Raw genomic sequence first — 355,403 nt, 5'->3', positions numbered from 1 at the left:
CGTCGGACGGGGCGGATCCGGACGGGGCCCCTGACACCCGTCAGCGCGGGGCCGTGACGCCCGTCAGGGCCGTGACCACCGGGTCCAGGGCCTGGTTGATCTCGTCGCCGATCGAGCGGAAGAACGTGATCGGGGCGCCGTACGGGTCGTAGACCTCGTCGGCGTCGGCGTTCGGCGCCAGCAGCCAGCCGCGCAGGGCGGCCGCGGCGCGGACCAGGGCCCGCGCGCGTTCGGCCATGCCGTCGTCCAGGGGCGGCAGGGTGGCCGGATCTATGGCGCGCACCAGCCGCGTGAACTCCTTCAGCGTGAAGGTCCGCAGACCCGCCGAGTGGCCCATCGAGATGACCTGGGCGCGGTGGTCACGGGTGGCCGTCAGGACCAGGTCGGCCCGGATGACGTGCTCGTCCAGCAGCTCGCGGCCGGTGAAGCCGGAGGCGTCCGCGCCGAAGTCCGCCAGGACGGCCGCGGCGTTCGCCTCCATCGGAGCGCCCTCGTGGCCCCAGGTGCCCGCGCTCTCCACGATCAGGTCGCTGGTGGTCGCACCGCCCAGCCGGTGGCTCAGGGCATGCCGCGTCAGCCGCTCGGTGATCGGCGAGCGGCACACGTTGCCGGTGCTGACGTGGAGGATGCGGAAGGCGTCTCCCCCAGCTATGCCACGCCCCTGAGGGCTCACGGGGCCACCTCGAGGTCGGGTACGACCTCCCGCAGCTGTGCGGCGGACAGCGCTCCCTCACGCAGCAGGACCGGAACCTTGCCCGTGACGTCGACGATCGACGACGGCTGGATGCCGGGCGTCGGCCCGCCGTCCAGGTAGACGGAGACGGAGTCGCCGAGCATCTCGCGGGCCGCGTCGCAGTCCTCCGGGGCCGGCTGCCCCGTCAGGTTCGCCGAGGACACCGCCATCGGGCCGACCTCGGTCAGCAGCTCGATCGCCACGGGGTGCAGCGGCATGCGGACGGCCACCGTGCCGCCGGTGTCGCCGAGGTCCCACGCCAGCGACGGCTGGTGCTTGGCGACCAGCGTCAGCGCGCCCGGCCAGAACGCGTCGACGAGTTCCCAGGCCTGCTCGGAGAAGTCGGTGACCAGGCCGTGCAGGGTGTTCGGGGAGCCGATGAGGACCGGGGTGGGCATCCCGCGGCCGCGGCCCTTGGCGGCGAGGAGGTCGTGGACGGCCTCCGGGCTGAAGGCGTCCGCGCCGATCCCGTACAGCGTGTCCGTCGGCAGGACGACGAGCTCGCCGCGGCGCACGGCCGATGCCGCTTCACGCAGACCCGTCGTGCGGTCCGTCGCGTCGTTGCAGTCGTATCGCCGGGCCATCAGCGGTTCTCCTCGTGCAGCAGGGGGGTGGCGGGCAGGGGCGCGCGGGTCACGGCATGGCCTTGCGGGCGGTCGCGAAGCGCGGGCGGTTGTTGAGGTCCGGGTGGTCGGCCGCGTCGGCCCAGCCCCGCTCCTCCGCGAAGATCCAGGGCACCTGGCCGCCCTGGGTGTCGGCGTGCTCGATGACGACGATGCCGCCGGGCCGCAGCAGCCGGTGGGCGGTGCGCTCGATGCCGCGGATGGTGTCCAGGCCGTCCTCGCCGGAGAACAGCGCCATCTCGGGGTCGTGGTCGCGGGCCTCCGGAGCGACGTACTCCCACTCGGTGAGCGGGATGTACGGCGGGTTGGAGATGACCAGGTCGACCTGGCCGTCCAGCTCCGGCAGGGCGCTGAGCGCGTCGCCCTGGTGGACGGTGACGCGCGAGCCCTCGGCGTTCTTGCGCGTCCAGCGCAGGGCGTCCTCGGAGAGCTCCACCGCGTGCACGCGGCTGCGCGGCACCTCCTGGGCCATCGCCAGGGCGATCGCGCCGGATCCGGTGCACAGGTCCACGATCAGCGGCTCGACCACGTCCATGGCCCGTACGGCCTGTATGGCCCAGTCCACGACCGACTCGGTCTCGGGACGGGGCACGAAGACGCCGGGGCCGACCTGGAGCTCCAGGTAGCGGAAGAAGGCCCGCCCGGTGATGTGCTGGAGCGGCTCGCGGGCCTCGCGGCGGGCGACGGCCTCCCAGTAGCGGGCGTCGAAGTCCGCGTCCTTGACGTGGTGCAGTTCCCCCCGCTTGACGCCGTGCACGAAGGCCGCGAGCTCCTCCGCGTCGAAGCGCGGTGAGGGCACGCCGGCGGCGGCCAGCCGCTGGGTGGCCTGGGCCACCTCGGCAAGCAGCAAGTTCACGCTGGTCCTCCGGGCTGCTGTCGTACGGGGGTGGTGCGGGGGTCACGGCCGTACGGGATCGTACGGCCGTGCCGGGTCCTACTGGGCGGCCGCCAGCTTGGCGGCGGAGTCCGCGTCGACGCACGCCTGGATCACGGGGTCGAGCTCACCGTCGAGCACCTGGTCCAGGTTGTACGCCTTGAAGCCGACCCGGTGGTCCGAGATCCGGTTCTCCGGGAAGTTGTACGTACGGATCTTCTCGGACCGGTCCACGGTGCGCACCTGGCTGCGGCGGGCGTCGGCGGCCTCCTGCTCGGCGGCTTCCTGGGCGGCCGCGAGCAGTCGCGAACGAAGGATACGCATGGCCTGCTCCTTGTTCTGGAGCTGGCTCTTCTCGTTCTGGCAGGACGCGACCACACCGGTGGGCAGGTGAGTGATGCGGACGGCCGAGTCGGTGGTGTTGACGGACTGGCCGCCGGGGCCCGAGGAACGGTAGACGTCGATGCGCAGGTCGTTGGCGTTGATCTCGACCTCGACCTCCTCGGCCTCGGGGGTGACGAGCACGCCCGCGGCGGAGGTGTGGATGCGGCCCTGCGACTCGGTGGCCGGCACGCGCTGGACGCGGTGCACGCCGCCCTCGTACTTCAGCCGGGCCCAGACGCCCTGGCCGGGCTCGGTGGCGCCGTTGCCGCCCTTGGTGCGGACGGAGACCTGGACGTCCTTGTAGCCGCCGAGCTCGGACTCGGTGGAGTCGATGATCTCGGTCTTCCAGCCCACGCGCTCGGCGTAGCGCAGGTACATGCGCAGCAGGTCGCCGGCGAACAGGGCGGACTCGTCGCCGCCCGCGCCCGCCTTGATCTCCAGGAGCACGTCCTTGTCGTCGCTGGGGTCGCGGGGGACCAGCAGCAGGCGCAGCTTCTCGGTGAGCTCCTCGCGGTGCGCGGTGAGCTCCTTGACCTCGGCCGCGAAGTCGGGGTCGTCGGCGGCGAACTCCTTCGCCGTCTCGATGTCGTCGGCCGACTGCTTCCACGCCCGGAAGGTCGCGATGATCGGGGTCAGCTCCGCGTAGCGCTTGTTGAGCTTGCGCGCGTTGGCCTGGTCGGAGTGGACCGAAGGGTCGGCGAGCTTCTTCTCGAGGTCGGCGTGTTCGCCGACCAGTTCCTCGACCGCCTCGAACATCGGGGGCTCCTGGGGTGAAAAGTGGGTGCGGGCTTGCTGGCGTGGCTGCGGGACGACAAAGGCGCCGGTCCCGCCGCCCCCGGATGGACAGGGGGCGGCCGGTGACCGGCGCCAGGGTCGCGCTACTTCTTGGCCGCGGCCTTGCCGAAGCGGGCCTCGAAGCGGGCCACGCGGCCACCGGTGTCGAGGATCTTCTGCTTGCCCGTGTAGAACGGGTGGCACTCGGAGCAGACCTCGGCACGGATGGTGCCCTCGGTCAGGGTGCTACGGGTGGTGAACGACGCGCCACAGGTGCAGCTGACCTGGGTCTCGACGTACTCGGGGTGGATCTCGCGCTTCAAGGTGTCTCCTAGTTTCGGGAGGGCGCCGGGTCGCAGGACGCGGAATTGCTCCATGCGTGAACCGGGGCCGACGTACCAGTCTGCCAGGACCGGGCCGCCTTACAAAATTCCGGGACGCCCCTGTCAACCGGGCGGTGCCGGCATCTATTCCGCGATCTTCCGGGCGCCGACGGGGGGCCGTGGCCGGCTACTGCACCAGGCCGCCGGTGCTGCCCTTGTCACCTGCGGAGTTCTCGGTGGCGGCGGGCGGGATCGGCTGGTCCTTGAGGAGCGCGTCCCACACCAGGGCCCCCTCCTTGGCGAGGGGGGCGACGCGGTCGCGGTCGATCCGGTCGGGGCCCACCGGCAGCGTGATCATGTGCATGTTGGAGGAGTCGATGCCCTTGAGGCCCGCGGCGAAGCTCATCAGCGACTTCACGTCGCCGAGCTTGCTGTCGGTGGTGATCGCCTTGGTGGAGGTGTCGGCGAGGTCGAGCAGCCGCTTGGGGTCGTCGAAGACCCCGATGCTCTTGACCTGCTTGATCAGCGCCTTGATGAAGGCCTGCTGGACCTGTATTCGGCCCAGGTCGCTGCCGTCGCCGATGGTCTTGCGGGTGCGGACCAGGCCCAGGGACTGCTCGCCGTTCAGTGTGTGGCTGCCCGCCGGGAGGTCGAGGTGGCTGCCGTAGTCCTTGATCGGCTTGGTGGTGGTCACCCGGACGCCGCCGAGCTTGTCGATGATGCGCTTGAAGCCCGTGAAGTCGACCTCGATGTAGTGGTCCATGCGGATCCCCGACATCTTCTCGACGGTCTTGACCGCGCAGGCGGCACCGCCGATGGTGAACGACTCGTTGAACATCTGGCGCGTGCCGCCGGCGTTCGTCTTGCCGTTCGCCATGGTGCAGGCGGGGCGGGTGACGAGGGTGTCCCGGGGTATGGAGACGATGCTCGCCGCCTTGTGGCCCTCGTAGACGTGGACGACCATCGCGGTGTCGGAGCGGGCCGAGCCGCCGTCGTCCGTGCCGTACTCGGCGTTCGCGCCGTCGCGGGAGTCGGAGCCGAGGACCAGGATGTCCAGGGAACCGTTGTCGAGGTTCTGCGGGCGGTCCTTGCCGAGGGCGGCGTCGATGTCGACGCTCTTGAGGTTGCCGTTCAGCTTCACGTAGAAGTAGCCGAGGCCCGCTCCGCCCAGGACCACCACCCCCGCCGCCGTCCACGCGACCACGCGCAGCGCCCGGCGCCGGGGCGGTTTGCGGCGGTGGCCCGCGGCGCGGCGGCCACGGCCCGTGCTGTCCTCGCTCATGCTCTCCTCAATCCCCGTCCCTGGTTCCCAGCCGACGGCCCATGGCCCCCGTTCGTCTCTCAGACAGACGGCGCAACCCCGGCAAAGGTTCCGTTGTGGCTTTGTGACCTTCGCCGGCGGGCGCGGCGCGGCCGGCGCACACCCCCGTAACGCGGAGACCGCCCCCGCCGCGGCTGCGGTGGGGGCGGTCTCCGTACGACGAGCCGTACGGGCCTACGGTCGTACGGCGCCGAGGCGGACGGTCAGTCGTTGTTGACGGCCGACGGGGTCGTCTTGGCGATCTGCATCAGGAACTCGGCGTTCGACTTCGTCTGCTTCATCTTGTCGAGCAGCAGCTCGATGGCCTGCTGCGAGTCGAGCGCGTGCAGCACCCGGCGCAGCTTCCAGACGATGCTGAGCTCCTCGCTGTTGAGGAGGATCTCCTCCTTGCGGGTGCCCGACGGGTCGACGTCGACGGCCGGGAAGATGCGCTTGTCGGCGAGCTTCCGGTCGAGCTTGAGCTCCATGTTGCCGGTGCCCTTGAACTCCTCGAAGATCACCTCGTCCATGCGCGAGCCGGTCTCGACGAGCGCGGTGGCCAGGATGGTCAGCGAGCCGCCGTCCTCGATGTTGCGCGCGGCACCGAAGAAGCGCTTCGGCGGGTACAGCGCGGTCGAGTCGACACCACCGGACAGGATGCGGCCGGAGGCGGGCGCCGCGAGGTTGTACGCGCGGCCCAGACGGGTGATGGAGTCCAGCAGGACGACCACGTCGTGACCCAGCTCGACGAGGCGCTTGGCGCGCTCGATGGCCAGCTCGGCGACGGTGGTGTGGTCCTCGGCCGGGCGGTCGAAGGTCGAGGAGATGACCTCGCCCTTCACCGACCGCTGCATGTCGGTGACCTCTTCCGGACGCTCGTCGACCAGGACGACCATCAGGTGGCACTCGGGGTTGTTGGTGGTGATCGCGTTGGCGATCGCCTGCATGATCATGGTCTTGCCGGTCTTCGGCGGGGCCACGATCAGGCCTCGCTGGCCCTTGCCGATCGGCGACACGAGGTCGATGATGCGGGTGGTCAGCACGCCCGGGTCGGTCTCCAGACGGAGCCGGTCCTGCGGGTAGAGCGGGGTGAGCTTGTTGAACTCCGGGCGGCCGCGGCCCGATTCGGGCGCCATGCCGTTGACGGAGTCCAGGCGCACCAGGGCGTTGAACTTCTCGCGGCGCTCGCCGTCCTTGGGCTGGCGCACGGCACCGGTGACGTGGTCACCCTTGCGCAGGCCGCTCTTGCGGACCTGGGCGAGGGAGACGTACACGTCGTTCGGGCCGGGCAGGTAGCCGGAGGTCCGGATGAACGCGTAGTTGTCGAGGATGTCGAGGATGCCCGCGACGGGGATCAGCACGTCGTCGTCGGCGACCTGCGGCTCCGCCGGGCCGAACTCCTCGCGCCCGCGACGCCCGCGGCGGTCGCGGTAGCGGCCGCGCCGGCCGCGACGGCCGGCCTCGTCGTCGAAGTCGTCCTGCGGACCGTTGTCACGCTGCTGCTGCCCCTGGCCCTGACCGCGGCCGCCGCCCTGCTGCTGGCGGTCCTGACGGTCCTGGCGGCCCTGGCGGTCGCCGCCCTGGCCGGCCTGGCCGCCCTGGGCCTGGTCGTCGCCCTTGCGGTCGCGGCGGTCGCGCTGGCGGTCCCCGCGCTCGCCCCGCTCACCGCGGTCGCGGCGGTCGCGGCGGGTACGGCCCTCGCCGGTCTCCGCGGGGGCGGAAACGGCGGTGGCGGCCTCGGCCTTGGCCTCGGGCTGGGCCACGACGGCGGCCTCGGTCTTGGGCTCGACGACCGTGGTGGCCGCGGTGGCGGCCGACTCCGGGCTGCCGACGGGCGCGGTGGCGCGCCGGCGGCGGCGCTCGCCGGCCGGGGCCTCGTCCGCCCCGCGCTCGGCCTCGCCGGCGCGGGAGGCGCCACCGGCCGGCTGGCCGGGGATGTCGATCTGCTGCTGGGCGACGGCGGCCGGCTTCTCGGCGGCGGGCGCCTCGGCGGTCTCGCCCGTACGGGCCTTGCTGGTGGCGCGTCGCTTCGGCTTGGCCTCGGCGGTGGCGGCGGAGTCCGCGGCCTTGGGGGCGCTGCCGCCACCGGCCTGCGCCTCCTTGATGACCTCGATCAGCTGGCTCTTGCGCATCCGCGCGGTGCCCCTGATACCGAGGCCGGACGCGACCTGCTGCAGCTCGGCGAGAACCATGCCCTCGAGGCCGGTGCCGGAGCGGCGGCGCTTGGGTGCGGCGGCGCCCGCAGCGGGGGCGCTGGTGTCGACAGAGGTGTCGGCAACGCCCATCAGATCGGTGGTGTCGCTCACGAAGGGTCCTTCCCTGGAGCGGACGTCGGCCTGTCTGGCTCGGCGACCGGTTGTGCTGTCCGACCTCGGTCCTAGGTGTGGACCGTGCCGGGGCGGTGGTCCGCCGGATATGTGCAATACGGCGGAAAAATACGTGCATGGGTTCCGGCGCGAAGCCCCCAGCTCAAGAAGCGTGGGAATGTGACACGCCGATTCCGGAGCGTGCTCGAAACTGCCTGGCAGCGATCAAAGCAGTTGGGGAGGCTCCCGGAAGAAGGGTGGTCCCTGATGGGGACACTGAGCATCAAGCCCTTGCGGCTTCTGATGCGTACTTGAGGTTAACACTACCGGATCCAACAGACATTCCCCCTCTCACTCACCGGCAATCGCGCGCTTCCGCGCGGGCGGCCTGCCCGGCCGCCCGTCCCGGACGGCTCAGCCGCCCTGGGTTCCCAGCGGAAGCACGCTGGCGCCCACGGCGTCGAGTGCGAGCCGGTTGGCCGCCCATCCCTCGCCCGCGAGCTGCGCGACCTTGTCGGCCGCACCGTTGTCGACCAGCGCGAGGACCGTGGGTCCCGCGCCGGAGATGACCGCGGGCACTCCGTCCGCCCGCAGTCGGTTCACAAGCGCCACGCTCTCGGGCATCGCCGGCGAGCGGTACTCCTGGTGCAGCCGGTCCTCGGTGGCGGGCAGCAGCAGCTCCGGGCGCCTGGTCAGGGCCTCCACGAGCAGGGCCGCGCGGCCCGCGTTGACGGCCGCGTCCACGTGCGGGACCGTACGCGGCAGCAGGCCGCGCGCGGTCTCGGTGAGCACGGGCCGCGAGGGGACGAAGACCACCGGAACGATGGAATCCGCGGGCTCCATCCGGATCGCCTTGGCACTGCCGCCGTCCATCCAGGCGAGCGTGAACCCGCCGAGGAGACAGGCGGCGACGTTGTCGGGGTGTCCCTCGATCTCGGTGGCCAGCTCCAGCAGCGCGGCGTCGTCGAGCTTGGCCTCGCCGCCTATGGTCACGGCGCGGGCGGCCACGATGCCGGCGCAGATCGCGGCCGACGAGGAACCCAGGCCACGGCCGTGCGGGATCCGGTTGGCGCAGACGACCTCCAGGCCGCGCGGCTGTCCGCCCAGCAGGTCGAAGGCGGTGCGCATGGAACGTACGAGGAGGTGGCTCTCGTCGCGCGGCAGGGTGTCGGCGCCCTCGCCCGCGATGTCGATGTTCAGGCCGGAATCGGCCACCCGGACGACCACGTCGTCGTAGAGCCCCAGGGCCAGGCCCAGGGCGTCGAAGCCCGGGCCGAGGTTGGCACTGCTGGCGGGGACGCGCACCCGTACGGCGGCGGCGCGGAACGCTGGACCGGCCATCGCTCGATGACACTCCTTGTGACTGTGCGAGATCTTCGCTGCGAGATCTTTCGCTGTGAATGTACTGGAGAACGCAGGACACCCGAAGGCCCACGGGGCAGCACCGCGTCATGCTGCGCGGTGGTGGGTGTAAGTACAGCGTATCGAAGGAAGGTTCTGTCGCGACATAGGGCGCACAGGAGGCGCACGATGCGTGTCGCGGGGCCCGCACCCGCTTTTGTCGTCGTACGGGCCGAGTTGCCGGGTTCCGGAGGCGTCCGGAACCCGGCGGCGGTTACGTCGTCACACCAGGCCGAGGCGGACGGCGGCGGCCTCGGCGTCCACCGGAACGGTGACCGGCTGCGGAGCGCCGGCGATCGCCCAGTCGGGGTCCTTCAGGCCGTTGCCGGTGACGGTGCATACGATCTTCTGGCCGGGGTCGACCAGGCCGAGCTCGGCGGCCTTGAGCAGACCGGCGACGGAGGCGGCCGAGGCGGGCTCGACGAAGACGCCCTCCTGGGAGGCCAACAGGCGGTAGGCGGCCAGGATCTGACGGTCCGTCACCTCGTCGATGAAGCCGCCCGACTCGTCCCGGGCCGCGAGCGCGTAGTCCCAGGAGGCCGGGTTGCCGATCCGGATCGCGGTGGCGATGGTGTGCGGCTCCTTGACGACCTCGCCGCGCACGATGGGCGCGGAGCCGGAGGCCTGGAAACCCCAGACGCGGGGGGTGCGGGAGGCCAGGCCGTCGGCCTTGTACTCCTTGAACCCCCTCCAGTACGCGGTGATGTTGCCCGCGTTGCCGACCGGGAGCACGTGGATGTCCGGCGCGTCGCCGAGCGCGTCGACGATCTCGAACGCGGCCGTCTTCTGGCCCTCGATACGGACCGGGTTCACCGAATTGACCAGCGCCACCGGGTAGTTGTCGGAGAGCGCGCGGGCCAGGTTCAGGCAGTCGTCGAAGTTGCCGTCCACCTGGAGGATCTTGGCGCCGTGCACGAGGGCCTGGCCCATCTTGCCCAGCGCGATCTTGCCCTGCGGGACCAGCACGGCGGAGACCATGCCGGCGCGCACCGCGTAGGCGGCGGCGGAGGCGGAGGTGTTGCCGGTGGAGGCGCAGATGACCGCCTTGGCGCCCTCCTCCTTGGCCTTGGTGATCGCCATGGTCATGCCGCGGTCCTTGAAGGAACCGGTGGGGTTCGCGCCCTCGACCTTGAGGTGCACCTCGCAGCCCGTGCGCTCGGACAGGACCTGCGCCGGCACGAGCGGCGTACCGCCCTCGCGGAGCGTGACCACGGGGGTCGTGTCCGTGACCGGAAGCCGGTCCCGGTACTCCTCGATGATGCCGCGCCACTGGTGGGTGCGATTCGTGGTCATGGGTCCTTTACTCCCCTTCAACACGCATGATGCTGGCGACACCGCGGACGGTGTCGAGCTTCCGCAGGGCCTCGACGGTGCCGGAGAGGGCGGCGTCGGGGGCGCGGTGGGTGACGACGACGAGGGAGGCCTCGCCATCCTTGCCCTGCTGCCGGACGGTGTCGATGGACACCCCGTGCTCCGCGAACGTGGTCGCGACCTGGGCGAGGACACCCGGCTTGTCCGCCACATCGAGGCTGATGTGGTAGCGGGTGACGACGTCGCCCATGGGGCTGACCGGCAGCTGGGTGTACGCCGACTCGCCGGGCCCCGTTGCCTCGGCGAGCTTGTTGCGGCAGACGGCGACGAGGTCGCCGAGGACCGCGGAGGCGGTCGGCGAGCCGCCCGCGCCCGGGCCGTAGAACATGAGCCGCCCGGCGGCCTCCGCCTCGACGAAGACGGCGTTGTACGCCTCGCGGACCGATGCCAGCGGGTGGCTGAGCGGGATCATCGCGGGGTGCACGCGGGCGGTGACGGACTGGCCGTCGGCGGCCCGCTCCAGGATGGCCAGGAGCTTGATGGTGCAGCCCATGCGCTTGGCGGAGGCGAAGTCGGCGGCGCTGACCTCGGTCATGCCCTCGCGGTAGACGTCGTCGAGGCGGACCCGGGTGTGGAAGGCGATGCCGGCCAGGATCGCGGCCTTGGCGGCGGCGTCGTAGCCCTCGACGTCGGCGGTGGGGTCGGCCTCGGCGTACCCCAGGGCGGTGGCCTCGTCGAGCGCCTCCTGGTAGCCGGCGCCGGTGGAGTCCATCTTGTCGAGGATGAAGTTCGTCGTGCCGTTGACGATGCCCATCACCCGGTTGATCTTGTCGCCGGCGAGGGACTCGCGCAGCGGGCGGACCAGCGGGATGGCGCCGGCCACGGCGGCCTCGTAGTAGAGGTCCAGGCCGTGCTGCTCGGCCGCGGCGTGCAGCGCGGCGCCGTCCTGGGCGAGCAGCGCCTTGTTGGCCGAGACGACGGAGACGCCGTGTTCGAAGGCGGTGGTGATGAGGGTGCGGGCGGGCTCGATGCCGCCGATCACCTCGATGGCGACGTCGATGTCACCGCGTTTGAGCAGGGCGGTCGCGTCGGTGGTGACCAGGGCGGGGTCGATGCCCTCGCGGACCTTGGAGGGCCGCCGGACGGCGACGCCCGCCAGTTCGACGGGCGCCCCGATCCTGGCTGTGAGGTCGTCGGCGTGCGTCGTCATGATGCGCGCCACCTCTGAGCCGACCACTCCACAGCCCAGCAGCGCCACCTTCAGAGGACGCGAACGCATCATTCGACCTAAGCCTTTCGATCTTACGAATCAGCCCCGGGCCGCGGAATTGCGGTCCGGGTGTGAACCAGTCTCACTCACTGGACACCAGTTTCCACCCTCGGTCCATGGAGTGAGACAGCAATTTCATCATCCGAGGTCGAGTCGCAGGAGATCTTCCTCCGTCTCGCGCCGGACGACGACACGGGCCGCACCGTCGCGCACGGCGACGACGGGCGGGCGCAGCGCGTGGTTGTAGTTACTGGCCATGGAGCGGCAGTACGCGCCGGTGGCCGGTACGGCGATCAGGTCACCGGGAGCGATGTCCGCGGGCAGGAATGCGTCGCGTACGACAATGTCACCGCTCTCGCAGTGCTTGCCGACGACGCGGGAAAGCATCGGTTCGGCGTCGGAACGGCGCGAAACGAGCGCGACGCTGTATTCGGCGTCGTAGAGCGCGGTGCGGATGTTGTCCGACATGCCGCCGTCGACGCTGACGTACGTCCGCAGGCCCTCCAGCGGCTTGACGGTGCCGACCTCGTAGAGGGTGAAGGCGGTGGGGCCGACGATGGCGCGGCCGGGCTCGACGGAGATGCGCGGCGCCCGCAGCCCGGCGCTCTCGCACTCGCGGGCGACGATCTCGGTGAGCGCCTTGGCGATCTCGTGGGGCTCGCGGGGGTCGTCCTCGGAGGTGTAGGCGATGCCGAGGCCGCCGCCGAGGTCGATCTCGGGGAGCTCGACGCCGTGCTCGTCGCGTACGGCGGCCAGCAGCTGCACGACGCGCTTGGCGGAGACCTCGAAGCCGGCCATGTCGAAGATCTGCGAGCCGATGTGGGAGTGGATGCCGATCAGTTCGAGGCTGTCGTGGCCGAGCGCGCGGCGTACGGCCTCGGCGGCGACGCCGCCCGCGACGGCGATGCCGAACTTCTGGTCCTCGTGGGCGGTGGCGATGAACTCGTGGGTGTGGGCCTCGACGCCGACGGTGACGCGGATCTGGACGCGCTGGCGGACCCCGAGCTCGGCGGCGATGTGCGCGACGCGGACGATCTCCTCGAAGGAGTCGAGGACGATACGGCCCACGCCGGCCTCGACGGCGCGGCGGATCTCGGCGCCGGACTTGTTGTTCCCGTGGAACGCGATGCGGTCGGCGGGCATCTCGGCGGCGAGGGCCGTGGTCAGTTCCCCGCCGGAACACACGTCGAGGTTGAGTCCCTCCTCCTTCAGCCAGCGCACGACGGCCTTGGAGAGGAACGCCTTTCCGGCGTAGAAGACGTCGGCGTCCTTCCCGAAGGCGGTCGCCCAGGCCCGGCAGCGCTGCCGGAAGTCCTCTTCGTCGAGCAGATAGGCGGGGGTCCCGAATTCCTCGGCGAGCCGCGTGACCTCGATCCCGCCGACGCTGACCACGCCGTCGTCGCCGCGCCGGACGGTGCGCGCCCAGACCTTCTCGTCGAGGAGGTTGAGGTCGGCGGGCGGCGGCGAGTAGTGGCCCTCGGGGAGATCGGCGGCGTGACGGGGCCCGGCGGGGTGTGCGGAACGACTCATGACATCTCTCTAACTGGTTCAGAGGTACTCGGGTGCGCCGATACCAAGCAGGGCCAGGCCGCCGGCCAGCACCGTCCCGGCGGCTTCGGCAAGGGCCAGCCGGGCGCGGTGGGCGGCCGAGGGTTTCTCGTCGCCGAGCGGCAGCACGTGGTGCTGGAAGTCGAGGAGCGCGTCGGCGACGAGGACGAGGTGGCGGGCGAGCTGCTCGGGGGCCCGGTGGTGGGCGGCGGCCTCCAGGACGAGCGGGTACTCCCCGAGCAGCCGCAGCAGCTCGCGGGAACCCGAGGACGCGGGCACCTCCCCGCACTCGACATCGACATCGACGCCGAGCAGCGGCCCGTTCCGCAGGAGCGCACGGGCCCGGGCATGGGCGTACCGCACCCGGAAGAGATCATTGCTCTCGTCCTGGAGCAGCAGTCGCGCCGACAGGACGGGCGTCTCCCTGGCGGGCACGGTGAGCATCCCCCACCGCGCACCGTCCGCCCCGAACCGCGCGAAGACGTCCCCGTCACCCCGCGCCACGGGGGCGATGGTCAGCGGTCCGTACCCGTCCGCATCCCCCTGACCCCCCTGGGACCGCACGAGCCGCACCACGGCCTCGCGCACGACGCGCGAGCGCGGCTCGACACCCTCGTCCCACTGGAAAGGCTCCACGGGAACAGCCCCGTACCCATACCCATACCGGAGCCCTTGCTCCAGCACGTTCCGTACGAGGTCCCCGCATCCGCCGCTCACGAGCACGAAGTTGAGGAACCCGGCGCCGGTGATCTCCACGGCCCGGATCCCGGGCTCCGCGCCGAGCCGCCGGGCCAGCACCCGCGCCACGTCGGCGGGCGCGCGGTCGCCCCCCTTGGCGAGCTGGAACGCGACGGGGCTGGCGTACTCCCCCACCCCGCCGGGCCGGCTCCGCTCCACGACGACGCGCGCGGGCACCTCGGCGACCAGCTCCCCGTCCTCGACGGCGCGGCGCACGGCGCGCACGACGGTGCGGGAGAGATCGGCGGGGGTCACGGGACCAGCCTAGGGGAGAAGGTCCCCCCGAACGCGAACCGGTTTCGCCATGTGAACACCGCCCTTGCGCTCCATGAGCCGCCGGACGAGCCGGACGAGCTCGGCGGGCTCGAAGGGCTTGGCGAGGAACGCGTCGACGCCGGCCGCGATCCCGGTCTCCACCTCGTGCTGCGTACAGGCGCTGACGATGGCCACGGGCAGATGCCGGGTCCGCGGATCCGACCGCAGCCGCTCGGCGGTCCCGAACCCGTCCAGGCGCGGCATGACCACATCAAGGGTGATCACGTCGGGGTTCACGTGGTGAACGATGTCCAGGCACTCGGCACCATCGTTCGCGGTCACGACCTCGAAGCCCTCCAGCTCGAGATTGACCCTGATCAGTTGCCGGATGACCTTGTTGTCGTCGACAACAAGCACCCGGCCCGAGGCGCCTGGCACAACTCGAGAGTAGGTCCGCCGCGGCCCCCGCGTCCGGGTTTTTGCCACTTCCACCCCCTCCGGGCGACCCACTCCCTCCTTCCCCCACAAACCGGTTCCTGATCACCCCGTGGAAGCTGGTAGTGTTCAACCCGTCGCCGCACAGCGAACGACACGCCCCCGTAGCTCAGGGGATAGAGCAACGGCCTCCGGAGCCGTGTGCGCAGGTTCGAATCCTGCCGGGGGCACTTCGCAGGAAGTGCCACAAGACCCCGCCATCAGCGAGTTCGCTGAGACGGGGTCTTCGCGTTTGTGCGGCCACGAGCGGCCTGGAGCTCGCCACAACTGCCCTGCTCGGCCAGGAAAACGCGAAGGTGCAACCCCGTGGTCAGGCCGGTGGCTTCGCAATGGCCGCGTCGCTGCCGGCCCAGATGTAGATGCGCGTGACGCCGGGCCGGAACTCGTGCGCGTGGATCTTCGCGCACAGGCGGAGCGCGGCGCTTTCCGGCGTCTGCACCTCACGCGGGCAGACACTGGTGCTGCGCAGACCATCGACAAGGGTCTCGGGCTCGGGGAGGCCGAGGTGGGTGAAGCCGTCGCTGCGGTCCGCCTCCGCGGTCGTCACGGTGAAGGCGAGCAGCGCGGCGTCGTACTGCACGTTGGTGTGGAGCCCGGCACGCCGGTCGGTGGCCGTTTCCGGTACCCGCAGGCCCAACATGCCCGCCGTCCACTCGGGCGTGGCGTTCTCCTCCCAACAGCACGCCCGCCTCTCCTGTTCGGCAGGCTCCCGCAACTTGTACATGCCCCACAGGACCGCGCCGAGGGCACCGAGAACGCACAGGCCCGAGAAGACCCAGGCGCCGATGGCGAGGCGCCGCTGCCAGGGCTTCCGTCTCCCGGCACCGGCCGGAGCCGCCGGCCCGTTCATCGGTCGACATCCCCTCCGCCGTCGCGGGCATGGCGCCCCGGGTCACTGCGTTCGCCTGCGTGCCCGGGCTCGTCTGGAGCCGACAGCGCCTTGCCCTCGTCCCAGTTGTACCGGTCCCAGACGTCGACCCGGTAGTCGGGCCCGGCCACCGGCTTGCCGTCGGCGCCTGCCAAAGCCGGGGGGCCGGAGCGGAGTTAGCGCGGGACGTGGGTCAGGAACCATGACGTCGTCAGGATGGCCACCTCCGTGAGGGCGCCCGGTTCTTCGAAGAGGTGGGTGGCGCCCGGGATCACCGCCAGGTGGTTCTCGCAGCGCAGGGCCTGCTGGGCGTCGCGGTTGAGGGCGAGGACCGTCGTGTCGGCGCCGCCGACGATCAGCAGGGTCGGGGCGCGGACCGACGCGAGGTGGGGGCCCGCGAGGTCGGGGCGTCCGCCGCGGGAGACGACGGCCATGAGGTCCGCGGCGGGGGCCGCGGCGGCCTGCAGCGCCGCCGCCGCGCCCGTGCTCGCGCCGAAGTAGCCGAGGGGTGCGGAGGTGCGGGCACGCAGCCAGTCCGTGGCCCGGGTCAGGCGTTCGGCCAGGGTGTCGATGGCGAAGACGTTCGCCCGGTCCGTCTCCTCGGCCGGGGTGAGCAGGTCGAAGAGCAGGGTGCCCAGGCCCGCCTGGTTCAGGGCGGCGGCCACCGAGCGGTTGCGGGGGCTGAGGCGGCTGCTGCCGGAGCCGTGGGCGAACACCACGACCGCCGGCGGGGTCGGGGGGAGGGTGAGGGTTCCGGCCAGGTGGAGGGGGCCCGGCTCGGTCTCGATCTCGATCTCGACTTCTTCGGGGTCCGGGTCGGGGTCGGGTGGGGCTTGGGCCGCCTCGGTCAGGAGGGCGATCACCTCCTCGTCCGAGGTCTGGGAGAAGTCCTCGTAGAACTGGCCGACCGCCGAGAACGCCCGCGGGGTGTCCAGGCACACCACCTCGTCCGCCGCCGCGCCGACCCGGGCGACCGCGTCCGGCGGGGCCACGGGGGCGGCCATCACCACCCGGCTCGCGCCCTGCGCCCGTACGACGGCGCAGGCGGCCGCCGCCGTCGCGCCCGTCGCGATGCCGTCGTCGACCACGATCGCCGTGCGGCCGCGCAGCTCCCGTCGCGGCCGGCCCTCGCGGAAGCGCCGGGCCTGCCGTACGAGCTCCGCCTCCTCCTCGCGCTCGACGGCCCGCAGGTCCTCCTCCCGCAGCCGGCCGCGCCGGACGATGTCGTCGCTGATCACGCGTACGCCGCCCTCCCCGATCGCGCCGAAGGCCAGCTCACGCTGGTACGGGACCCCCAGCTTGCGCACGACGATCACGTCGAGGGGCGCGCCCAGCGCCCGCGCCACGTGGAACGCCACCGGGACCCCGCCCCGGGGCAGCCCCAGGACCACGGGGTTCTGGGACGCGTACGCCCGCAGCGCCACGGCGAGTCGCTGTCCCGCGTCGTCGCGGTCGGTGAAGAACACGGTGGCCCACCTCCCGCCCCGCCCACGTCCCCCCTTCCACCTCCGACGCAACCCCATGGGGGTGCGGCCCGCAACTCGGAGCGGACGGCGGGCGACGGCTGTGGGCGGTCCGTACGAGGCGGTGCCGGCGGCCTCGGTGTTTCGTGGGCTGGGCGCCGAGGTTGCGGGTCCCTAGGGTTGAGGCAGCCCGCGCGGCGCCGCGCCTCCTTCCGGTGCGGCCCCACGGGTCCGATCCGGATGAGCGCGACGAACACGACGAGGACGGGGCTGCGGGATGCGTGAACTGGCACGGACGGCGCGGAGCTGGATCGCCGAGGGCCGTACGGGGTTCCTGGCACGGCCGGTGACGGAGCAGGGCTTCGGGCCGCGGGACCCTTCCGGCGCGGTACTGGTGGATCCGCGCGGGGAGTGCGTCGGGGCGCTGTACCGGGGGGTGTTCGACGCCGAGCTGGCCGCCGAGGCGGCCGCGTTCCCGGCCGGGGCCACCGCGCGGGTGTGCGAGGTGTCGGTGGGCGCCGCCGAGGCCGGGCAGGCCCGGCTGACCTGCGGCGGTCAGGCCGAGGTGCTGCTGCAGCCGCTGACGTCGGTACCCGCCGAGTGGTGGGACCTGCTGGCGGACGGGGCCGGGGTGGCGCTGGTGACCCGCCTCAGCGCGGACGCCGACCAGGCGGTCAGTCACGTCGTCCGCGCCGTCGGTACCCCGGGGTCGGACGCCGAGCGGCGGGCGGCGGAGATCCTGGCGACACACCGGGTGGGGCGCGACGCGCTGTACGGCGACGCCGGGCTGGTCCTGGTCGAGGCGTACCCGTCCGCGCCGTACCTGGTGATCGGCGGTGGCGGGGAGCTGGCGCGGATCATCGCGCGGCAGGCGGAGCTGCTGGAGTGGGACGCGGTGGTGGTGGAGAGCGGGGCGGCGGCCGCGAAGCTGCTGCGGGACCGGCGCGACGCCGCCTGCCTGGTGATGCTGAGCCACGAGCCCGACTTCGACGTGCCGACCCTGCGGACCGCCCTGGCCGAGGGGGTCGCCTACGTCGGGGCGCTCGGCTCGCGCCGCACCCAGGCCCGCCGCCGCGAGGGTCTGCTGGCGGCCGGTGCGACGGAGGCCGAGCTGCGGGCGATCCACGGGCCCATCGGCCTGGACCTGGGCGCCCGGACGCCGCCGGAGACGGCCCTGGCCATCTGCGCGGAGATCCTGAGCGTCCTCGGCACCCGCGACACGGCCAAGGCGCTGCGGGACACGGACGGTCCGCTCAGCAGCTGAGGCGGATGTGGACAGCGGCTACTTAAGGAGGATGCGGGTAGTTTTGCGGTTTTTCGGGTTTTTTTCCGGTTTCGTGCATGGGGTGATCCGGTCCGGGTAGACGGCGGCCATGAACACGACCCTGAGCGATATCGCGTGGTTCGCGCTCGTCGGCATCGCCGTGGCCGGATTCCTGCTCGGCATGTTCGTCCTGGGCAGGAGGGTCCGCGACAAGGAGCCGCCGCCACCGACCGCCGAGAGCCAGCCGCACCTGCCCGCCGGCGGGGCGGTCCACGAGGTCAGCGAGGAACGCGACCCGGTCGAGATTCCCAAGGGGGGCCTGCGTCCGCACGAGATGCAGGGGTACGGCAACTTCGGTTCCACCACGTCCGCCCATCCCGAGGACGTGCGCGAGGCGCGGGATCCCGGGCACGGGTATCCCCGCAACCGCCAGCAGCAACCGTCTTCGGGCGGGACCGTACGACACGCCTGACGTCCCCGGCGGCCCGCCGCGCGGCGGGTCCGGGAGCCCACCGCTCCCCGACCTCCCCGCACGGCGGGCCGCCCCGTGCCTGCGCGCATCCGGGGCGGACGTCCGGCGTCACGCGTCCGGCGTGACGTCCGTCCGGACGCGCAGCACCTCCGGTGGCGGGTGCCGGCCGGCGGTGGCGCGCACTTCCGCCGACAGCGGCGGGTCCACCAGGTGGTACGGCACCTTGCCCCGCCCGATCGCCGTGGCCACCCCCGTGGCACCCGGCGACGGCAGGCGGGCCGCCAGGACGCGCGTCAGCGCGACCCGGGCCGGGGGCGAGAGGGGGCTGGAGACCGCCGGAGGCTCGTCCTCCGCGCCCGGCAGCACCAGCACCAGCGCCAGCGGGCGGCGCGGGGTCCCGGTGAAGCCGACGACCGCCGCGTCGCGTACGTCGGTGTGGCGCAGCTTCTGCCAGACCCGCCGGCCGGCCGGGTAGGACTGGTCCAGCCGTTTGATCACCAGCCCCTCGATGCCGCTGGTCGGCAGGGTCTCGTACCAGGTGGCCGCCAGTTCCGGGTCGGTGGTCATGGGCACCGGCTGCAGCGGCGGCCCCAGCGGCAGGAGCAGGTCGACCAGGAGCGCGCGGCGGCGTTCGTACGGGCGGGCGCGCAGGTCGAGCCCGGCGAGCTCCAGCACGTCGAAGGCGGCGTACGAGGCGGGCAGGCGCGCGGCCAGGACGGTGGCCCGGGCCGGGGTGGCCGCCGCGCGGCGCTGGACGAGGGCGAAGTCGGTACGGCCGGCGTGCCAGACCACCACCTCGCCGTCGAGCGTGGTGCCCGGCGGCAGCTGCCGGGCCGCGGCCGCGAGGTCGGGGAACGCGGCCGTGACGACGCGGCCCGACCGGGCCTGGAGGACCACGCCGGCGTCCGAGCGCACGACGACCATCCGGTGGCCGTCGAACTTGGGCTCGTACGCCAGTCCGTCCCCCACCGGCAGGGCGCGGACCGTCCGGGCGAGGGCGACGCTGATCACGGCAGCCTCCCGGCGTGTCCGGGGTCGGCCAGTGGGGCGAACAGGTCGCCGTCCCGGGCGAGCCGGGTGACGACCTCGTCGGCGAGGAAGGCCAGGTCCGCCGGGGCCCGGCAGGCCTCGACCTCCGCCCAGGCGACGGGGGCGGACACCAGGGGGCGGGCGCGGGCGCGCAGCGTGTAGGGGGCGGCGGTGGTCTTGGCGGCGGCGTTCTGGCTGTGGTCGACGAAGACCTTGCCCGGGCGCAGGGCCTTCGCCATGCGGTGCACGACCAGGTCCGGCAGCTCGCGCTCCGCCTCCTGGGCGAGCCGCTTGGCGTACGCCGACACCTCGCCGGAGGGGGTGGGTTCCAGGGGGACGGACAGGTGCAGGCCCTTGGACCCGGAGGTCTTCGCGTACGCCCGCAGCCCGTCGGCGGCCAGCCGCTCGCGCAGCCAGCGGGCGGCGGCGCAGCACTCGACGACGGTGGCGGGGGCGCCGGGGTCGAGGTCGAGGACGAGACGGTCGGCGATCGCGGGGCGGCCGGCCCGCCACTGCGGGACGTGGAACTCGACGACGAGGTTCGCCGCCCACATCAGGGCGGGCAGGTCGCCGACGACGACCTGACGGGCCCCGGGGTCCTCCGAGCGGGGCACGGGGGTGGTGCTCACCCAGGCGGGTGCGCCGGGCGGCGGATTCTTCGTGAAGAACAGCTGCCCGCCGGGGCCGTCGGGATAGCGCAGGAACGACATCGGCCGGTCGGCGATGTGCGGGAGCAGGGCGTCCGCGACGGTGGCGTAGTAGTGCAGCACCTCGCCCTTGGTGAAGCCGGTCTCCGGGTAGATGACCTTGTCCAGGTTGCTGAGCGCGATGCGACGCCCCTCCACGAGTGTGATCGGCGTCATACGATGAGACTGCCACGAATCAGGGAGATTGCCACGAATCGATCCGGGAGGACACGTGCGATCCATTTGGAACGGGGCGATCTCCTTCGGCCTGGTCAGCATCCCGATCAAGCTCGTGAACGCCACGGAGAACCACTCGATCTCCTTCCGGCAGATCCACCTGTCCGACGGCGGCCGGATCCGCTACCGGAAGGTGTGCGAGCTGGACGGCGAGGAGGTGCCGACGGCGGAGATCGGCAAGGGGTACGAGGAGGGGGACGGGGCGATCATCCCGATCACGGACGCGGACCTGGCGCAGCTGCCGCTGCCGACCGCGAAGACGATCGAGATCGTGTCGTTCGTACCGGCGGCGCAGATCGATCCGCTGCAGATGGACGCGGCGTACTACCTGGCGGCGAACGGGGTGTCCGCGGCGAAGCCGTACACGCTGCTGCGGGAGGCGCTGAAGCGGAGCGAGCGGGTGGCGATCGCGAAGTTCGCGCTGCGCGGGCGGGAACGGCTGGGCATGCTGCGGGTGGTCGGGGACGTGATCGCGATGCACGGGCTGCTGTGGCCGGACGAGATCCGCGAGCCGGAGGGGGTGGCTCCGGAGACGAAGGTGACCATCCGGGACGCCGAACTCGACCTGGCGGACGCGCTGATGGCGACGCTGGGGGAGGTGGAGGTGTCGACGCTGCACGACGACTACCGCGAGGCGGTGGAGGCGATGATCGCGGCGAAGTCGGGCGAGGCGATCGAGCCGGAGGTGCCGGAGGTGGCCGCGGGCGGGGACGCGCAGGTGATCGACCTGATGGCGGCGCTGGAGAAGAGCGTACGGGCGGCGAAGGCGTCGCGGGGCGAACCGGAGCCGTCGGCCGCCGCCGCGGAGGCGGGCTCCGAGGTGACCCCGATCCGCCGCCGCGCACCGCGCACGTCGACCCCGGCGGCGCCGAAGGCGGTGGGCGGCAAGAAGTCGACGGCGACGACCGCGAAGAAGACGGCGGCGGCATCGTCGACGAAGTCGGCGGCGAGCACGAAGAAGACGGCGTCGGCGAAGAAGGCGGCGAAGTCCACGGCCCGGTCGACGGCGAAGTCGACAGCGAAGTCCACGGCCAAATCGACGGCCAAGTCGACGGCCAAATCTACGGCGAAGCAGGCGACGCCCCGCAAACGCAGCTCGGCCTGAGCGCGCCCCTGTCCCACCGCGGCGAACGGCCCCGCTGACCGGCCCCGCCCGCGCCCGCGGCGGGGGCACCACGGCGCAGCACGCGCACGGCCGGCCGGGTGAACCTCGGCCCGCCGCGTCAGCCCGCCCGACGCGGGCGCGACACCGGCCGACGCCTGTCAGCACGGCAGGGCCGCGGGGCCACCGGGCCGACGGCCCGTCAGACCGTGGACCACGTGCGGCGGTCGCGGGCCAGGGTGTAGAGGGCTTCGACGTCCGCCGGTTTGAGGACGCCGCCCTCGCGGGCCAGGTCCGTCGCGTCGCCCGGGAGCAGGACGCGGACGTCCCGCAGGGTCGGGGCCACCTCCACGCGGGAGGCGTCGACCACCGCCAGGGCCGGGCGGACCGAGGCCGTCAGGGCGTGGGTGGCGCGTTCGGCGGCGCGGCGGGCCCAGCGGACGTCGGCACGGGGTTCGGTGCGGCCCACCGTGACCAGGAGGTCGCCGACGTGCACGCGCTGGCGGCGCCCCGGGACCGAGCGGACGCACAGGACGCCCGCGGGCCCGATCAGCAGGTGGTCGACGGGGCCCGCGCCCGGCAGCGGCACCGCGTGCAGGACGCGCCAGCCGGCGCCCTCCAGCGTGTCGAGTTCGGCGCCCATCCGCTGCTGCGCGAGGAGGTCCTGGCGTATCCGGTGGCGGGCCCGCTGGCCCGCGCCGCCGTGGTCCAGCTCGCCCAGCAGGGCCTCGCCGGGCCGGTTGGGCGCCAGGTCGTCGTCGGGGTGCAGGGCGAGCCGCCGCAGCTCGGCGGCGTTCGGCACCGGCGGCGGGCCGACCGTGTAGGAGCCGGTCAGGTACGGGCGTAACGCCGCGAGTGCCGCATCCGTGTGCCGGGCCATCAGGATGCTGACCCGGCCCGCCTCGCGGTCGTACCAGGCCACGCTGCGCCCGTCGGCCAGAGTGACGTACAGCCTCCCCCGTCCGGGCCGGCCGGTCGGAACCACCTTCATGCCCTCACCCCCGCGGTCCATGGGACCAGGCCTGCCGCCCGCGGGCAATCCCTCGGCTGTGTAACGACTCCGCCGCCACGCTGCCGGGTGTCTGTTACACAACCACGACGCCTCCGCAACCCCGGGCCCCTACGGTGGTGCCGCCCGGAGCGACCGGGCACCGACGCCCCGACCAGCCGAGGGACCTTCGTGAACACCGTCCGCCGCACTGTCGTCCGCGCCGCCGCCGTGTCCGCCTGCGCCGCGGGCGTGCTGGCACTGCCCGCCGCGGCCGCCCTCGCCGACGGGGCGCCGGCCGCCGTGGCGCGCGGTTCCGTCGAGCCCCCGCGGACGCTGGTGAAGACCCTCTCGCTCGCCGACGGCGTGTCCACGGCGCACGTGTACCGGATCGCCGAGGGCGCCTACCAGGCCGACGTCCTGTCCCGCGGCGCCAAGGTCGCCACGCTCACCAGCCGCGCCGGCGCCCCCGGCCAGGCCGGCAGCGGCACGCTGCGGATCACGCTGCGGCCCGACGGCGCCGTCTCCTCGTGGGTGGAGAACGGGGTCGCGAACCGGGACGGCGGCGGCGCCGCTGGGCAGCTGGCAGCCCAGGACGGCCACAAGACCGCCGTCCGTACCGCGGGGACCCCTGTCGCGGAGGTGCGTACCTCGGACGTCCGTACCTCGGAGGTGCGTACCTCGGAGGACCGGGACACCGCCGCCACCACCGAGGCGCTGCGCCTGAACACCCTGGCCGACGGCCCCGGCGGCGGGGTGCTGCTGCTCGCCGCGGGCGGCGGCATGGCGGCCGTCGGCGCCGCGGGCCTCGGCTTCGCCATGCTGCGGCGCGGCCGTACGGAGTCCTGAACCCCTCGTTCCGCTCCTGGCACCCCGCCCACCTGCCCGGTTCCGGGCGCCCTGCGTCGGCGGAACGTCCCTGCCCCGCTCTAAGGTGGACAGGAAGATCCGCCGCAGCCGCGCCGGACGGACACCAGGACACAGGGACGCGGGAACGCGGGGACGGAGGACGCAGGCACCGGTGAAGCCGTTCCGTACGAGCAGGACCGCCGCGCGCGCAGCCGCCCGGCCCGGGGCCGCCGCGCGCACGGCCGTCACGCGCGGGGCCGCCGCCGTCCTCCCGCTGGCCCTGCTGGCCTCCGCCTGCTCCAACACCGGCGGGCTGGACGACGCCGGTACCGTCCCGACCGCCAGTGGGCCCGTGCACCTGTGGCCGGGCCGGCAGGGCGCGACCGTGCCGCCCGCCGACCCGGGCGGTGCGCCGCCCGAGTACGTCAAGGGCATCCCGCCGGTCAAGGACGAGAACGTCCACGGCGTCGACCCGCTGGCCCTGGTCCAGGCCGAGGTCGGCAGCCAGGCGCGCGCGGACGTCGGCCCCGACGGCATGCCCCAGGAGACCGCCGAGGCGATCCGGACCTGTCACACGGGCCGCCAGAAGGCCCCGTGCCCGGTGCTGATGCCGTACTACCGGGACCTGACCGGCAACGGGAAGGACGAGCTGATCGTCGGTATCGAGCTGCCGGACCGGATGCTGTCGGTCCGTGTCTACACCGCCGACGCCGACGGCCGGCTCAACCGGATCATGGCCACGCAGGACACCCCGGTCAGCGTGGAGCTCGCCGGGCGGGACGTGATCCTGCGGGTGCCCAGCGGCAACCCGGGCTACGAACTGATCACCGCCTGGTCCTGGGACGAGAAGCAGCGCACGATGCTGCCCACGCGCGAGCAGATCGTCCGCGTCCCCCAGTCCCCGGGCCAGAACCCGTCCCCCGGCCACACCGCGTCCCCGGGTCACACCCCCTCGCCCGGCCGGAACCAGTCCCCCGGCCCGGCCCCGTCCCCCGCCCCGAGCGGCCGCCGATGAGACCCCGGCTGCCGGCCTGGACGGCATCGCTGACGTGGAAGTCGGCGTGTTTCATCGTCATCATGTGCTGCGCGCTGGCCGCCGTGCTCGGCGCCCTCGTGCACGTCGAGGTGACCCGCCAGACGGTGGCCACCGCCCGCGAGAAGGCGCTGGGCAAACTGACCGAGGCCTCCCGCGCCTACGAGGCCGGCGAGGGCCTGCCGCCCGAGACGGGCCTGGACCTGCCCGGCCTGCCGCGCGAGCTGCGCGCGCTCGCCGTCTCCGGCCACCGCGGCACGATGGTCGCCGACCTCGACGGCCGGGCCACCATGTGGGCGGCGGCCCCGGCCGACGGCCGGGCGCTGGCCACCGCCATCGACTACAGCCAGAGCGCGCGCACCATCAGCGGCCTGGACAACGCGATCATCGGCTCGTCCGTGCTGGCCATCGGCGGCACCCTGCTGCTCGGCGCGTTCGCCGTCACCCGGGTCACGCGCCGGCTGCACCAGACGGCCCTGGTGGCGCGCCGCATCAGCACGGGCGACCTGGACGCGCGCGTGGACGACCCGCGCACCAAGGACCCCTCCCGGCACCAGGACGAGGTGGCGACCGTCGCCGGCGCCCTGGACACGATGGCGGCGAGCCTGCAGGCGAAGCTGCTGAGCGAGCAGCGCTTCACTGCGGACGTGGCGCACGAGCTGCGCACCCCGCTGACCGGTCTGCAGGCGGCCTCCGAGCTCCTGCCGGAGGGCCGCCCGACGGAGCTGGTGCGCGAGCGGGTGCGCACGATGCGGCAGCTGACCGAGGACCTGCTGGAGATCTCCCGGCTCGACTCGGGAAGCGAGAAGGTGGAGGCGGACCTGCACCGGCTGGCGCCGCTGGCGGAGCGGGTGGTGCGGGCCTCGGGGACCGCCACCGAGATCGTGGTGACGCGCGATCTGTACGTCGAGACCGACCGCCGCCGCCTGGAGCGGGTGCTGGGCAACCTGGTCGCCAACGCCCACAAGCACGGCCGTCCCCCGGTGACGTTGACCGTGGACGGCCCGGTGGTGACCGTACGCGACCACGGCGACGGCTACCCCGGCTACCTCGTGGCGTACGGCCCGCAGCGCTTCCGTACGGAGTCCGGGGCGTCCGCCAAGGGCCACGGCCTGGGGCTGACGATCGCGCTGGGCCAGGCCGAGGTGATCGGGGCGCGGCTGCTGTTCCACAACGCGGCGGACGGCGGCGCGGTGGCGGTGCTGTTCCTTCCGGCACCGCCGGACCAGCCCGCCCCGGCCGACGGCGCGCGGTGACGCGCGTAGCGTGCCCAGCGCCCGGGCCCGGGCGCTGACCGCCGCGTCACCCCGTCGTCGCCGGGCCCTTCGTCCACGGCCAGCGCGGCCTCGGCTTCTGCCCCGTCGGCTGGTACGCGTACTTCCACCCCGTCTGCAGCCCCAGCCGCTTGGAGTAGCCCGCGGGGACCCGCTTGTAGAGCAGGACCGTCGGGGGGCCGCCCGCGGCGTCCGGGACCGGGATCTCGTACCACTTGGGCGGGTGGCCGGTCGGGCCGACGAGGACCGGCAGCACGCGGCCGTCCATCGGGCCGCCCTCGAAGGGGGTGTTCTCGCTTTTCACCCCACCAGTCTCACAGGCTCAGAGCAGGTGGGCCGCCTCCACGACCACCGGGGCGATCCGCCGGGCCAGGATCCCGGCCGGCCCGTCCGCGGGTTCCAGCGCCAGCGCGGCGCGCGCGACGTCCGCGGTCTGCGGGTCGGTGGCGGCGGTGACCGTCAGCAGGGCGACGAAGTGGTCGAGCAGCCAGTCGCGCAGCTCCTCGACGTCGGGCTGCTTGCCCTCGTCGATCCAGATCAGCGAGGCGGCCTCGACCGCCGTGATCCAGGTGCGGACCATCATCCGCAGCCGCGCGCCGGGTTCGGCGACCGCCAGGTGCACCAGGATCTGCTCGGCGGCGCGGCGCCGGATCCCGTCCACGATGGCGGTGGTCCGGGAGGTCTCCACCACGCTGCCGCCCTGGAGCAGCGCGCTGAATCCGGTGTCGTGCCCGTCGACGAAGGCGAGGTAGCGGTCCAGGGCGCGGGAGAGCCGCCGGGTCAGCGGTCCCTCCTGCGGTTCGGCGAAGCAGAGCGCGAGCTCGTCGGCGGCCGAGCGCAGGGCGGCCTCGTACAGCTGCTGCTTGCCGCCGGGGAAGTAGCGGTAGACCAGCGGGCGCGACACCCCGGCCGCCTCGGCGACGTCGTCGAGCGAGACGTCCTCCGGGGCCCGGTGCGCGAACAGCGACAGGGCCGCCTCCAGCAGCTGCGCGCGCCGCTCCTCGACGCTCAGCCTGCGGTACGCGCGCGCCGCCGGCGGGGCCGGCGCGGCCCTCCCGGCGGCGGCCGGGGCGTGGGCGGCTCGGGCCTGGGCTGCCGGGGCGGCCGGCGGGGTCCGGGTCATGCCCGCAGGGTAGCCCCACCGGAGGAACCTCGAGGAACCTCAGGGGAGCAGGCCGGAGCTCTTCCACAGCTTCCGTCCGACCCCGCGCAGGACACCGATGTCGTCGAGGAAGTCGGTCAGCCGCTTGGCGCCGGTCTGCATCACCTCGCGGCGGTGGCCGCTGGCGCGGACCTGGGCGAGCGCCTCGCGCCGGTCCAGGCCCACGTTGTCGTACACCGCCGGGTTGACGAAGGCGACGGAGAAGACCCGGGCGGCCTCGCCGCAGCTGATCCGGGTCAGCTCCTGTTCCCAGCGCGGGGCGGTGAGCATCTGGCGGCGCAGCTCCTCGCGTGCGTAGCGGACGTGGCGGGCCTCCTCGATGACGTGGATCCGGGTGACGCCGCGCACGAGCGGCTGGACCCGCTCGTCCGGGAAGGTCAGCCGCTGCATCCAGTCGAGGATCTCCTCGCCGAGGAGGGTGCAGGCGAAGGAGCCGGGGGTGGTGGAGATGGTCTTCAGCACCCGCGCGAGGTTGTGGTTGAGGCGGGAGACGGGGTAGGCGGGCGCGCCGCCGGTCTGGATCATGCGGGCGAACATCATCGAGTGCCGGCACTCGTCGGCGATCTCGGTGAGGGCGTAACGGACGTGATTGCTGGTCAGGGGCTTGTCGTAGATGTGCCGGACCAGCAGTTGCATGAGGATGATCTCGAACCAGATGCCGAGGGAGGCCAGCGCCGCCGCCTCGTGGCGGGCGAGCTCCATGCGCTGCTCCTCGCCCATCCGCTTCCACAGCGGGGTGTCGTAGAGCGAGACCAGCTCGGGCGGCCAGAACCACTTGCCGTCGACGGGCGGGGCCTGCCAGTCGAGTTCCTTGTCGGGGTCGAAGGAGTGCTTGGCGGAGGATTCGAGCAGCCGTTCGGCGATCTGCTCACGGTCCTTGAGCAGGCCGAGCGCGTCCCGCAGGACGGTGCGGTCGGTCACGGTCGTCATGGCGTGGGGCACCTCGTGCGCTTGACGGAAACGGGTTACCGGCGGTCACCACTTATGAGACTGCGTGTCAGCAAGGTCGTCAATCCCTTGCGCACGACTTGTTGACCCTGTGTCTACCAACGTGCTGCACTGCCAACTGTCCGGTCCCGCACGGTGCGTGCACGACAGGGAAGGCAGGCCGTCAGTGTCGACGAAGCAGCTCTACGCCCAGGACCCCGGTGACGGCGCGTGGGAGGTCCCGGCCTCCGGATCCGCCCGTTTCACCTGGGAGTACGGGGAGGGCAGGGACCGCCTCCTCGCGCTGTACCAGAAGGGCAAGGACAAGCAGTGGGACGGCGCCAAGCGCATCGACTGGGACCTGGAGGTCGATCCGTACGACCCGCTCGGGACCCCCGACGAGGTGCTGACCCTCTACGGCACCCGGCACTGGGCGAAGCTGACCGAGAAGGACAAGGGCGATCTGCGCCGGCACTACGCCGCCTGGAACTTCAGCCAGTTCCTGCACGGCGAGCAGGGCGCGATGATCTGCTCGGCACGGATCGTGGAGTCGGTCCCGGACCTGGACGCGAAGTTCTACTCCGCCACCCAGACCATGGACGAGGCCCGGCACGCCGAGATCTTCGGGCGCTTCCTGCACGAGAAGGTCGGGATGCTCTACCCGGTCAACGACAACCTCCAGGGGCTGCTCGGCGACACCCTGCGCGACTCCCGCTGGGACATGCCGTACCTGGGCATGCAGGTGCTCATCGAGGGCCTGGCGCTGGCGGCGTTCGGGATGATCCGCGACACCACCGACAAGCCGCTGCCGCAGCAGATCCTCGCGTACGTGATGCAGGACGAGGCCCGGCACGTGGCCTTCGGGCGGATGGCGCTGCGCGACTACTACAAGGAACTGACGGACGCCGAGCTGCGCGAGCGCGAGGAGTTCGTGATCGAGGGCTGCTACCTGATGCGGGACCGGCTGCGCGGCGTGGAGGTGCTGGAGAACTTCGGCATCTCCCGGCAGGAGGCGGAGCTGTACAGCGAGCAGTCGGAGTTCCTCGCGCTCTTCCGCAAGCTGCTGTTCAGCCGGATCGTGCCGTGCGTGAAGGACATCGGCCTGTGGGGCGAGCGGCTGCAGCGGGCATACCTGGACATGGGCGTCTTCGAGATGGGCGACTCGAACCTGGACCTGCTGATGACCCAGGACGAGGAGATAGCCGACCGGCTGGACCGGGCGCGCTTCGCGGCGGAGGAGGCGGAGCGGATGGCCGAGGTCGGGGCGACGATCGCCCAGGGGGCGGAGCAGGCGTAGCGGGCCACGGCTCGAAGGGAGTACGCGCGGCCGGCTCAGCGCGGCGCCAGGGCGGCCCGCAGGACCGCGCGGGCGACCGGCGCCGCCGCGCCGTTGCCGCTGATGTCGCCGCGGACGGCGGAGGCGTCCTCGACGACCACCGCGACCGCCACGGCCGGCAGCGGGGCGTCGGCCGCCCTGGCCCAGGCGATGAACCAGGCGTACGGCGTGCCCGTGTTGCCGACCCCGTGCTGCGCGGTGCCGGTCTTGCCGCCGACCACCGCGCCGGGGACGGCGGCGTTGCGCCCCGTGCCGTCCTCGACCACCTTCACCATCAGCTGCTGGAGCCGCAGCGCGGTGACCGGGTTCATGGCCCGGCCCAGCGGCGTACGGCCGGCCCGCCGGACCGGACCGCCGTCGGCCTGCGTGGTGCGCTCCACCAGGTACGGGCTCATCACCTCGCCCCCGTTGGCGACGGCGGCGGCGACCATGGCCATCTGGAGCGGCGTCGCCGTGGTGTTGAACTGCCCGATGGCCGACAGCGCCAGCTGGTCCCGGCTCATGTCGGTGTCGAAGTTGGACGTCGACACCCACGAGGGCACCCGCAGCCCGTCGCCGTTGAAGCCGAACCGCTCGGCCGCCTCGACCATCCGCCGCAGGCCGACCTGGACGCCGATCTTCGCCATCACCGTGTTGCACGACCACTGCACGGCCTCGGCCATCGAGGCGTCCTCGCAGCCGGTGGACGCGTTGGGCAGCCGGGTGCTGGTGCCGGGCAGGACGTACGGATCGGGGGTCCGCGTCGGCGCGTCCACGTCCGTGACCACGCCCGCGTCCAGCGCGGCCGCCGCGGTCACGATCTTGAAGGTGGAGCCGGGCGGGTACGTCTCGCGCAGCGCCCGGTTGAGCATGGGCCGGGCCGGATCGGCGTTCAGCCGGGCCCAGGCCCCCTTGACCGCCGCACCGGTACCGGACAGCACACCCGGGTCGTACGAGGGGCTGCTCACCAGGGCCAGGATCCGCCCCGTGGCGGGCTCGACGGCCGCGACCGCGCCCCGCTTGCCGGCCAGTCCCGCGTACGCGGCGCGCTGCACCGCCGCCCGGATGGTGGTCTCGGCCCGGCCGGCGGACGGGCGGTCGCGGGCCAGGTCGTGCCAGAACGGGAAGACCGTCAGGCCGGGGTCGGTGCCGGACAGCACCGCGTCCTCGGCGCGCTCGACGAAGCTGGTGCCGAACGTCTGCGAGGAGTAGCCGGTCACGGGGGCGTAGAGGGGGCCCTCGCGGTACGTGCGCTCGTAGCGCAGCAGCTGCCGGCTGTCCCGGGACCCGGTGACCGGGCGGCCGTCGACCAGGATGTCGCCGCGCCGCTCGGCGTACCGGGCGATGGTGCCGCGCTTGTTGGCCGGGTTCGCGTCGAGGGCGGCGGCCTCCCAGACCTGCAGGCGGGCGACGTTGACCAGCAGCGCGGCGAGCAGGAGGGCGCAGAAGTACGCGCACCAGCGGATGTAGCGGATCACGGCGGGCCCTCCGGTTCCGGTGGCGGCTGCGGACCTGTCTCCCGGGGCAGCGGCCGCCGGGCGCTGTCGCTGACCCGGACCAGCAGCGCCACGATGATCCAGTTGGTGACGACGGACGAACCGCCTTGTGCGAGGAACGGCATGGCCATGCCGGTGAGCGGGATCAGCCCGGTGACCCCGCCCGCGATGACGAACACCTGGAGCGCCACGATGGAGGCGAGCCCGGTGGCGAGCAGCCGCCCGAAGGGGTCGCGCAGCGCCAGGCCCGCCCGGAAGCCGCGGTCGACCAGCAGCCCGTAGAGCAGCAGGATGGCGCTGAGGCCGGCGAGGCCCAGTTCCTCGCCCGCGGTGGCCAGGATGAAGTCGGACTTGGCGGCGAAGCCGATGAGGAAGGACTGGCCCTCGCCGAGCCCGGTGCCGAGCAGCCCGCCGGCCCCGAAGGCGAAGAGCGACTGGGCGAGCTGGCCGGGACCGTGGCCCTCCTCGATGGAAGCGAAGGGATTCCGCCAGTCCTCGACCCGGCCGTGGACGTGCGGCTCGAACGTGCCGACGGCGTAGGCGCCGAGGCCGGAGAGCAGCAGCCCGATCGCGATCCAGCCGATCCGCCCGGTGGCGGTGAACAGCATGATCACGAAGAGCCCGAAGAAGAGCAGCGAGGTCCCCAGGTCCCGCTCCAGGACCAGCACGCCGACGCTGAGCAGCCAGATCGCCAGGATCGGCCCGAGCACCCGGCCGGGCAGCAGCCGCAGCTTCCACCAGATCCGGCGGCCGGTGAGGGCCAGGGCGGTGCGGTTGGCGGCCAGGTAGGAGGCGAAGTAGACGGCGAGCAGGATCTTGGCGAACTCGCCGGGCTGGAAGGAGAGTCCGCCGATGCGGACCCAGATGCGGGCGCCGTTGACGGCCGGGAAGAAGACCGGGACGAGCATCAGCACCAGGGCGGTGGCCACCGACAGGTACGCGTACCGCTGGAGCACCCGGTGGTCCCGCAGCAGGCTCACGACCAGGACGAACAGGGCGACCCCGAGCCCCGACCAGAGCAGCTGGCCGCCGGCGCCGGGCTGCCCGGGGGTGGTGAGGTCGAGCCGCTGGATCAGCACCAGCCCGAGCCCGTTGAGCAGGACGGCGATGGGGAGGACGAGCGGGTCGGCGTACGGGGCGAAGAGCCGTACGGCGAGGTGCGCGAGGAGGGCGGCGGCCGCGAGTCCGGCGGCGTAGCGGGAGGACTGCGCGGGGACGTGGCCGACGGTGGCGAGGCCGACGGAGAGGTGGCCGAGGACGGCGATCAGGACGGCGCCGGCGAGGAGCGTCAGTTCGACGCCGCGCTGCCGGGTGCGGGGCGCGTCGCCCGGCTGCGGCGCGGGATCCGCCGCCTTTGCCGTCAATGCGGTCATATCGGAAACGTAGCAAGCGTCCGTAGTGTTTGCCCCGTTATGTCTTACTCTGCCGAAGAGTCGTCAGAATCGATCGGGAACGGGGGTGTCGGGGACGTGGGACCGGTGGAGTTCATCGTGCTCGCCTTTCCGGAGGAGCAGCTGCGGGTGCCGGCGGTCGCGGCCGTGATGGGACTGCGCAAGACCGGCAACGTGCGGCTGATCGACGGGCTGGTGGCCACCAAGACGGCGGCGGGCGAGGTACTGGCTGCGGAGTTCGACGAGTTCGTGGAGCTCCAGGGGCTGCTCACGCACCGGGAGGCGGCCCCCCTGATCGGCCCGGAGGACGTCAAGGAGGCCTCCGACCTGCTGGAGCGCGGCTCCTGCGCGCTGCTGCTGGTGGTCGAGCACGTCTGGGCCGAGGACGCGGCGATCGCCGTGCGCGCGGCGGGCGGCCGGATCGCGGGGTCGGTGCGCATCCCGGCCGAACGGCTGGGGGCCTCCTGATGTTCATCCGCCCGGTCGGTGCGGTCGTCCAGCCGGCCCGGCGGCCGGCCGGCCGTCCGCTGCTGCGCGGCCTGCTGGCGCGGGGTGCGTACGTGTGGGACGCGGCGCAGGTGGCGGAGCCGGAGCCGCCCGAGGGGCCGGGTGGATCCGCGCCCCCCTGGGGGCCGGGGGAACCCGAGTCCCCGTACGAGGAGGTGTGGTCGGCCGGCCCCTGGGCGTCGGCCGCCCCCGCCGGACCGCAGGAGGCGCCGGAGCCGGCGCCGACGGCCGGCACCGGCACGGACGTCGGCGACGACTTCACGGCCCGCCTGACCCGGCTGGCCGCCCTGGCCCGCGAAGGCCTGCTGACCCCCGAGGAGTTCGCGGCGGCCAAGACCCGCCTGCTCCGGGGCTGATCCCGGCGCCCGCACCCCGTACGCCCGCCGGAATCACCCGGGCCCCGTACGCCGGGCGGGTGAGTGGGGTGGCGGGGCCGGGTCGGATGGACTGTTTGTCGTACCGGACATGGCACGATCCGGGCTCGGAGGTGATGACATGTCACGTCGAGCACTGCGCGCCGTCTGTGTCGCCGCCGCCCTGGCCGCGACCCTCCCCGTGCCCGCGGCGACCGCCGAGCCCGGGGCGGGCGTCCAGGACGTCGGCCGGCTGCTGGTCCAGTTGCAGGGCCTCTACCAGCGGGCCGAGGAGGCCGCCGAGGCCTACAAGGCCACCGAGATCGCCCTCACCGCCCGCACGGGCGAGGAACGGCGGCTCACCTCGGAGCTGGGCGCGGCCCGTACCGCGCTCGACCGGGAGCGGGCCGCGGCCGGCCGGCTGGCCCGCGAGCAGTACCAGGCGTCCCGCGGGCTCTCCCCCTACGCGCGGATCCTGCTGTCCGGCGACCCGCAGGCCGCGCTGGACGAGCGCCGGTTCGCCGTCCGCGAGGCCGCGCACCGGGCCGCCGTGATCGGCCGGCTGACGCGCGGCGAGCAGCGGGCCGACGCGCTCGCGGCCCGGTCCCGCCGGGAACTGGGCACCCAGCAGACCCTGGCGGCGCGGAAGAAGCAGTACCGCGACGAGGCGCGCGCCCAGCTGGGCCAGGTCGAGCGGCTGCTCGCCTCGCTCACCACCGAGCAGCTGACCGCGCTCTCGGCGAAGGAGCGGAGCGTCACCATGGGCGCGCAGCGGGCGCTGGAGGCCTCCGGGCGGCTGGGGACGGCCCGGCGCGCCCCGACCGCCGCCGGCGGCGCCGCCCTCCGCTTCGCCGTCGCGCAGCTGGGCAAGCCATACGTGTGGGGCGCCGAGGGACCGGCCGCCTTCGACTGCTCGGGGCTGACCTCACAGGCCTGGGCGGCCGCCGGCCGGGCCATCCCGCGCACCAGCCAGGAGCAGTGGGCGCAGCTGCCCAGGGTGCCGCTGGACGAGCTGCGCCCCGGGGACCTGGTCGTCTACTTCCCCAAGGCCACCCATGTGGCGATCTACGCCGGTGACGGGAAGGTCATCCAGGCGCCCCGCCCGGGGGCCGCGGTCAAGGTGTCCCCCATCGCGGCGAACCCGCTGCTGGGGGCGGTGCGCCCCGACCCGGACGGGCTGCCGCTCGCCCGCTACACCCCTGCGGTGCTGCCCGAGTCCGCCTCGGCCGGCTCCGACGACGGCTACGCGGCCGAGGAGGCCCCCGACACCTCGGCGAGGTAGTCCGCCGCGTCCTGCGGGTCGTAGAACCAGTCGTCGAAGTCGGCCGGGTTGTCGAAGCCGCCCGCGAATCGGTCCGCCACCGGCTGCAGCTGCCCGGCCGCGCCGATCAGGTCCAGCACGTGCTCCGGCGGCGGGCCCAGCATGGCGTTGGTCCACTGGGTGACGGGCTTGGCCGTCTGGAACCAGAACCGGTCGAAGGTGGCCTTCATCCACGTCTCGTCGAACGGCTTGTCGCCGTGCATGAGGATCGAGGAGAGGTACGACGCGGCGCACTTGGCCGCGGCGTTCGCGCCCTGCCCGGTGATCGGGTCGTTGGCGACGACCACGTCCCCGACCCCCAGCACCACCCCGCCGCCGGGCAGCCGCCCGACCGGCTTCCGCACGACGGGCGCGTAGCGGCCGGCCAGCGTGGCGCCGGCGTCGGTCAGTTCGGTGTCCGCGGCCCGCGCGTACTCCCAGGGCGTGAACTTCTCCATCAGCTCCAGCGTCACCGCCAGGTGCTCGGCCGGGTCCTTGATCCCCGCGAACACGTCCAGCGGACCGCCGGGGATCCCCTCCCAGAAGAGGATGTCGGCGCGGCCGGAGACGGTGAGCGCCGGCATGACGAACAGTTCGCCGATGCCGGGCACCAGGTTGCAGCGGACCGCCTCGGTGCCGGGGTGCTCCGGGCGCGGGCCGAGCCCGTGCACGTAGGAGACCGCGAGCGCGCGCTGCGGGGCGTCGTACGGGGAACGGGCCGCGTCCCGCTCGAACAGGGAGACCAGCTCGCCCTTGCCGGCGGCGACGAGGGTGAGGTCGTACGTACGGGAGAAGTAGTCCAGGTCGGAGACGGTCGCGCCGTGGACGACCACCTGTCCGCCGCGCTGCGCGAACGTGTCGAGCCAGCCGGCCATCTTCACGCGCTGGTCGACGGACTGCGCGTACCCCTTGAGCCGGCCGAGCCAGTCGACGGCACGGGAGCAGTCGGGGGCGGCGACGGAGACGCCGATGCCCTCGATCCGCGGGGCGTGGGCCGCCCAGAAGTCGATCTCCAGGTCCCGCTCGTGCTGGAGCGCCGCGTCGAACATGACCTGCGTCGACATCACCCGGCCGGCGCGGATCTCGTCCGGCGTCCGGTTCGACATGAGGGTGACGTCGTAGCCCTTGGCCTGCAGTCCGAGGGCGAGCTGGAGACCGGACTGGCCGGCCCCCACGACAAGTATCGTGCGCATGGCGGAACTCAGATCTCTATTCGGGGGTGTGGTCCAGGGCGTGGCCGACGAGGGTCAGCAGGGATTCGACGACCGTCGCCCGGCTGCGCGCGTCCATGATCACGACGGGTACGGAGTCCGGGACGGTCAGCGCCTCGCGCACGTCCTCCGGCTCGTACGAGCGGGAGCCCTCGAAGTGGTTGACGGCGACGGCGTACGGCAGGCCGCAGCTCTCGAAGTAGTCGAGGGCGGGGAAGCAGTCGGTCAGCCGGCGGGTGTCGGCCAGCACGATGCCGCCGACGGCGCCGCGCACCAGGTCGTCCCACATGAACCAGTAGCGTTCCTGGCCGGGGGTGCCGTACACGTACAGGACGAGGTCGTCGTCGAGGGTGACGCGGCCGAAGTCCATCGCGACGGTGGTGGTGTTCTTGTCCGGGGTCGCGGAGAGGTCGTCGGTGGGCACGCTCGCCGCGGTCATCAGGGCCTCGGTGCGCAGCGGGGTGATCTCGGAGACGGAGCCCACGAAGGTGGTCTTGCCGACGCCGAAGCCGCCCGCGACCAGCACCTTGACGGCGACGGGGGCGCGGGAGCGGTCGTACTGCCAGGGCTGGACGGCCTCGTCGTGCACGTCGGCCAGCAGCTGCGGATCAAAGACGGCGGAGCCCACTGAGCACCCTTTCGAGCAGCGCGCGGTCGGGGCGGCCGGTGCCGTGGCCGGTGCCGGTGCCGGCGCCGTAGACGCGCAGCCTGCCCTGGTCGGCGAGGTCGCAGACCAGGACGCGGACCACGCCGAGCGGCAGCTTCAGCAGCGCGGCGATCTCGGCGACCGTGCGCATGCGGCGGCAGACCTCGACGATGGCCCGCATCTCGGGCACACGGTCGGACTTCTTCTCCTCGGTGTCCAGGGTGGCGACGAAGGTCTCGACGAGCAGGACGCGGGGCAGGCGGGTACGGCCACCGGTGAGCGAGTACGGGCGGACGCGCGCGGGGCGGCGGTCCGCCCCGCGTATCGGCAGGCGTGCGGGAGCCGGTGTCCTCACTTGGCGTTCTCCATGGACTGACGCAGCTCACTGCGGACTTCGGGGGTCAGGACGTGGCCGGCACGGCCCACGAAGAGCGACATGTGGTAGGCGACGACGCTCATGTCGCAGTCGGGCGTGGCGTGCACGCCGAGCAGCGAGCCGTCGCTGATGACCATGACGAACACGGAGCCGTGCTCCATCGCCACCATGGTCTGCTTGACGGCCCCGCCGTCCATGAGCTGGGCGGCGCCGGTGGTGAGGCTGCCGAGCCCGGACACGATGGTGGCAAGGTCCGCGCTGGCGCCGCGGGGCCCGCGGGGCGGCTGCGCGCTCTGCTCGTCGTCACCGGCGCCCGTGACGGGGTCGGGGTCGGAGGACAGCAGCAGCAGGCCGTCCGAGGAGACGACCGCGACGGAGACGATCCCTGGCACCTCCTCGACGAGGTCGGTCAGCAGCCACTGCAGGTTGCGGGCCTGGGTGCTCAGTCCGTACGTACTGGGCGCGGTCATGTGCGTGCCTCCTGTGCCGTGTCCCCCTGGTCGGTCTGCCCCTGCCCCTCGCCGGGCGGCCGGCCGCGTTCCCCGGCCAGCTCGGCCTCGACGACGCGCCGCCCGTCGCGGGTCCCCCGGGCGAAGCCGCCGAGGCGGCGCCGCAGGTCCTCGGCGTCCACCTTGCGCGGCTCGGGGCGTACGGGCTTCTCGCGCCCGGCGGCGACGGCGCGGGGCGTCCTCTTGGGCAGTCCCTTGGCGGTGACGGTACCGGCGCGCGGGGCGTCGTCCTCGGCGGGCTCGGGGTGGCTCCCCTGCCGGGGCACCCAGCCCTCGGACTCGTCGCCGGCCTGGGCGTGCGCGGCCGGCTCCGGCTCGGGTACGGCGCGGCGGTCGGCGGCGAGCAGCGAGAGCCCCTCGTCCACGACGATCCCGGCCCCGGCCGCACGGCCCGCGGTGAACACCTCGTCGGCGGGCGGCAGCTGGCCGTCCGCGCCGCGCGTCCCGTCCGTCCTGTCTGTCTCGTTCGCCTCGTCCGCCTCGGGTCCGAGGGCGCGCGCGTGCGTCTCGGACTCCGCCGTGAACACCTGGTCGGCAGGCGGCAGCGGCCCGTCCGGCTCCGGCGCGAAGGCGGGTACGGCGGCTTCGGGCGCGAGCCGGGCCTCGGGGCCGGACGCGGCGTCGGCGGCCGGCTCGGGCTCGGCGTCGGCTCCGGCGGCGGGCTCGACGTCGTCTCCTGCGTCGACTTCGGCTTCGGCGTCGACTTCGGCTTCGGCGGCGGCTTCGGGCGTGCCCGTCGCGGCCGCCGGCGTCGCCGGGGTCGTCCCGGCCGTCGGGACCATCCGGGCCAGGAGCTCGGTCTCCGGGGTGCCGGCCAGTTCGGCGAGGTCGGCCTCGATGGCGGCGGTGGCTTCGGGGTCCGCCGTGGCCGACGGTTCGGCGGCGGGGTCCGTCCGCGGGCGCAGCCTCGGCTGGAGGGTGTTCTCGTTCGCCTCGGCCACCACGCCCGGCAGCCGGTACGCCGTGCCGCCCGGCGTCGCCAGGGTGTGCACCGGGGAGACCGGCGGGCCGTCCGGAAGGAGCCCGGCCGGGACGACCACCAGCGCCTCGGTGCCACCGTGCCGCGCCGCCCGGAGCTCCGCGGTGACGCCGTGGCGCGCGGCCAGCCGGCCCGCGACGTACAGGCCGAGGCCCAGCCCGTGCTCCGACTCGGGCTCCGCGTCGTACGCGTCGGGCGAGGACAGCCGGGCGTTGAGCGACTCCAGCCGGTCCTCGGTGACGCCGATGCCCTCGTCCACGACGGACAGCACGACATCACCGGTGTCCAGCAGCCGTCCGGTGACCTTGACCTTCGCCTCGGGCGGCGAGAAGGTCGTGGCGTTCTCCAGCAGTTCGGCGAGCACGTGCGAGAGGTCGTCCGCGGCGTGCCCGGCCACCTGCGTGTACGACGGCAGCGCCCGCAGGTCGACCCGCTCGTACCGCTCGATCTCGCTGACCGCCGCCCGGACGACGTCGACCAGCGGCACCGGGTCCGCGTGCCCGTGACCGTGCTCCTGGCCCGCCAGGACCAGCAGGTTCTCGTTGTGGCGGCGCATCACCGTGGCCAGGTGGTCCAGCCGGAACAGCGTCGCGAGCCGGTCGGGGTCCTGCTCCTTGGACTCCAGCTCCTCGATGACCGTCAGCTGGCGCTCGACCAGGCCGAGGGTGCGCAGCGAGAGCGACACCGAGGTCGTGGACATGATGCGGCGGTGCTCCTCCAGCCCCGTCCGCAGCTGCTCCAGCTCCGCCTCCAGCGCCGTACGGCCCTGGCTCAGCGCCTCGTTGCGGCCGATCAGGCGGCGCCGGTCGGCGTCCATCCCGGCGATCTTCGTGTGCAGGGCGACGGTCTGCTCGCGCACGGCGTTCAGCGAGCGGACCACGTCCGCGAACTCGTCGTTGCGGCCGGTGAAGCGCACGGGCTCGACCGAGCCCTCGGCCGTGGCCAGCCGGGCGGCGCCGCGCCGCAGCACCGACAGCGGCCGGGTCAGCGACCGCGCGACCGCCGTGGTGACGCCCACGACCACCAGGAAGAGCAGGCCCAGGCCGGCGACCAGCATCTCCAGGGCGCTCACGTCGTCGTCGCGCAGCTGGGCCAGCGCCTCGGCGCGCTCGGTGGCGAGCGTGGACTCCACCGAACGCATCCGGTCGATGCGCGCGGTCAGGGCGCTCCCGACGGCCCCCGCGTCGGCCTTGCGGTCTGCGGTGGAGAGCGTCGGCCGCTCGGTGAGGCGGCCCAGCCAGTCGTCGGCGGACTTCACCTCGGGGCCGGTCACGGTCGCGGCCAGCGTCTGGCGTACGTCGGGCCGGGCGGTCCGCGTGAAGTCGTCGAGGGCGGCCTGCTCCCGTACCCGCGTGCGCTGGGCGGCGGTGGTCAGCTCGTCCGCGGCGGCCGTGCCGGAGGGCTGCTCGGCACGGGGGACGGCCAGCGCGGCGAGCAGCAGTCCACGGGTGGCGGAGGCCTGGTCGACGGCCTGGCCCAGCGGGCCGAGCGGCCGTCCGGTGGCCAGGGCGGCGTCGGCCCGCGGCGGGGTCCGGTCGGCCAGGCGGGCGCCGGGGGCGAGCAGGTCGGCGATGACGGCGGAGTAGGCCTGGTGCGCGGCCAGGGGCGTGCCCTTGCCGTCGACGGCTTCCGCCCGTACGGCCGGGATGCGGCCGAGGGCCTGCCCGAGCTCCTCGTCGGCGTCGGCCCGTACCTCGGCGAGCTGCCGGTCGGCGCGCGCGGCGCGCTCCTGGACGGCGGCCTTGCCGGCGGCGGGGCGGCCCTTGGCGGCGTACTCGGTGACGGCGTCGCGCTCGTCGGCGAGGAGGTGGCCGAGGGTGAGGGCGTGGCGGGACCGCTCGGCGCTGGTCACCAGCGCCTGGGCGTCGTTCAGATCGGCCGTGGCCGAGACGACGGCCGGGGCGCCCGCGCCCAGTACGGCGAGGCCGGCGACGGCGACGCCGATGACCAGCCTGCGGCGCACCCGTACGGTGCGTCCTTCGGCATGCGCGGTGCCGTTCTTCCGAGACCGCTTCTTCTGCACCGGTGCTCGCCATCCTGTACGTGTGGTCGTGCCGTGAATCGTCTACTCGTGTGGCCGAGGTAACGGCCGGTCAACAAGTAAACGCTCCCTGCCCGCTCGTACCGCTTCAGACCTTCGCAGTGTGTTTGGGAGAGAGCCGCCCATCGCCCGCCCGGCCACTCGAACGAGTGAACATCACGGATGAGTTGGCGAACAACTCGGCCGGACCCCCGTCAGGGCTCCGGCGCGGGCCGACGGTTGAAAGATCCCGGGGCCCTTGGCAGTATGCCCGCGCACATCCGCGCGGACCCGTTCCCTCCGTTCCGGCGCATTGGTACGTACCTGCAGGCGCCCGCGTCCGCCCCGCCGCGGCGGAGCCCCGTCACGCCCGTCGGCACCCGGACATCCCAGGGCAGACTGTCCGTATGCGCATCGATCTCGCCTCCGCGCCCGGCAATGCGGAACACCCCAATCAGGACTGGCTGTCGGCCTCGATACCCGCGTCCGGGACCGGTGGTGTGCTGGTCGCGCTGGACGGGGTGACGCCACCGCGCGGGGACGACGGCTGCGTGCACGGCGTGCCGTGGTTCACGGCCCGGCTGGGCGGCCGATTGACCGAACTGTCCGGATCGCGGCGGGACATGCCCCTGACGGCGGTCCTGGCCGAGGCGATCCGCGCGACGGCCGACACCCACCGGGACGGGTGTGACCTTTCTCACGTCCGCACACCCCAGGCGACGGTGGTCATGGTCCGCTGGGACGACGTGTCCGTCGAACACCTCGTCCTGTCCGACTCGGTGCTGCTGCTCGAGTCGCCGGAGGGCGAGGTGACCGCGGTCCTCGACGACCGGCTCGACCGGGTCCCGCGCGAGGTGCTGCGCTCGGTGGCCGCCACGGACGCGCTGCGCAACGCGGAGGGCGGCTTCTTCACCGCCGCGGCCGACCCGGCGGTCGCCGCCCGCGCCGTGACCGGCCGGATCCCGCGCACGCGGGTGCGGGCGCTGGCCGCGCTGACGGACGGTGCGAGCCGGTGGACGGACACGTTCGGGGAGGGCGACTGGGCTCAACTGCTGGGCGTGCTGCGCAAGGAGGGCGCGCAGGGCCTGATCGACCGGGTCCGCACGATCGAGTCGGACCCCCTGCGCCCGCCGGGGCCGGGCCGCTCCAAGCGCCACGACGACGCCTCGGCGGCGTACGCGGAGCTGTAGATCCTGCCCGACGCGGGGCTACTCCGAGCCCTGGTTCAGCTGGTTGAGCAGGCGGGCCAGTTCCGCGACCTCGCCGCGGTCCCAGTCGGCCAGCTTGCGCATGTACCGCTCCCGGCGCGCGTCGCGGACCGCGAGGAAGCGGTCGCGGCCCTCGGGGGTGAGGCCGACCAGGAAGGCGCGGCCGTCCGCCGGGTCCTGGTCGCGGGCGATCAGACCGAGGTCCTCCAGGGCGCGCAGCTGGCGGCTCATCGTGGCCTTGCCGACGCCGAAGTAGGCGGCCAGTTCGGTGGCGCGCTGGCGGCCGGCCGCCTCCAGGCGGACCAGCAGGCCGTACGCCGCGGGCTCCAGCCCGGGGTGGAGCTCACGGGCCATCTCGCCCGAGGACGCCCGGGCGCGCCGGAGGAAGACGGACAGCTCCCGCTCCAGCGCGAGGAACTCCTGGTCTTCGCTCCCGTGCACGTCCTGCTCCTGTCCGTGGTGGTGCGGGCCCGGCCGGCCCGGCTCGGCCCCAGTTTCGCAGGACCCGGCCCGGGCCCCGCCGCCGCGGGTCCCGGGCCGTGTCGTGCGCACACGCCGTGCCGGTCGCATGTCGGATCGCCCGCCGTAGCCGTACGCGCCGGACCGCCCGGGCCGCGGCGGTTGCCCGCCGGGTCAGGCCGCTGCGGTGACCGCCACGCCGGCCTCGGTCAGCGCCAGCTCCAGCACCTGGCGCACGTCCGTCACCGGGTGCACCTCCAGCCGCTCCAGCACCTGGGCCGGTACGTCGTCCAGGTCGGCCTCGTTCCGCTTCGGGATGATCACGGTGGTCAGCCCGGCCCGGTGCGCGGCCAGCAGCTTCTGCTTGACCCCGCCGATCGGCAGCACCCGCCCGGTCAGCGAGACCTCGCCGGTCATGGCCACGTCGGTGCGGACCTGCCGCCCGGACAGCAGCGAGGCCAGCGCCGTGGTCATGGTGATGCCCGCGCTCGGGCCGTCCTTGGGCACCGCGCCCGCCGGGAAGTGGATGTGCACGCCCCGGTCCTTCAGGTCGGCGACCGGCAGTTCCAGCTCGGCGCCGTGCGAGCGCAGGAAGCTGAGCGCGATCTGCGCCGACTCCTTCATCACGTCGCCCAGCTGGCCGGTCAGCGTCAGTCCGGCCGCGCCCGTCTCCGGGTCCGCCAGCGAGGCCTCCACGAACAGCACGTCGCCGCCCGCGCCGGTGACCGCGAGGCCGGTGGCCACGCCCGGCACCGCCGTGCGCCGCTCGGCCGGGTCCTGCGCGGACTCCGGCACGTGGTGCGGCCGCCCGATCAGGCCGCGCAGGTCGCCCTCGCCGATGGCGAAGGGCAGCTCGCGCCCGCCCAGTTCGTGCTGGGAGGCCACCTTGCGCAGGAGCCGCGCGATGGTCCGCTCCAGGGTGCGCACGCCCGCCTCCCGGGTGTACTCCCCGGCCAGCTTGCGCAGCGCGTCCTCCTCCAGGCTCACCTCGTCGGCGCCCAGGCCCGCGCGCTCCAGCTGGCGCGGCAGCAGGTGGTCACGGGCGATGACGACCTTCTCGTCCTCCGTGTACCCGTCCAGCCGGACCAGCTCCATCCGGTCGGCCAGTGCCTCGGGGATGGCCTCCAGGACGTTGGCCGTGGCCAGGAACACCACGTCGCTGAGGTCGAGCTCGACCTCCAGGTAGTGGTCGCGGAAGGTGTGGTTCTGCGCCGGGTCCAGGACCTCCAGCAGGGCGGCCGCCGGGTCGCCCCGGTAGTCCGAGCCGACCTTGTCGATCTCGTCCAGCAGGACGACCGGGTTCATCGAGCCGGCCTCCTTGATGGCCCGCACGATCCGGCCGGGCAGGGCGCCGACGTACGTCCGCCGGTGGCCGCGGATCTCGGCCTCGTCGCGTACGCCGCCCAGCGCGACCCGGACGAACGTGCGCCCCATGGCGTGCGCCACGGACTCGCCGAGCGAGGTCTTGCCGACACCGGGCGGGCCCACCAGGGCGAGCACGGCACCGCCGCGCCGTCCGCCGACGACGCCCAGGCCGCGGTCGGCGCGCCGCTTGCGCACCGCCAGGTACTCGGTGATGCGGTCCTTGACGTCCTCCAGCCCGGCGTGCTCGGCGTCGAGCACCGCCCGCGCGCCCTGGATGTCGTAGGCGTCCTCGGTGCGCTCGTTCCAGGGCAGTTCGAGGACGGTGTCCAGCCAGGTGCGGATCCAGGAGCCCTCGGGGGACTGGTCGCTGGCGCGCTCCAGCTTCTCGACCTCCTTCAGGGCCGCCTCGCGGACCTTCTCGGGGAGGTCGGCTGCCTCGACGCGGGCCCGGTAGTCGTCGGACTCCTCGCCCTCCGCGTCGCCGTTCAGCTCGCGCAGTTCCTTGCGTACGGCGTCCAGCTGACGGCGGAGCAGGAACTCGCGCTGCTGCTTGTCCACGCCCTCCTGCACGTCCTTGGCGATGGACTCGGCGACGTCCTGCTCGGCGAGGTGCTCGCCCAGCCACTTCACGGCGAGCCGCAGGCGGGCGACGGGGTCGGCGGTCTCCAGCAGTTCGACCTTCTGGGCCACGGTGAGGAACGGGGAGTAGCCGGAGTTGTCGGCGAGGGCGGAGACGCCCTCGATGCCCTGGACCCGGTCCACGACCTGCCAGGCGCCGCGCTTCTTGAGCCAGCTGGTGGCGAGCGCCTTGTACTCCTTGACGAGCTCGGTGACCGCGCCGGGCAGCGGGTCGGGCACGTGCTCCTCGACGGTCTCGCCCTCGACCCAGAGCGCGGCGCCGGGGCCGGTGGTGCCGGCGCCGATGCGGACCCGGCCGCGCCCGCGGATGAGGGCGCCCGGGTCGCCGTCGGAGAGCCGCCCCACCTGTTCGACGGTGCCGAGCACGCCCGTCGCGGCGTACGTGCCGTCGACGCGCGGCACGAGCAGCACCCGCGGCTTGCCGGTCTTGGCCGCCGCCTGGGCGGCCTCCACGGCCGCCCGTACCTCGGCGTCGGACAGGTCCAGCGGAACCACCATTCCGGGCAGCACGACCTCGTCGTCAAGCGGCAGCACGGGCAGAGTGAGCGTTACGGACGTCGAAGCCATGATCTTCCCTCCGGCAGTGAAGTTGAGCTATGCCGACTCAATGCAGGTGCGCCTCCCAATGTTCCCCAACCCCCGTTCGCCCCCGGCGAACACGCCTCCGGCGTAGCCTGGCCGTGCAGGGACCGCCCTGCCCGAGGACAGGAGGCCCGGGGTGACCGGAACGACGGTGGCGCAGGTCAGGGCCGAGCTGGCCGCGCTGGAGGACCCGAAGACGCGCGCGGTGAACGAGCGCCACGGCGACGACCACGGGGTGAACCTCACCAAGCTGCGCGCGCTCGCCAAGCGGCTGAAGACGCAACAGGACCTGGCGCGCGAGCTGTGGGCGACGGACGACAGCGCAGCACGGCTGGTGGCGCTGCTGATCTGCCGCCCGAAGGAGTTCGGGCGCGAGGAGCTGGACGGCATGCTGCGCGGGGCCCGCACGCCCAAGGTGCACGACTGGCTCGTCAACTACGTGGTGAAGAAGAGCCCGCACGCCGAGGAGCTGCGCCTGGCCTGGACCGCCGACCCGGACCCGGTGGTCGCGAGCGCCGGCTGGGCGCTGACCACCGAGCGGGTGGCGAAGCGGCCCGCGGGGCTGGACCTCGCGGGACTGCTGGACGTGATCGAGGCGGACATGAAGGACGCCCCGGACCGTCTGCAGTGGGCGATGAACCACTGCCTGGCCCAGATCGGCATCGAGCACCCGGAGCTGCGCGCCCGCGCGATCGGCATCGGCGAGCGCCTGGAGGTGCTCAAGGACTACCCGACTCCCCCGAACTGCACCTCCCCGTACGCGCCCGCCTGGATCGCCGAGATGGTGCGCCGTCAGTCGAGCTGACGGACGGACATCAGCAGGTGCCGGTGGCCGGTGTCGCCGGTGGCGGTGTCGCCGGTGCCGGTGCCGAGCAGGACGCGCTGCCCCGGGCCCTGGAGGTCGAAGCGGACGTCCGGGCCGGTGAAGGAGGTGAGGGCGTCCAGCAGGTACGCCGGGTTGAAGGCCACGGCCATGGCGTCCGCGCCGGTCAGGGTGGCCGCGAGCGCCTGTGAGGCGACGTCGTCGGCGTACCCGGCCCGGAGCAGGACACTGCCGTCGCCGCGGAAGTCGAGCCGGACGGGGCTGTGGGGCTCCGCGACGACGGCGACCCGGCGGACGGCGTCCGCGAGCGCCGCGCGCCCGGTGACGGCGACGGCGGCGCCGTCCAGCGCGAACAGCTTGTCGTACCGCGGCAGCCGGCCCTCCAGCAGCCGCAGGGTGGCGGCCCGGCCACCGGCCTCGAAGCCGATGAGGCCGCCCTCGCAGCCGATCCGGACCGGCCCGGACTTCGCCAGGGACCGGGCGATCTCGGCGAGCCGCCGGCCCGGGACCACCACTTCCACGGCGTCGGAGCCGGGGTCCCCCGGCTGCCAGGCCAGCGTGCGCACGGCGTACCGGTACCGGTCGGAGGCGGCCAGCGTCAGCTCCGCGCCGTCCAGCCGGACCTGGATCCCCGTGAGCACCGGCAGCGCCTCGTCCCGTCCGGCGGCGACGGCCACCTGCGCGACGGCCTCCGCGAACGCGGCCGCGTCCACTTCGCCGCGGACCGCCGGGAGGGCCGGCCGCGGCGGGTACTCCTCCCGCGGCAGCGTGGAGAGCCCGAACCGGGTGCCCGCGGCGCCCTCCACCGTGAAGCGCGCCCCGTCCAGCACGCACGTCACCTCCCCCTCGGGCAGCACCTTGCAGATGTCGAGCAGCCGCCGCCCCAGCACGAGCACGCTGCCCTCCACCGCCGTGGCGGCGGGCACCTCGACCCGCGCGGACGCCTCGTAGTCGAACCCGGACACCCGCAGCCGCCCGTCGCGGGCGTCCAGCAGCAGCCCGCCCAGCACGGGCACCGGCGTCCGCGCGGGCACCGCCCGCGCCGCCCACCCCACGGCCCCTGCCAGCTCCGCCCGCCCGACCCTGAACTCCATGCGCGCCACCCCCGTCGACCCGTACCACTCGGTGGTCGCACGGTAGGCCCCGCCACTGACAACGGGCCCGCGGCGGCTAGCCGGCGGCGAGGGAGATGTCGCCCGAGGTCGTACGGAGCGTCAGGGAGGACGGGGCCGACGGGTCGGAGGGCAGGGAGACGCTGCGCTCGCCCGAGTCGCTGCGGGTGTCGACGCGGTACGGACCCCGCGGCACCCGGACGGTCACGTCGCCCGAACTGGCCGTGGCCGTCAGGGCGGACGGGGCCGCGGTGAAGTCCAGCCGGACGTCGCCCGACTCGGTGGTGACCCGCGCGGACGGGGAGGCGAGGGCGGAGCCCGTGATGGAGCCCGAGGAGGTGTCCAGGCGGACCGGGCCGGCGATGCCCTCGGCCCGGATGGAGCCCGAGTCGGAGTGCAGGTCGGCCGCGGCGACGCCGGTCACCGAGATCCGGCCGCTGTCGCTGTCCACCGTCACCTTGGCGGACGCCGGCACCGCGAGCCGGTAGTCGACGGTGCAGTCGGAGCAGTCGACCGCCAGCTTCAGGGTGCCGGCGCTGAGCCGCTCGGTGGGCCGGGGAGCGCTGCCACCCCAGTAGTGGACCGTACGGCCGATGGTGACGCCCGGTCCGGTACCCGTCGTGACCTCCACCGAGCCGGAGCGCGCGCCGGTCACCTCGACGGCGGTGACGGCCTCGGTGACCGTCGCGTCGGCCGTCATCCGCTTGCGCTCGTCGAGGAGGGAGCAGCCGGTCAGGGTCAGCGTGAGGGCGCCGGCCAGGGCCAGGGCCAGGGCGGTGGCGGGTGAGGACGCCCTGGCGGGTACGGGTGCCGTGGCGGATGCGGACGCGCGACGAGTGGTCATGCGTCCAGTGTTCCCGCGCGGCCGCCCCGCGCCGATGGGGCAGGTGCCCGGCCCCGGGGTGGGGTTAACCCCCGGTGACCACCGGCCGCGCGGACGACGGCAGGCCCCACTCGCTCCACGAGCCGTCGTACACGGCCAGCTCCCGGTAGCCGGCGAGGTCGGCGCCGAGCGCGAGCACGCACGCCGTGACGCCCGAGCCGCAGCTGAAGTACAGCGTCTCGCGGTCCCCGGCGAGCGCGGCGAAGGCGGCCCGCAGCCGGTCGGGCGGCAGCATCCGGCCGTCCTCGGTCTGCAACTCACCGAAGGGCAGGCCGGCCGACCCCGGCATGTGGCCGCCGCGCAGGCCGGGCCGGGGCTCGGGGGCGGTGCCCTCGAACCGGCCGCGGGTCCGCGCGTCCAGGACCAGGGCGGCGGGATCGGCCAGGGCCCGCGCCACGGCCGCGGCGTCCACGATCAGCCCGGGCCGGGGCCGGGCGGTGAAGTCGCCGCGCGGGCCGTCGTACGCGGCGGGCGCGTCCTCGACGGGCAGTGCGGCGGCGTCCCAGGCCGGCAGCCCGCCGTCGAGGACGGCGGCCCGGTCGAAGCCCATGGCGCGCAGCATCCACCAGGCGCGGGCGCTGGAGTAGATCCCGGCGCCGTCGTAGACGACGACGGTGGCCGTGTCGTCCACCCCGAGCGCCCGCAGCGCCTCGCCGAACTGCTGTGCGCCCGGCATGGTGTGCGGGACGGCACTGGTGTGGTCGGACAGTGCCCCGTCGAGGTCGAAGGGCCGTGCCCCGGGGATCCGCCGCCCGGCCCCCCGGTGCGCTCCGACGGAGGCGTCGAGGACGACCAGTCCGGGCCGCCCCAGCCGCTCGGCCAGCCAGTCGGTCCCCACCAGCGGCCCCGGCACCGTGTCGTCGGGCGTCGTCATCGCCCACCTCCCCCTCGTCGACCGGCCGCGTCGCCGATCCTCTGCACCATCCTCACCCGATGGCCGCTGATGATCCATAACCATCGCGGACCCCGGACCCCGGACCCGCTACGGGCAGGTTCCCGGCCGGGCGAAGAGCGCGACGCGCGCCCCCCGCACCTCGGTGACGGCGCACAGGTCGAAGTGCGTGGCCAGGGTCTGTCGTTTGACCGCCTCCCGCGGGTACGGGTCCACCGGCTGGCCCACGGGGTCCAGCAGCGCGATCACCCGGGATGCCGCCATCAGCCGGCCCCGCAGCTCCGCCGCCCCCAGCTCGGTGCCCCACAGGCTGTGCGAGGCCGTCGGGGTCCGGTCGAGCGCGAGGTCGCTCAGGCCGCCGTACACGTCCGGCGAGGACAGCAGCCACTCGCGCCGGCGCGCCGGCAGGAACAGCACCGCGTCGCCCGGCCGCGCCCGCTCCCGGACCGCGGCGGCCACCGCGTACGCGTCGTCCTTGCGGCTCTCGGGCGTCCGCAGCCACACCGACCACCAGCCCAGCGGCACCAGCAGCGCCGCCACCGCGGCCCACGCCCACGCCCGGCGCGCCCGCCCGCGCAGGTCCAGCCTGGCCGCCCGCGCCCCGGCCAGCAGGGCGGGACCGGCGAGCGCGTAGAGCACGTACCGGTCGACGTAGAGCGGGTGGACCAGGGAGACCGCCAGCAGCAGACCGGGCGGCAGCAGCGCCAGCGGCAGTGCGATCGTGACGAGCTCCCGGTCGGCGCCCCGGGCGAGCAGCAGGGAAAGGCCCGCGACCACCGCGTACGCCGCCCAGTCCGCCCACGACGGCCGCCCCAGCCAGCCCAGCTGCTGGGCCGCCTGCCCGGTGCTGACCCAGGCCAGCGGCGTCAGCAGCACCACGACGACTGCGGCGGACCACCGCCAGGCCCGCACCCGCCGGCCGGCCACGGCGTGCGCGAGCAGCGCGAGAACGGCGAACTCGTGCAGCCAGCACGCGAGGACCAGCAGCGCGGTGTACGCCACCCAGCGCCCGCGCAGCAGCAGGTAGGTGGCCCACACGACGGCGGCCGCGACCAGCGCGTACGAGCGGCCCTCCTGGGCGTACATCTGCACCGGCGGCAGCAGGGCGTACACCGCGCCCGCGCACAGCGCGGCCCGTGGCCCCGCCAGCCGGTGCCCGATCGCGGCGACCCCGGCCGCGGCGACCGCGGTGGCCAGCACGGACGGCAGCCGCAGGGCGGCGGGCCCGCCGTCCCAGAGGGCGAAGACCTCGTGCATGAGCAGGTAGTACAGGCCGTGGACGGCGTCCACCCGCCCCAGCAGCTCCGCCAGCGCGCCGACGGGCCGGTGGGCCACCTGCCAGGTGACGGACTCGTCGCGCCACATGCTGCCCCCGCGGTCCAGGCCCCACAGGCCGAGGGCGAGCGCGAGGACGAAGGGCAGGGCGAGGGCGAGGGCGAGGGCGGGTACCGGAGGCAGCGGGCGCCACAGGCGGTTCCTGCTGATGGCGGCCTCCGGGTGCTTTCCGTACGGGTGTGGGGACTCCATACTCGGGGTCCGGCTTGCTCTCTGCGGAGGTGGGGTGTGCTGAGCTCCGACACGGCCGCACGGCGCCGTCGACCGGCCACCGGGCGGCTGCTCGGTGCCGTGCTGTCCGGCGCGCTGCTGCTCGCCGGCTGCACCACGGGCGGCGCCGCGGACGACCGCCCGCCGACTCCGTCGGCGGCCACGACTCCCGCGACGGCCGTCCCGCCCCCGACCGCCGCCCCGAGCCCGACACCGACACCGACACCGCCCGCGACCGCGCCCGGGAGCCCGGCGCCGGCCCCCACCGCCACGCGGGCCGACCAGCGCCTGGTCACCGTCACCCGCAGCGGCGGCTTCGCCGGGAAGCAGAGCAGCCTCCTGGTCAAGGGGGACGGCTCATGGACCCGGCTGGACGGCCGCGCCCGTACGGTCGGCGAGGGCAGGCTGAGCGGCGCCGGGCTCGGCCGGCTGCGCACGGCCCTGCAGGACGCCGGCTTCGCCACGCTGCCCCGCACCCTGCTGGGCGACCGGCCCGTCTTCGACGGCTACACCTGGGCCTTCGTGTACGACGGCCGCGAGGTGGTGGCGGACTCCGCCGGTATCCCGGACCGGCTGCGCGCCGTCCTGGACGCGCTCCCCTCGTTCGAGACCGCTTAGGAACCACGTGCCGCGCCCCCGGTGCGGACGAGATCCCCGAGGCCGGAACAACCGGCCGCCGGCCCTCGTTGGGAAGACGAGTGACCGGCCGGTCACAGGGAGGAGCCGCCCGTGACAGTCCCCGTCCCCACCGCCGCACCCACCGCCCCACCCACACCCGTCACCCTCGACCGCCGCCAGGGCCCGCACGGCGAGGTGGTCCTGCGCCGCCGCGGCGACACGTACGAGATCATCGCCAACGGCTGTTTCCTGATGGACACCTCGGACGGCCGCTCGGAGCGGTTACTGGTCGACGTGGCCGCCGCCGAGACCGCGGCCGCGCGCCCCGCGCTCCTGATCGGCGGGCTCGGCGTCGGGTTCTCCCTCGCGCACGCCGCCGCCCGGCCGGAGCCCGGCTGGGCGCGGATCACCGTCGCCGAGCGTGAGGACGCCATCCTTGACTGGCACCGCGCCGGCCCCCTCGCCGCGCTCACGGGCAGGGCGCTGGCCGACCCCCGCGTCACCCTCCTGCATACCGATCTGGTCACTCATCTCCACGAGACCACCGACCGCTACGACGCCCTCTGTCTGGACATCGACAACGGCCCCGAGTGGACGGTCACCGAGGACAACCGGGCCCTGTACTCCCCCGCCGGACTGGCCGCCTGCCGCCGCCGGTTGAACCCCGGCGGCGTGCTCGCCGTATGGTCCGCGCAGCCGTCCGCCGCCTTCGAGGACGCCATGCGGAATGCCGGATTCAGTTCGGTACGGACGGAAGAGGTGCCCGTTGCCCGAGGTGTCCCGGACGTGATCCATCTCGGCCGGAACCCCGCATAGCCGCTGGCCGGTGCCTCCTCTACGCTGCACCCCATCACGCGGACTACCGGGGCGGGACGATGGAACAGACACACACCACGCACGTCGGCGCGGCGGCCACACCCGGCGCCCAGCGGCGGGTGCTCGTCGTCGAGGACGACCGGACGATCGCCGAGGCCATCGCCGCGCGGCTGCGCGCCGAGGGGTTCCAGGTGCAGACGGCCACCGACGGCCCGGCCGCCGTCGCGGCCGCCGAGAGCTGGCTGCCGGAGCTGCTCGTCCTCGACGTGATGCTGCCCGGGTTCGACGGGCTGGAGGTGTGCCGCCGGGTCCAGGCCCAGCGTCCGGTCCCGGTCCTCATGCTCACAGCCCGTGACGACGAGACCGACATGCTGGTCGGGCTGGGCGTCGGCGCGGACGACTACATGACCAAACCGTTCTCCATGCGCGAGCTCGCCGCCCGCGTGCACGTGCTGCTGCGCCGGGTCGAGCGGGCGACGATCGCCGCCACCGCCCCGCGCGGGTCCACGCTGCGCCTGGGCGACCTGGAGATCGACCACGCGCAGCGCCGGGTCCGGGTGCAGGCCGAGGACGTGCACCTGACGCCCACGGAGTTCGACCTGCTGGTGTGCCTGGCCGGCACCCCGCGCGCGGTGCTCTCGCGCGAGCAGCTCCTGGCCGAGGTCTGGGACTGGGCCGACGCCTCCGGCACCCGGACCGTCGACAGCCACATCAAGGCCCTGCGCCGCAAGATCGGAGCCGAGCGGATCCGCACCGTCCACGGCGTCGGGTACGCCCTGGAGACCCCGGCGCAGCCGTGAGCGGGCAGCGGCCGTCCCGTTCCGCGCAGCGGCCGTCCGGCCCCGGGCTGCGGCCGTCCGGTTCCGGGCTGCGGCCCTTCTCGCCCTTCTCGATCAAGACCAAGCTGGGCACGCTGGTCGTGGTCTCGGTCTTCATCACGACCGGGCTGCTGCTGGTCGCCCTGCGCACCGAGACCGAGCTCCGTTTCATCACGGTCTTCTCGGTGATCGCCTCGATGCTGATCACCCAGTTCGTGGCGCACAGCCTGACGGCGCCGCTGGACGACATGACCCGGGTCGCCCGCGCGATCTCGCACGGCGACTTCACCCGCCGGGTCCGGGGCGCGGGGCGCCGGGACGAGCTGGGCGACCTCGCGGCCACCATCAACCTCATGGCCGACGATCTGGAGGCCGTGGACCGGCACCGCAAGGAGCTGGTCGCCAACGTCTCCCACGAGCTGCGCACGCCGATCGCCGCGCTGCGCGCCGTACTGGAGAACGTCGTGGACGGGGTCTCGGCCGCCGATCCCGAGACGATGCGCACCGCCCTGAAGCAGACCGAGCGGCTGGGCCGGCTGGTGGAGACCCTGCTGGACCTGTCCCGGCTGGACCACGGGGTGGTGCCGCTGCGGGCGCGGCGCTTCGAGGTCTGGCCGTACCTGTCGGGCGTGCTGAAGGAGTCGGGGCTGGCGGCCGCGGGCCGGCCGGGCCTGGCCTCCGGGTCGGGCGGGCACACCCGTAACGACGTCCATCTGCACCTGGACGTCTTCCCGACCGATCTGACCGCGCACGCGGACGCGGAGCGGCTGCACCAGGTGGTGGCCAATCTGATCGACAACGCGGTCAAGCACAGCCCCCCGCACGGCCGGGTCACCGTACGGGCCCGCGGCGGCGAGGCGCCCGGCGGCCTGACGCTGGAGGTGCTCGACGAGGGCCCCGGCATCCCGCCGGACCAGTGGCACCGGGTCTTCGAGCGGTTCAACCGGGGCAGCACCGGCGGCGGCGACGGCGGCACCGGACTGGGCCTGGCGATCGCCCGCTGGGCGGTCGGGCTGCACGGCGGTGACATCCGCGTGGCCGAATCGTCACGAGGCTGCCGAATCCTTGTCACCCTTCCCGGCACCGCCCGGGCCGCTGGTTGACGTAGGGTTCGAGTCGGAAGGAGATGATCTCGGCCACACGTGCCCGGGATCCGTCAGGGGTGCGAAGCCACAGGGCCGCAACCACGATGACTCCTACCCGAACCAGGCTGGTTTCCCGCCATTCCCCCCGACGAAACCCGCCGTTCGGTGTGACCTGCGCGACGTAAGTCCCGCCCGGCCTGCATCACACCGCCCGAGAGGCGTAGCCTTTATTCCCGCTGTCCATACCTTGTGAAGCGGAAGAGGGCGGTTGCCGCCGTGTCGCCACAGTCCCCCAGTAACTCGAGCACCACGACCGAAGCAGCAGAGGGCGGGAAGAACCCTGCCTCAGGCTTCGGCGCCAATGAGTGGCTCGTCGACGAGATCTATCAGCAGTACCTCCAGGACCCGAATTCGGTCGACCGGGCCTGGTGGGACTTCTTCGCCGACTACAAGCCGGGTGGCGCAGCCGCCCCGGTGACGGCCGAGAAGTCCGCGGACGTCTCGAAGGACGGCGCCTCCGCACAGGCCGCCACCGCCGAGGCCCCGCAGGTCCCCGACGCCGCCGCCACGGGGGCGGCCGGCGCCGCGCCGACCCTTTCGCCTGTGTCAGCTCCTGCCCCTGCTCCTGCCACTCCCTCTGGTGCCCCTGCTGTGACTGTCACCTCCCAGGCCCCGGCCGCCGCACCGGCCGCTGCCGCCCCCGCTGCCCCGGCCGCCGCACCGGCCGCCGCCGCTCCCGCCGCCGCCCCCAAGGCCGCGCCCGCGACCGAGGCCCCCGCGGGCCCCGAGCTCGTGACGCTCCGCGGCCCGGCCGCCGCGGTGGCGAAGAACATGAACGCCTCCCTGGAGGTGCCGACGGCCACGTCCGTCCGCGCCGTCCCGGTGAAGCTCCTGTTCGACAACCGGATCGTCATCAACAACCACCTCAAGCGCGCCCGGGGCGGGAAGATCTCCTTCACGCACCTGATCGGCTACGCGATGGTGCAGGCGATCAAGGCCATGCCGTCGATGAACTACTCCTTCGCGGAGAAGGACGGCAAGCCGACCCTGGTCAAGCCGGAGCACGTGAACTTCGGCCTCGCGATCGACCTGGTCAAGCCCAACGGCGACCGCCAGCTCGTCGTCGCCGGCATCAAGAAGGCCGAGACCCTCAACTTCTTCGAGTTCTGGCAGGCCTACGAGGACATCGTCCGCCGCGCCCGCGTCGGCAAGCTGACGATGGACGACTTCACCGGTGTGACGGTCTCCCTCACCAACCCCGGCGGCCTGGGCACCGTGCACTCCGTGCCGCGTCTGATGCCCGGACAGTCGGTCATCATGGGCGTCGGCTCCATGGACTACCCCGCCGAGTTCCAGGGCACCTCGCAGGACACCCTGAACAAGCTGGCCGTCTCCAAGGTCATGACCCTGACGTCCACGTACGACCACCGGGTCATCCAGGGCGCGGCCTCCGGCGAGTTCCTGCGGATCGTCGCGAACCTGCTGCTCGGCGAGAACGGCTTCTACGACGACGTCTTCGAGTCGCTGCGCATCCCGTACGAGCCGGTCCGCTGGCTCCGGGACATCGACGCCAGCCACGACGACGACGTCACCAAGGCCGCCCGCGTCTTCGAGCTGATCCACTCCTACCGGGTCCGCGGCCACGTCATGGCCGACACCGACCCGCTGGAGTACAAGCAGCGCAAGCACCCCGACCTCGACATCACCGAGCACGGCCTCACCCTGTGGGACCTGGAGCGCGAGTTCGCGGTCGGCGGCTTCTCCGGCAAGTCGATGATGAAGCTGCGCGACATCCTCGGCGTGCTGCGCGACTCGTACTGCCGCACCACCGGTGTCGAGTTCATGCACATCCAGGACCCGAAGCAGCGCCGCTGGATCCAGGACCGCATCGAGCGCCCGCACACCAAGCCGGAGCGCGAGGAGCAGCTGCGGATCCTGCGCCGCCTGAACGCGGCGGAGGCCTTCGAGACCTTCCTGCAGACGAAGTACGTCGGCCAGAAGCGCTTCTCCCTGGAGGGCGGCGAGTCCGTCATCCCGCTGCTCGACGCGGTCATCGACTCCGCGGCCGAGGCGCGCCTGGAAGAGGTCGTCATCGGCATGGCCCACCGCGGCCGCCTGAACGTGCTCGCCAACATCGTCGGCAAGTCGTACGCGCAGATCTTCCGCGAGTTCGAGGGCAACCTCGACCCGAAGTCGATGCACGGCTCCGGCGACGTGAAGTACCACCTGGGCGCCGAGGGCACCTTCACCGGCCTGGACGGCGAGCAGATCAAGGTCTCGCTGGTCGCCAACCCCTCCCACCTGGAGGCGGTCGACCCGGTCCTGGAGGGTGTCGCCCGCGCCAAGCAGGACGTCATCAACAAGGGCGGCACGGACTTCACGGTCCTCCCCCTCGCGCTCCACGGTGACGCGGCCTTCGCCGGCCAGGGTGTCGTCGCCGAGACCCTGAACATGTCGCAGCTGCGCGGCTACCGCACCGGCGGCACCGTGCACGTGGTCATCAACAACCAGGTCGGCTTCACCGCCGCCCCGGAGTCCTCGCGTTCCTCGATGTACGCGACCGACGTGGCCCGCATGATCGAGGCGCCGATCTTCCACGTGAACGGCGACGACCCGGAGGCCGTGGTCCGCGTCGCGCGCCTCGCGTTCGAGTTCCGGCAGGCGTTCAACAAGGACGTCGTCATCGACCTCATCTGCTACCGCCGCCGCGGTCACAACGAGTCGGACAACCCGGCGTTCACGCAGCCGCTGATGTACGACCTGATCGACAAGAAGCGCTCGGTGCGCAAGCTGTACACCGAGTCCCTCATCGGTCGCGGCGACATCACCCTGGAAGAGGCCGAGCAGGCGCTCCAGGACTTCCAGGGCCAGCTGGAGAAGGTCTTCGCGGAGGTCCGCGAGGCGGCGGCGCAGCCCGCCGTCGGCGCCCCCGTCCCGGCCGCGCAGGCCGAGTTCCCGGTGGCCGTGAACACGGCGGTCTCCGTCGAGACCGTCAAGCGGATCGCCGAGTCCCAGGTCACCATCCCCGAGGGCGTCACCGTCCACCCGCGTCTGCTGCCGCAGCTGCAGCGCCGCGCGGCGATGATCGACGAGGGCACCATCGACTGGGGCATGGGCGAGACCCTGGCCTTCGGCTCGCTGCTGATGGAGGGCACCCCGGTCCGGCTGTCCGGCCAGGACTCCCGCCGCGGCACCTTCGGCCAGCGCCACGCGGTGCTGATCGACCGGGAGACCGGCGAGGACTACACCCCGCTGCTGTACCTGTCGGACGACCAGGCCCGCTACAACGTCTACGACTCCCTGCTGTCGGAGTACGCGGCGATGGGCTTCGAGTACGGCTACTCGCTGGCCCGTCCGGATGCGCTGGTCCTGTGGGAGGCGCAGTTCGGTGACTTCGTCAACGGCGCGCAGACCGTCGTCGACGAGTTCATCTCCTCGGCCGAGCAGAAGTGGGGCCAGACCTCCGGCGTCACCCTGCTCCTCCCGCACGGCTACGAGGGCCAGGGCCCGGACCACTCGTCCGCGCGTCCCGAGCGCTTCCTCCAGATGTGCGCGCAGGACAACATGACGGTCGCGATGCCGACCCTGCCGTCGAACTACTTCCACCTGCTGCGCTGGCAGGTCCACAACCCGCACCACAAGCCGCTCATCGTCTTCACCCCGAAGTCGATGCTGCGTCTGAAGGCGGCGTCGTCGAAGGCGGAGGAGTTCACGAGCGGTTCGTTCCGTCCGGTCATCGGTGACACCACGGTGGACCCGGCGGCCGTCCGCAAGGTCGTCTTCTGCGCCGGCAAGGTCTACTACGACCTGGAGGCCGAGCGCGAGAAGCGCGGCATCACGGACACCGCGATCGTGCGCATCGAGCGGCTGTACCCGCTGCCGGGCGCGGAGCTCCAGGCGGAGATCGCGAAGTTCCCGAACGCCGCGAAGTACATCTGGGCGCAGGAGGAGCCGGCGAACCAGGGTGCGTGGCCGTTCATCGCGCTGAACCTGATCGACCACCTCGACCTGGCGGTCGGCGCGGACGTCCCGGCGGGCGAGCGCCTGCGGCGCATCTCGCGCCCGCACGGCTCCAGCCCGGCGGTCGGCTCGGCCAAGCGCCACCAGGCCGAGCAGGCCCAGCTGCTCAACGAGGTCTTCGAGGCCTGACGCACCACCCGGAAGGCCGGCTCCCCCTCGGGGAAGCCGGCCTTCCGGCGTTCGCCACGGCTGGCCCCATCCAGCCCCGCCGGGCCCCCATTCCAGCCCCGCCGGCGATTGAGGCGCGCGCGCCGGAGGCAGCCCCGCCCCACCGGGAACCTACGGTTGCGGCTCGAAGTCCCAGTACGGCCGCACCCGCTGACGTGCCGAGATCGTGTGCACGTGCTGCGTGCCCAGGGTCCGTGCCAGCGCCTTCAGTGCCTGGTCCTCGTGCTTCGCCGCCTCCTCCAGGTGCTGGCGCGCCCGCAGGTCCGCCGCCAGCGAGATCTGCGCGCTCAGCGCCATGGGGTGGTCCGGCCCCAGCACCCGCTCGGTCGTACGCAGCGTCTCCCGGCTCAGATCCAGCGCGTCGTCCAGCCGCTCCGTGAAGTTCCGGCAGCCCGCCGCGTTCAGCGCGCACCCCAGCGTCCACGGGTGCCGCTCCCCCAGCGCGCCCCGCATCCCCACCAGCGCCTGCTCGCACAGGCTCAGCGCCGCCTCCCGCTCGCCCTGCGCCCGCAGCACCAGCCCCAGGTTGCCCACCGTCCCGATGCTGTACGGGTGGGCCAGGCCCAGCTGCGACTGGTAGGCGCGGACCACCTGTTCCGAGATCCGCCGCGCCTCCTCGATGTCGCCGTACTCGCGCAGGTACGTCGCGAAGTCCGAGGCCACCATCAGCGTCCACGGGTAGTCCGCGCCGAACACCCGCGTCGCCCGCTCCCACACCGTCCGCAGCCGGTGCCCGGCCCCGGGGATGTCCCCGGAGCGGCGCAGGCACATGCCCAGGTTGTGCTCGGCGCGCAGGGTCTGCGGATGGTTCAGGCCCAGCACCTGGGTGTTGAGCCGCAGCCCCTGCTCCTGCCGGGTCTGCGCCTCCCGGTAACGGCCCATCAGCCGCAGCCCCATCGCGCACGCGATGCCGGAGGACAGCGTCGAGATGTGGTGGGCGGCCAGCACCCGCTCGCGCCTGCGCAGCGTGTCCAGGTCCAGGTCGTACGCGTCCTGGTAGCGGCCCAGCAGCCGGTAGGTCGCCGCCAGGTTGTTCTGGGCGTTGAGCGTGGTGGGGTGGTCCTCGCCCAGCAGCTCCCGGTAGGTGGCCAGCCCCTGCTCGAACAGCAGTCTGGCCGGCTCGAACTTGGCGATGCACAGCAGGACACCGCCGTAGGCGCTGGTGGCGCGCAGGGTTTCCAGGTCCCGGTCGCCCCGTTCGGCCTGGAGCCGGTCCGCGACGGCCCGGGTGAGGGTCTCGGCGGGCCGGAACAGCCCGAGATTGCGCAGCGCCCCGCCGTAGTGGTAGCTGAGCTCGCGCACCTTGTCGTGGTCGTCGCCGAGCATGGCCCGCCAGACGTGGTCGGTCGCCTCCGCCAGCCGCAGGCAGGTGCGGTACTCCCCGGCCAGGATCAGGTAGCGCAGGCAGTTCAGCAGGAACGTCTGGATCCGCGGGTTGGAGCTGGTCAGGACGCCCGACGGTTCCAGGTGCGGGATCAGCTCGGCGAACCGCGGCCACTGCCGGGAGTCCGAGGACCGGCCCGGGTCGGCGGCGGCGAGCACCTGCCGTACGGCCCGCGCGAGCGGCGCGGACTCCTCCTCGGAGAGGTTCTCGCGGACGATGCCGTGCACCATCCGGTGCAGCTGGACGGTCTCCAGGCCGCCGCCGCCCTCCTCGACGGCGAGGTCGGAGTACTCCAGGCGGACCACGGAGAACTGCACCAGTTTGTTGAGGGCGGCGTTCCACCGGATCTGGTCGTTGATCAGCCCGGCGAGCTGTTCGGGCACGTCGTCGGCGGGGAACTCGCGCAGCAGCCGCAGCGGGACCGGGCCCGGTGCGAAGAACACGAACAGCCGCAGCAGCGCGAGCGCGTCGGGGAAGTTCTCCCGCACGTTGTTGAGGAGTATCGCGAGCGCGGTGGGGAAGGGCAGCGGGTAGTCGTCGGAGACGGTGACCGCCTCCCGCGAGTCCAGCCGGCGCTGGAGCAGCGCCAGGTAGTCGCCGACGGTCAGGGGCGAATCGGCCAGCCAGCCGGCGGTCTGGTCGAGGGCGAGGGGGTAGTCCTCCAGCGCCTCGGCGAGCTGGTCGGCCTCGTCGGCGGTCAGCCGCAGCGCGCGGCGGCGGATGAAGGTGATGGATTCGGGGCGGGCGTAGAGGGGGACCTCGACGAGGCTGGTGTGGCGGGAGGCCCATTCACGGTTGCGCGAGGTGATGATCACATCGCCCGCGCCGGCGGGGAGCAGGTCGGTGAGGTCGTCGGGGTTGTCGCAGCCGTCGAAGACCAGCAGCCACCGGTTGTACGGCGTCCCGCGCCGCAGCGCTTCGAGCACGGCCCGGATCTGCTCGCCGTAACTGCCCGCGCCGCGCGGCAGGTGCAGGGCGGCCGCGAGGTCGGCGAGCCGCTCGCGCAGGGTCGGCCGGTCCTCGGCGGGCACCCACCACACCACGTCGTACTCGGAGGCGAAGCGGTAGGCGTACTCGGTGGCGACCTGGGTCTTGCCGACGCCGGACAGGCCCAGCAGGGTCACGGTGGCGGCGCCGGGCGGGGCGTCGGTGAGGGCCGCGCGCAGCTTGCCGATGACGTCGTTGCGGCCGGTGAAGCGCGGGTTGCGGCGCGGGACGCGGCCCCAGATCTCCGGCGGGTCGTTGGGGAAGCGGGGGCCGCGGCGGCCGGTCTCGGTGCCGATCCGCTCGGTGGGCAGCTCCAGCCGGCGCAGCACCCGGTACTCCGCCTCGTACGCGTCCAGGCCCCACAGGTCGGCCTTCTCCAGGGCGGCGACGGCCGTGGGCAGCGGGGAGTCGGTCAGGCAGACGGCGGCGAACCGGTCGGGGTGCGCTTCGGTGATGTGCCGCAGGGCGGTGTTCCACTCGTCCTCGGAGTGGGTGCCGACGGAGAAGTAGCGCTCGCTGAGGACGACGAGGATCTTGCTGCCGGCCCGGGCGAGGTCGTCGAGGGCCTCGGTGAGCGAGGGGCTGCGCTGGGGGTCCCAGCGTTGCAGGGCGACCCGGTGGCCGTGCTCCTCCAGGCGGTGGGCGATCCACACGGCCCAGGGGCGGTTGAAGCCCGCGAAGCTGATGGTGAAGCGCTGGGGCGAGGGGGGTGGGGATGCGTCGCGGTCCTGCCGGCTGGTGGTCATGCGGCCGTCTCCCTGGGAATCCGGGCGGTGGACGGGGTTGAGAACTTACCGCAGCGGGGAGGGGCTCAACCCGGTGCGGACACGGCGAGTTCGGGGTGTGCCTCGTACCAGGCGCGGCGCTCCCGGGCGACGGCGCGGCGGGCGGTGAGGTACTGGTCGCCGGGCGGTGCCGGCTCGTCCATGGCCCGCTCCGCGTCCGCCATGGCCTCGATGAACTGCCGCCCCGCCCTGGTGAGTTGGGGTGTGGCGCGCAGGACGGGCAGGACGGCGGCGACCTGTGCCCGGCAGCGGGCGTGCTGGGCCCACGCGCCGCGGGCACCGTACAGGGCGGCCCGCTGCCAGTACCCGGCCAGGGCCAGGTGGGCGTACGTACCGTGCAGGAGTCCCTCCAGCGGCCGCGGGTCGGCGCGCCAGGGCGCCCAGTGGCGCGGGGTGCGGTCGGCGGTGTGCAGGGCGAGCAGGTCGCCGAGGGCGGCGAGTTTGCCGTGCTGGACCTCGTGGACGAGGGTGGCCGCCAGGGCGGGCGGGGCCTGGCCGCGGGCGAGGACGGAGCCGGGCGCGGCGGGCAGCGTGGCGCCGGTGGAGCGGGATCCGCCGGCCAGCGGCACGATGCTGCGCAGCAGCGCCGCGGCCTCCCCGGCGCGCGCGGTGTCGTAGCGCTCCAGCAGGGTGAGGGCGCCGGCCCACTGGGTGTCCCAGCGTTTGTGGCCGCGCGGGGTCAGCCGCCGGGCGGGGCGTACGGGGGCGGCGGCGGACGCCCGGTACGGGTCGAGGTCGTCGAGGGCTGCGTGCCCGCCGGGCAGGGTGTGCAGGGCGAGGACGGTGGGGTCCTCGGGGTCCCAGGAGCGCTCGGTCAGGACCTGGGGTCCGGGCCGGGCCGGGCGCAGGACGCCGAGGGTGGGCAGGGCCAGGCGCCCCTGGGCGGGCCGCAGGGTGGCCTTGAACTCCAGTCCGGCGCGCAGGGCCGCGGCCACCGCGAGCGCGCCGAGGTGGCCGAGGTCGGGTGCGGGGCCGCGGCGGGCGTGCAGCCGGCGCAGGGTCTCCTCGGCCCACACCCCGGTGGACGGGTAGTGCAGGACGTCGCGCACGGCGGCGGGGTCGCGGCGCTCGGCCTCCTCCAGCAGCGCCCAGTGTTCGGCGCTCTCGCCGCCGGGCGCGGCGTCGAGCACCCCGCGCAGCAGCACGAGCCGTTTGGACCATCGCACGTTCCGCACCAGCGCCGTCCCTTCCGGGGAGGGCTCGGTGGAGGCCAGCGCGGCGAGGAGCGGGGCGCCGACGGTGAAGCCGGGCAGGGGGTGCGCGGTCACGAGGCGGCCCTCGGGCGCTCGGTCCGGTGGTCGCCGGCGGTCCGGGGGCCGCCCGTCCGGGGGCCCGCGCCGGCCCGGTGGCCCGCGGGGCCGGCGGCGGCGTGGTGCACGGCGGCGGCGATGTGCCGGATCAGGGCCTGGAGGTCGGCGCAGTAGACGGAGGGCTGCCGGAAGCCCTCGCGGGCACGGTAGCGGTGGGGGTAGTGCCCGCCGCCGCAGATCTCGACGACCTCGCAGGCCCGGCAGGCGTCGGCCAGGGCGGCCCGGCCGAGCTGGCGGGCGGCGAGACCTGGGTGGTCCAGCAGCCGGTCGAAGGAGTGGGCGTCCACGTGCAGCCCGGTGCGGGCGGCGCCCTCGTAGGCGGACTTCAGGGAGTCGGCCTGCTCGATGCTGCCGTCGGTCTCGATCACGGCGGTGGTGGCGGGGGCCAGGCCCAGGGTCTCGGTGGCGGCGGGCAGTCCGAGCAGCAGGGCGATGATCTCCTCGAAGAGCCGGACCCGGGTGCGGCGCTCCCGGTCGTGCCACCAGCGCTCGAAGACGGCGGTCAGCCAGTGGGCGTAGGGCGTGGCGCCGGGGCGGGCCCCCGGCGGCGGTGTGCTCCAGTTGGCCAGCGGGAGCAGCAGGCCGATGCTCGGCGGGGCGAAGGCCAGCAGGGACTCGTACGTCTCCACGGGGTCCTGGGCGAGGTCGACGACGCTCAGGACACCCGCGTAGCTCTCCGGGTGCCGGGCCAGCAGCCGCAGGCCGCGCGCGGCGGCGGGGAAGCCGGGGCGGCCCGCGCGGTCGACGCGGCGGGCGTTGTGCGCGGGCAGTCCGCCGTCGAGGCTGACGCCGACGCGGATGCCGGCCGCAGCCAGGGCGTCCAGCCGGGAGCGGGTGAGCAGGGTGGCGTTGGTCTGCACGGTGGCGGTCACGCGGGTGCGCGGGGCGGTGCGGGCGAGGGCCGCCCGGACGGCCTCGACGGGCGCGGCGAGGGTGGCGGGCGGGGTGAGCAGCGGTTCGCCGCCGTGCAGGACGAGGTCGACGCGCGGCAGCTCGTGCGCGGCGGCGTGCTCGGCGATCCGCTCGGCGGTGCGGGCCACGGTCGCGGCGGCCATGACGGGCGGCTGCGCGCGCCAGCTCTGGTCGGCCATCTCGTACACGTAGCAGTAGGTGCAGGCGAGATTGCACCGGCTGTGCGTCTTGAGCACGAACTGCCGCAGCGGGTACGGGCGGTGGCCGGCGGCCCGTAACGCGGGGACGTCGAGCCGGGCGTACGGCCAGGGGGCGTGCGCGCGGTGCGGGTCGGCCGTGGACGCGGACTCGGACGTGGACCTGGATGCGGACCTGGGCGTGGGCGCGGACGTGGGCGTGGGCAGCACGGCATCGCGTGTGGTCGTGTGCCTCATCGCCTGTTCCTCCCGCAGCGGACGGTCCATCCCTGCCCTTCGGACGGGCGCGGCTAACGGCGGAAAGTGGTCAACCCGTGACCTGCGGGCGGGCGGGGGCGGCGCGTCAGTCGACCCCGGAGTCGAAGGCGTTGAGGATCTCGGCGGGATGCGTCACGCGCTCGACCATGCCCTCGATGACCTCGGCGAGGACGGGGTGGTCGATGCCCCGCAGCGCGGCGAGATCGAGGCCGGACAGGTCGGGCAGCGGGGCCGGGCACTGTGCGGCCCGCGCCCCCGGTCCTTTCTGGTACTTCGTCACCATCTGTTCCCCTGCCCCCTGTTGGGTCGCACGTGCGACGGTCCCCTCCCCTTTCCCGGCGCCCGCGGACGGGAAACGGCGGCGCCGGCTGTCGTGGCGGCCGTTCAGAGGCCCGCCTCCAGGGCCTCGATGCGGGCCCGGACCGCGTCGCGCCGGACCGGGTCGGGACCGGGCAGCCGGGCCCACAGGTCGAGGGCGGCCCGGTAGGCGTCGAGGGCCGCGCGGGGCCTGGCCAGGCGTTCGAGGACTTCGCCGCGCAGCTCCTGGACCCGCGCCGCGAGGCCCAGCGCGGTGTCCCGGCGGTCCTCGCGCTCGGCGGCCAGCGCGGCCCGCCACGCCCGCCGGTAGGAGTCCGCGGCCCGGTCCAGCCGGTCCGGTGCCCGGGTGGCGGCGTGGATCTCCTGCTGGACGTCGCCGTGCTCGCGCCAGGCGCGGGCCTGCTCCAGCGGGCAGCGGCTGTGCCGGACGGCCAGTTCCAGCAGGTACTCCGCCTCCCGCAGGTCCACCAGATCGCCCTCGTACGCGTACCGCAGCCGCAGTCCCACGGCCAGCCGCAGCAGCCGCCGGCCTGCGCGCGGGTCGGTCTGCGGGACGGCGGCCCGGCTGTCGCGCAGCACCCGCACCGCGGCCGAGGTGAAGCGCCGGCCGTCCGCCGCCCGGGCCCGGTCCAGCAGCACGTCGCCCCACTCGGGCAGCAGCTCCCCGTACGCCTCCGCGTCGCGCGGGATCAGCCGCCGGGCCCGCGCGTACGCCTCCGCCGACTCCTCCAGCGCCGCCGGGTTCCGGTCGCGGGCGTAGCGGGCCCGGTGCACGCGGGCCAGGCAGACCAGGCCGGCCAGCCGCAGTTCCGGTTCCCCGGCGGCCTCCTCCAGGGCGAGGGCCAGCTGGCCGGGGGCCTCGTCCAGCCGTTCGGGGAGGTGGCGCAGGGCGGCCGCCAGGTCCAGCCGGGCCCGGGCCCGCTCCAGCCGGTCGCTCTGGTCCCCGTCCCGGTCCGGATCCGTACTCGTACCCGTACCTGCCGGGGTCCGCGCCGGGGTGGTCCCCGGCCGGGCGCGCAGCAGCGCCGCCAGCCCCGTCTCCAGCCGGGCGGCGGCCCGTTCGGCCAGCGGCAGCCGCTGCTCGGGGCCGGCGGCCCGGTCGGTGAGGGCCAGCAGCACCCGGCCCAGGGCCAGGTGCAGGGCGGCGTCCGGTTTGCCGCCCCGCTCGCGTTCGCCCCGGTCGGTGGCCTCCAGGGCGGCCAGCGCCTCGCGCAGGGGCGCCGGGTCGTCGCGCAGCTCGCTCAGCCGGGTCAGGGTGCGGGCCCTGCGGACCGCGCAGTCCAGGCGCAGCTCGCGCTCCAGGTCCGGTACGGCGGCCACGGCCGCGAACTCCCGGTCGGCGGCGGCCAGCAGCTCCTCGACGTCCTCGGCGGCGGGGTCCCGGGCCCGCTCGTAGAGCACCCGGCCGAGCACGGCGCGGGCCCGGACCATGCCGGGCAGGTGGGCCACGGCCCGGACCGTGCGTTCGGCCTCGGCGAGGAGTTCCGGGTCGCGCTGCAGCGCCCACAGCCGCAGCAGGGTCCCGGCGAGCTCGAACTCGGCCTCGCCCGGGGTGTCGCCCGGTCCGGGCGGGGCGCCGGCCGCGCGGCGCAGCACGGCCACCGCCTCGTGCAGGGGGCGCGTGTCCCCGTCCCGGTCGTGGGCCGCGACCCGGGCCCGCGCGGTGCGCACCGCCCAGGCCCGGGAGGGGGCGGGGGGCGCAGCTCCCGTCTCCTCGGCGGCGTCCGCGGAGCCGGGCGGGCCGGGCAGGTAGCGCCGTACGACCTTGGCCGAGACCTGCGCGAACGCCTGCGGGAGCCGGGCGGCCGGCAACCGGGCGGCCGCCGGGTCCTGCTCGTCGGTCTCGGGGACGGTGGCCGCGGGCAGCGGGGCGCCGGTGAGCTGGGAGACGGCCAGCGCCGGGAAGTTGCGGACGCCGCGCCCGAAGTGCTGGAGGACGTATTCGGAGCAGTGCTTGAGGACGAGGGCGGCCTCGTCCCGCCCCAGCGGCCCCAGCAGCACGTCCTGCACCCCGGGCGCGAACGTGAACCAGTCCTCCGAGGCGCGCCGCAGCAGCCCGCTCAGCAGGACCTCCGCCAGGTCCGAGGGCTCCGAGTCGGGCAGCATCGTGCGCTGCACCAGCCGCATGACGGGCAGGGTCAGCGGGGTCGCCGACAGGTAGACCGCCAGCTGTACGGCGCGCGGCGAGGCCGAGGAGCGGAAGCGGCGCACCAGTTCGCGCGGCGGGCGTACGGCCCGCGGCGGCGGCAGCGGCGCCGCGGGATGGTCGGCGAGCACCCGGCCGACCTCGGCGGGCACCGGTCCGGTGCCCAGCCCGGCCACCAGCCGGGCCCAGGCGCCGAGCGCGGTGGCGCTGGGCGGCAGGACCGGCACGGTGAGGCCGCCGGTGGGGCGCCCGGCGCGCGGCGGCCGGTCGGGGCCGAAGCGCAGCCGTCCGCCGCCGCCCTCGACCCGGGCCAGGGTGCCGCGTTCGGTGGGCAGCCAGCTGCGCGCCCACAGCCGCTGCGGGAGCGGCTGGACGACCACGCAGGGCGTGCACTGGGCCCACCGGTACAGCAGCCGCTGGGCCGCGCCCTCGCGCCACAGCGGGCCGGCGCAGTCGCTGACGACCATGGTCAGCACCCGGCCGGTGGGGTCGCGCAGCTGGTCGCCGGAGCGCAGCCCCTGCTCCGGGCGGGGGCCGCGGCCGACCGCGGGGGTGCCGTCGGGCAGCCGGTGCAGGTGGTGCACCTGGACGTCGCGGAAGGCGCCGAGCCGCTCGCACACGCCGCGCAGTTCCTCGAACATGTCCTGCCACACGGCCATCGAGGGGGAGGCGTCCATCACCAGACGCATGGTGGCCTCGCGGCGGGTCTCGGCCCGCAGGACCGGGACGGCCAGGCCCAGGGCGCGGGCGCTGGCCTCGGCGGTGGCGTCCTCGTCGAGCACGACGCGGGCGGGCGGGGCGGGCGGGCGGTGCCGCTGGAGGGCGCGCAGGGCCCGCTGGATCTCCAGGATGCGCGGCAGCGCGGCGGCGGCCGGCACCCGTACGGGCACCGCGGTGCCGCTGGGCAGGTCGGGTTCGGGGTCGGGGTGGGTGCCGGGGCGGCCGGGCACATACAGGCTCAGCGGCTCCTCGGCGGCCGGCGGGGGCTCCGGGGCCGCGGGCCGCCGCCCGCCGGGCCGGCCGCTCTCCCGTGCGGGGGTGTCACGCCGCGGGCCGGTCCCGGGCGGGGCGGACGGCGGGCCGGCCGCGCCGCGGGCGGCGGCGGTGTGCGCGTGGCCGGCCAGCCAGAGGGCGTCGGCCAGTTCCTCGGCGGACGGGTCGAGTCCGGCCGCCCGCAGCGCGGCGGCCAGCTCACGGATGCCGGGGGCGGGGTCCGGCGGTGGGCCGGGCGCCGGGTCCGGCTCCCGGCCGGCTCCGGGGGCGGGCGTGGACACGGCCCCTCACCTCGAACGGTCGAGGCGCTGGATGAGCAGGTCGGCCAGGTCCTCCCGGGTGGGCGGCGCCGCGTAGTGGGTGAGGTAGATGGCGTTGAGCAGCTGGTCGGCGGCGACGAGTTCGGTCTGCGAGCGGGTCAGGAACTCCCGGATCAGGTCGGCGCCGAGCTGGGCCGCCTCCTCCCCCAGGTGTGCCTTGACCATCGTCGCGAGCCGCTTCTCGCCGGGCTGGCCGAGTTTGAGCTGGATGCAGCGGCGCAGCAGGGCGGCGGGGAAGTCCCGTTCGCCGTTGCTGGTGAGGATGATGAACGGGAAGGCCCGGCAGCGCACCCGGCCGTCGCGGACGGTGACCTTGGCGCCGTCGTCGGTGAGCACCTGCACCTCGGGCTCGCGGTCGGCGACCCGCTCCAGCTCGGGCAGCGCGTACTCGCCCTCCTCCAGGACGTTCAGCAGGTCGTTGGGCAGGTCTATGTCGCTCTTGTCGAGCTCGTCGATGAGCAGCACCCGGGGCCGCTCGGTGGGCAGCAGGGCCGTGCCCAGCGGCCCGAGCCGGATGTACTTCCCGATCCCGGGCGCCCCGCCCGCGGCCGCGCCGCCGCCGGCCGCGATCTGTACGTCCTGGAGGCGGGCGATGGCGTCGTAGCGGTAGAGGCCCTCCTGGAGCACCGTGCGGGAGACCACCGGCCAGCGCAGTACGCGGCCGAGCCCGAGCTCGTGGGCGACGGCGTGGGCGAGGGTGGACTTGCCCGTTCCGGGGTAGCCGGTGACCAGCAGCGGCCGCCGCAGGTACAGGGCCGCGTTGATGGCCTCCAGTTCCTCCGGCTCCGGCCGGTGCAGTTCGGCGGCGTGCCGGTGCGCGCCGAGCCGGCGGGCGGCGGCACTGTCGGGGGCGGTGGCGACCGGGCCGGGCTCCACGGGCGGTCCGCCGTCGAAGTCCCGCCAGGGCGGGGCGGGCGGCAGGGCGTCGATCCCGTCGTGGGGCTCGCCGACGCCCCGGTAGATGAGCCACTCCTCGTTCATCGGGGTCTCCCTCGTCCGGTTCGCCTTCCGGCGCGGTCTTCGGCGGGTCCGGCGTACGCGGGGCGGCGCGTCGCCCCCGTCACGGGTGGGGTGCCGGTCACAGGTCCCCCTGGAGCGGCTCGTCGTACGGCAGCGGGCGGGCGGGGTCGGACCAGACCAGCCCCAGCCCGGCCGACCAGTAGGCGTCCGGGTCGCGGCCGTGGACCCGGCCGCGCAGCGACTGCAGGCGCAGCGGCAGCAGTCCGCCCCGGCCGGCCTCGGCGAGTTCCTCGCGCAGCCCGCGGTGGAAGGCGGCGCAGGACAGCTCGCCGGGCGGCGGCCGCCGGCACAGCACCACCCCGTACCCGGCGCGCTGGGCGGCGTGCAGCGAGCCCAGCGCCGGATCGCGGTCGGCCCGCCGGCAGTGCACGGGGACGGTGTTGTCGGGCAGGCTGTCCAGCCAGGCGTACGACGGGCTGCGCGGCCGCCCGCGCGAGCAGTCCGCCCGCTCGTCCAGCAGCGGCCCGGCCATCACCCGGGCCCAGCGGTCGGCGGCCCGGTGGGCCTCGGCCTCGGTGGGCGGCGGCGCCCCGGCCGGGTGGCGGAAGACGACGGGGCGCTGCACGCCCAGCGGCACCTCGCCGCCGGCCGCCCAGGCGTCGACGTCGAGGGTGAACAGTTCGGGCTCGACGGCGACTTCGAGGAGGGCCGCCGCCTCCAGCGAGTCGCAGCGGCGGAACGCCTCGGCGAGCGGGGCCCGTAACGTCGCGGGCAGGGCGGCCCGGGTGGCCCGGACCCCGGCGTCGACCGGGGTGGCCTCTTCGGGGCGGTCGGGGCCGAGGAGGACCGAGACCCGCCAGTCGTAGACGTCCTCCCAGCCGTGCGCCCAGATCTCCAGCAGCGCGGAGGGCCCGGTGGGCAGCGCCTCGGGGGCCCGGGCCGGGCCGAGCACCACCCGGCCGGCGCCGGCCCGCCGTCGCCGGTCGCGGGCGGCCAGCCCCTTGTCGTGGCGCTCGCCCAGCTCCCGGCGCAGCGGCCGCCAGAGCCGCTCGGCGGTGGCCCGTACCCAGTCCCACAGTTCCTCGTCGGCGCCGGGCGCGGGCGGCTCGCGGTGGTCGGCGACGCTCACGTCGGTGGCGTAGCGCAGCATGGCGGCGGCCTCGCTGACCCCGCCCGGCGGGTCGTAGAGCAGGCCGAGGCCGTCGCGCCACGTCAGCGGGGCGGGGGCGGTGGTGTCGGGTTCCTCGCCGCGGGCGGCCTCGACCAGGCGGCGTACGGTCTCGGAGGAGCCGGGTGCGGGCAGCTCGGCCAGCAGCCCGCACAGGGTGGTGCGCTCGCCGGGGGTGAGCCGGCGGCGGGTGCCGTACAGCTCGCCCGCGGGCAGTTCGCCGTGGATGTCGGTCCAGGTGCGGCGGCTGTCGACGTCGCTGAGGTGCTGGTCGTAGTGGTGCAGGTCGTGGGCCTGCATGACGCGCCGGTAGAGGCCGATCTGGGTACGGGCGGCCATCGGCAGGGTGCGCAGCTGGACGACGGAGACCGCCAGGCCGCCGCCGCCCTCCTGCCGCCGTGCCTTGACCACGCCGACGACCTCGCCGCGGGCGAGGTCGACCACCGGCCCGCCGGACATGCCGGGCACGATCTCGTCGTCGGCGCCGAGCCGGATGGCGGCCCCGGCCCCGGCGGCGCCGCGCAGCCGGGTGGTGCGGCCGGTGATCTCGGGGATGCCGAGGTCCTCGGTGCAGCCGAAGTAGGCGACCTCCTCGAAGCGCGGCGCCCTGGCCCGGTCGGTGAGCCACACGCAGGCGTGCGAGACGGGGGCGAGGACCCGGATCAGGGCCAGGTCGGGCAGTTCCCACAGCCCGCGCCCGCGCCCGCCGGGCCGGCGCCGGTCCAGGCTCTCGGGCAGGACGCACTCCACGCGGCCGGCGACGGTGCCGGTGGCGCCGTCGTCCCCGGAGGAGAAGGTGATGCCGACTTCGCGGCCCGCCAAGCGCACCCCAGCACCCCCTTCACCCACCACGTGCGCACACGTGAGGACCCAGCCGGGGGCGATGAAGAAACCGCTCCCCCAGGTGCGGCCGGTCCCAGGGTCTGCATACCCGTCCGGGGGCGCGTGGACGCGTACGGTGGCCGCCAGGACGAGGGGTTCCAGGAGCTCGTAGGCGCGCGCGGCCCCGCCCGTGCGCCCGTCCGCCATCCCCCGACCCCCAACCGGCCCCTGTGCCCCACGTGTTGAGTCAGTCAAGGCTAGCGCCGGGCCCAGCGGCGGGCGAGGTCCGGGAGCCGCCCGGCTTATCCTGGCCTGGAATCACCCATGACCTACGGAGCCTGTCTTGTACTTCACCGATCGCGGCATCGAGGAGCTGGAGAAGCGGCGCGGCGAGGAGGAGATCACTTTCGAGTGGCTCGCCGAGCAGCTCCGCACCTTCGTGGACCTCAACCCGGACTTCGAGGTCCCGGTCGAGCGGCTGGCCACGTGGCTGGCGCGCCTCGACGACGAGGACGAAGACGAGGACTGACGAAGACTGACGAGGACTGACGAGGACTGACGCGGACCAGGGAGCGGGAAACACCGCACCCGGCCCGCCCAGGGCGCCTTATGGGCGCCGGGCGGACCGGGTGCGGTGCGGGACGACGGTGGCGTCAGGCCGCCTTGGTCTCCCAGAAGATGCGGTCGATCTCGGCGATGAGCTCCAGGGCCTTCTGGCCGGTCGCCGGGTCGTTCGACGCCTTGGCGGCCGAGAGGGCCTTGAGGGTGTCGTTGACCAGGGTGTGGAGCTGGGGGTACTTCTCGAAGTGCGGGGGCTTGAAGTAGTCGCTCCACAGCACCGAGACGTGGTGCTTGGCGAGCTCGGCGCGCTGCTCCTTGATGGTGATGGCGCGGGCGCGGAAGTCCGCGTCCTCGTTGGCCTGGTACTTCTCCTGGACGGCCTTGACCGACTCGGCCTCGATGCGGGCCTGGGCAGGGTCGTACACGCCGCACGGCAGGTCGCAGTGGGCACTGACCTTCGCCTTGGGGGCGAAAAGGCGGGAAAGCATTGAGCCTGTCCTCCTCGTGATCGTCTTCTCAAGGGGGAGATTACTCCGTGAGAAAGCGGATTTCGCGAGCGCCCCCATGGGCTTAGGACAAAAGTCCAGGGTCGGGTCGGGCGGCGTGCGCGAACGTACGGAACGCACGTGACGGGATCAGGAGGTGGCGGGATGCGGCTGCGCGTGCCGTTCGTGGTGGTGGAGGTGTACGGGCCGTCGATGGTCCCGACGCTGTACGAGGGCGACCGGCTGTTCGTCCGGTACGGCGCGCCCGTGCGTCCGGGTGACGTCGTCCTGCTGCGCCACCCGCTCCAGCAGGACCTGGTCGTGGTCAAGCGCGCCGCCGAGCGGCGGCCCGGCGGCTGGTGGGTGCTGGGCGACAACGGCTTCAACGCCACGGGCGACAGCGAGGACTACGGGACGGTGCCGGACGAGCTGGTCCTGGCCGTCGCCCGGCTGCGGTACCGGCCGCGCAGACCCGATCAGCGGTCCGTCAGGGCGCGCGCCTCCTGGGCGGCCTCCGCGCTGCGCGTGCTGCGGCCGGACCCCGAGGCCTCCAGCCGCTTGCGGGCCCGGTAGGCGGCGACGTTCGCCCGGGTGGCGCAGCGGTCGGAGCAGTAGCGGCGCGAGCGGTTGGTGGAGGTGTCGAGGAAGGCGTTGCGGCACGGCGGCGCCTGGCACAGGCCCAGCCGGTCGGCGCCCAGCTCGGTGAGGTGGAAGGCCAGGCCCATGGAGGCGATGGCGGCGTACCCGGCCGTGGCGTTGGAGGGGTGGTCGGCCAGGTGCATGTGCCAGTTGGGCCGGCCCTCGTCGTCGAGGTAGTCGTGGCCGGAGATCTGCGGGCTGACGGGGAACTCCATGAGCAGGGAGTTCAGCAGGTCGACCGCGAGCACGTGGTCGCCGGAGTCGGCGGCCTCGAAGACGGAACGCAGCCGGCCCCGCACGTTGCGGAAGCGGGTGACGTCGGCGTCGGTGACCCGGCGGGCCATCTGCGCGCTGGCGCCGAAGAGGGCGCGGACGGCGTCCACGGACGTGAGCGTGTCCTTGTTGCGGGCCGGCTCCTCGGTGTTGACCAGGCGCACGGCATAGTCCGAGTAATGGGCCAGTTCCACTTGTAATCCTTACAGCTGCGGGATCAGGTAACGGCTGATTCGTCTTCGAGGGTATTACGTACGGCGGGTGCGCGATGACCGGTACGGCGAACGACGCGGCGCGTGCTGGATCTGGCATGCGGTACGGGAAGTATTACGGACCACGCGCCCGAGCGGTTCCCGGATGCCACGAGTACGGGTGTCGTTCGAGAGCTCTGAGCGGTGAGCGGGCTGCCGTGCTGCGAGACAGCGATCCCCTGACGCAGGCGCGGGGCGGGTACGCCGAAGGGGCGGTACGGGATCTTCCGTACCGCCCCTTCGCACGCGTCACGCGCGGTTCACCGCACTACAGCACCTTGGACAGGAACGCCTTGGTCCGGTCGTGCTGCGGGTTGGTCAGGACGTCGCGCGGGTGGCCGGACTCGACCACGACACCGCCGTCCATGAAGACCAGGTTGTCGCCGACCTCGCGGGCGAAGCCCATCTCGTGGGTCACCACGATCATGGTCATGCCCGACTCGGCCAGGTCCCGCATGACGTCCAGGACGTCACCGACCAGCTCCGGGTCCAGCGCCGAGGTGGGCTCGTCGAAGAGCATCAGCTTCGGCTCCATGGCCAGCGCACGGGCGATCGCCACGCGCTGCTGCTGGCCGCCGGAGAGCTGGGAGGGGAAGTTCCCGCCCTTGTCGCCCAGACCGACCCGGTCCAGCAGCCGCATGGCCCGCTCGCGGGCCACCGCCTTGGACTCGCCCTTGACCATGACCGGCGCTTCCATCACGTTCTCGATGGCGGTCATGTGCGGGAAGAGGTTGAAGCGCTGGAACACCATGCCGATGTCCTTGCGCTGCGCCGCGACCTCGCTGGCCTTGAGCTCGTAGAGCTTGTCGCCCTTCTGGCGGTAGCCGACGAGGTTCCCGTCGACGTACAGCCGGCCGGCGTTGATCTGCTCCAGGTGGTTGATGCACCGCAGGAAGGTCGACTTGCCGGAGCCGGACGGGCCGACCAGGCAGAAGACCTCACGCGGGGCGACCTCCAGGTCGATCCCCTTGAGGATGTGCGCCGCGCCGTAGGACTTGTGGACGCCCTCGGCCTTCACCATGGCAGTCATCAGGCCACCGCCTTGCGGTTCGAGAAGCGGGAGAGGTTCGCCTTGATCTTCTGCAGCGGGGTGGGCGGCAGGGTACGCAGCGCGCCGCGGGCGTAGCGGCGCTCCAGGTAGTACTGGCCGACCGAGAAGACGCTGGTCAGCGCGAGGTACCAGATCGAGGCGACGAAGAACATCTCCATCACCGCGAACGAGGTCGAGGCGATGTCCTGCGCGGCGCGCAGCAGGTCGGCGTACTGGACGGCGATCACCAGCGAGGAGGTCTTGAGCATGTTGATGAACTCGTTGCCGGTCGGCGGCACGATCACGCGCATCGCCTGCGGCAGGATCACGCGGCGCATGGTCTGCGTCTGCTTCATGCCCAGCGCGTGCGCGGCCTCGGTCTGGCCCTCGTCGACGGACTGGATGCCCGCGCGGACGATCTCCGCCATGTACGCGCCCTCGTTCAGGCCCAGGCCCAGCAGGGCGGCCAGGAACGGCGTCATGACCTGGGTCATCTCGTCCTTGTAGAACCCGAGGTTCAGGATCGGGAAGATCAGGGCGAGGTTGAACCAGATGAGGAGCTGGACGTAGACCGGGGTCCCCCGGAAGAACCAGATGTAGAACCAGGCGATGGTGCTGGTCACCGGGTTCTTCGAGAGCCTCATGACGGCGAAGACCACGCCGAGCACGAGACCCAGGGCCATCGAGGCGACGCTGATCCACACCGTCTTCAGCATGCCGGTGACGATGGTGGGATCGAACAGCTTCTCCGGCACGGTCGCCCAGCGCACGTTGCCCTGGGAGAAGGCGTACACGAGCGCGGCGGCCAGGGCCACGACCACGATGCCGCTGACCCAGCGGCCCCAGTGGCGGACCGGGATGGCGCGGATGGCCTCGGGGGGGACGGCCCCGGCCGGCGGGGTGTCCGCCGGGCCCGGGACCTTGTCGAGCTTGTCAGTCACAGTGACTGCCCTTCAGTGCTGCGGTGGAACCCGGGGGTCAGGAACCGGCGTTGATCTTGGCCTCGGTCACGGCGCCGGAGCCCGCGCCCCACTTGTCCAGGGCGGCCTTGTAGGTGCCGTCCTTGATGATGGCGTCCATGGCCGCCTTGAGCGCGTCGCGCAGGTCGGTGCTCTTCTTGTCGACGGCGATGCCGAACAGGCCGGGCTCGCTCGTGGTGACGACGGCCTCGAAGTCGTTGCCGCCGCCCGCCGTCTTCGCGATGTGCGCGGCGACCGGGGCGTCGTTCAGGTCGGCGACGGCGCCGCCGGCCTTGACGCGGGTCTGGGCCTCGGCGTCGGTCGGGAAGGACTCGATGGTGAGCTCGCCCTTGCCGTCCGTCTTGCACTTCTCGGCCTGGGTCTTGGCGGACGTCTCGTAGGTGGTGCCGCGCTGGACGGCCACCTTCTTGCCGCACAGGTCGTCGAGGGTCTTGATGCCCTCCGGGTTGCCCTTCTTGACCAGGATGGCGGTGGAGGAGGAGTAGTAGTCGACGAAGTCGACACCGGCACCGGTCTTGGCGCCCTTGTCGTCCAGGCCGTCCTGACGGGCCTTGGTGTCGGTCAGGGACGACATGACCATGTCGCTCCGGCCCGTCTGCATGCTGCTGATCAGCGTGTCGAAGGTGCCCGACTCGAACTTGAACGTGACGCCGAGCTGCTTCTCCAGGGCCGCCGCGACGTCCGGGTCCACGCCGACGATCTTGCCGCCCTCGGTGAACTCCATCGGCGCGTACGTCGCGTCCGTGCCGACCTTGATCACACCGGCGTCCTGGATCTTCTTCGGGAGCTTGGAGAAGAGCGGAGCGCTGCTGTTCGCGGCACCCGAGGGGGTCGAGGAGCCCTTGTCGGTCTGGTCGCCACAACCGGTGAGGACGAGGGCGCCGGCAACCGCGATGGCGCCGACCGCGGCGATCCGGGACCGGGCGGCGGTCGTACGACGGGTGGTGCTAGCGGTCATGAGCTGGTTCCTCCGACAGGGGTGGAAAAGCGTCCGATAGTGGTCGAGCACGCACCTTCGAGTGTCACGACCTTGTGTGATTGACGCATCTTGCCATTCGGATTGCCGTATTCAGGGTGCCCGTCAGGTCAAAATCGGATAACGGGCGGTCCGGGATGCCCAACATGCCTGCGGGTGGCCCCGTTCGAGACCGAAGAAACTGCTGTGACCAGGGGCTTCGGCGCTAATTCCTCCGGTCGGCCCTCGGCGCGTCTCGCGTATTGGACAGCAAGGTTTGGACTTTTCGCCAAAACCGGGACAAGGGGCAGCCGGTCGAGTAGGAATCGACTCGTCTGGGTGAGCGTTCTTCGGGTAGAACAGATCCTTACACCCCTCATCCGGGGCTCAGGGCGCGTGTGCGGCGCGCCCGCGCGTACGAACCTCCCCTTCGCGGAGGCGGGCCAACCGCCGACGCGGAGCACGGACGCGGTGCCCGCCCACCCCTTAACCAGGAGGTGGCCACCCTCAATGAATCAAAGACTTAAGGGGTCACATCAAGTGGCAGCGGAGATCGTCAATCCTCGCAGCGACAGCGCGACGGACAACAACCCGGATGCGGCGTTCGCGCTGCACCGGGGCGGCAAGATGGCCGTGCAGGCCACCGTTCCGGTCCGGAACAAGGACGACCTGTCCCTGGCGTACACGCCGGGCGTGGCGAAGGTGTGCAGCGCCATCGCCGAGAACCCGGACCTGGTCAACGACTACACCTGGAAGTCCAACGTCGTCGCCGTCGTCACCGACGGCACGGCCGTGCTCGGACTCGGTGACATCGGCCCGGAGGCCTCCCTCCCCGTGATGGAGGGCAAGGCCATCCTCTTCAAGCAGTTCGGTGGTGTGGACGCGGTGCCGATCGCGCTCGCCACCAAGGACACGGAGGAGATCATCGAGACGGTCATCCGTCTCGCTCCGTCCTTCGGCGGGGTGAACCTGGAGGACATCTCCGCCCCGCGCTGCTTCGAGATCGAGCGGCGCCTCCAGGAGGCGCTGGACATCCCGATCTTCCACGACGACCAGCACGGCACCGCCGTCGTCACCCTGGCGGCCCTGCGCAACGCGGCGAAGCTGACCGGCCGTACCCTCGCGGACCTGCGTGCCGTGATCTCGGGCGCCGGCGCGGCGGGCATCGCCATCGCCAAGATCCTGGTGGACGCGGGCATCGGCGACGTCTGCGTCACCGACCGCAAGGGCGTCGTCTCCGCGGACCGCTCCGACCTGACGGACGTCAAGGCGGAGATCGCGGGCCTGACCAACAAGACCGGCCTGACCGGCTCCCTGGAGCAGGCCCTGGCGGGCGCCGACGTGTTCATCGGCGTCTCCGGCGGCACGGTGCCGGAGGAGGCGGTGGCCTCGATGGCGAAGGACGCCTTCGTCTTCGCCATGGCCAACCCGAACCCGGAGGTCCACCCCGACGTCGCGCACAAGTACGCGGCGGTCGTGGCCACGGGCCGCTCGGACTTCCCGAACCAGATCAACAACGTGCTCGCGTTCCCGGGCATCTTCGCGGGCGCCTTCAAGGTGCACGCCTCCCGGATCACCGAGAACATGAAGATCGCCGCCGCCGACGCCATCGCCGGCGTCGTGGGTGACGAGCTCGCCGCCGACTACGTGATCCCGTCGCCCTTCGACGAGCGCGTGGCCGAGGCGGTCACCGCGGCGGTCGCCGCCGCGGCCCGCGCGGACGGCGTGGCGCGCCGCCCGTAACACCGCTTGCCGCCAGGAGGCCCGGACGGATCCCCGTCCGGGCCTTCTCGCGTACGGAGGCGGGAGCACCGCACCAGGGCGCCGCACTGCGACGAAGAACTCACCCCTGGAGGGGCCGGAAGGTCTGGAACCGCCGCCTTACCGGGCGGTAGCGTCGCGGCATGTTCGCTGCCTATGCCGCCCGTATCGACCGTGACCAGCCGCTGAGCGGCCTTGAGCTGGGCGAGCGCCCGGCCCCCGAGGCCCGCCCCGGCTGGGTGACCGTGAACGTCAAGGCCGCCTCCCTGAACCACCACGACCTCTGGTCGCTGCGCGGGGTGGGCCTGGCCGAGGACAAGCTGCCCATGATCCTCGGCTGCGACGCCGCCGGGATCGACCAGGAGGGCAACGAGGTCGTCCTGCACTCCGTGATCGGCGCCACCGGGCACGGGGTGGGCCCGGACGAGCCCCGGTCCATCCTGACCGAGCGTTACCAGGGGACCTTCGCCGAGCAGGTGAGCGTCCCGGCGTGGAACGTGCTGCGCAAGCCGGCCGGGCTGTCCTTCGAGGACGCCGCCTGCCTGCCGACCGCGTGGCTGACGGCGTACCGGATGCTCTTCACCAACGCCGGTGTACGGCCGGGCGACTCCGTCCTGGTCCAGGGTGCCGGCGGCGGTGTCGCGACCGCCGCCATCGTGCTGGGCAAGGCGGCCGGCCTGCGGGTCTTCGCGACCTCCCGGGACGAGGCCAAGCGCAAGCGGGCGGTGGAGCTGGGCGCGGCCGAGGCGTTCGAGCCGGGGGCACGGCTGCCGCAGCGGGTGGACGCGGTGATCGAGACCGTGGGCGCCGCCACCTGGTCGCACTCGGTCAAGTCGCTGCGGCCGGGCGGCACGCTGGTGATCTCGGGCGCCACGAGCGGCGACCGGCCCGCGCACGCGGAGCTGACCCGGATCTTCTTCCTGGAGCTGAAGGTCGTCGGGTCGACGATGGGCTCGAAGGACGAGCTGGAGGACCTGCTGGCGTTCTGCGCGGCGACGGGGGTCCGGCCGGTGATCGACGAGACCCTGCCGCTGGACCGGGCGCGGGAGGGCTTCGAGAAGCTCGCGAGGGGAGACCTGTTCGGGAAGGTGGTCCTGACGGTCTGACAGCCCGCTCCCCCACTCCGCCGTCAATCAGGGTTGACACCCTTCTTTTCGTCAACCTAGATTGACAGACATGACGGAAGCAACGGATCTGGCCGAGCGGGCCGGTGACGGCGACCCGCGCGTGGGCCTGCGCGCCGTGGCGGCCCTGCGAAGGCTGCTGGAGCAGCTGGAGGCCGTACAGGTGCGCAGCGCCCGCGCGCAGGGGTGGTCCTGGCAGGAGATCGCGGCGGAGCTGGGCGTCAGCCGGCAGGCCGTGCACAAGAAGTACGGGAGGCTGTGATGTTCGAGCGGTTCTCCGCCGGCGCCCGGGACGTGGTGCACGGCGCGGTCGAGGAGGCGCGGCGGCTGGACGCGGCGTACGTCACCGAGGAGCACCTCCTGCTGGCGCTGCTCGCGCGGGGCGTGCTGGACCCGCTGGGCGTGGACCGGACCGCCGTGACCGAGGGCCTGGCCCTGGCCCGGCGCCGGGGCGGGCTGTCCAGGGCGGACGAGGAGGCGCTGGCGGGTCTGGGCATCGACGTCGGCGAGATCGTCGCGCGGGTGGAGGAGACCCACGGCGTGGGCGCGCTGGCGGCCGGCCCGGCCCGGCGCACGCTGGGCTCCTCGCTGCGCTCCGCGCTGGGCCGACCGCCGGCCGCCAGGTCCGGCGGGCACGTCCCGTTCGGCACGGGGGCCAAGCAGGTCCTGGAGCGTTCGCTGCGGATCGCGCTGGGCCGCAAGGACAACGTCATCGGCGCGCCGCACGTGCTGCTGGCCCTACTGGCCCACCCGGGCGCCCCGGCCGACGTCCTGACGGACCAGGGCGTCACGTACGCCCACGCCGAGGCCACCCTGGCCTGACGGCACCCCGCGGACGCCCTGGCGGACCAGGGCGTCAGGTACGCCGGCGCCGAGGCCACCCCGGCCTGACGCACGCCCCCGGCGGATCCGCGACGGACGGGGCCCGGGGGAAGCGAGCCACCCACGAGCCCCGCCCGGCGGGCGACAGCCGACCGCCGCTCCACCCCGGCCCCGCCGGGGACCGGTCCGGCGCGTCGACCCGGAGACCCCTTCGGCCCGCACCCACGCGAACGCCCCCACGATCACCGCAAACCCACCCGACACCCCGACCCCGCCGGGAACCGGTCCGGCGCGTCGACCCGGAGTCCCCTCGGCCCGCGCCCACGCGAACACCCCGCGATCACCCCGAGGCCGCTGGCCACCCGGCCCCGCCGGGGACCCGTTCGGCGCCTCGGCCCGGAGAGCCCCTCGGCCCGCGCCCACGGGAACGGCCCGTGGTCACCGCGAGGGCGCCGGACGGCTCGGTGCGCCGGCCGCCGGACACGCGGGGCCCGGGTCGTCCCGGACCGCCGCACGCTCACCGGGGCCCAGGGCACCGGGCCGCCGCGGCCCCGCTCAGCGCGAGGTGCCCAGGATCGCGGTCAGGTCGGCGCAGGCGGCGGCGAGGCGGTCCCGGGCCGCGTCCACCTGGGCACCCGAGACGCCGTGGTCGCGGGCCGCGTCGCGGACCTCGTCGCGGAAGCGGTCCAGCAGCCGGTCCAGGTCGCGCGCCGGACTCTCGCCGCGCGGTACGTCCGCCGCCCAGTCGGTGGCGGCGGCCGGCCGTGCCGCCGTACCGGCGCCCGCGCCCGTGGCGGCGCCCATGCCCGCGGCCCCCAGCCATGCGCCCAGCTTGTCCGTCAGGTCCGACAGGCCCGACCGGGCGAACTGGTCCTGGAGCTGCCCCGCGATCCGCTGGACTTCCTCCCGCGCCCGGTCCTGGGCCTCCTTCGCCTGCGCTCGCGCCGCCTGCGCCTCCTCGCGCGCCCGCCGGCTCTCGTCCTTCGCCCGGCGGGCCTGCTCCTTCCACTCCTGCTTGGCCCGGCGCAGTTCCTCCTTGGCGATCCGCCAGGACTCGTCCTCCACGTGCGTCTGCGAGGCGGAGGCCGCCGCCCGCATCTCGCGCCGCAGGTCACCGGCGGCGCCCCGGACGTCGTCGCGGATCTCCGCCGCGAGTTCGGAGACCGAGTCGCGGATCTCCAGCTCCAGGTCGGCGAGTTCGCCCCCGCGGTCGGCGAGCTCCGCCCGCCCCGCGTCGGTGATCGAGTAGACCTTGCGCCCGCCCTCACTGGCATGCGTGACGAGGCCCTCGGCCTCCAGCTTGGCCAGGCGCGGGTAGACGGTGCCGGCGGACGGCGCGTACAGGCCCTGGAACCGCTCCTCCAGCAGGCGGATCACCTCGTACCCGTGCCGAGGGGCCTCGTCCAGCAGCTTCAGCAGGTACAGGCGGAGGCGGCCGTGGGCGAAGACGGGCGGCATGTCAGAGCACCTTCTTGTCGAGCGAGAGGGGGGCGCCGGCGTCCCCGTCCTGCGGGCGGCGCAGCAGGGCGATGGCACCGGAGATGGTGGTGGCCCGCAGGGTGCCGGTGCCGGCGCCCAGGGTTCCGGTGATCCGCTTGGCGCCCAGCTGGCCCGAGACCCGCAGGTCCTCGAAGGAGTTGGCGATCCCGCCGGTGGCGGTGTTGGCCTCGACGCGGGCGTCGGCCGGGTGGGGCAGCCGGATCGCGACCTGCCCGGAGACGGAGTTGAGCGCGATGTCCACCGGACGCGCGGCCGCCGGGTCCAGATCGAGGTCGAGCAGCATGTCCCCGCTGACCGAGTCCGCCCGTACGCGCACGCCCGCACCGTCGACGACGGTCAGCCCGCCGGAGACGGAGTGGAAGCCGAGCTCGCCGGTGACCGCCTGGGCCTCCACGCCGCCGGACACGGTGTGCGCCCTGACCTGGCCGGACAGGCCGACCAGCGTGGTGTCGCCGGACACGCCCGCGACCTCGGTGCCGCCGGCGATGCCGGAGACGAAGGTGGTGGCGCCGACGGCGGCCACCTGGACGCGGGTGGCGGCGGGCACGGTCAGCGTGATCGCGGCGCTGCGCTCCCAGGCCTTGCGGCCGCCGCCACCGGACCACTGCTTCCAGGGCTTGGCCTCCAGCCACTTCACGAAGCCGTTGGAGCCGTTCCAGGGGAGGTCCTCGTAGGAGATGGTCAGGACGCCCTCCTCCTGCACGATGCGCAGCGGCGGCCCGTCCACCTCGGTCACCTCCAGCCGGACCGGGCCCTCCTCGGAGCCGACCACGTTGACGGTGCCGCCGACGATGCGGACGCGGAGGTCCGCCACCGGCTCCTCGAAGGTGAGGTTCTCGGGCCCGGCTAGCGACCAGGTCGACTGCTCTGCCATGGTGCTGGTCCTCCTCGTACGTCCTCGCAACATATCGCGTCTTCTGAACAACACGATATATCGCGCCTGCGGGAAGTCAAGCGAGGTCGCGATACAACGCGAAGGTCGCAGCGAGGCCCGGTGCGCGAATGGGCAGCCCGGCGAGCGGCCCGCGTGAAACCCGGCGGTCCGGGTTACGCCGCCTCCAGCAGCGGACTGCCCGTACGCCGCAGCCACGCCCGGTACGGCCCCGTCCGCAGCGCCGCTTCCCGGTACGCCGCCCTCAGGTCCGCGTACACGTCGGCGTACGCCCCCGGCAGCGTCGCCAGCAGCAGCCGTACCGCCAGCGGATCCCCGGCCAGCGGCCGGATGGCCATGTCCTCGCGCGGGCCGGACGTCGGCTGGCACGGCGCCACCGCCTCGCCCGAGACGATCAGCGACGCCGCTGTGTGGTAGTCGGCGTGCAGCAGCGGCGGATCGAGGCCCGCGCCCGCGAGGACCCGGCGCAGGCCGTCCCACTCGCCGTCGACCGAGGGGTCCACCGTCCAGCGGTCGGCGGCCAGGTCGCGCAGGGACACCACCGCCTGCCGGGCCGCCGGATGGTCGCGGGACATGGAGACGAACTGCGGCTCGCGCTCGACCAGGACGCGCACCTCCAGCCCCGCCGGGACCCGCAGCGGTGAGCCCTCCACCTCGTGCACGAACGCCACGTCCAGCTGCCCGGCGGCGACCATCCGCAGCAGTGCGTTGGCCGACACGTCGACGACGAGCGTGGTCTCGGTGTCCGGCAGGCGACGGTGCAGCCGGCGCAACCAGCCGGGCAGGGCGCGGCTGGCCGTCGACCCGATGCGCAGCCGCGGCCCGCGGGCCTGTGCCCGCGCCTCGGCCACCAGTGCGGCCATCTCGGCGACCAGGGGGCGGGCCCGGCCCAGTACGGTGCGCCCGAAGGGAGTGGGGCGGCAGCCGGTGCGCTCGCGCAGGAACAGCTCGCCGTCCAGGGCCCGTTCGATGCGGCGCAGCTGGGTCGTCAGGGAGGGCTGGCTCACGCCGAGCTGCCGCGCCGCCTTGTGCAGACTGCCGGCGTCGGCGATGGCGCACAGTGCGCGCAGGTGCCTCACCTCGAGCTCCATGACCCGAGAGTAGGGCGGCCCCGGCTGACCGCACCAGCCACTATTGACCCACCGATTCCCGCCATTTTCACCGAAGTTGACGGCCCGAAACCTTGCGATAACTTCGCGCTATCGATGGCTGACATCATCCGTCCGGCCCCGATGCTCCTCCAGACTCCGGTACCGAACCACCCACCCCCCGCACCGGATCGAGTAGGAGCCCCCCATGCGCCATCCCCGAACGACCGCGCTTGCCTCCGTCTTCGGCCTCGCCCTCACCGCCGTCCTGGCGGCGGTTCCGTCCGCGACCGCCGCACCCGCCCCCGCCGGAAACGCGGCGACCTACGCCGCGTACGAAGGCTCGCAGGAGAACGCGGACGCCAACCGCGCCTTCTTCGAGGCCGTCCAGCGCTCGGTGGCCGAGCAGCGCGCCGCCAACCCGGGCGCGCTCGCGGTGACCGTCACCTACAACACCCGCAACGCGCCCAGCTTCCGTTCCCAGATAGCCCGCTCCACCCAGATCTGGAACAGCTCCGTCTCCAACGTCAAACTCCAGGAGGTGTCCTCCGGCGGGAGCTTCGCGTACTACGAGGGCAACGACTCACGCGGTTCGTACGCCAGCACCGACGGCCACGGCCGGGGCTACATCTTCCTCGACTACCGGCAGAACCAGCAGTACAACTCCACCCGCGTGACGGCCCACGAGACCGGCCACGTGCTCGGCCTGCCGGACCACTACTCGGGTCCGTGCAGCGAGCTGATGTCGGGCGGCGGGCCGGGCACGTCCTGCCAGAACGCGCAGCCGAACGCGGCGGAGCGGGCACGCGTCAACACGCTGTGGCGCAACGGCCTGGTCGCCGCCGGCGCCCAGCACTAGCCACCCCGGCGCGGCCCGGGCGCTAGCCGCGCGAGGATTCCGCCGGCGCGAAGGCGGAGCAGTCCGGGTTCCGGCAGGGACCCGGACCCCACGCGGGGACGAACGCCCCGAGCACCTTGCGCCGCCAGACCACCGTCCCGACGGGCTGGCCGCAGACCGGGCACACCATGTTCTCGTGCCCGGCCTGCGGTGCGGCCGTCCCCCGGGGGTGGTGCTGCTCGTGTCCGGTCATAGGTCCACGGTAGGCCCGTTCCGCCCACCCGGCGCCCCGGCCGCCCCGGCAATCCGGCCGCCCCGGCGATCCGGCGATCCGGGCCGCCCGGCCGCCCCGCCGGTCAGCGCTTGCGCGCGTACGACGTGACGACCTGGCCGCCGCCGAAGCCGCGGACGCCGGTGAGTTCCAGCGGCCGGTCCCCGAAGCCCGCCCGGGACATCGGCATGCCGCTGCCCGCGAAGACCGGGTAGGTCTTGACGACGAACTCGTCGATCTCCTCGGCCAGCTGCCCGGCGAGGTCCGCGCCGCCGCACAGCCAGATGCCGAGCCCGTCGCGCCGCTTGAGCGCGCGGACCGCGGCCACCACGTCGCCGCTGATCAGCTCGACGGCCGGGTCCGGCGAGACGGTCAGGGAGCGGGTGACGACGTAGTGCTCGGAGAAGTGGGCGTAGGCGTTGGTGATGCCGTGCTTGTAGCCCACGTCGTAGGTGCCGCGGCCCTGGACGACCGCGTCGAAGCGCCGGGCCCGGGAGACGTCCACGCCCCACGCCTCGTGGAGGTGCGTGGGCAGGGTCTCGGGGTACTCGGTCTTGAGGAAGTCGATGAACTCCGGATCCACGTAGCCGTTGATGAAGTCGCCGTCGCCGTCGGGGCCGCCGATGAAGCCGTCGACGGAGGTGGCGACGAAGTACGTGAGCTTGCGCAAGCGCGAGTCCTCTTTCGGAAGGTGTGGAACGGGTCGGCACGGTCGGCCGAGTGAAGCACGACGGTCAAAGTACTACACTTGAAGTACTTCAACAACCCCTTCTCTGGATCCCTCCCGGCCCGCCCAGCCCCTCACCCCCGCGGCTTGCGCCACATGGGCCACATCAGCGGACCCTCCGGCAGCCGTACCGCCGTCCCGGTGAACTCCCAGCCCAGCCGCTCGTACAGCCGCATGCTCCGCTCGCTGCTCGCCTCCAGGTACGCCGGCACGCCGTCCCGGTCGCAGGCCTCCAGCACCGGACGCATCAGCTCCGTACCCAGCCCCTCCCCCTGCCGGCCGGGCGCGACCGCGATCATCAGCAGGTACTCGTGCTCCTCGGCGGTCGGGTGCACCTCACCCGTGAGCCGGCCCACCAGCTCGCACCGCTCGTTGTCCGGGTCGGCCGCCTCCCGCATCCGCGCCGGGACGTCGTCCTCCCCCTCCGGCTCGCCGGCCGGGATGCGCAGCCACAGGGCCGCCGCCGAGCCGTCGGCGGCGTAGTCGATCCGGCCCTCCTCCAGGGCCACGTCCACGAAGACGCCGAGGAAGGTGCCGTGGACCGCGCGCCGGTGGTCCGGGTCGGGGAAGACCCAGCTGCTCACCGGGTCGTTCTGGAAGGCCTCGTCGAGCAGGCGCGCCACCGCGTCCCGGTCGGCCCGCTCCGCCCGGCGTATCTCCAGTGCCGTGGATCCCATTGACCTCACCCGTCTCTTCATTCACGTGTCAACGACCGTGAGCGATCCTAGAGTTGGGCCGGACATGCGGAAAGGCCTGTTCCGGCACACACCGGTACCGGAACAGGCCTTGCGCACGGCGCACCGGACGCCACCGCGTGCGGCGCCACCGCACCTGACACCACCACGTGCGGCGCTACCGCGTGCGGCGTGTGACGAACTCCGCCAGCGCCAGCAGTCCGCCCGCCGCCCCGGGGTCCGGGACCGCGCGGGAGAGGTGCTGCACCGCCCGCCCCATACGGTCCGCGGCGTGGGCCTGCGCCCAGTCGCGGCCGCCGGCCCGCTCCACCGCGTCCGCCGCCCGCCGCACGTCGTCCCCGGTCATGGGCCCGGCGTACAGCTCGGCCAGTTCGTCCCCCGCCCCCGTGCCCGAGGTGAGCGCGGCCACGACCGGCAGCGACTTCTTGCGGGCGAGCAGATCGGCGCCGGCCGGCTTGCCGGTGTGCTCCGGGTCGCCCCAGATGCCGATCAGGTCGTCGATCAGCTGGAAGGCCAGCCCCGCCTCCCGGCCGAAGGCGTCCATCGCCTCGACCTCCTCGGCGCCCGCCCCGGCGTACAGGGCGCCCAGCGCGCACGAACACCCCAGCAGGGCACCGGTCTTGGCCGTCGCCATGGTCAGGCACTCGTCGAGCGGGACGTACGTGCGCTGCTCGAACGCACAGTCCGCCTGCTGCCCCGCGCACAGCTCGATCACACAGGCCGTGAGCCGGGCCGAGGCCGCCGCGGCGGCCGGGTGCGGATCCTCGGCCAGCAGCCGCAGCCCGAGGGCGAGCATGGCGTCGCCGGTGATGACCGCGTCGGGAACCCCGAACACGGTCCACGCCGTGGCCCGCCCGCGCCGCCGCGCGTCCTCGTCGATGACGTCGTCGTGGAGCAGGGTGAAGTTGTGCGCCAGCTCCACGGCGGCCGCCGCCCGTACCGCGTCCTCCCCCGTGCCGTTCAGCGCCTGCGCCGCGGCGAGCACCAGCGCGGGGCGGATGGCCTTGCCCGTCTGGCCGGCGGCCGGCGTGCCGTCGGCGTGCTCCCAGCCGAAGTGGTACATCGCCACGCGCCGCATCGGACCGGGCAGGCTCTCGACCGTGCGGCGCAGCTCCGGGTTGACCGTTTCTCTCGTGCGTTCCAGGAGGGCCGCGGCCTCCTGTCCCTCACCGGTCGTGACCGCGCTCAGCGCCAGCGGCCGATCTCGACGTTCTCCAGCACGCCGAGCGCGTCCGGCACCAGCACGGCGGCGGAGAAGTAGGCGGTGACCAGGTAGGAGATGATCGCCTGCTCGCTGATGCCCATGAAGCGGACCGACAGGCTCGGCTCGATCTCGTCCGGGATGCCGGGCTGGTGCAGACCGATCACGCCCTGGTCGCTCTCGCCCGTACGCATGCACAGGATCGAGGTGGTGCGGGCGTCGCTGACCGGGATCTTGTTGCACGGGAAGAGCGGCACCCCGCGCCAGGACGGGATGCGGTGCCCGCCGATGTCCACGGTCTCCGGGTACAGGCCCCGCTTGTTGCACTCGCGGCCGAAGGCGGCGATGGCCTTGGGGTGGGCGAGGAAGAGCTTGGAGCCGCGCCGCATGCTGAGCAGCTGGTCCATGTCGTCGGGGCTGGGCACGCCGTCGTGCGGCTGGATGCGCTGGTCGTAGTCGGCGTTGTGGAGCAGGCCGAACTCACGGTTGTTGATCATCTCGTGCTCTTGGCGCTCGCGCAGCGCCTCGACCGTGAGCCGCAACTGCTGCTCGGTCTGGTTCATCGGCTGGTTGTAGAGGTCCGCGACGCGCGTGTGCACGCGCAGGACCGTTTGTGCAATCGAGAGCTCGTACTCGCGGGGCCTGGCCTCGTAGTCCACGAAGGTGCCGGGGAGGACCGCCTCGCCGTGATGGCCGGCGGAGAGGTCGATCTCGGCCTCGCCGAACTTGTTGGTGCGCTGGGCCGGCATGGCCCGTACGTGCGCGAGGTGCTCGCGCAGGCTCTCGACCCGGTCGGCGAGCAGGAGGAAGTCCTGCCGGGAGAGCACCAGCGCGGTGCCGGAGGTGGCGGCCCGGGCGGTGTACTCCCAGATGGCCTCCTCGTCGAGCAGGCTGTCCTCGCCGAAGTACGTGCCGTCGGCGACCGTGCGCAGCACCGCGTCGTCGCCGTACGGGCCGGGGCCGACCTGGTCGATACGGCCGTGGGCGAGGAGGAAGACCTGGTCGGCCCGGCTGCCGAAGGAGGTGAGCTCCTGGCCGGCCTCGAAGTCCACCTGCCGGCACCGCTGGGCGAGCTCGGTCAGGACGTCCAGGTCCTCGTACGTGCGCAGCAGCGGCAGCTCGCCGAGCTCGGCGGGAATGACCTGGACCTGGTCACCGGTCTTGATGAACGTCACGCGCCCGTCGCCGACGGAGTAGCTCAGCCGCCGGTTCACCCGGTACGTGCCGCCCTGCACCGACACCCACGGCAGCATCTTCAGGAGCCACCGGGAGGTGATCTCCTGCATCTGCGGCGCGGACTTGGTGGTGGTTGCCAAGTTCCGCGCGGCCGAGGTCGCGAGACTGCGCTGCGGCAGAGACTGGGCCTCGGATTCGGAACCTGCCTGGACCGACATGTCTTTCCCTTTCGATCACGCCATGGAACGTCGGTCGCAGCCTGTCAGGACGTTACGTGATGGGACCATTACACAAATGAGTGGGACTACTCGGGGCGCATGTGGGCACTCTCCGGTGTTCAACCCCTTGCTCACGCGGGTCCGCGCGCCCCACCTGTTCCAGCCACGGGACGGCCGCCGCCGCGCGTTAATTTGCCTATCAGATGCAAGTTTCCCTACGGTGGGGTCATGCGCCTCACCCGATTCACCGACCTGGCCCTGCGCGTCCTGATGCGCCTGGCCGTCGAGGAGACGGACCTGCCCACCACCCGCGACGTCGCGGCGGCCATGCAGGTCCCGTACACGCACACGGCCAAGGTGGTCGCCCGGCTGCAGCACCTCGGCCTGGTCGAGGCGCGCCGCGGCCGCGGCGGCGGGCTGGCGCTCACCGCCGCCGGACGGGACGCGTCGGTCGGCGGGGTCGTCCGCGAACTGGAGGGAGCGGGCGACGTCGTGGAGTGCGAGGGCGCCACGCCGTGCCCGCTGCGCTCCGCGTGCGTCCTGCGCGGCGCCCTGCGCCGGGCGCAGGAAGCTTTCTTCGCGGCGCTGGACCCGCTGACCGTCGGCGACCTGGTCGCCGCGCCGACCGGACCGCTGCTGCTCGGCATCTCGGGCGGCACGGGCGCTGCGGCCGGCACCGCGAGACCCGCCCCCTAGACCGGACCGCCCCCTGGGCCACACCGGGCCGCACCGGGTGGCCGATACCAGGCGACCACCCCGACCACCCGGCCCCACCACGGGGGGACACCTCGAACGCAAGTCCGCATTGCGGCGGGACTCCCTCGCGCGCGTTAATACGCATCTCAGATACCACTTATCCCCACCATCCCTCACCGAGCCCCAATCCCCCCCCGCAAGGAGCACCGATGCTGTCCGAGAAGTCGACCGCTGCCGTCCGCGCCACCCTCCCCGCCGTCGGGGCCGCGATAGGCGACATCACCGACCTCTTCTACCGCAAGCTCTTCGACGCCCGCCCGGAGCTGCTGCGCGACCTCTTCAACCGCGGCAACCAGGCCGCCGGCCTGCAGAAGCAGGCGCTGGCCGGTTCCATCGCGGCCTTCGCGACGTACCTGGTCGGCCACCCGGACACCCGCCCGGACGTGATGCTGAACCGCATCGCCCACAAGCACGCCTCGCTCGGCGTCACGCGCGCGCAGTACCCCCTCGTCCACCAGCACCTCTTCGCGGCGATCGCCGAGGTCCTCGGCGAGGCGGTGACCCCCGAGGTCGCCGAGGCCTGGGACGAGGTCTACTGGCTGATGGCCAACGCCCTCATCGCCATCGAGGAGCGGCTGCACGCCGAGCGGCAGGTCGTCGCCGGCGACGTCTGGCGGGAGTGGACGGTGACCGGCCGCACCGAGGAGACCGCCGACTGCGCCACGTTCCGCCTGACCCCGGCGGACGGCGCTCCGGCGCCGGACTTCAAGCCCGGCCAGTACGTCTCCGTCCAGGTCGAACTCGCCGACGGCGCCCGCCAGATCCGCCAGTACAGCCTCTCCAGCGCACCCGGCTCCCCCGTCCGCACGATCACCGTCAAGCGGGTCGACGGCCCGGCCGCCGGCGGCCCCGACGGCGAGGTCTCCCACCACCTGCACGCCCATGTCCGCCCCGGCGACACGCTGCGGGTCTCGGCCCCCTACGGCGACCTGGCCCTCACCGACACCACCGCGCCGCTGCTGCTCGCGTCCGCCGGCATCGGCTGCACCCCGATGCTGTCGATGCTGGAGCACCTGGCGGACACCGGGCACGGCGCACCGGTCACCGTCGTCCACGCCGACCGCTCCCCCGCCCACCACGCGCTGCGCTCGGACCACCGGGCGCTGACGGCCAAGCTGGCCGACGCCCGCGCACTGTTCTGGTACGAGGCGGACGCCACCGCCGAGGACCGCGCCGGCCGGGTGGACCTGGCGTCCGTCGCACTGCCCGCCGGCACCCGGGCGTACCTGTGCGGCCCGCTCCCCTTCATGCGTGCGGTGCGTGAGCAGCTGCTCGCCAGGGGAGTGCCGGCGGCGGACATCCACTACGAGGTGTTCGGCCCGGACCTGTGGCTGGCGGCCTCCTGAACAGCTGGCCTCACTGTCCGGAATCGCTCGCTCACTGTACGAGTGCACTAGCCCGGAACGGCCGCCTCCATTACATCCAGTGACATACGAGGCGGCCGCGTGGGGCGGCCGTCGCGCACCGCAAAGGAGGCGGCCATGGCCGCACCCATGTCAGCGGAACGATTCCTCAGGGCCCTGCGGAACGAGGGGCTGAACGTCGTCGAGGTCGGCGCCTGGCGGACGCACAACCGCAACCACAAGGGACCGTGGGGGCCCGTCCACGGCGTGGTCATCCACCACACGGTCACCCGCGGCACGCCGAACACGGTCCGGCTCTGCCGCGAGGGCGACGAGCGGCTTCCGGGGCCCCTGTGCCACGGCGTGATCACCAAGGACGGCCGGGTCCACCTGGTGGGCTACGGCCGCGCCAACCACGCGGGGTCGGGCGATCGCGACGTGCTGGCGGCCGTCATCGCCGAGAAGGCGCTGCCCCCGGACGACCGGGCGGACGCGGACGGCAACCGCCACTTCTACGGGTTCGAGTGCGAGAACCTCGGCGACGGCGAGGACCCGTGGCCGGCCGTGCAGCTCGACGCGATCGCCCGTGCGTCGGCGGCCGTCTGCCGGGTCCACGGCTGGACGGCGCGCTCGGTCATCGGCCACCTGGAGTGGCAGCCGGGCAAGATCGATCCGCGGGGCTTCACGATGGCCTCGATGCGCGACCGCGTGGCCGAACGCCTGAAGTAGTCCGCCGCCTCCCCGGGGCCCCGCCCACGGCGCTGATCGGGCGGGCGGGGCTCTGACGTGCGACGGGACCGGCGGGGCGCCCCACAATGGAGGGGTGAACCGTCCCCCGAACCTTGACGCGCTCCTGCGGCCGCGCCCGCCGTCCCCGGTGCGGGAGATCTCCGACGAGCGGTTCGAGCAGTACGGCGTACGGCTGCTGCTGAAGCGGGACGACCTCGTCCACCCGGAGCTGCCGGGCAACAAGTGGCGCAAGCTCGCGCCGAACCTGCGGGCGGCGGTGGCGGCCGGGGCGCCGGCGCTGGTGACGTTCGGCGGCGCGTACTCGAACCATCTGCGGGCCACGGCGGCCGCCGGGCGGCTGCTGTCGCTGCCGACGGTCGGGGTGGTGCGGGGCGACGAGCTCGCGGACCGGCCGCTGAACCCGTCGCTGGCCCGGTGCGTGGCGGACGGCATGCGGCTGCACTTCGTCTCGCGGTCGCGCTACCGGCACAAGGCGGACCCGGACGCGCTGCCCGCCCTCCTGGCCGAGGCCGGCGCGGCCGACGCGTACGTCGTCCCCGAGGGCGGCAGCAACCCCCTCGCCCTCGCGGGCTGCGCGGAACTGGGCCGCGAGCTGCGCGGCACGGCGGACGTGGTGGCCGTCGCCTGCGGCACCGGCGGCACGCTGGCGGGCCTGGCGGCCGGCCTGGCGCCCGGTCAGCGGGCGCTGGGGGTACCGGTGGTGGGCGGGGGGTTCCTGGGGGCGGAGATACGTTCCCTCCAGGAGGCGGCGTTCAGTGGGCCGCGGGGGGACTGGGAGCTTGCGGAAGGGTACGAGTGGGGCGGGTACGGGCGGGTGCCGGAGGCGCTGGAAGCGTTCGCCGCCGACTTCGGGGGACGGCACGGGGTACCGGTCGAGCGGGTGTACGTGGCCAAGCTCCTCTGGGCCCTGACGGCCCTCACGTCCGCGGGCCGTTTCCCCCGGGGCACGACCCTGGCGGCGGTGATCACGGGCCGCCCGTAGGCCGTCTCTTCCGGATCTTGCCGGTTAAGCCCGCGTCGTCCGGTGCCGTGCATCGCAAGGCGGAGAGGCTCCCGATTACTGGACGTCCTCGGGTGCCTCGACAACGCGGCGAGGCGCGGTGCCGGGCGGCGCGGGTCAGGAAAGATCCGGAAGAGACGGCCCAGACCGTCAGGACTCCTCGCGGAACGCCGCCGCCTCTTCCAGGTCCAGGCGGCGCAGCAACGTGCGGAGCATCTCGTCGTCGATCCGCCGCCGGTCCCGCAGGGACACGAACACCTCCCGCTCCGCCGCGATCATCTCCCGCGACAGCCGCCGGTAGACGTCGTCCGCCGACTCCCCCGTCACCGGGTTGGTCTCCCCCAGCCGTTCCCACACCGCGTTGCGCCGCCGCTCCAGCACCGTCCGCAGGCGGTCCGCCAGCGGCGGCGGCAGCGCGTTGGCCGGGTCGGCCAGGAGTTCCGTCAGGCGTTCGTCCGCCGCGCGGGACGCCTCGCTCTGCGCCTGCGCCTCCGCGAGCGTCTCCGCCTGCACGTCCCGCGGCGGCAGCCGCAGCGCCCTGATCAGCGGCGGCAGCGTCAGGCCCTGGACCACCAGCGTGCCGATCACCGTCGTGAAGGTGATGAAGAGGATCAGGTTCCGGTACGGCACGTCCATCGGGATCGAGAAGGCGATGGCGAGCGAGACCACGCCGCGCATGCCCGCCCAGCCCACGATCACCGGCGCCTTCCAGGTGGTGTCCGGTTCCCGTTCCCGCACCCGTGGCGAGATCCGGGGCAGGAACGTCGCCGGGAACACCCACACGTAGCGCGAGACCACCACCGCCAGGAACACCGCGAGCGCGTACCACGCGGCGGGCAGCCCCTCGTCCACCCCGAGGCCCTGGAGGACCACCGGCAGCTGGAGCCCGATCAGCGCGAAGACCACCGACTCCAGGACGAAGGCGACCATCCGCCACACCGCCTCCTCCTGGAGCCGCGTCGCGAAGTCGACCTGCCAGTTGCGGTGGCCCAGGTACAGCGCCACCACCACGACCGCCAGCACGCCCGAGGCGTGCACCCGCTCCGCGACCGCGTACGCCACGAACGGGATCAGCAGCGACAGCGTGTTCTGCAGCAGCGGCTCCCTCAGCCGGGTCCGCAGGTGGTGGATCGGGACCATCAGCAGCAGGCCCACGCCCACCCCGCCCACCGACGCCAGCAGGAACTCCGCGATCCCGCCCGCCCAGCCGATGCCCTCGCCGACCACCGCCGCCAGCGCCACCTTGTACGCGGTGATGGCGGTCGCGTCGTTCACCAGCGACTCGCCCTGCAGGATCGTCGTGATCCGCGGCGGCAGGCGCAGGCGCCGCGCGATCGCGGTCGCCGCGACCGCGTCCGGCGGGGCGACCACGGCGCCCAGGACCAGCGCCACGGTCAGGGGCATGCCCGGCACGACCAGGTACGCCACGTACCCGACCGTGAGCGTCGCGAAGAGCACGTAGCCGACCGAGAGCAGCGCCACCGGCCGCCAGTTCTTGCGCAGGTCCAGGTACGAGGAGTCCACCGCCGCCGTGTACAGCAGCGGGGGCAGCAGCAGCGGCAGCACGATGTGCGGGTCGAGGACGTACGACGGCACCCCGGGCACGTACGAGGCGAGCAGCCCCACCGCGACCAGCAACAGCGGCGCCGGCACCGGCGTGCGGCGGGCCAGGCCCGCCACGGCGGCACTGCCCGCCACCAGCGCCACCAGCTGCAATACCTCCATCGAAGATCCATCCTCGTCCGTCGGGGGCGGCCGCACTGCGTAACCTGGCCATCATGAGCGAGTGCCCCCACGTTGCCGAACTGGCGCGCCCCGAACCGGTCCCGTCCGCCCAGACCTGTACGGAATGTCTGGCACTGGGCAGCCACCCGGTCCAGCTCCGGATGTGCCTGGAGTGCGGATTCGTCGGCTGCTGCGACTCCTCGCCGCACCGGCACGCCACCGCGCACCACCACGACAGCGGCCACCCGGTGATGCGCAGCTTCGAGCCCGGCGAGACGTGGCGCTGGTGCTACGTCGACGGTTCGATCGTCTGACGAACGCCCGGCGGGAACGCGGCGGGAACCCGGCGGGACCGCGGCCGCGAACGCGGGCGGGAAGGTACGGGAGGAACGGACGGTTCGAATGCGTGCGGCGGGGTAGGTCAACCCTCCGCCGGTTCCCCCGATTTGGGCCCGCAGACCCCTAGCCACTGTGTGTGCCCATGGGCTTACCATCGGTCACTGGCCGCCGGGGCGGGGCCACCGCGAGGGGGGCCGCGACACGATCGCCCGGATCGCGATAGCGTCACGGCGAACAGAGCTCGTACCACCTTGGAGGTGAGGGTGTCCCAGATCGCAGGCGAGCCCGGGACCCAGGACTTCGTCGAAGTCCGGCTGCCGGCCGCGGGTGCCTACCTGTCGGTGCTGCGCACGGCCACCGCCGGCCTCGCGGCACGATTGGACTTCACCCTCGACGAGATCGAGGACCTGCGCATCGCGGTGGACGAGGCGTGCGCGATCCTGCTCCAGCAGGCCGTACCCGGCTCCGTCCTCAGCTGCGTGTTCCGGCTGATCGAGGATTCACTGGAGGTGACCGTCTCGGCACCGACCACCGACGGCCGCGCCCCGGAGCGCGACACGTTCGCGTGGACCGTCCTGTCGGCGCTGGCCGGCAAGGTGGAGTCCACGGTCGAGGAGGACCGTACGGTCAGCATCAGCCTCTACAAACAGCGCGGCGCGGGACCAGGCCCGGCGTGAGCGGCGGGGAGACCCCGGTACGGGGCGGGGAGCGGCCCCGGGTACGCCACGAGGTCGACGGCGGTATTCCGGTTCAGCCCGCCCGGCCGCACCCGGCCGAGACGGATGCGGAAGACGGCTTTGCGGAAGACGGCTTTTTGGACTCGGCGGAGCGACGGGCGGGCCCTATGAGCGAGAACCAGCACGAGCGGCACGAACAGCCACAACCACCGGCGGCGCACGATCCGCGCGACCGCAGCGGCGCGCGGGCGCTCTTCCTGGAGCTGCGGGCGCTGCCCGAGGGCTCCCCGGAGCGGGCCGAGCTGCGCAACCGGCTGGTGCGGATGCACCTGCCGCTGGTCGAGCACCTGGCGCGGCGCTTCCGCAACCGCGGCGAGCCGCTGGACGACCTCACGCAGGTCGCCACGATCGGCCTGATCAAGTCGGTGGACCGGTTCGACCCGGACCGCGGGGTCGAGTTCTCGACGTACGCCACCCCGACGGTGGTCGGCGAGATCAAGCGGCACTTCCGGGACAAGGGCTGGGCGGTACGGGTGCCCCGGCGGCTCCAGGAGCTGCGGCTGGCCCTGACCACGGCCACGGCGGAGCTGTCCCAGCAGCACGGGCGCTCGCCGACCGTGCACGAGCTGGCGGAGCGGCTGGGGATCTCCGAGGAGGAGGTGCTGGAGGGGCTGGAATCGGCCAATGCCTACAGCACGCTGTCCCTGGACGTGCCGGACACGGACGACGAGTCGCCGGCGGTCGCGGACACGCTCGGCGCGGAGGACGAGGCGCTGGAGGGCGTCGAGTACCGCGAATCGCTCAAGCCGCTGCTGGAGGGCCTGCCGCCGCGGGAGAAGCGGATCCTGCTGCTGCGCTTCTTCGGCAACATGACCCAGTCCCAGATCGCGCAGGAGGTCGGCATCTCCCAGATGCACGTCTCGCGCCTGCTGGCCCGCACCCTGGCCCAGCTCCGCGAGAAGCTCCTGGTCGAGGAGTAGGGACCGAGGAGCAGGGACGTAGTGGTGGAGGGCGGTCCCTCAGGACCGGCCCTCGATCCCCAGGGCCTCGGTCGCCCCCGGGTTCACGAGGAGGGCGACGACGGCCACGGCCGCGAGGGCCAGGGCGACCGCGGCGGCGATCATCGCGCCGCCGGTCGTCCACAGGGTCCAGGCCACCGGCATCGCCAGCAGCTGGGTCATCAGCGCCGGGCCGCGGCTCCAGCGGCGGCCCAGGCGCAGCCCGCGGGCCGCGATCAGCGGCAGGGCGGCGAGGGCGAGCAGGGTGATGCCGCCGGTCTCGGCCTGCTGCGGGGAGTCCGGGTCACCGGCGATGCCCACGAAGAGCATGTAGACACCGAGGCCGGCCAGGGCGAGGCCCTCCAGGGCGGTGAGCACGGCGGCCGCGGTCAGCCGGCCGGGGAGGGCGGCGGTGACCGTGGCGGCTGCCGGAGCGGCGGGCGCGGCCGGCTTCGCGGTGCCGGGGTTCGCGGCGCGGGGCTTCGCGGTGCGGGAATTCCCGGTGCGGGGCTTGGGGGGCTGCTTCTTGCTCACTCCAGCAGGGTAGCCGCGCGGCATGGTCCCACGAGGGGACGGCCCGTATGGGAGGCGTAACACGGGGTGGGTAATGTGGCGGTCATGCGTGCACTTCTCGTGGCCAACCCAGCAGCGACGACCACCAGTGCGCGCACGCGCGACGTCCTCATCCATGCCCTGGCCAGCGAGATGAAGCTGGACGCGGTGACCACCGAGTACCGCGGGCACGCCCGGGACCTGGGCCGCAAGGCGGCGGAGAGCGACGACATCGACCTCGTGGTGGCGCTCGGCGGGGACGGCACGGTCAACGAGGTCGTGAACGGGCTGCTGCACGACGGCCCCGATCCGGAGCGCCGGCCGCGGCTGGCGGTCGTACCGGGCGGGTCGACGAACGTCTTCGCGCGCGCCCTGGGGCTGCCCAACGACGCCGTCGAGGCGACCGGCGCCCTGCTGGACGCGCTGCGCGAGCGGCGCGAGCGCACGGTCGGGCTGGGGCTCGCGGCCGGCACCCCGGGCTCGGACGACGAGGCGGTTCCGCCGCGCTGGTTCACCTTCTGCGCGGGCTTCGGCTTCGACGCGGGCGTGGTGGGCCGGGTCGAGCAGCAGCGCGAGAAGGGGAAGCGTTCGACGCACGCCCTCTACGTACGGCAGCTCGTGCGTCAGTTCCTGGAAGAGCCCAACCGGAGGCACGGCACGGTCACGCTGGAGCGCCCCGGGGCGGATCCCGTACCGGACCTCGTGCTGTCGATAGTGTGCAACACGTCACCTTGGACGTTTCTGGGGAATCGCCCGCTTTACGCCTCTCCCGAGGCGTCCTTCGACACCGCACTTGACGTGCTGGCGCTCAATCGTTTGTCAACTCCGGCCGCCGCGCGCTACGCGACACAGCTCCTGACCTCGACTCCTGAGCGCGGCCCGCACGGCAAGCACGCGGTGTCTCTGCACGATCTGACCGACTTCACCTTGCATTCGAAGGTTCCTCTTCCGTTCCAGATGGACGGAGACCACCTCGGTCTGCGCACCAGCGTTCAGTTCACAGGCGTTCGCCGTGCACTGCGTGTGATTGTGTGAGTGGAAGACCCTAAAGTCCTTTCAGTCGAACGTTTAGACGCCGGTCCACCCCCAAGAAGTACGGCTGTGACCTAGTAGACACCGACGAATCAAAAAAAACTTTCCGGAAGGGGTTGTATCCCCGTCCGAGGTTTGCGAATCTCTACATGGCGATCGGGACAGCCCGCAGGACCCGGCACCCATGACCGCCAGAACCCCCTCCACGAATCGGACTCACATCCAGGCAACTGGCTGTCGGCCCTTCCCTCGTGAGGGGATTCGTGAAAGCGTTCACATTCACAAGCAACGTGCATGTCACATCAAGAGAGGTAGCAGCCATGGACTGGCGTCACAACGCCGTTTGTCGTGAGGAAGACCCCGAGCTGTTCTTCCCCATCGGCAACACCGGTCCTGCGCTGCTGCAGATCGAGGAAGCCAAGGCCGTCTGCCGCCGCTGCCCCGTCATGGAGCAGTGCCTGCAGTGGGCGCTCGAGTCCGGCCAGGACTCCGGCGTCTGGGGCGGCCTCAGCGAGGACGAGCGCCGCGCGATGAAGCGCCGCGCCGCTCGCAATCGGGCGCGCAACGCGACCGCCTGACATCGACTTTCGAGCCTCGAGCCGCAGCGCGTAGCACCCATATAGCGCTCAGCAACGTGCTCTTGAGCCCCGGACTGGTTACCTTCGGTCCGGGGCTCAGTGCTGTGCGGGGCAGGGCGCCGCTACAGAGCGTGACGGGCCGTGCGGCCGCTACTTCTGCGGGCTCGCCGGGACGTCCAGGACGACCTTGGTGCCGCGCGACTCGCCCGCCACCATGTCGAACGTGCCGCCGAGCTCGCCCTCGACCAGGGTGCGGACGATCTGCAGCCCCAGGTTGCCGGCCCGCTGCGGATCGAAGCCCTCGGGCAGGCCGCGGCCGTCGTCGGTCACCGTGATCAGCAGCCGCGCGTCGTCGCGGCGGGTGCCGCTGCGGACCGCCGTGACCTCGACCGTGCCCCGCTCCCCCGGTGCGAAGGCGTGCTCCAGGGCGTTCTGGAGGATCTCGGTCAGGACCATCGACAGCGGAGTGGCGACCTCCGCGTCCAGGATCCCGAAGCGGCCCAGGCGCCGGCAGTCCACCTTGCCCGGGGAGATCTCCGCGACCATCGCGATGACCCGGTCGGCGATCTCGTCGAACTCGACCCGCTCGTCCAGGTTCTGGGACAGCGTCTCATGCACGATCGCGATCGAACCGACCCGGCGCACGGCCTCGTTGAGCGCTTCCCGGCCCTGGTCGGAATCCATCCGGCGGGCCTGCAGGCGCAGCAGCGCGGCCACCGTCTGGAGGTTGTTCTTCACCCGGTGGTGGATCTCCCGGATGGTCGCGTCCTTGGTGATCAACTCCCGTTCGCGACGGCGCAGTTCGGTGACGTCCCGGCACAGCACCAGGGAGCCGATGCGGGTCCCCTTGGGCTTGAGCGGGATCGCCCGCAGCTGGATGACGCCGCCGTTGCCCTCGACCTCGGTCTCGCGCGGGGCCCAGCCGCTGGCGAGCTTGACCAGCGCCTCGTCGACCGGGCCGCGCGAGGGCGCCAGCTCGGCGGTGGTGGTGCCCAGGTGCTGGCCGACCAGGTCGGCGGCCAGGCCCAGGCGGTGGTAGGCGGAGAGCGCGTTCGGCGAGGCGTACGTGACGACGCCGTCGGCGTCGAGGCGGATCAGGCCGTCCCCCACGCGCGGCGAGGCGTCCATGTCGACCTGCTGGCCGGGGTACGGGAAGGTGCCGGCGGCGATCATCTGCGCCAGGTCGGAGGCCGACTGCAGGTACGTGAGCTCCAGCCGGCTCGGGGTCCGGACGGTGAGCAGGTTGGTGTTGCGGGCGATGACGCCGAGGACCCGCCCCTCGCGGCGCACCGGGATCGACTCGACGCGGACCGGCACCTCCTCGCGCCACTCCGGGTCGCCCTCGCGCACGATCCGGCCCTCGTCCAGGGCCGCGTCCAGCAGCGGGCGGCGCCCGCGCGGCACCAGGTGGCCGACCATGTCGTCCTGGTAGGAGGTGGGCCCGGTGTTCGGGCGCATCTGCGCGACGGAGACGTACCGGGTGCCGTCGAGGGTGGGCACCCACAGCACGAGGTCCGCGAAGGACAGGTCGGAGAGCAGCTGCCACTCCGAGACCAGCAGGTGGAGCCACTCCAGGTCGGTTTCACCGAGAGCGGTGTGCTGGCGTACGAGGTCGTTCATGGAGGGCACGTGTGCGAGCGTACCCCGGGCGCGGACGATGACTTTCCCCACGGGAATACCCATCAGTACCTTTCGCCGCGTACTGTTGGAGGAAGTGACCGACTACGGACGTCCGCAATTGGATGGACAGAACAGATTGGTCTAGTCCACAATGCTGCTGTACGGACTGTCACAGACAGCCGTGGACACAGCTCCGACATGGGCTTCCGCCCTCCCCGCACAGGAGGACGGACGAGGTAAGCCGCGCGCTCTGCCCTGACCGCGCAGGCACCTCCCACCGGCCGCCGGGACCGCACACCCGCCGGCCGTAAGTACTCCGGGCTACGGTGCCGGACGGGTTGAGGGTCCCGTCCCGGCACCGTGGCCCAGAGGAAACGTGCGGGCGAACACGCCCCCTCGCCCCCTCACTTCCCTTACGTCGGCCAGGCGGCCAGGGCCAGCTCCGCCACCGCCGCCAGCTCCTCCCGGCCCGCCCCGTCCCGCGCCTGCTGGGACATCCCCTGCAGAACCGCCCCGACGTAGCGGGCCAGCGCCGCCGCGTCGGTGTCCGCCGGCAGGGTTCCGCAGGCCACGTCGGCCCGGATCCGGCTCTCGAAGGCCGCCAGGTTCGCGTTGCGCCGCCCCTTGAGTTCCTCGGCGACCTCCTCGGCCGTGCAGTTGACGGCCGCGCTGATCACCAGGCAGCCGCGCGGGTGCGCCGGGTCGGTGTAGATCCCGGCCGCCTCGCGCAGGATGCGCGCCACGGCGGCGCGGGCGGTGGGTTCCTCGGCGAGCGCCACGGCCGCGAAGCCGCCGTAGCGACCGGCGTAGGCCGTGACGACCTCGTCGAAGAGCCGGCGCTGGTCACGGGCGGCAGCCGGGGGATCGGCCGGGCCGTCGCGGAGCGGCTGGCCCGCGACGGGGCGCTGGTCGCGGTGCACTACGGGCGCAACGAGGCGGCCGCGCGGGAGACGGTCGACGCGATCACGGCGGCGGGCGGGCGGGCCTTCGCGATCGGCGCGGAGCTCGGCGTACCGGGGGACGCGGAGGCGCTGTGGGCGGCGTACGACGCGCATCCGCTCAGCACGCCGGGGGTGGACGTGCTGGTGAACAACGCGGGGGCGGCGACGTTCGCCTCGATCGCGGACACCGACGAGGAGACCTACGACCGGATGCAGGCCGTCAACGCGAAGGCGCCGTTCTTCGTCATCCAGCACGGGCTGTCCCGGCTGCGCGACGGCGGCCGGATCGTGAACGTGACCGGCACTCCGGACATCGCGCTCCCCGCCATCCTCGCCACGATCGTCGCGAAGGGCGCGGTCAACGCCCTGACGCGGTCACTGGCGGCCGAGCTGGCACCGCGCGGGATCACCGTGAACTCGGTGGGTCCGGGGATCACCGCGACCGACTTGAACGCGGCCTGGCTGGCCGATCCCGCGGCGCGCGCCCACGCCTCCTCCCGTTCGGTGTTCGGGCGGATCGGCACGGTGGAGGAGGTCGCGGACGTGGTGGCCTTCCTGGCGTCGGCGGACTCCCGCTGGGTGACCGGCCAGCATCTGGACGCGACCGGCGGGCTCCAGCTGGCGCTGCTCTGACGGGTGCCCGGCGCCCTCAGGGAGGGCGCCGGGAGGCCGGCGGCACCCGTCCGGACCACCATGGAAGACAGGTGCGCGGTCCCGCCACGGCGGGCTCCCGCTCTGCTAGATTGGTCTATACCACAACCGTGCTCCCCTCACCTCTCCAGATCGGCAGGCCCAGCGTGGAAGTTGTCATCGTCCCGGACGCCAAGGCAGGCGGCGAGCTCATCGCGGAGGCCATGGCCGCCCTGGTCCGCCGCAAGCCCGACGCCCTGCTGGGCGTGGCGACCGGCTCCACCCCGCTGCCGATCTACCAGGCCCTGGCCGCGAAGGTCCGCGCAGGCGAGGTCGACGCCTCCCGTGCGCGGGTCTGCCAGCTCGACGAGTACGTCGGCCTGCCGGCCGGGCACCCGGAGTCCTACCGGGCGGTCGTGCTGCGCGAGGTCGTCGAGCCGCTGGGCCTGTCCGAGGCCTCGTTCATGGGCCCGGACGGCTCCGCCGAGGACATCGTCGCGGCGTGCGAGGCGTACGACCGGGCGCTCGCGGAGGCGGGCGGCGTGGACCTGCAGCTGCTGGGCATAGGCACCGACGGGCACATCGGCTTCAACGAGCCGTGCTCGTCGCTGGCGTCGCGCACGCGCATCAAGACCCTGACGGAGCAGACGCGGGTGGACAACGCGCGGTTCTTCGACGGCGACCTGGACCAGGTGCCGCATCACGTGATCACGCAGGGCATCGGCACGATCCTGGACGCCCGGCACCTGGTGCTGCTGGCGACCGGCGAGGGCAAGGCGGAGGCGGTGGCGCAGACGGTGGAGGGCCCGCTGTCGGCGCTGGTGCCGGCGTCGGCGCTCCAGTTGCACGCGCATGCGACGGTGGTGGTGGACGAGGCGGCGGCGTCGAAGCTGAAGCTGTCCGACTATTTCCGCCACACGTACACCAACAAGCCGACGTGGCAGGGCCTGTAGCCCCACCGCCCCCGGGGGCCTTGCCCCCGGGACACCCGGGCACGTCAATCGCCGGCGCGGCTGGGTGGGCGGGGCTCCGCCCCGAGCCCCGTACGTGCGCTTCGCGCCCGTACGCTCAAACGCCGCGCGGGCTGGAATTGCCGCTGCGCGGCAACCCAGCCGCGCAGCGGCACCCTTCCGGCGCCACCGGGCGCCATCCCAGCCCCGCCGGCGTTTGAGGCGCGGGGGTGCGGGGGCGGAGCCCCCGAAACCGGCCCACCGGGCGCCATCCCAGCCCCGCCGGCGTGTGAGGCGCGGGGGTGCGGGGGCAGAGCCCCCGGAACCGGGCCGCCGGGTGGCGGGGCCCCGCGGGACCTTGGGTGGCTAGGCCACGCCTGCGATGGCTTCGGCCGCCGCTCGGCCGCAGACCCGGGACGCGCCGTGCGTCGCGACGTGGAAGGCGCCGGTCGGGGCCGCCCGCGGGAGGCCCATCTCGACGACCACCGTGTCCGGCCGGGCCGAGATCAGTTCCGCCACCGCGGCCGCCATCCACGCGTGCCGGTGGGCGTCGCGGACCACGGCGACGATCGTGCGGTCGCCCGCCGCGGCCAGGATGTCCGCCGCGACCGAGCCCTCCGGGTACACCGCCGCCGCCGTGTCCGGCACCAGCGCGGCCAGTTCCGCTGCCACCCCCCACGGCGTCTCGTCGCCCACCGCGATGTTCGCGACCGGCGAGAGCGTGGCCACGTACGGGCGGGAGACCGGCACCGGGGTGCCCGACACCCGCAGCGCGCGGCGGGCCGCCGTGAGGCCGATGCCGGGCGCGCTCCCCTCCTGAAGCGCGCCCGGCGCGGCGTCGACCCGGGCAGCCCGGGTCCAGTCGGCGAGGGCCCGGACCCGGGCGGCGGCGTCGGCGAGCCGCTCCTCGGGCAGGGTCCCCTCGCGTACGGCTTCGACCAGCGCGTCCCGCAGCCGCAGCACGGTGGCCTCGTCGGCCAGCCCGCCCCCGACGCAGATCGCGTCGGCGCCCGCGGCGATGGCCAGCACCGAGCCGCGCTCGATGCCGTAGGTGCCGGCGATGGCGTTCATCTCCATGCCGTCGGTGACGATCAGGCCCTCGTAGCCCAGCTCCTTGCGCAGCAGCCCGGTCAGGATCTGCGGGCTCAGGGTCGCCGGGCGGGTCGGGTCCAGGGCCGGGACCAGGATGTGCGCGCTCATCACGGCCTTGGTGCCCGCCGCGACGGCCGCCCGGAAGGGGACCAGTTCGCGGGCGTACAGGGTGTCGAGGCCCACGTCGATGCGCGGCAGCGCGTGGTGGGAGTCGACGTTGGTGTCGCCGTGGCCGGGGAAGTGCTTGGTGCAGGCGGCCACGCCCGCGGCCTGGAGTCCGCTGACGTACGCGGCGGTGTGCCGGGCCGCGAGGGCCGTGTCGGCGCCGAAGGAGCGCACCCCGATGACCGGGTTGTCGGGGTTGGAGTTGACGTCGGCCGAGGGGGCCCAGTTCAGGTTGACCCCGCAGGCGGCCAGGCGGCGGCCCAGCTCGTGGGCCACGTCCCGGGTCAGGGCGGTGTCGTCCACCGCGCCGAGCGCCAGGTTGCCGGGGAAGCTGGAGCCCTGGCGGACCTCCAGGCGGGTGACGTCGCCGCCCTCCTCGTCGATGGCCACGAGGACGTCGTCGCGCTCGGCCCGCAGCTGCGCGGTGAGCGCGGCGAGCTGCTCCGGCGAGGCGATGTTGCGGCCGAACAGGCCGACGGCGGTCAGGCCCTCGGCGACCTGGCGCAGCAGCCAGGCGGGGGCGGTGGTGCCTTCGAAGCCGGGCTGGAGGACGGCCAGGGCGTCACGTGTCAACGCGGTGGCGCGGTGCGCAAGGACAGTCATGGGTGCCGTTATCCCTTCACGGCGCCGGCGGTCATTCCGCCGACGGCCTTGCGCTGGAGGAAGACGAAGACGATCAGGACCGGGAGCGCGAAGAGCGTGGACGCGGCCATGGTGGCGCCCCAGTCGTTGCCGAAGGCGGTCTGGAACTGGGTCAGCCACAGCGGGAGCGTCTGCGCGGTCTTGTCCTTGTTGAGGATCAGGACCATCGCGAACTCGTTCCAGGCGGTGATGAACCCGAAGAGCGAGGTGGACATCAGGCCGGGGGCGAGCAGCGGGAAGATGACCTTGCGGAAGGCCTGGCCGCGGGTGCAGCCGTCGATCTGGGCGGCCTCCTCCAGCGTCACCGGGACGGCGGCGATGAAGCCGCGCAGGGTCCAGATGGTGAAGGGCAGGACCATCACGAAGTAGATCGCGGTCAGCAGCGGGAGGCTGTTCAGCGTCTCCGCGTCGCGGGCGATCATGTACATCGCGATGACCATGACCTCCCAGGGGGCCATCTGCGCCATCATCACGGCGAGCACCAGGCCCTTGCGGCCCTTGAACTTCATCCGGGCGATGGCGAAGCTCGCGGCGAGGGCGACGAACAGGGCCAGCGCGACGGCGCCGACCGTGACGATCAGGCTGTTGGTGACGTACGTCCAGAACAGGTCGACGCCGGAGGCCTTGGTGAAGTTGTCCACCGTCGGGGTGAAGACGAAGACCGGGTCCTTGGTGAGGATCTCGCCGGACGGCTTGAAGGCCGAGGAGATCATCCAGTAGACCGGGAAGACGAAGACGACGGCGAGGAGCAGCGCGCCGAGGTTCTTGGCGACGGCGGCGGGGCGCACCGGACGGCGGGTGCGCAGCCTCTGGGCGGGCACGGCCCGGTCGGTGGCGGTCGCGGCGGTGCGGGCGGTGGTGGTGCTCACTGCTCCTCCTCCTGCTTCAGGATCAGGCGGAAGTAGAAGGACATGACGACCACGAGCATCAGGATCGTCAGGACGGAGATGGCGGCCGCCAGGCCGTAGTGCTGCTGGGCCTGGCCCTCGATGTAGGCGAAGACCGGGAGGGTCTCGGAGGCGCGGTCGGGTCCGCCGTTCTTCATCGCGTAGACCTGGGTGAAGGCCTTGAAGACCCAGATCACTTCGAGGAACGTCGTGACGAGGAAGAACGGGCGCAGGTTGGGGAAGACGACCTTCCAGAAGGTCTGCCAGCCGTTGGCGCCGTCCATGCGGGCCGCCTCGTACAGCTCGGCGCCGACGGTGGTCAGGCCGGCGTACATGTTGAGGGCGACGAAGGGGATGGAGCCCCAGACGATCAGGATGGCGATGATGACCAGCGTGGACAGGCCGGTCTCGAACCAGTTGTGCTGCTCGAAGCCGGAGAAGCCGAGCGTGCGCATCACCCAGTTCATGACGCCGAACTGCTCGTCGAAGAGCCAGTGGAAGACGGTGACCGAGGCGACGATGGGCATGGCCCAGGCCATGACCAGCGCCAGGGACAGCACCAGGCGCATCCATTTGCCGAGCCGGTTGAGCAGGATGCCGATGAGGCTGCCGATCACCATGATCAACACGACGTTGGCGGCGGTGAAGGCGAAGCTGCGGACGGCGACGGTCCAGAACTGCGCGTCGCCGAGGAGCTCGGTGTAGTTCTTCAGCCCGATGAAGGGGGCCTTGCGCTGGATCAGCTCGATCTTGTTGACCTGCTGGAAGGACAGCAGGACGTTCTTGACGAGCGGGTAGAGCAGCAGGCCGGCGAGGCTGAGGACCGCGGGGGCGACCAGCGCGTACGGCAGCCAGCCGGACGGGAGCGATTTTCTGCCGCCGCGAGGAGACGGGGCGGTGGCGCCGGTCCCGGTGGGGGGCGGCGGCGTCTTGCGCAGCCCGGCGGACGTCGGTGGTGCGTCCTGTGGAGCGCTGGTCCTCGCCCCCTGGGAGTGCACGGTCATGTCGTGGATTCCTCGCGGTCGACCTGTGGAGTCACATGCGCGACCGGGGGTACGGCGGGCGGCGGGCGCCCTCCGTACCCCTGGTCGCGTTCACTGCCCGGACGCGCCGGGGGCAGCCGGTGGTGCGGGTGCTGCCGGGTTACTTGTTGATGCGGGCCGCGATTTCCTTGTCCGCGGCCTCGCCCGCCTTGGCGGCGTCCTCACCCTTCAGGACCTTGGTCATGAACTCCTTGATCGGGTTGGGCTCGGTCTCGACGTTCGCCCAGCCCGGGGTGACCGGGGTGATCTTGCCGTTGACGCCGGCCTTGGCCATCGCCTCGGCGAAGGAGCCCGCGGGGGCGGTGAAGTTCGCGCCGACCTGGTTCGGCAGCAGCGCGCCCTTGGTCTCGGCGGCGTACTTGGTCATCTGGTCCTTGCCGGCGGCCAGGGCCAGCCACTCCTTGGCGAGGTCCTTGTTCTTGGAGCGCTCGGCCACGGCGAGGTTGGAGCCGCCGAGGAAGACGGTGCCGGACTTGTCGGCGGTCTTGCCGGGGATCGGGAAGTAGCCGAAGTCGGCCTCCTTGCCCGCGTCCTTCAGGGCCTTCTCGGCACCGGAGGCCTCCCAGCCCAGGCCGATCCAGGAGGCGACGCCGCCCTTGGGGACGATGTCGGTGGACTGCTGCGGGGTGGCCTCGTCCTTGTCCTTGGGAGCGGTGGAGAAGGACTGGAGCTTCTTGTAGAAGTCCATGGCGGAGGCGGCCTGCGGGGTGCTGAGCTGGCCCTTCCACTTGCCGCCGTCCTTGACGGCGAGGTCGCCGCCCTCGTCCCAGATGAAGCCGGCGAGGACGTACCAGCTCTGGCCCGGGAGGTAGATCGGCTGGGTGGCGGCGTCGGCGGCCTTGAGCTTCTCCAGGCCGGCCACCCACTCGTCGCGGGTCGTGGGCGGGGTGACGCCGGCCTTCGCGTACGCCTTCTTGTCGTAGACCACGACGCGGTTGGCGGCGTACCACGGGGCGGAGTAGAGCTTGCCGTCGATCTCGGCGGAGGCGAGCATGCTCTTCTGCCAGGCGTCGGCGCCGAGCTTGGCCTTGTCGCCGGTCAGGTCGGCGAGGCCGCCGGTGACCGCGTAGCCGGCGGTCTGGGTGTTGCCGAGCTCGATGACGTCCGGCGGGGTGGTCTCGGAGAGGGCGGTGGTGACCTTCTCCTGGATGCCCTTCCACTGCTGGATCTCGACCTTGACCTTGGTGTTCGGGTGCTTGGCCTCGAACTCCTTGTTGACCTCGTCGATCCAGGCCTTCGGCGCGGAGCCGTCCATCACCCAGACGGTGATTTCCTTGTTGCCGTTCGCGTCGGTCTTGCCCTTGTCGTCCCCGCTGTCGCCACACGCCGCCAGGCCGATAACCATGCCCGCGACACCAACCGCCGCGATGAGCTTGCGCTTCACGCCACCCTCCTCAGGGATGCCTGCCTGCACTTCCCTTGCCCGCCGCGATGACATACGCCAAGTACTGCCCGTGGGGCCGGGATCTGATCCATATTGGTTTAGACCAGTACCGGGAGCTTGGCCTAGACCTTTAGGGGTGTCAAGGGTCTAATGAGCGGGGGTCCGGTGCCGTTATAGGACCGACACCTCGGGGAGGGGAGACGTGCGCCCTCACCACCCGTGTCACCATGTGACCGCACATATCGGAGGAGCCGGTGACGGCAGCGAAACTGGAGTCGGGAAGGCGGGCGGCGATGGCCACCGAAGGGGCGTCCGGGGAGCCGGAGGGCGGGGCAGCCACCCGTACCGCGCGTGTGCCCAAGTACTACCGACTCAAGCGGCACTTGCTCGACATGACCGAAACCCTGCCGCCCGGAACGCCGGTGCCGCCGGAGCGCACGCTGGCCGCCGAGTTCGACACCTCCCGCACCACCGTCCGCCAGGCCCTCCAGGAGCTCGTCGTCGAGGGGCGGCTGGAGCGGATCCAGGGCAAGGGGACGTTCGTCGCGAAGCCGAAGGTCTCCCAGGCCCTGCAACTGACCTCCTACACGGAGGACATGCGCGCCCAGGGCCTGGAGCCGACCTCGCAGCTCCTGGACATCGGCTACGTCACCGCCGACGACACCCTCGCCGGGCTGCTCAAGATCGCCACGGGCGGGCGGGTCCTGCGCATCGAGCGGCTGCGGCTGGCCAGCGGCGAGCCGATGGCCATCGAGACCACCCACCTTTCGGCCAAACGCTTCCCGGCGCTGCGCCGTTCGCTGGTCAAGTACACCTCGCTCTACACCGCGCTGGCGGAGGTGTACGACGTCCACCTCGCCGAGGCCGAGGAGACCATCGAGACCTCCCTGGCCACCCCGCGCGAGGCGGGCCTGCTCGGTACGGATGTCGGCCTCCCCATGCTGATGCTCTCCCGGCACTCACTGGACGCCGATGGTGAACCCGTGGAGTGGGTGCGGTCGGTGTACCGCGGAGATCGTTACAAGTTCGTCGCCCGACTCCAGCGCCCCGCCGTCTGAGATACGTAGTTGACTCTCGTACCGCATTGCGGACGGGGGCTTACGTTCACCGGGCAGGCCCCCGTAGATTCCTGCGCTCACGCAGATGATCAACGAGGGGACGAGGATCATGCCGGAACCGGGATCAACAGGCACAGAACGGAACACGGCGGGTCCGGGCGGCGGCACGCCCGGCTCGCCCTCCCCCGCTCCGGGCGCAGCCGGCCGGCTCACGCCGAAGTCGATCGCCGTCTGGTCGCTGGTGGCGCTCGTCGGGGCCGTCGGGTGGGCCGTGCTCGCCCTCTCGCGCGGCGAGGACGTCTCGGCGGCCTGGATGCTGGCCGCGGCGCTGGGCTCGTACGCCATCGCCTACCGCTTCTACTCGCGCTTCATCGCGCACCGGGTGCTCAGGGTCGACAAGACCCGGGCGACGCCGGCCGAACGCCTTGACAACGGTGTCGACTTCCACCCGACGGACCGCCGGGTGCTCTTCGGCCACCACTTCGCCGCCGTCGCGGGCGCGGGTCCGCTGGTCGGCCCGGTGCTCGCCGCCCAGATGGGCTACCTGCCGGGGACCATCTGGATCGTCGCCGGCGTGATCTTCGCGGGCGCCGTGCAGGACATGGTCACGCTCTTCTTCTCCACCCGCCGCGACGGCCGCTCGCTCGGCCAGATGGCGCGGGACGAGATCGGCCCGTTCGGCGGGGCGGCCGCGCTGATCGCGGTGTTCGCCATCATGATCATCCTGCTGGCCGTGCTCGCGCTCGTCATCGTCAACGCCCTCGCCCACTCCCCGTGGGGCGTGTTCTCCATCGGCATGACCATCCCGATCGCCCTCTTCATGGGCGTCTACCTGCGCGTGCTGCGGCCGGGCCGGGTCACCGAGGTCTCGCTCATCGGCGTGGTGCTGCTGCTCCTCGCGATCGTCGCGGGCGGCTGGGTCGCGGAGTCCTCCTGGGCGGAGTTCTTCACGCTCAAGCCGACCACCCTGGTCATCTGGATGGTCGCGTACGGCTTCCTGGCCTCCGTACTGCCGGTGTGGCTGCTGCTGGCGCCGCGCGACTACCTGTCCACCTTCATGAAGGTCGGCACGATCGCGATGATGGCCGCCGGTGTGGCCATCGCGATGCCGACGCTGAAGATGGACGCGGTCACCTCCTTCGCCAGCCGCGGCGACGGCCCGGTCTTCGCCGGGTCGATGTTCCCGTTCGTCTTCATCACCATCGCCTGCGGCGCGCTCTCCGGCTTCCACTCCCTGGTCTCCTCGGGCACCACCCCGAAGATGGTCCAGAAGGAGACCCAGATCCGGATGATCGGCTACGGGTCGATGCTGACCGAGTCCTTCGTCGCCATCATGGCGATGATCGCGGCCTGCATCATCGAGCCGGGCCTGTTCTTCGCGGTCAACTCGCCCGCCGGCATGGTCGGCACCACCGTGCAGTCCGCCTCCGAGGCGATCGCGGGCATGGGCTTCACGATCTCCCCGGAGCAGCTCGCACAGGCCGCCAAGGACGTCGAGGAGGCCAGCCTGCTCTCCCGTACGGGCGGCGCGCCGACGTTCGCACTCGGAATGTCGGAGATCTTCTCGTCCGTGTTCGGCGGGGCGTCGATGAAGGCGTTCTGGTACCACTTCGCGATCATGTTCGAGGCGCTGTTCATCCTCACCACCCTGGACGCGGGCACCCGGGTGGGCCGGTTCATGCTCCAGGACATGCTGGGCAACGTCTACAAGCCGTTCAAGCAGATCAGCTGGAAGCCCGGTGTGTGGCTCGCGAGCGCGCTGGTCGTCGGCGCGTGGGGCTACTTCCTGTGGGTCGGCGTGAAGGACCCGCTGGGCGGCATCAACCAGCTCTTCCCGCTGTTCGGGATCGCGAACCAGCTGCTGGCCGCCGTCGCGCTGGCCGTGTGCACCACCCTGCTGGTGAAGTCCGGGCGGCTGCGGTTCGCCTGGGTGACGGCGGTCCCGCTGGCCTGGGACGCGGCGGTCACGCTCAGCGCGAGCTGGATGAAGGTCTTCTCCGAGGACCCGCGCGTGGGCTTCTTCGCGCAGCGCGACAAGTACCAGGCCGGCATCGACGCCGACAAGGTGCTGCCGCCCGCCAAGACCATGGACGACATGCACACCGTCGTCACCAACTCCACGGTCGACGGCGTGCTCTCGGCGCTGTTCGCCGTGCTGATCATCATCGTGCTGGTGGACGCGGCCCGGGTCTGCTTCAAGGCCATCGCCAGCCCCGAGACGGTACGGCTCTCCGAGGTGCCGTGGACCGAGTCGAAGATCGTCGCACCGGCCGGGCTCTTCCCGACGGCGGAGGAGAAGGCGGAGCTGGCCGCGGCCGGCCTCGACGACTCCGGCGGCGGCAAGGTCAAGGAACCGGTGTCCTCGTGAGCGTGCGGGCAGCGCTCGCCCGGGTCCGGTACTTCGTCCGCGAGTTCTCGGGCGAGGCGGCGTACGACCGGTACGTCGCCCACGCCCGCGCGCACGACCCGGGGACGGAGGTCATGACCCGGCGGGCCTTCGAGCGGGCCCGCACCGACGCCCGCGAGGCGGACCCGCGGGAGGGCTTCCGCTGCTGCTGAACGGCCACGCGAAGGGCCCCGCCGGGCGTACCGGCGGGGCCCTTCGCGGTGCGGGGGGGGCGAGGGTCAGCGCACCCAGTCCTTGAGGGCCTCGGTCTGGAGGGTGATGCCGACGGGGTCAGGGAGCTCGACGTCCTGACCGAAGGCAAGGGTGCGCACATTCACGTAGCGAACACCGTTCGGCTCGCTGTAAACCCTCACCAGACAGGCGTCCCGGTCGATCAAGAGGTAAACAGGGATACCCGCCTCCGCGTAGGCGCGCGGCTTCTCCTTGCGATCACGCTCGTCGGTGTCGGAGTCGTACGAGGTGACCTCGACGACCATCAGCACCGGCGACGGGTCGGCCCACTCGCCCTGGCCCTCGAACGCCCCGTCCGGGGCGAGCGAGGCGTCCGGGCGTGCCCGCCCCCCGCGGTACCGCTCGACCTTCAGCCCCCGTTCGACGTGGAGCCACTGCTCGGGGCGGAACTGCATGCAGACGCGCGCAAGCCACACCACGATCCGGTCGTGATCCCCGTCCGGCATGGCCTTGCTCCTCAGTACCCCGTCAATGAATTCCAGCCGCGCCCCCTCTGATTCGCGCGCCGCTATCCGCGCCAAGGCTTCGAAGTCTTCGATGGGCATGTGCGGTCGGTGAGTCATCACGGTCATGCCTCGCTCGCCTTCCTGGACGGTCTGCCTCCGACGATAGCGGAGAGGTACGTCATAGGGACTCCGCGTCGCGGGCGACACAACATCTGGGGGGTCACGCATCCACCGCCCCCCACATGTATGCTCATCCTCGCTGTCGCCGCAGGGGAATCCGGTGCGAATCCGGAACTGTCCCGCAACGGTATGAAGTGCGCCTTTCGTCAGGAGGGGCACGCCGCGAGTCCGAGGACCTGCCGACGGTGCGCCCGGGTCGACCGTCCCGGGTGCCGACCACGTCCGGGCCTCGCGGTTGGGCCGGTGGACGCCATGCGGTGCCACGTGTTCCCGTCACGCCCGCATGCGCGCCCTCGTGCCCGCGTCCGCCGGTGACCGGAGCCGAGCGAGGGAGAGCTCCCCCCGTGACCATCGCGCCTTCCGCACCGCGCGCCGAGTCCGACCTGCCCGAGGCCGAAGGCCCCGGCGCCGCGCTGCTGCGCACCCTCACGGACCTCACGGCCGATCTGCCGGACACCGACCCCGGCCGGGTCGCCGCCGCCGCCCTGCGCGGCCGCAGCGCCACGTCGGACGAGGCCGAACTGCGGGGGCTGGCCACCGAGGCGGCCGCGGGGCTGATCTCCGAGGACCCGGCGTACTCCCGGCTCGCCGCCCGGCTGCTGACGCTGGCCATCGCCGACGAGGCCGCCGGCCAGGGGGCCACCTCCTTCTCCGCCTCGGTCGAGGTCGGCCACCGCGAGGGCCTGATCGCGGACCGCACCGTGGAGTTCGTCCGCGCCCACGCCGCCCGCCTGGACGCGCTGGTCGAGCACGCGCTCGCCGAGGGCGCCGACGACCGCTTCGGCTTCTTCGGCCTGCGCACCCTGCACAGCCGCTACCTGCTGCGCCACCCGCTGACCCGTCAGGTCATCGAGACCCCGCAGCACTTCATGCTGCGCGTGGCCTGCGGCCTGGCCGAGGACGACAGCGTGCGCGCGGTGGAGGAGGTCGGCTCGCTCTACGCCCTGATGAGCCGCCTGGACTACCTGCCCTCCTCCCCCACCCTCTTCAACTCCGGCACCCGGCACCCGCAGATGTCCTCCTGCTACCTGCTGGACTCCCCGCTGGACGAGCTCGACTCGATCTACGACCGCTACCACCAGGTGGCGCGTCTGTCGAAGCACGCCGGCGGCATCGGCCTGTCGTACTCGCGCATCCGGGCCCGTGGTTCGCTGATCCGCGGCACCAACGGCCACTCCAACGGCATCGTCCCGTTCCTGAAGACCCTCGACGCCTCGGTCGCCGCCGTGAACCAGGGCGGCCGGCGCAAGGGTGCCGCCGCCGTCTACCTGGAGACCTGGCACGCGGACATCGAGGAGTTCCTGGAGCTGCGCGACAACACCGGTGAGGACGCCCGGCGTACGCACAACCTGAACCTGGCGCACTGGATCCCGGACGAGTTCATGCGCCGCGTGAACTCCGACGGCCAGTGGTCGCTGTTCTCCCCGTCCGACGTGCCCGAGCTGGTCGACCTGTACGGCGCCGAGTTCGACGCCGCGTACGTCAAGGCCGAGGCGGCGGGCCTGGCCAAGAAGACCATGCCGGCCCGGGAGCTGTACGGCCGCATGATGCGTACCCTCGCGCAGACCGGCCAGGGCTGGATGACGTTCAAGGACGCCTCCAACCGCACCGCGAACCAGACCGCGCTGCCGGGCACGGTGGTCCACTCCTCCAACCTGTGCACCGAGATCATCGAGGTCACCAACGACGGCGAGACGGCCGTCTGCAACCTCGGTTCGGTCAACCTCGGCGCGTTCGTGCTCGCCGAGACGGGCGAGATGGACTGGGAGCGGCTGGACGAGACCGTCCGCACCGCCGTGACCTTCCTCGACCGCGTCGTGGACATCAACTTCTACCCGACCGAGCAGGCCGGCCGCTCCAACGCCAAGTGGCGTCCGGTGGGCCTGGGCGCGATGGGGCTCCAGGACGTCTTCTTCAAGCTGCGGCTCCCCTTCGACTCCGCCGGGGCCAAGGAGCTCTCCACGAAGATCGCCGAGCGGATCATGCTGGCGGCGTACGAGGCGTCGGCCGACCTGGCCGAGCGCAACGGCCCGCTGCCGGCCTGGGAGCAGACCCGTACCGCGCAGGGCGTGCTGCACCCCGACCACTACGGTGTGACGCACCACTGGCCCGAGCGCTGGGACGCGCTGCGCGCCCGGATCGCCACCAGCGGCATGCGCAACTCGCTGCTGCTGGCCATCGCCCCGACGGCGACCATCGCCTCGATCGCCGGTGTGTACGAGTGCATCGAGCCGCAGGTCTCCAACCTCTTCAAGCGCGAGACGCTCAGCGGTGAGTTCCTCCAGGTCAACGGCTACCTGGTCGAGGACCTCAAGAAGCTCGGCGTCTGGGACGCCCAGACCCGCGAGGCGCTGCGCGACTCCTCGGGCTCGGTCGAGGGCTTCGGCTGGATCCCGGCCGAGATCCGCGAGCTGTACCGCACGGCGTGGGAGATCCCCCAGCGCGGCCTGATCGACATGGCGGCGGCCCGTACGCCGTACCTGGACCAGAGCCAGTCGCTGAACCTGTTCATGGAGACGCCCACCATCGGCAAGCTCAGCTCGATGTACGCGTACGCCTGGAAGCAGGGCCTGAAGACCACGTACTACCTGCGCTCGCGCCCGGCGACGAAGATCGCCCGCGCCGCGTCGGGCGCGGCCGCCGTCCCCGCCGCCGCCACACCGCTGCCGCAGGCCGTCGACGCCGACGCGCTGGCCTGCTCCCTTGAGAACCCCGAGTCCTGCGAGGCCTGCCAGTAATGCCCAGCTCCGACAAGAACCTTCTCGACCCGGGCTTCGAGCTGACGCTCCGTCCGATGCGCTACCCGGACTTCTACGAGCGCTACCGGGACGCGATCAAGAACACCTGGACGGTGGAGGAGGTCGACCTCCACTCCGACGTCGCCGACCTCGCCAAGCTCACCCCGGCCGAGCAGCACATGATCGGCCGCCTGGTGGCGTTCTTCGCGACGGGTGACTCCATCGTGTCGAACAACCTGGTGCTGACGCTCTACAAGCACATCAACTCCCCCGAGGCGCGCCTGTACCTCTCGCGCCAGCTGTTCGAGGAGGCCGTGCACGTCCAGTTCTATCTGACGCTGCTCGACACCTACCTGCCCGACCCGGACGACCGCGCGGCGGCCTTCGACGCGGTCGAGGAGATCCCCTCGATCCGCGAGAAGGCGCAGTTCTGCTTCAAGTGGATGGACTCGGTCGAGAAGATCGAGCGCCTGGAGACGGCCGCCGACCGGCGCCGCTTCCTGCTGAACCTGATCTGCTTCGCGGCGTGCATCGAGGGCCTGTTCTTCTACGGCGCCTTCGCCTACGTCTACTGGTTCCGGTCGCGCGGTCTGCTGCACGGCCTGGCGACCGGCACCAACTGGGTGTTCCGCGACGAGACCATGCACATGAACTTCGCCTTCGAGGTCGTGGACACGGTCCGCAAGGAGGAGCCGGAGCTCTTCGACGACGCCCTCCAGCAGCAGGTCACGGACATGCTGAAGGAGGCGGTCGAGGCCGAGCTGCAGTTCGGCCGGGACCTGTGCGGCGACGGCCTGCCGGGCATGAACACCGAGTCGATGCGCGAGTACCTCGAGTGCGTCGCCGACCAGCGCCTGGTCCGCCTCGGTTTCCCGCCGGTCTACGGCTCGCAGAACCCGTTCGCGTTCATGGAGCTCCAGGGCGTCCAGGAGCTGACGAACTTCTTCGAGCGCCGCCCGTCGGCCTACCAGGTCGCGGTCGAGGGCACGGTCGACCTCGACGAGGACTTCTAGGTCCGACGTCCGGGCCCGGGTTCCGGGTCCGGACCGCTCTTGCTAGCGTCCCCGCCCATGGGAAGAAGTACCTGGCTGACCAGGACCTCGGGCGGGGGCGCACTGCTGTGTGCGGGGGTGGCGCTGTGGCGGGTGCTGTTCCGGGCGGGGCCGCCGTTGCCCGATCCGTGGCTCGCCGTGCTCGGGTCGGCGGCGGTGCTGTGCGCGGCCGGCTGGGTGTGGGCCGCCGTCCGGCCGGTCCGGCAGCCGCGGGCCGTTCCCGCGGAGCCGCCGCCGGGTCCGCCGGCCCGGATGCCCTGGCGGGCGGCCGGCCGGCTCCGGGTGGCGGGGCTGGTGTGCTGCGTGCTCTTCCTGCCGATGCTGCTGGTCGATCTGGGGCTGCGGCCCGACGGCGCCGAGGCGCGGCGGATCGCCGTGCTGCGGGAGGCCGGCGCGATCGTGGACGAGGCCCGGATCGAGGAGGTGCTCCGCCGGGACCCGCGGACCGACCTGACCGTACGGGTGCCCGGACTCGCGGTCAGCGGCGACGAGTCGGTGCGGGTGACGGGTGCGGTGGTGGACGGCCGCCCCGTGGTCGGCGGCCGGGTGCAGGTGCTGCACGTCCCCGGCTCGCCCGGGCTCGGCGGCTACGTGGACGAGGCGGGCGTTCTCGCCCGCTATGCCGCGGATGCCCCGACCGGCTGGGCGCCGCGCCTCTTCCCCGGCTCGGAGCTGCTGTTCTTCCTGCCGGTGATCGGGCTGCTGGGTGCCGGCGTCCTGGCCCTGGTGGTGCTCCGGCCGCCCGCCGGGGTGCGGGCGCTGCGTGCCGATGCCCGGACCCCGGGCAGGCAGGTGTGGGGGGTCCGGGCGGAGGTGCGCGTCGCCCGGCGGACCGTCCAGCCGGCCACCGGCCGCACGGGCCGGACCTGGCTGGCGTTCACCACGGCCGACGGCGTCGAGTTCAAGGCGGGCGGGGAGGTCGGGCCGGTGGACCACGACCTGGCCGCGGTGGCCGCCGAACTCACCGGCCGGCCCGGCTGGTTGTGCGGCCGGGCCCATGACGGGAAGCTCTCGGGCCCGCAGCCGGTGTGCTTCACCACCGACACGGGCGACGCGGTGTGGCTGCTGCTGGACCCGAGCACCTTCCGGCGGGTCCTGCGGGGGCGGGCGGCCAGGGTGGCGACGGAGCACCGGGGGCGGCTGCTGAGGCCGCGCGCCGAGGTCCGGCTGCGCTCCCATCTGCCCTGGCTGGCGGGGGTGTTCGCGGCCTGGGCGCTGCTGCTGCCGGTGCTGCTCACCCCGTCCGGCCACGGCCGCTCATGGCTGCTGGTCGGGCTGTCCGCGGCGGCCTTCGCCGGGGCTCTGGCGCTGCTGTTCCACGGCCGGTCGGCGGGGCGGGCCGCAGGCGCGGGCTGGGAGACCGTCCCCGCCCGGGCCCGGAAGGCGCCGCGGCCCCGTACGGAACCCCGCACTCCGGTCGAGCCGTAGGGCCCTTCGGGCGGGACCCGGTTCACTCGCAGGACGCGTGCCGCAGGGCCATCCGGTTCGCCGCCGGGCGGGGCTGCTCGCGCCGGCGCGCGGCCCGGCCGGCCGCCCCGCCCTGCCGGGCAGATGAACGGTGTCGCCCCCTTCGAGTTCGGCATCTTCTGCGAGGTGTTCGGGGATCGACCGGAGCAGCGCCGGACTGCCGGTGTACGACTTCGCCGTGTGCGCCGGCGAGGAGGGGCCGCTGACCCTGGCGGAAACCGGGCTGACGCTCACTCCCGAGCACGGGCTGAAGCGGCTGGCCGAGGCCGACCTGATCTGTCTGCCGGCCGACCGCCAGGCCCCGTACGGGACTACCCCGAGCCGCTGCTGGAGGCCCTGCGCCAGGCCGTGGACCGGGGCACCCGCGTGCTGAGCGTGTGCAGCGGGGCCTTCGTACTCGGCGCGGCCGGGCTGCTCGACGGCCGGCGCTGCACCACCCACTGGATGCACGCGCCGACCCTGATGCACCGGTACCCGCGCGCCCTGGTCGACCCCGAGGTGCTGTACGTCGACGAGGGCCGGGTCGTCACGGCGGCCGGCACCGCCTCGGGGATCGACGCCTGCCTGCACGTGGTCCGGCAGGAGCACGGCGCCGAGGTGGCCAACACCATCGCGCGCCGCATGGTGGTCCCGCCGCACCGGGACGGCGGCCAGGCCCAGTACATCCGGCGCCCGCTGCCGCGCACGGCCTGCGACACGGTCGGCGAGGTGATCGCCTGGATGGCCCGCCACCTGGCGGAGGAGATCACCGTGGAGCAGCTGGCGGAGCGGGCGCACATGTCACCGCGCACCTTCGCCCGCCGCTTCCTCGCCGAGACCGGCACCACCCCGTACCAGTGGCTGCTGCGCCAGCGGGTGCTGCTGGCACAGGAGTTGCTGGAGTCCTCCGACGAGACGGTGGACGCGATCGCGGGCCGCTGCGGCTTCGGCAACGCCGCCGCCCTGCGCCACCACTTCCTGCGCACCCTGGGCACCACCCCGAATTCCTTCCGGCGCACGTTCCGGGGGCCGCAGGCGGTGGCGTGACGTCCTGTGTGAGGGCTACTTCTTGCAGGTGACCGGGGTGTCCAGGCTCTTCGACTGGCCCTTCGACGGACCGCTGTCGATCACGATCGCCGCGGTGACGGGGCCGGGGGGAGGATTGGGAACGGCCACCGTGTGCGTCACCTGCCGGACTTCCTGGGGTGCCGCGAACGTGACCGTGCCGGAGGCCTTCTGGCCCTCCCAGTGGTACCGCACCGTGCCCGCCGCGCTGCCGGTGAGCCTGGCGGTGACCTTCAAGCCCTGGGCGCAGTCGAGTTCGCCGCCGACGACGCCTTCGGCGTTCAGCACCATGTCGGTGATCGCCACGTTCTGCGAGGTGCCCTTCCGCCGGTCCTCCTTGCCCTCCTTCTGGCCGGCCTTGCCGCCCTTCGCCTGGCCTTCCTCGAAGCCGGTCTCGTACCCCTTGGTGTATCCGGCCGTGTACCCCTTGCCCTCCAGTGCCTTGCACTCGTCCGCGGTCAGCCCCTGCCTCGACTTGGACGCGTCGTCGTAGCTCTGCTTGTACGCATCGGCGAAGCCGTCCTTCCGGCCGTCCTCCAGGCCCTTGGTACGGCCGTTCCGATAGCCCTGTGCCTCGATCGTCACGTCATCGCACGCGGAGGTCCCGGTGCCGGGCGGAACGCCGGGCGGGACGGGGTTCGCCGGGGGCACGGGCGCATCGGCCCCGTCCGTCACCGTGAGCGTGGTGGTCTTGGTGTCCTTGCCGACCCCGCCGCCGCCGGGGGTGAGGGTCACGGTGATCGTGTGCGGGCCATTGGCGGCATCCGCCTTGACCTGCAGCGCGCTGCCGTCGGTGCTCGTCGAGGCGGGGGGCGGCTTGATGATGATGCAGCTCTTGGGCTTGCCGAGGAACAGCCCCGGCGACGAGACCTCGATACAGCTGAGCTGCCCCACGGGCGCCTTGTGGTTGGCCAGAGTCGTCCGGACGACGAAGTTGAAGCCCGGTTTCGCGGTTTCCATGAACCCGCCACTGGGGTTGATCGTCTCCACATTGCTGATCGAGACGTTCTCGTCCGCCACCGCCCCGGGCGCGTACGCCAGGGCCATACCGACGGCCAGGGGCAGGGCGACCGCCCCACGGGCGATCCTTGTCCGAGCGGAATTCCTCATGACCCGCCCGGGCCGGTCCGGCGACAACGGGCGCATGACGGCCGCACGCGTGCAACGCTTCATGGCGATTCCTTCCGCGTTCCCTCCCGGCGGGCAGTTCGCGGCGTGCGTCACTTCCATGCTGGCCCGGCGGTGGAACGGTGTCCACCGCGGGGCGCAGGGCGCTTACTCGTTCGGGACGGTCTCGTAGCGCGGGGTGTTCTCCGCCATCTGGCGCAGGGCGTCCTTGCGGTCGCGCTTCGAGAGCCGGTCGATGTACAGGTAGCCGTACAGGTGGTCGGTCTCGTGCTGGAGGCAGCGCGCGAAGTAGCCGGTGCCGCGCACCTTGATCGGGTTGCCCTCGGCGTCCTGGCCGGTCACCTCGGCGTAGTCGGGGCGGGCCAGCGAGGCGTACGCCGTCGGGACCGACAGGCAGCCCTCGTTGGAGTCGTCCAGCACCCGGCTGCCGGCCGGCAGCTCGACCAGGCGCGGGTTGACCACGACACCGGTGTGCCGCACGCCGTCGTCGTCCGGGCAGTCGTACACGAAGACCTTGGCGTCCACGCCGATCTGGTTGGCGGCCAGGCCCACGCCCTCGGCGGCCTTCTGGCTGGCGAACATGTCGTCGATCAGCTGGGCCAGCTCGGCGCCGAACTCGGTGACGTCCTTGCACTCGCGGTGCAGGACCGGGTTGCCGACCACCGTGATCGGACGGGCGGTGCCCCGCTCGCGGTGGGCGAGCTCGCGCGCCTCACAGTCCTCGGTGTCCACGACGTACCCGTCGTTCACCTCGACAACCTCGTTCTCCTGCTGCGCCATGTCCGCCGATCGCCTTCCGTAAGTCACCGTGTGCCGCTACAGCCTAGTCAATGCCCAGGCGGCGGTCCGGGCGGACCGATCAGTCCCGGCCGGGGGGCGGCGGACCGCGGCTCAGCAGACCTCTTCGAGGTCCCGCCACTCACGGGTGTCCGGGCTGTCGGCGACCCAGCCGTCCAGCAGACCGCGCACCAGCCCGGCCGGCGCCGCGATCCCGCACTCGCGCTCGGGCACCCACAGGGAGCCCGACCCGGCCGTGCGGTGGCCGAGGGGGCCCGGGTGGCCCGGTTCGCTGTGGTCGTGCGGGTCGAGGTGCTCGCCGTCGCCCTCGTCGCTGGGCATCGTGGACTCCGAGCAGGTCCGGCACAGCAGCCGCACCGACGAGGACCAGTCCTCGGCGGCGAACCCGGCGTCCGAGGCCAGCTGCTCCAGGGCGTCCCGGTCGGACTCGGAGGCCGCCTCCAGCAGCACCACCCAGGTCGGCACCGGGGACGGCGCCCACAGCTCGATCTCGTCGAAGACCGGGTAAGAGGGGCCGGCGGCCGTCACGCGCTCGCCGTGCGGGACCCCGTCGTGCAGGACCACCTCGCCCCAGCGCCGCCCGGACGACGGCAGCGGGATCGACAGGACCTCCATACGCGCCGGATCCAGCCGGCGGCCCCAGACCACCTCGGCCTCGCCCTCGGGCGACAGCCGCACGGCCGCGCTGCCCAGCTCCATGCCCACCGGCTCGCCGGAGCCGGAGCTCCCGTGCGGGTCACCGGGCACCTTCAGCCCGTACGCCTGCCAGGCCCGCCGGGCCAGCGGCCAGTCCTGGAGCGCGGTGGCCGCGATGCCCACGTTCCACCAGTCCGGCGCCCCGGTCTCGCGGTCCAGCAGGGCCACCGCCCGCAGCCCGGCGGCCCGGGCCTGCTCCCAGTCATGCCGGAACTTGTGCAGCAGCGCCAGGTTGAACCAGGACTCCGACAGCCACGGCTCCAGGTCCGCGGCTCTGGTCAGCAGGGCGCCCGCGTCGTCGTACCGACCGTCGCCGATCAGCGTGAACGCGCGGTCGGTGGCCTGCCGCCACGAGGCGGAGGGCCGATGCCGTACCTTCCCGAAGATCCTCACGATTCCCGCCTGCCTGGGGGCACCTCCCAGCGGTAGCTGGGGGAGAACGGTGCAGCCTTGCGGACACTCTCACTTCGCATCCAACCATGCCCACTCGGACGGCCGCTCATTACCCATGGGTTACCCCGGTGGAACTGCTACGACTCTGGCACGTCCGCCCCGCGTCAGAACCCTGGCCAGACACTCCACCACCTCCGGCTGATAGTCGTGTCCGGTGCCCAGCCGCAGCTTCTCCAGGGCCGCCAGTGAGCCGCCCGGGTGACGGCTCCCGCCGGCCAGATCCTCGTACGCGTTGACGGCCCGGACGATCCGCGCGGCCACCGGCTGCTGCCGGTACGGATCGGCCTGCCGCTCCACCACCACCGCGACCTCGTCGGGCACCCCGGTCTGCCGGGCCACCTCGCCGCCCAGCGCCGCGATCCGGCGGGCCTCGGCGGCCGGCAGCGGCGCGGTGGCCCCCGCCGGGACCGGGTCCACCAGCGACAGCTGGCCGATGTCGTGCATGAGCGCTGCGTACTCCAGCACGGTCAGCTCCCGCTCCGACAGGCCCAGCTCCCGCCCCACCGCGCAGCTGAGCACCGCGACCCGGCGGGCGTGCCCGGGGCGGGTGTACCCGGCGATCTCGGTGGCCCGGGCCAGCGAGGTGATCGTCTGCCGGTAGGTGGTACGGACCGCGGTGATCCGGCGCAGCGACATCTGGGTCAGCAGCAGCGGCACGCTGAACACGGGCAGCGCCCACAGGCCCGCCACGGCCGCCCCGAGCGCCATCACCGCCCCGGTGGCGCAGATCGCCGAGCCGATCCCGGCGAGCGCCCGCAGCTCGTCGCGCAGCAGCGGCCCGTACGGCCGGCCGGTGCGGGCCCCGGCCAGCGCGGCGGCGAGGACCGCGTCGCACAGCGCGGTCAGACCCAGCAGGGCGAGCAGGAAGACCACCAGGAGGGGGCCCTGCCCGAACCACTGTTCCAGCCGTCCCGAGTTGTACAGCGGCTGGAAGCAGGCAGCGGCGAAGGCCACGGTGAGCACCCGGCGGGCCACGTGGTCCAGGTCAGGGCCGCCGCCCCGGGCGATGTGCGGAACGGTCCCGGCGAGGGCCGCCGCGACGACGACGGCCACGACCTGGAGCACCCCGTGCCGGGAGGGCTGCCCGGCGCACTGGCCGAGCAGCGCGTACGCGAGCGCGCCGGCCGAGCCGAGCGGCGCGCCGTGGCGGTCCTCGGCCGGTGGCGGCCCACCCGGCCCACCCGGCCCACCCGGCCCACCGGGCCCACCCGGCCCGCGCGGCCCGCGCGCGTCGCGGCGGACCAGCTCGCCCACGGCGATGAGCACCCCGAAGGCGAGCGCGATCCGGGGGTCGGCGACGCCGTTCCACAAGGTGTGCCCGAGCCCCGCCGCGGTCAGCGCCCCGGCGGCCGCGCGCACCGCCCGGGCGGGATATGTCCTCACGTCCGGCCCCCGCCGGTCCGCGCGGAGGCGTCGCCGCTCTGCGCGGGCATCCCGGGCAGGGCGCCCCGGGGATCGGCGGCCGCGGCGGCGGCGATGACCTGGAGGTCCTCGTCGGAGGTGACGACGGGGTGCCAGCCGTCCCGGCGGACCGCCGTGGCCAGCGCGCGCACCATGGCCGGTTCGAACTGGGTGCCGGCGCAGCGCTCCAGCTCGGCCAGCGCCACGGGAACCGGCCGGGCCCGGCTGTAGGAGCGGGTCGAGGTCATCGCGTCGAAGGCGTCGGCGACCGCCACCACCTTGGCCGGCACCGGGATCTGGTCGCCGGTCAGTCCGTACGGATAGCCGGATCCGTCGACGCGCTCGTGGTGGTGCAGGATCGCGGACCGGGCCTCGCCGAGGAAGCCGATGCCGCGCACCATCTCGTGGCCGTACTCGGGGTGGAGTTCGATGACCCGGCGCTCCTCGGGGGTCAGCGGCCCGTCCTTGCGCAGCAGCCGGGTCGGTACGCCGAGTTTGCCCACGTCGTGGAGGATGCCGGCGATGCGGACCACCTCCAGGCGGTCCTCGGCCATGCCCAGCTCGCGGGCGATCATCGCGGAGGCCTGGCCGACGCGTTCGCTGTGGCCGCGCGTGTAGCGGTCCTTGATGTCGACGGCGTGGACGAGGGCGCGGATGGTCGCCCGGTGGGCGGCCCGTTCGCGGTGGGCCTGCGCGAAGATCCAGCAGGAGAGGTACATGGGCAGCAGCACCAGCAGGGCGGCCGGCGGGCCGTAGGAGCTGCGCCACATCACGGCCATCATCAGCCCGGCCAGGCCGTGCACGCAGTGCGGGACGAGGGACCGGGTCAGCAGCCCGCGCCAGGCCAGGGCGGCGGGCCGGCGCTCGGCGGTGGCCAGCACGCCGCCGTCGAGGGCGGTGAGGACCAGGCAGAAGACGGTGGCGCCGGCCGCCGCGGGCAGCGCCGCGTACGGGAAGTCGGCGCCGGGCCCGCCCAGGGCCGCGTACGCCCGCCCGGCGGCCCACGCGGCGATCGCCTGCTGCGCCGCGTGCCACAGCCGGCGTACCCCGGCGGGCGGCGAGGCGACGGGGGCGGCCAGCGCCCCGGGTACCGCGGCCAGCGCCGCGGCGGCGGGCGGCAGCAGGAAGACGCCCGCCAGCACCACGGGGAAGAAGGAGCCGATGCCCTCGGGCACCCTGCGCCCGGTCACCGGGCAGCCGCGGACCACTTCGCAGGCCAGGTAGAGCCCCGCGAGGAGGACGAGCGGAACCCACGCGGTGGCGGGGCCGAGCACCGCCGGCAGCACACAGGCGACGGCGCCCGCCAGGGCGCAGAGGATATAGACGCGCGCCACCGGCGGAAGTCCCCGCATGGCGCTCTCCTCCCCTGTGGCCCGGCACGTCGTCGCAGGCTGGGTACCGAATCGAAGCGGTACCGATTGGGGAGAATAGGTGGGGCCCCGCACGCCGTGGGGCCACATTTTCGTATTGCGCCGTCCGGGTGCCCCTGGATTAGCACCTTCGGGTGAACGAAGGGGCGTTCCGGGGGCAGGTGTTCACGGACGTCCGGCCGGCGGCGGCCGGTGGTGTCAGCCGGTGGCCGGTCCCGCCGTGACGTCGTGGTCGGGGACGGCCTGGCCGGAACGGATCAGCTCGATCCGCCCCATGACCTTGGACCGCAGGTCGGTCGGCACGTCGTCCGACCCGCAGCAGCGCTTCACCAGCTTCTTCACGGCCTGCTCGAGCCCGTACTTCTCCAGGCAGGGATTGCACTCGCCGAAGTGCGTCTCGAACTTCGTGCAGTCGCTGTCCGGCATTTCGTGGTCGAGGAACTCATAAAGGTGGTCCAGGACCTCAGAGCAATCCATCTCGTGCGGCTCTCCGCAGCTCATGAGCCCGAGCCTTTCCGGTCGTTCGACTCTCCCGCGCCCGCGGGGACCAGCCCGCGCTCACGGGCGTAGTCCTCCAGCATTCCGCGGAGTTGACGGCGGCCACGGTGCAGTCGCGACATGACCGTACCGATGGGTGTACCCATGATGTCCGCGATCTCCTTGTACGCAAAGCCCTCTACGTCCGCGAGATACACGGCGATGCGGAACTCTTCCGGAATGGCCTGCAGGGCTTCCTTGACGTCCGAGTCGGGCAGGTGGTCGAGCGCCTGCGACTCGGCGGAGCGCAGCCCCGTCGACATGTGCGACTCGGCGCGCGCCAGCTGCCAGTCCTCGATCTCCTCCGCCGCGCTGCGCTGCGGTTCCCGCTGCTTCTTGCGGTAGGAGTTGATGAAGGTGTTGGTCAGGATGCGGTAGAGCCACGCCTTGAGGTTGGTCCCCTCGCGGAACTGGTGGAAGGACGCGTACGCCTTCGCGTACGTCTCCTGGACCAGGTCCTCGGCGTCGGCCGGGTTGCGCGTCATGCGCAGTGCGGCCGAGTACATCTGGTCGAGGTAGCCGAGGGCGTCCCGTTCGAAGCGCGCGTTGCGCTCCGCGGTCGTCTCCTCCGCGTGGCCTTCGTCGGTCCCAGTGACGGAACCCACCTCCTCCGACAGCGTGGCAGCTCCGAATGCGGACCCGCTCGAATCGGAGAATAGTCGACCATCCCGGCCCCCCGCCGCCCGAACCGGGGTGCGCTTCGGCGCAGGCAGCACCGTCCAGTCCAGGTCAGCGGCCTGCGGACGGTTCTGGCTGATGACCTGGGTCATGCGCATCCTCATCTTCCGGCGGTTCCTACGTTCCGACACCGGCGTCAACCAAGGACGAAGGTCCCGCATTCCCGTCCGCTGCGGGGAATCCACGTGCGGGCCGCTCACGGCCGGAGCCGGTCCAGCCAGCCGGCCGTCGTCGTGGTGATCAGTTCCAGGGCCTCCTCCTGGGTGGTGGCGGCCCGCTTGGGCACGGCGAAGCCGTGGTCGCCGTCCGGGACCTCCACCAGCTCGTAGGAGCCCTCCGGGAACTCCTCCGGGCGCCCGAAGGGGTCCCGGCCGCCCTGGAGCACCAGCGTGGGGCGCCCGGCCCCGGTCAGCTCCGCCGCCCGGGAGCTCTCCGGCCGGCCCGGCGGGTGCAGCGGGAAGGCGAGCGCCAGGACGCCGGCCGCGTCCAGCTCGACGGCGGTCCGGCAGGCCACCCGGGCCCCGGCGCTGCGGCCGCCCGCGACCACCGGCACTCCGGGCTCCGCGAGCGCCGGCCACAGCGCGCGCCAGCCCTCGTCCAGCACCTTCGGGGCGGCGGCCACCTTCTTGCCGGCCACCCGCCAGGGCTGTTCGACCAGCGCCACGGTGATCCCGCGGCCGGGCAGGGCGGCGGCCAGCGCCCGCAGGTCGCGGGCCTCGATGCCGCCGCCCGCCCCGTGGCTCACGGCCAGCACGAGGCGGGCGCCACGGGCGGGGTGCCAGGTGATGCGGGCCTCGCCGGCCGGGGTGTCCACACTCTGGGTACGCGTCGTCATGCGCCCCATCCTGCCCGGGTCAGAACAGCGTGCCGAGCTCCGGCGCGGCCAGCTCCGCCAGCAGCTCGGGCCCGTTGTTGCGGACGTTGCTGACGGCCGTGGCGACCGGGTAGGCCCGCATCAGGCCGCCGGGCGGCGGCGTGAGCAGCCCGCGCAGCCCCGCCACGTCGGTGTCGGTGGGGTCCAGCCAGGCGTCCCAGCGGTCCGGGGTGAGCATCAGCGGCATCCGGGGGTGGATCTCGGCGAGCGAGCCGGGTCCCTCGGCGGGCGCGATGCCCAGCGGGGTGGTCTCGGCCTCGGTGGTGATCACCGAGCAGGTCACCCACCAGGCCTGCGCGTGCGCGTCGGGCAGGGTGCGGTCGCGCCAGAACTCGTAGATCCCGGCCATCGCGAAGACGGAGCCGTCGGCGGGCGTGACGAAGTACGGCTGCTTGCGCGGGCGCTTCTTCCTCCCCTCGACCTCCAGCTGCCGCTCGTCGGTGCCGGTGACCCACTCGTAGTAGCCGTCGGCGGGGACGATGCAGCGCCGCTGCGCGAAGGGGCGGCGGAAGGAGGGCTTCTCGTGCAGGGTCTCGGAGCGGGCGTTGATCATCCGGGCGGCGCCGTCGGGGTTCTCGGCCCAGGAGGGGACCAGCCCCCACCGGACGGTGCGCAGCTGGCGAACCGGACGCGGGTCCCCCGCGTCTTTCAGGGGACGGTCGAGTACGACGTACACCTCCTTGGTGGGTGCCACGTTCCAGTCGGGCGCCAGGGCCTCCTCGGGCTCCCACCGCTCGATCCCGAAGACGTCCACCAGGTCCTCGGGCCTACGACTCGATGCATACCGTCCGCACATGGCTGTCACACTGCCATGTCATCCGACCACCCAGGCAAGGAGTCCGCCGTCAGATGAACAGCACCTCCGCGGCCGGCCTGTGGGACCGGCTCACCGGCACGCAGGCAGCCCCCGAGATGTGGCTGGTGATCGTGACCGGCCTGGTCGCCCTGGCCGTTGTCCTCCCGCATCCGGTCTGGCGAATATCGCGCAACGCCGTGACCATCGCTCACGAGGGCGGGCACGGGCTGGTCGCCGTCCTGACCCGCCGCCGGCTGGAGGGGATCCGGCTGCACTCGGACACCAGCGGCCTGACCGTCAGCCGCGGCAAACCGACCGGGCTGGGGATGATCCTGACCGCGGCCGCCGGCTACATCGCGCCGTCATTGCTGGGGCTGGGCGGGGCCGCGCTGCTGGCCTCGCACCGCATCACGCTGCTGCTGTGGGCGGCGACGGCGCTGCTCCTGGCGATGCTGACGATGATCCGCAACGCGTACGGCGCCCTGACCGTGATCACCTGCGGCGGCGCGTTCCTGCTGGTGTCCTGGCTGGCCCCGGCCGAGGTGCAGGCCCTTTTCGCGTACGGGGTCGTCTGGTTCCTGCTGCTCGGCGGTGTACGGCCGGTGTTCGAGCTCCAGGGCAAGCGCCGGCACGGCGGGGCCCCCGATTCGGACGCGGACCAGCTGGGACGCCTGACGCACCTGCACCCGGTGGTGTGGCTGATCATGTTCCACGTGGTCACGCTGTGCTCGCTGACGGGCGGCGGGCGGTGGCTTCTCGGCCTGTGAGCGGCGCGGCCGGGTACCGGGCACTGCCACTAAAGTGAGGGCATGACCCAGACCCCTGCGCCGCCCGCCCTCTGGCCCGCCCCGCTCGCGGACGGATCCGTCCGTGCCACCGTGACCGTGCCGGGGTCGAAGTCGGTGACCAACCGTGCCCTGGTGCTCGCGGCCCTGGCCGCCGAGCCGGGCTGGGTGCGTCGGCCGCTGCGTTCGCGCGACTCCCAGCTGATGTCCGACGCGCTGCGCGCGATGGGCGTGGGCATCGAGGAGACGGTTTCCTCCAGTTCCGCCGACACCGGTTCGGGTGAGGCCTGGCGGATCATCCCGGCCGCGCTGCACGGCCCGGCGACCGTGGACGTCGGCAACGCCGGCACCGTGATGCGCTTCCTGCCGCCGGTGGCCACGCTGGCCGCCGGTGACATCCGTTTCGACGGCGACCCCCGCTCGTACGAGCGCCCGCTCGGCCAGGTCATCGGGGCGCTGCGCGCGCTCGGTGCCCGGATCGACGACGAGGGCCGGGGCGCGCTGCCCCTGACCGTGCACGGCGGCGGGGCGCTGGAGGGCGGCACCGTCGAGATCGACGCCAGCAACTCCTCGCAGTTCGTCTCCGCGCTGCTGCTGTCGGCCCCGCGCTTCAACCAGGGCGTCGAGGTGCGGCACGTGGGCTCCAACCTGCCGTCGATGCCGCACATCCGGATGACGGTGGAGATGCTGCGCGCCGCCGGCGCCCAGGTCGACACCCCGGAGGCGGGCGGCGAGAAGAACGTCTGGCGGGTGGCGCCGGGCGCGCTGCTGGGCCGCGACATGGTCGTGGAGCCGGACCTGTCGAACGCGCAGCCCTTCATGGCCGCCGCGCTGATCACCGGCGGCACGGTCACGATCCCGGACTGGCCGCGGCGCACCACGCAGCCCGGCGACGCGCTGCGCGAGATCTTCACGCAGATGGGCGGCTCCTGCGAGCTGACCGACGCGGGGCTGGTCTTCAGCGGCACCGGCAAGATCCACGGCATCGACGTGGACCTGGGCGACGTCGGCGAGCTGACCCCGGGCATCGCGGCGGTGGCGGCGCTGGCCGACTCGCCGTCGACCCTGCGCGGCGTGGCCCACCTGCGGCTGCACGAGACGGACCGGCTGGCGGCGCTGACCAAGGAGATCAACGAGCTCGGCGGCGACGTCACCGAGACCGCCGACGGCCTGCACATCCGCCCGCGCCGCCTGCACGGCGGGGTGTTCCACACCTACGACGACCACCGGATGGCCACCGCCGGCGCGGTGATCGGCCTGGCGGTCGAGGGCGTGCAGATCGAGAACGTGGCGACGACCGCGAAGACCCTGCCGGACTTCCCCCGGATGTGGACGGACATGCTCGCGGGAACCGCTGCGGGAGCGGGAGCGTAAGGGCCAGCCATGCGCCGGTACGGCAAGAACACCGACGAGGACGACATCCGCAGCCGCCCCAACCGCAAGGGCAACCGGCCGCGGACCAGCATCCGGCCGAAGCACGAGGACGCGGCCGAGGGGTTCGTCCTCACCGTCGACCGGGGCCGGTTGACCTGCCTGGTCGAGGACCGCAAGGTCGTCGCCATGAAGGCCCGCGAACTGGGGCGCAAGGCCGCGGTGGTGGGTGACCGGGTGGGCCTGGTGGGCGACCTCTCGGGCAAGAAGGACACGCTCGCGCGGATCGTACGGATCGAGGAGCGCCGCTCGGTGCTGCGGCGCACCGCCGACGACGACGATCCGTACGAGCGCGTGGTCGTCGCGAACGCCGACCAGCTGGCGATCGTCACCGCGCTGGCGGATCCGGAGCCGCGGCCCCGCATGATCGACCGCTGTCTGGTTGCGGCGTACGACGCGGGTCTGGAGCCGCTGCTGGTGCTGACGAAGTCGGACCTGGCGCCGGCGGAGAAGCTGCTGGAGACGTACGCGACGCTCGGTGTGAACTACGTGGTGACCAACCGCGAGGAGTTGGAGACCGGGGACGCGGCGGCGCGGGTGCGCGAGCGGCTGGCGGGCCGGATCACGGCGTTCGTGGGCCATTCGGGCGTCGGCAAGACCACGCTCGTCAACTCCCTGGTGGCGGAGGACCGCAGGCGGGCCACGGGCCGTGTCAACGCGGTCACCGGGCGCGGCCGGCACACCACCACATCGGCACTGGCGCTGCCGCTGCCGGGGGTGGAGGGGTGGGTCATCGACACCCCGGGCGTGCGGTCGTTCGGTCTGCACCACGTGGATCCGTCGCGGGTGATCCTGGCCTTCCCGGACCTGGTGCCGGGGACGGAGAACTGCCCGCGGGCGTGCAGCCACGACGAGAAGGACTGCGCGCTGGACGAGTGGGTGGAGCAGGGTCACGCGGAGCCGGCCCGGCTGTATTCGCTGCGGCGGCTGCTGGCGACGCGCGAGCGCCGCGAGGGCGACTGACGTCCGCGGCCGACGTTTGCCGGGCGCCATGTCTGGTAAATGCATAATCGCACCAAGTGGCGCGAGGTCGGGGCGACGGCCGTGTCACGTGACGCGGGGAGGCATTCGACATGGCGTGGCTGCTGGTCGTGGTCGCGGGAATCCTGGAGACCGGGTTCGCGGTCTGCCTGAAGCTGTCCCACGGGTTCACCCGGCTGTGGCCGACGATCGCCTTCGCGTGCTTCGCGCTCGGCAGTTTCGGCCTGCTGACGCTGGCGCTGAAGAAGCTCGACGTGGGCCCGGCGTACGCGGTCTGGACGGGGATCGGCGCGGCCGGGACGGCGATCTACGGCATGGTCTTCCTCGGTGATCTGGTCTCCACCCTGAAGATCGTCTCGATCTCCCTGGTCATCATCGGGGTGATCGGCCTGCAGTTGTCGGGCGGCACCCACTGAGCGGGCCCGGGCGGCGGCGGGGTGCGGTCAGGGGGCGAGGAGCGTGACGAGGTCCGGGTCCGCGGGGTCCAGCGGCGGGGCGATGACGTAGGAGAGCGCCAGCCGTACCGCCAGCTCGCACTGGCGCACGCCGGCGGCCGCGGATCCGCCGGACCCGCCCGCCTCCGGCGCCGACGACAGCGCCGACGACAGCGCCGCCGTCGCCCGGTCGCGCACCGCGCGGGCCATCTCCCCGGGTCCCGGCGGCCCGGTGGCGGCTCCCGACCACGGGGTGCCCGCCGGTACGGCCGACGGCAGCCGGCTGTCCCAGCAGCCCGTCAGGATCGCCCGGACCAGGGGGTGCTCACGGGCGGCCCGCACGGTCCAGTCGGCCAGCGCCGCCAGCCGCTCCTCGGGCCGGGCGGGCGGGGCCAGCGCGCGGTCCACGCCGGCCAGGTACCAGTCGGTCTCACGGCGCACGAGGGCGCGCCCGAGCCCTTCTTTTCCGCCGAATTCGTTGTAGAGCGTCTGCCGCGACACCCCGGCCGCGGCCGCCACCTCGACCATCCGCACGGCCGTCCAGGGGCGCGCCACGAGCGCCGCTCCGGCCGCCTCCAGCAAGGCCTCCCGCGCTGCCGGCATCTTCGCCTCCCCACGCTTTCCCGCCAGAGTTGACGCGCTCTGACGCCGTGTCAAGACGGGCCGTGTGGTCCGGCCGGAACGGTGCCGATACTGTTCGGCCATGCCCGAGTATGACGATGATCTGCGCCTTGCCCACGCTCTCGCCGATGCTGCCGACCAGGTCACGACGGCCCGCTTCAAGGCTCTCGACCTCAAGGTGGAGACCAAGCCGGACATGACTCCGGTCAGCGAGGCGGACACCGAGACGGAGGCCGTGATCCGGCGCCTGATCGAGGAGGCGCGGCCGTCCGACGCGATCCTCGGCGAGGAGTACGGCCTCGTGGGCGGCGGTCCGCGGCGCTGGGTCGTCGACCCGATCGACGGCACCAAGAACTACGTCCGCGGGGTGCCGGTCTGGGCCACGCTGATCTCCCTGATGGAGGAGGACGAGAACGGCCGGTTCCGTCCGGTCGTCGGCGTGGTGTCCGCCCCGGCGCTGGGCCGCCGCTGGTGGGCCGCCGAGGGGGCGGGCGCGTTCGCGGGGGGCACCCTCGCCGAGGAGACCCGGATCGGCGTCTCGAAGGTGGCCTCGCTGAGCGACGCCTCGTTCGCGTACTCCTCGCTGGGCGGCTGGGAGGAGCAGGGCCGGCTCGCCGGGTTCCTGGACCTGACGCGGGCGTGCTGGCGCACCCGCGGCTACGGGGACTTCTGGCCGTACATGATGGTCGCCGAGGGTGCGCTGGACCTGTGCGCGGAGCCGGAGCTGAACCTGTGGGACATGGCCGCGATCGCGGTGGTCGTCCAGGAGGCCGGCGGCCGGTTCACCAGCCTCGACGGCGTGGACGGAGTGGACGGCGGCAACGCGGCGGCGTCCAACGGTCTGCTGCACGACCGGATGCTGGAGTACGTGCGTCCGCGCGACTGAACGCGCCCCCTTGTTGGCCCTGTGTGGTCGTGGGAATCTGAGAATCCTCCGCTTGTGCGCTTGTGAATGCTTTCTCTAAGCGCTCCGCCCGAGCGGGGGTTCTCACCCTAGGAGGTGGCTCTCTCCATGCTCGTCCGTGACGCCATGAGCACCCTGATCCTCACCCTCGGACCCGCACACACCCTCCGACAGGCCGCAGGCCTGATGTCCGGCCGCCGCGTCGGCGCGGCCGTCGTCCTCGACCCCGATCACAGCGGGGTCGGCATCCTGACCGAGCGCGACATCCTCAATTCGATCGGTGCGGGGCACGACCCCGACCGCGAGACCGTGGGCGCGCACACCACGAACAACGTGGTGTTCTGCACCCCCGAGGCCACCTTGCTGGATGCCGCCGAGGCGATGGCCCACGGCGGCTTCCGGCATCTGATCGTCCTGGAGCACGGCGGGCCGGTGGGGATCGTCTCGGTCCGCGACATCATCCGCTGCTGGGTTCCCGAACGCCGCGGGGTGCCGGCGTAACGACGGCGGGCCGGGACCCCCGGGAGTACCGGGGTCCCGGCCCGTCGCCTTGCCTCGGCGAGCGGTCCGGTCAGCCGCGCAGGGCCTGGACCGCGGCGTCGAGCCGCTTGCCGAAGTCGTCGTCCGCCCGGCGGAAGTTGTCGATCGCCCGCTCGGCGATGTCGTCGCGGGAGACCTTGGCGATGAAGCCGGACAGGTTCTCGATCAGACGGGCCTTCTCCTCCTGCGACATCAGCCGGTAGAGGTTGCCCGCCTGGACGAAGTCGGTGTCCTCGGCGTGCACCGCGGCGGCGTGGTGGCCGGTGCCACCGGTGACCTGGGTCGGCTGCCACAGCGGACGGCCGCTCTGGTGCGGTCCGCCGAAGCTGTTCGGCTCGTAGTTCTTCGCACCCTTGTGGCGGCCGTCGTAGAGGAAGCCGTCACGGGAGTGGGTGCGCGCCTCGGTGGCGTGCGGGCGGTTCACCGGCAGGTGGTCGGCGTTGATGCCGACGCGGTAGCGGTGGGCGTCGCCGTACGCGAAGAGCCGGCCCTGGAGCATCTTGTCGGGGGACGGGCCGATGCCGGGGACGAAGTGGGCGGGGCTGAAGATGCTCTGCTCGACCTCGGCGAAGACGTTCTCCGGGTTGCGGTTGAGCTCCAGCCTGCCGATCTCGATCGGCGGGTAGTCCTCGTGCGGCCACACCTTGGTGAGGTCGAACGGGTTGAAGCGGTACGTCGCCGCCTCGGCCTCGGGCATGATCTGGACCTGCACGGTCCAGGTGGGGAAGTCCCCGCGCTCGATGGCCTCGCGCAGGTCGCGCTGGTGGCTGTCGGGGTCCTCGCCGGCGAGCCGGTTGGCCTCGGCCTGGGTGAGGTTCCTGATGCCCTGGTCGGTCTTGAAGTGGTACTTGACCCAGAAGACCTCGCCGGCCTCGTTGTTCCACTGGAACGTGTGCGAGCCGTAGCCGTTCATGTGGCGGTAGGAAGCCGGTATGCCGCGGTCGCCGAAGAGCCAGGTCACCTGGTGGGTGGACTCGGGCGACAGGCCCCAGAAGTCCCAGACGTTGTCCGGCTCCTGCGAGCCGGTGTACGGGTCGCGCTTCTGGGTGTGGATGAAGTCCGGGAACTTGATGGCGTCCTTGATGAAGAACACCGGGGTGTTGTTCCCGACGAGGTCGTAGTTGCCCTCCTCGGTGTAGAACTTCAGCGCCCAGCCGCGCGGGTCGCGTACGGCGTCGGCCGCGCCCAGGTTGCCCGCGACGGTGGAGAAGCGCAGGAAGGTCTCGGTCTGCTTGCCGACCTCGGAGAGGAACGCCGCCCGGGTCCACCGCGAGACGTCGCGCGTCAGCGTGAAGGTGCCGTACGCGCCGGCGCCGCGGGCGTGCACCACGCGCTCCGGGATGCGCTCGCGGTTGAAGTGCGCGAGCTTCTCCAGCAGGAGCTGGTCCTGGACCAGGACCGGACCGCCGACGCCCGCCGTCTCGCTGTTCTGGTTGTCCGCGACCGGAGCCCCGGCCTCCGTGGTGAGCGGTCCGTGCGTCACGTGCGCCTCCTGCGTGTGGTTCGTTGCGGTGGGACCAGCCTACATTGGACTTTGTCTAAATCAAATAAGCATCCAATTCCGAACGGGTTCCTGAACTGCACCAGGTCCCCTCGCTGCTAGGCTGGCGTACATGAGTGACCTGCTGGAACGACTTCGCGGACGCGGCTGGCGCATGACGGCGCAGCGCCGCGTCGTGGCCGAGGTGCTCGACGGTGACCACGTCCACCTGACGGCCGACGAGGTGCACGCCCGCGCCGTGGCCAGGCTGCCGGAGATCTCCCGGGCGACCGTCTACAACACCCTGGGCGAGCTGGTGTCCCTGGGTGAGGTCCTGGAGGTGTCCACGGACCGCCGCGCCAAGCGCTACGACCCCAACGCCCACCGGCCGCACCAGCACCTGGTCTGCGCCCGCTGCGGCGCGATCCGCGACGTCCACCCGGCGGGCAACCCGCTGGCCGACCTGCCCGACTCGGAGCGCTTCGGCTTCACGGTCGAGGGCGTCGAGGTGACGTACCGCGGGATCTGCCCGAACTGCGCGGCGACGGCCTGAGAGCCGCGGCCCGAGGCCGAGGGAGAAGGGGCGGGCCGCAGAGCGGCCCGCCCCTTCTCCCTGCCTCTGCACAAACGCCGAAGGCCCGGATCCTTGAGGATCCGGGCCTTCGGCTTCAGTAGCGGGGACAGGATTTGAACCTGCGACCTCTGGGTTATGAGCCCAGCGAGCTACCGAGCTGCTCCACCCCGCGTCGGTGAACCCAACGTTACGTGACGCCCCCCGACGGATGCAAATCGCTTAACCGGCGAGCCCTCGGTGCAGCAGCGCGGTGAGGGTGTCGACGAGGTCGCCTCGCCGCGGCCGCCGGACCCGGCGGCGGCGTCCCTGTCCGCGCTGGGCGCGCTCTACCGCCACGAGGCGGTGCCGTCGGCGCTGCTCGCGGCGGCGACGCGGACGCACCGCGCGACCCTGACGCACAAGCGGCCGAGGTCGCGGTGCGGCACGACGGGCGGACGGTCCTGATCGGGGACGCGGCCCACCCCGTCGGCGCCGGGCAGGGCGCCTCGATGGCGCTCGAGGACGCGGTGACCCTGGCCCGCTGCGTGGCCACGGCCCCGTCGGTCCCCGCCGCCCTGACCGCCTACGACGCGCTGCGCCGCCCCCGCATCGCCCGGATGCTCCGCGCGGCGTCCGGCAACCGCGACGCGAAGACCCCGAGCCCGGTGCGCCGCCGCGTGCACGAGGCCGTACTCCCCCTGGCCCTGCGCTACGGCTACGAACGCTCGACACGCTGGCTCTACACCCACGAACTGACCCCCCTCCCCACCCGGCCCGCCTGACCCCCACGGCCTCCCGACCCCGGAGACCGGACGGACCAGGACGACCGCCCCCAACGCCCGGACGGCATCCGGGCCGGGGCCCGGGGCGGGGCCGGGGGGCGGGACCCCGGGGCCGGGTTAGGCCGACAGTTCTGCCGCCAGGGCTTCGCGGAGGCGGGCGGCGCGGGCCGCCACTTCGGACGGGCCCAGCTCCATGGCGCGGACGCACCACTTCTGCGCCTCCGCCAGGTCCCCGTGGCGCGCCGCCAGCAGCCCCAGCCGCAGGGCCGCGCGGCCGTGGCCCGCGACCGCGGCCCGGGTCCACCACAGGGCCGCCTCGGGCTCGCTTCCCTCGCGCGCCAGCAGCAGGCCCAGGTTGAACGCCCCGTTGCGCGAGCCCGCCTCCGCCGCCTCGCGGTACCAGCGGGCCGCCACGGCCAGGTCGCCGCGCCCGGCGGCCAGCATGCCGACCCGGACCTGCGCCCGCCGGTGGCCCTGCTCGGCCGCCCGCTCGTACCACTCCTCGCTCTCGCTGCGCGGACCCGCGACCGGCTCGCCCAGCGCGGGCGCCTCCGGCGGCGGCGCCAGCGACTCCAGCAGGGCGGCCAGGCGGAACGCCGCCTCCGCGCTGCCCCCGCCCGCCGCGCAGCGCAGGTGCCGTTCGGCGGCCTGCTCCTCGCCGTCGCGGACCAGGGCGATGCCGACCTGGAGCGCGGCGTCGGTGTGCCCGGCCGCGGCCGCGCGCTCGTACCAGCGCAGGGCCATCTCGTCCTCGTCGCGGCTGGCGAAGAGGATGCCCAGGTTGAACGCGGCGTCCACGCTGCCCGCCTCCGCCGCCTTGGAGAACCACGGCTCGGCCCCCGCCGCGTCCCCGCCCTGGAGGAGCAGGATCGCCAGCGCGTTGGCGGCCTCGCGGTGGCCTGCGTACGCGGCCCGCCGGTACCACTGCTCGGCCTGCGCCGTCCGCTCCTGCGCGGCGCACAGCAGAGCGAGGTTGTACGCCCCGTTCTGGTCGCCCGCGTCCATGGCGGCCCGGTACCAGCGCTCGGCGGTCTGGGTCTCGCCGCGGGCGGCGTGCAGCGCGCCCAGCGCGTTGGCGGCGTTGCCGTCGCCGTCCTGGGCGGCCCGGTGCCACCAGGCGGCGGCGTTGTCCTCGTCCCCGGCGTCCCGCAGCAGGAAGCCCAGGGCGCAGGCCGCGCGGGCCTCGCCCTGCTTGGCCGAGGTCAGGTACCAGCGCCCCGCCTCCTTCAGCTCGCCGCGCGCCTCCAGCAGCGCGCCCAGGTGCAGGGCGGCCCGGCGGTGGCCGCGCGCGGCGGCCTGCCGGTACCACTGCTCGGCCTCGGCCGGCTCGCGGCGGCGCAGGATCCGGGCGAGCCGGTACGCCGCCTCGCGGTGCCCCTGCTCGGCGGCGGCCCGCAGCCACCGCTCGGCGCCCTTGTCGCCGCGGTGCTCCAGCAGATCGGCCAGCCCGTACGCGCCCAGCGCATGGCCGGATTCCGCCGCCTGCCGCAGCCAGTACTCGGCGGCCGGCTCGTCGCCGCGCTCGCGGAAGTGCCGGCCCAGCGCGTGCGCGGCGGGCGCCGATCCGGCGACGGCGGCGACGCGCCACCAGCCCGCGGCCTCGTCGGGGTAGCCCCGCTGGTGCAGCAGGACGCCCAGGTTGTTCGCGGCGGCCCGGTCACCCTCGGCGGTCGCCCCGCGCAGGTACGGCTCGGCCCCCGCCAGGTCCCCGCGGCGCAGCAGCAGCGCCCCGAGCACGCTCATCGCGCCCGGGTCGCCCTTGTCGGCGGCAGCACGGTGGCGCGCCTCCAGCTCGGCGTCGGCGGCATCGCCGTCACCGAGCACCGTGTCCACGAACGCCGCATCGGTCAGTGCGTTGTCCGTGTCCACGGCCGGAGCCGCCTCGTTGGCCTCCTTGGATTCCGCCCGCACAAACCGCCCTGTCTCCAGCAGAGTTGACCTGTCCCCCATAAATCCCATCGTCGCATCACCTGCTACCCGCGTACACCTGGTATGTCGCAGCCAGTGAGGTCGTCCCTACAGCGTTTTGTCGACATGCCCACAGAGAGACAAGTCAAACACGCGGCGATCCCAACTCACCCGCCCCAGCGACGCCGTGTCCGTCCCGGTCTCGTCACAGGCACGAGACCGTCGCGCAACAGGCACGACAAAGGCCCGGATCCCAAGGATCCGGGCCTTCATCTGCAGTAGCGGGGACAGGATTTGAACCTGCGACCTCTGGGTTATGAGCCCAGCGAGCTACCGAGCTGCTCCACCCCGCGTCGGTGAAACCAAGGTATCACGACGCGGAACAAAGCCTTGCATCGGTTTCTGCCGCCGCTATCCGCCCGACTTCGGCGCCTGGGCCGGCGGCGTCAGCTTCGCCTCCGCGTCGATCGCCCGCTTCAGCGCCGCCTTCAGGTCCTCCTGCGCCTTGCCGTACGCGGCCCAGTCACCGGCCTGCCGCGCCTTGTCGGCGTCCTCGATGGCCTTCTGCGCATCGGAGAGCGCCGCCTTGACGGTCGGGTCCTGCACGACCGGCGGCTTGGCGGTGCCGTCGCCCGGCTGGGTCGTGGGCGGGGTCGGCGTGGTGGGCACCGTCGGCGCCTCGGCCCCGAAGACCACGTTCAGCGCCTTCTCCAGGGTGTCCTCGAAGGCCGTCTGGCCGCCGTAGGTCACCAGCACCTTGCGCAGCAGCGGGTACTTCAGGCCGGAGCTGCGGACGTAGACCGGCTCGACGTAGAGCATCCCGCCGTCCAGCGGTACCGAGAGCAGGTTTCCGTACTCGACCTCGGAGTCACCGCCGCGCAGCAGACGGATCGACTCGGCGATCTTGGGTTCGGAGTTGAACTTGCTCTGCACCTGCGTGGGACCGTCCACCGGCCGGCTCGTCGGCAGCTTCAGGATGCTGATCTTGCCGTAGTCGGCCGTGCCCGGATCGGCGTTGACCGCCATGAAGGCGCTCAGGTTGGGCCGCCCGTTCGGCGTGAACGTGGTGGTGAGGGAGAAGACCTGGTCCTTCTCCTTCTGGTCCGGCATCTTCATCGACAGGTAGTACGGCGGGACCGCCGTGCCGGCCTTGGTCGTCGGGTCGTCCGGGACCGCCCACGCCTCGCTGCCGCTGAGGAAGGTCTGCGGGTCGGTGACGTGGTAGCGGGTCAGCAGCTCGCGCTGGACCTTGAAGAGGTCCTGCGGGTAGCGCAGGTGGTCCTTGAGCGCCTTGGGGATCTCGTCCTTGTGCTTGACCGTGCCCGGGAACGCCTTCATCCAGGTCTTGAGGACCGGGTCCTGGGTGTCCCACTGGTAGAGGCTGACCGTGCCGTCGTACGCGTCGACGGTGGCCTTCACCGAGTTGCGGATGTAGTTGACCTGGTTCTCCTGGGCCACCACCGCCCGCTGGCTGTTGGTGAGCGAGTCCGCGGTCGACTGGCCGAGCGTGGTGCGCGAGGCGTACGGGTAGCCGTTGGACGTCGTGTACGCGTCGACGATCCACTTGACCCGGCCGTCGATGACCGCCGGGTACGGCGCGCCGTCGATGGTCAGCCACGGCGCGACGGCCTCGACGCGCTCCTTGGGCGTGCGGTTGTACAGGATCCGCGAGCCCTCGCCGATGGCGCCCGAGTACAGGATCTGGGGCTCGCTGAAGGCGAGCGCGTACGCGGCGCGGTTGACCGGGTTGTCGAGGCTGACGCCGCTCTTGCCCTCGTACCGCGTCTCCTTCTCACCCTTGTCGTCGGAGTAGTCGAGCTCCTTCTGCGGACCGCCGACGATCGAGTACTGCTTCGTCTGCTCGCCGTAGTAGATGCGCTGCTCGAAGCCCGTGCCGAACTGTCCCTTGGAGGGCAGGTCGGACTGGGTGAAGTCGGGCGAGCCGTCGGCCGCGGCCGTGGTGCCCTTGGCCGCGACCACGCCGTAACCGTGGGTGTAGCGGAAGTGGTCGTTGATCCAGTTGTTCTTCGGGATGCCGCCGATGTTCAGCTCACGCAGCCCGATGACCGTGTCCTGGCCGCTGTAGCGGTCCACGGCCAGCGTGGACGGGAAGGCGTAGTAGCCCTTGACCTGCTGGAGCTGCTGGAACGCCGGCGAGACGATGTTCGGGTCGAGCAGGCGGATGCTGGCCGTGGTGTCGGCGGCCTGCCGCAGCTTGCTCTTGTCCTCGGTCCGCGGGACGCCCGGGTAGTCCTTGACCTCGGTCCCGGCGATCCCGTACGCGTCCCGGGTCGCCTTGAGGTTCTTCTCGACGTACGGCGATTCCTTGGCCTGCTCGTTCGGCTGGACCTGGAACTTCTGCACGATCGCCGGGTAGAGCCCGCCGATCAGGATCGCCGACAGCACCATCAGGCCGAAGCCGATGACCGGCAGCTGCCAGGTGCGGCGCCACAGCGTCGCGAAGAACAGCGCGGCGCAGATCGCGGCGATGCAGAAGAGGATGGTCTTGGCCGGCAGGTAGGCGTTGGCGTCGACGTAGCGCAGGCCCGTCCAGTTGTCCGCCGCCTTGAAGTCGCTGGACTTCACGGCCAGGCCGTACCGGTCGAGCCAGTACGCCACGGCCTTGAGCGTGACGAAGAGGCCGAGCAGCACCGACAGGTGCCCGGTGGCCGCGGCGGTGGCGCGGGCGCCGGGGCTGGTCAGGCGCAGCCCGCCGTACAGGTAGTGCACGACGGCGGCGGCGATCAGCGAGAGCACGGCGGCGGCGAAGCCGAAACCGAGCAGGAAGCGGTACCAGGGCAGGTCGAACGCGTAGAACGACACGTCCAGGTTGAACTGGGGGTCCTTCGTACCGAACGGCACCCCGTTCATGTACATCAGCCAGGTCTTCCACTGGCCTGCCGCCGAGGCGCCCGCGATCAGGCCGACGAGCGCGGCGATGCCCAGCAGCAGCCACTTCTTGTACGGCGCGATGCCCATCCGGTAGCGGTCGAGGCTCTGCTGCTCCACCGACATCGCCGACAGCGGCGGCCGCAGCCGGTGGGCCAGCCAGATGTTCAGCCCGACGGCACCGGCCATCAGCAGGCCGAACACGGCGAACAGCCCGATCTTGGTCCACAGGGTGGTGGTGAAGACCGTGGAGTACTTCACCGAGCGGAACCAGAGCCAGTCGGTCCAGAAGCCCGCGAACATGATGAAGGCCATGGCCAGGACGGCGAGGACGCCCAGGGTCATGAGAAGAGTGCGGGCGCGCCGGGACGGGCGGCCGACTCTGATCCGTGGCCCGGAGGGGCCTCCGCCGCGGTCCGGCATCTGGAAAGCCAAGGTGCGCACCTCGAAAGTCGCGAGTGTCTGCTTGCGGGCCCTGATGGTACGGCCCACTCATGCAACTTACGGAGGCCTTAGTCAGTTCCCGGTATGCGGGGGAAACGAGGCAGGATGTTGTCCATGTCCAACGTTTCCCCCTCCGGCACCCCGATGGCGGCCAGCCCGCTGACCCGTGCCGTGCTCGAAATCGACGAGTACGCCTCCACCCTCGGCTGGGACCGGCCCGCCCGGCTGTTCGCCCTGGTCGACACCGCCAGGCTGCGCTCGCAGGAGCCCCGGCTCGCCCGCCAGCTCGGTCCCGACCACGACGACGCGGGCAAGGCCCACTACACCCCGATCGAGCAGGACGAGCTGCCCGCCGGGGCCGCTCTGGACAAGTTCCTGGGCACCATCGCCTGGCCCGCCTCGGTCGTGGGCTGCGCGCTCACGGTCGAGCGGCTGATGCTGCCGCCGTCCGCGGAGGCCGCCGTACCGACGGGGATGAGCGACAAGCAGCTGGCCAAGTGGGTCGCCGGGCACCCGGAGCGGCAGGAGGTCCGCCTGACGGTGGCCGTGCTGCGCGACGGCTCGCGCGAGTCGGCCGTACGGCTGCGGGAGAAGGACTCCTCGAGCGAGGTCCTGACCGGGGCCGGGCTGGTGCCGGGCCTGGCGGAGGCGCTGGCGGCGACCTTCGCCTGACGGTGCCCGGCGGACCGGTCCCCCGGCCCGGCGGATCGCCCCCGGCCCGCCGGACACCTCGGGGGGCCGGCCGCCTCGGTCACGGCCGGTACGCGCGTGCTACTTCACCGTGCACTGCGTCAGCCCGGCCGTGTCCCCCTTGCCGATCTTGTCGAGCGCCTTCATCGCGTCGTCGATCGTGCCGACCTTCACCAGGGTCAGGCCGTCCGGTACGGAGGACGCGGCCGAGGCGCAGTTCTCGGCGGGCGTGAGGAAGTACCGGGCGCCGGCCGCGCGGGCGGCGATGGTCTTCATCTGGATGCCGCCGATGGGGCCGACCTTGCCGTTGTCGTCGATGGTGCCGGTGCCCGCGATGAACTTCCCGCCGGTGAGCTCGCCCGGGGTGAGCTTGTCGACGATGCCGAGCGCGAACATCAGGCCGGCGCTGGGGCCGCCGACGTCGGTGAGCTTGATGTCCACGGTGAACGGGAAGGTGTGGTCGGTCCCGGCCCGGATGCCGACGATCGCGTGACCGTCGCCCTCGGCGGGCGCCGTGTTGATCACGATCTTCTCGCTGCCCTCGGGCTCCTTGCCGGCCTTCTCGGCGGCGGCCGCGTCCTTGGCGGGGACGACCGTGAACTCGACCGGCTCGCCCGCCTTGTGCTTGGTGACCAGCTTGGCGACGTCCTCGGGCACCTTCACGGCGGTCCCGTCGACGGCCTTGACCACGTCACCGGCGTGCAGCTTGCCCTCGGCGGGGCTGCCCTTGACGACGGAGGAGACCACCACGCGGGCGGTGACCGGGATGCCGATCTGCTTGAGGGCGGCGACCTTCGCGCTCTCCTGCGACTGGCTGAACTCCTCGGCGTTCTCCTGCGTGGATTCCTTGTCGGTCTTGCCGTTGGGGTACAGGTTCTCGTGCGGGACGACGATGTTCTCGCCCGAGACCCAGCCGTAGACCGCTTCCAGCAGGTTCATCTCGTAGTCCGCGCCGGTGACGCGCACCGTGGTCATGTTCAGATTTCCGCTGGTGGGGTACGTCTGGTGCCCCGAGATCTGCAGCACCGGCTCGCCCCGGGAGTCACCGAGCGTGTTGAACGTCGGTCCCGGGCTCATCTCGGAGTACGGGACCTTGAGGAAGACTCCGGCGCACAGCAGCGCGAACAGCATGAGCGTGGAGGCGAGCATCGTCGCGGTGCGGCGTGGCATGGCTCGACAGTACGGGACGGCTTCGGCGAGCGACCCCTGGGGCCGGTCCGTACGGGGCCCGTACGCCGGACTCTCAGGGGATTCTCACGGGACGCCTCAGACGGCGTCGGAACCGGAGTGCGCCGCGGCCCGGGAGGCCCGGCCGTTCCTGTCCATGGCTTCCCTGTCCATGGCCTCGCGGAAGCGCGCGTAGCCCGCGAGCTCGGATATGTCCCCCTGCGTGCGGTCGCGGGCCGCCCAGCTGCCCCATATCGCCGCCCCGATCGCGGCGAACAGCGGAATGAGCAACCACGCCAGTGACGCCATGGCCTGCCTCCCTACCCCAAGAGCGTGTGGTTCGTGACGTCAACGCTCCGGCCCGGGGCGCGGTTACGCAAATCGAGGGCGTGTTGCGGGGCCGTACGGGTGGCGGTGTGCCCCGTTCAGCACGCTCCGACCCATTCCTCCGTGCCGTCGGAGAACCGCTGGTGCTTCCAGATCGGCACCTCGTGCTTGAGGTCGTCGATCAGCATCCGGGACGCCTCGAAGGCCTCGCCGCGGTGCGGGCAGGACACGGCGACGACGACGGCGATGTCGCCCACCCCGAGGTCGCCGACGCGGTGGACCGCGGCCAGGGCGCGCACGGGGTACTTGGCGACGACGCGCTCGGCGACGCGGCGCATCTCGGCGAGGGCCGAGGGGTGGCAGGAGTAGCCGAGGGAGTCGACGTCGGCCCCGCCGTCGTGGTTGCGCACCGTGCCGACGAAGAGCGTGGTCCCGCCGGTCTCGTCGTCGCCGACGGCCCGGAAGACCTCGTCCAGCGAGAGCGGGGCGTCACGGATGTCCAGCAGCCGGATCGGGTCGGATGCGGCCTGCTCACCGGGGTGGTCGAAGTGCGGTGCCATACCGCCATCGTGCACCACGTCCCGGCATCCCGGAATAGCCGGATCGACCGGTGCCGCCGGAGCGCGTGTGGAGCCTCCTACAGGCGGGGGCCGCGGCCCGGCGGTGCCCCCGCCGCCCCCGCCGCGCCGGCGGGGGCAGGATCGAAGGCATCGGAGGCGGAAACGGGGGCGGGGCTCAGATGCCGCGCCGCCTGCGGGCCCGGCGGACCACCGCGGCCGCGCCCAGCAGGGCGACCGTCGCGCCCGCGGCGCCCGCGGCCGTCGCGTCCTTGCGCCCCAGCCGCCGGCCCGCGACGGTGTGCCGGCCCGCGACCTCCTGCAGGAGCTCCGCCAGCACCTCCTCGTTCGTCCACCGGGGCCGCCAGCCCGCCGCGTGCAGCCGGCTGACGCTCACCACCCACGGGTACATCGTGTACGCGAGGTCCCCGGCCGGTGACGGGGTCAGGCCGATGCGGTGCAGCCGTGCCGCCGCGCCCAGCGCCACGGCGGACGGGAGCTCCATGCGGCGGATGCCGCTCAGCTCCTCGACCTCCTCCTGTTCCAGCCAGCCCTCGCAGCCCACGGCCAGCTCGCCGTCGACCTTCTCCAGCGCCGCGTACTCCAGGGCGCTGACCAGGTCCTCCACGTGACAGAACTGCCAGGTGGGCCGGGACCCGGCCACCACCAGCAGCCGCGGCGACTCGAAGTAGCGGGTCAGCGCGGTGTCGGTGCCGCCGACGAGGACGGCGGGGCGGACCACCGTGACGTTCAGGCCGGGGTGGGCGCGCGGCGCCCGGCGGCCCAGGCGTTCGATCTCCAGCAGGTCGCCGACGCCGGTCGCCTCCGCCGTCGCCCGCAGCTCGGCCTCCTCCGACAACGGAATGTCGTTGTCCGGCAGCGCTCCGTAGACCATGGCGGAGGTGCACAGCACCACGCGCCGGACCCCGGCCGCCGCGGCGGCCGTCAGGACGGTCTGCGTACCGCGCACGTTGTACGCCGTGCGCGCCGCCGGGTCGGTCTCCAGGTCGAGGTCGAGGGCGAGGTGGACGACGACGTCCGCGCCGCGCAGCTTCTCGGCGATGGCCGGATCCCGTACGTCCAGGACGTGCCACTGCGCCCCGGCGCAGTCGCCGCGCCGCTCGTCGATCGCGACGACCTGCTTGACCTCTTCGGAGGCGGCGAGCCGGGCCACCAGGGCGGCACCGACCCCGGCCGCGGCGCCGGTCACGGCCACGACCGGACCGCGCACGGCCGGGTTTCGCGGCTGGCGAACGCCGTCCGCCTGATCGTGCCGATCAGGGCGGCTTCCGGCGCCGTGCGCCGCGCGAACCTGCGGATCTGGGGAACTCACCAGGCGTCTCCAGCGGTTGTCTTCAGTAGGCACACGTCGTGACGCGTACCTACCAGGTGATGTCCATCCTGCCGCAGCCCAGGAGCCGGCGGAGCACCGAGCCCGGAAGCGGGTGGGGTGTCTACGCTGGGTGTGTTGTCGGACCATTGCCCGCCGGCGCCCGCCGGCGGCCCTACGAGCCGAGGAAACCCGTGAGTGACACCCCATTCGGATTCGGCCTTCCGCCGGAGGAGCCGGAGAACGGCGACGAGGGCAAGAAGAAGGGCAACCAGGGCGGTGGCCAGGGCGGGCCGGCCAATCCGTTCGGCTTCGGCCCCGGTATGCCGGGCATGCCCGGTATGCCCGGTGGCGCCGACAATCCGTTCGCCGCGATGTTCGGCTCGATGAACCCGAACGACCTCGGGGCGGCCTTCCAGCAGCTCGGCCAGATGCTCAGCTACGAGGGCGGTCCGGTCAACTGGGACATGGCCAAGGACGTGGCCCGCCAGACCGTCGCGCAGGGCACGGCGGACGGCGTGAAGGACACCAGCGTCGGCCCCGCCGAGAAGTCGGCGGTCGAGGAGGCCGTACGCCTGGCCGACCTGTGGCTGGACGGGGTGACCTCGCTGCCCTCGGGCGCCGGCACGGCGGTGGCGTGGAGCCGCGCCGAGTGGGTCGAGGCGACCCTTCCGGTGTGGAAGGAGCTCGTGGACCCGGTCGCCGAGCGGGTCGGCGCGGCCATGGGGCAGGTGCTGCCCGAGGAGATGCAGGCCATGGCGGGCCCGCTGCTGGGCATGATGCGCTCCATGGGCGGCGCCATGTTCGGCCAGCAGATCGGCCAGGCCGTGGGCGTGCTCGCGGGCGAGGTCGTCGGCTCCACCGACATCGGCCTGCCGCTGGGCCCGGCCGGGCGGGCGGCGCTGCTGCCGCTGAACATCGAGGCCTTCGGCAAGGACCTGGGCGTGCCCTCCGACGAGGTGCGGCTCTACCTCGCCCTGCGCGAGGCGGCCCACCAGCGGCTCTTCGCGCACGTGCCGTGGCTGCGCTCGCACCTGTTCGGCGCGGTCGAGGGCTACGCGCGCGGGATCAAGGTCGACACGTCCAAGCTGGAGGACGTGGTCGGCCAGCTCGACCCGACCAACCCCGAGCAGCTGCAGGAGGCCCTCCAGGGCGGCATGTTCCAGCCGCAGGACACCCCGGAGCAGAAGGCCGCGCTGGCCCGCCTGGAGACCGCGCTCGCGCTGGTCGAGGGCTGGGTGGACGCCGTGGTGCACGAGGCCGCCAAGCCCCGTCTGACCTCGGCGGACGCGCTGCGCGAGACCCTGCGCCGGCGGCGCGCCTCGGGCGGTCCGGCCGAGCAGACCTTCGCCACGCTGATCGGCCTGGAGCTGCGGCCGCGCCGGCTGCGGGACGCCTCGCGGCTGTGGGCCTCGCTGACCGACGCGCGGGGCGTGGACGGGCGCGACGGGCTGTGGGAGCACCCGGACATGCTGCCGACCGCGTCCGACCTGGACGACCCGGACGGCTTCGTGCACCGCGAGCAGCTGGACTTCTCCGAGATCGACAAGATGCTCGGCGAGGCGGCGCAGAAGCGCGACGACCAGGGCGACGTCCAGGGCGGCGACGAGGGCAAGGGCGACGAGCAGAAGTGACACTGCACGAGGACGCGGTCCTGGTACTGAAGACGTACGAGGCCCAGCCCGAGCTCCGCGACGTGTACCTGGAGCACCTGGCGGCACACCCGGACGGGGTCTACAAGCCCTGCTCGGCGGGCCACGTCACCGCCAGCGCGCTGGTGATCGACCCGGCGCGCGGGCGGGTGCTGCTGACCCTGCACAAGAAGCTGGGCATGTGGCTGCAGATGGGCGGGCACTGCGAGCCCGAGGACACCACCCTGGCGGGGGCCGCGCTGCGCGAGGCCCGCGAGGAGTCGGGCATCGCCGCGGGGCTGGCGCTGCTGCCCGGCGGACCGGTGCGGCTGGACCGGCACCCCATCCCGGCCCCCTGCAACTGGCACCTGGACGTGCAGTACGCGGCGCTCGCGCCGGCGGAGGCGGTGGCGGAGATCAGCGACGAGTCGCTGGACCTGCGCTGGTTCGCGTACGACGAGGTGGCGGGCGTGGCCGACACCTCGGTCGTCCGGCTGCTGGAGGCGACGCGGGCGCGCCTGTGAGCGTGCCGCCGGACGGGCCCTAGCGGCGTCGCGTCCGAAGCGCGACCGGAGCACACGGAGCGCCCGAGCGACGAGGGGCGGTCGCGCATCGATGGATGCGGGACCGCCCCTCGTCGTACCCGGCCCGTCCGGCCGGCCCGTCCGGCTAGTTCCAGGCGTTGTTCTGGTTCTGCGCGTGGGCGCCCTGCTGGCCCACGCCGTACTGTGCGGCGAGGCCCTGGCCGAGCTGGGCGTTCTGCGGCGGCAGCAGCTCGCTGGGCTGGACCAGCGCGAAGCCCTGGCCGAGGAAGCTGAGCTCCCAGCCCTCGCCGGTGTTGCCGCGGCGCCGCCACACCCCGCTGGAGTGGGTCTGCGCCTGCATCTGCACGCGCAGCGAGGTGGACCAGGCGACGATCGCGTCCGCGTCGACGTTGACGTACTTGTCGGGCGTGATCTGGAGCATCAGCGGCTGGCCGGAGGTCATCAGCGCGACCTTGCCGCGGCCGGTGATGTTCAGCTGGTACTTGCCCGAGCCGGAGATTCCGTACTGGCTGTCGACCGCGATGACCTCGGTGTGCAGCGTGGAGTCCAGCGCCAGGACGTAGGCGCTGTCCACCGTGAGACCGTCCTGGTCGACGTCCACGACGTGGACGTTCTGCGCGAGGTTGGCGAAGTAGACGGTGCCCTGGCCGGAGCAGCGCATCAGGTCGAGGCCCTCGCCGGTGCGGCTGTGGGCGCGCCGCTGGTTGCCGCTCTGGTACTCGCCGTCGAAGTCGATCAGCCCCTGGTACGCGACCATGGCGCCCTTGCGGGCGAGGACGTCGTCCTGCCCGGTGAGGGAGACCCGCAGCAGCTGCGGGTTCTGGATCACGTAGCGGTCCTGGGACTGCTGCTCGGTGTGGCTGAAAAGTGCGCTCTGCATGATCTGTCCGCTCCCCCTCAGCCCCGGGCCCGGAGCCGGTCGGTGCTGTCCTCGCTCGGCTGTACGACGACGATGCCCTGGCCGGAGAAGGCCATCTGGTAGGCCTCCCCGCTGCCCCGGCCGATCATCGACGAGGCCTTGAAGCTGCGCTTGCCCTTGACCTTGAGGTTGGGCGACCAGGCCACGAGGGCGTCCGGGTCGACGTACGTCTCGTCGTCGCCGCGGCCGCAGTCGACGACGATCGGCGTGCCGCGCGAGGTCAGGGCGACCCAGCCGGTGCCGGCCACCTGCACGTTGAACAGGCCCTGGCCGGCGAACTTGGCCATGCCCTTGACCCGCTCGACGCCCCACTGGAGGTGGGCGTCGAAGGCGAGGAGGTTGGTGCCGTTGACGGAGAGGGCGTCGTTGTTGAGGTTGATGACGACGACGTCCGCGCCGTAGTCGGCGAGGTAGAGCAGGCCGTCGCCGGTGCACTTCATCAGCGGGGCGCCCTCGCCGGTGAGCCACTGCGAGGCCATCTGGCGGACGGCGGGCGGGTTGGGCTCGTACTGCACGAACCCCTCGTACGCGACCATCGATCCGGTGCGTGCGAAGAGGTCGTGGCCGGTCTGCATGGCGACCTTGAGCATGGCGCGGCCGTGGTTCTCCATGCGCGCCGCGGCGGGGGTCGGGGCGTAGCCCGCGAGCTGCTGGTTCATTGCGTTCATGACGGGCTCCCTCAGACCTCGTAGGGCTGGACGACGATGAAGTTGCCGGGCGCGCCGCGGAACTGGAGGTTCACGGTCTCGCCGCTGTGGCCGGGGTAGGCGTTGCGCCGCAGCCGGACCTGGCTGGAGATGATCACCTGTGCGCCGGCGGACCAGGCCACGATGGCGTTGCTGTCGGCGAAGGTGGTCGGCGTGACGGGCAGCACGACCGGGACGCCGTGGGTCTTGACGATGACCGTGCCGGTGCCCTGGAACTGCATGGTGAACAGCGCGCCGCCGGGGATGCCGTGGCCCTCGATGCGCCGGACCTCGTGCTGGAGGCTCTCGTCGAAGGCGAGGACGTTCTCGGCGGAGACGCAGATGGCGTCGCCCTGGAGCTCGATGGCGTGCAGGTGCGCGCCGTTCTCGGCGAGGAAGACCTGGCCGCGGCCGGTGCAGCGCATCAGCTGCATCTCCTGGCCGGTGGCGTTGCCGACGATGCGGCCGGCGAAGCCCGCGCCCTTGTAGCTGAAGTCGACCTTGCCCTGGTAGAGGACCATGCTGCCCTGCCGGGCGAGGACGGGCTGGCCGCCCATCGACAGGTCCACGCGCATGAGCTGCTGGTTCTGCGGGGTCCAGCGGGCGCCGGTGGGCGCCTCCTTGTAGACCTGGAGGGCCGCGGTGAGCCCGGGGGCGCCGGGTGCCTGCGGGGCGAGGCCCGGGGCGGGCGGCTGACCGCCGTACGGGGCGGCCTGCGGGGGCTGGCCATACGGGGCGGCGTGCGGTGCCTGCGGGGCCTGGCCGTACGGCGCGGGGGCCGGCGGCTGGCCGGGCACCTGGCCGTACGAGGGCTGCGGCGGCTGCCCGTAGGGGGCCTGCGGCGGCTGGCCGTACGGAGCCTGCGGCTGCTGCGGTGCCTGCGGCTGCGCGTACGGAGCCGGGGCCGGCGGCGGCGTGTGCTGCGGGGCGGGCGCTGGCGCCGGGGCGAGGGGCGCCGCCATCGTCGGCGCCGTGTGCACGGGCTGGGCCGGCGGAGCGTACGGAGCCGGGGCCGGCGGCGTGTGGTGCTGCGGGGCGGGCGGCGGCGGGGGCGCCGCCGCCCCACCGGGCGGGGCGGCGAAGGCGGGCGGCGCGAACGACGGGGTCGCGGCCTGCGGCGGGACGGCCGGGGCGGCGGCCGGGGCCTCCTCCTCGGCGACCTCGCCACCGAAGTTCTTCAGCAGGGCCTCCAGGCCGCCGTCGAAGCCCTGGCCGACGGCGGCGAAGCGCCAGACGTCCTTGAGGTAGAAGTCGCCGAGCATGACGGCGCGCTCGGTGGTGAACTCCGAGCCGGTGAAGGAGTAGCGGACCACTTCCTCGCCGCCCGCGACGATGCGGATGTAGCCGGGACCGATCTGCGACATCTGCCCGGCGCCGTCGATGGTGGCGGTGAAGGACAGCTTGTGGATGTTCGCCGGGATGCGGTCCAGAGTCACCCGGAAGGATTCGCTGTCACCGGCCTGCGCGCCCAGCAGCTGGAGGGACTCCTCCGGCGACTTGGGCTGGTTGAAGAAGATGAAGTAGCGGTCGTCCGACAACCGCTCGTCGGCGTCGAGGCCGAAGCAGCTGATGTCGAAGGTCATCCCCGGGCCGGAGATCTGCACGCCGACGTACAGATCAGTACCTGCCGTGAGATCACTGATCTTGGCCTTGTGGCCGCGTTGGAATTCCCTGGCCATACGTAACGACCGTCCCCCATCCCGACGATGAATGCGTGCTCGTCAGGCTAACGGCAATCGATGACATCGAGCCAAGCCCGGTACGAACCCGGTACATGTCACGAAGGAGTCTCATTCCTCGCGCGCGGCCGGGACCTTGGGCAGCCGGTCGGCGGCGGCCACGCCCTCCAGGTAGCCGCGGGCCCGCTCGGTGCGCGGGTAGGCCTCCAGCAGCTGCCAGAACCGCGGGCCGTGGCCGGGCACCAGCAGGTGGGCCAGCTCGTGCAGCAGCACGTAGTCGACGACGTACTCCGGCATGCCCTGCAGGCGGTGGGAGAGCCGGATGCTGCCCTCGGCCGGGGTGCACGACCCCCAGCGGGTGTTCTGGTTGGTGACCCAGCGGACGGTGCGGGGGCGGGCGCGGCCGCTGAAGTACTGCTCGGACAAACGGTCGGCGCGTTCGGTGAGTTCCGTGTCGCCGAGGGTCCGCCGGCTCTCCTGCGCGGCCAGCTTGTCGAGCATGACGCCCACCCAGCGCTGCTCCTCGGCCTCGGACATCCGGGCAGGGATGAGCACGACCGTACGGTCACCCTCGCGGTAGGCGGACACGGTCCTGCGGCGGCGCGCGCTCCGGCGGACTTCGACGGCGCGGGGCGGTGGTTCGGCGGACACGCCACGACCGTACCCGGTGGCCCTGACCGAAGTCCTGCCATCTCGTATCACAAATGGGCGCGGCCTGTGGACAACTTTCGAGGAGGTCGTGGAGGTGGGGGCATTCTGCTGATGCGGGTCCGTGAGGGCGGCCGGCGAGATGGCGGAGAACGGGGGACGGTCATGTATCCGAAGGTGAAGCCGGCGCTGGCGCGGGCGTGGCGGGATCTGCAGACGGTGCAGTTCGGGGTGACTCCCGCGCATGCGGTGGTGCTCGGTCCGGTGGACACGGCGACGGGGTCGCTGATCGACCGGATCGACGGGACCCGGGGGATGGAGTTGCTGCGGGCGGACGCGGTGGCGTTGGGGCTGCCGCCGGGTCAGGCGGACGAGCTGGTGCGGCGGCTGGCGGCGGCCGGGCTGATCGACGATGCGACGGCGGGCGGGGCGCGGGCCCAGGCGCTGCGCCGGCGCCCCGAGGTGCTGGAGCGGCTGGGGCCCGACCTGGGCTCGCTCTCGCTGGTGCGGCCGGCGCCCGGAGGGGACTTGCGGGGGATGGCCGCCCGCAGGGTGATACGGGTGCAGGTGCGCGGCAGCGGCCGGGTCGGCGCACAGATCGCGGCGGTGCTGGCGGGGGCCGGGGTGGGCCGGGTGGACGTGCTGGACGGGGGCCGCGTGGAGGCGGGGGACGTGGCGCCGGGCGGGCTGGGGCCGCAGAGCGTGGGCCGGCTGCGGGCGGAGGCCGCGGGGGCGGTGGTGCGGGCAGCGGCTCCGGGGCGGGTGCCGCGGGCCGAGGAGGGTCCGGGGGCCGAGCCGGGACTGTCGCTGGTGGTGGTCGCGCCGCGGGACGGACTGCGGGCGTGGGCGCCGGACCCGGAGAGCGCTTCGGACTGGATCGAGACGGGCACCCCCCATCTGTACGCGGGCGTGCTGGAGGGGACGGGGGTGGTGGGGCCGCTGGTGCTGCCGGGTGCCACGGGGTGCGCGGGGTGCATGGAGCGGGAGCGGGTGGCGCGGGATCCGGGGTGGGCGCGGATGCTGGTGCAGTGGCGGTCGGCGCACCGGCGCCGTGGGTCGCCCGCCTGCGACCTGGGGCTGGCGACGGCGGTGGCGGGCCTGGCGGCGGCGCACGCGCTGGCGTTCCTGGACGGGGAGCTGCCCGCTTCGACGGGGGCGCGCTGGGAGGCTGCGCTGCCGGGACTGCACTGGGAGAGTGCACCGGTGGGCGCGCATCCCGAGTGCGCGTGCGGGGCGGCGCGGGCCCAGGAGGGGGACTCCACCGCCCGCCGGGAGACGCAGGACACAATGGCCGGGTAACTGCCGCTTGCGGCGAGGCAGTCTGGGACTTGGAGGGCGCATGTCTGATCTACCCCGGAAGGCGGTCACCCGTACCGTCAAGCTGGCCGCGCTGCCGCTCGGCATCGCGGGCCGGGCCACCTGGGGGCTGGGCAAGCGGATCGGGGGCAAGTCGGCGGAGATAGTGGCGCGCGAGCTGCAACAGCGCACGGCCGAGCAGTTGTTCCGCACGCTCGGCGAACTCAAGGGCGGTGCCATGAAGTTCGGGCAGGCGCTGTCGGTCTTCGAATCGGCACTGCCGGAGGAGATCGCCGGGCCGTACCGGGCTGCGTTGACCAAGTTGCAGGAGGCGGCGCCGCCGCTGCCGGCGGCGACCGTGCACCAGGTGCTGGCGGAGCGGCTCGGCGAGAACTGGCGGGATCTGTTCGAGGAGTTCGAGGACAAGCCGGCGGCGGCCGCGTCGATCGGGCAGGTGCACCGGGCGGTGTGGCACGACGGGCGGCAGGTGGCGGTCAAGGTCCAGTACCCGGGGGCCGGTGAGGCGCTGCTGTCGGACCTGAAGCAGCTGGGCCGGTTCGCGGGGCTGCTGGGGCCGCTCGTCCCGGGTATGGACATCAAGCCGCTGATCACGGAGTTGCGGGACCGGGTCACGGAGGAGCTCGACTACGAACTGGAGGCGGAGGCCCAGCGGATCCACGCGGAGGGGTTCGAAGGCGATCCGGATGTGATCGTTCCGGATGTCGTGCACCAGGGGGACCAGGTGCTGGTCTCCGAGTGGCTGGAGGGCACCCCGCTGTCGGAGATCATCGCCGACGGCACCCAGGAGGAGCGGGACCGGGCGGGCCAGCTGCTGGCCCGGTTCCTCTTCTCGGGGCCGGCCCGCACCGGGCTGCTGCACGCCGATCCGCATCCGGGCAACTTCCGTCTGGTGACCGGGCCGGAGGGGCATGTACGGCTGGGAGTCCTGGACTTCGGCACGGTCGACCGGCTGCCCGGCGGGCTGCCCAAGCCCATCGGCCGCGCGCTGCGGATGACCCTGGAGGGCGACGCGGAGGGGGTCTACGGCCACCTGTGCGCCGAGGGCTTCGTGAAGGAGACGGTCGAGCTCGAACCGACCGCGGTCCTGGACTACCTCGCGCCGATCATCGAACCGGCCGACGCGGAGGAGTTCACCTTCTCGCGCGGCTGGATCCGTGGTCAGGCGGCCCGGATAGCCGACCCCCGCTCCCCCGCCCACCAGCTGGGGCGCATGATCAACCTGCCGCCGTCCTACCTGCTGATCCACCGCGTGACGCTGAGCACCATCGGTGTCCTGTGTCAGCTCGGGGCAACGGTCCGGTTGCGTGAGGAACTCGAGTCCTGGCTGCCGGGGTTCCTGCCGGAGGACTGACCGGCCTCACCACCAGGAGGAGTCGAGGCGCCCTTCGATCGCGCGCAGGTTGGCCCGGGCGCACTCGACGCAGAAGTACTGGCGGGTGCCGTTCTCCACGGAACAGGTCCAGGTGGGCGGCGGGCCCTCGGGGGAACGGGTGCCGCAGCGTGCGCAGACGACGGTCCGGGGGGCGGAGTCCGGGGGCGCGGGGCGGGGGGTCGGCTGGTCCACCTCCAGACGATATCGCCGCGCGGGGTGCGGGCCGGTGCAACGCACCGGGGGGACCGGTCCGTTCGGACCGGTCCCCCCGGGACAGCTGGTACTGCTGGTACTGCTGGTTCAGCTGTTAGTTCATGACGGCCATGGCCAGCGCACGGCGGGCGCGCAGCGAGACGCGCTCGGCTCGCCGCTGCATGCGGCGGGCGGCGACCAGGCGCGCGGCGCGACGCCCGGCGTCGGCCTCACGCATCCGGTCGGCCATATGGGCGCGAGCCAGGGCTTCTGGAATGAGTTGCATTTCGCGGGTCCTGTTCTGACGCGAGGTGATCGCGCCGGTGGTGATGAAGTCTTCGGTGGCGGAGCCGGACGGCCGCTCGCTCATCAGTGCGGGGGTCATGAGGGCCTGCTTCAGGGGGTCGTGCGTCAGAGGGCGGTCGATGGTTCCGAATCCGGTGGCGTTCATACCGCGACCGGGTTCTTGCGCGGACGGCCACGCGGCCGCTTGCGGGCGACGACCACACCCTGGACGAAGAGCTCCCCACCCCAGACACCCCAGGGCTCACGGCGCTCCTGCGCACCGGCGAGGCAGGCCTCGACCAGCGGGCAGGTGCGGCAGAGGGACTTGGCGTACTCGACGTCGGCCGGGGACTCCGCGAAGAAGACCTCCGGGTCGTAGGTACGGCACGGGACGGGCACGCCGAGGTTCTCGATGGCGTCGTCGAGCGCGGTGAGCGCGGTGAGCGGAGTCAAGGTGGAGTCCTCCGGGACTGCGGGCGGGGAGATCGTTCGGTTCTGCGGTACGGACGGGGCGTGCGCTTCGAGTTGCACGGTGGTTTCGTTCCTCGTCTGATTCGTTCCGGCCGGTCGGCCGGGGTGGCTGGTACCTGGTCTTGCCAGTCCCGAGGCCCCTTCGCTCCATCGCCCCCGGTCGGGGACAAACAGAAGGGCCGCGGATCCCGGTGGGGTTCCGCGGCCCTGAAGGCGCCGGCCTGATCGTCGGATCAGGCTGGATCACTCCAGGGTTCGAGCCCGCGGAAGGCCCACATCAGGTCGTGCTGGTGCTTCGTCGTCTGCTGCGTCTTGAATCCGGCACCGGCTGCCGCGAAGCCATAGGCGTGCGCCTGGGCTTCCATTCCTGCCACCGGTGCCTGGGTCGGTCGCTCATTGCGCTCACGCACGGGCAGGGTCGCCAGGACGGCAGGGCTGTCGACGGAAATCGTGGACAGACCGGTACCCCGGAGGGAGAGCGCGGACGCGACGAGCAGGGTGGAGCCGAGGGTGCAGGAAGCGGCGACCGAGCGATCGGTCATTTTGGTGGTGGTCATGAAGCTGGTCACTGGTCTCGCCTCCTCTCGGCGTCTCGGGGACGGGCTGGTGGGCCTGTCCCGTGTATTCGGATAAGTACAGCACGACAACAGGGCTTCAAAGAAGCCGCTGTTCTCGTGGTTAAGAACCTATGGGGATCCGCAGGGCATGCGCAAACTATTTTTCCGACGAGTTTCTACGCGTCGTCCCGCTCCTCCCCCTCACGCTCCTGACCTGCGCAGATGGCCAGGACGTCGGCCCCGTACCGCTCGAGCTTGCGGACACCCACTCCCGAGATCATCGCGAGCTCGCCGTCCTGGCCGGGCGCGGCCTCGGCGATGGCCATCAGGGTCTTGTCCGTGAAGACGCAGTACGCGGGCATCCCGAGCTCCTTCGCCTGCACGGCCCGCCACTCCCGCAGCCGCTCGTAGAGGCCTTCGTCCATGTCGGACGGGCAGTCCTCGCAGCGCATCAGTTTCAGCTCGCCCGCCTCGGTCAGCGTCTTGCCGCACACCCGGCACAGCACCGGCCCGCGGCGCCCGCGCGTGCGCCCGGCGCGCTCGCCCGCGGCGGCGGACCGGGCGGCGGCGGGCGAGGAGCCCGGACGCAGGCCGTTCAGGAACCGGCTGGGGCGACGGGAGGCCCGGCCGCCCGGAGCCCGCGAGAGGGCCCAGGAGAGGGTCAGGTGCTGCCGCGCGCGGGTGACGCCGACGTAGAGGAGCCGGCGCTCCTCCTCGACCTGGTCGTCGGTCTTGGCGTAGGTGATCGGCATCATGCCGTCGGTGAGGCCGGCCAGGAACACCGCGTCCCACTCCAGGCCCTTCGCCGCGTGCAGGGAGGCGAGGGTGACGCCCTGGACGGTGGGGGCGTGCTGCGCGGCGGCGCGCTCGTCGAGCTCGACCACGAGGTCGGCGAGGGTGGCCCGGGGGTGGCTGCGGGCGAAGTCCTCCGCGAGCCGGACCAGCGCGGCCAGCGACTCCCAGCGGTCGCGCACCGCGCCGGAGCCGGCGGGCGGCTCAGGGGTCCAGCCGTTGCCGCTGAGGACGGCGCGGACCTGGGAGGCCAGCTCGACGACGTCCTCGAGCAGCGGGTCGTTGGCTCCGGAGCGGGCGGCTCCGCGCAGGGTGAGGATGGCGCCGCGCACTTCCTGGCGCTCGAAGAACCGTTCGGCGCCGCGCAGCTGGTAGGGCACGCCGGCGTCGGCGAGGGCCTGCTCGTAGACCTCGGACTGGGCGTTGATCCGGTAGAGCACCGCGATCTCGCCGGCGGGGACGCCGGCCGCGATCAGGTCGCGGATGCGGCGGGCGACGCCCTCGGCCTCGGCGGGCTCGTCGGGGTACTCGGCGAAGACCGGGTCGGGTCCGGGCTCGCGCTGCGAGATCAGCTCCAGACGGTGCTCGGCGGCCCGGCCGCGGGCCTGGCCGAGGAGGCCGTTGGCGAGGTGGACCACCTGCGGGGTGGAGCGGTAGTCGCGGACCAGCTTGACGACGGTGGCCTGCGGGAAACGGGTGCGGAAGTTCAGCAGGTGGTCGGGGGTGGCGCCGGTGAAGGAGTAGATGGTCTGGCTGGCGTCGCCGACGACGCAGAGGCTGTCCCGGTCGCCGAGCCACAGGTCCAGCAGGCGCTGCTGGAGCGGGCTGACGTCCTGGTACTCGTCGACGACGAAGTGCTGGTACTGGGCGCGGATGCGGTCGGCGATGTCGTACCGGTCCTGGAGGATGCCGACGGTCAGGAGCAGCACGTCCTCAAAGTCGATCATGCCGCGGTCGCGCTTGAGCTGCTCGTACGTGCCGTAGATCTGGGCGATCTCGGCCATGTCCCGCGGGGCCTCGCGGCCGGACTTCAGGGCGGCCGCCGGATAGTCCGCGGGGACGGTCTGGGTGACCTTGGCCCACTCGATCTCACCGGTGACGTCGCGCAGCTCGCCCCGGTCGAGGCGGATGCGGCAGCGGGCGCCGGCCTCGGCGACGAGCTGGATCTTGCGCTCGACGAGACGGGGCATCTCGCCGCCGATCGCGCGGGGCCAGAAGTACTGGAGCTGGCGGAGCGCGGCGGAGTGGAACGTGCGCGCCTGGACTCCGCCCGCGCCGAGCGTGCGCAGCCGGCCGCGCATCTCGCCGGCGGCGCGATTGGTGAAGGTGACGGCCAGCACACTGGCCGGCATGAGCTGGCCGGAACGGACTCCGTAGGCGATGCGGTGGGTGATCGCGCGCGTCTTGCCCGTACCGGCTCCGGCCAGCACGCACACAGGTCCGCGCAGGGTCGTCGCGACCTCGCGCTGCTCCGGGTCCAGGCCCAGGAGCACCGCGTCGGCCGAGTCGGCGACGGGCGGGAAGTCCGAGGAATGCGTTGCTGGTGTCACCCCGCCATGCTGCCAGGTCGGGTGGGCCGGACGGGAACCTTGTCCACAGGGGGCGGCGTCTGTCGTACGAATGCGCCGGGCGGGTCGTGCGGGGGGCTGGCGGGGTGCGGGAATGTCCGGGCGCAGTCGTACGTTCGACCCGTAGGACGTACCACGACCCCCGACAGGAGAGCGCCCACCATGCAGGACACGGGATCCGTGACGATGTACAGCACGACCTGGTGCGGCTACTGCCGCCGGCTGAAGAGCCAGCTGGACCGGGAAGGCATCGCGTACACCGAGATCAACATCGAGCAGGACCCTGCGTCCGCGGCGTTCGTCGAGAAGGCCAACGGTGGCAACCAGACCGTTCCCACGGTCCTGATCGTGTCGCCGCAGGGCACCGAGTCGGTCATGACCAACCCCAGCCTGGCCCAGGTCCAGCAGGCCCTCACGGTCTGACCCGCCGGCCCCCGCCGGGCCCCCACCGCCCCCTCCGCCCACCGGGCCCGAGGGGGCGGCGCCGTGCCGCGGGTCAGGGCAGGGGCTTCGGGAGGGGACGGCCGTACCAGAGTTCCACCAGACGGGCCGCGATCGAGATGCCCGCCGGGGGCAGCACCTCGCCCGCCTCGATCGCCTCGCGCAGATCGTCGCGGGAGAACCAGCGGGCCTCCTGGATCTCCTCGCCGTCGACGGTGATCTCGGAGCTGACGGCGCGGGCCGTGAAGCCCAGCATCAGGCTGTACGGGAAGGGCCAGGGCTGGCTGGCGACGTACTCGACCTCGCCGACCCTGACGCCCGCCTCCTCCCACACCTCGCGGATCACCGACTGCTCGATCGACTCGCCCGGCTCCACGAAACCGGCCAGCGTCGAGAAGCGGCCCTCGGGCCAGTGCACCTGGCGGCCCAGCAACGCGCGGTCCTGCTCGTCGGTGACCAGCATGATCACCGCAGGGTCGGTGCGCGGGTAGTGCTCGGCGCCGCAGCCCGGGCAGCGGCGGATGTGGCCGGCGGCCGCGACGACCGTGCGCTCGCCGCAGCGGGAACAGAAGCGGTGCATCCGCTGCCAGTTCTCCAGGGCGACCGCGTGGACCATCAGGCCCGCGTCGCGCGGGGAGAGCAGCATGCCGGCCTCGCGCAGGCCCGCCGCCCGCGCGGACTGGTCCATCCGACCGGGCAGGGCGTCCTTCTGCAGGGCGAAGTAGCTCACGCCCTCCTCGTCCGTGCCCAGGAAGTAGCGGTGCGTCTCGGTGACCGGCGCCTCGAAGGCCGGGGTCATCACGATCTCCGTACCCCCCTCGGGGGTGTCGTCGATCAGCACCTGACCGCCGGAGACCACGAAGACGCGCGTCGTCGGGTGGCTCCAGGCCGCCGCGAGCCACGCCTCGTCGAGGCGGTGGTGCGCGGCGCGGTCGATCCCGCTCGGCGCGGTGAGCGAAATGGGTCGTGCGGCGTGCTCGGTCGAGATGCTCACAGGTACTTCCAACTCCCCCGGGTGATGGGCGGTATGGCAGGTTCAGGCGGCGGGCAAGGACGACAAGGAAGCGGCGGACGCGGCGGCGGCTGCCGGGGCCGGGGCCGGGGCCGTCCAGTGGGCGGCGAGGTCGTCCCACAGGTACGCGGCCGTCTCCACGCCCTTGAGCAGCAGCTCCAGCTCGACCTTCTCGTTCGGCGCGTGCCACCCGTCGGAGGGCACGGAGATGCCGAGGAAGAGCACGGGCGCGCCGAGGACGTCCTGCAGGTCGGCGGCCGGGCCGGAGCCGCCCTCACGGGTGAAGCGGATCTTCTCGCCGAAGGCCCGCCCCATGGCCCGTACGACGGACTGGAGCGCCGGGTGGTCGAGCGGGGTCAGGCAGGGGCGGGTCGGGGCGCCGAAGGTGACGGAGTGCCGGATGCCGTCCGGGATCTGGTCCTCGATCCACTGCGTGACGGCCGCCTCGATCTTGTACGGGTCCTGCCCCGACACCAGCCGGAACGACAGCTTCAGCTGCGCGGACGCCGGCACGATCGTCTTGCCGCCGGGGCCCTGGTAGCCGCCGCCGATCCCGTTGACCTCGGCGGTCGGCCGGGCCCAGACCCGCTCCAGGGTGGAGTAGCCGGCCTCGCCGAGGGTGCCGTACGACTTGGCGGTGCGCAGCCACCGGGCCTCGTCGAACGGCAGCTCCGCGATGAGCTCGCGCTCGGCGTCGGTCAGCTCGGCGACGTTGTCGTAGAAGCCGGGGACGGTGACCCGCTCGTCGGCGTCGTGCAGCGCGGCGACCAGGCGGGCGGCGACGGTGGCGGGGTTGGGGACCGCACCGCCGAAGGCGCCGGAGTGGATGTCCTGGTCGGGCCCGTGGAGCTCGATCTCGCAGTCGGCGACGCCGCGCATGCCGGTGCAGACGGTGGGGGTGGTCTCGTTCCACATGCCGGTGTCGGAGACGATCACGACGTCGGCGGCGAGCCGGTCGCGCTCGCGCTCGACCAGGTCGCGGAAGTGGGTGGAGCCGGACTCCTCCTCGCCCTCGATCAGCAGCGTGAGGTTGACGGCGGGCGCGCTGCGGCCGGTCGCCGCCAGGTGGGCCCGGACGCCGAGCGTGTGGAAGAACACCTGGCCCTTGTCGTCGGCGGCGCCGCGCGCGTACATCCGGCCGTCGCGGACCACCGGCTCGAACGGCTCGGTGTCCCAGCCGTCGGCGCGCTCGGCGGGCTGGACGTCGTGGTGCCCGTAGACGAGGACGGTCGGGGCGTCCGGGTCGCCGCTGGGCCAGTGGGCGAAGACGGCCGGCGCGCCGGGCGTCGGCCAGACCTCGACGGTCGGGAACCCGGTGCCGCGCAGGGCGCCCGCGAGCCACTCGGCGCTGCGCCGTACGTCGTCCGCGTGCTCGGGCTGCGCCGAGACGGAGGGGATGCGCAGCCATGCGGCGAGGTCGTCGAGGAAGGCGGCGCGGTGCGTGTCGATGTACGTACGGACGGCGCTGTCCGGGGTGTCGCTCATGGCTACGAGCCTAGCTGTCCACCTGGTGGGCACGGCCGGTGTCCGTTTTGCCTTGGAGGATCGCCTCAAGGCGCCGGCGGCCGGGGAGTCTGCGCGGGCGGATCACGCGGCCGCTGCGGACGTGGAGGAAGGCGGCGGTGACGTTCTTCAGGAGCGTGCCCGTGGTCTCCGCCCAGGCCAGGCGGTAGACGGCCAGCTGGAGGGGGTCGGCCTCGGTGGTGCGGCCGGTCTTCCAGTCGACGATCTCGTAGCGGGTGGTGCCGTCGTCGTCCTCCGTGCGGTACACGGCGTCGATGCGGCCCCGGATCACACGGCCGGCGAGGGTGAGCTGGACCGGCACCTCCATGCGGTACGGGGTGCGGTCGGCGTACGGGCTGCGCTCGAAGGCGGCCTTGAGGGCGTCGAGATCGTGGGCGTCGGCGACGTCCTGGTCGGAGCCGGGGAGTTCGGTGACGGGGTCGAGGACGTCGAGGAGCGGCAGCGGCAGCTCCTCGAAGCGGGACTCGACCCAGGCGTGGAACCGGGTGCCCTGGCGGGCGGCGGGCTGCGGGGGCTTGGGCATGGGGCGGGCGAGGTCGCGTACGAAGCCCTGCTCGTCGGCGGCCAGGCGCAGGAGCTGGCTGGCGGAGAGGGCGGCGGGCAGCTCGACGTCGCGCACGGCGGCGCGGGTACGCCGCAGCTCGCCCTCGAGGGCGTCGAGGTCACGGTCCCAGGAGGCGATGGTGCGGGCGTCCTCGGGGGTGAGCGCGTCCGTTCTGTGCGGGCCGCGGGGCCCCCGGGCCGCGGGGACGGCGTGCGGGACGTCGTCCCAGGACGGGGGCTCCGGTGCGGTGCCGGTGCCGGTGCCGTGCCGGGGCGGACCGGGGTCGGGGGTGGCCGGGGGTTCTTCCCCCGCCCCGCCCCTTCCCGGAACCGGGGCTGCGCCCCGGACCCCACGCGGCGCGGCCCCGCCGGGGGCGGGAACGGCCGGGGCTACGCCCTCGGCGCGGTGCGCCGGCCCACCGCCGGACGCGTGGACGGACCCGTCCACGCCCCGGGGACCGGGGACGGCGGCGCCGTCCGGCCACGGGGCGTCGTCGGGCCAGGAGGCGTCGACGGGCCACGCGTCGCCGTCAGGTCGGAGGGCTTCGTCCGGCCAGGAGGCGTCGTCGGGCCACGCACCCCCCTCGGGCCGCAGGGCTTCGTCCGGCCACGGGGGGTCGTTGTACGACGGTTCGTCGCAGTGCGGGGGCCAGAGGAAGGGGTCGTCCGCGGAGGCCGCGGTCGCGGGCGCGGCAGCCGTCGAGGCCGGGGGCCTGGGGGGCTCGCGGTGCTGGTCTCGGGGGGCCGACAGGTGGGATTCGACCAGGGCTGCCGCCTCGCGGCGCCGGACCAGGGAGGCGGGGTCCAGGGGGAGGGGCCAGGCGTGGTCCGGGGTGGCCTCCTGCGCCAGGGACGGGTTCTGGGCGTCCGGGTCCGGGGTGTCGGCCCACGCCTCGATCTCGCCGTGGCCGGCCACGCAGTGCTCGTACAACGCCGTCAGGAACGCCGACGGGCCGCGCGGCCGCTTCTGGGCGGGGCCCCACCAGTGCGCCGACGCCAGCAGCAGCGACCGGGGCCGGGTGAAGGTCACGTACCCCAGGCGCAGCTCCTCCGTGGACTGGTGGTCCTTGAGCGCCGCGCGGAACGCCTTCAGCCCGGCCGAGGTCCACGGCGGATCCTCCGGCAGGGTCGCGGCGTCGCCGCGCAGGGCGTGCGGCAGCACCTTCGCGTACGAGGTCCACGCCTCGCGCGGCTGCTCGCTCGGGAACGCGTGCCGGTACAGGCCCGGTACGGCCACCACGTCCCACTCCAGGCCCTTGGACTTGTGCGCCGTCAGTACCTTGACCGTGTTCTCGCCGCCCGGCAGCGCGTTGTCCAGGCCCTTCTCGTACTGGGCCGCCGTCCGCAGGAAGCCCAGGAACGCCAGCAGCGAGGCCTCGCCGTCGAGCGAGGCGAAGCCGGCCGCGACGTCCAGGAAGTTGGACAGGGTCTCGCGGCGGCGGGCCGCCAGCGCGTGCGGGGAGGCGGACAGCTCCACGTCCAGCCCGGTGGTGGACAGCACCCGGTGCAGGACGTCCATGAGCGGGTCGGCGAGCGAGCGGCGCAGGTCGCGCAGTTCCTGGGCCAGGTGCGCGAAGCGGACGCGGGCGTCCGGGGAGAAGGGCAGGCCGTCGTCCTGGTACGACGCGCCGTCGAGGAAGGTCTCCAGGGCGTCGGCCAGGGAGATGATCTCGGAGGGGTCGACGCCCTCGACGGCGGCCGCGAGCCGGTGGTCGGGATCGTCGCCCGTGCCGGGGTCGCGGGCGACCAGGAGGCGGGCGCGGCGGCCCAGCAGGGCCAGGTCGCGCGCGCCGATCCGCCAGCGCGGGCCGATGAGGAGGCGGACGAGGGAGGCGTTGGCCCCGGGGTCCTGGAGGACCTCGCACACCGCGACGAGGTCGGCGACCTCGGGCAGGTGCAGCAGCCCGGACAGGCCGACGACCTCGACCGGGACGTCACGGGAGACGAGCGCGGCCTGGATCGCCGCGAAATCGGTCGCCGAGCGGCACAGCACCGCGATCTCGCCGGGTTCGGTGCCCGTACGGACGAGGTGGGCGAGGGAATCGGCCAGCCAGTCGAGCTCCTGGGCGTGGGTCTCCAGCAGCGCGCAGCGCACCTGGCCGTCGTACTCGGCGCCGGGCGCGGGGCGCAGCGCCTCCACCCCCTCGTGCAGGGCGCGCAGGGGGGCCGCCAGGCCGTTGGCGAGGTCGAGCAGGCGGCCGCCGCTGCGGCGGTTCTCGCTGAGGGAGAAGCGGGTGGCGGGGCTGCCGTCGGCGTGGGCGAAGTGCTCGGGGAAGTCGTCGAGGTTGGCGACGGAGGCGCCGCGCCAGCCGTAGATCGCCTGGCAGGGGTCGCCGACGGCGGTGACGGCGTGGCCGGTGCCGGAGCCGAACAGTCCGGACAGCAGCAGCCGCTGGGCGACCGAGGTGTCCTGGTACTCGTCGAGGAGGACGACCCGGAACTCGTCGCGCAGGAGCGTGCCGACCTCGGGGCGGGTGGTGGCCAGCTCGGCGCACAGGGCGATCTGGTCGCTGAAGTCGAGCAGGTCGCGGGAGCGTTTGGCGGCGCGGTAGCGGCCGACGAGTTCGAGGAGCTCCAGGCGGCCGCGGACCGCCTCGGGGACCTTGCGCAGGTCGTCGTTGCTGAGCCGGACGCCGGCGAGGGTGTCGAGGAGGCCGGTGTCGTACGCGCGCAGCGCGGCCGGGGTGACCAGGTGCTCGGAGAGTTCGCCGTCCAGCGCGAGGAGGTCGCTGACCAGGTCGGGGAGGGACTTCGTCAGGGACGGGTACGGGCCCGGGGCCTCGCGCAGCACGCGCGCGGCGAGCTGGAAGCGGGTGGCGTCGGCGAGGAGGCGGGCGCTGGGCTCCAGGCCGATGCGCAGGCCGTGGTCCTTCAGGAGCTGGCCGGCGAAGGCGTGGTACGTGGAGATACGGGGCTCGCCGCCGGCGTCCTCGGCGGACCCTTCGGGTGGCTGGACGGGAAAGGGGTCCGGGTCGGTGATGCCGGCGCGGGCGAGCGCGGTGCGGACGCGTTCGGCGAGCTCGCCGGCGGCCTTGTTGGTGAAGGTCAGGCCGAGGACCTGGGCGGGCTCGACCTGGCCGGTGCCGACCAGCCACACGACGCGGGCGGCCATGACCGTGGTCTTCCCGGAGCCGGCTCCGGCCACGATGACCTGCGGGGCGGGCGGTGCGGTGATGCAGGCCGTCTGCTCCGGGGTGAACGGGATACCGAGGAGCTCCTTGAGCTGCTCGGGGTCGGTGAGGACGGGGGGACGCGCGGACACCTCAAAAGGCTAGCCGCCCGCACCGACACTCCGTCCCGCCGACGGTCCGCGCGCAGCCCCACGGGGCTGCCCGGGGTCAGTCGACCACGTGGCGGCCTTCCGGGCGGGCGCTGCACGCCGCGCGGAAGGTGCACCGCGAGCAGTGGTCGCCCGTGGCGGGCGTGAAGCGTTCGTCCAGGACGCGGCCGGCGGCGCCGGCGAGCAGGTCGCCGACCCAGTCGCCGTTCAGCGGCTGCTGGTGCTGGATCTTGGGGACGGTGTCGCCGCCGTCCTTCTTCGCCGCGCCCTGGCGCAGCTGCACCAGTTCGGCTCCGCCCGCCTCGGGGCGGTGGCCGTCGAAGACCTCGTCGACGGCGCCCTCGCGCACGGCCAGCTGGTACACGGCCAGCTGGGGGTGCCGGGCGACCTGCTCCTTCGTCGGCGCGGCCTTGCCGGTCTTGAAGTCGACGACGTACGCACGCCCCTGCGGGTCGGCCTCGACGCGGTCCATGGAGCCGCGGATGCGGATCTCGTACTCCCCCGCGCCCAGCGTGACGTCGAAGTCGTGCTCGGTGGCGACGGGCGTACGGCCGCCCCGGTCGGAGTGGTGCCAGCGCAGGAAGCGTTCGAGGGCGGCGCGGGCGTTGTCCTTCTCCTGCCGGGACTTCCAGGGCGCGTCGAAGGCGAGGGCGTCCCAGACGGAGTCGAGGCGTTCCATGAGGACGGCGAGGTCGGCCGGGGTACGGCCGGAGGCGACCTCGTCGGCGAGGACGTGGACGACGTTGCCGAAGCCCTGGGCGGCGGTGGCGGGGGTGTCGGCCTTGACCTCGCGGCCGAGGAACCACTGGAGGGAGCAGGTGTTGGCCAGCTGGTCCAGGGCGCTGCCGGAGAGGGCGACCGGCCGGTCGCGGTCGCGCAGCGGGACCCGGGAACGGGTGGGCTCGTACAGGCCCCACCAGCGCTGCGGGTGCGCGGCCGGGACCAGGGGCCGGTCCTCGTCGTCGGTGAGCGCGGCGAGGCGGGCCAGCCGGCGGGCGGCGGCGTCGCGCAGCGCGGGCGAGGCGTCGGGGTCGACGGTGGTGGCGCGCAGTTCGGCGACGAGCGCGGGGACGGCCAGGGGGCGGCGGGGGCGGCCGGTGACGTCCTTCGGGGTGACGCCGAGCTCGGTGAGGAAGCGGGAGGGCTGGTCGCCGTCCTCGGCGGGGGCCTTGACGGCGGTGACGACGAGGCGGTCACGGGCGCGGGTGGCGGCGACGTAGAAGAGGCGGCGTTCCTCGGCGAGGAGGGCGCCGGGGGTGAGGGGCTCGGCGAGGCCGTCGCGCCCGATGCGGTCGGCCTCCAGGAGGGAGCCGCGGCGGCGCAGGTCGGGCCAGAGGCCCTCCTGTACGCCGGCCACGACGACGAGCCGCCACTCCAGCCCCTTGGAACGGTGGGCGGTCATGAGGCGGACCGCGTCGGGGCGGGTGGCGCGGGTGGTGAGGGTGTCGGCGGCGATGTCCTCGGCGTCGAGCTGTTCGAGGAAGTTGAGGGCGCCGCGGCCGCCGGAACGTTCCTCGGCGCGGGCGGCGGTGTCGAAGAGGGCACAGACCGCGTCGAGGTCGCGGTCGGCGTTGCGGCCGGCCGCGCCGCCGCGGCGGGCGCTGCGCTCCAGGCGCTGCGGCCAGGGGGTGCCGTCCCAGAGGGTCCACAGGGCCTCTTCGGCGGTGCCGCCGCCCGCGAGGAGCTCGCGGGCCTTGCGCAGGAGCAGGCCGAGCCGCTGGGCGCCGCGGGCGTAGGCGGGGTCGTGGGCGACGAGGCGCTCGGGCTCGGCGAGGGCGCGGGCGAGGAGGACGTCGGAGGGGGCGGGGACGCGGACGCCCGCCGCCCGCTCCTCCTCGCGCAGGGCGCGGCCGAGGCGGCGGAGGTCGGCGGCGTCCATGCCGCCGAGGGGGGAGGCGAGCAGAACGAGCGCGTCCTCGACCCCGACCCACCCGTCCCCGGCGGCCACGACGTCCCCGGCGTCCCCGGCGTCCCCGGCGTCCGGCCCACCGTCCCGGCCCGCGGCCGGGTCGGCGTCCTGGCCGACGGTGGCTTCGCCGCCGGGCGCAACCGACCCGGCCGGGGGCTCCTGGCCCGGGAGCTGCGGACTGGCGGCCGGGGCGTGCCCGGCGACAGGACCGACGGAAGCGGACGCGACGGACCCCGCCGGGAGCTCCTGGCCTGGGACCGGCACACCTGCGGCCGCGGCATGCCCGGCGGCAGAGCCCACGGAAGCGGACGCGACGGGCCCCGCCGGGAACTCCTCGCCCGGAACCGGCGCACCGGCAGCCGGGACGTGCCCGGCGACAGGACCCTCGGAAGCGGACGCGACAGGCCCGGCCGGGGGCTCCTGGCCCGGGACCGACGGACCGGCGGCCGGGGCATGCCCGGCAGCAGGAACGACGGAAGCGGTCAGCCCGTCCGCCCCGGTTTCCGCAGCGGGCCCCGGGACCGCGGCGGCGTCACCGGACCCGGCGGCTCCGCCATCCGGGGACGCGGCGGTGGTCCCCGGCCCCGTGGCCGGGCCCGGCGTGGCCGAGGCCGGCGCGGACGACGGCGCGGACGACGGCGCGGCCGACGACGGCACCGGCGCCGGCGCCGTGGTCGGTCCGGGGGCCGGCGTCGTCAGGGCCGCCGTGGCCGTGACGCGGAGGGCCGTGAGCAGGGGGGACGCCGCCGGTTCGTGGCGGAGGGGGATGTCCGCGCCGTCCGTTTCGACGGGGACGCCCGCCGAGACCAGGGCGCGGCGCATCGACGGGAGGGTACGGCCGCCCGCGCGGACCAGGACGGCCATGTCCTGCCACGGGACCCCGTCCTCCAGGTGGGCCCGCCGCAGGATGTCGGCGATGTTGTCCAGTTCCGTCGCGGCCGTGGGGTACGTGTACACCTCGACGGCGCCGCCCTCCCGCACCGCCGTCAGCTCCCGGTGGGCCCGCACCGCCGCCACGGGCAGCCGTGGCACCGGCATCCGCGCCGTCAGCAGCCGGGTCGCCGCCAGCAGCGCGGCGCCCGAGCGGCGCGAGACGGCCAGGGTGCGCACCGCGGCGCCGGGGAAGGCCGAGGCGAAGTCGAGGATGCCGTTCACGTCGGCGCCCCGGAACACGTAGATCGACTGGTCGGGGTCGCCGAAGGCCACCAGCGAGCCCCCGCCGCCCGTCAACGCCTGGAGCAGCCGTACCTGGGAGGCGTCCGTGTCCTGGTACTCGTCCACGAACACCACGTCGTACAAAGACGCGATCGACGGCGTCCGGTCGGCGAGCAGCACGGCGCGGTGGACGAGCTCCGCGTAGTCCAGGGTGCCCTGGAGGTCCAGGACGTCCAGGTACTCCGAGAGGAACGCGGCCGCCGCCGCCCAGTCCGGGCGCCCGGTCCGCCCGGCGAACGCGGCCAGCGCCCGCGGGCCCAGGCCCAGCTCGCGGGTACGGGCGAGCACCGCCCGTACCTCGTCGGCGAATCCGCGCGTGGTCAGCGCCGCGCGCAGGTCGTCCGGCCACGGGATGGACCCCAGCTCCCGCTGGCCCTCCAGCAGGGAGCGGACCGTGACGTCCTGCTCGGGGCCGGACAGCAGCCGCAGCGGTTCGGTGAACAGGTCCGTGTCCTGGTGGGCGCGCACCAGCGCGTAGCAGAACGAGTGGAACGTGGTGGGCTGCGGCGCCCGCGCCCCGCCCAGCCGCAGCGCCATGCGGTCGCGCAGTTCCACCGCCGCCTTGCGGCTGAAGGTGAGCACCAGCACCCGGGCGGGGTCCTGCCCCGCCGCGATCCGCGCCGCCACCGCCTCGACGAGCGTGGTGGTCTTCCCGGTGCCCGGGCCCGCCAGCACCAGCAGCGGCGCACCCCGGTGTTCAACCACCGCGCGCTGGCTCGCGTCCAGGAGAGGGGGATCCACCCGTCCCGGCCCGCTGCGCACCAGCCGGTACGCGTCGGGGGTCCGCGTACGCCGCTCGGAGCGGTCGGAAGGAGAGGTGATCACGTGGGGTGCCGGTCCTGGTGGGTCTGCGAGTGCCGAAGAGGCAACGCTACGGCACGCGCCGCGTCCCGCGCAGGTCTCGGTCCGGGGCCCCGGCAGGCGCTCCCGGCCGGCGCTCCCGGCCGGGACCCGGTGCCACCCCTACGGGTCCCCCTACCGCCACCCCTGTCCCTGCCCCGATCGCGGCCGCGCGGGCCGTCGACCGCCCGCGGCGGCCGCGGATGGCCGAAGCTGTCAGGTGTGAGGCCGAGCTCCCTGCCCGTGGTTGTGTCCGCGTCCGTCGTCGCCGGGCCGGTCGTCCCCGTGCCCGTCGTCGCCGTCCCAGCGCGCCCGCCGCATGTCGAGCCGCGGACCGGCCGTCGAGTCGCGCAACGGTGTGGCCTCGGCCCGGTAGTGCTCCAGGGCGCGCAGCTCGTGGCCGGGCAGCGGTACGCCGTCCGCGCGGACGACCCGCCACCACGGGACCGGGCCGCCGTACAGGGCCATGACGCGCCCGACCTGGCGCGGACCGCCCTCGCCGAGCCACTCGGCGACGTCGCCGTACGTCATCACCCGGCCGGGCGGAATCCGCTCGGCGACCTCCAGCACCCGCTCCGCGTACTCCGGCAGCTCGTCCATGCGGCCCATACTGCCGGACGTGGTCACGGCGCTCCGGACGATCACGGACGCCCGCGGCGGGGCGCTCGGCGGCGGTCGCGTGGAACGCTTGCTTCCACGGGGGCGCACACCCTGATGCCCCGCGCCCCCGTCCGTCCGTGCCACCATCTTCCGGGCGGTGACTGGTGATACGTGATCAAGAAGAGACTGCAGTGACGGCGAAGGAGCAGGGTGTGAGCCCCCCGGACGACGCGAAGAACGGCGCGACGGCCGAGGTCGGGCACGCCCCCGCCATGCCCCGGGCCGGCCGGGAAACGCCCCCGCCGAGCCCAGGCCGATCCCGCGCCCGCGCCGACGCCGAGACCCGGGCCGATGACCGGGCCCCCGCCGACGAGACCCCCGCCGATGACCGGGCCCGCGCCGCCGACGCCGCCTCCGACCCGCACGCCGCACCCGACCCGCACGGCGCACCCGACCCGCACGGCGCACCCGACCCGCACGGCGCCCCCGACCCGCACGGCGCCCACGGCGTCACCGACCACCTGGAGGTCGACGAGCCGCTGCTCGCCGCCCGGGTGCACCGCCCCTCCGACCTCGTCCGGCTGCTCGTCGGCGTCCTCGCCATCGCCCTCGTCCTCGGCCTCGCCGCCTTCGCCCACGGCACCACCGCCGGCCTGGAGGCCGACATCAGCCAGGGCACCGACCAGGCCCCCGATCTGCTGATCAAGGTCGCCGGGCTGGTGTCGAGCATCGCGGTGCTGCTGGTGCCGGTCGCCTTCGCCATCGAACGGCTGATCAAACGCGACGGCCTGCGCATCGCCGACGGCGTCCTCGCCGCCGTCCTCGCGCACGGCGTCACCCTCGCCACCGACCTGTGGGTCTCGCGCGCCGCCCCCGGCAGCATCCAGGACGCGCTCACCCGCGCCACCGGCTCCGGCGACACGCTCACCGACCCGGTGCACGGCTACCTCGCGCCCGTCATCGCGTACATGACGGCCGTCGGGATGACCCGCCGGCCCCGCTGGCGCGTGGCGCTGTGGGTCGTGCTGCTCCTGGACGCCTTCGCGATGCTGGTCAGCGGCTACACCACACCCTTCTCGATCATCCTCACCGTGCTGATCGGCTGGAGCGTGGCGTACGGGACCCTGTACGCCGTCGGTTCCCCCAACGTCCGGCCCACCGGCCAGAACCTGCTCGCCGGTCTGCGCCGGGTGGGCTTCCAGCCGGTCAGCGCGATGCGCGCCGAGCCGGCCGAGGGGCCCGACAGCGCCGAGCAGAACGACCGGGGCCGCCGCTACCACGTCACGCTGGAGGACGGGCCGCCGCTGGACGTCACGGTCGTGGACCGCGAGCAGCAGGCGCACGGGTTCTTCTACCGGGTCTGGCGCCGGGTCACGCTGCGCGGGATCACCACCCGGCGCAGCCTGCAGTCGCTGCGCCAGGCGCTGGAGCAGGAGGCGCTCCTGGCGTACGCGGCCATCGCGGCCGGGGCGAACGCGCCGAGGCTGATCGCCACCTCCGAGCTCGGTCCGGACGCCGTGATGCTCGTGTACGAGCACCTGGGCGGCCGGAGCCTGGACACGCTCACCGACGAGGAGATCACCGACGAGCTGATCCGCAACGCCTGGCAGCAGGTGCGGGCGCTGCAGTCGCGGCGCATCGCGCACCGGCGGCTCACGGGCGACGCCCTGGTGGTGGATCGTTCCGGCAACGTCACCCTCACCGACCTGCGCGGCGGCGAGATCGCGGCCGGCGACCTGGTGCTGCGGATGGACATCGCGCAGCTGCTGACCACCCTCGGCCTGCGGATCGGGGCGGAGCGCTCGGTGGCCTCGGCGGTGGAGGTGCTGGGGCCGGACGCGGTGGCGGACTGCCTGCCGCTGCTCCAGCCGATCGCGCTGAGCCGCTCGACGCGGGCGACGCTGCGCCGGCTGGCGCGCGAGCGTTCGCAGCGCGAGCGCGAGGCGGTGCTGGCGTCCTCGCGGGCGGCGAAGGCGGCACGCGAGGCCGAGCGGGAGGCGGAGTCGGCGGCGAAGAAGTCGCCGAAGTCGGTCAAGGCCGAGTCGAAGGCGGACCGCAAGGCCGAGAAGCGGGCGCTGGACGTGGCCCTGGACGAGGCCCGCGAGGAGGATCTGCTGAGCCAGATCCGCCGCCAGGTGCTGCTGATCCGGCCGCAGGCACCGGTGGAGCCGGCCCGCCTGGAGCGGATCCGGCCGCGCACGCTGGTGTCGTTCATCGCGGGCGCGTTCGCGGCGTACTTCCTGCTCTCGCAGCTCACGCACGTGGACTTCGGGCGGGTGATCGGCGAGGCGCAGTGGCACTGGGTCGGGGCGGCGGTCGCGTTCTCGGCCCTGAGCTACTTCGCTGCTGCGATGAGCCTGCTGGGCTTCGTGCCCGAGCGGGTGCCGTTCCTGCGCACGGTCACCGCGCAGGTGGCGGGCTCCTTCGTGAAGCTGGTGGCGCCGGCGGCGGTCGGCGGTGTCGCGCTGAACACCCGCTTCCTGCAACGGGCGGGCGTCCGGCCGGGACTGGCGGTGGCGAGCGTGGGCGCGTCGCAGCTGTTCGGGCTGGCGAGCCACATCCTGCTGCTGCTGTCGTTCGGCTACCTGACGGGGACCGAGAAGACGCCGGAGATGACCCCGTCCCGTACGGTCATCGCGGGTCTGCTGACGGTGGCGGTACTGGTGCTGGTGGTCACGGCGGTCCCCTTCCTGCGCAAGTTCGTGGCGACCCGGGTACGGGCGCTGTTCGCGGGCGTCGTGCCCCGCATGCTGGACGTGCTCCAGCGGCCGCAGAAGCTGGTCACGGGCATCGGCGGCATGCTGCTGCTGACGGGCTGCTTCGTGATGTGCCTGGACGCCTCGGTCCGGGCGTTCGGCGGTGGCCAGACACTCAGTCTGGCGAGCATCGCGGTGGTCTTCCTCGCGGGCAACGCGCTGGGGTCGGCGGCGCCGACGCCGGGTGGTGTGGGCGCGGTGGAGACGACCCTGACGCTGGGTCTGATCGCGGCGGGCCTGGACAAGGACATCGCCATCTCGGCGGTGCTGCTGTTCCGCCTGATGACATTCTGGCTGCCGGTCCTGCCGGGCTGGATCTCCTTCAACTACCTGACCCGCAAAGAAGCGATCTGAGGCCGTCGGAAACCGGGCCGGGCGGTCCGGGAGAAGGGCCCGGCACGGCCCTGTGCGGGGTCCGGGACGGCCGTGCGCACCCACCCCGGTGCGGGCCCCTTCCCGGCCCGCTCCGGGCCGCCCGGACGGCCGCACACACCCGCCCGGCACCCGCCCCACACCTGCCCTGACCTGCACTTTTATGCCTTCCGGAGGTAAAATGGAGGCACGGAGAAGGGGGGCCGGATGGACCGGAACATCCGCACGATCGACGACGTACTGACGCTGCTGGACGGCCTGTTCGCGCCGGAGGCCGACCGCTGGACGGCCGGCGGGGCGTCCTGGTGGGACGGCTTCTACGCCGACCGCACCAAAGAGGTGCCGTTCTTCGTGGCGAAGCCCGACGAGCACCTGGCCGGGTACCTGGACCAGGGCCTGATTCCGCAGGGCGGCCGCGTCCTCGACCTCGGCTGCGGCCCGGGCCGCAACGCCCTCCACCTCGCGTCGCTGGGCTTCGAGGTCGACGCGGTCGACCTCTCCCCCACCGCCATCGCCTGGGCCGGGGAACGTGCCCGCGCGGCGGGACCGGAGACCGCGGGCCGGGTGCGGTTCCACCGCGGCGACGCCTTCGCCCCCGAGGCCGCCGCCGTGCTCGCCGGCCCCTATGACCTGATCCACGACTCCGGCTGCTTCCACCATCTGCCGCCGCACCGCCGCATCAGCTACCTGGCCCTCCTCGACCGGTCCCTCGCCCCCGGCGGCCATCTCGCGCTCAGCGCGTTCGCCGCCGGCGCCATGGGCTCGGAGCTGTCCGACGCCGACTTCTACCGGCAGGCCGGGCTGCACGGCGGCCTCGCCTACACGCCCGAGTCCCTGCGCCGGATCTTCGCCGGCCTCACCGAGGTCGAGCTGCGCCGGATGCGCGCGCAGCCTCCCCAGTCGCCCCTCTTCGGGGAGTCCTTCCTCTGGACGGCGCTCTTCCGCCGCGACCCGCGGTAGCCGCGAGCGGAAAGAGCGGGGACGGGGAGCGGGGAGCAGGGAGAGCGGGGAGCGGGGCGCGCCCGCAGCTGCGGGCGCGAGGAGGACGGCCGGCGCCCGGGCCTCAGGGGCTGGCCGCGCCGGCGGCCCACTCCCCGATCAGCTCGCCGAGCAGGGCCGCGCAGCGAGCCTGGGCCGGGGAGATCGAGCCCGGCAGCGAGGCGTACGTGGTCATCTCGGCGCTGTGCGCCCGGCCGGTGTCCGGGTCGAAGGTGACGTCGTCGTCGACGAAGTCGGCCTCCGGGAACCCCGCCGCCCGCTCGGCGGCCTCGCAGGACTGGATGTGCACGAAGTAGTCCCGTGCCAGCCGTTCCACCCGCGGGTCGTCCACCGCCGCCTCCGCCAGCTCCATCAGCTCGTGCTCCAGCCGCCGTTGCTGCTGGCGCAGCCGCGGGTGCAGCGCCAGCACGTGGTGGGTGGTCGCCTCGCGTTCGGCGACCTGCGGTCCCAGCAGGTGCTCGGTGACCAGCAGGGAGTCCAGTTCGGCCGCCTCCAGCGACCCGGCGGCCGGGCCCAGGGCGGCCAGGACCCGCTCGGACAGCAGCCCGTGCGGGCCGCCGGCCAGGCGCAGCCGGCGCAACGCCGCCCGCCGGCCGGCGAGCTGCGCCTCCTGCTCGGCCAGCGAGGCGTCCAGCTCCGCCAGCAGTTCCTCGGGGTGCGTCCGGGCGGCCAGCGCCGAGCGGACGTCGTCCAGCGTCATCCCCAGCTCCGCCATGCGCCGTACCCACAGGATCCGCACGATGTCGTCGTACCCGTAGCGGCGGCGGTCGTCCGGCCCCCGCTCCGGCTCCGGCAGCAGGCCGATGTCGTGGTAGTGGCGCAGCGTCCGCGGGGTGGTGCCCGTCAGCGCGGCCGCCTCGCCGATCAGCACCTGCCGTGCCGTGTCGTTCTCGCTCATGGTCACTACCAGAGCAGATGACGTCACGGGATGTGCAAGCAGGCGCCGCCCACCGCCCGCCCGGCTGCCACCCGCATGGGTCACGGCGGGGGCGGACCCACGGCCCCCGCCGCAGGATGGGGACCATGCCCCATATCGCGCTGCGAGCGACCCTCGCCACCGCTGCCGCCGCCGCGCTGCTCACGCTCGGCGGGTGCTCCGACGAGCCGGAGGAGAAGGGCACGCTCGACTGGGGGAAGTGCCCGGCGCCGACCCCGATCGAGGGCGGCGGGGAGAGCCCGGGCAAGAACTGGCAGTGCGCCACCCTCCAGGTCCCCCTGGACTGGTCCAAGCCCGACGGGGAGAAGATCGACCTCGGCGTCATCCGCACCAAGGCCCGCGACCAGGAGAACCGGCTGGGGTCGCTCGTCTTCAACTTCGGTGGCCCGGGCGGCTCCGGCATCACCACGCTGCCGGGCGCGGCGAAGGAGTTCGAGGCGCTGGGCCGGCGGTACGACCTGGTGAGCTTCGACCCGCGCGGGGTGGGCCGCAGCGAGCCGGTGCGCTGCAAGACCGACCGGCAGCTGGACGCGTACTACGCCCAGGACGCCACGCCCAGCACGCCCGAGGAGGAGAAGGCCTACGTCGACGGCATCCGGCGGTACATCGAGGCCTGCGAGCGGAACTCGGGCGAGATCCTGCCGTACGTCGGCACCGAGAACGCCGCCCGCGACCTGGACGCCCTGCGCGAGGCGCTCGGCGAGCCGAAGCTGAACTACTTCGGGATCAGTTACGGCACCGAGCTGGGCGGGGTCTACGCCCACCTCTTCCCGAAGAACGTCGGCCGCGCGGTCTTCGACGCCGTCGTGGACCCGACGAAGACCTCCTGGGAGAGCGGACTGGGCCAGGCCAAGGGCTTCCAGCTGGCGCTGGACAACTTCGCCCAGGACTGCGTGGACCGCGGCGACGCCTGCCAGCTCCAGGGCAGCACCCCGGCCGAGATCGAGGAGAACATCGTCAAGCTGCAGAAGCAGCTGGCCGCCCGGCCGCTGCCGGTGGGCGACCGGCAGCTCACCGAGTCCGCCGCGACCGGCGGGATCGCGCAGGCGCTGTACTCCAAGGAGCTGTGGCCGCTGCTGGAACAGGGGCTGGACGAGGCCGAGGGCGGGCAGGGCCAGCTGCTGCTCGCCCTGTCCGACGCGCTCAACGGGCGGGACCAGAACGGGCACTACAGCAACATCGGAGCGGCGAACACGGCGATCAACTGCGCCGACTCCAAGGACCGCTACACGCTGGCGGACACCAAGGCCAAGCTGGCCGAGTTCCGGGCCGCCTCGCCGGTCTTCGGGGACTACCTGGGCTGGGCGATGCTCGGCTGCACCGGCTGGCCGGTCGAGGGCGCCTGGGCGACTCCGGACGTGAGCGCCCCGGGTTCCGCCCCGATCCTGGTCATCGGCAACACCGGTGACCCGGCGACCCCGTACGAGGGCGCCCGGAAGATGGTGGAGCGGCTCGGTCCGGGGGTGGGTGTGGAGCTGACGTACAAGGGCGAGGGGCACGGCGCGTACAACAGCGGCGACGCGTGCGTGCAGCAGGCCGTGAACGCCTACCTGCTGGAGGGCAAGGTGCCGCCCGCGAACACCGTCTGCACGGCGCCGCAGCAATAGGCGGAGAGGGAGACGGAGAAGGGGCCGTACCGCGTCCCGCGCGGTACGGCCCCTTGCCTCGTGGCCCTGCCCTGTGGTCCCGACCCGGCCGGGTCAGTAGACCGGCTTCTCCGGCTCGATCTGGTGGACCCAGCCGATCACGCCGCCGCCGACGTGCACCGCGTCCGCGAAGCCCGCGGACTTCAGCACGGCGAGGACTTCCGCACTGCGGACACCCGTCTTGCAGTGCAGGACGATCTTCTTGTCCTGCGGCAGGTCCTGGAGGGCGTTGCCCATCAGGAACTCGCCCTTGGGGATCAGCTTGGCGCCGGGGATCGAGACGATCTCGTACTCGTTGATCTCGCGGACGTCGATGATCTCGATCGGCTCGTCGTTGTCGATCCACTCCTTGAGCTGCTTCGGAGTGATCGTGGAGCCGGCGGCCGCCTCCTGGGCCTCCTCCGACACGACGCCGCAGAAGGCCTCGTAGTCGATGAGCTCCTTGACGGTCGCGTTCGGACCGCAGACCGCGCAGTCGGGGTCCTTGCGGACCTTGACCTGGCGGTACTGCATCTCCAGGGCGTCGTAGATCATCAGGCGGCCGACGAGCGGCTCGCCGACGCCCGTGAGGACCTTGATGGCCTCGGTGACCTGGATGGAGCCGATGGACGCGCAGAGCACGCCCAGCACGCCGCCCTCGGCGCAGCTCGGGACCATGCCCGGCGGCGGGGGCTCCGGGTACAGGCAGCGGTAGCAGGGGCCGTGCTCGGACCAGAAGACCGAGGCCTGGCCGTCGAAGCGGTAGATCGAACCCCACACGTACGGCTTGTTCAGCAGCACGCAGGCGTCGTTGACCAGGTAGCGCGTGGCGAAGTTGTCCGTGCCGTCGACGATCAGGTCGTACTGGCTGAAGATCTCCATCACGTTCTCGGCCTCGAGCCGCTCTTCGTGAAGGACCACGTTCACGTACGGGTTGATGCCCAGCACGCTGTCGCGCGCCGACTCGGCCTTGGAGCGGCCGATGTCCGACTGGCTGTGGATGATCTGCCGCTGCAGGTTCGACTCGTCGACCTCGTCGAACTCCACGATGCCCAGGGTGCCGACGCCGGCCGCGGCCAGGTACATGAGGGCGGGGGAGCCGAGGCCGCCCGCGCCCACGGCCAGCACCTTGGCGTTCTTCAGGCGCTTCTGGCCGTCCATCCCGACATCCGGGATGATCAGGTGGCGGGAGTACCGACGGACCTCGTCAACGGTGAGCTCAGCTGCTGGCTCGACCAGGGGTGGCAGCGACACGGGGACTCCGTAGATCGGTAAGTCTGAAAGGTTGTTCTCCCCGTAACACTGCCACGCCCTCCTTCATTCCGAGACACCCTGTCCGATACGCGAGACAATTTCGTCCCAGTACGCGGGCATGCCGGCCCACGGGTCCCCGGTGCCGTGCCGGTCGGTGAACCAGATCGTCCCGGCGCCCTGCCAGCGGGCGATGCGCAGGGCCTCGTCCAGATGGGTGCGCGGCACCCCGTGGACGAGGTGGCAGAAACGCTCCGGCGGGTACGCCGAGGTCCACTCCGCCACCTGCGACCAGCGGTAGTCGGCCCACCCGCCGGAGAAGGTGACCAGCTGGTCGGCGGTCTCGGCGTAGCCCGCGTACGGATGGGTGCCGTGCCCGAGGACCACGTGCAGCCCGTCCCCGAGCGTGCGCAGGGTCTCCACCACCCGGCGGACGGCGGCCAGTTCGGTGCGGTCGGCGGGGGCCCCGGCCAGGTAGAAGCCGCCGACCCGGTACCAGTCGACGTACCGGTGGGCGTCCGAGATCAGCTCGCCGAACGGACGCGCGCCGTCTCGCATGGCGAGATGCCCGAGCACGGTGCCGCCGGCCCCGGCGAGCCGGCCCGTGGCCTCCGTGCAGTGCGGGTCGGGCCGCCGGCCGGGGCCGTCGGCGACGTTGAGCACGGCCCAGTGCAGGGGCGTCCCCGGTCGGGTGAGTTCGGCCCATTCCACCGGGGCGACCAGGGGGTGGGCGTAGCCGGGGATGCCGAAGCCCGGGCGGCCGGACTCGGTGGCCGGCGCCAGCGCCCCCGGCGGGCTCGTCAGATGCGGCATGCCGCCTCCATCCAGATGTCCGCGAGGGACTCCTCCAGGTTGATCCGCGGCCGCCAGCCGAGCCGGTCCCGGGCGGTGCGCACATCGGCCTGCTGCCAGGCGCCGCAGCCGTCCGGGTACGGGTAGGCGGCCGGCGAGGGCGGGGCCGCCAGCTGCTCGGCGGTGGCCTCGGAGCGGGGGGCCCCGATGCGGTAGCCGTGCGGCTGGCCGTGGCCCTGCGGGACTCCCCCGGGGACGTCCAGCTCGTGCAGGGCGCCGCCGTAGCCGGCGACCCGGGCGAGGACGGCGGCCGCGTCGCGCAGCCGGACCGCGCGCCCGGTGCCGATGTTGACGACGCCCTGCGCGGCGGAGAGCGAGGCCGCGTGCACGGCCCGGGCCACGTCGCGGACGTCGACGAAGTCGCGCTGTACGCCGAGTCCGCTGAGCTTGAGCTCGCCGTCGCCGGACTGCATGGCGCGGCGCATGGCCTCGGCGAGCCGGCCGAGCGGCGAGCCGGCGGGCGTGCCCGGGCCCACCGGTGAGAACACCCGCAGCACGACGGCGTCCAGCCCGGAGCCGAGCACCAGCTCGGTCGCCGCGAGCTTGCTGACGCCGTACGGCCCGCCGGGTCTGGGGACGGCGTCCTCGGCCGTGGAGGAGCCGGGCTGGCTGGGCCCGTACTCGGCGGCACAGCCGAGCTGGACCAGGCGGGCCCCGCAGCCGCTGCGGCGCAGGGACTCGCAGATGGTCGCGACGGCCACCGTGTTGTGGCGGGTCAGCTCGCGGGCACCGCCGCGGGTGGCGCCGGCGCAGTTGATGACGACGCCGGGGTGGACGGCGTCCAGGAACCGGGTGAGGGCTCCGGGGCTGCCGGTGGCGAGGTCGAACCGGACGTCGGCGTCGTCCCCGCGGCCGAGCGCGGTGAGCTGCACGGCCGGGTCGGCGAGCAGCCGGTCGGCGACGTAGCGGCCGAGGTATCCGTTGGCTCCGATCAGCAGCACCCTCATCGCGCGGACCCCCTTGGGTTGGCTTGCCCGTTCATGTCCTGTCTCTCCTTCATGTGTGTGCGTGTGCGGATGCGCGGGACAACGCGAAGACGGCGTGGACCAGGAGCCCGGCGGCGGCGAGGGCCGGGACCGCGCCCGCGGCGAGCGCGGTGAACACGGTGAGGACGGGGGCCCGCCCGGTCCCGTGCCGCAGCAGCAGCCGGGCCAGGAACAGCAGCACGGCGAGCGGCGCGGCGGCGAGCGGCGGAGCACCGGCGAGCGCCAGCAGCGGCAGGGCGAGCGCGGCGTACGCGACGACGGCCGCGACGAGCAGGGGCCGGGCCCCGGCGGCGAAGTCCGCGAGCGCCGGGCTGCTGCCCAGCCGGCGCCGGGCGCGGGCCGCGAACCAGCCGCCGGCCAGGTGGGCCGGGGCGACCGCCAGGGCCAGCCCGACGCCGAGGGCGAGCCCGTGGCGGTGCACGGCGTACCCGGTGGCCGCGGCGGCGAGCAGCTGCACGGCGAGGGTGCGCCGCCGGGGTCGGCCGAGACCGGCGACGACGGCGAGCACGGCCACGACGGCGGCCCACCCGGCGCCGGTCCCCAGCGCCCCGGCTCCCAGCGCCCCGCCGGCCGCCGCGGGGACGAGCGGGCCGGCGAGCCCGCCTGCCCCGGGCGGGCGGCCGTCGGCGAGGGCGGCCGCCAGGGTGGCGAGCAGGGCGACGGCGCCGGGCAGCACCGCATACCCGACGGCGCGCAGCGCGCGCGGGGTGACCCGGCGGGCGGCGGCGGACGGACCGCCGGCCGCCGCGGCGGACCGGGGCGGACCGCCGGCCCCGTGGGCCGGGGGCACCCGGGCGTAGAGCTCCTCGGCGAGCGAGAAGACGTCCCGGTGCCGGAACCGGGCGGCGGTGCGGTCGGTGATGCCGTGCGCCTCCAGCCCGGCGGCGATCTCCAGCGGATCCACGGCCCGCTCGCACAGATCCCGGTGCCGGTGCAGCAGCGCCTTGACGGGATCCCCACCACCCCGCCGCCGAGCGGCGGCACCCCCGGGGGCCACGTCGGCCGCCGCGGCCCCGGCAGGCGCGGAAGTCCCGGCAGACACAGGAGCCGCCGCAGGCACGCCGGTCGCGGCAGGCGCGGCAAGCACGGCAGGCTCGGGAGCCGGGGCCGCCGCAAGCACGGCAGTCTCGGCAGGCGCCGCAGTAACGGCAGGCACCGCAGGCATGGGGGCCGCCGCAAGCACCGCAGGCACGGGCGCCTCAAGCTCGGGCGCGGCAGGCGCGGAGGCCGCCGCGAGCGCCGGGGACGCCGTAGGGGCGGTCGGTGCGGGAGTCGTGTCCCGGTTGCCGGGGGTGGCGGCGGTGGTCATACCGTCGCCTCCGGGGAGTCGGCCAGGACCGGGCCCGCCGCGGCCGGGACGGGCGGGGGCGGCGCAGGGGTCGCCGGGGCGGCCGCAGCCGGGCCGGCCCAGGTCGGGGTGGACGGGGGCGGTGCGGCCGTCGTCGGGGCGGGCCGGGTCGGGGCGGTCCAGTGGCCCGGGACGACGGCTTCGGGTGGGGCCGCGAAGAAGGCGCGGGCCGGGGGCGGGGTCCGGTGGGCGACCAGCTGGAGGTAGATCTCGCGGAACGCTGCGATGTTCTGCTCCACCGTGAAGAGCTCCAGGGCCCGGGCGCGGGCGGCCGCGCCCAGCCGGCCGGCCCGCTCGGGGTCGCGCAGCAGGGTCAGGCAGGAGTCGGCCAGCGCCCGGGGGTTGCGCGGCGGGACCACCAGGCCGGTGCCGCCGATGACCTCGCAGACCGCGCCCACGTCGGTGGACACCGTGGCCCGGCCGCACAGCATGGCCTCGACCAGGGTGATCGGGAAGCCCTCCACGACCGAGGAGAGCAGGGCGATGCGGCCGGCGCCGTACGCGTCGGCGACCGAGGGTGCCTCGGGGCCGCCGATCTCCTCGAAGGTGACCGGGCTCTCCCCCACCGTGACGGCGTTCGCGGCCTCGTCGGGGAAGAGCTGGGCCGCCAGCGAACGGCAGTCGGCGAGGTACGCGGGCGAGACGGCCGTGGCGAACAGGCGCAGCCGGGTGCCGGGGGCCGCGCGGCGGATCTCCGCGAACGCGTGCAGCAGGGCGATCAGGTCCTTCGCCGGCTCTATCCGGCCGACCCACACCAGGGTGTCCGGATCACCCTGGTCGGCGGCCTCGCCGACGGTGGCGAATCGGTCCGCCTCCATCCCCGGGTAGACCGTCCGCAGCCGGTCCCGGGGCGCGCCGCACCGCTCCTGCCAGCGCCGGGCGTGCGCGTTGCCGGGGGTCAGGGTGTCCGCGGCGGTGTAGAGCTCGGTGGCCAGCCGCAGCTGGAAGGCCGCGAGCAGCGCCCGGACCGCCCGGCGCGCGTCGGGCGCCGCCAGGTAGTGCGCGCGCAGCTGGACCCCGTACTCGGTGAGCAGCAGCGGGACCCCGAAGAAGCGTTTGGCCAGCAGCCCGGGCAGGGCCGCGACGCCGCCGGCCGTGGCATGGCAGACGTCGGCGGCGCCGAGGTCGTCGTACCAGTCCAGGGACAACGGCCGCAGGGCGCGCTCCAGTTCGTCCACGAACGCCAGCAGGTCCGGGACGCGCGCCGCCTGGACGGCGGGGCTCGCGCCGGGCGCCCGGCAGGCGGACTCGACGGCCCGTACCGCCGTCTCCGAGCGCAGGGCGGCGTACAGCCCGCCCTCGTTGCGGGCGAGTTCGGCCAGCCCGTAGAGGCCGGCGGCGAAGGGGACCCCGTCGCCCGTGCAGATGCCGGTCATCAGCTCGCCGAAGAGGGCGGCGAAGCGGCGCCGTTCGCGGCGGCCGTAGCTGCGTCCGTCGTCGGCCGGCGCCCACAGTTCGGCCGTGCGGTGGGCGCGGCCGGCGCCGGGGCGGGCGGCGGGGCCGCGCTCGCGGTGCATGGCGTAGAGGTCGAACTCGTGCTGCGGGAGCCCGCGCACGAGCCGTTCGCACCACAGCCTGGACTCACCCGTTGTGAGCAGTCCGATCCGCACGAGCGGCACCCCCGATCTCCCGTTCAGGCGGCCTCCGTCGGTCCGGTGACCCGCCGCGGGAGAACTCAAGCGGATATGCCGGTGGGGGGGGGGGGGGGGGGGGGGGGGGGGGGGGCCGGGGGGGGGGGGGGGGGGGGTGTGGGGGGGGGGGGGGGGGGGGGGGGTCAGCTCTTCGTTCGTCATGCCATCCAGCACACCCCGCCCCGCCCGCCGGTCCCCCGATCCCCCGGCCCGGGGCCCCCCCCGCGGGGGGGGCCCCCCGCGTTTTTAAAACACACGCTTTTTGGGGGGGGGGGGGGGGGCGGGGGCCCCCCCCCGCCACCGGAAGGGGTGAAGAGTCGTAACTTTCGCCCATCGCGGGCGTTCGGGAGCGCTAAACGGTCAGTCGCCGGGGAAGACCCATGGGTTGGCCTTGCACCGCACGCCGTCGATTTCGAGCGACTTGGTCTGCTGCTGCATGACGGGCGCGAGCGCGCCGGGGGTCTTGCAGCTCACGTGCCCGTGCCCGAGCCGGTGGCCCACCTCGTGGTTGATGAGCATCTGGCGGTAGGCGAACATCTGGTCCTGGCCGAACGTGGCCGAGCCCTGCGCCCAGCGGAAGGCGTTGATCATCACGCGGTCGGTGGACCCCGAGTCGCAGGAGACGTTGTCGACGGTGGTGTCCAGGTCGGACTTGGCGCACCAGATGCCCGTGGTCCCCGGGCTGGCCAGGGTGATCACGAACTTCGCCTCGCCCGAGGTCACCCGCTCGAAGGTCATCGCCCCGTCGTGGGACCAGCTCCGGGGGTCGTTGAGGGTGCGGTGGACGGCCTCCGCGAAGAGGTCCGCGTCCAGGCCGAGGCCCTGTTCGACGTCCACCCGGTAGCGGACCAGGCGGCCCTTGCCGGGCGCCTTGGCCCCGGTGCCCACGGCGTCGAAGGTGTTCGGTCCCTTGAGCCCGGCGTCGAGCGGGAACACCTCGGCCATCAGCTGCTCGTACGTCTTCGGCGCGGCCGGCTGCGGCGCGGGCGCGGCGGCCTCCGGGGTCGCGCGGTCCTCGGAGCGGGATACGGGGGTCCGCTGCGGGGCCGCCCGGTCGGCGCCGTCGTCGGCGGCGAGCGTGCCGGGCTGCCGGGTGTCGTTCTCGGCGGTCACCTGGAGGGCGATGACCACCGCGAGCGCGGTGGTGACGGCGGCCGCGGCCATGCCGGTGTAGGTACGGGCGCGGCTGCCGCGGCCGGTGGCGGGCGGTTCCTCCACCGGCGGGCGCGGCGCGGGCACCCGGCGGTGCGAGCCGGTGGAGGTGACGGAGTCGGCCGGGGCGTCCCCGGACACGGCCGGCTCGGTGAACACCGCGGAGTCCATGAACGCCAGGGACCGCGCGTACGGCGCGTCGTCGGCCTCCGCGCGCGGCGGTACGGCCTCGCGGCGCGGGGAGGGCAGCTTCACCTGCGGGTAACCGGCCGCCGGGGTCTCGTAGGGCTGCGCGCCGTAGGGCGGGACGCCGGTGTCGAGGAGCGCTGCCTGGGCGGCGGACGGCGCGCCGGGACCGCCATAAGGGAGGTGAGAAGGGTGAGAAGAGGAGGAGGGCGCGGGAGCGGCGGGCCGGGAGCGCGGGACGCCGCGCCAGTCGCCGTAGACGGCGCCGGCGGCCGGGTCCGGTGCCGGAGCGGGACGGGGTGCCGGGGCCGTGGGGCCCGCGCCCCAGGCGCCGCCGGGCTCGTACATCTGCGGGTGGCCCGCGCGCGCACCGGGGGCCGGCGGCGGGGCGTACCCCTGGTGCGTGGTGGGGGGCTCGGTCCTGCGGCGCCGGCCGCGCGGCCTGTCGGCGGCGGCCGGCTCGGCACTCGCCGGGCGGGCGGGGGCGGGGTCCTTGCGACTATGTCGTCCCACCGGTCTCAGCCTCTGCCGTCTTTGTCTCGGTCTTCAGTGTCACGGAGCAGTTCCCTGAACGCCGCTGCCACGACCTCGGGGTACTCCATCATGGCCACGTGCCCGGCCTCCGGCAGGCACAGCAGCCGCGAACCCCGGAAGGCCGCGGCGGCCCGGTGGGCCATGCGGTACGAGACCAGCTGGTCCCGGCCGCCGTAGATCAGCAGGGTGGGTGCGAGCACCCGCCCGGCCTGCCGCCACAGTCCGTGCTGGCCACCGAGGGTATAGGCGTCGACGATGCCGCGCGAGGAGCGGGTCATCGCCTCCCAGAAGTAGGGGAGCTCCAGCCGCCGTTCCAGCTCCTCGACGGCGTTGCGGAAGCCCTCCGGCGTCACCCGCGAGGGGTCTCCGTAACAGAGGCCCATCACTCCCCGGGTGCGCTGTTCGGCCGTCAGGCCGCGGGTGAGGCGGGCGAAGAGCGCGGCCGCGCCGGGCACCGCGAGCAGGGCGGTCGGCACCGCCGATCTCTGCACGCGCAGCTCCGGCAGGGCGGGCGAGACGAGCGTGAGGGTGCGCACGAGGTCGGGGCGGACGGCGGCGACCCGGGTGGTGACGGCGCCGCCGAGGGAGTTGCCGAAGAGGTGGACCGGGCCGCGGCCGGCGGCGTCGAGGTACCGGATGACGGCGCGGGCCAGACCGGTGACGGAGTAGTCGCGGTCGGCGGGCGGCGGCGAGTCGCCGAAGCCGGGCAGGTCGAGGGCCTCGCCGTCGAGGACGTCCTCGAGCTGTGCCATCAGCGTCGACCAGTTCTGCGAGGACCCGCCGAGGCCGTGCACGTACAGGGCGGGCGGCAGGTCCGTACGGGCCGGTGGGCGCGCCCGCACGCTCAGGGTCAGGCCGGGCAGCACGACGCGGCGCAGCCGCTCACCCTCGGCCACCCGGACCGCGCCCGCCGGGGAGGACACGGTGGCGGCGGACCGGACACCCGGCAGCTCCGTCGAAGACATGGGGGCAATGTTACGAGACGATCACGCTCGCCCTCGTGTGTTCGCGGTCACAAGTCCGCATAGCGGCGGAACCCCGACTCTCCTAGGCTCGTAGTGAGCGAGGAAAAGAGGGGAGCCGCATGAGTGTCGACCCTGCGGAGCCGGACACCTTCCAGGACCACGACCGGAAAACGCTCGGCGCGGAGGCCCCGGAGGGGGACGCGGTCGAGCAGCAGACCGAACTGAATCCGCGTGACGACGACCCGCTCACGGAGCTCGAGACCGGTGAGGCGGCGGAGGGGGACGCCGCCGAGCAGGCCCGTGTGGTCACGCTGGACGAGGACGACTACCGCTGAGTATCCCGGTGACCGGGCCTGACCAGCGCCGGGGGCGTCCGCAGCGCGAGAAATCTCGGCCTGGACCCCCCGGATACGGTTACCGAAAAGTACGATGGCGGGCGCGGCGCAGAGCGCACTGTGTTCAAAGAGAAAGTGGGAGGCGGCGTGACAGCCATCGAGCAGACCGAGGCGGCGCGCCCGCGGGGCACGCGACTGCCGCGCCGAGCCCGACGCAACCAGCTGCTGGGCGCCGCCCAGGAGGTGTTCGTCGCGCAGGGGTACCACGCGGCCGCGATGGACGACATCGCCGAGCGCGCGGGCGTCAGCAAGCCGGTGCTCTACCAGCACTTCCCCGGCAAGCTCGATCTCTACCTGGCCCTGCTGGACCAGCACTGCGAGAGCCTGCTGCAGGCGGTGCGCGGCGCGCTGGCCTCGACGAACGACAACAAGCTCCGGGTCGCGGCGACCATGGACGCGTACTTCGCGTACGTGGAGGACGAGGGCGGTGCCTTCCGGCTGGTCTTCGAGTCCGACCTGACCAACGAGCCGGCCGTGCGCGAGCGGGTGGACCGCGTCTCGCTCCAGTGCGCGGAGGCGATCTGCGAGGTCATCGCCGAGGACACCGGCCTGTCCAAGGACGAGTCGATGCTGCTGGCGGTCGGCCTGGGCGGGGTCTCGCAGGTCGTGGCCCGCTACTGGCTCTCCAGCGAGAGCCCGGTGGAGCGGGACAAGGCGGTCGCGCTGCTGACCTCGCTGGCCTGGCGCGGTATCGCCGGGTTCCCGCTGCACGGGACCGACGCCCACTGAAACTGTTCGCTCGCAGCGTGTCCGGCACGGGCCGTACCGATCCCCTCTCCGGGCTAATGTGGTCGGCGTACAGCGCGATCACCGCGCGAAAACCGGACCGTCGGAGGGACATAGCCGTGGAGGTCAAGATCGGCGTGCAGCACGCACCCCGGGAGATCGTGCTGGAGAGCGGACTGAGCGCCGAGGAGCTCGAGGCCGTTGTCGCCGACGCGCTGTCCGGCAAGACGCCGCTCCTCAGCCTGACCGACGTCAAGGGCCGCAAGGTGCTGGTGCCGTCCGACCGCGTCTCGTACGTGGACCTGGGCGAGCCCAGCGTGCGCAAGGTCGGGTTCGGCGCGCTCTGAGCCGGCCGGCGAGAAGCCCGTGACACGGCCCGGTGGTTGTTCCACCGGGCCGTTTCCGTTTCTTCCGCTTCGGGTAGGACGGCAGTGACCTGGATCGCCCTGACGTGTGGGAGGGACCTCATGGTGCTGCTCGAAGTGCTCGGCTCTGCTCTGCTGGGTCTCGCCCTGTCCGCGCTCGCGCTCAGAACGCTCGCCGGGCGTCTGCCGTCGACGCGGATCGTGCTGGTCAGCGGGGTGTGCGGGGCACTGTTCGGGGCGTACCTGACGCACTTCTCGCTGGGGCCCGGCCACAACACGCTGATGGCGACCCTCGGGGGCGCGGTGTTCGTCTCGGCGGTGGTGCTGTCGCTGCTGCTGCGGCCCGCCGCCCGTTCCGGACGGCCGTCGGCGCGTACTCCGTTTTCGGTCCCGTCGTAGCGGCCTCCGCCCGCCCCGCCGCGGCTTGCCCGCCCAGCACCTGCCCGCCGCACGCGCCCTGACGGTGCGGCACGCGGCGGCCCCGGTGCGCGCTGCGCACCGGGGCCGCCGTGCCGGGCCCCGTGGCCGGGGCCGTACCGCTCAGGCCGCCAGGCCCAGGGCGGCCATCCGCTTGGTGTGCGCCTTGGTGATACGGGTGAACATCTCGCCCACGGCTGCCAGGTCGAAGCCGGCCGCCATCCCGTCGACGCCGCCGACCAGCATGGTGGAGAGCGCGTCGCGCTCGGCGACCACGCGCTGGGCCTGCGAGAGCGCCTCGCCCATCAGGCGGCGCGCCCACAGCGCGAGCCGGCCGCCGACGCGCGGGTCGGCCTCGATCGCGGCGCGCACCTTCTCCACGGCGAAGTTGCCGTGGCCGGTGTCGTCGAGCACGCCGAGGACCAGGGCGCGGGTGTCGGAGTCGAGGTGGGAGGCCACCTCGCGGTAGAAGTCGCTGGCGATCGAGTCGCCGACGTATGCCTTGACCAGGCCCTCCAACCAGTCCGAGGGCGCGGTCTGGCGGTGGAAGTCGTCCACGCCCTTGGCGAAGGGCTCCATGGCGACGGTCGGCTCGGCCTCGATGGCGGCCAGCCGGTCGCGCAGCCGCTCGAAGTGGTGGAACTCGGCGGAGGCCATCTTCGCCAGCTCCGCCTTGTCGGCGAGGGTGGGCGCGAGCTTCGCGTCCTCGGCGAGCCGCTCGAAGGCCGCGAGCTCCCCGTAGGCGAGCGCGCCGAGCAGGTCCACGACGGCGGCCCGGTACTGCGGGGAGGCGGAGGCCTGCACCCAGTCCTGGGCGGCGATCCCGGTGAGTTCCTCGTCGGCGGGCGATGCGTTTTCTGCGGTCGACATGCACCGCACAATAGCCCGCCGGGAGGGGGCGGGAACCACCTGGTCAGTCGGGCTGTCCAGGCCGACCCGGTGAATTCACCCGACACGCCTGCGCGATTCCGGGGTACAGTGGTAATGCGCCTGCCGAATACTCGACGGGCCATCCGAATGAGGATGCCCGGTCGGTGGCCCGATCGGCTCCAACCGACCGCCCTCCAGCGCGGTGCGCACCTCCACGTGTGCCGCCGCCACGAGGGGCCCCCTCAGCGGCATGAGCGCGCTTGAGCGAAGGCAGTGGTCCCGCGCAGCTTCGTACGTCGTAGTACTGCAAGCCAGGCACGGTACGACCCCCCTCGCCGCCTCGCGCCGCGTCTCACAGAAGAGGCAGCACCCTGACTACGTTCCGAGACCTCGGGATCTTTCCCGAGACCGCCGAGGCCCTTGAAGCCGTCGGCATCGTGTCCCCCTTCCCCATCCAGGAGATGACCCTTCCCGTCGCCCTCTCCGGCACGGACGTCATCGGCCAGGCCAAGACCGGCACCGGCAAGACGCTGGGCTTCGGCCTCCCCCTCCTGGAGCGTGTGGTCGTCCCCGCCGACGTCGAGGCCGGCCGGTCCACGCCCGAGCAGCTGACCGACGCCCCGCAGGCCCTCGTCGTCGTCCCGACGCGCGAGCTGTGCACGCAGGTGACGAACGACCTGCTGACCGCGGGCAAGGTCCGCAACGTCCGCGTCCTCGCCATATACGGCGGCCGCGCGTACGAGCCGCAGGTCGAGGCCCTGAAGAAGGGCGTCGACGTGATCGTCGGCACCCCCGGCCGCCTGCTGGACCTGGCGGGCCAGAAGAAGCTCGACCTCTCGCACGTCAAGGCCCTGGTCCTGGACGAGGCCGACGAGATGCTCGACCTGGGCTTCCTGCCCGACGTCGAGAAGATCATCAACCTGCTTCCGGCGAAGCGCCAGACGATGCTGTTCTCGGCGACCATGCCGGGCGCCGTCATCGGCCTCGCCCGCCGCTACATGTCGCAGCCCACGCACATCCGCGCCACCGCGCCGGACGACGAGGGCGCGACGGTCGCGAACATCACGCAGCACGTGTTCCGCGCCCACTCGATGGACAAGCCGGAGATGGTCTCCCGGATCCTGCAGGCCGAGGGCCGCGGGCTGGCGATGATCTTCTGCCGTACCAAGCGCACGGCGGCCGACATCGCCGAGCAGCTGGAGCGGCGCGGCTTCGCCTCCGGCGCGGTCCACGGCGACCTGGGCCAGGGCGCGCGCGAGCAGGCCCTGCGGGCGTTCCGCAACGGCAAGGTCGACGTGCTGGTGTGCACCGACGTGGCCGCGCGCGGCATCGACGTCGAGGGCGTCACGCACGTGATCAACTACCAGTCGCCGGAGGACGAGAAGACCTTCCTGCACCGCGTGGGCCGTACCGGCCGCGCGGGCAACAAGGGCACCGCCGTCACCCTGGTCGACTGGGACGACATCCCGCGCTGGCAGCTGATCAACAAGGCGCTGGACCTGCCGTTCAACGAGCCGGAGGAGACCTACTCGACCTCCCCGCACCTCTACGAGCTGCTGAACATCCCGGCGGGCACCAAGGGCATCCTGCCCCGGGCCGAGCGCACCCGCGCCGGTCTGGCGGCCGAGGAGCTGGAGGACCTGGGCGAGCCCGGCGGCCGCGGCCGCCGGTCCGCCGCCGCGGCGGCCGCCCCGGAGCGCCCCGCGCGCACCCGGACCCCGCGTCAGCGCCGCCGGACCCGCGGCGGTACGGACGTCGCCGACGGCGCGGTGACCCCGGTCGCCGAGGCGCCGGCGGCCGAGCAGGCCGGCCCGGCCGCGGAGGTCACCGAGCCCCGCAAGCCGCGCCGCCGCCGGACGCGCTCGTCGTCGGTGTCGTCGGCGCCCGCCGCCGGCGCGACCGCCGCCGTGGTCACCCCGGTCGAGACCGCCCCCGTGGTGGAGGAGACCGTGACCAAGCCGCGCCGGACCCGCACCCGCAAGGCGGCGGACGCGGCCCCGGTCGCCGAGGCCCTGGTCGAGACCGCCCCCGTGGCGGAGGAGACCGCGACCAAGCCGCGCCGCACCCGGACCCGCAAGGCCGCCGAGGCGGCCCCGGCCGTGGAGACCTCCGCCGTGGAGACCTCCGCCGTGGCGGAGGACGCCCCGGCCAAGCCGCGCCGGACCCGCACCCGCAAGGTGGCGGAGGCCGCGCCGGTCGCCGAGGCGGCCGCCGCTGAGGCGGAGGCGGCCCCGGCCGCGCCGCGCCGACGCACCCGGACCCGCAAGGCCGCGGAGTCCCCGGAGGCCTGACAGCCCCCTGAAGGGCCCGGCCCCCTCCCACCGGAGGGCGCCGGGCCCTTCGCCGTGCCCGGCCCCTCCCCATGCCCGGCCGGACGTCCGCGCGGGGCCTCGGGGCCGGGGCTCCCCGGCGGTTACGGGCCGGTAGCCTCGGGGGCATGAGCAAGCCGCCGCGACTGGATCTGCCCGCCTGCGCCCACGCCCACCGCCTCCACACGGCGCGCGGGGTCTTCGCCGTCCACGAGGCCGGCACCCCGGCCCCGGGTGCGCCGAACGCCGGAACCGCCCTCCTCGTGCCCGGGTTCACCGGCAGCAAGGAGGACTTCATCGGCCTCCTGGAACCCCTCGCGCAGGCGGGCTACCGCGTGGTCGCGGTCGACGGCCGCGGGCAGTACGAGAGCCCCGGCCCCCGCGACGAGGCCGCCTACACCGTCGAGGAGCTGGCCCTGGACCTCCTCGCGCAGGCCTCGGCCGTCGCCGGCCGGGGCCGGGTGCACCTGGTCGGCCACTCCTTCGGCGGGCTGGTCGCGCGCGCCGCCGTGCTGCGCGATCCCGCTCCCTTCGCCAGCCTCACCCTGATGAGCAGCGGCCCCGCCGCCATCGCGCCCGACCAGCAGGCCCGCACCAAGCTGCTGGTGACCGCGCTGGAGGCGATGCGCGAGGACATGCCCGCCGTCTGGGCCGCCATGCGGGCCCAGGACCCCGAGGACGCGGCCGCCGACTCCCCCGAGCTCGCCGCGTTCCTGTGCGAGCGCTGGCTGGCGACCGTACCCGAGCAGCTGATCGCGACCGGGCGGGTGCTGATCTCGGAGCAGGACCGGATCGAGGAGCTGAAGCGGGCCGACCTGCCAAAGATGGTGCTCTCCGGCGCCGTGGACTATGCCTGGCCCGTGCCGCTGCTGGACGATATGGCTCTGCGCCTGGGCGCGCGGCGCCAGGTGATCCCGGGCACCGCGCACTCTCCGAACGCCGAGGACCCGGCGGCGACGGCGCGGGCCCTGACCGACTTCTGGGGCGCCGCCGCACCGCAGTAGTTAGCCTGTGAAAAAATTTCCTTAGCGTAGGGAATGTTTGCCCCATACACTTCGTTGGACCCTGTGCAAGGAGAACACTGACGAAGGGAGAAGCCCGTGCGCTTCGAGATTCTGCGCCTGGACGACGTCGACGGAAACGCCGTGGACAGCACCGTCGTGGACGCGGCCTCCGTCAACCGGATCGTGCAGCAGGCCGCCGCGATCGGCCAGCGCATCCTCATCCGACCGGCCGAGTCCGCGTCCTCCTGACGCCACACCTGCCGTACGGCATTCCCCGTAGACGGCGAAGGCCCCCGCACCGGTCCGGTGCGGGGGCCTTCGCCGTGGAGCGGCGGCTCAGGCGGCCTGGATGACCTGGAGCACGCCGTTGATGATCTGCTGCACCGCGATCGCGGAGAGCATCATGCCCGCCAGCCGCGTCACGAGGACGACGCCGCCGTCCTTGATCACCCGGATGATCACCAGCGAGTAGCGCATGGTCAGCCACAGCACCACGTGCATGGCGACGATCGCCGCCCACACCGAGACCTGGCCGGCGACGCCGTCGGCCTTCTGGACGGCGAGGATGACGGACACGATCGCGCCGGGGCCCGCCAGCAGCGGCATGCCCAGCGGGACCAGGGCGACGTTGACGTCCTTGGTCTGCTTGGGCTCGTCCGTCTTGCCGGTCAGCAGGTCGAGCGCGATCAGCAGGAGCAGCAGACCACCGGCGATCATCAGCGCCGGCACGGAGACGTGCAGGTAGTCGAGGATCTGCTGGCCGCAGATGCCGAAGATGGCGATGACGCCGAAGGCGACGCACACGGCCTGCCAGGCCATCCGCCGCTGCACCTTGGCAGGGCGGCCCGAGGTCAGCGCCAGGAAGATCGGCGTGATGCCCGGGGGGTCCATAATCACAAAAAGCGTGAGAAAGAGGGATCCGAAAACGGCGAAGTCGAACACAGGGATGCCTTGCGGGAGAAGTCGTACGAAAACGGCGGCGCGCGGGCGCGCCGGAAAGAGCGTGGAAGTGCGGCGAATTCCCCCCAGCTACCGCTGGGAGGTGCCCCCTGTGCGGTGTCCGCCCGCGCCCGGCACCGGGAAGGCGCCCGTCGCGCGGCGTGTGATCTCGCCGTAGATCTCGGGGTCGGTCGTGTACTCGCCGAGGTGGCAGGTCTTGCGGCTGCCGTGGTAGTCGCTGGAGCCCGTGGTGAGCAGCCCCAGCTCGGCCGCCAGGCCGCGCAGCCGGGCGCGCGTCGGGGCGTCGTGGTCCATGTGGTCGACCTCGATGCCGTCCAGGCCCGCGGCGGCCAGCTCCGCTATCGCGGACTCGGGCACGATCGCGCCGCGCTTGGCGGCGCCGGGGTGCGCGAAGACGGTGACCCCGCCGGCCGCCTTGACCAGGCGGACGGCCTCGAACGGGTCCAGCTCGTGCTTCTCGGCGTACGCGCGGCCGCCGTCGGCGAGCCAGTCCGGCGTGAAGGCGTCGGACACGGACGCCACGACGCCCAGTTCGACCAGGGCGGTCGCGATGTGCGGCCGTCCGACCGAGCCGTCCCCGGCGATCCGCGCGACCTGTTCCCAGGTGACCGGGACGCCGAGGGCCTGGAGCTTGCCGATCATCGTGCGCGCCCGGGGCACCCGGTCGTCGCGGACCAGCTCGCGCTCGGCGGCCAGCTCGGGCTCGTCGGGGTCGAAGAGGTACGCCAGCATGTGCAGCCCGACCCCGTCCAGGCGGCAGGACAACTCGGCGCCGGTGACCAGGGTGAGCCCCTCCGGCACCGCGGCCATCGCCTCCGCGTAGCCGCCGACCGTGTCGTGGTCGGTCAGCGCGACGACGTCCAGCCCTGCGGCGGCCGCGCCCAGCATCAGCTCGGTGGGGGTGTCCGTACCGTCGGAGGCCGTGGAGTGGGCGTGCAGGTCGATGCGCACAGCTCGGCTCCAGGGGCAGGACGGACGGGGGGACACTCCAGGATAACCGCCCCCCACCGGCCCGGACGCCCCGGGGCGCGGGGCCGGACGGCTGTCGGACGGCGGCCCGGCGAGGGGCCGGGCGAGGGGCCGGACGGCGGTCAGTCGCCGCCGAGGATGCGCGGGGACAGCGCCCCGCACGGCAGGAGTTCGACCTCCGCGCCCGCGTCCCGCAGATCGGTCAGGACCAGTTCGTCGTACATCAGCAGCCCCGTCTGCTCCGGCCAGACGATGGCCCACAGCCACAGCCCGCGCGCCTCGCCCGCGAAGACGGCGCGGTCCTCGGGGGTCCCGGAGACGTGCCACAGCGGGGTCGGGCGGCCGGCCGCGACGACCTTGGCGTGCGGCGGGGCGGCGACGTTCATGAAGGGGCCGGGGTCGGGTCCGTCGATGCCCGCGTACCGGGCACCGAGCCCCACGCCGAGCTCCTCCGCGACCAGCAGCAGTTCACCGATGCCGCCGAGCGGGCCGGGGCCCGAGCAGGCCACCGCCGTGGCGCGGCCCCTGCTGCGGTCGTCCCCCGCCACCGCGACCCCCGTGAACAGCCACCCGACGGGCAGCGGCCACGGCATCCAGACGGGCACCTGCGCGCGGCGCACCACGACGGTGAGGCCCTCGACGCTGGGCGGGAGTACGGGTTGCAGGGGGTGGACGGCGCCGTGCACCGCGCACTGCCAGGAGTCGGCGAAGAGACCGGGCGCCCTGACCCGGGCACCGCACTTCGGGCAACTCGGTTCGCCCCTCATAGGAAGCCACGCTCCTCCCCGGCCGCCGCCGCGTCAAGGGACGATCACCCGTCCGGATGCGATGCGTACCCCCGGTGGCGGTTATCAGTCCAGCGCGACGGAGGTACGCCGAGGGTCTCGCAGATCGGTGCCGCGCGCGAGCCAGCGCTCCTGGAGCGCCTGTGCGCCGTGGACCCGCTTCCACGCGGCCTCGTTGGCCGTCATCGGCAGCAGCGGGAGGAACCGGACGGGGTCCATCGGCGCGTCCAGCTCCAGGTCCTCCACCAGCCCGCCCGGCTCGGCGACCAGGACGGAGCTGAACGGCGCGCCGGGCCACAGCGGTTCGCCCAGGTCCAGCGAGGCGCCCGGGGCCACGACCAGACCCTCGACCTGCGGCGACGCGGCCAGCACGGCGAGCGCCCGGAGCACCTTGTCGGTGTCGGCCAGGCCCGCCCGTACGGTCAGGACCAGCTCGGCGCGCGGTCCGCGCACCGGGTCGGCGACCACGGCGGTGGGGTCGGTCATGGGGTGGGCGGACATGCCCAGCGTGGCGTAGCGGACCAGGTCGCCCTCGGCGTAGCGGAGCACTTCGATGCGGTCCGTACCGAGGAAGGTGACGGCGGCGCGGGCGTCGGGCCGACCGAGCGCGCTCTGCAGCCGGGCCTCGACGATTGCCAGAAGATCTGCCATGCCGCGAGCATAGTTCTCATATGAAGCGGGTAAAGCCAGGGTTTTGAGCATCTGTCGGCTGATAGTGTTGACCGCTGGTCGGGGACGCGCGCAGAAGCGCTGAGTCTGTGCCCCGACGACAGGACATCCCCTACGGGGGACCGGCCGGAGGAGGTGGGGCTGCGGTGGATCGAAGTCGATCGTGCAGTACCGACCCCTCTCCCACGGGCGCCTCCCGCCCGTCTTGATCTTCTGATCGACACCCGTCCTGTCTCCTTCCGCCTGCCCGCGGTGCGTCGCGGCGGAGGACCTCCCACCCGTACGGTCCGCAGCCGTACGAAGGAGCTGCCATGTCGATGATCCGTGACCTGCGCGCGGCCGTACGTCCCGTGCTGCGCAAGTCCACCCCCGTCCAGCCCGGCTACGACACCACCCGCGACCCCTCGGTCAGCAGCGCCGTCGTCGACTGCGCCGTCTACCGCGACGGCCGGCGCGTGCAGGGGCCCGTCTGTCTGACCCCGCGGGACGCGATGCGCCGCGTCCGCGGGGAGGGCGGCTTCGCCTGGATCGGCCTGCACGAGCCGACCGAGGACGAATTCGCCGGTATCGCCGCTGAGTTCGGGCTGCACCCGCTGGCCGTGGAGGACGCGGTGCACGCGCACCAGCGGCCCAAGCTGGAGCGGTACGACGACACGCTGTTCACCGTCTTCAAGACGATCCACTACGTCGAGCACGACGAACTGACCGCTACCAGCGAGGTCGTGGAGACCGGCGAAGTGATGTGCTTCACCGGCCCGGACTTCGTGATCACCGTCCGGCACGGCGGCCAGGGCTCCCTCAAGGGGCTGCGCCACCGCCTCCAGGGCGACCCCGAACTGCTGGCCAAGGGCCCCTCGGCCGTACTGCACTCGATCGCCGACCACGTGGTGGACGGCTACATCGCGGTGGCCGCGGCCGTGCAGGACGACATCGACGAGGTGGAGAACTCCGTCTTCGCCGTGCCCGCCAAGGGCAGTCCGCGGGGCACGGACGCGGGCCGGATCTACCAGCTCAAGCGCGAGGTGCTGGAGTTCAAGCGGGCCGTCTCGCCGCTGCTGCGGCCCATGGAGCTGCTCAGCGAGCGGCCGATGCGGCTGGTGGACCCCGACATCCAGAAGTACTTCCGGGACGTGGCCGACCACCTGGCGAAGGTGCACGAGCAGGTCATCGGCTTCGACGAACTGCTGAACTCGATCCTCCAGGCGAACCTGGCGCAGGCGACCGTCGCGCAGAACGAGGACATGCGCAAGATCACCTCGTGGGCCGCCATCATCGCCGTACCGACGATGATCTGCGGCGTGTACGGGATGAACTTCGACCACATGCCCGAGCTCAAGTGGGAGTACGGCTATCCGATGGTCCTGGCGATGATCGGCGGCGCCTGTTTCGCCATCCACCGGACCCTTCGGCGCAACGGCTGGCTGTAGCCGCCTACCCTGTCGGCTATGACTGACAGCACGCTCCAGCCGGCCCTCGTCGAGGAGGCCACCAAGAAGTCGGGCCTGATCTGGGTGCGCGGCAGTGGACCCGACCGGGCGCTGTGGCACGCCTGGGTGGACGGCGCGGCGCACGTGCTGGGCGACGGGCCCGGCGAGCAGCCGTTCCCCGGGCTCGCCGACGGCGGCACCGCCGAGGTGACCGTGCGCAGCAAGGACAAGGGCGGCCGGCTGGTGGCCTGGACGGCGAAGGTGAGCGAGCTGGCCCCGAACAGCGAGGCCTGGGAGGCGGCGGCCGCCGAGCTCAAGGGCAAGCGGCTGAACGCGCCCGACTCGGAGACGATGACCGAACGGTGGGCGCGCGAGTGCCGGCTGCTGCGCCTGGAGCCGGTCACGATCAGCACCGATCTGCCCGGCGGTTCGCTGGCCGCGGCCCCGCTGCCGTCCCCGGCGATCACCCGCCGGCCGGTGCCGGCGGCGCTGCCGAAGCTGCTGCTGAAGCGGAAGAAGGCCGCGCGCGGCTGAGCCCGCGTCCGTCGAGGCGGGCCGGCCGACGGGGCCTGACCCCGCGCCAGGCGGGCCGGTCACCGGGACCGGCCCGGCGCCCGGCGGTCAGCCGCCGGGGTTGGAGCCCTGCCCGGCCGTCGCCTTGCCGGTTCCCGCGGACGCCGACGGGCCCGGCTTGGTGTCCTTGCCGTCCTTGCCGTCCTTGGTCGTGGGCAGCTGGCTGCCGTAGTCGACGGTCTGGTCCTGCGCCGGCGGGGCCAGGTCGAAGGGCTTGCCCCACTCCCCCAGTTCCACCCGGCCCGCGCCGCCCGCGCGCTCCATCACCAGCGGGTACGGGGTCCCCAGGAGCGCGACCGACAGCTTGCCGCCCTTGCCCTTGTCGGCGGTCACCTGGATCACCCGGGTGACGCCGACCTTGGTGTACTGGCCCTTGGCCAGCTTGCCGTCCAGGCCCAGCAGCCCGTCCAGCAGGACGTCCATGTCGGTGAAGCCGCGGAACTGCTTGTACGTCGGGTCGCTCTCGGGCACCTTGACGTACTTGTCGCCGAGCTTGCCGGCGGCCTCCGACTGCCCCCAGAAGGCCGCGTTGGCCTTCAGGTAGAGCTGCTCACCCACCCGCAGCAGCTGGAAGGTGTTCTCCTGCGACTTCACCTCACCGGAGCCGCCGTCCGACTTCAGCCGCATGTCGAGGGTGAAGGACTTGCCGTTGCTGACGAGGGTCCCCGACAGGTGCACCGAGTCGGCGGCGGTGGCGGCCTCCCGTGCCTTGTCCTCGATCTGGTCGGCGGACAGCTTGCCGACGCCGTTCGTGCCTTCGTCGGGGTCCGCCCCGCCGCAGCCCGTGACGGTGACGGCCAGGCCCGCGCACAGGACGCCCAGGAAGGCGGCCCTGCGCAGCCGTACGGCGGGAAAGTGGGCGGTCACGGGCAGGTGCCTCTCGTCGTCGGTAGGGCGCGCAGCAGGCAGCGTACCCGCCCGTAGCCCATGCCCCACCAGGGCGGTTTCCTCAGGCGGGGGTAGCCTGAGGGCGGTACGACGCCCGGCACGGCCCGCAGACGCTCAAGGAGGCGCACAGGATGGCAGCAGGCGCCCCGCGGATCTTCGTCTCGCATCTGTCGGGAGTGCCCGTGTTCGACCCGAACGGCGACCAGGTGGGCCGCGTGCGCGATCTGGTGGCCATGCTGCGGGTGGGCGGCCGGCCGCCGCGGCTGCTGGGGCTGGTGGTCGAGGTGCTCAGCCGGCGCCGGATCTTCCTGCCGATGACCCGGGTGACGGGCGTGGAGTCCGGACAGGTCATCACCACCGGTGTGGTCAACATGCGGCGCTTCGAGCAGCGTCCCACCGAGCGGCTGGTCCTCGGCGAGCTGCTGGACCGCCGGGTGACCCTGGTCGCCACCGGCGAGGAGGTCACCGTCCTGGACGTGGCCATCCAGCAGCTGCCGGCCCGCCGCGACTGGGAGGTCGACCGGATCTTCGTCCGCAAGGGCAAGGGCGGCGCGCTGCGCCGCCGCGGCGAGACGCTGACCGTGGAGTGGTCGGGTGTCACGGGTTTCTCGCTGGAGGAGCACGGGCAGGGCGCCGAGAGCCTGGTCGCCACCTTCGAGCAGATGCGCCCGGCGGACCTCGCCAACGTCCTGCACCACCTGACGCCCAAGCGGCGCGCCGAGGTCGCCAACGCCCTCGACGACGACCGGCTGGCCGACGTCCTGGAGGAGCTGCCCGAGGACGACCAGATCGAGATCCTCGGCAAGCTGAAGGAGGAGCGCGCCGCCGACGTCCTGGAGGCGATGGACCCCGACGACGCGGCCGACCTGCTGTCGGAGCTGCCCGAGGACGACAAGGAGCGGCTGCTGACGCTGATGCAGCCGGAGGACGCCGCCGACGTGCGCCGCCTGCTGTCGTACGAGGAGAACACCGCCGGCGGTCTGATGACCACCGAGCCGATCGTGCTGCGCCCGGACGCCACGGTCGCCGACGCGCTGGCGCGCGTACGGCAGGCGGACCTGTCCCCGGCGCTGGCCGCCCAGGTGTACGTGTGCCGGCCGCCGGACGAGACGCCGACGGGCAAGTACCTGGGCACGGTGCACTTCCAGCGGCTGCTGCGCGACCCCCCGTTCACGCTGATCAGCTCGGTCGTGGACACGGACCTGCCGCCGCTGCGGCCGGACGCCTCGCTGCCGGCCGTGACCAGCTACCTCGCCGCCTACAACATGGTGGCGGTGCCGGTCGTCGACGAGAGCGGTTCGCTGCTGGGCGCGGTGACGGTGGACGACGTACTGGACCACCTGCTGCCCGACGACTGGCGCGAGACCGACTTCCACGCGCAGGAGGTCCCCGGTGGCCGGTGAGCGGCGGGGCGAGTCGGCGCGCGAGCGCCGCCGCGAGGAGGTCCGGGTCCGGCGGGAGCTCGCGCGCGAGCACGCCCGGGAGAAGGACCGCGAGCACGGGCTCACAGGGCGCGAGGAGGAGGCCGCCGAGCGGCTGCGGTCCCGTTCCCTGTCGACCGGGTCGAGCGCGCTGACCCGCTCGCGGGCGCGGCTGGACCAGCCGCGCTCGGACCGCCGGCGGCTGCTGCCGGTGTACGACCCGGAGGCCTTCGGGCGGCTGTCGGAGCGGGTGGCCCGCTTCCTCGGCACGGGCCGGTTCATCGTCTGGATGACCCTGGTCATCATCGTGTGGGTGCTGTGGAACATCTTCGCGCCCGCGCACCTGCGCTTCGACGAGTACCCGTTCATCTTCCTGACGCTGATGCTGTCGCTGCAGGCCTCCTACGCCGCCCCGCTGATCCTGCTGGCGCAGAACCGGCAGGACGACCGGGACCGGGTCAACCTGGAGCAGGACCGCAAGCAGAACGAGCGGTCGATCGCGGACACGGAATACCTGACGCGGGAGATCGCGTCGCTGCGGATGGGTCTGGGCGAGGTCGCGACGCGTGACTGGATCCGCTCGGAGTTCCAGGACCTGATCAAGGAGATGGACGAGCGGCGGCTATTCCCGTCGGAACGTGATGAAGGCGACCGTTGAGAGGCTTACCGACGGCCTGCTACCGAGCCGTACCATCGAGTACATGGCTACCGAGACACCCTCCGCCGCCGCGCCCGGGCAGGACGCGATCCTCGACGCGCTGGCGACGGTCAACGACCCCGAAATCCACCGGCCGATCACCGAGCTCGGCATGGTCAAATCGGTGGAGATCGGCGACGGCGGCGCGGTGGCCGTCACGGTCTACCTCACGGTCTCGGGCTGCCCCATGCGCGAGACGATCACCAAGAACGTGACCGAGGCGGTCCGAGCGGTCGCCGGCGTCACCACGGTCGAGGTCTCGCTGGACGTCATGAGCGACGAGCAGCGCAAGGACCTGGCGGCCACCCTGCGCGGCGGCACCGCCGAGCGGGAGGTGCCCTTCGCCAAGCCCGGGTCGCTGACCCGCGTCTACGCGGTCGCGTCCGGCAAGGGCGGCGTCGGCAAGTCCTCGGTGACGGTCAACCTGGCCGCGGCGATGGCGGCGGACGGGCTGAAGGTCGGCGTCGTGGACGCGGACATCTACGGCCACAGCGTGCCGCGCATGCTGGGCGTGGACGGCAAGCCCACCCAGGTCGAGAACATGATCATGCCGCCGTCCGCGAACGGTGTGAAGGTCATCTCGATCGGCATGTTCACCCCGGGCAACGCGCCCGTCGTCTGGCGCGGCCCGATGCTGCACCGCGCGCTCCAGCAGTTCCTGGCGGACGTCTTCTGGGGCGATCTGGACGTGCTGCTGCTGGACCTCCCGCCGGGTACGGGCGACATCGCGATCTCGGTGGCGCAGCTGGTCCCGAACGCGGAGATCCTCGTCGTCACCACCCCGCAGCAGGCGGCGGCCGAGGTCGCCGAGCGGGCCGGCTCGATCGCGGTGCAGACCCACCAGAAGATCGTCGGCGTGGTCGAGAACATGTCCGGCCTGCCGTGCCCGCACTGCGACGAGATGGTCGACGTCTTCGGCACGGGCGGCGGCCAGCTGGTCGCCGACGGGCTGACCCGGACGACCGGTGCCACGGTGCCGGTGCTGGGCCAGATCCCGATCGACGTGCGGCTGCGCGAGGGCGGCGACGACGGCCGCCCGGTGGTCCTGGCCCACCCCGACTCCCCCGCCGGCGCGGCCCTGCGCACGATCGCGGGCAAGCTCGGCGGCCGCCAGCGCGGCCTGTCGGGCATGTCCCTGGGCATCACCCCGCGCAACAAGTTCTGACCCACGGGACGACCTCGCGGACAACTCGAACAGGAAGGGGCGCCACCTCGAGGTGGCGCCCCTTCCGTCGTGACGTCGTGACGCAGAGCCGCTACTCGTACGCCGCCAGGTCCGTGACCTGCGAGAAGGCCAGACCGTACGCGCTCATGCCGCGCCCATACGCGCCCAGGTGCACGCCCGAGGAGGTGGACCCGGCGAGCACCCAGCCGAATTCCGACTCGCGGTAGTGGAACGGCGTCGGCTCCCCGTCGACCGGCAGCGAGAGCGTGGACCAGTCCGCGCCGTCGAGGTCGTCGGCGAGCTCCCATGCCGCCTCGGTCTGCTGGTCCAGCCAGTTGCTGCGCAGGCTGTGGTCCATCTGGCCCGGCCAGGTGTACGCCAGCAGCCCGGAGCCGGCCAGCCAGGCCGCGGAGGACACCGAGGTGGCCTCCAGGACGCCCGTGCCGTCACCGCTGCGGCGCAGCGGGTTGCTGGCCACGGTGACGACGACGGCGAACCGTTCGCGTTCGGCGGCGCTGGCCTCGCTGCGGACGGTCGGCTCGTCGCCGTGGCCCACCGAGCCGTGCTCGACGGTGCCGTCGGCGGCCATGCCGACCTGCATGAGCCAGCGGGGGCCCGTGAAGGCCTCGTCCAGGCCGTACCAGGGGAAGTCCGCCCGCAGGTAGCCCTCGACCGTCCGGCGGGCCGAGGGGAGCGTCAGGGGCTCGGCCGCGGTCCCGGCGTGCTCCGGCGGCGCGCTCTGTTCGTGCGGGGGTACGGCGGGCGCCTCGGCGGGCTGCACCCCCACCCGGCTACTGCTCGTCGTCTCCATCCGAGCAGGATAGCCAGCGGAGGACCGGACTCCGGGCAGGCGGCGAATCAGGTGGCGTCGGCGTCGAACCGGGCGCGCTGCTCGGTGGCGGGCGCGGCGGGCTTCTTCAGCAGGTCGGGGCCGGCGCCTTGGGCGGCGGGCGCGCCGGGCGTGGCGGGCGTGGCGTCCGCCTCCTTGCTGTTCACCGCGTCGGTGACGTCGTTGAGCTCCTTGCGCAGGTCGAAGCTGCTGCGGATCTCCTTGAAGTCCTCGTTCTCGGAGAGCTGCTTGCGGATGTACGTCTTCGGATTCAGGTCCTCGAATTCGAAGTCCTTGAACTCCGGTCCGAGTTCCTGGCGGATGTCCTGCTTGGCGCTGTCGGAGAACGCGCGGATCTTCCGGATGAAGCCCGTCACGTCCTGGATGACCTTGGGCAGCTTCTCCGGGCCGAAGATGAGAATGGCGAGCACCACGATGGTGACCAGCTCGAGTGCGCCTATGTCGTTGAACACCTTGCCCGCTCCTCGGCTCTCTTCCTCCACGCCCCGACAACGGTACCCGCCCGCGTCCGCAGGCCAATACCTCGCACCCGGTTTCTCCTGCTCGTCATGAGCTGTTCGCCGAGCCCAGGACGAGTTCCAGCGTGTGTTCGGTGCCGTCGCGCCGGACGGTCAGGGTCAGGGAATCGCCCGGACGGTGGGCACGGATCTTGATGATGAGCTCGTCACCACTGTGGATGCGCCGGCCGTCGACCTTGGTGATCACATCGCCGTCCCGCACGCCGGCGCCGGCGGCCGGGCCGCCCGCGGTCCGGCTGCCGACCCGGGCTCCGTCGCCGGTGTAGCGCATGTCGAGGGTGACTCCGATGACGGGGTGGGTGGCCCGGCCCGTACGGATGATCTCCTCGGCGACCCGCTTGCCCTGGTTCACCGGGATGGCGAAGCCGAGACCGATGCTGCCGCCCTGGCGTTCGCTGTCGTTCTTCTCGGCGCCGCGGATGGCGCTGTTGATGCCGATGACGCGGCCCTGCGCGTCGAGCAGGGGGCCGCCGGAGTTGCCGGGGTTGATGGGGGCGTCGGTCTGGAGGGCGTCGACGTAGCTGACCTCGCTGCCGTCGCCCTTGCCGCCGCCCGCGGTGATGGGGCGCCCGGTGGCGCTGATGATGCCGGCGGTGACGGTGTTGGACAGGTCGAAGGGCGCGCCGATGGCCACGACGGGGTCGCCGACCTTGACGTCGTCGGAGTTGCCGAGCGCGAGCGGGTGCAGTCCGCGTACGCCGTCGACCTTGACGACGGCGAGGTCGTAGCCCGTGTCGCGGCCCACGACCTTGGCGGTGACGCTCTCGCCGGTGCTGAAGGTGACCGCTATCTGGCGGGCGTCGGAGACGACGTGGTTGTTGGTGAGGATGTGGCCCTGCCCGTCGAGGACGAACCCGGTCCCGGTGCCGCCCCCGGCACCGCCGCTGACGTGCAGGGTCACCACACCGGGCAGGGCGGAGGCGGCGATCCCGGCCACGCTGTCGGGCGCCCGGCCGGTAGCGCCCGGCGCCGCCTGCGGCAGCTCCAGGCGGGTGCTGCTGCGCCGCTCGGCGAGCACCCCGAGCCAGCCCCCCGTACCGCCCGCGAGCAGGGCGATGACCAGGCCCGCCACGACGGCGCCCCGGACCCCGACGACCCGCTGGGCCCGGACGGTCCCGGGATCGGTGGCGTGCAGCGCCGCCCCGCCCCAGGGGTCGTACCGCACGCCCCAGGCACCCCCGCCCCCGGGGGCCGTCTCCACGACCTGGGCCTCGACGGGCGCCTCCGCCGGAGCAGGGTCCTCGGACCCGGTCGGCGCCCCGGCCGGCGTCCCGGCCGGGTGCGCGGCGGGGTCGGCGGTCGGGGTGTCCTTCGAGGTGGCGTCCCGGGGGGCGGGGATCGGGCGGGAGGGGCGGCTCCACCACTGTGGGGCCGACCGCTCGTGCTCGGTCGGCTGGGTGTCGGACGACATCGGCGATCCCCCTGTGCTCCGTGCGCCCACGGCGCGTCAGCGGGAAATTCAACCAGGTCCCGCCCAGACCGTCAGCGCGACAGCGACACCGGCCGGGTCCACGGAGGGACCGAGGACGTCGGGGCCAGCGGACCGGGCGAGGCCGGGCTCGGCGGCGCCGCCGTCCCGGCCGGGACCGACCGCCGGTCGCGCACCACCGCGTCGGCCACCGACGGAACCTGGCCGCCCACACCCGGCCGCGTGGCCGGGGTGACGTTCACCCCGCCCTCGCCCCGCGTGTTCGGCTCGACCGCCTCCAGCGGCAGCGGCCCGCCCAGGGCCAGCGCGGCCAGCGACACCGCGCCCGCCGCGACGAACGCGAACCTCCGCCGCGGCCGACCGACCTCGTGTATCCGGAAGCCCTGCGGCTGGTGCGGCGCGACCGCCGCCGGCGGCACCGCGTACCCGAACGTGGCGAACGGATCGCCGGAGAGTGGGGAGGACGGACCGCCGTCGCCTCCCGGCGGGCCCGGCGGACCCGGCTGCCCGGGCAATCCCTGCAGGCGCGCCATCAGCCCGGCCGACGGCGCGGGCATCGCGCTCTCCACGAACAACGACTTCACCCGGCGCTGCGCGTCGGCCTCGGCCTTGCACTTCGCGCACGTCGCCAGGTGCGCCAGCACCCGCTCGCGCGCGTCATGGCTCAGCTCCCCGTCCACCAGGGCGGCGAGCCGGTCGCCCAGGTGCTGTTCAGCGGGTGACGGACTGGCTCCGCTCACTCCGTTCCGCCTCCTCCCCCGACCCCTGTGATCCCTCCGACCCCGGCCAGCGCCCGCTGTTCCGCCCGCGCCTCGGGCGACCGGTGCTTGAGCGCCTTGCGCAGGTGCGAGCGGCCGCGGTGGATACGGCTGCGCACGGTGCCCAGCTTCACCCCGAGCGTCGCGGCGATCTCCTCGTAGCTCAGTCCCTCGATGTCGCAGAGCACGACGGCGGCGCGGAACTCCGGCGCGAGCGTGTCCAGCGCCTGCTGGACGTCGGCGTCGAAGTGCGTGTCGTGCAGCACCTGCTGCGGCGACGGCTCGCGCGAGGGCAGCCGCTCGGCGGCGTCGTCCCCGAGCGCGTCGAAGCGGATCCGCTGCTTGCGGCGGACCATGTCCAGGAAGAGGTTGGTGGTGATCCGGTGCAGCCAGCCCTCGAAGGTGCCGGGGGTGTAGGTGGACAGCGACCGGAAGACGCGGACGAAGACCTCCTGGGTGAGGTCCTCGGCGTCGTGCTGGTTGCCCGTCAGGCGGTACGCGAGGCGGTAGACCCGGGCACTGTGCGTGCTGACGATCTCCTCCCACGAGGGAGGGGTCCACGCCTGGGAGCCCGCATCGGATGCAAAGGTCGCGGTGGTTGCGGTGGCGGTGGTGTGGAAGCGGTCAGCAATGTCGGTCACGGATTTCGGCTCACCCGCCGACCTGAAGAGGCGTCGAAGAACGCCCCCACGATCCACAGGCGCAGCCGCACCTCCCCTGTCGGCTCTGGTGGTGTCCAGTGGAGCCCCTACCATAGCCACCCCCTCCGTCAGCTCGAGATAAGCCTTTTTGCATTAACTTTGCCCGCGGCCGCCGCCAGAGGTGTCGATCTACCCGACGGCGTCCCCTTCATCCCTCACAACGCCCGGTCCCATCTGCGGGTTCCCGACGTCAACGGATACAGTCACCGTTGCGCCAACTATGGGGACAGGAGAGGGTCATTACCGGCAACCGGCAGACGAGCTGGGCGTTCGCCGACGCGTTTGTCGCCGAGGACGACGCTCTGCGGTGGGCCCGCGACCGGGCGAGGGAAGCGGGCCTGCGCTCCGTCTCCCCCGGCACCGGTGCCTCGCTGCGCCTGCTGGCCGCCACCGCGGACGCCAAGGCGGTCGCCGAGATCGGCACCGGCACCGGGGTCTCCGGCATCCACCTCCTGCACGGCATGCGCCCCGACGGCGTCCTGACCACCGTGGACCCCGAGCCCGACCGGCAGGCCTTCGCCCGCCAGGCCTTCCGCGCCGCGGGTTTCGCCGGCAACCGCGCCCGCTTCATCCCCGGCCGCGCCCTGGACGTCCTGCCCCGCCTCGCGGACGGCGGGTACGACCTCGTCTTCTGCGACGGCGACCCGGCCGAGTCCCTCGACTACCTCGCTGAATCGTTGCGCCTGCTGCGGCCCGGCGGCCTGGTCTGCTTCGAGGGGGTCTTCGCCGACGGCCGTACGGTCGACTCCGCAGCCCAGCCGGTGGAGGTGCTGCGCGTGCGCGAGCTGCTGCGCACCGTACGCGAGAGCCCGGCGCTGCAGAGCGCGCTGCTGCCGGTGGGCGACGGCCTGCTGTGCGCCGTACGCCGCTGAGCGGCCGGCCCCGGACCCACCGATACCCCGCCGGCCCCGGACACACCGATGCCCCGGCCGTCGGAACGGCCGGGGCATCGGCGGAAATCTTCAGTGCCGGCTTGTCAGCCGACGACCTTCTTCAGGGCGTCTCCGAGGGCGTCGGCCTCGTCCGGGGTCAGCTCTACAACGAGCCGACCGCCGCCTTCGAGCGGTACGCGCATGACGATGCCCCGCCCCTCCTTGGTCACCTCGAGCGGGCCGTCGCCCGTCCGCGGCTTCATGGCCGCCATGCTCGTTCCCCTTCCTGAAACCAGCTCATCGTCAGCCGACGGCCCCGTTCAGGCGCCTAGTACCCGGCATCGAACACATTGCTTCCCAGCCATTATCCCGCATGTCAGGACCCGATGACCAACATCGCCGGAGAACGCTTGGGCAACGCGCTCGACCAAAACCACTCATTTCGGGGATCCGCCTGCGATACTTCGCCCCCGCGCCCGCCTCGCACCGCGTGGATTCTTTGACGTACGTCACATCCCCGGACGCCGGTCCGGTCCGCCATGCTGGGGGCCTTACGACCGCGACGAAGGGGGACCCCCGCCATGGCAGACAGCGTGCTCTACGACCTGACCGACGGACTCGCCACCATCACGATCAACCGTCCCGACGCGATGAACGCGATGAACACCGAGGCCAAGGTCGCCCTGCGCGACGCGGTCCGGTCCGCGGCCGCGGACCCGGCGGTACGGGCGGTCCTGCTGACCGCGGCCGGCAGCCGGGCCTTCTGCGTCGGGCAGGACCTCAAGGAGCACGTCGGCAATCTGGCGGCGGACCGCGAGACCGGCTCCTCGCTGACCATGACCACGGTCTCCGATCACTACAACCCGATCGTCCGGGCCCTGACCGAGATGCCCAAGCCCGTCGTGGCGGCCGTGAACGGCGTCGCCGCCGGCGCCGGCTTCGGGTTCGCGCTGGCCGCCGACTACCGGATCGTCGCCGAGACCGCCGCCTTCAACACGTCGTTCGCGGGGGTGGCCCTGACCGCCGACTCCGGCGTCTCGTGGACCCTGCCCCGGCTGATCGGCGCCTCCCGCGCCAGTGACCTGCTGCTCTTCCCCCGCAACATCTCCGCCCAGGAGGCGTACGACCTGGGCATCGCCAACCGCCTGGTACCCGCGGAGGAGCTGCCCGCGGCCGCCGCGGAGCTCGCCCGCACCCTGGCCGCCGGCCCGACCGTCGCCTACGCCGGGATCAAGGCCTCCCTCGCCTACGGCGCGGACCACTCGCTCTCCGACGCCCTGGAGAAGGAGGACGCCCTGCAGACGGTGGCCGGCGCCTCCGAGGACCACGGCATCGCGGTGGCGGCCTTCCTGGCCAAGGAGGCCCCGAAGTACCTGGGCCGCTGACGGCCCGCGACCGCCCCCGCCCCGCTCCCGCCGCGGCCGTCAGCCGTCGCGGCGGGCGCAGGCGGCCAGGTGGTCGTTGACCAGGCCGCACGCCTGCATCAGCGCGTAGGCGGTGGTCGGCCCGACGAAGCGGATGCCGGCCTTCTTGAGGGCCTTGGCCAGGGCCGTGGACTCCGGGGTCACGGCCGGCACCTGCCCGGTGGCCACCGGCGCCGGAGCCGGCTCGGCGGGCGCGTGCGACCAGATCAGCGCGTCCAGCTCGCCCGGCTCCCAGCCCGCCAGCACCTTGGCGTTGGCGAGGGTGGCCTCGATCTTGGCCCGGTTGCGGATGATGCCGGGGTCGGCGAGCAGCCGGGCGGCGTCCGCGGCGTCGAACTCGGCGACGGCGGCGATCTTGAAGTCCGCGAAGGCGGTACGGAAGCCCGCGCGCCGGCGCAGGATCGTCAGCCAGGACAGCCCGGACTGGAACGCCTCCAGGCACAGCCGCTCGTACAGCGCGTCGTCGCCGTGGACCGGGCGGCCCCACTCGGTGTCGTGGTAGGCCACGTAGTCCTCGGTCGCCAGCGCCCACGGGCAGCGCAGCAGCCCGTCGGGCCCGGCGAGGGCCCCGCCGCTCACGGCGCGTCCTTGGTCAGGCGCGGCCCGGAGGGGGCGGCGGACCCGGACGGCGCGTCCGGGCCGGCGTCCGGCCCCGCGGCGGGCCCTGCCTGCGGGGCCTGCGGGGCATGGGGGGCCTGCGGGGCGCGCGCGGCCTGCGGGGCCGGCAGGGCGGCCTCCAGCTCGGCGATCCGCTTGTCCCGCTCGGCCAGCTCCGCGCCCAGCCGCATCAGCACGTCGTCCACCTCGGCCATGCGGTAGCCGCGCGGGGCGACCGGCAGCCGCAGGGCGTCGATGTCCTCCCGTACGACGGCCCGGGTCTCCGGCAGCGCGTCGGCCACCCGCTCGGGCTCCGCCTCGGGCAGCACCGCCTCGTCACCGCCCCCGATCACGGCGAGGGTCACCGCCGCGACGACCACGACCAGCGCGATCAGCAAGAACCAGAACACGATCAACTCCCCTGCGCGATGACTCTCACCCCGATCGTGCCATGCCCTCGCGGCGGCTAAGGTCGCAGGCGGAACATCGAGGAAGGAATCACGGGATGCTGCGACTGGGCAGGCGCGAGTTCGACACCCACGAGCCGGTGATCATGGCCATCGTGAACCGGACCCCGGACTCCTTCTACGACCAGGGCGCCACCTTCCGTGACGAGCCGGCCCTGGAGCGGGTCGAGCGGGCGGTCGCCGAGGGCGCCGCGATCATCGACGTCGGCGGGGTCAAGGCGGGCCCGGGCGAGCACGTGGACGCCGCCGAGGAGGCCCGCCGTACGGTCGGTTTCGTCGCCGAGGTGCGCCGCCGCCACCCGGACGTGGTGATCAGCGTCGACACCTGGCGGCACGAGGTCGGCGAGGCCGTCTGCGAGGCGGGCGCCGATCTGCTCAACGACGCGTGGGGCGGGGTCGACCCCAAGCTGGCGGAGGTCGCCGCCCGGTACGACGTGGGCCTGGTCTGCACCCACGCGGGCGAGGTCGAGCCGCGCACCCGGCCGCACCGGATCGCGTACGACGACGTGATGGCGGACATCCTGCGCGTGACCGTGGGCCTGGCGGAGCGCGCCGCCGCGCTCGGTGTGCGCCGCGACGCGATCCTGATCGACCCGGGCCACGACTTCGGCAAGAACACCCGGCACTCGCTGGAGGCCACGCGCCGGCTGACGGAGATGACGGACACCGGCTGGCCGGTGCTGGTCTCCCTGTCGAACAAGGACTTCGTGGGCGAGACCCTGGACCGGCCGGTCAAGGAGCGGCTGCTGGGCACCCTGGCCACCACGGCCGTCTCGGCCTGGCTCGGCGCCCAGGTCTACCGGGTCCACGAGGTCGCGGAGACCCGGCAGGTCCTCGACATGGTCCGCTCGATCCAGGGCCACCGGCCCCCGGCGGTCGCCCGCCGGGGACTGGCGTGAGGCCGCGGCCCCGGCCCTACTTCGCCACTTCCTTGGTCACGAGCGCGATCGCCTCCTCCACGTCGTCCGTGACGTGGAAGAGGAGCAGGTCGTGCGCGGACGCCTTGCCCTGCGCGACGACCGTGTCGCGCAGCCAGTCCACCAGCCCGCTCCAGTACGCCGTGCCGTAGAGCACGATCGGGAAGCGGGTGATCTTCTGCGTCTGGACCAGGGTCAGCGCCTCGAACAGCTCGTCCAGCGTGCCCAGTCCCCCGGGCAGGACCACGAAGCCCTGGCTGTACTTCACGAACATCGTCTTGCGGACGAAGAAGTACCGGAAGTTCAGGCCCAGATCGACGTGCTGGTTCAGGCCCTGCTCGAAGGGCAGCTCGATGCCGAGGCCCACCGAGATGCCGCCCGCCTCCCGGGCGCCCTTGTTCGCGGCCTCCATCGCGCCGGGTCCGCCGCCCGTGATGACGGCGAATCCGGCGTCGACCAGCGCCTGGCCGATCCGTACGCCCGCGTCGTACTCCGGTGTGCCGGCCGGCGTACGGGCCGAGCCGAACACGCTGATCGCCGGCGGCAGCTCCGCCAGCGTGCCGAAGCCCTCGATGAACTCCGACTGGATGCGCAGCACCCGCCAGGGATCGGTGTGCACCCATTCCGACGGCCCGGCCGAGTCCAGCAGCCGCTGGTCGGTCGTGCTGCCCGCCTGGACCTGGCTCCGCCTGCGCAGTACCGGGCCGAGCTGCTGCTCCTCCGGCTTGCGCCGCGTGCCCTCCGGGTTGCCCATATCGTGCGCTCCCTTCCCTGCTGATCGTTCGGTTCAGGGTAGGCGTACGAAGGTGACGGCAAGCGGAATTCAGGAGGTCAGCCAGGCGCGGAGTCGTTCCTCGCAGTGCAGGATGGCCTTGGTCTCCACGCGTTCGTCCACCTTGTGGGCCAGCAGGGCGTCGCCCGGTCCGTAGTTGACGGCCGGGACGCCGAGCGCGCTGAAGCGGGACACGTCGGTCCAGCCGAACTTGGGCATCGCGCGGCCGCCGACCGCCCGCATGAAGGCCGCGGCGGCCGGGTGGGACAGGCCGGGGAGGGCGCCGCCGGAGTGGTCGTCGACGACGAACTCGGCCACGCCGCAGTCGGCGAAGACCTCGCGGACGTGGGCGAGGGCGCCGGCCTGGTCCCGGTCCGGGGCGTAGCGGAAGTTCACGGTCACCGTGCAGGCGTCCGGGATGACGTTGTTGGCGACGCCGCCCTCGATGCGTACCGCGTTGAGGCCCTCGTGGTACTCCAGGCCGTCGATGACCGGCTTGCGCGGCTCGTAGGCGGCGAGCCGGGCGAGGATCGGGCTCGCCGCGTGGATGGCGTTGGAGCCCATCCAGCTGCGCGCGGAGTGCGCGCGCTCGCCGGCCGTCCTCAGGAGCACCCGCAGGGTGCCCTGGCAGCCGCCCTCGACCTCGGCGTTCGAGGGCTCCAGCAGCACCGCGAAGTCGCCGGCCAGCCACTCGGGGTGTGCGGCCGCGACCTTGCCGAGGCCGTTGAGGTCGGCGGCCACCTCCTCCTGGTCGTAGAAGACGAAGGTGAGGTCCCGGTTCGGCTCGGGCACGGTGGCCGCGATCCGCAGCTGCACGGCCACGCCCGACTTCATGTCGGTGGTGCCGCAGCCCCACAGCACGTCGTTCTCGTCGAGCCGGGAGGGCACGTTGTCGGCGATCGGCACGGTGTCCAGGTGCCCGGCCAGGACGACGCGTTCGGCACGGCCGAGGGAGGTGCGGGCCACGACGTTGTTGCCGTAGCGGTCCACGGTCAGGTGCGGCAGGGCCCGCAGCGCCTGCTCGACGAGGTCGGCGAGGTGCAACTCGTCGCCGCTCACGGACGGAATGTCGACGAGCCGGGCGGTCAGCTCGGCAGCGTCCAGGGTGAGGTCCAGCTCGGAATCGGACATGTCGAGACCCTAACGCCCCCTCCCTTGGCCATGGGATGACGGTCCGCCGGGTGGACGTGCCGGTTGGCTCAAGTACGGTGGGCCGCGTGTCCCGACCTGATCAGCGCAAGAGCCGCCGTCGCCGCCGCCCGTTCCGACTGGTGTCAGCCTTCCTGGTGCTGCTGGGGCTGGCCGGATATTTCGTGCTCCAGTACGAATCGACGGGTGGTGGCGGCCCGCACTGCACGGTCGACGCGGCCGGCACCTCGCACCGGATGAGCCTCGAGCAGGCCCAGCACGCTGCGACGATTTCGGCGGTCGGGGTCGGCAAGGGCATGTCGGACCGGGCGGTCGTGATCGCGATAGCCACGGCCATGCAGGAGTCGGACCTGCGCAATCTCGATCACGGCGACCGCGACTCCCTGGGCCTGTTCCAGCAGCGGCCCTCGATGGGCTGGGGCACTCCGGAGCAGATCATGGACCCGGTGTACTCGGCAGGGATCTTCTATGACCATTTGGCCGAAGTGCGGGGGTTCGAGCAGCTGCCGCTGACGGTGGCGGCGCAGAAGGTGCAGCGCAGCGGATACCCGGACGCGTACGCCAAGCACGAGGCCGAGGCCAGCTTGATGACCGAGGCGTTCACGGGCCGCGCCCCCGCCTCGCTGACGTGCTCGGGCCTCGCCCCGCAGCGCAAGGGCGACCCGGAGGAGGTCCGGCGGGAGCTGGTGCAGGCCTTCGGCGCGGGCGCCGCGCCCCGGATCGGCGCCCCCGGTGCCTCCGGGGCCCCCGGCAGCCACGGACAGGCGGTGGGCAGCGGCGGCGCCACGGAGATATCCCTGGCGGTCAACGGGCAGAACAAGCGGCGCGGCTGGGAGCTGGCGCACTGGGCGGTGGCGCACGCGGACGAGCTGGGCATCCAGCGGGTGTCCTACGACAGCAAGGCCTGGCTGGCGGGCCAGAACCGGGGCGCGTGGGTCAGCAAGAACCCCGGCAAGGGCGGCGACGACGACCCGCGCAACAGCGGTCCGGCGGACGTACGGATCTTCGTGACCCGCTGAGATCACCCGGGTTCCGACCGCGCTCCGGCCCGATGAAACGACGATTTGCCGATCCTTTACCCGGTTGATCCGCAACTCCGGGTGCCCCTCGGCCCGTTGTACACGGCGTACTCGACGGCAACACGCTAGGAGCACCCATGTCCCTCCCCCTGACCCGCCGGATCGCCCGTGCCGCCCTGCTGCTGGCGGCCGGAGCGGCACCCGTGGTCGGTGCGGCCGGAGCGGCGCACGCCGCCACGGGCCTCGACTCCGTGGCCCAGCCGCTGGGCGCGATCGGCGCCGCGGACACCGCCGGCCTGGACGACCCCACCGCGGCCGTCGGCACCCTGACCAAGGCCACGGACAAGCTGCCGGTCGGCACGCCGCTGTCGGGGCTGCCGGTGGAGAACCTCGTGCCGAAGGGCTGAGCAGGTCGGCGGTGACGCACGCCCGAGGGCCCGGAGTACGGCGTACTCCGGGCCCTCGGGCGTCCCCGTGCGCCGCTCGGGCACCCCCGTGCGGCGCGCGCGGCGGACCGGTCAGCCCAGGCGCTTGACGGCCGCCTCGACGCGCTCGTCGGTCGCGGTGAACGCGACGCGCACGAAGTTCGCGCCGGCCTCGCCGTAGAAGTCGCCCGGCGCGACCAGGATGCCCAGCTGGGCGAGGTAGGCGACGGTCTCCCAGCACGGCTCGTCCCGGGTCGCCCACAGGTAGAGGCTGGCCTCGCTGTGCTCGATGCGGAAACCGTGCGCCGTCAGGGCCGTGCGCAGCGCCTCGCGGCGGGCGGCGTAGCGGGCCCGCTGCTCCTCGACGTGCGTGGCGTCGCCGAGCGCCACGGCGGCGGCGGCCTGTACGGGCGCCGGGGTCATCATGCCGCCGTGCTTGCGGATCTCCAGGAGCTCGCCGAGGACGGCGGCGTCACCGGCGACGAAGGCGGCGCGGTAGCCGGCCAGGTTGGAACGCTTGGACAGCGAGTGGACGGCCACCAGGCCCTCGTACGAGCCGCCGCAGACGTCGTCGTGCAGCACGGAGACCGGGTCGGCCTCCCAGCCCAGCTCCAGGTAGCACTCGTCGCTGAAGACGAGGATCCCGTGCTCCCGGGCCCAGGCCACGATCCGGATCAGCTCGTCCTTGGGGATGACCTTGCCCGTCGGGTTGGACGGGGAGTTGAGCCAGAGCAGCTTCAGGCCGGCCGGGTCGAGCTCGGTCGGATCGTCGTAGACGACGGCCTGCGCACCGCACAGGCGGGCGCCGACCTCGTACGTCGGGTACGCCAGCCGCGGGTAGGCGACCTTGTCGCCTGCGCCGAGGCCCAGCTGGGTCGGCAGCCAGGCCACGAGCTCCTTGGAACCGACGACCGGCAGCACGTTGCGGTGGCCCGCCCCGCTCGCGCCCAGCCGGTCGCGCACCCAGCCGGTGATGGCGTCGCGCAGCGCGGGCGTTCCCCACACCGTCGGGTAGCCCGGGGAGTCGGCGGCTTCGATCAGGGCCCGCTGGATGAGAGCGGGGACCGGGTCCACCGGGGTGCCCACGGACAGGTCGACGATGCCGTCCGCGTGGGCGGAGGCGGTCGCCTTGTAGGGCTCCAGCTTGTCCCAGGGGAAGGCGGGAAGACGAGCGGATACTGCTGCCACGGTGCTCTCTGCTCTCTCTAGTGGGGAACGGGCCGGGTCCCTGGATCGGGAAACGCCTCGGCCCCGTGCGGCGTGATTGCCGGACGGGACCGAGGGCGCGGCTGCCGCGGGGGCTAAGACGCTCAGTGGTCTTGGTTCATGGGCGGCAGCGCGGCGATGAAGGCGTGGTCGCGCTCGATCAGGCCGAGCTTGGAGGCACCACCGGGCGAACCGAGCTCGTCGAAGAACTCGACGTTCGCCTTGTAGTAGTCCTTCCACTCCTCCGGGGTGTCGTCCTCGTAGAAGATGGCCTCGACCGGGCAGACCGGCTCACAGGCACCACAGTCGACGCACTCGTCCGGGTGGATGTACAAGGACCGCTGGCCCTCGTAGATGCAGTCGACGGGGCACTCTTCGATGCATGCCTTGTCCTTGACGTCGACACAAGGCTCCGCGATGACGTAGGTCACGCTCTCGTTCCTCCTCGGTAGGGCTTTCCATATCGCGCGGGAGCGCGGCGTCGTCGATGCCCGCACCTAGTATCTCCGTTCCCGGGCACGATCCGAACAGGAGGGGCGGACAGAGCTGTGGAAATCACCGCCGGCGCATTGATGGAGATCCGTATCACCCCTGCTGACGTGGGGAAACGAGTCTCTGTACGACGGGTGGAGGGCCCGTCGGAGGGGTCCCCTATGTTCACGGACACGGTAGGGGTTCTCACATCCTGGACCGGCGGTGTGCTGGTGATCACACGAAAGAGCGGTGAGATCGTCCGTATCCCGGAATCGTCGCTGGTCGCGGGCAAGGTCGTGCCTGCCGCGCCGGCCCGGCGGCGGGGTCCGGCGGCGTCCTTCGAGGAGCTCGCGCCGGTCATGGCGCGGGCCTGGCAGCCGCTGGAGAGCGAGCGGCTGGGCGGCTGGACGCTGCGCGCGGCCGCCGGATTCACCCGGCGGGCCAATTCCGTCCTGCCGCTCGGCGATCCCGGCATACCGCTGGACGAAGCACTCGCGCGAGTGACGTCCTGGTACGCGGAACGGGGACTTCCGCCTTACGTGCAGACCGCGACCGGGGCGCTGGGCACCCAGGAGGTGCTCTGCGCGGAACTGGCGGAGCGGGGCTGGGAGCGGGAGGTCTCGGCGGAGTCGCGGATCGCGGCGCTGGCGCCGGTCGCCGACGTGGACGCGGACGTCTCGGACGTGGTGCTCTCGCGGGGGTGCGACGAGGAGTGGCTCGGCCTGTACGGGCGCACCGGCGGCGCGGCGTCAGGGACGGCGGCGCGGGTCCTGGCGGCCGGGCCGTCGGTGTGGTTCGCGTCGGTGCCGGGGCGGGCGATCGGACGGCTGGTGGTCGACGGCCGGTGGGCGGGGTTCGCGGCGGTCGAGGTGGCGCCGGAGGCCCGGCGGCAGGGGCTGGCGACCGCGGTCATGGCGGCGCTGGCGCGCAAGGCCCTTCAGGAGCGGGCCTCGGCGGCGTGGCTGCAGGTGGAGGCGGACAACGCGGGGGCGCTGGCGCTGTACGACGGGCTGGGTTTCGCGGTGCACCACTCCTACCACCACTTCCGGGGGCGGGCGGCCGGATGAGTTTCCGCGAGGAGTTCGCCGAGGAGGCCCGCTCGGAACGGCCCGACCTGGCGCTGCTGTGCCTGTACCTGGCGGCCGAGGCGGACCCGGCGCTCGACCAACGGGCCGTCGACGAGGCCCAGATGGAGCTGGACCGGCTGGCGGGAGCGCTGCCGTACGGGCTGCGGGGCGCACGGGAGTGGGCGGCGGCGGTGACGGAGCTGCTGGGCGGGCGGATGGGCTTCCACGGCACGCCGGCGGACTACGGCCGGCTGTCGTCGTCGCTGCTGCACGAGGTGCTGAGGCGGCGGCGGGGCCTGCCGATCCTGCTGTCGGTGGTGTGGCTGGAGGTGGCCCGGCGGGCCGGCGCCCCGGTGTACGGCCTGGGCCTGCCGGGCCACTTCGTGGTGGGCTTCGGCGACCCGGAGGAACGGGTCACGGTGGATCCGTTCGCGGGCGGCGCGTCACTGGGGGCGGGTCCGGCGGAGCTGGCGTCGGAACCGCTGGTTCCGGCGCGGACGCGGGACATCGTGCTGCGGATCCTGAACAACATCCGCGCGTGGGCCGCGACCCGGCCGGAGCAGTCGGGGGTGGCGCTGTGGGCGCTGGACCTGGCGCTGCTGATGCCGTCGCACCCGGCGGCGCTGCGGTACGAGCGGGCGCGGCTGCTGGTGGACCGGGGGGCGTACACGGAAGGGGCGCTGGAGCTGGACGCGTACGCGGCGGTGGTCGACGCCATCGACGCGGAGGCGGCGGCGGACATCCGCGCCCAGGCCCGGGCGGCCCGCGCCCTGCGCAACTGACGCCCCCGGGGCCGACCCCGGCCCCCGCGCCTCAAACGCCGGCGGGGCTGGAACGGTGCGCCGGGAACGCGGCGGCCCCCGCCCGGGTCCGGGCGGGGGCCGCTGCGTGACGCCTACGAGGGGTTGGTGTCGATGACGACGGTCCGCTCGGCGGCGGTCTTGCCGCGCAGCGCCTTGCCGAGGGCACCGGCGACGTCCTGCGGGGTGACGGCGGTCTTCTCGCCGTTGCCGCGCTCGATCAGGACCCCGTCGAAGGTGTTGCCGTAGAGCTCCTTGAGGGCGTCCAGGTCGTACTTCTCGACGAGCTTGCCGTCGACGGCCTTCATGCTCAGCACCTTGGGCAGGGACTTGCCGGGGCCGAACGCGATGGACTTGGCGCCCGCCTTGACGGTGGCGTTGCCCGACATGGCGGGGGTGGCGAACTCCCGCATGGCCCGGTCGATCTCGGCCTGGTCGACCGTGGGTTCCCGGTTGGCGACCGGGAGCTCGACGGGCTCGGACTTGCCGGTCTCGACCTGGGCCTTGAAGGCCGCCTTGACCTTCTCGGCGGAGGCGGCGACGTCCAGGGTGGCGCCCGCCTTGCCGGGTACCGCGACGGCCTTGTTCGGCTCGAACTTGATCGTTCCCTCGGAGGCGCTGCCGGCGGTGCCCGCCAGCTCCTGCAGGGCGACCTGGAGCTTCTCGTCGTCGAAGGGCATCACGGCGGTGGCGGCGCGTTCCTGGCCGAGCAGCGAGCCGATGACCGTGACGGGGTTGTAGTCGCTGCCCGCCGCGCCGCGCACGGTCGCCTGCGCGTCCAGGGTCAGGCCGGCCTTGTCGGGCTTCAGCTCGACCTGCTTGTCGCCGACCTTGAGCTGGACCGGGGCGGCGCTGCGCTCGCCGAAGGCCTTCTGGAGCTTGGTGACGGCCTCGTCGCGGCTGCCGCTGATGTCCACGCCGAGGACGGTGGTGCCCTTGGGCACGTCGGAGTGGTTGAGGAGCAGTCCGGCGCCGTAGGCGACGCCGGCCAGCACGACCACGCCGCCGACGAGCAGGACCAGCTTGGAGCGGCCCTTCTTCTTCGCGGGGGCGGCCTTCGGGGCGGGCTTGGCGGCGGGCTTGGGGCCCGCGGGCACCAGGAGCTCCGGTTCGGGGGCCGGGCGCACCTGCGTGGGCACGGGCCGGGGGCCGGGGGCCGGCGGCGGGACGACGGGCAGCGCGGCAGTGGCCTCGCCGCCGTCCATCTCGGGGCCGGGCCAGCTCGGCGTGAAGCCGGCGGTGTCCTCGTCGCGCGGCGGGTTGACGGGCATGGTGCCGGTGACGGGGCCGGTGGTCGGGCCGCCGGGCACGTGGCCGCCCCGGGGGCCGAAGCCGGCGCCGGGGGCCGGCGGGGCGAAGCCGTCGGGACCCGCGCCGTAGCCCTGCGGGCCGGCGCCGTGCGGGCCGGTGCCCACGCCGGGGCCGCCGGACGGGAAGCCGGGGCCGCCGGTGCCCACGCCGGGGCCGCGGGGGCCCGGCGCGGGCGGGGCGAAGCCGTCGGAGCCGGCGCCGTACGCGGCCGCGGGCGCACCGCCGGGATGGCCGGCGGGCCCGCCCTGGGGGTAGCCGGCGGACGGGCGGGTCGGCAGGCCGGGACGCGCCGGGGGCTGGGCGGCGGCGGGGGCCGGGGGCGCTCCGGCACCGGGACCGGCCGCGCCGCCGGGTGCGGCGGCCTTGCGCGGGGCGAACCAGTTGCTGGCGGGCTCCGCCGCGGGTTCGGGGCCCGGTTCGGCGACCGGCGCGGGCGCGGCGGCCACGGGGGCGGCCGGGGCGGGGGCCGGCGGCGGGGGTGCCGCCGCGGCCGGGGCGTCCCGCTCCGGCTCGGCGGAGGCGACCGGCTTGCGCACGACCACGGGCGGGATCGGGCGCGAACCCGGGATGTTGATCCGGATCCGCGTCGTCAGCGTGGTCTCGGTCTTGGGTCCATCGGCGTCCCCGGCAGGGGTGGACGGCTTCGTCACAGCGTTCTCCTCCGGCCCGTTCGACTGGCCGGTTCCGTACGGCGGCGTACCCGAGGGGTACGCGGCTCCACCGCGGCCCTGGGGCCCGGAGGACGAACTGTCAGTTTCACGACTCAAGGCAGGCTCTCCCGGTTGGCTCCGCCGCCCGTCATACCGTGCGCGGGCAGCTCGGCGGCCCGTCCACCATACTGGCCGCCGCCGGGGAGCAACTGTCCCCCGGGAGTCAGGGGTTCTTTCCGGCGCCCGGCGGGCGCCCTGCGCGGGGCGCGCACAACCCCGCGCGCGCGTCCCGCCGTAGACCCGAACGGCACGTCACCTGCCGGGCCGCGCGGCCGAAACCGGCCGGTCGCCCAGGCCGCGCATCGTGGCGCACATCACAGCGACCACAGTTCCACTCAAAAGGTAGACATACATCCCGATTCCGGCCGAGCTCATCAGGAAGTCGCCCTCGGGCCGCGGGATGCTCAGCAGGACGTACGCCAGGAACCAGCCGGCGGCCGCGGCGCCCACGCCGAGCGCGGTGCCCAGCGCGATCCGGCCCGCCAGGAAGACCCCGGCGAGCGCGAGCAGCGCCAGCAACAGCCCGCCGGGGAACCACAGGTCCACCACGAGCCAGCCGGCCGCCCCGGCCAGCAGTCCGGCGACGAACAGGGTGGTGTACACGGCGACGCGGCCCGCGGCCGGGAGGCCGCTCACACGCCCACCCCGGCGAACAGGTCGCTCTCGCGCTCACCGGCGGGCGCGCCGGAGCGGCCGACGGCCAACTCGTAGTACTCGCGCGTGAAGAGCGGTTGCCCGAGATCGTTGGAGAGCGCGAAGAAGGGGCCGTCGACGGCGATCTGCGTGACGTGCGCGCGCATGGCGGCGGCCTTGGCGGCCGCGTACGTCTCGTCCTCGCCCGCGCCGATCTCGGCGGTGACGCGCTCGTCGGGCACCACGCCGGGCACGTCGTCCGGGGTGGCGACACCGGGGAAGGCGGGGGCGCCGGCGGCGCGCAGGCGGGCGAAGCCCTCCTCGACCACCGAGCGGGGCACCCGGTTCCAGTAGACCTTCGCGATCGTGTGCGGCTCGCCGAGGTCGCGCCGGTACGGCTGTTCGGCGGCGAGTTCGGCGGCGCGCATGGCGACCCGGTGGGCCTGGATGTGGTCGGGGTGCCCGTACCCGCCCTGCGGGTCGTAGGTGACCAGGACCTGCGGGCGCAGCCGACGGATCACCTCGACGAGGTGGGCGGCGGCCTCGTCCACGTCGGCGTCCCAGAAGGCGCCGGCGCGGTGGTTCTGCGGGACGCCCATCATCCCGGAGTCCCGGAACCGCCCCGGTCCGCCGAGGAAGCGGTGGTCGGTGACGCCGAGGGCGGCCATGGCGTCGGCCAGCTCCCCGGCGCGGTGCGCGCCGAGCGTGTCGTCGCGGTCGGCGGCCAGATGGGCGAGGCCGGCCGGGATGACCTCGCCCTCCTCGCCGAGCGTGCAGGTCACCAGTGCGACGTGGGCGCCCTCGGCCGTGTACTTGGCCATCGTGACGCCATTGTTGATCGACTCGTCGTCCGGGTGCGCGTGCACGAGGAGGAGACGACGGGCGGGAAGACCGTTCATGGGGCCAAGCCTACGAGGCGCCCCTACAGCTTCAGGCCACTGATCATGCCCGCCACGTTGGAGGTGAGCTGGCTGAGGGTGGGCGCGATCGAGGAACTGGAGAGGTAGAAGCCGAGCAGGACGCAGACAAGCGCGTGTCCTGCCTTCAGTCCGGCCTTGCGGACCAGCAGGAAGACGACGATCGCCAGCAGCACCACGGCCGAGATCGAGAGTGCCACGGCGGTTCACCTCCACATCGGTACGGACATCGGTTCGCGCACACGACGGAGTCATACCCACCGTGCGCTACGGATCATAACTATCCGTACCAGCGCATCCATCGATATCCGGAAGCGCGGGGGGTCGCACGCCGCGCACGGAAGGGGGCACGCGGAGGCCGGGCGCCGGGGAACCCGCCCCCGACGCCCGGCCGACGGCACCCGCACGGCCGTACGTCCTCCACGGTGCCGGGGTCGCGTATCGCGACAGAGACGGCCAAATTACCGCCCTGTAAACCCAGTTGGGAGAGGGTGCGACCGGTTCCCGCAAAGTTGGCCGGATCATTTCGCCTCGGACGGCGGCGCCGGCGGGACGACCCGTTTCTCCGCCGCGAAGTGACAGGCCGACGGATGGGAGGCCGCCGTCACCGGAAGGCGGAACTCCGGTGGGACGTGCAGCGGCGGGACCTCGGTCGCGCAGCGCTCCTGGGCCTTCCAGCAGCGGGTGCGGAAGCGGCAGCCCGAGGGCGGGTCGGCCGGCGAGGGCACGTCGCCGGAGAGGAGGATCCGCTCGCGGTGCAGCCGGGCCCCGGGGTCGGGCACGGGGACGGCGGAGAGCAGGGCCTGGGTGTACGGGTGGGTGGGGTGCTCGTAGATCTGCACGTCGGTGCCGGTCTCGACGATCCTGCCCAGGTACATCACGCCCACCCGGTCCGAGATGTGCCGCACGATCGACAGGTCGTGCGCGATGAAGACGTAGGCGAGCCCGAACTCGTCCTGGAGCTTCTCCAGGAGGTTGACCACCTGGGCCTGGACCGAGACGTCCAGGGCCGAGACGGGCTCGTCCGCCACGATGATCTCCGGGCGCAGCGCCAGGCCGCGGGCGATGCCGATGCGCTGGCGCTGGCCGCCGGAGAACTGGTGCGGGTAGCGGTTGACGTACTCCGGGTTCAGACCGACGACGTCGAGCAGTTCCTGGACCCGGCGCCGCCGGTCGCCCTTGGGAGCCACCTCGGGATGGATCTCGTAGGGCTCGCCGATGATGTCGCCGACCGTCATCCGCGGATTGAGCGAGGTGTACGGGTCCTGGAAGACCATCTGGATGTTGCGGCGCACGGCCCTGAGCGCCTTCGGCGAGAGCCGGGTGACGTCCTCGCCCCGGTACGTGATCGAGCCCGCCGTCGGGCGCTCCAGGCTGACCAGCAGCCGGGCCACCGTCGACTTGCCGCAGCCCGATTCGCCGACGATGCCGAGGGTCTCGCCCTGCCCGAGGGAGAAGGAGACCCCGTCGACCGCCTTGACCGCGCCGACCTGCTTCTTGAAGACGATGCCCCGCGTCAGCGGGTAGTGCTTGACCAGGTCCGTGACCTCCAGGATGGCGTCAGGCACGGAGGCACTCCTTCCAGAAGTGGCAGGCGCTGGCGCGGGGCGCCGGCGCCGGCGTGACCGGGTACAGCGGCGGCTCGTCGGTGCGACAGACCGCCTGCGCCATGGGGCAGCGCGGGTGGAAGGCGCAGCCGGCCGGGATCGCCAGCAGGCTGGGCGGCAGACCCTTGATCGCGTAGAGCTCCTGGCCCTTCTGGTCCAGGCGCGGGATCGAGTCCAGCAGGCCGCGCGTGTACGGGTGGGCGGGCCGCTGGTAGATCTCGTGCACCGGGGCGGACTCCACGATCCGGCCGGCGTACATGACCGCGATCCGGTCCGCGACGTCCGCCACCACGCCCAGGTCGTGGGTGATGAGGACGAGCCCCATGTCGAGCTCCCGCTGGAGCTCGGCGAGCAGGTCCATGACCTGGGCCTGGACGGTCACGTCGAGGGCGGTCGTGGGCTCGTCCGCGATGATGAGGGAGGGCTCCAGGGCGAGCGCCATGGCGATCATGATGCGCTGGCGCATCCCGCCCGAGAACTGGTGCGGGTAGTCCCCCACCCGCTGCTTCGCGGCCGGGATCCGCACCCGGTCCATCAGCTCCACGGCCCTGGCCCGGGAGTCCTTGCGGGACATGCCGCGATGGACCTCGAACATCTCGCCGAGCTGCGCGCCCACGGTCAGCACGGGGTTGAGGGAGGACAGCGCGTCCTGGAAGATCATCGCCATCTCGGCCCCGCGGATCCTCCGGCGGTCCTCCTCCTTCATCGTCAGCAGGTTCCGGCCCTTGAAGAGGATCTCGCCGCCGGTGATCCGGCCCGGGGGCGTGTCCAGGATCCCCATCACGGCCTGCGCGGTCACGGACTTGCCGGAGCCGGACTCGCCGAGGACGGCGAGCGTCTGGCCCTCGTCCACCGCGTAGGTGACGCCGTTGACGGCCCTGGCGACCCCGTCCCGGGTCCTGAATTCCACGTGGAGGTCGCGGACTTCGAGCAGCATGACCGGGCTCCTCAGCGCAGCTTGGGGTCGAGGGCGTCGCGCACGGCGTCGCCCAGCATGATGAAGGCGAGCACGGTCACGCTGAGCGCGCCCGCCGGCCAGAGCAGCATGTGCGGGGCGTTGCGGATCTGCGGGGCGGCGTTGGAGATGTCGATGCCCCAGGAGACCGTCGGGGGGCGCAGGCCCACGCCGAGGAAGGACAGCGTGGCCTCCAGCGCGATGTACGTGCCCAGGGCGATGGTGGCGACGACGATGACCGGGGCGACGGCGTTGGGGGCCACGTGGCGCAGCAGCATCCGGCCGTTGCCGGCGCCGAGCGCCCGCGCGGCCTGGACGTAGTCGTTCTGTTTGGCGGTGATCACCGAGCCGCGGCCGATGCGGGCGATCTGCGGCCAGCCGAGCAGCACGATGAACCCGACGACGGGCCACACGGTGGTGCTGGTGACCACGGAGAGGAAGACCAGGCCGCCGAGGACGACGGGGATGCCGAAGAAGATGTCGGCGACCCGGGAGAGCAGCGAGTCGCTCCAGCCGCCGAAGAACCCGGCGAGTCCGCCGAGCGCCGAGCCGAGGAGGGCGGCGCCCAGGGTGGCGCACACGCCGACGGTGATGGAGGCGCGGGCGCCGTACACGGTGCGGGTGTAGACGTCGCAGCCCTGGGTGTCGTACCCGAACGGGTGGCCGGGGGCGGAGCCCTCCTGCGACTTGGACAGGTCGCAGGCCAGCGGGTCGCCGCCGGCGATCAGCTGCGGCCAGATCGCGATGATCACGAGGAAGAGGATCAGCAGCGAGGAGACGACGAAGACGGGGTTGCGGCGCAGCTGGTGCCAGGCGTCGGACCACAGCGAGCGCGCCTTCCCGGCGGGGCCGGGACCGGTGGGCAGGTTCCCGGGCGGGTTCTCCAGGCTCTCGGCCTCGTCCAGCGCGAGGTCCATGGGCCCGCCCTGGCCGGTGGGGGCGATGGCTTCCCCCTTTCCGGGCTCCAGCGGGTCGTAGGCGGGGGGCTCGGGCTCAGACATACCGGATCCTCGGGTCCAGGACCGCGTAGAGCAGGTCGATGAGCAGGTTCGCGAGCAGGAAGACGATGACGAGGATGGTCACGAAGCCGACGACGGTGGGGGCGTTGTTGCGCAGGATGCCCTGGTAGAGCTGGTAGCCGACGCCGTGGATGTTGAAGATCCGCTCGGTGACGATGGCGCCGCCCATCAGGGCGCCGATGTCGGTACCGATGAAGGTGACGACGGGGATCAGCGAGTTGCGCAGCAGGTGGCGGGTGACGACGCGGCGGCGCGGCAGGCCCTTGGCGGTGGCGGTGCGGACGTAGTCGGCCTTGGCGTTCTCGGCGATGGAGGTCCGCGAGAGCCGGGTGACGTACGCGAGGGAGACGAGCGCGAGGACGATGCCCGGCAGGATCAGCTCGCCGAAGGTCGCCTCGCCGGAGACGGTGGGCCGCACCCAGCCCCATTTGACGCCGAAGAGGTACTGGAGCAGGTAGCCGGTCACGAACGTCGGCACGGAGATGACGACGAGGGTGGCCACCAGCAGGGTGGTGTCGATGGCCCGGCCCCGGCGCAGTCCGCTGATCACGCCGAGGGTGATGCCGACGAGGACCTCGATGACGATGGCCACGATCGTCAGCCGCAGGGTGACGGGGAAGGCGGAGGCCATCAGCTCGGTGACGGGCTGGCCGTTGAAGGCCGTGCCGAAGTCGCCCTGGAAGATCTGGCCCATGTAGTGCAGGTACTGCCGCCACAGCGGCTGGTCGAGGTAGAGGTCCTTGCGGATGCGCGCCGCGGTGGCGGGGTCGGGGGCCTTGTCCCCGAAGAGGGCCGCGACCGGGTCGCCGAGCGCGTACACCATGAAGAAGATCAGGAACGTGCTGCCGATGAACACGGGGATCATCTGGAGCAGCCGCCGGATCACATAACGTCCCATGGGGTTCTCCGGGGTGGGGGTGGGTCGGAGGGGCCTGCCCGGAGGTTCAGCCGACCTTGATGCGGTCGTAGACGGGGACGCTGAACTGGTTCAGCTCGACGGCGGAGAGGCGCTCGGCGTAGCCGGCGCTGCCGTTCTGGTACCAGAGCGGGATGGCGGGCATCTGCGCGGCGAGGATCTGCTCCGCCTGCTGGAAGGTGGCGACGGCCTTGGCGTTGTCGGTCTCGCGGTTCGCGGCGTCGACGAGCTGGTCGAACTGGGCGTTGGAGAACTTGCCGTAGTTGGAGGAGGCGCCGGTGTAGTAGAGCGGCTCCAGGAAGTTCTGGATCAGGGGGTAGTCGCCCTGCCAGCCGGAGCGGAACGGCCCGGTCAGCTTGAAGGCGGTCTGCTGGTTGCGGAAGTCGGCGAAGGTCCCGATGGGGTTGACCGTGCAGACCGGGCCCTGGCCGAGGGCGTTGTTGATGCTGTTGCAGACGGCGTCCATCCACACGCGGTGCGATCCGGTGTCGACGTTCGAGGTGATGGTCATCTTCCCGCCGGGCAGGCCGCCGCCGGCCTCGATGAGCTGTTTGGCCGCCGCGGGGTCGTACGTGCACAGCTCGCCGCAGACGTCCTTGTAGCCGCCCTGGGAGCCGAGGGCGGAGGAGGTCCAGTCCTTGGCGGGGCTGCGGGTGTTCTGGAAGATCTGCTTGGTGATCTCGTCGCGGTCGATGGCGCGCGAGATGCCCTGGCGGACCTTCTCCATGCCCGGCTTGCCCCAGGCGGGGTCGTACATCGGGAAGGTGAGGGTCTGGATGATGAGGGCGGGCTGGTTGATGTAGCGGTCGCCGAGGTCGTTCCTGACGTTCTTGAGCTGCGAGGCGGGCACGTCGTCGACGAGGTCGAGGTTGCCGGCGATCAGGTCGGTGTAGGCGGTGTTGTTGTCGGTGTAGACCTTCAGGTCCACGCCGCCGTTCTGCGCCTTGTCCTCGCCGGGGTAGCCGTCCCACGCGCGCAGCTGCATCGCGCTGCCCTTGCTGTACGACTGCACCGTGTACGGGCCGTTGCCGACCGGCTTGGCCAGCCAGCCGGAGTGGTCGGTGAAGAAGGCCTGGGGAAGCGGGGAGAAGGCCTGGTAGCCCAGGGTGTCGGGCCAGGTGGAGAACTTCTCCTTCAGGGCGACGGTGAAGGTCTTTGCGTCCTTGACCACCAGGCCGGACATGGTCTTGGCGGTGGGCTCGCCCTTGGCCGGGTGCACGTCCGCGTAGCCGACGATGTTGTCGAAGAAGGTGGCGTTGTTCTGCTTGTTGCCGACGTCGGCCGCGTAGTTCCAGGCGTCGACGAAGGACTGGGCCGTCACCGGCTCGCCGTTGCTGAACGTCCAGCCGTCCTTCAGGGTGACGGTGAAGTTCTGGTTGTCGGTCGTCTCGATCTTCTCGGCGACCATGTTCTCGGCCGCGCCGGTCTTGGGGTCGTAGCGCTTGAGGCCGCGGAAGAGCATGTCGAGGACCTTGCCGCCCTGCACCTCGTTGGTGTTGGCCGGCTCCAGCGGGTTCTGCGGGTCACCCCAGGAGGAGCTGACGATGTCCGCACCGCCACCGCTGTCGCTGCCGCCGCCGCATGCCGTCGCCGCGAGGGCGAGGACGAGGGCACCTGCGGCCCACGTGGTGCGGGTGGCTCCGCGCATGGAGTGCCTCCTTGGCTCCCAGGACTGACCTGGGGCCCAATGTCACCCTATGCGCGGGGCCTCGCACCGTCGGTTCGCCCGATTGCACCCTCCCGCCACACGGCTGTCACTCCTGGGGGTGGACGGTGATCTCCCAGGTGTCGACGGCGTAGTGCGGGGCCATGCCGTGCGCCTCGTAGAGGGCCAGTGCGCCACTGGCGTTGAGGGTGTCCACACCCAGGCCCATGGTGTCCCGGCCGCGCTGCGCGTACACGGCGAAGCAGTGGCGCAGCAGGTGGCCGCCGAGGCCCCGGCCGCGGGCATCCTTGGTGACGCCCAGGGTGCGGATCCAGCCCATGGTGGCCCGGTTGTCGCGGGTCACGGCCACCGCGACGTCGCCGTGGCCCTCCAGGGCGGCGATCCAGACGAGGGACCAGTCGAAGCCCGCTTCGAGGCCGAGGTCGTCGAGCCACTGCTGGTAGCTGCGGGGCGTGTGGTCGAAGTGCTCGGCCATCGCCTCCTCCACCAGGGCGTGGGCCAGGCGCCGGTCGGCCTCCTCACGGCAGTCGCGCAGGGTGAGTCCGGGCAGCGGGGCCGGGGCCGGGTCGGCCTCGGGGGTCAGGGCGCGGGTCATCACGTTGAACCGGCGTACGCGGCGCCAGCCCCGGGCGGCGAGCCGGTCGGTGTCGACGGTCGGGTCGGTGTTGAGGTTGAGGTGGACGACGGCCTTGTCGGCGCCGCCCTCGCGGGCGCGGTCGAAGGCCCGCCGCTCCAGCAGCCCGAGCACGTGCGCGCCGGCGTCCTGGTGCTCGGGCAGCACGTAGTGGTCGGCGTCGATCCGCTCGGGCTCGCCGTCGCACCACAGGCAGGCGTACACGACGAGCCGGTCGCCCTCGAAGGCGAGCCAGGAGTCGTTGGCGAGGTCCATCTCGGGATGGCGCAGTTCGGTCTCGAGCTCGGCGAGGTCGGTCTCCTCCCGGCCGATCTCGATCACGTCGACGGCGTTCATCAGCGCGCAGATGGCGGGTGCGTCCGCCGCGGTCGCGGGCCGCACGGTGAGCGTCTCCATACGGGTCACTGTCCGGCCGTACGCCGGTACGGCGCAAACCATTTAGCCGGACGGCCGGATACCCCCGAAGGCCCCCGAGGGTCCCGGACGTGCGACGAGGGCACAGCCGTGTCGGCTGTGCCCTCGTCACCTCAACCGGTGCGCCGGATCAGACGGCCAGGATCGCCTTCTCCTCGGCGAAGTGGCAGGCGGACTCGTGCGCGGCGGGGGTGTCCTTGCCCTTGAAGCGCTCCGGGATCGCCAGCAGCGGCTCCTCGGTGGCGCACTTGTCCTCGGCCTTCCAGCAGCGGGTGCGGAAACGGCAGCCCGAGGGCGGGTTGGCCGGCGAGGGCACGTCACCGGTGAGGATGATCCGCTCGCGCGACTCCCGCACCTGCGGGTCCGGGACCGGGACGGCGGAGAGCAGGGCCTGGGTGTACGGGTGGGTGGGGTGGTCGTAGATCTGCGCGTCGGTGCCGATCTCCGCCATCTTGCCCAGGTACATCACGCCCACGCGGTCCGAGATGTGCCGCACGATCGACAGGTCGTGCGCGATGAAGAGGTAGGACAGGTCGAACTCGTCCTGGAGCTTCTCCATCAGGTTGATGACCTGCGCCTGCACCGAGACGTCCAGCGCCGAGACCGGCTCGTCGCAGATGATGATCTCCGGGTTCAGCGCGAGACCGCGGGCGATGCCGATGCGCTGGCGCTGGCCGCCGGAGAACTGGTGCGGGTAGCGGTTGATGTACTCCGGGTTCAGACCGACCACGTCCAGGAGCTCCTGGACCTTGCGCCGGCGGTCGCCCTTGGGAGCCACCTCGGGGTGGATCTCGTAGGGCTCGGCGATGATGTCGCCGACCGTCATCCGCGGATTGAGCGAGGTGTACGGGTCCTGGAAGACCATCTGGATGTTGCGGCGCACGGCCTTCAGCGCGGACCCGGACAGCTTGGTGATGTCCTGGCCCTTGTAGAAGACCTCGCCCGAGCTCGCCCGCTCCAGGTTCATCAGCAGCTTGGCGACGGTGGACTTGCCACAGCCGGACTCACCGACAATGCCCAGGGTCTCGCCCTGGTAGAGGTCGAAGGAGATCCCGTCGACCGCCTTGACCGCACCGACCTGCTTCTTGAACAGGATGCCCTGGGTCAGCGGGAAGTGCTTGACCAGGTTGCGGACCTGGAGGATCGGCTCGCGCTCGGTGGCGTTCTTGGTGAGCTCAGCCATGGATCGTCTCCTTCCAGAAGTGGCACGCGCTGCCGCGGCCGGGCAGTTCGGTGCCGTCCTGCTCCGTGACCGGGTGCAGGGCCGGGATCTCCGTGCGGCAGATGTCCTGCGCCTTGGGGCAGCGCGGGTTGAAGGCGCAGCCGCTCGGGATCTTGAGCAGGTTGGGCGGCAGACCCTTGATCGCGTAGAGCTCCTGGCCCTTCTGGTCCAGGCGCGGGATCGAGTCCAGCAGGCCGCGGGTGTACGGGTGCGACGGGCGCTTGTAGATCTCGTGGACCGGGGCGGTCTCGACGATCCGGCCCGCGTACATGACCGCGATCTTGTCCGCGACGTCGGCGACGACGCCGAGGTCGTGGGTGATCAGGATCATGCCCATGTTCATCTCGCTCTGGAGCTCCGCGAGGAGGTCCATGACCTGGGCCTGGACGGTCACGTCGAGGGCCGTGGTCGGCTCGTCGGCGATGATCAGGTCCGGCTCCAGGGCGAGCGCCATGGCGATCATGATGCGCTGGCGCATACCGCCGGAGAACTGGTGCGGGTAGTCCCCCACGCGCGCCTTGGCGGCGGGGATCTTCACGCGCTCCATGAGCTCGACGGCCTTGACCCGGGCGTCCTTCTTGGACATGCCGCGGTGCACGGTGAACATCTCGCCGAGCTGGTCGCCGACGGAGAAGACCGGGTTCAGGGACGACAGCGCGTCCTGGAAGATCATCGCCATCTTGGCGCCCCGGAGCTTGCGGCGCTCCTCCTCGGGCATGGCCAGGATGTTCTGTCCGTGGAAGCGGACCTCGCCCCCGGAGACGCGTCCGGGCGGGCTGTCGAGGATGCCCATGATCGCCTGCGCGGTCACGGACTTGCCCGAGCCCGACTCGCCGAGCACGGCGAGGGTCTCGCCGGCGGCGACGCTGTAGCTCACGCCGTTGACGGCCTTGGCGACCCCGTCACGGGTCTTGAACTCGACATGGAGGTTGTCCACCTCCAGCAGCGGGGTGCCGGGCTTGGCGCCGGCCTCCGTCCCGCTGAGAATCTCCGACGTCGTCACGCCGCCACCTTCGTCCTGCTTGCTGATGTTGTCTCGGAGCATCGCGGGGACCTACCGCAGCTTCGGGTCGAGCGCGTCACGCAGGCCGTCGCCGACGAAGGCGAAGCCGAGCACGGTGACGACGACGAACAGGCTGGGGAAGATCCACAGGTGGTCCTCGACGCCGATGAACTGCTGGCCGTCGGCGAGCATGTTGCCCCACTCGGGGACGTCCACGGGGACGCCGGCGCCGAGGAAGGACAGCGAGGCCACACCGATGATCGCGGTGCCGACGTTGAACGTCGCGTACACCAGGACCGCGGTCAGCGAGTTGGGCAGGATGTGCTTGCGCACGATCCGGGGACCGCTGGCGCCGAGCGCCTTGGCCGCGTGGACGTAGTCCATCTCACGGACCGACAGGATCGAGCTGCGCAGCAGTCGGGCGACGGTGGCCCACGAGAAGATGGCCAGCGAGATGATGACCGGGGTGACGCCGCGGCCGGTCACCAGGATGATGACCATGGCGCCGATGAGCAGCGGGAACGCCAGGAAGACGTCCACCGCGCGCATGATGATCGTGTCGGCGAACCGGGCGAAGTAACCGGCGATCGCGCCCATGAAGACACCGATCAGCACGGCGAAGAGGATCGACGCGAGACCGACGATGACGGCGATGCGGGCGCCGGCCAGCAGACGCGAGAACACGTCGCGGCCGAGCGAGTCGGTGCCCATCCAGTGGTCACCGCCCGGCGAGGCCAGGGTGTTCATCAGGTTCTGGGCCTGCGGGTCGTACGGGGTGACCATGTTGCCGAACGCGGCGGTCAGGAAGAGCACTGTGACGATGCCCAGACCGACGACGGCCAGCTTGTTCTGGAAGAAGCGGTGGCGGATCTCGCCCCACTGGGTGACCTGCTTGGGTGCGGCTTCGGTGGTCGTCGCCGGCGCGGGGGCCTCGTCACCCACCGCCGGGCTCTTGACGAGCTCAGACATAGGAATTTTCTCCTTGGGGGACGGTCAGCTGAGTCGGATGCGCGGGTCGAGGGCTGCGTAGAGCAGGTCGACGACCAGGCTGAGGAGGATGAAGATGCCGACGCTGTACGTCACCACACCGACCACGATCGGGTTGTTCTGCTGCTGCACGGCCTGGACCATGGCCAGACCGACGCCGTCCCAGTTGAAGATGGTCTCGGTGATGAGCGCGCCACCGAGCAGACCGCCGAAGGCGATGCCCAGGTAGGTGACGACCGGGATGACGGAGTTGCGCAGGACGTGCTTGAACAGCACGCGGCGGCGCGGGAGTCCCTTGGCCACGGCCGTCTTGACGTAGTCGGCGCGCAGCACCTCCAGCATCGTGCCGCGGGTGAGGCGGGCCACGAACGCCACATCGACGATGGCGAGGGTGACCGCAGGAAGGATCAGCGCCTGGAAGTCGTCACCGCCGATCGGCAGGATCTCCAGCTCGATGGCGAGGAACCGCTTGAGCAGGAAGCCGATGACGAAGGTCGGGAAGCCGACCAGCATGGTCGTCATGAATGTCGTGGTGACATCCAGCATGCTGTATCTCTTCAGCGCGGCGATGATGCCGACGGCCATGCCGAGCGCCGAGACCAGGATGATGGCGAAGACGGCCAGCTTGGCCGTGTTGACCAGCTTCGGGCCGAGGATCTCGCTGACCTCGCGCCGCTGGACGTAGTCCTCGCCGAGGTCACCGGTAGCGACCTTCGCAACGTAGTTGACGTACTGCTCGGGCAGCGACTTGTCCAGTCCGTACCGCTTGTGGAGCTCCGCGACCACTGCGGGGTCACGTGCCTTGTCGCTGCCCGCGATCGAACCCACGGGGTCGCCGGGGAGCACGAACAGACAAGCGAACAGAACCATGGTCGCGCCGATGAGCGTGATGACCATCTGCCCGAGGCGACGGGCGACGTACCTTCCCATGTTTTGCCTCTCTACCTGGCCGCTTCTGGGAGCAGCGGCCTCCGGTCCTTACGACGGACCGGCTCTCGGCGGGCGGGGGAGCCCGCGAATGTGAGGGGTGCCGAAGTGAAAACGGCCCTGGCGAGCGGGGCCGCGGCCCACCGGGTCACCCGGGGGCCGCGGCGCGTGCGCTCGTGACGGATCTCCCGTCAGGAACCGCTTACTTCTTGAGCGAGATCTTCTCGAGGATCGGGTCCTCGTTGAAGTTGATGTCGTCCAGACCGTTGAACTTGTCGGTCGCCATCAGGCGGTGCTGGGTACGGTTGAAGGTCGGGATGAGGGCCATGTCGTCCATCGCCATCTTCTCGGCCGCCTGGTACATCTTGATGCGGGCGGCCTCGTCCTTGGTGGCGCGCGCGTCGTCGATCAGCTTGTCGAACGCGGGGTTGTTGTAACGGGCGCGGTTGTCACCCGTGACGTTGCCGTCCGCGTCCTTGGCCATCGAGGTCGAGTGCAGGAGCGGGAAGAGGAAGTTCTCCGCCGTCGGGTAGTCCGCGCCCCACGCGAAGCGGTACAGGCCGGAGGCCGAGGAGCTCTGCTGCTCCTTCAGCATGCCCGGGAAGTCCTTGCCGTCGAGCTTGACCTTGACGCCCAGGACGTCCTCGAGCTGCTTGGCGATGGCCTGGACCCACTCTTCGTGGCCCGCACCGGAGTTGAAGGAGAAGCGGATCTCGGTGCCCGGCTTCAGGCCGCCCTTCTCCGCGTGCTCCTTGGCCTTGGCGACGTCCTGCTTGACGCAGGAGCCGCAGACGCCCTTCTGGTACGAGGTCGGGAACGCCGGCGGCACGATGGAGGACGACGGGTTCTGGAAGCCCTGGAAGACACCCTTGGCGATGGCCTCGCGGTCGATCGCGTAGGAGACGGCCAGACGCGCGTCCACGTTGTTCAGCGGAGCGCTGTCGCCGATCGGCAGAACGAAGTTCATGCCGGTGGTGTCCTTGGTGAACCACTTGCCCTGCGGCTTGTACTTCGCCTCGGCGACCTTCAGCTGCGGGGTCGGGATGTGGGCGTAGTCGAACTTGCCGGCCTGGAAGCCCTCGTACTCGAGCTGCTGGGCGGTCTTGGTGTTGAGGATCTCGATCTCGACCTTGCCGAGCTTCGCCTTCTCCAGCCCGTAGTCGTCGTTGCGGACGAGCTTGATGGACTTGTTGTGCTCCCAGGCGCCGTCCATCTTGAACGGACCGTTGCCGATGGGGGCCTCGCCGAACGCCTTGTCCTCCTCGCCGACCTTGGCGACCTTCGGGACCGGGCTGTAGGCGCCGTGCGCGGTCTTGAGCGTGAACTCGCAGTCCGGGGCGCTCAGGTCGACCTTGATGGTGGACGCGTCGGGCGTGGTGACACCGGCGAAGGTGGTGGTGGTGCCTTCCTTCAGCTCCTTGTAGCCCTTGATGCCGGCGAAGTGGTACGCGACATCGGAGGCGGCGGCCTTGTGGGCGACACGGGCCCAGCCGCGGGCGAAGGACTCGGCGTCGACGGGCTCGCCGTTGGAGAACTTCGTGCCCGACTTGATCTTGAAGGTGAAGCTGTTGCAGGCGTCGTCCGGGGTGGCCGACTCGGCCAGCATCGGCTCGATCTTGCCGTCCGGCGTGTTTCCGTACAGGCCGGTGAAGAGAGCGTTCGCCACCACGACGCCGGTGGACTCGTGCGCACGGCCCGGGTCGATGGTGTCCGGCTCGGTGCTGCCGAAGCGGAACGTGCCGCCACCGGCGCTGCCCGCGTCGTCCTTCTTGTCCCCGCCACCACAGGCAGTCGCCGCAAGGGCGACGATGATCGCGCCCGCGACCCACTTGGCGCTCTTGGCACCACGCATGGGTTTCCTCCTCATGAGTCCACTGATCGACTTGAGGGACACAGGTACGTTTCGCCGACACCCCTGACGGCGATAGGAACAGTGCCCCGAGTGTGCTCGTGAGTCGGCGCTCCCCACAGCGCGTGACCCATTGACCCGAGCTCAATGGAGCCATCCTCAGGGACGCCCAGACCGTAAACCACACTTAAGTGGTCTCGTTTTCACAACATCGATCCCCGCCAGAAACCCGAAATCCGGACAAAGGGATCAGAGACAGACACACGCGAAACGGACGGTTAGCACACCTTCCGGAGTGTGACGGTCGGTATCCGGACATCAGATCGACATAATCCGCTTGACACAAGCGAACAGCCCGGCCCCGCACGAAACCGTGCGGGACCGGGCTGGGCGACCCTCTGTGAGGTCAGTTACCCCTGGCGGCAGGCTACTTGGCGGCCTTGGCGCGCGAGGCGGTGCGCGAGCGCTCCTTCTGGTCCAGGACGACCTTGCGGATGCGCACGGCCTCCGGGGTCACCTCGACGCACTCGTCGTCGCGGCAGAACTCCAGGGACTGCTCCAGGGAGAGCTTGCGCGGCGGGACGATCGCCTCGAAGGAGTCGGCGGAGGAGGAGCGCATGTTGGTGAGCTTCTTCTCCTTGGTGATGTTCACGTCCATGTCGTCGGCGCGCGAGTTCTCGCCGACGATCATGCCCTCGTACACCTCGGTGCCGGGGTCGGTGAACAGCACGCCGCGCTCCTGGAGGTTGGTCATCGCGAACGCGGTGACCGCACCGGCGCGGTCGGCGACCAGGGAGCCGTTGTTACGGGTGACCAGCTGGCCGAACCACGGCTCGTGGCCCTCGTGGATCGAGTGGCCGATGCCGGTGCCGCGGGTCTGGGTCAGGAACTCCGTACGGAAGCCGATCAGGCCACGGGACGGAACGACGAACTCCATGCGGACCCAGCCGGAGCCGTGGTTCGACATGTTGTCCATGCGGCCCTTGCGGACACCCATGAGCTGCGTGACCGCGCCCATGTGCTCCTCGGGCACGTCGATCGTCATGCGCTCGACGGGCTCGTACGTCTTGCCGTCGACGTCCTTGGTGACGACCTGGGGCTTGCCGATGGTCAGCTCGAAGCCCTCACGGCGCATCTGCTCGACCAGGATGGCGAGCGCGAGCTCACCGCGGCCCTGGACCTCCCAGGCGTCCGGGCGCTCGGTGTCGAGCACGCGCAGCGAGACGTTACCGATCAGCTCGCGGTCGAGGCGGTCCTTGACCTGGCGGGCGGTGACCTTGCGGTCCTTGACCGCGGCCTTGGCGTCCGCGCCCTTGCCGGAGCCACCACGGCCGACCATCGGGGAGGTGTTGGTGCCGATGACCATGGAGATGGCCGGCTCGTCCACCGTGATGAGCGGCAGCGCGATCGGGTTCTCCGGGTCGGCCAGGGTCTCGCCGATCATGATCTCGGGAATACCGGCGACGGCGCAGATGTCACCGGGGCCGGCGACCTCGGCCGGCTTGCGGGTGAGCGCCTCGGTCATCATCAGCTCGGTGATGCGGACGCTGGAGACGCTGCCGTCCCGCTTGATCCACGCGACCGTCTGGCCCTTGCGCAGCTCGCCCTGCTCGACGCGCAGGAGCGCGATACGGCCGAGGAAGTTGTCGGCGTCGAGGTTGGTGACGTGGGCCTGGAGCGGCGCCTCCTCCTCGTACGTCGGGGCGGGGACGTGCTCGAGGATGGTGGAGAAGAACGGCTCCAGGTTGGTGGAGTCCGCCGGGACGGTGCCGTCCTCCGGCTTGGTCAGCGAGGCGATGCCGTCACGGCCGCAGGCGTAGACGATCGGGAACTCGATCTGGTCCTCGTCGGCGTCCAGGTCCAGGAACAGGTCGTACGTCTCGTTGACGACCTCGTCGATCCGGGAGTCCGGGCGGTCCGTCTTGTTGATGCAGAGGATGACGGGCTTGCGCTGCTGCAGGGCCTTGCGGAGCACGAAGCGGGTCTGGGGCAGCGGACCCTCGGAGGCGTCCACCAGCAGGACGACGGCGTCGACCATCGACAGACCGCGCTCGACCTCGCCACCGAAGTCGGCGTGGCCGGGGGTGTCGATGATGTTGATCGTGATCGGGGCCCCGCCGTCCTTGGGGTGATACTTCACCGCCGTGTTCTTGGCGAGGATCGTGATGCCCTTCTCACGCTCCAGGTCGTTCGAGTCCATCATGCGGTCGTCGAGCTGCTGGTGGGCGGCGAAGGCACCGGCCTGCTTGAGCATGGCGTCGACGATGGTCGTCTTGCCGTGGTCGACGTGGGCGACGATGGCGACGTTTCGGATGTCGTGGCGCGTGGGCACTGCGGCGCTTCTCCCGGGATCGTGGATGGCGTCGCGTACGGTCCGGCACGCGAGCCTCGCCGGGCGGAAAACCTGCCACGGCCTTACCCCATGGTACGTCGCGTGGCGGGAAGCGCCTGCCGGGGGGCTGTCAAGAGGCCGGACGGCTGAGGGTGGGGGTGGCCGTCCGGCGCTGGTCCATCGGGTCAATGGGCAGGTACGACCTTGCCCGCCGGAAATCCGGCGGGCAAGTGAATTGAGTCAGTTCTGAGCTTGCGGCCCCGGGTTCACCCGGGCGTCGTCACTTGTTCTTCTTGCCCTTCGCGGGGGCGGGCTTCTTCCATCCGATGTCCTGGTAGCGGGGCGCCGCCAGGCCGAAGGCGCCGGCGTTGACCACGCCCGGCTTCGACGCGACCAGCTCGGGGCGCTGGTAGAGCGGGATGGAGCCGGCGGCGGCCCAGATCCGGGCGTCCGCCTTGCGCATCAGCTCGCGGGACTGCTTCTCGTCGAGCTCGCCGAGCGCCTGATCGAACAGCTGATCGATGTGGTCGGTGCCGACCCGGGTGTAGTTCTGCTCCACCAGGAGCGAGCCGTCCGCCGCGGGCTCGGGCTTGGCGAAGATCGGGCGGGCGTCGGTGGCCGGGAAGGCCGTCGCGGGCCAGGAGTACAGGGCGAGGTCGTACTGGCCCGAGGCGATGTGGTCCTTGAAGAAACTGTCGTCGGAGACCTTGGTCACCTCGGTGGCGATACCGATCTTCTTGAGCATCAGGGCGATCCGGTCGCCGACCGCGCGCAGCGAATCCGAGCCGGGGCCCGAGGGCAGGACGAACCGCAGGGCGAGCGGCTTGCCGTCCTTGGCCAGCATGGCCCCGGACGTCTTGGCGGCCTGCTTGGCGGGCGCGGCCGGCGGGGTGCTCGCGCCGTCGCGGGCCGGGTTGCGCTTGGCGTCGTCGGCGTCGGCGGTGGTGCCGGCCCGGAGGGCCTCGGACTGCGCCAGCAGCGCGGCCTCCTGCTGCTCGGCGAAGGGCGCGGGGGCGACCAGGTTCGTCGAACCCTTCTCCTGCGGGGCGCCCTGGGTGCCCGGCTCGGCGCCCGGGGCGCCCTGGGTCCCCTCGGCGAACGCGTCGGCGTCGACGATCTCGCCGTCGGGCCCGTACGCGAGCCCCTCCGGCAGCTCGCCCTCCGCCGGGCGGACGACGTCGTCACCGGGCAGCCGGTGCACCCCGGCGGGCACGGCGCCGGTGGCCGGCCGGCCCGAGAGCTGGGCGAAGAGCGCCGCGACCCCGCCGGACTCCGCGGCCTTCTTGGCCCGCGCGGCCGCCGCCCGCCGCTCGGCCGCGGTGGCCGGGACCGCCCCCGGCGCGTCCGCCGCCGCCCGCGCCGCGGCCCCGACCGCCGAGAGGTCGCCGTTGCGCTCGTCGTCCTGGCCCACGATGTAGAGGCCGTCGCTGCCGGTGCCCGGCCCCGCCGCCCGCTTGGCGTCGTCGCTGCCGGTCCGCTGCGCGCCCGCCTTGGTGCCGGCGGGCACGTTGAGCTTGCCGCCCTGGCGCCAGCCGGCGTCGGCGAGGAGCGCCAGGGCCGCCTTGGTGTCCTGGGAACCGAGGGCGCCGCTGTTGTCGGCGTACGTGTGCTGCCCCGCCAGGGCCAGGTGGCTGCCCACCGGCTTCGCCGGCAGGCCCAGCGGCTTCAGGACGACCTCGGCCAGCGCCTGCCGGTCCAGCGCCCGGGCCACGGCCCGGCGCACCCGCTCGTCGGCCAGCGGTCCGGTGGCCCCGTTCAGCGCCAGCTGCGTGTAGGCGGGCTCCAGGGACTTGCGGACGGTGAAGCCGACCAGCGCCCGCTGCTCCTCGGCGTACGTACGGACGGCCTCCGCCCGCTTCGCCCGCGCCTGCATCTCGGCCCGGACGACCTCCTCGTCCGCGCTGTGGGCGTTCGCCCAGGCCAGCGTGGCCTGGTCCGGGGTGAGCTCGGTGGAGGGCCCGTGCGCCCCCTGGGCCGCCGGGTCCTTGCGCTTGGCCAGCGCGATCCGGTCCGCGGCCGCCCGGTCGATCTCCGCGAGGTCCAGCTTCCCGGCGGCCAGCGCCGCCGGGCGCTGCGCCCGGGGCACGGCGGTGAGGACCAGGGTGTCCAGCTTGGCGGGCCGGCCCCACCACCGCGGGTTGCGCGAGAGGGCGGCCGTGCCGGTCTTCTTGTCGATCGTGCCGAGGTTGAAGGGGCCGGCGGTCACCTTCAGGGTGCCGCGCGCCCCCTCGTTGAAGGCCTCCGGCGTGCCGGTGACCTGCTTGGGGTAGAGCGGGGTGAACAGCGAGCGCCAGTCGGCGTAGGGCTTGGCGAAGGTGACCTTGACCTCCAGGTCGTTCGCCCCGCGCTCGATCTTCTCGATGCGGTCGTAGCCGGCGTTGCGGGCCGTCCAGTACGCCGAGTCCTTGCCGTTCAGGGCGCGCCACTGGGCCACGAAGTCCGGTGCGCCGATCTCGCGCCCGTCGCTCCACACCGCCTGCTGGTTGAGCTTGTACAGGACAACCTGCTTCGGCTCGCGCGCGACGACCTCGGCCTTCTCCAGGTAGTCGGGATTGGCCACCGGCCGGCCCTTGGCGTCCATCACGAACAGCTGGGGCAGCACCGCCCCCGCGATCCGGGACGTGGTGGCGTCGGCGTCGGCCTGGAAGGAGTTCAGGGTCTCGGGGAGGGTGTCCACGGCCCACCGCAGCACACCGCCGTCCTTCACCTGCTCCCGGGCCGTCGCGGCGATGTCCGGCCCGGCGGCGGGCGAGCCTCCCTCGTCGTCGGCCCCGCAGCCCGCGAGCAGCGGCAGCGCGAGGACGCCCGAGGTCAGCAGCGCCAAGGAGCTGCGCCTTCTCTGGGACATGGGTGGTACCTCCGGGGCGGGGGCGAGCGGGTCGCGTACTCGATCGCGCACGTCGCGTACGTGATCACTAATGGCGGTATTTGGAGCTGATCACACTGATGTCGAAACCCACTGAAATCGACGCCCCGGCCCGCCCCGCGCACCCGCCGCGCGCCACGCCGCGAACCCCACCCGTGCGGACCAATCCCGCCCGCCCGCGGACGCGCGTTCCCTCGGACGAGGGATGAAAATGGAAGCAGGGAGGGGCGCACAGATCGCGCCTGCGCGCCCGCAATCGCTGCACGTCCCTTCACAACCGGGGACGCGAGGCGCGACACTCGCAGGCGCACATGAGCGTTGCCACCGCAACCTGCGGAAGTGAGGGCAAGTCATGTCCCTGCAGGACGATTTGAATGCCGTACGGCGCAACCTGGACGAGCTGACGCGCAAGGTCGAGCAGCTGGAGCGGAAGGCCGCGCGGCAGAAACCGGCGGGCGGCCCCGGCGCCGCACCGGATCCGTCCCGGATGGTGACCATCCCGGACGCCCCGTACGACAACGCGCTGTGGACCGACAGCGACGACGAGGGACTCGGAGCCCGCGACCGTCGGGCACCCTGAGCCCACAAGCCGTACCCCCGCTACCCCATCAGGCCCAGCCGCGCACCGTGCGCGGCTGGGTCTCCTGGGCCACCCCTGACCACTCCACCCGGAGTTCCCCTTGGCCACAGGCACCGAACCACCGCGACCCCGGCAGCTGACCGGCGTCCACGACATCTCCCGGGCCGCGATCGCGGCCCGGCATCTGCGTACCGACCGCTGGTGGCTGTCCCCCGCGGTCACCGCGGCAGGGCTGTTCGCCTTCATCGTCTATTCGACGTGGCGGGCCTTCGCGAACGCCGACTACTACGCGGCGCCGTACGTCTCGCCCTTCTACTCCCCCTGTCTGGCGGAGAACTGCGTCCCGATGAAGGACGGCCCCAACTGGGAGATCTTCGGGAGCTGGTGGGGCCTGTCCCCCGCGCTGCTGATCCTGATCTTCCCGCTCGGCTTCCGGCTGACCTGCTACTACTACCGCAAGGCCTACTACCGCGGCTTCTGGGCCTCGCCGCCCGCCTGCGCGGTCGCCGAGCCGCACGCGAAGTACACCGGCGAGACCCGCTTCCCGCTGATCCTCCAGAACATGCACCGCTACTTCTTCTACGCGGCGGTGCCGGTCGCGGGCATCCTCACGTACGACACCGTCCTCACCTTCCGGGACGAGACGTACGCGTGGGGCCACATGGGTCTGGGCACCCTGATCTTCCTCGTCAACATCGGACTGATCTGGGCCTACACCCTTTCGTGCCATTCCTGCCGGCACATCATCGGCGGCCGGCTCAAGCACTTCTCCAAGCACCCGGTGCGCTACCGGCTGTGGGGCTGGGTCGGGAAGCTCAACTCCCGTCACATGCAGCTGGCGTGGGCGTCGCTGATCAGCGTGGCGCTGTGCGACTTCTACGTGTACCTGCTCGCGACCGGCACCATCACCGACCCGAGGATCTTCTGACATGGCTCAAGTCGACCGGCAGCAGTGGGACGTGGTCGTGGTCGGCGCGGGCGGCGCCGGGCTGCGGGCCGCGATCGAGGCCCGCGAGCGGGGCGCCCGTACGGCCGTGATCTGCAAGTCCCTGTTCGGCAAGGCCCATACGGTGATGGCCGAGGGCGGCATCGCGGCCTCGATGGGCAACGTCAACGAGGGCGACAACTGGCAGGTGCACTTCCGCGACACCATGCGCGGCGGCAAGTTCCTCAACCAGTGGCGGATGGCCGAGCTGCACGCCCAGGAGGCCCCGGACCGGGTCTGGGAGCTGGAGACCTGGGGCGCGCTGTTCGACCGCACGTCCGACGGGCGGATCTCGCAGCGCAACTTCGGCGGGCACGAGTACCCCCGGCTCGCCCACGTCGGCGACCGCACGGGCCTGGAGCTCATCCGCACCCTCCAGCAGAAGATCGTTGCCCTCCAGCAGGAGGACTTCAAGGAGACCGGGGACTACGAGTCCCGCCTGAAGGTCTTCCAGGAGTGCACGGTCACCCGCGTCCTGAAGGACGGGAGTGACGGCGGCGACGGCGGTGACGGTGGCGACGGCGGTGACGGCGGCCGGGTCAGCGGCGTCTTCGCCTACGAGCGCGAGTCCGGCCGGTTCTTCGTGCTGGAGGCGCCGGCCGTGGTGCTCGCCACCGGCGGCATCGGCAAGTCGTTCAAGACGACCTCCAACTCCTGGGAGTACACCGGCGACGGGCACGCGCTGGCCCTGCTGGCCGGCGCGCCGCTGCTGAACATGGAGTTCGTGCAGTTCCACCCGACCGGCATGGTCTGGCCCCCGTCGGTGAAGGGCATCCTCGTCACCGAATCGGTGCGCGGCGACGGCGGCGTGCTGCGCAACAGCGAGGGCAAGCGGTTCATGTTCGACTACGTCCCGGACGTCTTCAAGGAGAAGTACGCCGAGACGGAGGCCGAGGGCGACCGCTGGTACGAGGACCCGGACAACAACCGGCGTCCCCCCGAGCTGCTGCCCCGCGACGAGGTGGCCCGCGCGATCAACTCCGAGGTCAAGGCGGGCCGCGGCTCCCCGCACGGCGGCGTGTTCCTCGACGTCTCCACCCGGATGCCGGCGGAGCGGATCAAGCGGCGGCTGCCGTCGATGTACCACCAGTTCAAGGAGCTGGCGGACGTCGACATCACCGCCGAGCCCATGGAGGTCGGCCCGACCTGCCACTACGTGATGGGCGGCATCGCGGTCGAGTCCGACACCGCGGCCACGGTCGGCGTGCCCGGCCTGTTCGCGGCGGGCGAGGTCGCGGGCGGCATGCACGGCTCGAACCGGCTCGGCGGCAACTCGCTGTCCGATCTGCTGGTCTTCGGCCGCCGCGCGGGTCTGCACGCGGCGCGTTACGCCGAGGAGCTGGCCGCGCGCCCGGCCGTCGCCCAGGAGCAGATCGACGTCGCGGCCGCGGAGGCCCTGGCCCCGTTCCGCGCCGAGGACGGGGCGGAGAACCCGTACACGCTCCACCAGGAGCTCCAGCAGACGATGAACGACCTGGTCGGCATCATCCGGCGGGAGGGCGAGATGCAGCAGGCCCTCGGCAGGCTGCGGGCCCTGCGGGTGCGGGCCTCGCGGGCCGGGGTCGAGGGGCACCGCCAGTTCAACCCGGGCTGGCACCTGGCGCTGGACCTGCGCAACATGCTGCTGGTCAGCGAGTGCGTGGCCCGCGCCGCGCTGGAGCGCACCGAGAGCCGCGGCGGCCACACCCGCGAGGACTGCCCGTCGATGGAGCGGGACTGGCGGCCGGTGAACCTGGTGTGCCACCCGGTGGACCCGCCCCCGGCGGATCCGGCGGCCGACCGGATCCGACTCGCCCGTACCCGTACGGAACCCATCCGACCCGACCTGCTCGCACTCTTCGAGAAGGAAGAGCTGGTCAAGTACCTCGCCGAAGAGGAGCTCTACGAGTGACGACCTACGACGCACGCTTCCGGATCTGGCGGGGCGACGCGGACGGCGGCGAGCTGCGGGACTTCACCGTCGAGGTGCACGACGGCGAGGTGGTGCTGGACATCGTCCACCGGCTGCAGGCCACCCAGGCCTCTGACCTCGCGGTCCGCTGGAACTGCAAGGCGGGCAAGTGCGGTTCGTGCAGCGCGGAGGTCAACGGCCGGCCGCGGCTGATGTGCATGACGCGGATGTCGACCTTCACCCGTGAGGAAACGATCACAGTGACCCCGCTGCGGGCCTTTCCCGTCGTCCGGGACCTGGTCACGGACGTGTCGTTCAACTACGCCAAGGCGCGGGAGGTGCCGTCCTTCGTGCCCCCGCAGGGGGTGGCCGCGGGCGACTACCGGATGCAGCAGGTGGACGTCGACCGCTCGCAGGAGTTCCGCAAGTGCATCGAGTGCTTCCTGTGCCAGGACACCTGCCACGTGGTGCGTGACCACGAGGAGAACAAGAAGGCCTTCGCGGGCCCGCGCTTCCTGATGCGGGTGGCGGAGCTCGACATGCACCCGCTGGACGCGGCCGCCGAGGCGGGCCTGGACCGCAAGGCCACGGCCCAGGACGAGCACGGTCTGGGCTACTGCAACATCACCAAGTGCTGTACGGAGGTGTGCCCCGAGGGCATCAAGATCACCGACAATGCGCTGATCCCGCTGAAGGAACGGGCCGTGGACCGCAAGTACGACCCGCTGGTCTGGCTGGGAAGCAAGATCGGGCGTCGGCGTTCCGACCCCCGTTAGCGCGATCACGGTACACAATGCCCCCTGGGAGAACGCCGGGTGCCGACCGGTGTGATGTCAGGGGGCTTCGCGTGCGGGTGGGGGACGAGCTGGCCGGCCGGTATCGGCTGGACCAGCGGCTCGGCCAGGGCGGCATGGGCGAGGTGTGGCGCGGGTACGACCTGACGCTGGACCGGTCCGTGGCCGTCAAGGTGCTGCTGGAGGCGGCGTCGGAGAACGACGAGGTGGTCAGCCGGTTCCGGCGCGAGGCCACCATCGGGGCACGGTTGCAGCACCCGGGCATCACGGTGGTGCACGACGTCGGCCGGCACGCCGGGCGGCTGTTCATCGTCATGGAACTGCTGGCGGGCGAGGACCTGCGCACGCTGCTGGGCCGCTCGGCGGGCGGGCTGCCGGAGGCCCTCGCGGTGGACCTGGCGGCGCAGACGGCGGAGGCGCTGGCCGCCGCGCACGAGCAGGCGGTGGTGCACCGCGACCTCAAACCCGCCAACCTCTTCGTCCTGCCCGGCAACCGGGTCAAGATCTGCGACTTCGGCATCGCGCACTCCTCGGACGCGACGGCGGGCTGGACGGTCACGGGCCGCTGGTTCGGCTCGCCGCCGTACATGGCGCCGGAGCAGTGGCACGGCGCGCACGTGGACGCGCGGTGCGATCTGTACGCGCTGGGGTGCGTGCTGCGCGAGATGCTCAGCGGCGAACCGCCGTTCGGGGCGGCCGAGTCGCCGTACGTCCTGCTGCGCCGGCACGTCGAGGAGGTGCCGATGCCGCTCCGGGAGGCCGGGTTCCCGGTGGCGCCGGAACTGGAACGGCTGGTGCAGACGCTGCTGGCGAAGGACCGGGCGGACCGGCCGGAGTCGGCGGCGGTGGTGGCCAAGGCCCTGCGGGGCCTCGTGGGGGCGGGCGGTCCCGGCCCCGCGGGTCCTTCGGGGGCGGCTGATCCGGCGGGTGCGGCGGGGGCGGCTGCCGGGCACGCCGCCACGGTGGCCGATCCGCGCGTGCCGGCCGGTACGGACGGCCGCGGGACGGAGGAGACGGGCGGAACCGGGGCGGCCGGATCGCCGGATCCGGTGGCCGGGGGCACGAACGGGGAGCCGGCGGACGGGAGCGGCGCCCCGCAGGCGGCCGGGGGCACGACCGGGCCCCCCGACGGGACCCCCGACGGGCCCGCGGACCGGAGCGGGACCGGGAGCGCCGACGGGGCCACGGACCGGAACGCGGCCGGGAGTGTGGCCACGGACCCGGACGCGGACCCCGCCGAGGGGGCCGCGGGCGACGCGGTTCCCGAAGCCGTACGGGAGTTCGCCCGCGAGCTGGTGCTGGAGGCCGAGGAGGCGTTGCGGGCCGCGGTGCCCGACAGGGAGAACCTGCGCGTCGAGGCGCTCGCCGCCGCGGCCGACGCGGCGGCCCACTTCGACGCCGCCCTCGCGGGCCGGCTGCTGGAGGGCGCCGAGCGGTACGCGTGGACCGACGGGCAGGGCAACGGGGTCCGGGTCGCCGAACTGCTGACCTTCCTGGCCCGCCGGACCTCGCGGCACGCGCCCGCCCGCAGCGAGCGGCTGCTCACCGACGCCCAGCAGGCGCTGTTCACCGTCTTCGGGTCCAACCGGCCGGCGCCGCTGCGCCTGGTCGCCGAGGAGCTGGCCCGCGTCTCGCCCGCCCGCGGCGCCGCGCTCGCCCGGCGGTACTTCGAGGAGGGGTCGGCGGCCGCGGACCGGATCTGGGCCCGGGTGGCCGTGGCCACCGCCGAGACCGACTTCACGCTGGCCCGGGCGCACCAGGCCCGGATCGGCGACGTCATCCTGCGCGTGAGCACGCACGCGGACATGATCGTGGTGCTCAGCCGCCGGGACCTGCCCGCCGCGCTGCTGCTGGCCGGTCAGATCCTGGACGGCGCGGACCGGGTCGAGCTGCTGTGCCGGATGGCCGGCGAACTCGACGCCGCCGGGGACCGGGGCGGCGCCGCCGAGGCGCTCGGCGCGGCGGAGCGGGCGTACGCGCGCTGGGTGCCGGAGTACGCCGCCTGGCTGCGCGAGCACGCGGCCGAGCACGCCGAGGCCGGCCGCCTCGTCGAGGCCGAACGGCTGCGCAACAAGGCGGAGGCCGTCCTGCGTCAGGACGGCAGCGCCTCCGACGACGAGCGGGGGGACCGGGTCCGGGCGGCGCTGGCCTGGGCGCGCGGACAGGGCGCGGCGCGGCAGCGGCCGGTTTTCCTCGGCCTGGCGGCGGCCCGGGAGCGCGCGGCCGCGGCCCGTGATCTGCTCGACGCCCCCGAGCGGGCGCGTGAGCTGGCCCGGCTCGCCCAGGAGTGCGTGGGCGCGCGCCGCACACCGTGGCTTCCGGAGGCGGCCGCCGACCCCGGGGCCCGGCCCCGTGAGGGCGCGGTGCTCGCGGTCAACGCCGAAGCGGCCACCCCCGTACCGGCCGCGGACACCTCCCCCGGCGCACGCCAGTGGTTCACCGGCGCGCACCCGGAGGCCGTGTGCGCCGCCGGGGACGGCGTGGTCTGGACGGCGGGCGAGGAGGTGGGCGCCGTACGGGGCGACGGCCGCGGCACCCGGTGGACGGCGGCCGCCGACGAGGGCGTGCCCGCGCCACCGCTGGACGAGCGCCAGCGGGTGCTCTGCGCGGCCGACGCCGACACGGTCGCCGTCGCCGTGGAGCAGGCCGAGGGCACCGGCGTACGGCTGCTGGCCCGCGAACCCCGGGACGGCCGCGTGCGGTGGTGGCGGGACCTGCCCGAGGCGGGCCCGGCCCGGCGGGACCAGTCGCCCCTGACGGTGACGGGCGGGCTGGTCCTGTACGCGGGCGAGCGGGAGCTGACGGCGCTGGCCGCGGACACCGGGGAGGTCCGCTGGCGGCGGCCCGGGCGCTACCACCCCTCGCTGCGGACGGCCGTGGGCGGGGACTGCCTGGTGCTGGCGAGCCGCGACACGCTGCTGGGCCTGCACCTGGACGGCGGCGCGCTGCTGTGGACCTGGCAGCGCGGTGCGGGCCGGGTGCTGGTGCCCCCGGGCGCGCCGCCGGTCTCCGAGGGCGTGGTCGCGGTCCGCGACGGTACGGCGCTGCGCGCGCTGGACCGGCGGCGGGGCACGGAGCTGTGGTCCGCGGAACTGGGCACGCCGTCGGCGGTCCTGCCGGCCGGCCCGGTGGTGTACGCGGCGGGCCGGCGGCCGCAGGACAAGGGCGATCTGGTGTTCGCGTTCGACCCGGCCACGGGGCGGGAGCGGTGGCGCCAGCGGATGGCGCAGCACGACGGCGGCTGTGCGCTCCAGCTGGTGGGCGTGCGCGGGGGGCTGCTGTACGTGAAGTCGGCGCGCGGCAGCCGGGGCCGGTTCGGCCGGGTGCCGCAGGGCCCCTTCCTGTCCGCGCTGGACGTGACGACGGGCAAGCCCCGGTGGTTCTGGGAACACCCGGGCATCGGCCACGCCGACGCCGTCCTCGTCGACACCACGGCGGTCCTCGCCCTCCCCGCCCTGACCGCGATCGCCCTCCCCTGACCACGTCGGCCGGCGCGCGCCTTCCGGGTGCGGGGGTGGGGAAGCGCCCATAACCTCCCAACTGTGACGCCGCCGAAGAAACGTACCGTCGTGCGGGCCGGGCTGGCGCTGGGGTCCGTGCTGCTGGGCCTCGGCGGGGTCGCGGCGGTCTCGGGCCTCCACGCGCCCGCCGCGCGGGCCGAGGACCCGGTCGACCTGTCGAAGCAGGGCCAGGTCACCGACCGGGTGGGAGCGCTCGGCGACCGGGCGCCGGCCGTCGCCGCCGCGCTCGGCCGGCTCTACGACCGCCACAAGGTCCAGCTCTTCGTGGCGTACGTACGGGACTTCTCCGGGCGTTCCGCGCAGAGCTGGGCCGACGCCACCGCACAGCGCAACGGGCTCGGCCGGGACGACCTGCTGCTGGCCGTCGCGACCGGGGCCCGGCGCTACGCCTATTCGGCCGACGTCGACTCCGCTTTCACCGAGGCGCAGCTGGCGCAGGTCGCCCGTACCGCGATCGAGCCGGCGCTGCGGCAGAACGACTGGGCGGGCGCGGCGATCGGCGCGGCCGACGGCTACGACGCGGTGCTGGCCGGCCGGCCCGTGACCGCGCCCGCGATCACCCCCGGCCCGGCCGACCCGGGTGACGGGTCCACCGGCACGGACGGAGCCGGGGACTACGTCCTGCCGGTGGTGGCGGTCGGCGCGGCGGGCGCGCTGGCCGCGTACGCCTACCGGCGCTCCAGGCGCCGCGGGGGCGGCGGTCCGCGCACGGCGGGCACGCCGGCCCATCCCGGCTGGGGGGAGGGCGCCGCGGCGCGGCTGCCGCTGCCCGAACTGGACGCCCGGGCGAAGGCCCTGCTGGTGGAGGCCGACGACGCGGTGCGCACCAGCACCGAGGAACTCGGCTTCGCGGTGGCGCAGTTCGGCGAGGAGGCCGCGCAGCCGTTCACGGACGCCGTCGCGTACGCCCAGGACGAGCTGACGCACGCGTTCCGGCTGCGCCAGCAGCTCGACGACGCCTACCCCGAGGACGACGCGACCCGGCGCCGGATGCTCGACGAGATCGTGGCGCGGTGCACGGAGGCGGGCCGGCGCCTGGACGCGGAGTCCGCGGCGTTCGACCGGCTGCGCGCGCTGGAGAAGAACGCCCCGCAGGCGCTGGCCGCGGTCGAGACCCGGTTCCGGGAGCTGACCGGCCGGGCCACCACCGCCCGGGCGACGCTGACGGCGCTGGCCGGGCGGTACGCCGACTCGGCGGCCGCTCCGGTGGCCTCGCACGCCGAACGGGCCGAGGACCGGCTGCTGTTCGCCACCGGCCAGCTCGGCGAGGCGCGGGCCGCGCTCGCGGCGGGCGAGGCCGGCCGGGCGGCGGTGCACGTACGGGCGGCCGAGGGCGCGGTGGACCAGGCGGGCACGCTGGTGGAGGCGGTGGACCGGCGGGCGCAGGAGCTGGCGGAGGCGGCGGGGAAGCTGGACGGCGCGCTGACGGAGACCGAGACCGACCTGGCGGACGCGCGGGGTCTGCTGACCGGCACCCCGGAGGGGGTCTCGACGGCGGATCTGCGCGGCCGGATCGCGCGGGCGGAGTCGGTGCTGGGCGATGTCCGCGGGGAGGTGGCGGCCGGCCGCTACGACCCCATCGACGCGCTGCGGCGGGTGGAGGAGGCCGACGCGGCGCTCGACGAGGCGCTGGCGGGGGCGCGGGAGCGGGAGAGCGCCGACCGGCGGGCGCGGAACCTGCTGGACCAGGCGCTGCTCTCGGCGCGCAGTGCGATCGGCGCGGCCACGGCCTCCATCACGACCAGCCGCGGCGCGGTCGGCAGCCAGGCCCGGACCCGCCTGGCGGAGTCCCAGCGCCACCTGGAACGTTCGCTGGCGCTGGCCGGCTCGGACGCGGCGGGCGCGCTGGCGGAGGCGCAGCGGGCGGACGCGCTGGCCCGCGAGGCGCAGCGGCTGGCGGAGGAGGACGTGCGCGGCTACCGCGATCCGTACGCCGGGCGTACCGGCGGTGGCACGGGCGGTGCGGTGCTGGGCGGGATCATCCTGGGCGAGCTGCTGCGGGGCGGGCGCGGGGGCGGGAGCGGGGGTTTCGGCGGCGGGGGTGGCTTCGGGGGCGGCTTCGGTGGTGGCTTCGGTGGCGGGGGCGGCGGCGGGTTCGGGGGCGGTTCCGGCCCGGGGCCCGGCTCGTTCGGGGGTGGTGGCACGCGCGGCCGGATGGGCGGCGGCGGCCGTTTCTGACAACCCGACATCCCGATGGAAGAAGGACGTCCATGAGCAAGCAGACCATCCTCGGCCGTGTCACCCAGCTCGCGAAGGCGAACATCAACGCGCTGCTGGACCAGGCGGAGGACCCGCAGAAGATGCTGGACCAGCTGATCCGCGACTACTCCAACAACATCTCGGAGGCGGAGCAGGCGGTGGCGACGACGATCGGCAACCTGCGGATGCTGGAGCAGGACCACCAGGAGGACGTGGACGCGGCGGCGGAGTGGGGGAACAAGGCGCTGGCGGCGAGCCGCAAGGCCGACGAACTGCGGGCGGCGGGTTCGACGGCGGAGGCCGACACCTTCGACAACCTGGCCAAGGTGGCGCTGGGCCGGCAGCTGCGGTCGGAGAAGGAGGCGACGGAGGCGGAGCCGACGATCGCGGCGCAGACGCAGGTCGTGGACTCGCTGAAGGCGGGGCTCACGTCGATGAAGGAGAAGCTGGCGCAGCTCCAGGCCAAGCGGGACGAGCTGGTGGCGCGGGCGAAGACGGCGCAGGCGCAGAACACCATGCTGGACGCGGTGAAGAGCATGGACGTACTGGACCCGACGAGCGAGCTGCACCGTTTCGAGGACAAGGTCCGCCGGGAGGAGGCGCGGGCGCTGGGGAAGGGGGAACTGGCGGCGTCGTCCCTGGACGCGCAGTTCGAGGCCCTGGACGACCTCGACCGCCGCTCGGAGATCGACGCCCGCCTGGCGGCCCTGAAGGGCCGTACGTCCTGACGGGACCACCGACCGCGGGGGCTCCGCCCCCGCACCCCCGCGCCTCAAACGCCGGCGAGGCTGGATCAGCCCGCGGCCCGGCTAGCCGTACAGGTTCAGGAGTTCTTCCGCCGAGAGGTCGGAGGACTGTTCAGGCCCCGCCCCCGGCAGCGGGAGTTCGAACCACACCGTCTTCCCGCGGTGCGTGCGCCGCGTCCCCCATCCGGCCGACAGCAGCCCCACCAGTTGCAGCCCGCGACCGCCCTCGTCGGTGTCGCGCGCCCGCCGCCGCCGCGGCTGCGCCAGGTTCGCGTCCCAGACCTCGCACACCAGCGTCCGGTCCAGCAGCAGCCGCATCCGGATCTCGCCCTGCCCGTACCGCAGGGCGTTCGTGACCAGCTCGCTGACCAGGAGTTCCGTGGTGTCCAGCAGGTCTTCCAGACCCCACGCGGGCAGCTGGGTCCGGGCCAGTTCGCGGGCCCGGCCCACCGAGCGGGCCTCGCGCGGCAGCTGCCAGTCGCCGACCGCATCCCTCGGCAGCCCCTGGACCCGTGCCATCAGCAGGGCGATGTCGTCCTCGCCGTGCCGGGTGTCCAGGGTCGCCAGCACGTGGTCGCAGACGTCCTCCAGCGGCCGGACCGGGTCGGCGAGGGCCTCGCGCAGGCCGCGCAGGCCCTCCTCCAGCGGGTGGTCCCGCGACTCGACCAGGCCGTCGGTGTAGAGCGCCAGCAGCGCGCCCTCGGGCAGTTCGACCTCGACCTCCTCGAACGGCTCGCCCCCGACGCCCAGCGGCATCCCGGGCGGGACCTCCAGCATCAGCGCCGGCTCACCGTTCTCGACGAGGACCGGCGGCATGTGACCGGCGTTGGCGATGGTGCACCGCCGGGTCACCGGGTCGTAGACGGCGTACACGCAGGTCGCGAGGTAGACCTCCGCCAGGTCCTCCTCCCCGCCCCGCGCCCGCGACGGGGACGTGCCGCCGCGCGCGCCGAGCCCTCGCGCCACCTCGTCCAGCGCCGTGAGGACCTCCGCCGGTTCCAGGTCCAGCAGGGCCAGCGTGCGCACGGCCGTGCGCAGCTCGCCCATCGCGACGGCCGCCCGCAGGCCGCGGCCCATGACGTCGCCGACGACGAGCGCGGTGCGGTGCCCGGGCAGTTCGATCACGTCGAACCAGTCGCCGCCGACCTCGGTCGCCGCGTTGCCCGGCAGGTAGCGGCAGGCGATGTCCAGGCCCGCCGCCTCCGGGTCGCCGGGCGGCAGCAGGCTGCGCTGCAGTATCAGCGCCCGCTCGTGCTCGCGCCGGTACAGCCGCGCGTTGTCGATGCACACGGCCGCCCGCGCCGCCAGCTCCACGGCCACCGCCCGGTCCCGTTCCCCGAAGGGCTCGCTGCCCTTGGTCCGGGAGAACTGCGCGAGGCCCACCACCGTGTCGTGCGCGACCATCGGCACGACCAGCGTCGACTGGACCAGGTCCTCGGGTCCGCCGCCCTCGATCAGCCGCGGCCGGGCCGTCCGCAGGGCGAGTGCGGCCGGTGAGGCGGCCGGGTAGCGGTGGACCTCTCCGACGGCGACCAGCGGGCCCCACAACGGGGCGTCGGAGACGGCGCTGGCGAAGGCGACCCGCCGCAGCTCGGCCGACGGCACCCGGGCCGCGCCCTGGTCCGGCAGGGTCGGCACCCCCGGGCCCTGCGGCCGCGCGGGGCGGTCGTCGTCGCCGAGCAGCAGCCCCTGGTAGAGGTCGACGGCGGCCAGGTCGCAGAACCCGGGGACGGTCACGTCGAGCAGTTCGCGGGCGGTGGTCTCCAGGTCCAGGGAGTTGCCGATGCGGTGGCCCGCCTCGTTGAGCAGGGCGAGGTTGCGCCGTACGCCGGCGGCCTCGCGCGCGGCCAGGTGGCGGCGCGTGACGTCGGTGCCGAGCCCGGCGACGCCGATGGGCCGGCCGGTGCCGCCGTGCACCCGGTAGAGGTTGATGGACCAGTGCCGGTGCTCGCGGCTGCCGGGGGCGGCGCCGGTGATCTGCAGGTCGGTGACGGACACGCCGGTCTCCAGCACCCGCCGCAGGGCGTCGGTCATCCGGTCCGCCTCGTGCGGGGCGAGGTAGTCGTGGACGGTACGGCCGCGGTGCTCCTCCGCCGTGCCGCCGAAGACGGTCGCGAAGCGCCGGTTGGCGCGCCGCACGGTCAGGTCCGTACCGAAGAGCAGAAAGCCGAAGGGGGATTGTCCGAAAATGGCTTGGGACGCCGCGAGATCGGACTCGATCCTGCGCAGCGCGCGGACGTCGACCACGACGCACAGCGCGGCCCGCTCGGCGGTCTCGGTCTCGGTGGGCATCACGTAGATCTCGGCCACGCCGTGCCGGCCGTCGCCGCCGGGGATCCGGAAGGGGACCAGGCCGGTCCATTCGTTGCCGTCGAGGATCTCGGCCACCTTGCGGTGGCCGCCGTCGCGCAGTTCCGGCGGCATGAACGCCTCGACGGGGTCGCGCCCCACCGTCTGATCCGCGCTCAGGCCGAAGAGTTCCTGGGCGCGCAGGCTCCACTGGTCGATGAGACCGTCCGGCCCGATCGAGAAGGACGCGACCTTGATGTAGTCATATATCGAGCCAGGCGGACTGCTGTGCCAGAGGGCGTCGTGCCACGCCTCCCCGGGCACGCGCGTCTGATGTGCCTGCGCAGGTATTTCGCTCACGCGACCGTCCCCTCCAGCTCACCGCAACCGGACCGGCCATGACCGAAGTATTCAGCACCACGGCCCCGGACGGCACGGCGTTCACGATCACAGCAAGGTCTCAGTCATTTCCGGCCAGGCCGGCCGGGCGTCAGCCAACCGTCACTTTGTTACTCACCAGGCAGGGCCAGCTCGAACCACACAGTCTTGCCCGATTTTCCGTGTCTGGTCCCCCAGCGCTGCGCCGAGACGGCCACCAGGTGCAGTCCCCGGCCACCTTCGTCGTCGGGGGTGGCGACCCGTTCGCGGGGCGGATCCGGAAGCGGATCGGAAACCTCCACGAGCAGCGCGGGGCCGCTCGCGGGGCTCCCGGTGGCCTGTTTACGCCGCTCCAGCCGGACCCCGATCGGGCCGGAGGCGTACCGGAGCGAATTGGTGACCAGCTCGCTGACCAGCAGGACGGTGACGTCGCCGACGGCTTCGAGGCCCCATTCGTGCAGGGCCCCGCGCACGGCGTGCCGGGCGGTGCGGACGGCGCCGGGTTCGGCGGGGAAGGCCCACTCGGCGCATTCACCGTCTGTGTCGATCACGCCGATCACTTCCCGGGCCAGCAGCGGACCCCGATCCGTTCGTCAGCGACGAGATAGGGACGAGATAGGGATTAATAGCGACATACCCGGTTATTAAGGCGTCGTACCACCCGATCCGCCGACCACCGGCGCACTGTGGCACGTACGGCCTACAGCGCGAGCCCTACGCGCCCCCGGGCCCGGCCCCGGGCACGGGGGAGGCGGAGCCCCCGGCCGCGACCACGTTCCCGGCCGCGGCGGCGCGCAGCCTGCGCCCCACCTCCGCGACCGCCGGGCGGTCCTGGTCGAGCCAGTCCACCGAGTCCAGCTCGTCGGGACCGAGCCAGCGCAGTTCGTCGTGGTCCTCCAGCGGCGCGGGCGTGCCGGACAGCAACCGCACGGACCACACGTGCAGGACCAGGCCCGGCCGCACGGGCCACGCGCCCGGGATGCGGTCCACCGGCGCGGTCTCGACCCCGAGCTCCTCGCGCAGTTCGCGGACCAGGGCGTCGGGGACGCTCTCCCCCGGCTCGGTCTTGCCGCCCGGCAGCTCCCAGCGGCCGGCGACCTCGGGCGGCGCGCTCCGGCGGGCGGCCAGCAGGCGCCCCCCATGACAAAGGGCCCCGCCCACGACCACTCGTTCAGTCATGGACGGAGCCTATGCCACCGCATCGCGGGGAGTTCCGTGCGGTTCAGTTCGCCGTGGCGGTCTGGTTGATCCGCTCGACCCAGTAGAGCTGCTTGTGTCCGCGGTCGTCGAGGCTGTCGGCGACCTTCTGGGCCTCGGACCGGGTGGCGTAGCGCCCGACCCGGTAGCGGTTGCCGTTGTCGTCCTGCCGTATGACCAGCCACGGGAGCAAGGCACCGCTGTCGTTCATCGCGCTCCACCCTCCGCCGCCGTACCTGCCCAGGAAACCGCATTGCGCATATGCCCGAGCTTACGCCCGACCTTTACAGAGCGGATACGGTTTTTCACGAAGAGGTACCTGGCAGGCGTACGCATCCGGCCATGCGTACGAGCGGGCCGCGCACGCCGGTTCAGCACCGGCGCACGGACGCCCGGCACCGGGCCGGGCCAGGCCGTACGCACCTCCGGCCCGGCGGGCGGGCCCACCGGGGAGGCCGCGCGCGGGACGCGGACACCGGGGGTGGGGGCGATCGGCATCACGCCGAAACCCGCCGTTCATCCCCGGGGCGACGGCGGGGCGGGCGGCGGCGCGGGCGCGGGAGCCCGCGGCCCCCGCGTCAGCGGACCGGCATGTGGTACGCCAGCCGGTAGCGGTCGGCCGGGACGACCACGTCGGCGGTCTCCACCGCGCGGCCCGACGCGAAGTACGTACGGCCGATCACCAGGACCACGTGGCCCGGGACCCCGCCGAGCGCCAGGATCTCCTCCGCCAGCCCCGGGCGGGCACCGACCTCCTCGACCACGTTGTCGACGACCACGTCGATCGCGGCCATCCGGTCGACCACGCCGCAGCCGCCCAGCGGCCCCTCCTCCGGCAGCATGACCGGGGTGCGGCCGGTCACGGCGAGCGGCTCCCAGGAGGTGGAGAGCATCATCGCCTCGCCCGCGTCCCGGAACACGTACCGCGTGCGCATCACGCGCTCGCCCACTTCGATGCCGAGCCGCTCGGCGATCCCCGCCGGGGCGTCGGTCTGCTCGCTGCTGGAGTCCCAGGTGCCGCGGGACGTGGGGTCCGCCTGCTCCTGGCGGAAGGGGGTCGACAGGCCGGCCTCGCGGTAGCCGGAGCGGGCGACGCGGCGCGGCACCGGCTGCTCCCGTACGTACGTGCCGGACCCGGAGCGGCCTTCGACCAGCCCTTCCGCCATGAGCACCTTGCGGGCCTCCAGGGCGACGGTGTCCGAGACGCCGTACTCCTCCCGGATGCGGGCCTGCGAGGGCAGCCGGGTGTGCGGGGGCAGGGACCCATCGACGATCTTCCGCCGCAGATCCCCGGCGACGCGAAGATAGGCCGGCTGCTCACCGAAAGTCACTGGCCACTCCCATCAGGTTGACAGACAGCAACAGCCTGGCAACCAGTGGTTGATGACCGCAAGTAAGGGCCAGGGTTTCACCCGATGTGATGAAGCCTGGTCCCCAAACCCGTTACCGTGCGTTACGCGGCCTCGCGCGACGGCGTCCGGCCCGCGCCGGGGGCCCCGCTCCCGCCCTCGCCGCGCTCCGACAGCCACCCCGGGACCGTCGTCGACAGCCCCAGCGCCCCGCGCAGCTTCTTCTCCGCCTCGACGCCGACCGCGTTCGCCGCGTCCGCCCACGCGTCCTCGAACGCCGCCGCGTCCTTGGCCCCGGACGCCTTGCGCCAGGCCGCCCGCGCCCGGTCCACCTCCGCGCGCAGCACGTCGGCGGGCCGCTTGACGGCCTTGTTGCCGCTGACCGTCAGCAGGGCGGTGGTCTCGGAGGCCAGCGCGCCCTCGACCTGGCGCGCCCACGCCCGGTACTCGGGCAGCGCCCGGGCCACGTCGTCCTCGTCCGGCGCCTGGCCGAGCTGGAACTCGACGTCGTTGGCGGCCTTGAGGAAGACCGCCTGCTCCGACGTCACCCCCGTCTGCTTCAGGCTGCCGCTGTGCTGCTCGCGCGTCGTCCCGATCACGCACATGATCCGGCGGTCGCCCAGGACCCAGGACTCCTTGCTGGGGGTGAAGTAGTACATCTCGGCGTACTCGGGCAGCGCCCAGGAGTCCGGGGCGTAGTCGTCCTGGGCCTTCCAGCAGGCGTCCTCGGCCTGCAGTTCCATGACCTCGTAACCCGGGAAGCCGCCCTTCTTCTCCACCGTGACCTCCGCCGAGGTGACCTCGGCGTGGTGCGGCTCGGCGCACGGGACGACGAAGACGAAGACGGTACGCCGCTCCATGTCGCCGCCGGGCACGTTGTAGCACTGGCCGTAGCGCACGCGCTCGATGTCCGTGCGCCGGCCCTCCGCGGTCCCGCCTCCCCCGGCACGCTCGGCCATCCCCTCGCGGACGCCCTTCATGAACTCGGGGCCGACCGCCTGGACGAAGAACACCATCACGACGCTCATCACCACCGACACGGCCAGGCCCGCGATGGCCAGCGGCTTGCCGCGCTGCCCCTGGGACCGGATCTGGACCAGCGCCACGATCGCGAACACGATGCCCAGCGGCGTCAGGCAGACCAGCCCGAGCACGAGCGAGGCGACCGCGAAGCCGTTGAGCGTCCGCTGCTGCGGGGAGCCGGGCGGCGGGGCCCACGGGTTCTGCGGGTTCGGCGGGGCCCACGGGCTCTGCGGGGACTGCGGGTTCTGCGGGTTCTGCGGGGACTGCGGTGGCGGCCAGTTGTGGGAGGGCGGCGGAGTCGGCGGCGGGAAGCTCACGGGGCAGGTGCTCCAACGGAAGGCGCGAACGAATGCGCGAATAGTACGCAGCGGGGGCGACCGTCGACCGGTCGCCCCCGCCACGCCGTCCGTTCAGGGTCAGAACTGCAGAGACCAGGCGTCGATCTTGCCGGTGTCGATGTTGGCGTTGTCGTTCACCCGCAGCTTCCAGGTGCCGTTGGCCACCTCGGAGGAGGCGTTCACGGTGTAGGTCTGGAGGATGTTGTCCGCGCTGCCGCCACCGCGGTTGTGCAGGGTGTACACGCTGCCGTCGGGGGCGACCAGGTCGACCTTCAGGTCACCGATGTACGTGTGCTTGATGTCCACGTTGACCTTGAGGGCGGCCGGGGCGTTGCCCGCGACCCCGCTGACGGTCACCGGGGACTCCACCGTGGTGTGGTCGGCGATCGCGTAGTCCGCGGTGTTCTCGAACTTCGGCCCGGGCGGGTTGGTGGTGCCGCCGCCGACCTTCAGCAGGAGGTTCGGCGAGCCGGTGCCGGGGCCGGTCACCACGTTGGGCGTGGCCGCGCCGACCAGAGCGGCGCTCACCTGGGCCGGGGTGCTCGCGGGGTTCTGCGAGAGGTACACGGCGGCCGCGCCCGCGACGTGCGGCGAGGCCATCGACGTACCGGAGATGGTGTTGGTGGCGCTGTCCCCGCTGTTCCACGCCGAGGTGATGCTCGAGCCCGGCGCGAAGAGGTCCAGGATGGCCCCGTAGTTGGAGTAGCTGGCGCGGGCGTCGGTGCTGGTCGTCGCGCCGACCGTGATGGCCTCGGCCACGCGGGCCGGTGACTTGGTGTTGGCGTTGGTGTTCTCGTTGCCCGCCGCGACCGCGTAGGTGATGCCGGCGGCTATGGAGTTCTTCACCGCGGTGTCGAGGGCGGTGTCGGCGCCGCCGCCGAGGGACATGTTCGCCACGGCCGGCTTCACCGCGTTCTGGGTCACCCAGTCGATGCCCGCGACCACCTGGGCGGTGGTGCCGGAGCCCTGGTTGTTGAGCACCCGGACGCCGACGATCTTCGCCTTCTTGGCGACGCCGTAGGCGTTGCCGCCGACGGTGCCGGCCACGTGGGTGCCGTGGCCGTGGCCGTCCTGCGCCACGTTGTCGTTGTCGATGGCGTCGTAGCCGTTGAAGGCGCGGCCGCCGAAGTCGGAGTGGCTGATCCGGACACCGGTGTCGATGACGTAGGCGGTGACGCCCTCGCCGGCCTTGTCCGGGTAGGTGTAGCTCTGATTGAGCGGCAGCGCGGCCTGGTCGATGCGGTCCAGCCCCCACGACGGCGGGTTGGGCTGGGTGGCGCTGACCGTGAACGTCCGGTTCTGCACGACGGACGTGACCGCCGGGTCGGCGGCGATCTTCTTGGCCTGCGCCTCGGAGGCCTCGATCGAGTAGCCGTTGAGCGCGGCGGTGTAGACCTTGTCGATCTTCGCGCCGTGCTTCTCGGCGACGGACTTGCCCGCGGCGGCGGTGGAGCGGGCCGCGGAGTCCTTCAGGATCACGATGTAGCTGCCGGCGACCGTGTCGGCCGCGCCGGCGTTCTCGATCCGGCCTTCCGCGGCGGATCCGCCGGCGGCCGCGGCCGGGAGTGCGGACGCGGCGCCGAGCACGAGGGCGACGACGGCGGTCGCACTGACGCCGACGAGCCTGCGACGGGTATGACGCATCACGGACATGTGAGGGGTCCTCCTCATAGGTGGTGCGCTGCGGGGGGTGAAGCGACATGCCCATGACAAACGCCGTTGTCTGACGGACCGTCGCCTCCAAGAGGTTGGCCCACGTTCTCGCCATCCGACAAGAGGACGACGGATGCGTAACACGCGTGCCACACAACGGCCATGATCAGGCAAAGGTTGCACGCACAGGACGGCCCGGGGCCCAATACCGGTTCCGGCCAGCCCACCCCCTTCCACCCCGTCTCGACCGCCCCGCGCGCCACGGGCGCGGGCGCCGGCTCCTCCCGAGACCACCGCCGGTGCCCCCGGCCGGAACCACCCCCTCCGCCCGGTGCCGCGGCGGATCGTTTTTCCGCCACCGGCCGCACGGCGCGGCGGGCCGCGGCCGGCGGCGGACCCACCGGGCTCATTTGTGAAGCTTTCGTGCGGGCCCCGCACGGGGTCCGGGGCCGGCCGCGGTACCCGCATGGTTCGGCTTCCGGCAGGTGTCGGAAATCCGCCGGACCCGGCGCCGCCGGTCTGATGGACTGCCCCCATGACCATGCATCGTGACAGCTCCCGTGCCCGTGCCGAGGCCTTCGCCGCGCTCCACACCCCCGCCGCCCCGCTCGCCCTCGCCAACGTGTGGGACGTCGCCGGGGCCCGGCTCGTCGAGGCCGCCGGGGCGCCCGCCGTCGCCACCACCAGCGCCGGCGTCGCCTGGTCGCTCGGCGCGGCCGACGGCAACGCCCTCGCGCGCGAGCGCGCCGTCGACCTCGTGGCCCGGGTCGCCGGGGCGGTCGGCGTACCGGTGACCGCCGACATCGAGAGCGGCTTCGGCGCGGACCCCGCCGAGGTCGGCGAGACGGTCGCCGCCGTCATCGCGGCCGGCGCCGTCGGGATCAACCTCGAGGACGGCGCCCACGAGCCCGCCGCGTACGTCGAGCGGCTGGCCGCCGCCCGGGCCGCCGCCGACGCCGCCGGGATCCCGCTCTACATCAACGCCCGCATCGACACCTACCTCCGGGGGCTCGGCGAGCCCGGCCCGGCCCGCCTCGCCGAGACCCTGGCCCGCGCCGCCGCGTACCGGGAGGCCGGGGCCAGCGGGATCTTCGTACCCGGCGTGCACGAGCCGGCCGCCGTCGCCGAGCTCACGGCCGGGATCGACGCGCCGCTGAACGTCCTGGCCGGCCCCGGCGCCCCGACCGTCGCCGACCTCGGTGCGCTCGGCGTGGCCCGAGTCAGCCTCGGCTCGTGGGTCGCGGAGGCGGCGTACGCCCTGGTGCGGCGGGCCACCGAGGAACTGCTCACCAAGGGGACGTACGACGCGCTCGACGGCTCCCTGGGCTACGGGGAACTGAACGGCCTGTTCCCGCGCTGACCCCTTCCGTGCGGCTGCGGCCGCCGGACGAGGTCCGGGCCGGCCCGCAATCCAGATGCCGTACCAGCCGACCGGACCTAGGATCCGGCCGTGCGCACCACGAAGCCCGTCGCGGGCACCACCGGGAAGTCATCGTCCGCCGCCTCCCCCGCGAGGCGGGTCACCGGCGCCGTCTGGGTGGCCCTGACCATCGTCTACGTGGTGTGGGGCTCGACCTACCTCGCCATCCGGGTCGTGGTCGAGACGCTGCCGCCGTTCCTCTCGGCCGGCGCCCGCTTCGTGACCGCCGGGCTGCTGCTGACCGCGCTCGTGGCGTGGCGGCAGGGCCCGGCGGCCCTGAAGGTCACCCGGGCCCAGCTCGGTTCGGCCCTGCTGGTCGGCCTGCTGCTGATCCTCGGCGGCAACGGCCTGGTCGTGCTCGCCGAGACCTCGATCCCCTCGGGGCTGGCCGCGCTGCTGGTGGCCGCCGTCCCCATGTGGGTGGTGCTGCTGCGTGCGGGCGGCGGGGACCGGCCCTCGCCGCGCACCCTGGGTGGCGTGCTGGTGGGGCTGGCGGGGCTCGCGGTGCTGACCTCGTCCGGGCTGAGCGGCTCGGTGGCGCTGTGGGGGGTGGGCCTGGTGCTGGCCGCGTCCGTGCTGTGGTCGGTGGGTTCGTTCTCCTCCGGCAGGCTGCCGATGCCGAAGAATCCTTTCACCGCGAGCGCGTACGAGATGATCGTGGGCGGTGCCGGCGCGGTGGCCGTGGGCCTCCTGCGCGGGGAGCAGCGGGGAATGGACCTGGCCGAGGTGTCCACCGGCTCGTGGGTGGCGCTCGGCTATCTCGTCGTGTTCGGCTCGCTGGTCGCCTTCACCGCGTACGCCTGGCTGCTGCAGTCGGCGCCGCTGTCGCTGACCGCGACGTACGCGTACGTCAATCCGGTCGTCGCCGTGATCCTGGGGGCCCTGATCCTCGACGAGGCGCTGACCTGGCCGATCGTGGCCGGCGGCGCGATCGTGGTGCTGGCGGTCGGCGTGATCGTCTCCACCGAGCGCAAGAGCTGACCGGTACGCCCACGCCTGCCCAGGCGGTCAGCCGCGGGCGGCCTTCTCGTAGAGGGCCTTCGCCCGTCCGTCGAACAGGGCGGCGGTGGAGTCCACGTCCGTGTCCCCGCCGCTGAGGACCCCGATCAGCCGGCCCGGCAGGCCCGGGCCGCCGCGGTCGGCGACCCAGGGGCTTCCGCTGGTGCCCGTCCAGAAGCCCGCGCAGCTGATGTACAGCATGTCGGGCTCGTCCTCGTCGTGGTCGGTCCGCGTGGTGCACGAGACCGGTTTGTTCTCCGGGTTGTGGTCGGACTCCGGGTACCCGACGACGGTCACGTCGCGCTGGTAGCCGGAGGTCCAGTCGGGTATCGGGGCCTCGCCCCGGCCGCCCACCGCGTCCTGGAGGCTGCGGCCGTCCTTGTCGGGCTCGACCGTGAGGAAGGCGTAGTCGGCGGTGTCCTCGCCCCACCGCGTCCAGCGCTCGTCGACGTGGATCGCGCGGACCTTCCACAGGCCCAGCGGATGCCTGCCCGAACTGCCGGAGAAGGCGGGGGCGAAGGACAGGTCACCGATGGCGAGGCCGTCGTGCGCGACCTCCCCCGGCTGCCCGTCGGCCCCCTCGGGAGCCACGCAGTGCGCGGCGGTGACGACGACGTTCCCCTTCGGGCTGTCGACCACGCTCGCCGTGCACCAGTGCTCCCCGTTGGCCATCAGCACGCCCACGGCCGGGAACGGCGAGGCGGGTATGTCCTCCTGCGTCGTCGTCCTGACGAAGGCCACGGCCGCCAGCGCCGCGATGCCGGCGGCCGCGGCGGACGCGCCCTTGACCGCTGTGCTCACCGCGCGCCGGGATCGGGGGTGGGCGGCGACATCACCTTGCTGATCCACTCCAGCGATCCCTCCCTCATTCCTCGTACGTACGACTTTCCGTTGTGCTCCCCATCCTGGATCACCTGGAGCCGGGTGTGCACGGGGCCCTTGGTGTAATCCCGTATGAACTTCTCCGCCTTGTCGCGGCCGGACTCGGCGGTGCCGATCTGGAAGTTGATGTAGACGTCCGGGCCGCCCTTGGCGATCAGCTTCTGGGCGAGCTTCTCCGGGTTGTTCGCGTCCATGGCCTGCGTGTTCCCCTTCCACAGCGGGGAATCGGGCACGATGTCGACGCCGCTGGCGATCACTGCCTTGAACCGGTCGGGGTGCTTCAGGACGTGCTTGAGCGCGCCGAAGCCGCCCGAGGAGGAGCCCATGAAGGCCCAGCCGTCGCGGGAGGTGAAGGTGCGGAAATTGGCCTTCACGAAATCCGGTACGTCATCGGCCATCCAGGTGCCCATCTTGGGCTGACCGGGGATGTCCGAGCCGTCGAAGTGGTTCTTGGTGTCGGCGTTGATCACCGGCATGACGAGGATGAAGGGCAGGCTTTTGCCCTCCTTCGCGCCGTCGATCACGGCCTGCTGGAGGCCCAGGCCCGGGCCGGTGCCCCAGTAGTTCTTGGGGTAGCCGCGGCCGCCGGGCAGCGAGATCAGGACGGGGAAGGCGCTCTTGGCGTACTGCTTGTCGTAGTACTCCTTGGGGACCCACACCCACACGTCGCCGGTGAAGCCGGACTTCGCGCCCTTGAGGGTGGTCTGCGCGATCTGGGTGCCGTCGGGCAGCTTGCTGGTGCGGATGAACTCGGCCTGCGGCCCCGTCGGCAGCCGTACGCCGGTCCGCGCGTCGCCGTTCGCGGCGGCCTCCTGGACCTTGCCGAACGACGTGGGGTCCCCTATGTCGGAGAAGAGGCCGAACTTGTACGCCGCGCCGCCGCCGACGGCCACGGTGAGCGCGAGCGCCCCGCCGATCAGGAGCGTGCGGCGGGAGGGGCGGCGGCGCCGGGGGCGGGCCCCGGGCTCCGGCCCGGCCGCCGGCGCCCCCGGACCCGGCTGCTGATGGCTGCGCTGTTCCAGCTGGTCTTGCTGCACAGAAGTGTCCCGTTTCTGGTTGATCCCCCTTGCCCCCTTACAGAGGCAGGAACGAGCGATTGGGTTGCCCGGAGACCGCCGGAGGATCAACAGGAACGGCCCCGGGACCGGCCGGTGCTGGACTGGGCTGGGCTGGACTGGGCTGGGCTGGGCTGGGCTGGCGACCGGCGGGCGACCGGCCGGTGCCGGGCCGGGGATCAGCCGGTGCTGGGCTTGGGCCCCTTCATCACCTTGCTGATCGTCTCCAGGCCGTTCTCCTTCATGCCCCGGACGTAGTCCCAGCCGTTGTGGTCGCCGCCCTGGATCTCGTAGATCGTGACCTTGACCGGCCCCTTGCCGTAGCTCTGCTGGAACTTCTCCAGCCGGGCCCGGCCGCCCTCCTTGGTGCCGTACTGGAAGGCGACGGTCACCTCGGGGCCCTTGCTGTCGATCAGCTTCTGCGCGAGCTTCTCGGGGTTGTTCGCGTCCATCTCCTTCTGGAAGCCCTTCCAGAGCGGGGAGTCGGGCACGACCTCGCCACCGTTGGCGATCACGGCCTTGAACTTGTCCGGGTGCTGCATGAGCTGCTTCAGGCCGACGAAGGCGCCGGAGGAGTTGCCCATGAAGGCCCAGCCGTCACGGGACTTGTAGGTGCGGAAGTTGGCCTTGGCGAAGTCCGGGACGTCCTCGGCCATCCAGGTGCCCATCTTGGGCTGGTTGGGTATGTCCGAGCCGTCGTAGTAGTACTTGGCGTCCGGGTTGAGGACCGGCATGATCACGACGAAGGGCAGGCTCTTGCCCTTCTCGGCCTGCTCGGCGATCGCCTTCTGCAGGCCCAGGCTGCGGTCGGCCCAGTAGTTGGCCGGGAAACCGTTGCCGCCGGGGAGCGCGATGAGGACCGGGAAGCCGGACTTGGCGTACTTCGGGTCGTCGTACTCCTTGGGCGTCCACACCCAGACGTCGCTCTCGAAGCCGGACTTGGCGCCCTTGAGGCGGGTCTTGGATATGCGCGTGCCGTCGTCGAGCTTGGTGGTCTGCTTGAACGCCGCCTCGGGGCCGGTGGGCAGGGACACGTCCGGGTCGCCGGTGGGCTTGGCCGAGGAACCGGAGCTCGCGCCGCCGCCGCCCGCGGCGGGCGGGGTCTTGCCGTACGAGACGGCCTCGCCGTTGCCGTCGAACCAGTCGGTCTTGAAGTACGCCCAGCCGCCACCGCCGGCGAGCAGCGCGCAGACGACCACCGCGCTGATCCATATCTTCTTCTTCGACTTCTTGGGCGGCCGGACCGGCTCGGGGGCCTCGTAGTGGCCCTGCTGCTGGGGCTCGTACGCGTACTGCGGCGGCTGCTGCTGGCGGTCGTACGGGTACTGCTGGCGGGGCGGCGGCGGGTAGGCGGGGAACTCCTGGGTGGCCTGACCGTCGTGCCCATGGGGCTGCTGCGGCCGGTGTCCCGGGTACGGCTGGTCATCAGGCCGCGGGCGCTGCGGGTACTGGTGCACGGACTTCGCTCCGAACGGTCATGACTGCCCCCACGGGACAGAAACGGCTAGGGATTCCCTCTACTCCTGATGCGCTAACCCCGCGCCAGGTTTCACATCCCGGCCAAAACATGAGGTGAATCTCATCTCACCGAGGCACGCGCCGGCGCACTCACCGGCGCCGACCGGCGCGCTGACCAGCGCTCTCACCGCTGCGCGTCGAGCGCCTCGGTCACCCGCTCCAGCATCGCGATGAGCTGCTCGCGCTCGCCGGCCGAGAACGCGGCGGCCAGCGCCCGCTCCACCCGTACGGCGGCGGCGTCGGCGACGTCCATCACGGCCCGGCCCTCGTCGGTGAGCCGGGTCTCCAGCACGTTGCGGTGCCACTCGTGCGGGGTCCGCTCGATGAAGCCGCGCTCCTGGAGGTTCTTCAGCACGGTGGTCATGGTCGGCGGAGTGACCCCGCACTCGCGGGCGAGCGCGGCGGCGGAGATGCCGGGCTTCTCGGAGAGGACGAACAGCGCGGCGTACTGCGGAACCGTTACTCCGGCCGGCTTCAGCGCGGCGTGCTTGGTGGCGAGCAGGGCCTGCTCGGCGCGCTTGAGGTAGGCGCCGATGCGCTCCTCGGCGGGCATGGAGGTCATCCCAGCATCCTAAGGCTCTTGCGTTCATTAGAGCTCTAATCTAGCTTCAACCACACACGATCAAGAGAGGTCTCACGGAATGAAGCGCACGAAGAACGCCACGGCAGCCACCGCCGCCACCCTGGCCGCACTGGCCCTGACCGCGTCGCTCACCACCGGCGTCACCGCCCCCTCCGCCCACGCCGCGGAGCGGATATCCACCGCGTTCGTCCTGCCCGGCGCCAAGGTCTACCCGGAGGGCATCACCACCGACCGGCGCACCGGCGACGTGTACGTCGGCTCGTACGCGGACGGCACCGTCTACCGCGCCCGCCCGGGCAGCCGGCGGGCCGAGGTGTTCCTGGCGGCGGGCACGGACGGACGCGACACGGCCAACGGCCTGACCGTCGACCCCCACGGCCGCCTGTGGGTGACGGACTCGACGACGGGCGTGGCGGTCTACGACACCCGCACCGGCGCCCGCCTGGCCCACTTCGAGGCCACGGGCACGACACCGTTCTTCATCAACGACCTGACCATCACCCCGGACGGCACCGCCTACCTGACGGACAGCCTGCGCGGCGTGATCCACCGCGTCACCCCGGAGCTGCTCGCGGCGGGCACGGGCACCCTGGAGACCGCGTACGACCTGCACACCGCGCCCGGCGGCCTGACCCTCAACGGCATCGTCTCGGACCCGGGCGGCCGCTTCCTGCTGGCGGTGGACATGACGGCAGGCGTCCTGCACCGCGTCGACCTGCGCACCGGCACCGTCAGCCGGGTCACGCTCCACGGCGGCGACCTCACCCACGCCGACGGGCTGGCCCTCTCCGCCGACGGCGCCACCCTGCGCGTGGCCCACAACACCACGAACACCCTGACCCGGTGGCACCTCTCCCCCGACGGCCGCCACGCCTACCTGGTCCGCACCCTCACCGACCCGTCGCTCCAGATCCCGACCACCCTGACCCACACGCGGGGCCGCACCCTGGTGGTCCGCAGCCAGTTCGACAAGGACGGCCCGCTGACCCCGTCGACGGGCCGCCCGACCACATTCACGGTGGCCACGATCCGCACCCTCTGACCCACCCGCCCCACACCCCCGGCCCTTCACCCACCCACCCGGGCGAAGGGCCGGACCCGCCCCACCACACAGGACCGGCCCGCCGCCCCAGAACCGCACAAACCAATGCCGGCACCCTCACAGCCCGACCGATACGGCCTGCCCTCGCGGAACCCGCGCGCCGGGCCTACCGCGTCCGCCTGGACCCCATGACGCCCCCGGCGGCCGGCACGAGCCGGTCGCCCTCCGCCAGGCCCTGACCGACCTCGGCGCCCGCACCCTCCGTCGTCCCGCCCCTCACCGCGAGCCTGCGCGCCGCCCCGGCGAACGACTCCCTGGCCGGACCGGCAGCCCGACAGGTACGCCCTCTGGGCGGACCTGGTCGAGGAGACGCGCACGCAGTCCCTGCTGGAGCCACCAAACCCCCGCCGGCGACGACGTCTTCGTCGACATCACGCGGATGGACCGCGCCGCCCCGCACCCCCTGTGAGGTGCGCCACAACCGAAGGCCTGCACGCGGGGACCTCTCCCGCACCGCACCCCCTCTCCTGTCCTCGCGAGCAGCAAGATCTCGGCACGTTCTCCGCGCAGTTCTACTGCGCAGTTCTCCGTGAGCGATACACGGCGCGGCCCGCTCCCCGGCATCAACCAGTGTGCGCTGCTACTTTGGTGACGTCTCCTCAGGGAACCTCGGAAGAGACCCCTGAGCGGACCCTGAGGACGAAATCCGGCAGGAAAGTGCGCAGTACATCTGCGCACATTATTCCGATAGGAGTTCCCATGGAGAGCACGGGCCCGAACGGCCCCGCCGCGGTGGCCGTGGACCGGCTGTGGCGGACGTACGCACCCTTTCAGCGGGGCCGCAGCACGGACCGCGACCTCACCGCCATGCTCGCCATCCTGGTGCTCGCCCGGTTCATCGACCCGGCGAACGACCCGGGTGAGGAACTCACGAAGCGATGGTCCCGAGCCCTTGCGGAGGCACAGACCGGGTCCCCCCCGCTGAGGGACCTGAACGACGCGCTGCTCCTCGCTTCCCGGCACGACCGGTTTCCCGTACTCACACCCTGGAATCCGGAGAGCGTGTTCGCAGACAGGGGCGAGGCGGACGACCTGCCCTGGGTGGCGGCCTTCCTCACCGCGCTCCAGCAGCCTCCCGCGGCCGCCGAGGCCGGACTCGAAGAAGTCGGCGACCTGCTCCTGGAACGGTTCGCCGCGGAGAGCACGGCCCGGACGGGCGAGTACCACACCCCTCGCTCGCTGGCACGGCTGCTCGTGGAAGCCCTCTCCCCCCAGCCCGGCGACCGGGTGCTCGACCCCGCCTGCGGCACCGGCGGGTTCCTCACCGCCGCGGCCCAGTACGTCGCACAGCAGGGTCACGGTGGCGCAGCCTCGTTCGAGGGCTACGCCCTGGATCACCGCAACCCCCAACTGGCCATGCTGAACCTGTCCCTGCACGGCGTCGAGCGGCCCTTCGTGGGTGCCTCCGACCCCGGGTCGCTGTTCCGGGGTCCGGGCAGCGGCATGGCCGAGTTCGTCATGTGCAATCCGCCGTTCAACCAGCGTGTCCAGGGGCTGGAGAACCTCGACTGGCCCTTCGGAACGCCGCCCGAGTCGAGCGCGAACTTCGCCTGGATCCAACTCGCGTGGACCCGGCTCAGCGAGACGGGGAAGGCGGCCCTGATCATGCCGACGGGCGCCGCCTCCGTACGCGATCGAGCGCAGGAGAACCGCCGGGGCCTGCTGGCCCGAAGGGCGCTGCTCGCCGTCGTCGCGCTACCGGAAGGGATGTTCTCGCCCCACACGACCGTTCCTGTGCACCTCTGGATACTGGCTCGTGACGCCTCGCGCCATCTCCCCGACGGGGAGACCGGGTCCGTCCTCTTCATCGACGCGAGCCGGCTCGGCACGCAGGGTCCGCGCCAGGCGCGCGCACTCGGTCCGGCGGACCGGCGCCGCATCAGCGATAGGTTCCACGCCTGGCTGCGCTCTCCCCTCGCGACCCCCGAAGAACCCGGATTCTCCCGCTCGGTCTCGTACGACGAGATCCTGGAGAACGAAGGATGCCCCCTCGACCCCAAGCTGTACGTGGCGCCTGCCCTCGAGCAACCGACCGCGGCACTGGACGTACGCCGCCGGCTCGACCACCTGGTGGAGCAGGCCGCATCGGCGACCGGCTCGACGACTCGCGTCCGCAAGAGCTTCGACCGGAGCGAGCGGGTGGCGCGCACCGGGACCGGGACCCCGCGCGTGCCGCTCCGGCGCGTGCTGGAGGACACCGGGGAAGGGGGGCTCGACGCTCCGGGCCAGCTGCTCGCCGGGCCGTCGGGAAGCCTGATCCGCGCCGACGACTACGTCGACACCGGCGGCGTCCCCGTCGTGATGCCCAAGGACCTGACCGGCAGCGACTTCAGCACGGCGAGCATCCGGCACATCAGCGAGCGGCACGCCGGCCGACTGGAACGCTTCCGCCTCCGCCCCGGCGACGTCGTTCTGGCACGCCGCGGGGAACTCGGGCGGGCCGCCGTCGTCCGCGAGGAACAGCGCGGCTGGGTGTGCGGCACCGGGTGCTTCCTGCTGCGCCCGCCTGCCGGGCTCGACGCCGACTACTTCGCCGCGTACCTGCGCGGTCCAGAGGCGCGTACGTGGCTGGAGGCCCATTCCACGGGAAGCATGAAGATGAAGACGATCTCCCTCGACGTGCTCGGTGAGCTGCCCGTGGTCCTGCCCGGCCTGACGACCCAGCAGGCGATCGCCGACACGATGAAGCGGCTGGACGAACATGAGCGCCTGCTGCGCGAACAGCTCGCCCTGACGCAACGCATCCGTCGGGACGCGCTTGACGGCGGCATCGTCCCCACGCGGTAGGCCCCCGTAGCCGGGCGGGGGCCGGGGCTACAGGAGCACCCGGCCCGCTGCGGCCCCAGCCGCTACCGTGAAGCCATGACCGCACTGCCCGACTGGATGCGCCCGCCCCGCGCGGAAGGCTGGTTCGCGGAGGACCTGGACCACCTCCCCGAGGCCCCGCGCCACACCGAGCTGATCGACGGAGTCCTCGTATTCATGATGTCGCCCCAGCGGTCCTGGCACGGTCGTCTCCTCACCGCGCTGACCACCACGCTCATGGCGCAGGCACCGGCCGGCGTCGAGGTCGAGCGGGAGATGACGATCCGCCTCGATGCCCGTAACCGCCCCGAGCCGGACCTCCTGCTGACGAACCTGCCCTACGACCCCGACCGCACCTGCTACGCCCCCGATGACGTGCTGCTCGTCGCGGAGGTCGTCTCCCCCGAGTCCGCCCACCGGGACCGCACGGTCAAGCTCCGCAAGTACGCGGAAGCGGGCATCGCGCACTACTGGTGCATCGACGACGTGGACGGCGCGCCCGTCGTCCACGTCTACGAGCTCGACGAACCGACCGGTTCCTACGCACCCGCCGGCATCTTCCGGGGCACCCTGCACCGCCCGGTGCCCTTCGAGATCAGCCTGGACCTCGACACGCTCACACCCCCGCGCAGCAGCTGAACGCCGCCGTGCAGGCCCATCCGGGCAGTCAGTAGTGGTATCTGGCTGCGAGGATGATGATCTCCTTGCGGCGCCCGCACCCGCGTCCGCCGAATCCGGATCGATCAGCTCCCGCTCGGACACGTTGATGTGCGCCAGCGCGTTCTCGTACGCCTTCAGCAGGCGGCGCGCATTCGCCGGTGAGCGCAGACTCCCTCGGCTTCAACACCACCGCGCTCGTGTCGCAGCCAGAACGCCGGCGATTGCGAGTGGGCGACTACCGAGTCGTCTACACGATCGACAACGGGGTACTTGTGGTGCGGGTCGTACACGTCGGGCACCGCTCCACCGTTTACGACACCTGATACTGACTGATTCAGCGTCAGAATATCCAGCACCCATCCAGCACGGTGACGACGAAAAGGTCGACTCCATGAGAAGTCGACCCCTTCTGACCTGCACGCTTGACGAATCACCTAGCCTGCAGTGCCGGCACGATCACACGTTGAAGCGGAATGTCTGCGGACTGGCTACGGGGTCTCGACGGCGTCGAGGTGCCTGCGCAGCTCGGCCGCGATGTCTTCGTCGCCACCCTCGGCCGGCAGCGGCCACAGGTCCTGCTCGCCGTTCGCCACGGCGAGGCCGCTCGCGAACCAGACGAGGTGCGGTGCGGGCACGAAGGAGTCCCGGAGCCACCGCGCAACGTGGGCTCGGGAATGTCTCCCTCAGAGTCCTCTCCAGGGAGTCGACCGTAGCGCGCCAGGCTCCGCACCGTGAAGCGTCACGGTCTCCTCGCCCCGCTGGACCGCGCACCGGCGCCCTTCAGGCGAGCCGAACGGCTGATGGATGATCAGACGCCCAGCGCCATCCCAGCACGGGAAACAGCAGGGGCCAACGGCTCACCTCTTCACCTGAATGCCCCTGCCGCGTTGCCCCCCATCCGCCCCGGTCATCGCATGGAGTGGGAAAAGGAGCCCGCGCGGGGCCACCGGAAGGCAGGAAAGGGCGCTATGTACGTTCGCAGCATCTATGCAACGGGTGATCCGGCCGAGCTCGACGGAGTCGCCGAGGCGCTCCGGACCGACGGGCGCGCGCTGCTGTCGGCGCAACCGGGCTTTCGCGGGATGGGGCTGTTCGCCGACCGCGAGCTCGGCAAGCTCCTGGTGGGATCGTGGTGGGAGGACGAGGCCTCCCGGCAGGCCAGCTACGAGAACCTGAGCAAGCGGCGGGCCGAGATGATGGCGCCGTTCGCGCAGACCGTGACGGTCGACAACTGGGAAGCGGCGGTCGCCCGGCGCGCAGAGGAACTCGGGCCGGGCGCGGGGTTCCGGCTGGTCCACATGGACGTCGAGCCGGCCGACATCGACCTGCTGGTGGACACGTTCCGCGACACCTCACTGCCCAAGGTCCAGAAGGTCCCCGGACTGGCCGGCATCTCCCTGCTCATCGATCGCGACGGGGGCAGAGCCGCTGTCGGCGCGCTCTACGCCGACCGCGACGCACTCGTGGCATCCCGTGGCGCCGTCGCGGCGGTCCGCGGAGAGGCCACGGCGAAGGCTCGCGCAACCACCCGCAGCCTCGAGGAATTCGAGGTGGTCCTCGCCACGGCGGTACCCCACGCCTGACCCTGCCTCCGCTTCCGCGATCGCGAGTCAGCACCAAGTCGGCATGAGCATGCCAGAACGGGTTCTGTCCCCGGAATCAGCCACCCAATCGGCGGCTCATCCCAACGAGTGCATGCAACCCCGATTGTGTACACATGGCACACTCGGTACCCTTGAGGCATGACTCAGCCGCTGCCCATAGAGTCCATCCGCGACGTACGCGCCCACTTGGCCGAAGTCGTCGAACGGGCCGACCGCGACGACGTGCCCACTGTCATCACCCGTCGCGGAAAGCAGGTCGCCGCCGTGGTCTCGATCGAGGTGCTGCGCAAATACCAGGAGTGGGAAGAGCGCGAGATCAACCGCATCATCGACGAGCGCATGGCGAGCCCGGCCGTCGGCGTCCCGATCGAGGACGTGATGAGGGAGACGCTGGCACGCAGTGAGTGACTATCGCACGGTGTTCCGGCCCGAGGCCCAGGCCGAGCTGCGCAAGATCCCGCGTGACATGGCGCTTCGCATCCTGGCCAAACTGACAGAGCTGGAGAGCGACCCCTTCGGCTTCAACACCACGGCACTCGTATCCCAGCCTGAGCGCCGCCGCCTACGGGTCGGCGACTACCGTGTCGTCTACACGATCGACAACGGGGAGCTGGTGGTGTGGGTCGTACACGTCGGACACCGCTCCACGGTCTACGACACGTAGCTGCTCCCGGTTCTGCGGACTGTTGCGGACAGCAGAAGGACCTGACCTGCATCCTCGCAGGTCAGGCCGCATCTGGATACGCGATCAGACGTTGAAGCGGAACTCCACCACGTCGCCGTCCTGCATCACGTAGTCCTTGCCCTCCATGCGGGCCTTGCCCTTCGCGCGGGCCTCCGCCACCGAGCCGCATTCGACCAGGTCCGCGAACGAGATGACCTCGGCCTTGATGAAGCCGCGCTGGAAGTCGGTGTGGATGACGCCAGCGGCCTCGGGGGCCGTGGCGCCCTTCTTGATGGTCCAGGCGCGGGTTTCCTTCGGGCCGGCCGTCAGGTACGTCTGCAGGCCCAGCGTGTCGAAGCCGACGCGGCCCAGGGTGGCCAGGCCCGGCTCGTCCTGGCCGACGGACTGGAGGAGCTCCAGGGCCTCCTCGTCGTCCAGCTCGGCGAGGTCCGCCTCCAGCTTGGCGTTGAGGAAGATGGCCTCGGCCGGGGCGACCAGGGCGGACTGCTCGGCCTTGAAGGCGTCGTCCGTCAGCTCGTCCTCGTCCACGTTGAAGACGTAGAGGAACGGCTTGGTGGTGAGCAGGTGCAGCTCGTGCAGCAGGTCGCCCTGCTCCGTGCCCTTGGTGATGCCCTGGGAGAAGAGGGTGTCGCCCGCTTCGAGGATGGCCTGGGCCTTCTCGACGGCGGCGAGGACGGCGACCTTGTCCTTCTGGAGGCGGGACTCCTTCGTCAGGCGGGGGATCGCCTTCTCGATGGACTGGAGGTCGGCGAGGATCAGCTCGGTGTTGATCGTCTCGATGTCGTCCTTCGGCGAGACCTTGCCGTCGACGTGCACGACGTTCTCGTCCTTGAAGGCGCGGATGACCTGGCAGATCGCGTCCGACTCGCGGATGTTCGCCAGGAACTTGTTGCCCAGGCCCTCACCCTCCGAGGCGCCGCGGACGATGCCCGCGATGTCGACGAAGTCCACCGTCGCCGGGAGGAGCTTCTGCGAGTTGAAGATGCCCGCCAGGACCGCCAGACGGGGGTCCGGTACGCCGACCACGCCGACGTTCGGCTCGATGGTGGCGAACGGGTAGTTGGCCGCCAGCACGTCGTTCTTGGTCAGGGCGTTGAACAGGGTCGACTTGCCGACATTCGGCAGACCGACGATTCCGATCGTGAGCGACACGTTGGCGACTTCCCGTAGCTGCTGGAGGATACGGCCCGGGCACGGGCCGTCAGACAGTTTACGCGTGTCCCACGGGGCTCCGAGGGGGTGCGACGCCTAGCCTCGTGGGGTGGAGCAATACAGGACGCGGTCAGATCATCACGCCGCGCAGCGGCAGCGGCCCCCGGCGCAGCGCGGGCCGGCCGCCGGCGTACCCGGACCCCGGCCGACGGCCCGGCCGCGGCCCCGGCCGGGCTCCGGCGCGGGCCCCGACCGTGCCCCGGGGGCGGCCCGGCGGTTTCCGCGGCCCCTGCTGACCGGCCTCGGCGGCGGGCTGTTCGCCTGCGTCGCCATGGCGCTGGCCGCCGGCATCGACTGGCTGATCTTCGATTCGTCCATGCTCGGGTACGGGCTGCTCTTCCTGCCCGCGGCCGCCGCCACCGCCCTCTGGGTCCGCCCCGCCGACCTGATCACCGCGCCCATCGCCGTCCCGATCGCCTTCGCGGTCGGCGTGTGGCCCCTCGCGGGCGGGTCGGGCGGCCTCGGGGGCCAGCTGATGGGCGTGGTCACGGCGCTGTCGCTGAACGCCGGCTGGCTGTACGCCGGCACGCTCCTGGCCGCCCTGATCGTCGTCGTCAGGAAGGCCGCGCTCATCGGGCGGCGGCGCGTCCCCCGCCGGGCCTAGAGGTCTAGAGGTCTAGAGGTCTAGAGGTCTAGAGGTCTAGAGGGTCTAGGGGTCTCGGGGTCTGGGGTCTGGGGTCTGTCGCCCCGGTACCCGGTCACGCCTGCGCCGCCCTGGCCGCCATCGCCGCGCCCACGATGCCCGCGTTGTTCTGCAGCGCCGCCGGGACGATCTCGGCGCGGACGCCCTCGATCAGCGGCAGGAACTTCTCCGGCCGCCGGCTGACGCCGCCGCCGAGGATGAACAGGTCGGGCGAGAAGAGCATCTCCACGTGCTCCAGGTACCTCGACAGCCGCCGGGCCCACCGCTCCCAGCTGAGGTCTCCGTCGTCCTTGGCCTTCACCGACGCCCGCTTCTCCGCGTCGTGGCCCTTGAGCTCCAGGTGCCCCAGCTCGCTGTTGCTCACCAGCCGCCCGTCCGTGAAGAGCGCGCTGCCGATGCCCGTGCCCAGCGTCAGCAGGATGACCGTGCCGCCGCGTCCGCGCCCGGCGCCGTACGTCATCTCGGCGATCCCCGCCGCGTCCGCGTCGTTGAGGACGGTGACCGGGCTCCCGTCCAGCTCGCGCGAGAGCAGCGCGGCGGCGTCCGTGCCGACCCAGCCCGGGTCGACGTTCGCCGCCGTACGGGTGACGCCGTGCGTGACCACGCCCGGGAAGGTGACGCCGACCGGCCCGGTCCACCCGAAGTGCCGGACGACCTCGGCGACGCAGCCGGCGACCCCCTCGGGGGTGGCCGGCTGCGGCGTCAGTACTTTGTGGCGCTCCCGCGCCAGGTCTCCGCGCTCCAGGTCGACCGGAGCGCCCTTGATGCCGGATCCGCCGATGTCCACACCCATGATCTGCGTCTGCATGGACATACGGTACGAAAACTACTCCTGACCGGCGACCAGTTCCGCCGCTTCGGCGCGCAGGTCGCGGCGCAGCTCCTTGGGCAGCGAGAAGGTGATCGACTCCTCGGCCGTCTTGACCAGCTCGACGTCCGCGTAACCGCGCTCCGCCAGCCACCCCAGGACCTCCTCGACCAGGACCTCCGGCACGGAGGCGCCCGAGGTCAGGCCGACCGTGGTGACGCCCTCCAGCCAGGCCTCGTCGATCTCGCTGGCGAAGTCCACCAGGTACGCGGCGCGGGCGCCGGCGTCCTTCGCGACCTCGACCAGCCGGATGGAGTTCGAGGAGTTCTTCGAGCCGACCACGATGACCAGGTCGGAGTCGGCGCCCATCACCTTCACCGCCGCCTGGCGGTTCGAGGTGGCGTAGCAGATGTCGTCGCTCGGCGGCGAGACCAGCAGCGGGAACTTGGTCTTCAGCGCGTCGACCGTCTCCATCGTCTCGTCGACCGAGAGGGTGGTCTGGGAGAGCCAGACGACCTTGGACTCGTCGCGGACGGTGACCTTCTCGACGTCGTGCGGGCCGTCCACGATCGTGATGTGGTCCGGGGCCTCGCCGGAGGTGCCGATGACCTCCTCGTGGCCCTCGTGGCCGATGAGGAGGATGTCGAAGTCCTCGTTGGCGTACCGGATCGCTTCCTTGTGCACCTTGGTGACCAGCGGGCAGGTCGCGTCGATCGTGGCGAGCCTGCCGCGCGCGGCCTCCTCGTGGACGACCGGGGCGACGCCGTGCGCGGAGAACATCACGATGTTGCCCGGGGGCACCTCCTCCGTCCGCTCGACGAAGATCGCGCCCTTTTTCTCCAGCGTCTGGACCACGTACTTGTTGTGCACGATCTCGTGACGGACGTAGACCGGCGCACCGTACTGCTCGAGAGCCTTCTCGACAGCGATCACGGCTCGGTCGACGCCCGCGCAGTAGCCGCGAGGCGCGGCGAGCAGGACACGGCGGGAAGCGGGAGCAGTCATGCCCTCCATCGTACGGGGGCGCTCAGCAGGCAGATCGTCGCCCGGTCGGCGCACACTTGATCGCAAACCTGTCCGCAGCGTCGCTCGGAGGACGGATGGCGTCCGGCACCGAATCCCCCACGGCCGCCCGGGCCCCCGACGGGCGGCTCTCGCGGAGTCTGGGCTTCCGCGACCTGGTGGTCTACGGGCTGCTGTTCATCGCCCCGATGGCCCCGGTCGGGATCTTCGGCACCCTGGACGCCAGGTCGCACGGCGCGGTCGCGCTCGTGTACCTCGTGGCGACCGTCGCGATGGCGTGCACCGCCTTCTCGTACGCCCAGATGGTGCGGGTCGCCCCGCAGGCCGGCTCGGTGTTCACGTACGCGCGCAAGGGCCTGGGCGAGGGGCCGGGGCTGATCGCCGGGTGGATGGCGATGCTGGACTACCTGCTGATCCCGGCCGTGGCGTACCTCTTCTCGGGCATCGCCATGAACGCGCTGGTCCCCGGGGTCTCGCGGTGGGTGTGGACGGCGCTGGCGGTGCTGGTGACGACCCTGCTCAACCTCTGGGGGGTACGGGTGGCGGCGCGCGTCGGCTTCGCGGTGCTGGCGATGGAGATCGCGGTCCTGGTGGTGTTCGTGGTCTCGGCGGTGACCGTGCTGGCCGGCGGCGGCGCGCGGCGCGGCTGGCTGTCGCCGCTGACCGGGGACGGCTCGCTCGGTTTCTCCCTGGCGGCGGTGCTGGGCGCGGTGTCGGTGGCGGTGCTGTCGTACCTGGGCTTCGACGCGATCGCCTCGTTCGCCGAGGAGGTCACCGGCGGTTCGGCGAAGGTGGCGCGGGCGGTGCTGTTCTGTCTGGGCCTGACCGGGGTGCTGTTCTTCGCGCAGACCTACCTGGCGGCGCTGCTCGCGCCGGTGACGGCGGCGGAGCTGGCGGCCGACCCGGGCGCGCAGGGGCCGGCGTTCTACGACACGGTGGACGCGGCGGTCGGCGGCTGGCTGCACGACCTGGTGGCGGTCAGCAAGGCGATCGGGGCGGCGTTCGCGGCGCTGGCCGGGCAGGCGGCGGCCGGCCGGCTGCTGTTCGCGATGGCGCGCGAGGGCCGGCTGCCGCGGGCGCTGGCGCACACCTCGGGCGGAACGCCGCGCCGGGCGCTGCTGGTGGCGGCCTCGGTGACGCTGGTGGCCGCGGTGTGGGCGGCGCGGCGCGACGACGGGCTGGACCACCTGGTGTCGGTGGTGGACATCGGGGCGCTGGTGGCGTTCACGCTGCTGCACGCCTCGGTGGTGGGCTGGTTCGTGGTCCGCCGGGCGGCGGGCCCGCCCGTCTGGTGGCGGCACCTGCTGGTCCCGGTGCTGGGAGCGGCGGTGACGCTCGCGGTGATCGTCGAGGCCGCGCCCGCCGCGCAGCTGGTGGGGGCGATCTGGCTGGCCGTGGGGCTGGTGGTGCTGGTGGCGCAGCGGGGGCGACGCGCGGGGCCGCCTCCCGCCGATCCCAAGGGGACTGTCGGTGCGGGCGGTTAGCCTGCGTGCATGGGTCTGAATACGTCGGCCGAGGCGCCGCTGCCCGTCGGCCAGGTGTCCCGGCTCATCGGGGGCTGGATCGAGCGGCTGGGCCAGGTGTGGGTGGAGGGGCAGATCACGCAGCTGTCGCGGCGGCCGGGTGCGGGGGTGGTCTTCCTGACGCTGCGCGATCCGTCGCACGACATCTCGGTGAGCGTGACCTGCTACCGGCAGGTGTACGACGAGGTCGCGGACGCGGTGTCGGAGGGCGCGCGGGTGATCATGCTGGCCAAGCCGGAGTGGTACGCGCCGCGCGGGCAGCTGTCGCTGCGGGCCACCGAGATACGGCCGGTGGGCATCGGTGAGCTGCTGGCGCGGCTGGAGCGGCTGAAGCGGTCCCTGGCGGCGGAGGGGCTGTTCGCCCTGGACCGCAAGAAGCCGCTGCCCTTCCTGCCGCAGCTGATCGGGCTGGTGGTCGGGCGGGCGTCGGCGGCCGAGCGGGACGTGCTGGAGAACGCCCGGCGGCGCTGGCCGGCGGTCCGCTTCGAGGTGCGCAACGTGGCGGTGCAGGGGGTCCACGCGGTGCCGCAGGTGGTGCAGGCCGTCAAGGAGCTGGACGCGCTCGACGAGGTCGACGTGATCATCGTGGCCCGCGGCGGCGGCAGCGTGGAGGACCTGCTTCCGTTCTCCGACGAGCAGGTGGTCCGTACGGTCGCCGAGGCCCGTACGCCGGTGGTCTCGGCGATCGGCCACGAGCCGGACTCGCCGCTGCTGGACCTGGTGGCGGACCTGCGGGCCTCGACCCCGACGGACGCCGCGAAGAAGGTGGTCCCGGACGTCGGGGAGGAGATGGAGCGGGTGGAGCAGCTGCGGGGCCGCGCGCTGCGCGCCGTACGGGGGCTGCTGGACCGGGAGGAGCGGGGGCTGGCGCACGCGCTGGCGCGGCCGGTGTTCACGCATCCCCAGCGGATGACCGAGACCCGCGAGGACGAGCTGGCGGCGCTGCTGGCGCGCAGCCGGCGCACGCTGGGGCACCTGCTGGACCGGGCCGACTCCGAGCTCGCGCACACCCTGGCCCGGGTGGTGGCGCTGTCCCCCGCGGCGACCCTGGAGCGGGGGTACGCGGTCCTCCAGCGGGCGGACGGGCACGTGGTGCGCTCGCCGGAGGAGGCCGGTCCCGACGAGGTGCTGCGGGCGCGGGTGGCGCAGGGCGAGTTCACGGTGCGGGTCACCGGGTAGCGGCCGGGCGGGCGCGGGCGGGCGGGCGCGGCGAGACGGTGGAGCCGTGCGGCCCACGCGCTTTCATACGCACGCAACAAATTGATTGCATTACACACATAAGGTGGCAGGAATGGCCGAGGCGGATACGGCACTGGGGTACGAGCAGGCCCGCGACGAGCTCATCGAGGTCGTGCGGCGCCTGGAGGCGGGCGGCACCTCGCTGGAGGAGTCGCTGGCGCTCTGGGAGCGCGGCGAGGAGCTCGCGAAGGTCTGCCGGCACTGGCTGGAGGGGGCCCGGGCCCGGCTGGACTCGGCGCTGGCGGCCCGGGAGGCGGAGGAGACCGGCCCCGCCGGCGGCGACCGGGAGGGCGGCGGGCCGGGAGCGTCCTTGTGATCCGGGTCACGAACCACCCGGTTTAGTTGAAATTTCATCTATTCGGCTCGTAGAGTCGGGGACATCGCTTGACCCACCCGTTTTGGAAGAAGGCTTTCCGATGTCCCTCGTTCTCGACGCCGCCGCCCAGGACCTCCTGTTCCGCGAGGCCCGCACCGCCAACTCGTTCTCCGACGAGCCGGTGACCGACGAGCAGGTCCAGGCCATCTACGACCTGGTCAAGTACGGCCCGACCGCCTTCAACCAGACGCCGCTGCGCATCACCCTGGTCCGTTCCGCCGAGGCCCGCGAGCGCCTGGTGAAGCACATGGCCGAGGGCAACCAGGCCAAGACCGCCGCCGCCCCGCTGGTCGCCATCCTCGCCGCGGACAACGAGTTCCACGAGGAGCTCCCGGCCCTGCTGCCGCACTTCCCGCAGGCCAAGGACCTGTTCTTCGCCGAGCGCCCGGCCCGTGAGCACTCCGCGCTGGTGAACGCCGCCCTCCAGGCCGCGTACTTCATCGTGGGCGTGCGCGCCGCCGGCCTGGCCGCGGGCCCCATGACCGGCCTGGACTTCGCCGGCCTCCAGAAGGAGTTCCTGGACGACGACCACACCCCGCTGATGGTGATCAACATCGGCAAGCCGGGCGAGAACGCCTGGTTCCCGCGCTCCCCGCGCCTGGACTTCGACCAGGTCGTCACGACCGTCTGAGCCCTTGCGCGCACCGCAGGTACGACAAAGGCCCGCCCCCACCAGGGGGCGGGCCTTCGCCGTACCTCAGCCCTTCTTGAACTCCAGCGCCGCCGCCAGCTTCCCCAGCTGCTCGAAGCCCGCGGTGCCGGTGACCACGGTGACGTGGTCCTGCTCCTTGCGCACCAGCGCGTCGTACTTCTCGCCGTCCCAGCGCTGCCACACCAGATCGCCGACCGCCTGCGTCTGCCCGGTGTCGGTGGCCTGCTGGGTGACCTTCGCCAGGTACTTCGGCGAGAGGTCCGTGGACTGCTCGACCGCCGCGTACTGGTCGCCCGGGTCCAGGAAGCCCAGATGCCAGGCGTTGGCGTTCTTGCGCTGGTACGTGACGGAGGTCGCCCGCCACTCCTGCGGCAGGCCCACGGGGGCGGCCACGGGGTACGGCGCCGCACGCCGCGCGGTGAGGGTCTCGACGCGGTAGTCCACGACGCGCGTCGGGTCGGCGTCCTCGTCGTGCGGGACGAAGATGTAGATCCCGGCGACGACGACCAGGATCACCGCCAGCGACCGGACCATGTCCCAGATCGTCTGCTTGCCTTTCATACCTGCCACGCCCCCATCGTCCCGCATGCCCCGCGGCGATCGTGGGCAGGGGTCCGTACCCGGCCGTTCGATGACCGATACGGCGCTCATACGTGACCCCCTCTGCTCAATATGTCGACCTAACGATAGAGTTCCAGCACCCTCACATCTCCGGCCGTCGTCGTACAGAAAGGTGCGCTCCGATGACCGAGCACAACCTGCCGCCCCAGCTCGAAGTCTCGCCCGAAGCCCCCGACCGCAACCTCGCCCTGGAACTGGTCCGGGTGACCGAGGCCGCCGCCATGGCGGCCGGCCGCTGGGTCGGACGCGGCGACAAGATCGGCGCGGACGGCGCCGCGGTCAACGCCATGCGGACCCTGATCTCCACCGTCTCGATGAACGGCGTCGTCGTCATCGGCGAGGGCGAGAAGGACGAAGCCCCGATGCTGTACAACGGCGAGCGGGTCGGCGACGGCACCGGCGCCGAGGTCGACATCGCCGTCGACCCGATCGACGGCACCACCCTGAACGCCAAGGGCATGCCGAACGCCATCGCCGTCCTGGCCGCCGCGGACCGCGGCACCGTGTTCGACCCGTCCGCGGTCTTCTACATGGACAAGCTGGTCACCGGCCCCGAGGCCGCCGACTTCGTCGACATCAACGCCCCCGTCTCGGTCAACATCCGCCGGGTCGCCAAGGCCAAGGGCATGGCCGCCGAGGACGTCACCGTCGTCATCCTGGACCGCCCGCGCCACGAGGGCATCGTCAAGGAGATCCGCGAGACCGGCGCGCGCATCAAGTTCATCTCCGACGGCGACGTCGCCGGCTCCATCATGGCCGCCCGCGAGGGCACCGGTGTGGACCTGCTGCTCGGCATCGGCGGCACCCCCGAGGGCATCATCTCGGCCTGCGCCATCAAGTGCCTCGGCGGCACGATCCAGGGCAAGCTGTGGCCGAAGGACGACGCCGAGCGCCAGAAGGCCCTCGACGCCGGCCACGACCTGGGCCGGGTCCTGCACACCAACGACCTGGTGTCCGGCGAGAACGTCTTCTTCGTCGCCACCGGCATCACGGACGGCGAGCTGCTGCGCGGTGTCCACTACCGCTCGGAGACCGCGACCACGTCGTCGCTGGTCATGCGCTCGAAGTCGGGCACGATCCGCAAGATCGACTCCACCCACCGGCTCTCGAAGCTGCGCGCCTACAGCGCGGTCGACTTCGACCGCGCCCAGTAGGACACCCCGGCCGCCCACCGCGGCGGCCGCGGCGCGCGCGGGCGGCAGGGCGCGCGCCGCACGACGAGAGGGGCGGTTCCCGTGTGCGGCGGGACCGCCCCTCTTCGTCTGCGCGTACTCGGACTCCGCCCCGGACTCCGCCCCGGCCTCCGGCCCCGGCGCCGGTACGGGGCTCAGCCCGCGGCGGCGACCGGCCCCGCGGCCTGGCCCTGGCGCAGCTCGGCCGCCCGGCGGCGGCGGCGCGCCAGCACCACGCGGCGTTCGGCGGCCGTCAGGCCGCCCCAGACGCCGTAGGGCTCGGGCTGGAGCAGGGCGTGCTCGCGGCAGGCCACCATGACCGGGCAGCGCGCGCAGACCCGCTTGGCGGCCTCCTCGCGGGAGAGCCGGGCCGCGGTCGGCTCCTTGGAGGGAGCGAAGAAGAGCCCCGCCTCGTCCCTGCGGCACACCGCCTCCGCGTGCCATGGGCCGTCCTCCTCCCTGGCCGGCACCCGCGGCTTTGGCAGAGCCTCAAGACCCTGAACGCGCTGTACGGCGGCTACCTGCAGGGACTGATGCGGCGGATGCTGCACGGTCTACTCCTGACGACGTATTCGCGAGCGAGAGACGATGCACCTGTCTCTACCCGCTGCATCCGGCCCTATGCACTGCGTGCCGCTCCGGGGAAGTTCGACCGAAAGACAACCCTCCGCAACGCAGGCCGCCGCACCAGGCCGGCCGTCCGCTCAGCCGTCGACGCGCCCCCGCAGCCGCCGCGCGAGGTCGACCAGGCGGGCGCCGAGCTTGGGCCGGGCCTCGATGTTGCCCAGCATCGCGAAGCCGCGGACGATCACGACGGGAGCCTGCGGATCGACCTCGGCGCGCCCTTCACCACGCCCCTCGCCACGGCCCTCGCCCCGCACCTCGAAGTTGCCGAGGACACCGCTGCCGTACCCCCGGAGGGTGACGTTCTCCGGTACGAGGATCTCGACGTTGCCCAGCAGGCAGGTCACGTCGATCTCGGTGACCTGCTGCTCGAAGACGGCCTCGGTGAGGTCGATGGAGACGTCGCCCAGGACGGATACGGCGCGGGTCCGGGCGGAGGGCCGCCAGCGGCCCTTGCGGGCGGCGCCGCTGCACACCGCGACCACGTTGTCGACGTACCCGGAGCCGGGCGGCGCGGCGACGGGCGGGGCGGCGGCCGCGCCGGCCGCGACCGGGGCGCCACCGGGCGCGGGCAGGTCCCGTACCAGCAGGTCCAGCTCGCCGACGGTCTTGACGGCGTAGAGGGAGTCGAGGCGCTCGGAGTGCTCCTCGGCGGTCAGCCGGCCCTCGGCGACGGCATCGCCGAGGATCTGCGCGATCCGGTCGCGGTCGGCGTCCGAGGCCCGCAGCGCGGCGGGCTCGGCGGCGGCGGTGGGTGCTGCGGCGGGGTGCTTTTCCAGGTCCACGTCGCCCAGCATAGCCAAACACGATAGATCGCGATAGTGCTGGGTGAGCCTTACCTCACAGACACGACCCGGGGAACAGGTCCTACGCTGGACAGCCGCGCTGCCAATTGGTCGCCAGCGCCGTCTGCCGAGTGAGGAATGGCCACATGCCGGAGTTCGCGTACACCGACCTGCTCCCCCTGGGGGAGGACCGGACCCCCTACCGCCTGGTGACGTCCGAGGGCGTCTCCACGTTCGAGGCGGACGGCCGTACGTTCCTCAAGGTCGAGCCCGAGGCGCTGCGCAAGCTCGCCGAGGAGGCCATCCACGACATCCAGCACTTCCTGCGCCCGGCCCACCTCGCGCAGCTGCGCCGGATCATCGACGACCCCGAGGCCTCCTCGAACGACAAGTTCGTCGCCCTCGACCTCCTGAAGAACGCGAACATCGCGGCGGCCGGCGTCCTGCCGATGTGCCAGGACACGGGCACGGCGATCGTGATGGGCAAGCGCGGCCAGAACGTCCTCACCGAGGGCGGCGACGAGGCGGCGCTCTCGCGCGGCATCTACGACGCGTACACGCGCCTGAACCTGCGCTACTCGCAGATGGCCCCCCTCACGATGTGGGAGGAGAAGAACACCGGCTCGAACCTGCCCGCGCAGATCGAGCTGTACGCGACCGACGGCGGCGCGTACAAGTTCCTCTTCATGGCCAAGGGCGGCGGCTCGGCCAACAAGTCCTTCCTCTACCAGGAGACGAAGGCGGTCCTCAACGAGGCCTCGATGATGAAGTTCCTGGAGGAGAAGATCCGCTCGCTCGGTACGGCGGCCTGCCCGCCCTACCACCTGGCGATCGTGGTCGGCGGCACGTCCGCCGAGCACGCCCTGAAGACCGCGAAGTACGCCTCGGCCCACTACCTGGACGAGCTGCCGCGCGAGGGATCCGAGCTGGGCCACGGCTTCCGTGACGAGGCCCTGGAGCAGCAGGTCTTCGAGCTCACCCAGAAGATCGGCATCGGCGCGCAGTTCGGCGGCAAGTACTTCTGCCACGACGTGCGCGTCGTGCGTCTCCCCCGCCACGGCGCGTCCCTGCCGGTCGCGATCGCCGTGTCCTGCTCGGCGGACCGCCAGGCGACCGCGAAGATCACCGCCGAGGGCGTCTTCCTGGAGCAGCTGGAGCGGGACCCGGCGCGGTTCCTGCCCGACACCACGGACGAGCACCTCGCGCAGTCCTCGGACGTGGTCTCGATCGACCTGAACCAGCCGATGGACGACATCCTGGCGACCCTGACCAAGCACCCGGTCAAGACCCGGCTGTCGCTGACCGGTCCGCTGGTGGTGGCGCGGGACATCGCGCACGCGAAGATCAAGGAGCGGCTGGACGCGGGCGAGGACATGCCGCAGTACCTCAAGGACCACCCGGTGTACTACGCCGGCCCGGCCAAGACCCCCGAGGGCTACGCCTCGGGCTCCTTCGGCCCGACCACGGCCGGCCGCATGGACTCGTACGTCGAGCAGTTCCAGGCGGCGGGCGGCTCGAAGGTGATGCTGGCCAAGGGCAACCGCTCGCAGCAGGTGACGGACGCGTGCGGCAGCCACGGCGGCTTCTACCTGGGCTCGATCGGCGGCCCGGCCGCCCGTCTCGCCCAGGACTGCATCAAGAAGGTCGAGGTCGTCGAGTACGAGGAGCTCGGCATGGAGGCGGTCTGGAAGATCGAGGTCGAGGACTTCCCGGCGTTCATCGTCGTGGACGACAAGGGCAACGACTTCTTCCAGAACCCGGCCCCGGAACCGACGTTCACCCACATCCCGGTCCGCGGTCCCGGCCTGGCCTGACCCGACATCCGAACGCCCCCCGAGAGCCCCTGGCACCCCCGCCGGGGGCTCTCGCCGTGTCTGCCTCCGCACCGGACGGCAGGGGGCGCCCACGGGCTGCCAGCCGGGCGACGCGGTTTCCTGTTCCGGAAACTCGAACCCCTTGCACCTGCCCTGAGTTGGTCGCCAGGATCGATCACGACACACCAGCGCAGAGCCAAGGAGGGGAAGCCGTGAAGGTCACCAAGATCGTGAGCACCTGTGATCTGAAGGACTGTCCAACCATCTACCTCACCGACAGGGGCACCCTGCTGGTTCAGGGCGAGACCCCGACCGACCACGGTCTGGAGATTCCCGCGCACGAAACCGTTGTCGAAATCCCGGAGCAGCTGATCTTCGATCTCATCCGGAAGGGCCTCCGTGGCGCCTAAGACTCTCGGGGAACTCTTCGACACCTTCGAGCAAGAGGCATTTCGGCTGGAGACGCTGGACGATTACAGCAGGTCGGGCAACACGCAGGCCTACGAGGCTTTCCTGGCCGACGAACCTCAACCAGCCGACTACAACGACGATTGGGTGTCAGAACTGCTCTCCCACACCAGCAGAGGGAAGCGCATCTATCGTGTGCACATCCTGTCCCGACCCCTGACTTCGTACCTGCGGTTCGAGCTGGGCTGGGGCTACCAGAAGAACGTGACGGGCGGCGAAGAGTTCTTCATCCTCGACGTCACCGGAAAGCCCAACCCACTGGAAGGCGTCCCCGATTTCTGGTTGATGGACAACGCGACTCCAGGCGTAATGAACTACTCGGACGACGGGTCGTTCCTTGGTGTTGAAATTCTTCCCGAGGAGCGGGCGGCCGAATTCTGCGCCTACCGCGAAGCGGCGATGAGTCATGCCGTGCCGTTCTCCGAATGGTGGGCGAAGCACGGCGAGTGAACAAAGGACAGCTGGGGGCCGCGCTGAGGGCGCTACGGCAAGCATCCGGGAAGGAAGCCAAAGCCGTCGCCCGCAGCGCCGTCATGTCCGCAAGTAAGCTGAGCAAAATCGAGACGGCCAAGCTCGCTCCGTCCGCTGCGGACGTTGAGCGCATCCTTACGGCCATAGGCGTTTCAGATGAGGTTAAGGAAGAGTATCTAGAGGCCGTCAGGGCGGCGGCGACGGAGGCCACGGCGTGGCGCCTCATCCGTCGAATGGGAGTACACAAGGCCCAGCAGCAAACAAGGGCTCTCGAATCCCAAATGACACCTTTGTAGTCCGGGACGATCGTACGGTGACCGTCGAGACCACGCATGCTGAAATCGTGGTGACAGACCCTCGGGATGCAGCTCTATACGTCCGCAAGTTCGAGGGTTTCGCAACGCTGGCGCTTTCTGGCGACGAAGCGCGCGCCATGCTTGAGACAGTTCGACAAGAGTTCTTGCGGGAACAGGAAACCAGTTAGAAACCTGGACCCCGCCCCGACAGTATTGGCGACGAGGACGCGACCCATACGAGGAACCGCGAGAGCCATCGACCAGAAGGAGTCACACGATGACGGCCATGGTGGAAAGCCCCGTCGCCTTACGGCACGGTCGGGACCTCGTCAGCCCCGAGCTGTTCGAGAAGGTGTCCGAGTTCTGCGCGGAGGAGTACGGGCACGAACTGTCCACGGCACGCGGCATCGTGGACCAGGCCCTTGCCTTCCTCAAGGTCATGGGCGACAGCCGCGCGTTCGACATGACCCCGTCCGAGACCGTCGACCCGGGCTGGCACTCGTTCGCGCTCCACACCCGCGCCTACGCCGTGTGGTGTCAGGAACAGTTCGGCTACTTCCTGGACCACGAACCGAAGGCCACCGTCCGAACCCGTCCCCTGATCGGCTCCGTGGTCGAGCGGGTCAAGGCGGCCGGCTTCCACGTCGACGAGCGGATGTGGGGCGCCGCGAAGGAGTGCAACCCCCCGGCCTGCTGCGGCGACGGCGACGGCTGCTGAACCCTCGAACGAAGGAGGACCCGGACACGTCACAGGTGCCCGGGTCCCACTCTGAGCAAAGGTACCGCCCATGGCATCCGACGAGGGGCTGACCGGGAGCAGCAGGGTCACGGTGTTCGCCCTGTTCGGCGTGGTCTTCGGCTACGCCACGCACCACCTGGACGAGCGGCGGATCGGAGACGTGGCCGTCGTCGGCCCGCTGACTCCAGGTATCGAGTGGGGGCGGCTGTGGCAGATGGCCCGCACCTGCGGACGGCCCACGGCCGACGAGACCGAGCTCGCCCAATGGGTGCTCACCCAGGCCACCCGGGCGTTCGTGTGCGGCAGCGACCGCATCGCGCAGTTCCAGGACCAGGGCTGGAAGCTGGAACCCGGCGGCAAGCGCGTCCGGTTCGATACGACGTACGCCAACCGCGACCACCTCTGGACGGGCAACCTGACCGTGGAAGGGCTCACCCCGGACCAGGTGGCGGAGCGCCCTGCGCTCTACACCGCCTGACCACCGCCCCGCCCGTTCAGTCGACACACGGAAAACCCCCGCGTCCTTGCCGGACAGGGGGGTTCTTCGGGGCGCGCCTTGACCAGGGGCCCGGACCGGGCCCCGCCGCCGCCGGGCGTGGCGCGCTGCGGCCCGCCCCGGGCGACGCGCGGCGCGCGGCCCCTCGCCGTACGTCGTGGAACGTCACCGGCTGTTCGGCCGGGCGTGCGGCAGGCTGCACCCGGGGCGGCGCCGGGCCGGTTACCGTCGGGGCATGAGTTCTCTCGTCACCGCCCGCGCCACCCGCGTGATCGCCCACCGTGGGGCCTCCCACGAGCACCCCGAGCACACCCTCGCCGCGTACCGCCAGGCCATCGCCGACGGGGCCGACGCGCTGGAGTGCGACGTGCGGCTCAGCGCCGACGGGCGGCTGGTGTGCGTGCACGACCGGCGGGTGGAGCGGACCTCCGACGGGCGGGGCGTCGTGTCGGCGATGACGTACGACCAGCTGGCCGCGCTCGACTTCGGCGGGTGGAAGGGCGAGGCGCACCGCGGGTCGCGGGTGCTGCTCTTCGAGGACCTGCTGCGGGAGGCGCTGGCCGCCGACCGGCCCGTCGGGCTGGCCGTCGAGACCAAGCACCCCACGCGGGCCGGCGGCCGGCTGGAGGCCGAGCTGGTGCGGGTGCTCAAGGAGTACGGGCTCGCCGACGGCGCGGGCGGCCGCGTCGAGGTGATGAGCTTCTCGCGCACCGCGCTGACCCGCCTGCACCGTCTCGCGCCGGGCCTGCCCGCCGTCTACCTGATCGAGCACCGGGTCCGGCCGCCGCGGCCGCCGTTCGCCGGGCACGCGGGTCCCGGCATCGACCTCGTGCGCAAGGACCCGGGCCTGGTGGCGCGGCTGCACGCCAAGGGGCTGCGGGTGCGGGTGTGGACGGTGGACGCGTTCGAGGACGTGGAGCTGTGCCTGCGGCTGGGCGTGGACACGCTGATCACCAACCGGCCCCGCGAGGTGCGCGAGTACCTGCGCACCCGCTGATCCCCGGCTCTGCCGATCGGCGTACGGGCCGGGCCCGGCGGGCCTGGGGTCCGGCCGATCGGCAGATGGTGGGCCGGGCGCCCTCCGGCGAGGCTGTTGCCGTAACCGAACAGCCGAGCTGGAAACAGGAGTTCACCATGAAGGTCGCATCGAAGCGTCGGCGTCGTCTCGCGACGGCCGGGGGCGCCGCCGCCCTCGCACTGCTGGGGGCCCTCGGCTCCGCGGCCCCCGCCCCGGCGGCGCCGGCCGCGCCCCCGAGGACCGCCTCCGTGCACGGCGCGGCCACCGTCGACTTCGCCTACGCTCCCGACGACCAGGAGATCCGCTTCACCGTGGACGCCGAGGCGGCCCCGTTCACCCGGCCCTTCCCCGATCCGCGGGGCGCGCACGGCGCACCGACCGATGCCCGGGGCAAGATCACCGTGTACCACGGCATCCCCGGCCGCGAGCCCGGCACCTCCGAGGCCGAGGTCGACTGCATGGTGACGGGCGGCCGTACGGCGACGGTCACGGCGGTGGTCACCAAGTCCACCGTCGGCGGCGTCGGCAAGCGGATCGGCATCAGCGTCCAGGACGGCCGGCACGGGGAGCCGGACCGGCTCGGGTTCTCGTGGGGCATCGTCAACATCGACCCGCCGCACCAGGACGAGCACGGCGAGGTCGTCAAGCCGACGGTCGGCACGTGCATGGCTCCGGCCCCGTTCACGACCGTGGTCCGGGGCGGCTTCACCGTGACCCCGGCGCCGCTGCCGCCGATGCCGGAGGGCATGGCGTCCTGAGGGCCTGCGCGGAGCGGGCTCCGGAAAGGCGACATCCGGCCGGGGTGCGCCGGCCGGATGTGGGGGGTGCGGTGGCGGTCAGGCGAAGCGCTGGGCCGGGGAGCCGTCGCAGGGCTGGAGGCGGGCCGGTCCGCCCGCCGCGGCGACCGTCAGGCACATGGCCGGGGCGGCCGCGGGGCGCAGGGTCGCGCCGTCGCGCAGGAACTTCTGGTTGGCGCCGCCGTGGCAGTTCCAGATGATCAGCGCGGTGCCGGCGCCGTAGCGCGCGCCGGGGACGTCGAGGCAGCGGTCGTGGGTGAGCTCGACGTGGACGGACGTGCGGGCTGTGTCGTACCACCAGCCCTGGTTGCGGCCGCCGTGGCAGTCCCAGCCCAGGACGGCGGTCCCGTTGGCGCTGGCGCCGCCGTTGGTGTCGAGGCAGGTGCCGGTCGCCTCGCCCCGCAGGGGCCGGTACAGGTCGTCCCAGGCCCCCGCCTGGAGCACGGGGGTGCCGGTGCTCGCCGGGTCTGCGCACGAGGCCTCGCGCAGGCCCGAGGCGTAGAACTGGGTCAGGCAGGACGCGAACGCGCCGTGGCCCCGGTAGTTGGGGTGGAACGACTGCCGGGCGGTGTTCTCGTCCCACGGGAAGTGGTCGGCCAGGTCCAGGTAGAGGCCGCGGGCCCAGGTGTCCTCCATGCAGACCTCGTGGCCGTGGAAGAGCCGCGAGTTGTCCAGGTAGAGGGCGCCGGAGTTGCGGGCGGCCTCGCGGATGCCCTTCTCGAACGCCGGTACGGCGTAGTTGCGGCCCCAGGTGGCGTCGGAGTCGTAGCCGGCGCAGCCCCCGGGCAGCTTGCCGGGGAAGGAGGGGTTGTCGTAGAAGTCGGGGCCGATGGGGCTGGGGTAGCCCATGACGACCAGCTTGTAGTCGGAGTCGGCGTAGCCGGCGTCGCGCATGACCGTCCTGAGGTCGCCGACGGTCGCCTCGACCTTGGGGCGCAGGCCCTCCACGCGGGCCTGCCAGCCGGGGGCGTACTTCGGCTGGCAGGTGCCCTGGCTGAGCACCCAGCGGGTGACGCAGTCGGTCATGACGGGGCCGAACTGGAGGTCGTCGTTGGCCCCGGCGACCAGCAGCACCATCTTGATCTTCGTGTTGCGGGCCTTGACGGCGAGGTTGTCGCTCTGCACCAGTTCGTCGGCGTACTGCTTGCTGCCGCCGATCCTGATGTTGCCCGTGTAGCCGCCGGAACAGGAGACGTTGAAGGTCAGGTCGGCCTGGATCCCGGTGCGGTGGATCGCGGCGTCGGGCGAACGGTGGCACTGGTTGGACGGGGTGTTGGTCGCCGGGTCGTAGTTCCCGACGCCCTCGCCGGAGATCTCGCTGTCGCCCAGGGAGATGAGCCCGGTCCGGCGCTCGCTCATCGGGCGGATCGCGGGGTCGCCGTAGATCTTCGTGGCCTCCGCGGCCCGGACGGCCTCCAGTTCGGGCGGGAGCGGCTTGACGGCGGCCACCGCGGTGGCCGCCGTGGCGGCTGCCGCGGCCGACGGGGCCGCCTGGGCCATCGGGGTGATGGCGGTGACGCCCCCGAGGGCGGCCGCGATCGCCGCGGCGGCGGCGAAGGTAGATCTGAGTCTGGGTCTGTTACGCGCCATGGACGCCTCCCCGGTGTCGGTGTTACCCCGGGTATTTACTGGCCGGTAGGGGAGTTGGGAACACTTTGAACAAGACAATTGCTCAACTTTTTGAGGAGGCTACGAACATGACCGACGATCAGTACCGGCTGGAGCACGACTCGATGGGCGAGGTGCGGGTCCCCGCACACGCCAAGTGGCGCGCCCAGACACAGCGCGCCGTGGAGAACTTCCCCGTCTCCGGCCAGCGCCTGGAGCGCGCCCACATCGCCGCACTCGCCCGCATCAAGGCGGCCGCCGCCAAGGTCAACGCCGAACTGGGCGTACTGGACCCGGACATCGCCGCGGCCGTACGCGCCGCCGCCCTGGAGGTCGCCGACGGCCGCTGGGACGAGCACTTCCCCGTCGACGTCTTCCAGACGGGCTCGGGGACCTCGTCCAACATGAACACCAACGAGGTGATCGCCACCCTCGCCGGCGAGCGGCTGGGCCGGGACGTGCACCCCAACGACCACGTCAACGCCTCGCAGAGCTCCAACGACGTCTTCCCGTCCTCCATCCACATCGCCGCGACCGCCGCCGTCGTCCAGGACCTGATCCCCGCCCTGGAGCACCTCGCGGCCGCGCTCTCCCGCAAGTCCGCCGAGTTCGCCGAGGTCGTCAAGGCCGGCCGCACGCACCTCATGGACGCCACCCCGGTCACCCTGGGCCAGGAGTTCGGCGGGTACGCCGCCCAGGTCCGCTACGGGATCGAGCGGCTGCGCGCGGTCCTGCCGCGGCTGGCCGAGCTGCCGCTGGGCGGCACGGCCGTGGGTACGGGGATCAACACCCCGCCCGGTTTCTCGGCCGCCGTGATCGCGGAGGTCGCGGACCACACCGGGCTGCCGCTGACCGAGGCGCGCGACCACTTCGAGGCGCAGGGGGCACGGGACGCGCTGGTGGAGACGTCCGGCATGCTGCGTACGATCGCGGTCTCCCTCACCAAGGTCGCCAACGATCTGCGCTGGATGGCCTCCGGCCCCCGCACCGGCTTGGCCGAAATCAACCTCCCCGACCTCCAGCCGGGCTCCTCGATCATGCCCGGCAAGGTCAACCCGGTGGTCCCGGAGGCCGTCCTGATGGTCGCGGCCCAGGTGACCGGGAACGACACGACGGTCGCGGTCGCGGGCGCGGCGGGCAACTTCGAGCTGAACGTGATGCTCCCGGTCATGGCCAAGAACCTGCTGGAGTCGATCCGGCTGCTGGCCGCCGCGAGCCGGCTGCTGGCCGACCGTACGGTCGACGGGATCACCGCCAACGCCGAGCGGGCCAGGGAGTACGCCGAGTCCTCGCCGTCCGTGGTGACCCCGCTGAACCGCTACATCGGCTACGAGGAGGCGGCCAAGGTCGCCAAGAAGTCGCTCGCGGAACGCAGGACCATCAGGGAAGTGGTGCTGGAGTCCGGGTACATCGAGCGCGGCGATCTGACACTGGAACAGCTCGATCAGGCCCTTGACGTGCTGCGCATGACCCGGCCCTGACCGGGGGCCGGATTCCGGCCGATTGTTGCCCCGGGCCACCTCCGTGACCCGCGCCGCAGCGGGCGCCGCGGCCGCGCCCTAAGATCTGCGCATGACAGGTACGGCAGGCCGCGGGGGCGGCGACGCGCACGGGACGCACCGCGCGGCACGCGGTGACGCTCCGGACACGCACTGGGCGCCCGGGGACCACATCCTCTGGCGCTACCGCGACCATGCCCCGGGCCTGAAGGGCCCGGTCCACATCGCCCGCCCGGTGACCGTCGTCCAGGACACCGAGGACCTGCTGGCGGTGTGGATGGCCCCCGGCACCGAATGCGTCAAGCCGGTGCTCGCCGACGGCACCGCCGTGCACGACGAGCCGCTCGCCACCCGCTACACCGCGCCCCGCACGACCGTGCGGTCGCGGTGGTTCGGGGCGGGTGTGCTGAAGCTGGCCCGCCCCGGGGAGCCGTGGTCGGTGTGGCTGTTCTGGGAGCACGGCTGGGAGTTCAAGAGCTGGTACGTGAACCTGGAGGAGCCGCGGACCCGGTGGGCCGGCGGCGTGGACTCCGTGGACCACTTCCTGGACATCTCCGTCTACCCCGACCGCACCTGGAAGTGGCGCGACGAGGACGAGTTCGCCCAGGCGCAGCGGGCCGGGCTGATGGACTCCTCGGAGGCCCGCCGGGTGCAGGCCGCGGGGCGGGCCGCGGTGAATGTGATCAAGGCGTGGGGATCGCCGTTCTCGGACGGCTGGGAGGGCTGGAGACCCGATCCGACCTGGGATGTTCCGGTTCTTCCCGAGGACTGGGACCGCACCCCGGCGCATATGACCTCATGAGACCCTTGATGCGCCCCCGGGGTTCAAACGTAGGATCGTCCTCCGTAAGGCTGCGTAATTGGCATGCTGCGCGCGGGACTTGGTGACGAGCGGGCAAACGGGCGGGGTGGCGGCGCCCCACGACAAAGTTGGGGGGACGTTCCCGGGAGGTGACGGTGCCCGGGCCGCTGAGCGGGTATACCGCGACTGAACCGAGTTGAGTGCAGCGCACATCGAGCGCAAACGGACGGACTTCCACGCGTGACGGAGTACCCCACCTCTCACGAGGGCCCGCAGCCTCAGTCTGCCGCGGCGGGCGGCTCCGCCGTGCCCGTGCCGCGCGGGGCGAGGCAGCAGCGCACGGGGCGCGCGGCCGCGGGCTCCGACGAGGCCGGCCACGGCAAGACGCCGGCCCCGGCCGCCCAGGCCACCCGCCCGGACCCCGCCGACGCCTGCCCCGGTCCGGCGGCGATCCCCCCGGCCCGCCGCGGCGACGGCGCCGGGGACGACACGGCGCTGCCCGGCACCACGACGGGCGCCCCCGCCTCCCCCACCTCCCACGACGGCACCGGCTCCGGCTCCGGCTCCCGCGAGGGCGCGGCGCGGGTGCGCGGCGCCCACCGCCGCGACACGGCCGCCGCGCGCAACGCGGCGGGGCCCGGCGGCACGCCCGTATCCGGCCGGGACCCGGCCGCCGGCACCACGGACCCGGCCGCGACCACCACCGGCCCGGCCGCCACCGGCTCGGCCACCGAAGGCCCGGGCTCCGCCGCCGCGGGCGGCGCGGGTACGCCGGGCGCCGGTACGCCGGGCACCGGCGAGCTCGGTGTCGCCCGGCGCGAGGGCGACCGGCTGCGCTTCGTCGGAGCCGCGACCCGCCGGATCGCCCGCGGCATCGACCTCGACGAGATCGTGCTCGGGCTGTGCCGGGCCACCGTGCCCACGTTCTCCGACGCCATCCTCGTCTACCTGCGGGACCCGCTGCCGGTCGGCGACGAACGGCCGATGGGCGCGGTCGTCTTAAGGCTGCGCCGCACCGACCGGCTGCGGCCGATCGACGACCTGACCGACCACACCTCCGGCGCCGGACTGGATCTCACGGCCGTCACCGGGGTCACCGGGGCCGCCGGGGAGCTCGACTTCAGCCAGCTGCCGCTGCTCGGCCCGCAGGGCGACCTGCCGGCCGCCGAGCTGTGCGAGATCCGCCCCGGCGGGGCGCTCGCCGAGGTGCTGCGCGGGGTGCGGCCGGTCTTCGGGTCCTCCCCCGCCGCCCGGGCCGCGCTGCCCGAGCTGCTGGGCGCCGAGCATCCCATCCCGCGCGGCCAGCGGGCCATCCTGGCGCCGCTGCGCGGCCGCCGCCGGGTCATCGGGGCCGCGGTGTTCCTGCGCACCCCGGAGCGGCCCGCCTTCGAGCAGAACGACCTCCTGGTCGCCGCCCAGCTGGCCACGCACACCGCGCTCGGCATCGACAAGGCGGTGCTCTACGGCCGCGAGGCGTACATCGCCGACGAGCTCCAGCGCACCATGCTCCCCGACAGCCTGCCCCAGCCCACCGGCGTCCGGCTGGCCTCCCGCTACCTGCCCGCCGCCGAGACGGCCCGGGTCGGCGGCGACTGGTACGACGCCATACCGCTGCCCGGCAGCCGGGTCGCCCTCGTCGTGGGCGACGTCATGGGCCACTCCATGACCTCCGCCGCGATCATGGGCCAGCTGCGGACGACGGCGCAGACCCTGGCCCAGCTGGACCTGCCGCCCGCCGAGGTCCTGCACCACCTCGACGAGCAGGCGCAGCGCCTGGGCACCGACCGGATGGCCACCTGCCTGTACGCCGTCTACGACCCGGTCTCGCACCGGATCACCATCGCCAACGCCGGCCATCCGCCACCGGTGCTGCTGCACCTGGGCGGCCGCGCCGAGGTGCTGCGGGTGCCGCCGGGCGCGCCGATCGGCGTCGGCGGCGTGGACTTCGAGGCGGTCGAGCTGGACGCCCCGGCCGGGGCGACGCTGCTGCTGTACACCGACGGCCTGGTGGAGTCCCGGCTGCGGGACGTCTGGACGGGCATCGAGCTGCTGCGCGAGCGGCTGGCGACCACCGCCCAGCTGACCGGCCTGGACCACCCGCCGCCGCTGGAGGCGCTGTGCGACGACGTCCTGGACATGCTGGGCCCCGGCGACCGGGACGACGACATCGCGCTGCTCGCGGCCCGCTTCGACGGGATCGCGCCCAGTGACGTCGCGTACTGGTTCCTGGACCCGGAGGAGACGGCTCCGGGCCGGGCCCGCCGGTTCGCCCGCCGCGCGCTGTCGCGCTGGGGCCTGGAGGAGCTCGGTGACTCCCTGGAGCTGCTGGTCAGCGAGGTCGTCACGAATGCCGTGCGGTACGCGGAGCGGCCGGTCACGCTGCGCCTGCTGCGTACGGACGTGCTGCGCTGCGAGGTCGGCGACGACTCCCCGCAGCTGCCCCGCCAGCGCCGTGCCCGGGACACCGACGAGGGCGGCCGTGGCCTGTTCCTGGTCAACCGGATGGCCCGGCGCTGGGGCGCGACCCGTCTGAGCAGCGGAAAGGTCGTCTGGTTCGAGCTCCCGTTGCCGGGTGGCCGCGAGCGGCGTTGACTGGTCGGGGAGGGCCGAGGGCGACAAGGACCTGCGGCGGCCCGATCGCGGCGGCGGTCGCGGAGACGTAGGTCCGGGCGAGAAAAGGACCGCCGCCCGGCAGCCTGTGGGCTGCCGGGCGGCGGTCTGTTCGTTGCGCGGGGCCTCTCCTCGCGGCTACTGGCCGAAGGGGGGGCCGCCGGTCAGGGTCGGGCCGGGCTTGCCCGTGCTGGTCTGGGTCGGGTCCGGCTTGCCCGTGCTGCTCTGCGTCGGGTCCGGCTTGCCCGTGCTGCTCTGCGTCGGGTCCGGCTTGCCCGACGACGTCGGCGGCTTGCTGCTGCCGCTGGTGGTCGGGTCCGGGGTGCGGCTGGTCGTGGCCGACGGCGAGGTGGTGCGGCTGGGCGCGGCCGGGGGCTCGCCCATGTCGGCGTCGTCCAGGTCGAACTGGCCGGCCTTCCCGCCGCGCAGGGCGGCGAGCGTGTACGTCTTCCAGATCTCGGCCGGGAAGCTGGAGCCACCGACACGGGCGTTGCTGCCGGCGGCGCCGTAGAGGCTGACCTGGGTGCCGGTGCCCGGCTCCTCGCCGAACATCGCGACGACGGTGACCAGCTCCGGGGTGTACGCGGTGAACCAGGCGGCGACGTTGGACTCGGTGGTACCGGTCTTGGCGGCGGCCTCGTAGGCGCTGGACTTGACCGCGCTGCCGGAGCCCTCGTTGACGACGCCGGTGAGCACCTTGGTGACGGTGTCGGCGGTCACCTTGCTGATCGCCTGGCCACCGACGGCCTGGACGGGCGTGTAGGTGCGGTAGGCGTGCTTGGCCGACTCGACGATGGTCGGGGTGACCTTCTTGCCGTGGTTGTCGAAGGTGGCGTACACGGCGGCCATCTCGAGGGTGTTGGCGCTCATGGTGCCCAGCGACATGGCCGGCTTGTCCTCGGGCCAGCCCTTGCGGTCCTTCATCCCGAGGGCGAGGGCCGTCTTCTTCACGTTCTGCGGCTTCACGTCCACGATCATCTGGGCGTAGACGGAGTTGACCGAGGAGTTGGTGGCCTTCTGGACCGTGATCAGCGGGCTGTCACCGGTCTTGTAGTCCTGCTGGTCCTGGTTCTGCGGGTTGAAGGGCACCGCGCTGCCGACGACCGCGCGGCCGCTGGTGCCGTCGTAGAGGGCGTTCGGCGTGATCGGCTTGCCGTCCTGGGTGCGGGACTTGTTCTCCAGGGCGGAGGCCAGCACGATCGGCTTGAACGTCGAGCCGGGCTGGTAGTCCTTGCGCAGGGCGTTGCTGGACCAGTGGTCCTGCTGTCCCGTGCCGCCGTACATGGCGACGATCTTGCCGGTCTTGGGGTCGACCGAGGTGGCGCCGGCCTGGACGGTGGGGTCGACCGCCTTGGGCTTGGCGTCCTTGCGGTCGAGCTTGGACTCCAGCTCGTCCTGGACGGCCTTCTCCAGCGCCGCCTGCTTCTTGGGGTCGATGGTCAGCTTGATCGTCCAGCCGCCGGCCTTGAGCTGGTCGGCGGTGATGCCCTGGGCCTCCATCTCGGCGTTGGCGGCCTCGATGAGGTAGCCCTTCTGGCCTTCGCTGCCCGGGGCGGCCTTGGGCTTGTTGGGTATGGGGAACTGCATGCCCGCGCGCTTGGCGGGGTCCAGCTCGCCCATCTCGACCATGTTGTTCAGGACGTACTCGAAGCGCTCCTTGACCAGGTTCTTGCTGGTCTCGCTGGCGACGGCCCAGTCGTACTGGCTGGGGGCCTGGAGGAGGGCGGCGAGGTAGGCGCTCTGCTCGACCGTGAGCTTGTCCGCGTTCACGCCGTAGTAGGCCTGGGCGGCGGCCTGGACGCCGTAGGCGTTGCGGCCGAAGTAGCTCGTGTTCATGTAGCCGGCGAGGATGTCGTCCTTCTCCATGGACTGGTCGACCTTGAGGGAGATCACCAGCTCCTTGAGCTTGCGGGTGACCGTCTGGTCCTGGTTCAGGTAGTAGTTCTTGACGTACTGCTGGGTGATCGTCGAGCCGCCGGACTTGCGGCCGCCGGTGACGGCCTGGAGCGCCGCGCGGCCCAGGCCCTTGATGTCGACGCCGCTGTCCTTGTAGAAGGACTTGTTCTCGGCGGCGATGAAGGCGCTGCGCGTGTCCTTCGCGATCTTGTCGATCGGGAGGATCTCGCGGTTCATCTTTCCGGTCCGGGTCATCACCGAGCCGTCGGAGAACTGGTAGGTGTTGCTCTGGAGCGTCGCCTCGGTGTTGGGGTCCGGCTTGTCGACGTAGAAGTACAGACCGACCAGCGCGGCCATCCCGAGCAGGATCAGGCCGAAGAACGTGCCGAGGATCTTCTTCCAGGTGAAGAACCTGCGTATACCGCCCCGCTTGGCCTTGCCGGCGCCGCGGCCGGGGCCGGCCTCCGCGCCGCTGTTCGCCGCGCGACCGCGCGACGCCCGCCGCGTTCCGCGCTGCTTCTGCGCCCGTCGCGCTTCTGCTCGGCCCATCGCTCCCGCTCCGCTCGATAACCCCCCGACGTCAGCTCCGAAAACTAACACCGCAGGCTGTGACATAGGTTGGCCAAGCAAGGCCAATACCGGTCATTTCGGACGTGAGAATCAGCACCCACGCCGAAGGAACCGACGCACGGGAGGCCCCGAGGGTTGCGGTGCGACGATAAAGTGATATCACTTTGCTAGGGGCCGCGATCGAGCGGACCCATGGAAAACGGGGTGGATCATGACGAACGCATCGGTGCCCGAGCAGGAGCCGCAGGTACGGGAGTTCCCGGCGCACAGCGTCGGCGGCGGGCTGGCCCTGCTGCTCGGACTGGCCGGACTGCTGGCGGGCGGGGGCCTGATCGCGGCCGGCGCGGCGGCGGCCGCCGCCCTCGCCAAGGGCCTCCTGATCGCGCTGGGCATCCTGGTCGACATCGGCTCGGTCTTCGCGATGTGCGGGCTGAACACGGTGGCGCCCGGCCAGGCCCGGGTGGTCCAGCTCTTCGGCCGCTACCGGGGCACGATCCGTACCGACGGCCTGCGCTGGGTCAACCCGCTGACCTCCCGTCACAAGATCTCCACCCGCGTCCGCAACCACGAGACGGCCGTCCTGAAGGTCAACGACGCCTACGGCAACCCGATCGAGCTGGCGGCCGTGGTGGTGTGGAAGGTCGAGGACACCGCGCGCGCGGTCTTCGAGGTGGACGACTTCTCCGAGTTCGTCGAGACCCAGACCGAGGCCGCCGTCCGGCACATCGCCATCGAGTACCCCTACGACTCCCACGACGAGGGCGGGCTGTCGCTGCGCGAGAACGCCGAGGAGATCACCGAGAAGCTCGCGGCCGAACTGCAGGCCCGGGTCGACGCGGCCGGTGTGCACATCATCGAGTCCCGCTTCACGCATCTCGCGTACGCTCCGGAGATCGCCTCGGCGATGCTCCAGCGCCAGCAGGCGGGCGCCGTCGTCGCGGCCCGCCGGGAGATCGTCGAGGGTGCGGTGGGCATGGTCGAGCTGGCCCTGACCCGCCTCGCCGAGGAGGACATCGTGGAGCTGGACCCGGAGCGCAAGGCCGCCATGGTCTCCAACCTGATGGTGGTGCTGTGCGGTGATCGCTCCGCACAGCCCGTCGTCAACACGGGCACCCTCTACCAGTGACCCCCGGCGAGCAGGCCCCGGAGCCCGCCGCCGCCCCGGGTGGGCGCGGCGGGCGGCAGGCCCGCAAGCAGGTGCTGCTGCGGCTGGACCCGCAGGTCTACGACGCCCTGGCCCGCTGGGCTGGCGACGAACTGCGCAGCGCCAACGCGCAGATCGAGTTCCTGCTCCGGCGCGCGCTCGCGGAATCGGGCCGGCTCCCCGGTGGCGCCGCGCCGATCGCCCCGCGCGGCCGGCCGCGCAGGGCCCCCGACGCCTGACGTCCGGCCGGCACGGTCGGAGACCCCCAGCCGGTGCCTCGGGCGGCGGGGCCGGACACGCTCAGCCGGCCGGGCCGGACACCCCGTGGCCGGCCCGGCGCAGCAGCACGAAGCCGTCCTCCTGCGCCGCCTCCCGGTAGCCCCGGGCCCGCGCCTCGGCCAGGGCGACGGACTCGTCCACGGCGGACAGCGGCCAACGCCGCTCCGGCGGGACCAGCGTGTCCACCAGGATCCACTCCGGGTCGGGGCGGCTGTCGGGCCAGCCGTGGAGGCTGGCGCTGGTCCGGCCGGTGAGGTGCGGCACCAGGCCGTCCGACGCCTGCACGGTGGCTCCGTCGGGAATCCTGTCCATCAGCCGGTGGGCCACGGCGACCCGCGGGTCGGTGCGCCAGGTGGCCGGCTGGACCAGCTGCCACAGCGGGAAGGCGGGCAGGGCCAGCAGGCAGACCGCCGCCGCACCGGCGAGGTAGCGACGCAGGCTCTGCGGACTGCTCCCGCGCCGGTGCAGGGCGTCGACGAAGGCCGCGAAGACGACCGGCATCAGGATCAGCGAGTAGTGGTAGCCGGTCCCCCAGTGGGCCTCGTTGTCCGAGGCGAAGCGCCACACCAGCGTCGGTACGGCGACCAGGACCAGCGGGGAGCGCACCGCCAGGAACAGCGTGGGCGCGAGCACCAGGACCAGGGTGGCGAGCTTGGTCTGGGGGGTGACCAGGCCCGCCGTACCGCGCCACAGCAGGCCGCCGAGGCCGCCCGGCGCGCCACCGGAGCCGGAACCTGAACCGCCGAGGTACCCCGTGTAGACGTAGCTGCCGGTCGGGCTGAACGCGGGCACCAGCACCAGCACCGCCAGCAGCGTGCACGCCAGCCCCGCCGCAGCGGTGGCGATCCCGGTACGGCGGGCACCGCGCCGGGCGACGAGCAGACCGATGACCGCCACCGTCACCCCCAGGTCCTCCTTGACCAGCACCAGCGGCAGGGCCCAGCACGCGGCGGCCCGCAGCCGCCCGCGGCCGAGCGCGGCCAGCGAGCACGCCAGCAGCGGTACGGCGAAGGCCACTTCGTGGAAGTCGAAGCCGACGCCGCTGGCGATGCCCCACGACAGTCCGTAGGCGCACCCCGTCACCGCGCCCGCCCGCGACCCCAGGGCCGTACGCGCCCAGCCCGCCAGCGGCAGCACGCTCCACGCGATCAGCGCCGCCTGCGCCACCAGCAGCACCTTCACCGACGGCCACAGCCAGTACAGCGGCGCCAGCAGGGCCAGGACCGGGGAGAAGTGGTCGCCCAGCACGGGGAAGCCGGGCCCCTTCACCTCGGCGACGGGCAGCCGCCCCTGCGCGTAGGAGCGCACGGCCTGGTCGAAGATCCCGAGGTCGAAGCTGTGGGAGAGCAGCCGGTCGTGGGTGCGCCAGGACAGCGCCGTGTAGAGGAGGAAGAGGCCGCCGGCGAGGGTCCACAGCCACCAGGGCGTCCGGGCGCGGGCGGGCGGGGCGGGCTCGGCCACCGGGCGCCGCGTGGTTCCGGACTGCTGGGGCGGGAGCGCGGCGAGGTCGGTGGAGGGTGCGGGCATGGCGCGCCTTTCGGACGTACGCGGGGCAGGGCCGGCCCTCAACATGCCAGCCCCCGCCGGGCGTCGGTGCCGGACGGCCGCCCGCGGGGGCCGAGTCCCTTCGAATGGCCGCGCCCCCGGCAGCCCGCCCGCCCGCGGGCCCGCAACCGCCCGTCACCTGCCCGCCGGCGGGTCGCTTTCCGGTCGTTTTCCGGTCGGCGGCCGGCCGGAAGGCCATCTATACACTCCGCGTATACACACGGTGTAGAGTGCCACGTATGTCCATCGGTCACACTCTGCTCGGCCTCCTGGAGGCCGGTCCACGCCACGGATACGACCTCAAGCGCGCCTTCGACGAGAGGTTCGGCCACGACCGTCCCCTCGCCTACGGGCAGGTCTACTCGACCATGTCCCGCCTGCTGAAGAACGGCCTCGTCGAGGTCGACGGCATCGAGGCGGGCGGCGGGCCCGAGCGCAAGCGCTACGCCATCACCGCCGCCGGGATCACCGATGTCGGCGCCTGGCTGGCCCAGCCGGAGAAGCCCGAGCCGTACCTGCAGTCGACCCTCTACACCAAGGTCGTCCTGGCGCTGCTCACCGGCCGCAGCGCCGCCGACCTGCTCGACACCCAGCGTGCCGAGCACCTGCGCCTGATGCGCATCCTGACCACCCGCAAGCGCAAGGGCGACCTCGCCGACCAACTCGTCTGCGACCACGCCCTGTTCCACCTGGAGGCAGACCTGCGCTGGCTCGAACTCGCCGCCGCCCGCCTGGACCAGCTCGCCCGGGAGGTCGGCGCGTGATACCCGAAGGATCCCTGCTCACCGCCAGGGACCTGTGCAAGTCCTACGGCTCCACCACCGCCCTCACCGGCGCGGAGTTCTCCATCCACCCGGGCGAGGTCGTCGCCGTCATGGGGCCCTCCGGCTCCGGCAAGTCGACCCTGCTGCACTGCCTCGCCGGCATCGTGACCCCGGACTCCGGGTCCGTCACGTACGCCGGCCGCGAGCTGACGGCGATGGGCGACCGCGAGCGCAGCGCCCTGCGCCGCGACGAGTTCGGCTTCGTCTTCCAGTTCGGCCAGCTCGTCCCGGAGCTGACCTGCCTGGAGAACGTCGCCCTGCCGCTGCGCCTGGCGGGCGTACGGCGCAAGGAGGCCGAGCACACCGCGCGGGAGTGGCTGACCCGGCTGGAGGTCGACGTCGTCGCCGGCCGCCGCCCCGGCGAGGTCTCCGGCGGCCAGGGCCAGCGGGTCGCGGTCGCCCGGGCGCTGGTCACCCGCCCCCGGGTGATCTTCGCCGACGAGCCCACCGGGGCACTGGACTCCCTCAACGGCGAACTCGTGATGCAGCTGCTCGCCGAGACCGCCCGCGCCTCCAGCGCGGCCCTGGTCCTGGTGACGCACGAGGCGCGGGTGGCGGCGTACTCCGACCGCGAGATCGTCGTACGCGACGGCCGCTCCCGCGACATGGAGCGCGCGATATGAACGACGCCTCCCGCGCCCGGGGGCCGCTCGGCGCACCGCCCGGGGGACCGGCCGGTCCGGCCCGGCCGCCCGGCGCCCCGCACGTCTGGGCCCGCGACCTGGCGATGGGCGTCCGGTTCGCGTGCACGGGCGGCCGCGAGGGCTGGACCCGCACCCTGCTCACCGCCGTCGGCGTGGGCCTGGGCGTCGCCCTGCTGCTGATCACCACCGCGCTGCCGAACGCCCTGTCCGCCCGGCACCTGCGCGAGGACGCGCGCACGCCGGTGGCGGTGGCCGAGGGCGTCGGGCCCGGACCCGCCACCCTCCTGACCATGAGTGCCCGCCAGGAGTACCGCGGGCAGCACATCGACGGCCTGTTCGTCCAGGCCGAGGGCGCCGCCCCGGCCGTACCGCCCGGCCTGCGCGAGCTCCCCGCCCCCGGTGAACTCGCCGTCTCCCCCGCCCTGGCGGAGCTGCTGGCGTCGGACGAGGGCCGGCTGCTGCGCGAGCGCCTGGGCGGGCGGATCACCGGGACCATCGGCGACGCGGGCCTGGTCGGTCCCGGCGAGCTCTGCTTCTACGCCGGCACGGACCTGCTCCGGCCGCCGGCCGGGGGGCTCGGGACCGTCCAGCGGGTCTCGGGGTTCTCCGGCGAGGTCGAGCGCAAGCCGCTGGACCCGATCCTCAGCCTGCTGATCCTGCTCACCTTCGTGGCGCTGCTGATGCCGGTCGTCGTCTTCATCGCCGCCGCCGTCCGCTCCGGCGGCGAGCGCCGCGACCGGCGGCTGGCCGCGCTGCGCCTGGTGGGCGCCGACACCCGGACGGTCCGCCGGATCGCCGCCGGCGAGGCCCTGGCCGGCGCGCTGGCCGGGCTGGGGCTGGGCACCGTGTTCTTCCTGGCCGGCCGGGAACTGGTGCGCTACGTCCACCTCTACCAGCGCGACGTCTTCCCCGCCGACCTCGACCCCGCCGGGTGGCTGCTCGCGCTCGTCGCCGTCGCGGTGCCCCTCCTGTCGGTCGCGGTGACGCTGTTCACGATGCGCCGCGTGGTCGTCGAACCGCTGGGCGTCGTCCGTACGGCGCGGCGGGTCCGCCGCCGGATCTGGTGGCGGCTGCTGATGCCGGTCGCCGGACTCGCCCTCCTCGCGCCGCTGATGGGGGACGGGCGCGAGCTCGGCGACTTCAGCCAGTGGCAGGTCGGCGCCGGTGTCGTCCTCCTGCTCGTCGGTGTCACCGCCCTGCTGCCGTGGCTGCTGGAGCGGCTGGTGGGCCGGCTGGGCGCGGGGCCGGTCTCCTGGCAGCTGGGCATCCGCCGGCTCCAGGTGAACAGCGGTCCGGCGGCCCGGCTGGTCAACGGCGTCGCGGTCGCCGTCGCCGGCGCCATCGCCCTGCAGATGATGTTCACGGGCGTCGGGGGCGGGTACGCCGCGCAGAGCGCCGAGGACGGGCGCCGTGCCGAACTGACGGTCCTCCTGCGGGACGGCGCCCCGGCCGGCGGGGAGTGGGACCGGGTCGCCGCGCTCGGCGGGCGGCTCGGCGAGGCCCGGGGGATCGCCTCGGCCACCGCGCTGGCCCGGCTCGACGCCGCCGTCACGGAGCACGAGAAGACCGCGACGGTGGACATCACCGTCGGCACCTGCGAGGCGCTGCGCGAGGTCGCCGTGCTCGGCCCGTGCGCGGAGGGCGACTCCTTCGTCCTGCCCGACGGAGGGCCGTACGGCGTCGTCCCCGAGCCCGGACAGCGGCTGTTCACGGGCAATGTGTCGGGCTACCTGGGCGGTGTCCCGACGGTGCCCTGGACCGTGCCCGCGACGGCCCGGCACGTCACCGCCCGCGAGGACCCGGGCGGTGACGTCCGGACCGGGGTCCTGGTGACGCCTTCGGCCGCCCCCGCGGGCGTGGCCGCCGGCGCGGTGACGCAGGTCCACCTCCGGCTGGACCACACCGTGCCGGACGCGATGGAGGAGGCCCGGGTGGCGGTCCACCGGGCGGAGCCGCTGGCGTACGCGGGGACGTTCTCGGGGACGGAGGACGCCCGTTACGCCACCATCCGGGCCGGGCTGTTCTTCGGCGCGGCGGCGGTCCTGGTCCTGATCGGCACCAGTCTGCTGCTGTCCCAGGTGGAGCAGTTGCGCGAGCGCCGGAGGCTGCTGTCCACGCTGGTGGCCTTCGGGACGAGGCGCTCGACGCTGAGCCTGTCGGTGCTGTGGCAGACGGCGGTGCCGGTGGCCCTCGGCCTGGCCCTGGCCTCCGCGGTGGGAGTCACGCTGGGCACGGTGCTGCTGCGGATGTCCGCGGTCCCGGTCCGGGTCGACTGGGCCTCGGTGCTGGCGATGTCGGGCATCGGGGCGGGCATGATCGCCGCGGTGACCCTGTTCAGCCTGCCGTCCCTGCTGCGCATGATGCGCCCGGACGGGCTGCGCACGGAGTAGCCCCGCGGCCTCGCGCCCCGCAGCCGTACGCCCGCTCCCGGTGCCGCCGTCAGTCGGTGGGCCACACCGGCAGGGGGCGTACGGCTTCGCGCAGGGCCGCCGCGATCGTGCGGAACTCGTCCTGGCGGGCCGTGCCCGTCCGCATGGCCAGCGCGATCCGCCGCGAAGGCGCCGGCTCGGCGAAGTAGCCGGTGGCCAGCTGGTCGTTGCGCGCGGTCTCCAGGCGCAGCGCCGTCCGCGGCAACAGCGTGACGCCCAGTCCCCCGGCGACCAGTTGTACGAGGGTGGAGAGCCCGGCGGCGGTGGTCGTGACGGCGGCGCCGTCGGCGCGGCCGGCCTCCCGGCAGATGTCGAGGGCCTGGTCGCGCAGGCAGTGGCCCTCGTCGAGCAGCAGCAGCCGCAGGTCCCGCAGTTCCTCGCGCGGGATGTCCCGGCGCCCGGCCAGCGGGTGCTCGCGGGGCGCGAGCAGGACGAAGTCCTCGTCGAAGAGGGGCAGTTCGCTCACGCCCGGGACCCCGAGCGGTACGGCGAGCAGCAGCAGGTCGAGCCGGCCCGCGGCCAGGCCCTCCAGCAGCGAGGAGGTCTGCTCCTCGTAGACCTGGAGGTCCAGGCTCGGCCAGCGGCGGTGGAAGAGCCCGAGGACGGTCGGCAGCAGGTACGGCGCGACGGTCGGGATCACTCCGAGCCGCAGCGCCCCGGTGAAGGGGGCGCGGACGGCCTCGGCCTCCTCCAGCAGGGCGCCGACGGCGTCGAGCACGGTCCGGGCACGGGCGGCGATCCGTTCCCCGGCGGGCGAGAGCAGCACCTTGCGGGTGGTGCGCTCCAGCAGCTGCACGCCGAGCGCCTCCTCCAGCGCCGAGACGGCGCCGGACAGCGCCGGCTGGCTCATCCCGATCGCCGCGGCGGCGTCGCGGAAGTGCAGGTGCTCGGCGACGGCGGCGAAGGCGCGCAGCTGCGCGAGCGTCGGCTGCTTCGCTCCCCTATTACTCACGGCCACTGATAGGTACCTCCGATCACCCAGCACAAGGCTAGCTATTTCTGTAATCAATGCAGCTGTGCCAGCATGTGAGATCCGTCCAACCCCCTCGGAAAACCCCCAAAAGGGCTATTTTCCATTCCGCAAGGAGAGCACGTGCTCACTGTCGGTGACAAGTTCCCCACCTACGATCTGACCGCCTGCGTCTCGCTCGAAGCGGGCAAGGAGTTCGCGCAGATCGACCACAAGACCTACGAGGGCAAGTGGCGCGTGGTGTTCTTCTGGCCGAAGGACTTCACCTTCGTCTGCCCGACCGAGATCGCCGCGTTCGGCAAGCTGAACGACGAGTTCGCCGACCGCGACGCGCAGGTCCTCGGTGTCTCCGGCGACTCCGAGTTCGTGCACCACGCCTGGCGCAAGGACCACGCAGACCTGCGTGACCTGCCCTTCCCGATGCTGGCCGACTCCAAGCACGAGCTCATGCAGGCCTGTGGCGTGCAGGGCGAGGACGGCTTCGCGCAGCGCGCCGTCTTCGTCGTCGACCAGAACAACGAGATCCAGTTCTCCATGGTGACCGCCGGCTCCGTCGGCCGTAACCCCAAGGAGGTCCTGCGGGTCCTGGACGCCCTGCAGACCGACGAGCTGTGCCCCTGCAACTGGACCAAGGGCGAGGACACCCTGGACGCCGGCGCGCTGCTGGCCGGTGAGTGACCCATGTCCCTCGACGCGCTCAAGTCCGCCATACCGGACTTCGCCAAGGACCTGAAGCTCAACCTCGGCTCGGTGATCGGCAACCAGAACACGCTGACCCAGCAGCAGCTGTGGGGCACCGTCCTGTCCTGCGCGATCGCCGCCCGCTCCCCGCGCGTCCTGCGTGAGCTGGAGCCGGAGGCGAAGGCGAACCTGTCGCCGGAGGCGTACGCGGCCGCCAAGTCCGCCGCCGCGATCATGGCGATGAACAACGTCTTCTACCGCACGCGCCACCTGCTCTCCGACCCGGAGTACGGCACGCTGCGCGCGGGCCTGCGGATGAACGTCATCGGCAACCCCGGCGTGGAGAAGGTCGACTTCGAGCTGTGGTCGCTCGCGGTCTCCGCGATCAACGGCTGCGGCCAGTGCCTGGACTCGCACGAGCAGGTCCTGCGCAAGGCCGGGGTCGACCGCGAGACCGTCCAGGAGGCCTTCAAGGTCGCCTCGGTGATCCAGGCGGTCGCCGTGACCCTCGACGCGGAGTCGGCGCTCGCCGCCGAGTAGTACCGCACCCAGCCCCGTACGGGCCTACGACCGTACGAACCCGGGCCCCGCGGCCGTCCCTTGGCCGCGGGGCCCTTCGTGCTCCCGCCCGGATCCGCTACGCGCGCAGCGCCGCCATCAGGGCGCGCATGTCCTCGATCAGGGCCGTCTGGAGCGCGTCGGGGTCGATCTCCGGCTCGGTCTGGCCGTTCACCGCGAACGCGTGCACCGTCAGCGTGAGGACGGCCCCGCCGTCGACCACCGTGAGCTGCGCGTAGTCGCCTTTGTCCATCGTGACCATCATGGCCTGCTCGCCGAGGCCCGGCACGGCCGTGCGCTTCAACTGGGCCAGGAACTCGGACACCTCCATGCGGGGCTCGAACTCGATCTCCGGATCGACCTTCCGGTGCAGTTCGACCTCTGCGGTCGTGGAGAGCCCGGCCTTTCCCGGGGTCTCCAGGAGGCAGAAGGCCGTGTCCATCGCGGGGTGCGTGAACTCCCGGTGCGTCGGGGTGTCGCCGCGCAGGCCCGGCTGGAGCGCGGTCAGCCGCGGGGCCTTGAGGTCGTCGCACAGGTTCGCCGGCATCCGGTACGCGATCTCCGGCTGCCCCGGCTGCGCTCCCCCGGCCGCGTACAGCGCCCCCGCCCACACCGCCGAGGCGGCGGCCACGCCCCCCAGCGCCCACAGCCAGGGCCGCCGCGCCCCGCGCGCCGTCCCGGCCGGCGGCTCCCCCGCTCGCTCCGGGTCCGCCGGGGCCGCGGTGCCCGCGGCCCCCGTCGCGCCCCAGCCGCCGTCCAGCTCCGGTTCACTGATCACAGCTCTGCCCCCGCATCGTGTGGTGTCGTGTGGTGTCGTGTCGTCCCGTCTCAGATGCGCAGCGCCGCCATCAGCGTGCGCATGTCCTCGATCAGGGCCGTGCGCGCCGCGGCGAAGTCGACCCCCGGGCCGGACGGGTCCAGGACCTTCTCCGGGGTTCTGTCCCGGTAGTCGCGCACGGCGGAGAAGTTCATGGTGAAGACCGCCTGCCCGTCCACGACCCGCAGCGTCCGCCGGTCGAACGGGCCGTCGTACCGCAGCTCGGCGCGCTCGCCGAGGCCCGGGACGTTCTCCACCGTCACGGCGTCCTGCTCCAGCCACGGGTCGTCGGCCTGGTCCACCTCGAACTCCGGCCCCGGGTCGGTCCTGTGGTGCAGGGCGACCGCCGCCGTGACCTCGTACAGCACGCCGTCGGCGCTGCCGCTCAGCCGGCAGCCCGTCCAGTCCAGCGCCGGGTGCTCGCGGTTGTTGTCCAGCTTGCGCCCGGGCAGGGAGACCCCCGTGAACCGGCTGAGCGCGGGCGCGGTGAAGTCGTCGCACAGGTACTCGGCCCAGCGGTAGCGCTCGGGGCCGAGCGGCCCCCGCTCCCCCACCGCGTACAGGCCGCCCGCCCACACCGCCGACGCGGTCAGCGCGCCGCCCAGGGCCCACAGCCAGGGCCGCCGGCGGTGCGCGGCGGGGGCGGGCGGCGGTGCGGGATCCGGCTCCCCGGGCCGGTCCGGCTCTTCGTACGGTCCGTCGAGCTCAGGCTCGCTGATCACCTGTCCTGGCCTCCCCCTCCATGGTGGGGCTCATGTCCACGGCCGTGGCGCCGTGCGGGCCCGGCCCGATCCGCAGCTGCGATTCACGGGAGTACGCCCGCAGGTAGCCGACCACCGTGTTCGTGACGGCGACCAGCGGGACCGCGACCACCGCGCCCCCGATGCCCGCGATCATGCCGCCCGCGGCCACGGAGAGCACGACCGCCAGCGGATGGACGCGCACCGCCCGCCCCAGGATGAACGGCTGGAGGACGTGCCCCTCGATCTGCTGCACGGCCAGGACGACGATCAGCACCATCAGCGCGGTGAACACGCCCTGGGTGACCAGGGCGACGACCACCGCCAGGGCGCCGGAGACCACGGCGCCGACCAGCGGGATGAAGGCGAAGAGGAAGATGAAGACGGCCAGCGGGACCGCCATCGGGACCTTCAGGAAGTAGATGCCCAGGCCGATGAAGATGGCGTCGATGAGCGCCACGATCACGGTGCCGCGCACGTACGCGGTCAGGGTGCGCCAGGCCCGCGGGCCGGCGCCCGCCACGCCGGGGCGGGCGGCGACCGGGACCAGGCCGAGGACCCACCGCCAGATCTTCTTGCCGTCGTGCAGCAGGAAGAGGGTGGAGAACATCGCGAGCAGAATGCCCGTCAGCACCTCGACCATGACGGTCACGCCCTGGAGACCGACGGAGGTGATCTGCTCGGTGTTGGTGCCGATGGTGTCGGTGAGGTTCTTGGCGATGTCGTTGATCTGCTGCTCGGTCACGTGGAAGGGACTGTCGAGCGCCCACTGCTTGAGCTCGTTGATGCCTTCCTTGACGCGGTTGGAGAGGTCGTCGAGGTTCTCCATGACCTGCCAGACCACGAACCAGCCGACCAGCCCGATGACGACGAAGCCGAGGATCGCGGTGACGGCGGTGGCCAGCCCCCGCGGCAGGCCCAGCCGGCGCAGCCGGACGACGAAGGGCTGCAGGAGCGCGGTGACGAGCAGGGCGGCGGCGAAGGCGAGGACGACCAGGCGGACCTCGCTGATCACCTTCATCAGCACCCAGAGCATCCCGGCGAGCAGCAGCAGCCGCCAGCTGACCTCGGCGGCCACCCGCATGCCCCAGGGGACGACGGTGACCGGGTCGGGGCGCACCCGCTGGTAGGGGTCCTCCGGGGCGGGCCGCGGGTCGTGGACCGCGGCGGACACGGGCGCGGGCGCGACGGGGCCGGGCAGGGCGGCGGTGCTCTCGGCCTCCACCTCGGCCCGGCGCTGGTGGAGGCGTGCCTCCACCCGGTTCAGTCTGTTGCCGAGCCGTCCCAGCCAGCCCACCGTCTTCGCCATCTCGTTCCCTTCCCCCGCCCGCCGTACGCACACCAGGTCGACCGTACACGCGGCGAGCCCCGCACCGTAGGACGGTGCGGGGCTCAGCGGGGTTGAGCAGGGGGCGGTACTAGTACCAGCCGTTGGCGTTGTGGAAAGTCAGCGCGGCGCAGGGGCTGCCGTAGCGGTCTTCCATGTAGTTCAGGCCCCACTTGATCTGCGTGGCGGGGTTGGTGCGCCAGTCGGCACCGGCCGAGGCCATCTTCGAGCCCGGGAGCGCCTGGACCAGACCGTAGGCGCCCGAGGACGAGTTCACGGCCTTGTAGTTCCAGGTGGATTCCCGGTCGATGATCTCGGAGAAGCAGGACCACTGCCCGGCGGGGACCATCTGACGGGCGATGGCCTGGACCTGGGCGACCGTGTACGAGCTCTGGGGCGCGAAGTCGGAGGCGTCGCGGGCCGCGGAGCGGCTGGCGATCTGCTCCTTCTCCTCGCGCTCCTTCTTCGCCTTCTCCTCCGCCGCCTTCTGCGCGGATTCCTTCTTCGCCTTGGCGTCCTTGGCGGCCTGGAGGCGTGCTTCCTCCTGGGCCGAGCGCATGGTGTCGGCATCGGCGGCCTGGGCGAGGGTGTCGGCCTGCTGCGTCAGGGACGCGCTCTGGACCTGGGCCTGGTCGCCGACCGCGATGTCGGTGAGGAGAGTCGCGCCGGAAGCGGTCGTCTCGAGGTCGTTCGAGTTCTGGCCGTCGCCAGTGGCGACGCCCACGACAGCGCCGACGGTGGTCACCGCAGTGGCCGAAGCCACGGCGATACCCCGGACCGAGATCCGGCTCACACGGTGTCCTTCCAGCAGCGTCCGCCCGTGACCTCGGGCGTGCGCAAGAGTGCCCCTCGACACTGGTCTCCATGGAGCGGTGGTCACTGGAGACGCGGGCCCGTGGGCAGCTCCCTGGTCGGGAGTGCCGCGTGGTGCTTCCGGGCGGCATACGGCGTCGTCTGTGGAGTTGTGGTGCTGCGTGCCGTACCTGCGAGAGGTACAGCTGTGCCGTATGCGGGGCCTGACGGAAAACAGACTCTGCCGGACCCCGACACCGCAAGGCAATTCCCCGTTGCGTGGGAAAGGTCACACCAGGCATGTCGCGCTTGGCTGTTGGAAACCCCTGTGCAGCACGGCGCCGCCCGGCTAGGCTCTTCGGCCTTTGCCGGGCGGCGCCAACTCACCTGCCGCTATGCGGTGATTCAGATGGTTTCGAGCATCTCCGTGACCAGCGCCGCGATGGGCGAACGCTCGGAGCGGGTGAGCGTGACGTGGGCGAAGAGGGGGTGTCCCTTCAGCTTCTCAACGACGGCCACCACTCCGTCGTACCGGCCGACGCGCAGATTGTCCCGCTGCGCGACGTCATGGGTGAGGACAACCCGGCTGTTCGCCCCGATCCGGGACAGAACGGTCAACAGGACGTTGCGCTCCAGGGACTGCGCCTCGTCCACGATGACGAACGCGTCGTGCAGCGAGCGGCCCCGGATGTGCGTGAGCGGCAGCACCTCCAGCATGCCGCGGCCGAGCACCTCCTCGATGACCTCGCGCCCCGCCACCGACGAGAGCGTGTCGAAGACCGCCTGCGCCCACGGGCTCATCTTCTCGGCCTCGGTGCCCGGCAGGTAGCCCAGCTCCTGCCCGCCCACCGCGTACAGCGGCCGGAAGACCATCACCTTCTGGTGCTGACGGCGCTCCAGCACCGCCTCCAGGCCCGCGCACAGGGCGAGGGCGGACTTGCCGGTGCCGGCCCGGCCGCCCATGGAGACGATCCCGACCTCGGGGTCGAGCAGGAGATCGAGCGCGATGCGCTGCTCGGCGCTGCGGCCGTGCAGCCCGAAGGCCTCGCGGTCGCCGCGTACGAGCTTGACGTTGCCGTCGGACGTCACCCGGCCCAGTGCCTTGCCCCGCTCGGACTGCAGGACCAGTCCGGTGTGCACGGGCATTTCGGCGGCCTCCGGGACGTACAGCCGCTCCTCGGAGTAGAGGAGGTCGACCTGCTCCCCGGAGAGCGAGAGCTCGCTCATGCCGGTCCAGCCGGCATCGGTGATCGCGAGTTCGGCGCGGTACTCCTCGGCGAGCAGGCCCACGGAGGAGGCCTTGATGCGCAGTGGGAGATCCTTCGAGACGACCGTGACGTCGTACCCCTCGGCCTGCAGGTTGCGGGCGACCGCGAGGATCCGCGAGTCGTTGTCCCCGAGCCTGAAGCCCGCCGGGAGCACACCGGGGTCGGAGTGGTTGAGCTCGACGCGCAGGCTGCCACCCAGATCACCCAGCGGGATGGGGGCGTCGAGGCGGCCGTACCGGACCCGGAAGTCGTCCAGCAGGCGCAGGGCCTGGCGGGCGAAGTAGCCGAGTTCGGGATGGTGCCTCTTGGCCTCCAGCTCGGTGATCACCACGATCGGGAGCACGACCTCGTGCTCGTCGAACCGGGAGAACGCGTGCGGGTCGGCCAGCAGGACGCTGGTGTCGAGGACGTAGGTCCGCCTGTCGGGCAGGCGGCGCTTTGTGCTGGTCACCACGGAAGGACGTACCCCCTCGGAAGAGGTCGGGCCATGAAGACCGGACCGGTCATCGGCCGCAATGCAAGGGCCGATTTCCGGCCCTCCCTTGATGTCCGTGCGAACCGCACGAGCGTCCTGGTGCAAAGGGCCTCCCGGGCGGACGGCCCTGTGCCGCCCGCTGAGACTCGACACCCGTGGATCGGGCATCGACCTGTAAGGGATATGCCCTCGAACACGCGACGCCATGCCATGGCATATGACGGACGCTCGGTGAATCCCTGGTGAAGGCTGTGCGCGCGTGACGCGAGGGACACCGGTCGCCGGGAGGGGCCGGCCGAGGGGGCGTCAGGTTCCGTAGCGCCGGTGGCGGGCGGCGTAGTCGCGCAGCGCCCGCAGGAAGTCCACCTTCCGGAAGGCCGGCCAGAAGACTTCGCAGAAGTAGTACTCGGAGTGGGCGCTCTGCCAGAGCATGAATCCGGACAGCCGCTGCTCGCCGCTGGTGCGGATCACGAGGTCGGGGTCGGGCTGGCCGCGGGTGTAGAGGTGCTCCGAGATGTGGTCGATGTCCAGGATCTCGGCGAGCTCCTCGATCGAGGTGCCCTTCTCGTGGTGCTCCAGGAGCAGCGAGCGCACCGCGTCCGCGATCTCCTGGCGGCCGCCGTAGCCCACGGCGACGTTGACGAGTATCCCCTTGACGTCGAGGGTGGCCTGCTCGGCCTCCTTGAGGACCGCCTGGGTGCGGCCGGGGAGGATGTCGAGGTTGCCCACGTGGTGGACGCGCCAGCGGCCGTCGGCGGCCAGGCCCCGGACGGTGTTCTCGATGATGTTCAGCAGCGGGCGGAGCTCGTCCTCCGGGCGGTCCAGGTTGTCCGTGGAGAGCATCCACAGGGTGACGACGGCGACGTCCGTCTCGTCGCACCAGCCCAGCAGCTCGGAGATCTTGTCGGCACCGGCCTGATGGCCCTGTTCCGTGGTTCCTCCGGACGCCTTGGCCCAGCGCCGGTTGCCGTCCAGGATGACGCCGATGTGCTTGGGCACCGCGGCGTGATCGAGGCGGCCTTCCACCCGGCGTGCGTAGAGCCTGTACACCAGGTCGCGCAGCTTCACGATCTTCCAGCCCCTCCGTGCAATGCCCCCGTGCGAAATGCGGTCCCCCGAGTGCGCCACATTACTGCGCGCGGGGAGGCCTGGCCCAACCCGGTCTGTCACAGGTCCGTGATAGGGAGGACAACGTGACTGATAACAATCCCTATCGGGCAGCCGCCTCCCGCTACGACTCCATGGAGTACCGCCGCACGGGCCGCAGCGGCCTCAGGCTCCCCGCCATCTCCCTGGGCCTCTGGCACAACTTCGGCGACGACAGGTCCCTGGAGTCCCAGCGGTCCATCCTGCGCCGTGCCTTCGACCTCGGGGTGACCCACTTCGACCTGGCCAACAACTACGGGCCGCCGCCCGGCTCGGCCGAGCTGAACTTCGGCAAGATCTTCGCGCAGGACTTCGCGTCCCTGCGCGAGGAGCTGGTGATCTCCACCAAGGCCGGCTACCTGATGCACCCCGGCCCGTACGGCGAGTGGGGCAGCCGCAAGTACCTGCTGGGCTCGCTCGACGCCTCGCTGAAGCGGATGGGCCTGGACTACGTCGACATCTTCTACTCGCACCGCTTCGACCCGCACACCCCGCTGGAGGAGACGATGGGCGCGCTCGCGTCCGCCGTCCAGCAGGGCAAGGCGCTCTACGTCGGCGTCTCCTCGTACACCGCGGAGCAGACGGCGGAGGCGGTGCGGATCCTGAACGGCATGGGCGTGCGCCCGCTGATCCACCAGCCGTCGTACTCGATGATCAACCGCTGGACCGAGGAGGACGGCCTCCTGGACACCCTGGAGGAGGCCGGCATGGGCTGCATCTCCTTCGCGCCGCTCGCGCAGGGCATGCTCACCGGCAAGTACCTCACGGGCATCCCCGAGGGCTCGCGGGCCAGTCAGGGCAAGTCCCTGGACCCGGGCCTGCTCTCGCAGGACGTCGTCCGCCGCCTGAACGGTCTGAACGACCTCGCGGCCCGGCGCGGGCAGTCGCTGGCGCAGCTGGCGCTGACCTGGGTGCTGCGGGACGAGCGGATGACGTCCGCCCTGATCGGCGCGTCGAGCGTGCGGCAGCTGGAAGAAAATGTGGCCGCCCTGGCCGGAGCGCCGCTCTCCGAGGAGGAACTGAAGGAGATCGACTCCTTCGCGGTCTCCACCCCGGGGACGAACATCTGGGCCCAGCGCGGCTGACCTGCGCTTTTGCGGGGGCGGTGGGGGAAATGAAAAACGGGCCGGTCCGTGGGGGGGGATACGGACCGGCCCGAGGGGGGGGTTCCACCATAACCCTTCGTAAAGCGTGATGCGTGCATTGGCGCGACACGATTACGCTCCGAATCCGCCCAGGAGCACTCCGGTGAACGCCCCGGCGGCCATGTACGGGCCGAAGGCGAAGCCCGTCCCGCGGCCCGCCCGGCCCCGCAGCACAAGGCAAAGGCCGTACAGGGCGCCGTAGAGGAGACCGAGGAAGGCTCCCGCCGCCCATACCCCCCACCCGTACCACCCAAGAGCGACCCCGAGGGCGAGCGCGAGCTTGACGTCCCCGAGGCCCATCCCGGCGGGGTTGATCAGGAACAGCACCAGGTACCCCGCGCCGAGCGCCGCCCCGCCCGCGAGGGCCGCCGGCCACCGGCCGGCCGCCCCGGGAACGAGGGAGGCCACGCCCAGCCCGGCGGCCACGGCGGCGGCGAGCGGCAGCGTCAGGACGTCGGGCAGCCGGTGCACGGCGAGGTCCACCGCGGCCAGCAGGACGACGACGGGGACGGCGGCGACGTAGACGGCCGCCTCGGGCCGGCCGCCGACGGCGCCGGCCAGGGCGGCGGCCGGCGCCGCGGTCAGCAGGGCGAGCACCGCGGGCCGGGGGCCGTACGGGTGGGCGGGCGGACCGGGGCAGCGGGCGCGGCCGAACCAGCCGGTGAGCGGGTGCCCCCGGGGGCAGGCCGCGCGCCAGGGTTCGCCGGGCTCGACGGAGAGCCGGTGGGCGGCCCGGGGCAGGAGCAGGCCAGCGGCCACGCCGTACCCGGCGGCAAGGATGATCACGACCAGGCCCATCCGCCGACCCTAGGCACCCCGCCCGGACCCGGACATGGGCCCGGGGACCCATTCCCCCGCCCCACCGTCTCCCGCCCCACCGTCTCCCGCCGCCCCTTCCTCGCCTTCCTCCCCTTCCTCGCCTTTCCTCCCCTTCCTCGCCTTCTCTCCGTACGCTGGCGGCTCGGCGAGCGAGACGAGGGGGCCGCGATGGCACGCCGCTGGCGGGACGGCAGGGGGACGCTGAGGATCACGGCGGGGGCCGGGGACGGGCCGCCGGCGCGGGCGGTCCCGTTGGAGATCGCCGCCTCCTACCGGGCGCGCACCCGGGGGCTGCTCGGGCGGGACGGCATCGCGGGGGCGATGCTGCTGACGCCCGCGGCGAGCGTGCACACCTTCCGGATGCGCTTCCCCATCGACGTGGCCTACCTCGACCGCCACGACCGCGTCCTGGCCGTACGGACCATGCCGCCCGGCCGGCTCGGCCTGCCCCGCCCCCGGGCGCGCCACGTCCTGGAGGCCGAGGCCGGCGCCATGGCGGCCTGGGGCCTGCGCCCGGGGACGACGGTGACGGTGCACCAGGACGGCGGGGAGGGCGGGGAGGGCCCGGACGTCGGGGGCGGCAGCGACGACCATTGACCCCCGAGACACCCCTGGGCTGTCCACCGACCACAGGGTAGGTTGGGACGGTTGGGCAAAGGGCGGGGTGTCGGGGAGCGGCCATGACGGAGAACATGCAGGTCAAGGCACTTGAGCAGATCATGCCCGCGACGCATGGCGCCGACGAGGACATCGACTGGCCGGCCGTCGAAGCGGCCTGGGGCGGCCGCTTCCCCTCCGACTACGTGGCCTTCATGGGCCGCTACGGCGCCGGCACCATCAACGGCGAGGCCGACATCCTGCTGCCGCTGCCCAAGCCCGGCCTGCAGTGGGACCCGGCGCAGATGCGCGAGGAGACCCGGAACGCCCGCGCCGCCTGGGAGGCCGGGGGCGGCCGGGCCGCCTTCGACGTGGACCCCGAGTCGATCGTCGCCTGGGGCGTCACCGGTGGCGCCGACATCCTGTGCTGGCTCACCTCCGACCCCGACCCGGACCGCTGGCCGGTCCTGGTGTGCGGACGGCACACGGCCGACACGTTCGCCGTCCACCCGTACGGCATGGCCGAGTTCCTCACCCGGCTCTTCTCGGACGAGTTCGACGTGAGCCCGGTCAGCATCACCTTCTGGGACGGCGGGCCGCTCAGCTTCGTGCACTGGCGCAAGGCCCAGCGGCGCTGGCAGGAGGGCCGCAACCCCGAGACGGGCGAGCCCGACCCGTACGCCGGCGACTTCACCGACTGATCCCGGCCACCCCCGCCACCCCGCCTTCCCGGCCGAAACGCCCGTTCCGCGACGCGAAACGGGCGTTTCGGCATGTCTACGCGCGTCTCCTTTACTGCGTGCATATCGGAAAACACCAGCCGGAAAAGCCGTACTTGGAGCAATGAACACAAGTACCGACCCAACGATTCAAACCCCCCTGCCACAGGAGAGAATTCCGGCCATCGGGCCATCTCGCGTCCGGGATTCAGAAATAAACAACAGGGGAATTCACCCGTGCGACGAAGAATTTTCGGCGCGGCCGCCGGCGCGGCCGTGTTCGGCCTACTCATCCCTCTTTCCGGCTGCGGAAGTTCCGCTGGTGACGGCGGAAGCGACACCCTCAAGCTGGTGGCCGCCGAATACGGCGACTCCCAGGCCTTCTGGTCCAAGCTGACCTCCGATTTCTCGACCCAGCACCCCGGTATCAAGATCGAAGTACAACTCCTGCCGTGGGCCGACATCGACCGCGAGGTCACCCGAATGGTCAAGGCGGGCCGGGCGCCCGACATGGCCCTGATGGGCGCCTACTCGGACTTCGCGGCGCAGGGCAAGCTCTATTCCGCCGACGAACTCCTCTCGGTCTCGGCCGAGGCGAACTTCCTGCCGCCCCTCGCGGAGGCCGGATCCGTCGGCAACACCCTCTACGGCCTGCCCTTCGTGGCCAGCAGCCGGCTGCTCTTCTTCAACGACGCCCTCTTCGCCAAGGCGGGGATCACCTCGCCGCCGAGGACCTGGGCGGATCTGCGGAACGCCGCCAAGGCGCTCAAGGACAAGGGCGTGAAGTTCCCGATCGCCGTGCCGCTGGGCCCGGAGGAGGCACACGCGGAGGCGATGATCTGGGAGCTGAGCAACGGCGGCGGCTACGTCGACAGCAGCGGCAACTACAGCCTCGCCTCCGAGCAGAACGTCGAGGCGTTCCGTTGGATCAAGGACAACCTGGTCGCCCCGGGGCTGACGGGGCCGGTCCCGCCCTCCCAGCTCAACCGCGCGGACGCCTTCGCGGCGTTCCTGCGCGGCGAGGTCGGCATGGTCAACGGCTACCCGTCGCTGCTGCACGAGGCCAAGCGCAAGGGCATCGGCGTCACCGCGGTGGAGATGCCGGTGTCCAACACGCTCGGCTCCTCCGACCGGCCGCCGATGGTCGGCGTGGCGGACTGGATGATGGCGTTCAGGCAGAACGGCAACCGCGACCGGATCGGCAGGTTCCTGGACTTCCTCTACCAGGACAAGAACCTGTCGGACTTCGCGGGCCGCTACCACCTGCTGCCCTCGACGATCTCCGCGGCCCGTACCCCGGCCGGCGGCGGCCTCGACAAGACCGACGAGGCCTTCCTGACGGCACTGCGCGGCGCGCAGCTCTACCCGGTCAACGACCCCAGCTGGGTGACGGTCAGCGACACGATCAAGCGCAACATCGGGCGCGCCGTGGACCCTTCCGGCGATCCGAAGGCCATCCTGGAGGACATCGCGGAGAAGTCCCGCGAGGCCGGCAAGAAGTCCTGACCCGGCCGGACGTCCAGACATCCGGCCCGACGTCCGGGAACTCGTCCCCCTGCCGCATCCCACCCCGTGCGGCACGACGGCTGTCACGGCACTCGATCCGAGCGCCGCAGCCCGGTCGCCCGCCCCGCACCCACAAGGTGCCCGCGGGACACCGGGCCCTCTTCCTTCCCGTGCCGTCTAACGCGGGTCCTGGCCGGTGGTGAAGGCCTTGCGGTACTGCTCGCAGTCGGCGTTCCAGGGCAGGGTGCCGCGCAGGGTGCCGTAGCCGGTGCGCGTGACCGACCAGTGCACCGTGTAGTCGCCGGTGTCGCAGGCGATGCGCCGGCCGCCCTCCAGGGTCGTGCGGCCGGTGGCCGGGCGGTCCTTCGTCTCGTCGCGGACCTCGGCGGCCGTGGTGCCGTCCGCGCGCTTGAGGACGGCGTACAGGGTGACGGGGTGCTTGCCGTCCTTGGTCCGGACGGCCTTCTTGACCACCAGCGAGTCCGAGAACGCCCACGCGAACTCGAACGTCGGCCGCCAGGCGAGCGTCTCGGCGTCGCCCGTCTTCGAGTTCCACTCCGGCGCCGCCGCGGGGCCGGGCCGGTCCTTCATCGCGTACGTGACCCCGGGGTGGAACCGGAACTGCGCTTCGAGCTTGTGCTGGTCGTCCTGGGTCCACAGCGACTTCATCGTCTTCTCGCCGCCCGCCGGGTCCTGGAGGTACGGCGACCCCTCGGCGGCCGCGGCCTCCACGAAGGCGGGAGCGAGGGCCGCGGCGGCGGTGGCGAGGGCGACGGCGGCGGTACGGGTGCGCTTCATGCCCGGACCAACGGGAGCCCGCGGCGGCCCGGAACGTCGGGGCCCGCACCTTCACCCGTACGGGCCGGGAATGGGAACGCGGGCCGGCCTGTTGTGCCCGGCGGAACGTAAACGATCTTCAGGGGGATGTCGTGGACAGGAACGTGTACGGAACGGTGGCGGCGGGCTGGGAGCCGGTGCGGGAGGAGTTCGCGGCCTTCGTCGCGGACGAGCCGCACTCTCCCGAGGCCCAGCTGGCCGTCCACCACCAGGGCCGCCGCGTGGTCGACCTCTGGGCGGGCGAGGACACCGACGGCGACACCCTCAGCGGTGTCTACTCGATCACCAAGGGCGCGGCGCACCTGGTGGTGGCGCTGCTCGTGCAGGACGGCAGCCTGGAGCTGGACCGCCCGGTCTCGGCGTACTGGCCGGAGTTCACCGGCCACGGCAAGGAGAACCTCACCGTGCGGCAGCTGATCGCGCACGGGTCCGGGCTGGTCAACGTGGACGGGGGCCTCTCCGTCGCCGAGCTGGCCGACGACGCGGGGGTGGCGGCCCGGCTGGCGGCCGCGAAGCCGTACTGGGAGCCGGGGACGGCGTACGGCTACCACGCCTTCACCATCGGCGCGCTGACCGGCGAGGTGGTGCGGCGGGTCACCGGCCGGTCGATGCAGGAGGTGTACGAGGAGCGGATCCGCGCGCCGTACGGGCTGGACCTGTACATGGGGCTGCCGCAGGGGCTGGAGGGCCGCTGGAAGCCGGTGCTGGAGGCGCTGCCGACCCCGCAGGAGCTCGCCGCGTACGCCGCCGGGCCGGCCGCGCCGGAGCTGCTGCCCGTCGCCTTCAACGCGCGCGGCGGGGTCCCGATGGACATGGTGGCGTACGCCAACGACCCGGCCGTCCGGGCGCAGGGCCCGGCCTCGGCGGGCGGTGTCGGCACCGCGCGCGGCATCGCGGCGATGTACGCCGCCGCGATCGGCGAGGTGGCGGGGCGGGCCCCGCTGCTCCAGCCGGGGACGGCGGCGGAGTTCGCCCGGCCGCACACGCCGGGCGTGGACCGGGTCACGTCGGAGCCGGACCACTTCGGGCTGGGCTTCGAGCGGCAGCCCGCGGCCGGGCCCCGGGCGTTCGGGCACTGCGGCGCGGCGGGCGCCCAGTCGTTCGCCGATCCGGACACGGCCGTCGCGTACGCGTACACGCGCCGCCGCTTCCGCTTCCCCGGCGGCACGGCCCCGGAGAACGCGCGGCTGACGGCGGCGGTGCTGGCGGTGGTGAAGGAGCTCGGTCAGGCCTGACCGGTCTCGAACCGGCTGATGCGGCCGCCGTCGGTGACGGTGAAGCGCCAGGCGGTGCGCATCTCGCCCCAGGCGTCGTTGCGGTAGTTGACGACCAGGCTGCGGCCGCCGTCGGACTCGGTCTGGACGTCCATGTGGCCGGCGGAGTCGAAGATCTCCTTGTCGATCCACTCCTGGAGGTCGCGGTCGGAGCCGTCGTCGGACATGGTCGCGTCGGGGGTGAGCAGGGCGAGGAAGCCGTCCTTGTTGTGCGCGTTGACGGCGGTGACGAGGGCGGCGACGGTGGGGTCGGACAGCTTGCTCGGGGCGATGGTCACGGGGCCTCCTGGTCGGGCGTACGGACGTACGGGCGTACGGGCTCGTACGCACGACCAGGGAACACCCGGAGGGCGTCCGGGCCGCCGATCCTCACCCGTTCGCCGCCCGGCGGCGTGTCCGGGTCACGGGGCGGTGCGGACGGGGAAGCCGGTGGGGCGCCCCTCGGCCTTGAGCCAGGCCAGCAGCTGGTCGAGGGCCTCGACGGTGTGCCGGCGGTCGCCGCCGCCGTCGTGGAGGAGGATGGTCGGGCCGTTGGACATCTGGCCCTTGACGGTGTCGACGATGGCGCCGGGGCCGGTGGCCTTGAAGTCCTTGCTGTCGACGTTCCAGCCGAGGGGGCGCATCCCGTGGGCGGCGGCGATGCGCCGGCTGTCGGGGGTGAAGGCGCCGCCGGGCGCCCGGTAGTACTCCACCTTCGCCCCGCCGGCCGCGTCCTCGATCATCTTCTTGGCGTCCAGGATCTGCTGCTCCTGGTATTCCACGGGCTTCTTGTCCATGCGGGTGTCGTGGGAGACGGCGTGGTCGCACAGCCGGTGACCGGCCGCCACGACCTTCTTCACGAGGTCGGGGTGGGCCCGGGCCTGCGGGCCGATCATGCAGAAGGTGGCCTTCACGTCGTACCGGGCGAGGACGTCGAGGACCTTCGGGGTCCAGGTGGGGTCCGGGCCGTCGTCGATGGTGATGTTCACGGCGCCGCCCCCGGCCTCGGAGGCGTGCGCGATGCTGTCGGGGACCTGCGGGCCGGAGGGTCCGGAGGCGCTGGGCTGGGGCCCGCCCTTGCCGTCACCGCCTCCGGAGCCGCCGTCCTTCGGGCGGGTCAGGTTCTGCTGCGGGGCCTCGGTGCCGCCCGCGGTGCCGGTGAGCGCCACCGCTCCCCACGTCGCGCCGGCCAGTGTGGCCGCGGCCGCCGCCGCGATGGCTATCCGGGCCCTGGTTCCCTGCAAGTCGTTAAGCTTCATGAACGGTCCACTCCCCCATCCGCCTTGAGTGTCTGTGCATCAGGACGTCCCTCAACGGCCGCGGGTTCCGCACCATTTGCCGTTAAAGATCTCCTAAGGGGATCTTGGTCAGCGAAGATGCCGATTTGCACCTCAGGGGAAACGGGACAGAACCCACGTAACTCTGCCCACGCGGGCTCGTGTTCATCCTCCCCGCGCGCGGCACCGTCCGGGCGACGCCCGTCCGGCCACCGGCGATCACCGAGGCGAAGATCACATGCGGGAGGCCCCCGGCGGACGCGTGCGCGTCCGCCGGGGGCCTCGTGGCGTGCCGTCAGCGGGCGACCGGCTCCGGCCGGTTCGCCGCCACCGGGGTCCCGTCGTCCGGGCCGGCCTGCGCCGGGGCGGGGCCCGCACCCCGCAGCGGGACCTCCTTGACGAACCAGGCGGCCGCGAAGCCGAGCACCGCGACGGCCGCGCCGAGCAGGAAGGCCGCGTGCGTACCGGCCGCCACCGCGTGCTGGTACGCCTCCCGGATGGCCTCCGGGAGCTTGGCCAGGCTCGCCGCGTCCAGCTGGGCGCCGCCCCCGGTCGCCCCGGCGCCGGCCTCCCCGAGCCGCTCGGTCATGGTCTCCTGCACCCGGGAGGTGAACAGCGAGCCCATCAGGGCGACACCGAAGGAGCCGCCGAGGGTCCGGAAGAGGGTGGCCGAGGAGGACGCGACGCCCATGTCCTTCATCTCGACGCTGTTCTGGGCGACCAGCATCGTGATCTGCATCAGGAAGCCGAGCCCGGCGCCGAGGACCGCCATGTAGAGGCCGGAGACCAGGCGCGTGGTGCCGGTGTCCATGGTGGCCAGCAGGTAGAGGCCCACGACCATCAGGGCGCCGCCCGCGATGGGGAAGACCTTGTACTTGCCGCTGCTGGTGGTGACCCGGCCCGCGATCAGCGAGACGGCCATCATCGACAGCAGCATCGGCAGGAGCAGCAGGCCCGAGTTGGTGGCGGAGGCGCCCTGCACCGACTGCTGGAAGAGGGGCAGGTAGAGCACGCCGCCGAACATCGCGAAGCCGGTCAGGAAGCCGATCACCGACATGAGCGTGAAGTTGCGGCTGCGGAAGATGTGCAGCGGCATGACCGGCTCGGCGGCGCGCGTCTCCACGTACAGGAAGGCGGCGAGGGAGACGACGCCGACCGCGATCAGGCCGAGGATCTCGGCCGAGCCCCAGGCGTACTCGGTGCCGCCCCAGGTGGTGACGAGGACGGTGGAGGTGATGGCGAGGGTCAGCAGCGCCGCGCCCAGGTAGTCGATCCTGCTCCCGCCGCGCTCCTTCTTCGGCAGGTGCAGGACGGCCGTGACCATGGCGAGCGCGACCGCGCCGAGGGGCAGGTTGATGTAGAAGGACCAGCGCCAGCCCAGGTGGTCGGTGATGGTGCCGCCGACCAGCGGGCCGCCGATCATGGCCAGCGCCATGACGCCGGCCATCATGCCCTGGTACTTGCCGCGCTCGCGGGGCGGGATCAGGTCGCCGATGATCGCCATGACGCCGACCATCAGACCGCCGGCGCCCAGGCCCTGCACCGCGCGGAAGCCGATGAGCTGGCCCATGTCCTGGGCCATGCCGCTGAGCACCGAACCGATCAGGAAGACGACGATGGAGACGAGGAAGGAGCCCTTGCGCCCGTACATGTCGCCGACCTTGCCCCAGATGGGGGTGGAGGCGGCCGTGGCGAGGGTGTAGGCGGTGACCACCCAGGACAGGTGCTCCAGGCCGCCGAGCTCGCCGACGATCGTCGGCATCGCGGTGCCGATGATCATGTTGTCGAGCATCGCCAGCAGCATCGCGATCATGAGCGCCATCAGGACGACGCGTACGCTGCGCGGCTTCGCCCCCTCCGCGAGGTCCGCCGTCTTCACCGTCTCGCCCATGTTCCACTCCCCGTGGCGCCCGCCACCCGCCGCTGCCCGCTGCCGCGCTGACACTTACTTGCCGCCCGGCTAGTTATTACAATGGGGACGGTAGACCGGTAACTAGCCGGGCGTCAAGTAAGTAAATGGGGAGTGCCATGACCAGCAGCGGTCCGCAGCAGAGGCGCGGCGACACACGCCAGCGGATCCAGGACGTGGCGCTGGAGCTCTTCGCCGAGCAGGGGTACGAGAAGACCTCGCTGCGCGAGATCGCGGAGCGGCTGGGGGTCACGAAGGCGGCGCTGTACTACCACTTCAAGACCAAGGAAGAGATCCTGATCAGCATCTTCGACGATGTGACCCGGCCCATCGACGAGCTGATCACCTGGGCCGGCGAGCAGCCGCGCACCCTGGAGACCAAGCAGGAGGTGCTGCGGCGCTACAGCGAGGCGATGGCCGCCGGCGCCTCGCTCTACCGGTTCATGCAGGAGAACCAGGCGACGATGCGTGACCTCAGCATCGGCCGGACCGTCAAGGAGCGGCTGTTCGCGCTGGTCGAGCTGCTGCGTACGGAGGACGGCCCCAAGACCGACCAGGTCCGCTGCGTCAGCGCCCTGTTCACGCTGCACGCCGGGATGATGTTCCTCCAGCACGTGGAGGGCGACCCCGAGGAGACCCGGCTGGCCGCCCTCGAGGTCGCCACGGAGCTGATCACCCAGGCCCACCACCAGGAGTAGGCCGGGGCCGCCGGGATCACCGGCGGCGGCGCGTCTCCTTGGGCCGGTTCTCCTCGCTGTTCGGGTCGAGGATCGAGATGTCCGGCCGGTCCACGCCCTCGATCTTCCGGAAGCCGTCCCCGTCGCGGGTGTACCAGTCGATCTCGTTCCAGGCCCGGCCCGCGGGCGTGTCGAAGTCCGGGTCGTCGACGGTGCCCTCGTACTGCCGTACGGCGAGGGCGACCTGGCTCATCTCCCAGGCGGTGCCGTTGCCGGGCGTGGGCCAGTCCTTCTCCTTGGCCAGGCTGAAGTTGTTGCCGTGGGCGGCCGCCTGCTGGAACGCCTCCGCGATCCGTTCCGGCGTGTCCACCTTCATCGGCTTGCCGTCGGCGCCGAACATGCCGTCCAGGATGATCGACAGCCGGGTGCCCTCACGGTCGCTGATGGCCCCCTTGACGTTGAGCATCCACCACGGCCCGCCGTCGATGACGGCGTCGTAGGGCTTTCCGTTGTACGTGTGCGCGCCCGCGCCGTCCCCGCCCTGTGCGCGCAGCCACGTCGCCAGGTCGTCGGAGTGCTTGCCGTCGCTGTTCACGCCCAGCACCACGTGGTGCTTGGGCTTGTCGTCCCCCTTGTGCGGACAGCCCGACAGGCCCAGCGGGTCCACCCACGTCGTGGGGTCGTCCACGTACGTGAAGGCGTTGGGCGCCGGGACCAGGCCGAGCGGGTCCGGGGAGACGTAGCGGCCGGACTCGGGGTCGTAGTGCCGGTGGTGGTTGTAGTGCAGCCCGGACTCGGGGTCGAAGTACTGCCCCGGGAAGCGCAGCGGCGTGTACGCCGTGGCGTCGCGGTTCCAGGTGGTGGTGCCCCACAGCGTGGCCCGGGTCCGCCAGGCGATCTCGCCCCGCTCGTCGACGAGTTCGCGGGGCGTGCCGACCAGGTCGGTGACGATCGCGAAGAACCTGCGGTCCACCTCGCCTTGGTCCAGCAGCCGCCGTTCGGTCTGGGCGACCGGCTTGAACCCGTCGTGGTCCCAGGTCAGGGCGATGGCCTCGGGCGAGCCGGGGGCGCCGGAGCGCTGCTCGCACAGCACGTCCCCGTCCCAGGTGAAGTCCACCTGCTCCACGACCGCTTCCGAGCCGTCGGGCGACAGCCGCTGCTTGGCGATCCGGCGGCCCAGCGGGTCGTAGCGGTAGCGCCAGCGGGTGCCGTCGGGGGTGGTGACCCCGACCAGCCGGTCCTCGGCGTCCCACGCGTATCGCCAGGTGTCGGGCCGGCGCGAGAGGCGGGTCTTCTGCCGCAGGACGACACGGCCCTGCGCGTCGTACTCGTAGCGGACCGATCCGGCCCGGCCGAGCCGGGTGCCCGTGTACTCGCGGGGGCCGGTGGCGGTGTCCTCGCCCGGCCACAGGGCCTGCGTCTGGTTGCCGGCCTCGTCGTAGGCGTAGCGCTCGGTCCAGTTCGCGCCGCTCACGCCCGTGACGCGGCCCTCGCGGCTGGTGTCGAAGGCGCGCGCGCCGGCCAGCCGGTCGCCGATGGCGGCGAGCCGGCCGTCGGGGCGGTAGGTGTACGAGCGTTCCTGGACGGTCCGCTCCCCGGGGCCCCGTACGAGCTGGCCGGTCAGGCGGCCCAGGTCGTCGTAGGCGTGCTCGATGGTGAGCGCGTCGCCGATGCGGCGCCTGGTCTCGTGGCCCTCGGAGTCGAACTCGAAGGTGATGCGGTGCCCGGAGGCGTCGAGGTGGGCGGCCCGGCCGGTCGCGGGGTACTCCCAGGAGCTGACCGCGCCGGAGGGGGTGGTGCGGCGCACGCGCCGGCCCGTCGCGTCGTACGCGAAGGCCGTGGCGCGGCCGTTCGTGGTCTCCCTCACGACGCGGCCGGACCCGTCGTACTCCCAGGACAGTTCGGCGTCCGGGCCGGCGGCGTGGACCAGGCGGCCGGTGGTGTCGTGACGGAAGCGGGTGACCGCGCCCGCCGCGTCCCGGGTCACGACGCGGCCAGCGGCGTCGCGCTCGAGGCGGATCGTTTCGCCGAGGCCGTTGGTACGGGCGGTCAGGCGGCCCAGTGCGTCGTGGGCGTAGCCGAGGGTGCGGCCGTCGAAGTCCGTCTCGCCGGTGAGCCGGCCGGCCGCGTCGTAGGTGTAGGTCCAGGTCAGGCCCTGCGGGTTGACGACCTCGGTGAGGCGCAGCTCGCCGTCGTAGCCGAAGGTGTGGCGGGCGCCGCCGGGGGTGGTGCGGGCGGCGAGCAGGTCGAAGTGGGTGTATTCGAACCGGGTCCTGCCGCCGGCGGCGTCGGTGTGGACCAGGCAGTTGCCCTCGCCGTCGTACGTCCAGGACTGCTCGGATCCGTCGGGGTCGATGCGGCGGGCGAGGTGGCCCTCCACCGTCCACTCCAGCTCGGTGGTGCGGCCCTGGCCGTCGGTGATGCGCACGGCCCGGCCGAACGCGTCGCGCTCGTAGTGGGTGACGCCGCCGCGCTGGTCGCGCACGGCGCGCGGCAGGCCCGCGGCGTCCACGCGCACCAGGTCCTTGGGGCCGAGGTGGTCGCCGACGCCGGTGAGGTGGCCGGAGGCGTCGTGGGTGAGGCGGGTCGCGGTGCCGTCGGGCCGCAGGAACGCGGTGGGGTTGCCCCGCTCGTCGTACTCCTGGCGGTAGGTGGCGCCGTCGGGGCCGGTGACCGAGGTCATCTGGTGCAGCGCGTTGTACTCGACGACGGCGGTCGTGCCGTCCGGGTGGGCGATGCGGACCAGGTTGCCGTGGGCGTCGTAGGTGTACGTGGTGGTGCGGCCGAGCGCGTCGCTCCGGGCGACCAGGCGGTCGTACGCGTCCCACTGGCTGCGGACGGTGTGCCCGAGCGGGTCGGTCTCGGCGACGATCTGCAGGTGCTCGTTGTAGTGGAAGACCTTGGTGGCGCCGGTGGCGTCGGTGTAGCGGTTGACGCGCGCGACGGGGTCGTAGGCGAAGGCACCGGTGAGGAAGCCGTCCGGGCCGGTGGTGCGCACGACGCGGCCGGCGGAGTCGTAGGTGTAGTGGAACGCGGAGTCGTTGCGGTCGGTCCACGAGGTGATGCGGTCGGCGGCGTCGTAGGTCAGGCGCAGCGCCCGGCCGGAGGAGTTGGTGATCGCGGCGAGGTTGCCGCGGCCGTCGTAGCCGTACGTCATGACGGTGACGGGGCCGTCCGGGCCGCGCACGGCGAGGGAGGCGATCCGCTCGTCGCGGGTGACGGTCTGGACGGTGTAGCCGCCGCTGTGGGTGACGGCGGTGGGTGAGCCGTCGGAGGCGCGGGAGAAGGCGATCCGGTTGTCGTGGCGGTCCTCGATGGAGGTCAGCCAGTAGGCGGGGGACGCCTGGTAGGGGCTGCCGGTGAAGGCGCGGGTGAGGCCGGCGTGGACATCGGTGACCGTGTAGGTGGTCTCGTCCTCGTACGAGCCGCCGTGCGCGAGGGCCAGCCGCGGGCCCTCGACGGGCAGGACGGGCTCGCCGCCGGGCAGCGGCAGCCGCGGGTAGACCAGCACGGAGCCGTCCTCGCGCGCCCAGGTGGCGCCCCCGCCGACGGGGTCAAGCTCGATGCGCTCGTCGAGGGTGGAGGCCCAGCTGCGGCCGAACCAGCGGCCGTAGCGGTAGGCGGAGAGGTGGGTGCGGCGCAGGACCAGGGGCAGGGTGGCGGGGAGGGTGAGATCCGTGTGGGTCAGGATCATCTCGCCGGTGACGACGTCGACCGGGTCGCCCTCGCAGTGGGTGTCCTTCTCCGAGATGCTGTTGCGGCGGGTCTCGTCCTTGGCCTTGTTCAGGTCGTCGGGCTTCTTGTGGCCGGGACCGTTCGGCTTCTCGCCGGGACGGCCGCTGCCGCCCGAACCGCTCCCGCCCTTGCCCTCCTGGGCGTCCTTGGCCTTGGCGCGGGCCAGGCGGGCGGCGAGGTCGTCGTCGTTGTTCTTGTGGTCGGTGGAGATCTGCTTGACGGCCTTGGGCAGGGTCTTGCCGACGTGGTCGCCGACCTGCTTGGTCGCCTTCATCAGGGCGGCCACGGCCTTGTCGGCGACCGGGTCGATGGCCGAGGCGATGGAGTCCCGGCCCCGGGTTCGGCCGTGGGCGGTCTTGGCCTTGGTCAGCTTGGAGGTGGTCTTGCCGTGGATGTTCGTGCTGACGCCGGACAGCTTGGTGTGGGCGCGGTCGTGCTCGTCGTGGTCGATGAACAGATCGGACAGCCCGCTCCCGCCACCACCGCCACCGCCCCCGCTGCCGCCGGCGGAGGCCAGGTTGAGGGACTCCTTGCCGGACTGGACGCCGTCGTTGAAGCCGTCCTTGCCCGCCTGCTTGGTCTGGTCGAGGTCGACCCCGTCCTGGAGGCCGACCGCCATCGAGCCGAGCTGAACGACGAGGTCGGCGGCCATCCCTTCCAGGGCGGCCACGGCCGGCTCCGTCATGGCCGCGACGATATGAGCGACGGCCTCCTCGGCCGCCGCCGTGAGCAGCTTCAGCAGCTGCTTCTTCGTGAAGGCGATGGCGCCCGCGCCGAGCAGCGCGGACAGCCCGCCCGTCACCGGGATCAGGGCCATCGCCAGCCCCGTCTGGCCCGCGAGCAGGCCCAGCTCGGCCACGGCCTTGAACTTCATGGCCTCGATCGCCCCGGCCGCCATGTCCAGGGCACCCGCGATCGTCCGCGCCGCGGACACGATGTCCTTGAGGTGCTTGCCCTTGACGGTGTTCCAGTGCTCGTCGAGCGCCTTGATGGATTCGCCCTCGCCGGAGGACAGCAGCCGCTCGAAGTGGTTGTTGGCGAGCTGCCCGTCGTCCGCCAGGTCGTCGGCGAACTCCCGCAACGCGTCCGCCATCTCGCGGTAGGCGTCCTCGTCGACATTCGGCCAGTTCACCCCGACCAGATCCAGCAGAGTGTCAGCCCAGTCCGGCAGCGTGACGGCCACGTCTCGATCCCCCCGTAAGCAACGCGTCCAAAACGCCATTGGATCACATGGCTCAGACGTTCGACCGGGACGGACCGTCACGCGGGCCGTCACGCGGACCGTGCGGGGCGATGGCTCACGCCCCGTCAGTCCCGCCCGAGGCGCCGCTCGTCGGGACGGATCGGGACGTCGTTGATGCTGGCCTCGCGGCGGCGCATCAGCCCGTCGTCGGCGAACTCCCACTGCTCGTTGCCGTGGCTGCGCCACCACTGGCCGTCGGCGTCGTGCCACTCGTACTCGAAGCGGACGGAGATCCGGTTGCCGGTGTACGACCACAGCTCCTTGCGCAGCCGGTAGTCCAGCTCCCGGTCCCACTTGTCGGCGAGGAACGCGCGGATCTCGGCGCGACCGGTGAGGAAACGGTCGCGATTGCGCCAGACGGAATCCTCGGTGTAGGCGAGGGCGACCCGCTCGGGGTCGCGGCTGTTCCAGGCGTCCTCGGCGGCCTGGACCTTGATGCGGGCGGTTTCTTCGGTGAAGGGGGGCACGGGCGGGCGTACGGCATCGGTCACGGGAAGCCTCCGAGGGGAAGGGGGCGAGAACGCTCGTTCTCCACCAGCCTAGAGAACGATCGTTCTCGCGGCAAGGGCATCTCGGTTACGCTGCCTGCATGGACGACGAAGAGGCCCGTACCCGGCTGCTGGACACGGCGGAGGAGCTGTTCTACGCCGAGGGCATCCAGGCCGTCGCCATGGACCGCATCCGCGCCGGGTCGGGGGTGCCCCTCAAGCGGCTGTACCGCCTCTTCCCGGCGAAGGACGCGCTGGTCACGGCGTACCTGGAGCGGCGCGACCGGCGCTGGCTCGGCTCCCTGCGGGAGGCGGTGAACGGGGCGGAGCAGCCGGTCCTCGCCGTCTTCGACTGGCTGGCGGACTGGTTCGCGGAGCCGGACTTCCGGGGCTGCGCGTTCCTCAACGCGTACGGCGAACTGGGCGCCGGCGGCCCGGAGCCGGTCCTGGGCGTCGTCCACCGCCACAAGGCGGAGCTGCACGCCCTGCTGGCCGGCCTGCCCGGCTCCTCGCCGGCCCTGGCGGACGACCTGCTGATCCTGGTCGAGGGCGCGACGACGGTGGCCGCCCTCACCCCCGGGCCGGCACCGGCCCTGCGGGCCCGGGAGATGGCGGCGCGCCTGCTGTCCCCTACGGATTGACGGTGCGCGGGAAGGTGATCTCCACGCGGCGGTTCTTCTTGCGGCCCTCTTCGGTGGTGTTGTCGGCGATCGGGTAGTCCTCGCTGTAGCCGCGGATGTCGAAGATCACGCCCGGGTCGGTGACGGTCCTGGCGAGCTCGGCCTGCACGGAGTCGGCCCGCTTCTTGGACAGCTCCTTGCCGTGCTCGTAACTGCCCTGGTCGTCGGTGAACCCGAACACCCGGACGCGGGTGGCCTTCTGCTGGTTGATCTCCTGGCCGATGGCCTGGATCCGGGCGGTGGCCTGGGCGTTGAGGATGGAACTGTCCTCGGGGAACAGCACCTCGGCCTGGAGCGCCATCATGACGCTCTGATTGGTCTCCTGCCGGCGCTGCTCGCCACCGAGGTCCTCGACGACCTCGGCGATGTCGAGCACCTTGGGCGGTGCGAGGGTGCCGCCCTGGGGGATCTTGAGGCCGGGCGAATTGGAGTCGATGGGCACGGGAGCGGATGCGGAGGGCTCGGTGCCGGGGGGCGCGGTCGGCTTCTCATCGGCGTTTGCGCTGGCCGCACCGACGAGGTGCACCCCGGCGATGACGAGCGCGGACACCCCTATGGCGGCGACCGCGCGGTGACGTTGGCGTTGGGTCCGTGTGGTCATGGGGTCACTCACCCGGAGATTTTGATGGTGGCCGTGGCGAAGGTGGGGAGGCTGAACTCGACCTCTGTGGTGGCGGCGGGGGGTGCGGGGAACTGCGCGAAGAAGGGGACGCTCTCCCCTGCGCCAATGCGCGTGATGCCCATGCTGCACAGGCACCTGCTTTCCGTGTCGCGGAGCACGTAGTAACGCTTCTTTCCCGCCTTGTCGGTCAGAGTGGCGCCCGCCACGGACGCCGCGCTGGCGCCTCGTTCATCACCCCGCCAGGCGGCAGTCTCCACATACGCCTCGCTTCCCTCGTTCTTGATCTGGCCACTGACGGTGAGGAAGCCTCCCTGATCCCGAGCGGCAGAATTGATCGTCAAGACGATGCCGGCGCCACCCTTCGAGGTCGCCAGAATCTGCTTGGGCTCCGAGCTCTGGCCGCTGCTCGGCGCAGGGGCCTGCGCGCCGGCGTTCTGGGACTGTGCGCTGGGCGACTTTCCCTGGTCCTTCGCTTTGCCGTCGCCACTGCCACCACACCCGGCCAACGCGATGGCCAAAGCCGCTGCAACCGCGACGGCCGCTCCCCCGCGGACCTTCGCCGTATGCCGAATGCTCATGTACGTCGCTTCCTTGTCTCTCGTTCGCAGTCAGTCGACCAGTCGCACATCGAAGAGGCTTCTTGCCAGCTTGCTCAAGGGACCCGGTTTCAGCGGGTCGAGTGTGACCAGTTCTCCGCCCTTGCACCTGAACTCGATGGGGCCTGGCTTACCCGGCTCCCCCGTGCTGGGCGAGGGCGAGGGAGTGGCTGAGGCGGACGGTGACGGGACAGGAGAAGGGAGGGACCTCAGTGAACAGCGCGACTCGATCAATGCCGTAGCAGTCGCCGTTCCGTGCATCTGCCCCGTGCCCGGCACCACAGAGTCCCCGACAGTTCCTTTGGTCTCGACTGTCACCCGGAACCGAGGCAGTTCCGCATAACACTGGGCAGTGGCGTCGTTCAGCGCCGCGAAGTCCTGAGCCTTTCCGCAGGCTGCCCTCCCGTCCAGCCCTGCGCCGGCCAGCAGGTCTTCCCAGCCCCTCTGCGTCAAAGCGAGCAGATCACGGTCCCAAAAGGCGCCGTCCCTCGCCTCCCGGGCGGCAGCCAAGGCCGCAGCATCCGCGGCACCCTGCGCGCTGCTGCGCGTCACGGCAGCCTGTCCGATGACGAAGAGCGCGAACGCCGCGAACAACAGACCGGCCACCACCACGACGTAGATGGGAAAGGCTTGCCCCCCGTCGGACGGCCTGGCGGCGGTCAACCCTTGCCGCCACCCGCCTTGATGTCCTCGACGGCGCGAGCAATCTTGTTCGTGATCGCCGTACCGATACCGGAACCGGCGATCGCCCCGATGATCACCACGACCACCAGGATGATCCCTAGGTATTCGAACGCCGTCTGCCCCCGGTCCAGGCCTGTGTAGCGCTTGCGGATCCGGGAGACCGCCGTGTCCGTCCAGCCGGTCACCCGGATCTTCGCCTCGACCGTGGCCTTCAGCAGCGTGTTGTGTGACATGGGGGTTCCCTCCCGGGCCGGTGCCGGTTCCGATTTGCGGACGGTATGGCGGGCGGGTGGGCCGGTCCAAGGGTCCGTGGGCCCAATTGCGGACCCACTGCGCGCGGCGGCTACGCATGGCCCGGTGTCCCTCGGTGGGCGGTTCCCAGCCAGCGGGCTATCGCTTCGCTGCGCGCCGTCGCGTGGAGCTTCGCGAAGATGCGGTTGATGTGGTTCTTCACCGTCTTCTCGCTGATGAAGCACACGGCCGCGATCTGCTGGTTGCTCATCCCGGATGCGATGAGATCCATGATCTCCACCTCACGTGAACTCAACCCGAACGACGCTTGATTGGCGGGCTCGCCCTGGGATTGTGGCACATAGCGTTGCGGTTGCGAAGAGTGCGTGCGGAGTTCCGCCAGGAGCGTGCTCGCGGCCGTCGTCGAGAGGTTCGCCCGTCCTTCCCGCACATCGCGCACCGCCGCGATCAGCTGGTCCGGCGTGAACTCGCCATGGACCAGGTAGCCGCCCGCACCCAGCCGCAGCGACTCGCGGACCACCTCCGGTTCGCGGCTGTACGTCAGCATCAGGACCGGCGCCAGCTGTGTCAGGTGCGGGAGGGCCGAGATGCCGTCGACGCCCGGCATGCGGACGTCGAGGAGGACCACGTCCGGGCGGTGCAGGCGGGCCAGGCGGAGCGCCTCGCGGCCGTCCGCCGCCACCGCCGTGACCACCAGGCCGGGGTGCGCCGACAGCAGCGCCGCCAGGCCCGCCCGGACCACCGGGTTGTCGTCCGCGATCAGCACGCGCAGGGGCCGCAGGGCTCGCACCGTCATGCCGTACCGCCCGCCGCGTGCGCCAGCGCCGCCAGCGGGATGTCCACGCGGACCTCCGTGCCGACGCCGTCCGGGCCCGCCCCGAGGGTCAGCCGGCCGCCGACGGCCTCGGCCCGCTCCCGCATGCCCAGGATGCCGAAGTGGCCGTCCCCGGCCGGCGCGGGCGCCACCTCGCCCAGGCCCCGGCCGTCGTCGCGGACGCGGAGCGTCAGGTGGTCGCCGTCGACCGTCGCCGACACCGCCACCCGGCCCGCCCCCGCATGGCGGCGGGTGTTCTCCAGGGCTTCCCCGACCACGTACGACAGCTCGCGGGCCACCGCCGCCGGGACCGGCGGCAGTTTTGTGTCCACCTCTAGCTCCACCGCGAGGCCCGGGCCGGCTTCCGACGCGAAGGCTCCCGCCCTGCGCCGGAGTTCGCCCGCCAGCGACACCACCGGCGCGTCCAGGTCCGCCCGCAGGTCGGCCAGGAGGTCGCGGGACTCCGCCGCGGCCCGCCGCGCCGCGCCCGCGATCAGCCGGGCCTGCGCGCGCAGCTCGCGCGGATCCGCCGTACCGCCCGCCGCCAGCGCCTCGGCCGCCAACGCGACCCCGTGCAGGGTCTTGGAGACCGAGTCGTGCATCTCCCGGGCCAGCCGCGCCCGTTCCGCCGCGACCGCCTCCGCCACCGCGAGCCGGGCCCGGGTCTCGGTCAGCGCCCGGCCGGCCGTACCGAAGCGGAAGAGCAGCCCCCGCAGGCAGGCGCCGGCCGCGCCCGCGATCACGCACAGGCCGGGCAGGACCATCGCCCCGGTGACCGTGACCGGCGACGCGGCGTCCAGCGCGTACACGCCGGCCACCAGCACCGCCTGCGCCGCCGCGTACAGCGCCGAGCCGCGCCAGCCGTAGACCAGCCCGGCCAGCAGCGGCGTGCACACGCACACCAGCCCCAGTGGGGACTCCGGTGTCGCCGTGACCAGCAGCAGCGCGCTGAACCCCATGTCCACGGCCAGCGCCCAGCGGTGCCGCAGCAGCCGCGGCCCCCACCGTTCCCAGTCGCGGAAGAGCACGTAGCTGAACATGAACGTCAGCAGGATCGCGGCGGACACCAGCCACAGCGGTCCGCCCCGCGCCGTACGGCCCAGTGCCACCGGGGCGCCCAGCGCGATCATCGCCAGCCGGAAGCCGAACACCTGGCGGCACAGGGCCTGGAGGGCGTTCGCCTGGAGGGTCAGGGACTGGAGGGTCAGGGAAGGGTCTCCCGGTGCCTGCGCCGGGTGGCGCAGGCGTCGCAGCGGCACGGGGGCCGCCCGCACGGTGGCCGTCGTCATCGTCCTCACCCGCCCCCGAGGATCGCGCCGAAGTCGACGTTCGCGCCGTAGACGAACCCGCAGACCAGCAGGATCAGCGTGCCCGGCAGCATGAACATGGTCACCGCGAACGTCGCTTTCGGCACCGCCCGGGCCGCCCGCCGCCGCGCGTTCTGGGCGTCGGTACGGCGCATGTCCTCGGCGATGGCGATCAGCGTCTCCACGATCGGCGAGCCCAGCTCCTCGCCCTGCTGGAGGGCGGTGACGAACTGGGCGACCTGCTCGCTGTCGTTGCGGCGGCGCAGCTCGTCGAAGGCCTGGCGGCGGCTGACGCCCATGTCCATCTGCTGGAGGGTGATGCGGACCTCGTCCGCCCACGGCCCCTCGTACTTGCCCGCGACCCGCTCCAGCGCCTGCCGGAAGCCGAGCCCGGCGCTGACGACCACGGCGAGGACGTCGAGGAAGTCGGGCAGGGTGCGCTCGATGTGGTCGCGGCGGACCCGGATCGCCGACCAGAGGCCGACCTCGATCCAGAACAGCCCGAACGCCACCATCAGCAGCGCCGGCACCAGCTGCCCGTTGATCAGCATGGCGAACGCGCCGAGCGCGCCGAGCGCGCCGTAGACGGCGCGCCGGGCCGCGTACCGGTCGATGGTCAGACCGGCCGGGTTGCCCGCCATGTCGATCTGGCGGCGCTTGGCCGCGACCCGCTTGGGCCCCATCAGGCGCAGGACGAGCGGCGCCCAGCGGATGCCCATGCGGTCGACGACCGAGCCGACGGCCGTGGTGCGGGTCGCGCCGACCTCCAGGGCGAGCGCCAGATCGGTGGGGAGTTCGGTGTCCGCGCGGTAGAGGCGGATGCCGTGGAAGACGCCGAACACGCACACCGCGACGGCGAGGGCGAGCAGGACGGCGATCGTGTCCGGGGTCGGTGTCATGTCCGGCGGCCCCTCAGACGTCGATCTTCGACAGGCGGCGGATGAGGACGAAGCCGAGCGTGAACAGGCCGAGCGCGATCAGGACGGCGGTCTGGCCGACGAACGCGCCGGTCATCCGGTCCAGCGCGCCCGGCATCATCGCGTCCACCAGCAGCAGCGAGCCCAGGCCGATGGCGGGCACGAGGTACGCCGTCACCGTCACCTGGGAGAGCTGCGTGCGGATCTCGCGCCGGGTCTCCTTGCGCTGCTCCAGGGTGACCGTGAGGTTGCGCAGGCTGCCGACGATCGCGCCGCCCGCCCGTGCGGACAGCACGAGGGTGGAGACGAGCACGACGAGTTCGCGCGAGGGCAGCCGCTCGGCGAGCTCGCCCAGCGCCTCCTCGACGGAGTGGCCGACCGCCAGCCGGTCGGCGACCCGCGACAGCTCCTCGCCCGCCGGTGCCTCCAGCTCCTCGGCGGCCATCCCGATGGCCGTACGCAGGGCCAGGCCGGCCTGGGTGGCGTTGGCCAGGATCCGGGCGAGCTCGGGGAGCTGGTTGATGAACCGCTCGGTGCGCCGCACGCGCTGCCAGGTCAGGAAGGCGTTGGCGGCCCACAGGCCGATGAGCCCCGCCACCGGGCCGAAGAAGGGGGCCAGGAAGGAGGCCGCGAGCAGCCAGACGCCGGCGATGCCGGCGAGCATGGCGACGAAGAACTCGCCGGGCGTGAGGTCCAGGCCGGTCGTGGCCAGCTTCCGTTCGATGTACCGGCCGACGCGGGTCCGGCGCAGCCGCCGGTCGACGGCGTGGAAGCGGCGCCGGCGCCCGGCGGGCGCGGGGGCGCCGGATGCGGAGAGGCGCTCGATGAGGGCCGCGCGCTGGGCGCGGCCGGCGGCGTACGCGTGGGTGCCGGCGACGACGAGCAGGCAGGCGAGCAGGGTGGCGCCGAGGGTGAGGAGCACGAGAGGGTTCACAGGATCGTCCCCCTGAGCGTTCCGGTCGCCGTGGTGCGGGTCGTGAGCTGGTCGTCCGAGAGGGCGACCCCGAAGGCCGGGGGGACCGGCTGGTTGTACATGTAGAGGCGCTCGGCGATCCGGCGCGGGACCGGGTAGTGGTCGAAGGAGCCGTGGACGCGGCCGTCGGGTCCCATGGGGCGGGCCGCGAAGCGGCAGACGGTGGTGATCCGGAACGGTTCGCGGCCGTGCGAGTCGAGGATGGAGATCTCGGTGACGCGGCGGGAGCCGTCGCCGAAGCGGGTCAGCTGGACGACGACGTTGACGGCGGAGTTGATCTGGTCCTGGAGGGCCTCGAAGGGGACCTCGACCTCCGACATGGACGCCAGGGTCTGCAGGCGCATCAGCGCGTCCTCGGCGCTGTTGGCGTGCACGGTGGCCAGGGAGCCGTCGTGGCCGGTGGACATGGCCTGGAGCATGTCGAGGGTCTCGCCGCCGCGGACCTCGCCGACGATGATGCGGTCGGGGCGCATGCGCAGGGAGTTGCGGACGAGGTCGCGGATGGTGATGCGGCCCTTGCCCTCGACGTTGGCGGGGCGGGACTCCAGGCGGATGACGTGGGCCTGCTGGAGCTGGAGTTCGGCGGAGTCCTCGATGGTGATGATGCGTTCGCCCTCCGGGATGAGGCCGGAGAGGGCGTTGAGGAGGGTGGTCTTCCCCGTGCCGGTGGCGCCGGAGACGATCACGTTCATCTTCGCCTGGACCAGCCCGGACAGCAGGAGCAGCATCTGCTCGTCGAGCGAGCCGAGGCCGATCATCTCGTGGAGGGTGAAGGCGCGCGGGAACCGGCGGATGGTGAGGGTGGCGCCGGTCAGCGACAGCGGCGGGATGATCACGTTGACGCGCTCGCCGCTGGGCAGGCGGGCGTCGACCATCGGATTGGCCTCGTCCACACGGCGGTTGACGGTGGAGACGATGCGCTCGATGGTCTGCATCAGCTGGTCGTGGGAGGCGAAGCGGAGGGGGAGCTGCTCGACGCGGCCGCCGCGTTCGACGTAGATGTGGTCGGGGCCGTTGACCATGATCTCGGAGATCGAGGCGTCCTCGAGGAGCGGTTCGAGCACGCCGAGGCCGAGCGCCTCGTCGACGACGCGGCGGATGAGCTGGCCGCGTTCGGTGGTGGACAGGACCGGTCCCTCGCGGCTGATGATGTGCCCGAGTACGCGCTCCAGCCGGGCGCGGCGCTCGGCGGGCGCGAGCGCGGACATCTCGGCGAGGTCGATCTCCTCCAGCAGCTTGGCGCGGTAGGACGATACGAGGCGGCCGTCCTCGCGGGGGCTGTGGCGGTCGTCGGGCGTGCCGACCCGGGAACGCAGGCTCACGGGCGGGCCTCCTTGGGGTCGTCGTTGGGCATCACGGCGGTACGGGTGGCCACGTGGCCGTCGAGGCCGGGCAGGACCGAGGGCACCCGGACGGTGACGGTGGCCGTGATGGCGTCCCCGCCGGGCGGCACCTCCACGGTGGCGTCGTCGGCGAGCCAGTCGCTGAGGGCCGCCTTGCCGGCCTCGACCCCGCCCTCGCCGTAGCGGGCCTGGACGCGGGCGGCGGTGCGGGCGGCGGTGCCGGCCTGTTCCTCGGCGTAGGCGACGACGCCGAGCTGGATGCCGGCGAGGGCGACGAAGAGGAGGATCGGGACGAAGGCGATGTATTCGATGGCGACCTGGCCGCGGTCGCGTGGGCCGGTCGGGGTGCGGCGGGGGGCCCTGCGGGCGGCTCCACCCCGCCCCTTCCCGTAACCGGGGCTCCGCCCCGGACCTCCCCCAGCTACCGCTGGGGGTACCCCCAGCGCCTCAAACGCCGGCGGGGCTGGGGTGGGGCGCGGCGACGCCGGTCGGGCGGACATCAGTTGGTCTCCCGTTCCATCGGGGAGCCGGCCGTGCCCTTGATCGTGACGTTCAGGTCGAGCATGCCCGGGTAGATGATCGGCAGCTTCAGGTCCACCGTGGCCTTGTAGACCCCGTTCACCACCGGGCCGCAGAGCACCGTGGGCTGCCACGAGTCGCCGATGTGTTCCACGGCGGCCGCCTCGCACGCGCCCGCCTTGACCGCGCCCGCCCTCGCCGCCTCGTCCGCCGCGTTGCCCGCCAGGGAGAACGCGTAGCCGATCAGGACGCCCTCCCACACCGCCGCGACCAGCAGCAGGATCAGCGGGACCGTGCCCGCGAACTCCACCGCCACCTGGCCGCGGTCCCCGCCCGCCGCCCGGCGTCCGGGGCGGTTCACCGGGGGTCCTTGCGGCGGCGCAGGCCCAGGGTGGTGCGGGCGGTGCGGTCGGCGCCGCGCCGGCGGGCCACCGGGCCCGGCACGCGCAGGGCCAGGGTGGTGCCCGGGGTGCCGGCGGACGTGCCGGGGGCCGCGGTGTCGGGGGTGGCCAGCAGGCCCAGTTCGCCCGCCAGCGACCACAGGGCCTGCTTGACGGCGGAACGGTTGTCGAGGTCCTGGACGCGGCCCGCGTCGACGACCGCCTGGAGTTCCTTGAACGCCGCCGGGACCGGGGTCCGCGCAACCCGGGCCTTGGTGATCTTCTCGATCAGCGCGGGCTGGATCTCGGTGTGCCGGGACCAGCGGTTGACGACCATCGCGGTGTCCTCGGCCTTGCGCACCTGCAGCCGCTCCCACATCCGCACCATCCGCTTGGCCGCCCGGACCGCCACCACGTCCGGCGTGGTGACCAGCACCGCGACGTCGGCCATCTCCACCGCCGAGGCGTTCGCGCCCGTCATCTGCGTGCCGCAGTCGATGACGACCAGCTCGTAGCGGCTGCGCAGCGCCGTCACGATGGTCCGTGCCGCCCGGTCGTCGACCTCCTCGCCGCGCTCGCCCTCCGCCGGCGCCAGCAGCAGCGCGATCCCCGTCCCGTGCTCGAAGACGGCGTCGCCCAGCACCCGCGGGGAGATGTCCTGGATGCCGGCGAGGTCCGCGATCGAGCGGCGGAACTGCACGTCCAGGTACGAGCCCACGTCGCCCGCCTGGAGGTCCATGTCGACCAGGGCCGTGCGCCGCCCCGACGCGGCCGCCGCCAGCGCGAACTGGACGGCCGTGAGGGTGGTGCCGACCCCGCCCTTGGCCCCGGTCACCGTCACCACGCTGCCACCGGGACCCGTGAAGACCTCCGTGCCCCGCCCCAGGTGCCGCCGTACGCCCACCGACCACTGGGCCGCGGCCTGGACGCGGGCGGCGAGTTCCTCGTACGACAGGGGCAGCCCGATGACGCCGCGCGCGCCGGAGTCCATGGCGGCCGCGAACAGTCCGGGCCCGGCGTCGGAGGTGACGAGGACGACGCCCACCGCCGGGAAGCGCAGGGCGACCTCGCGGATCAGGTCGAGCGCGGGGACCGGCCCGATGCGCTCGTGGACCAGGACCACCTCGGGCAGCTCGTCGAGCGATTCGGCGGCCAGCCGGCCCAGGGTGTCCAGCAGGGTCGTGGAGTCGGGGACGGGGGCGGCCGGTTCGGCGTCGGGCAGCTGGCCGATCAGGGTCACCAGGGAGCGGGCGGCGTCCGCCTCGCCGGCCGCCGGGAGGATTCGGGTCGTCATCCGGGCCTCACTTGTCCCCGTCGAGGGTGTACGTGCGCTCGTTCGGGCCGGGCTGCTGGCCCTCGCCGCCCGGTGCCACCAGGGCCAGCCGGACGTGCTCGGCGAAGGACTCGGCGTACGCCACGCGCTGGGTGTCCTTGGTGTTGAGGGCGAACGTGATCGGCACGGCCTCGTCCGGGCCCTTGCGGTCGCCGCTGGTCTTCTCCACGGGGGTGAGCTGGCCGACGCCGATCACCCGGGCGTTGGCCACGATGATCACCGACCGGTCGGGGTCGGTCTCCTTGGCGCCCTTGAAGGTGGCGATGATGTTGACCCTGGCACCGGGGGTGATCTTTCCGGCGACGCCCGTGGCCGCGTCGATCATGATGGCCATCTCCTGCTCGCCGGGCTGGAGCGTGGGCCGGTCCACGAGCATGTCGCTCTGCAGCAGGCTGCCCTTCTTCAGCGGCACGAGCGTGGTCTTCTCGCGCAGGGCCGCCAGGTCGGTGACGGCGTTCGGCGGCAGCCACCGCTGGGGGATCCTGACCTCGTCGAAGTCGGCCTCCTTCAGCGGGGCGTACGGCGCTATGCCGTTCTTGACCTCGTACGCCACCACTTCCCGCCCGACCTTCGCGTTGACGTCGCCGATGACCGACAGGACGCCGGCGAACGCCGCCAGGGCGCACAGGACCGACAGGAGCAGCAGGATGACGCCGCGGCGCTGGCGTGAGTTCATGGGCCGTACTACCTCGTCGTTCGGGGGTCGGGCGGTGCGGTCGGTCCGTCGGTCGGGGTCGGGATCGGGGTCGGGGCGAGAGGGAAGGCCAGGGGTCAGGGGTCAGGAAGCGGCGGCCGCGGGCGCAGGTGTGCCCGGTGCCGCCGGTGACTGCCGCGCGGCGCAGAAGCCGCAGCGGTCGCCGATGAGTTCGAGCCCGCACCAGCGGCACCGTTCCCGGCGGACGGAGGCGACGAGCTGGTAGAGGACCGTCAGGTCCGGGATGGCGGCGGCGAACTCGACGAGTCTGCCGGTGGCCCACCAGGAGGCGGAGTCGTCCGGCAGCGGGTTCTCCAGGACGCCCTGGACCTGCCAGGCGCCCGCCAGTTCGGCGGTGACCCAGTCGGATGCGAGCTGGCCGCGCGCGAAGGTGAGGTGGGTGGCGAAGCCGGGTCCGGGCGGCAGCTGGGCCGCCGGGGTGCCCAGTTTGGCCAGGTGCGGCGTCGGATGGGCCAGTACGGCGAACAGGGCGCCCGGTGACCAGGACCGGGCGTGGGCGCGCAGGCCCACGGGCACCCGGTCGAGCTTGGCGACCGAGCCCAGCAGGGCGCCGGCGTAGACGTAGTGGGAGAGCAGCCGGGCGGCGGAGGCGATCACGCCGGGGCTGAAGTCGCAGACGGTGAGCTGGCGTAACTGACGTACCAGCAGGGCGGTGCCCAGCGGGGGCAGATCGGTCTCCAGGAGCGCGATCCGGTCGCTCTCCAGGAGGGACCGTACGGTGTGCAGCCGGCGCGCGGTGGCGGGCGGCAGCCAGCTGGGGACGACGGTGACCACGTGCCCGTACCGCTCCAGCAGGGTGGCGGTCTCGGCGAGGGAGCCCGCCAGGTCGGTCCGGTCGGGGCCGGTGAGGACGGCGGCGGCCGGCGTGTGCCGGTCGGGGGCGGGCAGCACCAGGTCGGCGCTGGTGACAGCGATGGCGGTCGGCACGCGAATTCCCCCGTTCACCCCTTGCGCCACGGACGTTTCGCGTCGCCGCCACGTACACGCACCCGCTGCGCGACCGCGAACGATCGACGCTCTCCCCTCCTGCCCCAGCACCATATCCACGTCATCGCCGGTCGGGCAGGGCCTTGCCGATTCCTGTGGGTGCCCAGGCGATCACAGGGTGCGGAGAACCCGCGGGAAATGCGGACAACGCAGACAACGCAGATCCGGAGATCAGCCATTTCCAGCCACTTTGCGAAGACCCTTGACAGACGGATTGGTCTGGACCAACTTGGGCGCGGGGTCCCCCACTTCACTTCCCCACCTCCCACGCCCCTACCCGTCGCCTCGCGTCCCACTCACCACGAAATCCCCAACTCCCCCCACCGGAGCCCTTCGTGAATCGCATACGCTCCCTCGCCCTGCTGGGCGCCGCCACTCTCACCGCCACCGGACTGACCGCCCTGACCGCCGGCACCGCGCGGGCGGCCGACGTCAATGTCGCCCGCAACGGCGGATTCGAGTCGGGTCTGTCGAACTGGAGCTGCACGGCCGGCAGCGGCGCCGCCGTCTCCAGCCCGGTGTTCGCCGGGGCGGGCGCCCTCAAGGCCACCCCGGCCGGGTCCGACAACGCCCGGTGCAGCCAGACCGTCACGGTCAAGCCGAGCTCCACGTACACGCTGAGCACGCAGGTCCAGGGCAGTTACGTCTATCTCGGCGCGAGCGGCACGGGCACCCAGGACGTCTCCACCTGGACCCCGGGCAGCGGCGGCGGCTGGCAGAAGCTGTCCACCACCTTCACCACCGGCCCCTCCACCACCCAGGTCACCGTCTACACCCACGGCTGGTACGGACAGCCCGCCTACCACGTGGACGAGTTCTCCGTCTTCGGCCCGGACGGCGGCGGGGGCACCGACCCGGGCCCCTCGGTCCCGGGCGCGCCGTCCGGACTCGCGGTTTCCGGCCAGGGCCCGAACGCGCTCACCCTTTCGTGGAGCGCGGTCAGCGGGGCGAGCGGATATCACGTCTACCGGGACGGCGCGCGGGTCGCCACCGTCTCCGGGACCACGGCCACGCTCGGCGGACTGACCCCCGACACGTCCTACTCCTTCCAGGTGAGCGCGTACAACCAGGCGGGTGAAGGTCCCCGTTCGGCCCCCGTGCCGGGCCGGACCACCGGTGGCGGCGGCGACCCCGGCAACCCGGCCGTGCCCCGGCACGCGGTCACCGGCTACTGGCAGAACTTCAACAACGGCGCGACCGTCCAGAAGCTCTCCGAGGTCCAGGCCCAGTACGACATCATCGCCGTCTCCTTCGCCGATGCCACCGCCACGCCCGGCGCGATCGCCTTCAACCTCGACTCGGCGGGCCTGGGCGGCTACACGGTGGCCCAGTTCAAGGCCGACATCGCCGCGAAGAAGGCGGCGGGCAAGTCGGTCGTCCTGTCGATCGGCGGCGAGAAGGGGACCATCACGGTCAATGACGCGGCCTCCGCGAACAACCTCGCCGATTCGGCGTACGCGCTGATGCAGGAGTACGGCTTCAGCGGCATCGACATCGACCTGGAGAACGGCCTCAACGCCACCTACATGACCCAGGCGCTGCGCTCGCTGTCCCAGAAGGCGGGCCCCTCGCTGGTCCTGACGATGGCTCCGCAGACGATCGACATGCAGTCGACGTCGAACGCCTACTTCCGGACGGCGCTGAACGTCAAGGACATCCTCACCGTCGTCAACATGCAGTACTACAACAGCGGCTCGATGCTGGGCTGCGACGGCAAGGTGTACTCGCAGGGCTCGGTCGACTTCCTCACCGCCCTGGCCTGCATCCAGCTGGAGGGCGGCCTGGCCCCGTCCCAGGTGGGCCTGGGCGTCCCGGCCTCGCCCAGCGGGGCGGGCAGCGGTTACGTGTCACCGGCCGTGGTGAACAACGCCCTGGACTGCCTCACCCGCGGTACGAACTGCGGATCCTTCAAGCCGTCGAAGACCTACCCGGGGCTGCGCGGCGCGATGACCTGGTCGACGAACTGGGACGCGAAGGCAGCAAACGCGTGGTCCAACGCGGTGGGTCCGCACGTGCACAACCTGCCGTAGCGGTACATGTGGGGATGGCCGGTTCGGACCTCTTGACCGGGCCATGTCAGAAGCGCACGCTGTGCGCGTCCGCACGGCTACCCCCACACTCCACACCCAGGAGATCGCATGCGGCTACGCACTCGCAGGAGGACCGCCACCGTCGCGGCCCTGCTGGCGCTCGCCCTCGGCGCACCCGCCTACGGCATGAGCGCGACGGCCTCACCGCCGCCCACCCCGTCCACCGCGACCCAGGACGAGGCCATCGTCCAGTACGAGATCCACGGCCCCTCGACCCCGGCCGACCGCACCGCGCTCCTCGCCCACGGCGTCTCCATCGACGAGGTGGACGACCACGCGGTCGTGGTCAGCGCCGACACCATGCAGGCGAAGAAGCTGCGCTCGCTCGGCTACAAGCTGGAAGCGCTCCCCGGCCCGCCGGACCGGTCGGTGCCGGGCCTGACGGCGGCGCCCATGGACTTCCCCTCGGCCGACGCCCGCTACCACAACTTCGCCGAGATGATGACCGAGATCGACCAGCGCGTCGCGCAGTACCCGGCCATCATGAGCAAGAAGGTGATCGGCAAGTCCTACCAGGGCCGCGACCTGATCGCGATCAAGATCAGTGACAACGTCGCGACCGACGAGAACGAGCCGGAGGTGCTCTTCACGCACCACCAGCACGCCCGCGAGCACCTCACCGTCGAGATGGCGCTGTACCTGCTCAAGGAGTTCGGCTCGAAGTACGGCTCGGAGTCCCGCGTCACCAACGCCGTCAACGGCCGCGAGATCTGGATCATCCCGGACCTCAACCCCGACGGCGGCGAGTACGACATCGCCACCGGCTCCTACCGCTCCTGGCGCAAGAACCGCCAGCCCAACGCCGGTTCCTCGTACGTCGGCACGGACGAGAACCGCAACTGGAACTACAAGTGGGGCTGCTGCGGCGGCTCCAGCGGCAGCAGGAGCTCCGAGACCTACCGCGGTCCCGCCGCCGAGTCGGCACCCGAGGTCAAGGCCGTCTCGGACTTCGTCCGCGGCCGGGTGGTCGGTGGCAAGCAGCAGATCAAGGCCGCGATCGACTTCCACACGTACAGCGAGCTGGTGCTGTGGCCGTACGGCTGGACCTACAACGACACCGCGCCCGGCCTGACGGCCGACGACCTGGCGGCGTTCAAGAAGATCGGCCAGAACATGGCCGGGAGCAACGGCTACACCCCGGAGCAGGCGAGCGACCTCTACATCACCGACGGCACGATCGACGACTGGCTGTGGGGCGACCAGAAGATCTTCGGGTACACCTTCGAGATGTACCCGAGGAGCGGCGGCGGGGGCTTCTACCCGCCCGACGAGGTGATCGACCGCGAGACCGCGCGCAACAAGGACGCGGTGCTCCAGCTGCTGGAGAACGCCGACTGCATGTACCGCTCCATCGGCAAGGAGGCGCAGTACTGCACGACGCCGTGACCCGCCGACCGGCTGATCCGCTGATCAACTGATCAGCTGACCCGCGCCACGGGGCGCCCCGCCGCCAGGGGGGCGCCCCTCGCGCGTCACCCCAGGACGGCGAGCGCGTCGATCTCGACGAGCAGACCGGCGGGCAGCCCGACGTACACGGTCGTCCGGGCCGCCGGCGCCTGCTTCAGGCCCTGCTCCGCGAAGTAGGCGTCGTAGATCTCGTTCATCTCCGCGAAGTGGCCGGTGTCGGTGAGGTACACGCGGATCATCATCACGTCGTCCCAGCCGGCCCCGCCCGCCTGAAGCACCGAGCGGACGTTCTCCAGCGTCTGGAGCGTCTGCGCGCGCAGGGTCGGCCCGGCCGGCGTCGGCGCCTGGCCCGGGACGGCCGGCAGGAAGCCGACCTGGCCGGCGACCTGGAGGATGTTGCCCTTGCGCACACCGTGCGAGAAGGCCGCGGGCGGGGCGGTGTGGGTGGCGGGGGTGATGGCGGTCTTCTCGGTCACGCGCCGTCCTCTCCTGAGTAGTCCTCACTGATGGCATCGGCGGTGCGCCGTACCAGGGGCAGCAGTTCGAGCAGTTCCTCGCCGCTGACGACCACACCGGGCGCGGAGAGCGACATCGCGGCGGCGACCCGCCCACCGGGGCCGCGCACGGGCGCGCCGACGCAGTTGATGCTCTCCTCGTGCCCGCCGAGGTCGGTGGCCCAGCCCCGCTCGCGCACGAGGTCCAGCTCGCGCAGGAAGGCCTCGGCGCCGGGGGTCGAGCGGGCGGTGTAGCGCGGGTAGTCGATCCGGGCGGCCAGCGCCCGGCGCTCGGCCTCCGGCAGGTCGGCCAGCAGCACCTTGGCGACGGCGGCGACCGTGAGCGGGACGGGCTTGCCGATGCGGCTGTACATCCGTACCGGATAGCGGCTGTCGACCTTGTCGACGTAGAGGACCTCGTCGTCCTGGTGCAGGGCGAGGTGCACGGTGTGGCCGGTGGCCTGGTTGAGGGCCACGAGGTGCGGGTGCGCGATCTCGCGCAGGTCCAGGCCCTCGACGGCCTCGGCGGCCAGCGCGAAGAGCCGGGAACCCAGCCGGTAGCGGCCGTCGTTCTGCCGGTAGACGAACCCGTGCTCGTCGAGCGTGCGCAGCAGGCGCAGGGCGGTGCTCTTGTGCACGTCGAGGGCGCCGGCCACCTCGCCGAGCCCGGCGGCGCCGCGCGCGAGCAGCGGCAGGATGCGCAGTGCCCGGTCGAGCGACTGGCTCATGGAGGTCGGTCCCTTCGTCGCGTCCGCGCCCACCGCGCGCGGACACGGGCGCGGGCACGGGCGCGTCGGGCGGTGGGCGGTGAGCGTCGGTCGGCGGCGGTCGGTCGGCGTTGACCCGCCGTCACGCGGGATGTTAGACAGCAGCGAGCACCTCACGCAACGACCGTTGCACACAACGCAACGAGCGCGTCGCGTACGACCAGCGCACCACAGGAGGCACCGATGACCGGCGCAGCAGTACGGGACCTCGCCCGGGAACCCCTCGACCACCGCTTCAAGGGCCTGCCGCCGGACGCCGAGGCCGCCTCCCTCACGGTGGGCGAGCTCGCCGCCCAGCGCCGCAACCTCTTCACCGGCGGGTTCACCACCCCCGTGCTGACCCTGGACGCCGAGGCGCTGGAGCACAACCTGACCGCCCTGGGCACCTACGCGGCCCGCCACGGGCTCGCCTTCGCCCCGCACGGCAAGACCTGCATGGCCCCACAGCTCTTCGAGCGCCAGCTGGCGCACGGCGCCTGGGGCATCACCGCCGCCGTCCCCCACCAGGCCCGCGTCTACCGCGCCTTCGGCATCCAGCGGATCTTCCTCGCCAACGAGCTGGTGGACACCGCCGCCCTGCACTGGGTGGCCGCCGAGCTCACCGCCGACCCCGGCCTCACCTTCGTCTGCTACGTCGACTCCGTGCGCGGGGTCCAGCTCATGGACCGGGCCCTGGCCGGCCGCACCTCCCGCCCGCTCGACGTCGTCGTGGAGCTCGGCGCCGGCGAGGGCGCGCGGACGGGAGCCCGTACGGAGGAGGACTGCCGGGCCGTCGCGGACGCCGTCGCCGCCACCGCCACCCTCCGGCTCGTCGGCGTGGCCGGCTACGAGGCGGAGGTGCCCGACGCCGACCCCGACCGGGTGGGCGCCTGGCTGCGCCGGCTGACCGCGCTCGCCGTCGAGTTCGACAAGGACGGCCGCTTCGCCGACGTGCCGGAGATCGTCGTCAGCGCGGGCGGCAGCTCCTGGTTCGACTCCGTGGCCGAGGTCTTCGCCGAACTCCCGCAGCTGTCCCGCCCGGTGCTCAAGCTGCTGCGCTCGGGCGCGTACGTCTCCCACGACCACGGCTGGTACACCCGCCTCACCCCCTTCAACCGGATCCCCGAGGAGGGCGGGCTGCGCCCGGCGTTCCGGCTGTGGACCCAGGTGGTCTCCCGGCCCTCCCCCACCCAGGCCTTCGTCAACGCCGGCAAGCGGGACATCGCCTACGACGTCGGGCTCCCCGAGGCCGAGCTGGTGCGCGACGCCCTCGACGGCAGCGAGCGCCCGGCGACCGGCGTGCGCGTGGTCAAGCTCTCCGACCAGCACGCCTGGCTGGAGACCGAGCCCGGCACGGCCCTGGAGGTCGGCGACTGGGTGGCGCTCGGCATGTCCCACCCCTGCACCATCTTCGAGAAGTGGCCGCTGATCCCCGTCGTCGACGCCGACGGCACCGTCGGCGATCTGATCCGTACGTTCTTCTAGCCGCCGTGGACCTGGTCGTACGCGGGGCCCGTGTGCTCGACGGCACCGGCGGCCCCGCGTACACCGCCGACGTCGCCGTCCACGGGGGCCGCATCGTGGAGATCGGCCGGATCCGCGCGGGCGGCCGGCGCACCCTGGACGCCGACGGGCTCGCGCTGGCCCCCGGGTTCATCGACATGCACGCCCACAGCGACCTCGCGCTGCTGCGCGACCCCGACCACAGCGCGAAGGCCGCCCAGGGCGTCACGCTCGAAGTCCTGGGCCAGGACGGGCTGTCGTACGCGCCGGCCGACGAGCGCACCCTCGGCGAGGTCCGCACCGCCATCGCCGGCTGGAACGGGGACGACGCGGACGTCGAGATGGACTGGCGGACCGTCGGGGAGTACCTGGACCGCCTCGACCGCGGGATCGCGGTCAACGCCGCCTACCTCGTCCCGCAGGGCACCGTCCGCGCCCAGGTCGTGGGCTGGAGCGACCGCCCGGCCACCGCCGCCGAACGGGACCGGATGCGGGGGCTCGTCGCCGAGGGCCTGCGCCAGGGCGCCGTCGGCATGTCCTCGGGGCTGACCTACACCCCCGGCATGTACGCCGACGACGCCGAACTGACCGCGCTGTGCCGGGTCGTGGCCTCCTACGGCGGCTACTACTGCCCGCACCACCGCAGTTACGGCCGCGGCGCCCTGCGCGCCTACGCCGAGATGATCGAGCTGGCCCGCACCGCGGGCTGCGCCCTGCACCTGGCCCACGCCACCATGAACTTCCCCGAGAACGAGGGCCGGGGCGGCGAACTGCTGGCCCTCCTGGACCGGGCCCTGGCGGCCGGCGCGGACCTGACCTTCGACACCTATCCGTACACCGCCGGCTCCACCACGCTGGTGGCGCTGCTGCCGAGCTGGGCCGGCGAGGGCGGCCCCGGGGCGGTCCTGGCCCGCCTCGCCGACCCCGCGAGCGCGGACCGGATCCGCCACGCCCTGGAGGTCCAGGGCTCCGACGGCTGCCACGGGGTGCCGGTGGACTGGCCGACGGTGGAGATCTCCGGCACCGGCGACCCGGCGCTCGCCCACCACGTGGGCCGGCGGCTGGACGCCTGGGAGAGCGCCCGCCGCCTGCTGATCGAGGACCGGCTGGCCACGACCGTCCTCCAGCACGTCGGCCACGAGGAGAACGTCCGCACGATCATGCGCCACCGGGCGCACACCGGCGGCTCCGACGGCATCCTGCGCGGCGCCAAACCGCACCCCCGCGCCTACGGCACCTTCCCGCGCTACCTGGGCCACTACGTCCGCGAGTTGGGCGTGCTCACGCTGGAGGAGTGCGTGGCGCACCTGACCGGCCGCCCCGCCGCCCGCCTGCGGCTGCCCGACCGGGGCCTGGTCCGCCCCGGCTTCCGCGCCGACCTGGTCCTCTTCGACCCCCGTGAGGTCGCGGCCGGTTCAACGTACGAGCACCCGCGCGCGCTGCCCGCCGGCATCCCGCACGTCCTGATCGACGGCCGCCCCGTCATCCGCGACGGGCGCCGCACGGACGTCCTGGCCGGCCGCTCCGTCCGCCGAACACCCCATGCGCCGCCCATACGATGAACACATGTCGGCCTTCGCCCCCGCGCTCCTGCTCTTCCTCGTCTTCTGCGTCAGCGTCCGCAAGGACCGCCGGCGCTTCCAGAACGCCGTCCTGCTCGGCCTGACGTTCATCCTCACGTCGCTGGCCCTGCTGTGGCAGGTGGCCAAACTGCCCTTCTGGCTGGCCCAGACCGTCCTCGTGGCCGTCTTCGCGCTGCCCCTGCTCGGTGTCGTCGCCCTCGGCGTCTTCCTGATCGCCAACGGCGTCACGATGATCCGCAAGGAGGGCGGCCGGCCCGCCAACCTGCTCTCGATGCTCGCCGGGCTCGCCATCTTCGGGATGATCGGCCTGCTGATCGCCGTTCAGCTCTCCGGCTCCCTCGTCCTCGACGGCGTCGTCGCGGCGCTCACCCTGATCAGCGTCTACGTCTCCTTCGTCTTCCTGTGCTTCCTCGGCTACGCCTACCTCTACGGGCGCATCCGGGTCCGCGGCGACGTCGACTTCGTCGTCGTGCTCGGCTCGGGCCTGATCGGCGGGGAGCGGGTGCCGCCGCTGCTGGCCTCCCGCCTGGAGAAGGGCCGGCAGATCTACGCCGCCCAGCTCGCCCGGGGCGGCCGGGTGCCGGTGCTGCTCACCTCCGGCGGCAAGGGCGAGGACGAGAAGCTGGCCGAGTCCCGCGCCATGGCCGACTGGCTGATCGCCCACGGCGTCCCGGGGAGCCACGTCCGCCTGGAGGACCGCTCCCGCACCACCGAGGAGAACCTCGCCTTCAGCCGCACGATCATGGCGGAGGCCGTCCCGGGCTACCGGTGCGTGGTCGTCACCAACAACTTCCACGCCTTCCGGGCCGCGATGATGGCCCGCAAGGCCGGCGTCGACGGCCAGGTCCTCGGCTCGCCCACCGCCCGCTACTTCTGGCCCAGCGCCACCATCCGCGAGTTCGTCGCCGTCTTCTGGGAGCACCGCGGGGTCAACCTGATCATCTGCGGCATCCTGGCCGCCTTCGGCGTGCTGGTCGCGCTGCTGTCCCACTGAGCCGCCGCCGCGCTGAACCCCGGGCCGGGAACGGCCGGAGCCGCGGCTGCCCCCCGGCAGCCGCGGCCCGTCCGCCCCGTGGGGGTTCCCGTACGGGTCGCTACACCCGCTGCCACAGCGCCGGCACGTTCGGCGGCTCCCAGCCCGTCTGCGCCTGGTGGCCCTGGAGGCAGCGGTAGCTGCCGCCGCCGTACGTCACGGTGTCGCCCGCGGCGTACACCGCGCCCGCCTTCCAGCTGCCGCCCGGCTCCGGCTCGGGGCCGGGGCCGGGGCCCGGGTCGGAGCCGGTGACCTTGAGGGTCAGCCCGTACGCGGACAGCAGCGGGTTCAGCGGCTGGAAGAAGGTGGTGCCGCCGCTGGAGCAGTTCCCGGAGCCCCCCGAGGTCACGCCCTGGGCCTGGCTGCCGGAGATGTACGAGCCGCCGGAGTCCCCGGGCTCGGCGCACACCGTGGTGCGCGTGACGCCCGAGATGGTGCCCTCGGGGTAGGTGACCGAGGTGTTGTGCTGCTGGATCGTGCCGCAGTGCCACCCGGTGGTCGAGCCGGAGCGGCACACCGAGGCCCCGACGGGCTGCAGCACCGAGCCGGTGACCTGCACGTTCGCACCGCCGCTGCCCTTGACGTAGGGGGTGGCGGTCCAGGAGGAGTTCGCGGCCACCCACGCCATGTCGCTGCCCGGGAAGACCGACGCCTGGAACGAGCCCTGCGCGACCCGGTTGAACCCGGTCGTCGTCGTCCCGGCCCGCCCGCAGTGCCCGGCGGTGGCGAAGCCCTGCGTGGTCCCGCGGGTCACCGGGAAGCCGACCGAGCAGCGGCCGCTGCCGTTCATGTAGTACGCGTCCCCGCCCCGCAGGTCGTACAGCGGACGCGGTGCCTCGGCCGTCCGCTCCACCCGTACCAGGCCGGCCGGCACCCCGGCGGCGGCCAGCAGCCGCGCCGCGGCGCCCGCCTCGGTCTCCTCCACCACCAGCACGTTCGCCCGCTGGTCGACGTAGCGGACCGGGGTCGCGGCGGTGGCGCCCGCGTCCAGGGCGGCCCTGGCGGCGTCCAGCGTGCCCAGCGCGTGCGGGACCACCTTCGCGTGCGCCCCGGCGGCGCGTATCGCGGCGGTGTCGGCGGCCCGGGTGGTGGCCACGGTCAGCGTCTGCGCCTCGGCGCCGTCCACCCAGGCCCCCGCGAAGGACCCGGCGAGGTCCGCCCGCAGCCGGGCGGCCGTGGCCCCGGCCTCGGCCTCGTTGGCCAGCCGCGCCCGGGCGCGGGCCGGGTCCAGGCCCAGGTCGCGCTGAAGGGCGGCGAGCAGCTCGGGCTGCGCGTCGGCGGTACGCAGGGTGACGGCCGCGGACGGGGCGCCGCCGGCGGCCGCGGCGGCGCTCGCGCCGGCCGTACCGGCCGTACCGGCGAGCAGCAGACCGGCGGCAGCCAGGGCGGTACACGCCGCGCGGGCGTGTCGCTTGAGCATGGGGGATCTCCTCGGTCGGAGGTTCGGTGGGGGTCTGCCGAAACCCTAGGAATCCCCGACCGGGGCGCGGGAGCTGCCAGTTGGCCCCTCCCTACGCGTTATGGCCACGCCGGTCACCCGGCCCGGGCCCGCCCGGGGCCCGCCACCCGTCCGGCCGACATGCGTTCATGCGCGGGCCGTCGCAGGATGGGGGCCTGGGGGCATCCGAGGGAGGTACGACATGGCCACTGAAGGCGACGAGCAGCAGCCCGGGAGCAAGGCCCGCCCGGTCAAGCTGTGGACCGGCGGGGAACGCGCCTACGACCCCGAGGACCTCGTCATGGCGACGGGCGCCGACCCGACTCCGGAGCGGGTGGAGAAGGCCCGGAAGCTGATCGAGAAGGAGGGGCCGCAGGTCATCGAGCGTTACCTGCCGTAGCACGCACGTACGGGCCCGGCCCCTCCGCACGCCCGGGCGGAGGGGCCGGGGAGCGCGCTCGCGCTCAGCGGAAGCACTCGAACGGGATCGAGACGCTGCTGCTGCGGTCCCCGTTCTCCACGACCAGGAAGAACTTCTTGTCGCCCAGGGAGACGCGGCCGCTGACCACCAGGGGGATCTTCGCCCCCCGCTCCAGGGTCCCGGAGGAGGGGGTGATCACCACCCCCGGCGCCTTCCGCCAGGCCGAGCGGGCGGGCAGCCTGCCGTACACCGCCGGCTCCTCGGGATACCGGTACTCGGCCAGGACGGCGTACGCCTTGAAGGAGGCCCGCCCGTTCGAGGGGACGATGTAGACGCCGGTACCCTCGTGGATCTTCGGCGTACAGGTGATCATGAACCCGCCCGACTTCCCGGCCGGGCGGTAGGGGTCCAGCGCCCCGACGTCGGTGATGCCGCCCCCCAGCCCGTCCTCGTACGGCCAGACCTTGTCGCGCGGGGCCTTCAGGCCGTCCTTGTCCACCGTCCTGCCCGGGACCGGCAGGGTCCCGGGGAACTTGCCCCCGGGCGTCGAGGGCCGGGCCGAGCCACCCCCCTGACTCGCGCCGCCACCGCCCGGGGCCGAGGTCCCGGACGCACGAGGCCCGGACCCGCCGGACGCCCCTCCGGACGCCCCGCCGGAGGCCCCTCCGGACGCCCCCGCGGACGCCCCGCCCGAGGACCCCCCGGACGACCCTCCGGCCGCCGTCCCGCCCTCGCACCCCGCCACCGACAGCACCACCAGCGCCGCCACCGCCACGCCGGCCCTCACCCCACGTCGTCGCATGTCACCGAGTGTGAAGCCTGCCGACTGATCGACTCAAGGGAGGCGTCTGCGAAGCTGGAGCGTAAAAAACCTCACCCCCGAGAAGGGACCGGACACCGCAATGCCCCAGGTCAAGCTGACCACCAACCACGGCGCCCTCGTGATCGACCTCGACGAGGAGAAGGCGCCGCTGACCGTGGCGAACTTCCTCTCGTACGTGCAGGCCGGGCACTACGACGGAACGATCTTCCACCGGGTCATCCCCGGCTTCATGAACCAGGGCGGCGGCTTCACCGCCGACATGAACCAGAAGCCGACCCAGCCGCCGGTCCAGAACGAGGCCGCCAACGGCCTGAAGAACAAGAAGTACACGGTCGCGATGGCGCGCACGAGCGCCCCGCACTCCGCGACCTCGCAGTTCTTCGTCAACACCGCGGACAACGCCTTCCTCGACTTCACGTCCGAGACGATGCAGGGCTTCGGCTACGCCGTCTTCGGCACCGTCACCGAGGGCCAGGACGTCGTGGACTCCATCGCCGCCGTCAAGACCGGCCGCGCGGGCGGGCACGCCGACGTCCCCGTCGAGCCGGTCGTCATCGAGAAGGCCGAGCTCCTTTGAGCCGCTCCCTGAGCCGCTCCCTGAACCGCTCCCGCTGAGCGGGCCAGCGCCTCCGCGTGCGCGGCCCGGGCGTGGTCGAGTACGGCCGCGGCCCGGGCCGCCGCGCGCGCCGCGGGGTGCCAGCCCAGCAGGTGCCGCCACACCAGCGGCGCCCCGGCCAGCGGCCGGGTCACCAGCCCCGGGGTGGCGGGGAAGGTCGCCCGGCACAGCCCGACGGCCCGTCCCACCTGCACCAGGTGCACGCAGGAGGCCGTGTCCGCCTCGTACACGCAGGCGGGCGTGAACCCGGCCCGCACGCACGCCGCCGCGAAGCAGTCCCCGAAGCAGCCGTCGCCGGGTACGTCGGTCCACGCCTCCGCGGCCAGCTCCGCCAGCTCGATCTGCGCGCGCGGCGCCAGCGGATGGTCCTCGGCGAGCATCACGTACACCGGGTCCCGCGCCACCTCCAGCCACGCCAGCCGCCCCGGCTCGGGCGGCGCGCTCTCCCCGCACACCCCGACCAGCGCGAAGTCCAGCCGCCCCTCGGCGACCTGCCGGGCGATCTCCGTCTCCGACCACGCGGTGTACGTCGTCACCGCCGCCCCCGGCTCGCCGCGCGCGATCCGGTCGACGACCCCGCCCAGCAGCGGCCCGTGGGTCCCGCCGAGCCGGTACCCCTCGGTCCCCTGCCGCGCGAAGCGCACGGCCTCCTCCTGGAGCTCGCACAGCGCGGGCAGCACCACCCGGGCCCGCTCCACGACCAGCTCACCGAGCGGGGTGGGCCGCACCCCGTCCCGGCCGCGCGTGAACAGTTCCCCGCCCAGCACCCGCTCGATCCGCTTCAGCTGCGCGCTGAGCGCCGGCTGGGCGAGCCCGAGGGCGGTGGCCGCCCTGGTCAGGCTCCCGGCGTCGGCGATGGCCCTGACCGTCTTGAGGTGCCTCAACTCCAAGTCCATCCCCCGAGCTTGGTCCAGACCTGCCTCCTCCCGCTACGGTCGGGAAGGAGAAGGAACGTGACGCCTGCCGGTCGTCCGTCGTTCACCCGGTATGCACTCCACCGACGTCGACTGGGACCACCCGACCGACCCGCGCCCCGGCTGGCAGCTGGACCACCTCCGCTCGTACGTCGAAACCGACGGCACGGACGGCCACATCTGGCACGGCGTCCCCACCCTCCTCCTCACCACCGTGGGCCGCGTCTCGGGCCGGGCGGTCCGCACCCCGCTGATCTACGGCGAGGACGAGGACCGCCTCCTCGTGGTCGCCTCCAACGGCGGCGCCCCCGAACACCCCGCGTGGTACCGCAACCTGCTGGCCTGCCCGGAGATCCGCGTCCAGGTCGGCGCGGAGGTCTGCGCGGCCAAGGCCCGCACGGCGACACCGCAGGAGCGGGAGACGTACTGGGGCGTGATGACGGGCCTGTGGCCCCAGTACGACGAGTACCAGGAGCGCACGGACCGCGAGATCCCCCTGGTCATCATCGAGCGGACGGGCGGCCTCGCGGGCTAACAGGTGGGACCGACGCCGTCGATCCGCCCGCCGAAGTCGCCCTGGTAGTCACGGCGCCAGTCCCCGTTGTAGACGGACCGCGTCTCCTTCGGCCCCCAGTTGATGAAGCACGCCTCGGTGCTCGCGACGAACGACCCGACGTGGTCGTGCAGCCCGGACGGCATGTCCCGGTAACCGCTGTGCCGCGTCCACTCCCAGCTCTGACCGCGGTAGTCCGCCTTGGAGTAGAAGCAGACCGATCCCCCGGGACAGGCCGGCACGGCGGCGGCCGCCGAGGCACTGGTGGGCAGCAGCAGCGAGGTCAGCGAGACGGCGGCGGCGAACGCCAGGGAACGCAGCTTCATGGAAGCCTCCGTGGGGGGAGCGTCAGGGATGGCCCGACCGGGCCGAGATGCCGATCATGATCGCGACCGGCGCGGTGGACATGCCAGCCCAGCGCGCCGAGACCACCCGATCAGAGCAACTCCCCGCGCGGCGCCGCCAGCTCGAACCACACCACCTTCCCGATCCCGCACGCCCGCGGGTAGGCCCCCCACTCCCCGGCCAGCGCGGCGACGATCGCCAGCCCCCGCCCGTTCTCGTCCGCCGCCCCGGCGGCCCGGACCACGGGCAGCGCCCGGTTCGCGTCCAGCACCTCCACCCGCAGCCGGTCGTCCGCCCACGCGGCCCGCATCCACACCTCCCGGCCCGGTGGCACCCGGGCGTGCCGCGTGGCGTTCGTCATCAGCTCGCTGAGCAACAGCACCGCCGTGTCCACGGTCTCCTCCCCCAACTTCCACTCCCGCGCCTGCTCGGCGAGCAGCGCCCGCGCCCGGCCGACACTGCGCGGGCTTCGGACAAAGTGGCACTCGATGGTGTGATCCATGGTCCGCAGACTCCCGCGCCGGGTAAGGGCCGCACGAGCAACGGCACCGGGGGTGCTGGCCGTTGTACCCAGGCGGTACCCGGGGAGGACAGGCGCGATGAGCGAGGCGTGGCGGTATTGCGGCAACCAGATCAAGCTGTGGCGTACGGAGGCGGGGGTGTCCCGGGAGGAACTGGGCGCGGAAGCCGGGTACGCGGCGGAGTACGTGAAGTCGATGGAGCAGGGCCGACGGCGGCCGACGCTGCGGCTGCTCCAGGTCTCGGACACGATGTTCGGGGCGAAGGGGAAGCTGCTGGCGGCGGCGGAGTTCATGAAGCCGGAGCCGTTCCCGAAGCGGTCCGAGGTCTACATGGAGGCGGAGTCCGAGGCCTACGGCATCAACTGGTACGAGCCACTGTTCATCCCGGGGCTGTTGCAGACCGAGGCGTACGTACGCGCACTGATGAACGAGACCTGCCCACCCCTGGACGACGAGACGATCGACGAGCGGGTCCGCGCGCGTCTCGAACGCAAACAGACCATGATCCGCCGGATCAGCACCGTCTACAGCTTCATCATCAACGAGGCTGCTCTGCATACCGGTGTCGGCGGGAGCGAGGTCATGCGGGAGCAGTTGCAACACCTGCTGGAGCTGGCTTCCCTGCGCAACGTGGCAATCCAGATCCTGCTCAAGGGCAGGGCCTGCGGGGTGGCCTTGCAAGGCCCGGTGATCCTGCTGGAGACCCCTGAGCATCAGCAGTGGGCCTGGTGCGACGGCCAGGAGACCAGCGCCGCCTACTCCGAGGCGGACAAGGTCAGCGCTCTCGCGCAGTCCCATGGCATGATCCGGACGAACGCCCTCGGCGCAGCTGAATCGGCCGAGTTCATCAAGAAGGTCGCGGAGGAGCTATGACCAACCGACTCGCGTGGTTCAAGTCCAGCTATAGCGACAGCCAAGGCGGGGCCTGCGTCGAAGTGGCTCTCGACTGGCACAAGTCGACCTACAGCGACGACAAAGGCAGCGCATGCGTAGAGGTGGCGACGTGCCCCGACACGGTGCACGTGCGTGACTCCAAGCTGGGCGAGGACGGCCCGACGTTCGCCGTCCCCGCCGCCGCCTGGACCGCGTTCCTGACGCGGATCAGCTGAAGACGACCGACCGCAGCTTCAGCCGCTCGCTGCCGTACCCCGTCACGGGCCGCAGCGTGAAGAAGTCACCCTCGCAGTCCGGCCCGGTGAAGACGGTGGCCGTCGAGGTGGTCCGGTTGCGCGGCGAGTGCGCCGGCGAGCTGGCGCCCGGGTCGGCGACCTCGGGGAGCGTGATGCAGTCCCTGCTCTCCGGGTCGTCGAGGACGGCGATGCGCGGGGTGCCGTCCAGGCCGACGTACGTGTACTGGAACTGGCCGATCGCGGCGGCCGAGGCCGACGATGGGACGGTCAGGACGAGGGCGAGTGCTCCGAGGGCGGCGACGGTGGCGTTGCGTAGGCGCATGGGGGTTCCTGTTCACGGGGAGTGACTGTCCGGCGGCCACTGCCTTCCCCCGCTCCGGCGCCCCACCACGTCCCCCGCACGCGGAATCGATCCGCCGCCGCCCGAATGGCCCAACGGAGCACCCCCGGGCAGTCTGGAGAGGTGACGCCCGAGGCACCCACCACGGGCCGCGGTGCCGTCGCGGGGTTCCTGGAGAACCCCGTCGTCGGCATGGCGCCGTGGATCATCTTCTCGCTGCTGGTCGGTCCCGGCCGGTTCGAGATCGCGGTCGTCCTCGCCCTGGTGGCCACGATCGTGCTGGTGGCAGCCGGTCGGATCGTCCACCGGGGCAGTTCCTGGAAGCTGCTGGAGATCGCCGACCTGGTCTTCTTCGCCGGCATGGCCGTCGTCGGCGCGTTCGCGAGCGACGGCACCCGGCGGTGGCTGGAGACGTACGCCGGCGAGGTCTCCAACATCGCCCTCTTCGTGATCGCGTTCGGGTCGATGGCGGTCCGGATGCCCTTCACCCTCCAGTACGCGCGCGAGCAGGTCGACCGGGCGCACTGGGACTCGCCCGCGTTCCTGCGGACCAACTACGTCATCACCGGGGTGTGGGGGCTGGCCTTCCTGGTCGCGGCCGTCGCGGGCGCGTACGGCGATCTGGTGCTGCGCAACCCGAACAACATCTGGACCGGATGGATCATCCAGATCCTGGCGATCGTGGCGGCGCTGCGCTTCACCGCCTGGTACCCGGACGTGGTCCGGGCCCGCGCGCTGCGCGCGGCGGGGCAGCCCGGGCCCGAGCCGCCGCACGTGGCGGGGCTGCTCCTGCCGCTGGCCGGGCTGCTGGTGCCGATCGGGATCGCCGTCCTGATCTTCGACACCACGTGGTGGCTGGGGGTGGCCCTGATCGTGGCGGGCAGTCTGCTCACGAAGGCCCTGGCGGCCCGTACGGGAGATTGACCTCGACCGCGGTCGAGGTGGGCGCCCCCGTGGCGCGCAAGGGAACGGTGGAGGTGGTGATGCGCCCGTGGGACTCCCCGAAGTGACACGCGTGGCCTCGTACGCGTTCCTGGCCCTGGCCCTGGCCCTGGCCGCCGGCCCGGCCGCCGCGGCGCAACCGGCCCCGGCCGTGGCCGTGGCCGCGAGCAGCGCCGCCCCGTCCCCGTCGCCCGTCTTGAAGCCCATCGACCCGGCGGCGTTCCAGTCGGCCGTCGACACGGCGGCGAAGAAGCTCATGGTGCCCGGCGCGGTCGTCCTGCTGCGCACCCCGCAGGGGACGTTCCGGGCGGTCAGCGGGACGACGGAGCTGGGCCGGACCGACCCGCCGGCCACCGGGGACCACTTCCGGATCGCGTCCAACACCAAGACGATGACAGCCGCCTTGATCATGCTCCTGGCCCAGGACGGCAAGGTGCGGCTGAGCGATCCCGTGTCCCGGTACGTCGCGGACGTGCCGAACGGCGCACACATCACGGTGGCCCAGCTGCTGAAGATGCGCAGCGGGCTGTACAACTACACCGACGCGCCCGAACTCTCCGCCGCCCTGGACGCCGACCCGGGCCGGGTCTTCACCCCGCAGGACGTGCTGGCCATGGCCTTCCGGCGGCCGCCGAACTTCGCGCCGGGCACCTCGTACGAGTACAACAACACCAACTACGCCCTGCTGGGGCTG

At 72.8% G+C, this 355,403-nt stretch carries 327 protein-coding genes, 3 tRNA genes, 7 pseudogenes and 1 riboswitch (1 of these 338 running past the window's edge); of the genes and pseudogenes, 140 read left to right on the top strand and 197 right to left on the bottom strand.

All coding sequences use genetic code 11. The features are described 5' to 3' along the window. Positions 1 to 40: 40 nt before the first annotated feature. From ACZ6KO_RS17470 to ACZ6KO_RS17410, 13 genes are all read right to left on the bottom strand, one after another. Positions 41 to 673 (bottom strand): arsenate reductase/protein-tyrosine-phosphatase family protein, encoded by a 633-nt coding sequence (locus tag ACZ6KO_RS17470; protein ID WP_469304812.1) that lies wholly within the window; start codon positions 671 to 673, stop codon positions 41 to 43. Continuing rightward, entirely contained in the window at positions 670 to 1,317 is a 648-nt protein-coding gene (locus tag ACZ6KO_RS17465) for an L-threonylcarbamoyladenylate synthase (protein ID WP_401454143.1), read from the bottom strand. The genes ACZ6KO_RS17470 and ACZ6KO_RS17465 overlap by 4 nt, the downstream gene beginning before the upstream one ends. A 49-nt stretch (positions 1,318 to 1,366) precedes the next feature. Beyond that, a complete protein-coding gene (gene prmC / locus ACZ6KO_RS17460) occupies positions 1,367 to 2,212 on the bottom strand; it encodes a peptide chain release factor N(5)-glutamine methyltransferase (RefSeq protein ID WP_469304811.1) in 846 nt (281 codons plus the stop codon). Between the two features lie 78 nt (positions 2,213 to 2,290). Continuing rightward, positions 2,291 to 3,370, bottom strand: coding sequence for a peptide chain release factor 1 (prfA, locus tag ACZ6KO_RS17455; RefSeq protein ID WP_469304810.1), 1,080 nt, complete (start codon positions 3,368 to 3,370; stop codon positions 2,291 to 2,293). 122 nt (positions 3,371 to 3,492) lie between these two features. Beyond that, a complete protein-coding gene (gene rpmE, locus ACZ6KO_RS17450; protein WP_046909139.1) occupies positions 3,493 to 3,711 on the bottom strand; it encodes a 50S ribosomal protein L31 in 219 nt (72 codons plus the stop codon). Between the two features lie 187 nt (positions 3,712 to 3,898). Then, positions 3,899 to 4,993, bottom strand: coding sequence for an LCP family protein (locus ACZ6KO_RS17445; RefSeq protein WP_469304809.1), 1,095 nt, complete (start codon positions 4,991 to 4,993; stop codon positions 3,899 to 3,901). 242 nt (positions 4,994 to 5,235) lie between these two features. Continuing rightward, positions 5,236 to 7,317: a transcription termination factor Rho gene (gene rho / locus ACZ6KO_RS17440; protein WP_469304808.1), complete on the bottom strand. Its 2,082-nt coding sequence runs from the start codon at positions 7,315 to 7,317 to the stop codon at positions 5,236 to 5,238. 414 nt (positions 7,318 to 7,731) lie between these two features. Further along, entirely contained in the window at positions 7,732 to 8,658 is a 927-nt protein-coding gene (thrB, locus tag ACZ6KO_RS17435) for a homoserine kinase (RefSeq protein ID WP_469304807.1), read from the bottom strand. Between the two features lie 282 nt (positions 8,659 to 8,940). Beyond that, positions 8,941 to 10,011 carry a threonine synthase gene (thrC, locus tag ACZ6KO_RS17430; protein WP_469304806.1) on the bottom strand — a complete coding sequence of 357 codons (1,071 nt, stop codon included), beginning with the start codon at positions 10,009 to 10,011 and terminating at the stop codon, positions 8,941 to 8,943. A 7-nt stretch (positions 10,012 to 10,018) separates the two neighbouring features. Continuing rightward, the gene (locus ACZ6KO_RS17425) at positions 10,019 to 11,308 is read right to left on the bottom strand and encodes a homoserine dehydrogenase (protein ID WP_469304805.1); all 1,290 of its coding nucleotides are present in this window, start codon (positions 11,306 to 11,308) and stop codon (positions 10,019 to 10,021) included. Positions 11,309 to 11,437: 129 nt separating this feature from the next. Continuing rightward, the gene (lysA, locus tag ACZ6KO_RS17420) at positions 11,438 to 12,829 is read right to left on the bottom strand and encodes a diaminopimelate decarboxylase (protein WP_469304804.1); all 1,392 of its coding nucleotides are present in this window, start codon (positions 12,827 to 12,829) and stop codon (positions 11,438 to 11,440) included. An 18-nt stretch (positions 12,830 to 12,847) separates the two neighbouring features. Further along, a complete protein-coding gene (nrtL, locus tag ACZ6KO_RS17415; RefSeq protein ID WP_469304803.1) occupies positions 12,848 to 13,840 on the bottom strand; it encodes an ArgS-related anticodon-binding protein NrtL in 993 nt (330 codons plus the stop codon). A gap of 9 nt (positions 13,841 to 13,849) precedes the next feature. Further along, positions 13,850 to 14,326 (bottom strand): response regulator, encoded by a 477-nt coding sequence (locus ACZ6KO_RS17410; protein ID WP_469305005.1) that lies wholly within the window; start codon positions 14,324 to 14,326, stop codon positions 13,850 to 13,852. A 107-nt stretch (positions 14,327 to 14,433) separates the two neighbouring features. Here ACZ6KO_RS17410 and ACZ6KO_RS17405 point away from each other — a divergent pair. After that, positions 14,434 to 14,505, top strand: a tRNA-Arg gene (locus ACZ6KO_RS17405). A gap of 140 nt (positions 14,506 to 14,645) precedes the next feature. On the opposite strand, the gene ACZ6KO_RS17400 is transcribed toward ACZ6KO_RS17405, so the two are convergent. Beyond that, positions 14,646 to 15,185 (bottom strand): hypothetical protein, encoded by a 540-nt coding sequence (locus ACZ6KO_RS17400; RefSeq protein ID WP_469304802.1) that lies wholly within the window; start codon positions 15,183 to 15,185, stop codon positions 14,646 to 14,648. A 194-nt stretch (positions 15,186 to 15,379) separates the two neighbouring features. After that, complete coding sequence (locus tag ACZ6KO_RS17395; RefSeq protein WP_469304801.1) at positions 15,380 to 16,669, bottom strand: phosphoribosyltransferase family protein; 1,290 nt, start codon at positions 16,667 to 16,669, stop codon at positions 15,380 to 15,382. Positions 16,670 to 16,943: 274 nt separating this feature from the next. Here ACZ6KO_RS17395 and ACZ6KO_RS17390 point away from each other — a divergent pair, with 274 nt between their 5' ends. Next, entirely contained in the window at positions 16,944 to 17,930 is a 987-nt protein-coding gene (locus tag ACZ6KO_RS17390) for an XdhC family protein (RefSeq protein WP_469304800.1), read from the top strand. Positions 17,931 to 18,039: 109 nt separating this feature from the next. Continuing rightward, complete coding sequence (locus tag ACZ6KO_RS17385; protein ID WP_469304799.1) at positions 18,040 to 18,402, top strand: DUF6479 family protein; 363 nt, start codon at positions 18,040 to 18,042, stop codon at positions 18,400 to 18,402. 108 nt (positions 18,403 to 18,510) lie between these two features. Here the strand turns inward: ACZ6KO_RS17385 and ACZ6KO_RS17380 are convergent, their stop codons facing one another. Both ACZ6KO_RS17380 and ligD read right to left on the bottom strand, forming a co-directional pair. Further along, complete coding sequence (locus ACZ6KO_RS17380; protein ID WP_469304798.1) at positions 18,511 to 19,413, bottom strand: ATP-dependent DNA ligase; 903 nt, start codon at positions 19,411 to 19,413, stop codon at positions 18,511 to 18,513. Continuing rightward, positions 19,410 to 20,294 carry a non-homologous end-joining DNA ligase gene (gene ligD, locus ACZ6KO_RS17375; RefSeq protein WP_469304797.1) on the bottom strand — a complete coding sequence of 295 codons (885 nt, stop codon included), beginning with the start codon at positions 20,292 to 20,294 and terminating at the stop codon, positions 19,410 to 19,412. Before ligD ends, ACZ6KO_RS17380 begins: the two co-directional genes overlap by 4 nt. Before the next feature lie 55 nt (positions 20,295 to 20,349). Between ligD and ku the strand changes: the two genes are divergently transcribed. After that, a complete protein-coding gene (gene ku / locus ACZ6KO_RS17370; RefSeq protein ID WP_469304796.1) occupies positions 20,350 to 21,459 on the top strand; it encodes a non-homologous end joining protein Ku in 1,110 nt (369 codons plus the stop codon). Between the two features lie 199 nt (positions 21,460 to 21,658). Here ku and ACZ6KO_RS17365 read toward each other — a convergent pair whose 3' ends face one another. Continuing rightward, on the bottom strand, positions 21,659 to 22,447 hold the full coding sequence (locus ACZ6KO_RS17365; RefSeq protein ID WP_469304795.1) for a nuclease-related domain-containing protein: 789 nt from the start codon (positions 22,445 to 22,447) through the stop codon (positions 21,659 to 21,661). A 189-nt stretch (positions 22,448 to 22,636) separates the two neighbouring features. On the opposite strand from ACZ6KO_RS17365, the gene ACZ6KO_RS17360 reads away from it, so the two are divergent. The 3 genes from ACZ6KO_RS17360 to ACZ6KO_RS17350 all read left to right on the top strand — a co-directional run bounded on the left by ACZ6KO_RS17360 (position 22,637) and on the right by ACZ6KO_RS17350 (position 25,582). Further along, positions 22,637 to 23,293 carry a hypothetical protein gene (locus ACZ6KO_RS17360; RefSeq protein WP_469304794.1) on the top strand — a complete coding sequence of 219 codons (657 nt, stop codon included), beginning with the start codon at positions 22,637 to 22,639 and terminating at the stop codon, positions 23,291 to 23,293. 172 nt (positions 23,294 to 23,465) lie between these two features. After that, a complete protein-coding gene (locus ACZ6KO_RS17355) occupies positions 23,466 to 24,308 on the top strand; it encodes a hypothetical protein (protein ID WP_469304793.1) in 843 nt (280 codons plus the stop codon). Next, the gene (locus ACZ6KO_RS17350; protein WP_469304792.1) at positions 24,305 to 25,582 is read left to right on the top strand and encodes a histidine kinase dimerization/phospho-acceptor domain-containing protein; all 1,278 of its coding nucleotides are present in this window, start codon (positions 24,305 to 24,307) and stop codon (positions 25,580 to 25,582) included. The genes ACZ6KO_RS17355 and ACZ6KO_RS17350 overlap by 4 nt, the downstream gene beginning before the upstream one ends. 46 nt (positions 25,583 to 25,628) lie before the next feature. Here the strand turns inward: ACZ6KO_RS17350 and ACZ6KO_RS17345 are convergent, their stop codons facing one another. Genes ACZ6KO_RS17345 through ACZ6KO_RS17335 form a run of 3 tightly spaced genes read right to left on the bottom strand, consistent with a single transcriptional unit; the run spans position 25,629 to position 27,692 of the window. Continuing rightward, complete coding sequence (locus ACZ6KO_RS17345; protein WP_469304791.1) at positions 25,629 to 25,904, bottom strand: hypothetical protein; 276 nt, start codon at positions 25,902 to 25,904, stop codon at positions 25,629 to 25,631. Positions 25,905 to 25,922: 18 nt separating this feature from the next. Then, a complete protein-coding gene (locus ACZ6KO_RS17340) occupies positions 25,923 to 26,723 on the bottom strand; it encodes a TetR/AcrR family transcriptional regulator (protein WP_469304790.1) in 801 nt (266 codons plus the stop codon). Between the two features lie 39 nt (positions 26,724 to 26,762). Beyond that, positions 26,763 to 27,692 carry an AurF N-oxygenase family protein gene (locus tag ACZ6KO_RS17335; protein WP_469304789.1) on the bottom strand — a complete coding sequence of 310 codons (930 nt, stop codon included), beginning with the start codon at positions 27,690 to 27,692 and terminating at the stop codon, positions 26,763 to 26,765. 184 nt (positions 27,693 to 27,876) lie between these two features. Here ACZ6KO_RS17335 and ACZ6KO_RS17330 point away from each other — a divergent pair, with 184 nt between their 5' ends. Next, positions 27,877 to 28,986 (top strand): ferritin-like domain-containing protein, encoded by a 1,110-nt coding sequence (locus tag ACZ6KO_RS17330; RefSeq protein WP_469304788.1) that lies wholly within the window; start codon positions 27,877 to 27,879, stop codon positions 28,984 to 28,986. 35 nt (positions 28,987 to 29,021) lie between these two features. On the opposite strand, the gene ACZ6KO_RS17325 is transcribed toward ACZ6KO_RS17330, so the two are convergent. Continuing rightward, positions 29,022 to 30,482 (bottom strand): penicillin-binding transpeptidase domain-containing protein, encoded by a 1,461-nt coding sequence (locus tag ACZ6KO_RS17325; protein WP_469304787.1) that lies wholly within the window; start codon positions 30,480 to 30,482, stop codon positions 29,022 to 29,024. Next, on the bottom strand, positions 30,479 to 31,864 hold the full coding sequence (locus tag ACZ6KO_RS17320) for an FtsW/RodA/SpoVE family cell cycle protein (protein ID WP_469305004.1): 1,386 nt from the start codon (positions 31,862 to 31,864) through the stop codon (positions 30,479 to 30,481). The genes ACZ6KO_RS17325 and ACZ6KO_RS17320 overlap by 4 nt, the downstream gene beginning before the upstream one ends. Positions 31,865 to 31,969: 105 nt before the next feature. On the opposite strand from ACZ6KO_RS17320, the gene ACZ6KO_RS17315 reads away from it, so the two are divergent. The 3 genes from ACZ6KO_RS17315 to ACZ6KO_RS17305 all read left to right on the top strand — a co-directional run bounded on the left by ACZ6KO_RS17315 (position 31,970) and on the right by ACZ6KO_RS17305 (position 34,033). Next, on the top strand, positions 31,970 to 32,359 hold the full coding sequence (locus ACZ6KO_RS17315) for a DUF6325 family protein (RefSeq protein WP_469304786.1): 390 nt from the start codon (positions 31,970 to 31,972) through the stop codon (positions 32,357 to 32,359). Then, on the top strand, positions 32,359 to 32,754 hold the full coding sequence (locus ACZ6KO_RS17310; RefSeq protein ID WP_469304785.1) for an SHOCT domain-containing protein: 396 nt from the start codon (positions 32,359 to 32,361) through the stop codon (positions 32,752 to 32,754). Before ACZ6KO_RS17315 ends, ACZ6KO_RS17310 begins: the two co-directional genes overlap by 1 nt. 139 nt (positions 32,755 to 32,893) lie before the next feature. Continuing rightward, positions 32,894 to 34,033: a C40 family peptidase gene (locus ACZ6KO_RS17305; protein ID WP_469304784.1), complete on the top strand. Its 1,140-nt coding sequence runs from the start codon at positions 32,894 to 32,896 to the stop codon at positions 34,031 to 34,033. On the opposite strand, the gene ACZ6KO_RS17300 is transcribed toward ACZ6KO_RS17305, so the two are convergent. From ACZ6KO_RS17300 to ACZ6KO_RS17280, 5 genes are read right to left on the bottom strand one after another with little or no spacing between them, the layout of a single operon-like run. Then, positions 33,994 to 35,244 carry a styrene monooxygenase/indole monooxygenase family protein gene (locus tag ACZ6KO_RS17300; RefSeq protein WP_469304783.1) on the bottom strand — a complete coding sequence of 417 codons (1,251 nt, stop codon included), beginning with the start codon at positions 35,242 to 35,244 and terminating at the stop codon, positions 33,994 to 33,996. The two genes, ACZ6KO_RS17305 and ACZ6KO_RS17300, sit on opposite strands and share 40 nt — an antisense overlap. 16 nt (positions 35,245 to 35,260) lie before the next feature. Beyond that, entirely contained in the window at positions 35,261 to 35,890 is a 630-nt protein-coding gene (locus tag ACZ6KO_RS17295) for a GTP-binding protein (protein ID WP_469304782.1), read from the bottom strand. After that, positions 35,871 to 36,263 (bottom strand): DUF742 domain-containing protein, encoded by a 393-nt coding sequence (locus ACZ6KO_RS17290; protein ID WP_469304781.1) that lies wholly within the window; start codon positions 36,261 to 36,263, stop codon positions 35,871 to 35,873. The genes ACZ6KO_RS17295 and ACZ6KO_RS17290 overlap by 20 nt, the downstream gene beginning before the upstream one ends. Continuing rightward, positions 36,260 to 36,754 carry a roadblock/LC7 domain-containing protein gene (locus ACZ6KO_RS17285; RefSeq protein WP_469304780.1) on the bottom strand — a complete coding sequence of 165 codons (495 nt, stop codon included), beginning with the start codon at positions 36,752 to 36,754 and terminating at the stop codon, positions 36,260 to 36,262. The genes ACZ6KO_RS17290 and ACZ6KO_RS17285 overlap by 4 nt, the downstream gene beginning before the upstream one ends. Next, on the bottom strand, positions 36,751 to 39,795 hold the full coding sequence (locus ACZ6KO_RS17280; RefSeq protein WP_469304779.1) for a nitrate- and nitrite sensing domain-containing protein: 3,045 nt from the start codon (positions 39,793 to 39,795) through the stop codon (positions 36,751 to 36,753). Before ACZ6KO_RS17280 ends, ACZ6KO_RS17285 begins: the two co-directional genes overlap by 4 nt. A 404-nt stretch (positions 39,796 to 40,199) precedes the next feature. Between ACZ6KO_RS17280 and ACZ6KO_RS17275 the strand changes: the two genes are divergently transcribed. Then, the gene (locus ACZ6KO_RS17275; protein ID WP_469304778.1) at positions 40,200 to 40,982 is read left to right on the top strand and encodes a protein phosphatase 2C domain-containing protein; all 783 of its coding nucleotides are present in this window, start codon (positions 40,200 to 40,202) and stop codon (positions 40,980 to 40,982) included. A gap of 18 nt (positions 40,983 to 41,000) precedes the next feature. On the opposite strand, the gene ACZ6KO_RS17270 is transcribed toward ACZ6KO_RS17275, so the two are convergent. Together ACZ6KO_RS17270 and lon are read right to left on the bottom strand one after the other, a co-directional pair. Next, the gene (locus ACZ6KO_RS17270; RefSeq protein ID WP_469304777.1) at positions 41,001 to 41,570 is read right to left on the bottom strand and encodes a MarR family winged helix-turn-helix transcriptional regulator; all 570 of its coding nucleotides are present in this window, start codon (positions 41,568 to 41,570) and stop codon (positions 41,001 to 41,003) included. A 63-nt stretch (positions 41,571 to 41,633) separates the two neighbouring features. Beyond that, positions 41,634 to 44,030, bottom strand: a complete 2,397-nt coding sequence (gene lon, locus ACZ6KO_RS17265; RefSeq protein ID WP_469304776.1) for an endopeptidase La — start codon at positions 44,028 to 44,030, stop codon at positions 41,634 to 41,636. A 151-nt stretch (positions 44,031 to 44,181) separates the two neighbouring features. Between lon and ACZ6KO_RS17260 the strand changes: the two genes are divergently transcribed. After that, positions 44,182 to 44,850: a DNA alkylation repair protein gene (locus tag ACZ6KO_RS17260; RefSeq protein WP_469304775.1), complete on the top strand. Its 669-nt coding sequence runs from the start codon at positions 44,182 to 44,184 to the stop codon at positions 44,848 to 44,850. Here the strand turns inward: ACZ6KO_RS17260 and dnaN are convergent. From dnaN to ACZ6KO_RS17240, 4 genes are all read right to left on the bottom strand, one after another. Beyond that, a complete protein-coding gene (gene dnaN / locus ACZ6KO_RS17255) occupies positions 44,838 to 45,962 on the bottom strand; it encodes a DNA polymerase III subunit beta (protein ID WP_469304774.1) in 1,125 nt (374 codons plus the stop codon). The two genes, ACZ6KO_RS17260 and dnaN, sit on opposite strands and share 13 nt — an antisense overlap. Before the next feature lie 76 nt (positions 45,963 to 46,038). Further along, a complete protein-coding gene (locus ACZ6KO_RS17250) occupies positions 46,039 to 46,824 on the bottom strand; it encodes a DUF4097 family beta strand repeat-containing protein (protein WP_469304773.1) in 786 nt (261 codons plus the stop codon). A gap of 64 nt (positions 46,825 to 46,888) precedes the next feature. Next, entirely contained in the window at positions 46,889 to 47,737 is an 849-nt protein-coding gene (locus ACZ6KO_RS17245; RefSeq protein WP_469304772.1) for a sulfurtransferase, read from the bottom strand. 108 nt (positions 47,738 to 47,845) lie between these two features. After that, positions 47,846 to 49,282, bottom strand: coding sequence for a glycosyltransferase family 39 protein (locus tag ACZ6KO_RS17240; RefSeq protein WP_469304771.1), 1,437 nt, complete (start codon positions 49,280 to 49,282; stop codon positions 47,846 to 47,848). A gap of 36 nt (positions 49,283 to 49,318) precedes the next feature. Here ACZ6KO_RS17240 and ACZ6KO_RS17235 point away from each other — a divergent pair, with 36 nt between their 5' ends. The 5 genes from ACZ6KO_RS17235 (at position 49,319) to ACZ6KO_RS17215 (ending at position 56,786) form a co-directional block, all read left to right on the top strand. Then, on the top strand, positions 49,319 to 49,918 hold the full coding sequence (locus tag ACZ6KO_RS17235; RefSeq protein WP_469304770.1) for a hypothetical protein: 600 nt from the start codon (positions 49,319 to 49,321) through the stop codon (positions 49,916 to 49,918). Positions 49,919 to 50,029: 111 nt separating this feature from the next. After that, complete coding sequence (locus ACZ6KO_RS17230) at positions 50,030 to 50,734, top strand: spermidine synthase family protein (protein WP_469304769.1); 705 nt, start codon at positions 50,030 to 50,032, stop codon at positions 50,732 to 50,734. A 59-nt stretch (positions 50,735 to 50,793) separates the two neighbouring features. Continuing rightward, on the top strand, positions 50,794 to 51,534 hold the full coding sequence (locus tag ACZ6KO_RS17225; protein WP_469304768.1) for a response regulator transcription factor: 741 nt from the start codon (positions 50,794 to 50,796) through the stop codon (positions 51,532 to 51,534). A 47-nt stretch (positions 51,535 to 51,581) separates the two neighbouring features. Further along, on the top strand, positions 51,582 to 52,655 hold the full coding sequence (locus ACZ6KO_RS17220; RefSeq protein ID WP_469305003.1) for a HAMP domain-containing sensor histidine kinase: 1,074 nt from the start codon (positions 51,582 to 51,584) through the stop codon (positions 52,653 to 52,655). Positions 52,656 to 52,913: 258 nt separating this feature from the next. Further along, complete coding sequence (locus ACZ6KO_RS17215) at positions 52,914 to 56,786, top strand: multifunctional oxoglutarate decarboxylase/oxoglutarate dehydrogenase thiamine pyrophosphate-binding subunit/dihydrolipoyllysine-residue succinyltransferase subunit (RefSeq protein WP_469304767.1); 3,873 nt, start codon at positions 52,914 to 52,916, stop codon at positions 56,784 to 56,786. A 150-nt stretch (positions 56,787 to 56,936) separates the two neighbouring features. On the opposite strand, the gene fxsT is transcribed toward ACZ6KO_RS17215, so the two are convergent. The 7 genes from fxsT to ACZ6KO_RS17180 all read right to left on the bottom strand — a co-directional run bounded on the left by fxsT (position 56,937) and on the right by ACZ6KO_RS17180 (position 69,592). After that, a complete protein-coding gene (gene fxsT / locus ACZ6KO_RS17210; protein WP_469304766.1) occupies positions 56,937 to 59,942 on the bottom strand; it encodes an FxSxx-COOH system tetratricopeptide repeat protein in 3,006 nt (1,001 codons plus the stop codon). 65 nt (positions 59,943 to 60,007) lie between these two features. Next, a complete protein-coding gene (locus ACZ6KO_RS17205) occupies positions 60,008 to 61,249 on the bottom strand; it encodes an aKG-HExxH-type peptide beta-hydroxylase (protein WP_469304765.1) in 1,242 nt (413 codons plus the stop codon). Further along, the gene (locus ACZ6KO_RS17200; protein ID WP_469304764.1) at positions 61,246 to 62,637 is read right to left on the bottom strand and encodes an FxsB family cyclophane-forming radical SAM/SPASM peptide maturase; all 1,392 of its coding nucleotides are present in this window, start codon (positions 62,635 to 62,637) and stop codon (positions 61,246 to 61,248) included. The genes ACZ6KO_RS17205 and ACZ6KO_RS17200 overlap by 4 nt, the downstream gene beginning before the upstream one ends. A 106-nt stretch (positions 62,638 to 62,743) precedes the next feature. Further along, complete coding sequence (gene fxsA / locus ACZ6KO_RS17195; protein WP_469304763.1) at positions 62,744 to 62,941, bottom strand: FxSxx-COOH cyclophane-containing RiPP peptide; 198 nt, start codon at positions 62,939 to 62,941, stop codon at positions 62,744 to 62,746. A gap of 101 nt (positions 62,942 to 63,042) precedes the next feature. Continuing rightward, the gene (locus ACZ6KO_RS17190; RefSeq protein ID WP_469304762.1) at positions 63,043 to 66,396 is read right to left on the bottom strand and encodes an SAV_2336 N-terminal domain-related protein; all 3,354 of its coding nucleotides are present in this window, start codon (positions 66,394 to 66,396) and stop codon (positions 63,043 to 63,045) included. A gap of 6 nt (positions 66,397 to 66,402) precedes the next feature. Next, the gene (locus tag ACZ6KO_RS17185; protein WP_469304761.1) at positions 66,403 to 67,416 is read right to left on the bottom strand and encodes an AAA family ATPase; all 1,014 of its coding nucleotides are present in this window, start codon (positions 67,414 to 67,416) and stop codon (positions 66,403 to 66,405) included. A gap of 97 nt (positions 67,417 to 67,513) precedes the next feature. After that, the gene (locus ACZ6KO_RS17180; protein WP_469304760.1) at positions 67,514 to 69,592 is read right to left on the bottom strand and encodes a VMAP-C domain-containing protein; all 2,079 of its coding nucleotides are present in this window, start codon (positions 69,590 to 69,592) and stop codon (positions 67,514 to 67,516) included. 136 nt (positions 69,593 to 69,728) lie between these two features. Between ACZ6KO_RS17180 and ACZ6KO_RS17175 the strand changes: the two genes are divergently transcribed. Further along, positions 69,729 to 69,914: a DUF6104 family protein gene (locus ACZ6KO_RS17175; RefSeq protein WP_469304759.1), complete on the top strand. Its 186-nt coding sequence runs from the start codon at positions 69,729 to 69,731 to the stop codon at positions 69,912 to 69,914. A 124-nt stretch (positions 69,915 to 70,038) separates the two neighbouring features. Here the strand turns inward: ACZ6KO_RS17175 and sodN are convergent, their stop codons facing one another. After that, positions 70,039 to 70,434, bottom strand: coding sequence for a superoxide dismutase, Ni (gene sodN / locus ACZ6KO_RS17170; RefSeq protein WP_008741558.1), 396 nt, complete (start codon positions 70,432 to 70,434; stop codon positions 70,039 to 70,041). 162 nt (positions 70,435 to 70,596) lie between these two features. Here sodN and sodX point away from each other — a divergent pair, with 162 nt between their 5' ends. Then, positions 70,597 to 71,004 (top strand): nickel-type superoxide dismutase maturation protease, encoded by a 408-nt coding sequence (sodX, locus tag ACZ6KO_RS17165; RefSeq protein ID WP_469305002.1) that lies wholly within the window; start codon positions 70,597 to 70,599, stop codon positions 71,002 to 71,004. Here sodX and ACZ6KO_RS17160 read toward each other — a convergent pair. Then, the gene (locus ACZ6KO_RS17160) at positions 70,908 to 71,537 is read right to left on the bottom strand and encodes a CGNR zinc finger domain-containing protein (protein WP_469304758.1); all 630 of its coding nucleotides are present in this window, start codon (positions 71,535 to 71,537) and stop codon (positions 70,908 to 70,910) included. The genes sodX and ACZ6KO_RS17160 overlap by 97 nt on opposite strands. 99 nt (positions 71,538 to 71,636) lie before the next feature. Between ACZ6KO_RS17160 and ACZ6KO_RS17155 the strand changes: the two are divergent. Then, positions 71,637 to 71,720 (top strand): annotated as a pseudogene (locus ACZ6KO_RS17155) (SAM-dependent methyltransferase); the annotation flags it as partial. Between the two features lie 142 nt (positions 71,721 to 71,862). Here ACZ6KO_RS17155 and ACZ6KO_RS17150 read toward each other — a convergent pair. The 3 genes from ACZ6KO_RS17150 to ACZ6KO_RS17140 are packed head-to-tail and all read right to left on the bottom strand — an operon-like array spanning position 71,863 to position 74,562. Then, a complete protein-coding gene (locus ACZ6KO_RS17150; RefSeq protein WP_401454247.1) occupies positions 71,863 to 72,624 on the bottom strand; it encodes an amino acid ABC transporter ATP-binding protein in 762 nt (253 codons plus the stop codon). Continuing rightward, positions 72,624 to 73,565, bottom strand: coding sequence for an amino acid ABC transporter permease (locus ACZ6KO_RS17145; RefSeq protein WP_401454248.1), 942 nt, complete (start codon positions 73,563 to 73,565; stop codon positions 72,624 to 72,626). The genes ACZ6KO_RS17150 and ACZ6KO_RS17145 overlap by 1 nt, the downstream gene beginning before the upstream one ends. A 37-nt stretch (positions 73,566 to 73,602) precedes the next feature. Then, positions 73,603 to 74,562 (bottom strand): ABC transporter substrate-binding protein, encoded by a 960-nt coding sequence (locus tag ACZ6KO_RS17140; RefSeq protein ID WP_469304757.1) that lies wholly within the window; start codon positions 74,560 to 74,562, stop codon positions 73,603 to 73,605. A 537-nt stretch (positions 74,563 to 75,099) separates the two neighbouring features. Here ACZ6KO_RS17140 and ACZ6KO_RS17135 point away from each other — a divergent pair. The 4 genes from ACZ6KO_RS17135 (at position 75,100) to ACZ6KO_RS17120 (ending at position 78,266) form a co-directional block, all read left to right on the top strand. Then, positions 75,100 to 76,302: an NAD(P)-dependent malic enzyme gene (locus ACZ6KO_RS17135; protein ID WP_469304756.1), complete on the top strand. Its 1,203-nt coding sequence runs from the start codon at positions 75,100 to 75,102 to the stop codon at positions 76,300 to 76,302. Positions 76,303 to 76,463: 161 nt separating this feature from the next. Further along, the gene (locus tag ACZ6KO_RS17130) at positions 76,464 to 77,426 is read left to right on the top strand and encodes a zinc-binding dehydrogenase (RefSeq protein WP_469304755.1); all 963 of its coding nucleotides are present in this window, start codon (positions 76,464 to 76,466) and stop codon (positions 77,424 to 77,426) included. Between the two features lie 70 nt (positions 77,427 to 77,496). Further along, complete coding sequence (locus ACZ6KO_RS17125; RefSeq protein ID WP_398561681.1) at positions 77,497 to 77,706, top strand: helix-turn-helix domain-containing protein; 210 nt, start codon at positions 77,497 to 77,499, stop codon at positions 77,704 to 77,706. Beyond that, positions 77,706 to 78,266, top strand: coding sequence for a Clp protease N-terminal domain-containing protein (locus tag ACZ6KO_RS17120; protein WP_469304754.1), 561 nt, complete (start codon positions 77,706 to 77,708; stop codon positions 78,264 to 78,266). The genes ACZ6KO_RS17125 and ACZ6KO_RS17120 overlap by 1 nt, the downstream gene beginning before the upstream one ends. Positions 78,267 to 78,821: 555 nt before the next feature. On the opposite strand, the gene ACZ6KO_RS17115 is transcribed toward ACZ6KO_RS17120, so the two are convergent. The 3 genes from ACZ6KO_RS17115 to ACZ6KO_RS17105 all read right to left on the bottom strand — a co-directional run bounded on the left by ACZ6KO_RS17115 (position 78,822) and on the right by ACZ6KO_RS17105 (position 81,749). Continuing rightward, positions 78,822 to 79,724, bottom strand: a complete 903-nt coding sequence (locus ACZ6KO_RS17115; protein WP_469304753.1) for a PadR family transcriptional regulator — start codon at positions 79,722 to 79,724, stop codon at positions 78,822 to 78,824. A gap of 1 nt (position 79,725) precedes the next feature. After that, positions 79,726 to 80,640, bottom strand: a complete 915-nt coding sequence (locus tag ACZ6KO_RS17110) for a DUF4097 family beta strand repeat-containing protein (RefSeq protein WP_469304752.1) — start codon at positions 80,638 to 80,640, stop codon at positions 79,726 to 79,728. Positions 80,641 to 80,813: 173 nt separating this feature from the next. Further along, complete coding sequence (locus ACZ6KO_RS17105) at positions 80,814 to 81,749, bottom strand: LysR family transcriptional regulator (RefSeq protein ID WP_401454259.1); 936 nt, start codon at positions 81,747 to 81,749, stop codon at positions 80,814 to 80,816. Positions 81,750 to 81,954: 205 nt separating this feature from the next. Between ACZ6KO_RS17105 and snpA the strand changes: the two genes are divergently transcribed. Next, a complete protein-coding gene (snpA, locus tag ACZ6KO_RS17100) occupies positions 81,955 to 82,605 on the top strand; it encodes a snapalysin (RefSeq protein ID WP_469304751.1) in 651 nt (216 codons plus the stop codon). Positions 82,606 to 82,627: 22 nt separating this feature from the next. Here snpA and ACZ6KO_RS17095 read toward each other — a convergent pair whose 3' ends face one another. From ACZ6KO_RS17095 to ACZ6KO_RS17075, 5 genes are all read right to left on the bottom strand, one after another. Further along, complete coding sequence (locus tag ACZ6KO_RS17095; protein ID WP_469304750.1) at positions 82,628 to 82,837, bottom strand: hypothetical protein; 210 nt, start codon at positions 82,835 to 82,837, stop codon at positions 82,628 to 82,630. A gap of 103 nt (positions 82,838 to 82,940) precedes the next feature. Continuing rightward, a complete protein-coding gene (locus tag ACZ6KO_RS17090; RefSeq protein WP_469304749.1) occupies positions 82,941 to 83,525 on the bottom strand; it encodes a dihydrofolate reductase family protein in 585 nt (194 codons plus the stop codon). 131 nt (positions 83,526 to 83,656) lie between these two features. Beyond that, positions 83,657 to 84,259 (bottom strand): GNAT family N-acetyltransferase, encoded by a 603-nt coding sequence (locus tag ACZ6KO_RS17085; RefSeq protein ID WP_469304748.1) that lies wholly within the window; start codon positions 84,257 to 84,259, stop codon positions 83,657 to 83,659. A gap of 175 nt (positions 84,260 to 84,434) precedes the next feature. Beyond that, on the bottom strand, positions 84,435 to 85,472 hold the full coding sequence (locus ACZ6KO_RS17080; protein WP_469305001.1) for a family 2 encapsulin nanocompartment cargo protein polyprenyl transferase: 1,038 nt from the start codon (positions 85,470 to 85,472) through the stop codon (positions 84,435 to 84,437). Then, on the bottom strand, positions 85,463 to 86,872 hold the full coding sequence (locus ACZ6KO_RS17075; RefSeq protein WP_469304747.1) for a family 2B encapsulin nanocompartment shell protein: 1,410 nt from the start codon (positions 86,870 to 86,872) through the stop codon (positions 85,463 to 85,465). Before ACZ6KO_RS17075 ends, ACZ6KO_RS17080 begins: the two co-directional genes overlap by 10 nt. A gap of 228 nt (positions 86,873 to 87,100) precedes the next feature. Between ACZ6KO_RS17075 and ACZ6KO_RS17070 the strand changes: the two genes are divergently transcribed. The 4 genes from ACZ6KO_RS17070 (at position 87,101) to ACZ6KO_RS17055 (ending at position 90,703) form a co-directional block, all read left to right on the top strand. Then, positions 87,101 to 87,568: an RrF2 family transcriptional regulator gene (locus ACZ6KO_RS17070; RefSeq protein WP_469304746.1), complete on the top strand. Its 468-nt coding sequence runs from the start codon at positions 87,101 to 87,103 to the stop codon at positions 87,566 to 87,568. Between the two features lie 209 nt (positions 87,569 to 87,777). Then, positions 87,778 to 88,974 carry a globin domain-containing protein gene (locus ACZ6KO_RS17065; RefSeq protein ID WP_469304745.1) on the top strand — a complete coding sequence of 399 codons (1,197 nt, stop codon included), beginning with the start codon at positions 87,778 to 87,780 and terminating at the stop codon, positions 88,972 to 88,974. A 135-nt stretch (positions 88,975 to 89,109) separates the two neighbouring features. Beyond that, entirely contained in the window at positions 89,110 to 89,700 is a 591-nt protein-coding gene (locus tag ACZ6KO_RS17060; RefSeq protein WP_469304744.1) for an N-acetylmuramoyl-L-alanine amidase, read from the top strand. 94 nt (positions 89,701 to 89,794) lie between these two features. After that, positions 89,795 to 90,703, top strand: a complete 909-nt coding sequence (locus ACZ6KO_RS17055; RefSeq protein WP_469304743.1) for a 1-aminocyclopropane-1-carboxylate deaminase/D-cysteine desulfhydrase — start codon at positions 89,795 to 89,797, stop codon at positions 90,701 to 90,703. Between the two features lie 168 nt (positions 90,704 to 90,871). Here ACZ6KO_RS17055 and ACZ6KO_RS17050 read toward each other — a convergent pair whose 3' ends face one another. Beyond that, positions 90,872 to 92,446, bottom strand: coding sequence for a Na+/H+ antiporter (locus ACZ6KO_RS17050; protein WP_469304742.1), 1,575 nt, complete (start codon positions 92,444 to 92,446; stop codon positions 90,872 to 90,874). A 53-nt stretch (positions 92,447 to 92,499) separates the two neighbouring features. Between ACZ6KO_RS17050 and ACZ6KO_RS17045 the strand changes: the two genes are divergently transcribed. The 3 genes from ACZ6KO_RS17045 (at position 92,500) to ACZ6KO_RS17035 (ending at position 94,442) form a co-directional block, all read left to right on the top strand. Next, the gene (locus ACZ6KO_RS17045) at positions 92,500 to 92,760 is read left to right on the top strand and encodes a UBP-type zinc finger domain-containing protein (protein WP_469304741.1); all 261 of its coding nucleotides are present in this window, start codon (positions 92,500 to 92,502) and stop codon (positions 92,758 to 92,760) included. 288 nt (positions 92,761 to 93,048) lie between these two features. Further along, entirely contained in the window at positions 93,049 to 93,462 is a 414-nt protein-coding gene (locus ACZ6KO_RS17040) for an ATP-binding protein (protein WP_401454276.1), read from the top strand. Between the two features lie 65 nt (positions 93,463 to 93,527). Further along, positions 93,528 to 94,442: an RNA polymerase sigma factor SigF gene (locus ACZ6KO_RS17035; protein WP_469305000.1), complete on the top strand. Its 915-nt coding sequence runs from the start codon at positions 93,528 to 93,530 to the stop codon at positions 94,440 to 94,442. 39 nt (positions 94,443 to 94,481) lie between these two features. On the opposite strand, the gene ACZ6KO_RS17030 is transcribed toward ACZ6KO_RS17035, so the two are convergent. Then, positions 94,482 to 94,994: a hypothetical protein gene (locus ACZ6KO_RS17030; RefSeq protein ID WP_469304740.1), complete on the bottom strand. Its 513-nt coding sequence runs from the start codon at positions 94,992 to 94,994 to the stop codon at positions 94,482 to 94,484. Positions 94,995 to 95,078: 84 nt separating this feature from the next. Here ACZ6KO_RS17030 and ACZ6KO_RS17025 point away from each other — a divergent pair, with 84 nt between their 5' ends. Beyond that, positions 95,079 to 96,047: a diacylglycerol/lipid kinase family protein gene (locus ACZ6KO_RS17025; protein ID WP_469304739.1), complete on the top strand. Its 969-nt coding sequence runs from the start codon at positions 95,079 to 95,081 to the stop codon at positions 96,045 to 96,047. Positions 96,048 to 96,364: 317 nt separating this feature from the next. Beyond that, the gene (locus tag ACZ6KO_RS17020) at positions 96,365 to 96,622 is read left to right on the top strand and encodes a WhiB family transcriptional regulator (protein WP_004937597.1); all 258 of its coding nucleotides are present in this window, start codon (positions 96,365 to 96,367) and stop codon (positions 96,620 to 96,622) included. A gap of 150 nt (positions 96,623 to 96,772) precedes the next feature. Here ACZ6KO_RS17020 and ACZ6KO_RS17015 read toward each other — a convergent pair whose 3' ends face one another. Both ACZ6KO_RS17015 and ACZ6KO_RS17010 read right to left on the bottom strand, forming a co-directional pair. Further along, positions 96,773 to 98,242 carry a sensor histidine kinase gene (locus ACZ6KO_RS17015; protein WP_401454288.1) on the bottom strand — a complete coding sequence of 490 codons (1,470 nt, stop codon included), beginning with the start codon at positions 98,240 to 98,242 and terminating at the stop codon, positions 96,773 to 96,775. A 413-nt stretch (positions 98,243 to 98,655) separates the two neighbouring features. Then, positions 98,656 to 99,162 carry a TetR family transcriptional regulator C-terminal domain-containing protein gene (locus ACZ6KO_RS17010; protein ID WP_469304738.1) on the bottom strand — a complete coding sequence of 169 codons (507 nt, stop codon included), beginning with the start codon at positions 99,160 to 99,162 and terminating at the stop codon, positions 98,656 to 98,658. Between ACZ6KO_RS17010 and ACZ6KO_RS17005 the strand changes: the two genes are divergently transcribed. Together ACZ6KO_RS17005 and nagB are read left to right on the top strand one after the other, a co-directional pair. Then, positions 99,082 to 99,816 (top strand): SDR family oxidoreductase, encoded by a 735-nt coding sequence (locus ACZ6KO_RS17005; RefSeq protein ID WP_469304999.1) that lies wholly within the window; start codon positions 99,082 to 99,084, stop codon positions 99,814 to 99,816. The two genes, ACZ6KO_RS17010 and ACZ6KO_RS17005, sit on opposite strands and share 81 nt — an antisense overlap. 164 nt (positions 99,817 to 99,980) lie before the next feature. Further along, positions 99,981 to 100,766, top strand: a complete 786-nt coding sequence (gene nagB / locus ACZ6KO_RS17000; protein ID WP_469304998.1) for a glucosamine-6-phosphate deaminase — start codon at positions 99,981 to 99,983, stop codon at positions 100,764 to 100,766. A 363-nt stretch (positions 100,767 to 101,129) separates the two neighbouring features. Here the strand turns inward: nagB and ACZ6KO_RS16995 are convergent, their stop codons facing one another. The 4 genes from ACZ6KO_RS16995 to ACZ6KO_RS16980 form a co-directional block, all read right to left on the bottom strand. Beyond that, a complete protein-coding gene (locus ACZ6KO_RS16995; protein ID WP_469304737.1) occupies positions 101,130 to 102,623 on the bottom strand; it encodes a glycoside hydrolase family 3 protein in 1,494 nt (497 codons plus the stop codon). A gap of 8 nt (positions 102,624 to 102,631) precedes the next feature. Next, positions 102,632 to 103,468: a carbohydrate ABC transporter permease gene (locus ACZ6KO_RS16990; RefSeq protein WP_469304997.1), complete on the bottom strand. Its 837-nt coding sequence runs from the start codon at positions 103,466 to 103,468 to the stop codon at positions 102,632 to 102,634. 59 nt (positions 103,469 to 103,527) lie between these two features. After that, positions 103,528 to 104,553 (bottom strand): carbohydrate ABC transporter permease, encoded by a 1,026-nt coding sequence (locus tag ACZ6KO_RS16985; RefSeq protein ID WP_469304736.1) that lies wholly within the window; start codon positions 104,551 to 104,553, stop codon positions 103,528 to 103,530. A gap of 139 nt (positions 104,554 to 104,692) precedes the next feature. Next, complete coding sequence (locus ACZ6KO_RS16980; protein ID WP_469304735.1) at positions 104,693 to 105,976, bottom strand: extracellular solute-binding protein; 1,284 nt, start codon at positions 105,974 to 105,976, stop codon at positions 104,693 to 104,695. A 293-nt stretch (positions 105,977 to 106,269) separates the two neighbouring features. Between ACZ6KO_RS16980 and ACZ6KO_RS16975 the strand changes: the two genes are divergently transcribed. The 3 genes from ACZ6KO_RS16975 (at position 106,270) to ACZ6KO_RS16965 (ending at position 109,593) form a co-directional block, all read left to right on the top strand. After that, positions 106,270 to 107,034: a GntR family transcriptional regulator gene (locus tag ACZ6KO_RS16975; protein WP_401454634.1), complete on the top strand. Its 765-nt coding sequence runs from the start codon at positions 106,270 to 106,272 to the stop codon at positions 107,032 to 107,034. Between the two features lie 109 nt (positions 107,035 to 107,143). Then, a complete protein-coding gene (locus ACZ6KO_RS16970; protein ID WP_469304996.1) occupies positions 107,144 to 109,402 on the top strand; it encodes a carbon starvation CstA family protein in 2,259 nt (752 codons plus the stop codon). Continuing rightward, positions 109,399 to 109,593: a YbdD/YjiX family protein gene (locus tag ACZ6KO_RS16965; protein ID WP_469304734.1), complete on the top strand. Its 195-nt coding sequence runs from the start codon at positions 109,399 to 109,401 to the stop codon at positions 109,591 to 109,593. Before ACZ6KO_RS16970 ends, ACZ6KO_RS16965 begins: the two co-directional genes overlap by 4 nt. 66 nt (positions 109,594 to 109,659) lie before the next feature. Here ACZ6KO_RS16965 and ACZ6KO_RS16960 read toward each other — a convergent pair whose 3' ends face one another. Further along, entirely contained in the window at positions 109,660 to 110,244 is a 585-nt protein-coding gene (locus tag ACZ6KO_RS16960) for a Uma2 family endonuclease (protein WP_469304733.1), read from the bottom strand. Between the two features lie 114 nt (positions 110,245 to 110,358). Next, positions 110,359 to 110,496: riboswitch (cobalamin riboswitch) on the top strand. A 146-nt stretch (positions 110,497 to 110,642) separates the two neighbouring features. Between ACZ6KO_RS16960 and ACZ6KO_RS16955 the strand changes: the two genes are divergently transcribed. The 4 genes and pseudogenes from ACZ6KO_RS16955 to ACZ6KO_RS16940 all read left to right on the top strand — a co-directional run bounded on the left by ACZ6KO_RS16955 (position 110,643) and on the right by ACZ6KO_RS16940 (position 116,581). Beyond that, positions 110,643 to 113,036, top strand: a complete 2,394-nt coding sequence (locus tag ACZ6KO_RS16955; RefSeq protein ID WP_469304732.1) for a ribonucleoside-diphosphate reductase subunit alpha — start codon at positions 110,643 to 110,645, stop codon at positions 113,034 to 113,036. Beyond that, positions 113,036 to 114,049, top strand: a complete 1,014-nt coding sequence (locus ACZ6KO_RS16950; RefSeq protein ID WP_401454639.1) for a ribonucleotide-diphosphate reductase subunit beta — start codon at positions 113,036 to 113,038, stop codon at positions 114,047 to 114,049. The genes ACZ6KO_RS16955 and ACZ6KO_RS16950 overlap by 1 nt, the downstream gene beginning before the upstream one ends. Positions 114,050 to 114,106: 57 nt before the next feature. Then, positions 114,107 to 115,516, top strand: a complete 1,410-nt coding sequence (locus ACZ6KO_RS16945; protein ID WP_469304731.1) for a hypothetical protein — start codon at positions 114,107 to 114,109, stop codon at positions 115,514 to 115,516. 123 nt (positions 115,517 to 115,639) lie between these two features. Then, positions 115,640 to 116,581: pseudogene (locus ACZ6KO_RS16940) on the top strand (helix-turn-helix domain-containing protein). Positions 116,582 to 116,596: 15 nt separating this feature from the next. Here the strand turns inward: ACZ6KO_RS16940 and ACZ6KO_RS16935 are convergent. From ACZ6KO_RS16935 to ACZ6KO_RS16895, 9 genes are all read right to left on the bottom strand, one after another. Next, the gene (locus tag ACZ6KO_RS16935) at positions 116,597 to 117,709 is read right to left on the bottom strand and encodes a hypothetical protein (RefSeq protein ID WP_469304730.1); all 1,113 of its coding nucleotides are present in this window, start codon (positions 117,707 to 117,709) and stop codon (positions 116,597 to 116,599) included. A 165-nt stretch (positions 117,710 to 117,874) separates the two neighbouring features. Then, complete coding sequence (def, locus tag ACZ6KO_RS16930) at positions 117,875 to 118,507, bottom strand: peptide deformylase (RefSeq protein ID WP_469304729.1); 633 nt, start codon at positions 118,505 to 118,507, stop codon at positions 117,875 to 117,877. Between the two features lie 111 nt (positions 118,508 to 118,618). Continuing rightward, the gene (locus tag ACZ6KO_RS16925; RefSeq protein WP_401454642.1) at positions 118,619 to 119,614 is read right to left on the bottom strand and encodes a tetratricopeptide repeat protein; all 996 of its coding nucleotides are present in this window, start codon (positions 119,612 to 119,614) and stop codon (positions 118,619 to 118,621) included. A 120-nt stretch (positions 119,615 to 119,734) separates the two neighbouring features. Next, positions 119,735 to 121,057: an HD-GYP domain-containing protein gene (locus ACZ6KO_RS16920; RefSeq protein WP_469304728.1), complete on the bottom strand. Its 1,323-nt coding sequence runs from the start codon at positions 121,055 to 121,057 to the stop codon at positions 119,735 to 119,737. Continuing rightward, the gene (locus ACZ6KO_RS16915) at positions 121,054 to 122,427 is read right to left on the bottom strand and encodes an HD-GYP domain-containing protein (protein WP_469304727.1); all 1,374 of its coding nucleotides are present in this window, start codon (positions 122,425 to 122,427) and stop codon (positions 121,054 to 121,056) included. The genes ACZ6KO_RS16920 and ACZ6KO_RS16915 overlap by 4 nt, the downstream gene beginning before the upstream one ends. A 216-nt stretch (positions 122,428 to 122,643) precedes the next feature. Further along, positions 122,644 to 122,946 carry a mycothiol system anti-sigma-R factor gene (rsrA, locus tag ACZ6KO_RS16910; RefSeq protein WP_469304726.1) on the bottom strand — a complete coding sequence of 101 codons (303 nt, stop codon included), beginning with the start codon at positions 122,944 to 122,946 and terminating at the stop codon, positions 122,644 to 122,646. Then, complete coding sequence (locus ACZ6KO_RS16905; protein WP_401454646.1) at positions 122,943 to 123,587, bottom strand: sigma-70 family RNA polymerase sigma factor; 645 nt, start codon at positions 123,585 to 123,587, stop codon at positions 122,943 to 122,945. The genes rsrA and ACZ6KO_RS16905 overlap by 4 nt, the downstream gene beginning before the upstream one ends. A gap of 269 nt (positions 123,588 to 123,856) precedes the next feature. Further along, on the bottom strand, positions 123,857 to 124,495 hold the full coding sequence (locus ACZ6KO_RS16900; RefSeq protein ID WP_469304725.1) for an alpha/beta hydrolase family protein: 639 nt from the start codon (positions 124,493 to 124,495) through the stop codon (positions 123,857 to 123,859). Positions 124,496 to 124,514: 19 nt separating this feature from the next. Next, positions 124,515 to 125,330: an SOS response-associated peptidase gene (locus tag ACZ6KO_RS16895; RefSeq protein WP_469304724.1), complete on the bottom strand. Its 816-nt coding sequence runs from the start codon at positions 125,328 to 125,330 to the stop codon at positions 124,515 to 124,517. A gap of 53 nt (positions 125,331 to 125,383) precedes the next feature. Between ACZ6KO_RS16895 and ACZ6KO_RS16890 the strand changes: the two genes are divergently transcribed. The 4 genes from ACZ6KO_RS16890 to ACZ6KO_RS16875 all read left to right on the top strand — a co-directional run bounded on the left by ACZ6KO_RS16890 (position 125,384) and on the right by ACZ6KO_RS16875 (position 128,943). Next, positions 125,384 to 126,097 (top strand): M50 family metallopeptidase, encoded by a 714-nt coding sequence (locus ACZ6KO_RS16890; RefSeq protein WP_469304723.1) that lies wholly within the window; start codon positions 125,384 to 125,386, stop codon positions 126,095 to 126,097. Positions 126,098 to 126,139: 42 nt separating this feature from the next. Then, complete coding sequence (gene aroA, locus ACZ6KO_RS16885) at positions 126,140 to 127,489, top strand: 3-phosphoshikimate 1-carboxyvinyltransferase (RefSeq protein WP_469304722.1); 1,350 nt, start codon at positions 126,140 to 126,142, stop codon at positions 127,487 to 127,489. A gap of 9 nt (positions 127,490 to 127,498) precedes the next feature. Next, positions 127,499 to 128,509 (top strand): ribosome small subunit-dependent GTPase A, encoded by a 1,011-nt coding sequence (gene rsgA, locus ACZ6KO_RS16880; protein WP_469304721.1) that lies wholly within the window; start codon positions 127,499 to 127,501, stop codon positions 128,507 to 128,509. A gap of 110 nt (positions 128,510 to 128,619) precedes the next feature. Continuing rightward, positions 128,620 to 128,943, top strand: coding sequence for a DMT family transporter (locus tag ACZ6KO_RS16875; RefSeq protein ID WP_469304720.1), 324 nt, complete (start codon positions 128,620 to 128,622; stop codon positions 128,941 to 128,943). Positions 128,944 to 128,970: 27 nt separating this feature from the next. Here ACZ6KO_RS16875 and ACZ6KO_RS16870 read toward each other — a convergent pair whose 3' ends face one another. Beyond that, the gene (locus tag ACZ6KO_RS16870) at positions 128,971 to 129,564 is read right to left on the bottom strand and encodes a TetR/AcrR family transcriptional regulator (RefSeq protein ID WP_469304719.1); all 594 of its coding nucleotides are present in this window, start codon (positions 129,562 to 129,564) and stop codon (positions 128,971 to 128,973) included. A 100-nt stretch (positions 129,565 to 129,664) separates the two neighbouring features. Between ACZ6KO_RS16870 and hisN the strand changes: the two genes are divergently transcribed. After that, positions 129,665 to 130,468 carry a histidinol-phosphatase gene (hisN, locus tag ACZ6KO_RS16865; protein WP_469304718.1) on the top strand — a complete coding sequence of 268 codons (804 nt, stop codon included), beginning with the start codon at positions 129,665 to 129,667 and terminating at the stop codon, positions 130,466 to 130,468. A 126-nt stretch (positions 130,469 to 130,594) separates the two neighbouring features. Continuing rightward, on the top strand, positions 130,595 to 130,987 hold the full coding sequence (locus tag ACZ6KO_RS16860) for a CBS domain-containing protein (RefSeq protein ID WP_469304717.1): 393 nt from the start codon (positions 130,595 to 130,597) through the stop codon (positions 130,985 to 130,987). A gap of 70 nt (positions 130,988 to 131,057) precedes the next feature. Here ACZ6KO_RS16860 and ACZ6KO_RS16855 read toward each other — a convergent pair whose 3' ends face one another. After that, positions 131,058 to 132,509, bottom strand: a complete 1,452-nt coding sequence (locus ACZ6KO_RS16855) for a catalase (protein ID WP_469304716.1) — start codon at positions 132,507 to 132,509, stop codon at positions 131,058 to 131,060. A gap of 130 nt (positions 132,510 to 132,639) precedes the next feature. On the opposite strand from ACZ6KO_RS16855, the gene ACZ6KO_RS16850 reads away from it, so the two are divergent. Next, positions 132,640 to 133,059 carry a Fur family transcriptional regulator gene (locus tag ACZ6KO_RS16850; protein ID WP_401454671.1) on the top strand — a complete coding sequence of 140 codons (420 nt, stop codon included), beginning with the start codon at positions 132,640 to 132,642 and terminating at the stop codon, positions 133,057 to 133,059. A gap of 119 nt (positions 133,060 to 133,178) precedes the next feature. Here ACZ6KO_RS16850 and ACZ6KO_RS16845 read toward each other — a convergent pair. After that, a tRNA-Met gene (locus ACZ6KO_RS16845) sits at positions 133,179 to 133,252 on the bottom strand. A gap of 65 nt (positions 133,253 to 133,317) precedes the next feature. On the opposite strand from ACZ6KO_RS16845, the gene ACZ6KO_RS16840 reads away from it, so the two are divergent. Together ACZ6KO_RS16840 and ACZ6KO_RS16835 are read left to right on the top strand one after the other, a co-directional pair. Then, positions 133,318 to 133,524 (top strand): hypothetical protein, encoded by a 207-nt coding sequence (locus ACZ6KO_RS16840; RefSeq protein WP_469304715.1) that lies wholly within the window; start codon positions 133,318 to 133,320, stop codon positions 133,522 to 133,524. Then, positions 133,497 to 133,841, top strand: coding sequence for an FAD-dependent oxidoreductase (locus ACZ6KO_RS16835; RefSeq protein ID WP_469304714.1), 345 nt, complete (start codon positions 133,497 to 133,499; stop codon positions 133,839 to 133,841). The genes ACZ6KO_RS16840 and ACZ6KO_RS16835 overlap by 28 nt, the downstream gene beginning before the upstream one ends. A gap of 117 nt (positions 133,842 to 133,958) precedes the next feature. Here ACZ6KO_RS16835 and ACZ6KO_RS16830 read toward each other — a convergent pair whose 3' ends face one another. The 3 genes from ACZ6KO_RS16830 to ACZ6KO_RS16820 all read right to left on the bottom strand — a co-directional run bounded on the left by ACZ6KO_RS16830 (position 133,959) and on the right by ACZ6KO_RS16820 (position 139,061). After that, a complete protein-coding gene (locus ACZ6KO_RS16830) occupies positions 133,959 to 135,800 on the bottom strand; it encodes a tetratricopeptide repeat protein (RefSeq protein WP_469304713.1) in 1,842 nt (613 codons plus the stop codon). Positions 135,801 to 136,028: 228 nt separating this feature from the next. Further along, positions 136,029 to 136,102: transfer RNA gene (locus ACZ6KO_RS16825), tRNA-Met, on the bottom strand. A 58-nt stretch (positions 136,103 to 136,160) separates the two neighbouring features. Next, a complete protein-coding gene (locus ACZ6KO_RS16820; protein ID WP_469304995.1) occupies positions 136,161 to 139,061 on the bottom strand; it encodes a UPF0182 family membrane protein in 2,901 nt (966 codons plus the stop codon). 126 nt (positions 139,062 to 139,187) lie between these two features. On the opposite strand from ACZ6KO_RS16820, the gene ACZ6KO_RS16815 reads away from it, so the two are divergent. Continuing rightward, a complete protein-coding gene (locus ACZ6KO_RS16815; protein ID WP_469304712.1) occupies positions 139,188 to 139,754 on the top strand; it encodes a PPA1309 family protein in 567 nt (188 codons plus the stop codon). Positions 139,755 to 139,853: 99 nt separating this feature from the next. Here the strand turns inward: ACZ6KO_RS16815 and ACZ6KO_RS16810 are convergent, their stop codons facing one another. The 4 genes from ACZ6KO_RS16810 to ACZ6KO_RS16795 all read right to left on the bottom strand — a co-directional run bounded on the left by ACZ6KO_RS16810 (position 139,854) and on the right by ACZ6KO_RS16795 (position 143,156). Beyond that, positions 139,854 to 140,942: a YlbL family protein gene (locus ACZ6KO_RS16810; RefSeq protein WP_469304711.1), complete on the bottom strand. Its 1,089-nt coding sequence runs from the start codon at positions 140,940 to 140,942 to the stop codon at positions 139,854 to 139,856. A 96-nt stretch (positions 140,943 to 141,038) separates the two neighbouring features. Continuing rightward, a complete protein-coding gene (locus ACZ6KO_RS16805; RefSeq protein WP_469304710.1) occupies positions 141,039 to 141,248 on the bottom strand; it encodes a hypothetical protein in 210 nt (69 codons plus the stop codon). 116 nt (positions 141,249 to 141,364) lie between these two features. Then, positions 141,365 to 141,826: a molybdenum cofactor biosynthesis protein MoaE gene (locus ACZ6KO_RS16800; RefSeq protein WP_401454682.1), complete on the bottom strand. Its 462-nt coding sequence runs from the start codon at positions 141,824 to 141,826 to the stop codon at positions 141,365 to 141,367. A gap of 175 nt (positions 141,827 to 142,001) precedes the next feature. Then, entirely contained in the window at positions 142,002 to 143,156 is a 1,155-nt protein-coding gene (locus tag ACZ6KO_RS16795) for an SDR family oxidoreductase (RefSeq protein ID WP_469304709.1), read from the bottom strand. 191 nt (positions 143,157 to 143,347) lie between these two features. Here ACZ6KO_RS16795 and ACZ6KO_RS16790 point away from each other — a divergent pair, with 191 nt between their 5' ends. Further along, positions 143,348 to 144,787, top strand: a complete 1,440-nt coding sequence (locus ACZ6KO_RS16790; RefSeq protein ID WP_469304708.1) for a zinc-dependent metalloprotease — start codon at positions 143,348 to 143,350, stop codon at positions 144,785 to 144,787. Then, positions 144,784 to 145,308 carry an NUDIX hydrolase gene (locus tag ACZ6KO_RS16785; RefSeq protein WP_469304707.1) on the top strand — a complete coding sequence of 175 codons (525 nt, stop codon included), beginning with the start codon at positions 144,784 to 144,786 and terminating at the stop codon, positions 145,306 to 145,308. The genes ACZ6KO_RS16790 and ACZ6KO_RS16785 overlap by 4 nt, the downstream gene beginning before the upstream one ends. Positions 145,309 to 145,453: 145 nt before the next feature. On the opposite strand, the gene ACZ6KO_RS16780 is transcribed toward ACZ6KO_RS16785, so the two are convergent. The 4 genes from ACZ6KO_RS16780 to ACZ6KO_RS16765 form a co-directional block, all read right to left on the bottom strand. Continuing rightward, positions 145,454 to 146,209, bottom strand: a complete 756-nt coding sequence (locus tag ACZ6KO_RS16780) for an AIM24 family protein (RefSeq protein ID WP_469304706.1) — start codon at positions 146,207 to 146,209, stop codon at positions 145,454 to 145,456. Positions 146,210 to 146,226: 17 nt separating this feature from the next. Beyond that, complete coding sequence (locus ACZ6KO_RS16775; RefSeq protein WP_401454810.1) at positions 146,227 to 146,907, bottom strand: AIM24 family protein; 681 nt, start codon at positions 146,905 to 146,907, stop codon at positions 146,227 to 146,229. 20 nt (positions 146,908 to 146,927) lie between these two features. Beyond that, on the bottom strand, positions 146,928 to 148,613 hold the full coding sequence (locus ACZ6KO_RS16770; RefSeq protein ID WP_469304705.1) for a TerD family protein: 1,686 nt from the start codon (positions 148,611 to 148,613) through the stop codon (positions 146,928 to 146,930). A 111-nt stretch (positions 148,614 to 148,724) separates the two neighbouring features. After that, complete coding sequence (locus ACZ6KO_RS16765; RefSeq protein ID WP_469304704.1) at positions 148,725 to 149,264, bottom strand: M48 metallopeptidase family protein; 540 nt, start codon at positions 149,262 to 149,264, stop codon at positions 148,725 to 148,727. 162 nt (positions 149,265 to 149,426) lie between these two features. Here ACZ6KO_RS16765 and ACZ6KO_RS16760 point away from each other — a divergent pair, with 162 nt between their 5' ends. Together ACZ6KO_RS16760 and ACZ6KO_RS16755 are read left to right on the top strand one after the other, a co-directional pair. Next, positions 149,427 to 150,560, top strand: coding sequence for a TOMM precursor leader peptide-binding protein (locus ACZ6KO_RS16760; protein WP_469304703.1), 1,134 nt, complete (start codon positions 149,427 to 149,429; stop codon positions 150,558 to 150,560). Positions 150,561 to 150,600: 40 nt separating this feature from the next. Further along, a complete protein-coding gene (locus ACZ6KO_RS16755) occupies positions 150,601 to 151,929 on the top strand; it encodes an ABC1 kinase family protein (RefSeq protein ID WP_469304702.1) in 1,329 nt (442 codons plus the stop codon). Between the two features lie 6 nt (positions 151,930 to 151,935). On the opposite strand, the gene ACZ6KO_RS16750 is transcribed toward ACZ6KO_RS16755, so the two are convergent. The 5 genes from ACZ6KO_RS16750 to ACZ6KO_RS16730 all read right to left on the bottom strand — a co-directional run bounded on the left by ACZ6KO_RS16750 (position 151,936) and on the right by ACZ6KO_RS16730 (position 155,911). Beyond that, on the bottom strand, positions 151,936 to 152,142 hold the full coding sequence (locus ACZ6KO_RS16750; RefSeq protein ID WP_469304701.1) for a hypothetical protein: 207 nt from the start codon (positions 152,140 to 152,142) through the stop codon (positions 151,936 to 151,938). Positions 152,143 to 152,257: 115 nt separating this feature from the next. Further along, positions 152,258 to 152,593 (bottom strand): hypothetical protein, encoded by a 336-nt coding sequence (locus ACZ6KO_RS16745; RefSeq protein ID WP_469304700.1) that lies wholly within the window; start codon positions 152,591 to 152,593, stop codon positions 152,258 to 152,260. Continuing rightward, on the bottom strand, positions 152,590 to 152,958 hold the full coding sequence (locus ACZ6KO_RS16740) for a WhiB family transcriptional regulator (RefSeq protein ID WP_469304699.1): 369 nt from the start codon (positions 152,956 to 152,958) through the stop codon (positions 152,590 to 152,592). The genes ACZ6KO_RS16745 and ACZ6KO_RS16740 overlap by 4 nt, the downstream gene beginning before the upstream one ends. A gap of 173 nt (positions 152,959 to 153,131) precedes the next feature. Beyond that, on the bottom strand, positions 153,132 to 153,467 hold the full coding sequence (locus ACZ6KO_RS16735; protein WP_469304698.1) for a hypothetical protein: 336 nt from the start codon (positions 153,465 to 153,467) through the stop codon (positions 153,132 to 153,134). A gap of 164 nt (positions 153,468 to 153,631) precedes the next feature. Continuing rightward, positions 153,632 to 155,911, bottom strand: a complete 2,280-nt coding sequence (locus ACZ6KO_RS16730; protein ID WP_469304994.1) for an ATP-dependent DNA helicase UvrD2 — start codon at positions 155,909 to 155,911, stop codon at positions 153,632 to 153,634. A gap of 66 nt (positions 155,912 to 155,977) precedes the next feature. On the opposite strand from ACZ6KO_RS16730, the gene ACZ6KO_RS16725 reads away from it, so the two are divergent. After that, on the top strand, positions 155,978 to 156,238 hold the full coding sequence (locus tag ACZ6KO_RS16725) for a mycoredoxin (protein ID WP_469304993.1): 261 nt from the start codon (positions 155,978 to 155,980) through the stop codon (positions 156,236 to 156,238). A gap of 73 nt (positions 156,239 to 156,311) precedes the next feature. On the opposite strand, the gene nudC is transcribed toward ACZ6KO_RS16725, so the two are convergent. From nudC to ACZ6KO_RS16700, 5 genes are all read right to left on the bottom strand, one after another. Next, positions 156,312 to 157,250 carry an NAD(+) diphosphatase gene (gene nudC, locus ACZ6KO_RS16720; protein WP_469304697.1) on the bottom strand — a complete coding sequence of 313 codons (939 nt, stop codon included), beginning with the start codon at positions 157,248 to 157,250 and terminating at the stop codon, positions 156,312 to 156,314. A gap of 42 nt (positions 157,251 to 157,292) precedes the next feature. Then, positions 157,293 to 158,753 carry a dipeptidase gene (locus ACZ6KO_RS16715; RefSeq protein WP_469304696.1) on the bottom strand — a complete coding sequence of 487 codons (1,461 nt, stop codon included), beginning with the start codon at positions 158,751 to 158,753 and terminating at the stop codon, positions 157,293 to 157,295. Positions 158,754 to 158,763: 10 nt separating this feature from the next. Next, positions 158,764 to 162,597 carry an ATP-dependent DNA helicase gene (locus tag ACZ6KO_RS16710; protein ID WP_469304695.1) on the bottom strand — a complete coding sequence of 1,278 codons (3,834 nt, stop codon included), beginning with the start codon at positions 162,595 to 162,597 and terminating at the stop codon, positions 158,764 to 158,766. Between the two features lie 76 nt (positions 162,598 to 162,673). Continuing rightward, positions 162,674 to 166,501, bottom strand: coding sequence for a UvrD-helicase domain-containing protein (locus ACZ6KO_RS16705; RefSeq protein ID WP_469304992.1), 3,828 nt, complete (start codon positions 166,499 to 166,501; stop codon positions 162,674 to 162,676). 294 nt (positions 166,502 to 166,795) lie between these two features. Next, entirely contained in the window at positions 166,796 to 167,188 is a 393-nt protein-coding gene (locus ACZ6KO_RS16700) for an MGMT family protein (RefSeq protein WP_469304991.1), read from the bottom strand. Between the two features lie 263 nt (positions 167,189 to 167,451). On the opposite strand from ACZ6KO_RS16700, the gene ACZ6KO_RS16695 reads away from it, so the two are divergent. Further along, positions 167,452 to 170,289: a flippase-like domain-containing protein gene (locus tag ACZ6KO_RS16695; RefSeq protein WP_469304990.1), complete on the top strand. Its 2,838-nt coding sequence runs from the start codon at positions 167,452 to 167,454 to the stop codon at positions 170,287 to 170,289. 225 nt (positions 170,290 to 170,514) lie between these two features. Further along, positions 170,515 to 171,267: a class I SAM-dependent methyltransferase gene (locus ACZ6KO_RS16690; protein WP_469304694.1), complete on the top strand. Its 753-nt coding sequence runs from the start codon at positions 170,515 to 170,517 to the stop codon at positions 171,265 to 171,267. Positions 171,268 to 171,370: 103 nt separating this feature from the next. Here ACZ6KO_RS16690 and ACZ6KO_RS16685 read toward each other — a convergent pair whose 3' ends face one another. Next, entirely contained in the window at positions 171,371 to 172,204 is an 834-nt protein-coding gene (locus tag ACZ6KO_RS16685) for a MerR family transcriptional regulator (RefSeq protein WP_469304693.1), read from the bottom strand. A gap of 116 nt (positions 172,205 to 172,320) precedes the next feature. Between ACZ6KO_RS16685 and ACZ6KO_RS16680 the strand changes: the two genes are divergently transcribed. Continuing rightward, positions 172,321 to 173,850, top strand: coding sequence for an alpha/beta hydrolase (locus tag ACZ6KO_RS16680; RefSeq protein WP_469304692.1), 1,530 nt, complete (start codon positions 172,321 to 172,323; stop codon positions 173,848 to 173,850). Positions 173,851 to 173,943: 93 nt separating this feature from the next. On the opposite strand, the gene moeZ is transcribed toward ACZ6KO_RS16680, so the two are convergent. The 7 genes from moeZ to ACZ6KO_RS16645 form a co-directional block, all read right to left on the bottom strand. After that, positions 173,944 to 175,122: an adenylyltransferase/sulfurtransferase MoeZ gene (gene moeZ / locus ACZ6KO_RS16675; RefSeq protein ID WP_469304691.1), complete on the bottom strand. Its 1,179-nt coding sequence runs from the start codon at positions 175,120 to 175,122 to the stop codon at positions 173,944 to 173,946. Between the two features lie 63 nt (positions 175,123 to 175,185). Then, on the bottom strand, positions 175,186 to 175,932 hold the full coding sequence (locus tag ACZ6KO_RS16670; protein ID WP_469304690.1) for a spherulation-specific family 4 protein: 747 nt from the start codon (positions 175,930 to 175,932) through the stop codon (positions 175,186 to 175,188). Then, positions 175,920 to 176,918: an NAD-dependent epimerase/dehydratase gene (locus ACZ6KO_RS16665; protein ID WP_469304689.1), complete on the bottom strand. Its 999-nt coding sequence runs from the start codon at positions 176,916 to 176,918 to the stop codon at positions 175,920 to 175,922. The genes ACZ6KO_RS16670 and ACZ6KO_RS16665 overlap by 13 nt, the downstream gene beginning before the upstream one ends. Before the next feature lie 49 nt (positions 176,919 to 176,967). Continuing rightward, positions 176,968 to 177,954 (bottom strand): hypothetical protein, encoded by a 987-nt coding sequence (locus tag ACZ6KO_RS16660; protein WP_469304688.1) that lies wholly within the window; start codon positions 177,952 to 177,954, stop codon positions 176,968 to 176,970. A gap of 308 nt (positions 177,955 to 178,262) precedes the next feature. After that, positions 178,263 to 179,915, bottom strand: coding sequence for a glycosyltransferase (locus ACZ6KO_RS16655; RefSeq protein ID WP_469304687.1), 1,653 nt, complete (start codon positions 179,913 to 179,915; stop codon positions 178,263 to 178,265). A gap of 381 nt (positions 179,916 to 180,296) precedes the next feature. Next, entirely contained in the window at positions 180,297 to 181,787 is a 1,491-nt protein-coding gene (locus ACZ6KO_RS16650) for a DUF3152 domain-containing protein (protein WP_469304686.1), read from the bottom strand. A 5-nt stretch (positions 181,788 to 181,792) separates the two neighbouring features. Continuing rightward, positions 181,793 to 182,773: an alpha/beta fold hydrolase gene (locus ACZ6KO_RS16645; RefSeq protein WP_469304685.1), complete on the bottom strand. Its 981-nt coding sequence runs from the start codon at positions 182,771 to 182,773 to the stop codon at positions 181,793 to 181,795. A 119-nt stretch (positions 182,774 to 182,892) separates the two neighbouring features. Here ACZ6KO_RS16645 and ACZ6KO_RS16640 point away from each other — a divergent pair, with 119 nt between their 5' ends. The 4 genes from ACZ6KO_RS16640 to ACZ6KO_RS16625 all read left to right on the top strand — a co-directional run bounded on the left by ACZ6KO_RS16640 (position 182,893) and on the right by ACZ6KO_RS16625 (position 184,658). Then, the gene (locus tag ACZ6KO_RS16640; RefSeq protein ID WP_469304684.1) at positions 182,893 to 183,108 is read left to right on the top strand and encodes a hypothetical protein; all 216 of its coding nucleotides are present in this window, start codon (positions 182,893 to 182,895) and stop codon (positions 183,106 to 183,108) included. A gap of 147 nt (positions 183,109 to 183,255) precedes the next feature. Further along, a complete protein-coding gene (locus ACZ6KO_RS16635) occupies positions 183,256 to 183,897 on the top strand; it encodes a TetR/AcrR family transcriptional regulator (protein ID WP_469304683.1) in 642 nt (213 codons plus the stop codon). 116 nt (positions 183,898 to 184,013) lie between these two features. Continuing rightward, entirely contained in the window at positions 184,014 to 184,241 is a 228-nt protein-coding gene (locus tag ACZ6KO_RS16630) for a DUF3107 domain-containing protein (protein ID WP_469304682.1), read from the top strand. 123 nt (positions 184,242 to 184,364) lie between these two features. Further along, positions 184,365 to 184,658, top strand: a complete 294-nt coding sequence (locus ACZ6KO_RS16625; RefSeq protein WP_469304989.1) for a hypothetical protein — start codon at positions 184,365 to 184,367, stop codon at positions 184,656 to 184,658. A 141-nt stretch (positions 184,659 to 184,799) separates the two neighbouring features. Here ACZ6KO_RS16625 and ACZ6KO_RS16620 read toward each other — a convergent pair whose 3' ends face one another. Continuing rightward, complete coding sequence (locus tag ACZ6KO_RS16620) at positions 184,800 to 185,546, bottom strand: ferritin-like fold-containing protein (RefSeq protein WP_469304681.1); 747 nt, start codon at positions 185,544 to 185,546, stop codon at positions 184,800 to 184,802. Between the two features lie 437 nt (positions 185,547 to 185,983). On the opposite strand from ACZ6KO_RS16620, the gene ACZ6KO_RS16615 reads away from it, so the two are divergent. From ACZ6KO_RS16615 to ACZ6KO_RS16605, 3 genes are all read left to right on the top strand, one after another. Next, positions 185,984 to 187,837, top strand: coding sequence for a DEAD/DEAH box helicase (locus ACZ6KO_RS16615; RefSeq protein WP_469304680.1), 1,854 nt, complete (start codon positions 185,984 to 185,986; stop codon positions 187,835 to 187,837). 146 nt (positions 187,838 to 187,983) lie between these two features. Beyond that, the gene (locus tag ACZ6KO_RS16610; protein WP_469304679.1) at positions 187,984 to 188,859 is read left to right on the top strand and encodes an alpha/beta fold hydrolase; all 876 of its coding nucleotides are present in this window, start codon (positions 187,984 to 187,986) and stop codon (positions 188,857 to 188,859) included. A gap of 96 nt (positions 188,860 to 188,955) precedes the next feature. After that, complete coding sequence (locus ACZ6KO_RS16605) at positions 188,956 to 189,108, top strand: hypothetical protein (protein ID WP_395512017.1); 153 nt, start codon at positions 188,956 to 188,958, stop codon at positions 189,106 to 189,108. An 87-nt stretch (positions 189,109 to 189,195) separates the two neighbouring features. Here ACZ6KO_RS16605 and ACZ6KO_RS16600 read toward each other — a convergent pair whose 3' ends face one another. From ACZ6KO_RS16600 to ACZ6KO_RS16585, 4 genes are all read right to left on the bottom strand, one after another. Further along, the gene (locus ACZ6KO_RS16600; RefSeq protein WP_469304678.1) at positions 189,196 to 189,801 is read right to left on the bottom strand and encodes a MarC family protein; all 606 of its coding nucleotides are present in this window, start codon (positions 189,799 to 189,801) and stop codon (positions 189,196 to 189,198) included. 87 nt (positions 189,802 to 189,888) lie between these two features. Continuing rightward, on the bottom strand, positions 189,889 to 190,770 hold the full coding sequence (locus ACZ6KO_RS16595) for a PHP domain-containing protein (protein ID WP_469304677.1): 882 nt from the start codon (positions 190,768 to 190,770) through the stop codon (positions 189,889 to 189,891). 140 nt (positions 190,771 to 190,910) lie between these two features. Further along, a complete protein-coding gene (locus ACZ6KO_RS16590; RefSeq protein ID WP_469304676.1) occupies positions 190,911 to 191,555 on the bottom strand; it encodes a DUF6758 family protein in 645 nt (214 codons plus the stop codon). 84 nt (positions 191,556 to 191,639) lie between these two features. Next, a complete protein-coding gene (locus tag ACZ6KO_RS16585; protein WP_469304675.1) occupies positions 191,640 to 192,224 on the bottom strand; it encodes a suppressor of fused domain protein in 585 nt (194 codons plus the stop codon). Between the two features lie 329 nt (positions 192,225 to 192,553). Between ACZ6KO_RS16585 and ACZ6KO_RS16580 the strand changes: the two genes are divergently transcribed. After that, positions 192,554 to 193,669 carry a magnesium and cobalt transport protein CorA gene (locus tag ACZ6KO_RS16580; protein WP_469304674.1) on the top strand — a complete coding sequence of 372 codons (1,116 nt, stop codon included), beginning with the start codon at positions 192,554 to 192,556 and terminating at the stop codon, positions 193,667 to 193,669. Between the two features lie 18 nt (positions 193,670 to 193,687). After that, positions 193,688 to 194,203: a hypothetical protein gene (locus ACZ6KO_RS16575; protein ID WP_469304673.1), complete on the top strand. Its 516-nt coding sequence runs from the start codon at positions 193,688 to 193,690 to the stop codon at positions 194,201 to 194,203. A gap of 87 nt (positions 194,204 to 194,290) precedes the next feature. Here ACZ6KO_RS16575 and ACZ6KO_RS16570 read toward each other — a convergent pair whose 3' ends face one another. Beyond that, complete coding sequence (locus tag ACZ6KO_RS16570; RefSeq protein ID WP_469304672.1) at positions 194,291 to 195,109, bottom strand: hypothetical protein; 819 nt, start codon at positions 195,107 to 195,109, stop codon at positions 194,291 to 194,293. Positions 195,110 to 195,261: 152 nt separating this feature from the next. Here ACZ6KO_RS16570 and ACZ6KO_RS16565 point away from each other — a divergent pair, with 152 nt between their 5' ends. From ACZ6KO_RS16565 to ACZ6KO_RS16555, 3 genes are all read left to right on the top strand, one after another. Further along, positions 195,262 to 196,533 (top strand): magnesium transporter MgtE N-terminal domain-containing protein, encoded by a 1,272-nt coding sequence (locus tag ACZ6KO_RS16565; protein ID WP_469304671.1) that lies wholly within the window; start codon positions 195,262 to 195,264, stop codon positions 196,531 to 196,533. Between the two features lie 133 nt (positions 196,534 to 196,666). Then, the gene (locus tag ACZ6KO_RS16560) at positions 196,667 to 197,209 is read left to right on the top strand and encodes a DUF1003 domain-containing protein (protein WP_469304988.1); all 543 of its coding nucleotides are present in this window, start codon (positions 196,667 to 196,669) and stop codon (positions 197,207 to 197,209) included. A 43-nt stretch (positions 197,210 to 197,252) separates the two neighbouring features. Further along, positions 197,253 to 198,413, top strand: a complete 1,161-nt coding sequence (locus tag ACZ6KO_RS16555; protein WP_469304670.1) for an Mrp/NBP35 family ATP-binding protein — start codon at positions 197,253 to 197,255, stop codon at positions 198,411 to 198,413. 91 nt (positions 198,414 to 198,504) lie between these two features. On the opposite strand, the gene ACZ6KO_RS16550 is transcribed toward ACZ6KO_RS16555, so the two are convergent. The 5 genes from ACZ6KO_RS16550 to sigE all read right to left on the bottom strand — a co-directional run bounded on the left by ACZ6KO_RS16550 (position 198,505) and on the right by sigE (position 202,723). Further along, complete coding sequence (locus ACZ6KO_RS16550; RefSeq protein WP_469304669.1) at positions 198,505 to 199,224, bottom strand: hypothetical protein; 720 nt, start codon at positions 199,222 to 199,224, stop codon at positions 198,505 to 198,507. 47 nt (positions 199,225 to 199,271) lie between these two features. After that, positions 199,272 to 199,715: a sec-independent translocase gene (locus ACZ6KO_RS16545; RefSeq protein ID WP_469304987.1), complete on the bottom strand. Its 444-nt coding sequence runs from the start codon at positions 199,713 to 199,715 to the stop codon at positions 199,272 to 199,274. Between the two features lie 94 nt (positions 199,716 to 199,809). Beyond that, the gene (locus tag ACZ6KO_RS16540) at positions 199,810 to 201,192 is read right to left on the bottom strand and encodes a S1C family serine protease (protein ID WP_469304668.1); all 1,383 of its coding nucleotides are present in this window, start codon (positions 201,190 to 201,192) and stop codon (positions 199,810 to 199,812) included. Positions 201,193 to 201,263: 71 nt separating this feature from the next. Next, positions 201,264 to 201,950, bottom strand: a complete 687-nt coding sequence (locus ACZ6KO_RS16535; protein WP_469304667.1) for a zf-HC2 domain-containing protein — start codon at positions 201,948 to 201,950, stop codon at positions 201,264 to 201,266. Next, a complete protein-coding gene (gene sigE / locus ACZ6KO_RS16530) occupies positions 201,947 to 202,723 on the bottom strand; it encodes an RNA polymerase sigma factor SigE (RefSeq protein WP_469304666.1) in 777 nt (258 codons plus the stop codon). The genes ACZ6KO_RS16535 and sigE overlap by 4 nt, the downstream gene beginning before the upstream one ends. Before the next feature lie 155 nt (positions 202,724 to 202,878). Between sigE and ACZ6KO_RS16525 the strand changes: the two genes are divergently transcribed. Then, on the top strand, positions 202,879 to 203,541 hold the full coding sequence (locus ACZ6KO_RS16525) for an O-methyltransferase (RefSeq protein ID WP_469304665.1): 663 nt from the start codon (positions 202,879 to 202,881) through the stop codon (positions 203,539 to 203,541). A 104-nt stretch (positions 203,542 to 203,645) separates the two neighbouring features. Here the strand turns inward: ACZ6KO_RS16525 and ACZ6KO_RS16520 are convergent, their stop codons facing one another. Beyond that, the gene (locus ACZ6KO_RS16520; RefSeq protein WP_003966491.1) at positions 203,646 to 203,813 is read right to left on the bottom strand and encodes a DUF3117 domain-containing protein; all 168 of its coding nucleotides are present in this window, start codon (positions 203,811 to 203,813) and stop codon (positions 203,646 to 203,648) included. 309 nt (positions 203,814 to 204,122) lie between these two features. On the opposite strand from ACZ6KO_RS16520, the gene chcB reads away from it, so the two are divergent. Then, entirely contained in the window at positions 204,123 to 204,926 is an 804-nt protein-coding gene (gene chcB, locus ACZ6KO_RS16515) for a 2-cyclohexenylcarbonyl CoA isomerase (RefSeq protein WP_469304664.1), read from the top strand. Between the two features lie 39 nt (positions 204,927 to 204,965). Here the strand turns inward: chcB and ACZ6KO_RS16510 are convergent, their stop codons facing one another. Continuing rightward, a complete protein-coding gene (locus ACZ6KO_RS16510) occupies positions 204,966 to 205,544 on the bottom strand; it encodes a DNA-3-methyladenine glycosylase I (RefSeq protein WP_469304663.1) in 579 nt (192 codons plus the stop codon). Next, positions 205,541 to 205,972 carry a DivIVA domain-containing protein gene (locus tag ACZ6KO_RS16505; RefSeq protein ID WP_469304662.1) on the bottom strand — a complete coding sequence of 144 codons (432 nt, stop codon included), beginning with the start codon at positions 205,970 to 205,972 and terminating at the stop codon, positions 205,541 to 205,543. The genes ACZ6KO_RS16510 and ACZ6KO_RS16505 overlap by 4 nt, the downstream gene beginning before the upstream one ends. Positions 205,973 to 206,067: 95 nt before the next feature. On the opposite strand from ACZ6KO_RS16505, the gene folP reads away from it, so the two are divergent. Continuing rightward, positions 206,068 to 206,928, top strand: coding sequence for a dihydropteroate synthase (gene folP / locus ACZ6KO_RS16500; protein WP_469304661.1), 861 nt, complete (start codon positions 206,068 to 206,070; stop codon positions 206,926 to 206,928). A gap of 16 nt (positions 206,929 to 206,944) precedes the next feature. On the opposite strand, the gene ACZ6KO_RS16495 is transcribed toward folP, so the two are convergent. Next, entirely contained in the window at positions 206,945 to 207,700 is a 756-nt protein-coding gene (locus ACZ6KO_RS16495; RefSeq protein ID WP_469304660.1) for an LOG family protein, read from the bottom strand. Between the two features lie 69 nt (positions 207,701 to 207,769). Next, positions 207,770 to 208,849: a succinyl-diaminopimelate desuccinylase gene (gene dapE, locus ACZ6KO_RS16490; protein WP_469304659.1), complete on the bottom strand. Its 1,080-nt coding sequence runs from the start codon at positions 208,847 to 208,849 to the stop codon at positions 207,770 to 207,772. Positions 208,850 to 208,926: 77 nt separating this feature from the next. Between dapE and ACZ6KO_RS16485 the strand changes: the two genes are divergently transcribed. Continuing rightward, entirely contained in the window at positions 208,927 to 209,886 is a 960-nt protein-coding gene (locus ACZ6KO_RS16485; protein WP_469304986.1) for a VldE C-terminal domain-containing protein, read from the top strand. Positions 209,887 to 210,023: 137 nt separating this feature from the next. After that, positions 210,024 to 210,123: pseudogene (locus ACZ6KO_RS16480) on the top strand (ATP-binding protein); the annotation flags it as partial. Positions 210,124 to 210,404: 281 nt separating this feature from the next. Here ACZ6KO_RS16480 and dapC read toward each other — a convergent pair. Together dapC and fdxA are read right to left on the bottom strand one after the other, a co-directional pair. Further along, entirely contained in the window at positions 210,405 to 211,499 is a 1,095-nt protein-coding gene (gene dapC, locus ACZ6KO_RS16475) for a succinyldiaminopimelate transaminase (RefSeq protein ID WP_469304658.1), read from the bottom strand. Positions 211,500 to 211,621: 122 nt separating this feature from the next. Beyond that, positions 211,622 to 211,948: a ferredoxin gene (gene fdxA, locus ACZ6KO_RS16470; RefSeq protein ID WP_401454796.1), complete on the bottom strand. Its 327-nt coding sequence runs from the start codon at positions 211,946 to 211,948 to the stop codon at positions 211,622 to 211,624. A 117-nt stretch (positions 211,949 to 212,065) separates the two neighbouring features. Between fdxA and ACZ6KO_RS16465 the strand changes: the two genes are divergently transcribed. Together ACZ6KO_RS16465 and ACZ6KO_RS16460 are read left to right on the top strand one after the other, a co-directional pair. Further along, positions 212,066 to 213,058, top strand: coding sequence for a GNAT family N-acetyltransferase (locus ACZ6KO_RS16465; RefSeq protein WP_469304657.1), 993 nt, complete (start codon positions 212,066 to 212,068; stop codon positions 213,056 to 213,058). Continuing rightward, positions 213,055 to 213,840, top strand: a complete 786-nt coding sequence (locus ACZ6KO_RS16460) for a transglutaminase-like domain-containing protein (protein ID WP_469304656.1) — start codon at positions 213,055 to 213,057, stop codon at positions 213,838 to 213,840. The genes ACZ6KO_RS16465 and ACZ6KO_RS16460 overlap by 4 nt, the downstream gene beginning before the upstream one ends. 113 nt (positions 213,841 to 213,953) lie before the next feature. On the opposite strand, the gene ACZ6KO_RS16455 is transcribed toward ACZ6KO_RS16460, so the two are convergent. The 17 genes from ACZ6KO_RS16455 to ACZ6KO_RS16375 all read right to left on the bottom strand — a co-directional run bounded on the left by ACZ6KO_RS16455 (position 213,954) and on the right by ACZ6KO_RS16375 (position 235,808). Continuing rightward, positions 213,954 to 215,936 carry a peptidoglycan binding domain-containing protein gene (locus ACZ6KO_RS16455; protein ID WP_469304655.1) on the bottom strand — a complete coding sequence of 661 codons (1,983 nt, stop codon included), beginning with the start codon at positions 215,934 to 215,936 and terminating at the stop codon, positions 213,954 to 213,956. Positions 215,937 to 216,131: 195 nt separating this feature from the next. Then, the gene (locus tag ACZ6KO_RS16450) at positions 216,132 to 216,515 is read right to left on the bottom strand and encodes a DUF6113 family protein (RefSeq protein ID WP_469304654.1); all 384 of its coding nucleotides are present in this window, start codon (positions 216,513 to 216,515) and stop codon (positions 216,132 to 216,134) included. Continuing rightward, entirely contained in the window at positions 216,512 to 217,411 is a 900-nt protein-coding gene (mshB, locus tag ACZ6KO_RS16445) for an N-acetyl-1-D-myo-inositol-2-amino-2-deoxy-alpha-D-glucopyranoside deacetylase (protein ID WP_469304653.1), read from the bottom strand. The genes ACZ6KO_RS16450 and mshB overlap by 4 nt, the downstream gene beginning before the upstream one ends. Before the next feature lie 23 nt (positions 217,412 to 217,434). Next, on the bottom strand, positions 217,435 to 217,629 hold the full coding sequence (locus ACZ6KO_RS16440; protein WP_401456242.1) for a hypothetical protein: 195 nt from the start codon (positions 217,627 to 217,629) through the stop codon (positions 217,435 to 217,437). Positions 217,630 to 217,950: 321 nt separating this feature from the next. Then, positions 217,951 to 218,997 (bottom strand): ABC transporter ATP-binding protein, encoded by a 1,047-nt coding sequence (locus ACZ6KO_RS16435; RefSeq protein ID WP_469304652.1) that lies wholly within the window; start codon positions 218,995 to 218,997, stop codon positions 217,951 to 217,953. Next, positions 218,990 to 219,973 carry an ABC transporter ATP-binding protein gene (locus tag ACZ6KO_RS16430; protein WP_469304651.1) on the bottom strand — a complete coding sequence of 328 codons (984 nt, stop codon included), beginning with the start codon at positions 219,971 to 219,973 and terminating at the stop codon, positions 218,990 to 218,992. Before ACZ6KO_RS16430 ends, ACZ6KO_RS16435 begins: the two co-directional genes overlap by 8 nt. A gap of 11 nt (positions 219,974 to 219,984) precedes the next feature. Further along, positions 219,985 to 220,992, bottom strand: coding sequence for an ABC transporter permease (locus ACZ6KO_RS16425; protein ID WP_469304650.1), 1,008 nt, complete (start codon positions 220,990 to 220,992; stop codon positions 219,985 to 219,987). Further along, positions 220,985 to 221,908, bottom strand: a complete 924-nt coding sequence (locus ACZ6KO_RS16420; protein ID WP_469304649.1) for an ABC transporter permease — start codon at positions 221,906 to 221,908, stop codon at positions 220,985 to 220,987. Before ACZ6KO_RS16420 ends, ACZ6KO_RS16425 begins: the two co-directional genes overlap by 8 nt. 46 nt (positions 221,909 to 221,954) lie before the next feature. Beyond that, complete coding sequence (locus tag ACZ6KO_RS16415; RefSeq protein ID WP_469304648.1) at positions 221,955 to 223,574, bottom strand: peptide ABC transporter substrate-binding protein; 1,620 nt, start codon at positions 223,572 to 223,574, stop codon at positions 221,955 to 221,957. A gap of 106 nt (positions 223,575 to 223,680) precedes the next feature. Then, positions 223,681 to 224,622, bottom strand: coding sequence for a GNAT family N-acetyltransferase (locus ACZ6KO_RS16410; protein WP_469304647.1), 942 nt, complete (start codon positions 224,620 to 224,622; stop codon positions 223,681 to 223,683). A 148-nt stretch (positions 224,623 to 224,770) separates the two neighbouring features. Next, positions 224,771 to 225,823: an ABC transporter ATP-binding protein gene (locus ACZ6KO_RS16405; RefSeq protein WP_469304646.1), complete on the bottom strand. Its 1,053-nt coding sequence runs from the start codon at positions 225,821 to 225,823 to the stop codon at positions 224,771 to 224,773. Continuing rightward, complete coding sequence (locus tag ACZ6KO_RS16400) at positions 225,816 to 226,865, bottom strand: ABC transporter ATP-binding protein (protein WP_469304645.1); 1,050 nt, start codon at positions 226,863 to 226,865, stop codon at positions 225,816 to 225,818. Before ACZ6KO_RS16400 ends, ACZ6KO_RS16405 begins: the two co-directional genes overlap by 8 nt. 51 nt (positions 226,866 to 226,916) lie before the next feature. Next, positions 226,917 to 227,834: an ABC transporter permease gene (locus ACZ6KO_RS16395; protein WP_469304644.1), complete on the bottom strand. Its 918-nt coding sequence runs from the start codon at positions 227,832 to 227,834 to the stop codon at positions 226,917 to 226,919. Between the two features lie 24 nt (positions 227,835 to 227,858). Then, the gene (locus ACZ6KO_RS16390) at positions 227,859 to 228,782 is read right to left on the bottom strand and encodes an ABC transporter permease (protein ID WP_469304643.1); all 924 of its coding nucleotides are present in this window, start codon (positions 228,780 to 228,782) and stop codon (positions 227,859 to 227,861) included. Positions 228,783 to 228,981: 199 nt separating this feature from the next. Further along, complete coding sequence (locus tag ACZ6KO_RS16385) at positions 228,982 to 230,631, bottom strand: peptide ABC transporter substrate-binding protein (protein WP_469304642.1); 1,650 nt, start codon at positions 230,629 to 230,631, stop codon at positions 228,982 to 228,984. Between the two features lie 424 nt (positions 230,632 to 231,055). Next, on the bottom strand, positions 231,056 to 232,960 hold the full coding sequence (gene typA / locus ACZ6KO_RS16380; RefSeq protein ID WP_469304641.1) for a translational GTPase TypA: 1,905 nt from the start codon (positions 232,958 to 232,960) through the stop codon (positions 231,056 to 231,058). Between the two features lie 280 nt (positions 232,961 to 233,240). Next, positions 233,241 to 235,808, bottom strand: coding sequence for an ABC transporter substrate-binding protein (locus ACZ6KO_RS16375; RefSeq protein ID WP_469304640.1), 2,568 nt, complete (start codon positions 235,806 to 235,808; stop codon positions 233,241 to 233,243). Positions 235,809 to 236,178: 370 nt separating this feature from the next. Between ACZ6KO_RS16375 and ACZ6KO_RS16370 the strand changes: the two genes are divergently transcribed. From ACZ6KO_RS16370 to ACZ6KO_RS16340, 7 genes are all read left to right on the top strand, one after another. Continuing rightward, positions 236,179 to 236,406: a hypothetical protein gene (locus tag ACZ6KO_RS16370; RefSeq protein ID WP_469304639.1), complete on the top strand. Its 228-nt coding sequence runs from the start codon at positions 236,179 to 236,181 to the stop codon at positions 236,404 to 236,406. A 100-nt stretch (positions 236,407 to 236,506) separates the two neighbouring features. Beyond that, complete coding sequence (locus ACZ6KO_RS16365; RefSeq protein ID WP_469304638.1) at positions 236,507 to 237,334, top strand: hypothetical protein; 828 nt, start codon at positions 236,507 to 236,509, stop codon at positions 237,332 to 237,334. Between the two features lies 1 nt (position 237,335). Beyond that, the gene (locus tag ACZ6KO_RS16360; protein WP_469304637.1) at positions 237,336 to 239,282 is read left to right on the top strand and encodes a fumarate reductase/succinate dehydrogenase flavoprotein subunit; all 1,947 of its coding nucleotides are present in this window, start codon (positions 237,336 to 237,338) and stop codon (positions 239,280 to 239,282) included. Continuing rightward, a complete protein-coding gene (locus ACZ6KO_RS16355; RefSeq protein ID WP_469304636.1) occupies positions 239,279 to 240,058 on the top strand; it encodes a succinate dehydrogenase/fumarate reductase iron-sulfur subunit in 780 nt (259 codons plus the stop codon). The genes ACZ6KO_RS16360 and ACZ6KO_RS16355 overlap by 4 nt, the downstream gene beginning before the upstream one ends. Before the next feature lie 71 nt (positions 240,059 to 240,129). Then, entirely contained in the window at positions 240,130 to 243,555 is a 3,426-nt protein-coding gene (locus tag ACZ6KO_RS16350; protein ID WP_469304635.1) for a protein kinase domain-containing protein, read from the top strand. A gap of 117 nt (positions 243,556 to 243,672) precedes the next feature. Then, entirely contained in the window at positions 243,673 to 245,775 is a 2,103-nt protein-coding gene (locus ACZ6KO_RS16345) for a TPM domain-containing protein (RefSeq protein ID WP_469304985.1), read from the top strand. Between the two features lie 32 nt (positions 245,776 to 245,807). After that, entirely contained in the window at positions 245,808 to 246,524 is a 717-nt protein-coding gene (locus ACZ6KO_RS16340) for a PspA/IM30 family protein (RefSeq protein ID WP_469304634.1), read from the top strand. 81 nt (positions 246,525 to 246,605) lie between these two features. On the opposite strand, the gene ACZ6KO_RS16335 is transcribed toward ACZ6KO_RS16340, so the two are convergent. From ACZ6KO_RS16335 to ACZ6KO_RS16305, 7 genes are all read right to left on the bottom strand, one after another. Continuing rightward, complete coding sequence (locus tag ACZ6KO_RS16335; protein ID WP_469304984.1) at positions 246,606 to 249,182, bottom strand: SpoIIE family protein phosphatase; 2,577 nt, start codon at positions 249,180 to 249,182, stop codon at positions 246,606 to 246,608. A 158-nt stretch (positions 249,183 to 249,340) separates the two neighbouring features. After that, entirely contained in the window at positions 249,341 to 249,769 is a 429-nt protein-coding gene (locus ACZ6KO_RS16330; RefSeq protein WP_469304633.1) for an ATP-binding protein, read from the bottom strand. A gap of 154 nt (positions 249,770 to 249,923) precedes the next feature. Then, positions 249,924 to 250,388: a (deoxy)nucleoside triphosphate pyrophosphohydrolase gene (locus ACZ6KO_RS16325; RefSeq protein WP_469304632.1), complete on the bottom strand. Its 465-nt coding sequence runs from the start codon at positions 250,386 to 250,388 to the stop codon at positions 249,924 to 249,926. Between the two features lie 43 nt (positions 250,389 to 250,431). Then, positions 250,432 to 250,617 (bottom strand): SPOR domain-containing protein, encoded by a 186-nt coding sequence (locus ACZ6KO_RS16320; protein ID WP_469304631.1) that lies wholly within the window; start codon positions 250,615 to 250,617, stop codon positions 250,432 to 250,434. 367 nt (positions 250,618 to 250,984) lie between these two features. Continuing rightward, positions 250,985 to 251,737, bottom strand: coding sequence for a GntR family transcriptional regulator (locus ACZ6KO_RS16315; protein ID WP_469304630.1), 753 nt, complete (start codon positions 251,735 to 251,737; stop codon positions 250,985 to 250,987). Between the two features lie 122 nt (positions 251,738 to 251,859). Beyond that, a complete protein-coding gene (locus ACZ6KO_RS16310) occupies positions 251,860 to 253,095 on the bottom strand; it encodes a DUF4190 domain-containing protein (RefSeq protein WP_469304629.1) in 1,236 nt (411 codons plus the stop codon). A 99-nt stretch (positions 253,096 to 253,194) separates the two neighbouring features. Then, positions 253,195 to 254,769, bottom strand: a complete 1,575-nt coding sequence (locus ACZ6KO_RS16305) for a S8 family peptidase (RefSeq protein WP_469304628.1) — start codon at positions 254,767 to 254,769, stop codon at positions 253,195 to 253,197. A 535-nt stretch (positions 254,770 to 255,304) separates the two neighbouring features. On the opposite strand from ACZ6KO_RS16305, the gene ACZ6KO_RS16300 reads away from it, so the two are divergent. Together ACZ6KO_RS16300 and ACZ6KO_RS16295 are read left to right on the top strand one after the other, a co-directional pair. Continuing rightward, positions 255,305 to 256,129 carry an isocitrate lyase/PEP mutase family protein gene (locus ACZ6KO_RS16300; protein ID WP_469304627.1) on the top strand — a complete coding sequence of 275 codons (825 nt, stop codon included), beginning with the start codon at positions 255,305 to 255,307 and terminating at the stop codon, positions 256,127 to 256,129. A 90-nt stretch (positions 256,130 to 256,219) separates the two neighbouring features. Continuing rightward, positions 256,220 to 257,170, top strand: coding sequence for an EamA family transporter (locus ACZ6KO_RS16295; RefSeq protein WP_469304626.1), 951 nt, complete (start codon positions 256,220 to 256,222; stop codon positions 257,168 to 257,170). A gap of 27 nt (positions 257,171 to 257,197) precedes the next feature. Here ACZ6KO_RS16295 and ACZ6KO_RS16290 read toward each other — a convergent pair whose 3' ends face one another. From ACZ6KO_RS16290 to ACZ6KO_RS16275, 4 genes are all read right to left on the bottom strand, one after another. Beyond that, complete coding sequence (locus ACZ6KO_RS16290; protein WP_469304625.1) at positions 257,198 to 257,989, bottom strand: trypsin-like serine peptidase; 792 nt, start codon at positions 257,987 to 257,989, stop codon at positions 257,198 to 257,200. Then, positions 257,986 to 259,107, bottom strand: a complete 1,122-nt coding sequence (locus ACZ6KO_RS16285) for an alpha/beta hydrolase (RefSeq protein ID WP_469304624.1) — start codon at positions 259,105 to 259,107, stop codon at positions 257,986 to 257,988. Before ACZ6KO_RS16285 ends, ACZ6KO_RS16290 begins: the two co-directional genes overlap by 4 nt. Positions 259,108 to 259,304: 197 nt before the next feature. Further along, positions 259,305 to 260,582, bottom strand: coding sequence for an alpha/beta hydrolase-fold protein (locus tag ACZ6KO_RS16280; RefSeq protein ID WP_469304623.1), 1,278 nt, complete (start codon positions 260,580 to 260,582; stop codon positions 259,305 to 259,307). 185 nt (positions 260,583 to 260,767) lie between these two features. Continuing rightward, positions 260,768 to 261,205 carry a MarR family winged helix-turn-helix transcriptional regulator gene (locus ACZ6KO_RS16275; RefSeq protein WP_401456304.1) on the bottom strand — a complete coding sequence of 146 codons (438 nt, stop codon included), beginning with the start codon at positions 261,203 to 261,205 and terminating at the stop codon, positions 260,768 to 260,770. A 79-nt stretch (positions 261,206 to 261,284) separates the two neighbouring features. Here ACZ6KO_RS16275 and ACZ6KO_RS16270 point away from each other — a divergent pair, with 79 nt between their 5' ends. The 3 genes from ACZ6KO_RS16270 (at position 261,285) to ACZ6KO_RS16260 (ending at position 265,772) form a co-directional block, all read left to right on the top strand. Next, positions 261,285 to 262,268, top strand: coding sequence for an SMP-30/gluconolactonase/LRE family protein (locus tag ACZ6KO_RS16270; protein ID WP_469304622.1), 984 nt, complete (start codon positions 261,285 to 261,287; stop codon positions 262,266 to 262,268). A 759-nt stretch (positions 262,269 to 263,027) separates the two neighbouring features. Continuing rightward, a complete protein-coding gene (locus ACZ6KO_RS16265) occupies positions 263,028 to 265,115 on the top strand; it encodes a type I restriction-modification system subunit M/S (protein WP_469304621.1) in 2,088 nt (695 codons plus the stop codon). A 75-nt stretch (positions 265,116 to 265,190) separates the two neighbouring features. Beyond that, positions 265,191 to 265,772 (top strand): Uma2 family endonuclease, encoded by a 582-nt coding sequence (locus ACZ6KO_RS16260; RefSeq protein ID WP_469304620.1) that lies wholly within the window; start codon positions 265,191 to 265,193, stop codon positions 265,770 to 265,772. 66 nt (positions 265,773 to 265,838) lie between these two features. Here the strand turns inward: ACZ6KO_RS16260 and ACZ6KO_RS16255 are convergent. Further along, positions 265,839 to 265,961 (bottom strand): annotated as a pseudogene (locus ACZ6KO_RS16255) (type II toxin-antitoxin system prevent-host-death family antitoxin); the annotation flags it as partial. On the opposite strand from ACZ6KO_RS16255, the pseudogene ACZ6KO_RS16250 reads away from it, so the two are divergent. Next, positions 265,952 to 266,116: pseudogene (locus ACZ6KO_RS16250) on the top strand (type II toxin-antitoxin system RelE family toxin); the annotation flags it as partial. The pseudogenes ACZ6KO_RS16255 and ACZ6KO_RS16250 overlap by 10 nt on opposite strands. Before the next feature lie 165 nt (positions 266,117 to 266,281). Here the strand turns inward: ACZ6KO_RS16250 and ACZ6KO_RS16245 are convergent. Continuing rightward, positions 266,282 to 266,428 (bottom strand): hypothetical protein, encoded by a 147-nt coding sequence (locus ACZ6KO_RS16245; protein ID WP_369476925.1) that lies wholly within the window; start codon positions 266,426 to 266,428, stop codon positions 266,282 to 266,284. Positions 266,429 to 266,761: 333 nt separating this feature from the next. Between ACZ6KO_RS16245 and ACZ6KO_RS16240 the strand changes: the two genes are divergently transcribed. From ACZ6KO_RS16240 to ACZ6KO_RS16230, 3 genes are all read left to right on the top strand, one after another. Next, on the top strand, positions 266,762 to 267,376 hold the full coding sequence (locus ACZ6KO_RS16240; protein ID WP_356779038.1) for an antibiotic biosynthesis monooxygenase: 615 nt from the start codon (positions 266,762 to 266,764) through the stop codon (positions 267,374 to 267,376). 159 nt (positions 267,377 to 267,535) lie between these two features. Next, positions 267,536 to 267,805 (top strand): type II toxin-antitoxin system Phd/YefM family antitoxin, encoded by a 270-nt coding sequence (locus tag ACZ6KO_RS16235; protein WP_030774626.1) that lies wholly within the window; start codon positions 267,536 to 267,538, stop codon positions 267,803 to 267,805. Then, positions 267,798 to 268,061: a type II toxin-antitoxin system RelE family toxin gene (locus ACZ6KO_RS16230; RefSeq protein WP_030207783.1), complete on the top strand. Its 264-nt coding sequence runs from the start codon at positions 267,798 to 267,800 to the stop codon at positions 268,059 to 268,061. The genes ACZ6KO_RS16235 and ACZ6KO_RS16230 overlap by 8 nt, the downstream gene beginning before the upstream one ends. Positions 268,062 to 268,145: 84 nt before the next feature. Here ACZ6KO_RS16230 and ychF read toward each other — a convergent pair whose 3' ends face one another. After that, positions 268,146 to 269,234, bottom strand: a complete 1,089-nt coding sequence (gene ychF, locus ACZ6KO_RS16225; protein ID WP_469304619.1) for a redox-regulated ATPase YchF — start codon at positions 269,232 to 269,234, stop codon at positions 268,146 to 268,148. A 109-nt stretch (positions 269,235 to 269,343) separates the two neighbouring features. Between ychF and ACZ6KO_RS16220 the strand changes: the two genes are divergently transcribed. Beyond that, entirely contained in the window at positions 269,344 to 269,898 is a 555-nt protein-coding gene (locus ACZ6KO_RS16220; protein WP_469304618.1) for a DUF6542 domain-containing protein, read from the top strand. Between the two features lie 94 nt (positions 269,899 to 269,992). Here ACZ6KO_RS16220 and ppgK read toward each other — a convergent pair whose 3' ends face one another. After that, positions 269,993 to 270,745, bottom strand: coding sequence for a polyphosphate--glucose phosphotransferase (ppgK, locus tag ACZ6KO_RS16215; RefSeq protein ID WP_469304617.1), 753 nt, complete (start codon positions 270,743 to 270,745; stop codon positions 269,993 to 269,995). Positions 270,746 to 270,763: 18 nt separating this feature from the next. Next, positions 270,764 to 271,759 (bottom strand): 4-hydroxy-3-methylbut-2-enyl diphosphate reductase, encoded by a 996-nt coding sequence (locus ACZ6KO_RS16210; protein WP_469304616.1) that lies wholly within the window; start codon positions 271,757 to 271,759, stop codon positions 270,764 to 270,766. Positions 271,760 to 271,845: 86 nt separating this feature from the next. On the opposite strand from ACZ6KO_RS16210, the gene ACZ6KO_RS16205 reads away from it, so the two are divergent. The 4 genes from ACZ6KO_RS16205 (at position 271,846) to ACZ6KO_RS16190 (ending at position 275,537) form a co-directional block, all read left to right on the top strand. After that, complete coding sequence (locus tag ACZ6KO_RS16205; RefSeq protein ID WP_469304615.1) at positions 271,846 to 273,252, top strand: APC family permease; 1,407 nt, start codon at positions 271,846 to 271,848, stop codon at positions 273,250 to 273,252. 9 nt (positions 273,253 to 273,261) lie between these two features. After that, the gene (gene xseA / locus ACZ6KO_RS16200; protein ID WP_469304614.1) at positions 273,262 to 274,470 is read left to right on the top strand and encodes an exodeoxyribonuclease VII large subunit; all 1,209 of its coding nucleotides are present in this window, start codon (positions 273,262 to 273,264) and stop codon (positions 274,468 to 274,470) included. Positions 274,471 to 274,582: 112 nt separating this feature from the next. Further along, positions 274,583 to 274,846, top strand: a complete 264-nt coding sequence (locus ACZ6KO_RS16195; protein WP_469304613.1) for an exodeoxyribonuclease VII small subunit — start codon at positions 274,583 to 274,585, stop codon at positions 274,844 to 274,846. Between the two features lie 100 nt (positions 274,847 to 274,946). Next, positions 274,947 to 275,537, top strand: a complete 591-nt coding sequence (locus ACZ6KO_RS16190) for a malonic semialdehyde reductase (protein WP_469304612.1) — start codon at positions 274,947 to 274,949, stop codon at positions 275,535 to 275,537. Positions 275,538 to 275,603: 66 nt separating this feature from the next. Here the strand turns inward: ACZ6KO_RS16190 and ACZ6KO_RS16185 are convergent, their stop codons facing one another. Then, a complete protein-coding gene (locus tag ACZ6KO_RS16185) occupies positions 275,604 to 276,119 on the bottom strand; it encodes a DUF4245 domain-containing protein (RefSeq protein ID WP_401456375.1) in 516 nt (171 codons plus the stop codon). A 182-nt stretch (positions 276,120 to 276,301) separates the two neighbouring features. Between ACZ6KO_RS16185 and glpX the strand changes: the two genes are divergently transcribed. Then, a complete protein-coding gene (gene glpX, locus ACZ6KO_RS16180; protein ID WP_469304611.1) occupies positions 276,302 to 277,333 on the top strand; it encodes a class II fructose-bisphosphatase in 1,032 nt (343 codons plus the stop codon). A gap of 173 nt (positions 277,334 to 277,506) precedes the next feature. Here the strand turns inward: glpX and ACZ6KO_RS16175 are convergent, their stop codons facing one another. Both ACZ6KO_RS16175 and ACZ6KO_RS16170 read right to left on the bottom strand, forming a co-directional pair. Further along, positions 277,507 to 277,902, bottom strand: a complete 396-nt coding sequence (locus ACZ6KO_RS16175) for a WhiB family transcriptional regulator (protein ID WP_401456345.1) — start codon at positions 277,900 to 277,902, stop codon at positions 277,507 to 277,509. A gap of 153 nt (positions 277,903 to 278,055) precedes the next feature. After that, positions 278,056 to 278,760 carry a DUF1707 SHOCT-like domain-containing protein gene (locus ACZ6KO_RS16170; protein ID WP_469304610.1) on the bottom strand — a complete coding sequence of 235 codons (705 nt, stop codon included), beginning with the start codon at positions 278,758 to 278,760 and terminating at the stop codon, positions 278,056 to 278,058. A 146-nt stretch (positions 278,761 to 278,906) separates the two neighbouring features. Here ACZ6KO_RS16170 and ACZ6KO_RS16165 point away from each other — a divergent pair, with 146 nt between their 5' ends. The 8 genes and pseudogenes from ACZ6KO_RS16165 (at position 278,907) to ACZ6KO_RS16130 (ending at position 284,820) form a co-directional block, all read left to right on the top strand. Continuing rightward, the gene (locus ACZ6KO_RS16165; protein WP_469304609.1) at positions 278,907 to 280,574 is read left to right on the top strand and encodes a fumarate hydratase; all 1,668 of its coding nucleotides are present in this window, start codon (positions 278,907 to 278,909) and stop codon (positions 280,572 to 280,574) included. Between the two features lie 212 nt (positions 280,575 to 280,786). Next, positions 280,787 to 280,984, top strand: coding sequence for a hypothetical protein (locus ACZ6KO_RS16160; RefSeq protein ID WP_469304608.1), 198 nt, complete (start codon positions 280,787 to 280,789; stop codon positions 280,982 to 280,984). Then, positions 280,974 to 281,492: a DUF6879 family protein gene (locus ACZ6KO_RS16155; protein ID WP_469304607.1), complete on the top strand. Its 519-nt coding sequence runs from the start codon at positions 280,974 to 280,976 to the stop codon at positions 281,490 to 281,492. Before ACZ6KO_RS16160 ends, ACZ6KO_RS16155 begins: the two co-directional genes overlap by 11 nt. Next, positions 281,489 to 281,997: pseudogene (locus ACZ6KO_RS16150) on the top strand (helix-turn-helix domain-containing protein). The gene ACZ6KO_RS16155 and the pseudogene ACZ6KO_RS16150 overlap by 4 nt, the downstream one beginning before the upstream one ends. Positions 281,998 to 282,086: 89 nt before the next feature. Then, a complete protein-coding gene (locus tag ACZ6KO_RS16145; RefSeq protein WP_469304606.1) occupies positions 282,087 to 282,527 on the top strand; it encodes a glycine-rich domain-containing protein in 441 nt (146 codons plus the stop codon). A gap of 70 nt (positions 282,528 to 282,597) precedes the next feature. Next, positions 282,598 to 283,026: a hypothetical protein gene (locus ACZ6KO_RS16140; RefSeq protein WP_469304605.1), complete on the top strand. Its 429-nt coding sequence runs from the start codon at positions 282,598 to 282,600 to the stop codon at positions 283,024 to 283,026. Between the two features lie 253 nt (positions 283,027 to 283,279). Then, a complete protein-coding gene (locus ACZ6KO_RS16135; protein ID WP_469304604.1) occupies positions 283,280 to 284,041 on the top strand; it encodes a glycerophosphodiester phosphodiesterase in 762 nt (253 codons plus the stop codon). 137 nt (positions 284,042 to 284,178) lie between these two features. Next, on the top strand, positions 284,179 to 284,820 hold the full coding sequence (locus ACZ6KO_RS16130) for a hypothetical protein (RefSeq protein WP_469304603.1): 642 nt from the start codon (positions 284,179 to 284,181) through the stop codon (positions 284,818 to 284,820). Between the two features lie 78 nt (positions 284,821 to 284,898). On the opposite strand, the gene ACZ6KO_RS16125 is transcribed toward ACZ6KO_RS16130, so the two are convergent. Then, complete coding sequence (locus tag ACZ6KO_RS16125; protein ID WP_469304602.1) at positions 284,899 to 286,449, bottom strand: ricin-type beta-trefoil lectin domain protein; 1,551 nt, start codon at positions 286,447 to 286,449, stop codon at positions 284,899 to 284,901. 107 nt (positions 286,450 to 286,556) lie between these two features. Here ACZ6KO_RS16125 and ACZ6KO_RS16120 point away from each other — a divergent pair, with 107 nt between their 5' ends. From ACZ6KO_RS16120 to ACZ6KO_RS16110, 3 genes are all read left to right on the top strand, one after another. Then, positions 286,557 to 287,948 (top strand): class II fumarate hydratase, encoded by a 1,392-nt coding sequence (locus tag ACZ6KO_RS16120; protein ID WP_469304601.1) that lies wholly within the window; start codon positions 286,557 to 286,559, stop codon positions 287,946 to 287,948. A 91-nt stretch (positions 287,949 to 288,039) separates the two neighbouring features. Further along, positions 288,040 to 288,768 (top strand): cytidylyl-2-hydroxypropylphosphonate hydrolase, encoded by a 729-nt coding sequence (gene fomD / locus ACZ6KO_RS16115; RefSeq protein WP_469304600.1) that lies wholly within the window; start codon positions 288,040 to 288,042, stop codon positions 288,766 to 288,768. A gap of 306 nt (positions 288,769 to 289,074) precedes the next feature. After that, positions 289,075 to 291,360, top strand: coding sequence for a SpoIIE family protein phosphatase (locus ACZ6KO_RS16110; protein ID WP_469304983.1), 2,286 nt, complete (start codon positions 289,075 to 289,077; stop codon positions 291,358 to 291,360). Between the two features lie 156 nt (positions 291,361 to 291,516). Here ACZ6KO_RS16110 and ACZ6KO_RS16105 read toward each other — a convergent pair whose 3' ends face one another. Further along, positions 291,517 to 293,823: a transglycosylase domain-containing protein gene (locus tag ACZ6KO_RS16105; protein WP_469304599.1), complete on the bottom strand. Its 2,307-nt coding sequence runs from the start codon at positions 293,821 to 293,823 to the stop codon at positions 291,517 to 291,519. Positions 293,824 to 294,055: 232 nt separating this feature from the next. Between ACZ6KO_RS16105 and ACZ6KO_RS16100 the strand changes: the two genes are divergently transcribed. Both ACZ6KO_RS16100 and ACZ6KO_RS16095 read left to right on the top strand, forming a co-directional pair. Beyond that, positions 294,056 to 294,970, top strand: coding sequence for an SPFH domain-containing protein (locus ACZ6KO_RS16100; RefSeq protein ID WP_469304598.1), 915 nt, complete (start codon positions 294,056 to 294,058; stop codon positions 294,968 to 294,970). Further along, positions 294,967 to 295,227: a type II toxin-antitoxin system antitoxin gene (locus ACZ6KO_RS16095; protein ID WP_401453993.1), complete on the top strand. Its 261-nt coding sequence runs from the start codon at positions 294,967 to 294,969 to the stop codon at positions 295,225 to 295,227. Before ACZ6KO_RS16100 ends, ACZ6KO_RS16095 begins: the two co-directional genes overlap by 4 nt. Positions 295,228 to 295,288: 61 nt before the next feature. On the opposite strand, the gene ACZ6KO_RS16090 is transcribed toward ACZ6KO_RS16095, so the two are convergent. Continuing rightward, positions 295,289 to 296,794, bottom strand: coding sequence for a DUF2079 domain-containing protein (locus tag ACZ6KO_RS16090; protein WP_469304597.1), 1,506 nt, complete (start codon positions 296,792 to 296,794; stop codon positions 295,289 to 295,291). 257 nt (positions 296,795 to 297,051) lie between these two features. Here ACZ6KO_RS16090 and ACZ6KO_RS16085 point away from each other — a divergent pair, with 257 nt between their 5' ends. From ACZ6KO_RS16085 to ACZ6KO_RS16075, 3 genes are read left to right on the top strand one after another with little or no spacing between them, the layout of a single operon-like run. After that, positions 297,052 to 297,576 carry a PadR family transcriptional regulator gene (locus ACZ6KO_RS16085; protein ID WP_469304596.1) on the top strand — a complete coding sequence of 175 codons (525 nt, stop codon included), beginning with the start codon at positions 297,052 to 297,054 and terminating at the stop codon, positions 297,574 to 297,576. Next, complete coding sequence (locus tag ACZ6KO_RS16080; protein ID WP_469304595.1) at positions 297,573 to 298,259, top strand: ABC transporter ATP-binding protein; 687 nt, start codon at positions 297,573 to 297,575, stop codon at positions 298,257 to 298,259. Before ACZ6KO_RS16085 ends, ACZ6KO_RS16080 begins: the two co-directional genes overlap by 4 nt. Beyond that, on the top strand, positions 298,256 to 300,670 hold the full coding sequence (locus tag ACZ6KO_RS16075) for an ABC transporter permease (protein ID WP_469304594.1): 2,415 nt from the start codon (positions 298,256 to 298,258) through the stop codon (positions 300,668 to 300,670). Before ACZ6KO_RS16080 ends, ACZ6KO_RS16075 begins: the two co-directional genes overlap by 4 nt. Before the next feature lie 49 nt (positions 300,671 to 300,719). Here ACZ6KO_RS16075 and ACZ6KO_RS16070 read toward each other — a convergent pair whose 3' ends face one another. Beyond that, positions 300,720 to 301,667 (bottom strand): hydrogen peroxide-inducible genes activator, encoded by a 948-nt coding sequence (locus tag ACZ6KO_RS16070; RefSeq protein WP_469304593.1) that lies wholly within the window; start codon positions 301,665 to 301,667, stop codon positions 300,720 to 300,722. A 135-nt stretch (positions 301,668 to 301,802) separates the two neighbouring features. On the opposite strand from ACZ6KO_RS16070, the gene ACZ6KO_RS16065 reads away from it, so the two are divergent. Beyond that, the gene (locus ACZ6KO_RS16065; RefSeq protein ID WP_469304592.1) at positions 301,803 to 302,357 is read left to right on the top strand and encodes a peroxiredoxin; all 555 of its coding nucleotides are present in this window, start codon (positions 301,803 to 301,805) and stop codon (positions 302,355 to 302,357) included. A gap of 3 nt (positions 302,358 to 302,360) precedes the next feature. Next, positions 302,361 to 302,900, top strand: a complete 540-nt coding sequence (locus tag ACZ6KO_RS16060; protein WP_469304591.1) for an alkyl hydroperoxide reductase — start codon at positions 302,361 to 302,363, stop codon at positions 302,898 to 302,900. Positions 302,901 to 302,997: 97 nt separating this feature from the next. Here the strand turns inward: ACZ6KO_RS16060 and ACZ6KO_RS16055 are convergent, their stop codons facing one another. The 6 genes from ACZ6KO_RS16055 to ACZ6KO_RS16030 all read right to left on the bottom strand — a co-directional run bounded on the left by ACZ6KO_RS16055 (position 302,998) and on the right by ACZ6KO_RS16030 (position 309,405). Continuing rightward, complete coding sequence (locus ACZ6KO_RS16055) at positions 302,998 to 303,696, bottom strand: hypothetical protein (RefSeq protein ID WP_469304590.1); 699 nt, start codon at positions 303,694 to 303,696, stop codon at positions 302,998 to 303,000. Positions 303,697 to 303,746: 50 nt separating this feature from the next. Next, the gene (locus ACZ6KO_RS16050) at positions 303,747 to 304,457 is read right to left on the bottom strand and encodes a hypothetical protein (RefSeq protein WP_469304589.1); all 711 of its coding nucleotides are present in this window, start codon (positions 304,455 to 304,457) and stop codon (positions 303,747 to 303,749) included. Next, positions 304,441 to 305,784, bottom strand: coding sequence for an AI-2E family transporter (locus ACZ6KO_RS16045; protein ID WP_469304588.1), 1,344 nt, complete (start codon positions 305,782 to 305,784; stop codon positions 304,441 to 304,443). The genes ACZ6KO_RS16050 and ACZ6KO_RS16045 overlap by 17 nt, the downstream gene beginning before the upstream one ends. Before the next feature lie 109 nt (positions 305,785 to 305,893). Continuing rightward, complete coding sequence (locus tag ACZ6KO_RS16040; protein WP_469304587.1) at positions 305,894 to 306,595, bottom strand: aggregation-promoting factor C-terminal-like domain-containing protein; 702 nt, start codon at positions 306,593 to 306,595, stop codon at positions 305,894 to 305,896. A 404-nt stretch (positions 306,596 to 306,999) separates the two neighbouring features. Then, positions 307,000 to 308,316 (bottom strand): PhoH family protein, encoded by a 1,317-nt coding sequence (locus ACZ6KO_RS16035; RefSeq protein WP_469304586.1) that lies wholly within the window; start codon positions 308,314 to 308,316, stop codon positions 307,000 to 307,002. A 327-nt stretch (positions 308,317 to 308,643) separates the two neighbouring features. Next, positions 308,644 to 309,405, bottom strand: coding sequence for an isoprenyl transferase (locus tag ACZ6KO_RS16030; protein WP_469304585.1), 762 nt, complete (start codon positions 309,403 to 309,405; stop codon positions 308,644 to 308,646). A 125-nt stretch (positions 309,406 to 309,530) separates the two neighbouring features. Between ACZ6KO_RS16030 and mgrA the strand changes: the two genes are divergently transcribed. Further along, a complete protein-coding gene (gene mgrA / locus ACZ6KO_RS16025) occupies positions 309,531 to 310,568 on the top strand; it encodes an L-glyceraldehyde 3-phosphate reductase (protein ID WP_469304584.1) in 1,038 nt (345 codons plus the stop codon). A 132-nt stretch (positions 310,569 to 310,700) separates the two neighbouring features. Here the strand turns inward: mgrA and ACZ6KO_RS16020 are convergent, their stop codons facing one another. After that, complete coding sequence (locus ACZ6KO_RS16020) at positions 310,701 to 311,426, bottom strand: prepilin peptidase (RefSeq protein WP_469304583.1); 726 nt, start codon at positions 311,424 to 311,426, stop codon at positions 310,701 to 310,703. Between the two features lie 189 nt (positions 311,427 to 311,615). On the opposite strand from ACZ6KO_RS16020, the gene ACZ6KO_RS16015 reads away from it, so the two are divergent. The 3 genes from ACZ6KO_RS16015 to ACZ6KO_RS16005 all read left to right on the top strand — a co-directional run bounded on the left by ACZ6KO_RS16015 (position 311,616) and on the right by ACZ6KO_RS16005 (position 314,269). Beyond that, entirely contained in the window at positions 311,616 to 312,044 is a 429-nt protein-coding gene (locus tag ACZ6KO_RS16015; RefSeq protein WP_469304582.1) for a DUF192 domain-containing protein, read from the top strand. Between the two features lie 83 nt (positions 312,045 to 312,127). Beyond that, positions 312,128 to 312,745, top strand: coding sequence for an SMI1/KNR4 family protein (locus tag ACZ6KO_RS16010; RefSeq protein ID WP_469304581.1), 618 nt, complete (start codon positions 312,128 to 312,130; stop codon positions 312,743 to 312,745). Between the two features lie 255 nt (positions 312,746 to 313,000). Continuing rightward, a complete protein-coding gene (locus tag ACZ6KO_RS16005; protein WP_469304580.1) occupies positions 313,001 to 314,269 on the top strand; it encodes an extracellular solute-binding protein in 1,269 nt (422 codons plus the stop codon). Between the two features lie 177 nt (positions 314,270 to 314,446). On the opposite strand, the gene ACZ6KO_RS16000 is transcribed toward ACZ6KO_RS16005, so the two are convergent. Continuing rightward, complete coding sequence (locus ACZ6KO_RS16000) at positions 314,447 to 315,067, bottom strand: hypothetical protein (protein WP_469304579.1); 621 nt, start codon at positions 315,065 to 315,067, stop codon at positions 314,447 to 314,449. A 131-nt stretch (positions 315,068 to 315,198) separates the two neighbouring features. On the opposite strand from ACZ6KO_RS16000, the gene ACZ6KO_RS15995 reads away from it, so the two are divergent. Beyond that, the gene (locus ACZ6KO_RS15995; RefSeq protein WP_469304578.1) at positions 315,199 to 316,341 is read left to right on the top strand and encodes a serine hydrolase domain-containing protein; all 1,143 of its coding nucleotides are present in this window, start codon (positions 315,199 to 315,201) and stop codon (positions 316,339 to 316,341) included. Here ACZ6KO_RS15995 and ACZ6KO_RS15990 read toward each other — a convergent pair. The 3 genes from ACZ6KO_RS15990 to ACZ6KO_RS15980 form a co-directional block, all read right to left on the bottom strand. Continuing rightward, positions 316,332 to 316,658 (bottom strand): nuclear transport factor 2-like protein, encoded by a 327-nt coding sequence (locus ACZ6KO_RS15990; protein WP_469304577.1) that lies wholly within the window; start codon positions 316,656 to 316,658, stop codon positions 316,332 to 316,334. The two genes, ACZ6KO_RS15995 and ACZ6KO_RS15990, sit on opposite strands and share 10 nt — an antisense overlap. Positions 316,659 to 316,781: 123 nt before the next feature. Then, positions 316,782 to 317,618, bottom strand: a complete 837-nt coding sequence (locus tag ACZ6KO_RS15985; protein ID WP_469304576.1) for a polysaccharide deacetylase family protein — start codon at positions 317,616 to 317,618, stop codon at positions 316,782 to 316,784. 313 nt (positions 317,619 to 317,931) lie between these two features. After that, the gene (locus ACZ6KO_RS15980) at positions 317,932 to 319,527 is read right to left on the bottom strand and encodes an MDR family MFS transporter (protein WP_469304575.1); all 1,596 of its coding nucleotides are present in this window, start codon (positions 319,525 to 319,527) and stop codon (positions 317,932 to 317,934) included. A 137-nt stretch (positions 319,528 to 319,664) separates the two neighbouring features. On the opposite strand from ACZ6KO_RS15980, the gene ACZ6KO_RS15975 reads away from it, so the two are divergent. Continuing rightward, positions 319,665 to 320,243 (top strand): TetR/AcrR family transcriptional regulator, encoded by a 579-nt coding sequence (locus tag ACZ6KO_RS15975; RefSeq protein ID WP_469304574.1) that lies wholly within the window; start codon positions 319,665 to 319,667, stop codon positions 320,241 to 320,243. 16 nt (positions 320,244 to 320,259) lie between these two features. On the opposite strand, the gene ACZ6KO_RS15970 is transcribed toward ACZ6KO_RS15975, so the two are convergent. Together ACZ6KO_RS15970 and ACZ6KO_RS15965 are read right to left on the bottom strand one after the other, a co-directional pair. After that, entirely contained in the window at positions 320,260 to 325,140 is a 4,881-nt protein-coding gene (locus ACZ6KO_RS15970; protein ID WP_469304573.1) for an RHS repeat-associated core domain-containing protein, read from the bottom strand. Positions 325,141 to 325,265: 125 nt separating this feature from the next. Beyond that, positions 325,266 to 325,691, bottom strand: coding sequence for a nuclear transport factor 2 family protein (locus ACZ6KO_RS15965; protein WP_401453967.1), 426 nt, complete (start codon positions 325,689 to 325,691; stop codon positions 325,266 to 325,268). A gap of 98 nt (positions 325,692 to 325,789) precedes the next feature. Here ACZ6KO_RS15965 and ACZ6KO_RS15960 point away from each other — a divergent pair, with 98 nt between their 5' ends. Beyond that, complete coding sequence (locus tag ACZ6KO_RS15960) at positions 325,790 to 326,329, top strand: TetR/AcrR family transcriptional regulator (protein WP_469304572.1); 540 nt, start codon at positions 325,790 to 325,792, stop codon at positions 326,327 to 326,329. Here the strand turns inward: ACZ6KO_RS15960 and ACZ6KO_RS15955 are convergent. From ACZ6KO_RS15955 to ACZ6KO_RS15890, 14 genes are all read right to left on the bottom strand, one after another. Continuing rightward, the gene (locus tag ACZ6KO_RS15955) at positions 326,319 to 326,969 is read right to left on the bottom strand and encodes an OmpA family protein (RefSeq protein ID WP_469304571.1); all 651 of its coding nucleotides are present in this window, start codon (positions 326,967 to 326,969) and stop codon (positions 326,319 to 326,321) included. The two genes, ACZ6KO_RS15960 and ACZ6KO_RS15955, sit on opposite strands and share 11 nt — an antisense overlap. 8 nt (positions 326,970 to 326,977) lie before the next feature. Beyond that, positions 326,978 to 327,568, bottom strand: a complete 591-nt coding sequence (locus tag ACZ6KO_RS15950; RefSeq protein ID WP_469304570.1) for a hypothetical protein — start codon at positions 327,566 to 327,568, stop codon at positions 326,978 to 326,980. A 30-nt stretch (positions 327,569 to 327,598) separates the two neighbouring features. Beyond that, the gene (locus ACZ6KO_RS15945; RefSeq protein ID WP_469304569.1) at positions 327,599 to 328,249 is read right to left on the bottom strand and encodes a pilus assembly protein TadG-related protein; all 651 of its coding nucleotides are present in this window, start codon (positions 328,247 to 328,249) and stop codon (positions 327,599 to 327,601) included. Further along, the gene (locus ACZ6KO_RS15940) at positions 328,246 to 328,503 is read right to left on the bottom strand and encodes a hypothetical protein (protein WP_469304568.1); all 258 of its coding nucleotides are present in this window, start codon (positions 328,501 to 328,503) and stop codon (positions 328,246 to 328,248) included. Before ACZ6KO_RS15940 ends, ACZ6KO_RS15945 begins: the two co-directional genes overlap by 4 nt. Positions 328,504 to 328,613: 110 nt before the next feature. Further along, positions 328,614 to 329,318, bottom strand: a complete 705-nt coding sequence (locus tag ACZ6KO_RS15935; RefSeq protein WP_469304567.1) for a response regulator — start codon at positions 329,316 to 329,318, stop codon at positions 328,614 to 328,616. Then, the gene (locus tag ACZ6KO_RS15930) at positions 329,315 to 330,625 is read right to left on the bottom strand and encodes a sensor histidine kinase (protein ID WP_469304566.1); all 1,311 of its coding nucleotides are present in this window, start codon (positions 330,623 to 330,625) and stop codon (positions 329,315 to 329,317) included. Before ACZ6KO_RS15930 ends, ACZ6KO_RS15935 begins: the two co-directional genes overlap by 4 nt. A gap of 5 nt (positions 330,626 to 330,630) precedes the next feature. Next, positions 330,631 to 331,521 (bottom strand): DUF5936 domain-containing protein, encoded by an 891-nt coding sequence (locus ACZ6KO_RS15925; protein WP_469304982.1) that lies wholly within the window; start codon positions 331,519 to 331,521, stop codon positions 330,631 to 330,633. Positions 331,522 to 331,555: 34 nt separating this feature from the next. Beyond that, the gene (locus ACZ6KO_RS15920; protein WP_469304565.1) at positions 331,556 to 332,494 is read right to left on the bottom strand and encodes a type II secretion system F family protein; all 939 of its coding nucleotides are present in this window, start codon (positions 332,492 to 332,494) and stop codon (positions 331,556 to 331,558) included. After that, complete coding sequence (locus tag ACZ6KO_RS15915) at positions 332,491 to 333,855, bottom strand: CpaF family protein (protein ID WP_469304564.1); 1,365 nt, start codon at positions 333,853 to 333,855, stop codon at positions 332,491 to 332,493. Before ACZ6KO_RS15915 ends, ACZ6KO_RS15920 begins: the two co-directional genes overlap by 4 nt. Further along, positions 333,852 to 334,376 carry a TadE/TadG family type IV pilus assembly protein gene (locus ACZ6KO_RS15910; protein ID WP_469304563.1) on the bottom strand — a complete coding sequence of 175 codons (525 nt, stop codon included), beginning with the start codon at positions 334,374 to 334,376 and terminating at the stop codon, positions 333,852 to 333,854. Before ACZ6KO_RS15910 ends, ACZ6KO_RS15915 begins: the two co-directional genes overlap by 4 nt. Further along, positions 334,376 to 334,756 (bottom strand): TadE family protein, encoded by a 381-nt coding sequence (locus ACZ6KO_RS15905; RefSeq protein WP_469304562.1) that lies wholly within the window; start codon positions 334,754 to 334,756, stop codon positions 334,376 to 334,378. The genes ACZ6KO_RS15910 and ACZ6KO_RS15905 overlap by 1 nt, the downstream gene beginning before the upstream one ends. Continuing rightward, on the bottom strand, positions 334,753 to 336,069 hold the full coding sequence (locus ACZ6KO_RS15900) for an AAA family ATPase (RefSeq protein WP_469304561.1): 1,317 nt from the start codon (positions 336,067 to 336,069) through the stop codon (positions 334,753 to 334,755). The genes ACZ6KO_RS15905 and ACZ6KO_RS15900 overlap by 4 nt, the downstream gene beginning before the upstream one ends. A gap of 7 nt (positions 336,070 to 336,076) precedes the next feature. After that, positions 336,077 to 336,784, bottom strand: coding sequence for a Flp pilus assembly protein CpaB (gene cpaB / locus ACZ6KO_RS15895; protein ID WP_469304560.1), 708 nt, complete (start codon positions 336,782 to 336,784; stop codon positions 336,077 to 336,079). A gap of 102 nt (positions 336,785 to 336,886) precedes the next feature. After that, positions 336,887 to 337,750 (bottom strand): hypothetical protein, encoded by an 864-nt coding sequence (locus ACZ6KO_RS15890; RefSeq protein ID WP_469304559.1) that lies wholly within the window; start codon positions 337,748 to 337,750, stop codon positions 336,887 to 336,889. A gap of 395 nt (positions 337,751 to 338,145) precedes the next feature. On the opposite strand from ACZ6KO_RS15890, the gene ACZ6KO_RS15885 reads away from it, so the two are divergent. After that, on the top strand, positions 338,146 to 339,840 hold the full coding sequence (locus ACZ6KO_RS15885; protein WP_469304558.1) for a chitinase: 1,695 nt from the start codon (positions 338,146 to 338,148) through the stop codon (positions 339,838 to 339,840). Positions 339,841 to 339,948: 108 nt separating this feature from the next. After that, positions 339,949 to 341,286, top strand: coding sequence for a M14 family metallopeptidase (locus ACZ6KO_RS15880; protein WP_469304557.1), 1,338 nt, complete (start codon positions 339,949 to 339,951; stop codon positions 341,284 to 341,286). 86 nt (positions 341,287 to 341,372) lie between these two features. Here ACZ6KO_RS15880 and ACZ6KO_RS15875 read toward each other — a convergent pair whose 3' ends face one another. Beyond that, positions 341,373 to 341,783: a RidA family protein gene (locus tag ACZ6KO_RS15875; RefSeq protein WP_469304556.1), complete on the bottom strand. Its 411-nt coding sequence runs from the start codon at positions 341,781 to 341,783 to the stop codon at positions 341,373 to 341,375. Continuing rightward, a complete protein-coding gene (locus ACZ6KO_RS15870; RefSeq protein WP_469304555.1) occupies positions 341,780 to 342,529 on the bottom strand; it encodes an IclR family transcriptional regulator in 750 nt (249 codons plus the stop codon). Before ACZ6KO_RS15870 ends, ACZ6KO_RS15875 begins: the two co-directional genes overlap by 4 nt. Positions 342,530 to 342,751: 222 nt before the next feature. On the opposite strand from ACZ6KO_RS15870, the gene ACZ6KO_RS15865 reads away from it, so the two are divergent. Genes ACZ6KO_RS15865 through ACZ6KO_RS15855 form a run of 3 tightly spaced genes read left to right on the top strand, consistent with a single transcriptional unit; the run spans position 342,752 to position 346,627 of the window. Further along, positions 342,752 to 344,032, top strand: a complete 1,281-nt coding sequence (locus ACZ6KO_RS15865) for an alanine racemase (protein ID WP_469304554.1) — start codon at positions 342,752 to 342,754, stop codon at positions 344,030 to 344,032. A gap of 5 nt (positions 344,033 to 344,037) precedes the next feature. Continuing rightward, positions 344,038 to 345,612 (top strand): N-acyl-D-amino-acid deacylase family protein, encoded by a 1,575-nt coding sequence (locus ACZ6KO_RS15860; RefSeq protein ID WP_469304553.1) that lies wholly within the window; start codon positions 344,038 to 344,040, stop codon positions 345,610 to 345,612. Between the two features lie 4 nt (positions 345,613 to 345,616). Further along, a complete protein-coding gene (locus ACZ6KO_RS15855; RefSeq protein ID WP_469304552.1) occupies positions 345,617 to 346,627 on the top strand; it encodes a YdcF family protein in 1,011 nt (336 codons plus the stop codon). Positions 346,628 to 346,727: 100 nt separating this feature from the next. Here the strand turns inward: ACZ6KO_RS15855 and ACZ6KO_RS15850 are convergent, their stop codons facing one another. Then, positions 346,728 to 348,086 (bottom strand): carbohydrate-binding protein, encoded by a 1,359-nt coding sequence (locus ACZ6KO_RS15850; protein WP_469304551.1) that lies wholly within the window; start codon positions 348,084 to 348,086, stop codon positions 346,728 to 346,730. Between the two features lie 220 nt (positions 348,087 to 348,306). Between ACZ6KO_RS15850 and ACZ6KO_RS15845 the strand changes: the two genes are divergently transcribed. Further along, entirely contained in the window at positions 348,307 to 348,504 is a 198-nt protein-coding gene (locus ACZ6KO_RS15845) for a hypothetical protein (protein WP_469304550.1), read from the top strand. A 64-nt stretch (positions 348,505 to 348,568) separates the two neighbouring features. On the opposite strand, the gene ACZ6KO_RS15840 is transcribed toward ACZ6KO_RS15845, so the two are convergent. Beyond that, on the bottom strand, positions 348,569 to 349,024 hold the full coding sequence (locus ACZ6KO_RS15840) for a hypothetical protein (RefSeq protein WP_469304549.1): 456 nt from the start codon (positions 349,022 to 349,024) through the stop codon (positions 348,569 to 348,571). A gap of 403 nt (positions 349,025 to 349,427) precedes the next feature. On the opposite strand from ACZ6KO_RS15840, the pseudogene ACZ6KO_RS15835 reads away from it, so the two are divergent. Beyond that, positions 349,428 to 349,856: pseudogene (locus tag ACZ6KO_RS15835) on the top strand (peptidylprolyl isomerase); the annotation flags it as partial. Here the strand turns inward: ACZ6KO_RS15835 and ACZ6KO_RS15830 are convergent. Next, positions 349,790 to 350,860 carry a LysR family transcriptional regulator gene (locus ACZ6KO_RS15830; protein ID WP_469304548.1) on the bottom strand — a complete coding sequence of 357 codons (1,071 nt, stop codon included), beginning with the start codon at positions 350,858 to 350,860 and terminating at the stop codon, positions 349,790 to 349,792. The pseudogene ACZ6KO_RS15835 and the gene ACZ6KO_RS15830 overlap by 67 nt on opposite strands. Positions 350,861 to 350,951: 91 nt before the next feature. Here ACZ6KO_RS15830 and ACZ6KO_RS15825 point away from each other — a divergent pair, with 91 nt between their 5' ends. Continuing rightward, positions 350,952 to 351,413, top strand: a complete 462-nt coding sequence (locus tag ACZ6KO_RS15825) for a nitroreductase family deazaflavin-dependent oxidoreductase (RefSeq protein ID WP_469304547.1) — start codon at positions 350,952 to 350,954, stop codon at positions 351,411 to 351,413. Here the strand turns inward: ACZ6KO_RS15825 and ACZ6KO_RS15820 are convergent. Continuing rightward, positions 351,410 to 351,757, bottom strand: a complete 348-nt coding sequence (locus tag ACZ6KO_RS15820) for a peptidase inhibitor family I36 protein (RefSeq protein WP_469304546.1) — start codon at positions 351,755 to 351,757, stop codon at positions 351,410 to 351,412. The genes ACZ6KO_RS15825 and ACZ6KO_RS15820 overlap by 4 nt on opposite strands. Positions 351,758 to 351,867: 110 nt before the next feature. Next, complete coding sequence (locus ACZ6KO_RS15815; RefSeq protein WP_469304545.1) at positions 351,868 to 352,278, bottom strand: ATP-binding protein; 411 nt, start codon at positions 352,276 to 352,278, stop codon at positions 351,868 to 351,870. A 97-nt stretch (positions 352,279 to 352,375) separates the two neighbouring features. On the opposite strand from ACZ6KO_RS15815, the gene ACZ6KO_RS15810 reads away from it, so the two are divergent. Both ACZ6KO_RS15810 and ACZ6KO_RS15805 read left to right on the top strand, forming a co-directional pair. Beyond that, positions 352,376 to 353,170: a helix-turn-helix domain-containing protein gene (locus tag ACZ6KO_RS15810; RefSeq protein WP_469304544.1), complete on the top strand. Its 795-nt coding sequence runs from the start codon at positions 352,376 to 352,378 to the stop codon at positions 353,168 to 353,170. Further along, complete coding sequence (locus ACZ6KO_RS15805; RefSeq protein ID WP_469304543.1) at positions 353,167 to 353,406, top strand: DUF397 domain-containing protein; 240 nt, start codon at positions 353,167 to 353,169, stop codon at positions 353,404 to 353,406. Before ACZ6KO_RS15810 ends, ACZ6KO_RS15805 begins: the two co-directional genes overlap by 4 nt. Here ACZ6KO_RS15805 and ACZ6KO_RS15800 read toward each other — a convergent pair. Further along, entirely contained in the window at positions 353,399 to 353,749 is a 351-nt protein-coding gene (locus tag ACZ6KO_RS15800) for a hypothetical protein (RefSeq protein WP_469304542.1), read from the bottom strand. The genes ACZ6KO_RS15805 and ACZ6KO_RS15800 overlap by 8 nt on opposite strands. A 141-nt stretch (positions 353,750 to 353,890) precedes the next feature. Here ACZ6KO_RS15800 and ACZ6KO_RS15795 point away from each other — a divergent pair, with 141 nt between their 5' ends. Together ACZ6KO_RS15795 and ACZ6KO_RS15790 are read left to right on the top strand one after the other, a co-directional pair. Beyond that, the gene (locus ACZ6KO_RS15795) at positions 353,891 to 354,691 is read left to right on the top strand and encodes a hypothetical protein (RefSeq protein ID WP_469304541.1); all 801 of its coding nucleotides are present in this window, start codon (positions 353,891 to 353,893) and stop codon (positions 354,689 to 354,691) included. 67 nt (positions 354,692 to 354,758) lie between these two features. After that, on the top strand, positions 354,759 to 355,403 hold the 5' portion of the coding sequence (locus tag ACZ6KO_RS15790) for a serine hydrolase domain-containing protein (RefSeq protein WP_469304540.1). Its footprint extends 636 nt past the window's final position; the window shows 645 of its 1,281 coding nt (coding positions 1-645); it begins with the start codon at positions 354,759 to 354,761; the stop codon falls past the right edge of the window.

The organism is Streptomyces sp. NPDC042102 (assembly GCF_055582305.1).
This window is presented reverse-complemented; position numbering and strand designations above follow the sequence as displayed.

What these genes read in the sequence shown, in the direction of transcription:
- ACZ6KO_RS15855 (WP_469304552.1), top strand. Translation starts at nt 345,617, where the DNA reads ATGTCGGCCTTCGCCCCCGCGCTCCTGCTCTTCCTCGTCTTCTGCGTC.
- ACZ6KO_RS17150 (WP_401454247.1), bottom strand. Translation starts at nt 72,624, where the DNA reads ATGACTGCCATGGTGAAGGCCGAGGGCGTCCACAAGTCCTACGGCGCG.
- ACZ6KO_RS15830 (WP_469304548.1), bottom strand. Translation starts at nt 350,860, where the DNA reads ATGGACTTGGAGTTGAGGCACCTCAAGACGGTCAGGGCCATCGCCGAC.
- rsrA (WP_469304726.1), bottom strand. Translation starts at nt 122,946, where the DNA reads ATGAGCTGCGGAGAGCCGCACGAGATGGATTGCTCTGAGGTCCTGGAC.
- ACZ6KO_RS16670 (WP_469304690.1), bottom strand. Translation starts at nt 175,932, where the DNA reads ATGCCGCATCTGACGAGCCCGCCGGGGGCGCTGGCGCCGGCCACCGAG.
- ACZ6KO_RS17390 (WP_469304800.1), top strand. Translation starts at nt 16,944, where the DNA reads ATGCGTGAACTGGCACGGACGGCGCGGAGCTGGATCGCCGAGGGCCGT.
- ACZ6KO_RS16165 (WP_469304609.1), top strand. Translation starts at nt 278,907, where the DNA reads ATGCCGGAGTTCGCGTACACCGACCTGCTCCCCCTGGGGGAGGACCGG.
- ACZ6KO_RS16135 (WP_469304604.1), top strand. Translation starts at nt 283,280, where the DNA reads ATGAGTTCTCTCGTCACCGCCCGCGCCACCCGCGTGATCGCCCACCGT.
- ACZ6KO_RS17140 (WP_469304757.1), bottom strand. Translation starts at nt 74,562, where the DNA reads ATGACCGCTAGCACCACCCGTCGTACGACCGCCGCCCGGTCCCGGATC.
- ACZ6KO_RS16415 (WP_469304648.1), bottom strand. Translation starts at nt 223,574, where the DNA reads ATGCGCGGAGCCACCCGCACCACGTGGGCCGCAGGTGCCCTCGTCCTC.
- ACZ6KO_RS15805 (WP_469304543.1), top strand. Translation starts at nt 353,167, where the DNA reads ATGACCAACCGACTCGCGTGGTTCAAGTCCAGCTATAGCGACAGCCAA.
- ACZ6KO_RS17385 (WP_469304799.1), top strand. Translation starts at nt 18,040, where the DNA reads ATGAACACGACCCTGAGCGATATCGCGTGGTTCGCGCTCGTCGGCATC.
- ACZ6KO_RS17245 (WP_469304772.1), bottom strand. Translation starts at nt 47,737, where the DNA reads ATGACGACGCCCGACGACACGGTGCCGGGGCCGCTGGTGGGGACCGAC.
- ACZ6KO_RS16460 (WP_469304656.1), top strand. Translation starts at nt 213,055, where the DNA reads ATGAGTTTCCGCGAGGAGTTCGCCGAGGAGGCCCGCTCGGAACGGCCC.
- ACZ6KO_RS16695 (WP_469304990.1), top strand. Translation starts at nt 167,452, where the DNA reads ATGCCCCGGGCCGGCCGGGAAACGCCCCCGCCGAGCCCAGGCCGATCC.
- ACZ6KO_RS17300 (WP_469304783.1), bottom strand. Translation starts at nt 35,244, where the DNA reads ATGCGCACGATACTTGTCGTGGGGGCCGGCCAGTCCGGTCTCCAGCTC.
- ACZ6KO_RS16755 (WP_469304702.1), top strand. Translation starts at nt 150,601, where the DNA reads ATGTCTGATCTACCCCGGAAGGCGGTCACCCGTACCGTCAAGCTGGCC.
- ACZ6KO_RS16895 (WP_469304724.1), bottom strand. Translation starts at nt 125,330, where the DNA reads ATGTGCGGACGGTATGCATCGAGTCGTAGGCCCGAGGACCTGGTGGAC.
- ACZ6KO_RS16265 (WP_469304621.1), top strand. Translation starts at nt 263,028, where the DNA reads ATGGAGAGCACGGGCCCGAACGGCCCCGCCGCGGTGGCCGTGGACCGG.
- ACZ6KO_RS16935 (WP_469304730.1), bottom strand. Translation starts at nt 117,709, where the DNA reads ATGAGGAATTCCGCTCGGACAAGGATCGCCCGTGGGGCGGTCGCCCTG.
- ACZ6KO_RS17020 (WP_004937597.1), top strand. Translation starts at nt 96,365, where the DNA reads ATGGACTGGCGTCACAACGCCGTTTGTCGTGAGGAAGACCCCGAGCTG.
- dnaN (WP_469304774.1), bottom strand. Translation starts at nt 45,962, where the DNA reads ATGGAGTTCAGGGTCGGGCGGGCGGAGCTGGCAGGGGCCGTGGGGTGG.
- ACZ6KO_RS16870 (WP_469304719.1), bottom strand. Translation starts at nt 129,564, where the DNA reads ATGCCGGCAGCGCGGGAGGCCTTGCTGGAGGCGGCCGGAGCGGCGCTC.
- ACZ6KO_RS16645 (WP_469304685.1), bottom strand. Translation starts at nt 182,773, where the DNA reads ATGTCTTCGACGGAGCTGCCGGGTGTCCGGTCCGCCGCCACCGTGTCC.
- ACZ6KO_RS16410 (WP_469304647.1), bottom strand. Translation starts at nt 224,622, where the DNA reads ATGGAGACGCTCACCGTGCGGCCCGCGACCGCGGCGGACGCACCCGCC.
- ACZ6KO_RS16890 (WP_469304723.1), top strand. Translation starts at nt 125,384, where the DNA reads ATGAACAGCACCTCCGCGGCCGGCCTGTGGGACCGGCTCACCGGCACG.
- ACZ6KO_RS17110 (WP_469304752.1), bottom strand. Translation starts at nt 80,640, where the DNA reads ATGGCAGAGCAGTCGACCTGGTCGCTAGCCGGGCCCGAGAACCTCACC.
- ACZ6KO_RS16945 (WP_469304731.1), top strand. Translation starts at nt 114,107, where the DNA reads ATGGGAAGAAGTACCTGGCTGACCAGGACCTCGGGCGGGGGCGCACTG.
- ACZ6KO_RS15825 (WP_469304547.1), top strand. Translation starts at nt 350,952, where the DNA reads ATGCACTCCACCGACGTCGACTGGGACCACCCGACCGACCCGCGCCCC.
- ACZ6KO_RS17180 (WP_469304760.1), bottom strand. Translation starts at nt 69,592, where the DNA reads ATGGCGGACGGGCGCACGGGCGGGGCCGCGCGCGCCTACGAGCTCCTG.
- ACZ6KO_RS17350 (WP_469304792.1), top strand. Translation starts at nt 24,305, where the DNA reads ATGAGACCCCGGCTGCCGGCCTGGACGGCATCGCTGACGTGGAAGTCG.
- ACZ6KO_RS16060 (WP_469304591.1), top strand. Translation starts at nt 302,361, where the DNA reads ATGTCCCTCGACGCGCTCAAGTCCGCCATACCGGACTTCGCCAAGGAC.
- ppgK (WP_469304617.1), bottom strand. Translation starts at nt 270,745, where the DNA reads ATGCAGACGCAGATCATGGGTGTGGACATCGGCGGATCCGGCATCAAG.
- ACZ6KO_RS16190 (WP_469304612.1), top strand. Translation starts at nt 274,947, where the DNA reads ATGTCCCTCGTTCTCGACGCCGCCGCCCAGGACCTCCTGTTCCGCGAG.
- ACZ6KO_RS16370 (WP_469304639.1), top strand. Translation starts at nt 236,179, where the DNA reads ATGTCCCTGCAGGACGATTTGAATGCCGTACGGCGCAACCTGGACGAG.
- ACZ6KO_RS15960 (WP_469304572.1), top strand. Translation starts at nt 325,790, where the DNA reads ATGGACGACGAAGAGGCCCGTACCCGGCTGCTGGACACGGCGGAGGAG.
- ACZ6KO_RS16640 (WP_469304684.1), top strand. Translation starts at nt 182,893, where the DNA reads ATGAGTGTCGACCCTGCGGAGCCGGACACCTTCCAGGACCACGACCGG.
- ACZ6KO_RS16325 (WP_469304632.1), bottom strand. Translation starts at nt 250,388, where the DNA reads ATGACTGAACGAGTGGTCGTGGGCGGGGCCCTTTGTCATGGGGGGCGC.
- ACZ6KO_RS16620 (WP_469304681.1), bottom strand. Translation starts at nt 185,546, where the DNA reads ATGTCGACCGCAGAAAACGCATCGCCCGCCGACGAGGAACTCACCGGG.
- ACZ6KO_RS16970 (WP_469304996.1), top strand. Translation starts at nt 107,144, where the DNA reads ATGCCGGAACCGGGATCAACAGGCACAGAACGGAACACGGCGGGTCCG.
- ACZ6KO_RS16395 (WP_469304644.1), bottom strand. Translation starts at nt 227,834, where the DNA reads ATGTCTGAGCTCGTCAAGAGCCCGGCGGTGGGTGACGAGGCCCCCGCG.
- ACZ6KO_RS16240 (WP_356779038.1), top strand. Translation starts at nt 266,762, where the DNA reads ATGTACGTTCGCAGCATCTATGCAACGGGTGATCCGGCCGAGCTCGAC.
- ACZ6KO_RS17275 (WP_469304778.1), top strand. Translation starts at nt 40,200, where the DNA reads ATGCGCATCGATCTCGCCTCCGCGCCCGGCAATGCGGAACACCCCAAT.
- ACZ6KO_RS15870 (WP_469304555.1), bottom strand. Translation starts at nt 342,529, where the DNA reads ATGAGCCAGTCGCTCGACCGGGCACTGCGCATCCTGCCGCTGCTCGCG.
- ACZ6KO_RS16145 (WP_469304606.1), top strand. Translation starts at nt 282,087, where the DNA reads ATGACGGCCATGGTGGAAAGCCCCGTCGCCTTACGGCACGGTCGGGAC.
- sodX (WP_469305002.1), top strand. Translation starts at nt 70,597, where the DNA reads ATGCGGCTGCGCGTGCCGTTCGTGGTGGTGGAGGTGTACGGGCCGTCG.
- ACZ6KO_RS17075 (WP_469304747.1), bottom strand. Translation starts at nt 86,872, where the DNA reads ATGTCGGTCCAGGCAGGTTCCGAATCCGAGGCCCAGTCTCTGCCGCAG.
- lon (WP_469304776.1), bottom strand. Translation starts at nt 44,030, where the DNA reads ATGGCTTCGACGTCCGTAACGCTCACTCTGCCCGTGCTGCCGCTTGAC.
- ACZ6KO_RS16665 (WP_469304689.1), bottom strand. Translation starts at nt 176,918, where the DNA reads ATGAGGGTGCTGCTGATCGGAGCCAACGGATACCTCGGCCGCTACGTC.
- ACZ6KO_RS16015 (WP_469304582.1), top strand. Translation starts at nt 311,616, where the DNA reads ATGGCACGCCGCTGGCGGGACGGCAGGGGGACGCTGAGGATCACGGCG.
- ACZ6KO_RS16385 (WP_469304642.1), bottom strand. Translation starts at nt 230,631, where the DNA reads ATGCGTGGTGCCAAGAGCGCCAAGTGGGTCGCGGGCGCGATCATCGTC.
- ACZ6KO_RS16975 (WP_401454634.1), top strand. Translation starts at nt 106,270, where the DNA reads ATGGCCACCGAAGGGGCGTCCGGGGAGCCGGAGGGCGGGGCAGCCACC.
- ACZ6KO_RS16130 (WP_469304603.1), top strand. Translation starts at nt 284,179, where the DNA reads ATGAAGGTCGCATCGAAGCGTCGGCGTCGTCTCGCGACGGCCGGGGGC.
- ACZ6KO_RS16300 (WP_469304627.1), top strand. Translation starts at nt 255,305, where the DNA reads ATGACCATGCATCGTGACAGCTCCCGTGCCCGTGCCGAGGCCTTCGCC.
- sigE (WP_469304666.1), bottom strand. Translation starts at nt 202,723, where the DNA reads ATGGTAGGGGCTCCACTGGACACCACCAGAGCCGACAGGGGAGGTGCG.
- snpA (WP_469304751.1), top strand. Translation starts at nt 81,955, where the DNA reads ATGCGCCATCCCCGAACGACCGCGCTTGCCTCCGTCTTCGGCCTCGCC.
- ACZ6KO_RS16340 (WP_469304634.1), top strand. Translation starts at nt 245,808, where the DNA reads ATGAGCAAGCAGACCATCCTCGGCCGTGTCACCCAGCTCGCGAAGGCG.
- chcB (WP_469304664.1), top strand. Translation starts at nt 204,123, where the DNA reads ATGGCAGACAGCGTGCTCTACGACCTGACCGACGGACTCGCCACCATC.
- rsgA (WP_469304721.1), top strand. Translation starts at nt 127,499, where the DNA reads ATGCGCCGGTACGGCAAGAACACCGACGAGGACGACATCCGCAGCCGC.
- hisN (WP_469304718.1), top strand. Translation starts at nt 129,665, where the DNA reads ATGCCCGAGTATGACGATGATCTGCGCCTTGCCCACGCTCTCGCCGAT.
- ACZ6KO_RS16360 (WP_469304637.1), top strand. Translation starts at nt 237,336, where the DNA reads ATGGCTCAAGTCGACCGGCAGCAGTGGGACGTGGTCGTGGTCGGCGCG.
- ACZ6KO_RS16770 (WP_469304705.1), bottom strand. Translation starts at nt 148,613, where the DNA reads ATGGCCAGGGAATTCCAACGCGGCCACAAGGCCAAGATCAGTGATCTC.
- ACZ6KO_RS16760 (WP_469304703.1), top strand. Translation starts at nt 149,427, where the DNA reads ATGTATCCGAAGGTGAAGCCGGCGCTGGCGCGGGCGTGGCGGGATCTG.
- ACZ6KO_RS17465 (WP_401454143.1), bottom strand. Translation starts at nt 1,317, where the DNA reads ATGGCCCGGCGATACGACTGCAACGACGCGACGGACCGCACGACGGGT.
- ACZ6KO_RS16430 (WP_469304651.1), bottom strand. Translation starts at nt 219,973, where the DNA reads ATGCTGCTCGAAGTCCGCGACCTCCACGTGGAATTCAGGACCCGGGAC.
- lysA (WP_469304804.1), bottom strand. Translation starts at nt 12,829, where the DNA reads ATGAGTCGTTCCGCACACCCCGCCGGGCCCCGTCACGCCGCCGATCTC.
- ACZ6KO_RS17400 (WP_469304802.1), bottom strand. Translation starts at nt 15,185, where the DNA reads ATGAACGGGCCGGCGGCTCCGGCCGGTGCCGGGAGACGGAAGCCCTGG.
- dapE (WP_469304659.1), bottom strand. Translation starts at nt 208,849, where the DNA reads ATGTCCGATTCCGAGCTGGACCTCACCCTGGACGCTGCCGAGCTGACC.
- ACZ6KO_RS16875 (WP_469304720.1), top strand. Translation starts at nt 128,620, where the DNA reads ATGGCGTGGCTGCTGGTCGTGGTCGCGGGAATCCTGGAGACCGGGTTC.
- ACZ6KO_RS17050 (WP_469304742.1), bottom strand. Translation starts at nt 92,446, where the DNA reads ATGGAGGTATTGCAGCTGGTGGCGCTGGTGGCGGGCAGTGCCGCCGTG.
- ACZ6KO_RS17310 (WP_469304785.1), top strand. Translation starts at nt 32,359, where the DNA reads ATGTTCATCCGCCCGGTCGGTGCGGTCGTCCAGCCGGCCCGGCGGCCG.
- ACZ6KO_RS15810 (WP_469304544.1), top strand. Translation starts at nt 352,376, where the DNA reads ATGAGCGAGGCGTGGCGGTATTGCGGCAACCAGATCAAGCTGTGGCGT.
- ACZ6KO_RS15815 (WP_469304545.1), bottom strand. Translation starts at nt 352,278, where the DNA reads ATGGATCACACCATCGAGTGCCACTTTGTCCGAAGCCCGCGCAGTGTC.
- ACZ6KO_RS16275 (WP_401456304.1), bottom strand. Translation starts at nt 261,205, where the DNA reads ATGACCTCCATGCCCGCCGAGGAGCGCATCGGCGCCTACCTCAAGCGC.
- ACZ6KO_RS17045 (WP_469304741.1), top strand. Translation starts at nt 92,500, where the DNA reads ATGAGCGAGTGCCCCCACGTTGCCGAACTGGCGCGCCCCGAACCGGTC.
- ACZ6KO_RS17305 (WP_469304784.1), top strand. Translation starts at nt 32,894, where the DNA reads ATGTCACGTCGAGCACTGCGCGCCGTCTGTGTCGCCGCCGCCCTGGCC.
- ACZ6KO_RS16120 (WP_469304601.1), top strand. Translation starts at nt 286,557, where the DNA reads ATGACCGACGATCAGTACCGGCTGGAGCACGACTCGATGGGCGAGGTG.
- ACZ6KO_RS16950 (WP_401454639.1), top strand. Translation starts at nt 113,036, where the DNA reads ATGCCCAGCTCCGACAAGAACCTTCTCGACCCGGGCTTCGAGCTGACG.
- ACZ6KO_RS16960 (WP_469304733.1), bottom strand. Translation starts at nt 110,244, where the DNA reads ATGACCGTGATGACTCACCGACCGCACATGCCCATCGAAGACTTCGAA.
- ACZ6KO_RS16260 (WP_469304620.1), top strand. Translation starts at nt 265,191, where the DNA reads ATGACCGCACTGCCCGACTGGATGCGCCCGCCCCGCGCGGAAGGCTGG.
- ACZ6KO_RS17200 (WP_469304764.1), bottom strand. Translation starts at nt 62,637, where the DNA reads ATGAGGCACACGACCACACGCGATGCCGTGCTGCCCACGCCCACGTCC.
- ACZ6KO_RS16900 (WP_469304725.1), bottom strand. Translation starts at nt 124,495, where the DNA reads ATGACGACGCGTACCCAGAGTGTGGACACCCCGGCCGGCGAGGCCCGC.
- ACZ6KO_RS17025 (WP_469304739.1), top strand. Translation starts at nt 95,079, where the DNA reads ATGCGTGCACTTCTCGTGGCCAACCCAGCAGCGACGACCACCAGTGCG.
- ACZ6KO_RS16540 (WP_469304668.1), bottom strand. Translation starts at nt 201,192, where the DNA reads ATGTCGTCCGACACCCAGCCGACCGAGCACGAGCGGTCGGCCCCACAG.
- aroA (WP_469304722.1), top strand. Translation starts at nt 126,140, where the DNA reads ATGACCCAGACCCCTGCGCCGCCCGCCCTCTGGCCCGCCCCGCTCGCG.
- ACZ6KO_RS17445 (WP_469304809.1), bottom strand. Translation starts at nt 4,993, where the DNA reads ATGAGCGAGGACAGCACGGGCCGTGGCCGCCGCGCCGCGGGCCACCGC.
- ACZ6KO_RS16210 (WP_469304616.1), bottom strand. Translation starts at nt 271,759, where the DNA reads ATGGAGGGCATGACTGCTCCCGCTTCCCGCCGTGTCCTGCTCGCCGCG.
- ACZ6KO_RS16700 (WP_469304991.1), bottom strand. Translation starts at nt 167,188, where the DNA reads ATGGGCCGCATGGACGAGCTGCCGGAGTACGCGGAGCGGGTGCTGGAG.
- ACZ6KO_RS16780 (WP_469304706.1), bottom strand. Translation starts at nt 146,209, where the DNA reads ATGCAGAGCGCACTTTTCAGCCACACCGAGCAGCAGTCCCAGGACCGC.
- ACZ6KO_RS16235 (WP_030774626.1), top strand. Translation starts at nt 267,536, where the DNA reads ATGACTCAGCCGCTGCCCATAGAGTCCATCCGCGACGTACGCGCCCAC.
- ACZ6KO_RS15910 (WP_469304563.1), bottom strand. Translation starts at nt 334,376, where the DNA reads ATGTCCGCCCGACCGGCGTCGCCGCGCCCCACCCCAGCCCCGCCGGCG.
- ACZ6KO_RS15975 (WP_469304574.1), top strand. Translation starts at nt 319,665, where the DNA reads ATGACCAGCAGCGGTCCGCAGCAGAGGCGCGGCGACACACGCCAGCGG.
- ACZ6KO_RS16725 (WP_469304993.1), top strand. Translation starts at nt 155,978, where the DNA reads ATGCAGGACACGGGATCCGTGACGATGTACAGCACGACCTGGTGCGGC.
- ACZ6KO_RS16020 (WP_469304583.1), bottom strand. Translation starts at nt 311,426, where the DNA reads ATGGGCCTGGTCGTGATCATCCTTGCCGCCGGGTACGGCGTGGCCGCT.
- cpaB (WP_469304560.1), bottom strand. Translation starts at nt 336,784, where the DNA reads ATGAACTCACGCCAGCGCCGCGGCGTCATCCTGCTGCTCCTGTCGGTC.
- ACZ6KO_RS17120 (WP_469304754.1), top strand. Translation starts at nt 77,706, where the DNA reads ATGTTCGAGCGGTTCTCCGCCGGCGCCCGGGACGTGGTGCACGGCGCG.
- ACZ6KO_RS16715 (WP_469304696.1), bottom strand. Translation starts at nt 158,753, where the DNA reads ATGAGCGACACCCCGGACAGCGCCGTCCGTACGTACATCGACACGCAC.
- ACZ6KO_RS16995 (WP_469304737.1), bottom strand. Translation starts at nt 102,623, where the DNA reads ATGACTGTCCTTGCGCACCGCGCCACCGCGTTGACACGTGACGCCCTG.
- ACZ6KO_RS16850 (WP_401454671.1), top strand. Translation starts at nt 132,640, where the DNA reads ATGAGTGACCTGCTGGAACGACTTCGCGGACGCGGCTGGCGCATGACG.
- ACZ6KO_RS16690 (WP_469304694.1), top strand. Translation starts at nt 170,515, where the DNA reads ATGGACCGGAACATCCGCACGATCGACGACGTACTGACGCTGCTGGAC.
- ACZ6KO_RS15900 (WP_469304561.1), bottom strand. Translation starts at nt 336,069, where the DNA reads ATGACGACCCGAATCCTCCCGGCGGCCGGCGAGGCGGACGCCGCCCGC.
- ACZ6KO_RS17115 (WP_469304753.1), bottom strand. Translation starts at nt 79,724, where the DNA reads ATGCCGCCCGTCTTCGCCCACGGCCGCCTCCGCCTGTACCTGCTGAAG.
- ACZ6KO_RS16685 (WP_469304693.1), bottom strand. Translation starts at nt 172,204, where the DNA reads ATGAGCGAGAACGACACGGCACGGCAGGTGCTGATCGGCGAGGCGGCC.
- ACZ6KO_RS16580 (WP_469304674.1), top strand. Translation starts at nt 192,554, where the DNA reads ATGTCGATGATCCGTGACCTGCGCGCGGCCGTACGTCCCGTGCTGCGC.
- ACZ6KO_RS15930 (WP_469304566.1), bottom strand. Translation starts at nt 330,625, where the DNA reads ATGACGACGGCCACCGTGCGGGCGGCCCCCGTGCCGCTGCGACGCCTG.
- ACZ6KO_RS16815 (WP_469304712.1), top strand. Translation starts at nt 139,188, where the DNA reads ATGTTGTCCATGTCCAACGTTTCCCCCTCCGGCACCCCGATGGCGGCC.
- ACZ6KO_RS15820 (WP_469304546.1), bottom strand. Translation starts at nt 351,757, where the DNA reads ATGAAGCTGCGTTCCCTGGCGTTCGCCGCCGCCGTCTCGCTGACCTCG.
- def (WP_469304729.1), bottom strand. Translation starts at nt 118,507, where the DNA reads ATGGCGCAGCAGGAGAACGAGGTTGTCGAGGTGAACGACGGGTACGTC.
- ACZ6KO_RS16090 (WP_469304597.1), bottom strand. Translation starts at nt 296,794, where the DNA reads ATGCCCGCACCCTCCACCGACCTCGCCGCGCTCCCGCCCCAGCAGTCC.
- ACZ6KO_RS17340 (WP_469304790.1), bottom strand. Translation starts at nt 26,723, where the DNA reads ATGACCCGGACCCCGCCGGCCGCCCCGGCAGCCCAGGCCCGAGCCGCC.
- ACZ6KO_RS16555 (WP_469304670.1), top strand. Translation starts at nt 197,253, where the DNA reads ATGGCTACCGAGACACCCTCCGCCGCCGCGCCCGGGCAGGACGCGATC.
- ACZ6KO_RS16610 (WP_469304679.1), top strand. Translation starts at nt 187,984, where the DNA reads ATGAGCAAGCCGCCGCGACTGGATCTGCCCGCCTGCGCCCACGCCCAC.
- xseA (WP_469304614.1), top strand. Translation starts at nt 273,262, where the DNA reads ATGGGTCTGAATACGTCGGCCGAGGCGCCGCTGCCCGTCGGCCAGGTG.
- ACZ6KO_RS17070 (WP_469304746.1), top strand. Translation starts at nt 87,101, where the DNA reads ATGCGCCTCACCCGATTCACCGACCTGGCCCTGCGCGTCCTGATGCGC.
- fxsA (WP_469304763.1), bottom strand. Translation starts at nt 62,941, where the DNA reads ATGGTGACGAAGTACCAGAAAGGACCGGGGGCGCGGGCCGCACAGTGC.
- fomD (WP_469304600.1), top strand. Translation starts at nt 288,040, where the DNA reads ATGACAGGTACGGCAGGCCGCGGGGGCGGCGACGCGCACGGGACGCAC.
- ACZ6KO_RS16375 (WP_469304640.1), bottom strand. Translation starts at nt 235,808, where the DNA reads ATGTCCCAGAGAAGGCGCAGCTCCTTGGCGCTGCTGACCTCGGGCGTC.
- ACZ6KO_RS17335 (WP_469304789.1), bottom strand. Translation starts at nt 27,692, where the DNA reads ATGACGACCGTGACCGACCGCACCGTCCTGCGGGACGCGCTCGGCCTG.
- ACZ6KO_RS16805 (WP_469304710.1), bottom strand. Translation starts at nt 141,248, where the DNA reads ATGGCGTCACTGGCGTGGTTGCTCATTCCGCTGTTCGCCGCGATCGGG.
- ACZ6KO_RS15865 (WP_469304554.1), top strand. Translation starts at nt 342,752, where the DNA reads ATGACCGGCGCAGCAGTACGGGACCTCGCCCGGGAACCCCTCGACCAC.
- ACZ6KO_RS16830 (WP_469304713.1), bottom strand. Translation starts at nt 135,800, where the DNA reads ATGGGATTTATGGGGGACAGGTCAACTCTGCTGGAGACAGGGCGGTTT.
- ACZ6KO_RS16105 (WP_469304599.1), bottom strand. Translation starts at nt 293,823, where the DNA reads ATGGGCCGAGCAGAAGCGCGACGGGCGCAGAAGCAGCGCGGAACGCGG.
- ACZ6KO_RS16590 (WP_469304676.1), bottom strand. Translation starts at nt 191,555, where the DNA reads ATGAGGGGCGAACCGAGTTGCCCGAAGTGCGGTGCCCGGGTCAGGGCG.
- ACZ6KO_RS16270 (WP_469304622.1), top strand. Translation starts at nt 261,285, where the DNA reads ATGAAGCGCACGAAGAACGCCACGGCAGCCACCGCCGCCACCCTGGCC.
- ACZ6KO_RS16195 (WP_469304613.1), top strand. Translation starts at nt 274,583, where the DNA reads ATGGCCGAGGCGGATACGGCACTGGGGTACGAGCAGGCCCGCGACGAG.
- folP (WP_469304661.1), top strand. Translation starts at nt 206,068, where the DNA reads ATGCTGCGACTGGGCAGGCGCGAGTTCGACACCCACGAGCCGGTGATC.
- ACZ6KO_RS17065 (WP_469304745.1), top strand. Translation starts at nt 87,778, where the DNA reads ATGCTGTCCGAGAAGTCGACCGCTGCCGTCCGCGCCACCCTCCCCGCC.
- ACZ6KO_RS16140 (WP_469304605.1), top strand. Translation starts at nt 282,598, where the DNA reads ATGGCATCCGACGAGGGGCTGACCGGGAGCAGCAGGGTCACGGTGTTC.
- ACZ6KO_RS17365 (WP_469304795.1), bottom strand. Translation starts at nt 22,447, where the DNA reads ATGAAGGTGGTTCCGACCGGCCGGCCCGGACGGGGGAGGCTGTACGTC.
- ACZ6KO_RS17285 (WP_469304780.1), bottom strand. Translation starts at nt 36,754, where the DNA reads ATGACCGCGCCCAGTACGTACGGACTGAGCACCCAGGCCCGCAACCTG.
- ACZ6KO_RS15940 (WP_469304568.1), bottom strand. Translation starts at nt 328,503, where the DNA reads ATGTCACACAACACGCTGCTGAAGGCCACGGTCGAGGCGAAGATCCGG.
- ACZ6KO_RS16745 (WP_469304700.1), bottom strand. Translation starts at nt 152,593, where the DNA reads ATGAACGCCACCGGATTCGGAACCATCGACCGCCCTCTGACGCACGAC.
- ACZ6KO_RS16305 (WP_469304628.1), bottom strand. Translation starts at nt 254,769, where the DNA reads ATGTCCGTGATGCGTCATACCCGTCGCAGGCTCGTCGGCGTCAGTGCG.
- ACZ6KO_RS15985 (WP_469304576.1), bottom strand. Translation starts at nt 317,618, where the DNA reads ATGAAGCTTAACGACTTGCAGGGAACCAGGGCCCGGATAGCCATCGCG.
- ACZ6KO_RS16405 (WP_469304646.1), bottom strand. Translation starts at nt 225,823, where the DNA reads ATGGCTGAGCTCACCAAGAACGCCACCGAGCGCGAGCCGATCCTCCAG.
- ACZ6KO_RS15950 (WP_469304570.1), bottom strand. Translation starts at nt 327,568, where the DNA reads ATGAGCATTCGGCATACGGCGAAGGTCCGCGGGGGAGCGGCCGTCGCG.
- ACZ6KO_RS16565 (WP_469304671.1), top strand. Translation starts at nt 195,262, where the DNA reads ATGGCAGCAGGCGCCCCGCGGATCTTCGTCTCGCATCTGTCGGGAGTG.
- ACZ6KO_RS16520 (WP_003966491.1), bottom strand. Translation starts at nt 203,813, where the DNA reads ATGGCGGCCATGAAGCCGCGGACGGGCGACGGCCCGCTCGAGGTGACC.
- ACZ6KO_RS16800 (WP_401454682.1), bottom strand. Translation starts at nt 141,826, where the DNA reads ATGGCACCGCACTTCGACCACCCCGGTGAGCAGGCCGCATCCGACCCG.
- sodN (WP_008741558.1), bottom strand. Translation starts at nt 70,434, where the DNA reads ATGCTTTCCCGCCTTTTCGCCCCCAAGGCGAAGGTCAGTGCCCACTGC.
- ACZ6KO_RS16820 (WP_469304995.1), bottom strand. Translation starts at nt 139,061, where the DNA reads ATGCCGGACCGCGGCGGAGGCCCCTCCGGGCCACGGATCAGAGTCGGC.
- ACZ6KO_RS17425 (WP_469304805.1), bottom strand. Translation starts at nt 11,308, where the DNA reads ATGCGTTCGCGTCCTCTGAAGGTGGCGCTGCTGGGCTGTGGAGTGGTC.
- ACZ6KO_RS16860 (WP_469304717.1), top strand. Translation starts at nt 130,595, where the DNA reads ATGCTCGTCCGTGACGCCATGAGCACCCTGATCCTCACCCTCGGACCC.
- thrC (WP_469304806.1), bottom strand. Translation starts at nt 10,011, where the DNA reads ATGACCACGAATCGCACCCACCAGTGGCGCGGCATCATCGAGGAGTAC.
- ACZ6KO_RS16420 (WP_469304649.1), bottom strand. Translation starts at nt 221,908, where the DNA reads ATGGGACGTTATGTGATCCGGCGGCTGCTCCAGATGATCCCCGTGTTC.
- ACZ6KO_RS16550 (WP_469304669.1), bottom strand. Translation starts at nt 199,224, where the DNA reads ATGGAGACGACGAGCAGTAGCCGGGTGGGGGTGCAGCCCGCCGAGGCG.
- ACZ6KO_RS17270 (WP_469304777.1), bottom strand. Translation starts at nt 41,570, where the DNA reads ATGCGACCGGCACGGCGTGTGCGCACGACACGGCCCGGGACCCGCGGC.
- ACZ6KO_RS17105 (WP_401454259.1), bottom strand. Translation starts at nt 81,749, where the DNA reads ATGGAGCTCGAGGTGAGGCACCTGCGCGCACTGTGCGCCATCGCCGAC.
- ACZ6KO_RS17185 (WP_469304761.1), bottom strand. Translation starts at nt 67,416, where the DNA reads ATGAACGAGGAGTGGCTCATCTACCGGGGCGTCGGCGAGCCCCACGAC.
- ACZ6KO_RS16205 (WP_469304615.1), top strand. Translation starts at nt 271,846, where the DNA reads ATGGCGTCCGGCACCGAATCCCCCACGGCCGCCCGGGCCCCCGACGGG.
- glpX (WP_469304611.1), top strand. Translation starts at nt 276,302, where the DNA reads ATGACCGAGCACAACCTGCCGCCCCAGCTCGAAGTCTCGCCCGAAGCC.
- ligD (WP_469304797.1), bottom strand. Translation starts at nt 20,294, where the DNA reads ATGACGCCGATCACACTCGTGGAGGGGCGTCGCATCGCGCTCAGCAAC.
- ACZ6KO_RS15800 (WP_469304542.1), bottom strand. Translation starts at nt 353,749, where the DNA reads ATGCGCCTACGCAACGCCACCGTCGCCGCCCTCGGAGCACTCGCCCTC.
- ACZ6KO_RS16915 (WP_469304727.1), bottom strand. Translation starts at nt 122,427, where the DNA reads ATGCGGGGACTTCCGCCGGTGGCGCGCGTCTATATCCTCTGCGCCCTG.
- ACZ6KO_RS16680 (WP_469304692.1), top strand. Translation starts at nt 172,321, where the DNA reads ATGGGGACCATGCCCCATATCGCGCTGCGAGCGACCCTCGCCACCGCT.
- ACZ6KO_RS16185 (WP_401456375.1), bottom strand. Translation starts at nt 276,119, where the DNA reads ATGAAAGGCAAGCAGACGATCTGGGACATGGTCCGGTCGCTGGCGGTG.
- ACZ6KO_RS15850 (WP_469304551.1), bottom strand. Translation starts at nt 348,086, where the DNA reads ATGCTCAAGCGACACGCCCGCGCGGCGTGTACCGCCCTGGCTGCCGCC.
- thrB (WP_469304807.1), bottom strand. Translation starts at nt 8,658, where the DNA reads ATGGCCGGTCCAGCGTTCCGCGCCGCCGCCGTACGGGTGCGCGTCCCC.
- ACZ6KO_RS17085 (WP_469304748.1), bottom strand. Translation starts at nt 84,259, where the DNA reads ATGGGATCCACGGCACTGGAGATACGCCGGGCGGAGCGGGCCGACCGG.
- ACZ6KO_RS17015 (WP_401454288.1), bottom strand. Translation starts at nt 98,242, where the DNA reads ATGAACGACCTCGTACGCCAGCACACCGCTCTCGGTGAAACCGACCTG.
- ACZ6KO_RS16125 (WP_469304602.1), bottom strand. Translation starts at nt 286,449, where the DNA reads ATGGCGCGTAACAGACCCAGACTCAGATCTACCTTCGCCGCCGCCGCG.
- ACZ6KO_RS16585 (WP_469304675.1), bottom strand. Translation starts at nt 192,224, where the DNA reads ATGGCAGATCTTCTGGCAATCGTCGAGGCCCGGCTGCAGAGCGCGCTC.
- ACZ6KO_RS17060 (WP_469304744.1), top strand. Translation starts at nt 89,110, where the DNA reads ATGGCCGCACCCATGTCAGCGGAACGATTCCTCAGGGCCCTGCGGAAC.
- ACZ6KO_RS16810 (WP_469304711.1), bottom strand. Translation starts at nt 140,942, where the DNA reads ATGCCACGCCGCACCGCGACGATGCTCGCCTCCACGCTCATGCTGTTC.
- ACZ6KO_RS15845 (WP_469304550.1), top strand. Translation starts at nt 348,307, where the DNA reads ATGGCCACTGAAGGCGACGAGCAGCAGCCCGGGAGCAAGGCCCGCCCG.
- ACZ6KO_RS16425 (WP_469304650.1), bottom strand. Translation starts at nt 220,992, where the DNA reads ATGTCTGAGCCCGAGCCCCCCGCCTACGACCCGCTGGAGCCCGGAAAG.
- ACZ6KO_RS16775 (WP_401454810.1), bottom strand. Translation starts at nt 146,907, where the DNA reads ATGAACCAGCAGCTCGCGGGCTACGCCCCGACCCCCGCCGCGGCGCGC.
- ACZ6KO_RS16100 (WP_469304598.1), top strand. Translation starts at nt 294,056, where the DNA reads ATGACGAACGCATCGGTGCCCGAGCAGGAGCCGCAGGTACGGGAGTTC.
- ACZ6KO_RS16000 (WP_469304579.1), bottom strand. Translation starts at nt 315,067, where the DNA reads ATGAAGCGCACCCGTACCGCCGCCGTCGCCCTCGCCACCGCCGCCGCG.
- ACZ6KO_RS15955 (WP_469304571.1), bottom strand. Translation starts at nt 326,969, where the DNA reads ATGACCACACGGACCCAACGCCAACGTCACCGCGCGGTCGCCGCCATA.
- fxsT (WP_469304766.1), bottom strand. Translation starts at nt 59,942, where the DNA reads ATGACCACCAGCCGGCAGGACCGCGACGCATCCCCACCCCCCTCGCCC.
- ACZ6KO_RS16985 (WP_469304736.1), bottom strand. Translation starts at nt 104,553, where the DNA reads ATGACCGTGCACTCCCAGGGGGCGAGGACCAGCGCTCCACAGGACGCA.
- ACZ6KO_RS16390 (WP_469304643.1), bottom strand. Translation starts at nt 228,782, where the DNA reads ATGGGAAGGTACGTCGCCCGTCGCCTCGGGCAGATGGTCATCACGCTC.
- mshB (WP_469304653.1), bottom strand. Translation starts at nt 217,411, where the DNA reads ATGAACGGTCTTCCCGCCCGTCGTCTCCTCCTCGTGCACGCGCACCCG.
- ACZ6KO_RS16045 (WP_469304588.1), bottom strand. Translation starts at nt 305,784, where the DNA reads ATGGCGAAGACGGTGGGCTGGCTGGGACGGCTCGGCAACAGACTGAAC.
- ACZ6KO_RS16320 (WP_469304631.1), bottom strand. Translation starts at nt 250,617, where the DNA reads ATGAACGACAGCGGTGCCTTGCTCCCGTGGCTGGTCATACGGCAGGAC.
- ACZ6KO_RS16010 (WP_469304581.1), top strand. Translation starts at nt 312,128, where the DNA reads ATGACGGAGAACATGCAGGTCAAGGCACTTGAGCAGATCATGCCCGCG.
- ACZ6KO_RS17225 (WP_469304768.1), top strand. Translation starts at nt 50,794, where the DNA reads ATGGAACAGACACACACCACGCACGTCGGCGCGGCGGCCACACCCGGC.
- ACZ6KO_RS17250 (WP_469304773.1), bottom strand. Translation starts at nt 46,824, where the DNA reads ATGACCACTCGTCGCGCGTCCGCATCCGCCACGGCACCCGTACCCGCC.
- ACZ6KO_RS15880 (WP_469304557.1), top strand. Translation starts at nt 339,949, where the DNA reads ATGCGGCTACGCACTCGCAGGAGGACCGCCACCGTCGCGGCCCTGCTG.
- ACZ6KO_RS17125 (WP_398561681.1), top strand. Translation starts at nt 77,497, where the DNA reads ATGACGGAAGCAACGGATCTGGCCGAGCGGGCCGGTGACGGCGACCCG.
- ACZ6KO_RS16495 (WP_469304660.1), bottom strand. Translation starts at nt 207,700, where the DNA reads ATGGGCAACCCGGAGGGCACGCGGCGCAAGCCGGAGGAGCAGCAGCTC.
- ACZ6KO_RS17240 (WP_469304771.1), bottom strand. Translation starts at nt 49,282, where the DNA reads ATGGAGTCCCCACACCCGTACGGAAAGCACCCGGAGGCCGCCATCAGC.
- ACZ6KO_RS16575 (WP_469304673.1), top strand. Translation starts at nt 193,688, where the DNA reads ATGACTGACAGCACGCTCCAGCCGGCCCTCGTCGAGGAGGCCACCAAG.
- ACZ6KO_RS15980 (WP_469304575.1), bottom strand. Translation starts at nt 319,527, where the DNA reads ATGGGCGAGACGGTGAAGACGGCGGACCTCGCGGAGGGGGCGAAGCCG.
- ACZ6KO_RS17095 (WP_469304750.1), bottom strand. Translation starts at nt 82,837, where the DNA reads ATGACCGGACACGAGCAGCACCACCCCCGGGGGACGGCCGCACCGCAG.
- ACZ6KO_RS16085 (WP_469304596.1), top strand. Translation starts at nt 297,052, where the DNA reads ATGTCCATCGGTCACACTCTGCTCGGCCTCCTGGAGGCCGGTCCACGC.
- prfA (WP_469304810.1), bottom strand. Translation starts at nt 3,370, where the DNA reads ATGTTCGAGGCGGTCGAGGAACTGGTCGGCGAACACGCCGACCTCGAG.
- ACZ6KO_RS17130 (WP_469304755.1), top strand. Translation starts at nt 76,464, where the DNA reads ATGTTCGCTGCCTATGCCGCCCGTATCGACCGTGACCAGCCGCTGAGC.
- ACZ6KO_RS15935 (WP_469304567.1), bottom strand. Translation starts at nt 329,318, where the DNA reads ATGACGGTGCGAGCCCTGCGGCCCCTGCGCGTGCTGATCGCGGACGAC.
- ACZ6KO_RS16075 (WP_469304594.1), top strand. Translation starts at nt 298,256, where the DNA reads ATGAACGACGCCTCCCGCGCCCGGGGGCCGCTCGGCGCACCGCCCGGG.